Origin of the sequence: Pseudomonas sp. NPDC096925, assembly GCF_044762545.1 — a bacterium.
Lineage (GTDB): Bacteria > Pseudomonadota > Gammaproteobacteria > Pseudomonadales > Pseudomonadaceae > Aquipseudomonas.
On the sequence record NZ_JBIWEM010000001.1, the window covers coordinates 201,207 to 649,473 of the forward strand.

A 448,267-nucleotide genomic window follows, 5' to 3' on the forward strand; every position below is an offset into this window, starting at 1 on the left:
CGGCGGGGGGGGGGGTGGGGGGTGTGGTGGGGTTGGTGGTTGGGGGGGTGGGGGGGGGGCCCCCCGGGGGGCGGGCGCCGGGGGGGGGCCCCCCCCCCCCCCCCCCCCGCCACACATCTCAAGACATGAACCTCGTGCACCCACCCCAATTTCCTGTCAGGCTCTCAGCAGAACTCCAGCTTTGCCATCGAGAACACCATGACCCAAGCCCCGCCTGCGCTCATCCGCGAAACCTTCCCCGTAGGCCCCCTGCAATGCAACTGCACCCTGATCGGCGACCCGCTGACCAGGAAGGCCATCGTCGTCGACCCGGGGGGTGACCCGGACAAGATCCTTGCACGCCTGCAGGCCCACGGCCTGACGCTGGTGAGCATCATCCACACCCACGCGCATTTCGATCACTTCCTCGCCTCGGGCAAGCTCAAGGAACTGACCGGCGCTACGCTGCACTTGCACAAGGATGACCAGGCGCTATGGGACAACCTGGAAATGCAATGCCAGATGTTCGGCGTGCCGTACACCCCGGTACCTGCGCCAGACCGTTGGCTGGGGGATGACGAGGAGCTGGCCTGCGGTTGTGGCGTGGCCCTGCATACGCCAGGCCATACGCCGGGCTCGATGAGCTTCTGGTTTGCCGATGCGAAGCTGCTGATCGCCGGCGATACCCTGTTCCGCCGTGGCATTGGCCGTACCGATCTGTGGGGCGGCGACCAGCGGGCTATCGTACGTTCCATCAAGGAGCGGCTGTACCGGCTGGACGAGGAGGCCATCGTGGTGACCGGCCACGGGCCCGATACCCGCCTGGGCGACGAAATGCGCGAAAACCCCTTCGTGCGTGCCTGATGGCACATGAAGGCACTTTCATGGAATTTTTCGTTGCCGATGCAATCCAAGGCTGGCATAGATCCCGTTATGATCTGCCGCATTCATGAATTCAGTAGGAGCTTGTCCATGTTCACCATGCGTCGTCTGATTATCGTCGCAACCGCCGCTGCCCTGATGACCGGCTGTGCCGGCCAGAACCCTTATGACAGCCAGGGCCAGGCGCAGGGCTCCACGGGGATGAGCAAGACCGCCAAGTACGGCGGCCTGGGCGCGCTGGCCGGTGCTATCGCCGGTGCCGCCATTGACCACAACAACCGTGGCAAGGGTGCACTGATCGGTGCCGCCGCCGTAGGTGCCGCTGCAGCCGGTTATGGCTACTACGCCGACAAGCAGGAAGCCGAGCTGCGCGCACAGATGGCCAACACCGGTGTGGAAGTGCAGCGCCAGGGTGACCAGATCAAGCTGATCATGCCGGGCAACATCACCTTCGCCACCGATTCGGCCAACATCGCGCCAAGCTTCTACTCGCCGCTGAACAACCTGGCCGGCTCGTTCAAGCAGTTCAACCAGAACACCATCGAAGTGGTTGGCTTCACCGACAGCACTGGCAGCCGCCAGCACAACATGGACCTGTCCCAGCGCCGTGCGCAGGCGGTCAGCACCTACCTGACCTCGCAGGGTGTGGATGCCTCGCGTATCTCGGTACGTGGCATGGGCCCGGATCAGCCGATCGCCAGCAACGCTGACGCCAATGGCCGCGCGCAGAACCGTCGTGTGGAAGTGAACCTGAAGCCGATCCCGGGGCAGCAGTATGACCAGCAAGGTCAGGTTCAGCAGTATCCCTGATCGATCAGTGCTCCCACTGGGGCTGCAAGGCAGCCCCTGTTTTTAGCCCGCCACGCTCGCCTGAATCGCCGTCAGGGCAATGGTATGCACGATATCGTCAACCTGCGCCCCGCGCGGCAAGTCGTTCACCGGCTTGCGCAACCCTTGCAGCATCGGCCCCATGCTGACCCCGTCGGTGCTGCGCTGCACCGCCTTGTGGGTCGTGTTGCCGGTATTCAGGTCCGGGAACACGAACACCGTTGCACGCCCGGCCACCGGGCTGTTCGGCGCCAGTTCTCGTGCAATCGCCGGGTTGGCCGCCGCGTCATACTGCAATGGCCCGTCGATCAGCAGCTCCTGCGCCGCACCCTGTGCCAGGCGGGTTGCTTCACGCACTTTCCCGACCTCTTCATCGCTGGCCGAATCGCTTGAGTAACTGATCATCGCCACCCGCGGCGCGATGCCGAAGGCCTGCGCAGATTCGGCACTCTGCCGGGCGATCTCGGCCAGTTCGGCAGCGCTCGGGTGCGGGTTCATCACGCAGTCGCCGTACACCAGCACCTGCTCGGGGAACAGCATGAAGAATACCGACGACACCAGGCTTGAGCCCGGTGCGGTCTTGATCAGCTGCAGGGCCGGGCGGATGGTGTTGGCAGTGGAGTGCACCAGGCCCGAGACCAGGCCGTCCACTTCGTCCAGGGCCAGCATCATGGTGCCGATCACCACCGGGTCTTCCAGTTGCTGCTCGGCCATTGGCGCATTGAGGTTCTTGCTCTTGCGCAGCTCGACCATCGGCTCCACATAGCGCCCGCGAATCAGCTCGGGGTCGAGAATCTCCAGGCCCGGCGGCAAGGTGATGCCTTGGGCGCGGGCCACGGCGTCGACATCCTCGGGCTTGGCCAGTAGCACGCAGCGGGCAATGCCGCGGGCCTGGCAGATGGCCGCAGCCTGCACCAGCAGTGGCTCGGCACCTTCCGGCAGGACGATGCGCTTGTTCGCCTGCTGTGCCCGCTGGATCAGCTGGTAGCGGAACACTGCCGGCGACAGGCGCAGTTCGCGTGGGGTGCCGCAACGCTGGTGCAGCCAGGCGGCGTCGAGGTGGCTGGCGACGAAGTCGGTGATGAATTCGGCGCGCTCGCGGTCGTCCACCGGGATTTCGCGGTTCAGCGAATTGAGCTGGTTGGCGGTGTCGTACGAGCCGGTACTGACCGACAGGATCGGCAGGCCGGCCTGCAGGGCACCACGGCACAGACCAAGGATGCGTGCGTCAGGTTTGCTGTCGCTGGTCAGCAGCAGGCCGGCCAGTGGGACGCCGTTGATCGCTGCGAGGCTGACGGCGAGGATGATGTCGTCGCGGTCGCCCGGGGTCACCACCAGCGTGCCCGAGGTGAGCAGTGGCACCGTGTTGGCCACGGTGCGCGCGCAGATGATGATCTTGCTCATGCGCCGCTGCTCGTAGTCACCGGCATTGAGCACCTGGGCACCGAGCAGGTCGGCCACGTCGCGGGTGCGCGGGGCGTTCAGTTCGGGCTGGTAGGGGATGCAGCCGAGCAGGCGGAAGTCGTTGCCGCGCAGCAGTGGCGAGTGCTCGCGCAGGCGGGTGGAAAAGTCCGCCATGCTTTCGTCGGTGCGCACTTTGTTGAGGATGACCCCGAGCACCTTCGGGTCGCGTGGGCCGCCGAACAGCTGGGCCTGCAGTTCGACCCGCCCGGACAGTTCACTGAGCACTTCGTTTTCCGGTGCCGACACCAGGATCACCTCGGCATCCAGGCTCTTGGCCAGGTGCAGGTTGACCCGCGCGGCGTAGCTGGCATGGCGCGTGGGCACCATGCCCTCGACCACCACCACGTCGTTACCGATGCAGGCTTGCTGGTAAAGACGGATGATTTCTTCGAGCAACTCGTCCAGCTGGCCATCGCCAAGCATGCGCTCGACGTGGGCCAGGCTCAGCGGCACGGGGGGCTTGATGCCGTGGGTGCGGGCGACCAGCTCGGTGGAGCGCTCGGGGCCGGTGTCACCCGGGTGGGGCTGGGCGATCGGCTTGAAGAAACCGACCTTCAGGCCGGCGCGCTCCAGGGTGCGCACCAGGCCCAGGCTGATGGAGGTCAGGCCGACACCGAAGTCGGTCGGCGCAATGAAAAATGTCTGCATGCGTGCTTCTCGAAATAAGCGGTGCAAGAAATTAACGGCCAAGGGTAGCGCTATCGGCCCCCTGTGCGCACCAGCCGCAAGCGAAAGGCTGGCCGATGCGCTGCGCGCGCCGGGCCGGGTCGAGCACCCAGGGGCGTGCCTGCCACGGCGGCTGGTGGCGCAGGTGCTGGGTGTGGCCGCAGGACAGTTCGGCCACCCAGTGGCCCTCTTCGTCCTGGTGGAAGCCGGTGATCCGACTGATGGGCCGTTGCTCGTCCGCGGTGCGTTCGCATTCGGGCGATGGCTTGGTTACACTTGTCCGCTCTACATACTTTTGCAAAAGGTCTTGCCCCATGCTGATCGCCGCCAACAAGGCTGTCTCCATCGACTATACCCTGACCAACGACGCCGGGGAGACCATCGACAGCTCCGCTGGCGGTGCACCGCTGGTTTACCTGCACGGTGCCGGCAACATCATCCCGGGCCTGGAAAAAGCCCTGGAAGGCAAGCAGGCCGGTGACGAGCTGAACGTTTCCATCGAGCCGGAAGATGCCTACGGCGAATACCTGGCCGAGCTGGTCAGCACCCTGAACCGCAGCCTGTTCGAAGGCGTCGACGAGCTGGAAGTGGGCATGCAGTTCCACGCTTCGGCACCGGATGGCCAGATGCAGATCGTCACCATCCGCGACATCGACGGCGACGACGTGACTGTTGACGGCAACCACCCGCTGGCCGGTCAGCGCCTGACCTTCCAGGTCAAGGTAGTCAACGTGCGTGACGCCAGCGACGAAGAAATCGCTCACCGCCACATCCACGGTGAAGGTGGCCATCACCACTGATTTTCTGCGCTAAGCTCAGAAAGTCGCCAGGCGCTCGGGCAAGCCGATTTGCCTTCCTATGGGAGGTGGACGGTTTGGACGAGCGCCTTTTTAGTGGGCGGATTTCGCCTGCGCGGCAACCGGGAACCTGAGAGGGGATTCATCATGAGTGCATTTCACGACCTGAAACTGGACGCGTTGAACGGCGGGGAGCTGCCCCTCGCACCGTTCAAGGGCCAAGTGGTGCTGGTGGTCAACGTTGCCTCCAAGTGTGGGCTCACGCCGCAATACAAGGCCCTGGAAAACCTCTACCAGGTTTACAAGGACAAGGGCTTCAACGTGCTTGGCCTGCCGTGCAACCAGTTTGCCGGCCAGGAGCCGGGCAGCGAAAAGGAAATCCGGGAGTTCTGCAGCCTCAACTACGGGGTGAGCTTCCCGCTGGGTGCCAAGCTGGAGGTCAACGGGCCGGGGCGTCACTCGCTGTACCGCCTGCTGGCGGGCGAGGGGGCAGAGTTTCCGGGTGACATTACCTGGAATTTCGAGAAGTTTCTGGTCGGCAAGGACGGGCGGGTGCTGGCGCGTTTCTCGCCGCGCACGGCGCCGGATGATCCGGCTGTGGTGCAGGCTATCGAGAAGGCGTTGGGCTGAGTAGCTGGGGACGTATCAAGGCTGCCAGGTGATTGTCGCAATATGTGCAGCGCCTGTGAAATCGAGCGCCGCCCGCGCGGCGCTTCGCGGGACAAGCCCGCTCCCACATTTGTTGCAACGTGCCGAACCTGTCAAACCATGGTTGCCTGTCTTGGTGCATGTCTTGAGACTGGTGAGGTGGCGGTAGCGCCAGCCGAGAAATTGAGTCAGGCCAACTAAGGCTGACAACCATGGCCTAACAGACATGGCCACGTTGCAACAAATGTGGGAGCGGGCTTGTCCCGCGAAGCGCCGCGCGGGCGGCGCTCGGTCTTACAGGCGCTGCACATATTGCGTCGAACGCTCAGCCGCCCCCCCGGGATGTCGACAAGCGCTATACAGATACCCCTCAAACTGCTCGACAATCGCCGGCCAGCCCTGGCGGCTGGCATGCCGCCGCGCATTCAGGCGCACCCGGCGTAACGTCTCTTCTTCTTCCAGCAGCCAGCAGGCAGAGTCGATGAACGCTGCCTGATCCCCCGGCATGGCCAGTGCACCGCTATGGCCATGGCGAATATGCTGCGCAGCGGCCGCCTCGTCATACGCGACCACCGCCAGGCCCGAGGCCATGGCTTCGAGCACCACATTGCCAAAGGTTTCGGTCAGGCTCGGAAACAGGAACAGGTCACCGCTGGCATAGTGTTCGGCCAGCACCTCGCCACGCTGGGCACCGCAGAACACGGCATCCGGTACCTGCTGTTCCAGGGCGGCACGCTGCGGGCCGTCACCTACCATGATCAGGCGCAGGCGTTTGTGTGGATAAGTTTTCTGCAGGGCCTCCAGGCTTGGGCGCAGCAAGCCCAGGTTCTTCTCTGCCGCCAGCCGCCCCACATGCAGGACGGCGATGTCATCCGGGCCAAGCCCCCAGCTTTCCCGTAATGCGGGGCTGCGCCGGGCCGGGTTGAACAGGCAGGCATCGACCCCCCGGGCCAGCAGTTCCAGGCGTTCGAAGCCGCGGCGCTCAAGCTCCTGGCGCTGGCTGAGGCTGGGCACCAGGGTGATCGCCGTGCGCCGATGGAACCAGCGCAGGTAGTGGGTGAGCAGGCGCGTCAGCAGGCCCAGCCCGTATTGGCCGGAGTACTGCGGGAAGTTGGTATGGAAACCACTGACCACAGCCACCCCCAGGCGCCGGGCCGCGCGCAGTGCGCTGAGCCCCAGCGGCCCCTCGGTGGCGATGTACAGCACATCCGGGCGCTGCCGGCGCCAGCGGCGCAACAGCTTGTGCATCGACACCTCGCCCCACTGCAACCCCGGGTAACCAGGCAGGGGCCAGCCACGGCACAGCATCAGGTTCGGGTCGTTGTGCAGCGGGGCTTCACCGGCCTGGCGCGGGCGCACCACTTCGATCTCGTGGCCGCGTTGGCGCAACCCTTCGCTGAGGCGGCCAAGGGTATTGGCCACGCCGTTGATCTCGGGTGGGAAGGTTTCGCTGACCAAGGTAATGCGTAGGGCGGGTGTGTTCATGAAAAAAAGTTTCCGCCTGCTGGGTTGCGCCAATGTGACTGCCATGTGACGTACTGATGACGCCTGATTGCCGACGCTTTTCGCTTTGTGAATTTTTCCTTGCAGGCCGCTCAAGAGGGGGCACCGACAGCCGATGCAGATGCATTCGACTACCTGATGCGCTCCAGGAGAGCGGTGATGTTCAACAACAAGCTCAAGCAAGAAATCCGGCAGCTACGCGAAGACCTGATGTCCATCGAACAGGTCAAGAGTAGCCTCGACAGCGAGATGCTGGTACTGCAACTCGACCCTCAGGGACGGATCGAGATGGTCAACGGCAACTTCGAGAGCGAGATGCTCTACCGTGCCGATCAATTGCTTGGACGCAACATCGAGGACATCGTCCCTGCCCATGTGAAGACGCTGGATTTCTACCAGCGCATGAAGGGCGCCATCAGCCGCGGTGAACACCTGAACGGTGCATTCCGCCTGCTGCGCGGCAATGGCCAGGAAGCCTGGTTACGGTCGATCCTGCAGCCGGTCAAGAACAGCGAGGGGCGCATCAAGTATTTCACGCTGCACTCCAGCGATCTTACCCGCACCATCGAGACATCCCGCGAGCACGAAAGCCTGATCAAGGCCCTGATGCGCTCCACCGCCGTGATCGAATTCGACCTCGACGGCAACATCCTAACCGCCAACGATCGATTCCTGACCACCGTCGGTTACCGCCTGGAACAGATCCGTGGCAAGCATCACCGCATTTTCTGCGAGCCGGAGGAGGCAAATTCGGCCGGCTATCAGGCGTTCTGGGACAAGCTGCGCCGTGGCGAGTACGTTGCCGAGCGCTTCAAGCGTATCGATGCCCATGGCCGGGTGGTCTGGCTGGAAGCTTCGTACAACCCCATCTTCGATGCCCATGACGTGCTGTACAAGGTGGTCAAGTTCGCCACTGTCATCACCGAGCAGGTCAACCAGGAGCAGGCGGTGGCCGAGGCGGCGGATGTCGCCTACAACACCTCGCTGGGTACCGATGCCAGCGCCCGCAAGGCCACCGATGTGGTCACCCAGAGCGTCAGCGTGATGCGCGGGCTGGAAGCTTCGATGCAAGAGGCGGCAGAGGGCATCCAGGCGCTGGATACCCAGTCGCGGGTGATCGGCTCGATCATCAAGACCATCAGCGACATTGCCGGGCAGACCAACTTGCTGGCGCTGAACGCGGCCATCGAAGCGGCCCGCGCCGGCGAGCAGGGGCGGGGGTTTGCCGTGGTTGCCGATGAAGTGCGCCAGCTGGCCTCGCGCACCAGCACCGCCACCGAGGAAATCGCCCGGGTGGTGCAGCAGAACGAGCAACTGGCCCAGGCGGCAGTGGCGATCATCGACACCAGCAAGCGCCAGGCCGAGCAGGGGCTGGCACTGGCGGACGAGACAGGGAGCGTGATTGTCGAGATCCAGGACGGGGCGAAACGGGTGGTGGATGTGGTGGGGCAGTTTTCCAGCCGGTTGGGGCAGTAAGGGCGTCACCACCATGCCCAGTTTTTCAATGCCTGCGCGTTTCCTGTGGGAGCGGGCAAGCCCGCGAAACAGGCGCCGCGCTGGATGGCACGGGCTACGCCCGTGTTCGCGGGCACGCCCGCTCCCACAAGGGGAGGTGACACGCTCTCGAACATTGTTCCCTGTGCGACAGCGCAGCCCAAAGAGCTGGGCAATCTCCCACAGGGATCAGTTCCGCTCCCGCACCCAGAACAACGTAGCCCCGGCCACCGCCGCCGGCATCATCAGCACGTTCACCAGCGGAATCATCAGAGCCAGGTAGGTGATGCCACCAAACCCCAACGACTGCCAGCGCTTCTGCCGCAGCCAGGCCAGCATGTCCTGCCAGCTCATCTTGTTGTTGTCCGCCGGGTAGTCGATGTACTGGATAGCCATCATCCACACCCCGAAGATCAGCCATAGCGGCGCCGCCACCACGTTGACCACCGGGATCAGCGACAGGATGAACAGGCCGATGGCCCGCGGCAGGAAGTAGCCCAGCTTGCGCATTTCACGGCCGAATGTACGTGGCACCATGGCCACCAGTTCGCCCCAGCTGAACGCCGGGAAGTTGTCCTGGCCACGCACCACCACCTCGACCTTTTCCGCCAGAAAGCCATTGAACGGCGCGGCAATGATGTTGGCCACCAGGGTGAAGGTGAAGAACACCATCAGCACCACCAGGGCAACGAACAGCGGCCAGAGGATGTAGGTGAGAAAGCTCAGCCAGCTCGGCAAGGTTGGCATCAGGGCGTCCACCCACAGGCTGAACTGGTGGCCGGCGAAGTAGATCAGGCCGCCAAACAGCAGCAGGTTGACCGCCAGCGGCAGCAGCACGAACAACCGCAGATTGGGGCTCAGCACCAGTTTCAGGCCTTCGCGCAGGTATTGGGGGCCAGAGAGTACAGGGGCTTGCATCGAGAGACTCCGCAGAGAAGGAAAACGCGCTGACCTTACCGAGTTTGCTGCGCCGACGAAAGGCGGGCAGCGGGCGGGAAACGGGCTGTAACAAAAGCAGCAGGGCTTGGCTATCGATGAATTCGCTGAATAGACGATGGCTATGAGGTGGATTGTCGAAGGATATTTCCTTAATCTTTGCGACCTCGCTACAGTGCGCTCAACTTTCCGCTTTATGGGCCTGCGCGTTGTAGCCTTCCCCAAGTGCTGCGTGGGTCCTTTTTAATTTTCCAGCTGGCGCAGCCGGTATACCGAAGCCGGCCCCTGCGGCCCGCTCGACAGGAGTTCGACATGTCTGAAGTACGTCATTCGCGCGTCATCATTCTCGGTTCCGGCCCTGCCGGTTACAGCGCCGCGGTGTATGCCGCCCGTGCCAACCTCAAGCCGCTGCTGATCACCGGCATGCAGGCCGGCGGCCAGCTGACCACCACCACCGAAGTCGACAACTGGCCGGGCGACCCCCACGGCCTGACCGGCCCGGCCCTGATGCAGCGCATGCAGGAGCACGCCGAGCGTTTCGAAACCGAAATCGTCTTCGACCACATCAACGCCGTCGACCTGGCCAACAAGCCGTTCACCCTGCAGGGTGACAGCGGCAAGTACACCTGCGACGCGCTGATCATCGCCACTGGCGCCAGCGCCCGCTACCTGGGCCTGCCGTCGGAAGAAACCTTCATGGGCAAGGGCGTTTCGGCCTGCGCTACCTGCGACGGTTTCTTCTACCGCAACAAGCCGGTTGCCGTGGTTGGCGGCGGCAACACTGCCGTGGAAGAGGCGCTGTACCTGGCCAACATCGCCAGCAAGGTGACCCTGGTGCACCGTCGCGATACCTTCCGCGCCGAGAAGATCCTGGTCGACAAGCTGCAAGCCCGTGTGGCCGAAGGCAAGATCGAGCTCAAGCTCAACGCCACCCTGGACGAAGTGCTGGGTGACAACATGGGTGTGACCGGTGCGCGCCTGAAGAACAACGACGGCAGCAGCGACGAAATCAAGGTTGACGGCGTGTTCATCGCCATTGGCCACACCCCTAACACCTCGCTGTTCGAAGGCCAGCTGACCCTCAAGGACGGCTACCTGGTGGTCAACGGCGGCCGTGAGGGCAATGCCACCGCCACCAACGTCGAGGGCGTGTTCGCCGCCGGTGACGTGGCTGACCACGTTTACCGCCAGGCCATTACCTCGGCCGGTGCCGGCTGCATGGCGGCATTGGATGTGGAGCGTTACCTGGACGGGCTGGCCAACGCCTCGTTCTGATTGCCAGCCGGGGGCTGCTTCGGGGCCCTTTCGCCGGCAAGCCGGCTCCCACCTCGACCGCATCGACTTCAAGTCATGTGCAGTAATTGTGGGAACTGGCTTGCCGGCGATAGGGCCATAAGCCACCCCACAAAAAAACCGGCTCGATGGCCGGTTTTTTTGTGTCCGCAATCAGCTCACAGGCTCAAGCGCATCGACAGGTCCACCGCCTTCACATCCTTGGTCATCGCACCAATCGAGATGTAGTCCACCCCAGTCTCGGCAATCACTCGCAAGGTTGTCTCGTTGACCCCGCCACTGGCTTCCAGCTTGGCCTTGCCCGCGGTAATGCGCACTGCTTCGCGCATCTCTTCCAGGTTCAGTTCGTCGAGCATGATGATGTCGGCACCAGCAGCCAGTGCCTGGCGCAGCTCATCCAGGCTTTCCACTTCGATTTCCACCGGCTTGCCCGGCGCAATGCGGTGCGCCGCCGCCACGGCCTCGGCCACGCCGCCGCTTGCGGCGATGTGGTTTTCCTTGATCAGGAAGGCGTCGTACAGGCCGATGCGGTGGTTGTCGCAACCGCCGCAAGTCACAGCATACTTCTGCGCCAGGCGCAGGCCCGGCAGGGTCTTGCGGGTGTCCAGCAGGCGCACCTGGGTGCCTTCCACCAGGTCGGCCAGGAAGCGCGCACGGGTGGCCACACCTGACAGCATCTGCAGGAAGTTCAGCGCACTGCGCTCACCACTGAGCAGCGAACGCGCGGGGCCCTCCAGATGAAACAGCGGCTGGTTGGCCGTGGCGCGCTCGCCATCGGCCACCTGCCAGTGCACGGCCACGCGCGGGTCGAGTTGGCGGAACACGGCATCGACCCAGGCGGTGCCGGCGATCACGCAGTCTTCGCGGGTGATGATGGTCGCCTTGGCCAGGCGCTCGGCCGGGATCAGCTGCGCAGTGATATCGCCACTGCCGATGTCCTCCAACAGCGCGCGGCGCACGTTGGCTTCGATTTCAGCGGTCAGGTCGGCAAGGCGTAGGTTCGGCATGGTCGGCTCCACAAGCTAGATGCCCGCGATTATAGGGCAGGGGGCCAGCGTGTACAGCCGCCTTGGCGATGACCTTTGGTCGGCCGGTGTGAGCAACCGGGGTAAACCCGGGTCACTAGCCAGCCTGTGAAACGACGCTGGCAGCGATGCGGATTTTTACCGATAATGTGACCAGTATTTGGCGTCATGAGTTTGACGATCTTCAGCCCCTTCGGGCGAGACACCCTGCAAGGAGTCCAGGATGCAAAAAGAAGGCAAGGTGGTGCCCTTGGCGGCAGCCATCGACCGAGGCGGGCGTACGCCTCTGCCTTGCCTTCCGGTATTGCTCCTGCAGGTACGCGACAAGGCCGCCTTGCAGTTGCGTCAGGGTTTGCAGGACTTGTTCGACAACGCCGACGACACCCTCTTCGAGATGGCCGACAAGGCGTTCGATCGCAGTGACCAGAACCTGTACTTCGAGGCCATGCGCGACCTGCGCCTGAAGCGCAAGAGCATCGAGCGCGGTTTTCTCGACACGTTCCATGATGCCTTTGCCCGTATCGGCCAGATTGACTTGCTGGCGCACCTCCTCGAGCCGGGCAACCTGCGCAGCAAAGCCCAGGTGGAGCGGGCCGCCGCGATCGAAGGCATGGTCGCGCAGGTGCTGTCACGCGACGGCGTTGCCCTGCAGCAACTGGGCCTGCGCTTGCAAGCACTGCTCGACCGCCCCCTGCACGAGCAGCACAACCCGCTGGGGCCCGCTGCGCTGTGCGGTTACTTCCTCGACGCTGGCCGCAACCTGGGGGTTGGCCTGCGGGTCAAACTGGTCCTGCTCAAACTGTTCGAGCGCTATGTGCTGCGTGATGCCGAAGTGATCTATGGTGAAGCCAACCAGTTGCTGGCTGCCGCCGGTGTGCTGCCCGAGTTGCCGCCGGCACCGCGCCGGCGCGCCGAAGATCGGCGCATGAGCGCACGACGTGGGCCGGCGAACCTGGGACATGAGGTAGGCGCGGACGCAGCAGGGCAGGTTTTCTTTGCCTCGTTGCAAACACTGCTGGCCCCGGCGCGTGGGCAGTTCGCGCCTCGTTTGCAGGCGATGGCCGCCGCCCAGCCAATCAGTACCGCCGACCTGCTGCGCCTGCTTTCGCATTTGCAGCACTACGTGCCTGCCACCCACGAGGCTGACGATTTCGAGCTTGGCCAACAGCTTGAACAATTGCTGCTGCGGGTCAGCGTGCGCAGCGGCACACGCCGGCGCATCGATGTGGCCGACGAGGACATGATCAACCTGATCGGCCTGCTGTTCGCCTTCATCCAGAACGACGACAACTTGCCGGCCAGCCTGCGCGCGCTGATCGCACGTCTGCATATTCCGCTGCTGAAAGTGGCCCTGCTGGACAAGGGGCTGTTCAGTCGGGCCAGCCACCCGGCCCGCCGGCTGCTCAACGAGATCGCCGGCGCGGCCATCGGCTGGGAATGCGGCGGCGATGGCCTGCGTGACAGCCTGCACCTGCGGGTGGAGCGTATCGTCCAGCGCCTGCTCAATGATTTTGCCGAAGATATCAGCCTGTTCGCCGAACTGCTCGAAGACTTCCTCGTTTTCAACCAGGACGAACGGCGGCGCAACGAGCTGCTTGAACAACGCACCCGCGACGCCGAAGAAGGGCGTGCCCGGGCCCAGCAGGCCAGGCAGCAGGTGCAGCACGCACTTAACCAGCGTCTGCGTGGCCGGGTATTGCCGCAGGTGGTGGTACAGATGCTGGTGCAGGCCTGGAGCCAGGTGCTGCTGCTGGCCTGGCTCAAGCAGGGCGAGGCATCCCAGGCCTGGCGGGATGCATTGCAGACGATGGACATGTTGCTGGCCAGCATCACCCCGCCACATGAGCCGCAAGCCTTGCTGCAGCAGGTGCCGGGCCTGCTCAAGGCACTGCGCGATGGCCTGGCCGGCGTGGCCCTGGACTCGGCCGCGACCCGCGAATTCTTCCTGCAGCTGGAGCAGTTGCACCTGCGTGCCTGTGCAGGTGGCGCGGGCCAGCCCCAGGGCGACGTACTGGTGGCCGAGGACATCGTGCTGGCGATTGCCGAAGAGCCCGCTTGCGCACCGTTGCAGGTTGCCGACGGGCAGGCTGTGGCGCTGCGCCAGGTGCAGCGCTTGCGTATCGGTACCTGGGTCGAGGTGCTGGACGAGGACGAACCGCTGCGCTGCAAACTGGTGGCGCGCATCGACAGCAGCGACCGGTTGGTGTTCGCCAACCGCACCGGCATGAAAGTGCGCGAATGGAACGGTGCCAGCCTGGCCCAGGCACTGCACCGGGGCGACGTGCGGGTGCTGGATGACGGGCTGTTGTTCGAGCGGGCGCTGGAGGCGGTGCTCGACGGGCTGCGGCGGTAGGCGCAACTGTCTTGCGCAATATCTGCAAGCAGACGCGATCCTGGTGGGAGCGGGCGTGCCCGCGAAACAAGCGCCGCGGTGGATGGCACCGGCTGCGCCGGTGTTCGCGGGCACGCCCGCTCCTACAGCATTACAATGATTCACATGCAAACGCCGTTGGCCGCAGGGCATACTGTCAGCCTGTTCACGGCGCTTTCAGGATCTGCCCCATGCAATTGGACCGTGCCACTGGCTGGTTCCACGGAATCGGAATCACCCACTGCCCCTCGCCGAACTTCAATGCCCGCCCCGAAGGCGAATCGATTTCACTGCTGGTGATCCACAACATCAGCCTGCCGCCGGCCTGTTTCGGCACCGGCAAGGTCCAGCAGTTCTTCCAGAACCGCCTGGACCCTGACGAACACCCGTACTTCGCCAGCATCAACCACCTGACCGTGTCGGCGCACCTGTTCGTCGAGCGTGACGGTGCGGTGACCCAGTTCGTGTCGTTGCTCGACCGCGCCTGGCACGCCGGTGTGTCGTGCTTCGACGGGCGTGAAGGCTGTAACGATTTCTCCATCGGCATCGAACTCGAAGGGACCGACGACCTGCCCTATACCGATGCCCAGTACGCGGTGCTGGAGCAGCTTACCCGGCATATTCGCGGTGCCTGGCCGGCCATCGGCCTAGACCGCATCCAGGGCCATAGCGACATTGCCCCGCAGCGCAAGACCGACCCAGGCCCGGCCTTCGACTGGTCGCGCTATCGCCAAGCGCTGCAGCAAAACGAGGACAAGGCATGAGTTTTCTGGTGTTGTTGCTGGCGCTGTGGGTCGAGAAGTTCTCGGCCCTGCGCCATCAGGTGCAACGTGATGGGTTCTTCCTGGGCGAACTGGTACGCCTGGAGCGCAGCGGCAAGGTGCACCCCTGGTGGACGCTGGCCATCCTGGTGTTGGCGCCGGTAGTGCTGCTGGTATTGCTGCTGCATGTGCTGGACCCGGTGGCGTACGGCTTGCTGGCGTTGCCGGTGCACCTGCTGGTGCTGATCTACAGCCTGGGCCGCGGCGATGCCAAGGCATCGCTGGGGCCGTTCCGCGATGCCTGGCGGCGCGGTGATGACCAGGCTGCGCTGCACGTGGCCGAACGCGACCTGGGGCTGGCGGCCGATGAACCGCACAGCCTGTTGGTTCAGGTGCAGGGCAACCTGCTGTGGCAGGTGTACCAGGGCTTTTTCGCGGTGATCTTCTGGTACTTCGTGCTCGGCCCGGGCGCAGCCCTGGCCTATCGACTGCTGGCGCTGTGTGGCGAACACAGCAAGCAACCGACGTTGAAGGCTCGTGCCGAGCAGCTGAGGCATATCATGGACTGGCTCCCGGTGCGGGTGCTGGCCTTGAGTTTTGCCCTGGTTGGCAACTTCCTCGCGGTCACGCGGGTGATGCTGCACGAGGTGCTCAACTGGCACATCAGCGCCGCCCACCTGGTGGCGCGGGTCGGGCGCATTGCCGATGACATTCCCGAGGAAGAAGACAGCCAGCGCGGGCTGGGGCGGCTGGACAGCCTGTGGGAGCTGCTGCTGCGCTGTGCGGTGCTGTGGTATGCCGGTTTTGCGCTGTGGACGGTGCTTGTCTGAACTGGCTCGCTGGCTTCTTCGCGGGCTTGCCCGCTCCCACAGGCTCTGTGTCAGGCAATAAAACTACTATTTCTGCCAGTATCAAAAAACCCTGCAGCTAATCAGAATGAGTTAAAAGCAGCCTCCATTCATCCAGCACCGCAGGGACTTGCATGATGAGAAAAGCATTAAGCAATTCGCTCTTCTTCTATCAGGGTGACCATTTTATTTTCTTGAAACAAGGCGACGTGATTCGCACCATCTTCCGCACGCATGACCTGGCATTAGCCGAGCGACAAATAGCGGGAAGCGCTGCGACTGGCTTACTGACAACCGATGACAAGGGTTCGGTGCTGTCGGTGCAGGAAACCGATGAGAAAGAGCCTCACACGTATTCAGCTTATGGTCATGCCCCAGGATCGCCATCATTGCGAACGCTGCTGGGCTACAACGGCGAAGCCACCATTTCTGTACGCGACAGCTATGCCCTTGGCAATGGCTATCGATCCTTCAGCACGGTCCTGATGCGCTTTGAGTCGCCTGACAGCTTGAGTCCATTTGGGAAAGGTGGGATTAATCCATACAGCTACTGCGACTGTGACCCGATAAACAATACCGACCCCAGCGGCCATTTAACTTTCAGACGTTGGCGCGCTCCTACAACGCAACAATGGAGACCGATACGGCAACGAGAGCTCGCAGGGCCCCTGGAAGGGGCCGCTGAGGCTGCAAGACATCGTCAACGGGTACGTGCGACGGAAAACTTGATAAATAGCATTCTCCGGGATGAGTTCAGGCAACACCAGCGAGACCATATGCCGGGGCGAGGTAATCTTCACATGCCGTCGCATCCATCGATGGCCAATCCAAATCCGGAAAGACAAGCTGCAATTGCGGCCACCAGTTCGTCACATGGAAATTTCGCTGCCCAGAACGCATTAACGGAGTTGCCCTACACCCCCCCTTTAAATTCCCGCACAAATGAGCGCGGCAGTCTTTCCAGGCAAGTCAGCTCAACCTCATCTGTAGACTCATGGGATGAGTGGAATCCGAATCCGGAGGTGGTCGAACACCATAGAAACCTGGCAATCATGAATGCCATAAGGCAAGCCCGACATGGGCCTTGATGTTAGGCGCAAATGCGCAAGCACGGAGCCCTGAGTCAGGGCTCTTGGGTGTTGGCACTCTTCGCGCCGCGCCTTACGCCACGCTCCACATATTGTGCGGGTCGGGGCGGGACCTGAACATTGACGGCCTGATGGACAACAAGCCGCAACTGCTTTGGGCTTCACATTATCTGAGTGCTTTGGCCAAGGCGCTGATGGATGATGCCGGGTTGGGGATGATGCGCTGAGTCTTGTATTGGCTGGGCCGGCCTCTTCGCGGACACGCCCGTTCCCACAGGTACTGCGCCGGTCTCAATTTGCGCGGACCCTGTGGGAGCGGGCAAGCCCGCGAAGAGGCCCGCGCAGGCAATAACCCTCTCAGCTACCAGCCAAACAACGCGCAAGCATTGCGGCTGCTGGCTTCAGCCAGCTCCGAGACGTCTACCCCCATCACCTGCGCCAGCGCCCCGGCAATCTCCGGCAGGTGCTCCGGGCTGTTCCTCATCCCTGGGTACATGACCGGCGCCATGTCCGGCGCATCGGTCTCCAGCACCACGCTGTCCAGCGGCAACCGCGCCAGGGTCTTGCGCAGCCGCAGCGCCTGTGGCCAGGTAGCCGCACCGCCAAGTCCAAGCCGGAAGCCCAGCTTGATGTACTCGCGGGCCTCTTCATAACTGCCGGCAAACGCATGTATCACCCCCGCCCGCGCCGGCTTGTAGCGCTTGAGCGTGGCGATCACCTGGGCATGGCTGCGGCGCACGTGCAGCAGGGCGGGCAGTTCGAAGTCGCAGGCCATCTGCAGTTGCGCTTCGAACAGGTCCTGCTGGCGGGCCTTGTCCAGGTCTTCGAGGTAGTAGTCCAGGCCAAACTCGCCCACGGCACATAGCCGTGGGTTGCCATGCAGGCGCTCCAGCCATTCGCGCAACTGCACCAGGTGCTCCGGGCGATGCTGGTCAAGGTAGATCGGGTGCAGGCCGAGTGCGGCGAACAGGCGCTGGTCGGCGCAGGCCAGGTCCCACACCCGCTGGAAATTCGCCTGGTACACCCCCAGCACCACCATCCGCTCCACCCCGCGCTCCGCCGCGTTGGCCAGCAGGCGCGGGCGGTCGGCGTCGAAGTCGGGGAAGTCCAGGTGAGTGTGGGTGTCGATCAGGCGCATGTTCAGGCCACTGTAATGCGTTGCTTGAACGTTCGACCGACGGCATGTACACCAGGTTCGTAGCGTTTGTCCTCGATCGCGGCCAGTGCCAGTTCCAGCGCGGTGGCGGCAATCAGGCCATGCTGCTGGGCCATGGCATTCACCGGCAGCGGCAGGAAGTCGAGCAACTGGTTGTCGCCAAAGGTACCCAGCTGCAGCTGGCGCGAGTCGGCAGGGCGGGCCTGCAGTGTGTCGAACACTCCTTGCAGCAGCACATAGGAGGTGGTAACCAGGGCATCCGGCAGGCCGCCGAAGTCTTCGATCAGCTGCTGCATCAAGCGCTGGCCGCACTCACGGCTGAACGCTTCGCCCTGATAGCGGCGAACTTCGCCGGCATAGCCTTGCAGGGCTTCGTCGAAGCCGCCGGCACGTGCCTGGCTGACCGACAGCTCGGGGCGTGCGCCGATCAGCGCGATGCTGCGCGGGGCGGCGCTCAGCAAGCTGGCGGCCAGTTGGCGGCTGGCGTCGCGGTCGTCGCTGATCACCGAGCAGAAGTGCGCAGGGTCCAGGCGGCGGTCGATGGCAATCACCGGCAGGCCTTTGTCCTGCAGTTCGCGGTAGCTGTCATCTTCCGGTGGCAGGCAGCTGGCGACGAACAGCGCGTCGCACCGGCGGGCGCGGAACAGCTGCTGCAACTGGCGCTCGCTGTCGGGCTGGTCGTCGCTGCTGGCGATCAGCAACTGGTAGCCACGGGCGCGGGCACCTTGTTCGAGTTGCTTGGCGATGCGGGCGTAGCTGGGGTTCTCCAGATCCGGGAGAATGAAGCCCAGGGTGCGGGTATGCCGGCTGCGCAGGCCAGCGGCCTGCGGGTTGGGGGTGAAGCCGTGGGCCTCGACCACCGCGCGTACCCGCTCGACAGTGCTGTTGCTGATGCGCTGCTGTTCGGCCTTGCCATTGATGACGTAGCTGGCGGTGGTCACGGACACACCGGCCAGACGGGCGATATCGCTGAGTTTCACCGAATTTTCCTTGTTATTACCGGGGCTGGCTGTGAGGCCTGACCGGGAAGTTTGACCCGGCGGGGGCGCCACGCGCAGACGACCATTGTCGCAATTGTCCGACAGGATGGGGCTTTTTCCTCGGCAGATTATCGAGTAACGTGGCCGCCTGGTCAGATTAATCGTTTCAGCTGCCGAATTTTCTGCCTCGGCTGCCATCCGTGCAAGGCTGTTGAACTGGCCGTTCATGTGAATTTCACAACAATACTCCAGTACCCGACCGGGAACTGCAAAAGGAGAAGGTCATGCTCGAGCTCGCCAAGGAGCAGATAGCCATGGGCCAGAAGGCCGCCGACAAGGCCGAGGCATTGCGCCTGCTGGCCGACCGGCTGGTCACTGACGGCCTGGTCGCCGAGGGTTACCTGCAAGGGCTGCAGGCCCGAGAGACACAAGGCTCCACCTTCCTTGGGCAGGGCATTGCCATCCCCCATGGCACGCCGCAGACCCGAGACCTGGTGTACGCCACCGGCGTGCGCCTGTTGCAGTTCCCCGAGGGTGTGGACTGGGGCGATGGCCAGATGGTCTACCTTGCCATTGGCATCGCCGCCCGTTCCGACGAGCACCTGCGCCTGCTGCAACTGCTGACCCGCGCGCTGGGCGAGACCGACCTGGCCGAAGCATTGCGCCGCGCCGGCTCCGCCGAGGCGTTGCTGAAACTGTTGCAGGGCGCGCCACAGGAACTGGCGCTGGATGCACAACTGGTCGGCCTGAACCTGCCGGCCGAAGACTTCGATGAACTGGCCTGGCGCGGCGCCCGCCTGTTGCAGCGCGCCGACTGCGTCGACAGCGGTTTTGCCGCCGTGCTGCAGCAGGCCGAGCCGCTGCCGCTGGGCGAGGGCCTGTGGTGGCTGCACAGCGAGCGCCAGGTGCGCCAACCGGGCCTGGCCTTCATTACCCCGCAGCAGCCGTTGCGTTACCGCGACCAGCCGCTCAACGGCCTGTTCTGCCTCGCCAGCCTTGGTGCTGCTCACCAGGCCTTGCTCGAGCGCCTGTGCGAAGTGTTGATCGAAGGCCGCGGGCAAATGCTCTACCAGGCCACCAGCAGCCGCGCGGTACTGGAAGTGCTGGGCGGTGAGGCGCCGGCAGACTGGCCCAGCGCGCGTGTCGTGCTGGCCAACCCGCACGGTTTGCATGCCCGCCCGGCAAAGGTATTGGCGCAACTGGCCAAAGGTTTCGAGGGGGAAATTCGTGTACGCCTGCTCGACAGCGCGCAGCCGGCGGTGTCGGTAAAGAGCCTGAGCAAGCTGCTCAGCCTCGGCGCCCGACGTGGCCAGGTGCTGGAGCTGGTGGCTGAGCCAGGCATCGCCGCCGATGCCTTGCCGGTGCTACTGGCCGCCATCGAACAAGGCCTGGGCGAGGAGGTGGAGCCGTTGCCGCAGAGCGCGGCGCCCGTCGCCAGCGCAGCGGCCGAAGTGCTGCAAGCGCCCGAAGCCGGTAGCCGCATCCACGGCGTGGGTGCTGCGCCCGGTATTGCCAGTGGCCCGGCGCATGTGTGTGTCGAGCGTGAATTCGACTACCCCCTGCGCGGCGAGTCGTGCGCCCAGGAGCGGCAGAAGCTGCGTGAGGCCGTGGCGACCGTGAATGGCGAGCTGCAGGCCTTGGTCCAGCGCAGCGACAAGGCCATTGGTGAAATCTTCGTCACCCATCAGGAAATGCTCGCCGACCCGGCCCTGACCGACGATGTCGAGCAGCGCCTGGGCCAGGGCGAAAGCGCCGCAGCCGCCTGGATGGCGGTGATCGAGGCGGCGGCGCGCCAGCAGGAGTCGCTGCACGATGCCTTGCTCGCCGAACGTGCTGCCGACCTGCGTGACATCGGCCGCCGCGTGCTGGCGCAGTTGTGTGGCGTGCAGGCCCAGGCTGAACCCGAGCAACCCTACGTGCTGGTGATGACCGAAGTCGGCCCGTCCGATGTCGCCCGGCTGGACCCGAGCCGCGTCGCCGGTATTGTCACCGCCCAGGGCGGCGCCACCGCCCACAGCGCCATTGTCGCCCGTGCCCTGGGCATCCCGGCGGTAGTGGGCGCGGGGGCGTCGATACTGCTGCTGGACAATGGCACGCCGCTGCTGCTCGATGGCCAGCGTGGCGTGGTCAGTGTGGCGCCGCCGGCGGATGAACTGCAACGGGCCCTGGCCGAGCGTGACCTGCGCGAGCAACGCTTGCAGGCCGCCTGGGCCAACCGCTTCGAGCCGGCGGTCACCCGCGATGGCCACGCCGTCGAGGTGTTCGCCAACATCGGCGAGAGCAACGGCATCGCCAAGGTGGTGGAGCAGGGGGCCGAAGGCGTGGGCCTGCTGCGCACCGAGCTGATTTTCATGGCCCACCCCCAGGCCCCGGACGTGGCCACCCAGGAAGCCGAGTACCGCCGCGTGCTCGATGGCCTCGACGGGCGCCCGCTGGTAGTGCGTACCCTCGATGTCGGCGGCGACAAACCGCTGCCGTACTGGCCGATCGCTGCCGAGGAAAACCCGTTCCTCGGCGTGCGCGGCGTACGCCTGACCCTGCAGCGCCCGCAGGTGATGGAAGACCAGTTGCGCGCCTTGCTGCGGGCGGCCGACCAGCGCCCGCTGCGCATCATGTTCCCGATGGTCGGCCAGGTGCACGAATGGCGTGAGGCGCGGGCCATGGTCGAGCGCCTGCGTGCCGAGATCCCGGTAGCCGACCTGCAACTGGGCATCATGGTCGAAGTGCCCTCGGCAGCGCTGCTGGCACCACAACTGGCGCGCGAAGTGGACTTCTTCAGCATCGGTACCAACGACCTGACCCAGTACACCCTGGCCATCGACCGTGGCCACCCCAGCCTCTCGGCCCAGGCCGACGGCCTGCACCCGGCGGTGCTCAACCTGATCGACATGACCGTGCGCGCCGCCCATAACCATGGCAAGTGGGTGGGCGTGTGCGGCGAGCTGGCGGCCGACCCGCAGGCGGTAGCCGTGCTGCTGGGCCTGGATGTGGACGAACTCAGCGTCGCCGCGCGCAGCATTGCCGAAGTCAAGGCCCTGGTCCGCCAGGCCGATCACCAGACGGCCCGCGCCCTGGCGCGCGAGGCCCTGCAACAGGACAGCGCCGCAGCGGTTCGCGCGCTGGTGGAGCGTTACTGAATGGCCAAGATCCTCACCCTCACCCTGAACCCGGCGCTGGATATCACCATCGGCCTGGATACCTTGCGCCCGGGGCAGGTCAACCGCAGCCAGGTACAGCACAGCCACGCCGCGGGCAAAGGGCTGAACGTTGGCCAGGTTCTGGCCGACCTGGGGCACAGCGTCACGGTTGGCGGCTTCCTCGGGCGCGATAACCTGCAGCCGTTCGAGGCGCTGATCGACTGGCGCGGCTTCGCCGACTGCTTTGTCCGCGTGCCGGGCGAAACCCGCAGCAACATCAAGCTGGTCGAGGCCGATGGCCGTGTCACCGACATCAATGGCCAAGGTCCGGAAGTTGACGAAGCGGCACGAAGTGCATTGCTGCGCCGCCTGGCGCAGATCGCCCCGGGCCACGATGCGGTGGTGGTGGCTGGCAGCCTGCCGCGCGGGATCAGCCCCGAGTGGTTCCGCCAGTTGCTCGAACAGCTCAAGGCGCAAGGCCTCAAGGTAGCCCTGGACAGCAGCGGCGAAGCCCTGCGTGCCGGCCTGCAGAGCTCGCCCTGGCTGGTCAAGCCCAATACCGATGAGCTGGGCGAGGTACTCGGCCTGGCTGTGGATAACCCGGCGCAGCAGCGCGCCGCTGCCGAGCACCTGCTGGCCAGTGGCGTCGAACACGTGGTGGTGTCGGCGGGCGAGCAGGGCGTCAGCTGGTTCGCCCGCGACCTGGCCGTGCATGCTTGCCCGCCCAAGGTGCAGGTCGCCAGCACGGTGGGCGCAGGTGATTCGCTGGTGGCCGGCATGGTCCACGGTCTGCTGCTGGGCGAAGCCCCAGCGCAAACCTTGACCCGTGCCACCGCGATCGCCGCCCAGGCTGTTACCCAGGTTGGTTTCGGCATCCGTGACCGCGAGCAACTGGCGCGCCTGGAAGCCGGTGTGCAACTGACAGAACAACAAGAGGGTTGCCGATGAACATTGCCATTGTCACTGCCTGCCCCAATGGCCAGGTGTCGAGCGTGCTGAGCGCGCGCTTGCTGTCCGCCGCAGCCCAGCGGCGCGGCTGGAGTACCAGCGTCGAAGTACAGGATGCCGGCCACCCCGAGCGGCGACTGAGCACCACGCAGATTGCCGAGGCCGACTGGGTGCTGGTGGTCAGCACCGGCCCGGTGGACCTGGCCCGTTTCGTCGGCAAGCGCGTGTACCAGAGCACGCCGTCCCAGGCTTTGGCCGACCGTGAAGGCTTCCTCGATGAAGCGGCGGCCAACGCCCAGCTGCTGGCCACAGTGCCAGGCAGCCCGGCCGAAGCAGGCAGCGCTGGCGCACGCATCGTCGCCGTCACGGCTTGCCCGACTGGCGTCGCGCATACATTCATGGCTGCGGAAGCCTTGCAACAGGCTGCGCAGCAACTGGGCTACCAGTTCACCGTCGAGACCCAGGGCTCGGTCGGTGCGCGCAACCCTTTGTCTGCCGAAGCCATCGCTGCAGCTGATGTAGTGCTGCTGGCCGCCGACATCGAAGTGCCCACCGCACGTTTCGCCGGCAAGCGCATCTACCGTTGCGGCACCGGTATCGCCCTCAAACAGGCCCGTGCCACCTTGGACAAGGCCCTGGCCGAAGCCAAGGTGGAAAACAGCAGCGATGCCGCAGCAGTGAGCACGCCAGTGAGGGGCGAGAAGACCGGGGTATACAAGCATCTGCTCACCGGCGTGTCGTTCATGCTGCCGATGGTGGTGGCTGGCGGCTTGTTGATTGCCCTGTCGTTCGTGTTCGGTATCGAGGCTTATAAAGAAGCGGGCACCTTGCCGGCCGCGTTGATGCAGATCGGCGGCGAGGCTGCGTTCAAGTTGATGGTACCGCTGCTGGCGGGATATATCGCCTGGTCCATCGCCGACCGCCCGGGGCTGGCACCCGGCATGATCGGCGGCCTGTTGGCCAGTACCCTTGGCGCCGGTTTCATCGGTGGTATCGTCGCCGGCTTCCTCGCCGGTTACAGCGCCAAGGCCATTGCCCGCTGGGCGCGCCTGCCCAGCAGTCTGGAGGCACTCAAGCCGATCCTGATCATTCCGCTGCTGGCCAGCCTGTTCACCGGCCTGGTGATGATCTACGTGGTCGGCCAGCCGGTGGCGGCGATGCTGGAAGGTCTCACCCACTTTCTCGACAGCATGGGCACCACCAATGCCATCCTGCTGGGCCTGTTGCTGGGCGGCATGATGTGCGTCGACCTGGGCGGGCCGATCAACAAGGCCGCCTATGCCTTTTCGGTGGGGCTGTTGGCCTCGTCGAGCTATGCGCCGATGGCGGCGACCATGGCCGCCGGCATGGTGCCACCCATTGGCCTGGGTATCGCCAGCTTCCTGGCCCGACGCAAGTTCGCCCAGAGCGAGCGCGAGGCGGGCAAGGCGGCCCTGGCGCTGGGGCTGTGCTTCATCTCTGAAGGGGCGATCCCGTTTGCCGCCAAGGACCCGCTGCGGGTAATTCCGGCCAGCGTGGCCGGCGGGGCGTTGACCGGGGCATTGTCGATGTACTTCGGCTGCAAGCTGATGGCGCCGCATGGCGGCCTGTTCGTGCTGCTGATCCCCAATGCGATCAACCATGCGCTGTTGTACTTGTTGGCGATCGTGGCGGGTAGCCTGCTGACGGCGGTGGTGTATGCGGTGATCAAGAAAAGCGAGCGGGTGGAGTTGGCGGTGGTGCCGGTGAAGGGCTAGAGACTTCTGTAGGCATTAGTGGCCTCTTCGCGGGCACGCCCGCTCCCACAGGTACTGCATGATCTTGAAGCTTGCAGTGAGCCTGTGGGAGCGGGCGTGCCCGCGAAGAGGCCGGAGCAGGTCAACGCCCGTGCTTCTGCCGCAACGGCACAAGCAGATCGCCCAGCCCGTTGTGGTCGATCTCATGCATCAACGCCAATAGCCCACCCAGTTCCCCCGCCGGGAAACCCTTGCGTGCAAACCAGGCCAGGTAATCACCTGGCAGGTCGGCAATGATTCGTCCCTGGTACTTGCCAAACGGCATGGTGCGGGTCACCAGCAGTTCGAGGGTTTCCGGCTTCATCATCGGCGCACCTGGCTGTTGAAAAGCGCCGACCATACTGCAATCTGCACGAAGGCCCAAGCGGCAATCATGCAGAACGCCGGTTTCAGCATTTACTCTTGTCATCATATCTATTTGATTTAAAAGTATTTTATTGAGAGCACAAGGTTGGCACGAACGCTGCTCCCTTACAGATGACTATCACCTGCCAAGGAGTTCGTACCATGAGCAATCCCAACAAAGACGTGATCGATGTGCTCAACGACCTGATCGAGTACAGCAAGGATGGCGAGAAAGGCTTCAAAGCCTCGGCCGATGATGTGAAGAACCCCGAACTGAAAGCGTTCTTCGTTCAACGTGCCGGTGAGTGTGCCAATGCTGCCGGTGAACTGCAGAGCGAGGTGCGCCGCCTGGGGGGCGACCCGGAAACCTCCACCAGCATCAGCGGTGACCTGCATCGGGGTTGGGTCAACCTCAAGGCGATGGTGACCGGCAAGGATGAGGAAGCGGTGCTGAACGAGGTGGAGCGGGGCGAGGACCATGCCCTCAAGGCCTACAAGGAAGCCCGTGAGAAACTGGTGAAGCTGGGCCGCGGCGCCAGCGACCAGACCTACACCCTGGTGGAAAAACAGCTGCAAGGCGTGCAGCGCAACCATGACCAGGTCAGGGCCCTGCGCAACGCCGCTCGCGCCCGCGCCTAGTCGGCAGGCCCCTCTACCCGGTTGCGGCCTTTGGCCTTGGCCCGGTAGAGCGCTTCGTCCGCAGCACCCAGCACCCTCGCCAGGTCGTGCTGGGTGCCCGACAGGCCGATACCGATGCTCACGGTGACCGAGTGGGCATCGTCGGCAAACGGCGCCAGCGCCTCGACGCGGGCGCGGATGCGCTCGGCCAGCAGTCTCGCACCGGCCAGGTCGGTTTCCGGCAGCACTACCTGGAACTCCTCACCGCCATAGCGCGCCGCCAGATCGGCCGGGCGACGGATGCACGCCTCGATGGCCTTGGCCACTTCGCGCAAGGCATGGTCGCCACCGGCGTGGCCATGGCGCTGGTTGAAGGCCTTGAAGTGGTCAACATCCACCATCAGCACCGCCAACGGCGTGCGGTTGCGCTGGGCGCGGGCCCATTCCTGGCGCAGTACCTGATCCAGGTGGCGGCGGTTGGCCAGGCCGGTCAGGCTGTCGGTAGCGGCAAGGGTCGCCAGGCACTGTTCGGCCTCCTGGCGGCGGCGCAATTCGCGCCCCAGCAACAGTGTCAGCCAGAGAATTCCTACGCACAGTACGCCGGTGGCGACGCTGACGACGATCGCCGTGCGGCGCCAGGACTGGAACACCTCCTCGGCGGAGTGAGCCACCAGCACGATCAGCGGCAGCTGCGGGACTCGGGCAAAGGTGTACATGCGCAGCGTGGCACTACTGCCGGAGCGGGCGGTGAAACTACCGCTCTGTTCGTTGAGTATGCGCTTGAAATTGGCGCGATTGGCGTAGTTGGTGCCTATAAGCGGATCTTGTGGCCGTGATGGCTGGCGGGCGAGCAGCTGTCCGTCGGCGTTGAACAGGCTGATGTTGCTGTCATCACCGATATCCAGGCGCCGGAACAGGTCGCTGAAGTAAGACAGGCGCAGCGCACCCGCTGCCAGACCAGCGAACTCGCCATTGGGGCCGGGGATGCGCCTGCTGAAACTGATGCACCAGTCCTGGTCACCCAGCGTGGCCTTGAACGGTGGGCCCACCAGCAGGCCGAGGTTGGGGTTGTGCAGGTGTGCCTGGAACACCCCGGTGTCGCCGAAGTTGGCCCGGCGTGGCACGCTGCTGGTGGAATCGCCTACCACGTTGCCTTGCTTGTCCAGCCACAGCACGTCACCGCGCTTGCGGTCGACGAAGGCTTCATTGAAGAGCAGGCGTTGGCGCACCGGGGCGGGAATTTCCGGCAGCTCCTTGCGCCCGACCGCCCAGATCAGGCCCTGCAGTGACTGGTCGTAGAGTTCGACGTTGCGCAGGATGTCGCTTTCGATCAGCTGGACGATATTGTTGGACGAGCGGATCGCCGACAGCTCGACATTGTCGCGCTCACGCGCCAGCAGGTAGCTGACGATGGCCACAATGGCGAGCACGGCAAGGCAACTGCCCAGGTTGAGGATCAGCTCGGGGTGCGATCTGTAGAGTGCGAAACGCGGTGGTCGGGGGGTCATGCTCGCTACTGCGTGGGCAGGGCCATTCGCGGCGGCGACATTCTAGGGAAGCGGGGATTGTCGAACAACATTTGTCCGACGGAATCACGGTATACCTTGTTTTGGACTGTCCACAAGCCCCTGTGGGAGCGGGTTCACCCGCGAAGAAACCAACGCGGTGTCTGGCACCGGCTTCGCCGGTGTTCGCGGGTGAACCCGCTCCCACAGGGGGTATGTGTGCGTCCCGTAAACCAGGATCAGAACACGTTCAACGGGTAATCCACGATCACGCGCAGTTCATCGTTGTCGCTGTTGCTGTCGATCGATGCATAGCCCTGGCTGCCACGGTGGGTGGCATAGCGCACCAGCACCGACAGGTCCTTCAGATCACCCTCCTGGAACACATACTTCACGTCCAGGTCGCGCTCCCAGTGCATGGCGTTCTTGCCATCGGCACGGTAGTAGTCGTAGTGGGTGGTGTCCTGGGTAGCCTTGGTCAGGTCCGCTTCACCGCGCGAGTACGACAGCACCGTGGTCAGACCAGGGATGCCCACACCGGCGAAGTCATAGTTGTACTGCAGCTTCCACGAACGCTCGTTTGGCGCGTTGAAATCCGAGTACATGCGCGAGTTGTCCAGGTAGATGCTGTCGCCCAGGTTGATGTAGTCGAACGGCGTGTTGCCATTGACCCGCTGGTAGGCGGCAGTGACGCTGTGGAACCCGGCGTTGACGGTGAAGTGCACGCTGTAGGTGTTGTTGTCGATCTTGCCCAGCAAGGCCTGGCCGGTGTCCTGGGTGTGATAGAAGTGCACGCCCGGATTCAGGCTGACCAGGTCGTTGACCACGTAGGTGTAGTCGAAGTCGGCGTAGTACTGGTTCCAGATGTCCTTCAGCTCGGCTGCATACAGGTTGGCGGTAACGTTCGGGGTACCGCTCCACGACGCGCCGGCCCAGTTCAGGTGCTTGCTCTTGTCATGCTCGTCCAGCGAGCCGTAGTAGGTGTCGATGCGGCGGTGGCCGCTCTGGTTGTACGGCTTGGTGAAGCTGACCTGGCCGCCTTCGAGCAGCAGGCCGTCGATGCTGGTGTTGGTCAGGCTAACCCCACGGAAGGTCTGCGGCAGCATGCGGGATTCGCCGCCGGCGATCACCGGGTTGGTCAGGAACAGGTCACCGGCTTTCAGCTCGGTGCCGAAGGCCTTGAGCTTGACTGCGGCACCGGCAGTGGAGAACGAGTGCGGGGCAGCACCCAGTTCGTCTTCGTTCTTCTGGTGGGTTGGCAGGATGCTGGTGCCAGCATGGCCGCCACCGCCGTCCAGTTTCAGGCCCAGCATGGCATGGGCATCCAGACCAAAGCCGATCACGCCCGGGGTGTAGCCCGACTCGAAGCGTGCAACCGCGCCCTGGCCCCACTCGCGGGTGTCGCGCACGCCGGCGTTGCGGTTGTCGCGGTTGAAGTAGGCATTACGGAAATGCAGGTTGAAGGACGAGCCTTCGATGAAGCCATCAGCCTTGTCTTCATCTGCCTGGGCGGCGAAAGGGATCGTTGCAGTCAACGCAATGAACAGCGGGGTAAAACGAAACGCGGAAGGCACCGGTACTAGCTCCTTTGGTCTGACGGTGGGGCAGTTTTTATTTTCGAATGTGCGTCTTTTTTATAGGTGAACGTTACAGCTGGGCTGATAGTTAAAGCACATAAAAAAAGCCGCTGATCGGCAGCGGCTTTAAAAGGCTAACATATCGGCACCGGTGGTGCCCATGGCGTAGCCAAGGGAAAACGGGAGCAGCGACAGCGCTTGATCAGCTGTCGGCATTGGCATCGATAGAAACCTTGGAAGCTGTCTGTTTTGCGTCTTTGGCTGAATCGGCCTGCTGTGCGGCTACGGCTTCGCGGAACTCTTGGTGGACTGCGGCAAACTCAGCGTTACGGGTGACGAACGCCTGGGATTCTTCGGCCATGGCCAGGGGCGACAACAACAGGGAAGACAGGACGAAGACGCTGGCAATACCCATACTGTTGGACATTTGAAACTACCTTCTTGCGGTGCAAGTGCTAATGAGGACGGGGGTAAAGTTAGTCCTTTCAATACACTTGAAACAGAGCGAAGTGCGATAAGCACTGTTGCGCAAAAGGTAATTATCGCAGGAAAAAGCAATAGGACTTTCGCCGCAAAGCCGCATGCTAGAGAGCCTGCGCGGTCTTTACTTTTGTGGGAGCGGCCTCCTGTCAGGCATGGGTGGGCAGCCTGATACCAAAGGTATTGGCCCCAGCCGCACTACGCACAAACACCTCCCCACCATGCATCAGCGCAATCGCCTTGACGATCGCCAGGCCCAACCCGTGGTTTCCCCCGCCGCTGTTGCTGCGTGCTGCATCCACCCGGTAGAAGCGTTCGAACAGCAACGGCAGGTGCTCATCGTCGATCGCCGGCCCCGGGTTGCTCACGGCGATGCTGACCTGCTCCGGCCCGGCAGCGATCTGCACCTCGATCACCTGGTGCGGTGCAGTGTGCTGCACGGCGTTGTTCAGCAGGTTGATCAGTGCCCGGCGCAGCTGCGCCTTTTCGATGGGCACCTGGGCATCGCCGCTCACGCTCACGCTGACCTGCGCGTCTTCAAGGATGTAGTCCAGGTAGTCGAGGGTGGTCGCCACTTCTTCGGCCAGCGAGGCCTGGGTCAGGGCGGTGGCCTTGCTGCCCTGGTCGGCGCTGGCCAGGAACAGCATGTCGTTGATGATGCTGCGCAGGCGCTCCAGCTCCTCTAGGTTCGATTGCAGCACTTCGAAGTAGTGCTCGGCGCTGCGCCCGCGGGTCAGTGCCACCTGGGTCTGGCCGATCAGGTTGGTCAGCGGCGAGCGCAATTCGTGGGCGACGTCGGCATTGAACGCCTCCAGCCGCGAATAGGCCTGGCTTACCCGGTCAAGCGCAGCGTTGAAGGCGCCAGCGAATTGCGCCAGCTCCGGGGCCAGGGCGTGGGTCTGCAGACGCCCGTCCAGGCGCGGAGGGGCCAGCGCCTGGGCCTCAACGGACAATGCCAGCAGCGGGCGCAGGCCGATGCGCGCCACCCAGTAGCCCAGCAGCGAGGCCAGCAGCACGCCAAGCACCGCCAGCCCGACAATCGCCACCAGCAGGCTGTGCTGGGCCTGCCAGAAGGTTTCGGTGTCGATGCCGATCAGAAAGCGCAGCGGCGGTCGCTCACCCAGGGCCGGCAGCTCGCTGACCAGCACCTTGTAAGGGTAGGGCCGGTCGGGCAGGCGCAGGTCGCGCATGCCCTGTGCCCCTTCGGCGAAGGCGCGGACCAGCTCGCTGGGGTGGCCGTATTCGTAGGCCGGGTTGCTGCTGACTACCCAGAAGCGAATGCGTTTGTCCTCTTCACTGAGCAGGTTGAGCTTGTTGTTGATCTTGACCCAGTGTTCCGGGCTGCCGAAGCGGTTGAGGGTGGATTCGAGCACGCTGAAACGTGCATCCAGCTCTGCCTGCGGCAGCAGGTCGAGGCTGCGGTCGACCTGGCGGTACAGCGCCGAGCCGATCAGCAGGAACACGCCCAGCGCCACCAGGATGAACAGTGCCGACAGGCGCAGCGCGATGGAATTACCCGGCACGGTTTTCCAGGACATAGCCCATGCCTCGGATGGTGTGCAGCAACTTGTTGTCAAAAGGCCCGTCGAGCTTGGCGCGCAGGCGCTTGATCGCCACTTCGACGACGTTGGCATCGCTGTCGAAATTGATGTCCCAGACCAGCTCGGCAATCGCCGTCTTCGACAGGATTTCGCCTTGCCGGCGGGCCAGCACGCTGAGCAGCGAGAACTCCTTGGCCGTCAGCTCCAGGCGCTGGCCGGCGCGCGTGACCTTGCGCGCCATCAGGTCGATCCACAGGTCACCCACCTGCACCTGCAGGGGTTCATGGTTGCTGCTACGGCGGGTCAGGGCTTGCAGGCGGGCGACCAGTTCGAGGAAGGAGAACGGCTTGCCCAGGTAGTCGTCGGCACCCTCGCGCAGGCCATGGATACGGTCTTCGACCCGTTCGCGGGCGGTCAGCATGATCACCGGCGTCTGCTTGCGCGCGCGCAGGGCGCGCAGCACGCCATAACCGTCCAGGCCCGGCAGCATCACATCCAGCACGATCACTGCATAGTCACCTTCCAGGGCCAGGTGCAGGCCGTCGATGCCGTCCCGCGCCAGGTCGACGGTAAACCCCTGCTCGCTGAGGCCGCGATGCAGGTAGTCGGCGGTTTTTTCTTCGTCTTCGATGATCAGTACACGCATGAGCTTGTCCTAACTGGCACTGGGCGCCGCCGCACGGGCGGCCCGGCGGCGGTGGAACAGGCGCTCCAGGGCCAAGTATATGACCGGGGTGGTGAACAGCGTCAGCGCCTGGCTCACCAGCAGGCCGCCAACCACGGCGATGCCCAGTGGCTGGCGCAGTTCGGCGCCGGTGCCGAAGCCGAACATCAGCGGCACCGCACCGAGCAGGGCGGCAAGGGTGGTCATGATGATCGGCCGGAAGCGCGTCAGGCAGGCCTGGTGGATCGCCTGCTCCGGCGTCAGGCCATGGCGGCGTTGGGCTTCGAGGGCGAAGTCGATCAGCAGGATGCCGTTTTTCTTGACGATGCCGATCAGCAGCACCACGCCGATCAGCCCCATGATGCTGAAGTCCTGGCCCATGGCCCACAGCAGTATCAGCGCGCCGAGGCCGGCCGAGGGCAGGGTGGAGATGATCGTCAATGGGTGGACGAAGCTTTCGTAAAGCACACCGAGGATGATGTACACCGCCACCAGTGCTGCCAGGATCAGCCATGGCTGGCTGGACAGCGAACTCTGGAAGGCCTGGGCCGCGCCCTGGAAGTTGCCGCTGATGGAATCGGGCATGCCCAGCTCGCGCTGGGTGCGTTCAAGGATGGCCACCGCATCGCCCAGGGCCACGCCAGGGGCCAGGTTGAACGACAGGTTGGCCGCCGGGAACAGGCCGTCGTGGCTGATCGACAGCGGCCCGGTACCGGGCGGCGCCACATGGGCCACTGCCGACAGCGGCACCATCTCGTTGGTCAGCGGCGAGCGCAGGTAGAAGTAGTTGAGGCTTTCGGCCTTGCCACGCTGGCGGGCATCCAGTTCGAGGATCACCTTGTACTGGTTGGTCTCGGTCTGGAACTCACTGATCTGCCGCTGGCCGAAGGCGTCGTACAACGCCTGGTCGACATCGGTGGTGGTCAGGCCGAAACGTGCCGCGGCCTGGCGGTCGATATCGATGCGGGTGACGCTGGCGCCCAGTTGCAGGTCGTTGGACAGGTCGCGCAACGCCGGGTTTTCCCGCAGGCGCTCGGTCAGGCGCTGGGTCCACAGGTTCAGCGCCATGCCGTCGTTGCTCTTGAGCACGTACTGGTACTGGGTGCGCGACGGGCCGGAGCTGAGGTTGATGTCCTGGCCGGCGCGCATGTACAGGACGATGCCCGGCACCTGGGCCAGCTTGGGCCGCAGCCGGTCGATCAGTGCGCTGGCCGACACATCGCGCTCGCCACGCGGCTTGAGGGCGATCCAGAAGCGGCCGTTGGCGATGGTCTGGTTGCTGCCGGTAACGCCCACCGAGTGGGAGAACGCGCGCACCGCCGGGTCGGCCTCGATGATCTTGGCCAGCGCCTGGTGCTTCTCGATCATCGATGGGTACGACACATCCGCCGCCGCCTCGCTGGTGCCGAGGATGAAGCCGGTGTCCTGCAGCGGGAAAAAGCCCTTGGGGATACCTACGTAACCTGCCACCGCCAGGGCCAGGGTCAGGCCGAACACGCCGAGGGTCAGGCGCTGGTGGGCGAGGGCGTGGTCCAGGCCCTTTTCGTACCACCTGACCAGGCGCTCGCCGAAGCCGCCCTTGTGCTCGCCGGGCGGGCGGCGCATGAACAGCGCACACAGGGTTGGCGCCAGGGTCAGCGAAACCACCACCGAAATCAGGATGGTGGCGGTGGCGGTAAGGGCGAACTCCTTGAACAGCCTGCCGACCACACCGCCCATGAACAGCAGCGGGATGAACGCGGCAATCAGCGAGAAACTGATCGACACCACGGTAAAGCCGATTTCCCCCGCGCCCTTGAGCGCCGCCGTGCGGCTGTCGTCGCCGGCCTCCAGGTGGCGGTGGATGTTCTCCACCACGACGATGGCATCGTCGACCACGAAGCCCACCGAGATGACGATGGCCACCAGGGTCAGGTTGTTCAGGCTGAAGCCGAAGATGTACATCAGCGCACAACTGGCAATCAGCGATACGCCGAGCACGCTGGACACCACCAGGGTCGCTGACCACTGGCGCAGGAACAGCGCCATCACCCCGATCACCAGGGCCACGGCGATCATCAGGGTCAGCTCCACTTCGTGCAGCGAGGCGCGGATGGTCTGGGTGCGGTCCTGCAGCACCGACACCTCGACCGAGGCCGGCAGCATCTCCTGCAGCTTGGGCAGCGCGGCCATTACCCGGTCCACGGTATCGACAATGTTGGCGCCGGGCTGGCGGAAGATCACCAGGTTCAGCCCCGGCTGGTCGCCGGACCAGGCTTTGACGTAGGCGTTCTCGGCGCCGTTGATCACCTTGGCCACGTCCTTCAGGTGCACCGGTGCACCGTCACGGTACGAGACGATCAGCTGGGCGTAGTCGTCGGGGTGGAACAACTGGTCGTTGGCGGCGATGGTCGACACGCTGTGCTCGCCGTACAGCGCGCCCTTGGCCAGGTTCAGGCTGGTCTGCTGGATGGCCTGGCGCAGGTCGGCCAGGGTCAGGCCGATGGCCGCCAGCTTCTCGGGTTGCGCCTGCACGCGGATCGCCGGGCGCAGTTGCCCGGTGATGTTGATCAGGCCCACCCCTTCGATCTGGCTCAGCTGGCGCGCCAGCAGGGTTTCGGCGTAGTCGCTGAGTTCGTTGCCGGGCATCTGGCTGGAGCTGACGGTCATCACCAGCACCGGGCTGTCGGCGGGGTTGACCTTGCGCCAGGTCGGCGGGTTGGGCAGGTCTTGTGGCAGGCGCGCAGTGGCGGTGTTGATCGCCGCCTGCACTTCCTGGGCGGCAGTGTCGATGTTCTTGTCGAGCGTGAACTGCAGGATCAGGGTGGTCGAGCCCAGCGCGCTGCTGCTGGTCATCTGGGTCATGCCAGGGATGGCGCTGAACTGCACTTCCAGCGGCGTGGCCACCGACGAGGCCATGGTTTCCGGGCTGGCGCCGGGCAGCTGGGCGGTCACCTGAATGGTCGGGAAGTCTGCCTCAGGTAGCGGCGCTACCGGCAGGCGCGGAAAAGCGATGGCCCCCAGCAGCACCAGGGCGAAGGTCAGCAGCAAGGTGGCGATGGGGTGGTCGATGCACCAGGCCGAAACACCGTTGCGCGTGTTCATGGCTGGCTCCGGCGGTCAGCCATTTCCGAGGGGGCGGGGGCGTCGGGGGCCACTTCGACCCGCGAACCGGGCTTGAGCCGTGACTGGCCGTCGAGCACCAGACGCTCGCCCGGCTTGACCCCGGCAATGATGTTCAGCCCGCTGTCCTGGTACAGCACCTTGACCGGCACACTGGTGACCCTGTCACCGTCCAGGCGGTAGACGAAGTGCCCGTCGACGCCGCGTTGCACCACCGGCGGCGGCACTACCAGGGCGTTTTCCTCCACTGCGGTGCGCAGGCGAATGGTGACCAGCTGGCCCGGCCACAGGCGGCCGTCCTTGTTGTCGAACTCGGCTTTTACCCGCACGGTGCCGGTGGTGGTGGAAATCTGGTTGTCGATCAGCGCCAGGTGGCCTTCACCGAGCAGGCTGCGTTCGCCGTCGGCGTCCATATAGGCCTGCACCAGCGCCGGGGTGGGCGCCTTCAGCAGGCTCTGCAGGGTCGGCAGCATTTGCTGTGGCAGGGCGAACTCGACGGCGATCGGGTCGATCTGGGTGACGCTGAACAGGCTGCGGGTATCGCTGGTGCGCACCAGGTTGCCGGGGTCGACGTTACGAATACCCACCCGGCCGGTCACCGGCGAGCGGACCTGTGTGTACGACAGCTGCACCTCGGCATTGGCGATGGCTGCCTGGTTGCCCTTGACCGTGGCCTGCAGGCGGTTGACCAGGGCCTGCTGCTGGTCGAGGGTCTGCTTCGATACGCCGTTGTCGGTACTCAGCAGGCGGTAGCGCTGCAGGTCGACATTGGCGACCTGGATCTGCGCCTGGCTCTGGCCCAGTTCGGCACGGGCCTGGTCGAGGCTGGCGCGGATGGCACGGTCGTCGAGGGTGGCCAGCAGGTCGCCTTCCTTCACCCACTGGCCTTCCTTGACCAGCACCTGGGTCAGTACCCCCTCCACTTGCGGGCGCACTTCGACGCTGTGCAGCGACAGCACCGAACCGATGGCGCTGGTATAGCGCGGCACGTTCTGCTGGACGACACTGACCACGCGCACCGGCACGGCGGTTTGCGCGCGGGCGGCAGGTGCGGGCTGGCGCTGGCCGAACCAGAGACCCGCTACCGCCAGGACGAGGAGCGCCAGGGTGGCGAGGAGGACAGGGCGGGACGGACGTCGCATCGGTGCGGGCACCTTGGCCGGAGGGGAGGGAAGGGAGCTGTATTCAATCTTATAGCCCCCGAACCGGGTCGGCAGCGTGACCGCTGGCTGACAGCGCTGTCAGTTTCGCTTGCCGCGCCACTACGCACCTAGCATGCGAACTGCGCCCCCTGTGGGAGCGGGCATGCCCGCGAAGAATACAACGCGGTGCATGGCACCGGCTGCGCCGGTGTTCGCGGGCACGCCCGCTCCCACAGGGACCGCGGCCGGCTTTGGTTCCTGTGCAAGGCGGTTGCCCCGCCAAGGCATAGCTAGAAGCTGATGAAGGCGTAATACACCGGGGGCTCGCTGGTGGTGCGCAAACCATGTTCCTGCAAGCTCGCCACCAGCGCCGCGTCCTCCACGTGCAGGGTCCACTGTGCCAGGCCAGCCTCCGGTACCTGCTCCAGACCCGCGCGGAAGGCCCCCATGTCAGGCAGGTAGGCAGTAAATCCGTTGCCCTTGAGTGCACTGGTGGTCATCCCCAGCGCCTGGCACACCGCCACCTTCGCGGCGATGTCATCGCGGTCGGCCTGGCGCGAGGCCTGCACCAGCGCCTCCAGTTCGGCATCGACCAGTTGCGTGCCGTGAATCAGATCCGGCCCCTGCTGCCAGGCTTCCGGCGGGCAGTCCTTGCTGTCCGGCCGCAGCGGGATATGCGGGTTGATTTCCACCGGGTAGATGCGACAGACCAGCGGGCGCTGGTCATAGATGGTGCACATGTCGTTGTCGTCAAGGTTGCGGCAGCGGCCGGGATTGAACGCGGCAAAGGTCACCGATACGCGTGCCTCGCTGTCGCCGCAGGGCACGGGATGGGAACGACGCAGCACATGATCACGTTGTTCTACCGGCATGCCAGGGCCGTCCGCCACGAAGGCTTCGATCAGCACCACCACCTGGCCGGCGTTGTCCGCCCAGCGGCGTGCTTCGGCCAGGGTCAAGGGCACGTGGTGGCCGGTGCAGCACTTGCCGCAGCCGGTACAGGCGAAACGCAGGTTGTCGGTCACTTGGCTTCCGGGCTCCATTCGCTGACAAAGGCGCGCTGGTGCTGGCGGTCGTACAGGCACAACTCGGTGCCGGTGCGCTGCTGCATGTGCTTCTGGGGGTAGACGCCTTCGATCAGCAGGGCACTCATGCCCACCTGGTCATCGAACTCGGCAGGCTTGCTGCGGGCGTGTGCGTCCTTGAACTGGCTGGCGGCCAGGCAGGCCTTGAGCATCTGCTGGCGCTGCTCGTTCCAGGCCTGGCTGCTGGAAGCCTGGGCAATACCGCTGAAGAGGGCGCAACTGATCAGGATAGAGCTGAGAAACTTCATACACGATTCCGGCAAGTTACCTGCGAGGGGCGCGAATTATGCCCGACTCGACCCCGGCGGCAAGCCGGGGAGTTTGTCTCCGAATATATCAACGCTCGGCGAACACCACGGCGCGCGCCGCCACCACCAGACAATCGGTCAGCTCCGGCGAGGAGAACTTGGTGAGGATGGCATTGGCCCCGGCCTGGGTCGCCTTTTCGCTGCTCATGGCGCTGTCCAGCGAGGTATGCAGCAATATGTACAGGTGCTGGAAGTCGGGGGTTTCGCGCAGGGTGCGGGTGAAGGCGTAGCCGTCCATTTCGCTCATTTCGATGTCGGAGACGATCACGTTGATTTCCTGCGCGGTGCCTTGCAGGTCCAGCAACACGTTGATGGCGTCCTTGGCGCTGCGCGCGGTGTGGCATTCGACGCCGAGGTTGCGCAGGGTGTGCACCGACTGCTGCAGGGCCACCTGGCTGTCATCCACCACCAGGATGTTGGCGGCGGCCAGCAGGCTGGCGTCTTCCTCACTCAAGGTGCGCTGAGGCGGCTCAGGCGTCGGCGGGGCGATGGCATGGATGACTTTTTCGATGTCCAGCACCTGCACCAGGGTGTTGTCGACCCGGGTCACGCCGGTGATGAACGATCGGCTGCCTGAGCCATAGGGTGGTGGTTTGATGTCGGTGCTCAGGCAATGCACGATGCGGCTGACCGCCTGCACATGCAGGCCCTGACGCGAGCGGCTGATCTCGGTAACGATCAGACAGCCACCGTCCGGGTCGGCCAGCGGCCGTTCGCCAATGGCGCGGGACAGGTCGATGACCGACAGCGGGTTGCCGCGCAGGGTCGCCACGCCTTTCACGTGGGGGTGCGATTCGGGCAGCTTGGTCAGCGGCGGGCAGGGGATGATCTCGCTGACCTTGAGCAGGTTGATTGCCATCAACTTGCCGCTGCGCAGGGTGAACAGCAGCAGGGACAGCGAGTCCGCGCGGGCATTTTGCGTGGCCATGGTGACCTTCATGGGGAACAGGGAGTAACCGGTTATCGGCCTGTTCGGGCTTGGCTTTAGTCATTTTGCACCGAGCCAAGGAATGCTCGGGCCCCTGTGGGAGCGGCTTTAGCCGCGAACACCGGCGCAGCCGGTGCCATGCACCGCGTTGGATTCTTCGCGGCTAAAGCCGCTCCCACAGGGTACGCGGATTGCTTGCAATTTCAGCTATTCATGCGACAGCGCAGGCCAAAGGGCCGGGCCACCTCCCACAGGTACCGCGCTGGTTTCAATCAGCGCAGCCCCAGCCGACGGGCCAGGCGGCTAAGGTTGGCCCGGTCCAGGCCGAGTTCCCGGGCAGCCGCTGCCCAGTTTCCTTCGTGCCGCTGCAGACAGGCTTCGATCACCTGGCGCTGGTAGGCGTCGACGGCTTCGCGCAGCCCCCCCTCGGGTAGCGGTGCTGCCTGCAAGGACGCGGCAGGGGAGGGCGGGATGCCGGGCGTTGCCGTTGCGCGCAGGTCCAGGTCGATGGCTTCCAGGGTAAGGATGCGTGGCCTGTCAGGGTGTTGGCCCAGCGCCTTGAGCGCCGAGCGACCGATCAGGTGTTCCAGTTCACGCACGTTGCCTGGCCAGTCGTAGGCCAGCAGCGCGGCCTGGGCTTCGCTGCTCAGGCGCAGGCTGTTCAGGCCCAGGCGCGAACGGTTCTGTTCGAGGAAGTAGCCGGCCAACAGCAGCACATCTCGCCCACGTTCGCGCAACGGTGGCACGTGCAGCGGGTACACGCTAAGGCGATGATAGAAGTCGGCGCGGAAGTTGCCAGTGCGTACTTCTGCTGCCAGGTCGCGGTTGGTGGCTGCGATCAGGCGCACATCCACCCGGTGCTCGCGGTCCGAGCCCAGGCGCTGCAACTGGCCGCTCTGCAGCACACGCAGCAGCTTGGCTTGCACCGTCAGCGGCAGTTCACCGACTTCGTCGAGGAACAGTGTGCCGCCATTGGCCAGTTCGAACTTGCCACGGCGCTCGCCATGGGCACCGGTGAAGGCACCGCGCACATGGCCGAACAGTTCGCTTTCCACCAGGGTGTCGGGCAGGGCAGCACAGTTCAGGCTGACCAGCGGTTTGTCGGCGCGGTTGCTGGCCTGGTGCAGGGCCTGGGCCACCAATTCCTTGCCAACGCCGGTCTCACCGGTGATCAGCACGGTCAGGTCGCTGCCACCGACCAGGCGGATTTCCTCCACCAGGCGCTTGTGCGCAGGGCTCTGGCCAATCAGCTCTTTATCCTGGCCGCTGGCCTGGCGGTAGATCTCGGCGCGGTGGTGCTCGTCTTCCGCGCGCAGGGCCAGGTGCTCGATGCGCTCGGCCACGGTGACCGTGGCGGCGGCCAGGCTGGCGAAGGCCTGCAGGGCGCCCAGCTCCAGGCTCTGGAACTGCCCCGGGGTGAGGGCGTCGAGGGTAACCAGGCCCCAAGGGCGTTCGTCAACCATCAACGGGCAGCCCATGCAGTCATGTACTTCCAGGTTGGCATCGGGGGTGTTGACCAGGCCGTCGTAAGGGTCGGGCAGCTCTGAGTCACTGGCAAAGCGAGTGGGTTCCGGGCTGCTGAGCAGAACCTGGAAGCGTGGGTGCTCGCTGACCCGGAAGCGCCGGCCCAGTGTATCGGGGCTCAGGCCGTCCACTGCCAGCGGCACCAGCCACTCGCCGTCCAGGCGCAGCAGCGCGGCGGCATCGCAGGGCAGCAACCCACGCATGGCCTGCAGCAGGCGGCGATAGCGTTCCTGGTCGGGCAGGTCGCGGGACAGGTCGCTGACCAGGGGCAGCAGGGTGGTGAGCAGCGGCTTTGTGGTCATATTGACTCCTGTAAGTCGATATGACTATACGCCGGGGTGGGTCGTTTTGACATGATCGGCGTCAACTGCCTGATTTTGCTGGAGATAAAAGTTGGCACGGTTGATGTAATGACCGAGGCAGTCATTCGAAGCCACAGGCTCAGGAGTTGTTGCAATGCTCAATGCCGAACAACGTGCAATCATCAAGGCCACTGTCCCCCTGCTGGAAAGCGGCGGCGAAGCGCTGACCACCCACTTCTACAAGATGATGCTCAGCGAGTACCCGCAAGTGCGTCCGCTGTTCAACCAGGCCCACCAGGCCAGTGGTGACCAGCCGCGCGCCCTGGCCAACGGCGTGCTGATGTATGCCCGCCACATCGACCAGCTGGAGCAGCTTGGCGGCCTGGTCGGCCAGATCATCAACAAGCACGTTGCCTTGCAGATTCTGCCCGAGCACTACCCGATCGTCGGCAGCTGCCTGCTGCGCGCCATCGAAGAAGTGCTGGGCAAGGAAATCGCCACCCCCGCCGTGATAGATGCCTGGGGCGCGGCCTATGGCCAGCTGGCCGACATCCTGATCGGTGCCGAAGAGAATCTCTATAAACAGAAGGAAGAGGCCGAAGGTGGCTGGCGCGGTACCCGCGAATTCCGCCTGGTACGCCGTGAGCAGGAAAGCAGCGAAATCGTATCGTTCTACTTTGCCCCGGTGGATGGCAAGCCGGTGCTCAAGGCCGAGCCTGGCCAGTACATCGGCCTGAAGCTGGACATCGACGGTGCCGAGCAGCGCCGTAACTATTCCCTGTCGGCATTGTGCGACGGCAAGGAATACCGCATCAGCGTCAAGCGCGAGGCGGGCGGCAAGGTCTCCAACTACCTGCACGACGTACTGGCGGTGGGCGATACCCTGCAGCTGTTCCCGCCGGCTGGCGATTTCACCCTGGTTGCCAGCGACAAGCCGCTGGTGCTGATCAGCGGTGGCGTGGGGATTACCCCGACCCTGCCAATGCTGCAGGCGGCACTGCAAACCCAGCGTGAGGTGCATTTCATTCACTGCGCGCGCAACGGTGCCGTGCATGCCTTCCGCGACTGGATCGACGAGCTGGCCGCGCGTCACCCGCAGCTCAAGCGCTTCTACTGCTATGCCGAACCGCAGGGTGGCGCCGCAGCTGATGCCTTAGGCCTGCTGAGCGAGGACCTGCTGGCCGAGTGGCTGCCGCAGGAGCGTGACGTGGATGCCTACTTCCTCGGGCCCAAGGGTTTCATGGCGGCGGTCAAGCGCCAGCTGAAGGGCCTGGGTGTGCCAGAGCAACAGAGCCGCTACGAGTTCTTCGGGCCGGCGGCTGCGCTGGAGTGATGTAGCGCCTGCACTGGCCCTTTCGCGGGTGAACCCGCTCCCACAGTGATCGCACAGGTTTTGAACCTTGTGGGGGCCCTGTGGGAGCGGGTTTACCCGCGAAGAGGCCGGTACAGGCTTACAGAATATTTATCCCGGCCGCTGGGCCGCACCTCACCTTCCTGCCTATATAAAGGAGAGATGAAAGCGCCAGTGCAGCTTTCATCGTTAATCGTCCTTTAATCACGGTATCCTTCACTCCCGGGTGTCGAGGGGCTTGCTCCTGCGCGGCACCCGGCAGCCGTTTTTTTGCCGCCCGACGTTGAACCGACGTCGTTGCGGCCGGTCTCAGCCACACCGGATAGCCCAGCAGCGCCATCACGCCGCTTCCTCGGCACGCTCAAAGGCCCTGCCCAGCGTGTAGACTTGCGCCCAGGCAGGCGGACCACGCTGCCACTATCCATCGAAGGAACCGGCAATGAACGAACAAACATCGCGCCTGAATCGGGAACGGCGCTTTCTGGTGCTGTTGGGCCTGATCTGCATTTCGCTGATCGGTGGCGCCCTCTACATGCAGATAGTCCTGGGCGAGGCACCCTGCCCATTGTGCATCCTGCAGCGTTATGCGCTGCTGTTCATTGCCGTGTTCGCCTTCCTCGCCGCGGCGATGCCCGGGCGCCGCAGCCTGACCTTCTTCGAGGCACTGGTGGTGCTCAGCGCCATTGGCGGAATCGTTGCGGCCGGCAACCATGTGTATATACTCGCCAACCCCATGGTCAGTTGCGGCATCGACACCCTGCAACCGATCGTGGACGACCTGCCGCTGGCCAAGCTCTGGCCGCTGGTGTTCCAGGTCGACGGCTTCTGCAGCACGCCGTACCCGCCGATCCTCGGTTTGTCTCTGGCGCAATGGGCGCTGGTTGCGTTCGTCCTGACGGCCGTCCTGGTTCCGCTCGGGATCTATCGCAACCGACGCCGGGCTTAGACAAAAGTCCCGAATTGCATGGGGTCTTTTGCGCCGCATGAGAAGAGGGGAAATTTGCTCCCCGCTTGATCCAGATCAACCCGGAGGCCTTGCAGAATGCGGCTTTGGGGCCTAGCAAGCGGGGTGCGACAAACTGTCGCGAAGTTGAGTTTTTGAGCAGTATTGTTGCAGATTCTGTAAAAGACTGTTGCTCAATAAGTCATAGTCAAGGGTTGGCGACCTATCTACAATCGCCCCCAATTTCCGTTCGGCACTGCTTGCAAGTCGCAGGATTGAAGGAAGCCCCAGCGCTCCTTTTTGCTGACTTCGTCAAGTTTCGCCCAACGGCGATACCGGGCGGACCCCCCTCCGCGTTTTCCCGCACCAAATGGACTTGGTCTGAAGTACAGGCCTGTTGCCTACGAAACCATAAGCACCGCTAACTCGCTTCACGCCTAGGTCCTGCAGTCAGACCCCGGGCAGGAGCGAGTACGGGCGTGAAATGCCTCACTTGGCAGGACGAAGTGTTGGCTACCAAAACACAAATTGCATTGAAGCAAGCTGATCTAGAGGTCGTGAGATGAGTAAAAAGCGTTACCCCAGACTGTTTGGCATATTGCCCTTTTTAGGCATGCTTTTACTCAGTGGGTGCAACTGGACCCTGCTCGACCCGAAGGGCCAGGTCGGCATTGAGCAAAAGAACCTGATCCTGATCGCTACCGGCCTGATGCTGCTGGTGGTGATTCCGGTCATTATCATGACCGTGGTTTTCGCCTGGAAGTACCGTGCTTCCAACAAGGCTGCCACCTACACCCCCGACTGGTCGCACTCGACCAAGATCGAAGCCGCGGTGTGGATCATCCCGATCCTGATCATCATCGCCCTGGGCTACTTCACCTACCACTCCACCCACAAGCTGGACCCGTACCGTCCGCTGGATTCCGATGTGAAGCCAGTGCAGATCGACGTGGTCGCGCTGGACTGGAAGTGGCTGTTCATCTACCCGGAGCAGGGCATTGCCACGGTCAACAAGATCGTCTTCCCGGCTAACACCCCGGTCAACTTCCGCGTCACTTCCGATGCCGTGATGAACTCGTTCTTCATCCCGGGCCTGGGCGGCCAGATCTACGCCATGGCCGGCATGACCACCAAGCTGCACCTGATCGCCAACGAAAACGGCGAGTTCGACGGTATCAGCGCCAACTACAGCGGTGCTGGCTTCACCGGCATGAAATTCAAGGCTACTGCCACCTCCCAGGAAGACTTCGACAAGTGGGTCGCCGAGGTCAAGCAGTCGCCGAAGAAGCTGGACAAGGCCGAATACGACGCCTTGGCCAAACCAAGCGAAAACAACCCAGTCGCGCTGTATAGCGAGGCTTCGCCTGACCAGTTCCAGCTGATCGTCGACAAGTACGAAGGCATGAACCGCGGTCGTCCGAGCCACGAAGAAGCAGGCAGCAAAGATCTGGCCACTACCAAGGGTGTGGAATCGAGTATGCAACCAGCTGCCGGTGCAGAGGAGTAAGAGATGTTCGGTAAACTAAGCCTGGAGGCGATACCCTATCACGAGCCGATAGTCATGGTGACGCTTGCCATGATCGCGCTCGGTGGTATCGCTGTCGTCGGTGCTATCACCTACTTCCGCAAGTGGACCTACTTGTGGACCGAGTGGTTGACGACTGTCGACCACAAGAAGATCGGGGTGATGTACATCATCGTCGCGATGGTCATGCTGCTGCGCGGCTTTGCCGACGCCATCATGATGCGTACCCAGCTGGCTGCCGCTACCGGTGGCTCCGAAGGCTACCTGCCGCCTGAACACTATGACCAGATCTTCACCGCTCACGGTGTGATCATGATCATCTTCATGGCGATGCCGTTCTTCACCGGCCTGATGAACCTGGCGGTTCCTCTGCAGATCGGTGCACGTGACGTTGCCTTCCCGTTCCTGAACTCCCTGAGCTTCTACCTGCTGCTGGCAGGCGTGCTGCTGGTCAACATCTCGCTGGGCGTTGGTGAATTCGCCAAGACCGGCTGGGTTGCCTATCCGCCGCTCGCGGGCATTCAGTACAGCCCTGGGGTGGGTGTCGACTACTACATCTGGGCGCTACAGCTCTCAGGCCTGGGTACGACGCTTACCGGCGTGAACTTCCTCGTCACCGTGATGAAGATGCGCGCCCCTGGCATGAAGCTGATGGACATGCCGATCTTCACCTGGACCTGCACCTGGGCCAACGTGCTGATCGTGGCTTCCTTCCCGATCCTGACCGCTGCACTCGCTCTGCTGACTGTTGACCGTTATCTGGACTTCCACATCTTCACCAACGAGCTTGGTGGGAACCCGATGATGTACGTCAACCTGTTCTGGGCGTGGGGTCACCCTGAGGTCTACATCCTGATCCTGCCGGCCTTCGGCGTGTTCTCGGAAGTTACCTCCACCTTCGCAGGCAAGCGTCTGTTCGGCCACCACTCGATGATCTACGCATCGGGCGCCATCGCCGTGCTGGGCTTCGCTGTATGGCTGCACCACTTCTTCACCATGGGTGCCGGCGCCAGCGTCAACACCTTCTTCGGCCTGGCGACGATGCTGATCTCCATTCCGACCGGTGTGAAGCTGTTCAACTGGCTGTTCACCATCTACCAGGGCCGTCTGCGCTTCACCGCGCCGATCATGTGGACCCTGGGCTTCATGATCACCTTCTCCATCGGTGGCATGACTGGTGTTCTGCTGGCTGTTCCAGGTGCTGACTTCGTGCTGCACAACAGCCTGTTCGTAATTGCTCACTTCCACAACGTGATCATCGGTGGTGCGGTATTCGGCTACATCGCCGGCTTCGCCTACTGGTTCCCGAAAGCCTTCGGTTTCACCCTGAACGAGAAGTGGGGCAAAGCTGCCTTCTGGTTCTGGATCTCGGGCTTCTACGTAGCATTCATGCCGCTGTACGCCCTGGGCTTCATGGGCATGACCCGTCGTCTGAACCACTCCGACAACCCACTGTGGGAACCCTACCTGTACGTAGCCGTTGTCGGCGCCGTGCTGATCCTGTTCGGTATCGCCTGCCAGCTGATCCAGCTGTACGTATCGGTTCGCGATCGCAACCAGAACCTGGACGTGACCGGCGACCCATGGGGCGGCCGTACCCTGGAATGGTCGACTTCGTCGCCACCTCCGTTCTACAACTTCGCCCACATGCCTGAGAAGGTTGGCCTGGATGCCTGGCACGAAGCCAAGGAAGCCGGTGTTGCCTACAAGCCTGCGGCCAAGTACGAAGCGATCCACATGCCGAGCAACACCTCCACCGGTTTGTTCATGGGCCTGTTCCTGACCGTCTTCGGCTTCGCCTTCATCTGGCACATCTGGTGGCTGGTTGGCGCGAGCCTGGTTGCAACCATCGCTGTCTTCGTTCGCCACGCTGCGCGTGACGACCAGGGCTACATGGTTCCGGCCGAAGAAGTGGCGCGCATCGAAGGCGAGCGCATGAAAGCGCTGGCCAAAGCAGGTGCTCTGCCTGCCGGCGCACGTGTCGAATCGTTTGAGCGGGTGTAATCAATGTCCAGTCAAGTAATGCACGGTGCTGCTCATGGTCACGACCATGGGCATGACGACCACCACCACGACTCGGGCCAGATGACCGTACTCGGTTTCTGGCTGTACCTGATGACCGACTGCATCCTGTTTGCGTCGCTCTTCGCCACCTACGCGGTGCTGTCCGGCAGTTTTGCCGGCGGCCCGTCGGGTCATGACATCTTCCAGCTCGATTTCGTAGCTGTTGAAACGCTGTTCCTGCTGCTGTCCTCGATCACCTTCGGCTTCGCCATGCTGAAGATGTTCGATGGCAAGAAAGCTGGCGTACTGGGCTGGTTGGCTGTGACCTTCCTGTTCGGTGCAGGCTTCATCGCGATGGAAATCTATGAGTTCCATCACCTGATCGGCGAAGGCTTCGGCCCGAACCGCAGTGGCTTCCTGTCGGGCTTCTTCGCCCTGGTAGGTACCCACGGCCTGCACGTGACCGCCGGCCTGATCTGGATGGCAGTCATGATGTACCAGATCAACAAGCACGGCATCACGCCGACCGCCAAGACCCGCATGAGCTGCCTGAGCCTGTTCTGGCACTTCCTGGACGTGGTCTGGATCTGCGTATTCACCGTCGTCTACCTGCTGGGAGTTCTGTAATGGCTAACGCACACGACACTCATCACGAAGGTAACCACGGCAGCGTCAAGTCGTACATGATCGGCTTCATCCTGTCGATCATCCTGACTGCGATCCCGTTCGGCCTGGCCATGTCGCCAAGCCTGCCGAAGAACCTGACCGTTCTGATCATTGTTGCCATGGCCGTGATCCAGGTAGTCGTACACCTCGTGTACTTCCTGCACATGGACCGCTCGAAAGAGCAACGTAGCAACGTGTCGACGTTCCTGTTCACCGCTCTGGTGATCGCTCTGCTTGTCGGCCTGTCGCTGTGGATCATGTTCAGCATCCACTTCGAAATGTTGGCCAAGTGAGGTAAGACTGCATGTCCGTTAAGCACTTTATCCAAATCACCAAACCGGGGATCATTTTCGGTAACGTGCTTTCCGTGGCAGGCGGTTTCTTCCTTGCCTCGAAGGGCCATGTGGATTTCGCCCTGTTCCTGGCGGTGGTGATCGGTACTTCGCTGGTGGTTGCGTCCGGATGCGTGTTCAACAACTGCATCGACCGTGACATCGACCACAAGATGGAGCGCACCAAGAACCGCGTCATGGTCCAGGGCGGCATGTCGCTGCCCCTCGCGCTGATCTACGCCACCCTGCTCGGGGTGGCGGGTTTCAGCCTGCTGTATGTCCAGGCCAACCCGCTGTCGGCGTTCTGCGCAGCTGTAGGCTTCATCGTCTACGTCGGTTTCTACAGCCTGTGGCTGAAGCGTAAATCGGTGCACGGCACCTTGGTCGGCAGCCTGTCTGGTGCCATGCCTCCGGTGATCGGCTATTGCGCCGTGAGCAACAGCTTCGACCTGGCTGCGGTCACCTTGCTGGTGATGTTCAGCCTGTGGCAGATGCCGCACAGCTTCGCCATCGCGATCTTCCGCTTCAAGGATTACAGCGCTGCCAACATTCCGGTCCTGCCGGTGGCTCGCGGCATCCTCGCGGCGAAGAAGCAGATCGTGCTGTACGTGCTGGCCTTCGTGCTCGCAACCCTGATGCTTACCCTCGGCGGTTACGCCGGCCTCGGCTACCTGGCCGTGGCAGCAGCCATGGGCCTGTACTGGCTGTACATGGCCTGGGGTGGCTACAAGGCCGAGGACGACAGCAAGTGGGCCCGCAAGGTGTTCGGCTTCTCCATCCTCACCGTCACTGCCCTGAGCGTGATGATGGGTGTGGACAGCCAGACCGCTGCGGACGTGCTGATGACTTATGCACGCTGATACTGCTGCCTGTTACACGAAAGCCCCGGCCATTGTGCCGGGGTTTTTTTATGGGTTTTTTCCTGTGCTGGCCCTTTCGCGGATGAACCCGCTCCCACAGGTTCGTGCACAGGATTTGAGCTTGGTGCGTCCCCTGTGGGAGCGGGTTTACCCGCGAAGAGGTCGGACCTGAAATATAAATTTGAAATTTTCAAAAAATACATCTGAAAAATTCTAACAAAACAGGAAATTGTCCTTTACAGTCATACTGTTTCGGCACTATCTTCTGATCCAGGCCGCCACATCGGCCAACGTCGCTCGGACGGTTCCGGGCGCTTACGTACTCAGAGGAAGCCATGGCCAACCCAGGTTCGCCGCGCCGCTTTGCGCGCATCGATCGTCTCCCCCCTTACGTCTTCAACATCACTGCCGAGCTCAAGATGGCTGCCCGCCGCCGTGGCGAGGACATCATCGACCTGAGCATGGGCAACCCCGATGGCGCCACCCCGCCGCACATCGTCGAGAAACTGGTGCAGGTCGCCCAGCGTGAAGACACCCACGGCTATTCCACCTCTCGCGGTATCCCACGCCTGCGTCGGGCCATATCCAACTGGTACAAGGAACGCTACGAGGTCGACATCGACCCGGAAAGCGAAGCCATCGTCACCATCGGCTCGAAGGAAGGCCTGGCGCACCTGATGCTGGCCACCCTTGACCAGGGCGACACGGTGCTGGTGCCCAACCCCAGCTACCCGATCCATATCTACGGGGCAGTGATCGCCGGTGCCCAGGTGCGATCGGTGCCGCTGGTGCCGGGTGTGGACTTCTTCAACGAACTCGAGCGGGCCATCCGCGAGTCGATTCCCAAGCCGAAGATGATGATCCTCGGCTTCCCGTCCAACCCCACCGCCCAGTGCGTGGAGCTGGACTTCTTCGAGCGCGTGGTGGCTTTGGCCAAGCAGTACAACGTGCTGGTGGTACATGACCTGGCCTATGCCGACATCGTCTACGACGGCTGGAAAGCCCCGTCGATCATGCAGGTGCCGGGGGCCAAGGACATCGCGGTGGAGTTCTTCACCCTGTCCAAGAGCTACAACATGGCCGGCTGGCGGATCGGCTTCATGGTCGGCAACCCCGAGCTGGTCAGCGCCCTGGCGCGGATCAAGAGCTACCACGACTACGGCACCTTCACCCCGCTGCAGGTGGCTGCCATTGCCGCACTGGAAGGCGATCAGCAGTGCGTGCGCGACATTGCCGAGCAATACCGCCAGCGCCGCAACCTGCTGGTGAAAGGGCTGCACGAGCTGGGCTGGATGGTCGAGAACCCCAAGGCCTCGATGTACGTATGGGCGAAGATCCCGCCGGAGTATGCGCACCTGGGCTCGCTGGAGTTTTCCAAGAAGCTGCTGGCCGAGGCCAAGGTATGCGTGTCGCCGGGGATCGGCTTTGGTGATTATGGTGATGACCATGTTCGCTTTGCCCTGATCGAGAACCAGGACCGTATTCGCCAGGCGATTCGCGGGATCCGGCAGATGTTCCGGGCTGATGGTTTGACCCGCAAGTAAGTTATTGGGGCCGCTTTGCGGCCCATCGCGACACAAGGCCGCTCCCACAGGTACAGCGCAGCATTTGAAAATTGCGGCGTAGCTGTGGGAGCGGCCTTGTGTCGCGAAAGGGCTGCAAAGCAGCCCCGACTGATACTAAGGCGAGTTTTCCACCTGCATCCCACTGATTTATCTACCTACCTTCAGCACTCATTTCTCACCACAGAGACCCACAAATGAGTGTCTTCACTGCCTATTTCTGCGGCACCGGTTCCCACCGCTTCGACGACGCCAACCCCAACTTCTGGAATGGCGAGCTGGTCTCGACCCTGGCCAGCAATGACCAGGGCCGCGAATTCGCCCACTGGATCGCCGTTGACGGCCCCGGCAGCGGCAACCTCCAGGACGACAACCTGTTCGTCGAGCCCGGCGGCTACTTCAACTGGACTGGCCAGTTGTTCGGCCGCGGCTGGGAAGAGAACGTCAACCATGTGCTGCAGGTGATCAAGGGTGAAAGCAGCTGGCAGCGCACCAAGCTGAGCGAAGAGGAGTACCAGCGCCTGAAGGACGCCGGCGTACCCATTCCGGATGTGTCTTCCACTGCCTCCTGGTTCTGGCGGACCTACGACTATGGTGAGCGCCATCCAACACCGCAGGAGTTGCAGGAGCGCATCATCAGCATGTTCCGCACGCCGCGCTTGCCGACCCAGGTGAACCTGGTGGGCTGGAGCAGGGGCGGGATCAGCTGCCACATGCTGGCTAACGCCATGGCGCAGGACCCTGTATTGCGGGACATACCCGTCAATATCTTCGCCATCGACCCGGTGCCGGGCATCGGCAACCTGCAAAGCCGGCGGGTAACCCTGGCGGGCAATGTTCGCGAGTACGTGGGTTTCTATTCGCGGGACGAGCGATCGAAAGGCTTTGCCTGTGTGATCCCCTCGGTCGAACCGGATACGCGGATCTGCATCTACCCCATGCCAGGCCGCCATGCCACCCTGGTGGGCAATGCCTCGGTCGACGGTGCGGGTGGCGGTGAGGTACTGGTGGAGCCAGGGTTGATCGTTCGCCATTTTGCCGAGGTCTGCCTGACCCGCTGGGGTGTGGGGCTGGACAAGCGCCTGTGCCTGAGCGACAACCAGTTGATGCAATACCACAGGGTCATGGCTGCTGCCGAAGAGCAGTACAAGGCCATGCGCAGCGAGTCGTATACCGTACTGACCGAGGGCGAAAAGGACGACCGGCTGGTGCATTGCGGCGAGGCTCGCACACACTTCAGCAAGGTGTGTGGTGATGGCTATGACCCGACCGAAGGCCTTGGCTTGCAGCGCTGGGATGTCACTTCCTACAAGGCATTACGCTAACTTGAACGGGCGGCCGGCGAAGGCGCTGGTCGTCCATGCTCAATTGCCGGATCAGCGGCAAATATTTTTGCATTCCCCCTCTATCCAGGCGCCCCGGCTTGGATTGAAAATGGCGCTGCGGGCCAGCCCCGATAACAACAACCTTCCCTCCGTGCCATCATGTCCGAATACAACCCTTGCCTTGACTGCGGCGCCTGCTGCGGGTACTTCCGTGTGTCCTTTTTCTGGGGCGAATGCCAGTCTGCCGGGGGCCTTGTGCCGGACGACCTGGTGGTACAGATCAACCCCACCCGTGTTGCCATGATCGGCACCGATGCCAAACCCTGCCGTTGCGTCAGCCTGCAGGGCGAGATCGGCCAGGAGGTGGCTTGCACCATCTACGCCAACCGTTCCAGCCCCTGCCGCGAGTTCGAGGCGTCGTGGGTGGGTGGGGTGCATAACCCCAGCTGCGACGATGCGCGGGCGGCGTATGGCCTGCCACCGCTGACCCCGCCGGGGGCCAATGAGCCGCATTGGCCGGATGATGGGGCTGAGGTGGCCTGATTCTTCCAAGGTTGCCTGTGCCGGCCTCTTCGCGGGCACGCCCGCTCCCACAGGACTGCACAGGATTCAGATACTGTGCGGTCCCTGTGGGAGCGGGCGTGCCCGCGAAGAGGCCATCAGCTGTAAGAAGAATCTGAACCTGAAACCAAATGCTTCAGGTGGCCGGGCATTGGGAATTATCCTACGAGCTCAGTCGGATGCCGTCTGATAGGCAGGGAAATACCACAGCGTTAACTTCGCCGTTCGCCCAGAAGGCGAGCGAGTGTGAGAACTCGTCGTTGGTAGTCCCTTGTCAGCTTATGGCAGCTGTGCGCGTGCAGGCTTCGGCCTGACCGTGGTGACTCCAACACGGGCTTCTCACCTCGCGTACGGCTGCCGCCCAAATCTGTGAGAAGGATCGAGGTGGTTGCCTCCAGCACACATTTGGAGTTCATCATGATCAATCACCTCAAATCCCACACCACCGCCGGCGTGGAGAAATTTCTCGAGCTGTACCGGGTAGAACCGGGCGTACCGCTTGACCTGGCATTCGATGAATTGTCGGTCCTGATCGGCTGCATCAAGCATCTGAACGAAGAGGCCGAGATGGAGGGCGACAAGATCGCCGGCAGCGCTGCGCGGATTCTCAGTGCCATGGCCAAGGCGCTGATCAATGATATGGAAGTGGGGTTGAGTCGTGGAGATTGAGCAATGGCCTGGTGTGCATGTCGGGCGGGCCAGTAGCGGCTGACAGGTGCATGCCGGAAGGATTGCGGTGGTTTTGAAATCGAGCGCCGCCCGCGCGGCGCATCGCGAGCGAAGCTCGCTCCTACATCTGTTTCGGGCCAGTTATGCCTGTGAAGGGCGCGCGCGGGCCCTTGGCGCATGACGCAATATTGCCTTGGAAAAACAAGGCGGTCGCGCGCATTGGCACAGGTTGTATTGGCCCGAAACAAATGTAGGAGCGAGCTTCGCTCGCGATGCGCCGCGCGGGCGGCGCTCGATTTGCGCACCGTCGCAGAACTCAAGCCAAGCCCTTGGGTGGCCAACTTACACCCTGTAACCCTAAACCTCTTCACGCTCTCCAGCCCATCGCTATCCTGCCCGGAACATGTCTGCTCAAGGATGACCACATGCCTAACCCTCATGGCTGTTTACTCCGCCGCGGAAGGTGTTCAGAGCCTGGCCGGCTCTACATGCTGACCTCAGTCACCTACCGCCGTCGCCCATTGTTCCTTAACCTGAAATTTGCACGGTTGGTGATTCAAAACCTTCGCAGAGCAGATCAGGAGCATCATTGCCGGTCGTTGGCCTGGGTCGTGATGCCTGACCATGTGCATTGGCTGGTTGAGTTGAAAGACGTAACGCTGGGGACGTTGATGCAACGTTTCAAATCCCGATCCGGTCATGCTTTGCGCAAAGCTGGAGCAAGGGTGGTACCGATCTGGCAGGCGGGTTATCACGACCGGGCTTTGCGTCATGATGACGATGTGGTCAAGGTTGCCAGATATATTATTGCCAATCCGTTAAGGGCTGGCTTGGTCACCAGGGTAGGCGATTATCCGCATTGGGATGCGGTCTGGTTGTGAGTGAATGACCGTGCGGGCGCATGCCGACAGTTTTGCGGTGGTTTTGAAATCGAGCGCCGCCCGCGCGGCGCATCGCGAGCGAAGCTCGCTCCTACATTTGTTTCGGGCCAGTGCAGCCAGTGCCAGCGTGCGCGACCGCCCTGTTTATACGACACGATTTCGCGCCTTGCGCCAAGGGGCGCGCGCGCCTTACCAGGAATAATTGGCCCGAAACAGATGTAGGAGCGAGCTTCGCTCGCGATGCGCCGCGCGGGCGGCGCTCGATCTTCGCATCACCACAAAACTCAAGACAAACACCCCTCAAACACACACCGACCCCAAGACCTGCCCCACCCCACCCCACATGAAGTTAAACTGTCATCTCCCCAGCAATGGACAGGAGATCCGGCGTGACCCCACCCCGCAGTTTCCCCAGTGACCTCTGCCTCGACAGCCCGCGTCTGCAATTGCGCCCCATGCGCCATGCCGATGCCGCGCAATGGCTGGCGATCATGGCCGACCCCGAGGTCATGCGCTATTGGCATCATGCCCCCTGGCAAGACCTGGCCGAAGCCGAAAGCGCCCTGGCCGCCGACCGCGAAGCCTATGCCAATGGCGACCAGCTCAAGCTTGGCATGTATCGCCGTGACAACGGCGAACTGATCGGCATGGTCCAGTTGTTCAACATCGACGATGTATCCCGCCGTGGTGAAATCGGCTACTGCCTGGCCAGCGCGGTGCAGGGCAGGGGCTACATGGACGAAGCACTGACCTGCTTCATCGACTACCTCGCCCACACCTTGCACATGCGCCGTCTGGAAGGCGAGATCGACCCGCGTAACCAAGGGTCGGCGCGTACCCTGGAGCGCCAGGGTTTTGTGCTGGAAGGTACCTTGCGTGCGCGTTGGTGCGTTGCCGGCGAGTTGTCCGATTCGGGTATTTATGGCCTTCTGCTTGAGCCCCCGGTTGCCTAGGAAATAAATCTTTTGCCAGTTTTCTACCTGAGCGTCAGCCTGCTGCTTTACCTGCTCGCATTGTTCTTCGATGGCGCGCTGATGAGCGGCGACCGCCACATGCCGGCCCTGCAAATGCTGTTGTACGGTCCCTGGGGCGTGCCCTTCGGCTTGTACCAATGGTTTGCCAACCCGCTACTGGCCTTGGCGATCCTTGCCCATCGACGCTTTCGCCGGCTGGCATTGCTGCTCGGGCTGGTGGCTGCGTACCTGGCGGCCAGCAGTTTCGGCATTGACCGCTTGCCGGACAACCAGAGCTATGAGTTTCATGACCTGACCGGTTTTGGTGTCGGTTTCTACCTGTGGCTGGCGGCGATGGTGGTGTTTTGCGTGGGGCAGGCCTGGCATTGCTGGAGGGCACGCAGTGCCGACGACATGCCGGGCTGGAGCTGGCTGGATGTGCTGTTGATCGCGGCGCTTGGCATGGCGCTGTATGCGGCGACGCAGATGCCGTCGCTGCGCTTCGAGCCGGGCAAGGTGCTGATGCCGCCGGAACAGCCGCAGACGCTTTGAAATCCACAAGGAGGGGTTGCATGAGCAAGCATTACCTGACGGGCCTGGCATTGGCCTGTGTGCTGCCGTTGGCCATGGCGGAGGACTACACGCCGGGATACGGGCAGTGCATGGACAAGGCATCCACTACCGTGGCCATGAGCGAATGCATTCAGGCCGAGACGCAGTTGCAGGACCAGCGCCTGAACCGGGTGTACAAGCAATTGATGGGCAAGCTGGATGCCGGGCAGCAGAAGAGCCTGCGGGATGTGCAGCGCAAGTGGCTTGCCTATCGCGATGGCAATTGTCAGTTCCATGTACAAGCCAGTGGCGGGACCATGGCGCAGCTGGAAGGTGGGGCCTGTGTGATGGACATGACCCGCGACCGGGCGGCGGAGCTGGAGCGGGTGCTTAGTCCGGGGCAGTAGGGCTGTCTATACGGGCCTCTTCGCGGGTAAACCCGCTCCCACAGGTATTTCGCAAGCTTTGAGATCACGCTGTACCTGTGGGAGCGGGTTTACCCGCGAACACCGGCAACGCCGGTGCCATCCACCGCACGTTTCTACTTGCGCGGCTCGCGTAGCGCCCGGGCCTTGAGGTACTCGCGCACTTCCACGGCATCCCCGGCAAACTCGATACGTTCAGCCTTGGCCGCGCGCTGGTAGGCATACATCGGGTCGTAATACTCGCTCAGCAAGCCTTCGATGAAGACCCGGTGCAACTCCACCGAACCGCTGCGCTGCTGTTCTTCCAGCGCCTGGCGCAAGATTTCCGATAGCCGCTGATAGCGCTCGCCGCCGAGGCGCTTGTGGATCCTGCCCATGCTCTGCAGCAGCCCCTCGGCAAACAGTCGGCGGCCCTCTTCTTCACCATGCAGGCTGACGAACTCGGCGCTCAGGTTGATCACGTAATCGCGCAGGATACGCTCCACGCGGTTGGCCAAACTGTCTTCCAGCCACACCAGCGGGTATTGCTGCATGCCTTGGTACAGCTCCAGCGGTACGGTGCAGCTGCCCACGATACGGCCTTCGTCTTCCAGTACGAACCGCTCGATACCCCGGGCGCGTTTCTTCAATATGTCTATGGCCAGCCGGTTCTCGAAGTCGATCTGCGCCGGCTGCGCTGTGGCGCGCTTGCCAAAGCTGGAACCCCGATGGTTGGCGTAGCCCTCCAGGTCCAGCTCATTGTCCAGCTGGTGCAGCACATCGGTCTTGCCGGTGCCGGTCAGGCCGCCCACCAGCACGAAATCACATTGCGAGACCGCCTGTTGGGTCGTCTCCAGCAGAAAATGGCGCATGGCCTTGTAGCCGCCTTCGACGAGCGGGTAGTCAATGCCCGCCTCATCGCGCAGCAATGCCTGCACAAGATGCGAGCGCAGACCGCCACGGAAGCAGTACAGGTAGCCTTCAGGATGCGCCTTGGCGAACGCGACCCAAGCCTCCAGCCGAGCCTGCTTGGTCGCACCGCTGACCAACTGATGGCCCAAAGTGATGGCTGCAGCCTGGCCTTTCTGCTTATAGCAGGTGCCGACCTTTTGCCGCTCCTGGTCGTTCATCAGCGGCAGGTTGACGGCACCGGGAAAGGCGCCCTTGGCAAATTCGACAGGCGCGCGCATGTCCATCATCGGCACGTCGTCGAGGAACAGCTGGCGGAAATCGGTGCAGTCGGGGCGCATCAGATCACCTCGACCGCGTGGCTCTGTCGCTCGACCAGCTTGCCTATCGGCGCCAGTTGCAGGCCCAGTTCGGCGGCCACCGCCAGGAACTCGGCTTCACCTTCCGGGGTAACGGCCACCAGCAGGCCGCCGCTGGTCTGCGGGTCGCACAGCAGGTGCTTCTGGTCGTCGCTCAGGGCACCGATCTTGTGCCCGTAGCTGTCGAAGTTGCGCAGGGTGCCGCCGGGGATGCAGCCCTCGGCCAGATAGTGGTCGACGCTGGGCAGGCGCGGTACGGCGGCGTAGTCCAGGTGCGCGGTAAGGCCGCTGCCTTCGGCCAGTTCCACCAGGTGGCCGAGCAGGCCGAAACCGGTGACGTCGGTCATGGCCTTGACCCCGTCCAGCTTGCCGAAGCGGCTGCCGGGGGTGTTGAGGGTGCACATCCAGTCGCGGGCCAGGCCCTGGTCCTGCGCGCGCAGCTTGGCCTTTTTTTCGGCGGTGGTCAGGATGCCGATGCCCAGCGGCTTGGTCAGGTACAGGCGGCAGCCTGCGCTGGCGGTGTCGTTGCGTTTGAGGTGGCGTTTGCTGACCACGCCGGTGACGGCCAGGCCGAAGATCGGCTCGGGGGCGTCGATGGAGTGGCCGCCGGCCAGCGGGATGCCGGCTTCGGCGCACACCGCACGGCCACCGCGGATCACTTCGCGGGCCACTTCCGGCGGCAGCACGTTGACCGGCCAGCCGAGGATGGCAATAGCCATCAGCGGGTCGCCGCCCATGGCGTAGATGTCGCTGATGGCGTTGGTGGCGGCGATGCGGCCGAAGTCGTACGGGTCATCGACGATCGGCATGAAGAAGTCGGTGGTCGAGACCACGCCGCGCTCGTCGTCCAGCGCGTACACGGCAGCGTCGTCGCGCGAGGCATTGCCCACCCACAGTTTCGGGTCCAGGGCCTGGGCGCCACTTTCGGCGAGGATCACATCCAGCACCTTGGGGGAGATCTTGCAGCCACAGCCGGCACCATGGCTGTACTGGGTCAGGCGAATCGGCTCGCTCATGCGTACCTCGGCAGGTCAATTTATTGCGCGATTGTAGCAAAGCTGGCCTTTGAGCCAGCGCCTCTTATAATTCCTGAATTCCCGTTGTCGGCGCATAGGCCGGCCCTTCCCCGCTATTGAACCGGAGAACTCCCATGCTCAAACGCCCTCTGGCGCTCGCCGCCGGCCTCGTGCTGTCCTGCTGTGCCGTTGTCGCCCAGGCTGCTGACACCCTGCGGGTCAGCGCCATCCCTGACGAAGCACCGACCGAATTGCAGCGCAAGTTCAAGCCGCTGGGCGAGTACCTGGCCAAGCAGTTGGGCATGGAGGTGAAGTTCGTACCGGTTGCCGACTACCCGGCAGTGGTCGAGTCGCTGGCCTCCGATCGCCTCGACCTGGCCTGGCTGGGCGGCTTCACCTTCGTCCAGGTGCACCTGAAGGACCCGACCGCAACGCCGCTGGTGCAGCGTGAGCAGGATGCGCAGTTCACCTCCAAGTTCATCACCGCCAACCCCGATGTGAAGAGCCTGGCCGACCTCAAGGGCAAGTCGTTCGCCTTCGGTTCCATCTCGTCCACCTCGGGCAGCCTGATGCCGCGTTACTTCATGCTCAAGCAGGACAACATCAAGCCTGAAGACTACTTCGGCCGTGTTGCCTACTCCGGCGCCCACGACGCCACCGTGGCCTGGGTGCAGGCCGGCAAGGTCGATGGCGGCGTGCTCAACGCCAGCGTCTGGCAGAAGCTGGTGGATGCCGGCAAGGTCGATACCACCAAGGTGAAGGTGTTCGCTACCACCCCGACCTACTTCGACTACAACTGGACCGTGCGCGGCAACATGGACCCGGCGCTGAAAGCGAAGATCAAGAAAGCCTTCCTCGACCTCGACCCGGCCAACCCGGAGCACAAGGCGATCCTCGACCTGCAGGCCGCCAGCCGCTTCATCGAGACCAAGCCTGAGAACTACGTGGGCACCGAGCAGGCTGCACGCGAGGCCGGCCTGCTCAAGTGACATCTCCAGTGGCTTCCAACGTGGCTATTCATCTGCACGGGGCCGGGCTGCGCCATGGCCAGGTGCGTGCGCTTGACGCAGTGAGCCTGCGCATCGGTGAAGGCGAGCGCGTCGCCATCATCGGGCCTTCGGGGGCGGGCAAGTCCAGCTTGCTGCACCTGATGGCGACCGCCATCCAGCCCAGCAGCGGGCGCCTGGAGCTGCTCGGCGAGCAGCCTTGGGCATTGTCTGCCAGGGCCCGCCAGCGCCTGCGTGCGCGGGTCGGCCTGGTGCACCAGGCGCCGCCTTTGCCGCCGCGCCAGCGGGTGGTGACGGCGGTGCTGGCCGGCCGCCTGGGGCAGTGGGGCATGCTGCGAGGCTTGCTCAACCTGCTGTACCCCAGCGATGTGCCGGGGGCGCGCCAGGTACTGGCCGAGCTGGGCCTGGCCGACAAACTGTTCGTGCAGTGCGGGCAATTGTCCGGTGGCCAGTTGCAGCGGGTGGGTATTGCCCGGGCGCTTTACCAGCGGCCGCAGGTGCTGTTGACCGACGAGCCGGTGTCGGCCATGGACCCGGTGCTGGCCGACCATAGCCTGGCCTTGCTCAACCGCCACGCCCAGGCCAATGGCGTGACCCTGGTGGCGAGCCTGCATGCCGTGGACCTGGCGCTGGCGCACTTCCCGCGGGTAATTGGTATCCGCGAAGGGCAAGTGGTGTTCGACTGCCCGGCGCAAGCGGTGACCGAACAGTTGCTGGATGCGCTGTACGCCAACGAACAACTGGCTTCACCGCCAAGCCAGGGGCCGACCCTGACCGTGCAGATTCCGCGATGCTGAAGCTTGATGCCCGCGACCCGGCGCTGCTGCCGCGGTTGCTGCTGACCCTGCTGGCGGTGGCAGTGCTGTGGCCTGGCGTCCGGTTGAGCGAACTGAACCCCGGGGTACTGCTGCAGGCGCAGAACCGCCAGCAGATCGCCAGTTTCACCAGTGCCTTCTGGCCGCCAGCACACGATGCCGACTTCCTTTCGCTGCTGTATGACGCCACCTTGCAGACCCTGGCCGTGGCCACGGCCGGCATGGCGTTGGCGTTGCTGCTGGCGGTTCCTGCCGGCCTGCTGGCCAGCCGTGCCCTGTCGTTGCGCGCCGCCTCCCATGGTGGTCGCGCAGGGGTGTGGTCGCGCCTGCTGCGCCTGCCGGTGCGCTGGTTGCTGATTTTCCTGCGCAGTGTGCCGGAAATCGTCTGGGCGTTGCTGTTCGTGCGGGCCGTGGGGCTGGGGCCGACGGCGGGCGTGCTGGCCATCGCCATCACCTACAGCGGCATGCTCGGCAAGGTCTATGCCGAGATCTTCGAGTCGGTCGACCAGCGCCCGGCCCATGCCTTGCTGCAGGCGGGTAGTGGCCGCCTGGCTGCGTTTCTCTACGGCATCCTGCCCAGTGCAGTGTCCGAGGTGGTGTCCTACACCGTGTACCGCTGGGAGTGCGCAGTACGCGCCTCGGTGGTGATGGGCTTTGTCGGTGCTGGCGGGCTGGGGCAGCAGATCGACCTGTCGATGCGCATGTTCGCGGGTGCGGAAGTGGCGAGCATGCTGCTGACGTTCCTGGTCCTGGTGATGCTGGCCGACCTGCTCAGTCGCTTCCTGCGCTGGAGGCTGGCATGAACCGGGTGATCAACTTGCTGGTGCTAGGCGCCATCGTTGCTGCTGTGATGGCCTCGTTCGCCTACCTGGAGCTGGACTTGCAGGCGCTGGTCGGCAACGGCGGGCCGGGGCAGATGGGGGAATATGCCGGGCGCTTCCTGCACCCGGACCTGTCTGCCGGGCACCTGCGCGCGGTTGCGCACGGGGCGCTGGAAACCCTGGCCATGTCAGGCCTGGGCACCCTGTTGGCCATGGTGCTGGGCATGCTGTTGGCGCTGCCGGCTGCTGGCCGGTTCGGTTGGCCGTTGCAGGCCTGCGCACGGCTGCTGCTGAATGCCCTGCGGGCCATCCCGGAACTGGTGTGGGCCGCGCTGACGGTGCTGGCAGCCGGGCTTGGGCCGAATGCCGGTACCCTGGCCTTGGCGCTGCATACCGCTGGCGTGCTGGGGCGGTTGTTTGCCGAAGCGCTGGAGAACGCACCGCCGGAGCCGGCGGCGGCCATCCGCTTGCAGGGCGGCAGCCAGGTAGCGGCATTCTGCTTTGGCACCTTGCCCAATCTGTGGCCGCAGCTGTTGGCTTACAGCCTGTATCGCTGGGAGAACAACATCCGCATGGCCAGCGTGCTGGGGTTTGTCGGGGCTGGCGGGTTGGGGCAGATGCTGTACACCACCTTGAGCCTGTTCCAGGAGGCCCAGGCCAGCACGGTGATCATGGGGATGCTGGTGCTGGTGTTGTTGGTGGATGCATTGAGTGATGTGTTGCGCCAGCGCTATGTGCGGGCCTGATCGATAGCCGGGGCCGCAACGCGGCCCCAAAATCGATCAGGCACCACCAACTTCGGCACACTGCGCCTCCCGCTGCATCGACTCCAGGTTCCGCTCGATCGTCTCGCAAATGCTGTCCATCTGGATCTGGTGCTCACTGAACCTGAACGGGCTCTGCAAATCCGTCCCGATCCGCTCGATGGCCAGCAGCATGAAGCCCACCACTGTCGAAGCCAGCGGTGTGAACCAGCCCAGCGACTCCACCAGCCCCACCGGCACGATCAGGCAGAACAGGGTGATGAACAGCCGCGGAAAGTACACATAAGGGTAGGGCAGCGGCGTATTGGCGATCCGCTCCATGCCACCCTGGGCATTGGACAGGTCTACCAGCGTCGATTCCAGCCTTGCCAGGCGAATGCTGTCCAGCCGCCCGGCCTGGTACTCCCGCGCCAGCAACGCCGCCGAACCACTCAGAATGTCGTTGGCGAAGTTGTTCGAGCGGTTGCGCCGCTCGAATTCCGCCGGCGGAATGAACGCCATCAGTTCATCCGGGCAGCGCTCACCCTTCAAGTGCGCCGCCAGGCAGTTCACATAGGCGATATGCCGGCGCAACAGGGTAGCCTTGACCGGGTTGAGGCTATCATCCGGGTCATCGATCAGGGTCAGTGCCTGCCGCGCGAAGCTGCGCGAACTGTTGACCAGCGCCCCCCACAAGGTGCGCGCCTCCCACCAGCGGTTGTAGGCGCTGCTGTTGCGAAAGCTCACCAGCACCACCAGCGCCGAGCCCAGCAAGGTCAACGGGATCAGCGGCAGGGTGAACTTGCTGTTGAAGAACAGCATGAAATCGATGGTGACCAGCACATCCCAGATCAGCAGCCAGAACAGCGACCAGCCGATGTAGCCGATGGTTTTCACGGCCAGGCGGTACTTGCGGACAATGATGCCTTTCACGCGGGCTACCTCGAAAATTGGCAGATGCAGGATCCGACGTCGAGGCAGGGCGAAGGTTCGGTGTGTGATTGTTGCAAGGGATTTTGGATCTTCTCGCCCAGCCCCATGCAGTGCCTCGCTGACTCAGCCGGGTTGGATCAACACCTGTTTCATCTGCACCAATGCCACCCGCGAGCCATCCCACGCTTGCCGTTCCTCGATGCCGAACGGCACGAAGCCCAGCTGTGGATAAAGCAGCAGGCCCGCTGTGTTGTGGTTGAAGCACGACACCCATACCTCCCGCGCTGCGAACTGTTGGCGGGCCAGTTCGATCATGGCAGTGACCAGGTAGCGCGCTACGCCCTGGCCGCGTGCGGCCTGGGCCACGACCACGTTGCCCAGGGCGCACACGCCGCCGTGTTCGGCCTTGTAGAAGTTGGCGAATGCCAGCACCGTGCCGTTGCCTTCCACCACCGTGGAGCCGCTGCGCTGGGCGATGGCATCGTTCAGCTGGGCGGGGGAGAGCGGGTAGCTGGCTTTGGGGAACATGTAGAACAGTTCGGCCGGGCTTTGCGGGAAGCTGCAGATTCCAGGGATATCGTCGGGCCGTACGGGGCGGTGGGTCAGGTGCATGGCAAGTCCTTGTGTGCTGCTGGTCGGGCCACTTCGCGGGCAAGCCCGCTCCCCACAAGGGGCGGGGCAGTATCGGTGTGGGCGGGCGTGCCCGCGAAGTCATATTCTGCCCCGCCACGGGTCAATGCTCACTATTTATGAAACCACTTCCCCCTTGGTCGGGGTCGCGTTTCGCATCAGCTCTTTGCGCAATTTACCGGGGGACATGCCGAACAGGTTCTGGAAATGCCGAATGAAATGGGGAGCATCGGCAAAACCGCATTCGAAAGCGATTTCTCCGATATGTCGATCCGAGCTGATGAGCAGCCAGCGGCCAAACCTGAGTCGAACCTGGCGATAGAACTGGGCCGGGGTGCTACTGGTTTCGGCGACAAACAGCCGCTCCAGTTGCCGTTTACTGGTACCGACAAGGTTCGCGATCGCATCGATATCCAAAGGCTCGGTCATGTGCTTTTCCATCAGCATCACGGCTTCATGCAGGCGCCTGTTCGAAGAGCTGGCGTAGCCAAGTGCCTTGCGCCGATCGACGAAACTGCCAGAGCTGCTTTTCGCGACGGTCATCTGGTGCACGACCTTGCCGGCGCGATCCGGGCCGCAATGCATCCCGATAAGATGGATGGCCAACTCAATCACCGAGATGCCACCTGCGCAGGTGATCCGATCCTTGTCGATCAGGAAGTCACTGTTGCTGACAAAGCGCAATCGCGGGAACAGGCGTTTCCAGTCATCGCAATGGTAGGCATGCACGCAGGCAGTACGCCCCTCCATCAGGCCATGTCGCGCGAGCACGAAGCTGCCTGTGCATAGGCCGATCAATGGAACGTCAGCGGCGGCTGCCTGATGCAGGAATGCCGGATAAGTCTTCGGCGCTGCCTCCAGGTAATCCAGTAGCCCACCAATCACCACGATGTAATCAAATTGATGAGGGTCGGTGAGTTCACTGTCGATGGGTACATCAAGCCCGCAACTGGAAATGACTCTTTGCCCGGGGGTACCGAGGACTTTCCATTGGCATCGTATCGGGCGGCTCTGATCGCCCGTATCGGCAGCATGTCGCAACGCATCGGTCAGCCCCGAGAGTGACAGCAAGGGGAAGCGCGGCCATAGCACGATACCTATGGACAACTCGGTGGCGCCGCGTCGGCTTGGCGGATGTCGTGCCTGACCCTGGTCAAGCGCTTCCACGAGGCTTGCGCTGGAGGCGTTGGGCAGTGCATCTCCGAAATGTCGCAAATATTCAATCATTCCTGCAAACCATCCAACAAGTTATGCCGCTGATCACCATACGATGAGCGCCTGCCCAACACCATGCTGTTCATAGAAAAACAATCAGGGAGCACGTGATGAAGAAGCCCAACGTTCAACGGTTTGCCGGTATCTATGCGGGTTTGCTGGTATCCATGCTGGCTTCGCTACCGGCATTCGCACTGGAAACGGTAGAGCCGGGAAGCCTGACCGTCGCGTTCACCGGGGACATGCCGGGGACCGGTTATCAGGACAGCCGGATGGTCGGCTACGATGGTGAAATCCTTCAACAAATCGCTGAGAAGCTGGGTTTGAAGGTCAAGCCGGCCTTGATGGACTGGGCCAGCACCATTGCCTCGGTACAAGCCAATCGCGTGGATGTCATGGCCGGCACCATGGGCTGGACCGAGCAGCGCGCGAAGATCATGACCGTGAGCGACCCGATTCACTATTTCAAGAACGGCATCACCCAGACCGACAAGACCAACTGGAGCAGCCTCAAGGATTTGCAGGGCAAGAAGGTCGGCACTATCACGGGTTTCTCGTTCATTCCCGAGATGCGCAAGATCGAAGGCTTGCAAGTCGCGCTGTACGACACCTCCGATGCCGCAGTGCGCGATCTGCTCGCCGGGCGTATCGATGCAGTGATTGGCGATCCGCCGGTCATGCAATACGCCATTTTCCGCAATCAGCAATGGCACCTGCGCTTCAACGCCTTCACCGACAACGACCCTGATTTTCCGCTGCTGACGGGCCTGGGGCAGGTGGTGTACGGCTTCAATAAAGAGGCAAGCCCGCAGCTTGTGGCTGCCGTGAACGAGCAGATCCAGACCCTCTGGAAAAGCTGCGAAATGCGCAAGATCGGTGCCCGCTACGGCTTGTCCCAGGATGTCTGGTATGTGCCGGAAGGCAAGAACCTGAGGCTGAGTGTCGACCGCCCGGCGGACTGGCAACTGCCTGGTTGCAAGTAAGCGCTTGAGCGGATGAATCGGCCTTTGCCGGTTCCATCGCCGTACCTATAACAATAAAGAGGTTAACCAAGATGTCGACCCCGTCCGAACCTGCGCTGCTGCGCGTGCATGACCTGCATAAAAGCTATGGTGAGCTGGAGGTGCTCAAGGGCATCAACCTGGAGTTGAAAGCCGGCGAAACCCTGTCGTTGATCGGCCCCAGCGGGTCGGGAAAGTCGACTTGCCTGCGTTGCATCAATTACCTGGAAAAACCCACCCGAGGCGATATCTGGCTGGGTGACGAGTTGATCGGGCAGGTCAAGGATGGCAAACGCATACGCCTGATGAGTGATCGGGAAATGGCCCCACAGCGACGCGAGATCGCCATGGTGTTCCAGCTTTTCTACCTCTGGCCACATCTGAATGTGCGCGACAACGTCGCGCTGGGGCCGATAAAGGCACAAGGCATGCCGCGCAAGCAGGCCTACGAGCTGGCTGATGCCATGCTGGAAAAGGTCCACCTGCGACACAAGGCCGAGGTCTATCCCGAGCAGTTGTCCGGCGGACAACAACAGCGGGTGGCTATCGCCCGCGCGTTGGCCCAGCAACCAAAAGTCATCCTGTTCGACGAGCCAACCTCGGCACTGGACCCCGAACTGGTGGGGGAAGTACTGGCCGTGATTCGTGAGCTGGCGCAAGAGGGCCGCACCATGATCATGGTCACCCATGAAGTGCGCTTCGCTCGGGATGTGGCGGATCGGGTGATCTTCATGGACGGCGGACACATTGTCGAGCAAGGGCCTTCGGCGCAGGTAATCGACAGCCCACGTCATGAGCGTACCCGCAGTTTTCTCGGGCGCATGGCCATGGAGGGCGCTTGATGGCGAACTTCGAGGTCTTTCTCGGGCTATTGCCCCTGTTGTTGAAAGGCGCGCTCACCGCCCTGGAAATCGCGCTGTGTACCTTGCTGCTGGCGAGTGCCGGTGGCGTGGTACTGGCCGTGTTGCTGACGTTCAGCCGCTCACGGCTGCTGCATGGCGTGGTCGGCTGTTTCATTGAGTGGATGCGCAATGTTCCCGCGCTGGCGCATCTGTTCCTGATCTATTTTGGTCTCTCCTACCTTGGTATCAACTTGCCCGCGTGGCTGGCCGCCATCGTTGGCTTGAGTCTGGTAGGCAGTGCGGTGTTGGCCGACATTTTCCGCAGTGGCTTGCAGTCGCTGCATGTCGGTCAGCATGAAGCCGGGTTGGCTGTCGGCCTGAGCCGGATGCAGATTCTGCGCTGCATTCTCTTGCCCCAGGCCCTGCGCCTGACGTTGCCAGCGTTCGCCAACTACGTCACGCAACTGATCAAGGACACCTCCATCGCCTCAGCCATTGCCGTGCCGGAGATCATGTTCCTGGCGCGCAATCTGGTGACGTCCACCTTCCAGACGTCGCTGATCTACCTGGCAGTGATGTGCATCTACGCCGTGATGATTCTGCCGATCGGTGTGGGATTCATCAGGCTCGAACGTCATCTGGGGAGTGCGCGATGATCAGTTTCTTTCAGCAATACCCGGAGTACTGGAGCGACTGGAGCGTCCGCCTGATGCTTGGTGCCCGGGTCACCGCCGAATTGTCCCTGCTAGGGTTCGCCCTGGCGGTCGTGCTGGGCGCGTTGCTGGTCTGGGCGATGCGAAGCCCGAGCGCGATTCTGAGGCGGTTGGCAGCGTTCTTTATCCAGAGCATGCGTGCAGTACCGCTTCTGGCGTTGCTGCTGGCCCTGTATTTCGCGCTGCCCAGCCTGGGGTTGACCTTGTCCGGCTATTGGGCCGGGGCCATCGGCCTGGGTTTGCAGGGGGCCGCGTACGTTGCGGAAATTCTGCGTGGCGGCCTGGATTCGTTGCATCGCGGCCAGCGCGAAGCGGCAATCGCGATCGGATTGACGCCGTTCAAAGCGTTTACCACCGTCATCCTGCCGCAAGTGTTTCGCGTCATTTTGCCGCCACTGCTCAACGCCTACGTGTCGATCCTCAAGGACAGCTCGTTGTGTGCCCTGATCGCCACCGACGAGTTGATGCTGGCAGCGCGGGCCATCGCTTCGGAAACCTTCCTGCCAATGCATGTCTTCCTGCTGGTAGGGCTGTTCTATTTCGTTATCGCCTTCCCTCTTTCAATGCTGTCGCGTGTGCTGGAAAAGCATGTTTCACGCGGACGCAAAACCGTGCGAGGTTGAACATATGAACACCATGGATCAGGTAGCTTCCTACAGCATTGCCCAGTTGCAACAGGCGCTGCAGGCCGGCTCGCTGACCAGCGAAGCGCTGGTACGTGCGCAACTGGCGCGCATCGAGCGTTTTGACGAGCAGCTGAATGCTTATGTCGAGGCCTATCCCTCGCGAGCCTTGAGTGCAGCCATTGCTGCGGATCGCCAACGTGCGGCCGGCATACACCTGGGGCCGCTGCATGGCATTCCTCTGGCGATCAAGGACTTGTTCGAGATCGAAGGGCAGGCCATCACGGGTGGTTCGTTGGCGCAGGAACCGCGTGTTTCGAGGCTGACCGCCACTGCAGTGCAACGCCTGGAGCGTGCCGGCGCGATCATTCTTGGCAAGGCCCAAACGGTCGAATTCGCTTTTGGTGGCTGGGGCACCAACGCGGTGATGGGCACGCCGTGGAACCCGTGGGACCGTGATGTCCATCGCGCTCCAGGTGGTTCAAGCAGCGGTTCGGCAGTGGCCGTGGCCAGCGGGTTGGCGAGCGCTGCGTTGGGGACCGATACCGGCGGTTCGGTGCGGATTCCGGCGGGTATGTGCGGCTTGGTCGGGTTGAAAACCACGCGTGGGCTCGTCAGCCGCCATGGCTTGATCGAGCTGTGCCCTTCGCTGGATTCGGTAGGGCCTATCACGCACACGGTTGAAGATGCAGCGTGGATGCTGGATGCCCTGCTGGGCCCAGACCCGCTGGATCCGGTTTCGGCCCAGGCACCGGTATTCAGCGCCGCTGCCGGTCTCGATCGGCCAGTAGCCGGTTTGCGCATCTGGGTGTTGCCGGAGGCCGAGCGAGCGCATGTCGCGCCCGGAGTACTGAAGGCTTACGACCTGGGGCTCAAGCAGTTGGCCGCGTTGGGTATGCAATTGATCGAACAACCGCTACCCACGTCGTTGGAGCAGTGCATGCGCATCGCTGGTGGCCTGATGAGCGCTGAGGGTTATGCCAGCCTGGGTCGCTTGTTCGAGCGTGACGACCTGCGTTTCGACCCCCATGTCCAACGGCGCATACTTGGTGGTCGCGCCATCGACGCGGCGTCGTATATCCAGTTGCACAATCAGCGCCGTGCCGCTCGGCAAGCCATGCACGAGGCCATGACCAACATAGACGCCTGTGTTTTCCCGACCAACGCTATTGGCAGTGTGCCGTTGGAGGAGGTCGACGAATATGGCACGCCACTGGCCTTGCTGGGGCGGTTCGCCAACTTGATGAACCTGTGTTCGGTGGCGCTGCCCATCGGGTTCGATGAAAAGGGTATGCCTGTCTCGATGCAGGTTGTCGGGCGAGCCTTCGCCGAGCCACTGATCCTGCGCATCGGCCATGCCTATCAACAGGTCAGCGACTGGCACACGCTACGGCCTGAGGGCTGGGAACTGGCAGACAAAGCGGTTGCATGAACAAACCTGTCATGCAGGCCAAGTCATACCTGGCGTCTGTTAACCAATACCCTGAAGGCAATACCGTGGGGTATGACCGGACAGTGACACTGAGTCGTGATTCAGAACTTGCGAATATTCCAGTGAGGTTCTCGGTTGGCTACCGTCGCGCGTTTACCAATAAGGGCGTTGTCCTGGTTAATGGGCAGCGTGCGCCAGTGGTAGGGAAAGTTGCCATGAATACCGTCATGGTGGACGTGACAGATATCCCGGCTGTGCGGGCTGGCGATCAGGTTGTGCTCTTGGGTAAACAAGGGGAGAGCAAGATCACCCAGGGTGAAATTGAAGCGCTCAGCGGAACCTTGCTGGTTGACCTTGCTACTGTTTGGGGGAGGAGCAATCCTCAAACCCTGGTGACGGATAAAACCTCTGATTAACCCGTAAGAGGGCGAGTCGCTACTGCGGTAATAACGCTCCACAGTAGCGACGTTTGGCAGTGATGCTTGCGGGTCACTGCCGCTCCTTGATCCCTGCGGGGATGGACACCGGGCCCAAGCTACTGCACCGGATCACTCACCGGCTTGGCAAAGATGGCCTTGAGTTCGCTGGTCATCGGGAACTCCAGGTTCAAGCCTTTAGGCGGAATCGGCTGTTGGAACCAGCGTTGGTAGATCCCGTTGATTTCCCCTGAACTGTAAAGTTCGCCCAGCGACGCGTTCACCAGCGCGAGGAACTGCGGGTCATCCTTGCGCACCATGCAGCTGTAGATTTCCCGCGACTGCTCTTCCCCGACCACCACCCAGTTGTGCGGGTCGCGGGCCTTGGCGCGTTCGCCGTAGAGCAGTGCATCATCCATGTAGAACGCCGCCGCCCGGCCGGACTGCAACATCTGGAAAGCTTCGCCATGGTCCTTGGCGCTGATCACGGACATGTCCATCTTGTTATCGACGTTGTAGCTCTTCAGGAAGCGTTCGTTGGTGGTGCCGGCGGTGGTCACCACATTCTTGCCGCGCAGGTCGGCGAAGTGCTTGATCCCGCTGTCCTTGGCCGTCAGCAACTGGCCTTTGACATAGATGAACCCATAGGAAAACGCCACCTGCTTCTGTCGCTCTGCGGTGACGCCGGTCGAGCCGCACTCCAGGTCGACGGTACCGTTCTGTACCAGCGGAATGCGGGTTTGCGATGTCACCAGGTTGTACTTCACCTTGAGCTGGGGCAAGGCCAGCTTCTGCTGCACCCGCTCGACGATCTTGTTCGCCAGGTCTACCGAGTAGCCCATGGGTTGGCCCGAGTGATCGCCCACGTAGGAGAACGGCACTGAAGCATCGCGATAGCCCAGGGTGATGCTGTTGGCCTTGGCAATCTTGCTCAAGGTAGGCCCCAGCGCTGCTTCGTCAGCATGGGCCTGAGTGCCCAGCAACAGGGCGAGGGTGCAGCCGATCAACGTGATTTTTTGCATTGTTGTTCTCCGTTGCAGGTGAGGGGGTTAGCGACGTGCCGCGATGACGGTTATTTCCACCAGCACTTGCGGGCGCGCGAGTTCGGCCTGCAAGGTGGTGCGACTGGGTGCCTGGCCGGGCGACAGCCAGGCAGACCAGACGTCATTCATCGCCGCGAAATCTTTGCCGATGTCCTTCAGGTAAATGGTCGCGTTGAGCAGATGATCCTTGTCGCTGCCCGCCTCGGCCAACAATGCGTCGATCTTTTCCAGTACTTGGCGAGTCTGGCCGCCGACTTCGGTGGCGTCGTTCGGCACCTGGCCGGAGAGAAACACCAGGTCGCCAAAGGTCACGGCGCCGGACAAGCGTGGATTGGGCTGGATACGGTGGATGGTCATCGGGTGGTCCTTTCAAGGAGTGAGCGTTCAGGCCGCACGGGGCGTAAAACCGTGCAGGTCGATGGAGGGGCGGCGCTGGCCGATCAGTTCACTGAGTAATCGTGCACTGGCGCAGGCCAGGGTAAAGCCCAGCGCACCATGGCCAAGGTTCAGCCACAGGTTGCGATACGCCGTTGCGCCCAGCAGCGGCACGCCGCTAGGGGTGGCCGGACGCATGCCGGCCCATTCGATGGCGTAGTCATAATTACCGGCATTGGCGAAGGTCTCGCGGGCCTGGCGCTTGAGCAAGGCCAGGCGCTTGGGGTCCAGCGACGGGTCGAAACCGACAATGTCGACCATCGCCGCCACCCGCAACTGTTCGCCGATCCGGGCGTAGACGATCTTGCGGTCGTAGTCGGTGATGCTCAGGTCCGGCGCCCGGTGCTGGGCACCGATCGGAACTGTCAGGCTATAACCCTTGAGCGGGTACAGCGGCAGGTCGACACCCGGCAGTGCCAGCAAGGCACTGCGATGGCCGGCCGCGACGACCAGATGCTCCACTGGCAGCACCTCGTCGCCCAGTTCGATCGCACTCACCACGCCATGTGCATGGCGAATTCCGGACACCGCCTGGCCCAGGCGGAATTTGCAGCGTCCCGACGCCTTCAAGCGCGCCGCCAGTTGCTGGCAAAAGCCGTGGCAATCGCCGACTTCTTCATCCGGGGTATAGATGGCGCCGACAAAGGGCGCATCCGCCAGTGCCGGGTCCAGGCGGGTGCAGTCGGCGTGCGACAGCACCTGTTGTTGCTGGGGCGCGGCAAGGTTCTTGCGCGCATGTTCGAAGCTGCCGGCCTGGCGAAAGGTGACCAGCTTGCCGTTGCGCCGCCAATGGAAACCGCTCAGGCCATCTTCTTCACGCCAGGCTTGCAAGGTCGACTGGCTCAACAGCGCGAGGCGCAACAGGTGGCCTGCGTTGGCTCGGTTGACCGAGGAGCGGCAAGCCCCGAGGAATGAGGCCATCCAACGCCACTGTGCAGGATCGAAGCGCAGGCGCAATCTGAGCGGCGAGTCGCCACGCAGCATCCAGCCAATGGCCTGCAAGGGCACCCCGGCGTCGGCCAGCGGCGCCACGTAGCGATAGGACAGCTGGCCGCCGTTGGCGAAGCTGGTTTCACTGCCCAGCGAATCGCGCGCCTCGATCAGCGTCACGTCAAGGCCGTCGCGTACCAGTGCGTAAGCGGTTGACAGGCCAATGACGCCACCGCCGATGATGCATACATGCTGAGCCATGTCAGTCCTTGGTCGTTGTTGAAAACGAGCTTGAGGTTAGGGCCAGGTGACAGCTGGCGAAAAATGAATAAAGATCGCTGAGCCATAAACAAAGGTTATGGACTTGCCATGCGCCTTCGCCATATCGAGATTTTCCAGGCTATCCGCCAGACCGGTTCGGTCAGTGGTGCCGCACAGTTGCTGCACGTTTCCCAACCTGCCGTGACCAAGGTTCTGCAGCACGCCGAACAGCAACTGGGCTTTCCGTTGTTCCTGCGGGTGCGTGGCAAACTGCAGCCCACGCCCGAAGCGCTGGAGCTGGAGCGTGAGGTCGACAAAGTCACGGAGAGCCTGCAAGGGGTGCGACGCCTGGCGCAAAGCCTGCGTCGCGCGCCGGGCCACAGCCTGCGGATCGGTGCGACCCCGGCACTGGCCCTGTCGCTGCTGCCGCCGGCCATTCATGAGTGGACCCAGCGTTATCCGGACATCGCTTGCGAGCTGTCCAGCGCCCACAGTCGCGAACTGGTGCAGAACCTGTTGATGCGGGAGATCGATGTCGCCCTGACCCTGCAGCAGCCAGATCACCCTGCGCTCAAGGCTCAGGCGCTGGCCAGCGGGGTTCTGGTGGCATTGGCACCGGCCGGTTATTGGCCGCTGGAGGATGAAGGCAAGCCGCTGCCGTTGACGGCACTGGCCGGCGCGCCCTTGATCGGGCTGTCCAGCGCCGACCCGCTGTCGGTGCGCCTCGACAGCTACCTCAAGGCGGTGGAGCCGCCGCCTCGGGTGAGCATTGCGGTGCAGACCTATTCACTGGCCAGGGCGATGGTCGAATCCGGTGCTGGGCTGGCGGTCATCGACCCCTTCACCGCCCTTGGCGCGGCGCCTGGGGCGACCGCGGTTCGTCCGCTGGCCCCGGCATTGCCGATCACCTTGTATGCGGTGACCCGCACGGCCGAACCGTCAGCGCATACACTGAGCGAGCTGCTGACGATTTTCAGCAGCCGTGCGCAGGGGCAACTGGATCGTTGGCGCTGATTGCAACCAGGCCCGGAAACGTTATTGGCATTCATGGAGGATTTTGATGGCACGTGTGGGTTTGATACTGACCCCAGGTTTTGCGGACTGGGAATATGCTTTCATTGCTGGAACTGCATCCCCGTTTTACGGGATCGATGTCAGGTTTTTCGCTTCTGCTACGGGGCAGTTCTGCTCGCAGGGCGGATTGGCTGTAACTGTCGATAGCGATTTGCAGCAATGTCTGGACTGGCAACCGGACGTTGTCGTCATCATTGGAGGGATGGTCTGGGAGCGTGCAGAGGCCCCGGACATCCGGGACTTTCTTCATGCCAGTCGTTCACGTGGGGCGACAATTGCCGGTATCTGTGGGGGAACGCTGGCACTTGCCAGGGCCGGGCTCCTCGACACGGTTCCTCATACTTCGAATAGCGCGGATTTCCTGCAACGGAATGCCGCAGGTTATGCAGGGAGCTCGCTTTATCGAAGCAGTCCGGTAGCTGTGGTTGCCGACCGTATCATTACTGCTCCAGGCCCTGCGCCCGTTAGCTTCACTTGTGCAGTGTTCGAAGGTGCCGGGTTACCTGCAGAGATCGTTTCTCAGTTCAGGTCAATGTTGGCAGCGGAACATGGGTGACCGCATCAACCTGAAAAGTAGCCGACCAGATGATGTGTTCGAGTCCTTGCCAGGTAGCGGATGGGCACGATCAGCTGTATCCAGAAAGCCCATCAGTGTTCGAGTTGAAAGGAATCAGAGCCTTGTTGAAGCTGAACCCATTGGTGCCCGAGCTGATCGTTTCCGATCTGTCTCGCAGCCTGGCATTTTACTGCGGCGTACTTGGCTTCAGGATTGAGTACGAGCGGCCAGAAGAGCATTTCGCCTTTCTGTCCTTCGGTGGCAGCCAGCTGATGCTGGAGCAGGACTGGCAGAGTGAGTCACCCTGGCGGGTTGGCCCGTTGGAGGCGCCCTATGGTCGGGGGATCAACCTGTCGATCGAATGCGCTGATGCAAGCGCAATGGTGGCGGCGCTGGAGGATGCGGGCCATGCCCTCAGAAACCCGATTGAAGAGCGCTGGTACCGCAAAGGGGGCATGCTGGTGGGGCAGCGCAATTTCCTGGTGCAGGACCCGGACGGGTACCTGCTTCGGTTTGCTGAAGATCTCGGCATGAAGAACGCCTGAGCGCTGAGCTGCAGCGCGGCGCCTCGACACGCCCGCTCCCACAAGGGAAGGTGACACGCTCTCGAACATTGTTCCCTGTACGACAGCGCAGCTCAAAGGGCTGGGCGATTTCCCACAGAGATCGCGTCGGCGCGCCTAAATCGCAGGCAAAAAAAACCGACCATAAGGTCGGTTTTTCCGGATCTTGGTGCCCCGAGGGAGACTCGAACTCCCACTCCTTTCGAAAACGGATTTTGAATCCGCCGCGTCTACCAATTCCGCCATCAGGGCATGTGGCGCGCAGTATAGAGAGCCGCCGCTGGTCGGTCAATCGGCTTTCATGGTCAATTTTCACACATTGGGCTAAACTTCCCGGCCCTGCCGAACCGAACATTATCATGCGCGTCGCCGATTTTTCCTTCGAACTCCCTGATTCCCTGATCGCCCGCCACCCGTTGGCCGAGCGCCATGGCAGCCGTCTGCTGGTGCTCGATGGGCCAACCGGCGCGCTGGCGCACCGGCAATTCCCCGACCTGCTCGAGTACCTGCGCCCGGGCGACCTGATGGTGTTCAACAACACCCGGGTGATCCCGGCGCGCCTGTTCGGCCAGAAAGCTTCCGGCGGCAAGCTGGAAGTGCTGGTCGAGCGCGTGCTCGACAGCCACCGGGTGCTGGCGCATGTCCGTGCCAGCAAGGCGCCGAAGGAAGGCGCGGTGATCCTCATCGATGGCGGCGGCGAGGCCGAAATGGTCGCGCGCCATGACACGCTGTTCGAACTGCGCTTCACCGAAGAGGTGCTGCCATTGCTCGACCGCGTCGGCCATATGCCGCTGCCGCCCTACATCGACCGCCCGGACGAAGGCGCCGACCGTGAGCGCTACCAGACCGTGTACGCCGAACGTGCCGGTGCGGTCGCCGCGCCCACTGCAGGTCTGCACTTCGACGAGGCGCTGCTGGAAAAGATCGCCGCCAAGGGCGTCGAGCGGGCGTTCGTCACCTTGCACGTGGGCGCGGGCACCTTCCAGCCGGTGCGGGTCGACAGGATCGAAGACCACCACATGCATAAAGAGTGGCTCGAAGTGGGCCAGGATGTGGTCGATGCCATCGAGGCCTGCCGTGCCCGTGGCGGCCGGGTGATCGCGGTCGGCACCACCAGCGTGCGTTCGCTGGAGAGCGCGGCGCGCGATGGCGTGCTCAAGGCCTTCAGCGGCGACACCGACATCTTCATCTACCCGGGCCGGCCGTTCCATGTGGTCGACGCGCTGGTCACCAATTTCCACCTGCCGGAGTCCACGCTGCTGATGCTGGTCTCGGCCTTCGCCGGCTACCCCGAGACCATGGCCGCCTACGCGGCGGCGGTCGAGCAGGGGTACCGCTTCTTCAGTTACGGTGATGCCATGTTCATCACCCGCAATCCGGCGCCACGCGGGCCCGAGGATCAAGCATGAGTCGCACCTGTCGAATGTCCTTCGAACTGCTGGCCACCGACGGCAAGGCCCGTCGTGGCCGCATCACCTTCCCACGGGGCACCGTGGAAACCCCGGCGTTCATGCCGGTGGGCACCTATGGCACGGTCAAGGGCATGCTGCCACGCGACATCGAGGCCATCGGTGCCGAGATGATCCTCGGCAACACCTTCCACCTGTGGCTGCGCCCGGGTACCGAGGTGATCAAGAAGCACAACGGCCTGCACGACTTCATGCAGTGGAAAGGCCCGATCCTCACCGACTCCGGTGGCTTCCAGGTGTTCAGCCTGGGCGCCATGCGCAAGATCAAGGAGGAGGGCGTGACCTTCGCCTCGCCGGTTGATGGCGCCAAGGTGTTCATGGGCCCGGAAGAGTCGATGCAGGTGCAGCGTGACCTGGGCTCGGACGTGGTGATGATCTTCGACGAGTGCACCCCGTACCCGGCCGAGCACGATGTGGCGCGCGCCTCCATGGAGCTGTCGCTGCGTTGGGCCCAGCGCTCGAAGAACGCCCACGCCGACAATACAGCGGCGCTGTTCGGTATCGTCCAGGGTGGCATGTACCAGGACTTGCGCATGCGCTCGCTGGAAGGCCTGGAAAACATCGGCTTCGACGGCCTGGCCATCGGTGGCCTGTCGGTGGGCGAGCCCAAGCACGAAATGATCAAGGTGCTGGATTACCTGCCGGGCCAGATGCCTGCTGACAAACCTCGTTACCTTATGGGGGTAGGCAAACCGGAAGATCTCGTTGAGGGTGTGCGCCGCGGCGTCGACATGTTCGACTGCGTGATGCCGACGCGTAACGCGCGCAACGGTCATCTGTTCGTCGATACAGGGGTGATCAAGATCCGCAACGCGTTCCATCGCCACGATGAATCGCCGCTGGATCCGACCTGTGACTGCTACACCTGCACCAACTTCTCGCGCGCCTATCTGCATCACCTGGACAAGTGCGGCGAAATGCTGAGCAGCATGCTGAATACCATCCACAACTTGCGCCATTACCAGCGCTTGATGGCCGGTTTACGCGAGGCTATTCAACAAGGTAAATTGGCCGCCTTTGTCGACGCCTTCTACGCCAAGCGCGGGCTTCCCGTACCGCCTTTGGACTGACTGTCTGCATCCATTATTAGAAAATTACATTAGGAGTGCCCAATGAGCTTCTTGATCCCCGCCGCATACGCGGACGCTGCAGCACCTGCCGCCGGCCCAGCCGGTACCGGCTTCGAGTGGATTTTCCTGGTCGGTTTCCTGGTCATCTTCTACCTGATGATCTGGCGCCCGCAGGCCAAGCGTGCAAAAGAGCAGAAGAACCTGCTGAGCAACTTGCAGAAGGGTGACGAAGTTGTCACCAACGGCGGCATCGCCGGCAAGATCGTCAAGGTTTCCGATGATTTCGTGGTCCTGGAAGTTTCCGACAACGTCGAGCTGAAGTTCCAGAAGGGTGCCATCGCGGCCACCCTGCCAAAAGGTACGCTCAAGGCTATCTGAGTTACCGGTTTTTCTTTCCAGTCGGGGCGCGCAACGCGCCCCGCGTCTTGAACGGGCGGCGTGATGCTGAACAAATACCCTCTGTGGAAATATGCACTGATCGTGCTGGTACTGGTGGTCGGTTTCATTTATTCCGCTCCCAACCTCTACCCGGATGATCCGGCGGTACAGATCAGTGGTGCCAGCTCGGCGCTGCAGGTGAGCCAGGCCGACCTCGACCGCGTCAGCAAGGCGCTGGTCGATGCCAAGATCGCCGTCAAGGGCGCGAGCCTGGGTGAGAAGGGCAGCGGGCTGATCCGCCTGACCAATCAGGAAGACCAGCTGCCAGCCAAGGATGTCGTGCGCAAGGCACTGGGCGATGATTACGTCGTGGCCCTGAACCTGGCCCAGACTACCCCGCAATGGCTGCGCAACCTGGGCGCAAGCCCGATGAAGCTGGGCCTGGACCTGTCCGGTGGTGTGCACTTCCTGCTGGAAGTGGACATGGACAAGGCCATGAGCGCCCGCATGAAAGTCTACGAAGGCGAGGTCAAGACCTTGCTGCGCAAAGAGCGCATCCGCTACCGCAGCCTGCCTCAGCAGGATGGCGGCATCATGCTGGGCTTCGCTGACGATGCTACCCGCGAACAGGCACGTGCCCTGATCCGCAAGAATTTCAATGACTTCGACCTGACCACCACCGAGCGTAACGAGCTCGCCGTGCTGCGTCTGGCGCTGACCCAGGCGAAAGTCGCCGAGATCCGCGAATACTCGATCAAGCAGAACCTCACCACCGTCCGCAACCGGGTCAACGAGCTGGGCGTGGCCGAGCCGCTGGTCCAGCGCCAGGGCGCCAACCGCATCGTGGTCGAGCTGCCAGGCGTGCAGGACACTGCCGAAGCCAAGCGTATCCTGGGTAAAACCGCCAACCTGGAGTTCCGCTTCGGTGCCGAACCGGGCGCGTCCAAGGCCACTACCGAAGTGTTCGAGTTCCGTGAAGGTGGCCGTTCCGCCGCGGTCGAGCGCGGCCTGATCATCACCGGTGACCAGGTGACCGACGCCCAGGCCAGCTTCGACGAGCAAGGTCGCCCGCAGGTGAACATCCGCCTGGATGGCCACGGTGGCGAGCTGATGACCCGTGCTACCCGCAGCAACGTCGGCCGCAGCATGGCGGTGATCTTCATCGAGCAGAAGCCGGTCACCCGCTACGTCAAGCAGACCGTCGACGGCGTCGAGAAGGACGTTGCCGTACAGAGCTTCCAGGAAGAGAAGAAGATCATCAGCCTGGCGACCATCCAGTCGCCGCTGGGCAGCCAGTTCCGCATCACCGGCCTGAACGGCCAGGGCGAATCGTCCGAACTGGCCCTGCTGCTGCGTGCCGGTGGCCTGGCCGCGCCGATGTACTTCGCTGAAGAACGCACCATCGGCCCAAGCCTGGGTGCCGACAACATCACCAAGGGTATCGATGCGTCGCTGTGGGGCATGCTGTTCGTCTCGCTGTTCATCATCGCCATCTACCGTGCCTTCGGTGTGATCGCCACCATCGCCCTGGCGGGCAACATGGTCCTGCTGCTGGCGCTGATGTCGCTGCTGGGCGCCACCCTGACCCTGCCGGGTATTGCCGGTATCGTGTTGACTATGGGTATGGCGGTGGACGCCAACGTGCTGATCTTCTCGCGTATACGCGAAGAGCTGAACGCCGGCATGTCGGTGCAACGCGCCATTCACGAAGGCTTCAACCGCGCCTACACCGCGATCATCGACGCCAACCTGACCAGCCTGCTGGTCGGCGGCATCCTGTTCGCCATGGGTACCGGCCCGGTCAAGGGCTTTGCGGTCACCATGTCCCTCGGGATTTTCACCTCGATGTTCACCGCCGTCATGGTGACCCGCGCCATGGTCAACCTGACCTGCGGCGGGCGTGACATCAAGAAGCTGTGGGTTTGAGGGAGCTGCGATGAAAACCATCAACTTCATGGGCGTGCGCAATGTCGCGTTCGCCGTTACCGTGCTCCTCACCGTGCTGGCGCTGTTCAGCTGGTGGCAGAAGGGCCTGAACTTCGGCCTGGACTTCACCGGCGGTACGCTGATCGAGCTGACCTACGAGCGCCCGGCCGACCTCAAGGCGGTGCGTGCCGAGCTGGTCAACTCCGGCTTCCACGAGGCCGTGGTGCAGAGCTTCGGCGCCACCACCGACCTGTTGGTGCGCATGCCGGGCGATGACCCGCAGCTGGGCAACAAGGTGGCTGAAGCCCTGCAGAAGGCCGGCGGCGACAACCCGGCCAAGGTCAAGCGTGTCGAGTTCGTGGGCCCGCAGGTGGGTGAAGAGCTGCGCGACCAGGGTGGCATGGGCATGCTCCTGGCCCTGGGCGGCATCCTCATCTACCTGGCCTTCCGCTTCCAGTGGAAGTTCGCGGTGGGCGCGATCGTCTCGCTGATCCACGACGTGGTGGTGACCCTGGGTATCCTGTCGTTCTTCCAGATCACCTTCGACCTGACGGTGCTGGCGGCGGTGCTGGCGATCATCGGCTACTCGCTGAACGACACCATCGTCGTGTTCGACCGGGTGCGCGAGAACTTCCGCGTCATGCGCAAGGCCTCGCTGATCGAGAACATCAACGTTTCCACCACCCAGACCCTGCTGCGGACCATCGCCACCTCGGTTTCGACCCTGCTGGCCATTGCCGCGCTGCTGTTCTTCGGTGGCGACAACCTGTTCGGCTTCTCGCTGGCTCTGTTCATCGGCGTCATGGCCGGTACCTATTCGTCGATCTATATCGCCAACGTGGTACTGATCTGGCTGAACCTGAGCAGTGAAGACCTGATCCCGCCGGCCAAGACCGACGGTGTGGACGACCGCCCGTAAGGCGTGTTCCACGCCGTTTGGCGGCCAGAAAGGCGCGAGTGTTGAACTCGCGCCTTTTTTTTTACTCCAAGGCTGGGAGAAGGCGGGTTGGATCCGCGGGTTATGATCAGGAGGTTCATGTGAACAAATCAATGCTTGTGGGTGCGGTACTGGGTGCTGTCGGTGTGACTGCCGGAGGTGCTGTCGCGACCTACAGCTTGGTCAACAAGGGGCCTGAGTATGCGCAGGTCACCGACGTGCAACCGATCAAACAACAGGTGAAAACCCCCCGTGAGGTCTGCAAGGACGTCGCCGTGACGCGTCAGGCACCGGTCAAGGACCAGCACCAGATCGCCGGTACCGTGGTGGGCGCCATTGCCGGTGGCCTGCTGGGTAACCAGATCGGTGGTGGTAGCGGCAAGAAGATCGCCACGGTGGCTGGTGCGGTCGGTGGTGGTTATGCCGGTAACAAGGTGCAGGAAGGCATGCAGGAGCGTGACACCTACACCACCACGCAAACCCGCTGCAACACGGTCAACGACATCAGTGAGAAAGTGGTGGGCTACAACGTGAAGTACACCATTGGCGACAAGGTAGGGCAGGTGAAGATGGACCACGAGCCCGGGTCGACCATTCCACTGGACAAGAATGGCAAGCTGATCCTCAGCGAAGCCGGCCAGTGATTGATGTTGCCTGAACCGGCCTCTTCGCGGGTAAACCCGCTCCCACAGGTACGGCAATGTCCTTGAGGTTGTCGCTATCACTGTGGGAGCGGGTTTACCCGCGAAGAGGCCAGCACAGGCAGTACAAAACTGGCAGGCAAACAAAAAGCACCCCGAGGGGTGCTTTTTTTGTGCCGGCAATCCGCGCTTAGCGCTTCATGTTCTCTGGCAGGTGCGGCTGGATAGCAGTCAGCACGGCCTTGAAGCACTTGATGTTGCCCGCAACGATATGGCCCTTCTCGAGGAAGTCATGGCCACCGTTGAAGTCGCTTACCAGGCCGCCCGCTTCCTGGATCAGCAGCACGCCGGCGGCCATGTCCCATTCGGACAGGCCCGACTCCCAGAAGGCGTCGAAACGGCCAGCAGCCACGTAGGCCAGGTCCAGGCTGGCGGAGCCGGCGCGGCGGATGCCGGCGGTCTGGCCAGTCAGGGCACGGAACATGCCCAGGTAGTTGTCCAGGTCGGCCATCTGGCTGTCGCGGAACGGGAAGCCGGTGCCCAGCAGGGCGCCTTCAAGGCTGGTGCGCGAGCTGACACGCAGGCGGCGACCGTTGAGCTGGGCGCCACGGCCACGGCTGGCGGTGAATTCTTCCTGGCGCACCGGGTCGACGATCACGGCGTGCTCAAGGCGGCCACGGTATTTGCAGGCGATGCTGACCGCGAAGTGCGGGATGCCACGCAGGAAGTTGGTGGTGCCGTCCAGCGGGTCGATGATCCACAGGTAATCCTTGCCTTCTTCGCCGCTACCCGCGTGCAGGCCGGTTTCCTCGCCCTGGATGGAGTGGTTCGGGTAGGCCTTGCGCAGGGCGTTGACGATGCTCTGCTCGGCGGCGCGATCGACTTCGGAAACGTAGTCCTTGGCCTCTTTCTCATCGACCTTGATGCTATCCAGGCGTTCGATGGAGCGGAAAATCAGTTCACTGGCGCTGCGAGCGGCGCGCAGGGCGATATTCAGCATAGGCTGCATGGGCGGGTCACCTGGAGATGTTAAAGAAGAAAGCCGATCATTCTAGCAGAAAACTTTGGCGGCAGAAGTGTCACATTTGCTTTCGTGGCGTTACGTCTGTCGGTTCTGTAAGATCGAAGGCCCTGATTCCTGCATCTGTGAGCACAACACCTTGCTGCAAAATATTCGTGTTGTTCTGGTCAATACCAGCCACCCCGGCAACATCGGCGGCGCTGCGCGAGCCATGAAAAACATGGGCTTGTCGCGTCTGGTGCTGGTGCAGCCGAAAGCGTTCCCCGCCGAGGATGCCAGTGCCCGAGCCTCGGGTGCCGACGATGTGCTGGCCAATGCCCAGGTGGTCGACAGCCTCGAGCAGGCGCTGGTCGGCTGCAACCTGGTGATGGGCACCAGCGCCCGCGAGCGGAGCATCCCCTGGCCGCTGATTGGCCCGCGCGAGTGCGGGGCCAAGGCGGTGGAGCATGCCAACGGTGGCGAGGAAATCGCCCTGGTGTTCGGGCGTGAGCACGCCGGCCTGACCAACGAAGAACTGCAGCGATGTCACTTCCACGTGCACATTCCCTCCAACCCCGACTTCAGCTCGCTGAACCTGGCTGCCGCTGTCCAGGTGCTCTCGTACGAGGTGCGCATGGCCTGGCTGGCTGCCGGTGCAGCGCCGGGCAAGGTCGAGAAGGTTGACGCCAGCGAGCTGGCGACCATGGACGAAATGGAGCTGTTCTACGACCACCTGGAGAAGACCCTGGTCGGCATCGGCTTCCTTGACCCCGACAAGCCCAAGCACCTGATGCCGCGCCTGCGCCGGCTGTATGGGCGGGTTGCGGTCGAACGTTCGGAAATGAGCATTTTGCGCGGCATCCTCACCGAGACCCAGAAAGTGGTCCGGGGCGAGCCGCATAAACGGAAGGACTGACAGATGTTCGAACGCCTGCGTGAAGATATTCAAAGCGTATTCCATCGTGACCCGGCTGCGCGCAACGCCTTCGAGGTGCTGACCTGCTACCCGGGCATGCATGCCATCTGGCTGCACCGCCTGGGCAATGCCCTGTGGAAGCGTGATTTCAAGTGGCTGGCTCGCCTGGTGTCCAACTTCGGCCGCTGGCTGACCGGGATCGAGATCCACCCCGGCGCCACCATCGGCCGACGCTTCTTCATCGACCATGGCATGGGTATCGTCATCGGCGAAACCGCCGAGATCGGCGACGATGTCACCCTTTACCAGGGCGTGACCCTGGGCGGCACCAGCTGGAACAAAGGCAAGCGCCATCCCACCCTGGAAAACGGCGTGGTGGTAGGGGCCGGGGCAAAGGTGCTGGGCCCGTTCACCGTCGGTGCCGGAGCCAAGATCGGTTCCAATGCGGTGGTGACCAAGGCAGTGCCGGCCGGCGCCACGGCGGTCGGTATCCCCGGGCGAATCATCGTCAAGAACGAAGACGATGAGGTCGAGGCCAAGCGCAAGGCCATGGCCGAGAAGATCGGCTTCGATGCCTATGGTGTCAGTGGCGACATGCCGGACCCGGTGGCCCGTGCCATCGGCCAGATGCTCGACCACCTGCAGGCAGTCGACGAGCGGCTGGAGGGTATGTGTGGTGCCCTGACCAGGATGGGTAGCGACTACTGCGCCAAGGAGCTGCCAGCCCTGCCGGAAGATGACTTCAAGGAAGTTGCCCAGGTGGCCCGGCGCGACACTCAGTCGCATTGATTGCGTCGTGGTGAAATCATGGTGACATACGGGGCGTGTGCTCACGCCCCCTGTCTGCTACAATCGCGCCCGCCTCCCCGATGCAAACCCGACTAAAGCACTAGGTCTAATAGTTGACTTAAATGCTCGGGAATCGCATACTCGCTCACATCCTGTAACTCCCGTGGTACCCAATAGCCATGCGACTGACTACCAAAGGCCGATACGCCGTGACCGCCATGCTCGACCTGGCGTTGCACGCGCAGCATGGGCCGGTGTCTTTGGCCGACATTTCCGAGCGCCAGGGCATTTCCCTCTCTTATCTGGAACAGCTGTTCGCCAAGCTGCGCCGCAGCAGCCTGGTCTCCAGCGTGCGTGGTCCAGGCGGTGGCTACCAGCTGTCGCGGGGCATGGAAACCATCCAGGTGGCCCAGGTCATCGATGCGGTCAACGAATCGGTCGATGCCACCCGCTGCCAGGGCCTCGGGGATTGCCATGCCGGTGACACCTGCCTGACCCACCACCTGTGGTGCGACCTCAGCCAGCAAATCCATGAATTCCTCAGCGGCATCAGCCTGGCCGACCTCGTCATGCGCCGTGAAGTGCAGGAAGTCGCCCAGCGCCAGGACCTGCGTCGTGTCGCAGGCCGAACCGCCCAGCTGGACAAGATTGAGACGTCCGCCGTCGATTGATCCCACCGGGACGACGAGCGACGCCACCGCCTGATAGGAGAGACAAATGAAGTTGCCGATCTACCTCGATTACTCCGCGACCACCCCGGTCGACCCACGCGTGGCCCAGAAGATGGCCGATTGCCTGCTGGTCGACGGGAACTTCGGTAACCCGGCTTCGCGCTCCCACGTCTTTGGCTGGAAAGCCGAGGAAGCGGTCGAGAACGGTCGTCGCCAGGTTGCCGAGCTGATCAACGCCGATCCGCGCGAAATCGTCTGGACCAGCGGTGCCACCGAGTCCGACAACCTCGCACTCAAGGGCGTCGCGCACTTCTATCAGACCAAGGGCAAGCACATCATCACCTCCAAGATCGAGCACAAGGCGGTCCTGGATACCGCTCGCCAGCTGGAGCGTGAAGGTTTCGAAGTCACCTACCTCGAGCCAGGCGAAGACGGCATCGTCACCCCGGCCATGGTCGAGGCGGCGCTGCGCGACGACACCATCCTGGTTTCGCTGATGCACGTGAACAACGAAGTCGGCTCGATCAACGATATCGCCGCCATCGGTGAACTGACCCGCTCGCGCGGTGTGCTGTTCCACGTTGACGCCGCGCAGTCGGCCGGCAAGGTCGAAATCGACCTGCAGAAGCTGAAGGTCGACCTGATGTCGTTCTCGGCGCACAAGGTCTACGGCCCGAAAGGCATCGGCGCGCTGTACGTCAGCCGCAAGCCGCGTGTACGCCTGGAAGCCATCATTCACGGCGGTGGCCATGAGCGTGGCATGCGTTCGGGCACCCTGCCGACCCACCAGATCGTCGGCATGGGCGAAGCCTTCGCCATCGCCAAGCAGGAAATGGCCGCGGAAAACGTGCGCATCAAGGCCCTGAGCGACCGCTTCTTCAAGCAGGTCTCGGACCTCGAAGAGCTGTACGTCAACGGCAGCAAGACTGCCCGCGTACCACACAACCTGAACCTGAGCTTCAACTACGTCGAAGGCGAATCGCTGCTGATGTCGCTGAAGGACATCGCCGTATCGTCCGGTTCGGCCTGCACCTCCGCGTCGCTCGAGCCGTCCTACGTACTGCGCGCCCTGGGCCGCAACGACGAGCTGGCGCACAGCTCGATCCGCTTCTCCTTCGGCCGCTTCACCACCGAAGAAGAAGTCGATTACGCCGCGCAGAAAGTCTGCGAGGCCGTGAACAAACTGCGTGAGCTGTCGCCGCTGTGGGACATGTACAAAGACGGCGTTGACATCTCCAAGATCGAGTGGGCCGCCCACTAAGCAGTCGCCGGCAAGAGCGGCTCCCTGATGAGGAAGGAATTGCACCATGGCATACAGTGAAAAGGTCATCGACCACTACGAAAACCCGCGCAACGTCGGCAAGATGAATGCCGAAGACCCGGACGTCGGTACCGGCATGGTCGGCGCCCCGGCCTGTGGTGACGTCATGCGCCTGCAGATCAAGGTCAACGAGCAGGGCGTGATCGAAGACGCCAAGTTCAAGACCTACGGCTGCGGTTCGGCCATCGCTTCCAGCTCCCTCGCCACCGAGTGGATGAAGGGCAAGACCCTGGACGAAGCCGAAACCATCAAGAACACCCAGCTGGCCGAAGAACTGGCGTTGCCGCCGGTCAAGATCCACTGCTCGGTACTCGCCGAAGATGCCATCAAGGCAGCTGTACGCGATTACAAGCAGAAGAAAGGCTTGATCTAAGTCGCCTGTTGCGAGGTAAGGAGTCCAGATGGCTATCAGCATGACAGAAGCCGCCGCCAACCATGTGCGGCGTTCCCTGGAAGGGCGCGGCAAGGGCGAAGGCATTCGCCTGGGCGTGCGCACCACCGGTTGCTCGGGCCTGGCCTACGTGCTGGAGTTCGTCGACGAGCTGGCGGACGAAGACCAGGTGTTCGAGAACCATGGCGTCAAGGTGATCATCGATCCCAAGAGCCTGGTGTACCTCGACGGCACCGAACTGGACTTCGTCAAGGAAGGGTTGAACGAAGGCTTCAAGTTCAACAACCCTAACGTGCGCGGTGAGTGTGGCTGCGGCGAAAGCTTCAACGTTTGAGGCTGGCTGTGGGTACTCCTTGTCATTTCGCATTGTTTGACCTCCAGCCAAGCTTCCGCCTGGATCTCGACAAGCTGGCCACTCGCTATCGCGAGCTGGCCCGCGAAGTCCATCCCGACCGCTTTGCCGACGCCTCCGAGCGCGAGCAGCGCGTGGCGCTGGAAAAGTCCGCGGCCCTCAACGACGCCTACCAGACCCTGCGCAGTGCGCCGCGTCGTGCCCGCTACCTGCTGGCCATCGGCGGCCACGAAGTGCCCCAGGAGGTCACGGTCCACGACCCGGACTTCCTGTTGCAGCAGATGCAGTGGCGTGAAGAGCTCGAAGAGCTGCAGGACGAGGCCGACCTCGATGGCGTGGCCGTGTTCAAGAAGCGCCTGAAGGTCGCCCAGGACACGCTGAACGAGGACTTTGCCGCCTGCTGGGACGCCCCAGGCGAGCGCGACAAGGCCGAACGCCTGATGCGCCGCATGCAGTTCCTCGACAAGCTCGCCCAAGAAGTGCGCCAACTGGAAGAGCGCCTCGACGATTAACCCGGTGCTGCCCGTGATGGCACCTAAGGTATTCAGATAAGCATGGCCCTACTGCAGATTGCCGAACCCGGTCAAAGCCCTCAGCCGCACCAGCGCCGCCTGGCGGTGGGGATCGACCTGGGTACCACCAACTCTCTGGTCGCCGCACTGCGCAGCGGCCGTAGCGAGCCCCTGCCCGACGCGCAGGGCAACGTCATTCTGCCGTCCGCGGTGCGCTACCTCGAAGGGCGCAACGAAGTGGGGCAGGCTGCACGCGATGCCGCTTCCAGCGACCCGCTTAACACCGTGCTGTCGGTCAAGCGCCTGATGGGGCGCGGCCTGGCCGACGTCAAGCAACTGGGCGAGCAGCTGCCTTACCGCTTCGTTGGCGGTGAGTCGCACATGCCGTTCATCGACACCGTGCAGGGGCCGAAAAGCCCGGTGGAAGTGTCCGCCGATATCCTCAAGGTTCTGCGCGAGCGTGCCGAAGCCACCCTCGGCGGTGAGCTGGTGGGGGCGGTGATCACCGTGCCGGCCTATTTCGACGATGCCCAGCGCCAGGCCACCAAGGACGCTGCGCGCCTGGCCGGCCTGAACGTGCTGCGCCTGCTCAACGAGCCGACTGCCGCTGCCGTGGCTTACGGCCTGGACCAGAACGCCGAAGGCGTGGTGGCCATCTATGACCTGGGCGGCGGTACCTTCGACATTTCCATCCTGCGCCTGACTGCCGGCGTGTTCGAAGTGCTGGCCACCGGTGGCGATACTGCCCTGGGCGGTGACGACTTCGACCACGCCATTGCCGGCTGGATCATCGAACAGGCCGGGCTGTCGTCCGACCTGGACCCGGCCACCCAGCGCGCGCTGCTGCAAACCGCCTGCGCTGCCAAGGAAGCCCTGACCGACACCGACGTGGTCAGCGTCAGCCATGGCGCCTGGCAGGGCCAACTGAGCCGCGCCGGCTTCGAAGCCATGATCGAGCCCATGGTCGCCCGCAGCCTCAAGGCCTGCCGCCGCGCCGTGCGCGACAGCGGTATCGAGCTTGAAGAAGTCAGCGCCGTGGTCATGGTCGGCGGTTCGACCCGCGTCCCGCGTGTGCGTGAAGCCGTCGGTGCACTGTTCGGGCGCACCCCGCTGACCTCGATCGACCCCGACCAGGTGGTGGCCATCGGTGCTGCCATCCAGGCCGATACCTTGGCCGGCAACCGCCGCGAAGGTGGCGAACTGCTGCTGCTGGATGTCATCCCGCTGTCGCTCGGTCTTGAGACCATGGGCGGGCTGATGGAGAAGGTAATCCCGCGCAACACCACTATCCCGGTAGCGCGTGCCCAGGAGTTCACCACTTATAAAGATGGTCAGACGGCCATGATGATCCACGTGCTGCAGGGCGAGCGCGAGCTGATCAGCGACTGCCGCTCGCTGGCGCGCTTCGAGCTGCGTGGCATCCCGGCCATGGTCGCCGGTGCGGCGAAAATCCGCGTCACCTTCCAGGTAGACGCCGACGGCCTGCTCAGCGTCGCCGCCCGCGAGCTGGGCTCGGGCGTGGAAGCCAGCATCCAGGTCAAGCCGTCCTACGGCCTGACCGACGGCGAAATCGCCCGCATGCTCAAGGACTCCTTCGAACACGCAGGTTCCGACAAGCAGGCCCGCCAGCTGCGCGAGCACCAGGTGGACGGCGAGCGCCTGCTCGAAGCGGTACAGGGCGCCCTGGACGCCGACGGTGAGCGCCTGCTCAGCAGTGACGAGCGCGACGCCATCGAATTCCAGATGCAAGAACTACGTGATTTGCTGGCCGGCACCGATGGCGCTGCCATCGAGCAACAGACCAAGCGTCTGTCGCAGGTGACCGACGCATTTGCCGCCCGTCGCCTTGATTCGACGGTCAAAGCCGCACTGGCCGGGCGCAACCTGAATGAGATCGAGGAGTAACCGATGCCGCTGGTGACATTCCTGCCGCACGAGAAGTTCTGCCCCGAAGGGCTGACCGTGGAAGTCGAGCCCGGGACCAACATCCTGGAGCTGGCCCACGACCATCACATCGAGATGGAAAGCGCCTGCGGCGGCGTCAAGGCCTGCACCACCTGCCACTGCATCATCCGCAAGGGTTTCGACTCGCTGGAAGAAGCCGACGAGCTGGAAGAAGACATGCTGGACAAGGCCTGGGGCCTGGAGGCTCAGTCGCGCCTCGGCTGCCAGGTGGTTGTCGCTGACCAGGACCTGGTCATCGAGATCCCCAAGTATTCGCTCAACCACGCCGCCGAAGCGCCGCACTGAGGTTTGCCCCATGAGCCTGAAATGGATTGATGTACTTGAGATCGCCATCCAGCTTGCAGAAAGCAAGCCGGACGTCGATCCTCGTTATGTGAATTTCGTCGATCTGCACCGCTGGGTGCTGGCCTTGCCAGAATTCAGCGACGATCCGTCACGCGGCGGTGAGAAAGTGCTCGAGGCCATCCAGGCGGCCTGGATCGAAGAAGCCGACTGAACGCATCCTGCAGGTTAGGCAATCCCCTGGAACCCGCGTATAATTCGCGGGTTTAATTTTTCGCAACACTCATTTTTCTGGAGTTTTCCATGGCTGTTCAACGTACTTTCTCCATCATCAAGCCTGACGCCGTTGCCAAGAACGTCATCGGCGAGATCACCACTCGTTTCGAGAAAGCCGGCCTGCGCGTCGTCGCTTCGAAAATGAAGCAACTGTCCAAAGCCGAAGCCGAAGGCTTCTACGCCGAGCACAAAGAGCGCGGCTTCTTCGCTGACCTGGTTGCCTTCATGACTTCCGGTCCGGTCATCGTTCAGGTTCTGGAAGGCGAAAACGCCGTTCTGGCCAACCGCGAGCTGATGGGCGCCACCAACCCGAAAGAAGCTGCTGCCGGCACCATCCGTGCTGACTTCGCTGTTTCCATCGACGAAAACGCTGTTCACGGTTCCGACTCGGAAGCTTCGGCTGCCCGCGAAATCGCTTACTTCTTCTCCGCTACCGAGCTGTGCGACCGCATTCGCTAAGCGAAGCAGGTCTTGGGTGATTCCATGAGTGACATGACTGGCAAGATCAACCTGTTGGGCCTGACCCTGCAGGAAATGGAAAAATTCTTCGAGTCGATCGGAGAGAAGCGTTTTCGTGCCGGTCAGGTCATGAAATGGATTCACCACTTTGGCGTCGACGATTTCGCCGCCATGACCAATGTCGGCAAGGCCTTGCGCGAAAAGCTCGAGGCCGTTGCCGAGATTCGGGGCCCGGAAGTGGTCAGTGAAGACATTTCCGCCGACGGTACCCGCAAGTGGGTGGTCCGCGTTGCCTCCGGCAGCTGCGTCGAAACCGTCTACATCCCCACCGACGATCGCGGCACCCTGTGCGTGTCGTCGCAAGCCGGCTGTGCCCTGGACTGCAGCTTCTGCTCCACCGGCAAGCAAGGCTTCAACAGCAACCTCACCGCCGCCGAAGTGATCGGCCAGGTGTGGCTTGCCAACAAATCCTTCGGGACCGTTCCGGCCAAGATCGACCGCGCCATTACCAACGTGGTCATGATGGGCATGGGCGAACCCCTGCTGAATTTCGACAATGTCATCGCCGCCATGAAGATCATGATGGAAGATCTGGGCTATGGCATTTCCAAGCGTCGCGTCACCCTGTCCACCTCGGGCGTGGTGCCGATGATCGACGAGCTGGCCAAGCACATCGACGTGTCGCTGGCCCTGTCGCTGCACGCACCGAACGACGAACTGCGCAACAAGCTTGTACCGATCAACAAGAAGTACCCGCTGAAGATGCTGCTGGAATCGTGCATGGGCTACATGTCCACCCTGGGTGGCAAGCGCGTGCTGACCATCGAGTACACCCTGCTCAAGGACGTCAACGACCAGCCTGAGCATGCTGCGCAAATGATCGAGCTGCTGCGCGACGTGCCGTGCAAGATCAACCTGATCCCGTTCAACCCGTTCCCGCACTCGGGCTACGAGCGGCCGAGCAACAACGCCATTCGCCGCTTCCAGGACCTGTTGCACCACGGTGGCTTCAACGTCACCACCCGCACCACCCGTGGTGATGACATCGACGCCGCCTGTGGCCAGCTGGTTGGCCAGGTCAACGACCGAACCCGCCGCAGCGAGCGCTACATCGCCGTGCGCCAGCTGTCGGCGGACGCCGAGCTGCAAGACAGCCCCGCCAGCCACTGACCGGGACCTTGCCCATGAGCCTGCGCGCCGCGCTGTCGATCCTTGCGCTTTTGCTGCTGGCCGGCTGCGTGTCGGGCGGCGCGGGCGACCCCCTGGCCAGCCGCCAGGGCAGGGCAGAGGCGGGGCGGGCCTATGTGCAGCTTGGGCTGGGTTATTTGCAACAGGGTTTGACCGAGCAGGCCAAGGCGCCGCTGGGCAAAGCCCTGGCCCTGAATGGCGGTGATGCCGACGCGCACGCCGCCCTGGCGCTGGTGTTCCAGGCCGAAGGCGAGCCGGCGCTGGCCGAAGCGCACTTTCGCAAGGCACTGCAGGCACGCCCGGGCGACACGCGAATTCGCAACAATTACGGCAGTTTCCTTTATGCTCAGGGGCGATTTGCCGAGGCCGAGCAGATGTTTCGCCTGGCCAGCGCCGATACCCTGTATCCTGAACGCTCACGCGTGTACGAGAACCTGGGCCTGACCGCCCTGAAGCTCGAGCGCCGCGACCAGGCGCAGGCGTATCTGCTGAAAGCTTTGCAACTCAACCAGCGGCAACCGAAAGCGTTGCTGGAAATGGCTGAGTTGTCCTACGAAAACAGGCATTATGTGCCGGCCCGGGACTACTACGATCGTTTCAGCCAGTTGAGCGACCATGATGCCCGTAGCCTGCTGCTGGGCAGCCGCCTTGCCCGGGTATTCGACGAGCAGGGCACCCTGGCCGAGCTGGGCCAGCAATTACAACGACTTTATCCCGGTACGCCGGAATATCAGCAATACCTGTCGGAGCAACGATGAAAGCCGCGCATCCCGAAGTAGCAGTAGCGCCTGGCCAGAACCCCGGTGAGCTTTTGCGTCAGGCCCGTGAGAACCGGGACTGGTCACAAGCCGAGGTGGCCCGCAAGCTCAACCTCACTGTCAGTTCGTTGAACCACGTGGAAACCGGCGCCTTCGACAAGCTGCCGGGGCATACCTTCGCCCGTGGTTATATCCGCGCCTATGCCAAGCTGATGGACCTGGACCAGGCTGCCCTGGTGGACGCCTTCGACCGTTACACCGGCACCCACGCCAAAGGCAGCGACGTGCACTCGCTGGGCCGTATCGAAGAGCCGGTGCGCCTGTCGCACAATATCCTGCGCGGCGTCAGCCTGCTGCTGCTGGTGGCGGTGATCGGCGGCGGCTTTGTCTGGTGGCAGGACCAGGGCAGCCTGCGTGGCAAGGACCTGGCCAAGATTGCCCTGGAGCACGTCGAAGTCGAAAGCGCCGACGGTACCACCCAGATTCACCCGCTCGATGAGCCTGAAGACCAGGCCGTTTCCGCTGGCCAGCAGCCCGAGAGCGCGCCGCTGCCGCTGGAGCAGGGCGCTGCCGAGCAGCCTGCCGCCGCCGAACAGGCACCGGCAAGCCCGGCACCTGCCGCTACCACTAACGCAGTGCCAGCACCGGCCCAGCAGGCGCCTGTGGCACCCGCTGCCAGCGCCCCTGCTGTCGCGCCAGCGCCGGTAGCACCGGTTGCCCCGGCCCCGGCGGCCGTTGTACCTGCCACGCCTGTAGCGGCAGTGGCCGCCGCCGAGCCTGTCGTGCCAGCCGCAGTGCCGGCTGGCAGCGCCAAGGTCGCCATCCAGTTCGTCGCCGATTGCTGGACCCAGGTCACCGACGGCAACGGCAAGGTGCTGTTCAGCGCCATCAAGCGCAAGGGGGACAACCTCGAGCTGACCGGCAAGCCGCCGTTCTCGGTACGCCTGGGCTTTGCCCGTGGCGCCCAGGTCAGCTACAACGGCCAGGCCGTCGATGTTGCCCCGTTCACCAGTGGCGAGACCGCTCGCCTGAAGTTGGGACAGTAAGTCATGCACGGCGAATCTCCGATCAAACGTCGCGAATCCCGCAAAATCTGGGTCGGCAATGTGCCGGTGGGTGGTGATGCCCCCATCGCGGTGCAGAGCATGACCAACACCGACACCAACGATGTGGCCGCCACCGTGGCGCAAATCCAGCGCCTGGTCGATGCCGGCGTGGACATCGTGCGTGTCTCGGTGCCGGACATGGACGCCGCCGAGGCGTTCGGCCGCATCAAGCAGCAGGTCAGCGTGCCGCTGGTGGCCGACATCCACTTCGACTACAAGATCGCCTTGCGCGTGGCCGAACTGGGCGTCGACTGCCTGCGTATCAACCCGGGCAACATCGGCCGTGAAGACCGTGTGCGCGCGGTTGTAGATGCCGCCCGCGACCGGGGTATCCCGATCCGTATCGGCGTCAACGCCGGTTCCCTGGAAAAGGACCTGCAGAAGAAGTACGGCGAGCCGACCCCGGCGGCGCTGGTCGAGTCGGCCCTGCGCCACGTCGAGCACCTCGACCGCCTGGACTTCCAGGACTTCAAGGTCAGCGTCAAGGCCTCCGATGTGTTCATGGCCGTCGAAGCCTACCGCCTGCTGGCCAAGCAGATCGTACAGCCGCTGCACCTGGGCATCACCGAAGCCGGTGGCCTGCGTTCGGGGACGGTGAAATCCGCTGTCGGCCTCGGTATGCTGCTGGCCGAAGGCATTGGCGATACCATCCGTATCTCGCTGGCGGCCGACCCGGTCGAAGAAGTGAAAGTCGGCTACGACATCCTCAAGTCGCTGCACCTGCGCTCGCGCGGCATCAACTTCATCGCCTGCCCGAGCTGCTCGCGGCAGAACTTCGATGTGGTCAAGACCATGAACGAGCTGGAAGGGCGCCTGGAAGACCTGCTGGTGCCGCTGGACGTGGCGGTGATCGGTTGCGTGGTCAACGGCCCGGGTGAAGCCAAGGAGGCCCATGTGGGGCTGACCGGCGGCACGCCGAACCTGATCTACATCGACGGCAAGCCGGCGCAGAAACTGACCAACGACAACCTGGTCGATGAGCTGGAAAAACTCATCCGCCAGAAAGCGGCCGAAAAGGCCGAGGCCGACGCGGCGCTGATCGTCCGTGGCTGACACACAGAATTCGTAAGGACTTTTCGTGAGCAAATCGCTGCAAGCCATCCGTGGCATGAACGACATCCTGCCAGAACAGTCGCCGCTGTGGCGCTACTTCGAAGGCACCGTGGCCGGCCTGCTGGACACCTACGGGTACAGCCAGATCCGCACGCCGATCGTCGAGTTCACCGAGCTGTTCAAGCGCTCCATCGGTGAAGTGACCGACATCGTCGAAAAAGAGATGTACACCTTCGAGGACCGCAACGGCGATTCGCTGACCCTGCGCCCCGAAGGCACCGCTGCGTGCGTGCGTGCCGTGCTCGAGCATGGCATCACCGGCAACGGCCAGGTGCAGAAACTGTGGTACATCGGCCAGATGTTCCGCCACGAGCGCCCGCAAAAGGGTCGCTACCGCCAGTTCCACCAGATTGGCGTGGAAGTATTCAACCTGGACGGTCCGGACATCGACGCCGAGCTGATCATGCTGACCTGGCGCCTGTGGGGCCAGCTGGGCATCCGGGACGCAGTCAAGCTGGAACTCAACAGCCTGGGCACCAGCGAAGCCCGTGCACGCTACCGTGACGCGCTGGTCGAGTTCCTCTCGGCGCGCCTGGAGCAACTGGACGAAGACAGCCAGCGCCGCCTGAAGAGCAACCCGCTGCGCATCCTCGACAGCAAGGACCAGAACACCCAGGCGGTGCTGGTCGGCGCGCCGAAGCTGGAAGACTACCTGGACGAAGAGTCGCGCGTGCACTTCGAGGGCCTCAAGGCCCGCCTGGACGCTGCCGGCATCCCGTTCGTGATCAACACCAAGCTGGTGCGTGGCCTGGACTACTACAGCAAGACCGTGTTCGAGTGGGTTACCGACAAGCTCGGCGCCCAGGGCACTGTCTGCGCCGGTGGCCGCTACGACGGCCTGGTCGAGCAGATGGGCGGCAAGCCGACCCCGGGCGTCGGTTTCGCCATGGGCATCGAGCGCCTGATCCTGCTGCTGGAAACCCTGGGCAAGGTGCCCGAGTCCATCAGCCGCCAGATCGACGTTTACCTGTGCGCCTTTGGCGAACAGGCGGAGCTGGCCGGCCTGCGCCTTTCCGAAGGCCTGCGCGACCGCCTGCCGGGCCTGCGCCTGGCGGTCAACGCCGGCGGTGGCAGCTTCAAGAGCCAGTTCAAGAAAGCCGACAAGAGCGGCGCGCTGTTCGCCCTGATCCTCGGCGACGACGAGCTGGCCAAGCAAGAGATCGGCTTCAAGCCCCTGCGTGGTCAGGGCGAACAACAGAACATTGCCTGGGATGCTCTGGCTGAGCACCTGGAAACCGCGATCGCGCAGGCGTAACGCGGTTCAACAAGCGAATAGGCGAAAAGGAGTATTGGGGTGTCGAGTACCGATGATGAACTGGCAGGGGTCAAGGACTGGTGGAACCGCAACGGCAAGCCGCTGCTGACCGGTGCCCTGCTGGCTGGCGTGGTGGTGTTGGGCTGGAATACCTGGCACAAGTACCAGAACAATCAGTCGCAAGGTGCCTCGCAGCTGTACCAGGCCTTGCTGGAGACCAGCCTGACGCCGACTGGCCAGCCTGACGCGACCAAGGTCGCGGAACTGGCCGGCAAGCTCAAGAGCGAGTTCGGCGGTACCGCCTACGCCCAGTACGGCAGCCTGTTCGTGGCCAAGGTTGCGGTCGAGAGCGGCAAGCTCGACGACGCTGCTGCCGAGCTGAAGGGCGTGCTGGACAAACCGGCCGATGCCACCCTGGGCGAAATTTCGCGTCAGCGCCTGGCACGTGTTCTGGCCGCCCAGAACAAGGCCGAGGAAGCCCTCAAGCTGCTCGACGGCGACGCTGACAAAGCCTTCCTGGCCAGCCGTGAAGAGTTGAAAGGTGACCTGCTGGTGCAACTGGGGCGCGCCGACGACGCGCACAGCGCTTACGAGAAAGCCAAGGCTGCGCTGTCCGATGAGGCGGCGGTCGGTGGCCTGCAATTGAAGCTGGATGACTTGGCCAAAGGGGACGCGTAAGTGATCGGTTGGAAACATGCAGCAGTGCTGACCCTGGCCGTACTGGCCGCAGGTTGCAGCAGCAACAGCAAGAAGGAACTGCCCCCGGCCGAGCTGACCAAGTTCACCGAGGAAGTGGTGCTGAAGAAGCAGTGGAGCCGTTCGATCGGTGACGGCCAGGGCGAGACCTACAACACCCTGGTACCCGCCATCGAGAACGACCGTATCTACGCTTCCGACGTCAACGGCGAAGTCTTCGCCCTCGACCGCATCACCGGCGACGTGGTGTGGAAGAAGGACCTCGAACTGCCGGTATCCGGCGCTGTCGGCGTAGGCTACGGCCTGGTCATGATCGGCACCCTCAAGGGTGAAGTCATCGCCCTGGATTCCAGCACCGGCGAGGAGCGCTGGCGCTCCCGCGTGACCAGCGAAGTGCTGGCCCCGCCTGCCAACAACGGTGACGTGGTGGTGGTGCAGACCCAGGACGACCGCCTGATCGGCCTGGATGCCACGACTGGCGACCGCCGCTGGATCTATGAAAACACCCCGGCCGTGCTGACCCTGCGTGGTACCGGCGCACCGATCGCCACCAACCGCCTGGCCGTCGCCGGCCTGTCCACCGGCAAGGTGGTGGCGGTGGATATCAACAACGGTGTTCCTGTGTGGGAAAGCCGTGTGGCGATTCCGCAGGGCCGTTCCGAGCTGGATCGTGTGGTCGATATCGACGGCGGCCTGCTGCTGTCTGGTGGTACCCTGTACGTCAGCACCTACCAGGGCCGCGTCGCGGGCCTGGACCTGGAAAGCGGCCGCGTGCTGTGGCAGCGCGATGCCTCCAGCTATGTGGGTGTCGCCCAGGGCTTCGGCAACGTCTACGTCAGCGAAGCTTCGGGTACTGTCGAAAGCGTCGACGAGCGCTCGTCCAGCGCCCTGTGGACCAACGACACCATGGCTCGCCGCCAGCTGACGGCGCCTGAGGTGTTCTCCAGCTACGTGGCTGTGGGTGACTTCGAGGGTTACCTGCACCTGCTGAGCCAGGTCGATGGCCGTTTCGTTGGCCGTGAACGTATCGACAGCGATGGCCTGCGTGCCCGCCCACTTGTGGTCGGCGACACCATCTACGTCTTCGGCAACAGCGGCAAGCTCGAGGCACTGACCATCCGCTGAAGCTATGCTTGAAGCCTTGGCGGGCTTCAAGCCGCGGCGTAGGACACGCCGCCCGAACTCCGGCCGCTGCCTTGCAGCGGCCTTTGCATTTTCAAGAATTCAAGAGTGGAGAGCCGAATGGTTCCCGTAATCGCCCTGGTGGGCCGCCCGAACGTCGGCAAATCCACCATGTTCAACCGCCTGACCAAGACCCGCGATGCCATCGTCGGTGACCTGTCGGGCCTGACCCGTGACCGCCAGTATGGTGATGCCACCTGGCAGGGTCGTTCCTTCATCCTGATCGACACCGGCGGTATCACCGGTGACGAAGTGGGCATGGACGAGAAAATGGCCGAGCAGTCGCTCATGGCCATCGAAGAAGCCGACTATGTACTGTTCCTGGTCGATGCCCGCGCCGGCATGACCGCCGCCGACCAGATGATCGCCGAGCACCTGCGCAAGCGGAACAAGGAAGCGATCCTGGTTGCCAACAAGATCGACAACATCGACGCCGACGTCGCCCGCGCCGAGTTCTCGCCGCTGGGCATGGGCAACGCCATCCCGGTGGCCGGCTCCCAGGGCCGTGGCATCAACGCGCTGATGGAGGCCGTGCTCGGCCACCTGCCGCGTGACCAGGTCGAGGAAGCGCTGGACGCCGAAGTCGCCGAAGGCGAAGAAGCGGTGCGCATCCCGGGCCCGAGCGAAAAGGATGGCATCAAGATCGCCATCATCGGTCGCCCCAACGTCGGCAAGTCGACCCTGGTCAACCGCATGCTCGGCGAAGAGCGTGTGGTGGTGTACGACCAGCCGGGCACCACCCGCGACAGTATCTACATCCCGTTCGAGCGCGATGACGAGAAGTACACCTTCATCGACACCGCTGGCGTGCGCAAGCGCGGCAAGATCCACGAGGAAGTCGAGAAGTTCTCGGTGGTGAAGACGCTGCAGGCGATCAAGGACGCCAACGTGGTGATCTTCGTCATGGACGCCCGCGAAGGTGTGGTGGACCACGACCTGAACCTGCTGGGCTTCGCCCTGGAAGCCGGCCGCGCCATCGTCATCGCCCTGAACAAGTGGGACGGCATGGAGCCGGGCGAGCGCGATTACGTGAAGACCGAGCTGGAGCGCCGGTTGTTCTTCGTCGATTTTGCCGACATCCACTTCATCTCCGCCCTGCACGGCACCGGCGTGGGCCACCTGTACAAGTCGGTACAGGCCGCGTTCAAGTCGGCGGTCACCCGCTGGCCGACCAGCCGCCTGACGCAGATCCTCGAAGATGCCGTGAGCGAGCACCAGCCACCGCTGGTCAACGGCCGCCGCATCAAGCTGCGCTATGCCCACCTCGGCGGTGCCAACCCGCCGCTGATCGTGATCCACGGCAACCAGACCGACAAGATTCCGAAGTCGTACTCGCGTTACCTGGAGAACACCTACCGCCGCGTCCTCAAGCTGGTCGGTACGCCGATCCGCATCGAGTACAAGGGCGGTGAGAACCCGTACGAGGGCAAGAAGAACACCCTCACCGACCGCCAGGTCAACAAGAAGCGCCGCCTGATGTCGCACCACAAGAAGGCCGAGAAGAAGCGCCGCGACAAGCGCTGATTCCGCGTCAGCTTCTTCGCGGGTAAACCCGCTCCCACAGGTCCCACACAGTTTTCGAATGCTGTGCAGTACCTGTGGGAGCGGGTTTACCCGCGAACAGGCCCTTTGATCCAGCGCAAATCCCCCTATTGTTTCAACCTTTTTCCTGACCGCTCGATCCGCTATGCTCGGACTCCACCCCGTGCCGGATACACCCCAGGAAAGAGGGCTCCATGATTCGCAGCAAACTGCCGAATGTCGGCACGACCATCTTTACCACCATGTCCCAGCTCGCCGTGCAGACGGGCGCGCTCAACCTGTCGCAAGGTTTCCCCGACTTCAACGGCCCGCAGGCGCTGCTCGATGCAGTCGGCCGGCATGTGGCCGCCGGGCATAACCAGTATTCGCCGATGACCGGCCTGCCGGCCCTGCGCCAGCAGGTGGCGGCCAAGGTCGCGCGGCTGTATGGCGCACAGGTGGATGCCGATCAGGAAGTGACCATTACACCAGGCGCCACCGAGGCGATCTTCTGTGCCATTCAGGCAGTGGTACAGGCTGGCGATGAAGTGATTGTCTTCGACCCTTGCTACGACAGCTACGAGCCGTCCGTGGAACTGGCCGGTGGCCGCTGCGTGCATGTACAGCTGAGCGACGGCGATTTCCGCATCGACTGGCAGAAGTTCAGCGATGCCCTCAGCCCGCGAACGCGCATGGTCATCCTCAATTCGCCACACAACCCCAGCGGCGCGCTGATTACCCGAGAAGACCTCGACCAGTTGGCCCGGCTTATCGCTGATCGCGATATCTACCTGGTCAGCGACGAGGTCTACGAGCACCTGGTGTACGACGGTGTGCGCCATGCCAGCGTGCTGGCCCACGAGCAGCTGTACCCGCGTGCCTTCGTGATCAGCTCGTTCGGCAAGACTTACCACGTTACCGGCTGGAAGACCGGCTACGTGATTGCCCCGCCGGCGCTGAGCGCCGAGCTGCGCAAGGTGCACCAGTACGTGAACTTCTGCGGCGTGACCCCGCTGCAGTGCGCCTTGGCCGATTTCATGGCCGAGCACCCCGAGCATATCGATGAACTGCCGGCCTTCTACCAGGCCAAGCGTGACCTGTTCTGCGGCTTGCTGGAGAGCTCGCGGTTCCGTTTCACCCGCACGGCGGGTACCTATTTCCAGCTGGTGGACTATTCGCAGATCCGCCCGGACCTGAACGATGTCGACATGTCGCTGTGGCTGACCCGTGAGCACGGCGTGGCGACCATCCCGGTGTCGGTGTTCTACCAGCAACCCATCCCCGAGCAACGCCTGGTCCGCCTGTGCTTTGCCAAACGAGAGGAGACGCTGCGTCAGGCAGCGGAAAGACTATGCGCGATCTGAGCACACTGCCGAACCTGAAAGTCGCCCTGGTGCAGACCACCCTGGCCTGGCACGACCGCGAGGCCAACCATGCGCACTTCGAAGTGCTGCTGGAGCAGGTGGGCGAAGTGGACCTGGTGATTTTGCCGGAAATGTTCACCACCGGCTTCTCGATGCAGTCCGAGAGCCTGGCCGAGCCGGAGAATGGCCCGACCTACAAATGGCTGAAGGCCCAGGCGAAGAAGTACGACACGGTAATTACCGGCAGCGTGATCATCCAGGCCGCCGATGGCAGCCACCGCAACCGCCTGCTGTGGGCGCGGCCGGATGGCGAAGTCCTGCACTACGACAAGCGCCACCTGTTCCGCATGGCCGGCGAGCACAAGCATTACACACCGGGCGAGCGCCAGGTGCAGTTCGAGCTCAAGGGCTGGCGGATTCGTCCGTTGATCTGCTACGACCTGCGCTTCCCGGTGTGGAGCCGCGATGCCCAGGACACCGACCTGTTGCTGTACACCGCCAACTGGCCGGCTGCGCGCCGCCAGCACTGGAACCGGCTGTTGCCGGCGCGGGGTATCGAGAACCTGTGCTATGTGGCGGCGGTGAACCGGGTGGGCACCGATGGCAAGGGCTTTGCCTATTCCGGCGACAGCCAGGTGCTGGACTTCCAGGGCGAGAGCCTGCTCAGCGCCGGGGAGGCCGACGGGGTGTTTACCGCGGTGTTGAGCGCGGCGGAGCTGGCGGCCTACCGGGCCAAGTTCCCGGCCAACCTGGATGCCGATACCTTCGAGCTGCACTGACAGCCTGTACCGGCCACTTCGCGGGTAAACCCGCTCCCACAGGTACCGCACAGTATTCAAAATCTGTTAGGACCCTGTGGGAGCGGGTTTACCCGCGAAGAGGCCGGTGCTGGTTACATCAGTCTCCGATCAGTACACATCCCGCCGATACCGCCCATCCTCGATAAGCTGCTGCACAGTGGCCTCCCCGAGGATACCGTTGAGCGCCGCATCCACTCCCGCCGCCATCCCTTGCAGGCTGCCACAGACATACACACAGGCGCCATCCGCGACCCAGCGCTTGAACTCTTCAGCCTGCTGCAGCAACACATCCTGCACATACACCTTCTCCGCCTGGTCCCGCGAAAATGCCAGGTCCAGACGTGCCAGGTCGCCGCTGTCCAGCCAGCCTTGCAGCTCGCTGCCACACAGCAGGTCATGGGCGCGGTTACGCTCGCCGAACAGCAGCCAGTTGCGCTGCTCGCCCGCATTCACCCGCGCACGGAGGAGGCTGCGCAGGCCGGCCAGGCCGGTGCCGTTGCCGATCAACACCAGTGGTGCAGCCGTTTCCGGCAGGTGGAAGCTGCTGTTGCGCCGCAAGCGCAGGCTCAGCGTACCGTTCAGCGGCAGGTATTCGGTCAGCCAGCCGGAACCCAGGCCCAGGTTGCCATCGGCGTGGCGTTCCTGGCGCACGATCAGCTCCAGTACGCCATCGCTGGCGATCGAGGCGATCGAGTACTCGCGGCTGCCGATCGGCACCAATGCATCGACCAGCGCTTGCGGCTGCAAGCCGATCAGGTGATCGCGACGGGTCGGCAACTGGCGGCCAGCCAGGGCTTGGGCGAGGGTTTCGCCCAGGCCATTCACCTGCACCTTGGCCCCGGCGTCCAGCGCCATGCCATCGAGGAAGGCCTCGATCCTTGGCTGGCCGTTGAGCGGCAGGATCTCCACCAGGTCACCGGCTTCCCAGCTGGCGGGCGCTTGCGGTCGCAGGCCGAGCAGGTACACCGGCTGGCCCTGGCTGCCCGGGTTGAGCAGTTCACGGCGCACCAGTGACCAGTTGCCGAAACTCGGCGGCTGCCAGGCGGCCACCGGCTGGGCGCCGGTCAGTTGCGCCAGTTCCTGCTGCCACTGCTGCAGCGCTGCCTGGTCGGCGTTGTCCACTTCCACCGGGCTGAACGCGCTGCTGGCACCGCGCTCACCCAGCCATGCCTGCAAGCGGCGGGCGAAGCCGCAGAAGTGCGGGTACTGGCGGTCACCGAGGGCGAGCAGGGCATAGTTGAGGTTGTTCAGCGCCCAGGGCTGGCCGAGCACCTTGCGCTCGAAGGCGCGGGCGCTGTCGGGGGCTTCGCCGTCGCCGAAGGTGCTGACCACGAACAGCGCACGGCGGGCCTGGCGCAGGTCGTCTTCACCCAGTTCGGCAAGGGCGCGCACCTGCACCGGCAGGCCGGCCGCCTGCAGCTGGCCGGCGCTCTGCCAGGCCAGTTGTTCGGCAAGGCCACTCTGGCTGGCAAAGCCGATCAGCCAGCTGTCGCCACTGGCCGTGTTGCTGGTGACGTTGCCACGGGCGGCGCGTACCTGACGCTTCTTGCGGCGGCGGTCGAGGTACAGCAGCCAGCCGGTGACGAAGAACAGCGGCATGGTCAGGCTGGCGATGGTGACGATGATGCGCCCCGGCAGGCCGAAGTATTCGCCCACGTGCAGGGCGTAGACGCTCTGCAGCAGCTGGGCCTTGAAGGATTTGTCGGTGTAGCGGTCATGTTTTTTCACCTGACCGCTGGCCGGGTCCAGCACCAGGGTGTTGAAGGCACGCGGGTGGTCGGCGTCGTCCAGCAGGTAGAACAGGTTGGCCGGTTGGCCACCTACCGGTGGCAGGCGCAGGTTGTACATGGCCAGGCCCGGGCCGGCGGCGTCCTTGAGGTTGGCCCAGATCGCGTCGTAGTCGACCACCAGCGGCGGGGCGTTCTTGTCGATTTTCTGCGGCCCGTGGCGGCCACGGCCTTCGCCGCGCTTTTGTTGCTGGCCGGCGGCCGGTGCGTCGGCCAGCAGCTTGTTCAGGCCTTCGCGGTACCACTCGTAGGACCAGAACAGCCCGGTCAGGGCGAACAACAGGTAGAACAGCAGGCACCAGGTGCCGGCCACCGCGTGCAGGTTCCAGTTGAAGGCGCGGCCTTTCCTGGCCCAGTCAAAGGTCAGCCAGGTGCGCCAGTCCAGCGCCTTGCGCGGCCAGCGCAGGTACAGGCCGGAGAGGCAGAAGAACACCAGCATCAAGGTGCAGGCACCGGTGATCTGCCGGCCGCTGTCGCCCATGGCCAGGAAGCGGTGCAGGTTGAGCATGAGGTTGAAGAAGCCTTGCCCGGCCACTTCTCCCTTGAGTTCGCCAGTGTACGGGTCGGCGTAGCGCAGCGGGCCACGGCGCTCGCCTGGTGGCGGGGTGAAGGAGACGCGTGCGGCGTTGCCTTCGCGTACATCGACCCACAGCATCGCCACCTTGTCGTGCTGCTGGGCCTCGACTCGCTGGACCAGTTCGGCCGGGGGCAGCACGCCCTCCGGGCGCACCTGGACCTTCAGGACATCGGCATTCAGCGCGCGCAGCAGTTCTTCCTGAAACGAGTACAAGGCCCCGGTGATACCCATCAAGGCCAGCACCAGGCCAGCGGTGATGCCAAAGAACCAGTGCAATTGGAACAGCGTCTTCTTCACCACATGATCACCTTGTGTTTCTGCCGCACACTGCGCGGCGTGCATTATGCCTTGATACGCAAAAGCCCCGCTCACGGGAATGAACGGGGCGGGGGGAGCGGGTTGTTTGTTACCTGTGCCGGCCTCTTCGCGGGTGAACCCGCTCCCACAGAGATATCACTGGATCTGAGGCCAGTGGAGTACCTGTGGGAGCGGGTTCACCCGCGAAAGGGCCGGCACAGGCGCAGCCCATTCAACAGATCAACCCCATCCTGGCATCAGAAGTGGACGCTGGTGGTCAACAGAGCCGTCCGCCCGGCTGCCTGGTTGGCGAAGTGGGTGGAGAAGGCCTTGTCGTAGTACACCTCGTTGGTCAGGTTCTGCACGTTCAGCTGCAGGTCGATGTTCTTGGTCAGCTTGTAGGCAGCCATGGCGTCATAGCGCACGTAGCTGTCGACCATTGTGGTATTGGCTACGTTGCCATACACGTCATCGACGTAGAACGCACCGCCACCGATGGTCAGCTTCGGCGTAACGGAGTACGTGGTCCACAGGCTGGCGCTGTTGTTCGGCGTGTTTGGCAGCTGATTGCCGTCGTTAGCCTTGTTCAGCGGGCCGCCGTCGATCTGACGTGCCTGAAGGTAGGTATAGCCGGCGAATACCTGCCACTTGTCGGTGAGCTTGCCGCTGGCCGACAGCTCGATGCCCTGTACACGAGTTTCGCCGACGTTCTCGTAGGTGGTGGTGTCCACCTGAACGCGGGCATTTTCCTTCTCTGTGCGGAAGATCGCTGCTGCCAGTGACAGGCGTTCGTCCAGCAAGTCCCACTTGGTACCTACTTCGTAGTTGGTGGTCTCTTCCGGCTCCAGGTCGCTGCCCAAGATATTGCCGCTGCGGTCAGTGGTGCCTGGCAGAGTGTTGGTTTCGGTACCCTCACCGAGCATGGCGCCTGGCGGGGTCGCGGACGTGGCGTAGGAAACATAGATGCTGCCGTTTTCGGCAGGCTTCCAGACCAGACCCAGCTGGCCTGTGAAGAATTCACTCTTGTCGCGACCTTTGGTAGGTACGCCGTTCTTGTTCACGACGGTTGCGCCGCTGGCGTCGTAGGTACGGAACTTGGTATCGAAATGGTCGTAACGCAGGCCCATGTTCAGCAGCCACTGGGGCGTGAGCTCCAGTGTATCGAAAGCATAGATCGCACGTGTCTTGCCGCTGGTTTTGGTACCGGCGTAGTTGCGCGAGACCGTGCCGTCCCAAGCGTCATCCGGGTTCGGGTCGCTCAGCGAGGTGCAGCTACCGCCGTTGCCAGGCCCAGTGCAGCTGAGTTTGCTGTTTGGCGTGACGGTGTAACTCTGGCGGTCGGACTCTTCCTTGGTGAACTCGATACCGGTGGAGAAATTGTTCTTGAAGCCGCCGACGAAGAACTCACCGAACAGGTCGGTCTGGTTGGTTGTGGTGGCGGTGTTGCCAACACGGGAGTTGGCGCGACGCCAGACCCCATTGTTGTTGACGTTGCCAACACTGTCGTCAGGCTGGGTCAGGATGTAGTCCTGCATGCTGTTGCCGTGACGCAGGGTGTTTTTGATGGTCAGCGAGTCCGTCAGGTCGTGCTCGATGCCAATGGTTGCGATGTCAACGCGGGTCTTGCGGAAATCGCGACCGGTCAGGCCATAGAAGTTGTCGCTGTCGCCGCCGTCAGTCGGCTTGCTCGGGTGCGCCGAAGTGCGTGCAGTGTTGCCACCGGTCGGGATGGTGTACGGGATGCCCGAATCCGGAAGGTCGTCGCTTTCCAGATGGTAGTAGTCGAGGTTCACGCGGGTCGGGGTACCCAGGCCGAAGGCCAGCGATGGGGCGATACCCCAACGGTCGTAGTTGACCTTGTCGCGGCCGGCGACGTTGCTTTCGTGGGTCATCAGGTTCAGGCGGCCGGCAACGGTATCGCTGAACTGGTAGTTACCATCGAAGGTGTAGCGCTGGGTCTGGTCGCTGCCCCAAGTCCAGGCGCCATCGAGCGAGTTGCCCAGGTGTGCACGTTTGCTCACCAGGTTGATGGTGCCGCCGGCGGCACCACGGCCACCGATGGCCGAGTTCGGGCCCTTGGCTACTTCTACCGATTCGATGGCGAAGATTTCGCGGGTTTGTGCACCAGTGTCGCGCACGCCGTCCAGGTAGGTGTCGCCCTGGGCGTCGAAGCCGCGGATGAACGGGCGGTCGCCTTGCGGGTTGCCGCCTTCGCCGGCACCAAAGGTGATCCCTGGCACGGTGCGCAGGGCGTCCTGCAGGGTCAGGGCGCTGGTGTCCTTGATCACTTGCTGCGGGATCACGGTGATCGAGCGTGGGGTGTCTACCAGCGGCGCGGTGTACTTCTGCGAGGAGGCCTTGTCGACCTTGTAATCGGTGCTGGCTTGTTCAGCCTTGCCGTTGACGCTGGTGGCGTCGAGGGTGATCGCGCTGCTGGCGGCCGGGTCGGCGGCGTAGGCCGACGAGGCGCTGAGGGCGACGCCGATGGCAGACACGATCAGGCGTGGTGAACTCACTGCAGATGGTACGTACTGGCGCATTGCTTAGGACCTTCCCCAAGGTGTTAAGGCCGCGGATCTTAATGTAAGCGATTGTGACTCACAATTGAGAGTCGTTACCATTCGTGAAGAATTTACAATCTTTACAGTTTCCCTTTACGGTTTCATCAAGCTGAAACGTCTTAAGCGGCGAATGGGGGTTGTGAAGCGCAAAAGGGAATCAATATCATTGGCGCCTTTACATTTTCCAACGGTGCTGCCGCCATGCTGCTTCACATCCCCGGCCTGTTCGATACCGATGAGCTGGCCCGTATCCGCGAGGCGCTGGAGCAGGCCGACTGGGCCGACGGCAAGATCACGGCCGGCTACCAGTCGGCCAAGGCCAAGCACAACCTGCAGCTGCCGGAAGGACACCCGCTGGCCAAGGAGATCGGCAGTGCGCTGATCGACCGCTTGTGGCAGAACCCGCGCTTCATGTCCGCAGCCTTGCCGCACAAGGTGTTCCCGCCGTTGATCAACTGCTACCGCGAAGGTGGCAATTTCGGCTTCCACATCGACAACGCCCTGCGCCAGCCCAAGGGCAGCCCGGAGCGGGTGCGTACCGACCTGTCCTCCACGCTGTTCCTCAGCGATCCGGACAGCTACGACGGCGGCGAGCTGGTGATCCAGGACACCTATGGCGTGCAGCAGGTCAAACTGGCCGCCGGTGACCTGGTGCTGTACCCCGGCACCAGCCTGCACAAGGTCAACCCGGTGACCCGTGGCCAGCGTTACGCCGCGTTCTTCTGGACCCAGAGCCTGGTGCGCGAGGACAGCCAGCGGGCGTTGCTGTTCGAGATGGACAATGCCATCCAGCAACTGACTGCCGATGTGCCGGACCATCCATCACTGCTGCAACTGACCGGCACCTACCACAACCTGCTGCGCCGCTGGGCCGAGGTCTGAACCGTGTCCTATCAGTTGCGGCGTGAGGAAGTGATGGATGTGGCCCGTTTGCAGGCCATGCTGGAAGAAAGCCCCGGCAAGGCTGCCCAGGCGATTCTGGCGGCGGCCGGGCAGGGTGCGGTCGAGGCACAGTTGCTGCTGGGGCAGATCCTGCTCGACGGGCGCGGCATTCAGGCGGATGCCGCCGTGGCCAGGCGCTGGTTCGGCATTGCCGCACAGGGCGGCAGTGCCATGGCGCACAACATGCTGGGGCGTTGCCTGGAGCATGGCTGGGGCGGTGAGCCAAGCCCGGCGCAGGCGGCCGTTCACTATGCGCGTGCGGCCGATGCCGGGCTGGACTGGGGGCTGTACAACCTGGGCAACCTGCTGGCCACCGGGCGCGGCGTACCGGCCAACCAGGCGCAGGCGCTGATGTGCTACGAGAAAGCGGCGCACATGGGGCATGCCAAGTCGATGAACCTGTACGGGCGTTACCTGGAGCAAGGCATCGCCACGGCGCCCAACCCGACACGGGCGGTGCGCTGGTATCGGCGTTCGGCCGAGGCGGGGGACTTTCGCGGCATGTTCAGCCTGGGGCTGGTGCTGGTCGAGCGTGGGCAGGTGGCGGAAGCCGGGCCTTGGCTGGAGCGGGCGCGGGTCGAGGGGAACATGAATTTCCTGCGCAGTGCGCTGGTGAGCTTGCAGGGGGCGGGGCCGGTATTGATGGCCTTTGCGGCGCGGTATGCCGAGGAGATCGAGCGGCGCGAAGCCTGATGTCGCCTGTGCTGGCCCTATCGCCGGCAGGCCAGCTCCCACAGGGTCTGGACAAGGCTTGAGGCTGCGCTGTACCTGTGGGAGCGGGCGTGCCCGCGAAGAGGCCGGTACAGCAAAGCACAAATGAAAACGGGGCCTTGCGGCCCCGTTGTGCATTACAGGTAGTAAGCCTTCAGCGGCGGGAAGCCGTTGAATTCCACTGCGCTGTAGCTGGTGGTGTAGGCACCGGTCGACAGCCAGTACAGGCGGTCGCCGATGGCCAGGTTCAGCGGCAGGCCGTACTTGTAGTTTTCGTACATGATGTCGGCGCTGTCGCAGGTCGGGCCGGCGATGACCACTTCTTCGGCCTCGCCTTTCTTCTCGGTCCAGATCGGGAACTTGATGGCTTCGTCCATGGTTTCGATCAGGCCGGAGAACTTGCCCACGTCGGTGTAGATCCAGCGCTCGACAGCGGTGCGCGACTTGCGTGCAACCAGTACCACTTCGCTGACCAGGATACCGGCGTTGGCAATCAGCGAACGGCCCGGCTCGAGGATGATTTCCGGCAGGTCGTCACCGAAGTCTTCCTTCAGGAAGCGGATGATCTCTTCGGCGTAGGTTTCCAGGCTGTTGGTCCGGGTGATGTAGTTGGCCGGGAAGCCGCCACCCATGTTGATCAGCTTCAGCTCGATGCCGTCTTCTTCCTTCAGGCGCTCGAAGATCACCTTGACCTTGGCGATGGCGGCGTCCCATACGCTGATGTCGCGCTGCTGCGAGCCAACATGGAAGGAAATGCCGTAAGGCACCAGGCCCAGGTCGCGGGCGAGGATCAGCAGGTCCATGGCCATGTCGGTCTGGCAGCCGAATTTGCGCGACAGCGGCCAGTCGGCAGTGGTCGAGCCTTCGGTGAGGATACGCACGTACACTTTCGAGCCCGGCGCGGCCTTGGCGATGTTGCGCAGGTCGGCTTCCGAGTCGGTGGCATACAGGCGCACGCCCTTCTCGTAGAAGTAGCGGATGTCCTTGGACTTCTTGATGGTGTTGCCGTAGCTGATGCGGTCGGCGGTTACACCGCGGCCCAGCACCTTGTCCAGCTCGTAGATCGAGGCGATGTCGAAGCTCGAACCTTTTTCCTTGAGCAGGTCGATGATCTCGACGGCCGGGTTGGCCTTGACCGCGTAGTACACCTTGGCGAATTCGAAACCAGCACGCAGGTCGTCATAGGCCTGGCTGATCATCTGGGTATCGATGAGTACGAACGGGGTTTCCTGCTTGTCGGCGAACGCCTTCATTTTCTGGAAGGTGTCACGCGCGAAATAGTCTTCGACCTGGATCGACATGCTCAGGGACTCCATGGGCAAACTGAAAGATTAAGTGGCTGCAAACTGAACGTCCTCCGTATCCCCACTTTGGTTCGCCTACTCAGTACTTGAGCCGGATGGATCGTTTCCAGCATGGACGTTCGGCGCGCACTTTAGGGCGTGAAGAATGCAGAATCAACAGGCAATCCGGGCGTGATCGACGTGGATCGACGACCAGCCATTTGAATAACCGACTCGTGTGACCAGCTGATGTTCCCCGCAGTGTTTCAAGCGTAAAAAATTGTGGAATGGACCAAATTGGCCCCTTCGCGGGTAAACCCGTTCCCACAGGGTTTCCACGCTTCCTGTGGGAGCGGGTTTACCCGCGAAGAGTCCTGTGGTGTTCATATTTATGGCCACAATGCTTCGCACTGCCGTCCATGAAAAAGACAATAAATTTTTTGTTACCGACTGGCGGAATTGCCGGTTTTGATGAGAAACATTACTATTCGCACCCTTGTCCGCCTCCCTGATGACCCCGACCGTGTCCGGACCCAAAGGCTTCCTCGACCACTACCACGAGCTGATCGGCACCTGGACGCGCAAGTTGCGCAGTCGACCGCAGGCCGAGGACCTCACCCACGATGCCTTTGTCCGGGTACTGGAAAACCCGCGCGAGCAGGTTGAGCAGCCCCGCGCCTACCTGCACCAGACCGCGCGCAACATTGCCGTGGACGGTTTCCGTCGCGAGGACCGCCGCCAGGCCCTGGAGCTGGAAGCCTTCGATGAAGGCGTGGCCGGTAATGGCGACCCCGAGGCCTACGTGCATGCGCTGGAGCTGGCCGACAGGGTCGAGCGGGCGCTGGCCGAACTGCCGCTCAATTGCCGGCAGGTGTTCATCTGGCAGAAGCTCGAAGGCCTGACCCAGGCCGAGATCGCCGAGCGCATGGGGTTGAGCAAGAACATGGTCGAAAAGTATATGATCCGCACGCTCCGGCATCTGCGTGAGCACCTGGATGTGTCGGCATGATGAGTCAGGAGACCTTTTCGATGAAACAGCACGGTACCGGTACCGTCCGCGAGCAGGCGGCCGCATGGTTTGCCCGCGTGCAGGATGCGCCTCGCGATGCCGTGCTGCAGGCGCAACTGCACGCCTGGCTGGAAGGCGATGCACGGCACCGTGAAGAGTACCAGCAGCTCGCCCGCCTGTGGCAGGCCGCCGACTTCATCCCCCGCCAGCGCCTGGAAGCGCTGTGCCAGCCAGCCCCGGTACGTCAGTTGCCACGTCGACGCTTTGTGCGCCAGGCCTTGGCCGCCAGTGTGGCCGCACTGGCGTTGGGGCTGGGCTGGGGTGGCTGGCACTACCAGCAACTGAATCACCAGGGCAGTTTGCAGACAGCCTTCAACGAACGCCGCCAGGTTGACCTGCCGGATGGTTCGCACCTTGAACTCAACGGCAGTACGCAAGTGCAGGTCGCCTTCAGCGCCGGCCAGCGGCATGTCCGGCTGATGGCGGGTGAAGTGATGTTCACCGTCGCCCATGACAGTGGCAGGCCGTTCGTGGTCGACACCGCCCAGGGGAGCGTGACTGTCACCGGTACCCGTTTCGATGTCCGGCTGGACCCGGCCAGCACGCGCGTGGCGGTGGAGCAGGGCTCGGTGCGTGTGCAGGGCAAGGGCGCCTCGCTGGCGCAGCTCACGGCTGGCCAGGGCTCGCATATCGATGCACAAGGCCAGGTGGCCGCACCCTATGCGGTGAATACCGATGCCCTGACGGCCTGGCGCCAAGGCCGGCTGGTGTTCGACAACGCCACCCTGGCCGAGGTGGTGGCAGAAGCTTCGCGTTACCGCAGCCAGCCGCTGCGGGTCGCCCCCGGCAAAGTCGCCCAACTGCGGCTGTCCAGCACCTTCAGCACCGACGACACCGACGCGCTGCTGCGCGCCTTGCCGAGCATCCTGCCGGTGGCCATCAAGGCCCATGAAGATGGCTCGCGCGAAATAATCGCGAAATAGATTCAGGTTTTTTTTCGCTCGTTCGTCTTCCCCGCCAGCTGCAACTGCCAAGCATTTCCATTTGCATGCGGTTGGCGTTTATTCCGTATTCCAGGAAGTTTCGACGACGTGAACAACAACAAGCCCTTTCCACGCTTCCGCGCTCTGGCGCTGGCCCTGGCGGTCAGTGCCGTGGCCGTCAACGGCCAGGCCGCAGAGGCCGGTAGCACCATCCAGATCCAGGCCCAACCCCTGGCTTCGGCGCTGAACCAGCTGGGCCAGCAGACCAACCTGCAGCTGTTCTTCAGCCCCGAACTGGTGGCCGGCAAGCAAGCCCCGGCGGTGTCCGGCCAGCTGGCGCCCGAGCAGGCGCTGCAGCAGCTGCTGCAAGGCAGCGGCCTGACCTACGAGATGTCCCAGGGCACCGTGGTGGTCAAGCCGGCGCAGGCTGATGGCACCTTCACCACTGGCAGCCTGGAACTGGCGCCCACCGACATCAAGGTGGTGGGTGACTGGCTGGGCGATGCCCAGCAGAGCATGGTGCAGAACCACCCCGGCGCGCGCACGGTGGTGCGCCGCGAGGCGATGGTGGAGAAGGGCGCAATGAACGTGCGCGATGTGCTGCGCGGCATCCCGGGCGTGCAGGTGCAGGACTCCAACGGCACCGGCGGCAGCGACCTGTCGCTGAACGTGGGCGTTCGCGGCCTGACTTCACGCCTGTCGCCACGCTCCACGGTGCTGATCGACGGTATCCCGGCCGCTTTCGCGCCCTATGGGCAGCCGCAGTTGTCGATGGCGCCGATTTCCTCGGGCAACCTCGACAGCATCGACGTGGTACGTGGCGCCGGTTCCGTGCGTTATGGCCCGCAGAACGTCGGCGGGGTGATCAACTTCGTTACCCGGGCGATCCCGGAGAAGGCATCGGCGGAGCTGTCCACCACCCTGGAAACCTCCCGGCATGGTGGCTGGAAGCATACCGAATCGGCCTTCGTCGGCGGCACGGCGGACAACGGCATGGGTGTGGCGCTGCTGTACACCGGGGTGAATGGCAACGGCTACCGTGAAAGCAACAACGGCAACGATATCGATGACGTCATCCTCAAGACCCACTGGGCGCCGACTGACGTCGACGAGTTCTGGCTCAACTTCCACTATTACGATGGCCGTGCCGACATGCCCGGCGGCCTGACCCAGGCCCAGTACGACAGCAACCCGTACCAGTCGCTGCGCGACTACGACTACTTCGCCGGCCGGCGCAAGGATGTGTCGTTCAAGTGGCAGCGGCAGCTCGACGACGCCACCCAGTTCGAAGTGCTGACCTACTACACCGACAGCTTCCGCGGCAGCGCCATTGCCTCGCGCGACATGAAGACCCTGTCGTCGTACCCGCGCAACTACCACACCTTCGCCATCGAACCACGGCTGTCGCGGATCTTCTTCGCCGGCCCGACCACCCAGGAAGTCAGCGTGGGTTACCGCTACCTGAAGGAAGCGATGCGTGAGCAGTCGACCCGCCTGGCGCTGATCGACAATGTGCCGACGCCAACCCCGACCTCCGACGGCCATGTGTTCCAGGACCGCAGTGGCGGTACCGAGGCCAGCGCCTACTACATCGACGACAAGATCGACGTGGGTAACTGGACCATCACCCCGGGCATCCGCTTCGAGCACATCAACACCGACTGGCGCGACCGCCCGGTGCTCGGTGCCAACGGCCAGCCGGTGCCAGAGAAGAAACGCAGCATCACCAGCAACGAGCCGCTGCCGGCGCTGAGCGTGATGTACCACCTCTCCGATGCGTGGAAGTTGTTCGCCAACTACGAGACCTCGTTTGGCAGCCTGCAGTACTTCCAGCTGGGCCAGGGCGGTACTGGCAACAGCACGGCCAATGGCCTGGAACCGGAAAAGGCCAAGACCTACGAAATCGGTACCCGCTATGACAATGGCGCCTTTGCCGGTGAGCTGACGGCGTTCTACATCGACTTCGACGACGAACTGCAGTACATCAGCAACGACGTGGGTTGGACCAACCTCGGCGCGACCAAGCACCAGGGTATCGAGGCTTCGGTGCGCTATGACCTGGCGGGGCTTGACCCGCGCCTGGAAGGGCTGTCGGTGAGCGGTGGCTACACCTATACCCGCGCTACTTATGAAGGGGACATTCCTGGCTTCAAGGGCCGTGACCTGCCGTTCTATTCACGCCAGGTGGCCACTGCCGGGGTGCGCTACGCGGTCAACCACTGGACCTGGAACCTGGATGCCTACGCCCAATCCAAACAGCGTGCACCGGGTACGGGGATCAATGCCGATGGCAGCTTCAACGGCGACTACATCACCGAGCCGAGTGCGGACGGGCAGTTCGGCGACATTCCGGGTTACGTGACCTGGCATGCGCGTGGCGGCTATGAGTTCGGACCGGAAATGTCCAACCTGAAGTTGGCGGCGGGGGTGAAGAACCTGTTCGACAAGCAGTACTTCACCCGCTCCAGCGACAACAATGCCGGCATCTATGTGGGTGAGCCACGGACCTTCTATGTGCAGGCCAGTGTAGGGTTCTGACACCGCGTCGCCAGCTTCGCGGGTGAACCCGCTCCCACAGGTATCGCGCAGGTCTTTGGCCTTGCGCCGACCCTGTGGGAGCGGGTTTACCCGCGAAGAGGCCGATTCAGGAAATCACCGCCTCGGCCGGCGAAACGATGCTGGTCTTGGCCCCCCGCGAACGCCCCGAACTCAGGTAAGCCGCAATCGACTCCTGGGTCACTTCACCCAGGAACACCTGCTCGGCATCCAGCACCGGCAGCCACGCCCGGTTGAATTCGTACATCCGCGACAACAGGATGCGCAAATGCTCATCATGCGCCGCGGTTGCATTGAACGGCCGCAGGAAGTCGCCACAGGTCCCTTGCTGGCGATGCATATCACGCCGGCGCACGTAGCCCAGTGCCTTGTTCTGCGCATCGGTCACCACCACGTAACGGCGGTCGTGCTCGTCCAGCAGCTCCAGCGCATCGCTCACCGGCGTCTGCGGGCTCACCGATGGCGCGTTGTCTGCCGCATCCTCGGCACGCACCAGCAGCAGGCGCTTGAGGGTGCTGTCCTGGCCGACGAAGTTGCTGACGAACTCATCCGCCGGATGCGCCAGCAGGGTGTCCGGGTGGTCCAGCTGCAACAGCTTGCCGGCACGGAAAATGGCGATCTTGTCGCCCAGCTTGATCGCTTCGTCGATGTCGTGGCTGACCATGATCACCGTCTTGTTCAGCGCCCGCTGCATCTCGAAGAACTCGTTCTGGATCATCTCGCGGTTGATCGGGTCGACCGCGCCGAACGGCTCGTCCATCAGCAGCACCGGCGCTTCCGCCGCCAAGGCGCGGATCACGCCGATACGCTGCTGCTGACCACCGGACAGCTCGCGCGGGTAGCGTTGCAGGTACTGCTTGGGCTCCAGCTTGATCATGTGCATCAGCTCGCGGGCGCGTTCATGGCACTTCTGTTTGTCCCAGCCGAGCAGGCGCGGCACCACGGTGATGTTCTCCTCGATGGTCATGTTGGGGAACAGGCCGATCTGCTGGATCACGTAGCCGATGTGCCGGCGCAGGGTGACTTCGTCCAGCCCGGTGGTGTCTTCGCCATTGATGAACACCTGGCCGGAAGTGGGGGTGATCAGGCGGTTGATCATTTTCAGGGTAGTGCTCTTGCCGCAGCCCGAGGGGCCGAGGAACACGCAGATTTCCCCTTCGTTGACGGTGAGGCTTACCGCGTCGACGGCTTTGACGTCCTTGCCGTTGACGTTGAAGGTTTTGCTGAGGTTCTTCAGTTCGATCATGAGCGCAGTCCTTCTGGAGTCAGGGCACGTTGCAGGGTTTGCAGCAGCAGGTCGGCGATGATCGCCAGCAGGCTGACCAGCACGGCGCCGACCAGCAGCATCGACATGTCGCTGCGGCTGATGGAGGTAAGGATGAGTACGCCGAGGCCGCCGGCGCCGATGGTGGCGGCGATGGTCATGACGCCGATGTTCATCACCACGGCGGTGCGCACGCCGGCGAGAATCACCGGCACGGCGATGGGCAGTTCGACCATGCGCAGGCGCTGGCCGAAGGTCATGCCGATGCCGCGCGCGGCTTCACGGATGCCGGGCTCGACGTTGGTCAGGGCCAGGTAGGTGTTGCGCAGGATCGGCAGCAGTGAATAGAGGAACACCGCAGTGATCGCCGGCAGCGGCCCGAGGCCCTGGCCGAACCTGGAGTAGAACGGCAGCAGCAGGCCGAACAGGGCGATGGACGGGATGGTCAGCAGCACCGTGGCACTGGCCTGCAATGGGCCGGCGACGGCCGGGAAGCGGGTCATCAGGATGCCCAGCGGTACGCCGACGATGATCGCCAGGCCCACGGCGACGCCGACCAGCATGATGTGTTGCCAGGTCAGATGCAGCACCTGGGCCCAGTCCAGATGGTTGAAGGTATCGATCAGGTTCATGGCTGGCCCTCGCTGTTCAGTGGATGCTCACGCAGGAAAGCGGCAGCCACGGCGGTCGGGTTCTGGTGCTCGACATCGACCTTGGCGTTGAGCTGGCGCATGGTTGCGTCATCCAGTTGCTCGGCCAGTGGCTTGAGCAGGCCGGCCAGCTGCGGGTTGGCGTCGAGCACGGCTTTGCGCACCACCGGCGCGGCGGTGTAGTCGGGGAAGTAGTGCTTGTCGTCTTCCAGCAGCTTGAGGTTGAACGCGTTCAGGCGGCCATCGGTGGTGTACACCAGGCCGGCGAACACCTGGTTGTTGTGCATGGCGGTGTAGACCAGGCCGGCATCCATCTGGCGGATGTTGGCGCGGCCCACTTGCAAGTCGTACATCGCCTTCAGGCCGACCAGGCCGTCCGGGCGGTTGGCGAACTCGGTGTCCAGCGCCACCAGGTGGTTGCGTCGGCTTTCGTCACGCAGCACCTGGTTGAGGTCGCTGATCGAGTTGATCTGTGGATAAGCCTCGGCGACCTGCTTGGGCAGGCCCAGCGCGTAGGTGTTGCTGAACTTCGACGGGGTCAGCCAGATCAAGCCTTTCTTCGCGTCCAGTGCCTTGACCTTGGCGTAGGTGGCCTCGGCACTGGGCATGCGCTCATCGATATGGTTGTACGACACCAGTGACACGCCGGTGTATTCCCACATCAGGTCGAGCTGGCCGGTTTCCTGGGCCTGGCGCGCGATGCTGCTGCCAAGGCCGCTGGTGACGCGCACGTCAAAACCGTTGGCGCGCAGGTATTGCGCGGTGATTTCGGCGAGCACGGTCTGTTCGGTGAACACCCGCGCGCCGATGCGGATCAGCGGTTTTTCCGCTGCCTGGGCAAATCCTGCGAACAGCAGGGCCGCGCCCAGCAGCAAGGCGATTTTCTTGTTCATACGTTCCCTCTTGTTATCCAGCCAGGCCACGTTCCAGCCAGCGCTTGCTGGAGAAACTCACCGCCGCGTCCAGCACCAGCGCCAGCAGCGCGGTGCAGGCGGCACCCAGCAGCAGCTGTGGCTGGTTGTTCAGGGCGATGCCGGGGAAGATCAGGCTGCCCAGGCTGTTGGCGCCGATCAGGAAGGCCAGCGGTGCGGTGCCCACGTTCAGCGCCAGGGCCACGCGCACGCCGCCGACGATGATCGGCACGGCGTTGGGCAACTCAACCTGCCAGAGTTGCTGGCGCGGGGTCATGCCGATGCCGGTGGCGGCTTCCTTGAGCGAGGCGGGGACGTTTTTCAGGCCCTCGTAGGTGTTGCGCACGATGGGCAGGAGGGAGGCGAGGAACAGGGCGAAGATTGCAGGCCCGGCGCCGATGCCCAGGATACTCAGGGCGATGGCCAGAACGGCCAGGGGAGGGATGGTGTTGCCAACGTTGAACAACTGCATGAAGCGCTCGGCTTTGTCGACCCGCTGCGGTCGACTTAACGCAATGCCGGCGGGGATGCCCACGGCCAGCGCCGCCGCCATCGAAGCCAGCACCAGGACCAGGTGCGCTTGCAGGTAGAACCCAAGATCGTCGCGATAACGCGTGATCGTGTCGATGCCGATCCAGTGGACCAGCAGGGCCAGGATGACGAGCACGGCGGCCCATCCCAACAGCCCTTTTCCGTAGCGTTTTGCCACAGGCGGACTCCTTGTGTAGTCGGCGAGCACACTTCTTGGTTGCCGGCCAGTCCTGGCGGCGGGTGGTGTGTTCGCGAGTAGCAGCATGACGCACGCCGAAGGCTGCGATCAGGCCATGAGCCGAACCCCGTCGGGCCCGAAAATGCTGATGAAAACAGCTCCCCAACCGAAGCGGGTTGCAGGGGAGTGGACGTCTCCGTGGGCGTAAAGGTTCCCATCTGGGGCGGCATTTGGCCAGTGCTAATCACTGGGTGTATCGAAATATGGCGAGAAAAAACAGCGTATTAATTCGCTACAAGCGTTGAAATAACTGACCTGTGGCCATTTATCGTGATAAAGCGATTGCCTGTGGAATCGGCTTTGCCTGAGCCGGCCCTTTCGCGGGTAAACCCGCTCCCACAGGGACTGCACCGCACCTGGACGCTGTGCAGTCCCTGTGGGAGCGGGTTTACCCGCGAAGAGGCCGGCACAGCACCACTCATTCCTCAGGTTTTGGTCCCGGCCCAACTTCAGGTATGATATCGCCCCTTTTAAATCCCCCAGTCAGGCGATTTCCCATGACCAACCAGGCCGCCGAAGTCGCGAAGCGCCGCACTTTCGCAATCATTTCCCACCCCGACGCCGGTAAGACCACCATCACCGAGAAGCTGCTGCTGATGGGCAAGGCCATTGCCGTCGCCGGTACCGTGAAGTCGCGCAAGTCCGACCGCCACGCCACCTCCGACTGGATGGAAATGGAGAAGCAGCGCGGCATCTCCATCACCACCTCGGTGATGCAGTTCCCGTACCGCGAGCACATGATCAACCTGCTCGACACCCCCGGTCACGAAGACTTCTCGGAAGACACCTACCGCACCCTGACCGCGGTGGACTCGGCGCTGATGGTGCTCGATGGCGGTAAAGGTGTAGAGCCACGCACCATCGCCCTGATGGACGTGTGCCGCCTGCGCGACACGCCGATCGTCAGCTTCATCAACAAACTCGACCGTGACATCCGCGACCCGATCGAACTGCTCGACGAGATCGAAGCGGTACTGAAGATCAAGGCGGCACCGATCACCTGGCCGATCGGTTGCTACCGCGACTTCAAGGGCGTGTACCACCTGACCGGTGACTACATCGTGGTGTACACCCCGGGCCACGGCCACGAGCGCACCGAAGCCAAGATCATTCAGAAGCTGGACTCGGACGAGGCCCGCGCTCATCTGGGCGACCAGTACGACTCGTTCGTCGAGCAGCTGGAGCTGGTGCAGGGGGCCTGCCACGAGTTCAACCAGGAAGAGTTCATCAACGGCCAGCTGACTCCGGTGTTCTTCGGTACTGCATTGGGCAACTTCGGTGTCGACCACGTGCTCGACGCAGTCGTCGACTGGGCGCCGCGCCCGCTGGGCCGTGTTGCCCACGAGCGTACCGTCGAGCCTGTGGAAGAGAAGTTCACCGGCTTCGTGTTCAAGATCCAGGCGAACATGGACCCGAAACACCGCGACCGCATCGCCTTCATGCGCATTTGCTCGGGCAAGTACGAGAAGGGCATGAAGATGCGCCACGTGCGGATCAACAAGGACCTGCGTATCGGCGATGCGCTGACCTTCTTCTCCTCCGAGCGTGAGCAACTGGAAGAGGCCTATGCCGGCGACATCATTGGCCTGCACAACCACGGCACCATCCAGATCGGCGACACCTTCACCGAAGGCGAGGCGCTGGGCTTCACCGGTATCCCGCACTTCGCCCCGGAACTGTTCCGCCGCGTACGCCTGAAGGACCCGCTGAAATCCAAGCAGCTGCGTCAGGGCCTGCAGCAGCTGGCCGAAGAGGGCGCGACCCAGGTGTTCTTCCCGGAGCGCAGCAACGACATCATCCTCGGTGCGGTCGGTGTGCTGCAGTTCGACGTGGTCGCCAGCCGCCTGAAGGAAGAGTACAAGGTCGAGTGCGCCTACGAGCCGATCACCGTCTGGTCGGCGCGCTGGATCGGCTGCGACGACAAGAAGAAGCTCGAGGAATTCCAGAACAAGGCCATGGAAAACCTGGCCATCGACGGTGGCGGGCACCTGACCTACCTGGCGCCGACCCGGGTCAACCTGTCGCTGATGGAAGAGCGCTGGCCGGACATCAAGTTCCGCGCTACCCGCGAGCACCACTGATTTTCGAGAGCCTGCCAACTGACCCTGTGGGAGCGGGTTCACCCGCGAATGCGTCGGTGAATTCAATATCGCATTCGCGGCGGTTCGGCGCTCCGATGAACCCGCTCCCACAGGGACCGTGCTAAGACCGAAATTAATTCCCGGCCTTGATACTGGTCCAGATCCGGGTTCTGATACGGTCGATCTTCGCCGGCATTGCCTCCAGCGCATACAGCTTGCCCATCACTTCCTCGCTCGGGTAAACCATCGTGTTGCCCTTCATCGCCGGTTCCACGAGCCCGTCCGCTTCGAGGTTGCCGTTGGCGTACTGCACATGGTTGCTGATGTTGGCCATCACCTGCGGCTGCAGCAGGTAGTTCATGTAGGCATACCCGGCCTTTTCATCCGGCGCATCGGCCGGCATGGCGACCATGTCGAACCACATCGGCGCGCCTTCCTTCGGGATCGAGTACCCCACGTTCACTCCGTTCTTCGCTTCTTCGGCGCGATTCTTCGCCTGCAGCACATCCCCCGAGAAACCCACCACCACGCAGATATCGCCATTGGCCAGGTCGCCGGTGTACTTCGATGAGTGGAAGTAGCTGATGTACGGCCGCACCTGCATCAACAGCGCCTTGGCCTTGTCGTAGTCCGCCGGGTTCTGGCTGTGGTGCGGCAGGCCCAGGTAGTGCAGGGCGATCGGCAACAGTTCGGGGCCGTTGTCCAGCACGGCGACGCCGCAGGTTTTCAGCTTGCTCATGTATTCGGGCTTGAAGATCAGGTCCCATGAGTCCAGTGGCGCGTTGTCCCCGAGCACCGCCTTGACCTTGTCGATGTTGTAGCCGATACCGGTGCTGCCCCACAGGTAGGGGAAGCCGTACTGGTTGCCCGGGTCGTTCACCTCCAGCGCCTTGAGCAGCACCGGGTTGAGGTTGTGCCAGTTGGGCAGTTGCGACTTGTCCAGGCGCTTGAGGGCCTTGCCCTGGATCTGCCGGGCCATGAAATGGTTGGACGGAAACACCACGTCGTAGCCGGAGTTGCCGGTCATCAGCTTGCCGTCGAGGGTTTCGTTGCTGTCGTAAACATCGTAGGTGGGCACGATACCGCTGGCTTGCTGGAAGTTCTTCAGTGTGTCGGGGGCGACGTAGCTGGACCAGTTGTAGATCTTCACCGTTTCGGCGGCGCCGGCCACGCTGGCGGCCAGCATCAGGGGGGCGAGAAGGAGCGTGCGCATGTCGGGGTTACCTTGCTTTGTCTGTTGTTGTCGAAGGCAGGCGATCAGCGGATCAGAAAATAAGGACGTAGGTCTTGCGCACGGTCTCCTGGATGTCCCAGGTGCCGGTGCTGTTGGCCGGTAGCATCAGTGCGTCTCCGGCTTCTATGAGCAGCGGCTTGCCACCGTCGGGGGTGAAGGTGCAGCGGCCCTTGATGAAATGGCAGAACTCCTGCTGCACGATCTGCCGCCGCCAGCGCCCGGGGGTGCACTCCCAGATGCCGGTTTCGACGCCGTCGCTGCGTTCCACGCAGGTGACCGAGGTCACCGCCACGGGCTCGCCGAGTGGTACCGCAACGGGGTTGGAGCTATCCAGCACGGCGCTGTCGCTGTTCTTGAACTGGGTGATGTTCATGACCGGTGAATCCTGTGTCAGGGAAAGGGAAGTCAGTGCATGAAACCTTCCATGAAGTCCGCAAGACTGCTGGCCAGGCGCCGCCTCCACGACGCGCAGGCGGGATTGGCGAGGGTCCGGTCCTCGTGGACGAAACTCTGGATGATTGCGTTGTAGCCCAGCCAGCGGCAGGGCTCGGGTGGCCAGCTGGCCAGGCTTGAAAGCGGGCGGTTGTCGAGCACCCAGGGTTGCGCAGTCAGTTCGTTGTGCTGGTTGAGGATCAGCGCCGCCAGGGTGCGCCCGCCCAGGTTGGTGGCGCCGACACCCTCGCCGCCGTAGCCGCCGGCCAGGGCGATGCCGCGCTGGCGGTCGCAGAGCATGTGCGGGTGGAAGCGCCGTGCCATGCCCAGGTTGCCGCCCCACGAATGGGTGATGCGCACGTGCTTCAGCTGCGGGAACAGTTCGCTGAACAGATAGCGGCGCAGCTCGATTTCCTGTTCAGTGAGGTTGAAGTTTTCGCGCAGGCGGCCACCGAAGCGGTAGCCGCCACGGGCGCCGAATACCAGGCGGTTGTCGGCGGTACGCTGGCCATAGGTGACCTGGCGGCTGCTTTCGCTGAACGCCTGGCCCTGGTTCAGGCCGATCTGTTCCCAGGTGGCCTCCGGCAATGGCTCGGTGGCCACCAACAGGCTCTGTACCGGCAGCTGATGTTTGCCCAGTGGCGGCAGGCTGGCGGCGTAGCCCTCCACGGCGGGTACCATCCATTGGCAGCGAATGCGCGCCAACGGGGTACGCACCTCACCGGTCTGCCAGTCGATGGCCGGGGTGTTTTCGTAGATGGGTACGCCCAGCGCTTCTACCGCTCGGGCCAGGCCACGCGCCAGCTTGGCGGGTTGGATAGTTGCGGTGTGCGGGCTGTAGATGGCCCCATAGGCATTGCTGACCCGCAACTGGGCGTCCAGCTGTTCGGGGCGCAGCCAGCGGTAGTCGTCCTCGGTCATGCCCTGACGATAAAGGTCGTCGAGGTAGGCGCGCAGGCTACGCTCCTGTTCCGGGTAGCGTGCGGCGCAGTACAGCACGCCGCCTTTGCGGTAATCGCAGTCAATGCCCTCGCGTTGCAGCACGCGGTGTACTTCATCAGGAATGCCATGCAGCAGGTCGATGCTGGTGCGCCGCTGTTGCGGCGAAAGGGTCGCGAGCAGGCGGCTTTCGCCGAGCAGGTTGCCCATCAGCCAGCCGCCGTTGCGCCCCGAGGCGCCAAAGCCGGCGATGTTGGCATCGATCACGGCGATGTTCAGCTGTGGCGCCTGACGCTTGAGGTAGTAGGCGGTCCACAGGCCGGTGTAGCCAGCGCCGATGATGCACACATCCGCTTCCAGGTCGTCGCGCAGGGCCGGGCGGGCGCACAGCGGCTCGTCAAGCTGGTCCATCCACAGGCTGAGCGTGCGCAGGGGTTGCATCGGGTTCGGCTCCACATCCGTCAAGGTCTGTGGCGATCCTAGTGGTGTCGGCGGGCGGCTGTCCTACGTGCGTGCACGCAGGGAAATTTGCTTCAGGTAGGCCTTGGGCGTAAGCCCGGTGTGTTCGCGGAAACACTTGTAGAACGCCGACAGCGAGTTGAAACCGGCATTGAACGCCAGCTCGTCGATCGTCGCCTCGACGCTGTCGTCATCGAGGCTGGCCATCAGGTGCTGCAGGCGGGCCTGGTTGACGTAGCGGTAGAAGCTTTGCCCGAGCACCTGGTTGAGCAGGTAGGAGATCTGGTTGCGGCTGTAACCGCTGGCGTCGGCCACCTGTTGCAGGTCCAGCTCCGGGTCCAGGTAGGGGCGCTGACGCTGGAAGTAGTGTTCCAGGTCCTGAGCCATGGTCGACAGTTGTCGGGGGGACAGGCCAAGGCGGCTGGTGGCTGGGCGCGGGCCGCTGCTGGTGTGGCCGCTGCCGTTCTGGCGGACCAGCGTGGCGTACTCGTTGACTTGCCAGATCAGGCCGTCCTTGACGGTGATCGCCTCGCTGGACTGGAACGCTACCAGGCCATCGCCGCCCTGGACCGTGACCTGGTACTGGATGAACGCGGTGCAGCCGTCGACGCGGATACGGTCGCTGTGCACGATGTCTTCGCCGGCTTCATGGGGCAGGCAGGCGCGCACGTAGTCACGCAGTTCCTGGTAGCCGAGCACGCGGTTCTGGAAGAAGTCGTGGTACTGGATGTCGGGGTGGTAGAGCGCAATGACGCCGTCGAGGTCGCGGTGCTTCCAGCACAGGTGGTAGCGCAGCACGGTGTCGGCGGTGAGCGGGGTCTGCTCGGGGCCGTCGGGGAGGGTAGTGGCGGTCATGAGCCTGATAGTGCATTGCAGAACACCCAGCTGCAAGGGTGCGGATCCGGCATATTGCACGGTTTCGCCAAGCGGCTTGGGGAGTAAGCCGTTGATTCGGTTGAGTGTGATTTTTTGACAGGGATGGCATGGCGAGTGCACCGGTCTGTTCAACATCGAACAAGGAGAAAGACCATGCGCTCGATACTGCTCTGGATGATTGGGGTGCCGATTCCGGTGATTATCCTGATCTGGTTCTTCATGCATTGAGATCCCCGGGGCCGCTTTGCGGCCCTTCGCGGGTAAACCCGCTCCCACAGGGAGCGCACAGATTTCGAATGCTGTGAAACACCTGTGGTAGCGGGTTTACCCGCGAAGAAGGTCATACCGATCTAGAGGAACTGCTCCGCATAGTGGCAGGCCACCTGCCGCGTACTCACCTGCCGCAACGCCGGCACCTCCTTGGCACACCGCTCGGTCGCATACGGGCAGCGCTTGTGAAACGCACAGCCATCCGGCGGGTTCAGCGGGTTGGGCAACTCCCCGGCAATACGAATCTTCGGCTTCAACGGGTCCGGGTGAATCGCCGGCGTCGCCGACAGCAACGCCTGGGTATACGGGTGCAACGGCCTTTCGTAGATATCCTCTTTCGGCCCCATCTCCGCCGGCCGCCCCAGGTACATCACCAGCACCTGATCGGCCACATGCCGTACCACCGCCAGGTTGTGCGAGATGAACACATAGGCGGTGTTGAACTCCTTCTGCAAATCCATGAACAGGTTCAGCACCTGGGCCTGGATCGACACATCCAGCGCCGAGGTCGGCTCGTCCGCTACCAGCACCTTGGGCTGTAGCATCATCGCCCGCGCCAGGGCGATACGCTGGCGCTGGCCGCCGGAGAACATGTGCGGGTAGCGCTGGTAATGCTCGGGGCGCAGGCCGACCTGTTCCATCATCTTCTGCACCTTTTCTCGCCGCTCGGCCTTGCTCAGTGAGGTGTTGATCAGCAGCGGCTCGGCCAGCTGGTCACCAATCTTCTGCCGAGGGTTGAGCGAGGCGTAGGGGCTCTGGAACACCATCTGCACGTCGCGGCGCAGTTGTTTGCGTTCGCTCTTGCTGGCGCCTTTCACTTCGGTGCCGGCAATTTGCAGCGAGCCGGACGACGGCTCTTCGATCAGAGTCAGGGCGCGGGCCAGGGTCGACTTGCCGCAGCCGGACTCGCCGACCACGGCCAGGGTCTTGCCGGCCTCCAGTTCGAACGACACGCCATTCAGCGCGCGGACCAGGGCGTGGCCCTTGAACAGCCCGCGAGAGACTTCGTAATGCCGGGTCAGCTCCCGGGCGGATAGAACGACGGCCATCACGCCACCTCCTGGTTCAGCGGGTAGAAGCAACGCACCAGGCCATGGGCCTGGGGATCGAGGGGCGGGCGCTGGCGCCGGCAGTTGTCCTGCACGTACGGACAGCGCGGTGACAGCAGGCAGCCCTCGGGGCGGTCGTAGCGGCCGGGGACGATACCGGGCAGGGTGGCCAGGCGCTCGGCGCCGATGCTGTGCTCGGGAATCGCCGCCAGCAGTGCTTCGCTGTAGGGGTGGGCAGGCACGTCGAACAGCTCCGGCACCTGGCCCACTTCCACGGCCTGGCCGGCGTACATCACGCATACGCGCCTGGCCGTTTCGGCGACCACGGCGAGGTCGTGGGTGATCAGGATGAGCGCCATGTTGCGCTCTTTCTGCAGGTTGACCAGCAGCTCCATGATCTGCGCCTGGATGGTCACGTCCAGTGCAGTGGTGGGTTCGTCGGCGATCAGCAGCTTGGGTTCGCCGGCAATCGCCATGGCAATCGCCACGCGCTGGCTCATGCCGCCGGACAGTTGGTGCGGGTAGGCGTCCAGGCGGCTTTCGGCCGCCGGGATCTCGACCTTTTTCAGCAGCTCCAGGGCACGCTGGCGCGCGGCCTTGCCCTTCAGGCCCAGGTGCTGGCGCAGCACTTCCTCGATCTGGTAACCCACGGTGTAGCTGGGGTTGAGCGCGGTCATCGGGTCCTGGAAGACCATGGCGATGTCCTTGCCCACCACCTTGCGCCGCTGGCGGCCGCTGAGCTTGAGCATGTCGGTGCCGTCGAAGGTGAGCGCGTCGGCAGTGATGCGCCCCGGGGCATCGATCAGGCCCATCAGGGCCATCATGGTCACGGACTTGCCGGAGCCGGATTCGCCGACGATGGCCAGGATCTCGCCGGCCTCCACCGTCAGGTCCAGGCCATCGACCACCGGTACCGCAGTGGCGTCGCCGAAGCGCACGTTCAGGTTGTTGATCTGCAACAGTGACATGGCGTTCTCCTCAGGCGGCGTTCTTGAGTTTCGGGTCCAGCGCATCGCGCAGGCCGTCGCCCATCAGGTTGATTGCCAGCACACTGAGCAGAATGGTCAGGCCGGGCAGGCTCACCACCCACCAGGCGCGCTCGATGTAGTCACGGGCCGAAGCCAGCATGGTGCCCCACTCCGGGGTCGGCGGCTGCACGCCAAGGCCGAGGAAGCCCAGGGCGGCAGCGTCGAGGATGGCCGAGGAGAAGCTGAGGGTGGCCTGCACGATCAGCGGTGCCATGCAGTTGGGCAGCACGGTGACGAACATCAGCCGTGGCAGCCCGGCACCGGCCAGGCGTGCGGCGGTGACGTAATCGCGGTTCAGCTCGCCCATCACGGCGGCGCGGGTCAGGCGCACATAGGATGGCAACGATACGATGGCGATGGCGATCACGGTGTTGATCAGGCCTGGGCCGAGGATGGCGACGATGGCCACCGCCAGCAGCAGCGAGGGCAGCGCCAGCATCACGTCCATCAGGCGCATGATCGACGGGCCGAGCAGTTGCGGGAAGAAACCGGCCAGCAGGCCGAGCAGGATGCCCGGGATCAACGACATCACTACCGACGACAGGCCGATCAGCAGCGACAGCCGCGCGCCCTGGATCAGCCGCGAAAGCAGGTCGCGGCCCAGCTCGTCGGTGCCGAGGATGAACTGCCAGCTGCCGCCTTCGAGCCACACCGGCGGGGTCAGCAGGAAGTCGCGGTACTGCTCGCTCGGGTCGTGCGGGGCGACCCACGGCGCGAACAGCGCGCAGAACACCACCAGGCACATGAAGGCCAGGCCCATCACCGCGCCTTTGTTGCGCGCGAAGGCTTGCCAGAATTCTTTGTACGGCGAGGGGTAGAGCAGGCTCTGGTCCACCGGGCTGGCCGGCGTGACGGATTTCGGAATCGGGCTAGTCATGGCGAGGGCCTCAGCGCTGATGACGGATGCGTGGGTTGGCCAGGCCGTAGAGGATATCCACCACGAAGTTGACCAGGATCACCAGGCAGGCGATCAACAGGATGCCGTTCTGGACCACGGGGTAGTCACGGGCACCGATGGCTTCGATCAGCCACTTGCCGATGCCCGGCCAGGAAAAGATGGTTTCGGTCAGCACTGCACCGGCCAGCAACGTGCCGACCTGCAGGCCGAACACGGTCAGTACCGGGATCAGCGCGTTGCGCAGGCCGTGCACGAACACCACGCGGGCCGGTGACAGGCCTTTGGCGCGGGCGGTGCGGATGTAGTCCTCGCGCAACACTTCGAGCATCGACGAGCGGGTCATGCGGGCAATCACCGCCAGCGGGATGGTGCCGAGCACGATGGCCGGCAGGATCAGGTGCATCACCGCGTCCTTGAACGCGCCTTCCTCGTCGCTGAGCAGGGTGTCGATGAGCATGAAGCCGGTCTTCGGCTCGATGTCATAGAGCAGGTCGATGCGCCCGGACACCGGGGTCCAGCCCAGGCTCACCGAGAAGAACATGATCAGGATCAGGCCCCACCAGAAGATCGGCATCGAGTAACCCGCCAGGGAAATGCCCATCACCCCGTGGTCGAACAGCGAACCGCGCTTGAGCGCGGCGATCACCCCGGCCAGCAGGCCGACGATGCCGGCGAACAGCAGGGCGGCGAAGGCCAGTTCGAGGGTGGCCGGGAACAGGGTGAGGAACTCGCTCCACACGCTCTCGCGGGTGCGCAGCGATTCACCGAGGTCACCCTGGGCCAGCTTGCCGACATAGTCCAGGTACTGGACCGGCAGCGGCTTGTTCAGGCCCAGGCGCTCCATGGCCTGGGCATGCATTTCGGGGTCGACCCTGCGCTCGCCCATCATCACTTCCACCGGGTCACCGGGGATCAGGCGTATGAGCGCGAAGGTCAGCAAGGTGATACCGAAAAAGGTCGGTATCAGCAGGCCAAGGCGCCGGGCAATAAAGCTCAACATTGTCGGGGTTACCTCATCAGGCCGTGGGGCGATCAGCCCGCTACGGTGGTGCCGCCGGTTCCCGTGTGGGTTGCCGGCGGTCGTTGTTGTTCTACTTCACCTTGGTGGTGGCGAAGTTGTTGTTGGTCAGAGGGCTGACTACGTAGCCCTCCACGTTGTCACGCATGGCGGTGAACACCTTGGGGTGGGCCATGCTGATCCAGGGTTGGTCCTCATCGTACACCTTCAATGCCTCGCTATAGAGCCTTGCGCGCTCGTCGTTGTCGATCACTTCGCGGGCCCGGCTGATCAGCTCCTGGAATTGCGGGTTGCACCAGCGGGCGTAGTTCTCGCCGCTCTTGGCTGCATCGCAACTGAGCAGGGGACTGAGGAAGTTGTCCGGGTCGCCGTTGTCGCCCGCCCAGCCAGTGGACACCAGGTCGGCTTCACCCTTCTTGGCCCGGCGCAGCATCTCGGCCCACTCCATCACGCGGATATCCAGCTTCAGGCCTATCTGCTTGAGGTCGGCCTGCAGCATCTCTGCGGACAGGCGCGGGTTGGGGTTGGTCGGGCCGCCTCCGTTGCGGGTGAACAGGGTGATCACCGTGCCTTCCGGCACTCCGGCTTCCTTGAGCAGTTCACGGGCCTTGGCCAGGTCGCGGGGCGGGTTCCTGTTCTCACGGTTGTAGCCGATCATGCTCGGCGGGTAGGGGTTCACCCCCACCTGGGCGTTACCTTTGCCGAACAGTTGGTCGACATGGGTCTGGCGGTCGAAGGCCATGTTGATGGCTTTGCGCACACGCACATCGCTCAGGTACTTTTGTTGGGTATTCATCGAGATGTAGCCGGTAACCAGCGCTTCGGTTTCAGCCACCTTTAGCGTGGGGTCTGCCTTGATCGACGGCACATCCTCCGGCTTGGGGTACAAAGCGACCTGGCATTCGTTGGCGCGCAGCTTCTGAAGGCGTACGTTGCTGTCGGTGGCGATGGCGAATATCAGGGCATCGGCCGGTGGCTTACCGCGGAAGTAGTCCGGGTTGGGCTTGAAGCGGACCTGGGCGTCTTTGTTATAACGCTGGAAGATGAACGGGCCGGTACCTATCGGTTTGCTGTTCAGCTCGGCGGTCTTGCCGGCCTTGAGCAACTGGTCGCCGTATTCGGCGGAGTAGATCGAGGTGAAGCCCATCGCCATGTCACGCAGGAACGGCGCTTCCGGGCGGGTGAGGGTGATCACTACAGTGTGGTCATCGGTCTTGTCTACCGACTTGAGCAGGTTCTTGAAGGCCATGCTTTCGAAATACGGGTAGCCGACGCTGGTCTTGTCGTGCCACGGGTGCGCCGGGTCGAGCTGGCGGCGCAGGCTCCACAGCACGTCATCGGCGTTGAATTCGCGGGTGGGCTTGAAGTAGTCGGTGCTGTGGAACTTCACGCCCTGGCGCAGGTGGAAGGTGTAGGTCAGGCCGTCTGGCGAGATATCCCAGCGCTCGGCCAGCGCCGGCTGCACGTCGGTAGTGCCAGGCTTGAAGTCGACCAGGCGGTTGAACAGCGTTTCGGAGGCGGCATCGAAGGTGACTGCCGTGGTGTACTGGACAACATCGAACCCTTCCGGGCTGGCTTCGGTGCACACCACCAGCGGTTTGGCCGCCAGTTGCGTGGCGCTGCCCAGGACCAGCGCTGCCAGGGCTAGGCGCAGCGGCAGCGATTTCATGAAAGCTTTCTGCATGGGTTGAAACTCCCTGCTTGCATTGATTCCAGCGTAGCCGCCACGGCCCGCAACGAAGCGGGCCGTGGCGCCGGCCGTCAGAGAATGTTGAATGGAATGGTGGTCACCACCCGGAACTCATCCAGGCTGCCATCGCCCTGGGCCTTGCTGGCGCGGTGCGCGGTGTAGGTGGCGCGGATGCTGGTGTCTTTCAGTGGCCCGCTCTGCACCGCGTAGCTGGTGCCGATGCCCCACTCGTAGTGGGTTTCGCCATCCAGGCCGTTCACGTCGTAGGCGGTGCCGCGGTAATGGGTACCGTCGATGCCCCAGCCGCGGGCGTTGTACAGGTTGAACTTCAGGCCCGGCACGCCGTACGGCGCCATGTTCAGCACGTAGGAGATCTGCAGCGACTTCTCGTTGGGGCCGTTGAAGTCCGACAGCAGTGAGTTGGCCAGGTAGATGCCGTTGGTTTCGTGCAGGTAGTCGAAGTACTCGTTGCCGTTCACCTGCTGCCAGGAGGCGCTGAGGGTATGGGCCTGGTGGGTCAGACCGAGCGACAGGCTGTAGGTGTCGTTGTCGATCTCGCCCATCTTCTTGCTGCCGGCGTCGACGGTCTTGTAGTAGTTCAGGCCAGTGCTCAGGCTGAGTACAGCGCTATCGCCGAGCACGTGGTTGGCGCCGAAGTAGTACTGGTTCCAGAAGTCGTCGACCTTGGTGGCGTACAGGCTGGTGCTCAGGCTCTTGAACGGCTGGTAGTTGATACCGGCGGTGCTGGCGCGGTCGGTTTCCACGCCGGTGGCACTGTACTCGCTGCGGAACTTGCTGAGGCTCTGTTCGGTACGCGGCGAGACGCGGTCGAAGGTGCCCAGGTCGAAGCTCAGGTTGTCGAATTCGGCACTGTGCAGGAACGCGCCCTGGAAGCTCGACGGCAGGGCGCGGTTACCAATGTAGGCGATCATCGGTGTGTCCACCGACTGGCGGCCGACGGTGAGGGTGGTGTTGGACACCCGCGCCTTGACGTTGGCCAGGCCCATCTTGCTCCACTGGCCGATCGGGTCGCCGTCGCTGTGGGTCAGGGTGCGGTTGTTGGGGCCGGCGACGGCTTCGCGGCTCTGCTGCAGGGCGATGGCGTTGTAGCCGGCGGCTTCGACGGCGAAACCGACGGTGCCCTGGGTGAAGCCAGAACTGTAGTTGAGGATGGTGCCCTGCACCCAGTTCTCGCGGCTGTGGGTGTCGTGGCGGGTGCCGTCGCTCTTGTAGTACTTCCACAGCGGGGCGCGTGCGGCGCGTTCGCGGGCGTACCAGTTACGGGTGCTGCCGGACAGGCTCTGGCCGTCGATGAAGCCACTGGCCTGCTCCTGCTCGCTGCTGCCTTTGAGGGTAATGGGGATGTAGTCCTGGCTTTGCGGGTCGGCCTGGGCCACGGTGGATAAGGCACTGATGGATAATGCCAGTGCGGTCAAGGTGAATACTCTCAAGGTTAAAGCTCCCTTTCTTTTCTAGTTATTGCCGGCCTTGTGGGCCGGGTGATTGCTGCGGTGTTGCCAGGGTTGCCCGGGGTCTCCGGGCTGAATCGGGGTGTTGTGTTGGCCCTTTCGCGGGTAAACCTGCTCCCACAGGGGCACCACAGGTTTCGGCATGTGCGCCGTACCTGTGGGAGCGGGTTTACCCGCGAAGAGGCCTTTGAGGGTTAAAGATCAGTCGACACTCACACCGGAAAAATCATTGCGCCCGAACGGGCTGACCTTGAACCCGGAAACCTTGACGCTGAGCGGTTGGTTGACCGTGGAGTGCGCCACCGGGGTAATCGGCACCTGTTGCTTGAGCCGCTGCTGGGCCTGCTGGTACAGGGCGGTGCGCTGCGCGCGGTCGGTGACCTGCTTGGCCTGCTTGACCAGGCTGTCGTACTGCGGGTCGCACCATAGCGAGTAGTTGTTGCTGCCGATGGCATCGCAGTTGTAGAGGGTGCCCAGCCAGTTGTCCGGGTCGCCGTTGTCCCCGGTCCAGCCGATCAGGGCGATATCGTGCTCGCCGCTTTTCATGCGCTTGAGGTACTCGCCCCATTCGTAGCTGACAATGCGCACCTTGAAGCCGAGCTTGCTCCAGTCGGCCTGGAGCATTTCCGCCATCAGCTTGGCGTTGGGGTTGTACGGGCGCTGCACCGGCATGGCCCACAGGGTGATCTCGGTACCCGGCTTGACCCCGGCCTGCTGCAGTAGCTGCTTGGCCTTTTCCGGGTCGAAGGGCGCGTCCTTGAGGCTGTCGTCATAGGACCACTGGGTCGGCGGCATGGCGTTGACTGCCAACTGGCCGGAGTCCTGGTACACGGCCTGGATGATCGCCTGCTTGTTCACCGCCATGTCCATCGCCTGGCGCACTTCCAGGCGGTCGAACGGTGGGTGTTGGGTGTTGTAGGCGATGTAGCCGAGGTTGAAGCCCGGCTGCTGCTGCACCTGCAGCTTGCTGTCGGCCTTGAGCGCCGGCAGGTCGGCGGGACGCGGGTGCAGGGTGACCTGGCACTCGTTGCGGCGCAGCTTCTGGATGCGCACCGAAGGGTCGATGTTGATCGAGAACACCAGGTTGTCGATCTTCACCTCCTGGGGTGCCCAATAGGCCTTGTTGCCCTTGTAGCGGATCTGCGAATCCTTTTGATAACGCTGGAACACGAACGGCCCGGTGCCGATCGGTTGCTGGTTGATGTCGCTGGGGCGCCCGCTGGCCATCAGCTGTTCGGCGTATTCGGCAGAGAGGATGGAAGCGAAGCTCATGGCCAGGTTCTGGATGAACGCGGCATCGACCTTGTTCAGGGTAAAGATCACGGTCAGTGGATCGGCTTTCTCGACACGGGCGATGTTCTTGTCCAGGCCCATGCTGATGAAATAGGGGAACTCGGTCGGGTAGGCCTGGCGGAACGGATGGTTCTTGTCGAGCATGCGGTTGAAGGTGAACAGTACATCGTCGGCGTTGAAGTCGCGGCTCGGCGTAAAGGCCTTGTTGCTGTGGAACTTCACCCCTTCGCGCAGGTGGAAGGTGTAGCGCAGGCCATCGTCGGACACCTCCCAGCGGGTCGCCAGGGCAGGGTGCACGGCGGTGCCGCCGCGCTCGAACTCGACCAGGCGGTTGTAGATCGGTTCGGCGGCGTCGTTGTCGGTGGCGCTGGTGTACTGCGCGGTGTCGAAGCCGGCGGGGCTGCCTTCGGAGCAGAACACCAGATTGTTGGCCAGCAGGGCCGGCGATTGGCTGATCAGGCCCAGGGCCAGCAGGGCGGAAAGGCGGGTAGTATGGCGCATGGCAAGTCCTGTTACGGCTGTTTGCGCCGCCTCGGGGTACGAATGGCGGCAACAGTTCGCCGACCCCGCTGCGGGTAGCGGCGGGACGACATGAATAGGTGGCGAGGTTGGCGGGCACCCGCCGTTTAGCGGGTGCCGTAGCTAGGCTATTTGTCCACGCTGACGCCGTAGAAGGAGTTCAGGCCGAACGGGCTGATCTTGTAGTCCTTCACCTTGACGCTCATGGGCTGGTACACGGTGGAGTGGGCGATCGGGGTGATCGGCACCTGCTCCTTGAGGATGTGCTGCGCCTTTTGATACAGCTCGGTGCGCTTGGCCTGGTCGGAGGTGGCCTTGGCCTGCTTGATCAGGTCGTCGTAGGGCTTGTAGCACCACTTGGAGAAGTTGTTGCCGCTCATGGCATCGCAGCCGTACAGGGTGCCCAGCCAGTTGTCCGGGTCACCGTTGTCACCGCTCCAGCCGATCAGCATGGCGCCCTGTTCGCCGCCCTTGGAGCGCTTGATGTACTCGCCCCATTCATAGCTGACGATCTTTGCCTTGATGCCGACCTTGGCCCAGTCGGATTGCAGCATCTCGGCCATCAGCTTGGCATTGGGGTTGTACGGGCGTTGCACCGGCATGGCCCACAGGGTGATTTCGGTGCCTTCCTTGATGCCGGCTTCCTTGAGCAGCTGTTTGGCCTTTTCGGGGTCGAATGGCGCGTCCTTGATACTGTCGTCGTAGGACCACTGGGTCGGCGGCATGGCGTTGACCGCCAGCTGGCCGGCGCCCTGGTAGACCGACTCGATGATCTTTTTCTTGTCCACGGCCATGTCCAGCGCCTGGCGGACTTTCAGCTGGGCCAGCGGGTTGGCCTCGTTGCTGCCCTTGATCTTGTCCATCACGTTGTAGGCGATGTAGCCGAGGTTGAAGCCGGCCTGGTCAGGCATCTGCAGCTTGGGGTCCTGCTTTAGCGGCTGGATGTCGGCCGGACGCGGGAACAGGGTGACCTGGCACTCGTTCTTCTTCAGCTTCTGCATGCGCACCGAGGCGTCGGTGGTGATGGCGAAGATCAGGTTGTCGATCTTCACTTCGTCGGGTTGCCAGTAGTCCTTGTTGCCCTTGAAGCGGATCTGCGCGTCCTTCTGGTACTTGCTGAACACGAACGGGCCGGTGCCGATCGGCTTCTGGTTGATGTCGGCGGCCTTGCCGTCCTTGAGCAACTGGTCGGCGTATTCGGCGGACTGGATCGAGGCGAAGCTCATGGCCAGGTTCTGGATGAATGCGGCGTCGACTTCGTTGAGGGTGAACCTCACCGTGTGCTCGTCGAGCTTCTCCAGCCTGGCGATGTTCTTGTCCATGCCCATGTCGGTGAAGTACGGGAACTCGGTGGGGTAGGCCTTGCGGAACGGGTGGTCCTTGTCGAGCATGCGGTTGAAAGTGAACAGCACATCGTCGGCGTTGAAGGTGCGGGTGGGCTTGAAGTAGTCGGTGGTGTGGAACTTGACCCCTTCGCGCAGGTGGAAGGTGTAGGTCTTGCCGTCATCCGACACTTCCCATTTGGTCGCCAGCCCCGGGATGACGGCAGTGCCGCCACGTTCGAACTGGGTCAGGCGGTTGAACACGGTCTCGGCCGAGGCGTCAAAGTCAGTCCCTGTGGTGTATTGCCCCGGGTCGAAGCCGGCCGGGCTGCCTTCGGAGCAGAACACCAGGTTCGATGCGGCGAGGGCCGATGGTGCGCCAGAGAGCAAGCCTGCACCTAGCAGGAACGGAAGGACTGCGTGTTTGAGCATGGTGGCCTCATTTTTGTCATTTTTCGATTGAGGTGGCCTCGTGAGCCGACCTGCGGATACTTATGCAGGGGGCGTTCCCAATGCAATATGGGGACGGATGATTGGCGTCAGAAAAGTGGTACGGGCGTACATGGATGTCGCATTGGTATAACTTTCAGCGAAGTTAAACGTTTGCGCGGGCAAAATGATGGCTTTTTGCGGGATGTTTCTGGGCGAGGGAAGTTGTAGGAAGCACCTTTTTAGTGCGTAGGAAAGGTCTGAAACCCTGAATTTGACGCGATCCCTGTGGGAGCGGGCTTGCCGGCGAACACGGGCGAAGCCCGTGCCATCCACCGCGGTGTCTTTTTCGCGGGCTCGCCCGCTCCCACAGGTATTTCGTGGATCTGTTAAGGCATCTGCACTTCAATCAGGCCATCGGCATTCATGCTCACTTCACTGGTCCCGGCCTCGATATCCGGCGCCGGTGCCGACTCATCAGCCCCCATGGCCTTCATCGCCATCGGCGCACTGCGCAGGTACGGGCGTGGGTAACCGCTGCTGTTGAGGTTCAGGCTGACCACTTTGTAACCCTTGCCACCCAGCGCCTCGGTAGCCAACTGCGCGCGCGCCTTGAAGGCATCCACCGCATCCTTGAGCAGTGCATCCTCGCTGGCCTTGCGCGTGGCCGGGGCGATGGAGAAGTCCATGCCACCCATTTTCAGCTCTTGCAGCAGGTCGGCGGTCAGCTGCGACAGGGCCGGGAAGTTGGCGCTTTCCAGGCGCAGCTCGGCACGTTCGCGCCAGCCGGTAATCTTCTGGCCCTTGCTGTCATACACCGGGTAGCTGTTGCGGCTGCCCTGGCTGATCTTCACGTCCTTGACCTGGCGCGACTGCTGTACGGCCTTGTTCATGGTTTCGGTGATCTGCTTGGCGAGCTTGCCCGGGTCGGTGTTCTGCGCTTCGCTGTACAGGGTCACGACCATCAGGTCGCGTGCCACTTCCTTGCTGACTTCGGCGCGCAGCGAGACCTGGTTGTAACGCGGCTCATCGGCAGCCAGCGCCGGCAGGCTGGCGAGCAGGCCGCAGGACAGGATCAGGGCGGTGCCGCGACGTGGGATTTGCATGTGATACTCCTTGGCAATATAAGGCGTGGGTTCTGGTCATCCATTCCACGCATGGCCCATCAGACCGGCAACAGTGTAGTGGGTTCAAAAGTGCCATCATCAACCTGTGACAAAGTGTGGCGCTTTGCCGCATCGCTGCAGCGAGGCGCCCGGCTTCGGTATACTCCAGCCGATTTTCTGGAGCACTCATCAGGAGAGCTCATGCTCGCCGCCGTACAACCGCTGTCCGCTACCCGTCAGAATCTCTGGCGCCTGACCATCATTCGGGTCCTGGTCCTGGCTGCCCAGGCCGGCTCCGTGGGCGTCGCCTACTGGACCGAACTGCTGCCCTTGCCCTGGCTGTCACTGGCCGGCACCCTGGCCTTGTCTTCGCTGCTGTGTGCCTTCACGGCCCTGCGCCTGCGCCTGTCGTTGCCGGTCACCGAACTGGAGTATGCCCTGCAACTGGCCTGCGACCTGCTGATCCACAGTGCCTTGCTGTATTACTCCGGCGGCTCGACCAACCCGTTCGTGTCGTATTACCTGGTGCCGCTGGCGATTGCCGCAGTTACCTTGCCGTGGCTGTATTCGCTGATCCTTTCCGGCATTGCCCTGACCGCCTACAGCCTGCTGCTGGTGCAGTTCTACCCCCTCGAAGGCCTGCCGATGGCGCGGGACAAGATGCAGGTGTACGGCATGTGGCTGAGTATTGCCTTGGCCGCTGCAGTGATTACCTTCTTTGCCGCACGCATGGCCGAGGAGCTGCGCCGCCAGGAGCAGCTGCGTTCCGAGCGGCGTGAAGAGAGCCTGCGCGACGAGCAGCTGCTGGCCGTGGCCACCCAGGCCGCCGGTGCCGCCCATGAGCTGGGTACACCGTTGGCGACCATGAGCGTGCTGCTGAACGAAATGCGCCAGGACCACGCCGACCCGCTGCTGCAGGAAGACCTGCAGATCCTTCAGGACCAGGTGAAGCTGTGCAAGGAAACCCTGCAGCAGCTGGTACGCGCCGCCGAAGCCAACCGCCGCCTGGCCGTTGTGGAGCAGGACGTGACGGCCTGGCTGGACGAAGCGCTCAACCGCTGGCACCTGATGCGCCCGGAAGCCAGCTACCGCTTCCAGCGCCTGCGCGATGGCCAGGTGCCGCGCCTGACGCCGCCGCCGGACCTGACCCAGGCGCTGCTGAACCTGTTGAACAATGCCGCCGATGCCTGCCCCGATGACCTTGAAGTGCGCCTGGACTGGGACACCCATGACATCGTCATCAGCATCCGCGACCATGGCCCCGGCGTGCCGCCGGCCATCGCCGAAGCCATCGGCAAACCCTTCATTACCACCAAAGGCAAAGGCTTCGGCCTGGGCCTGTTCTTGAGCAAGGCCAGCGTGACCCGTGCGGGCGGTTCGGTGAAACTCTATAGTCATGAACAGGGTGGCACCCTGACCGAACTGCGCCTGCCCTATGGCAAGCGAGGAGATGAATGATGAGCGAAGAAAACCAGGTCGAAGGCGAAGAGCTGCCGCACCTGTTGCTGGTGGATGACGATGCCACCTTCACCCGGGTCATGGCTCGTGCCATGAGCCGCCGCGGTTTCCGCGTGAGCACTGCCAGCTCTGCCGAGGAAGGGTTGATCCTGGCCCAGCAGGACCTGCCGGACTACGCCACACTGGACCTGAAGATGGACGGCGACTCCGGGCTGGTGCTACTGCCCAAGCTGCTGGAGCTGGACCCGGAAATGCGCGTGGTGATCCTGACCGGTTACTCGAGCATTGCCACTGCGGTGGAGGCGGTCAAGCGCGGGGCCTGCAACTACCTGTGCAAGCCGGCCGATGCCGATGACGTGCTGGCGGCGCTGCTGTCGGAGCACACCGACCTGGACACCCTGGTGCCGGAAAACCCGATGTCGGTCGACCGCCTGCAGTGGGAGCACATCCAGCGCGTGCTGAACGAGCACGAGGGCAATATCTCGGCCACCGCGCGGGCGCTGGGCATGCACCGACGGACCTTGCAGCGCAAACTGCAGAAGCGCCCGGTCCGGCGCTGATTCAGTACTGACTGTACTGGCCTCTTCGCGGGTAAACCCGCTCCCACAGGTATTTCACAAGCCTCAAGACTTGTGCAGTACCTGTGCTCCCACAGGTATTTCACAAGCCTCAAGACCTGTGCAGTACCTGTGGGAGCGGGTTTACCCGCGAAAGGGCCGTAACTGACAGAAACTTCTCTTTATCACCCCGCGATCCCCGCAAGTCCCGGCCGTTGGCGTATCATTAGCCCCCTAACGGCAACCCCCTCCAGGATCGCTTGCGCATGCTCGCCCTTCTTATCCAGACACTGAACATCACGGCCCCGGTCTTCGCCATGCTGTTCATGGGCATGCTGCTCAAACGTATCCGCCTGATCGACGACAATTTCAACCGCGTCGCCTCGCAGCTGGTGTTCAACGTGTGCATGCCGGCGCTGCTGTTCCTCGGCATCTACCACGCCGACCTGGCCACGGCGGTCAAACCCGGCGTCCTCCTCTATTTCATCGTCGCCACTCTGGTCGGTTTCGCCATTGCCTGGGGCCTGGCCATCTGGCGCAGCCCGCGGGCAGACCGGGGCATCTATACCCAGGGCGCATTTCGCGGCAACAACGGTGTGATCGGCCTGGCGCTGGCCGCCAGCCTGTACGGCGACTACGGCATCTCCCTGGGGGCGGTGCTCGCCGGCCTGGTCATCCTTCTGTACAACTCGCTGTCGGCAGTGGTGCTGGCGGTGTACAGCCCGGACCTTAAGTCCGACCCGTGGAGCATCTGCAAGAGCATTTTCAGCAACCCGCTGATCATCAGTGTGCTGGTGGCCACGCCCATGGCCTACGGCCAGGTGCCGCTGCCCAACTGGCTGCTGACCTCGGGCGACTACCTGGCGCAGATGACCCTGCCGCTGGCGCTGATCTGCATCGGCGGCACGCTGTCGCTGGCGGCACTGCGCGCCAGCGGCAGGCTGGCCATCGACGCCAGCCTGGTGAAGGTGGTCTGGCTCCCGCTGTTAGGCACCCTCGGCGCCTGGCTATGCGGCTTCCGTGGGGCCGAGCTGGGCATCCTGTTCCTGTATATCGGCAGCCCGACCGCAGCGGCCAGCTACGTCATGGCGCGGGCGGCCAAGGGCAACCATGAGCTGGCGGCGTCGATCATCGTGATTACCACGCTAATGGCGGCGATCACCACCAACATTGGTATTTTCATCTTGCAGTGGGGCGGATGGATCTAGATCCTTGACTGCAAACAACACAAAAAACACAGCCTCACTGAGCTAAAGGACACTTCATGCAAGACCAGAGCACGCCCGAGCGGTTACAGCGCGGGCTGAAGAATCGCCATATCCAGCTGATCGCGCTGGGCGGGGCCATCGGTACCGGGTTGTTCCTGGGTATCGCCCAGACCATCCAGCTGGCCGGCCCCTCCGTGCTGCTGGGCTATGCCATTGCCGGCCTGATGGCTTTCCTGATCATGCGCCAGCTCGGCGAAATGGTGGTGGAAGAGCCGGTGGCTGGCAGCTTCAGCCACTTCGCCCACCAGTACTGGAGCGAGTTCGCCGGCTTCGTCTCGGGCTGGAACTACTGGGTGGTGTACGTGCTGGTCGGCATGGCCGAGCTGACGGCGGTGGGCATCTACGTGCAGTACTGGTGGCCCGGCTTCCCCACCTGGGCCACGGCGGCGATCTTCTTCGTGGTGATCAACCTGATCAACCTGACCCAGGTGAAGGTCTACGGCGAGATGGAGTTCTGGTTCGCCCTGGTCAAGGTGGTGGCCATCGTCAGCATGATCGGCTTCGGCGCCTGGTTGCTGACCAGCGGCCATGGCGGCCCGGACGCCAGCGTGGCTAACCTCTGGCAATACGGCGGCTTCTTCCCCAACGGTGTCACCGGCCTGGTGATGGCGCTGGCGGTGATCATGTTCTCGTTCGGTGGCCTGGAGCTGGTGGGTATCACCGCTGCCGAGGCCGACAACCCGCGCCAGAGCATCCCCAAGGCCACCAACCAGGTGGTGTACCGCATCCTCATCTTCTATATCGGTGCCCTGGCAGTGCTGCTGTCGCTGTACCCGTGGCAGAAGGTGGTGCAGGGTGGCAGCCCGTTCGTGATGATCTTCCACGAGCTGGACAGTGACCTGGTGGCAACCATCCTCAATATCGTGGTGCTGACGGCCGCGCTGTCGGTGTACAACAGCTGCGTGTACGCCAACAGCCGCATGCTGTTCGGCCTGGCCAGCCAGGGCGATGCACCGCGTCAGTTGCTGAAGGTAAGCCGTAGCGGTGTGCCGCTGACCGCGCTGGGCGTGTCGGCTTTCGCCACCGGGCTGTGCGTGCTGATCAACTACCTGATGCCGGGTGAAGCCTTTGGTTTGCTGATGGCCCTGGCGGTGTCGGCGCTGGTGATCAACTGGGCGAGCATCAGCATTACCCACCTGAAGTTCCGCAAGGCCAAGCTGGCGGCCGGGATTAACCCGTTCTACAAGAGCTGGGGGCACCCGGTTACCAACTACCTGTGCCTGGCATTCATCGTGCTGATCCTGGTGGTGATGTACCTGACCCCGCCGATTCGCATTTCCGTGATGCTGATCCCGGGGTGGATCCTGGTGCTGTGGGTGGCCTTCAAGATGAAGAAGGCTCGCCAGGCCAGGTAAGTACCAGTACCGACCTCTTCGCGGGTAAACCCGCTCCCACACGGACCCCACAGGCGCCGAAAGTTGTGCGGTACCTGTGGGAGCGGGTTTACCCGCGAAGAGGCCGGTACAGGCTACCTATTGATAACTGTCGATCACTTCCTGCGCTGCACGGAAAGCATCGATTGCCGCCGGCACCCCCGCATACACCGCGCAATGCAGCAGCGCTTCGCGAATTTCCTCCACCGTACAGCCATTGTTCAACGCTCCACGCACATGCCCCTTGAGTTCCTGCGGGCACTTGAGTGCCGTCAGCGTGGCCAGGGTAATCAGGCTGCGGGTTTTCAACGGCAGCCCGTCGCGAGCCCACACGCTGCCCCAGGCATGTTCGTTGACGAAGTCCTGCAGTGGCTGGGTAAAGTCGGTGGCATTGCCCAAGGCGCGGTCGACGAACACATCGCCCATCACCTGGCGCCGAATCTGTTCGCCGGTTTTCTTGCTATCAGCCATGTTGTTTTCCTTAGTGTTGGCGGCGCCAGGCTCGTATGGTGGTGTACAGCAACACCATGGCGAGCACCGGCAGTACGTAGAACAGCATCAACCGCTCCAGGCGGCCGGCCAGTGGCATGCCCATGGTAAACGCCGCGACGTGTAGCCCATAGGCCAGGTACAGGCAGAGGAACACCAGGCCTTCGGCGCGGGTGATGCGGTAGCCGGAATAGAACACCGGCAGGCTCAGCGCGGCAACACCGAGCATCACCGGCAGGTCGAAGGCCAGGGCGTTGGGCGAGATCGACAGTGGCTCGGGGGTGACCACTGCGGTCAGGCCCAGCACGGCCAGCAGGTTGAACAGGTTGCTGCCGATCACTGTGCCTACGGCGATTTCCCGTTCGCCGCGCAGGGCGGCGATCAGCGCGGCGGCCAGTTCCGGCAGGGAGGTGCAGATGGCAACGACGGTCAGGCCGATGATGCGCTCGGACAGGCCCAGGTCGGTGGCCACTTCTACGGCGGCCTCTAGCAACAAATGGCCCGCCAGGCTCAACAGGCCCAGGCCGGCCAGCACCTGCAGCAGCGTGCCCGACCAGAAGCGCCCGGCGCCGTTTGTGACGGCGGCCGGAGCGGGGTAGGTGCGTGCGTAGTGGCGCGACTGGTGCCAGAGTATCGCCAGGTAGCCGGCCAGGCCGATCAGCAGCAACACGCCTTCGACCCGGCCCAGGTGGCCGTTGGCGGATAACGCGTAGACCAGGGCGCTGGCGACGATCATCAGTGGAATGTCCAGGCGTACCAGTTGCCGCGACACGCGCAGCGGGATGATCAGGGCGGCCAGGCCGAGAATGACCAGTACGTTGAAGATATTGCTGCCGATTACGCTGCCCACCGCCACATCCGGCACGCCCTGGTAGGCAGCCTGCAGGCTCACGGTCATTTGTGGAGCGGTGCTGCCGAAGGCCACCAGGCTCAGGCCGATGATCAGCGGGCGTACGTGCAGGCGCTGGGCCAGGCGCAGGGCTGCGCGCACCAGCAGTTCGGCACCGCCGACCAGCAACAGCAGGGCGATACCCAGTTGCAGGAGGCTGAAGGTGGGAAGGGTGGCGAGGTCGAAAATGGTCGGACTCCTGTCGCGTCAGTTGCTAAGCCCTTGTACTCGCACGCGTGCGGTTCCGCTACGGATCATGCCGATTTTTTCTGCGGCGGCACGTGATAGATCGATCAGGCGGCCGCGGGTATGTGGGCCGCGGTCGTTGATGCGTACCACGACGCTGCGCTGATTGGCCAGGTTGGTCACCCGTACCCGGGTGCCGAAGGGCAGGCTACGGTGGGCGGCGGTGAGGCCGTGCTGGTTGAACGGTTCGCCGCTGGCGGTGCGTTTGCCATGATGGCGCGCGCCGTAATAGGAGGCGGTGCCGGTCTTGTCGTAGCCGTCGGGGTCGACGTCGACGTCCTGGCTGGCGCAGCCGGCCAGCAGGGAGAGGAGGGCGAGGGTGCTCAGGGATCGTTTTAGCAATTCAGATGCTCCGATATGGCCCATTCGCGGCTAAAGCCGCTCCCACAGGTATATCACCGCTGTCGAGAGCAGCGCTGTACCTGTGGGAGCGGCTTCAGCCGCGAACGAGGGCGAAGCCCTCGCAGGACTACAGGGATAAAACAATCACCCTTCGAGCTTGGCCTTGAGCAATTGGTTCACTTGCCCCGGGTTGGCCTTGCCTTTGGAGGCTTTCATCGCCTGGCCGACGAAGAAGCCGAACATCTTGCCACGCTTGGCCTCGTCGGCTGCGCGGTACTGTTCGACCTGCTCGGCGTTGGCCGCCAGCATTTCGTCGAGCATCTTGTCGATCGCACCGGTATCGGTGACCTGCTTCAGGCCTTTGCTTTCGATGATGCTGTCGGCATCGCCTTCACCGGCAGCCATGGCCTCGAACACAGTCTTGGCGATCTTGCCGCTGATGGTGTTGTCGCGAATACGCAACAGCATGCCGCCCAGCTGCGCGGCGCTGACCGGCGCCTGGTCGATCTCGATGCCCAGCTTGTTCAGCAGGCTGCCCAGTTCGACCATGACCCAGTTGGCAGCCAGCTTGGCGTCGCCACCGATCCTCACCACTTCCTCGAAGTAGTCCGCCTGTTCGCGGCTGGATGCCAGCACGTTGGCGTCGTAGGCCGACAGGCCGTACTGGCTCTGGAAGCGCTCGACCTTCTGCGTTGGCAGCTCCGGCAAGCCGGCACGGACGGTTTCGAGGAAGCTGTCCTCGATGACCACCGGCAGCAGGTCCGGGTCGGGGAAGTAACGGTAGTCGTTGGCTTCCTCCTTGCTGCGCATGGAGCGGGTCTCGTCTTTGTTCGGGTCGTACAGGCGGGTTTCCTGCACCACTTTGCCGCCGTCCTCGATCAGGTCGATCTGGCGCTGGATCTCGCTGTTGATCGCGCGCTCGATGAAGCGGAACGAGTTGACGTTCTTGATCTCGCAGCGGGTACCGAACTCGGTCTGGCCTTTCGGGCGGATCGACACGTTGCAGTCGCAGCGCAGCGAGCCTTCGGCCATGTTGCCGTCGCAGATGCCCAGGTAACGTACCAGCGCGTGGATCGCCTTGACGTAGGCCACCGCTTCCTTGGCGCTGCGCATGTCCGGCTCGGAAACGATTTCCAGCAGCGGGGTGCCGGCACGGTTCAGGTCGATGCCGGTGGAGCCGCTGAAGTCTTCGTGCAGGCTCTTGCCGGCGTCTTCTTCCAGGTGCGCGCGGGTTACCCCGATGCGCTTGATGGTGCCGTCTTCCAGGGCGATGTCCAGGTGGCCCTTGCCGACGATCGGCAGGTCCATCTGGCTGATCTGGTAGCCCTTGGGCAGGTCGGGGTAGAAGTAGTTCTTGCGTGCGAACACGTTGCGCTTGCCGATCTCGGCATCGATGGCCAGGCCGAACATGCACGCCATGCGCACGGCTTCCTGGTTCAGTACCGGCAGTACGCCTGGCATGCCCAGGTCAACCAGGCTGGCCTGGGTGTTCGGCTCGGAACCGAAGGTGGTGGCGCTGCCGGAGAAGATCTTCGACTGGGTGGCGAGCTGAGTGTGGATTTCCAGCCCGATCACAACTTCCCATTGCATGTGTGAATTCCTCAGAAGCCGTTGGGGGCGCGGGTGTGCCAGTCGGTCACTTGCTGGTAGCGGTGCGCGACGTTGAGCAGGCGGCCTTCCTGGAAGTATGGCGCCAGCAGTTGCACGCCGACCGGCAGGCCGTCGACGAAGCCGGCTGGCATCGACAGGCCCGGCAGGCCCGCCAGGTTGGCGGTGATGGTGTAGACGTCTTCCAGGTAGGCGGCGACCGGGTCGCTGCTCTTGGCGCCGAGCTTCCAGGCCGGGTTTGGCGTGGTCGGGCCGAGGATCAGGTCGACGTCGTTGAAGGCTGCCATGAAGTCGTTCTTGATCAGGCGGCGGATCTGTTGCGCCTTCACGTAGTAGGCGTCGTAGTAGCCAGCCGACAGGGCGTAGGTGCCGACCATGATGCGGCGCTGCACTTCGACGCCGAAGCCTTCGCCACGGGAACGCTTGTACAGGTCGGTGAGGTCTTTCGGGTTTTCGCAGCGGTAGCCGAAGCGCACGCCGTCGAAACGCGACAGGTTGGACGAGGCTTCAGCGGGGGCGATCACGTAGTAGGCCGGGATGGCGTGCTGCATGTTCGGCAGGCTGATTTCCTTGACCACCGCGCCGAGCTTTTCCAGTTCCTTGACGCTGGCCTGGACCAGGTCGGCAATGCGTGGGTCCAGGCCGGCCCCGAAGTATTCCTTCGGCAGGCCGATGCGCAGGCCCTGCAGCGAAGCATTCAGGTTGGCGCTGTAGTCCGGCACCGGCTCTTCGATGCTGGTGGAGTCCTTGGCGTCGAAGCCGGCCATGCCTTGCAGCAGCAGGGCGCAGTCTTCGGCGGTGCGGGCCAGCGGGCCACCCTGGTCGAGGCTGGAGGCGTAGGCGATCATGCCCCAGCGCGACACGCGACCGTAGGTCGGCTTGAGGCCGGTGAGGTTGGTCAGTGCCGCCGGTTGGCGGATCGAGCCGCCGGTGTCGGTGCCGGTGGTGGCCGGCAGCAGGCGCGCAGCCACCGCCGCGGCCGAACCGCCCGACGAGCCGCCCGGGACGTGCTCGAGGTTCCAGGGGTTCTTCACCGCGCCGTAGTAGCTGGATTCGTTGGCCGAACCCATGGCGAATTCGTCCATGTTGGTCTTGCCCAGGGTGACCATGCCGGCATCGGCCAGCTTGGCAACCACGGTGGCGTCATACGGCGCCTTGAAGTTGTCGAGCATCTTCGAGCCGCAGCTGGTGCGTACGCCGTTGGTGCAGAACAGGTCCTTGTGGGCGATCGGGGCACCCAGCAGCGCGCCGGTTTCGCCAGCGGCGCGACGGGCGTCGGCGGCACGCGCCTGGCCCAGGGCCAGGTCTTCGGTGACGCTGATGAAGCTGTTGATTTGCGGGTCGAGCTGCTTGATGCGCGCCAGCAGGGCGCCGGTCAGCTCTTCGGAGGAAAACGACTTGTCGGCGAGTCCGCGGGCGATCTCGGCCAGGGTCAATTGATGCATGGCAGGCTCTATCCCTTACTCGATGACTTTGGGAACCAGGTACAGACCGCTTTCGGTCGATGGCGCGATGGCCTGGTAGGCGTCGCGCTGGTTGCTCTCGGTGACCTGGTCGGGACGCAGACGCTGGCTGGCCTCCAGGGGGTGGGCCAGTGGCTCGATGCCAGTAGTGTCGACCGCTTGCATCTGGTCGACCAGCCCGAGAATGCTGTTCAGTGCGTCGGTAATGCGTGGCAGTTCGCCATCATTCAGGCCCAGACGGGCCAGATGGGCGATCTTTTCCACGTCGCAGCGTTCAAGCGCCATGGGGATCTCCAGGGGAAACAAAGACCGGAATTTGGCTCCGGAGTGAGGAACATGTCAGCTTTCTGGCGGTCTAACGGCCGCGAAATTCTGCTGGCGTGCTCGGAAAAACAGCCAATTTAACATATTGGCTCCTTGCCCAAAATCCCTGCCATTGTTAGAGTTTGCCGCACTTTTTTACCCACGCTTTCCCCAGGGTCACTTTCCCATGTTCAAGAAACTGCGTGGCATGTTTTCCAGCGATCTGTCCATCGACCTGGGTACTGCCAACACCCTTATTTACGTGCGTGAGCGCGGTATCGTCCTGAATGAGCCCTCGGTTGTTGCCATCCGTACCCATGGCAACCAGAAAAGCGTCGTCGCCGTCGGTACCGAAGCCAAGCGCATGCTGGGCCGTACGCCTGGCAACATTGCTGCCATTCGTCCGATGAAGGACGGCGTCATCGCCGACTTCAGCGTCTGCGAAAAAATGTTGCAATATTTTATCAACAAGGTGCACGAGAACAGCTTCCTGCAGCCGAGCCCGCGCGTGCTGATCTGCGTGCCATGCAAGTCGACTCAGGTAGAGCGCCGCGCCATTCGCGAGTCGGCCCTGGGCGCCGGTGCCCGTGAAGTGTTCCTGATCGAAGAACCGATGGCCGCCGCCATTGGTGCCGGCCTGCCGGTCGAAGAGGCCCGCGGTTCGATGGTCGTCGATATCGGTGGTGGTACCACTGAAATCGCGCTGATCTCCCTGAACGGCGTGGTCTATGCCGAATCTGTCCGCGTTGGCGGCGACCGCTTCGACGAAGCCATCGTCACCTACGTGCGCCGCAACTACGGCAGCCTGATCGGCGAGTCCACCGCCGAGCGCATCAAGCAGGAAATCGGTACTGCCTACCCGGGCGGCGAAGTACGCGAAGTCGACGTGCGCGGCCGCAACCTGGCCGAGGGCGTACCACGTGCCTTCACCCTGAACTCCAACGAAGTGCTCGAAGCGCTGCAGGAATCCCTGGCGACCATCGTCCAGGCGGTCAAGAGCGCCCTGGAGCAATCGCCGCCCGAGCTGGCCTCGGACATCGCCGAGCGTGGCCTGGTGCTGACCGGTGGTGGCGCGCTGCTGCGTGACCTGGACAAGCTGCTGGCCCAGGAAACCGGCCTGCCGGTGATCGTCGCCGAAGACCCGCTGACCTGTGTCGCCCGTGGCGGCGGTCGCGCCCTGGAGATGATGGACAAGCACGCGATGGACCTGCTCTCCAGCGAGTGATCCCGCTCGCTGTTCACGAGCGCCCGGTTTACAGGTAGTACGCACAGTGCTACCTGTATGTGCTGGGCTGGCGCCCGTTCGGGGCGCCGTATCCGTCAACCCGCAACCAGGCTGGTGCGTTGTCCCATGTCCAATGACCTCCTGAGTCGTCCACGAGGAACGGCCCATTAAACCGCTTTTCTCCAAGGGCCCTTCGCTGGGCGTTCGCCTGCTCGTCCTGGTGGTGATGTCGGTCGCGTTGATGGTTGTCGACGCGCGTTTCGACGTGCTCAAGCCGGTGCGCAGCCAGATGGGCCTGGTACTCATGGAGTCGTACTGGATCACCGACCTGCCGCAGCGTGCGTGGCAAGGTGTGGCCGGCCAGTTCGGCAGCCGCACCGAACTGATCGCCGAAAACGAAAAGCTCAAGACCGAAGCCCTGCTGTTGCAGGGGCGCCTGCAGAAGCTGGCAGCCCTGACCGAGCAGAACGTGCGCCTGCGCGAGTTGCTCAACTCCTCGGCGCTGGTCAATGAAAAGGTCGAAGTGGCCGAGCTGATTGGTGTCGACCCCAACCCGTTCACCCACCGCATCCTGATCAACAAGGGCGAGCGTGATGGCGTGTTCCTGGGCCAACCGGTGCTCGATGCCCGTGGCCTGATGGGCCAGGTGGTCGAGCTGATGCCCTACACCTCGCGGGTACTGTTGCTGACCGATACCACCCATAGCATCCCGGTGCAGGTCAACCGCAATGGCCTGCGCGCCATCGCCAGCGGCACCGGCAACCCGGAGCGCCTGGAGCTGCGCCATGTGGCCGATACCGCCGACATCAAGGAAGGCGACCTGCTGGTCAGTTCCGGCATGGGGCAACGTTTCCCGGCCGGCTACCCGGTGGCCACGGTCAACGAAGTGATTCACGATTCCGGCCAGCCGTTCGCCATCGTTCGCGCCATCCCCACCGCCGCGCTCAACCGCAGCCGCTACATGCTGCTGGTGTTCAGTGACCGACGTACCCCGGAGCAGCGCGCCACCGATGCTGGCATCGCCCAGGAAGAGGCTGACCGCAAGGGCGCCTCGGCCCCAGGCCAGCCGGCCACGACGGGCGAGCACGTTGCACCGGCGCCTGCCGCGCCGGCCACACCTGCGGCCCCGGTAGCCCCGGCTGCGCAGCCTGCAGCCCCGGCGGCCGCACCTGCTACGCCGGCTGCCGCACCCGCTCACACCCGGAGGCAATGATGGCTGCATCACGCCGCAACAACGGCTGGGTCATCTGGCTGACTTTCGCCATCGGCCTGCTGCTCAGCGTCTCGCCCATGCCGCAGTTCATGGACGTGTTCCGGCCCATGTGGCTGGCCTTGCTGGTGTCGTTCTGGACCCTCGCCGTGCCGAACAAGGTCGGCATGACCACCGCGTTCGTGCTGGGCCTGGCCGAGGATGTGCTGTACGGCACCCTGCTGGGGCAGAACGCGCTGATCCTCACCCTCATCACCTTCCTGGTGCTGTCCTTGCAGCAGCGCCTGCGCATGTTCCCCATGTGGCAGCAGAGCCTGGTGATCCTGGTGATCTTCGGCATCGCCCAGCTGATCCAGCTGTGGCTCAGCGCGCTGACCGGCAATCGCCTGCCCACCCTGGCGCTGGTCTGGTCGGCGGTGATCAGTGCCTTGCTCTGGCCGTGGATCAGCTTCGCCCTGCGCGACCTGCGCCGACGCTTGCATATCAATTGACGGCGCCGCCGCGACTGACAGGGAGATGTCTGCATGAACCCACTATACCTGGCCTCCGGCTCGCCCCGTCGTCGTGAACTACTGACCCAGATCGGTGTGCCGTTCAGCGTCGTCAGTGCCCCCATCGATGAAACCCCGCTGCCCAATGAAAGCGCCCCGGCCTACGTCGAGCGCCTGGCCCGGGCCAAGGCTGCCGCCGGCCTGGCTAGCCTGGAACCTCCAGTGCAGGCCGTTCGCGGGCATGCCCGCTCCCACAGGTACAGCGCCGATCCTGTGGGAGCGGGCGTGCCCGCGAAGGCCCCAAAGGGGCCCGCTGTAGTGCTGGGCGCAGACACCGCCGTGGTGCTCGATGGTCGTATTCTCGGCAAACCGGAAAACCGCGAAGATGCCCTGGCCATGCTGGCCGACCTGTCGGGCCGCGAGCACCAGGTGCTGACCGCGGTCGCCGTCAGCGATGGCCAGCGCGTGCACAGCCTGTGCGTCACCAGCAAGGTGCGCTTCCGTGTGATCAGCGCCGATGAAGCGCAACGCTACTGGGCCAGCGGCGAGCCCACGGACAAGGCCGGCGGCTATGCCATCCAGGGCTTGGGCGCGGTGTTCGTCACCGGCCTTTCCGGCAGCTACTCGGCGGTGGTCGGCCTGCCCCTCAGTGAAACGGCCGAGCTGCTTGGCCAGTTCGGCATCGCCTGCTGGCAATCGCCCGCGCATACGCCAGAGGTAACAAACCAGCGGTAGCCAGCACTGCATACGCCATCCATCATTACCCAAGACCTTTGACGAGAGCCTGCCATGAGTGAAGAGATCCTGATCAACATCACCCCGATGGAGTCACGCGTGGCGGTGGTGGAAAACGGGGTGCTGCAGGAAGTGCACGTCGAGCGCACCCAGCGCCGGGGCATCGTCGGCAACATCTACAAGGGCAAGGTGGTGCGCGTGCTGCCGGGCATGCAGGCGGCCTTCGTCGACATCGGCCTGGAGCGTGCGGCGTTCATCCATGCCTCGGAAATATCCCAGCGTGAAGGCTCGGCGGTAGAGAACATCACCGCCCTGGTGCATGAAGGCCAGGCCCTGGTGGTACAGGTGACCAAGGACCCGATCGGCACCAAGGGCGCGCGCCTGACCACCCAGCTGTCGATCCCGTCGCGCTACCTGGTGTACATGCCGCGCAGCAGCCATGTCGGCATTTCCCTGAAGATCGAAGACGAAGCCGAGCGCGAGCGCCTCAAGCAGGTGGTCAGCGACTGCATGGTAAGCGAGAACATCAAGGACGCTGGCGGCTTCATCCTGCGCACTGCGGCCGAAGGCGCGCGCGCCGAAGAGATCCTGCAGGACATTCGCTACCTGCGCCGCTTGTGGGAGCAGATCGGCACCCAGATCAAGACCTGCGGCGCGCCCACGGTCATCTACGAGGACCTGGGCCTTGCCCTGCGTACCCTGCGCGACCTGGTCAACCCGAAGATCGAGAAGATCCGCATCGACTCGCGGGAAACCTTCCAGAAGACCACGCAGTTCGTTGGCGAGCTGATGCCGGAAATCGCCGACCGCCTCGAACACTATCCGGGCGAACGGCCGATCTTCGACCTGTACGGTGTCGAGGACGAGATCCAGCGCGCGCTGGAGCGCAAGGTACCGCTCAAGTCCGGTGGCTACCTGGTGGTCGATCCGGCTGAAGCGATGACCACCATCGATGTGAACACCGGCGCCTTCGTCGGCCATCGCAACCTTGAAGAGACCATCTTCAAGACCAACCTCGAGGCCGCCACCGCCATCGCCCGGCAACTGCGCCTGCGCAACATTGGCGGCATCATCATCATCGACTTCATCGACATGGAAGACGAAGAGCACCAGCGCCAGGTGCTGCGCACCCTGGAAAAGCAGCTGGAGCGCGATCACGCCAAGACCAACATCATCGGCATCACCGAACTGGGCCTGGTACAGATGACCCGCAAGCGCACGCGGGAAAGCCTGGAACAAGTGCTGTGCGAGCCCTGCCTGGCCTGCCAGGGCCGCGGCAAGCTGAAAACCCCCGAGACCATCTGTTACGAAATCTTCCGCGAGATCCTGCGCGAGGCCCGTGCCTACCAGGCCGAAGGCTACCGCGTGCTGGCCAACCAGAAGGTAGTCGACCGGTTGCTGGATGAAGAGTCCGGTAACGTCGCGGAGCTGGAGGCCTTCATCGGCCGAACCATTCGTTTCCAGGTGGAGTCGATGTATTCGCAGGAACAATACGATGTGGTGCTGCTCTGAGGCCTTCTGAAACGCGCCACGGGTGGCCCGGGCTGGCAAAACCGGTACGACGGGCCATCATGGATAAACGACCTGGAGGGCCATGGCCATGGGACGTCTGACCCGCGTTCTTGTCGCCTTGACCCGCTGGGGCCTGGGCGTTTGCGCCCTGCTGGCGGTACTGGTGGCGCTGTATGTCAGCCTCGGTCGCGAACTGGTGCCGTTGGTGGCCGAGTACCGCGCCGATGTGGAGGCCAAGGCCGAGCAAGCCTTGGGGTTGCCCGTGCACGTCGGTGCCCTGGAAGGCCGCTGGAGCGGCCTGGCGCCGGTGCTGCGGGTGCGCGACCTGCAACTGGGCGATGGGGCCACGGCCCTGCGCCTGGACGACGTCAAGGTAGTACCCGATGTCTGGGCCAGCCTCACCGCCCGCGAAGTACGCCTGGCACGCATTCAGCTGGGCGGTCTGCAACTGATCCTGCGCGAGAACGAGCAGGGGGCCTGGAGCCTCGAAGGCTTGCCAAAGCAGAACGATGCGCCGCTCGACCCGGCCGAGTTGCTGCAGCGCCTGCGCCAGCTGGGCCGCATCGATGTGTTCGACAGCCAGGTCACCCTGCACCCCTGGCAGCGCGACCCGCTGACCCTGACTTACGTGAGCGCCGGCCTGCAGGCCGGGGCTTCGCGCCAGGCCCTGGACCTGCGCGCGACCCTGCCCGATGGCCAGCCCCTGGCGCTGAACCTGCGCAGCCGTGCGTCGGCCAACGCCTGGCGCGACGGCCAGGTCGAAGCCTACCTGAGCCTGCCGCAGAGTGACTGGGCGCGCTGGCTGCCGCCTCGCCTGCTGGGCCAGTGGCATGCCGACGCCTTGCGGGCGGGCGGCGAGTTCTGGGTCGACTGGCGCAACGGGCAGTTGCAGCAGGGCGTGGTGCGCCTCAATGCACCCGAGCTGCAGGGCGCCTATGCCGGGCGCAAGGCGGCCACACTGAACAACCTGGCCCTGGGTGCCTGGTTCCAGCGCCGGGAGCAAGGCTTCGATGTAGTGGTCGATTCCCTGGCCATGGATATCGGCAAGACCCGTTGGGAATCGCACCTGCAATTGCAGCAGCGTCCTGGCGAGGATGCAGCCGCGGAAAGCTGGCAAGTGCAGGCCGACCGCCTCGACCTCACGCCGTTGACCCCGCTGATCGATGCCCTGGCGCCGTTGCCGGACAAGGTCATGGCCGTGGTCGATGGCCTGAAGGTGACCGGCGCACTGCGCAATGTGCGCCTGCAAGCACGGCCCAAGGCCGAGGGTGACCAGCGCCTGCAGTTCGAGGCCAACCTGGAGAAGGTCGGTTTCGATGCCTATCACAATGCCCCGGCGGCCGGTAATGTCAGCGGCAGCATCAGCGGTGACCTTGGCCATGGTGAACTGCGCCTGGATACCGAGGCATTCATGCTGCACCTGTACCCGATCTTCGCCAAACCCTGGCACTACCAGAAGGCCAATGCGCGCCTGACCTGGGCCTTGGACAAGGAAGGTTTCACCCTGGTCGCGCCTTACCTCAAGGTACTGGGCGAAGAGGGCAAGATCGCCGGTGACTTCCTCATTCGCCTGTTGTTCGAAGAGGGCCGCGAGGACTACATGGACCTGCGCGTCGGCCTGACCGAAGGCGATGGTCGCTACACCGCCAAGTACCTGCCCGAGGTGCTCAGCCCGGCCCTCGACGAATGGCTGCGCAGCGCGATCGTCAAGGGCACGGTGGACGAAGGCTACTTCCAGTACCAGGGCTCGTTGAACCATGGCGCCGCACCGGAAGCCCGCAGCATCAGCCTGTTCTTCAAGGTGCGTGATGCAGCCCTGGACTTCCAGCCGGGCTGGCCACAGGTGCAGCACGTGGATGGTGATGTGTTCATCGAGGACAGCGGTGTGCGCATCAAGGCCCAGCGCGGCGTGCTGCTCGACACCAAGGTCAGTGATGTGAGCGTCGATATCCCGCATGTCGACGAGGGCCAGCAAAGCCACCTGTACCTCGATGGCGACTTCGACGGCAGCCTGGGCGATGGCCTGAAGATCCTCAAGGAAGCGCCAATCGGCACTGGCGAGATCTTCGCAGGCTGGGAGGGCGAGGGGCCGCTCAAGGGCAAGGTCAAGCTCGACATTCCGCTGGTCCGCGGGGAGCGGCCGAAAGTGCAGGTGGACTTTGCCACCAGCGATGCGCGGCTGAAAGTCGCGCCGCCGAGCCTGGAGTTGAGCCGCCTGAAGGGTGACTTCAGTTTCGATTTCGACAAGGGCCTGAGCGGCAAGGGCATCAGCCTGCAGGCCTTCGGCAAGCCGGTAACGGCGCAAATCACCGCCGAAGGCCAGCCAGGGCAGATGCAGACCCGCATCAACGCCAATGGTCGGGTCGCGCTCAAGGCGCTGACCGACTGGCTGCAGTTCAACCAGGCCTTGCCTGCGTCCGGCGACCTGCCGTACCAGTTGCAGGTCAGCTTGGGTAGCCGGGACAACCGCCTGAGTGTCACCTCCAGCCTCAAGGGCCTGGCCATCGACCTGCCGGCACCGTTCGGCAAGGCGGCCGCGGATACCCGTGACAGCCGGTTCAGCATGAGTCTGCAAGGCCCGGAACGGCGCTTCGATGCTGCTTACACCGACCTTGCCCGCTTCGCCTATGCTGCGCCGGCTGACAAACTGGCCCAGGGCCGTGGCGAATTGTTGCTGGGCGCAGGTGACGCCCAGCTACCTGCCGGCCAGGGCCTGCGGGTACGCGGGCGCCTGGAGGCACTGGACCTGGCGCCCTGGCAAGAGCAGGCGGCGCGGCTGGCCGGTGACGATCCGGGCGGTAGCGCGCGGCAGAACCTGCAGGGCGTCGACCTGAGCATCGGCCAGTTGAAAGCCTTTGGCCTGGACCTGAACCAGGCCGTGGTGCGTCTGGCCCGTGGTGGCCCGGCCTGGGATCTGCGCCTCGACAGCAAGGAGGTCATCGGCAACGCCCGGGTGCCGGACGCCAAGGGCGCGCCCATGGTCGTGCGCATGCAGACCTTGCGCCTGCCCGCCGCCAGCGCTGCTGAAAAGCAGGCCGAGGCACAGGCCGAGGAGGGCCCGGACCCGCTGGCCTCGTTCGACCCGCGCAAGGTGCCGGCGCTGGACCTGAGCATCGACAAGCTCTACCGCGGTGACGACCTGTTCGGCAGCGCGTCACTCAAGCTGCGGCCGACCGCGCGCGGCGTGACCGCCAGCGATATCGACCTCGACTTCAAGGGCCTGCGTATCGATGGTGGCGGCGGCTGGGAAGGCGAACCGGGTAGCACCAGCAGCTGGTACAAAGGGCGCCTGGACGGCAAGAACCTGGCGGATGTGCTCAAGGCCTGGGGCTTTGCCCCGACCGTGACCAGCCGCGACTTCCGCCTGGATGTGGATGGCCGCTGGCCGGGTTCGCCGGCCTCGGTGAGCCTCAAGCGCTTCTCCGGCAGCATGGACGCAGCGCTGCGCACCGGCCAGTTCGTCGAGGTCGAAGGCAGTGCCCAGGCGCTGCGGGTGTTCGGCCTGCTCAACTTCAACTCCATCGGCCGGCGCTTGCGCCTGGACTTCTCCGACCTGTTCGACAAGGGCCTGGCCTACGACCGGGTCAAGGGCTTGCTGGTGGCCAGTGATGGTGTCTACGTGACCCGCGAGCCAATCGCCGTGACCGGCCCGTCGAGCAACTTCGAGCTGGACGGTACCCTGGACCTTGTACGCGACCGGGTCGATGCCAACCTGCAGGTGAGCCTGCCGGTGACCAACAACCTGCCGCTGGCGGCTCTGATTGTCGGCGCGCCGGCCGTTGGCGGGGCGCTGTTCCTGGTCGACCGGCTGATCGGTGATCGCGTGTCGCGCTTCGCCAGCGTGCACTACCGTGTCGAAGGGCCGGTGAAAGAGCCTAGAATCACATTTGTGAAACCTTTCGAGAAATCCCGCTAGGAGTGCCCATGAAGGCAGCGGTAATCCAGATGGTCAGCCAGGACGATGTGCTGGCCAACCTGCAGCGCGCCGGTGCCCTGCTGGAGCAGGCCGCGTCTGGCGGTGCACGGCTGGCCGTGCTGCCGGAAAACTTCGCCGCCATGGGCCGCAAGGACGCCGCTGCCATCGGGCGCGCCGAAGCGTTGGGCGAAGGGCCGATTCTGCCATGGTTGAAACGCACCGCCCGCGACCTCAAGTTATGGATTGTCGCCGGTACCTTGCCATTGCCACCGGTCGGCCAGCCCGAGGCCAAGGCTCATGCCTGCTCGCTGCTGATCGACGAACACGGCGAGGTAGCGGCACGCTATGACAAGCTGCACCTGTTCGACGTCGACGTTGCCGACAACCGTGGCCGCTATCGCGAGTCCGACGACTACGCACACGGCGCCCAGGTGGTGGTGGCTGATACGCCGGTGGGGCGGCTGGGGCTGAGCGTGTGCTACGACCTGCGCTTCCCCGAACTGTACAGCGCGCTGCGCGCCGCCGGCGCGGAGCTGATCACTGCGCCGGCCGCGTTTACTGCGGTAACGGGCGCGGCGCACTGGGAAGTGCTGGTGCGCGCCCGTGCCATCGAGACCCAGTGCTACCTGCTGGCTGCGGCCCAGGGTGGTACCCACCCGGGGCCACGGGAAACCCATGGCCATGCGGCGATCGTCGACCCCTGGGGGCGCATCGTCGCGGAACAGGCGCAAGGTGAAGCGGTACTGCTCGCCGAGCGCGACATTGACGAACAAGCGTCCATCCGGGCGCGCATGCCGGTGGTATCGCACCGGCGCTTTTTCTCGCAGGGCGCGTTGCGGCCTGCGCACACCTCGGAGTGACTATGAGCCAGATGTTATCCACCGTCAGTGAGCAGCTCCTGGCCCCAGGCGGCTTGACCCTGGACAGCCTGCAGAGCGTGCTGGGTGAGTTGGCTGGCCCCGGCATCGATGCCGCCGACCTGTATTTCCAGGGCCAGATCTCGGAAACCTGGGCGCTGGAAGACGGCATCGTCAAAGAGGGCAGTTTCAACCTCGACCAGGGCGTGGGCGTGCGTGCCCAGTCCGGTGAAAAGACTGGCTTCGCCTACAGCAACGCGATCAACCTCGAGGCGCTGACCTCGGCCGCCCGGGCCGCCCGTTCGATCTCGCGTGCCGGGCAGAACGGCAAGGTACAGGCCTTCCGCAGCCAGGACGTGACCGCCCTTTATTCGGCGGACAACCCGCTGGATGTGCTCAGCCGTGCCGAAAAGGTCGAGCTGCTCAAGCGTGTCGACGCCGCTACTCGTGCCCTGGACCCGCGTATCCAGCAGGTCAGTGTGAGCATGGCCGGGGTCTGGGAGCGCATCCTGATCGCTGCGGCCGATGGCAGCCTGGCCGCCGACGTGCGCCCGCTGGTGCGCTTCAACGTCAGCGTCATCGTCGAGCAGAACGGCCGCCGCGAGCGTGGCGGGCAGGGCGGTGGCGGGCGTACCGACTACCGCTTCTTCACCGAAGAACGGGTCATGGGCTATGCCCGCGAAGCGCTGCGCCAGGCCCTGGTGAACCTGGAAGCGATCCCGGCGCCGGCCGGTACCCTGCCGGTGGTGCTGGGTTCGGGCTGGTCAGGGGTGCTGCTGCACGAGGCTGTCGGCCATGGCCTGGAAGGTGACTTCAACCGCAAGGGCAGCTCGGCGTTCAGCGGCCGCATTGGCGAGAAGGTGGCGTCGAGCCTGTGCACCATCGTCGACGACGGCACCCTCGAAGGCCGCCGTGGTTCGCTGAGCGTGGACGATGAAGGCACCCCGACCGAGTGCACCACGCTGATCGAGAACGGTGTGCTCAAGGGCTACATGCAGGACAAGCTGAACGCGCGCCTGATGGGCATGGCGGTGACCGGCAACGGCCGCCGCGAATCCTACGCGCACCTGCCGATGCCGCGCATGACCAACACCTATATGCGTGCGGGCGAAAGCGACCCGCAGGAAATCATCGCTTCGGTGAAGAGGGGTATCTACTGCGCCAACCTCGGCGGTGGCCAGGTGGACATCACCAGCGGCAAGTTCGTGTTCTCGACCAGTGAGGCCTACCTGATCGAAGACGGCAAGATTACCGCGCCGGTGAAGGGGGCGACCCTGATCGGCAATGGCCCGGAGGCGATGAGCCGGGTGTCGATGGTCGGTAACGACCTGGCGCTGGACAGCGGGGTAGGGACTTGCGGCAAGGACGGGCAGTCGGTGCCGGTCGGGGTCGGGCAGCCGACCCTGAAGCTGGATGCGATTACCGTGGGCGGTACAGGGGCGTGATGGCCATCTGGGACCGCTTTGCGGTCCTTTCGCGACGCAAGGCCGCTCCCACAGGGACCGCGCCGTGCAGAAATGGCAGCGCACTTACTGTGGGAGCGGCCTTGTGTCGCGATTGGGCCGCCAAGCGGCCCCGGCGATTCAGCGCAAGCCGCGTTGCAGCTCGTCCAGGTCGCGGATGTACTTGAACACCTTGCGCGCGGCGGCAGGCGGTTTGTTCCGCGCCTTCTCGTGCTGGGCATGGCGTACCAGCGAGCGCAGCTGCTGGCGGTCGGTGTCGGGGTACTCGCTGACGAAGCGCTCGAGGTCTTCGTCATTGCCGTCGATCAGCCGGTCGCGCCAGCGCTCCAGGTTGTGGAAGCGTTCGTTGTACTGGCGGGTCGAGCTGTCCATCTGTTCGAGCAAGGCGTGGATGGCATCCAGGTCTTGCACGCGCATCAGCTTGCCGACGAACGACATGTGGCGTTTGCGGGCACCGTGTGCGGTGTGCTTGCTGGCTTCGGCCAGGGCCTTGCGCAGCTCGTCGGTCAACGGCAGGCGGGCCAGGGTATCGGCCTTGAGCGTGGTAAGGCGCTCGCCGAGTTCGACCAGCGCATGCAGCTCGCGCTTGATCTGGGTTTTGCTTTTTTCGCCGTCGAAGGCGTCGTCGTTTGAATCAACCATGGTGGCAGTCCGCTAGAAATCGCCGCCATGATAACCAGTCGGGGGCCGCTTGTCCGGCCCGGTCGTAGAATGACCCTTGCCGAACGCAGAATTTGAGTGGAGAGAACCATGAGTGCAGTCCAGAGCGTAGGTCCCAAGGACCTGCCAGCATTGCAGGAGCAGGTCGAGGCGATCATCGCCGAAGCGCGCCGCCAGGGGGCCAGTGCCTGCGAAGTGGCGGTGTCGCTGGAGCAGGGCCTGTCCACCACGGTACGCCAGCGTGAGGTCGAAACGGTCGAGTTCAACCGCGACCAGGGCTTTGGCATCACCCTCTATGTGGGCCAGCGCAAAGGCTCGGCCAGCACCTCGGCCAGTGGCCCGGAAGCGATCCGCGAAACCGTCGCCGCCGCCTTGGCAATTGCCAGGCATACCTCCGAGGACGAGTGTTCCGGCTTGGCCGACGCAGCGCTGATGGCCCGCGAGATTCCGGATCTGGACCTGTACCACGACTGGAACCTGGAGCCGGAGAAGGCCATCGAGATGGCCCTGGCCTGCGAGGCGGCGGCGTTCGACGCCGACCCACGTATCCTCAATGCCGACGGTACCACCCTCAATACCCATCAGGGCTGCCGCGTGTATGGCAACAGCCATGGCTTCATCGGTGGCTACGCCTCGACCCGGCACAGCCTGAGCTGTGTGATGATCGCCGAAGGCGACGGGCAAATGCAGCGTGACTACTGGTACGACGTGAACCGCCAGGGCAACCTGCTGGCCGACCCGCGTAGCATCGGCGTGCGCGCCGCCCAGCGTGCAGCCAGCCGCCTGGGTGCGCGGCCGGTGCCCACCTGCGAGGTGCCGGTGCTGTTCTCGGCCGAGCTGGCCGGTGGCCTGTTCGGCAGCTTCCTGTCGGCCATCTCCGGCGGCAACCTGTACCGCAAATCCTCGTTCCTGGAGGGGACCATTGGCCAGCGCCTGTTCCCCACCTGGCTGACCCTCGACGAGCGTCCGCACATTCCGCGGGCACTGGGCAGTGCCGCATTCGATGGCGATGGCCTGGCTACCTATGCCAAGCCGTTTGTCGACAAGGGCGAACTGGTGTCGTACCTGTTGGGTACCTATTCCGGGCGCAAGCTGGGGTTGCCAAGCACGGCCAACGCCGGTGGCGTGCACAACCTGTTCGTCAGCCACGGTGTCGAAGACCAGGCGGCGCTGATCCGCCGCATGGGTCGCGGGCTGTTGGTGACCGAGCTGATGGGGCATGGCCTGAACATGGTGACGGGGGATTATTCCCGTGGCGCGGCAGGGTTCTGGGTCGAGAATGGCGAGATTCAGCACGCGGTGCAGGAAGTGACCATTGCCGGGAACATGAAAGACATGTTCCAGCAGATTGTCGCGATTGGCAGCGATCTTGAGACCCGCAGCAACATTCACACCGGCTCGGTGCTGATCGAGCGGATGACTGTAGCAGGCAGTTGATCCATAACCTGCACCGGCCTCTTCGCGGGCTTGCCCGCTCCCACAGGTACCGTGGCGTGGTCCTTGTGGGAGCGGGTTTACCCGCGAAGAGGCCGGCGCAGGCACTACAGAATTTTCAATGAAACCGAAGACCCGGCCCCGCGCCGGGTTTTTGTTTCATCACCTTTCTCTTGAAGTGATTCTAGTTATCACTTAATAATGAATATCATTATCCAGTAACTCGGCGATGATGTTCATGAAACCCGTCCTCCGCGAACTGCCCTACCTGGAAAACTGGCGTTGGCTCAGCCGACGCATACGCTGCGCGCTCGAACCCGACGAGCCGCGCCTGATCGAGCATTACCTGGCCGAAGGGCGCTACCTGGTGTGCTGCACCGAGACCTCGCCATGGACGGTGGCGCTGACTTCCTTTCGCCTGCTGCTGGATACCGCCTGCGACCGCATGCTGCCCTGGCATTGGCGCTGCCTGTGCCTGGACCAGGCCTGGCGCCCGCTGCTGGACCTGCGCAACCTCGACCGCGAGGCACAGAACCCGCGTTGGCAGCCCTACGCCCTGCAGTTGGCCAACTGCCGCCTGCTGCCGTCGATTTCTCCCGATGAACTGATGCAAGGATTTGATGATGAGTGATACCCGTATCGAGCGTGACAGCATGGGCGAACTGCAGGTGCCGGCCCAGGCCCTGTACGGTGCCCAGACCCAGCGCGCGGTCGACAACTTCCCGATCAGCGGCCAGCGCATGCCGGCCCAGTTCATTCGTGCGTTGCTGCTGGCCAAGGCTGCCGCGGCCAAGGCCAACGTCGAACTGGAACAGCTGTCGGCTGCGCAGGGACAGGCCATCGTCAAGGCAGTCGAGCAGCTGCTGGCTGAAGATTTCATCCAGCACTTCCCGGTGGATGTGTTCCAGACCGGTTCTGGCACCAGCTCGAACATGAACGCCAACGAGGTGATCGCCACCCTGGCCAGCCGCGTGCTGGGTGACGCCGTCAACGCCAACGACCACGTCAACTGCGGCCAGAGCAGCAACGACATCATCCCGACCACCATCCACGTCAGCGCCGCCCTGGCCCTGCACGAGCAATTACTGCCAGCCTTGGCGCACCTGGTGCAGGTGATCGAGGCCAAGTCGGCACAGGTGCATCAGTACGTGAAGACCGGCCGCACCCACCTGATGGACGCCATGCCCGTGCGCCTGAGCCAGGTGCTGGATGGCTGGGCGGCGCAGATCACAGGCGCCAAGGCACACATCGAAGCGAGCCTGCCGAGCCTGCAGGCGCTGGCCCAGGGGGGCACTGCCGTGGGCACCGGCATCAACGCCCACCCACAGTTCGCTGCCGGCTTCGCCCGCCAGCTCAGCGGCCTGACGCAGGTCGAGTTCACCCCCGGGCAGAACCTGTTCGCCCTGATCGGCTCGCAGGACACCGCCGTGGCGCTGTCGGGCCAGCTCAAGACTACTGCCGTGGCGCTGATGAAGATCGCCAACGACTTGCGCTGGATGAACTCCGGCCCGCTGGCCGGGCTGGGCGAAATCGAGTTGCAAGGCCTGCAGCCGGGCTCTTCGATCATGCCAGGCAAGGTCAACCCGGTGATTCCGGAGGCCACCGCCATGGTCGCCGCCCAAGTGATCGGCAACGATGCCACCATTGCCATCGCCGGCCAGTCCGGCAACTTCGAGCTGAACGTGATGTTACCGGTGATCGCCCGCAACCTGCTGGAGAGCATCGAGCTGATGGCCAACGTCAGCCGTCTGCTGGCCGACAAGGCCATCGCCAGCTTCAAGGTCAACGAAAGCAAGCTCAAGGAAGCCCTGGCGCGCAACCCGATCCTGGTCACCGCGCTGAACCCGATCATCGGCTACCTCAAGGCCGCCGAAATCGCCAAGACCGCCTACAAGCAGGGCCGACCGATCATCGATGTGGCGCTGGAGCACACCGACCTGTCGCGCGACCAGCTGGAAGCGCTGCTTGACCCGGAAAAACTTACCGCCGGTGGTATCTGACCCGGAGTCACGGCCCAAGCGCCTGCGATGGCCGCGCTGGCCATCGCCCAACCCATGCCTACGGAATTTGCTGACATGCCTCATACCTTGCCTGCACTGCCTTATGCCTACGCTGCGCTGGAGCCGCACATCGACGCGCAGACCATGGAAATCCACCACACCAGGCACCACCAGACCTACGTCAATGGCCTCAACGCCGCCATCGAAGGCACCGAGTGGGCTGAGTGGCCGGTGGAAAAACTGGTCGGTGCGGTCAGGCAACTGCCGGAAAACCTGCGTGGTGCGGTGACCAATCATGGCGGCGGGCACGCCAACCACAGCCTGTTCTGGACCGTGATGTCGCCGCAGGGTGGGGGTGAGCCGCAGGGCTCGCTGGCGCAAGCCATCAGTGCGCAGCTGGGCGGTTTCGACGCCTTCAAGGAGGCCTTCACCAAGGCTGCGCTGACCCGCTTCGGCAGTGGCTGGGCCTGGCTCAGCGTGACCCCGCAGAAAACCCTGGCAGTGGAAAGCAGCGGCAACCAGGACAGCCCGCTGATGCACGGCAATACGCCTATCCTCGGCCTGGACGTGTGGGAGCATGCCTACTACCTGAAGTACCAGAACCGTCGTCCGGAATACATCGGTGCCTTCTACAACGTCATTGCCTGGGCGGAAGTGGAGCGCCGCTACCTCGAAGCCCTGAAGTGCGTCGCACCGTTATGCGCTCCGGGATGATGGCTGTCAGCCGTGTGCGCTTGTTTCGCCTGTTTCGCCTGACGCTTGGGACTTTGCTGTTGCTGGCAGGCACTGCGCTGCTATTGGCGCGCGGTTTCGCCTGGTTGGACTTGGTCTGGCCGGCTTGGGGCTGTGTATTGGCTTGCGCCTGATGATGGGGGGCACCGGCTTCGCTTTGGGAGCGGCTTCAGCCGCGAACACCGGCGCAGCCGGTGCCATCACCGCGTTGGATTCTTCGCGGCTAAAGCCGCTCCCACAGGGTACGCGGACCGCTTGCGCAGCCCAAAGGACTGGGCAATCTAGCTGTTCCCACAAGGACCGTGCGGGCCAGCGAAATTCATTCGCCTTCGTCGAAATAATTGTTGATCAGCTCGACCAGCGCTGCCATGGCATCGTCGTCCTGCTCACCTTCGGTATGCAGGTGCACCTGGGTGCCTTTGCCGGCCGCCAGCATCATCACCGCCATGATGCTCTTGCCATCCACCAGCTTGTCCGGCGCACGGCCAACCCTGACCTGGCAGGGGAAGCGGCCGGCAACGCCGACGAACTTGGCTGCCGCCCGGGCATGCAGACCCAGCTTGTTGATGATGGTTATTTCACGGGCGGGCATCGTGGGGTGGATCCTTGGGCTAGAGGTCGCGGTGGCGGACCTGGACGTTTTTCAGGGATTGCTGCAGCAACTGGCCAAGGCGTTCGGTGATATACACCGAGCGGTGGTGGCCGCCGGTGCAGCCAATGGCAATGGTAACGTAGGCACGGTTGCTGGCGGCGAAACGGGGCAGCCATTTGAGCAGGTAGCTGGAAATGTCGTTGAACATCTCTTCGACATCCGGCTGTGCGGCCAGGTAGTCGATCACCGGTTGGTCGAGGCCGGAGTGCTCACGCAACTCGGGCTTCCAGTAGGGGTTGGGCAGGCAGCGCACATCGAACACCAGGTCGGCATCGACCGGCATTCCGCGCTTGAAACCGAACGACTCGACCAGGAACGCGGTGCCAGGCTCGGGCTGGTTGAGCAGGCGCAGCTTGATCGAATCGCGCAGCTGGTAAAGGTTCAGGTTGGTGGTATCGATCTTCAGGTCGGCCAGGTCCGCAATCGGCCCCAGCAATTCGCTTTCCACACGAATCGCTTCCGCGAGCGAGCGGTTGGCGTTTGTCAGCGGGTGGCGTCGGCGGGTTTCCGAGAAGCGCTTGAGCAGCATGTCTTCGTCGGCATCCAGGTACAGCACGTCGCACTGGATGTGCCGGGCGCGGGCTTCTTCGAGCAGTTCGGGGAAGCGTGTCAGGTGGCTGGGCAGGTTGCGCGCGTCGATCGACACGGCGACCTTGGGTTGCTGCAATTCGGTGTTGATCAGCGCATTTTCCGCCAGCTGCGGCAGCAGCCCGGCGGGCAGGTTGTCAATGCAGTAGAAACCGTTGTCTTCCAGGACATCGAGGGCGGTGCTCTTGCCGGAGCCGGACCGGCCGCTGACGATGATCAGGCGCATGTTCAGTGCTCGTTCTGTACGTCCAGGACAACCTGGAACAGGGCCTCGCTGCTGGTGGCCGCACGCAGGCGATCACGGACCTCCTTGCGATCGAGCATGCTGGCAATCTGGCGCAGCAGTTCCAGATGGGCATCGGTGGCGGCTTCCGGCACCAGCAGGACGAACAGCAGGTCCACCGGCGCGCCATCGATGGCGTCGTAGTCGATAGGGGCTTCCAGGTGCAGCAGGGCACTGACCGGAGCGGAACATCCTTCCAGCCGGCAGTGCGGGATGGCGATGCCATTGCCGAAACCGGTCGAACCGAGTTTTTCCCGGGCGACCAGTTTTTCGAAGACATCCTGCATCTCCAGTTCTGGCACTTGTTCGGCGATGACGGTGGCGACCTTTTCCAGGGCGCGCTTCTTGCTGCCGCCCGGCACGTTCACGAGGGAACGGCCGGGGGTCAGGATGGTTTCAAGTCGGATCATGGATGAGGGGGATCAGCGGGCAGCTGCACCTTGCAGCAGGCTTTGCTGTTTTTCCTTGTGTTTTTTCAGTTGGCGGTCGAGCTTGTCGGCCAAGGCATCGATCGCTGCATACATGTCTTCGTGTTCGGCGTTGGCAACCACTTCGCCGCCGGGAATCTGCAAGGTCGCCTCGACCTTCTGCTGCAGCTTCTCGACTTTCATGATGACCTGCACGTTGGTGATCTTGTCGAAGTGACTTTCCACGCGAGCGAGCTTTTCAAGCACATAATCGCGCAGTGGCTGGGTGACTTCTACATGCTGTCCACTGATATTGACTTGCATACAGCTTCTCCTTTGTTGCCCGTGCATAAAGAGGCAGGTCTTGCACCTGCCCCACAAACGCTGTGGTACATCTCAGGGGCTACATCAGTCGCTTGCGCTCGCTCGACGGTGCGATGCCGAGGGACTCGCGGTACTTGGCGACGGTGCGACGGGCTACCTGGATGCCTTGTGCCTCCAGTAAACCAGCGATCTTGCTGTCACTCAATGGCTTTTTCTGATTTTCCGCCGCAACCAGTTTCTTGATGATCGCGCGGATCGCCGTGGACGAGCATTCTCCGCCTTCGGAGGTGCTGACGTGGCTGGAGAAAAAGTATTTCAGTTCGTAGATGCCACGCGGTGTATGCATGTATTTCTGCGTGGTAACCCGCGAAATGGTCGACTCGTGCATGCCCACCGCTTCGGCGATGTCATGCAGCACCAACGGCTTCATCGCTTCGTCACCGTGGTCAAGGAAGCCGCGCTGGTGCTCGACGATCTGCGTGGCCACTTTCATCAGGGTTTCGTTGCGGCTTTGCAGGCTCTTGATGAACCAGCGCGCTTCCTGCAGCTGGTTGCGCATGAAGGTGTTGTCGGCGCTGGTGTCGGCCCGGCGCACGAACCCGGCGTACTGCGGGTTGACGCGCAGGCGCGGGATGGCCTCCTGGTTCAGTTCCACCAGCCAGCGGTCGCTATCCTTGCGCACGATGACGTCGGGCACCACGTACTCAGGCTCGCTGGACTCGATCTGCGAGCCAGGGCGCGGGTTGAGGCTTTGTACCAGCTCGATGACCTGGCGCAGCTCGTCTTCCTTGATTTTCATGCGACGCATCAGCTGGCTGTAGTCACGGCTGCCGAGCAGGTCGATGAAATCTGTGACCAGGCGCTTGGCTTCGGTCATCCACGGGGTGTTGGCGGGCAGCTGGCGCAGTTGCAGCAACAGGCATTCGCCCAGGCTGCGGGCGGCAATGCCGGCGGGCTCGAACTGCTGGATGCGGTGCAGCACCGCTTCGACCTCGTCCAGCTCGATATCCAGCTCCGGGTCGAAACCGGCGCAGATTTCCTCGAGAGTGTCTTCCAGGTAGCCCTGGCCGTTGATGCTGTCGATCAGGGTGACGGCGATCAGGCGGTCGGTGTCGGACATCGGTGCCAGGTTCAGCTGCCACAGCAGGTGGCTTTGCAGGCTTTCGCCGGCCGATGTGCGGGTGGTGAAGTCCCACTCGTCGTCATCGTTGCTTGGCAGGCTGCTGGCACTGGTCTGGTAGATGTCTTCCCAGGCCGTGTCGACTGGCAGTTCGTTGGGGATGCGCTCGCTCCACTCACCGTCTTCCAGGGTGTCGGCACTGGTGGTGCTTTCCTGGAAGCTGTTGTCCTGGACTTCGGCGGCCGGCTTGTTCTCGGCGTTGTCCGCCATCGGGTCGCTGTTGTCGAAGTCGTCGCCGTCTTCCTGACGTTCGAGCATCGGGTTCGACTCCAGCGCTTCCTGGATTTCCTGTTGGAGGTCCAGGGTGGAGAGCTGGAGCAGGCGGATGGCCTGTTGCAACTGCGGTGTCATCGTCAGTTGCTGGCCCATTTTTAGGACGAGCGATGGTTTCATGGCTGGGGCTTAATACCTTGTTCGCCGGCGCGCATGCGCCATCCACTACACGAGGGCGCCGGGGCGCCAGATCAAGCAAGTTTTATGCCTTAAATTGTAGCGTTTGCCTAGAGCACTGTAACAACTTTACCCGCTGTTTCAGGGCGATTTGCCAGTACTCCAGGCGCGTGCCGGGCTCAGAGCCGGAACTCGTGGCCCAGGTAAACCTCTTTGACCAGGTCGTTGGCCAGGATGGTTTCGGCGTCGCCTTCGGCGATCAACCGGCCATCATTGACGATATAGGCGGTTTCGCAGATATCCAGGGTCTCACGCACGTTGTGGTCGGTGATCAGTACACCGATGCCCTTGGCCTTGAGGTGGTGGATGATCTGCTTGATGTCGCCGACCGAGATCGGGTCGACACCGGCGAAGGGTTCGTCCAGCAGGATGAACTTGGGCGCGGTCGCCAGCGCGCGGGCAATTTCCACGCGGCGGCGCTCACCGCCGGACAGGCTCATGCCGAGGTTGTCGCGGATGTGGCTGATGTGGAACTCCTGCAGCAGGCTTTCCAGCTCTTTGCGCCGGCCGTCGCGGTCGAGGTCCTTGCGGGTCTCGAGGATGGCCATGATGTTGTCGGCCACCGACAGCTTGCGGAAGATCGAGGCTTCCTGCGGCAGGTAGCCGATGCCGGCGCGGGCGCGCCCGTGCATGGGCTGGTGGCTGACATCGAGGTTGTCGATCAGCACGCGCCCCTGCTCGGCCTGGACCAGGCCGACGATCATGTAGAAGCAAGTGGTCTTGCCGGCGCCGTTGGGGCCGAGCAGGCCGACGATCTGGCCGCTGTCGATCGACAGGCTGACATCACGTACGACTTGCCGCCCCTTGTAGCTCTTGGCCAGGTGCTGGGCTTTGAGGGTTGCCATTTACTCGGCCTTCTTCTTGGGCTGGATCACCATGTCGATACGCTGACGCGGCGAAGTCACGTTGCCACCACGACCGGCGGTCGCCACCTGGGTCTGGGTGTTGTAGACGATCTTCTCGCCTTCGGTGGTGTTGCCCTCGTTCTCGACCTTGGCGCGGTCGGTGAGGATCACCAGGTCCTTCTGCGACTGGTACTGGATGGTCACGCCCCAGCCTTTCATCTTGTCCGGCTTGGCCGCGCTCTGCTGCTGCTCGAAGTAGGCCAGGTTGCCCACCGAGGTCACCACGTCGATATCGCCGGAGGCGGAGCGGGTGATGGTCACGGTGTTGCCTTTGATCATCATCGAACCCTGGGTGATGATCACGTCGCCGGTGTAGGTGGCCACGCCCTGCTTGTCGTCCAGGTGGGCGTTGTCGGCCTGGATGCGGATAGGCTGGTCACGGTCATTCGGCAGGGCGAGGGCGCTCGCGCTTCCCAGTGCTGCGCTCAGGCTGAGCAAAAGGGGGAGGGTTTTAACGAGCCTCATACTGTCCTCTTACGTTAGAGAGCAAGTCCATCTTGCCTTCTTTCAAATACGCTTTCATTCCTTTGCCCGTAGTTGTGCCACCGGCGCCGTCGATTCTAACGGCTTGCTCGGTCTGCGCATATTGCTTCTGCGGGAACACGGTCATGCGTGAGCTGGTAATGATGGTTTCACGCTGCTTTTCGTCGGTGCGGGCAACCCGGACCTTGTCGATCAGTTCGACCTCGCTGCCGTCCGGGTTGACCTCGGCGCGGGTGCTCTGCACGTGCCACGGGTATTCGGTACCGCGGTACAGGTGCAGGTCCGGCGTGGTCAGCAGGGTGATTTCGCTGGCCTTGAGGTGTTCGACCTTGTCGGCGGTCATTTCGTACTGCAGCTTGCCGTCGGGCAGGAACTGCACGCTGTGGGCGTTGACCGCGTAGTAGTCGATGGCGCTTGCGTCGACCTGGGCCACCGGTTTGTCGAGGAAGCTTTCCGGGCTGACATTCCAGTAGCCGATCGCCACCAGCAGGGCGGCGATCACCGCGAGCAGCGCAATGTTGCGGGCTTTCTTGCTGAACATGGGCAGCCTTACAGGTAGTTGGCGTTGGCAGCGTCCAGGGTGCCCTGGGCCTGCATGATCAGTTCGCAGAATTCACGGGCCGCGCCTTCGCCGCCACGTGCCTGGGTCACGCCATGGGCGTGCTGGCGAACGAACGGCGCGGCGTTGGCCACCGCCATGCCCAGGGCGACCCGGCGAATCACCGGCAGGTCGGGCAGGTCGTCGCCCAGGTAGGCCACTTCAGCATAGCTCAGGCCCAGTTCGGCGAGCAGGCCGTCCAGCACCACCAGTTTGTCCTCGCGGCCCTGGTACAGGTGCGGGATGCCGAGGTTCTTCGCCCGGCGCTCGACCACCGGGGTCTTGCGCCCGCTGATGATCGCCGTGGTCACGCCCGAGGCCATGAGCATCTTGATGCCCTGGCCGTCGAGGGTGTTGAAGGTCTTGAACTCGCTGCCGTCCTCGAGGAAGTACAGGCGCCCGTCGGTGAGCACGCCGTCCACGTCGAACACTGCCAGCTTGACGTGCTTGCCGCGTTGCATGAGGTCCTGGTTCATTCCATCGCTCCTTTACATTACGCCGGCGCGCAGCAGGTCGTGCATGTTCAGGGCACCGGTCGGGCGGTCCTCGCGGTCCACCACCACCAGGGCGCCGATCTTGTGGTCCTCCATGATCTTCAGGGCCTCGGCCGCGAGCATTTCGGCGCGGGCCGTCTTGCCGTGCACGGTCATGACCTGGTCGATCAGGGTGGTATGGACGTCGATGTTGCGGTCCAGGCTGCGGCGCAGGTCGCCGTCGGTGAAGATCCCGGCCAGCTTGCCGTCGGCTTCGACGATCACGGTCATGCCCAGGCCTTTGCGGGACATTTCAAGGAGTGCGTCCTTGAGCAGGGTGCCACGGGGCACCTTGGGCAGTTCGTCGCCGGCGTGCATCACGTTCTCCACCTTGAGCAGCAGGCGGCGGCCCAGCGCACCACCCGGGTGCGAGAAGGCAAAGTCCTCGGCGGTGAAGCCGCGGGCTTCGAGCAGGGCAATGGCGAGCGCGTCGCCCAGCACCAGCGATGCGGTGGTGGAGGAGGTGGGGGCCAGGTTCAGCGGGCAGGCCTCCTGCTCGACGCGGGCGTCGAGGTTGACCTCGGCCGCCTGGGCCAGGGGCGAGTCCGGGTTGCCGGTCAGGCTGATCAGCTTGATGCCCAGGCGCTTGATCAGCGGCAGCAGGGTGACGATTTCGGCGGTGCTGCCGGAGTTCGACAGGGCAAGGATGACATCATCGCGGGTGATCATGCCCATGTCGCCATGGCTGGCTTCGGCCGGGTGCACGAAAAACGCCGGTGTGCCGGTGCTGGCCAGGGTGGCGGCGATCTTGTTGCCGATGTGTCCGGACTTGCCCATGCCGACCACGACGACCCGGCCCTTGCTGGCCAGGATCAGTTCGCAGGCCTTGACGAAATTGTCGTCGATGCGCGCCAGCAGGGCCTCTACGGCCTCGAGTTCCAGGCGCAGGGTGCGTTGGGCGGATTGGATCAGCTCGCTGGATTGGCTCATGTCGAAAAAGCAATGCCTGATGAAAAGGCGGCGATTATAGCTGCAATGAAAGAAACCCTCACGCTTTCGATTGCCGTGGCGAATGTCTCGTCAGCCTGTCGCAGGGCTGAACGACTCGTTAGCCGACCTTGGGGCGGCGCTGCCAGCGGTGCTATAGTTCGCCGCTATTCGGCCTGCCAGGGGCGCTTGTGCCTTCCAGATGGAGGCCGACGTCCATAAGGACGAGGCTGCACCAGCAAGGAGTCTAGATGAGTGTGGATAGCGCCTACGCGGTCGAGTTGAAGGGGGTTACCTTCAAACGCGGTTCGCGCAGCATTTTCAGCAACGTCGACATTCGCATCCCGCGCGGCAAGGTCACCGGTATCATGGGGCCATCGGGTTGCGGCAAGACCACGTTGCTCCGCCTGATGGGCGCGCAGTTGCGCCCTTCCAGCGGTGAGGTCTGGGTTGCCGGGCAGAACCTGCCGACGTTGTCGCGCAGCGACCTGTTCGACGCCCGCAAGCAAATGGGGGTGCTGTTCCAGAGCGGCGCGCTGTTCACCGATCTCGATGTGTTCGAGAACGTTGCGTTCCCGCTGCGCGTGCACACCCAGCTGTCGGACGAAATGATCCGCGATATCGTGCTGATGAAACTGCAGGCCGTGGGGCTGCGCGGTGCCATCGACCTGATGCCCGACGAACTGTCCGGTGGCATGAAACGCCGGGTGGCACTGGCCCGGGCGATTGCCCTGGACCCGCAGATCCTCATGTACGACGAACCGTTCGTCGGCCAGGACCCGATCGCCATGGGTGTATTGGTGCGCCTGATCCGCCTGCTCAATGATGCCCTGGGTATCACCAGCATCGTCGTTTCCCACGACCTGGCGGAAACCGCCAGCATCGCCGACTACATCTATGTGGTAGGTGACGGCCAGGTGCTGGGCCAGGGGACGCCTGACGAGCTGATGGGCTCGGACAACCCGCGCATTCGCCAGTTCATGAAGGGCGACCCGGACGGCCCGGTACCTTTCCACTTCCCTGCGCCTGACTACCGCGCCGACTTGCTGGGGGCGCGTTGATGCGCAGAAAATCCTTACTCGAACGTGTCCGCCTGCTGGGCCGCTCGGCAATCGACGTGCTGGCGGTGCTGGGGCGTTCCTGCCTGTTCCTGTTCCATGCGCTGATTGGCCGTGGCGGTATCGGCGGCGGCTTCCAGCTGCTGATCAGGCAGCTGTACTCGGTGGGCGTGCTGTCGCTGGCGATCATCGTCGTGTCCGGCGTGTTCATCGGCATGGTGCTGGCGCTGCAGGGCTTCAGCATCCTGACCAAGTACGGCTCGGAGCAGGCGGTGGGGCAGATGGTCGCCCTGACCCTGTTGCGAGAGCTCGGCCCGGTGGTGACGGCGCTGCTGTTTGCCGGCCGTGCCGGTTCGGCGCTGACCGCCGAAATCGGCAACATGAAGTCGACCGAGCAGTTGTCGAGCCTGGAAATGATCGGCGTCGACCCGCTCAAGTACATCGTCGCGCCACGCCTGTGGGCCGGCTTCATCTCGCTGCCGTTGCTGGCGCTGATTTTCAGCGTGGTCGGCATCTGGGGTGGCTCGTGGGTGGCGGTGGACTGGCTGGGCGTCTACGAGGGCTCGTTCTGGGCCAACATGCAGAACAGTGTTTCGTTTACCGACGACGTGCTCAACGGGCTGATCAAGAGCCTGGTATTCGCCTTTGTCACGACCTGGATCGCCGTATTCCAGGGGTACGACTGTGAGCCCACCTCAGAAGGGATCAGCCGTGCCACCACCAAGACCGTGGTTTATGCCTCGTTGGCAGTGCTGGGTCTGGACTTTATTCTGACCGCCTTGATGTTTGGAGATTTCTGATGCAAAACCGCACCCTGGAAATCGGTGTCGGCCTGTTCCTCCTGGCCGGGATCCTGGCGCTGCTGCTGCTGGCACTGCGTGTCAGCGGGCTGTCGGCCAGCCCGAGCAGCGATACCTATAAAGTTTATGCCTACTTCGACAATATCGCCGGTTTGACGGTCAGAGCTAAAGTGACCATGGCCGGTGTGACCATCGGCAAGGTTACCGCCATCGATCTGGACCGTGATTCCTACACCGGTCGGGTGACGCTGCAGCTGGACAAGTCGGTGGACAACCTGCCGACCGACTCCACTGCCTCGATCCTGACCGCCGGGTTGCTTGGCGAGAAGTACATCGGCATCAGCGTGGGCGGTGAAGACCAGGTGCTCAAGGATGGCGGGACCATCCACGACACCCAGTCGGCGCTGGTGCTGGAAGATCTGATTGGCAAGTTCCTGCTCAACTCCGTTGGCAAGGAACCTAAAGAAGCGCAACCGGCTAATTAAGGAGTTTCCATGATTTCCATCCTGCGACGTGGCCTGCTGGTCCTGCTGGCAGCCTTCCCCCTGCTGACCATGGCTGCGCAGACCCCACACGATGTGATCCAGGGCACAACCACTGAGCTGCTGGGTGACCTGAAGGCCAACAAGGAACAGTACAAGTCCAACCCCAATGCCTTCTACGATGCGCTGAACCGCATCCTCGGCCCCGTGGTGGATGCCGACGGTATTTCCAAAAGCATCATGACCGTCAAGTACTCGCGCAAGGCCACCCCTGAGCAGATGCAGCGCTTCCAGGAAAACTTCAAGCGCAGCCTGATGCAGTTCTATGGCAATGCCCTGCTCGAGTACAACAACCAGGGCATCGCAGTCGACCCGGCCAAGGCTGATGACGGCAAGCGTGCCAGCGTCGGCATGAAGGTCACTGGCAACAACGGTGCCGTGTATCCGGTGCAGTACACCATGGAAAACATCGGCGGCGAGTGGAAGGTGCGTAACGTGATCGTCAACGGCATCAACATCGGCAAGCTGTTCCGCGACCAGTTCGCCGACGCGATGCAGCGCAATGGCAACGATCTGGACAAGACCATCGACGGCTGGGCCGGCGAAGTGGCCAAGGCCAAGCAGGCCGCCGACAACTCGCCAGAGAAGACCGTCAAATGAGTGAGGCCGGTGTAAGCATGGCCGAGCCGGGCGTGTTGCGCCTGGCCGGTGTGCTGGACTACCGCAGCGGGCCGGCCCTGCGCAAGCAGGGCAAGGCACTGATCGCGGCCTGCCGCGAGGGGCAGCTGGTACTCGATTGCTCGGCGGTGCAGCGCTCCACCAGTGTCGGCCTGTCGTTGCTGCTGGCCTTCATGCGCGATGCCCAGGCCGCCGGCAAGGGCTGCCAGGTACGCAGCATGCCCGACGACATGCGGGAAATTGCCGAGGTCTATGACCTCGATGAAGTGCTGGCAACCTGATGGCTCGACACCTGTGATGGCCCCTCGGTCAGCGAAGCCCTCGTTGGGCTTCGCAGGCGAGGGGCTTTTTTGTATGATGGCCGACCCGTGCGCATCGGGCGCCGATTGAGGTTGAGCATGCAGGCCGTAGAAGTTAAAAGCTTCCTTGAAGAGAAATTGCCGGGTTCCCGGGTCGAAGTTGAAGGCGAAGGCTGCAACTTCCAGTTGAACGTGATCAGCGACGAGTTGGCTGGCCTGAGCCCGGTCAAACGCCAGCAGGCGATCTATGCTCACCTGAATCCGTGGATCGCCAATGGCAGCATCCATGCGGTAACCATGAAATTTTTCAGCAGCGCAGCCTGGGCTGAGCGCACCTGAGCCAACGTGGCGGCGAGATTCCAATGGACAAACTGATTATTACTGGCGGCGCTTGCCTTGATGGCGAGATCCGTATTTCGGGCGCGAAGAACGCAGCCCTGCCGATTCTGGCGGCGACCCTGCTGGCTGACGGCCCGGTCACCGTGGGCAACCTGCCGCACCTGCACGACATCACCACCATGATCGAGCTGTTCGGCCGCATGGGCATCGAGCCGGTGATCGACGAAAAGCTGGCGGTGGAGATCGACCCACGCACCATCAAGACCCTGGTCGCGCCTTACGAGCTGGTCAAGACCATGCGCGCCTCGATCCTGGTGCTGGGGCCGATGGTCGCCCGTTTCGGTGAGGCCGAAGTGGCGCTGCCTGGCGGTTGCGCCATTGGCTCGCGCCCGGTCGACCTGCACATCCGTGGCCTCGAGGCCATGGGCGCGAAGATCGAAGTCGAAGGCGGCTACATCAAGGCCAAGGCACCTGAGGGTGGCCTGCGCGGTGCGCACTTCTTCTTCGACACCGTCAGCGTGACCGGTACCGAGAACATCATGATGGCCGCTGCCCTGGCCAACGGCCGCAGCGTGCTGCAGAACGCCGCGCGCGAGCCGGAAGTGGTCGACCTGGCCAACTTCATCAACGCCATGGGCGGCAAGGTCCAGGGCGCTGGTACCGACACTATCACCATCGATGGCGTCGAGCGCCTGCACTCGGCCAGCTACCGCGTGATGCCGGACCGTATCGAGACCGGTACCTACCTGGTTGCCGCTGCCGTGACCGGTGGCCGCGTCAAGGTCAAGGACACCGACCCGACCATCCTTGAAGCCGTACTGGAAAAACTCAAGGAAGCCGGCGCCGACATCAACACCGGCGAGGACTGGATCGAGCTGGACATGCACGGCAAGCGGCCGAAAGCCGTCAACCTGCGTACTGCCCCGTACCCGGCGTTCCCGACCGACATGCAGGCGCAGTTCATCTCGCTCAACGCCATTGCCGAAGGTACTGGCGCGGTGATCGAGACGATCTTCGAAAACCGCTTCATGCACGTCTACGAAATGCACCGCATGGGCGCGCAGATCCAGGTCGAAGGCAACACTGCCATCGTCACTGGCGTCAAGGCGCTGAAGGGGGCCCCGGTAATGGCCACCGACCTGCGTGCTTCCGCCAGCCTGGTGCTGTCGGCGCTGGTAGCCGAAGGCGATACCCTGATCGATCGCATCTACCACATCGACCGTGGTTACGAGTGCATCGAGGAAAAACTGCAGATGCTGGGCGCGAAGATTCGTCGCGTACCGGGCTAGTCGTCTGCTGCGGGAGTGGGCTTGCCCGCTCCCGCATAACGAATTGAATGCGGTCGGGCTCGACGCCCGGCCGGCAGTAGCCGCTTAAGGACCGACGTTCCAATGTTGACCATCGCGCTTTCCAAAGGCCGTATTCTCGACGATACCCTGCCGTTGCTGGCCGAGGCCGGTATCGTGCCGACCGAGAACCCGGACAAGAGCCGCAAACTGATCATCCCCACCACGCAGGACGATGTGCGCCTGCTGATCGTGCGTGCTACCGACGTGCCGACCTATGTCGAGCATGGTGCCGCCGACCTGGGTGTGGCCGGCAAGGATGTGCTGATGGAGTACGGCGGCCAGGGCCTGTACGAGCCCCTGGACCTGCAGATTGCCCGTTGCAAGCTGATGACCGCTGGCGTGGTCGGCGCACCCGAGCCCAAGGGCCGTCTGCGCGTGGCAACCAAGTTCGTCAACGTAGCCAAGCGCTACTACGCCGAACAGGGCCGCCAGGTCGACATCATCAAGCTGTACGGCTCGATGGAACTGGCACCGCTGATCAACCTCGCCGACAAGATCATCGACGTGGTCGACACCGGCAATACCCTGCGTGCCAACGGCCTGGAGCCCCAGGAACTGATCGCCACGATCAGCTCGCGCCTGGTGGTCAACAAGGCCTCCATGAAAATGCAGCACGCCCGTATCCAGAGCCTGATCGACACGCTGCGCGGTGCGGTCGAATCGCGACACCGCGGCTGACTCTCTACCGACTGTGCGCGGCCTTTGCTGTCGCGCCCGTCTATCCGCGTCATAGCCATTTTTCTCGGGTGCCCGCGCGGATGGACTGGTAGCCTAGGGCGCCTGAGCATTCGCCAATAATCGAGGCCCTCGCCATGACCGTGTCCACTGCAATTGCCCGTCTCAACGCTGCTGATCCGGATTTCGCCCGACATCTGGATCATCTGCTGAGCTGGGAAAGTGTGTCCGATGACGCGGTCAACCAGCGCGTGCTCGACATCATCAAGGCCGTGCGTGAGCGTGGCGATGCGGCATTGGTGGAGTTCACCCAGCGTTTCGATGGTGTCGATGCCAAGTCGATTGACGACCTGATCCTCGATCGCGCGCGCCTGGAACTGGCCCTGACCCGCATTACCCCGGCCCAGCGTGAAGCCCTGGAAAAGGCCGCCAACCGTGTGCGCATGTACCACGAGCGGCAGAAGCAGGACTCCTGGCAGTACACCGAAGCCGACGGCACCGTGCTCGGCCAGAAGGTCACCCCGCTGGACCGCGCCGGGCTGTATGTGCCGGGCGGCAAGGCGTCTTACCCGTCGTCGGTGCTGATGAACGCCATCCCGGCCAAGGTCGCCGGAGTGGCCGAGGTGGTGATGGTGGTGCCGACCCCGCGTGGCGAGGTCAACGAGCTGGTGCTGGCGGCTGCCTGCATCGCCGGTGTCGACCGGGTGTTCACCGTCGGTGGCGCCCAGGCTGTGGCCGCGCTGGCCTACGGTACCGAAAGCGTGCCGCAGGTGGACAAGATCGTCGGCCCGGGCAACATCTACGTCGCCACCGCCAAGCGCCACGTGTTCGGCCAGGTGGGTATCGACATGATCGCCGGCCCGTCGGAAATCCTTGTGGTGTGCGACGGCCAGACCGACCCGGACTGGATCGCCATGGACCTGTTCTCCCAGGCGGAGCACGACGAAGATGCCCAGGCCATCCTGGTCAGCCCCGATGCCGCCTTCCTCGACCGCGTTGCCGCCAGCATCGACAAGCTGCTGCCGACCATGGAGCGTGCCGAGATCATCGAGAAGTCGATCAATGGCCGTGGCGCGCTGATCCAGGTGCGCGACATGCAGCAGGCCATGGAAGTGGCCAACCGCATCGCACCGGAGCACCTGGAGCTGTCGGTGGCCGACCCGCAGGCCTGGCTGCCACACATCCGCCACGCTGGCGCGATCTTCATGGGCCGCCACACCAGCGAAGCGCTGGGCGACTACTGCGCCGGCCCCAACCACGTGCTGCCGACTTCCGGCACCGCGCGTTTCTCGTCGCCGCTGGGGGTGTATGACTTCCAGAAGCGTTCGTCGATCATTTACTGCTCCGAGCAGGGCGCGTCCGAACTGGGCCATACCGCCTCGGTCCTGGCCCGTGGCGAGTCGCTGACCGCCCACGCCCGCAGCGCTGAATACCGCATCCTGACCCAAGAGAAGGGGAACTGAGCATGAGTCGATTCTGGAGCCCCTTCGTCAAGGACCTGGTGCCTTACGTGCCGGGCGAGCAGCCCAAGCTGGCCCGTCTGGTCAAGCTGAACACCAACGAAAACCCCTACGGCCCGTCACCCAAGGCGCTGGAGGCCATGCGCGGCGAGCTGAACGACAACCTGCGCCTGTACCCGGACCCGAACGGTGACCGGCTTAAGCAGGCGGTGGCCGAGTACTACGGCGTGACTCCGGCACAAGTGTTTGTCGGCAACGGCTCGGACGAGGTACTGGCGCACATCTTCCACGGCCTGTTCCAGCACGACGCACCGCTGCTGTTCCCGGACATCAGCTACAGCTTCTACCCGGTCTACTGCGGCCTCTACGGTATCGCCTTCGAGCAGGTGGCGCTGGACGAGCAGTTCCAGATCCGCATCGAGGACTACAACAAGCCCAACGCCGGCATCATCTTCCCCAACCCCAACGCGCCGACCGGCTGCCTGATGCCGCTGCAGGCGGTGGAGCAGTTGCTGCAGGCCAATCGTGATTCGGTGGTGGTGATCGATGAGGCCTACATCGACTTCGGTGGCGAAACGGCCATCAGCCTGGTCAACCGCTACGACAACCTGCTGGTCACCCAGACCCTGTCGAAGTCGCGTTCGCTGGCCGGGTTGCGGGTTGGCCTGGCGGTGGGGCACCCGGACCTGATCGAGGCGCTGGAGCGTATCAAGAACAGCTTCAACTCCTACCCGTTGGACCGTGCGGCGATCGTCGGCGCGGCGGTGGCGTTCGAGGACCGCGAATACTTCGAGCAAACCTGCCGCAAGGTGATCGACAGCCGCGAGGTATTGGTCGGGCAGCTGCGGGCCAAGGGCTTTGAAGTGCTGCCTTCGGCGGCCAACTTCATCTTCGCCCGCCATCCGCAGCAGGATGCTGGCGAGCTGGCTGCACGCCTGCGCGAGCAGGGCGTGATCGTGCGCCACTTCAAGCAGCCGCGCATTGCCCAGTTCCTGCGCATTACCATCGGTACGCCAGAGATGAACCAGGCGCTGCTTGATGCGTTGAACTGACGGTATTGCAAGCTGCCGTGACGCGGCCCTTGTGGGAGCGGGCGTGCCCACTCCCACAGGGATTTCCGCTATCGGCAGAAACCATCAGTGTTTGCTGTATTGCCGGTATACATTATGCTGACCAGATTCATCGGATGATTGGTTGAGTTGCATGAGTACCGAATTGACCAAGCGCTCCCTGGTCGAACTGGCCGTCGAGCGCATGCGTGAACGCATCGAGCTGGGCGACTGGCAGGTTGGCCAGCGTTTGCCGACCGAGCCGGAACTTGCCCTGCAGTTGGGCATCAGCCGCAACACCGTACGCGAGGCCATGCGCGTGCTGGCGTTCAGTGGCCTGGTGGAGATCCGCCAGGGCGACGGCAGTTACCTGCGCACGGCCCAGGATCCGCTGCAGGCGGTGCAGGCGATGTCCCGTTGCACGCACGAGCAGGCCCGTGAAACCCGGCACATCCTCGAAGCCGAGGCCATCGGCCTGGCCGCACTGCGCCGTACCGACGCCGACCTGCAAGCGCTGCGTGATGCCCTGGCCAGCAGTGCCGGACATTTTCACGGTGATATCGATGCCTATGTGGCCTGCGACCTGGTGTTTCACCAGCGGCTGGTCGATGCCGCCCATAACCCGGCCCTGAGTGAACTGTACCGGTACTTTTCCGGGGTGGTGGCTGCCGCGCTGCAGCACAACATGGCGACTGTGCCGCGCTGCCAGGCCACGTTCGACCTGCATGGGCAAATCCTCGCCGCCATCGAGCAACGCGATGCGGAGCAGGCCAAGCGCCTGAGCCGTACCCTTATCGAATCCTGACTCTGAGAAGGCCATGGCTGAATCCATCACCCGTAACACCCTACCGAACGAGCGGGACCTCGATGAGCTGCTGATCGACGCCGAGGCGGACGACGCGCAGGTCCAGCAGCAGCCAGTGGTCGTGCGGCGGCCCTGGCTGTTGCTGCTGGGCCTGGTGCTGGTGGCCTTGAACCTGCGTCCGGCGCTGTCGAGCATGGCGCCGGTGCTGGGCCAGGTATCCGAAGGTTTGGGGCTGAATGCTTCGCAGGCCGGTTTGCTGACCACCCTGCCGGTGCTGTGCCTGGGCCTGTTCGCCCCCTTGGCGCCGGTGCTGGCGCGGCGCTTTGGCAGCGAGCGGGTGATCCTCGGCATCCTCGTCACCCTGGCGCTGGGCATTTTGGTGCGCAGCACCTTTGGCGCTATCGGGGTGTTCCTTGGCAGCCTGATGGCGGGGGCCAGTATTGGCATTATTGGCGTGCTGTTGCCGGGTATAGTCAAGCGCGACTTCCCGCAGCATGCTGGCACCCTGACCGGCGTGTACACCATGGCGTTGTGCCTGGGCGCCGCCATGGCGGCGGGTGCCACGGTGCCCCTGGCCCGGCATTTCTACGACAGCTGGGCGCTGGGGCTGGGTTTCTGGGTGCTGCCGGCCGTGCTGGCCATGCTGGTATGGCTGCCGCAAGCCCGCCAGGGCCATGGTCTGCACAAGGTGGCCTATCGCGTGCGTGGGCTTTGGCGTGATCCGCTGGCCTGGCAGGTGACCCTGTACATGGGCCTGCAGTCTTCGCTGGCTTACATCGTCTTCGGCTGGTTGCCATCGATCCTGATCGGCCGCGGCCTGAGCCCGACCGAAGCGGGGCTGGTGCTGTCGGGGTCGGTGATCGTGCAACTGGTCAGTTCGCTCAGTGCGCCCTGGCTGGCCACGCGCGGCAAGGACCAGCGCCTGGCGATCGTGCTGGTCATGCTGATTACCCTGGCTGGCCTGTTCGGTTGCCTGTATGCGCCACTTTCCGGGCTGTGGGGCTGGGCGGTGGTGCTGGGCCTGGGGCAGGGCGGTACCTTTGCCCTGGCGCTGACCTTGATCGTGCTGCGCTCGAAGGATGCCCATGTGGCGGCAAACCTGTCGAGCATGGCGCAGGGAGTGGGGTACACGCTGGCGTCGATGGGACCGTTCGCGGTGGGGCTGGTGCATGACCTGACCGGGGGCTGGGCGGCAGTGGGGTGGATTTTCGCCGTGCTGGGGGCGGGTGCCCTCGTGTTCGGCCTGGGGGCCGGGCGGGCTTTGCATGTGCAGGTGAGCAGCGAGAAAGTCTGAAGTTGATGTTGGCAGTGCCGGCCCTTTCGCGGGTGAACCCGCTCCCACAGCTACTGCACAATTTTCAAGATGTGTGCGATCCCTGTGGGAGCGGGTTCACCCGCGAAGGGGCCGGTACTGGCATAAGCAACCGGGGCAGATTATCGTGCTGCTTTGACTCCCAGGACGGACCAGCCCTCATGAGCGATGCCAACCACGACCTGATCACCCGTTTCTACCAGGCCTTCCAGCGCCTGGACGCCGAGGCCATGGTCGCCTGCTACAGTGATGATATCGTCTTCAGCGACCCGGTCTTCGGCACCCTGCGTGGCAAGGATGCAGGCGACATGTGGCGGATGCTGACCAGCCGCGCCAAGGACTTCACCCTGACCTTCGATAACGTCCGCGCTGACGAGCGCAGTGGTGGAGCGCACTGGGTGGCCACCTACCTGTTCAGCCAGACCGGTCGCACCGTGGTCAACGATATCCAGGCGCGTTTTGTGATCCGTGACGGGCTGATCTGCCAGCACGATGACCACTTCGACTTGTGGCGCTGGACGCGCCAGGCGCTGGGAGTGCCTGGCGTGCTGCTGGGCTGGTCGCCGCTGGTGCAGAACAAGGTACGCCAGCAGGCATTCAAAGGCCTGCGGGCGTACCAGCATGCTCAAGGCATACTGCCTGATCACTCTCGTGATAGCTGAAGGCGGCACGTTCATCGAGGCCGTTCGGTAGGCGAATACGAATGACGGGTATGAATGTGCCGTTGGTCCTGTGCCAATCCTGCTGATCGGCCTGAGCTTGTTGCAATGCGCCGTAAGCACCTTCGATATGGAAGAACGACTGGATTGGCAGCCTGCTGGACTGCTCTTCGTCCCACGCACCGATCACTACTTCGTTCCACGGGAAAGGTAATTCAGGCGCAAACAACTGTTTGGCACGTATGCTCTGGTAGAAGGCGTCAGCCCGCTCAGGAACCCGCGCCCGGCGGATATCGAATGCACACTGGGCCTTGTAGTCGCCGCTTTGCCGGAAGCGCTCCATCCACTGCTCGGCAGTGAGTACCCCCTGTTCATGGCAGGCCGCTTCGGTTGCGGCTGTCTGCCGATTGTCGCCGCAACCGCGGTTGTCACGCTCCCAGGTATCACCGTCAGTGGGCCAGGCGCATAGCATTTCGTAGCGCAAGCTCTCTTTCGGGCGTTGCAGCAGCGGGTACAGGGTAAAGCCGCTACGGCCGTCGGCAGCCAGCTGCGTGGTGGGAATGTCGGCGCGCAGGTAAGAGAACGATACGCCGCCTTTGTCCTTGCTGTTCTGGCTATGATGCCAGGAGTGATAAAGCGGTGAAGGTCTGGTTGACCTTAGTAAAACGCCCGAACAGGCGTGGGCAGGTACCGCGTTGCCCTGGCACTGCGCGGGCGTGGAGTCGTAGTTTTTCTGCAACTGCTTGGCGGTCTGGGCGCCGATGGAGGCCTGGGCGGTGGATACGCTGGCCCAGAGGGCAGCGGCAAGCAAGGTGCGGGATACTGAAGTGAGCATGATGAAGCCCTTTTGGGGTGGGCTCACCAAATTAATGATGGAAAGAGCAGGCGTCGTGAGTGAAAAAGTGCCGGATCAGGCAGTAAAACCCTGGTATGTCTACTTGGTAAGGGCTGCCAATGGATCGCTGTATTGCGGTATCAGCGATGACCCGCAGCGGCGTTTTCTGGCGCACCAGAAAGGGCAGGGCGCGCGTTACTTCAAGACCAGCCCGGCCCAGGCGCTGGTGTATGTGGAGCAATGGCCGGACAAGGGCGAAGCATTGCGCCAGGAGCGGCTGGTGAAGCGGCTGCGCAAGTCGGCGAAGGAGGCGCTGGTGGCCTCCTATGAGGCTGTGTCTTCCGCTATTTAGGGCCGCTTCGCGCTCAGTCCTTGCGCCGCTTCAACTGATCCACCAAGGTGGTCGGAAGGCCCTTGATGATCAAGGTCCCTGCCGCTTCGTCATATTCGACCTTATCCCCCAGCAGGTGCGCTTCGAAGCTGATCGACAGCCCCTCGGCACGCCCGGTGAAACGGCGGAACTGGTTGAGAGTGCGCTTGTCCGCGGGGATTTCCGGCGACAGGCCGTAGTCCTTGTTGCGGATGTGGTCGTAGAACGCCTTGGGCCGGTCCTCGTCGATCAGGCTGGACAGCTCTTCAAGGGTTACCGGCTCGCCCAGCTTGGTCTGGGTAGTAGCGTACTCGACCAGGGTCTGGGTTTTTTCGCGGGCGGACTCTTCCGGCAGGTCTTCGCTCTCGACGAAGTCGCTGAAGGCCTTGAGCAGGGTGCGGGTTTCACCCGGGCCGTCGACGCCTTCCTGGCAGCCGATGAAGTCGCGGAAGTAGTCCGAGACCTTCTTGCCGTTCTTGCCCTTGATGAACGAAATGTACTGTCTGGAGTTCTGGTTGTTCTTCCACTCCGACAGGTTGATGCGCGCTGCCAGGTGCAACTGGCCAAGGTCGAGGTGGCGCGAAGGCATCACGTCGAGCTCGGCGTTCACCGCCACGCCTTCGCTGTGGTGCAGCAGGGCGATCGCCAGGTATTCGGTCATGCCTTGCTGGTAGTGGGCAAACAGGATGTGGCCGCCGGTGGACAGGTTGGACTCTTCCATCAGCTTCTGCAGGTGTTCCACGGCCACGCGGCTGAAGGCGGTAAAGTCCTTTTCTTCGTCCAGGTACTGTTTCAGCCAGCCACTCAGCGGGTAGGCGCCAGACTCACCGTGGAAAAAGCCCCAGGCCTTGCCTTGCTTGGCGTTGTAGCTGTCATTGAGGTCGGCCAGCAGGTTTTCGATGGCGTCGGAGGCGGCCAGTTCGGAATCGCGGGCATGCAGCACGGCGGGGCTGCCATCGGGCTTTTTGTCGATCAGGTGAACGATGCAATGACGGATTGGCATGGAATTCTCGCGAGCTGCAAAAGTCGTCCAGTTTACCTTAGACACAAGGTGATGCAGTGGCCGGATGTTGGCAGAAATGTCGGTTGTTCGTTTTTTGTTCAAATTTGTGCGTTTTAGGCTAAAACCCCCGAAAAACCTGCATTAAATCGAAGTGCGCAGCGGATATTTATCCGTTCCTGTGGTAGCTTTGCGCGGTCTTGCGCCCCTTGTGTGGCGCATTGCTGGCAGCGTGCTGTCGTCGTGTCGAACCAAACGTCGATTTACGTATCTACATACGCGATTGGCGCGGCCCTCCACTTTCAGGGGCTGGCCCGATAACGTCGTAGTCCGCTGCATAACCATCGAATTTGATAGGGAAGGAACACCACCATGGCATTGACCAAAGACCAACTGATTGCCGACATCGCCGAATCGATCGCCGCGCCAAAAGCCACCGCCAAGAACGCTCTGGAGCAACTGGGCCAGATCGTTGCCGACCAACTGGAAAACGGCGCTGAAATCACTCTGCCAGGCATCGGCAAGCTGAAAGTCGCTGAGCGTCCTGCCCGTACCGGCCGTAACCCTTCGACTGGCGCTGCCATCGAAATCGCTGCCAAGAAAGTCGTCAAGTTCGTTCCAGCCAAAGTGCTGACCGACGCCATCAACAAGTAATTGTTGAAGCTTTGACGAAACCGCGCCCGGCTTGCCCGGGCGCGGTTTTTTCATGCCTGGGATTTACGCCGGGCGTGCCAGGCCTGGCGCGCGGTGTCGTCGTGGAAGCTCCAGGCGACCATGCGGCTTTGCTTCTGCCCCTGGCCCATTTCACTGATGCGCACGGCCTTGGCGCCCGCTTTCTTGAGCGCGGCCTCGATCCCTGGCAGGTTGCTGGCCTTGGACACCAGGCTGGTGAACCACAGTACCCGCTCGGCGTACTGCACGCTTTCGCCAACCAGTTGGGTGACAAAGCGGATCTCGCCACCTTCGCACCATAGTTCATTGTTCTGGCCGCCGAAGTTGAGCACCGGCAGCTTGCGCTTGGGGTCCTGCTTGCCAAGATTCTTCCATTTGCGCTGGCTGCCACGGGTGGCTTCGTCACGTGAGGCATGGAAGGGCGGGTTGCACAGGGTCAGGTCGAAGCGTTCGTCTTCCTGCAGCAAGCCGCTGAGTATGTGCGCACGGTTGGCCTGCTGACGCAGGGTGATGGCCTTGCCCAGGCCATTGGCCTGGACGATGGCTTTGGCCGAAGCCAGGGCCACGGGGTCGATGTCCGAACCCAGGAAGCGCCAGCGGTAGTCGCTGTGGCCCAGCAGCGGATAGATGCAGTTGGCGCCAACGCCGATGTCCAGTGCGCGCACCTGGGCGCCCTTGGGGATCTCGCCGGCATTGTCGTCGGCCAGCAGGTCGGCGGCCACATGGATGTAGTCGGCGCGGCCGGGAATTGGCGGGCACAGGTAATCGGCGGGGATGTCCCAGTGCTGGATGCCGTACTGGGCCTTGAGCAAGGCTCGGTTGAACACCCGCACGGCCTCGGGGTTGGCGAAGTCGATGCTGGGTTTGCCGTGGGGGTTGGTGATGGTGAAGCGCGCCAGGTCAGGGTGGGCCTTGATCAGGCTGGGGAAGTCGTAGCGACCCTGGTGGCGGTTGCGCGGGTGCAGGGTGGGTTTGTTCGGGGTCATGGCAGTGTCCAGCCCTATACGAGCGGTGGCTTGAAGAGCCTGGGGCTGCTGCGCAGCCCTTTCGCGACACAAGGCCGCTCCCACAGGATGGTAGCGCCTTGAAGGTTGGCGCCGTCCTGTGGGAGCGGCCTTGTGTCGCGAAAGGGCCGCACAGCGGCCCCAACGGTCTCTCTAGTGATTACAGCGCTGCAATCCGCGCATGCTGCTCGGTGAAGTTGGCCAGGGCCTGTTCGGACTCGGCCAGCTTGGCGCGTTCCTTCTCGATCACCGCAGGCGGTGCCTTGTCGACGAAGGCGGCGTTGGACAGCTTGCCACCCACGCGTGCCACTTCACCCTGCAGGCGCTGGATTTCCTTGTTCAGGCGCGCCAGCTCGGCATCCTTGTCGATCAGGCCGGCCATTGGTACCAGCACTTGCAGGTCGCCGACCAGGGCAGTGGCCGATAGCGGCGCTTCGTCGGCATCGCCCAGTATGGTGAACGATTCGACCTTGGCCAGCTTCTTCAGCAGGGCTTCGTTTTCCTGCAGGCGACGCTGGTCGTCGGCATTGGCGTTTTTCAGGAACAGCGGCAGCGGCTTGCCCGGACCGATGTTCATCTCGGCGCGGATGTTGCGCAGGCCGACCATCAGTTCCTTGAGCCACTCGATGTCACCTTCGGCAGCAGCGTCGATGCGTGCTTCATTGGCCACCGGCCACGGCTGCAGCATGATGGTCTTGCCTTGGATGCCGGCCAGCGGCGCGATGCGCTGCCAGATTTCTTCGGTGATGAACGGCATGAACGGGTGCGCCAGGCGCAGGGCCACTTCCAGCACGCGCACCAGGGTGCGGCGGGTGCCACGGGCGCGCTCGACCGGGGCGTTCTCGTCCCACAGCACCGGCTTGGACAGCTCCAGGTACCAGTCGCAGTACTGGTTCCAGATGAACTCGTACAGCGCCTGGCTGGCCAGGTCGAAGCGGAACTGTTCCAGCTGGCGGGTCACTTCGGCTTCGGTACGCTGCAGCTGCGAGATGATCCAGCGGTCGGCCAGCGACAGCTCGACGGCTTCGCCGTTCTGGCCGCAGTCCTCGCCCTTGTCCAGCACGTAGCGGGCGGCGTTCCAGATCTTGTTGCAGAAGTTGCGGTAGCCTTCGACGCGGCCCATGTCGAACTTGATGTCGCGGCCGGTGGAAGCCAGCGAGCAGAAGGTGAAGCGCAGGGCGTCGGTGCCGTAGCTGGCGATGCCTTCGGGGAACTCGGCCTTGGTCTGCTTGGCGATCTTCTCGGCAAGCTTGGGCTGCATCATGCCGCTGGTGCGTTTTTCCAGCAGGGCGTCGAGGGTGATGCCGTCGACGATGTCCAGCGGGTCCAGCACGTTGCCCTTGGACTTGGACATCTTCTGGCCCTGGCCGTCACGTACCAGGCCGTGCACGTACACGGTCTTGAACGGTACCTGCGGGGTGCCGTCCTCGTTCTTGATCAGGTGCATGGTCAGCATGATCATGCGCGCAACCCAGAAGAAGATGATGTCGAAGCCGGTCACCAGCACGTCGGTGGAGTGGAACTTCTTGAGGAACTCGGTCTGCTCCGGCCAGCCCAGGGTGGAGAAGGTCCACAGGCCCGAACTGAACCAGGTATCGAGTACGTCATCGTCCTGGCGCAGGGCCACGTCGGCGCCCAGGTTGTGCTTGGCGCGCACTTCATCCTCGTTGCGGCCGACATAGACCTGGCCGGCCTCGTCGTACCACGCCGGGATGCGATGGCCCCACCACAGCTGGCGGCTGATGCACCAGTCCTGGATGTCACGCATCCAGGAGAAGTACATGTTCTCGTACTGTTTGGGCACGAACTGGATGCGGCCATCTTCCACGGCGGCGATGGCAGGTTCTGCCAGCGGCTTGGTGGAAACGTACCACTGGTCGGTCAGCCACGGCTCGATGACGGTGCCCGAACGGTCGCCTTTCGGCACTTTCAGGGCGTGGTCGTCGATGCTCACCAGCAGGCCCTGGGCATCCAGGTCGGCGACGATCTGCTTGCGCGCGACGAAGCGGTCGAGGTTGGCGTACTGGGCCGGCAGGCGGGTGTCGACCTGCTCGTTGACGCTGCCGTCGAGGTTGAAGGCCTGTGCGCTGGCCAGCACGAAGGCGTTCTTGTCGAAGATGTTCAGCAGCGGCAGGTTGTGGCGCTTGCCGACTTCGTAGTCGTTGAAGTCGTGGGCCGGGGTGATCTTCACGCAGCCGGTACCGAACTCGGGGTCGCAGTAGTCGTCGGCGATGATCGGGATGCGGCGGCCGACCAGCGGCAGTTCGACGAATTTGCCGATCAGTGCCTGATAGCGCTCGTCGTTCGGGTTGACCGCCACGGCGGCGTCACCCAGCAGGGTTTCCGGACGGGTGGTGGCGACGACCAGGTAGTCCTTGCCTTCGGCAGTCCTGGCGCCGTCGGCCAGCGGGTAGCGCAGGTTCCACAGGTGGCCCTTCTCGTCGTGGTTTTCCACTTCGAGGTCGGAGATGGCCGTGTGCAGCTTGGTGTCCCAGTTGACCAGGCGCTTGCCGCGGTAGATCAGGCCGTCTTCGTGCAGGCGCACGAAGGCTTCCTTGACCGCTTCGGAGAGGCCGTCGTCCATGGTGAAGCGCTCGCGGCTCCAGTCGACCGACGAGCCCAGGCGGCGGATCTGACGGCTGATGTTGCCGCCGGACTGGTCCTTCCATTCCCAGACCTTTTCCAGGAACTTTTCGCGGCCCAGGTCATGCCGGTTCTGGCCCTTGGCCTCGAGCTGGCGCTCGACCAGCATCTGGGTGGCGATACCGGCGTGGTCGGTGCCTGGCTGCCACAGGGTGTCGCGGCCTTGCATGCGGCGGAAACGGATCAGGGCGTCCATGATCGCGTTGTTGAACCCGTGGCCCATGTGCAGGCTGCCGGTCACGTTCGGCGGCGGGATCATGATGGTGTAGGACTCGCCTGCACCTTGTGGGGCGAAATAGTTCTCGGACTCCCAGGTGTTGTACCAGGAAGTTTCGATGGCGTGCGGCTGGTAGGTCTTATCCATGCGCGGCGGGACCCTGTGCATTTATTCGGGAAAGCCGGGAAGTATAACCAAGCTGGGGGCCGCAGGCGACAAGCTGCTGCTATCTGGCACGGCAGGGATGGCCTATTCGCGGGTAAACCCGCTCCCACAGGACCGGCGCAAGTCTCAAAGCTTGCGCCGGTCCTGTGGGAGCGGGTTTACCCGCGAAGAAGGTACCGCCGAATCTCGGTTTTACTCGGAACGCTTGATCAACCGCTCGATCCGCGCATCCAGCCGGCGCTTGATCTCGTTCTCGATGTGCGGGGTGAAATCGTTGATCACGTCCTGCATGATCATCTGCGCCGCGGCACGCAGCTCGCTTTCCAGGTGCAGCAGGGTATCCTGGCGGCGGGTCTGCGGGTCGTCTTCGGGCTCGACCGGTTCGGCCACAGGCGCGGGGTTCCCGGGCGCTTCTTCCAGCAGCAGCGGGATCTGCTCCACTGTCTCGGTCAGCAGCGGTGGTTGCAGGTCGGCGTCGCCAAGTAGCTGGCGTATCGACTCGAGGTCATCGAGCAGATGGGCGGAATCGGGCAGGGGGGAGGGCTTGTCCATCGTCGTCAAAGTCGCTGTAAGCGGTGGTCTTGCAGAGCATAGCCCTGTTCGCGGTAGAAACGGAATCGGTCACGGGCCGATTGGCGGATGCCAAGCTCCTCAACCACGATTTCGGCCACCCGTTCGAACTGGCCGACAAAGCCCGGTACGCCGGCGCCCAGGTTGATCAACAGGTCGTGGTGATCGCCTGCGCTGTCGGTGGCCAGGCCCAATGCCACGCCGGCATCGGCATGTACCTCCGCGAGGTCGTGGGGCACGAAGGCCTCGCCCTTGAAGCGCCACAGGCGTTGGTCCAGATCGCTGCGCTGCTCGGCGTCCTGGCAATGCAGGTAGACCCGGTGGCCAAGGCGCCAGGCCTTTTCGCACAGCTTGCAGGCGAAATCGAGCCGTGCCGACAGCGAGTCGGTGGGCAGGATGTAGAAATCGACTTTGCTCATGGTGGTATCGCCGGCCGGTGGCGCGTGGGGCGCCACCGGCTGCACGGCGTCAGGCGCCAGCGCGGTCCAGCAGGTACTGGGTCAGCAGGGGCACAGGGCGGCCAGTGGCGCCCTTGTCCTTGCCGCCGCTGACCCAGGCGGTGCCGGCGATGTCCATGTGTGCCCAGTCGTAGGCCTTGGCAAAGCGCGACAGGAAGCAGCCGGCGGTGATGGTGCCGGCCTTCGGCCCGCCAATGTTGCCCATGTCGGCGAACGGGCTGTCCAGCTGCTCCTGGTATTCATCGAACAGCGGCAGCTGCCAGGCGCGGTCGTCGGCGCGCTTGCCGGCGTCGAGCAACTGGCCGACCAGGTCGTCGTTGTTGCCCATCAGGCCGGTAGTGTGGCTACCCAGGGCGACAATGCAGGCGCCGGTCAGGGTGGCGATGTCGATCACTGCCTGTGGCTTGAAGCGCTCGGCGTAGGTCAGGGTGTCGCACAGCACCAGGCGGCCTTCGGCGTCGGTGTTGAGGATTTCCACGGTCTGTCCGCTCATGGTGGTGACGATGTCACCCGGGCGGGTGGCGCCGCCGCTTGGCATGTTCTCGGCGCAGGCCAGCAGACACACCAGGTTGACCGGCAGCTGCAGTTCGAGCACCGCACGCAGGGTGCCGAGCACGCTGGCGGCACCGCACATGTCGTACTTCATCTCGTCCATGCCGGCACCAGGCTTGAGGCTGATGCCGCCGGTGTCGAAGGTAATGCCCTTGCCCACCAGCACGAACGGCTTGTCTGCCTTCTTGCCGCCCTGGTAGTTGAGCACGATCAGGCGTGGCGGCTGGTCGCTGCCCTGGCCGACGGCGTAGAACGCGCCCATGCCCAGGTCCTTGATCTTTTTCTCGTCCAGTACTTCGACTTTCAGCGCCTTGTGCGCCTTGCCCAGGTCCTTGGCCTGTTCGGCCAGGAAGCTTGGGTGGCACAGGTTGGGCGGCAGGTTGCCCAGGTCGCGGGTGAAGGCCATGCCGGTGGCGATGGCGCTGGCGTGCTTGACGGCACGTTCGACCTCGGCCTGACCGGCCTTGTCGGCCAGCAGGGTGACCTTCTTCAGGGTGCGTGGCTCGGCCTTCTGGCTCTTGAAACGGTCGAACACGTACTCGCCGTCGAGCAGGGTTTCGGCCAGCAGGCGGTACTTGCCGTAGTGAGCGTCGCGGTTGCTGACCGCGATGTCGTCCAGGGCCAGCACGGCATCAGCGCCGTTCAGGCCCTTGAGCACGCCGGCTACGCTGGCGACCAGTTTGCGCCAGGCGCGGTCGCCCAGGGCTTCGTCCTTGCCGCTGCCCACCAGCAGCACGCGCTCGGCCTTAAGGCCCGGGAGGCTCTGCAGCAGCAGGGTCTGGCCCGGCTTGCCGGCCAGGTCGCCACGCTTGAGCACGGCACTGATGGCGCCTTCGCTGGCCTGGTCCACGGCCTTGGCCACGGCGCCGAGCTTGCGGTTTTCACCTACCGGGAGGACCAGGGTGGCGGTTTTTACGGATGCAGCAGCTACGCTTTTTACAACCAGTTCCATGTCAGGATCCCCGAATGATCGATACAGTCGGCGCTGTGTATTCCAGCGCTCTGGACGGGCCAGGCCGCGTCGTCGCGCGCCAGCGGAAAAGCTGCCAGTTTGAGCCTGCGGCAAGCGTGCTGACAACCCCGTCATGCGCCTTCATGCGCGGCGAAGTGACAGGGGCGGTCAATCACAGGATAATGCGCGCACTTTACATGGAGGTTCGCCTTTGGCGAACCGGCATTGGTCTTGGCTGTACTAAGTCATTGTCTGGCGCCATAGATTGGCAGTCCGCCCTGACAACCCAGGAGTGTCTGGTTTGATCGTCTTTCGTTATTTGTCCCGCGAGGTCCTGGTGACCTTGAGCGCCGTCAGCGCCGTGCTGCTGGTGATCATCATGAGTGGGCGCTTCATCAAGTACCTGGCCCAGGCTGCCCAGGGCGTGCTCGACCCGAGCGTGCTGTTCCTGATCATGGGCTTCCGCCTGCCGGGCTTCCTGCAGCTTATCCTGCCTTTGGGGCTGTTCCTCGGCATTCTCCTGGCGTACGGGCGCCTGTACCTGGAAAGCGAGATGACCGTGCTGTCGGCCACCGGCATGAGCCAGCAGCGCCTGCTGGGCCTGACCATGGTGCCGGCCGCCCTGGTCGCCCTGCTGGTGGCCTGGCTGAGCCTGAGCCTGGCGCCGCTGGGCGTTGCCCAGGTGCAGCAGATCATCAGCCAGCAGGATGCCCTGACCGAGTTCGACACCCTGGTGCCGGGCCGCTTCCAGACCCTGCGCGACGGTTCGCGAGTGACTTACACCGAAGAGCTTTCGGACGATCGCATCAACCTGGCCGGCGTGTTCATCTCCGAGAAGCGCTTCAACCAGGACAAGACCAAGGACCGCGCCCCGTCGGTGCTGGTTGCCGAAAAAGGCCACCAGGAAATACAGGCCGACGGCAACCGCTACCTGGTGCTGGAAAACGGCTACCGTTATGACGGCAACCCGGGCCAGGCCGACTACCGTGCCATCAAGTACGATACCTACGGCGTGCTGCTGCCCAAACCGGAGGTCAGCGAGGAAGTGACCGAGCGCGAGGCCGTCCCCACCTCCGAGCTGATCGGCAAGAAGGGCCTGCGTGAGCGCGCCGAGCTGCAATGGCGGCTGTCGCTGCCGATCCTGGTGTTCGTCGTCACCTTGCTGGCGGTGCCGCTGTCCCGGGTCAACCCGCGCCAGGGCCGCTTCCTCAAGCTGCTGCCGGCAATTCTTCTGTACATGGCCTACCTGACAATGCTGATTTCCGTACGCGGCGCCCTCGAGAAGGGCAAACTGCCGATCGCCCTGGGCATGTGGTGGGTCCACGGCCTGTTCCTGCTGATCGGCCTGGGCCTGATGTACTGGGAGCCGCTGCGCCTCAAGCGCGCCGCCCGTCGTGCGGAGGTGGCCCATGGGTAAGCTCGACCGCTACATCGGCCAGAGTGTGCTGCTGGCCATCCTCGCCGTGCTGGGGATCATCCTTGGCCTGGCTTCGCTGTTTGCCTTCATCGACGAGATGAGCGACCTGAGTGACACCTACACGGTGATGGAGGCGGGCAACTTCGTTCTGCTGACCGCACCACGGCGCTTATACGAAATGCTGCCGATGGCCGCCTTGATCGGCTGCCTGATCGGCCTGGGCAGCCTGGCCAGCAGCAGCGAACTGACCATCATGCGCGCTGCCGGGGTTTCCATCGGCCGTATCGTCTGGGCGGTGATGAAGCCGATGCTGGTGCTGATGCTGGTCGGCCTGCTGATCGGCGAGTACGTGGCGCCGGTGACCGAGAACAAGGCCCAGGCCGACCGTTCCCTGGCCCAGGGTGGTGGCGATGCGCAAAGCTCCAAGCGCGGCATGTGGCACCGCCAGGGCGAGGAGTTCGTGCACATCAACGCCGTGCAGCCCAACGGCCTGCTGCTGGGGGTGACCCGCTACCGCTTCGACAACGAGCGCAAGATCATCACCTCGAGCTTTGCACGCCGGGCGCAGTACCAGGATGACCACTGGCTGCTCGCCGATGTGCGCACCACCTACTTCCGTGGCGACCACACCGAAGTGGTGAACACGCCGCAGGAGCGCTGGGACGTTTCGCTCACGCCGCAACTGCTCAATACCGTGATCCTGGCGCCGGAGTCGCTGTCCATCACCGGGCTGTGGGACTACATCCACTACCTGTCCGACCAGGGTCTGAACAATGCACGTTACTGGCTGGCGTTCTGGACCAAGGTGTTGCAGCCGATGGTGACTGCGGCGCTGGTGCTGATGGCGATTTCCTTCATCTTCGGCCCGCTGCGTTCGGTGACCCTTGGCCAGCGCGTGTTCACCGGTGTGCTGGTGGGCTTCGTGTTCCGCATCGCCCAGGACCTGCTGGGGCCTTCTAGCCAGGTGTTCGGCTTCCCGCCGCTGCTGGCAGTGGTGATCCCGGCAGGCATCTGTGCCTTGGCGGGTGTGTGGTTGTTGCGCCGGGCGGGTTGATGGCCTGAGCTGCACAAAAAAAGCCGACCTCAGGGTCGGCTTTTTGCTGGCATTTGTGTTGCCTGCTCCCACAGGTTCATCACAGGCCCTGAGGATTGTGAGGTTCCTGTGGGAGCGGGCGAGCCCGCGAAGAGGCCCGAACAGGCAACACAAATCCCCGGCTCATTTCTTCTGCTTCGGCACCCGCACCAGCTGGCTTTCCGAATAGATGTCATGCCAGCCCCGCTTGCGCTTGTCGATCAACACCCAGAAAAACCCCAGCCCCAGGCACAGCCACGAAGCAATCGACACCACAAAGCGCAACAGCGCCTGCCACAGGCTGATAGCCGTGCCATCGGCGTTCTGCACCCGCACGCCCCACACTTGCATGCCCAGGGTCTGCCCGCCATGGGTCCAGAACTTGGCAAAGAAACCGAACAAGGCAAACAGCAGCACCGTCGACAGCAGCGGGTCGCCGTCCAGTGCGCCAGCCTCGGTCAGCTCACGCATGCGGGCTTCGCCGATGATCGCCATCTGGATCATCTTGTAGGCACCGGCGGTCACGATCAGCAGCGCCGTGCACAGCAGGAAGTCATAGAACATCGCCGCCAGGCGCCGGCCCAGGCCGACTGGCGGAAAATCACCCTGGGGTGTGAGCAGAGGCTTGGACATGCAAAACGGCTCCAGAAGACGAAGCCGCTATTCTACGGGCAAAAAAAAGCCCCTGCACTTGGCAGGGGCTTTTCTCGAAGTCGGGTTCGGCTTAGCCGGCGACCTGAACTTTGTCAGCCTGCATGCCTTTCTGGCCCTGGACTGCTTCGAAGGTGACCTTCTGGCCTTCTTTCAGGCTCTTGAAGCCGTTACCTTCGATAGCGCGGAAGTGCACGAACAGATCCGGACCGCTTTCTGGGGTGATGAAGCCGTAACCTTTTTCGTCATTGAACCACTTGACGGTACCGTTCTGACGCTCAGCCATTGTCTTATTTCCTATGAAGCTTGAATTTTGATGACAGTTTCTTTTGCAATAAACAAGCAAAAGATTACTGGGCTGGGTTGCAGGAAAGTAAGAGACGTCAAACGGGTTGTAGCAGATTGCGGCTACTGGCCCAGGTCACGAACTGTTGCGACCCATGCAAACACAGTGCAGTGACTCTACGCCAACTCCCGAGCGAAAAACAAGCCCTTGGTCGTATGGAAAATCAGCCGTTTGCCGATAACCGACCGGTTTGTCGGAAACGGCATGGCGCCTGGCCTGGCGCCATGTTCAAAAGTTATTGGACAGGTTCGAAATCGAATATCTCGAGCCTGCCCGCAACCTTCACAAAGCGGCTTCAGCCCCGGTAGTAACGTTGTGCCACGAAAGGCATTTTGCTGACTTTCAAGGCAACCTTCTTGCCACGCACCATGGCAAACAGTGGGGTGTCGAGTGCGGCATGTTCACTATCGATATAACCCATTGCTACAGGTGCACCGAGTGTCGGGCCAAAGCCGCCGCTGCACACTTTGCCTACAGGTTTATCGTTTGCATCGACAATATCCGCGCCTTCACGTACTGGCGTACGCTCCTGCGGCAACAGACCCACCCGTTTGCGCGCCACGCCATCGCGCTGGTGGGCGAAGATGGCCTCGGCACCCGGGAAGCCGGCGGCACGCGCGCCGTCGGCACGGCGAACCTTGGAAATGGCCCACAGCAGGCTGGCTTCGACCGGGCTGGTCTCGGTGTTCATGTCGTGGCCATACAGGCACAGGCCGGCTTCCAGGCGCAGCGAATCACGCGCACCCAGGCCGATCGGCTGTACTTCGGGCTCGGCCAGCAGGCGGCGGGCCAGGGCTTCGGCGGCCTGTGCCGGTACCGAAATTTCATAGCCGTCTTCGCCGGTGTAGCCCGAACGGCTGACGAAGCAGTCTTCGCCCAGCAGTTTCACCGGGCGGAACTGCATGAAGGTCATGCCGGCCACTTCCGGGGCCAGGCGCTCCAGCACCTTGACCGCCGCCGGGCCTTGCAGGGCCAGCAGGGCGCGTTGCTCGAACAGCGGCTGCACCTCGCAACGGCTGCCGATGTGCGCTTGCAGGTGGGCCAGGTCCTGGTCCTTGCAGGCGGCGTTGACCACCAGGAACAGGGTGTCGTCGCCCAGGTTGGCGACCATCAGGTCGTCGAGGATGCCGCCTTGCTCATTGGTGAACATGGCGTAGCGCTGCATGCCCACCGGCAGGTCGATGATATCCACCGGCACCAGGCTTTCCAGGGCCTTGGCGGCGTCGCTGCCGCGCAGGGTGATCTGGCCCATGTGCGAGACATCGAACAGGCCGGCCTGCTCGCGGGTGTGCAGGTGTTCCTTGAGCACGCCCAGCGGGTACTGCACTGGCATGTCATAGCCGGCGAACGGCACCATGCGCGCACCCAGTTCCAGGTGCAGGGCGTGCAGCGGGGTCTTGAGCAGTGTTTCGGACATCGGTGACTCCTTGCTGTTGTTGTCGGGTCAACATTCGATGATGTTGACGGCCAGGCCGCCACGGGCGGTCTCTTTGTATTTGCTTTTCATGTCGGCGCCGGTCTGGCGCATGGTGCGGATGACCTTGTCGAGCGACACGTAGTGCTGCCCGTCGCCGCGCAAGGCCATGCGCACCGCGTTGATCGCCTTTACCGAGCCCATGGCGTTGCGCTCGATGCAAGGCACCTGGACCAGCCCGCCGATCGGGTCGCAGGTCAGGCCCAGGTTGTGTTCCATACCGATTTCGGCAGCGTTTTCCACCTGTTGCACGCTGCCGCCCATCACTTCGCACAGCGCCCCGGCGGCCATCGAGCAGGCCACGCCGACCTCGCCCTGGCAGCCCACTTCGGCGCCGGAGATGGAGGCGTTTTCCTTGTACAGGATGCCGATGGCCGCGGCGGTGAGCAGAAACCGCACCACCCCCTCCTCGCTGGCTCCCGGTACGAAGCGCATGTAGTAGTGCAGCACTGCCGGGACGATGCCCGCCGCGCCGTTGGTCGGCGCAGTGACCACACGCCCGCCATTGGCGTTTTCCTCATTCACCGCCAGGGCGTAGAGGTTGACCCAGTCGAGCACCGACAGGGCATCGCGCAGGCTGGCCTCCGGGTGGCGGCTCAGTTGGCGGTACAACGCCGGCGCCCGGCGCTTGACCTTGAGCCCGCCCGGCAGGATGCCTTCATGCTGGCAGCCGGCTTCGACGCAATCCTGCATCACCTGCCAGATTCGCAGCAGCCCGGCACGGGTTTCCGCCTCGGGGCGCCAGGCCGCCTCGTTGGCCAGCATGACCTGGCTGACCGACAGGTTTTGCCCGGTGCAATGGCCGAGCAGTTCCTTGGCGGTCTTGAACGGGTAGGTCAGTGGTGTACTGTCTTCGACGATGCGGTCGTGGCCGGCGGCGTCCTGGTCGACCACGAAACCGCCGCCCACCGAGTAGTACTCGCGGCTGCGGATTTGCAGGCCGGCCTCGTCGAAGGCGCGGAAGATCATGCCGTTGGGGTGGTAGTCCAGCGGCTTGCGGATCATCGCCAGGTGCTGCTTTTCGATGAACGCGATGCTGTGCTCGCCGAGCAGGTTCAGCCGACCGCTGTCGCGGATGGCCTGCAGGCGGGCAGGGATGGTGTCGGTGTCGATGACATCGGGGTGCTCGCCCTCAAGGCCCAGCAGCACGGCTTTGTCGCTGCCGTGGCCCTTGCCGGTGGCGCCGAGCGAGCCATACAGCTCGGCCTTGACGCTGACGGTGCGGGTAAGCAGGTCATCACGGCGCAGCCCTTCGGCGAAACGCGCGGCGGCGCGCATCGGGCCGACCGTGTGGGAGCTGGAGGGGCCGATGCCGATCTTGAACAGGTCGAAGACGCTCAGGGACATGGGTGACCTCCAGCCAGGAATATTGGGCGGACGGTGAACCCTGTGGGAGCGGGCCTGAGGGCTATCAGGCGTCCTGATAGCTCTCGATCGACGGGCAGGCGCACACCAGGTTGCGGTCGCCGAACACGTTGTCGACCCGGCCGACCGGCGGCCAGTACTTGCCTTCCACCAGGCTTGGCAGCGGGTACACCGCCTGCTCGCGGCTGTAGCCATGGGCCCATTCGCCAACCAGCTCGGCCGCTGTGTGCGGGGCGTTCTTCAGCGGGTTGTCGTCCTTGTCCAGGCTACCGTTTTCGACCGCGCGAATTTCTTCGCGGATCTGGATCATCGCGTCGCAGAAGCGGTCCAGTTCTTCCTTGGACTCGCTTTCGGTCGGTTCGATCATCAGCGTGCCTGCCACCGGGAAGGACATGGTCGGGGCGTGGAAGCCGAAGTCGATCAGGCGCTTGGCCACGTCGTCGACGCTGATGCCGCTGGTGTCTTTCAGCGGGCGCAGGTCGAGGATGCACTCGTGGGCCACCAGGCCATTGCCGCCGGTATACAGAACAGGATAGTGCTCTTCCAGGCGACGGGCGATGTAGTTGGCGTTGAGGATCGCCATCTGCGAGGCACGCTTGAGGCCGGCACCGCCCATCATGCGGATGTACATCCAGGTGATCGGCAGGATGCTGGCGCTGCCGAACGGCGCGGCGCAAACCGCGCCCTCGGTGTTTTCCAGCTGCGCGTGACCGGGCAGGAACGGCGCCAGGTGCGACTTGACGCCGATCGGGCCGACGCCCGGGCCGCCACCGCCGTGCGGGATGCAGAAGGTCTTGTGCAGGTTCAGGTGGGAAACGTCGCCGCCGAACTTGCCCGGGGCGCACAGGCCGACCATGGCGTTCATGTTGGCGCCGTCGATGTACACCTGGCCACCGTTGTCGTGGATGATCGCGCAGATTTCGCCGATCGCTTCCTCGAACACGCCGTGGGTCGACGGGTAGGTGATCATGATCGCGGCCAGGCGCTCGCGGTGCTCGATGGCCTTGGCGCGCAGGTCCTCGACATCGACGTTGCCGCGGGCGTCACAGGCGGTGACCACCACGCGCATGCCGGCCATGTGCGCGGTCGCCGGGTTGGTACCGTGGGCCGACGACGGGATCAGGCAGATGTCGCGGTGGCCTTCGCCACGGCTGCGGTGGTAGGCGCGGATGGCCAGCAGGCCTGCGTACTCGCCCTGGGAACCGGCGTTGGGCTGCAGCGACACGGCGTCGTAGCCGGTGGCGGCGCAGAGCATGGCTTCCAGTTCGGTGGTCATCTGCAGGTAGCCCTGGCTCTGCTCGGCCGGGGCGAACGGGTGCAGGTTGCCGAACTCGGCCCAGGTGACCGGGATCATTTCACTGGCGGCGTTCAGCTTCATGGTGCACGAGCCCAGCGGGATCATGCTGCGGTCCAGTGCCAGGTCCTTGTCGGCCAGGCGGCGCAGGTAGCGCATCAGCTCGGTTTCGCTGTGGTAGCGGTTGAACACCGGGTGCGCGAGGATGGCCGACTGGCGCAGCAGGGCAGCAGGCAGCAGCGAGCCGGTGCTGGCGGCCAGGGCGTTGAAGTCCGGCTGGGCCTGGTCGCCACCGATCAGTTGCCACAGGGCCTCGACATCGGCCTGGCTACTGGTTTCGTCCAGCGACAGCCCCACGTGGGCGGCATCGATCTGGCGCAGGTTGATGCCCTGGGCGCGCGCCTTGTCATGCAGGCTGGCAGTGGCACTGCCGGTGGCCAGGGTCAGGGTGTCGAAGGCGCTGGCGCCCACTACCTGCACGCCCAGTGTCTTCAGGCCGGCGGCCAGGATTGAGGTCAGGGCATGGGTACGTTCGGCGATGCGCTTGAGGCCGGCCGGGCCGTGGTACACGGCGAACATGCTGGCGATGTTGGCCAGCAGCACCTGGGCGGTGCAGATGTTGCTGGTGGCCTTTTCGCGGCGGATGTGCTGCTCGCGGGTCTGCATGGCCAGGCGCAGGGCGGTCTTGCCGAAGCGGTCGATCGACACGCCGACCAGGCGGCCCGGCATGTCGCGCTTGAACGCGTCACGGGTGGCGAAGTAGGCGGCGTGCGGGCCACCGAAGCCCAGTGGTACGCCGAAGCGCTGGGCGCTGCCGATGGCCACGTCGGCGCCGAACTCGCCCGGCGGGGTCAGCAGGGTCAGGGCCAGCAGGTCGGCGGCAACGGCGACCAGGGCGTTGGCAGCGTGGAAGCGCTCGATTACTTCGCGGTAGTCGAACACTTCACCGTTGCTGGCCGGGTACTGCAGCAGGGCGCCGAAGAAGGCGCTGACATCGCCCAGTTCGCGCTCGTCGCCGACCACGATCTCGATGCCCAGCGGTTCGGCACGGGTGCGCAGCACGTCGAGGGTTTGCGGGTGGCAGTGCACGGAGGCGAAGAACGCGTGGCTGGCCTTGTTCTTCGACAGGCGCTTGCAGAAGGTCATGGCCTCGGCCGCAGCGGTGGCTTCGTCGAGCAGCGAGGCGTTGGCGATCGGCAGGCCGGTCAGGTCGCTGATCAGGGTCTGGAAGTTCAGCAGCGCTTCCAGGCGACCCTGGGAAATTTCTGGCTGGTACGGGGTATAGGCGGTGTACCAGGCCGGGTTTTCCAGCAGGTTGCGCAGGATCGGCGCCGGGGTGTGGGTGTTGTAGTAGCCCTGGCCGATGTAGCTCTTGAACAGCTGGTTCTTGCCGGCGATGGCCTTGAGCGCGGCGAGCGCGTCGGCTTCGCTCTGGCCGTCGTGCGAACCGAGCACGCTGGTGCCCTTGATGCTGTCGGGGATGACCGCGGCGGTCATGGCTTCCAGCGAGTCGAAGCCGAGGGCGGCCAGCATGGCCTGCTCGTCGGCGGCGCGCGGGCCGATGTGACGGGCGATGAATTCGTTGGCGGTGCCGAGGTTGATGGTCATGGCGGAGTTCCTCAGGCGTCGTCGTTGGCTTTGATCAGGCGGTCGTAGGCGTCCTGGTCGAGCAGGGCGGCCACGGCGCTGGCATCGGCGGGGATGAAGCGGAAGAACCAGCCTTCGCCCATCGGGTCTTCGTTGACCAGTTCCGGGCTGTCTTCGAGCTGCTCGTTGATCTGCACCACTTCGCCGGTCAGGGGCATGTACACACCGCTGGCGGCCTTGACCGACTCGACGGTGGAGGCTTCGCTGCCTTTCTCATACTGCTGCAACTCTGGCAGTTGCACGAAAACCACATCGCCAAGGGCGTTCTGGGCGTAGGCGGTGATGCCCACGGTAACGCTGCCATCGGCTTCAACGCGCAGCCATTCGTGATCTTCAGTGAAACGCAACTCGCTCATGGGGAATCCTCGGGAAGCAGGGCGTTAGGCGCGGTGGCTCCGCGCTCTTGGGGTTGGGATTCCCTTAGCAAAAATGCGGCCAATGTATAGAAAATCATTTAAATCAATGATTTACAAAGTTCTCATGACGTTTACTCATTTTCTTTGGAATGAAAACGCTACACACAGTGGACGGAGGAAAAGGGTTTGGGGTTCAAAACCTTGGCGAGCCGTATCCAGGCAAGGTTGTAGTGAATTCGATACGATGTACTGAAATCAGTACAGGTGGTGAGGCCTGACTGATGTGAAGGTGGGGCAGCAATAAAATCTGTCGCGCATCGGTTGGCGGGCAAGGACCGACTTGGGCAGTTGTGTCTGCCTGCGCGTCAGATCATGAAGTGGCTATTCTCTATCGCGGTCAGCTTCGTCTTGTGCTCTGTCAGAGTTGTAGTTCGACGTGGTCGATTTAATTGTAAGGGTGTGCAGCGAATTGTTTGGCGTTATCGCAAATTTCGTACCAATTCGGTTTTTCCTTGACAAATTCGTGGAACAGGTTTGAAAGGTGCAATGCGTCGTCAAAACAGTTAGCAGCCACTGGAAAGGAATCGGCGGTTGCTGTCACTTCACCTAATGCAGTTCCGCATATCGAGCAAAAGCATCGGTTGTACTTGTAAGGTGCTTCGGGCTTGTAAGTAGTTATCGAATCCAGGCCGGACAGCATTTCGAACGATGAGCGCTGAACAAAAACAAATGTACTGGCTCCTGCTTTTCTGCAGCGGGAGCAGTGGCATGTACCCATCATTGTCGGCGGGCTGGATACCATGAACTTTACCGCTCCACAGCAGCAACTACCTTTAAGCATATATTCCGTCCTCTGGATAAATGTACACTGTACAAAATTACAGTATTCTGAGGGAACCTTACCATCAAGCGCGCGGTGACGCCACTCCCACTCGAGTGGGCGGCAAGCCTAGCGCTTCAATGGAAGTCGGTGTGCGAGGCGCGCGCTGCTTGACGACGCTATCCTTCGGTGCGGGCAGGTTTTTCATTTCGGAAAGGTCGGATTGCTTGATCCAGCGCTTCATATCGAGCGCTGAAAATCTTGCCGGCAGCACAATCAATCAGCTTGTTCCGCTGTGCACCCGGAATCTCGCCAATTTCCCCTGGCTGCGACAAGGCTCGGCGACCCAGTTACAGGGGGGCACAGAGGTAAGCGATGCGGATTCATCAACTCACTTCACGCCGTTGCATAAATCGGCAGGGGAGCGATAAAGCATTTCGAATGGTGCCCCCGACCGATCCAGCCACAGCGTGTTTTCGCTAAACCCGAGAGCAGGCACCCTTTAAAAATCGAGCGTCATACCGGCATAAATTGCGCGACCATCACCAGGCGAATGCAGGGACGCGTCCGCTCCATCCGGGTCGTACCAGACATACTCATAGTAGCGATTGGTGAGGTTCTTCAGTTGCAGGTCCACGCTCATCAAGTCGCTGAGCTTGTAGGTCGCGCCTAGGTTCATCAATACGTAGCCGCCATAAGTTCCCTGAGTGTTCTCCCGCTCAAGGTAGTAGTTGGTCTGCCCGTTAGCCCAGGCTGTAAGTTGCAGTGCCGGGGTGGCCTGGTAGCTGATACCGGTGTTCCACAGGTGGTGCGGCACGTGGTCGATTTCCTTGCCTTTGCTGTCCGGGAGCGCGCTGCTGGGTTCAAGAATTTTCGAGTACTGCCAGGAGTAGGACATCCAGACCTCGGTGCGTTCGTCAGGGTGCAGGTTGACCTGCAGGTCGTAGCCCCAGCGGCGTGTCTCACCGACGTTATCGGATTCGCCGCTCGGGTCGTTCAGGCGACGGCTGACCTCGCCGGTGGCGTCCTGGCGCCAGTAGGCCACGCGGCCATCGATCCAACTGGCATGGGTAAGTTTCACACCGGTTTCCCAGCCTTCGTTGATCGAAGGGTCGAGGTCTTCGTTGCGCGGCGGCACCTTGTAGGCTGCAGCGCCGGTACCGACCTGGAAGGTGCGGCCCCAGTTCGCATAGATACTGGCGAACTGCCACGGTGAGTAGACAATGCTGAGTTTGGGCTGCTTGATCAACCCATAGTCGTTTATGTCGTAGTCCTGCCCGGTCATCTTGTTGGTGAAATCACCACTGATCTTGTCGATGCGATACGCAGGGACAATCTTCAGCGTTTCGACCGGTTCGATTTCAGCCAGGACATAGGCACCGACGGTGTTGAGGTCGAAGTCCTGATCGCGAGTCTGCACCTGGCGCACACGTTCTACCGTGCGGTAGCGCTGGCTACGGTTCTGCTGCTTCTGCACGTCGCTGCCGCTTTCCAGGGCGAAAGTGTGCAGCCAGTCGATCTGAGGCCGCCAGGTCAGGGAGGTGATGGCGCCGTACTGGTCCTCGTAGCTATCGCGCTCCTGCTGTGAGCTGGTGTGCCAGTACTGGGTCCAGCGGAGGTCGTCGAAGGTGTTGACGTAGGTCTTGGCTGACCAGGACAAGGTGTCGGCCAGTTCGGTGTCGAAGTGCACGCTGACCTGGTTCATTCGCCGTGTGCCTTTGTCCGTGGCGTTGTAGGCGTTGCTCATGCGTGGGTGATGGCGGGCATCGTCTTCGGTCAGGTAGCCGGCTTCCTGGGCTTCGGACTCATAGTGGCGGGCAATCAGGCCGAGGCGGTAGTTGCCATCGTCGGGGGTGTAGAACCACTTGCCGCCGAAGCTGTAGCGTTCGGTATCGGCATGGTCGCGATAGCCGTCGAGCTGCTGGCGGCCGAAGAAATAGTTCTGCGTCCAGTTGCTGGTCTCGATGCCCTTGGCCAGTTGCACCTCAAGGGTGTTGAAGCTGCCGTAACGCACGCGTGCCTTGTTGTAGTTGCCGCCGGTGCGGGTATTGATGTTGACGTTACCGGCGATGTTGTTCAGGCCGTAGCGCGGGTCGCTGGTGCCGCGCGCCACCTCGATGCTGTCGATGTCCATCGGGAACACCGAGTCGATGAAGGGCATGTTGCCGTCGTTGCTGTTGCTGGGAATGCCGTCGATCAACAGCTTCACTGCATTGACTTCACCTTCGCCGTTGAAGCCGCGGAACGACAACTTGCCAGAGGTGGTGCCCTGGTTGAACTCTGTAAGCATTACACCGGGCGCGCGGTTGAACAGTTCCCAGCTGTAGGTGACTGGCATTTTCTCAAGGATATCGCCACCGAGAATGTCCACCGAGCTGAGGACGGTACTGGTGGTCAGTGGACCGGTGCTGGTACCGCTGACGGTGACGGCGCCGAGGGTCAAGGTGGAGTTTTCGCTAGGCAGCGTCTCGGCTACCGCCTGGGACAGAGGGTTCAGGGTGGAAACGCAGGTGATGGCAAAAACGGGTAATACAGTGCGTGCGGTGCTACGGAACGCAGGCATGGACAGAGCTTCCTGGCAAGAAAAAGTCGGGCACGGTCATCACGCGCATCGTGCGTGGGACCGAGGAGTAGTCGACAGATCAGGCCAAGGGAGAGGCGCGTGGACTCAGTTTGGGCCACTGCTCACGAGGTAGCCGCAAGGTAGGGGCATGGCCGAGCAGCAGCTCAGCGGGCCAGAAACGCGGGAACAGATGCTTGAAATAGTCACCGGCTAGCAGTGCCTGACCGGCGTGACCACAGCAGCAATCACCGGCTTGCAGCTTGCTATCGGCATGCTCAGCCAGTTCGGGCTGATTGAGTTTGAGTTGAGCCAGTAGTGATTTTGGCAGGTTCTGCGTGCCATGCAGGCTGCAGAAGCTGCCGAGAATCAGCGACTGGTCTACAGCCGGGGCGCGCAAGGAACGGTCGAGCGGCATCGCCAGCAGGTTGAACACCACTGCGAAACAGGCGAGCAGCCAGAGGTGAGTGCGAAGGTCTGGCAGCATGGACCGCCCCATGGAGTAAGTTGCGCATTAAGCCGCATCGGTGGCGCTCTGTAAAAGTTCCAGGCAGCGCCCTTTTGTCGCAGACGGGGCCGGGCAGTTCAGCTTGCTGGCCGCTCGCAGTGCTTCAACCAGGGAGGATGCTAGAGTCGCCGGTCATGGATCGTACCTGGAACTTGTAGCTATAACGGCCGCTTAGTCCTGGCCCTCATTACCCTTCGCAAAAACAGCCGCGCTCCAATAGCGGCTGCCGTTTTGGTGTTGGCGAGTCCAGCCCTTTGCCATCAGTTCCTTGGCAATCATCCGGTTCATGAACCCGTGACCCAGCAGCAGTACCGGCCCCTCGCTGGCAAGTGATAACAGCCGTTGTGCTGCCATGCTGGCGCGAAGCCTGGCACCGCTGACTGTTTCGACATTGCGCGAGTAACCACACAACCACAGGAGGCGAAGGATGAATGCCCAGGTAAACGGTGAAAGCCGAGGCAACTTCCATTGGCCATACGGCAGCTGCGCTTCACAAAAAAGCGCATCGACGTGGCTGGGCTCAAGACCGAGCGCCTGCAGCGAGCTCAATGCACGTGGCGCTGTGCTCGAGACAATCACCCTCGCCGTTGTGGCGAGCTGCAGGCTGGCGGCCGGGACGGGCTGGTCGGTAATTTCGGCGCGGTTGTAGCCTTCGATCCAGTCCTTCATATCCAGCGCTGACACTTTGTTGCTTGTAACCAGTGCTGGCTGGCCGTGGCGCATCAAGATTATTTCCGCGGTCATGGTGTAACTACTTCCTTGTCCTGGTGGGCGCGCCCTGTTGTTCAAACCAGCCGTGATCACGATACCACGCCACGGTATCGGCGATTGTCAGCTCCAGCGCCCGAAAGCTCAGGCCAAGCGCGTGTTCGCTTTTGCTGTGGTTGAAACGCGTACGATCCTTTTCCCGTACCAGCAGGCGCAGTGTTGCCAGGCTTAGCAGGATGGGCTTGCCGGTGAGCCGCGCATACATTTCCTGCACTGCGGCCAGGCAGAACAACAACGGCAGCGGTAAATGCCGTGCTGGCGTTCGTACGCCTGCCAGACGGCCCACTATTGGTACCAGTTCAGCCATGGTCATATGCCGCCCGGCGGCCAGGTAGCGTTCGCCACTTCGTCCTTGTGTGGCTGCTGCAATGTGCGCCAAAGCCACATCGCGGGCATCGACCACCGAGAAACTGCCCGGGATCAAGCCAGGCAGTTTGCCGTGCACGACATCGTTGACCAGTTGCCCGGACGACGTAGGGCCGATGTCGCCAGGGCCCCACATCCAGCCTGGGAGCACCATGCAGGCGTGCATGTCGGAGTGGGCTTCGAGAAACGTAGCCACGACGCGGTCGGCGAGGATCTTGCTGCGGTAGTAGTCATCTGCATCTGCTTCGGCCCGCAGGCATGTCTCATCGATGGACGTGCCGGGTGCCCCGTCGAGCACTGCAATAGACGAGGTGTGGATGAACCGCCGGATGTCGGCCTGGTAGGCCTGTTCCAACAGGCGGCGGGTACCGGTCACATTGATCTGCTCGAGTGCTTGCCAATGGCTGCCGCCTTTGTAGTTGTCACGAAAGAACGCCGCAGTATGGAACACCGTGTCGCAGCCGCGCAGCGATGCCGCGAAGGCGTCGACATCGGCCATGTCGCCTTCGACCAGCTCCACTTCGGGCATATCACCGAACTGCTGCTCCCCCTTTGCTCTTGACCGCACCAGCCCTTTGACCTTGTAGCCACGAGCGACCAGTTCGCGAACCAGGTTGTTGCCCAGCAAGCCGGTTGCTCCGGTGACGAATACATTGCGCATGGCTCAACCCTCGTGCTGTTCGGCAGATGGCCGCAACATGGCGCTGTCGAAAAATACCGCTTCGCGAATGGCCAGGCCGTTCCTGAAGGTGAAGTGGGCCGCATAGTGCACGCACACCCGACGCCCATGGGCCGGAACGATCACGCCTGCTGGCAGCAGCAGCGGGGCAGCGAAGGTGCCGGTCAGGATGGCGGTCATTGCCAGCCGATCGTCCGAGACCATGAATGGGGTCATGGTCACCATGGCATCAGGGAATGCGCTGAACAGCGCCATCTCGCGTGCGCGCATGGCTTCGCGCCCGGTTTGGGTCGTCATGCCATCCAGGTACACGAAGTCTTCGTCGACCAATGCCAGCAGCCCTTGCACATCACGCTGGTTAAAGGCGTTGGCGGCTCGCTGGGCATAATCCTTGGGGCTAGTCATCATGCAATCCATTCCATTCGTTCAGAGGGGCCCAAGGTATACGCCGGCGGTTGCTGTCGAAAAACAGCGCCTACCGCATAATGGCTTTGCGTATTTGCAAACCAGGGAGAGGCCAGCGCATATGGCATTGCAGGAAAACTGGGATGATCTTCGGCTGCTATTGGCCGTATGGCGACGGGGCAGCTTTCTTCGCGCTGGCGAGTTGCTGGGTATTGCACCCTCGACCGTTTCGCGTCGCCTGACCCAGCTTGAGGCCGCGTTGGGTGAGCCACTGGTCGAGCGAGGCGTAGAGGGATGCAGGCTGACTTCGCGCGGCCAATCGCTGGTCGAAGTGGCCCTGGCCGCAGAAGCTGGCCTGCGGCGCCAGACGCGTGCAGGCGAAGCCGAGCTGCCTTGCGAGCTCTCGGGCACTGTTCAGGTGAGCGCAGGGGAAGGCTTCTCGACTTGCGTACTGGAGGCAGCCGATCGCTTCACCGGCCTACACCCGGGTTGCTCGGTGGAGCTGACCGTGACCGCCGACTTCCACAAGATCGTCCGGGGGGTGGCGGACATTGCCGTGCGCACGGCCCACCTGGGGGAACCCTCACTGATTTATCGGCCGATAGGCCGGCTTGGCTATGGTGTGTTCGCCGCTGCTGGTTACTTGCAGCGGTTTCCGGGGGTTACCCCAGCGACGGCGGCCAATATCGGCCTGCTTCCGCCGCTGGATGTGTTGCCGCAAGTCCGTGCGGCAAAGGCGGGGGGGCTGGAACGTGCGCCTATCCGCGTGAACTCGTTCAGCGCACAGTTCGAATCGGTGAGACGAGGCATGGGGGTGGCGGTACTTCCCCGGATTCTGGCCAAGGATTTGATCGAGTTGTTCGTCGACCTTCCCATTCCAGATATGGACGTCTACATGGTGACCCGGCCACAGGCGTTGAAGCAGCCTCACATAAAGTGCTTTTTCTCGATTCTGGAGAAAATGCTGCACCAGGCCCTGTCTACGGATCCTGGGCAGCACCTGGCGGAGCAACATACCGGCTGAGTGTTCAGCGTCTGGCTCAAAAGAACGGCAAGGCCAGATACAGCTTGATGACGATGACATTGATGATGTCGATGAAGAACGCCCCCACCATCGGCACCACCAGGAAGGCGATGTGCGAGGCTCCGTAGCGCTGGGTCACCGCTTGCATGTTGGCAATTGCCGTCGGCGTTGCGCCCAGGCCGAAACCACAGTGCCCGGCGGCCAGTACTGCTGCATCATAGTTGCGGCCCATGACCCGGAACGTGACAAAGATCGCAAACAGTGCCATGACCAGTGTCTGTGCGGCGAGCAATACAAAGAACGGTAATGCCAACGCCGCCAGGTCCCACAACTTGAGCGACATCAAGGCAATGGCCAGGAATAACGACAAACTCACATTGCCCAATACCGAGACCTCCCGCTCGAAGACATGATAAACGCCGAATGCCGAAAGGCCGTTTCGCAACACCACACCCACGAACAACACGCAAACGAATGTTGGCAGTTCAAACGCAGTGCCTTTCAACAAACCGTCAAGTAACGAACCCGCGAGCAAACTGACAGCGATCAGCGCCAGTGTTTCGATAAATGAAAACGATGTAATCAGGCGCTCTCTGTCCGGTTGTTCGAAACCCTTGGGCAGTTGCGGTGCAGTTTCTTCGATGCCCGGTGTTCTTACCCGTTTGATCAGTAGCCGGGCGACCGGGCCGCCAATCAGGCCGCCCAGCACAAGGCCGAAGGTAGCGGATGCCATTGCCAGTTCGGCGGCCGAGGCCAGGCCAAACTTCTCGGAGAAAGTCGCCCCCCACGCAGCGCCTGTGCCGTGGCCACCCGACAAGGTGATAGAGCCGGCCAGCAGGCCCATCAGCGGGTCGAGCCCCAGTGCCGTTGCCAGGCCGATGCCCATGGCGTTCTGAACCAGCAGCAAGCCGGTTACCACCAACAGGAACACGGTAACCACGCGGCCACCTTTTTTCAGGCTGGCGAAGTCTGCACTCAAACCAATGGTGGCGAAAAATGCCAGCATCAGAGGGGCTTGCAGTGAGGTATCGAATTGCACGTGGACATCGAAACTGCGCAAGGCCAAGAGTGCCAAGGCCACTAACAGGCCGCCTGCGACAGGTTCCGGTATGTTGTAAGTGCGCAAGAAGCCAATGCGTGCGACAAGGCCGCGCCCTAATAACAGTACTAAAGAGGCGGCTACAAGCGTCCCGTAAAAATCGAGTTCAAACATCAGGTGCTCTCGTTATATCCAGTAGCGAACCACTTCCCGCTCTGGGGCGGATAAGCGGGGTGACAGGTAGGATTACACTGTCACCATTCTACGAGGCATGCGTGGGAGAGTATCTTTCATCGGCGTAGGAAAAGCCTGAACAACCAACTGGATTATTCCAGCAAACTATCAGGCTTTAACCTACGACCTGTCAGTTACTTAATTTGGGGCCGCTTTGCGCCCATCGCCGGCAGCCCCGTTAGCGCTATCTGACAGGCACTAGGCTTTGCCCGGTATTCCATATTTGCGCAGGCGCTGGGCAATGGCGGTATGCGAGGTCTGCAAGCGCCCGGCCAGTTGCCGGGTTGAGGGGTAACTGGCATACAGGCGTTGTAACAGCTCGCGCTCGAAATCGCCCACGGCCTGTTCCAGGCTGGCCACTTCGCCGTCCTGGCCACGGGCCACCGAGGTGCCGGCGATGTCCAGGTCACCGATATCCACCAGGTTGCTTTCGCAGATGGCTGCGGCGCGGAATATCACGTTTTGCAGCTGGCGCACATTGCCCGGCCAAGGGTTGGCCAGCAGTGCCGAATGGGTGGCCGGGGTCAGCCGGCAGGCGGGGCGCTGGATCTGCGTACAGGCCTGCTGCATGAAGAAATGCGCCAGCATCAGGATGTCCTGGCCACGGTCACGCAGCGGCGGCACCTGCAGGTTGAGCACGTTCAGGCGGTAGAACAGGTCTTCGCGGAAGCTGCCTTCGGCGACCATGCGCTCCAGGTCGCGGTGGGTGGCGCTGATGATGCGTACATCCACCTTCACTTCGCGGTCGCCACCCACCCGGCGGAAGCTGCCATCGCTGAGAAAGCGCAGCAGCTTGGCCTGCAGGTACGGCGACATTTCGCCGATTTCATCGAGGAATACCGTGCCCTGGTTGGCCAGCTCCATCAGCCCGGGTTTGCCGCCCCGTTGCGCGCCGGTGAAGGCGCCGGGGGCGTAGCCGAACAGTTCGCTCTCGGCCAGGCTTTCGGGCAGCGCGGCGCAGTTCAGGGCCAGAAATGGCGCCGCGTGGCGGCTGCTGATGGCGTGGCAGGCGCGGGCTACCAGTTCTTTGCCGGTGCCGGTTTCGCCATGCACCAGCAGCGGCGCATCGAGCGCCGCCACGCGCAAGGCGCGGGCCTTGAGGGTGCGGATGGCCGGTGACTCGCCGAGCAAGGCATCCAAGCCTTCGGCATGGTCGTGGTGCATGGCCGACAGGCGCTCGCCCATGCGCGTGGGTGGGTACAGCGTCAGCAGGCCACCGGCGTTGGTGATCGGCATGGCGTCCAGCAGCAGGCTCTGGCCGTTGAGCTGCATCTCGCGCATGGGCAGGTGGAAGTTGTTGTCCAGCAGGGCCTGCAGCAGTGCCGGGTCGCCGAACAGTTCACCCACCGAGCGCCCGGCCGATTCGCGGCCGCACAACTCGATCAGCGCGGGGTTGGCCAGCAACACCTTGCCGGCACTGTCCACGGCCAGCACCGGGTCGGTCATTGCCGCCAGCAGGGCATCGAGCTGCAGGTGCCGGCGTTGGCCAGGGAGGATGTCGACCACGTCCACCGATTGCACGCCATGCACCTCGAACAGCGCATCGTGCAGTTCTTCGAGCACGGCGGGGCTGAGGGTAGGGGCGTCGATGTAGACGTTCGGCGGGACCATCTCCACGGCGTCCAGGTTGAGGTTGCGGGCACCGAGCAGGGCGAGGACTTCCTGGGTGATGCCGACGCGGTCGATGAAGCTGACGTGGATGCGCATGGGGAGGGTGAAGTGGTTGCCGGGGAAGGCGGTAGTATGCCTCAACATTGTCGGGGCCGCTTTGCGGCCCTTTCGCGACGCAAGGCCGCTCCCACAATATTGCACAGGCCTTGAGGTCAGCGGCCAACCTGTGGGAGCGGCCTTGTGTCGCGATGGGCTGCGCAGCAGCCCCCGGATCCTGAAATTACTCCAGATGCTCAGGCTTGATCGGGTCGCCCGACTTCACATCCAGCTTTTCGCGAATGTCCGCGAACATATGGTCATAAAGCTTGTGCGGCGAACTCAGGTTCTCGAATTTCTTCGGTGGCGTCAGGTACGACTGCGCCTTGCGGGTCAGCAGCATGAGGAAGCTGGGCAACACCTGATCCTTGGCCAGGAAGAACTTTTCTTCGACTGGCTTGCCTTCGATGCTGCCATGCATCTTGAACTGGATACCTCTGCCTTCCTTGGGATCCGACGCGGCTTCGTATTCGATGTTCAGGTCATAGCTGTGGTCGTTCTTGTTCAGCGCGGTGCGCTCGATGTGTACATGACCGGGCTGGTACTGGGCCATGGCAAGCTCCTTTGGAAGGTCGAAAATGGCGGGCGCCTGGCGCCCGCCCACTGCATTCAACGGTAGCTGATCCCCGGCTTCGCGGTGGAAACGCGTGTGCCGGCGGTGCCTTTGACGATGTCTTCGATGTTCTCCAGCGAACTGATGACAGCCACTTTGCCGGTATTGCGGGCAAAGTCGCAGGCGGCCTGCACCTTCGGCCCCATGGAGCCGGCGGCGAAGCCGAGGCGTTCGAGTTCGTCGGGGTGTGCCTGGGCGATGGCTTTCTGCGTGGGTTTGCCCCAGTCAATGTAGGCCGCATCGACGTCGGTGGCGATTATCAGAAGGTCGGCGTCCAGTTGCTCCGCCAGCAGGGCCGAGCACAGGTCCTTGTCGATCACCGCCTCGATGCCCTTGAGCTTGCGGTTCTCATCATACATGGTGGGGATACCGCCGCCGCCGGCGCAGATCACGATGCTGCTCTTTTCCAGCAGCCACTTGATCGGGCGGATCTCGAAGATGCGCTTGGGTTTCGGGCTGGCCACCACGCGGCGGTACTTGTCGCCGTCGGGCTTGACCACCCAACCCTTTTCCTTGGCCAGGCGCTCGGCTTCTTCCTTGCCGTAGACCGGGCCGATGAACTTGGTCGGGTCCTTGAAGGCAGGGTCGTTGGCGTCCACTTCGACCTGGGTCAGCAGGGTGGCGAACGGCACTTCAAAGGCCAGCAGGTTGCCCAGTTCCTGTTCGATCATGTAGCCGATCATGCCCTCGGTCTCGGCACCCAGCACGTCCAGCGGGTAGGCCTCGTCGGGCTTGTAGGACAGGCCCTGCAGCGATAGCAGGCCAACCTGCGGGCCGTTGCCGTGGGCGATGACCAGCTCGTTGCCTGGGTGGATCTTGGCGATCTGTTCGGTGGCGGTGCGGATATTGGCGCGCTGGTTGTCAGCGGTCATGGGCTCGCCGCGACGCAGCAGGGCGTTGCCGCCCAATGCAACAACGATACGCATGGGGAATGTCCTTTAACGAAAAGAAGGGAGCGCTGCGCTCGACCGGTATCGCCGCCCCTTGTGGGAGCGGGTTTACCCGCGAAAGCGTCAGCCCATGCAACGCGGCTGGTGCTACTGACGCATTCGCGGGTAAACCCGCTCCCACAGGGATCCGGGTTGCCCGGCTTGCCGAGTCAGCCTTTACAGGTCAGCCAGGGTCGACACCAGGATCGCCTTGATCGTGTGCATGCGGTTTTCCGCCTGCTCGAAGGCGATGCAGGCCGGCGACTCGAACACGTCGTCGGTCACTTCGATACCGTTGGCCAGGTCCGGGTACTGTTCGGCGATCTGCTTGCCTACCTTGGTTTCGGAGTTGTGGAACGCCGGCAGGCAGTGCATGAACTTGGTCCGTGGGTTACCGGTGGACTTCATCAGTTGCGCATTCACCTGATACGGCTTGAGCAGCTTGATGCGCTCACCCCAGGCTTCGATCGGCTCACCCATCGATACCCACACGTCGGTGTGCACGAAGTCCACGCCCTTGACCGCGGCAAGCGGGTCTTCGGTGAGGGTGATGCGCGCGCCGCTTTCTTCCGCGTATTTCTTGCAGCGTTCGACCAGGTCGTCATGCGGCCACAGTGCCTTGGGCGCGGCGATGCGCACATCCATGCCGAGCTTGGCGCCGATCAGCAGCAGCGAGTTGCCCATGTTGTTGCGGGCGTCGCCCAGGTAGGCGTAGCTGATGTCGTGCAGCGGCTTGTCGCTGTGTTCACGCATGGTCAGCACGTCGGCGATCATCTGGGTGGGGTGGTATTCGTCGGTCAGGCCGTTGAACACCGGTACGCCGGCGAACTTGGCCAGCTCTTCGACGATTTCCTGCTTGAAGCCACGGTACTCGATGGCGTCGTACATGCGCCCGAGCACGCGGGCGGTGTCCTTCATGCTTTCCTTGTGGCCGATCTGCGAGGAGGTCGGGTCGATGTAGGTGACATTGGCGCCCTGGTCATAGGCGGCCACTTCGAAGGCGCAGCGGGTACGGGTAGAGGTTTTTTCGAAGATCAGCGCGATGTTGTTGCCCTTCAGGTGCTGCTGCTCGGTACCGGTGTACTTGGCGCGCTTGAGGTCGCGGGACAGGTCCAGCAGGTAGCGCAGCTCGCGGGTGCTGTGGTGTTCCAGGCTGAGCAGGTTGCGGTTGTGAATATTGAACGCCATGACTTTTCTCCTTGAGTTTGGTGAACACACCGGCCGCCGCTTTGTGAGGGCGGCCGGGGGTAATGGGCGTTAGTAGTCGATCGGGTCGCGCACGATCGGGCAGGTCATGCAGTGGCCGCCGCCCCGGCCCCGGCCCAGTTCGCCGGCGCTGATGGTGATGACCTCGATACCGGCCTTGCGCAGCAGGGTGTTGGTGTAGGTGTTGCGGTCGTAGCCAATGACCACGCCCGGCTCGATGGCCACCACGTTGTTGCCGTCATCCCACTGTTCGCGCTCGGCGGCGAAGCTGTTGCCGCCGGTCTCGACCACGCGCAGCTTGACCCCCAGTTGCTCGCCTACCACTTCGATGAACGACTTGTTGATGCGGCGCACGTCCATGCCGTAAGGCTTGCTTTCGTCCGGACGGATGATGAACGGCACGATCTCTTTGACCACTTCCGGGAAGACCGTGACCAGGTCGCGGTCGCAGAAGCTGAACACGGTATCCAGATGCATGGCGGCGCGCGATTTCGGCAGGCCGGCGACGATCACTTCCTTGACGGCGCCCTTGGCGAACAGGTTCTGCGCAAGTTGGCCGATAGCCTGACGCGAGGTGCGTTCGCCCATGCCGATCAGCACGATGCCCTTGCCGATCGGCATGACATCGCCGCCCTCGAGGGTGGACTGGCCATGTTCCTTGTCCGGGTCGCCATACCACACCTGGAAGTCGGCGTTGGTGAACTGTGGGTGGAACTTGTAGATGGCGGTGGTCAGCAGGGTTTCCTGGCGTCGCGCCGGCCAGTACATCGGGTTGAGCGTGACGCCGCCGTAGATCCAGCAGGTGGTGTCGCGGGTGAACTGGGTGTTGGGCAGCGGTGGCAGGATGAAGCTGGAGTGGCCCAGGTAGTCGTTGTACATCTTGACCACCTCGGCGCCTTCGCTCTGTGGCAGGTCCTGCCCGGCGACGCCGCCGATCAGGAACTCTGCCAGGTGGCGCGGCTCAAGGCCTTCGAGCCAGCTGCGTACTTCGTTGGTCAGGCCGACACCGACGGTGTCGGAGGTGATCTTGCGATCGAGGATCCACTTCAGTGCCTCGGGTTGCTGGACGATGTCGGTCAGCAGGTTGTGCATCTCCAGCACATCCACGCCGCGCTCGCGCATCTTGGTGACAAAGTCGAAATGGTCACGCTTGGCCTGGTCGACCCAGATCACATCGTCGAACAGCAGCTCGTCACAGTTGCTTGGCGTCAGGCGCTTGTGCGCCAGGCCCGGCGAGCAAACCATCACTTTGCGCAGTTTGCCGGCTTCGGAGTGGACACCGTACTTCTGTTTTTCAGCGGACATGGTTTCATTCCTCCAGTTGAACGAAGACGTGGGTCAAAGGGTCAGGAAGCCGTCGTACAGGCCAAAGGCTGCCACCAGGGCGCCGATGACCACGGCTGCGAAGATCAGTTTTTCCACGTTGGTGAAGACAGGTTGGCCAACCTCACGCTTGGCCTTGGCGAACAGGATCGCGCCAGGTGCGTAGAGCAGGGCCGAGAGCAGCAGGTATTTCACGCCGCCGGCGTACAGCAGCCAGATGGCGTACAACAGGGCGATGCCACCGATCACCAGGTCCTTCTGGCGTTCGGCCAGGGCCTGTTCGTAGGTTTCGCTACGCACTGCCAGCAGCACGGCATAGGCTGCCGACCACAGGTAGGGCACCAGGATCATCGATGTGGCCAGGTAGATCAGCGACAGGTAGGTGCTGTTGGAGAACAGCGTGATCACCAGGAAGATCTGCACCATGGCGTTGGTCAGCCACAGGGCGTTGGCCGGTACCTGGTTGGCGTTCTCGCGGCGCAGGAACTCCGGCATGGTGTGGTCCTTGGCGGCGGCGAACATGATCTCGGCGCACAGCAGCACCCACGACAGCAGTGCCCCGAGCAGCGAGATGATCAGGCCGACGCTGATCAGCACCGCGCCCCAGTGGCCGACCACATGCTCCAGCACGGCTGCCATCGACGGGTTCTGCAGCTTGGCCAGTTCCGGTTGGGTCATGATCCCCAGCGACAGCACGTTGACCAGCACCAGGAACAGCAGCACGGTGACGAAGCCGATGACCGTGGCCTTGCCCACGTCAGAGCGTTTTTCCGCCCGCGACGAGAAGATGCTCGCACCCTCGATGCCGATGAACACCCACACGGTGACCAGCATCATGTTGCGCACCTGGTTCATCACGCTGCCAAGCTCTGGCGTGCCAACCCCCCAGATGTCGGCGGTGAAGATGTCGAGCTTGAAGGCGAACAGGCAGATCAGGGCGAACAGCAGCAGCGGCACCACTTTGGCCACGGTGGTGACCAGGTTGATGAATGCCGCTTCCTTGATGCCGCGCAGCACCAGGAAGTGCACGGCCCACAGCAGCACCGACGCGCCAATGATGGCGGCCGGGGTGTTGCCTTCGCCGAAGATCGGGAAGAAGTAGCCCAGGGTGCTGAAGAGCAGCACGAAGTAGCCGACGTTGCCCAGCCAGGCACTGATCCAGTAGCCCCAGGCCGAGGAGAAGCCCATGTAGTCGCCGAAACCGGCCTTGGCGTAGGCATACACCCCGCCATCCAGGTCAGGCTTGCGGTTGGCCAGGGTCTGGAACACGAACGCCAGGGTCAGCATGCCGACCGCGGTGATGGCCCAGCCGATCAGTACAGCGCCAACCCCAGCGCTGGCAGCCATGTTTTGCGGCAGCGAGAAGATCCCGCCACCAATCATCGAGCCGACGACAAGTGCAACTAGCGCGCCGAGTTTTAGTTTTCCGGATGAATCAGACATTTAACAACTCCTGCCAGGAGAAAGTTGACGACAGAGTAAATCCGACGCCGCGGCCATTCGCTGACTTGGGTCAGTTCATGGCGACGTGAAGTAGGAAAATTCCTTCACGAAGCTCCTGGAGAGTGCCGACAACTTCTGCTGCAGGCCTTGCACGCTGGCACCTCCATGTCCTTCTAGAGCAAACGCTCTGTTCAGCCTGCGATGCTTGAAGCTAGCCGCTTTTGCCGCTTTCGCAAATTTTTCACAAGAATTTCGAGTTTTATCAGGTTCTTTTCTAGTTGCTCGGGAGCTGCTAGTTTTTTGTCAAAGGGTGGCATAGACAAAGCAGTTATTAGTGCTATAGCTTCATCGATCAGGATCCTTATAAGTAACATCGTGTATATGGCCCGCATGGCTGTTTCAAACCCATGACAGCGCGCAAAAAAAAGGAAGGCTCATGAGCGAACCGGGACAGAAGCTGCGCCTGGGGGCGCTGATCGCGTTGGTGGTCGGCTCGATGATTGGTGGCGGGATCTTCTCGCTGCCGCAGAACATGGCGGCGCGTGCCGATGTGGGGGCGGTGCTGATCGGCTGGAGTATCACCGCGGTCGGCATGCTGGCCCTGGCCTTCGTGTTCCAGACCCTGGCCAACCGCAAGCCGGAGCTGGATTCGGGGGTGTATGCCTACGCCAAGGCCGGCTTTGGCGAGTACATGGGGTTTTCTTCGGCCTGGGGCTACTGGATCAGTGCCTGGCTGGGCAACGTCGGCTACTTCGTGCTGTTGTTCAGTACCTTGGGCTTCTACTTCCCGGTGTTCGGCGAAGGCAACACGCCAATCGCCATCGGCTGCGCCTCGCTGCTGTTGTGGGCGGTGCATTTCCTGGTGCTGCGCGGCATCAAGGAAGCGGCATTCATCAACCAGGTGACCACCGTGGCCAAGGTGGTGCCGTTACTGATTTTCGTGGTGATAGCGGCATTCGCCTTCCGCGCCGATATCTTCACCCGTGACATCTGGGGCCTGAGCAACCCGCAGTTCGGCAGCGTGCTGGAGCAGGTGCGCAACATGATGCTGGTGACCGTGTTCGTGTTCATCGGCATCGAGGGCGCCAGCGTGTATTCCGGGCGCGCCCAGCGCCGTTCGGATGTGGGCAAGGCCACAGTGATCGGTTTCCTGGGGGTGTTGGCGCTGCTGGTACTGGTCAACGTGCTGTCGCTGGGGGTGATGACCCAGCCGGAGCTGGCCGGGCTGCAGAACCCGTCGCTGGCCTCGGTGCTGGAGCATATCGTCGGGCCCTGGGGTGCCTTGCTGATCAGTATCGGCCTGGCGGTTTCGCTGCTCGGCGCGCTGCTGTCGTGGGCGCTGCTGTGCGCCGAGATCCTCTTCGCCACGGCGCGGGACAAGACCATGCCGCGCTTCCTGGCCAAGGAAAACGCCAACCATGTGCCGGCCAACGCCCTGTGGCTGACCAACTGCATGATCCAGGGTTTTCTGCTGATCACGCTGTTTTCCGCCGGTACCTATACCAGCCTGATCTACCTGGCCTCGTCGATGATCCTGGTGCCCTACCTGTGGTCGGCGGCCTATGCCGTGCTGTTGGCGTTACGTGCAGAAACCTACACCGGGCAGCCGGCCCTGCGCCGCAAGGACCTGCTGGTGGCGCTGGTTGCCCTGGCGTATGCCGTGTGGCTGTTGTACGCCGGCGGGCTCAAGTACCTGCTGCTGTCGGCGCTGCTGTACGCGCCGGGCGTGATCCTGTTCGCCAGGGCCAAGCATGAGCAGGGAAAAACCTTGTTCACCACCTGGGAAAAGCTGATTTTCGCCGCCGTGCTGGCAGGCGCCGCGCTGGCGGCATATGCCCTGTATTCAGGGCTGCTGAGCTTGTGACGGGGCAGGGCAGGCGGCGTGCTCCGGGCGTGACCAGATCCACAGGTTGCCCAGGGTCATGCCGGCGATGGCCAGGAACACCGGCCAGCGGTGTTCCAGGAACGTCAGCATCAGGCCCGCGCACAGCAGCATGCTGAAGGTTGCGCTGACCTTGGCCCGGCGCTGGATCACCTTGCCATTGCGCCAGTTGTGCAGGATCGGCCCGAACAGCCGATGGTTCTCCAGCCAGGCAGACAGGCGTGGCGAACTGCGCGTGGCCGCCCAGGCGGCCAGCAGGATGAATTCGGTGGTCGGCAGGCCGGGAATGACGATCGCGACCAGGCCCACGCCCAGGCTCACGTAAGCCAGGATCGCATACAGCAGGCGGGCGAGTTTCGAGCGGGCGGGTCGGGTCATGGTCTCACTGCATAAAGCGGTTCGGCCACCGGTAGGGTGGCCGGGTACGGTGTGTCAAACCAGCGCGGCATCTGCAGCATAGGCGTGCTTGAGCAGCTCGGTGAAGCGCTCGAAGGCAGCGACTGCGCCGCGTTCGGCAGCGGCTTCCTCTTCGGCCGACAGCGCCAGCTCATCAAGAATGCGGGTGAACTGCTTCCAGCCTTCGGCACGGCCACCGGCCGGTTCGCCCAGGTGGCGGGCACCGAAGCTGTCGGACAGTTCCAGGGCCACGGCACGCTTGATCAGAAACGCAGCGCCCAGTTTGGAGCCTTCGGAGACGAAGATCCAGCCCATTGCCTCGCCCAGGCTCGGGTTGCGCAGGGCACCCGGCACGGCTGGCGGTACTTCGGTGTCGAGGTCGGCGAGGTCCAGGCGTGCCTGTTCGGCGCGGCAGCGCTCGGCCAGGTCGGGGACGATGGCGATCAGTTGCGGGTCGTTGTACAGGGCCTGCAACTCGGCCTGGAACAGGTACTGGGCAACCACGAAGCGGGCGAAGCTTTCACGGCTGTCGAAGGGCGCGTGGGATTTGACCAGGGCATCCAGTTCGGCGTGCGGGGCGTGGGTGATCTGGTTCAGGCGCTGAGAGCGCAGGGCTGGGCGGTCGGTCATGGGGCAGTCCTTGAAAAAAGGGGCGTCTGGAAACAAGACGAAACAGCGGGGGCGGGACAGTAAAAAAAGCCGGTATTTGTGCTGGTAGTGACGGCCTCTTCGCGGGTGAACCCGCTCCCACAGGTATTGCGCAGACCTCGGGCCTGTGATGTCCCTGTGGGAGCGGGTTTACCCGCGAGGAGGCCGGCACTGACGAAACAAACCTGTCAGCGATAATCCAGGTCAGATATCCCAAACCACATTGATGCCGAAGTTGCGCCCCGGCATGGTCAGGCGGTCGATGTTGGCGGGCTGGGTCACAGCCGCTTCACCCTGGCCGTCGTAGCTGCGTACCGAATCCCACTGCCAGTACTTCTTGTCGGTGAGGTTGTACAGGCCGGCGTTGATGGTCACGTCGTCGGTGACCTTGTAGTAACCCGTCAGGTCCAGCACCCCGTAGCCCGGGGTGCGGAACTTGGAACTCGAGCCGTCGGGCGAGTAGAAGGTGCTGTCGTCGACGCGGGTCTTGCGCTTGACCAGTGTCCAGCTCAGCAGGCCGCCGTAGTGCTGTTGCTCGTAACCCAGGCCGAACACGCCCTTCAACGGGTTGACGCTGTTCAGTGGCTCGCCGGTGTCATCGTTGCGGCCATGGGTGTAGGCGATCGAGCCCTGGGTATACAGGCCCTGCGGCGCACCAAAGTGGTCGAGGTTCAGGCGGCCCTTGACCTCGGCACCCTTGATGGTGGCGTGCTTGATGTTGTTGGCCTTGAAGGTTTGCTCCAGGTTGGCGCTTTTTACGGCGTCCTCGTCGATGAAGTCGCGGTACTTGTTGTAGAACACCGCCACGTCGAAGTTGCCGGCGTCGAAGTTGCCACGCAGGCCGGTTTCATGGCTTTTGCTCTTTTCGGGCTCGAGGCCCGGGTTGCCTTCTACGCGGTAGCCTTGCTCGATGTTCTCGAACTTCCCGTACATGGCTTTGGCGCTCGGGGTGCGGAAACCTTCGGCGTACTGGCCATACCAGGTGTAGTTGTCGTTGAAGGCATAGGTCAGGCCGAACTTGGGCGAGATACGGTGCCACTTCTTGTCCGAGTCGTCCTGGGAGGTGGGCGCGGTGCCGGAGGACTCCAGGCCTCGCAGGAATTCCTTGGTGAACCTGGGCTCCATGCGCGTGTAGTCGTAACGAGCGCCAGGCATGAAGGTCCAGTTGTTCCAGCGGATTTCATCCTGCACGAACAGGCTGTAGGTATTCACGGTCGGGTCCGGGAAGTCGCTGACCAGGGCCTGGCCATCTGCCGGGCGCTCGGCGCCAGCGGCGGAGCAACCTGAGCCAACGGCCAGGCAGGTGCCGGTGCCGCTGCGCGAACCGGTGACCTTTTCGTGCTTGAAGGTGGTGCCGTAGGTCAGCAGGTGGTCGGTGGCGCCGAGGCTGAAGGCCTTGTCCAGCTGGGCGTCGAATACCCACTGGCGGTCCTTGTAGGTGGTGTCGCGGGTACGCAGCACCTGACGGCCGGGCGGTGCGTAGACTTCCTCAGTGTGCTGGTCGGTCTTGGCGATCTGGTAGTTCAGGCTCCACTTCACATGGTCGGCGACCAGCGAATCCAGGCCGAACTCATGGTTGATGCCAAAGCGTTCGCGGGTGATGGTGTCGTTGCCATTGCGCGCCTTGTAGTAACCCGAGGCACCAAGGCCGGGAATGAACGGCCCGCCCACCGCACTGAGGATGTTCTGGTCGCGATCATCCTTGTAGCGTTCGTAGGTGAAGCCCAGGCGCGCGTCGTCGGCGTAGTTCCAGCCCAGCTTGGCCAGCACGTTTGTAGTACGCACGTCCATCGGGTTGGCTTCGGTACGGGACAGCCCGTCACCGCTGTGGCCGCCGTGGGTCTCGGTTTCGTGGCCGTTGCGCTGGCTCAGGTGCAACAGGCCGTCGAAGTCGCCCTGGCGACCGGCGACGGTGGCGGAGGTCAGCCAGCTTTCGTCGGCCGAGCTGTAGCCGGTCTTCAGGCGGGCACCTGCATCCTTGCCGGGCTTGATGATGTCATCCGGGTCGAGGGTGAAGTAGCTCACCGCCCCGCCGATGGCGTTGCTGCCATACAGCACCGAGGCCGGGCCGCGGAGGATTTCCACCCGCTTGACGATCTCCGGGTCCACGTAGTTGCGCTGGGTCTGGGCGTAGGGGCCGAAGAAGAAGCTGTCGGGGATCGACACGCCATCGACCTGGGTGAGAATGCGTTCGCCGTCGATGCCCCGGATGTTGTAGCCGTTCAGGCCGCTGCGCTGGCCGGTGCCGGCCACCGATACACCCGGCTCGTAGCGCACCAGGTCCTGGATGTTGTTGACGTTCTGCCGGTCCAGTTCCTCGCGGGTCTGCACGCTGACGGTGCTCGGCACCTGGCTGACGTCCTGGGCACTGCGCGTGGCGCTGACCGTGACCTGTTGCAGGGCGACCACATTGGCGCTGGTCTGGCGTTCGAGCACTACATTGCCGTTGCTGATCTTGCGAAAGCCCAGGCCGGTACCGTGCAGCAGGCGCTTGAGCGCGGCTTCCGGCGGTAGCGAGCCCTGCACGCCTGGTGAGGCCACGCCGTCGGCCAGCTCGGCGCTGAAACCGACTTGCCAGCCAGTGACCTGGCTGAAGGCATTGATGGCCGAAACCAGTGGCTGCTGGCCGATGCTGAAGCGGTAGTCGCCCATGCGCGGGCTGCTGGCCTGGGCCGGCTCGGCGGCCAGCGCCGGCAGGCTGCAGGCGCCGCTGGCGAGCAGGGCCAGGTTCAGTAGGGAAAGGCTCAGGAGGGACGGTTGCCCTCTACGGCTGGGAAGGGTGGAGGGGCGGGTAGGACCTGTGGACATCGGAAGCGCTCCCTGACGCGCGGACTGTTATAGGTGATGGCTGTCCCCGTTTTCAAACGAGAATCAGTTGCATTGGCTATAACGAGACGGGCGGGGTAGCGTGACTGCGTAAAAAAAGTTGGATTGCGGTCTGGCAATCTGTATCGCGATTTCCGTGGGAGCGGGCACGCCCGCTCCCACAGGGACCGTGTCGGGTTTCAGATTTTGCTGAAGATCGATTGGCGGATCAGTTCAGGATGACCAGCGCCGGGTACTCGTGCAGCCGTGCCGAGGTGATGTGGGCCAGCGCGCGCAGGGTTTCCAGTGGCTGGTCGAGGCGGTAGTTGCCGGTGACCGCCACGTCTTCCAGCTGTGCGTTGCGGTTGATGATCCAGCCCGGGTAGTAGCGCTGCACCTCGGCCAGCACCTGGCTCAACGGGCAATTCTCGAACACCAGGCGGCCGTCTACCCAGGCCAGGTCCTTGTGCATGTCGGGGCGCTGGCGCTGGCCAAAGCCCTGTGGGCCAACACTGATGCTGTCGCCGGCACTCAGGCGAATGCGCTGGTCGCGGCTGCCCTGCAGGTCGACATCGCCGCGCTGTACCCGCACCTGTGCCTCGCCGTCGAGGTAGCGCACGGCAAAATCGGTGTCGCGCACCTGCGCGCGCAGCGGCCCGGCCTGCACTTCCAGTGGCAGCAGCGCACCCTCGGGGACCTGGAAATAAGCCTCGCCCTGCAGCAGGCGGGCGATCTGGCGACCGTCACGGTGGTCGCTGGCAAACGCCGAATTGGTGTTGAGCAGCACTTGCGCCCCGTCTTCCAGCTGCAGGCGCTGGCGCTCGCCCACCACCGTCAGGTGGTCAGCCTGCAGGCGCATGGGCAGGTTGCCGAGGGTGAACAGCCCGACCAGCAGTAGCGCCGCCGTGGCCAGGGGTTTCCAGTGGCTGCGCAGGCGCCCGCGCCACGAGCGGCGCTGTTGCTGGTGCATCTGCACGGCCACCTGGTGCAGCGGCGCACCGTTCCACAGGGCTTCTGCCTCGACATAGGCCTCGGCATTTTCCGGTGCAGCGCTTAGCCAGGCTTCGAAGGCCTGGGTGTCCTCGGCGTCGGCACATTGCAGGCGCACCAGCCAGTCCAGCGCCTCGTCCATGGCACGAGCACGGGCGCTGGGCCCGGCGGGTGACGGGCGAGGGGCAGGGCTGTCGGTCACGGTGAGTCCTTGAATGGTTTTTTGCGAATGATCAAGGCTGAGGCGGGGTGTGGCAAGGGCTTTGCGTAGCCTCACTTGAGGCGGTCGGCGACACCCATGCAGATCGCCATGATCAGTTTCAGTTCCTTCTGTACCGTGCTGGGCGAAACATTCAGTTGTTCGGCGATTTCCAGGTAGGTGGCGCCATGCAGGCGGCTGAGGATGAAGATGCGCTGCTGGCGTTCGCTGAGCTGGTTGAGGCTGACGCTCAGTTGCTTGAGCAACCGTTCGGCATGGGCGGCATCCTCGCTGCTGGTGGCCGGCGCGGCCACGCTGTGCAGGACCTCATCGGGCACGTCGTCGACCAGCATGCGCGATTGCACCCGGCGCGCGCGCAGGTGGTCGAGGGCCAGGTTGCGCGCGGTCTGGAACACGAACGGTTCGATGTGTTCGATGGGCCGCTCACCGAGGGCGCGGGACACCCGCAGGTAGGTTTCCTGCAGCAGGTCCTCGGCCGTGGTGGGGTTGCCCACCATGCGCTGCAAAGTGCGCAGCAGGGTAAGGCGCTGGACGAGGAAGACAGAGTTGAACCGGGACTGACTCACGGGGGGACCTGGCCGACGAAAGGTTAATGATAATGCTTATCATCTGCCTCGAAGGTCAAGCCTGGAAATGTTAGGAAAAGGTAAAGATTGTGAGTATTGGGCGCAGAGGCGCTCGCCACGGCATTATCAGTGCCTGTGAGATCGAGCGCCGCCCGCGCGGCGCTCGATCTCACAGGCGGCAAAAATGCCATGTCATGCTCAACGGGCCCGGCACAACGCCAAACAGTTATCCAGCATCCGGTTGCTGAACCCCCACTCGTTGTCATACCAGGCCAGCACCTTGAGCATGCGCCCGTTGGCCCGGGTATGGTTGGCATCGAAGATCGACGACAGCGGGTTGTGGTTGAAATCGCAGGAAACCAGCGGCAAGGCGTTGTAGCCCAATACCCTGGAATGCTTGCTGGCCTCGAGGAACAGCTGGTTGACCTGCTCGGCCGTGGCCTCGCGCTTGAGGTTGACGGTGAGGTCCACCAACGACACGTTGATCACCGGCACCCGTACCGCCATGCCGGTCAGTTTGCCGGCCAGCTCCGGCAGCACCAGGCCCACGGCCTCGGCGGCGCCGGTCTTGCTCGGGATCATCGACTGGGTCGCGGAGCGCGCACGGTAGGGGTCGCTGTGGTACACATCGGTCAGCACCTGGTCGTTGGTGTAGGCGTGGATGGTGGTCATCAGGCCTTGCTCGATGCCGAACTCGCGGTGCAGCACCTGGGCAATCGGCGCCAGGCAGTTGGTGGTGCAGGAGGCGTTGGAAATGATCTGGTGCGAGGCCCGCAGGATGTCGTGGTTGACCCCGTACACCACGGTGGCATCGGCGCCTTTGGCCGGTGCCGAGACAATTACCTTGCCAGCCCCCGCGGCCAGGTGTGCGGCGGCCTTGGCGCGCTCGGTGAACAGCCCGGTGCATTCGAACACCACGTCGATCGCTTCGGCCTTCCAGGGCAGTTCGGCCGGGTTGCGGATGGCGCTGACCGCGATACGGTCACCATTGACCGTCAGGCTCTCGTGGTCGGCCTCGACGCTGGCATCGAAGGTGCCGTGCACGCTGTCGTACTTGAGCAGGTGGGCATTCATGGCGCTGTCGCCCAGGTCGTTGATGGCGACGACCTGCAGGTCCTGGCGGTAGCCTTGGGTATACAGTGCGCGCAGGACGTTGCGCCCGATGCGGCCGAATCCATTGATGGCGATGCGTAGGGTCATGGCAGTACCTCTGGCAGTCCGAGTGAAACCTGTGGCAAAAAGGAGCTTCACTGAAACGGTTTTGTTGTTGGAATTACAAGATTATTCACTCGAAGATAGAAAACAAGCCTTTTTAGTGGCAGTATTTTGTTTAAACATACAACGAGTGGTTGGGCGACGTTCCTCCAGTGATGCAGCAGGCTCCTTTACCTTGAGCCTAGGCCGCAATCGTTTGGAGGGGAAATGCCCGGCAAACCGCCCTTACAATTAGCCTGGAGTCCAGTACATGCATCCGCGCATCCTTGAGGTCACCCAGCGGCTGGTCGAACGTAGCCGTGCCACCCGCGAACGCTACCTGCAGCTGATTCGCGGCGCGGCCAGTGATGGCCCCATGCGTGCCAGCCTGCAGTGCGCCAACTTCGCCCACGGCGTGGCCGGTTGCGGCAGCGACGACAAGCAGACCCTGCGCCTGATGAACGCGGCCAACGTGGCCATCGTCTCGGCCTACAACGACATGCTTTCGGCGCACCAGCCGTACCAGCACTTCCCCGAGCAGATCAAGCAGGCCCTGCGCGAGGTCGGCTCGGTCGGCCAGTTCGCCGGTGGCGTGCCGGCCATGTGCGACGGCGTGACTCAGGGTGAGCCGGGCATGGAGCTGGCCATCGCCAGCCGCGAAGTGATCGCCATGTCTACCGCCGTGGCCCTGTCGCACAACATGTTCGACGCCGCGCTGATGCTGGGCATCTGCGACAAGATCGTCCCTGGTTTGATGATGGGTGCACTGCGCTTTGGTCACCTGCCGACCATTTTCGTCCCGGGCGGGCCGATGGTCTCCGGCATTTCCAACAAGCAGAAGGCCGATGTGCGCCAACGCTACGCCGAGGGCAAGGCCAGCCGCGAAGAGCTGCTGGAGTCGGAGATGAAGTCCTACCACAGCCCGGGCACCTGCACTTTCTACGGCACTGCCAACACCAACCAGCTGGTGATGGAAGTGATGGGCCTGCACCTGCCGGGCGCCTCGTTCGTCAACCCGTACACACCGCTGCGCGACGCACTCACCGCCGAGGCTGCGCAGCAGGTCACGCGCATGACCAAGGCCAGCGGCAGCTTCATGCCGCTGGGTGAAATCGTCGACGAAAAGGCGCTGGTCAACTCCATCGTTGCCCTGCACGCCACCGGCGGCTCGACCAACCACACCCTGCACATCCCGGCGATTGCCCAGGCTGCGGGTATCCAGTTGACCTGGCAGGACATGGCTGACCTGTCCGAGGTGGTGCCGACCCTGTCCCACGTCTACCCCAACGGCAAGGCTGACATCAACCACTTCCAGGCCGCGGGCGGCATGGCCTTCCTGATCCGCGAGCTGCTCGATGCCGGGCTGCTGCACGAAGACGTCAACACCGTGGCCGGCCATGGCCTGCGCCGCTACACCCAGGAGCCATTCCTCGATAACGGCAAGCTGGTGTGGCGCGAAGGGCCGCAGCACAGCCTGGACGAAAGCATCCTGCGCCCGGTGGCGCGGCCATTCTCGGCCGAAGGCGGCCTGCGGGTGATGGAGGGCAACCTTGGCCGAGGGGTGATGAAGGTGTCCGCTGTCGCCCCCGAGCACCAGGTGGTCGAGGCCCCGGCGCGGGTGTTCCACGACCAGCAGTCGCTGGCCGATGCATTCAAGGCCGGCGAGCTGGAGCGTGATTTCGTCGCCGTGGTGCGCTTCCAGGGCCCGCGCTGCAACGGCATGCCGGAACTGCACAAGCTCACGCCGTTCCTCGGCGTGTTGCAGGATCGTGGCTACAAGGTAGCGCTGGTCACCGACGGGCGCATGTCCGGTGCTTCGGGCAAGATCCCGGCGGCCATTCACGTTTGCCCCGAGGCTTATGACGGGGGGCCGCTGGCGCGGGTGCGTGACGGTGATATGGTGCGGGTCGATGGTGTCGAAGGCACGCTGCGGGTGATGGTGTCGGCCGAAGAACTGGCCAGCCGCGACCTGCCGCCAGCGCCCCAGGGTAACGACCTGGGTTGCGGGCGCGAGCTGTTCGGCTTCATGCGCATGGCATTCAGCCCGGCAGAGCAGGGCGCCAGTGCGTTCACCTCGGCCCTGGAGAACCTTAAATGAAGGACCTGCTGGTTGGCGACATCGGCGGCACCAATGCCCGTTTTGCGTTGTGGCGTGACAACCAGCTGCATGAAGTGAAGGTCTTCGCCACCGCTGACTACACCTGCCCGGAACAGGCCATCGAGGCCTACCTGGAAGGCCAGGGTATCGCCCGCGGCGGCCTGGCGGCGGTGTGCCTGGCGGTGGCCGGGCCGGTCGATGGCGATGAGTTCCGCTTCACCAACAACCACTGGCGCCTGAGCCGCGTGGCCTTCTGCCAGACATTGCAGGTCGAGCGGCTGCTGCTGATCAACGATTTTACCGCCATGGCGCTGGGCATGACCCGCTTGCGCCCCGGCGAATTCCGCGAAGTGTGCCCGGGCCAGGCGGACCTGTCGCGGCCGGCCCTGGTCATCGGCCCGGGCACCGGGCTGGGCGTGGGCGCGCTGCTGCGCCTGGGCGAACAGCACTGGCAGGCACTGCCGGGGGAGGGCGGGCACGTCGACCTGCCGGTGGGCAATGCCCGCGAGGCTGCGATCCACCAACAGATTCATGACCAGATCGGCCATGTCAGCGCCGAGACCGTGCTCAGTGGCGGTGGCCTGCTGCGTTTGTACCAGGCAATCTGTGCGCTGGACGGCGACACACCCCGACACAAGACCCCGGCGCAGATCACCGATGCCGCGCTGGGCGGCGAGCCAAGGGCGTTGGCGGTGATCGAGCAGTTCTGCCGGTTCCTCGGCCGAGTCGCGGGTAACAATGTTCTGACGCTGGGCGCACGGGGTGGGGTCTATATTGTCGGCGGCGTGATCCCGCGCTTTGCCGAACTGTTCGTGCGCAGCGGGTTTGCCGCCAGTTTTTCCGACAAGGGTTGCATGAGCGGCTATTTCGCTGGCGTGCCCGTTTGGCTGGTGACGGCGGAGTTTTCCGGGTTGCTGGGGGCCGGGGTGGCCTTGCAGCAAGCGCTGGATCACTGACTGGGGCCGCAAAGCGGCCCCCAAAAAACAGGCAACAAAGACCTGTAACTAACAAGAGGACGGACCACCTTGAGCACTGCCGGAAAATCGATCCTGATGGTCGACGACGACCAGGAAATCCGCGAACTGCTGCAAACCTACCTGAGCCGCTCCGGCTTCCAGGTACATGCCGAAGCCGACGGCAAGGGCTTTCGCCGCGCCCTGGAAACCACCCCCTGCGACCTGGTCATCCTCGATGTCATGCTGCCCGACGAAGACGGTTTCAGCCTGTGCCGCTGGGTACGCCAGCACCCGCGCCAGGCACGGGTACCGATCATCATGCTCACCGCCAGCTCCGACGAAACCGACCGGGTCATTGGCCTGGAACTGGGCGCCGACGACTACCTGGGCAAGCCGTTCAGCCCCCGCGAACTGCAAGCGCGGATCAAGGCCCTGCTGCGCCGCGCCGAGTTCGGCCAGGCGGCGCCGGGCAGTGCGGTGCTGGCCTTCGACGACTGGCGCCTGGACACGGTCAGCCACCGCCTGTTCCATCGCGACGGTGAGGAGGTGATTCTCTCCGGCGCCGACTTCGCCCTGCTCAAGCTGTTCCTCGACCACCCACAGCAGATCCTCGATCGCGACACCATCGGCAACGCCACCCGTGGCCGCGAGCCGATGCCGCTGGACCGCATCGTCGACATGGCGGTCAGCCGCCTGCGCCAGCGTCTGCGCGATACTGACAAACCACCCCGGCTGATCCGCACCGTACGCGGCAGCGGCTACCTGTTGGCTGCCCATGTCTGCAGTGCGCCCTGAACGGCGCTGGCGCCTGCTGCCGCGTTCGCTACTGGGGCGCATGCTGCTGCTGACCCTGCTGGTAGTGCTGCTGGCCCAGGGTTTGTCGAGCATCATCTGGGTTGCCCAGTTACGCGCCAGCCAGTTGCAGGGCCTGCGTGCCAGCGCCAGCAGCCTGGCCCATTCGATGAGCGCCAGCGTCAGTTACTTCCGCTCGCTGCCGGTGGCCTACCGGCCGATGGTCCTCGACCAGCTGCGCAGCATGGGCGGCACGCGCTTCTTCGTGTCGCTCAATGCCAAGCCGCTGGACATGCCGGTATTGCCCGTTACCCCGCGCAAGCAGGCGGTAATCGATGTGTTCCGGCAAGTGCTGCATGAGCGCCTGGGTTCGCAGATGGAAATTTCCGTGGCGTTCGTCGCGCCAGACGACCTGCGCATCTTCAACAGTGGCCTCAAGCTCGACGAGCTGCCACGTTCCTGGGCCCATTACTCGCTGACCCTGGAGCCGCTCAACCCGCCGGTGCTGGTCACGCAGATCCGCCTGGGCGAGGGCGAGTGGCTGTACATCGCCTCGCTGCTGCCCGAGCCCTACACCAGCCTGGAAGCCGAGCGCCTGCCGCGCCAGCAGATAGGCTTCATCGTGCTGACCACGGCGTTGCTGCTGTTGTTCATCGGCTTGCTGGTGCACTGGCAGAGCTGGCCGCTCAAGCGCCTGGCGCGGGCTGCGCGGGAGATGTCGCTGGGCGCTGATGTGGCGCCAGTGGCCGAAGGCGGTGGCAGTGAAGTGGTCGAGGTGGGGCGCGCGTTCAACAGCATGCGCGAGCGCATCAGCCGCTACCTGACCGAGCGCAGCCAGCTGTTCAGTGCCATCTCCCACGACCTGCGCACACCGATCACCCGCTTGCGTCTGCGCGTCGAGCTGCTGGAGGACGAGCGCCTGCAGGCCAAGTTCAGCCAGGACCTGGACGAGCTGGAGCTGCTGGTCAAAGGTGCGTTGCAGTGCGTGAAGGACACCGACATCCACGAGAACATCGAGCCGGTCGACCTCAACCAGGTGCTGGAAATCCTGGCCGAGCCTTACCTGGGCGATGGCCGCATCACGCTCGAAGGCCGGGCGCTGGCGCCGTACCCGGGCAAGCCGCTGGCGTTGCGGCGCTGCATCGGCAACCTGATCGACAACGCCATCAAGTACGGCGAGCGGGCGCGGCTGCGCATCATCGACACTGCCGAGGGGTTCGTGCTGCAGGTGGATGACCAGGGGCCGGGGGTGCCGCAGCAGCAAATGGAGCAGGTGTTCGAGCCGCACTTCCGTCTGGCCGGGCAGCAGCAGGGGTACGGGCTGGGATTGGGGATCGCGCGCAACATAGCCCATAGCCATGGGGGAGAGGTGAGCTTGCTGAACCTGCGTGAGGGCGGGTTGCGGGTGACCTTGTATCTGCCGCGGAGCATGGACTGAAGGGTTGTGTTGCCTGTGCCGGCCTCTTCGCGGGTAAACCCGCTCCCACAGAGGCCTCACAGGTCCATACAGATTCCGAGGCTAATGCAAAAACTTGTGGGAGCGGGTTTACCCGCGAAGAGGCCGGCACAGGCAACGCAAATGTCACTTGCTGGTGACAAATCCACCTTCCTTGGTGACATTCCCATCCAGGCCCGCTCACTAGAATTCGCACACGACTGGCAAGGATCAAGCTGGCCCATGAACACCTCCAACCTGCCTTCCACCCGCTGGTTCGACGCCCCGGCCCACACCGCCTGGCGCATGGCCGAAGGGCAGCGCCTGCTGACCTTCGCCAAGGCCGCGAAACTGCCCGACGGTTTTGGCAACCTGGATGCCAAGGGGCAGGTTGCCCCTGGTGCCCGCGCCGAAACCCTGAACACCGCCCGCATGACCCACTGCTTCGCCCTGGCTCACCTGCAGGGCGTGCCCGGTTACCTGGCCTATGCCGAACACGGTGTGGTCGCCTTGCGCGGCGCGCTGCAGGATGCCACCTACGGCGGCTGGTTCGCTCACCCCGGTGGCCATGACGACAGTGGCAAGGCGGCTTACCTGCACGCCTTCGTCGCCCTGGCTGCCAGTTCGGCGGTAATGGCCGGTGCTGGGGATGCAACAGCCCTGCTGGCAGACGCGGTGCAGGTACTTGAAGCGCATTTCTGGAGTGAAGAGGAGGGTGCCCTGCGGGAAGCCTTCTCCCGCACCTGGCAGTTGCCCGAGCCGTACCGTGGCGCCAACAGCAACATGCATGCGGTCGAGGCTTTCCTGGCCCTGGCGGATGTCACTGGCGACAGCCTGTGGCTGCAACGCGGCTTGCGTATCGCCGAACGCATCATCCACACCCATGCCGCCGCCAACGGCTACCGGGTCATCGAGCATTTCGACGCCCTCTGGCAGCCACTGCCGCACTACAACCAGGCGCACCCGGCCGACCACTTCCGGCCTTATGGCACCACGCCCGGGCATGCCCTGGAGTGGGCGCGGTTGCTGCTGCACCTGGAGGCCAGCCTGGAACGGGCCGGGCTGCACGCACCCGGCTGGCTGCCAGGTAGCGCCCGCGCGTTGTTCGACGCTGCCTGCCAGCTGGCCTGGAACGTCGATGGCGCGCCAGGTTTCGTCTACACCCTGGACTGGGCCGATCGCCCGGTGGTGCGCGCACGCCTGCACTGGGTGCATGCCGAAGCCTGCGCCGCCGCAGCAGCCCTGTTGCAGCGCACGGGCGAGGCGCACTACGAGCAATGGTACCGTCGTTGCTGGGACTTCATCGCCAACCATTTCATCGACCACGGCGCTGGCAGCTGGCACCACGAACTCGATGCGCACAACCACCCGGCCGCGACCATCTGGCCAGGCAAGCCCGACCTCTACCACGCCTACCAGGCGCTGCTGCTGCCGGGCTTGCCACTGGCACCCAGCCTGGCCAGCGGCCTGGCCGGTAATGTAACCAAACGATGACATTCGCGCGTCGCTTCGTTACCTGGCGAGGCGGACACGCTGTTTAGACTTCATGCAATGCAAGCGAAGACTTGCCCGGCATAACAACAAGAAAGGTGCCCCAATGAATCCCACGCTCCGTCTCGCTGCCGCCATCTCCCTGGCTTCCTTACTTCCGTTCAGTGCTCTGGCTGCCGACTCCAAAGGCAGTGTCGAGGTGGTGCACTGGTGGACTTCCGGGGGTGAAAAAGCGGCGGTTGATGTACTCAAGACCCAGGTCGAAAACGATGGCTTCACCTGGAAGGACGGCGCCGTCGCCGGTGGTGGTGGTGCCACGGCCATGACCGTGCTCAAGAGCCGCGCCGTGGCCGGCAACCCGCCGGGTGTCGCGCAGATCAAGGGCCCGGACATCCAGGACTGGGCGGCCACCGGGCTGCTCGACGCCGATGTGCTCAAGGGTGTGGCCAAGGAAGAAAAGTGGGACTCACTGCTCGACAAGAAAGTCGCCGATACCGTCAAGTACGACGGTGACTATGTCGCCGTGCCGGTGAATATCCACCGCATCAACTGGCTATGGATCAACCCCGACGTCTTCAAGAAGGCCGGCATCGACAAGGCACCCGCCACCCTCGACGAATTCTACGCCACCGCCGACAAGCTCAAGGCCGCCGGCTTCATCCCGCTCGCCCATGGTGGCCAACCGTGGCAGGACAGCACCGTGTTCGAAAACGTGGTTCTGGCGGTGATGGGGGCCGATGGCTACAAGAAGGCCCTGGTCGATCTCGACAGCACGGCCTTGACCGGCCCGCAGATGGTCAAGGCGCTGACCGAGCTGAAAAAGGTCGCCACCTACATGGACCCGGACGGCAAGGGCCAGGACTGGAACCTGGAAGCGGCCAAGGTGATCAACGGCAAGGCCGGCATGCAGATCATGGGCGACTGGGCCAAGAGCGAATGGACCCTGGCGAAGAAAACCGCCGGCAAGGATTACCAGTGCGTGCCGTTCCCCGGCACCGACAAGGCGTTCCTGTACAACATCGACTCGCTGGTGGTGTTCAAGCAGAACGACGCTGGCACGTCCGCCGGCCAGCAGGACATTGCGCGCAAGGTGCTGGGCGAGGACTTCCAGAAGGTCTTCAGCAGCAACAAAGGGTCGATCCCGGTGCGTAACGACATGCTCGCCGACATGGGCAAGCATGGCTTTGATGCCTGTGCGCAAACCTCCGCCAAGGACTTCCTCGCCGATGCCAAGACCGGCGGCCTGCAGCCGAGCATGGCGCACAACATGGCCACCACGCTGGCCGTGCAGGGCGCATTCTTCGATGTGGTGACCAACTACATCAACGACCCCAAGGCCGACCCGGCCGATGCGGCGAAGAAGCTGGCGGCGGCGATCAAGGCTGCCCAATAAGCGGCTCGGAGGCCAACGCAGCCTGACTGTGGGAGCGGCCTTGCGTCGCCAAAGGACCGCAAAGCGGTCCCAGAACCAGGCAGCGCAGTCCTTCCAGAACAGCTTCCTTCATCAGGCCCCCGGGGCTGCTTCGCAGCCCTTTCGCGACACAAGGCCGCTCCCACAAAAGCGGGCCGTTGTGCCTTTGAGGTGAACCATGACCACAGCAACCGCCCAACTGCGGGCCTCACCCCTGGACGCGCTACAGCGCTGGCTGCCCAAGCTGGTGCTGGCGCCGAGCATGTTCATCGTCCTGGTGGGTTTCTACGGCTACATCCTCTGGACCTTTGTCCTGTCCTTCACCACCTCGACCTTCCTGCCCACCTACAAGTGGGCCGGCCTGGCGCAGTACGCCCGGCTGTTCGACAACGACCGCTGGTGGGTGGCAAGCAAGAACCTGCTGCTGTTCGGCGGCCTGTTCATCGCCATCAGCCTGGCCATCGGCGTAGTGCTGGCGGTCTTGCTGGACCAACGCATCCGGCGCGAAGGTTTCATCCGCACCATCTACCTGTACCCCATGGCGCTGTCGATGATCGTCACCGGCACCGCCTGGAAGTGGCTGCTCAACCCCGGCATGGGCCTGGACAAGCTGCTGCGCGACTGGGGCTGGGAGGGCTTTCGCCTGGACTGGCTGATCGATCCCGACCGGGTGGTGTACTGCCTGGTGATTGCCGCCGTGTGGCAAGCCTCGGGCTTCATCATGGCGATGTTCCTCGCCGGCCTGCGTGGTGTCGACCCGTCGATCATCCGCGCCGCGCAGATCGACGGCGCCAGCCTGCCGCGCATCTACTGGCGCGTGGTACTGCCCAGCCTGCGCCCGGTGTTCTTCAGCTCGCTGATGATCCTCGCGCACATTGCCATCAAGAGCTTCGACCTGGTGGCGGCGATGACGGCCGGCGGCCCGGGCTACTCGTCCGACCTGCCGGCGATGTTCATGTATTCGTTCACCTTCAGTCGCGGCCAGATGGGCATGGGCTCGGCCAGCGCCATCCTCATGCTCGGGGCGATCCTGGCGATCCTCGTGCCTTACCTGTACTCGGAGCTGCGGAGCAAACGCCATGCATAGCCCTCTCGACAAGCCAGCGCTGAGCCCGAGCCGCATCGCCATCCACGCGGTGCTGTTGCTGGCAGTGCTGCTGTACCTGGTGCCGCTGGTGGTAATGCTGCTGACCAGCTTCAAGACCCCGGACGACATCAGCACCGGCAACCTGCTGAGCTGGCCGGTGGTAATTACCGGTATCGGCTGGGTCAAGGCCTGGGGCACGGTCAGCGGTTACTTCTGGAACTCGATCATGATCACCGTGCCAGCGGTGCTGATCTCCACCGCCATCGGCGCGCTGAACGGCTATGTGCTGTCGATGTGGCGCTTCCGTGGCTCGCAGCTGTTCTTCGGCCTGCTGCTATTCGGCTGCTTCCTGCCGTTCCAGACCGTGCTGCTGCCGGCCTCGTTCACCCTCGGCAAGCTCGGCCTGGCCAGCACCACGACCGGCCTGGTGCTGGTGCACGTGGTCTACGGCCTGGCCTTCACCACGCTGTTCTTCCGCAACTTCTACGTGAGCATCCCCGATGCCCTGGTCAAGGCTGCGCGCCTGGACGGTGCCGGGTTCTTCACCATCTTCCGCCGCATCATCCTGCCGATGTCCACGCCGATCATCATGGTCTGCCTGATCTGGCAGTTCACCCAGATCTGGAACGACTTCCTGTTCGGCGTGGTGTTCTCCAGCGGCGATTCGCAACCGATTACCGTGGCCCTGAACAACCTGGTCAACACCAGCACCGGGGCCAAGGAATACAACGTCGACATGGCGGCGGCGATGATCGCTGGCCTGCCAACCCTGCTGGTCTACGTGGTGGCAGGCAAATATTTCGTCCGCGGGCTGACTGCTGGCGCGGTAAAGGGGTAAGTCATGGCAACGCTCGAACTTCGCAACGTGAACAAGACCTACGGCAGCGGCTTGCCGGACACCCTCAAGGACATCCAGTTGTCGATCAGGGATGGCGAGTTCCTGATCCTGGTCGGCCCGTCGGGCTGCGGCAAGTCGACCTTGATGAACTGCATCGCCGGGCTGGAGCAGATCAGCGGCGGCGCGATTCTCATCGACCAGCAGGACGTCAGCGGCATGAGCCCCAAGGACCGCGATATCGCCATGGTGTTCCAGTCCTACGCGCTGTACCCGACCATGAGCGTGCGCGAGAACATCGAGTTCGGCCTGAAGATCCGCAAGCTGCCCCAGGCCGCCATCGACGAGGAGGTGGCGCGGGTGGCCAAGCTGTTGCAGATCGAGCACCTGCTGGCGCGCAAGCCGGCGCAGCTGTCCGGTGGCCAGCAGCAGCGCGTGGCCATGGGCCGGGCGCTGGCGCGGCGGCCGAAGATCTACCTGTTCGATGAACCGCTGTCCAACCTCGATGCCAAGCTGCGTGTCGAGATGCGTACCGAAATGAAACTGATGCACCAGCGCCTGAAGACCACCACCGTGTACGTCACCCATGACCAGATCGAGGCCATGACCCTGGGCGACAAGGTGGCGGTGATGAAGGACGGCATCATCCAGCAGTTCGGCACCCCGCAGCAGATCTACAACGATCCGGCCAACCAGTTCGTCGCCAGCTTCATCGGCTCGCCGCCGATGAACTTCATCCCGGTGCGCCTCACGCAACAGGACGGGCGCCTGCTGGCCGTGCTCGACAGCGGTCAGGCGCGTTGCGAGCTGCCCTTGGGGGTGGCCGCTGACGAACTGGATGGCCGCGAGATCATCCTTGGCATCCGCCCCGAGCAGATTGCCCTTGGGGCCGCGGAGGGCAATGGCCTGCCGGGCATTCGCGCCGAGGTGCAGGTGACCGAGCCCACCGGGCCAGACCTGCTGGTGTTCGTCACCCTCAACCAGACCAAGGTCTGCTGCCGCCTGGCGCCAGATGTGGCGTGCCGGGTCGGCGACAGCCTGAACCTGCAATTCGACCCGGCCCGGGTGCTGCTGTTCGACGCCGCCAGCGGCGAGCGTTTGCACCTGGCCACCACTGCCGCAGCCATGAAGGACAACGTGGCGCACTTCAAAGGCCGATAACTCGTCTACACCATCAATAAGAAAAAGAGGACGCAAAGGGATGGAACAGCGCAAACGCATCAGGACATTGGGCTCGCTGGCCTTGCTCGCACCACTGGCAATGGCCGGTAGCAGCGGCGCGCAGGCTGCCGAGGCCTTTTCCAGCGAATCGAAGTGGATGACCGGCGACTGGGGTGGCACCCGTACCGAACTATTGGAAAAGGGCTACGACTTCACCCTCGATTATGTCGGTGAGGTCGCTGGCAACCTGCACGGCGGCTACAACGACGACAAGACCGCGCGCTATAGCGACCAGTTCGCCCTTGGCGCGCATCTGGACCTGCAGAAAATCTTCGGCTGGCACGATGCCGAGTTCAAGCTGGCGATCACCGAGCGTAGCGGCCGCAACCTGTCCAACGACCGTATCAGCGATCCGCGCGCCGGGCAGTTCAGCTCGGTGCAGGAAGTGTGGGGCCGTGGCCAGACCTGGCGCCTGACCCAGATGTGGGTCAAGCAGAAGTATTTCGACGGTGCGCTGGACGTGAAATTCGGCCGCTTCGGCGAGGGCGAGGACTTCAACAGCTTCCCCTGCGACTTCCAGAACCTGGCCTTCTGCGGCTCGCAGGTCGGCAACTGGGTTGGCGGCATCTGGTACAACTGGCCGGTCAGCCAGTGGGCGCTGCGGGTGAAATACAACATCACCCCGGAATTCTTCGTCCAGGTCGGTGCCTTCGAGCAGAACCCTTCCAACCTGGAAACCGGCAACGGCTTCAAGCTCAGTGGCAGCGGCACCAAGGGCGCGATCCTGCCGGTGGAAGCGGTGTGGTCACCCAAGGTCAACGGCCTGCCGGGCGAGTACCGCCTGGGTTACTACTACAGCACGGCCAAGGCCGATGATGTGTTCGATGACGTCAACGGCAACCCGCAGGCGCTGACGGGCGAAGCCTTCAAGTCGCACTCCAGCAAGCATGGCTGGTGGGTAGTGGCACAGCAGCAGGTCACTGCCCATGGCGGCGACGTCAACCGGGGCCTTAGCCTGTTCGCCAACTTCACCGTGCACGACCAGGCCACCAACGTCGTCGACAACTACCAGCAGGTAGGACTGGTCTACAAAGGCGCCTTCGATGCCCGGCCCAAGGATGACATCGGCTTCGGCGTGGCGCGCATTCATGTGAATGACGACGTGAAGAAACGCGCCGAACTGCTCAACGCCCAGAGCGGCATCAACGGTTACGACAACCCAGGCTTCGTGCCGCTGCAGCGTACCGAGTACAACGCCGAGCTCTACTACGGCTTCCATGTGACCAACTGGCTGACCGTGCGGCCCAACCTGCAGTACATCAAGAGCCCCGGCGGGGTGGATGAGGTGGACAACGCGCTGGTCGCAGGGTTGAAGATTCAGTCGTCATTCTGAGGGCGATTGTTGTAAATTTACGCCAATCCATTTTCGGTACTATTTCGATAGTCGGCACCCACTGCCCTGCAGTGGGTGCCGGGGATAGGCCGAGACAGCGCTATCTCAAACAACAAGAGCTCTGAACCATGCCCGAACATCCGCTCCATCGCTTCTTTGCCTCGCAGCGGCCCCGGCCGACATTCGAGTGGGAGCGTTACCAGCAGCGCGATGTGCTGATCATCGATCACCCCCGTTGCCAGGCGGTGTTCAGTCGCCAGGGTGCGCAACTGCTGCATTTTCAACCGGCGGGTGAACGGCCCTGGTTGTGGTGCGCCGAGCAGTGGCCGCAGGTGGGAGCGATACGCGGTGGCGTACCGGTGTGCTGGCCGTGGTATGGCCGCCACCCCAGCGAGGACTTGTGGCCGGCCCATGGCTGGGCGCGCTTGCTGGACTGGAAGCTGGTGGACAGCCGCGAGGACGAGGAGGGCGTAACCCTGAAGTGGCGGCTGGACCTGTGCGACTGGCAGGTCGACCTGCATGCCCGGTTGGGCAGCCGCATGGAGCTGAGCCTGGGCACCGAGCACCAGGACAGCGAACCCTGCCAATTGAGCCATGCCCTGCTGGCCTACTGGCGTATCAGTGACGTGGCTGAGATAGCGCTGTCCGGGCTCGAGGATATCGAAGGCTACGACCGCCTCAACCGCCAGGTCTGCCGTGAGGATGGCGCGCTGAAGCTCAAGGGCGGCTGCCAGAAGGTCTACCCCGGCACGCCGCGGGTGCAACTGCAGGACCCGGCCTGGCAGCGCGAGCTGTGCATCGATACCGGTGACAGCGACGACACGGTGGTCTGGCACCCGGGCAACCGCCCGCTGATGGGCGTGACCGGGCGTGAATGCCAGCACTTCGTCTGTGTCGAGGCCGCCAGCGGCAGTGGTGAGGGCCTGAGCCTGGCGCCGGGGCAGCGTGCCCACCTGCGCCTGCAGGCGCACCGGCTCAGTTGAGCTCGTCGTCCTCGATCGGGTAGCGGCTGGCGTTGAGGCTTTCCTTGATCTTGCGCAGGTGCGGCTGGAAGTCCACGCCACGGCGCAGGGTCATGCCGGTGGCCAGTACATCGAGCACGGTCAGCTGGATGATCCGCGAGGTCATTGGCATGTAGATGTCGGTGTCTTCCGGCAGCGGAATGTGCAGGCTCAGGCTGCAGGCATTGGCCAGCGGCGAACCGGCGGCGGTCAGGCCCAGCACCGAGGCGCCGTTCTCGCGGGCCAGGCGGGCCACTTCGACCAGTTCGCGGGTGCGCCCGGTGTAGGAAATGATCACGAACAGGTCGCCAGTGTGCGCCACCGAGGCCAGCATGCGCTGCATCAGCACGTCGGCGTGGGCCGATACTGCGAGGTTGAAGCGGAAGAACTTGTGCTGGGCGTCCAGCGCCACCGGGGCCGAGGCGCCCAGGCCGAAGAAGTGGATCTGCCGGGCCTGGATCATCATGTCCACGGCACGGCTGACCTGCTGCGGGTCGAGCTGCTGGCAGGCGCTGTCGAGCGAGGCGATGGCGCTGGCGAAGATCTTCTGGGTGTAGGCTGCCGGGTCATCGTCAGCCTCTACCGCGCGGCTGACGTAGGCGGCGCCGCTGGCCAGGCTCTGCGCCAGCTGCAGCTTGAGCTCGGGGTAGCCGCTGACGCCGAACGAGCGGCAGAAGCGGTTGACGGTCGGTTCGCTGACCTTGGCCGCCTGGGCCAGCGCAGCGATGCTGAAACGGGTGGCTTGTTGCGGGTTGAGCAGGATGACTTCGGCGACTTTGCGTTCGGCCTTGTTCAGCTCGTCGAGGCGGCCCTGGATCTGTTCCAGGAGGTTTCGCACGCGGTCCATGGGTGTGTCCTTGGGTCGGGAAGACAGCCGGCTGTGGGAGCAGCAGGCTTTTTGCACGGTCGTCTATCGTACTGTCGGCGCGGTTGACGTACCACTTGTCTGTAACACTTGTGTGTAATGTTGTGGTTTTTACTACATTATCCCTTGAAAACCGTATGTGAAAGCGGTATTCCTAGACCAACTTTAGGAAAGAACCAACATCATGGCTGCGATCAGTGTCGAACCTTGCACCTTTGCCCTGTTTGGCGCCCTCGGCGACCTGGCATTGCGCAAGCTGTTTCCTGCGCTTTACCAGCTCGACCGGGCCAACCTGTTGCACCCGGATACCCGCCTGCTGGCGCTGGCCCGCGAGGCCGGTAGCGCGCAGGACCACCTGGACAGCATCGAAGCGCACCTGCGCCGGCATGTGCCCGAGGCCGATATCGAGCCCGCTGCGCTGGGCCGCTTCCTCGCCCGGCTGAGCTACCAGCACCTGGACTTCCTCCAGCCCGAGGGCTACCAGGCCCTGGCCGAGCAGTTGCCGGGCGAGCTGCCGCTGATCGCCTACTTCGCCACCGCAGCGGCGGTGTACGGGGCCATCTGCGAAAACCTCGACAAGGCCGGGCTGGCCGCGCGCACCCGGGTGGTGCTGGAGAAGCCCATTGGCCACGACCTGGAGTCGTCGCGCCGGGTCAACGATGCCGTGGCGCGGTTCTTCCCCGAGAGCCGGGTCTACCGTATCGACCACTACCTGGGCAAGGAAACGGTGCAGAACCTGATCGCCCTGCGCTTCGCCAACAGCCTGTTCGAAACCCAGTGGAACCAGAATTCCATCTCCCATGTGGAGATCACCGTCGCCGAAAAGGTCGGTATCGAAGGCCGCTGGGGCTACTTCGACAAGGCCGGCCAGCTGCGCGACATGATCCAGAACCACCTGCTGCAGCTGCTGTGCCTGATCGCCATGGACCCGCCCAGCGAACTGTCCGCCGATGCCATCCGTGACGAAAAGGTCAAGGTACTCAAGGCCCTGGCACCGATCACCGGCGAAGGGCTGAGCACCCGTGTGGTGCGCGGCCAGTACATCGCCGGCTACAGCGAAGGCAAGCCGGTGCCCGGTTACCTGGAAGAAGACAACGCCAACGCCCAGAGCGACACCGAAACCTTCGTCGCCCTGCGTGCCGACATCCGCAACTGGCGCTGGTCGGGTGTGCCGTTCTACCTGCGTACCGGCAAGCGCATGCCGCAGAAGCTGTCGCAGATCGTCATCCACTTCAAGGAAACGCCGCACTACATCTTCGCCCCGGAACAGCGTTTGCAGATCGGTAACAAGCTGATCATCCGCCTGCAACCGGACGAAGGCATTTCTTTGCGGGTGATGACCAAGGAGCAGGGCCTGGACAAAGGCATGCAACTGCGCAGCGGCCCGTTGCAGCTGAATTTCTCCGACACCTGGCGCAGTGCAAGGATTCCGGATGCCTACGAGCGGCTGTTGCTCGAAGTGATGCGCGGCAACCAGAACCTGTTCGTGCGCAAGGACGAAATCGAATATGCCTGGAAGTGGTGCGACCAGCTGATCGCCGGCTGGCGTAACGCGGGTGATGCACCCAAGCCATACGCGGCAGGCTCCTGGGGGCCGATGAGCTCGATTGCACTGATCACGCGCGATGGGAGGGCGTGGTATGGGGATATCTGAACTGAAACTGCCAGCGGTTGTGAAGGTGCATGAGCTGGCGGATGCCAAGGCGCTGGCCGCAACCCAGGCCCATGACGTGGCCGAGCGCCTGCGCGCGGCCATTGCCGCCAAGGGCCAGGCCTGCCTGGTGCTGTCCGGTGGCCGCAGCCCGGTGCCGTTCCTCGAAAAGCTGGCCAGCGAAAACCTCGACTGGGCCAAGGTTACCGTCAGCCTGGCCGATGAGCGCTGGGTGCCGGTGGAGCACGCCGACAGCAACGCCGGCCTGCTGGCCCGCCACCTGTTCAAGGGCGCGGCGGCCAAGGCCCGCTTCGTTGGCCTGTACCAGCAGGCGGATAACCTCGATGCTGCTGCGGGCAAGGCCGATCAGGCCCTGGCCGAGCTGCCGCCAATCGACGTGCTGGTGCTGGGCATGGGTGATGATGGCCATACCGCCTCGCTGTTCCCCGCCAGCCCCAACCTGGAAGCAGGCCTCGACCTGGCCAACCCACGCCGCTGCCTGCCCTTGCTGGCACCGAGCGTGCCGCACCAGCGCCTGTCGATGACCCGCTCGCTGCTGGCCAGTGCCGCCTTTACCGCGCTGTCCGTACAAGGGCAGGGCAAACTCGCTACCCTGCGCGCCGCGCTGGCTGGCAACGACCTTACCGAAATGCCGATTCGCGCTTTTCTTCACGCCCCCCTGGACATCTACTGGTGCCCATGAGCCAAGGATCCACAGTCATGACCACCCTCGAACGCCCACAGCCCAAGCTCTCGATGGCCGACAAAGCCGCACGGATCGACGCCATTTGCAAAAAGGCGCGCATCCTGCCGGTGATCACCATCGCCCGTGAGGAAGACATCCTGCCGCTGGCTGATGCCCTGGCGGCCGGCGGTATCCGTACCCTGGAAGTGACCTTGCGCTCGCAGTATGGCCTGAAGGCCATCCAGGTGCTGCGCGAGCAGCGCCCGGAACTTTGTGTCGGTGCCGGCACCGTGCTCGATCGCGGCATGTTCGCGGCCGTTGAAGCTGCGGGGGCGCAATTCGTCGTTACCCCGGGCATTACCCAGGACATTCTCGAAGCCGGTGTGGACAGTGAGATCCCGCTGCTGCCAGGCATCAGCACGCCGTCCGAAATCATGATGGGCTATGCCCTGGGCTACCGCCGCTTCAAGCTGTTCCCGGCGGAAATCAGCGGCGGTGTCGCGGCGATCAAGGCCTTTGGTGGCCCGTTCGGCGATATTCGCTTCTGCCCGACCGGCGGGGTGAACCCGGCCAACGTGCGCAACTATATGGCGTTGCCCAATGTGATGTGCGTGGGTGGCACCTGGATGCTCGACAGTGGCTGGATCAAGAACGGCGACTGGGCGCGGATCGAAGCGTGCAGTGCGGAGGCAATGGCGCTGCTGGACGCCAACTGAATTTGTTGTGTGCTTTACGGCTTATGGGGCGCTTGGTCGGCGCCCCTTTTTTTTGCCTGGAGATCTTGCAGTGCCTGTACCGGCCCTTTCGCGGGTGAACCCGCTCCCACAGGTACTGTACAGTTGCTGAGTGCAGCGCGATCCCTGTGGGAGCGGGTTCACCCGCGAAGAGGCCGGCACAGGCAGACAAAAAAGCCCGCATCAAACGATGCGGGCTTTTGCATTCATCACGCTACAGTTCAGGCCGCCTTGGCTTCCTGCTGGCTCAGCGAGCGGTTCAGCGCGCTGAACAGTGCCTTGAAGCTGGCCGTGGTGAAGTTTTCATCGATACCCACACCATGCACCGGGCGGCCACCGGCCACGCGCAGTTCGATATAGGCCGCAGCCTTGGCATTGGTACCGGCGCCAATGGCGTGCTCGTTGTAGTCCATGATCTCCACGGCAATCGGCAGGCCGGCCACCAGCGCTTCCAGCGCGCCGTTGCCCTTGCCGCGCCAGTGCAGGGTGGTTTCGCCTTCACTGGCGACTTCCACTTCCACGGCGCTGTGGCCGTTCTCTTCCTGCAGGCGGTGACTGACCAGCGCGTACGGGGTGTTGGCCTGGAGGTATTCCTTGTGCAGCAGGCTGTAGATCTGCTGGGCAGTCATTTCCAGGCCCAGACGGTCGGTTTCACTCTGTACTACCTGGCTGAACTCGATCTGCATGCGGCGCGGCAGGCTGATGCCGTATTCCTGCTCGAGCAGGTAGGTGATGCCGCCTTTGCCCGACTGGCTGTTGACGCGGATCACCGCCTCGTAGCTGCGGCCGATGTCGGCCGGGTCGATCGGCAGGTAAGGCACTTCCCACAGCTCGCCTTCCTGCTGCTTGGCGAAGCCCTTGCGGATGGCGTCCTGGTGCGAGCCGGAGAACGCGGTGTGGACCAGGTCGCCCACGTACGGGTGACGCGGGTGCACCGGCAGCTGGTTGCACTCTTCGACCACCTTGCGCACGCCGTCGATGTCGGAGAAGTCCAGCAGCGGGTCGATGCCCTGGGTGTAGAGGTTCAACGCCAGGGTCACCAGGTCGACGTTACCGGTACGCTCGCCGTTGCCGAACAGGCAGCCTTCGGCGCGGTCGGCACCGGCCATCAGGCCCAGTTCGGTGGCGGCGATGCCGGTGCCGCGGTCGTTGTGGCAGTGCAGGCTGATGATGACGCTGTCGCGACGGCTGACGTTGCGGCAGAACCACTCGATCTGGTCGGCGTAGATGTTCGGCGTGGACACTTCCACGGTGGCCGGCAGGTTGAGGATGATCTTGTGCTCGGGGGTCGGGTTCCACACCTCGATCACCGCGTCGCAGACTTCCTTGGCGAACTCCATCTCGGTGGCGCTGAAGGTTTCCGGCGAGTACTGGAAGGTCCACTGGGTTTCCGGCTGCTGGGCGGCGTACTTGACGAACAGCTTGGCCGCGTTCACCGCGATGTCCTTCACGCCTTGCTTGTCCTGGTTGAAGACAATGCGGCGGAACGACGGGCTGGTGGCGTTGTACAGGTGGACGATGGCCTTCTTCGCCCCGCGCAGCGATTCGAAGGTGCGGGCGATGAGGTCTTCACGGGCCTGGGTGAGCACCTGGATGGTGGTGTCGTCCGGGATGTGGCCTTCTTCGATCAGCATGCGCACGAAGTCGAAATCGGTCTGCGATGCGGACGGGAACGAGGCTTCGATTTCCTTCACGCCAACCTGCACCAAGGTCTTCCAGAAGCGCAGCTTCTTCTCCGAATCCATCGGCTCGATCAGCGACTGGTTGCCATCACGCAGGTCGGAGCTGCACCAGATCGGCGCGGCGGTGATGGTCTTCGACGGCCAGGTACGGTCAGGCAGGTCGATGGTCGGGAAAGCGCGGTATTTCTTCGAAGGGTCTTTGAGCATGGTCATGGAAGCAATCCTTTTGTGTGCGGCCGAAATCGGGCCTGCCGAGCGATAACGAGATGAAAAGGCGAGGCGACGCGATTCAGCCTGGTAGTCGGGCGCTGACCAGGCAGAGGCTGCGATGTTGTCGGAGCAGGATGAGGGTGCTGAAGGTTTTCATGCCTTCAAACTTAAACAGTGGGGTGGGGGATGGCAAGCGTTCAGCAAAAATTGAGAGGAATGCTTAAAAAAAGCTGATAGGCGAGATTTTATCGCTATATTTTTCTGAGTGCTTCTCGATTTTTGCGCAGTCTTTTTCGATGGCGCAACGCGGTTGAACATGATGTCTCATGTGCTGGCCTCTTCGCGGGCGCGCCCGCTCCCACAGGTACAGCACAGCCTTCAGGCGCGGCGCAATACCTGTGGGAGCGGGCATGCCCGCGAAGCAGGCGCCCCGGTCTCAGGGCTGGAACGCGCCAATGAAAATCGCCGGATCCACCCGCGCATCATTCAGGCTGACGTTCCAGTGCATGTGCGGCCCGGTAGCCCGCCCGGTCGAGCCCACGCGCCCGACCACCTCGCCCCGGCGCAGCTGCTGCCCCACCTGCACATCGATCTTCGACATATGGCAGAACATGCTGATAAAGCCCTGCCCGTGGTCGACGAACACCGTGCGGCCATTGAAGAAGTAATCCCCCACCAGGATCACCTTGCCATTGGCCGGGGTCTTGATCGGCGTGCCGGCCGGTACCGCGAAGTCCAGCCCGGCGTGTGGGTTGCGTTCTTCACCATTGAAGAAGCGGCGCACGCCGAACTTGCTCGACAGCGGGCCACTGACCGGCTTGTCGAGGATCAGGTTGCTCGGCAGGGTCGGGCTGAAGCTGCGGTAAGCCTTGATCTGCTCGGCCAGCTCGCGGTCGATGCGCTTGAGGTCGGCCGGGTTCGGGTTGACCTGACGGGTGTTCTTCAGGGTGATGCGCTGCTCGGGGTACTTCTTGCTGCCGACCGTGAAGGGCAGGGTACGGCCGCCTTGGTTCAGCACAGCGGTGCCGGGCTTCTGGGTCAGCGGGATGCCGACGATGGCCAGCCAGTTGTCCTGCTCCTTCACCACCAGCACCGGTTTGCCGTCGAAGCTGGCGTTGGGCGCGTTGGCGGCGGGGCCGAGGTCGACCACCGCCACGCCGCCGGGTACCGGCTTGTTCAGCGTGCGGGTGATGTAGCTGGCCTGGGCGCCGCCGGCCAGCAGCAGGAGGGAAAGGGCAAGCAGGGGCGCGAGCAGGCGGGGCATGTGTCAGTCCAGAAGTGAGAGGGTGACCGGGGTCAGGTGGTTGTCTTCGACCCGCACCAACAGCTCGCCTTCGTTCAGGCGGGCGGTCAGGCGTTGGCCATTGCGGGTCTGTTCGGCGCTGCGGATGGCCTGGCCCTGTTCGTCCAGCAGGATGCTGTAGCCGCGGGCGAGGGTGGCCAGCGGGCTGACCACCTGCAGCGTCTGCAACTGGGCCTGGAAGCGCTGGCGGCGGTCCTTGAGCACTTCGCGCATCGCCCGCGGCAGGCGTTCGGCGAGGCTGTCCAGGCGTTGGCCCAGCAGTTTCAGGGTACGCCCAGGGTGCTGCGCGGCGAGGCGGGTATCCAGGCGTGCCAGGCGTTCGCGGCGCTGGTTGAGGTTGAGCATGAATGCACGGCGCAGGCGCATGTCCAGGTCGTCCAGGCGCTGGGCCTGCTGGCGCAAGCGCTCGCCCGGGTGGCGCAGGCGCCGGGTCAGCGACTCCAGGCGCAGGCGGTCGTGGGTCAGGCGGTTCTGCATGCGCAGCAGCAGGCGCCGTTGCAGGCCGTCCAGGCGTTGCTGCAGGCCGCTGTTGTCGGGTGCCAGCAGCTCGGCGGCGGCAGACGGTGTGGGTGCGCGCACGTCGGCGACGAAGTCGCTGATCGAGACATCGGTCTCATGGCCCACGGCGCTGACAATCGGTGTTACACAGGCGGCCACGGCCCGTGCCACGGCTTCTTCGTTGAAGCACCACAGGTCCTCCAGCGAGCCGCCGCCCCGGGCCAGGATCAGCGCATCGAAACCGAGGCTGTCGGCCAGGCGGATGGCGCGCACGATCTGTGCAACGGCTTCGCGGCCCTGTACTGCGGTGGGGATGAGGTTCAGTTCCACCTGCGGGGCGCGGCGGCCGAACACGCTGATGATGTCGCGGATCACCGCGCCGGTGGGCGAGGTGATGATGCCGATGCGCTGCGGGTGGGCCGGCAGCGGCTGCTTGCGTTCGGCGCTGAACAGCCCCTCGGCGCCGAGCTTTTCCTTCAGGGCCTCGAAGGCCAGGCGCAAGGCGCCGTCGCCGGCCGGCTCGACGGTGTCGATAATCAGCTGGTAGTCGCCACGCCCCTCGAACAGCGAAACCTTACCGCGCACCCGCACCGCCAGGCCGTCGCGCAAGGCCTGGCGCACCCGCGTGGCGTTCTGCCGGAACAGCGCGCAGCGCACCTGCGCGCCGCTGTCCTTGAGGGTGAAGTACATGTGGCCGGAGGCTGGGCGGGCGAGGTTGGAAATCTCGCCTTCCACCCACACGCTGCGGAACACGTCCTCCAGCAGCACGCGGGCGCGACCGTTGAGTTGGCTGACGGTAAGGACCTCGCGGTCCAGGCCGAGTCGTTCGAAAGGGTCTCTGATCATGGCGGGCATCATAAAGGACATCGGCCCCGGTTGTCTGTCCCGGCCCTGTCGCGATCTCAGTGGGAGCGCTGGCTTCGAGTTGACGCTGTACCTGTGGGAGCGGGTTTACCCGCGAACACCGGCATCGCCGGTGCCATCAACCCTGCATCGCTGCCACGAATTGCCTGACCATCTGCCCCGCATCCCGCCTGCAAGCCATCGCCACAGTACTCTCACACCCTCCCTCCAGCGCCACGAAGCTGACTGAGGCTGGCGCAATCTCGCGCATGCACGCCGGCAGCAACGCCACCCCAAACCCCGCCTGAATCAGCTGCAACTGGGTGGTCTTGCGCGACAGCACCTGCGCCGCGCGCGGAAAAAAGCCTGCCTCCATGCACAACGAGGCCGACAGGTAGCTCAGCCCGCCACGATCCCGATGCGGAATGGAAATGAAGCGCTCCTCGCGCAACTGTTCAAGCTTCACCTGTGGTGCGTCAGCCAGCGGATGCCCAGCGGCAACCGCCAGCAGCAATGGCTCACTGAACAGCGCATGCAGCACCACGCCTTCATGCTGGCGCAACACAGGCAAACGCAGCAGGCCGATATCCAGGCGTCCATTAGCAATATCCTCCAGCTGCGCCTCCGACGACTGCTGGGCAATTTCCAGCGAAACCCCCGGGTTGTCGCGCAAGTAACCGCCCAGGCGGGCCAGCAATGGGCCGGTCAGCGGCACTGTACTGGAGTGGTTCAGGCGCAGGCTGCCCTGCAGCCCTTCACCAATGTCGCGGGTCACTCGCTCGGCCTGCGCCAGGTCGGCCAGCAAGCGCCGCGCCCGCTCCAGAAAGGCCTGGCCAGCCAGTGTCAGGCGCGGCAGGCGCGCGGTGCGTTCGAACAGCGGCGTGCCCAGTTGCTGTTCCAGCTCCTTGATCTGCCGGCTCAGCGCCGACTGGGCAATGTACAGTCGCTCGGCGGCACCGCTGAAGCTGCCGCATTCGGCGATTTCCACGAAGTAACGCAACTGGCGGATCGACGTCATGTCATGCCTTTTCGAGATGGTTGTGGCGAAAAATGCATATTAGTCGGCATGGCTCATGGCTGGCTAACCTTTGCCTGTCTTCCCAGGAACTGCTGCCATGCTCGCTCAACTGTCGTTTTCCGGCCTCGACTGGCTGCCCATCCTGCTGGGTGTTGGCGTTGCCTACATCGTCTTCGGTATCGCCGGTTTCGGCACTGCGCTGGTGGCCGGCCCAGTGCTGATCCACTTCATGCCGCTGTCGCGGATCATACCGCTGCTGGTACTGCTGGACTTCGTCGCCGCCTTCGGCAACCTGCTGCCATCGCGCCGCGATGTCGTGCGGGGCGAGCTGCTGCGGCTGTTGCCGTTCATGGCCGTAGGCTGCACGCTGGGCGTGGTATTCCTGCTACAGCTGAAGTCCGACCTGTTGCTGCTGCTGATGGGCTTGTTCGTCACGGCATATGCCGTGTACGGGCTGGCGGTGAAGGTGCGGCCGGCCAGTCTGTCCGGTTTCTGGGCGGTGCCGATGGGCACGGCAGGCGGGCTGTTCGGTGCCTTGTTCGGCAGCGGTGGCTTTCTATATGCCCTGTACCTGAGTGCGCGGCTGGAGGTAAAGGAACAGGTGCGCGCTACCCAGAGCGCACTGATCAGTTGCAGTACAGTGGTGCGCCTGATGCTGTTCCTGACCGCTGGCGTCTATGCCGATCAAAGCCTGCTGCTGCTCGCCGCCTGCCTGTTGCCGGTCATGCTTGCTGGTCTCTGGGCAGGGCGCAGGCTGACCCACCGGCTGTCCCGCGAAGCGTTCGTGCGCCTGGTCACCTGGCTGGTGCTGGCCAGCGGGCTGGCGCTGATCGGTCGCTATCTGAGCGCCTGAGCAGGCGGTAGAATTGCGTCATTACCGCAGTTTTTCAGGCTTGCCCCGTTCATGAACACCCAGAGCATCATCGTTCCCAAGCTGTCTACCGTCCCGGTGCATGAAGCCCGTGCCCGCGCCATCCTGCGCTGGCTGGTGCGCGAGAAAGTCGTCGAGGAACAGCTGACCACCTGTGGCCGCACCGGCAACCGCATGGCCCATGCCTTGGCCGAAGGTGCCCGCAAAGTGGCCCTGCACCCGGAGAAACTGCCCTTCGGCGAGCAGGTCAACGGCCTGGAGGTGATGCTCAAGCGCTGCATCTATACCCCTACCGAAGGTTTCCTCGAAGAGGCCGGCTGCCCCGAGTGCCGGCGTGAGGTGGGCGAGCCGCTGTTCGAAAGCCTCGAAGAATGGATGCCGGCGGTGAGCGACAACTTTACCTGCCCGCTGTGCGGCTTCGAAGATGACATCAATGGCTTCATTTACCTGCAGCCATGTGCCTTTTCCAACCTGGGGTTCATCTTCAACAACTGGGGCGAGGCCGGGTTCACCCAGGCCTTTCTCGACAGCTTCGCCGACTGGCTCGACCAGCCGGTGGCCGTGGTACAGGTAAAACTGCCACAAGGCTGACCGAAGGCCCTTTTTTTGCATTGAGCGGCGCGCCGTGCATGAGTATAATGGCGCGCTTCCATTTTTCCCGCCCGGGAGCCCCCGCGATGCTGCGTATCAGCCAAGAAGCCCTGACCTTCGACGATATCCTCCTTGTACCTGGCTATTCCGAGGTACTGCCTAATGAAGTCAGTCTCAAGACCCGTTTGACCCGTGGCATCGAGCTGAACATTCCGCTGGTTTCCGCCGCCATGGATACCGTGACCGAAGCGCGCCTGGCCATTGCCATGGCCCAGGAAGGCGGCATCGGCATCATCCACAAGAACATGACCATCGAGCAGCAGGCCAGCGAAGTCCGCAAGGTCAAGAAGTTCGAGGCTGGCGTGGTCAAGGACCCGATCACCATCGACGCCGACGCCACCGTGCGCGACCTGTTCGACCTGACCCGCCTGAACAACATCTCCGGCGTTCCGGTGCTGGCGAACGGCGACCTGGTCGGCATCGTCACCTCCCGTGACGTGCGCTTCGAAAGCCGCCTGGACGCCAAGGTCCGCGACGTGATGACCCCCAAAGAGCGCCTGGTCACCGTCCGCGAAGGCGCCAACAAGAACGAAGTCCGCGAGCTGCTGCACAAGCACCGCCTGGAAAAAGTCCTGATCGTTGACGACAAGTTCAACCTCAAGGGCATGATGACCGTCAAGGACATCGAAAAGGCCAAGGCCTACCCGCTGGCCAGCAAGGACGACCAGGGTCGCCTGCGCGTCGGCGCCGCAGTCGGCACCGGCAAGGACACCGGCGAGCGCGTTGCCGCCCTGGTGGCTGCTGGCGTTGACGTCGTGGTGGTCGACACCGCTCACGGTCACTCCAAAGGCGTGATCGACCGCGTTCGCTGGGTCAAGGAAACCTACCCGCAAGTACAGGTGATCGGCGGCAACATCGCCACCGGCGCTGCCGCCAAGGCTCTGGCCGAAGCTGGCGCCGACGCGGTCAAGGTCGGTATCGGCCCAGGCTCGATCTGCACCACCCGTATCGTTGCCGGTGTCGGCGTGCCGCAAATCAGCGCCATCGCCAACGTTGCCGCTGCACTGGAAGGCACTGGCGTGCCGCTGATCGCCGACGGCGGCATCCGCTTCTCGGGTGACCTGTCCAAGGCCATCGTTGCCGGTGCTTCCTGCGTGATGATGGGTTCGATGTTCGCCGGTACCGAAGAGGCTCCGGGTGAAGTCGAACTGTTCCAGGGCCGTTCCTACAAGGCTTACCGCGGCATGGGCTCGCTGGGTGCCATGGCACAGGCGCAAGGCTCGTCCGACCGCTACTTCCAGGACTCCTCGGCCGGCGCCGAGAAGCTGGTACCGGAAGGCATCGAAGGCCGTGTTCCCTACAAGGGCGCCCTGGCCGCGATCATCCACCAGCTGATGGGCGGCCTGCGTTCGTCCATGGGCTATACCGGCAGCGCAACCATCGAAGAGATGCGCACCAAGCCGGAGTTCGTACGCATCACCGGTGCCGGCATGGCCGAGTCCCACGTGCATGACGTGCAGATCACCAAAGAAGCCCCTAACTACCGCGTAGGCTGAGGCTTCCAGCTACAACAGAAAGCGGGGCTGTCACGACAGCCCCGCGTCGTTTCCGATTTCCACTGACGAGATTGAGTCATGGCCCTCGACATTCACGCTCACCGCATCCTGATCCTCGATTTCGGTTCCCAGTACACTCAGCTGATCGCCCGCCGCGTGCGCGAAATCGGCGTGTACTGCGAGCTGCATCCGTTCGACATGGACGATGAAGCGATCCGCGAATTCAACCCGCGTGGCATCATCCTCGCCGGCGGCCCCGAGTCGGTCCACGAAGCTAACAGCCCACGCGCCCCGCAGGCGGTGTTCGACCTGAACGTACCGGTACTGGGCATCTGCTACGGCATGCAGACCATGGCCGAACAGATGGGCGGCAAGGTCGAAGGTTCCGACCTGCGTGAGTTCGGTTATGCCCGCGTTGACGTGGTCGGCAAGAGCCGCCTGCTCGATGGCATCGAAGACCACATCGACGCCGACGGCGTGCTGGGCCTGGACGTGTGGATGAGCCACGGCGACAAGGTCACCCAGATGCCGGGCAACTTCCACGTGCTGGCCAGCACCCCGAGCTGCCCGATCGCCGGCATGTTCGACGACGCGCGCGGCTACTACGGCGTGCAGTTCCACCCGGAAGTGACCCACACCAAGCAGGGCGGTCGCATCCTGTCCCGCTTCGTGCAGGACATCTGCGGCTGTGAAGCCCTGTGGACCCCGTCCAACATCGTCGAAGACGCCATTGCCCAGGTGCGTGAGCAGGTCGGTTCGGCCAACGTCCTGCTGGGCCTGTCCGGCGGCGTCGACAGCTCGGTGGTTGCTGCGCTGCTGCACCGCGCCATCGGCGACCAGCTGACCTGCGTATTCGTCGACAACGGCCTGCTGCGCCTGCACGAAGGCGACCAGGTGATGGCCATGTTCAAGGAGAACATGGGCGTCAAGGTCATCCGTGCCGACGCTGAAAAGCAGTTCCTCGACAACCTGGCCGGCGAAGCCGACCCGGAGAAGAAGCGCAAGATCATCGGCCGCACCTTCATCGACGTGTTCGATGCCGAAGCCAGCAAACTGGAAAACATCCAGTTCCTCGCCCAGGGCACCATCTACCCGGACGTGATCGAGTCGGCTGGCGCCAAGAGCGGCAAGGCCCACGTGATCAAGTCGCACCACAACGTTGGTGGCCTGCCGGAGGAAATGAACCTCAAGCTGGTCGAGCCGCTGCGTGAACTGTTCAAGGACGAAGTGCGCAAGATCGGCCTGGAGCTGGGCCTGCCGTACGACATGGTCTACCGCCACCCGTTCCCAGGCCCGGGCCTGGGCGTGCGCATCCTCGGTGAAGTGAAGAAGGAATACGCCGACATCCTGCGTCGCGCCGACCACATCTTCATCGAAGAGCTGCGCAAGGCCGACTGGTACCACAAGACCAGCCAGGCATTCGTGGTGTTCCAGCCGGTCAAGTCGGTGGGTGTCGTTGGCGACGGCCGTCGCTACGCCTGGGTCGTGGCCCTGCGTGCCGTCGAGACCGTGGACTTCATGACCGCGCGCTGGGCGCACCTGCCGTACGAGCTGCTGGAAACCGTCAGCGGCCGTATCATCAACGAAATCGACGGTATCTCGCGCGTGACCTACGACGTGTCGAGCAAGCCGCCGGCCACTATCGAGTGGGAATAAGTTGAGCCACAAGGGCGCCGCAAGGCGCCCTTGTTGTATCTGCCCTCTGTATCGGCCTGTTCGCGGGCGCGCCCGCTCCACAGGTAAAGCGCAGCTTTCAAATGCTGTGGTGTCCTTGTGGGAGCGGGCTTGCCCGCGAAGAGGCCAGCGCAGGCAAAAACGAGACTTCACTTAATCTTTCCCATTTGCAGGTGTATCGTATTCGCCCTTCATCGCCAGCCATGCTGGCAGCTTGATTGCGCAGAACACGAGGTACCCGCACCGATGTCCTTCACCCGTCGACAAATGCTCAAGGGCCTGACCGGCCTGGTTGTGGTTGGCCTGGGCGCCGGTGGCGCAGCGCGTTACTGGCTGGGCAAGGTCGAAGACGACAACGCCGGCCACGACTACGAGCTCATCGCCGCCCCTCTGGACGTCGAGTTGGTGCCTGGGCACAAGACCGAGGCCTGGGCCTTCGGCCCGTCGGCACCGGGTACCGAACTGCGCGTGCGCCAGGGCACCTGGCTGCGGGTGCGCTTCATCAACCACCTGCCGGTCGAAACCACCATCCACTGGCACGGCATCCGCCTGCCGCTGGAAATGGACGGCGTGCCCTATGTGTCGCAGCTGCCGGTCAAGCCGGGCGAGTACTTCGACTACAAGTTCCGCGTGCCGGACGCCGGCAGCTACTGGTACCACCCGCACGTCAGCAGCTCCGAGGAACTGGGGCGGGGCCTGGTCGGCCCGCTGATCGTCGAGGAGCGCGAGCCGACCGGCTTTCAGCATGAGCGCACGCTCAGCCTGAAGAACTGGCACGTGGACGAGCAGGGCGCCTGGTTGCCTTTCAGCATTCCGCGTGAGGCCGCGCGCAACGGCACCGCCGGGCGCCTGATCACCATCAATGGCCAGGCCGATTCGGTCACCGAACTGCCAGCCGGCCAGGTGGTGCGAGTGCGCCTGCTGAACCTGGACAACACCTGGACCTACCGCATCAACCTCAAGGGCAACTGCGAGGCAAGAATCTATGCCCTGGACGGCAACCCGGTAACCCCGCGCCCATTGGACGATGACTACTGGCTCGGCCCAGGCATGCGTATCTGCCTGGCTATCCGTATTCCCGAGGCGGGCGAGGAAATCTCCCTGCGCGACGGCTTCGTGCGCCTGGGCACCTTGCGTTCGGTGGCCAGCAACGACGCGCCGAGCGACTGGCCACCGGCGCTGCCGCCCAACCCGATCGCCGAGCCGGACCTGGAGAATGCCGAAAAGCTGAACTTCAATTTCGAGTGGGCGGCGAAAGTCTCGGTCACTACGGACCAGGACAGGCCGTCGAGCATGTGGCAGATCAACGGCCAGGCCTGGGATATCACCGACAAGACCTGCGCCGAGCGGCCGATCGCCACGCTGAAGCAGGGCAAGAGCTACATCTTCGAGCTGAAGAACATGACCCAGTACCAGCACCCGATCCACCTGCACGGCATGAGCTTCAAGGTGATCGGCTCCAACCGCCATGACATCAAGGAACCGTGGTTCACCGACACCTACCTGCTGGGCAAGAACGAGCGCGCCCAGGTGGCGCTGGTGGCAGATAACCCGGGCACCTGGATGTTCCACTGCCACGTCATCGACCACATGGAAACCGGCCTGATGGCCGCGATAGCGGTGGTCTGATGCGCCCGCAGATCATCGATCGCAGCCGTGATCAGGAATTCATGCGCCTGGCCCTGACCCTGGCCGCCGAAGGCGCGGCAATGGGGGAGGTGCCGGTGGGCGCGGTGCTGGTGCAGCATGGGCAGGTGATCGGGCAGGGCTTCAACCGGCCGATCATCGACAGTGACCCCAGTGCGCATGCCGAGATGGTGGCCATTCGCGCGGCAGCGAAATCCGCCAGTAACTACCGGCTGCCCGGCAGCACCCTGTACGTGACCCTGGAGCCGTGCAGCATGTGTGCGGGGTTGATCGTGCATTCGCGGGTGATGCGGGTGGTGTACGGCGCGCTGGAGCCCAAGGCGGGGATCGTGCAGAGTCAGGGGCAGTTCTTCGGGCAGGGCTTCCTCAACCACCGGGTGATGGTGGAGGGCGGGGTACTGGCGGAGGAGTGCGGGCAGATCCTCAGTGACTTCTTCAAGGCTCGCCGGGCCAAGTCTTGACCTGTACCGGCCCCTTCGCGGGTAAACCCGCTCCTACAGGAATACCACTATCTTCAAAACCAGTGATGTACCTGTGGGAGCGGGTTTACCCGCGAAGAGGCCGGTACAGGCCTACATCGGCGGCGACTGCTCCGCCGGCTTGTCCTTGTTCACCCCGGGCACATGCAGGCTGCCCTCGGCCACCTGGCCTTCGAGCTGCGGTTGGGTCACCCAGGTGAGGATGTCGTAGTAGCGGCGGATGTTGGCCACGAAATGCACCGGTTCGCCGCCCCGGGCATACCCATACTTGGTCTGCCGATACCACTGCTTCTGCGATAGCCGCGGCAGCATCTTCTTCACGTCCAGCCACTTGTTCGGGTTGAGCTTCTCGCGCCTGGCCAGGGTGCGGGCGTCTTCCAGGTGGCCGGTGCCGACGTTGTAGGCGGCCAGGGCGAACCAGGTGCGGTCCGGTTCCTGGATGCTGTCGTCGAGCTCTTCCTTGATCTTCATGAAGTATTTGGCGCCGCCCTGGATGCTCTGCTTCGGGTCCAGGCGGTTGGACACGCCCATGGCCTGGGCGGTGCGCTGGGTCAGCATCATCAGGCCGCGCACACCGGTCTTGGAGGTGACCTCGGGCTGCCACATCGATTCCTGGTAGCCGATGGCGGCCAGCAGGCGCCAGTCCACCTGCTCGACCTTGGCGTAGCTCTTGAAGTGCTTCTCGTACTTGGGCAGGCGCTGCTGCAGGTGCTGGGCAAAGGTATAGGCACCCACATATCCCAGTACGTCGACATGGCCGTAGTAGCGGTCCTTCAGGCGTTGCAGGGTGCCGTTCTTCTGCGCCTTGTCGAGGAACTCGTTGACCTCGTTGAGCAGGCTGTTGTCATCACCGGCCGCCACCGCCCAGCGTTGGTCGCGGGTGTCGCCCAGGTCGAAGGCAACCCGCACGTTGGGGAAGTACACCTGGTTCATCGCCAGCTCGTTGGAGTCGACCAGGGTCAGGTCGATCTGCCCTTCGTCGACCATGCGCAGCAGGTCGACCACCTCGACGGCGTCGGATTCTTCGTATTCCAGGCCCGGGTACTGCTTTTTCAGCTCGGCCAGCTGGTCGGCGTGGCTGCTGCCCTTGAGCACCATGATCTTCTTGCCGACCAGGCCCTTGGCATCGGTGGGCCGCGTGCGGCCGTTGCGGTAGATGACCTGTGGGGTCACTTCCAGGTAAGGGTGGGAGTACTTCACCTGGGCCTTGCGCCGTTCGCTGGTGACCAGGCCGGCCGCCGCCAGCACCGGGCCGGAGGGTTTGCCGAGGCTATCGTACAACTCGTCGAGGTTATCGGCGGTCTCGATCTGCAGCTTCACGCCGAGATCCTCGGCGAAATGCTGGACCAGCTCGTACTCGAAGCCGGTTTCGCCGTTGCGGTCCTGGAAATAGGTGGCCGGGCTGTTGCGGGTGATCACGCGCAGCACGCCATCCTCCTTCACGCGCTCGAGAGTGCTGGGTTTTTCAACGCAGGCACCGAGCAACAGAAAGAGTCCGGTTGCGAAAAGCCATCTGGCGCAACGCTGGCGCAAAGCAGTGTGGGCGAACATAGGTTGCAGTATACGCAAAGGACTGGCCCAACCATATCTCGACAACTGTTAGCTTGTCTGGTAGCGGGTTCTGTGGTGTGGGTGCCTGCCTATGGAGGTTTGGCGCCTGTGAGATTGAGCGCCGCCCGCGCGGCGCATCGCGAGCGAAGCTCGCTCCTACATTTGTTTCGGGCCAGTATCGCCTGTGCCAACGCGCGCGACCGCCTTGTCCGTACGGCGCGATATCGAGCCATGCGCCAAGGCGTTCGCGCGCAAATCCCACAGGAATAATTGGCCCGAAACAAATGTAGGAGCGAGCTTCGCTCGCGATGCGCCGCGCGGGCGGCGCTCGATCTCACAGGCGCCGGACCGGCAACGACGAACACCTGAATTTCTGACCCGAAAGTCCGGTTCCGCCGCCCGGCAGCCGTGGCTTAGAGCGGGTGCCGAAACCCTTTGAATTAGGCTAGAATGCACGGCCTCTAAGCACACCCCTTCCTGAGGCTGTCCCGACGATGTTGATCCTGCGCGGCGCTCCTGCCCTTTCTGCCTTTCGCCACGGTAAATTACTCGAGCAACTGAGCCAGAAAGTTCCCGCTGTTACTGGTTTGTATGCCGAATTCGCCCACTTCGCCGATGTCGACGGCGAGCTGACCGCCGACCAGCAGCAGGTGCTGGGCCGTCTGCTCAAGTACGGCCCGAGCGTGCCGGTACAGGAGCCGAGCGGCCGCCTGTTCCTGGTCGTGCCGCGCCTGGGCACCATTTCGCCCTGGGCCAGCAAGGCCAGCGACATTGCCCACAACTGCGGCCTGCAGTCGATCCAGCGCCTGGAGCGCGGTATCGCCTACTACGTTGCCGGCAGCCTGAGCGAAGCCGACGCCGAACTGATCGCCGCCGAGCTGCACGACCGCATGACCCAGCGCGTGCTCGGCCAGCTGGAGCAGGCCGCTGACCTGTTCAGCCATGCCCAGCCAAAGCCGATGACCTCGGTGGACATCCTCGCCGGTGGCCGTGACGCCCTGGCCAAGGCCAACATCGACCTGGGCCTGGCCCTGGCCGAAGACGAGATCGACTACCTGGTCAACGCCTTCCAGGGTCTCAAGCGCAACCCGAACGACATCGAACTGATGATGTTCGCCCAGGCCAACTCCGAGCACTGCCGCCACAAGATCTTCAACGCCAGTTGGGACATCGACGGCCAGGCTCAGGAAAAGAGCCTGTTCGGCATGATCAAGAACACCTACCAGATGCACAACGAAGGTGTGCTGTCTGCGTACAAGGACAACGCCTCGGTGATCGTCGGCAACGTTGCCGGCCGTTTCTTCCCGAACCCTGAAACCCGCCAGTACGGTGCGGTACAGGAGCCGGTGCACATCCTGATGAAGGTGGAAACCCACAACCACCCGACCGCCATTGCCCCGTTCTCCGGCGCCTCCACCGGCTCCGGCGGCGAAATCCGCGACGAAGGCGCGACCGGCCGTGGTGCCAAGCCCAAGGCCGGCCTGACCGGCTTCACCGTGTCCAACCTGCGTATCCCGGGCTTCGAACAGCCGTGGGAGCAGGCCTACGGCAAGCCTGAGCGCATCGTCGACGCCCTCGACATCATGATCGAAGGCCCGCTGGGTGGCGCTGCGTTCAACAACGAATTCGGTCGCCCGGCCCTGACCGGTTACTTCCGTACCTTCGAGCAGGCCATCAACACCCCGCACGGTGAAGAAGTGCGCGGCTACCACAAGCCGATCATGCTGGCCGGTGGCATGGGCAACATCCGTGAAGACCACGTGCAGAAGGGTGAGATCACTGTCGGCGCCAAGCTGATCGTGCTCGGTGGCCCGGCCATGCTGATCGGCCTGGGCGGCGGCGCCGCTTCGTCGGTGGCGACCGGTGCCAGCTCGGCTGACCTGGACTTTGCTTCGGTACAGCGCGAAAACCCGGAAATGGAGCGCCGTTGCCAGGAGGTCATCGACCGCTGCTGGCAGCTGGGCGACAAGAACCCGATCGCCTTCATCCACGACGTCGGCGCCGGCGGTATCTCCAACGCCTTCCCTGAGCTGGTCAACGACGGTGGCCGTGGTGGCCGCTTCGAGCTGCGCAACGTGCCCAACGACGAGCCGGGCATGGCCCCGCACGAAATCTGGAGCAACGAATCGCAAGAGCGTTACGTGCTGGCCGTCAGCGCCGTCGACTTCGAGCGCTTCAAGGCCATCTGCGAACGTGAGCGTTGCCCGTTTGCCGTAGTGGGTGAAGCGACTGAAGAGCAACACCTGACCGTAAGCGACAGCCACTTCGGCAACACGCCGGTAGACATGCCGCTCGATGTGCTGCTGGGCAAGCCACCACGCATGCACCGTTCGGTTACCCGCGAAGCCGAGCTGGGCGATGACTTCGACCCGAGCAAGCTGGACCTGGACAACGCCGTTCAGCGCGTCCTCAGCCACCCGGCCGTGGCCAGCAAGAGCTTCCTGATCACCATCGGCGACCGCACCATCACTGGCCTGGTCGCTCGTGACCAGATGGTCGGCCCGTGGCAGGTACCGGTGGCCGACTGCGCCGTCACCGCCACCAGCTTCGACGTCTACACCGGTGAAGCCATGGCCATGGGCGAGCGTACCCCGCTGGCGCTGCTGGATGCCCCGGCGTCCGGCCGCATGGCCATTGGCGAGACACTGACCAACCTGGCCGCTGCACGCATCGAGAAGCTGTCCGACATCAAACTGTCGGCCAACTGGATGTCCGCCGCCGGCCACCCGGGTGAAGACGCCCGCCTGTACGACACCGTCAAGGCTGTCGGCATGGAGCTGTGCCCGGAGCTGGGCATCACCATTCCGGTCGGCAAAGACTCGATGTCGATGAAGACCAAGTGGAGCGACGAGGGCGTCGAGAAGAGCGTCACCTCGCCAATGTCGCTGATCATCACCGGCTTCGCCCCGGTCACCGACATCCGCAAGACCCTGACCCCGCAACTGCGCATGGACAAGGGTGAAACCGACCTGATCCTGATCGACCTGGGCCGTGGCAAGAACCGCATGGGCGCCTCGATCCTGGCCCAGACCTACGGCAAGATCGCTGCCCAGGCACCGGACGTCGACGATGCCGAAGACCTCAAGGCCTTCTTCGCCGTGATCCAGGGCCTGAACGCCGACGGTCACCTGCTGGCCTACCACGACCGTTCCGACGGCGGCCTGGTTACCACCGTGCTGGAAATGGCCTTCGCCGGCCACTGCGGCCTCGACCTGCACCTCGACCCGCTGACCGACAGCCGTGGCGACGTACCGGCCATCCTCTTCAACGAAGAGCTGGGCGCGGTCATCCAGGTTCGCCAGGATGCCACTCCGGACGTGCTGGCACAGTTCAGCGCCGCTGGCCTGGGTGAGTGCGTCGCGGTGATCGGCAAGCCGATCAACAACGGTGAAGTGTCCATCAGCCTGAACGGCGAAGTGCTGTTCGACGACGACCGCCGCATGCTGCAGCGCCAGTGGGCCGAGACCAGCTACCAGATCCAGCGCCTGCGTGACAACGCCGACTGCGCCGACCAGGAATTCGACCTGCTGCTCGAAGAGGACAACCCGGGCCTGTCGGTCAAGCTGGGCTTCGACGTCAACGACGACATCGCCGCGCCGTACATCAAGAAGGGTGTGCGCCCGCAAGTGGCCATCCTGCGCGAGCAGGGCGTCAACGGCCAGGTCGAGATGGCTGCCGCCTTCGACCGCGCCGGCTTCGCTGCCATTGACGTGCACATGAGCGATATCCTCGCCGGCCGTGTCGACTTCGAAGCCTTCAAGGGCCTGGTCGCCTGCGGTGGCTTCTCCTACGGTGACGTGCTGGGTGCCGGTGAAGGCTGGGCCAAGTCGGCCCTGTTCAACAGCCGCGCCCGTGATGCCTTCCAGGCCTTCTTCGAGCGTACCGACAGCTTCGCCCTGGGCGTGTGCAACGGTTGCCAGATGATGTCCAACCTGCACGAGCTGATCCCGGGCACCGAGCACTGGCCGCACTTCGTGCGCAACCGCTCGGAGCAGTTCGAGGCGCGTGTGGCCATGGTCGAAGTGCAGAAGTCCAACTCGATCTTCCTGCAGGGCATGGCCGGTTCGCGCATGCCGATCGCCATCGCCCACGGTGAAGGCCATGCCGAGTTCGCCAGCGAAGAAGCACTGCTGGCAGCCGACCTGTCCGGTTGCGTGGCCCTGCGCTACGTCGACAACCACGGCAAGGTCACCGAAGCCTACCCGGCCAACCCGAACGGCTCGCCGCGTGGTATCACCGGCCTCACCAGCCGCGACGGCCGCGTGACCATCATGATGCCGCACCCGGAGCGTATGTTCCGTGCCGTGCAGAACTCCTGGCGCCCGGATGAGTGGCAGGAAGATGCCGCGCTGATGCGCATGTTCCGCAACGCACGGGTGTGGGTGAACTAAGGCGTGTACAAGCTCGCCTTCTTCGTCCCCGCCAGCCACGTCGAAGTGGTCAAGGCCGCTGTGTTCGCCGCTGGTGGCGGGCGCATCGGCGACTATGACCACTGCGCCTGGCAAACCCTGGGCCAGGGCCAGTTTCGCCCGTTGGACGGCAGCCAGCCGTTCCTCGGGCAGGCCGGTCAGGTCGAGGTGGTGGAGGAGTGGAAGGTGGAGCTGGTGGTGGCTGACGAGCTGATTGTCCAGGCCGTCGCTGCACTCAAGCAGAGCCACCCGTACGAGACGCCAGCCTACGAAGTCTGGCGGCTCGCCGAGTTCTAGACCGCATCAAGGCTATTCGCGGGCACGCCCGCTCCCACAGGGATATCACAATCTTCAGAACCTGTGATATCCCTGTGGGAGCGGGCGTGCCCGCGAAAGGGCCCTACAATCCAGCCACAATCTCCTTGCCAGGCTCTGGCCGCTTCAACATCCCACAAGCCAGCAACCCCACCTCGAACAGCACCCACATCGGCACCGCCAGCATCGTCTGCGAAAACACATCCGGCGGCGTCAGGATCATCCCCACCACAAAGCAGCCGACGATCACGTAGGGCCTGCTGCGCCGCAACATAGCCACATCGGCCAACCCCACCCAGACCACGATAAACGTCGCCACCGGGATCTCGAACGCCAGCCCGAACGCCAGGAACAGTGCCAGGATAAAGTCCAGGTACTGGCTGATATCGGTCATCATCGCCACGCCTTCCGGTGTCACGCTGGCAAAGAAACCGAACATCATCGGGAACACCAGGAAGAACGCGAAGGCCATGCCGGCATAGAACAGCACGATGCTCGACACCAGTAGCGGAAGGGCAATGCGCCGTTCGCGGCGGTACAGCCCCGGCGCCAGAAAGCCCCAGGCCTGGTGCAGCAGCAGCGGCATGGCCACGAACAGTGCGCACATCGCGGTCAGCTTGAACGGCGTCAGGAACGGCGAAGTGACGCTGGTGGCGATCATGCTCGCGCCTTCCGGCAAGAAGCGCCGCAGCGGTTCGGAAATCAGCGTGTACAACGTCTGGGCGAAGGGGAACAGCCCGGCGAACACCAGCGCCACCAGTGCCAGGCAACGCACCAGTCGTTTGCGCAGGTCGCGCAGGTGTTCGGTCAGCGGCATGCTCGCCGCCGGGTCCATGGCAATACTCATGAAGCGTTTTCCTTGGGGGAAGTAACCGTAGCCGCATCATTGGCCGGCTCCGCGTTCAGGGTGATGCCCTGGCGGATCTCCTGTTCCAGGCGCTGCAAAGGCGCACTGTCGAGATTGGGTAGCTCGACAGCGCGCAGGTCGATCTCCCGCTCCACCTGCGTGCGCAAGGCGTGCATGGCCCGGCGCGCCTGGCCCAGGCCACGGCCAAGCGTGCGCGCCGCCACCGGCAGACGTTCCGGGCCCAGCACCAGTAGCGCGACGATGCCGACCAGCAGCAACTCGCTGAAGCCTACCTCGAACATCAGGCCTGACGATCCGCTTGAGGCTGTTGCGTGGCCTGGCCAGCCAGCGGGGCCTGCTGCTGTACGTGCGCCTGGCCAGGGGCGTTGGCGTCATTGTCGCCGCCCATGGACTTGCGAAAGCCCTGGATCGCCTCGCCCACATCGCTACCCAGGCCCTTGAGGCGCCTGGTACCAAACAGCAGGAATACGATCAGCAGTACGATCACCAGTTGCCAGATTCCAATGCCACCCATTGCGACCACTCCTGTAAGGTCATGAAAAGGAAGGGCAATCCTGCCTCGCGTAGATGACGTGCACATGACGAACGGTCACTGCCATCTACCTGCAACACCTGGCGTGTTGACTGGCGTCTTTATTTGGCGACAGAGGCAGGCAAGGATGGGTGGCAGGCAACAGCGGGGCGTGGCCCTGCTGATGGTGATGGTGGTGCTGGCGATGCTGGCGGCGGGCATGGCCTGGCTGGTGGAAGATGGCCGGCGCCAGGTCGAAGACGTGCGCCTGTTGCACCAGCGGGTGCAAGCGCGGGCGATGGAACAGGCCGGCCTGGCCTATGCCGAGCAGGCCCTGCGTGACCCCAGCTGGCGGCTTAGCCCGCTGTTCTGGCAGGCCTTGCGCGGGCAGCCGCTGAACTATGATTTTGGCGCTGGCCAGGCGCAGTTGCGGGTGCGCGACCAGCACACCTGCTTCAACGTCAATGCGCTGCTCGGCGCTGATGGCGAGCGTGCCGCGCGCCAGTTGCGTTATCTGCTGGGTGACGACATGGCTGCCGAGCGCCTGGTCGATGCCTTGGCTGACTGGCTCGATGCCGACAGCGATGCCCGCCTGCAGGGCGCCGAAAGCGCCCAGTATTTGCGCCAGCAACCACCGCGCCTGGCGGCCAACCAGCCGATGCTCGATACCAGCGAGCTGAACCTGCTACTCGAGCCGGACGCCAGCCGCCAGAGCCGTTACCCGATGCTGTGTGCCTTGCCGCAGACCACTGGTTGGCGGCTGAATGCCAATGCCCTGGGGCTGGAGCATCTGCCGTTGCTGGAGGCGCTGTATGAAGGGCGTTATCCGCGCTCGTTGCTCAGCCGCATTATCGGCGGCCGGCCGGCGTCGGGGTATGTGGATGCAGCTGCGTTACGCCAGGCGCTGGGGGCAGTGGATGACGAAACCTTCGAACGGTTGAGCGAAGGGCTGCTGTTGAACAGTGGGTATTTCCTGTTGCAGCTGTCGTTCGCGGAGGAAGGGCGGGTGATACGCAGCGAGTTCCAGGTGGAGGCACTGGGGGTGGTGCAATGGCATGCCCGGGTGCCGGCGCAGCAGGTGCGGGTGCGCAGCCGCGAGCCGATGGCCTGGTAAAGCTTTAAATAGCCGGGGCCGCAAAGCGGCCCCTGTACGCCGATCTAATCTCCCCGCTATCTGGTCTTGCGTTTACCGGCATCTGCTTGCCACCGGTATACCAAGGGGTTGCGACAGCCCCTCTGAACTGTAAAAACAAGTCTAATTACGGTTAATCATATGAAAGAGATCTTCAGGCGGTCTGCCTCGAATGGTCGATATAGATGCTTCGACGGCTCCTCTTTCGAGATAAAGCTGGGTTGAGATTTGGGCGGCCAAAGCGAGGCCGATGCTATTTGTCGCATGGTGTGTTACATAAGCAGCTGTAACGCCGGCGGCAAAATTTTCGACGCGGTTAACCACTGTGGTTGATAAGGGCTCCAGCACTTCGGGGCTATTAATGATATTGTTTCCTATCGTTGCAGCAAACTCGAGGTCATCAATGTGTAGAGAAATATGAGGTGAGGCCGGTGCTGGTGTTTGTCCGGTTCTATGTAAGTTTATTCGTAAATTTGAGCTTTGCCAGTTGCTTCCTCCGATACGTAGCTGTGGTCTATCTACAGAAAGAGTTGGAAGCTGACCGGTCAGCCAATTTACTCCCCGCTTCAGCCATTCCCACCATTGTCCACTTGGGTCATTCCGGTTGATGGGATCGTTCTGGCAATAGCAGTAGCCGTTAGGCCCGCCCTTGCGAAACGGAGACTGAGTATCAGGTTGGAGAAATCGCCCTGATCTGGGGCTGTAGAATCGGTGTCCATTGCCGAGTGCATAACAGTCCAGCATTCTATCAAGCCGCTGCCCGCTGAAGGCAACAAGATGTGCTGATGGAGCTGTGTGCAGGAAACCATAGGGTGAATAGTTCTGCTGCGTGCTGCCAGGAATACCGCGCAATGCGGTGTTTGCATTGTCAGACTGCAAGATTTGACTGGTTGTTCTTTTTGTATCCAGTTCTGCTAATGCAATACCATTGGCCCAGAGCAGGTGACGTGTGCTGTCACTTGCTTGGCAAACCAATTGGTCACCTTGAAAGAAAAAGTTTTTCCTTTTTGGCTGGAGCGTTGTTAGTTGCATATGCTTGGGCCGCGGAGTCGTAGGTGGTGGAATGATTTTCTACAGACTGGCGGCTGTCTACTGGCAGAATTATCAGGTGGCCGTTCCTACAAAGGATTGCATAACCTCTATAGGAACAGCCTTATGTCGCGATAGGGCCGCAAAGCGACTCTTGTGGGAAGATCGGTCAGACAGTCCCGATTTCCCCACCATCGATACGCTGAATCACCACCGTCGCAGCCCGCGGCCTTACCGTGGTGCCTGCCGGGGTGGCATCGGTGGCCTTGTCGGTATACGGCCAGTTACCCGGGTGCTGGATGTTGACGAACAGTGTCTTGTTGTCCGGGGTAAAGGTAATCCCGGTCACTTCGCACTCGTTCGGCCCGACGAAGAAGCGGCGCAGGTCCACCTGGTTCTGCGCGTTCACCGGCACCTGCTTGCCGCTGGCATCCACCAGTTGGGTAGGGATCACCGCCAGCAATTGGTCGTTGGTGTAGTCGGTCACGGTGCTCTCGCCGTTGTCGGTCTCGAACCACAGCACGCCACGGCTATCGAAGCTCATGCCGTCCGGGCTGGCGAACTGGTTCAGTTCGGTCAGGCCAGAGCGGTTGATGTCGGCGGTGCCGGCAGCGTTGGCGCCGAACACGAAGATGTCCCAGGTGAAGCTCAGGTGGTCGTCGCTGTCGTGCCAGCGGATGATGTGGCCGTGACGGTTCGGGCCGCGCGGGTTGGCTGCATCGGCCTTTTCTGGCGTGCGCGCGCTGTTGTTGGTCAGGGTCAGGTACACGTCGCCGTTGAGCGGGTTGACCGTGGTCCACTCCGGGCGGTCCATCGGCGTTGCGCCCACGGCATCGGCGGCACCACGGGTGTTGAGGATGATGCCCGGCAGGTCGCCAAACAGCGCGCCCAGGGTGCTACCGCCAGTGGTGGCGGTGGCCACGTCCAGCAACAGCCATACGCCAGTGCCGTCGGCATTGAAGCGGGCCACGTACAGCTTGCCCTGGTCGAGGTACTTGGCGCCGGTGGCCAGGCGGTCGGCCGGGTTGGCGTCGGCGGCGTCCCACACGGCGGTGGACACCCACTTGTACAGGTACTCGTTGTTCGAGTCGTCACCCATGTACCACACCAGCGGCTTGCCGGCGACGGGCAGGCCTGGGGCGCAGCCTTCGTGGCGGAAGCGGCCCAGCGCGGTGCGCTTGGTGGCCAGGGTGCTGCTGTTGTACGGGTCGATTTCAACGATGTAGCCGTAGGTGCTGGCTTCGTTGCGGTAGTCGTCGGTGGCGCTGGCGCCTTTGACGGTGACATCGAAACGGGCGAACTCGTCGGCCACTTCGCTGCTGTCACCGGCTGCGGTTTCCCACTTGTACTGGCCGCTGGAAGTGCCCACGCCAATGCGACGCTGGTCTTCGGGGCGGGTGCCCTTGTTGACGAAGATGCCTGGCCAGTTCTCTTCACAGGTCAGGTAGGTGCCCCACGGGGTGTAGCCGTTGCCGCAGTTGTTGTTGGTGCCGCGGCAGTGGGTACCGGCGGTGGAATACTTGGTCTTGACATGGTCGGTACCCCGCAGCGGGCCGGTGATTTCCATGCGCGAAGCGGTAGTGAAGCGGCGGTTGAGCGGGTCGTTGTCGACCACCTGCCAGCGGCCACCGATTTTCTGCAGGCGCACCACGCCGGCGCCGTGGGCGTTGATTTCCTTGCGCACCTCCTCGGCCGGGCGCTTGCCGTTGACATCGGTGGTCGGGCCGGCCGGGTGCAGGGCGGCGGTGTCGATGTACTCGAAGTTGATCGCCAGCAGGCCGTCTTCGGAGCTGCCGTTGATGGGGAAGAAGTGCATGCCGTCATGGTGCATGCCCATGGCGTTGGCCTGGTCGGTCGAGGTGTTGCTGCCGTCGGGCTTCCACGGGTTGCCGTTGCTGTTGATCGGCGTGCCCCAGGGCGCCAGCACGTAGGCGCTGTAGCCGGCGGCAACCACGCAGGCGTCGGTGCGCGAGCCCGGGATGGACTGGAAGCCCAGTGCCAGTTTCGGCACTTCCGGCTCAGTCACGGGTGGCTCGGTGACCGGATTATCGTGATCGGAGCCACCACCGTCGAAGCAGCCTGTCAGGCCGGTACCGGCAATCATGGCGATGGCGGCGCCCAGGCTGCCGCGCATCACACTGCGGCGGCTCAGGTAAGCATCCATGACGTTGGCCATCGGCAGGTTGCCGCTTTGGTTCCGGTCCAGGTTGTCGCCGGTATCTCGACTCATCAGGGTGTCCTTATGTTGGCTGAGTTAGAGGAAACCGCGACTTTAGTGCGCAAATATGATGATTCATTGGCAGAAATGTTAAGGGGGTTTTAAAACAACTCGCTCTTAGAAGCATGGCCTACAGATCCATTTGGAATGACTGTCGGATTTCTGCCATCAAACTGTAATGCCAACGCCGCAACATCCGGGTCCCTGAATGAACATGGATAAGGATGGCAGGTTCGATGGCAAGCAGTGTGCACAGGCGCGAAGTGATTGGCTGGATGGGTGTCGGTGCCTTGGCACCGTTGCTCGGCGCCTGCTCCGCCTTCCCTGGCCAGCAGGGCGGCAACGCCCGCCTCGACCTGCTGTACGTGGCCGATACCCTCGATGCCCGCCAGCCTGGCCAGGCCGTGGTGCCGGCCACCCGCCTGGGGCCGGTCAGCCACCTGGGCCGCGCCCCCTGGATGACCGGCAGCAGCGCCAGTATCGCCTACCCGCGACTGGCGCCACTGCTCGATGCCAGCCAGGCTGCATCTGCCCAACTGGGCGGCTACGCGGTGCTGGCGGCGTTGCTGGAGCAATTGCGCGGCGAGGCTGGGGCGGGCAACAGCCTGACCCTGGAAAACGGCCAAGGCTGGAATGGCAGTGGCCTGGCTTACCTGACCCAGGGCGAAAGCGGCCTGCAGGGCAGCCAGCTGCTGGGCATCGAAGCACGGGTCAGCAGCGACGAGCGCGTGCTGTGGCCACAACGCAGCCCGGCGCTGTATCGCCAGGCTACCGCCGTTACCCTGGGCGCCGGGCTGGCGGACACGCAACGTCAGGCGTTGGGCCTGGAAGCCTTGCACATCTTCGAACGCGGCGGCGCACGTATTGCCGTGGTCGGCGTGACCGACCCCTACGCCCAGGACCAGAAAGCCTCTCTTAAACAGTGGTACCAGTCATTGCAGCCAGTGTTCGAACAGGCCCGGCGCGAGGCCGACCTGGTGGTGGCCATGGCCGATGTCGGTACCGGGCCGGGCCTGTGGCTGGCCGAGCGGGTGCCGCAGATCGACGTGCTGCTGTGCGCTCGTGGCCAGGACCTGTGGCCGGCGCCGGTCGAGGTGAGCCAGGCCAGCGGCCGCCGCGTGCCGGTGCTGTTCGCCGGGTGCCGGGGCAGCGGCGCCTTTCGCCTGCGCTGCCAGCGCGTGGCCGGGCTGTGGCAGTTCGACGGGCGTTTCTTCCCGGCCTTTGAACAACAGCTGGCACCCGCCGCACAGCAGCGTGTCGGGGCATTGCAGGCAGAACTGCGCCAGCAGCGCGCCGGCCATGCGGCCTGGCTCGACCAACCGCTGGCCCGCGCGCCCCAGGCGCTGTGGCGCCGCGACACCCGCGGCGGCAGTTGGGACCGCCTGCTGCATCAGGCCCTGGCCGACGACAGCAGCATGCCAGTGCTGCTGCCGGGCCTGCGTTATGACTACCCGCTGCCCGCCGGGGCGGCCATCACCCGTGAACACCTGATCAGTCTCACCGGTGGCTACCCGGCACCGGTGGTCGAAGCGCCGGCCCGGCAGGTCGAGCAAGTGCTGGAAAACGCCGCGGAGCAACTGTTCGGCGACCCGCTGCTGCTGGACAACAGCCAGGACCTGCCGCGCTGGCAGGGCCAGGCCTGGCGTGTCAGCTACAGCCCGCAAGGCAAGCGCATCAGTGGCCTGGAGCCGGTGCAGGGCCTGTGCCGCACCTTTGGCCTGCAATTCGAAACCCAGGCTGGCGAGCCGCTGTGGCAACGGGTCGAAGCCTGGCTCGCCCGGCAGCCGGCCGACTGGCAACTGGTGCCGCTGCAACTGCCCGAAGTGCGCTACGTACAGGGGCACCCGGGCTGGCACCCAAGGCAGCTGGCCTCGTGATGCTCGCCTCGCGCCTGCTGACTGGCGCCGGCCTGACCCTGGCCGGCTGGCTGGCCGCCCAGTGCGTGCTGCAACTGGGCCGCCAGCCGCAACCGGCCACTGCGCCCGCAGCGGCCAACAAGCCGCTGCCTGGCTTGATGGTCGGCCATTGGCAGGTACCCGTCGACGACGGTGCCATCGCCATCACCCACTTGCCGCTGCAATACCTCGGCGGCCTCAAGGCCCAGCCGCTGGCCTCCAGCGTGGTAGTGCTGCGCTATGGCGAGCAGGTGCGCACTTTGGCCCGCGGCCAGCGCCTGGCGCCAGGGATCGTGCTGCAGGACATCGACAGCGATGGCCTGATTTTCAACAACCAGGGGCGGCGTGAGCGCCTGCCCTGGCCGCCACGCCCCGCCGTGACCGGCTTCAAGCGGCAAGGATGAACGATGCTTGTTAGATATTGCGTGGCGACCGTGCTGAGCCTGACCCTGTCCATGGCCTGTGCCGAAGAGCCGGTGTTCGATGACAACGGCACGCCCCTGTACGAGGTCAACTTCGTCGACACCGAACTGGGCGAGTTCATCGATAGCGTGTCGCGCATCACCGGGACCACCTTCATTGTCGACCCCCGAGTCAAGGGCAAGGTCACCGTGCGCACCGTCGACCTGCACGACGCCGATGCCATCTACGACATCTTCCTGGCCCAGTTGCGCGCCCAGGGCTACGCCACTGTCGACCTGCCCAACGGCAGCGTGAAGATCGTTCCCGACCAGGCCGCTCGCCTGGAACCCGTGCCGGTGGAGGCCGGAGGGCAGCAGGGGGAAGGCAGCGACAGCGTGGCTACTCGGGTATTCAATGTGCGCAACGCCGCCAGCGAGCAGGTGCTGGGCATTCTCAAGCCTCTGATCGACCCTCGGGTCGGTGTGATCACACCTTACCCGGCGGCGCACCAGTTGGTCGTTACCGACTGGCGCAGCAACCTGGAACGTATCGCCAGCTTGCTGCGCCAGCTCGACCGCCCCCAGGAGACACCCGGCAACGGCAGTACTCAGGTCATCTACCTGCGGCATGCCAATGCTGGCGAAGTGGTCAAGGTGTTGCGCGGGCTCAGCCAGGAAGGCATGGCGCCCGCTGAAGGTGCGGGCGAAGGCGAGGGCAAGGACCGGCTCGTGGTGGCTGCTGCCGGCGGCTCGGGCATCCGCCTGGAATACGAAGAAGGCACCAACGCCGTGGTCATGGTCGGCCCCGACAGCGAGCTGGCCGCCTACCGCGCCATCGTCGAGCAGCTGGACATTCGCCGTGCCCAGGTCGTGGTGGAAGCGATCATCGCCGAGGTGTCCGACAGCAGCGCCCAGGAACTGGGTGTGCAGTGGCTGTTCGCCGACGAGAAGTTCGGTGCCGGCATTGTCAATTTCGGCAGCAACGGGGTGAACATCGCCAACATCGCCGGGGCCGCCGCCAGTGGCGACAACGAGGCCCTGAGCGACCTGTTGTCCAGCACCACCGGCGCCATGGCGGGTATCGGCCATTTCGGTGGCGGTTTCAACTTCGCCATGCTGGTCAATGCGCTGAAGGGCAAGAGCGGCTTCAACCTGCTGTCCACGCCCACCCTGCTGACCCTGGACAACGCCGAGGCGTCGATCCTGGTTGGCCAGGAGGTGCCCTTCGTCACCGGTTCGGTGACGCAGAGCAACGCCAACCCGTACCAGACCATCGAGCGCAAGGAGGTCGGGGTGAAGCTGCGCATCAAGCCGCAGATCAACATCGACAACAGCGTGCGCCTGGATATTGTCCAGGAGGTGTCATCGATTGCCGAGTCAACCGCTGCCAGCGACGTGATCACCAACAAGCGCGAGATCAAGACCAAGGTCATGGTCGAGGACAACGGCCTGGTGATCCTCGGCGGCCTGATCAGCGACGAACTGAGCACCAGCGACCAGCGCGTGCCGCTGCTAGGCGATATCCCTTACCTGGGCCGGCTGTTCCGCTCCGACGCCACCAAGAACACCAAGCAGAACCTGATGGTGTTCATTCGCCCGCGCATCCTGCGTGACGGGCCGAGCCTGGCCGGGCTCAGCGAAGCCAAGTACCGCACCTTGCAGCAGACCACGCCGCTGCAATTGCCTGACCTGGCTGATGCACAAGGTGCTACGCCGCTGCTGCAAGTGTTTCCCTCCAGCCGCGCACGGCTGGAAGGCGGTACCTGGTGATGCTGCCTTATCGCCAGGCACGGCAGAGCGGGGTGGCCATGGCCCCGGCGGAGCAGGGCTGGCAGCTGTGGCTGCGGCGCGACGCCGACAGTGCCCAGTTGCAGGAGCTGTTGCGCGTGCACGGCCAGCCCAGCCTGCTCGAATACCTGGAGCCTGCGCTGTTCGACGAACGCCTTGGCCAGCTGTACCAGGGTGGTGATGCCGCCACCGAGGCGCTGATCGAAGGCATCGGTGACCAGGTCGACCTGGACAGCCTGATGAGCGAAATGCCGCGCATCGAGGACCTGCTGGAAAGCGACGACGAAGCTCCGGTAATCCGCCTGATCAACGGCCTGTTCGGCCAGGCCCTGCGCCTGCGCGCCTCGGACATTCATATAGAAACCTTCGAGCAGAGCCTGGTGGTGCGCCTGCGGGTCGATGGTCACCTGCGCGAAGTGTTGCGCCCACCGCGTGCACTGTCGGCCATGCTGGTGTCGCGGATCAAGGTCATGGCGCGCCTGGACATCGCCGAAAAGCGCCAGCCCCAGGATGGCCGTATCACCCTGCGTGCGGCGGGGCGTGAAGTGGATGTGCGCGTTTCGACCCTGCCCGGCATCCATGGCGAGCGGGTGGTGATGCGTGTGCTCGACAAGCAGGCCAGCCTTTTGGCGCTAGGCAACCTGGGCATGCCGGCAGCGGTGTTGCAGGGCCTGCGCAGCTGCCTGGCGCGGCCCAACGGCATCGTGCTATCCACGGGGCCGACCGGTTCGGGCAAGACCACTACCTTGTACGCCAGCCTCAACAGCCTCAACGACGGCAGCCGCAATATCCTCACCGTCGAGGACCCGGTGGAATACGCCATCGCCGGCATCGGCCAGACCGCCATCAACCCGCGTGCCGGGCTGACCTTCGCCAGTGGCCTGCGCGCCATCCTGCGCCAGGACCCGGACGTGATCATGCTCGGCGAAATCCGCGACCAGGAGACCGCGCAGATCGCCGTGCAGGCCAGCCTCACCGGCCACCTGGTGTTATCCACACTGCACACCAACAGTGCGGTGGGCGCGGTGACCCGCCTGCGTGACATGGGCGTCGAGCCGTTCCTGATCGCCTCGTGCCTGCGCGGCGTACTGGCCCAGCGCCTGGTGCGGCGCTTGTGCAGTTGCGCCGTGGCGCACCCGCTGCAACCGGCGGAACGTGACCTGTGGCCCGAGCTGGCGGCACTGGGCAGCAGCTACCACGCAGTGGGCTGCGAGCAGTGCCAGGGCAGCGGTTATGTCGGGCGCCTGGGCCTGTATGAATTCATCGAACTGGACGCCGGGCTGATCGGCCTGCTGTACGACGGCGCCAGTGAACTGGCCATGCAGGACTACCTGGCCGAACGCCGGCAGAGCCTGGTGGCGATGGCCAGCGGCTGCCTGGCCCGTGGCGAGACCAGTTTGGCCGAAGTACTGCGTGTGGTGCAGGGCTGAGCCATGCCGACCTATCGCTACCAGGCCGTCGATCTCGCCGGCAAGCCCCACAAGGCCAGCTTGCAGGCCGACAGCGAACGTCATGCCCGTCAGTTGTTGCGCGAGCAGGGCCTGTTCGCTCGCCGGTTGCAGCGTCACGAAGCCGGCACCCGGCAACCCCGGCGCCAGCGCCTGAGCCGCGCCCAGCTGTGCGAACTGACTCGTCAGCTGGCCACCCTGACCGGTGCCGGCATCCCTCTGGTCGACGCCCTGGCTACCCTGGAACGGCAACTGCGCCAGCCCGCCCTGCACAGTGTGCTGGTGGCCTTGCGCGGCTCGTTGGCCGAAGGCCTGGGCCTGGCCCGCAGCCTGGCCCGTCAGGGGGCACCGTTCACCGGCCTGTATTGCGCGCTGGTCGAGGCCGGCGAGCGCTCCGGGCGCCTGGCCCAGGTGCTGACCCGCCTCGCCGACCACCTGGAGCAGGTACAACGACAACAGCACAAGGCACGTACCGCGCTGATCTACCCCACCGTTTTGATGGGGGTATCACTCGCCGTGGTAGTAGGCCTGATGACCTTCGTCGTGCCCAAGCTCACCGAACAGTTCGCCCACGCCGGGCAGAGCCTGCCGCTCATTACATCGCTGCTGATCGGTCTGAGCCAAGGGCTGGTGCAGGCCGGGCCCTGGCTGTTGGCGCTGGCCCTGATGCTCGGCGTGCTCGGCGGCTGGTTGTTGCGCAAGCCGTACTGGTGCCTGCGCCGCGACCAGTTGCTGCTACGCCTGCCACACATTGGCAGCCTGCTGCAGGTGCTGGAAAGCGCGCGCCTGGCACGCAGCCTGGCGATTCTCAGCGGCAGCGGTGTGGCCCTGCTCGAAGCCCTGCAAGTGGCCACTGAAACTGTTGGCAACCGGCGTATCCGTCTGGCCATGGAGCAGGTGCGCCAGCAGGTGCAGGGCGGCACCAGCCTGCACCGCGCGCTGGATGCCAGCCAGCAATTCCCGCCGCTGCTGGTGAACATGGTCGGCAGCGGTGAGGCCAGCGGCACCCTGGCCGACATGCTCGAGCGCGTGGCCGACGACCAGGAGCGCGGCTTTGCCCGCCAGGTCGATACCGCCATGGCGCTGTTCGAACCCCTGATGATCCTGGTGATGGGCGCCGTGGTGCTGTTCATCGTGCTGGCGGTGCTGCTGCCGATCATGCAACTCAACCAGGGCCTGCAACTGTGACGACAAGGAGTACTGCCATGCAGCATCGACGTAACCGCCAGCGCGGTTTCACCCTCATGGAAATCATGGTGGTGATCTTCATCATCGGCTTGCTGATCGCCGTGGTTGCGCCCAGCGTGCTGGGCAACCAGGACAAGGCCATGAAGCAGAAGGTGATGGCCGACCTGGCCACCCTGGAGCAGGCGCTGGACATGTATCGCCTGGACAACCTGCGTTTCCCCAGCAGCGAACAGGGCCTGGCCGCGCTGGTGAAAAAGCCGGCCCAGGAACCGCTGCCACGGGCCTGGCGCAGTGACGGCTACGTGCGCCGCCTGCCGGAAGACCCGTGGGGCACCCCATACCAGTACCGCATGCCCGGCGAACATGGCCGGGTCGACGTGTACTCGCTGGGCGCCGATGGCCAGCCGGGCGGCGAAGGCCAGGATGCCGACCTGGGTAACTGGGAGCTGTAACGGGTGCGTTGTCAGCGGGGCTTCAGCCTGATCGAGTTGCTGGTGGTGCTGGCCATCGCCGGGCTGATGACCGGGCTGGCGGTGGCTGGGTTCGGCAACAGCCAGGCCAGTGTCGATCAGGCCCTGCAACGGCTGGCGACCGAGACCCGGGCACAGGCCGCGCTGGCTCGGCATGCCGGGCAACTGCGCGGGCTGCGCTGGAATGGCCAGCGCCCGGAGTTCGTCCGGCGCGAGGGCAATGGCTGGGTGGTCGAAGCCGTCGCCCTCGGCGACTGGCCCAAGGGCCTGCACCCGGACTGGCCGGCCAGCCCGCAGCCGCGCCTGCTGTTCACCCCGCATGGCTGGGCGCAACCGGGCAATGTGCGCTGGCGCTGGGCCGATGGCAGCCAGCAATGGGCCTGGAGCCGCGCTGGCCGCTTGCAGGTGGTGGTTGCCCCATGAAGCAGCATCAGCGTGGCTTCACCCTGCTGGAAGTGACCGTGGCCCTGGCGATCGCCGCAGTGCTGGCGGTGATCACCAGCCAGGTTCTGCGCCAGCGCCTGGCGGTGCAGGACAACCTGCAACAGCACCGCCTTGGCCTGCTGTGTGCGCGCGAACTGCAAACCCGCTTTGCCGTCGAGCAGTACTGGCCAGCTGCAAACCAGGTTGGCGGTGAACTGAGCCAGGGTGGCCAGCGCTGCCACTGGCAACTGCAACTGCGCCGCACCGGCGTACGCGACCTGCGCCGTGGCGAACTGCTGCTGTTCGCCGACCGCGACCAGCGCCTGCCGCTGGGCCAGTACACCGTATTCCTGGAGCGGCCATGAGTTACAGAAATCCTGAAGCTTGTGCGGTCCCTGTGGGGGCGGGTTTACCCGCGAAGCAGGCACCGCGGTGTGTGGCACCGGCTTCGCCGGTGTTCGCGGGTGAGCCCGCTCCTACAGGGACGGCGTATACCCGTCAGCCCGGTATCCTGCCCACGAAGCGCCGCCAGGCCGGCCTGACCCTGATCGAGCTGATGGTCGCCCTGGCCCTTACCGCCGTGCTCGGCATCATGCTCGCCGCCCTGGTCAACGGCTGGCTCAAGGTCCGCGAACGCCTGCAGGTCACCACCCGGGAAACCTCGGTGCTGGACTTCTGCCTGGCCCTGGAGCGTCGCTTCGACAGCCCGGTGATGCGCCGTGTCTACGACCAGCGCCTGCCCCTGGCCAGCCGCTGGCTGGACTGGCAACCGGCAAGCAACCAGTTGCTCTGGGTCGCCACCACCGGCCTGCCGGAAGCCGAAGGCGGCTCGCGCCTGCAACGCCAGCGCCTGCGCTTCGAGGCACGCGAGCAGCGCCTGCTGCTGGAAAGTTCGGCCGACCTTTACGCCGCCGCCGCCCCAGGTTGGGTCCAGCGCGAACGGCTCGATCGGGTCAGTGCCATGAATGTTCTTTATTACCAGGGCGGCCGCTGGCTGGCCTGGCCTTCCGACCAACCTGCGCACCCCGGCCGTGGCGTGCGTCTGGAGCTGCAGCGTGACGGAGCACCCTATGTCTGCACCTTCGCCCTCCCGTGGGGGCGCTCATGAAGTTTGAATGGCGGCGACGCAGCCCGGCCCAGACATGGCTGTTGCTGCGACCGGGCGTTGTCTGGCACTGGGCGCTGGTCGAGGGCGACCTTGTGCAACGCCAAGGCCAGGGCGAGCCCCCGGCGAACCTGCTGGCCCGTGTGGCGTTGGTCCTGCCTGCCCAGGCCTGCAGCCATTTCCGCGTGCCGGCACCGCCCGGCCTCAAACGTGAAGAATGGCCGCTGTTGCTCGAAGACCGCCTGCTGCAGGCCATCGATGAGGTGACATGCGCCTGCCTGGCTCGCGAGCCTGGCCATCTGCGGTTACTGGTGGTGGCCCGTCAGCAACTGGACGACTGGCGCGGGCAGTGTGCCGAATGGGGCTTGCAGGTGGCGCGCTGCTGGGCGGAGCTGCAGCTGCTGCCGCCCCCTGAGGCGGGCTATGCCTGGCAATGGCAGCGCACACCCGGCATGTCCTTGTACAAAGGGCTGGCCGAAGACGGGCAGGAGCACTGGCTGGCCTGGCCGGAGGGACTGGGCGAGGTGCCACGGCAACCGTGGGCGGCGCTGCAAAAGGTCTCGCTGAGCGGCGACTGGCCAAGTACGTTGGTACCGCTCGATACATTGCCCGGCCTGTTCGAGCGTACCCGCAAGGTGCGCCCGCTGCCGTCGGTTTCCAGGCCGCAGCAACGGCTGCTCGCTGCCTGCCTGGTACTGGCTGCCATCTGGGGCGGGCTGTGGTTGAGCACGCAGTGGGGCCAGGCGCAACGCTGGCGCAGCCAGGTCATCGCCGTGACCGGTGAGCAGGCCAGCCCGCGGCACGCCGCGCAGGCCCTCAAGCGCCTGCGCGAAACCGAACTGCAGCAGCAACTGCGCACGCGCCAGCTCGACGACCTGCAGGCGACGTTGCAGGCCTGGTTGCGTGAGCACCCCGGCTGGCGCCTGCAAGCGGTGCGCTTCGATGGCCAGCGCTGGCACCTGCGGCTGGAGGGCGAGGGCAGTGCGCCGCCATGGAGCGACATGGCTACAGCTGCCGGGGCCTCCGTCCAGGTGCAAGATGGCCAAGTGGTGTTCGACCTGGGAGCGGCCTCATGAACCGGGACTGGCTACAGCGTCATCGTCTGAAGTTCGCCTGGGCACTGATTGCTTTGTTGCTGGCCTTCCTTGCCCTGCGCGCAGGCCTTGCGCAATGGCGCGAGCTCAGCCAGTGGCGCGGGCTGGCCGAACAGGCCGCCAGCCTGCAGCGCGGCCCGGGGTTGAACCTGGAGCGGCTACGCCAGTCGGCTCAGGCGCGGCAGATCGAACTGGCCGAGGTCGATGCGCACGACAAAACCTGGCAACTGCATGGGCAGGTGGCCGACGAGCGCGTGCTGCAAGGCTGGTTGCAAAGCCTGCGTGCAGAAGGTGCCCAGCTACTGCAATGGGGGCTGGAGCAGGATGCCAAGGGCCTGCGCTTCAACCTGGTGGTGCAGCCATGAGCCGCAAGGGCATGGCGTGGGTTGTGCTGGTATTCGTGCTGTCGGTAGTGGTTGAGCTTCCGGCCAATTGGGTGGTGCGTGCGTTCGGCCTGCCAATGCGTGACGCCAGTGGCAGCCTGTGGCAAGGCCAGGCCCGACAGTTGGGCCCGGTCGGGCCTTTGCACTGGACGGTGCAGCCTTGGCGCTTGCAGGCGAATGCGCAGTTGGGCTTTCAGGGCCAGGCCTGGCAGTTGCGTGCCGAGGGCTGGCCTTGGCGCTGGCGGCTCGACGCCTCTGCGGTGGGCGCTCAGGCGACCGTTCCGACGGATTATCGCCTGGCGGGTCAGTGGCAGGGGGCATTGCGAATTCAGGGGGCAGGGCGCCAATGCCTTACCAGTGAAGGCCGCATAACGGTAACCGACCTTGCCCTGAGCGAGCCCTGGTCGCTCGGCCTGGGGCAGGGCTGGCTGGAGATGGACTGCCAGCGCGGCTGGCGCCTGCGCGGGCAGTTGGTGCAGCAGGGGCAGCATCAACTGGCTGTGGATGCCGACCTGCCAGGGCGCCGGGCGCAGGTCGTGTTCGAGTTGCAGCCGGAGGCGGCGCTGACACCCTTGCTACGTGGGGGGCAGTGGATTGGGCCACAGGCATTGGCAGGGCAGCGAGACTTGCGCTGGTAAGGGGAAATGCGTGGAGATTGCATGAAGGCTGGGAGGTGATTGGCTTGAGTCTTGAGTGGGGGCGCAAATCGAGCGCCGCGCGGGCGGCGCTCGATCGTGCAGGCGCCGGAAATGCTCCGACAAACCTCAAGGCCGAATCTCGATCAACGTCCCATCCCGCACCAGGTCCCACACTTCCTGCATGTCGCGGTTACGCATGGCAATGCAGCCATCGGTCCAGTCCAGGGTATGGAAGTACCACTCCGGGTACTCGTCGTTGATAGGTGTGCCATGAATCATGATCATGCTGCCGGCACTCACCCCTTCACGGGTGGCACGGGCGGCATCGGTGATGTTCGGGTAATTGATGTGTATGGCCAGGTTGAAGCGGTCGCTCTGCTTGCGCCAGTCCAGCCAGTACAGGCCCTCGGGGGTTTTCTTGTCGCCCTCGCGTTCCTTGGCGCCCTTGGGCTGCTTGCCCAGGGAGATGCGGTAGGTTTTCAGCGGCTCGCCACGGCTGATCAACTGCAGGCGGCGTTCGGACTTGATCACCAGCACCTTGTCGATCAGCGGCTGCATGGCCTTCTGCGAAGGCGAGGGTGTTTGCACTGCCGGCTGGGGCTTGCGGAGGATGGTCTCGGTGAAGGCCGCCTGGGACACCGAGGTAACGCAAAGGCAGAAAAGGGCAAACAACCAGCGCATGTAACGGTATCCCTGAAGGCTTCTAGGTAGTGGTCGAGACGTTCATCGGCGGCAGGTATTCATGGCCTATGGGGTAATGCTGCCCGATGCGGTCGCGATAGTAGCATTCTAGTGTGCGAGTGACGGTGCGGAAAGCCAGCTCGCCCCACGGAATCTCATGTTCTTCGAACAGCCGCACTTCCAGGCTTTCGACACCGACCGCGAAATCAAGGTCTGCCAGCTCGGCGCGGAAGAACACGTGCACCTGGTTGATGTGTGGCAGGTCGAACAGCTGGTACAGGCTCATGCTGCCGACCCGGGCGCAGGCTTCCTCGACGGTTTCGCGACGGGCGGCCTGGTCGAGGGTTTCGCCGTTTTCCATGAAACCGGCAGGCAGGGTCCAGAAGCCGCGGCGTGGCTCGATGGCGCGCCGGCACAGCAGCACCTGGCTGCGCCAGGTCGGCAACACGCCGGCGACGATGTTGGGGTTCTGGTAGTGGATGGTCTGGCAAGACTCGCAGACATACCGCAGGCGGCTGTCGCCCTCGGGGATCCGCTGAGTGACCGGCTGGCCGCACGCGCTGCAGAATTTCATGTGTCGTTCCTTTTGCTCTGGGCTATCTTGGCGCGCCGGCCGGGCCGCCGCAAGCGCACAGGGCTTGGGTGCTTCGCGCCTTTGGTGCATCATGCAAGACAGGCCTTGGATACGAGCGTGCGCAATGCTGGACGAGCTACTTCGCCGAATGAGCAACCACCAACCCGCATCACTGGAAACCGACCGACGGTTCCCCGAAGCGGCGGTTCTTTTGCCCATTACCCGCAGCGAAGCGCCCGAACTGGTCCTGACCCTGCGCGCCAAAGGCCTGTCCACCCATGGCGGCGAAGTGGCCTTTCCCGGCGGCCGCCGCGACCCGGAAGACCCCGACCTGGTGTTCACCGCGCTCCGTGAAGCCGAAGAAGAAATCGGCCTGCCGCCCGGCCTGGTGGAAGTGATCGGCCCGCTCAGCCCGCTGATTTCGCTGCATGGCCTGAAAGTGACGCCATTCGTCGGGCTTATCCCCGATTTTGTCGAATACCGCGCCAATGATGCCGAGATCGCGGCAGTATTCACCGTGCCGCTGGAGTTCTTCCGCCAGGACCCGCGCGACCATACCCACCGTATCGATTACCAGGGGCGCAGTTGGTATGTGCCCAGCTATCGCTATGGTGAATACAAGATCTGGGGGTTGTCGGCGATCATGATCGTCGAACTGGTCAACCTGCTGTTCGATGCCGGCATCAGCCTGCACCAGCCCCCTGAGCGTCACATCGAAAACTGAGCGGGGCCAACCCCGTCGTCTGCGTTGCAGCCTGAGGAGCAAGCATGAAATACCGCCTGGGCGACCTGCGGGTCGAGAGCCACCCCACCAGTTGGGCCGCACCCAACGCCACGCTGATCGGCAAGGTGCGCCTGCAGGCCAATGCCAGCGTGTGGTTTGGCGCGGTGCTGCGCGGGGACAACGAGTTGATCGACATTGGCGAGGGCAGCAACGTGCAGGATGGCACGGTGATGCACACCGACATGGGGTCGCCGCTGACCTTGGGCAAGGGCGTGACCGTTGGCCACAACGCCATGCTGCATGGCTGCACGGTGGGCGACTACAGCCTGGTCGGTATCAACGCGGTGATCCTCAATGGCGCGCGCATCGGCAAGCACTGCATCATCGGCGCCAATGCGTTGATTGCAGAAGGCAAGGAGATTCCCGACGGTTCACTGGTGATGGGCTCGCCGGGCAAGGTGGTGCGTGAGCTGACCGAACAGCAAAAGCGCATGCTCGAAGCCAGTGCTGCGCATTACGTGCACAATGCCCAGCGTTATGCACGGGAGTTGGTGGTTGACGATGAGTGATGTCGTAGAGCGGCCGGTGGCCTCGCCGTGCGTGAGCATCTGTGCACTGGACGAGCAGGATATCTGCACCGGTTGCCAGCGTAGCGTGGCGGAAATCAGCCGCTGGGGGCGGATGGACAACGACGAGCGCCGCGCGGTGCTCAGGCGTTGCCATGAAAGGGCAGTGGAGGCCGGCCTCATCCTGTAGGCTGACGCGCCCCCCCTGTGGGAGCGGGTTCACCCGCGAACACCGGCGCAGCCGGTGCCATCCACCGTGTTGGATTCTTCGCGGGTGAACCCGCTCCCACAGGCATTGCGCAGCCTTCGAAGCTGATGTTGTACCGATGGCGCGGGTTTACCCACGAACAAGCCAGCGGTAATCTGTGCGGCTTGCCCACAGACTACCCGCCATGTTCTATCTGATTGCCTACATCAGCAGCGTAGTGCTGATCAACTACGCCTTCTCCAGCGCGCCGCACCTGGACATCATCTGGTCCGCCTGGGGCGGCCTGGTGTTCATCCTGCGCGACATGGTGCAGACCCGTTTCGGCCATGGCGCTCTGGTCGCCATGCTGGTGGCGCTGGTGCTGTCCTATGTCACCTCGGAACCGGCCATCGCCCTGGCCAGTGCCACCGCGTTCTTCATTTCCGAACTGATCGACTGGTTGGTGTTCAGCATTACCCGCCGACCGCTGCGCGACCGCCTGTGGCTGAGCTCGGCACTGAGCATCCCGGTCGACACCTTCATCTTCTTCGGCATGATCGGTGCCCTGACCCCAGCCGTGATCGGCACCGCCATGGCCTCGAAATTCGCCGGTGTCACCGCCGTGTGGCTGGCCATGGCTTTTCGCGCCCGGCGGGCCGCCGTGGCGGGTTGATGGTGTAGAATAGCGGTCCTTTTTCAGCGGGCGGCGCCAAGCCTGGTGCGGCCCCGGACGCCTTCGAGGACCTGAAATGACCCGTATCGGAACCCCCTTGTCGCCCACCGCGACCCGTGTACTGCTCTGCGGCTGTGGCGAGCTGGGCAAGGAAGTGGTGATCGAGCTGCAGCGCCTGGGCGTCGAAGTGATCGCCGTCGACCGCTACGCCAATGCCCCGGCAATGCAGGTGGCGCACCGCAGCCACGTGGTCAACATGCTCGATGGCGTGGCCCTGCGCGCCGTGATCGAGGCCGAAAAACCGCACTACATCGTCCCTGAAATCGAAGCCATCGCCACCGCCACCCTGGTCGAGCTGGAAAACGAAGGTTTCAACGTGGTGCCGACCGCCCGCGCCACCCAGCTGACCATGAACCGCGAAGGCATCCGCCGCCTGGCCGCCGAAGAGCTGGACCTGCCAACCTCGCCATACCACTTCGCCGACACCTACGAAGACTACGCCAAGGCCGTGGCCGATGTCGGCTACCCGTGCGTGGTCAAACCGGTGATGAGCTCGTCGGGCAAGGGCCAGAGCCTGCTGCGCAGCGATGCCGACCTGCAGAAGTCGTGGGACTACGCCCAGGAAGGCGGCCGCGCCGGCAAGGGCCGGGTCATCGTCGAGGGCTTCATCGACTTCGAATACGAAATCACCCTGCTGACCGTGCGCCACGTCGGCGGTACCACCTTCCTCGAGCCAGTCGGCCACCGCCAGGAGAAGGGTGACTACCAGGAGTCGTGGCAGCCGCAGGCCATGAGCCCGAAGGCACTGGCCGAGTCGCAGCGGGTGGCCAAGGCGGTCACCGATGCCCTGGGCGGTCGTGGCCTGTTTGGCGTGGAACTGTTCGTGAAGGGCGATCAGGTGTGGTTCAGCGAAGTCTCGCCACGCCCGCATGACACCGGCCTGGTGACCCTGATTTCCCAGGACCTGTCGCAGTTTGCCCTGCATGCCCGTGCCATTCTTGGCCTGCCGATTCCGGCCGTGCGCCAGTTCGGCCCGTCGGCGTCGGCGGTGATCTTGCCTGAGGGGCAGTCGCAGCAGACCAGCTTTGCCAACCTGGGCGCTGCCTTGAGCGAGCCGGATACCGCCATTCGCCTGTTCGGCAAGCCGGAAATCAACGGTACCCGCCGCATGGGCGTGTGCCTGGCGCGTGACGAGTCGGTCGAATTGGCGCGGGCCAAGGCGACCCGTGCTGCGCAGGCGGTCAAGGTCGAGTTCTGATCCGATCGGGGCTGCGTTGCAGCCCTTCGCGGGCACGCCCGCTCCCACAGGTTTCGGCGCTACCCCTGTGGGAGCGGGCGTGCCCGCGAAGGGCCGCAACGCGGCCCCAATTGCTTACAGCTGCGTATTGCGGGTCTCTTTCAGGCACAGTACGGCAATCAAGCTGATCACCGCCGCCGCCGATACATATCCCCCCACCCAGCTCAACCCACCCATGCTCACCAGCTTCTGGGCAAAGAACGGTGCCGCCGAGGCCCCGACGATGCCGCCCAGGTTATACGCCGCCGAAGCGCCGGTATAACGCACGTGGGTCGGGAACAGCTCAGGCAGCAGTGCTCCCATCGGCGCAAAGGTCACGCCCATCAGGAACAGCTCGATGGCCAGAAACAGCGCCACGCCTGCGGTCGACCCCGAAGTCAGCAGCGGTTCCATGGCAAAGCCTGAGGCTACCGCCAGCAGGCCGCCGACGATCAGCACCGGTTTGCGCCCGTAGCGGTCACTGAGCCAGGCCGACAGTGGTGTGGCCAGGGCCATGAACACCACCGCGAAGCACAGCAGGCCAAGGAACGTCTCGCGGCTGTAGCCCAGCGTGGTCACGCCATAGCTCAGCGAGAACACCGTGGAGATGTAGAACAGCGCGTAGCACACCACCATCGCCGCTGCGCCCAGCAGGGTCGGCAGCCAGTATCTGGAAAACAGGTCGACCACCGGCATTTTCACCCGCTCGTGGCGGGCGACGGCCTTGGCGAACACCGGGCTTTCCTCAAGCTTCAGGCGCACATACAGGCCCACCAGTACCAGCGCGGCGCTGAGCAGGAACGGAATGCGCCAGCCCCACTCGCGGAATTGCTCGTCGCTGAGCACCAGGGCCAGGGTCAGGAACAGGCCGTTGGCGGCCAAAAAGCCGATCGACGGGCCCAACTGCGGGAACATGCCGAACCAGGCTCGCTTGCCTTCCGGTGCGTTCTCGGTGGCCAGCAAGGCCGCACCACCCCATTCGCCACCCAGGCCCAGGCCTTGGCCAAAACGCAGCAGGCAGAGGATGATCGGCGCCCATACACCAATGCTGTCATAGCCCGGCAGCACGCCGATGGCCGTAGTGGACACGCCCATCAGTAACAGCGAGGCGACCAGGGTCGACTTGCGGCCGATACGGTCGCCAAAGTGGCCGAACAGTGCCGAGCCCAGCGGGCGGGCGAGGAAGGCGATACCAAAGGTAAGAAAGGCCGCCAGCATTTGCGCAGTGCCCGACCCGGACGGGAAGAACACCGGGCCGATCACCAGGGCGGCGGCAGTGGCGTAGACGTAGAAATCGTAGAACTCGATGGCGGTGCCGATGAAGCTGGCGGTGGCTACCCGCGCGGGCGAGTTGACCGGCGCGGCAGGCGCTTCGGCATAGGTGCTGCTGATTGTCATTAAGTAGGTCCCTAACAGTCTGGTCCAGCTCCATGGGCGTGCGAGGCAAAAAGGCAAGCACCGCTGCGTGGACGCGGGAGCGTTTTGTTGTTGTGTGCGCCCGACTGACGATAGCCCAAGGGGGATAGGGGCGGGGGCGGGCACTGTTCGGGGTGTTGAAGCAGGACCGCAGGGCGTGTCAGTGGAGCGGACTGGCCGTGGGGCGCCGGGTGCGGGTAGCAGGCGGAACGGCGGGGCTGGGTAAGCGTGACCCGAGTATAGCTATCGGGTCACGGTCCACACCAGTACCTTGCTGGCACAATTGTCCTCTGTTTCGAGGATTTCCAGGCGATAGCGGCCGATCTTCAGGCAAACGGCGCTTTCCGGGATGCTCTCCAGCGCCTCGGTGACCAGCCCGTTGAGGGTTTTCGGCCCGCCGTCGCAGGGCAGGTGCCAGCCCAGGCTGCGGTTGATTTCGCGTAGCGAAGCGGTGCCGTCGATGACGAAGGTGCCATCGGGCTGCGGGTGCACGTGGGGGTTGACCAAGCTGTGTTCATCCTCGAACTCGCCAACGATCTCTTCGAGGATGTCTTCCAGGGTGACGATGCCCAGCACTTCGCCGTACTCGTCCACCACCACGCCCAGGCGGCGCTGCTGCTTGTGGAAGTTCAGCAGCTGCATTTGCAGGGGCGTGCTCTCCGGCACGAAATAGGGCTCGTAGCAGGCGCCGAGCAGCGTCTCCAGGGTCAGCTCGGCCTTGGGCAGCAGGTGGCTGATCAGCTTGGTGTTGAGGATCGCTTCAACCTGGTTGATGTCGCTGTGGTACACCGGCAGGCGGGTGTGGCGGCTGACGATCAGTTGCTCGATGATGCGCTCGATCGGCTCGTCGAGGCTGATGCCGTCCACTTCGTTGCGCGGTACCAGGATGTCGTTGACGGTCATCTTGTCCAGTGACTGCAGGCCGTCGAGCAGGCCGTGGCGCGGCGCTTCGTGTTCCTCGTCCTCGTCGAACTCGTCGGCTTCCTGCGGGTGCAGGGCCACGGCCGTGGGTTGCACGCGGAACGGACGCAGGATCAGCTTGGCAACGCCATCCAGCAGGCAGGCCAGTGGTTGCAGCAGGGTGAGGGGCACTTTCAGCAGGCTGGCGCCGAGGCTGACGAACGCCTGCGGGTTGCGCCGGGCCAGGCGCCGCGGCAGGTATTCGGCGAACACCAGCAAGGTGAGGGTGGCGGCCAGCCCGGCCAGCCAGAAGCCGTGTTCGCCGCTATGCCGCTGGCCGACCAGGCAGGCCAGGCCCAGCACCAGCAGCTTGCCCAGGCTGGCGCACAGCACCAGGGCCTGGGCCGGCAGCACGGGCTGGCCGTCCTCGCCGGCGCGCAGCGCGCCATTGAGTTGCAGGCGGGCGGCATCCACCGCAGTGAATAGCGCCGACCACAACAGCGCCAGTGCCAGGGTGCCGAATAGCGGTGCGTACGGCAGGGTATCCATGGGCGGCCGTCAGATATGCAGGATGAATTCGCGAACCAGCTTGCTGCCGAAATAGGCCAGCATCAGCAGGCAGAAACCGGCCAGCGTCCAGCGGATGGCCTTGTGGCCACGCCAGCCCAGGCGGGTGCGGCCCCACAGCAGCACGCTGAACACCACCCAGGCGACACAGGCCAGCAGGGTCTTGTGTGCCAGGTGCTGGGCGAACAGGTTGTCGAGGAACAGCCAGCCGGAGATCAGCGACAGCGACAGCAGGCACCAGCCGGCCCAGAGGAAGCCGAACAGCAGGCTTTCCATGGTTTGCAGCGGCGGGAAGTTGCGGATCAGCCCGGACGGGTGCTTGTTCTTCAACTGGCGGTCCTGCAGCAGCAACAACAGCGCCTGGAACACCGCGATGGTGAACAGCCCGTAGGCCAGGATCGACAGCAGGATATGCGCGAGGATGCCCGGCTCTTCGTTGACCAGCGGTACCGTGCCAGGGGGCGCGAACTGGGCCAGCAGCGCGGTCACCGCACCCAGCGGGAACAGCAGCACCAGCAGGTTCTCCACGGGTATGCGCAAGCAGGCCAGCAGGGTCAGGGCGATGACCGCCACGGCGATCAGGCTGGCGGCACTGAAGAAGTCCAGGCTCAGGCCCAGCGGGGTGATCAGCTGGAAGAACAGCGCACCGGCCTGGGCGAGTACCGCCAAGGCACCCAGCAGGGCAAGCAGGCGCTTGTCGGCCTTGCGGTTCTGGGCAAGGTAAGAGCCCTGGTAGATGGCCGCAGCTATATATAGGCCGGCGGCGATCAGGTTGGGGAGGAGGCTGGGTGAGGAGAACATAAGTCCTGGTTGGCGAGCCTTAAAGAGACGGAGTTTGGCATAGATCGCGCTGGTCTAGGAAGACTGGCAGGCTGCGGTGCGGTATTCGCGGGTGAACCCGCTCCCACAGGTATGGCGCCGGTTTCGAATGGGGTGGGGACCCTGTGGGAGCGGGTTCACCCGCGAAGAGGCCGGCACAGCCACCGATTATCTACCATACCGCCGCCAAGGTGTGCGCCGCCGTCGCACTTCGCTATAATCGCCGCCTTGCTGTGCCCGGCGGGTATGCATTCCCCCTGGGCGCCTGACAAACCTCGGCTTTTACTGGGCCTGAAAGGATCACCATGTTCGAAAACCTGACCGACCGCCTGTCACAGACGCTGCGCCATGTCACCGGCAAGGCCAAGCTGACCGAAGACAACATCAAGGACACGCTGCGCGAAGTGCGCATGGCCCTGCTCGAGGCCGACGTTGCCCTGCCGGTGGTCAAGGATTTCGTCAACAGCGTCAAGGACCGTGCAGTCGGCACCGAAGTGTCGCGCAGCCTGACCCCTGGCCAGGCGTTCGTGAAGATCGTCCAGGCCGAGCTGGAAAGCCTGATGGGCGCGGCCAATGAAGACCTCGCGCTGAACGCCGCCCCGCCCGCCGTGGTGCTGATGGCCGGCCTGCAGGGCGCCGGTAAGACCACCACCGCCGGCAAGCTGGCGCGCTTCCTCAAGGAGCGCAAGAAAAAGAGCGTGATGGTAGTGTCCGCCGACGTCTACCGCCCGGCGGCGATCAAGCAGCTGGAAACCCTGGCCAACGACATCGGCGTCACCTTCTTCCCGTCCGACATCAGCCAGAAGCCGGTGGCCATCGCCGAAGCGGCCATCCGCGAAGCCAAGCTGAAGTTCATCGACGTGGTCATCGTCGACACCGCCGGCCGTCTGCACATCGACGCCGACATGATGGACGAGATCAAGGCGCTGCACGCCGCGGTCAAGCCGATCGAGACCCTGTTCGTGGTCGACGCCATGACCGGCCAGGACGCCGCCAACACCGCCAAGGCGTTTGGCGAGGCGCTGCCGCTGACCGGCGTGGTGCTGACCAAGGTCGACGGTGACGCCCGTGGCGGTGCCGCGCTGTCGGTGCGTGCCATCACCGGCAAGCCGATCAAGTTCATCGGTATGGGCGAGAAGACCGAAGCCCTCGAACCATTCCACCCCGACCGTGTCGCCTCGCGCATCCTCGGCATGGGTGACGTGCTCAGCCTGATCGAGCAGGCCGAGCAGAACATCGACAAGGCCAAGGCCGACAAGCTGGCCAAGAAGCTGAAGAAGGGCAAGGGCTTCGACCTCGAAGACTTCCGCGATCAGCTGCAGCAGATGAAGAACATGGGCGGCCTCGGCGGCCTGATGGACAAGCTGCCGAGCATCGGCGGGGTCAACCTGTCGCAGATGGGCAACGCCCAGGGCGCGGCCGAGAAGCAGTTCAAGCAGATGGAAGCGATCATCAACTCCATGACCCCGGCCGAGCGCCGTGATCCAGAGTTGATCAGCGGCTCGCGCAAGCGCCGTATCGCCATCGGTTCCGGCACCCAGGTGCAGGACGTCGGCCGCCTGATCAAGCAGCACAAGCAAATGCAGAAGATGATGAAGAAATTCTCCGCCAAGGGCGGCATGGCCAAGATGATGCGCGGCCTGGGCGGGATGCTGCCGGGCGGCGGCATGCCGAAGCTGTAACCCCTATTCCGGGTGCCTGCCGTTCGTCCGGCAGGCGCCCAGAACCCCCGCTGTGGCGGGGCAATGGCCGCGGATTTCGCGGCTCAACCGGCAGATCTGGACGGCAGGGCAGGGCCTTGCCGAAAAAGTCATTTGCAAATGTCCGTGTATTCCCCGAGAATATGCGGCCTTTTGGGCACCCGTGTGCCTATTTGGCATTCAGATTTGCAGTACCAGCTGCTGTATCAACTGCAGCACCGACTATAGGAACGATGTTCACATGGTAACCATTCGTCTGGCCCGTGGCGGCTCGAAAAAGCGCCCATTCTACCACCTGACCGTGACCAACTCGCGTAACGCCCGTGACGGCCGTTTCGTTGAGCGCGTAGGTTTCTTCAACCCGATCGCTGCTGGCGCCGAAGTCAAGCTGTCGGTCAACCAAGAGCGCGTCAACTACTGGCTGAGCCAGGGTGCACAGCCGTCTGAGCGCGTTGCTCAGCTGCTGAAGGACGCTGCCAAGGCTGCTGCCTGAGCAGTATGAACGCGACGCCAGAAAAGGCTGACGACCTCATCGTCGTTGGCAAGATTTTTTCGGTTCACGGCGTTCGCGGCGAGGTGAAGGTGTATTCCTTTACCGATCCGATTGAAAACCTGTTGGATTATCCGCGCTGGACGCTTCGGCACGAAGGCAAGGTAAAGCAGGTCGAGCTGGTCAACGGTCGTGGCTCCCAGAAGGGCCTGGTCGTGAAACTGAAAGGCCTCGATGATCGCGATGAAGCCCGTCTTCTGAGCGGTTACGAAATCTGCATACCGCGGAGCCTTTTGCCCAACCTGGCTGCTGACGAGTACTACTGGTACCAGTTGGTGGGCCTGAAGGTCATCAACCAGGACGAACAACTGTTCGGCAAGGTCGATCACCTGTTGGAGACCGGTGCGAACGATGTAATGGTGGTCAAGCCCTGCGCAGGCAGCCTGGATGATCGCGAGCGTCTGTTGCCCTATACGGCGCAATGCGTGCTCGACATCGACCTGGAAGCAGGCGTGATGCGGGTTGAATGGGACGCGGACTTCTAAACGATGGGTAACCTTCGCGTAGACGTCATCACGTTGTTCCCCGAGATGTTCTCGGCCATCACGGAGTACGGCATTACCAGCCGCGCGGTGAAACAGGGGTTGCTTCAGGTGACTTGCTGGAACCCGCGGGACTACACCACAGATCGTCACCACACGGTGGATGATCGTCCGTTTGGCGGTGGTCCGGGCATGGTGATGAAAATCAAGCCTCTGGAAGACGCCCTGGTTAGCGCCAGGCAAGCGACCGGAGCAGCGGCGAAGGTGATCTACCTTTCGCCACAAGGCCGCAAGCTGACTCAGCAGGCGGTCAAAGGCCTGGCCGAACAGGAATCGTTGATCCTGATCGCCGGTCGTTATGAAGGCATCGACGAGCGCTTTATCGAGGCTCATGTCGATGAGGAGTGGTCGATTGGCGACTATGTGCTTTCCGGTGGCGAGCTGCCGGCCATGGTACTGATCGATGCGGTTACACGGCTGCTGCCCGGAGCTTTAGGGCATGTGGACTCGGCGGAAGAAGATTCTTTCACTGACGGTCTGCTCGATTGCCCGCACTACACCCGACCTGAGGTGTATGCGGATCAGCGTGTTCCCGACGTGTTGCTAAGTGGCAACCATGCACACATCCGGCGTTGGAGAATGAAGCAGTCCCTTGGTAGGACCTTCGAACGACGCGCCGATCTTCTGGAAAGTCGCTCGCTTTCTGGAGAAGAGAAGAAGCTGCTCGAGGAATATCTCCGCGAGCGGGACGATAGTTAAACGTATCGATGGTGGATCACGTATCCATCTTAGGAGCACAGCATGACCAACAAGATCATCCAGCAGCTCGAAGCCGAGCAGATGAGCAAGGAAATCCCGACCTTCGCACCAGGCGACACCGTTGTCGTTCAGGTTAAAGTGAAGGAAGGTGAGCGTTCCCGTCTGCAGGCGTTCGAAGGCGTCGTTATCGCCAAGCGTAACCGCGGTCTGAACAGCGCCTTCACCGTGCGCAAGATCTCCAGCGGCGTTGGCGTAGAGCGTACCTTCCAGACCTACAGCCCGCAAATCGACAGCCTGGCCGTGAAACGTCGTGGTGACGTGCGTAAAGCCAAGCTGTACTACCTGCGCGACCTGTCCGGCAAAGCCGCTCGCATCAAGGAAAAACTGTCCTGAGTACAGTTTGCCCGGTGGCCAAGGCCGCCTAGCGAGAAAAAAGCAGCCTTCGGGCTGCTTTTTTGCTTTTTGCCCCCCGAAGATGTGATTGCCATGACTACCCGAGACCAGGAAATCCTGCGCCGCACCGAGCTGTCGGTGACCCGCGTGACCAAGGCGGTATTTCCCAACACCACCAACCACCACAACACCCTGTTCGGCGGCACCGCCCTGGCCTGGATGGACGAAGTGTCGTTCATCGCCGCCACGCGCTTCTGCCGCCTGCCGCTGGTGACCGTGTCCACCGACCGCATCGACTTCAAGCACCCGATTCCGGCGGGCTCGATCGTGGAGCTGGTGGGGTCGGTGATCAAGGTGGGCAATACCAGCTTGCAGGTGCAAGTGGATGTATTTGTCGAGAATATGTACCTGGATGGGCGCGAGCGAGCGATCCATGGCGTGTTCAGCTTCGTCGCCATCGACGAGGACAAGCGCCCGGTGCCGGTTCTGCCCCAGGCCTGAGTTCTCCTGCACTGGCCCTTTCGCGGCTAAAGCCGCTCCCACAGGGATCGCACATACCTCGAGGGCGGTGATATCCCTGTGGGAGCGGCTTTAGCCGCGAAGAGGCCAGTACAGACAACAATTATGCTGCTGTGAAACACTAAGCCACCTTCAACACCCAGCAGCCCCGCATGCCCGTCCTAGACCACCCCCTGATCGACCAGTTCCTCGACGCCCTGTGGCTTGAAAAGGGCCTGTCCGACAACACCCGCGTGTCCTACCGCAGCGACCTGGCCCTGTTCAACGGCTGGCTGCAGGAACACGGCGTCAGCTTGCCCGACGCTGGCCGCGACCTGATTCTCGACCACCTGGCCTGGCGCCTCGACCAAGGCTACAAACCGCGCTCCACGGCACGCTTCCTGTCCGGCCTGCGTGGCTTCTTCCGCTACCTGCTGCGGGAAAAGCTGGTGGCCATCGACCCGACCTTGCAAGTCGACATGCCGCAACTGGGCAAGCCACTGCCCAAGTCGCTGTCCGAAGCCGACGTCGAAGCCTTGCTGCAGGCTCCGGACCTGGGCGAAGCCATCGGCCAGCGTGACCGCGCCATGCTCGAAGTGCTCTACGCCTGCGGTCTGCGGGTTACCGAACTGGTCAGCCTGGCTCTCGACCAGGTCAACCTGCGCCAGGGCGTGCTGCGGGTGATGGGCAAGGGCAGCAAGGAGCGCCTGGTGCCCATGGGCGAAGAGGCGGTGCTGTGGCTGCAGCGCTACCTGCGCGATGGCCGCGCCGAACTGCTCAATGGCCGCCCCAGCGACGTCCTGTTCCCCAGCTTGCGTGGCGAGCAGATGACCCGCCAGACCTTCTGGCATCGCATCAAGCACCATGCCCGGGTCGCCGGCATCGACAAACCGCTGTCGCCACACACCCTGCGCCACGCCTTCGCCACCCATCTGCTCAACCACGGTGCCGACCTGCGCGTGGTACAGATGCTGCTGGGCCACAGTGACCTGTCGACCACGCAGATCTACACCCATGTTGCCAAGGCCCGCCTGCAGCAACTGCACGCCCGGCACCACCCGCGTGGATGAATGTTTTTCATGTTCCGCCGACCGGTCCTTGCAAGGCCCTTCACCGGCGGTGTGATGTGGTAGGCTTGAGCGGTTTGCACCAAGGGCCGCACGGTCACCGCGTATTTTCCGCAGGTGGCGCCCTCCGGCCCCTGTCCGCCTTCAGGAGTTCCCATGCGCGTGACCCAGTTTTTCGCCGCCGCCGCGTTGGCGCTGGCCAGTACCTTTGCCGTTGCTGCGGCAACCGACAGCAATACCGCTGCCGAGCAGGCCATCCGTAAGTCGTTGCAGAACCTCGAGCTGGAAGTGCCCGTTGAAAGCGTGGCCAGCAGCCCGGTCAGCGGCCTGTATGAAGTCAAGCTGCAGGGTGGCCGCGTGCTGTATGCCAGCGGCGACGGCCAGTTCGTGATGCAGGGCTACCTGTTCCAGATCCAGGACGGCAAGCCGGTCAACCTCACCGAGAAGACCGAGCGCCTGGGTATTGCCAAGCTCATCAACGGCATTCCAGCCGCCGAGATGGTGGTTTATCCTGCCAAGGGCGAGACCAAGTCGCACATCACCGTGTTCACCGACACCACCTGCCCGTACTGCCACAAGCTGCACGCCGAGGTGCCCGAACTCAACCGCCGCGGTATCGAAGTGCGCTATGTCGCCTTCCCGCGCCAGGGTCTCGGCTCGCCGGGTGACCAGCAGTTGCAGGCCGTCTGGTGTTCCAGTGACCGCCGTGCGGCGATGGACAAGATGGTCGAGGGTGAGGAAATCAAGGCCGCCAAGTGCGCCAACCCGGTCAGCAAGCAGTTCCAGCTGGGCCAGTCGATCGGCGTCAACGGCACGCCGGCGATCGTCCTTGAAAGCGGCCAGGTCATTCCGGGCTACCAGCCGGCACCGCAGGTCGCCAAGCTGGCGCTGGCCAAGTAATCCAATTCAGTACGCCGTCGTCATGGGGTGACGGCATGTTTCACGGTCGGCATAGGTGTCGGCCGTTCAATGGGGAGTTCACAGTGAAACCGGTCAAAGTAGGCATCTGTGGGTTGGGGACCGTCGGTGGCGGAACCTTCAATGTACTTCAGCGCAACGCCGAGGAGATTGCCCGCCGTGCCGGGCGCGGTATTGAAGTGGCACAGATCGCCATGCGCTCGCAGAACCCGAACTGCCAGATTACCGGTACCCCCATTACCGCTGACGTGTTCGAAGTTGCGAGCAACCCGGAGATCGACATTGTCATCGAGCTGATCGGTGGCTACACCGTGGCTCGCGAACTGGTGCTCAAGGCCATCGAGAACGGCAAGCACGTGGTCACCGCCAACAAGGCGCTGATTGCCGTGCACGGCAACGAAATCTTCGCCAAGGCCCGCGAGAAGGGTGTGATCGTCGCCTTCGAAGCGGCCGTGGCCGGTGGCATCCCGGTGATCAAGGCCATCCGCGAAGGCCTGTCGGCCAACCACATCAACTGGCTGGCCGGTATCATCAACGGCACCGGCAACTTCATCCTCACCGAAATGCGTGAGAAGGGCCGTGCCTTCCCGGATGTGCTGGCCGAAGCCCAGGCGCTGGGGTACGCCGAAGCCGACCCGACCTTCGACGTCGAAGGCATCGATGCCGCTCACAAGCTGACCATTCTCGCCTCGATCGCGTTCGGCATCCCGCTGCAATTCGACAAGGCCTACACCGAGGGCATCACCCAGCTGACCACTGCTGACGTGAACTACGCCGAGGCCCTGGGCTACCGCATCAAGCACCTGGGCGTGGCCCGCCGCACTGCCGAAGGCATTGAGCTGCGCGTACACCCGACGCTGATCCCGGCCGACCGCCTGATCGCCAACGTCAACGGCGTGATGAACGCCGTCATGGTCAACGGCGATGCCGCCGGCTCCACCCTGTACTACGGCGCTGGTGCCGGCATGGAGCCAACCGCTTCGTCGGTGGTCGGCGATGTGGTCGATGTGGTCCGTGCCATGACCTCCGACCCGGAAAACCGCGTGCCGCACCTGGCCTTCCAGCCGGATTCGCTGTCGGCCCACCCTATCCTGCCGATCGAAGCCTGCGAAAGCGCCTACTATCTGCGCATCCAGGCCAAGGATCACCCGGGGGTACTGGCCCAGGTGGCCAGCATCCTCTCGGAGCGTGGCATCAACATCGAGTCGATCATGCAGAAGGAAGCCGAGGAACAGGACGGCCTGGTGCCGATGATCCTGCTGACCCATCGCGTGGTCGAGCAGCGCATCAACGATGCCATCGTCGCCCTGGAAGCCCTGCAGGACGTGGTCGGCAAGGTCGTGCGCATTCGCGTCGAGCAGCTCAACTAACAATAGTGCCGGCGGGCCGCCAGCGCGGCCCCGGCCCCAGCATCGAAGGTTTGCACCCATGCGCTATATCAGTACCCGCGGCCAGGCACCGGCCCTGAATTTCGAAGACGTCCTGCTGGCTGGCCTGGCCAGTGACGGCGGCCTGTACGTCCCGGAAAACCTGCCACGTTTCACCCAGGAAGAAATCGCCTCGTGGGCCGGCCTGCCGTACCACGAACTGGCTTTCCGGGTGATGCGCCCGTTCGTCGAAGGCAGCATCGCCGACGCCGACTTCAAGAAGATCCTCGAAGAAACCTACGGCGAGTTCGCCCACGCCGCCGTTGCCCCGCTGCGTCAGCTGAACAGCAACGAGTGGGTGCTGGAGCTGTTCCACGGCCCGACCCTGGCGTTCAAGGACTTCGCCCTGCAACTGCTCGGCCGCCTGCTCGACCACGTGCTGGCCAAGCGCAACGAGCGCGTGGTGATCATCGGTGCCACCAGCGGTGACACCGGTTCCGCCGCCATCGAAGGCTGCCGCCGTTGCGACAACGTCGACATCTTCATCCTGCACCCGCACCAGCGCGTGTCGGAAGTGCAGCGCCGGCAGATGACCACCATCTTCGGTGACAACATCCACAACATCGCCATCGAAGGCAACTTCGACGACTGCCAGGAAATGGTCAAGGCCAGCTTCGCCGACCAGTCGTTCCTCAAGGGCACCCGCCTGGTTGCGGTCAACTCGATCAACTGGGCGCGGATCATGGCCCAGATCGTCTACTACTTCCACGCTGCCCTGCAGCTGGGTGGCCCGGCGCGTTCCGTGGCGTTCTCGGTACCGACCGGCAACTTCGGCGACATCTTTGCCGGCTACCTGGCACGTAACATGGGCCTGCCGGTCAGCCAGCTGATCGTCGCCACCAACCGCAACGACATCCTGCACCGCTTCATGAGCGGCAACCAGTACGTCAAGGAAACCCTGCACGCGACCCTGTCGCCGTCGATGGACATCATGGTCTCGTCCAACTTCGAGCGCCTGCTGTTCGACCTGCACGGCCGCAACGGTGGCGCCATTGCCGAGCTGATGGCCAACTTCAAGCAAGGTGGCGGTTTCAGCGTCGAGCAAGACCGCTGGACCGAAGCGCGCAAGCTGTTCGACTCGCTGGCAGTGAACGACGAGCAGACCTGCGAAACCATTGCCGAAGTGTTCGCAGCCACCGGTGAAGTCCTCGACCCGCACACCGCGATCGGCGTCAAGGCCGCCCGCGAGTGCCGCCGCAGCCTGGACACGCCGATGGTGGTGCTGGGTACCGCGCACCCGGTCAAGTTCCCGGAAGCGGTGGAGAAGGCCGGTGTGGGCAAGGCACTGGAGCTGCCGGCGCACCTCAGCGACCTGTTCAGCCGTGAAGAGCGTTGCACGGTGCTGGCCAATGACCTGAAGGCTGTGCAGGGCTTTGTCAGCCAGCATGGTAACCGCGGCAAACCGCTGTAAACATTGGGGCCGCTCTGCGGCCCATCGCCGGCAAGCCAGCTCCCACAGGGATTGCCCTTACCCTGGGACTATGCGGTCGGGGTAGGAGCTGGCTTGCCGGCGATGGGCTGCAGAGCAGCCCTGATTCTCCGAATCTTCCCAGTGCTGCATCAGAAATATCCTATTCAGGCCGCCCCGCGTAAAGCCTAGATTAGCCGGTCCTCCCATCAGGAGCGGCTCATGCACCAGCCCTACGTGTTGATCCACCAGGCTCGCCCATCCCACCAGATCCTCCTGCACCAGGCCCTCAACGCCCAGGGCATGTTCCATGTGCGCATCAGCGAAACCAGCGCAGACCTCGACGCCTGCCTGAGCGCGGATCGCCGCCCCGACCTGCTGATCCTTGACCACGCCATGCCAACCCGGGCCGGGCTTGCCGTGCTCGAACAGCAGCACCGAACACGCGCTTTGCTGTTTGTCGGCCAGGCTGCTCCCAGGCGCCGCAACCTTGCCCAAGAGGCCAGAAGCCGCGGGCTGTGGGTGCTCGCCGAGCTGCCCTGGCCGCTGTCGATGCCACGCCTGCAGCGTGCCCTGCAAGCAGTGCAGGTAAGCACCTGGCGGCGTATTCAAACTGTCACGTCCGCCCAGCATGCTCACTGAAGCAGCCGCGGTGTAACGAACTTTCCGCTGCGTCTGTTGGTCAGTTCCTCTATATCCCACCACGCAGCGAGTGATCCGGATGGAAAGAATCTGCAGACTGCTCAACGAAGCCCTGACCCCCTATCAGACCCACTTCGGCGTCGCCGATGCCCAGGGTAATCGCCAATTGACCGTTCACGACCGCCTCACCGGTATCACCCTGCGGCGCACGGTCAGCGAGCGCCAGTTGCAGGAGCAACGCCTGTTGATCGATCTGGTGGATGGCCTGCACCGTGACCTGCAGATCGCCGAAGGGCGTTTGCAACCCTGCGTGATCGCGGCGCTGCAGCAACGCCAGCAACCCCATGGAACCTTTGCCTGAGTGGCTTATCAGAAGTAGCAAGGGCAGTCAGCCAGTGCTTTGCTCCGGCGCTGGCAGGGCTGTCACGGGAAGCCCCCAAGGGCTTTCGCTTGGCCCCGGGCGTGTTTCCCCAGCGCCCGGGGTTTATTTTTTTTTGTGTTGCCTACACCGGTACTATCGCCGGCAAGCCAGCTCCACAGGTACTGCACATGGCTTGAGGTTGGTGCGGTCGAGGCAGGAGCTGGCTTGCTGGCGATAGGGCCGGAACAGAGGGGATCAATGGCCTTCGAAGAAGCGCTTGCTCTCTTCCAGGTAGTCTTCCTGCAGCGCCGGGTCCAGCCAGCGTGCATACAGCCCCGGCAACACATCCCGGCGCAGGGCAGGCAGCAGCTGGTCGATGTGCGCAATCGCCTCACGCCCCAGCTCACTGTTCGAACAGCCTACATGCAGAAACTGGTAGTGGTTCACTCCCTGTACAGGATGAAACCGGTAGTCGGCCAGTGTTCCGCCTTGCTGCTCGACCAGGTAGCGCACTTCAGGCCAGTAGCCGAGCACCATGCGCAGGCGCCCCAGCTGTTGCATCTGCAGCAGGTTGGCGGTGGCGTCGTTGCCGTAGTGGCGACTGAGCGCGGTGTCGGGTAACTGGCGCAGGATGGCGTCGATCTGCGTGCCGTAGCTGCGCTCGGCGACAACCCCCAGCTTCAGCGGGGTCTTGCTCAGCAGGCCATGCAGGTCTACCTCCTGGCCGTCGAGGTAAGGAGCCACCAGCGTCTCGCTGTCCTTGCGCAGCACCAGGCCGCCACTGAGCACGCCCAGGGAGGGCATGGAAAACCGCACATACTCGGCGCGCTCCGGTGTCCACAGCAGGGTCGGGTCGCAGGTGAAGCTCTTCGGGTCCTGCAGCATCTGGATACCGCGGGCGCGGTTGATCCGCACGATGCTGTGGTCGTACTCGGGCATCTGCCCGATCAGCAGGGGCAACAGCTGGTCGATCACCCCTTGGCCTTTTCCCGGCCCTTCGAAAATGGTGAACGGCGGCAGGTCACGCACCAGCCAGAAGATGCGCTCCTTGGCGCTTGCAGGCTGCAGCAATGCGGGCAGCAGCCCGCACAGCAGGATCAGGTGACGTAGGCAACGGGCAGCGCGCATGGACCAGGGCAGTGCCAGGTTCAGACCGTGCCTGCTGCGCGCAGGCTGGCGATGGCCGCCGCGTCGTAGCCCAGGCTGCCGAGCAGCGCCTCGGTGTGTTCGCCCAGCGCCGGGCCGACCCACTCGGTGGAGCCGGGGGTGTCCGACAGCTTGGGCACGATGCCCGGCATGCGGAACGGCTTGCCGTCCGGCAGTTTGGCCTGCAGGAACATTTCGCGTGCCAGGTACTGCGGGTCGTTGAACATGTCCTCGGCCGAATAGATGCGGCTGGCCGGCACTTCGGCGGTATTCAGCACCTGCATCAGTTGCTCCAGCGGCAGGCTGTTGGCCCAGCGGTCGATGACCCCGTACAGCTCGTCACGGCGCAGGTCGCGGCCATCGTTGGTGGCCAGGGTCGGGTCGTCGGCCAGGTCGGTGCGGCCAATGGCCTGCATGAAGCGCTTGAAGATCGCATCGCCGTTGGCGCCGATCTGCACATGCTTGCCGTCGGCGCTGGTGTGGATGGAGGAGGGCGTGATGCCCGGCATGATGTTGCCGGTGCGTTCGCGGATAAAGCCGAACACATCGAACTCCGGGACCATGCTTTCCATCATGGCGAAGATCGCTTCGTACAGGGCCACGTCCACCACCTGGCCCTGGCCGCCGTTGACTTCCCGGTGCCGCAGCGCCATCAGTGCGCCGATCACCCCCCACAGGGCAGCAATCGAGTCACCGATGGAAATGCCCGTGCGCACCGGTGGGCGGTCGTCGAAACCGGTGATGTAGCGCAGGCCGCCCATCGACTCGCCCACGGCGCCGAAGCCCGGCTGGTCCTTCATCGGCCCGGTCTGGCCGAAGCCTGACAGGCGCACCATAACCAGGCGCGGGTTGAGCGCGTGCAGCACATCCCAGCCCAGGCCGAGCTTTTCCAGCACGCCCGGGCGGAAGTTCTCGATCAGGATGTCGGCCTCGGCCAGCAGGCGCTTGAGAATCTCGCGACCCTCGGGGTGCTTGAGGTTGAGGGTAAGTGACTGCTTGTTGCGGGCCTGCACGAACCACCACAGCGAGGTGCCCTCATACAGCTTGCGCCATTTGCGCAACGGGTCGCCGCCATCGGGCGATTCGACCTTGACCACCTCGGCGCCGAATTCGGCACAGATGCGCGAGGCGAACGGGCCAGCGATGAGGGTGCCGAGTTCGACAACTTTGAGGCCGGCGAGGGGTTTGCTGGGCGTAGTCATGGGGCATCCGTGGCAGCTGGGCAGATGCGTGGTTTTATCATAGGTCCGAAGCGGCAGATACTGCTGCGGGGCAACGAAGGGCAGTATCGGTTAGACTGTGCCACTTTTCTTTGCGCAAGAAGCCCGTCGACCATGGCCCAGCCGTCCACCACCTATAAATTCGAACTGAACCTGACCGACCTCGACCGCGGCGTGTACGAAAACGTCCGTCAGACTATCGCCCGCCACCCTTCGGAAACCGAAGAACGCATGGCTGTGCGCCTGCTGGCCTACGCCCTGTGGTACAACGAAAACCTGTCGTTCGGCCGTGGCCTGTCCGATGTGGACGAAGCGGCGCTCTGGGAAAAGAGCCTGGACGATCGCATCCTGCACTGGATTGAAGTGGGCCAGCCGGACGCCGACCGGCTGACCTGGTGCTCGCGCCGCACCGAGCGCACCAGCCTGCTGGCCTACGGCAGCCTGCGTGTATGGCAGAACAAGGTGGTAGATGCGGTCAAGGGCCTGAAGAACCTGAGCATCGCTGCCGTGCCGCAGGAGGTGCTGGAAACCCTCGCCACCGACATGCCCCGTACCATCAAGTGGGACGTGATGATCAGCGAAGGCACCTTGTTTGTCACCGACGACCGTGGCCAGCACGAAGTGCAGCTGGAGTGGCTGCTGGGTGAGCGTGGCTGAAGCCCCCCATGCGTATCGAACCTCGCCCGCTGCCGCCGACCCTGCCATTCCTGGGTAACCTGCCACCCTTGCTGACCCGCCTGTACGCCGCGCGCGGCGTGCAAAGCGAGGCCGAGCTGGACAAAAGCCTCGCGCGCCTGCTGCCGTACCAGCAGCTCAAGGGCATCGAGGCCGGCGTGGATCTGCTGGTCGAGGCTATCGACCAGCGCCAGCGCATCCTCATCGTCGGCGACTTCGATGCCGACGGCGCCACTGCCAGTACTGTCGGCGTGCTGGGCCTGCGCCTGCTGGGCGCGACCCACGTCGACTACCTAGTGCCCAACCGCTTCGAATACGGTTACGGCCTGACCCCGGAAATCGTCGAGGTGGCGCTGCAACGCCAGCCGCAGCTGCTGATCACCGTGGACAACGGCATTTCCAGCGTCGACGGTGTGGCAGCCGCCAAGGCCGCCGGGCTCAAGGTGCTGGTCACCGACCACCACCTGCCGGGCGCGGAGTTGCCCGACGCCGACGCCATCATCAACCCCAACCAGCCGGGCTGCAGTTTCCCGAGCAAGGCGCTGGCCGGGGTAGGGGTGATCTTCTATGTGCTGATGGCCCTGCGTGCGCGCCTGCGCAGCCTGGGGCGCTACGAAACGCAGCCGCAGCCGAACATCGGCGAATTGCTCGACCTGGTAGCCCTGGGCAGCGTCGCGGACGTGGTGCCATTGGACGCCAACAACCGCATCCTGGTGCACCAGGGCCTCGAACGCATTCGCGCCGGCCGCGCCCGGCCGGGGCTCAAGGCCATTCTGGAAGTGGCCCGTCGCGATCACCGGCGCATCACCTCGACCGACCTCGGTTTCATCCTCGGTCCACGGCTGAACGCTGCCGGACGCCTGGACGACATGAGCCTGGGCATCGAATGCCTGCTGTGTGAAGACGCGGCCCTGGCCCAGGACATGGCCCGGCAACTGGACGACCTGAACCAGGACCGCAAGTCCATCGAACAGGGCATGCAGCGCGAGGCCCTGGCGCAGCTCAAGGACCTGCCGGTCGAGTCGATGCCATATGGCCTGTGCCTGTTCGATGCCGACTGGCACCAGGGGGTGATCGGTATTCTGGCGTCGCGCCTGAAGGAGCGTTACCACCGGCCGACCATCGCTTTCGCCGACGCTGGCGAGGGGATGCTCAAAGGGTCGGCGCGCTCGGTGCCGGGGTTTCACATTCGTGATGCCCTGGACGCCGTGGCGGCGCGTCATCCGCAACTGATCAGCAAGTTCGGCGGCCACGCCATGGCGGCGGGCTTGTCGTTGCCTGAAGCCAATTTCCCGGCATTTGCCGAGGCGTTCGACGAAGAAGTGCGACGCCAGCTGCGTGAAGAGGACCTGACCGGGCGCCTGTTGTCCGATGGCAGCCTGGCGGTGGAGGAGTTCCACCTCGACCTGGCCAAGGCCCTGCGCCATGCCGGGCCCTGGGGGCAGCACTTCCCCGAGCCGCTGTTCCATGGCGTGTTCCAGCTGGTGGAGCAGCGCGTGGTGGGCGAGCGGCATCTGAAGGTGGTGCTCAAGAGTGAGTGCGGCTCGGTGCGGCTGGATGGCATTGCCTTCGGTGTCGACCGCGAAGTGTGGCCGAACCCGACGGTGCGTTGGGTCGAGTTGGCGTACAAGCTGGATGTGAACGAGTTTCGTGGTAATGAAAGTGTGCAGCTGATGATTGCCCACATGGAGCCGCGCTGACTGCAATTCCGGGGCTGCCTTGCAGCCCATCGCCGGCAAGCCAAGCGCGATCCCTGTGGGAGCGGGCATGCCCGCGAACACCGGCGAAGCCGTTGCCATCCACTGAGTCGCCTTCTTCGCGGGCACGCCCGCTCCCACAAGGCTCTGCGGCGAGCTGGCCAATGTGCCCCATGTGCGATCGATGAGCACAGCAAACTCAGCGCGCCATACCTAACTCGGCATCATCCATCAGCGCCTTGGCCATCGCACTGAGATAGTGCGCAGCCCAGATCATCATGGGTTTCTCATCCATCAGCCCGACGATGGTCAACTCCCGTACATAGCCCATCAGTTCCGAAGCCTGATCACGGGCGTCTCGGCACGGAATGCCCGCTTCGATGCGAAATAATGGGTGGGTCTGGTTTTCACCTTGAAAGAAAGTGGTCTTGCCGACGGTGAATTGGGTGTCTTCTGTAGTCATTTTTATAGCAATTCCTTGAAGGTTGAAGGAGTTGCCACCGCCGTTTCCACACGAAAGGCGGCAACTGTATGCAGGGTGGAAAACCGGCCTTCAAGGAACCCGGTAGGCCAAACGGCCTCCCGCACACAGCTGCCATTACGACAGGCACTTGAAGATTGACCGGGTTTCCACACCCGCATCGCTAGATTTCAGCGACCCAGAAAGCCTAAGTGGCGGTGTATCCGGGAACAATCAGATGCCTGTCGACAGAACGTGTAGGGTATTTCCTCAGGTCAGGCATCACCAGATCTGAGTCGTAGGGGATATCTGAAATACCTGTCAGAGTGCCTGCCTGTAGCGGCGGTCAGGGCTGCCAGGTGCCTGCCTTGAGAGTGATGTCGCCTATGAGATCGAGCGCCGCCCGCGCGGCGCTTCGCGGGGCAAGCCCGCTCCCACATTTGTTGCAACGTGCCAAACCTGTCAGGCCATGGTTGCCCGCTTTGTTGGCCTGACGATGTCTCCCCGTTGGCGCGGCTGCCGCCCCACATGTCTTTGGTCATGCGCCAAGGCTGACGACCATGGCCTTGCAGGCATGGCCACGTTGCAACAAATGTGGGAGCGGGCTTACCCCGCGAAGCGCCGCGTGGGCGGCGCTCGATCTCATAGGCGACATCACTCTCGATCCAAACACCCCGCCCCCCACCCGAAATCCCATTGAACCTCCCCCCCAACCATTCTGGTCTAGTCTGAAGTTATGACCGGACCTGGGCCAGGGACGTGCAATTGAGTGTCCGGGCCGGATCACCATTGGAGTCCTTGGGAGGTGCCCTCATGAGCCTGCTGCTCGAGCCTTACACCCTGCGTCAGCTGACCCTGCCCAACCGCATCGCCGTTTCGCCGATGTGCCAGTATTCCGCCGTCGATGGCCTGGCCAACGACTGGCACCTTGTTCATCTGGGCAGCCGCGCCGTGGGTGGCGCGGGCCTGGTAATCACTGAAGCCGTGGCGGTGACCGCCGATGGCCGCATCACCGCCGAAGACCTCGGCCTGTGGAATGACGCTCAGATCGCCCCGCTGCAACGCATCACCCGTTTCATCACCGCCCAAGGGGGCGTGCCCGGTATCCAGCTGGCTCACGCCGGGCGCAAGGCCAGCACCTATCGCCCGTGGCTGGGCAAGCAAGGCAGCGTCAAGCTCGAGGAGGGCGGCTGGCAGCCGGTAGGGCCGTCGAAGATCGCCTTCGATCCGCAACACACACCGCCACGCGAGCTGACCCATGACGAAATCCAGGATGTGATCGCCGCCTTCGTCGCTTCGACCGAGCGTGCCCTGAAGGCCGGTTTCAAGGTGGTCGAGATCCACGCCGCCCATGGCTACCTGTTGCACCAGTTCCTGTCACCGTTGAGCAACCAGCGTCGCGACGAGTACGGCAGCAGTTTCGAAAACCGTATCCGCCTGACCCTGCAGGTGGTCGAGGCTGTGCGCAAGGTCTGGCCTGCCGAGTTACCGCTGTTCGTGCGGGTATCGGCGACCGACTGGGTCGAGGACGGCTGGAACCCGGATGAAACCGTCGAACTGGCCCGCCGCCTGCGTGGCTTGGGCGTCGACCTGATCGACGTGTCCTCCGGCGGCACCTCGGTCAATGCCGAAATCCCCACAGGGCCCGGCTACCAGACCCGCTTCGCCGAGCGTGTGCGCAAGGAATCGGAAATTGCCACCGGCACCGTGGGCATGATCACCGAACCGGCCCAGGCCGAGCACATTCTGCGCACCGGCCAGGCCGACATCATCTTCCTCGCCCGCGAACTGCTGCGCGACCCGTACTGGCCGCTGCATGCTGACGACGACCTGGGCGGCAACAAAGCTACTTGGCCTGCGCAATACCAGCGCGCCACCAGCCGGGCCAACCCGATTCACGAGTCGGACTTGCGGGATTGACCTGACCCAAGCATTACGCTCCTACACGGTATTGCACCGCCTTTGAATGCGGTGCGGTATCTGTGGGAGCGGGCATGCCCGCGAAGAAGGCGACTCGGTGTATGGCACCGGCTTTGCCGGTGTTCGCGGGTGAACCCGCTCCCACAGAGGTCGCGCAAAGTCAGGCGTTGATACTTACTCCTTTTCTATTTACTTCCAAATAGTCGTCCACTGCCTCTTTGAACGCGGCAGGCAATAGCCTGCGCGACCGAGCGTGAAACCCGACGATATCGCAAGTTGTGCAAAGGTGCCCGACCCATGAATGGTCTTCCTTGCTGTATTTCACCTTTGCTCGTTGCCCTCGATATTCCATGTCATCCAGCCTCGTGATAATCCAGTTTCGATGACTACAAGCTAAAGGATGTGGCATTAGGAATGGGCCGAACCGATTGCAGGAAAGCTCCTGGGCTGAGGTGCCGGTCTCAACCCAGGCTTTACCCTTAATGCTTGATCATCACATGCCGCACACAGGTGTAGTCCTCCAGCCCATACATCGACATGTCCTTGCCATACCCCGAATGCTTCTGCCCGCCATGGGGCATTTCGCTGACCAGCATGAAGTGGGTGTTCACCCATGTGCAGCCATACTGCAGGCGCGCCGCCAGGCGGTGGGCGCGGCCGGTGTCGCGGGTCCAGACCGATGAGGCCAGGCCGTAGTTGGAGTCGTTGGCCCATTCCAGCGCCTGCGCTTCGTCGCTGAAGCGGGTCACCGACACCACCGGGCCGAACACTTCATTGCGCACGATTTCGTCATCCTGCAGCGCATCGGCCAGCACCGTCGGCTCGAAGAAGAAACCGTCGCCATCAATTGCCTTGCCACCCGTCACCAGGCGAATGTGCGGCTGGGCAACCGCGCGTTGCACAAGGCCCGCGACCTTGTCGCGGTGCTGGGCGCTGATCAGTGGCCCCAGTTCGGTGTCCTCGGCTTCCTGCAGGCCCGGCTTGAGGCTGGCCACTGCGGCCCCCAGGCGTTCGACGAAACGCTCGTAGATGCCATCCTGCACATACAGCCGACAGGCCGCGGTGCAGTCCTGGCCGGCGTTGTAAAAGCCGAAGGTACGGATGCCGTCGATGGCCGCGTCGATGTCGGCATCGTCGAACACCAGCACCGGGGCCTTGCCGCCCAGTTCCATGTGCATGCGTTTTACGCTGTCGGCGGTGGCGCTGATGATGTGCGCGCCGGTGGGGATCGAGCCGGTCAGCGACACCATGCGCACCTTGGGGTGGTTGACCAGCGGGTTGCCGACCGTCTGGCCACGGCCGAAGAGGATGTTCAGCACCCCCGGTGGCAGCAGGTCCTGGGCCAGTTCGCCGAGGCGCAGGGCGGTCAGCGGAGTCAGTTCGGAGGGCTTGATCACCACCGTGTTGCCGGCAGCCAGGGCCGGGGCGATCTTCCACGCCAGCATCATCAACGGGTAGTTCCACGGCGCGATCGAGGCCACCACGCCCAGCGGGTCACGGCGGATCATCGATGTGTGGCCCGGCAGGTACTCGCCGGCTGCCGAGCCGCCCAGGCAGCGTGCTGCACCGGCAAAGTAGCGGAACACGTCGGCAATTGCCGGGATCTCGTCATTCAGCGCGGCGCTCAGCGGCTTGCCGCAGTTCTGCGATTCCAGCCGGGCCAGTTCATCGCCATGGGCTTCGATTGTGTCGGCCAGCACCAGCAAGGCTTGCGAGCGGTCCTTGGGGCTGGTTTGCGACCAGCTGTCGAAGGCCTGGTCGGCAGCGCGCACGGCGCTGTCCACCTGGGCTTCGCTGGCTTCGTTGATTTGCGCCAGGGCGGTGCCCAGCGCCGGGTTGAGCACGGTCCAGGCCGGGCCTTGGCCAGCGACCAGCTGGCCATTGATCAGCATCTGCGTTTGCATCGGGGACTCCTCCAGGGTCATTTGCCACTGCCCGCGACGCTTTCGCCGCCACGGGTCAGGTAATAGGCGCCAAGGATTGGCAGCATGGTCACCAGCATCACCAGCATGGCGACCACGTTGGTCACCGGCACGTCGCGCGGGCGGCTGAGCTGGTTGAGCAGCCAGATCGGCAGGGTGCGTTCGTGGCCGGCGGTGAAGGTGGTGACGATGATTTCGTCGAACGACAGGGCAAAGGCCAGCATGCCGCCGGCCAGCAGCGCCGAGCCGAGGTTGGGCAGGATGATGTAGCGGAAGGTCTGCCAGCCGTCGGCGCCCAGGTCCATCGAGGCTTCGATCAGGCTCTGCGAAGTACGCCGCAGGCGGGCGATCACGTTGTTGTAGACGATCACCACGCAGAACGTGGCGTGGCCGACCACGATGGTGAACAGGCCGGGCTCTATCCCTAAGGTCTTGAACGCCGAGAGCAGGGCGATGCCGGTGATGATACCGGGCAGGGCGATAGGCAGGATCAGCATCAGCGAAATGCTCTCCTTGCCGAAAAAGCTGCGCCGGTACAGCGCCGCCGAGGCCAGCGTGCCGAGCACCAGAGCGATCAGCGTGGCCAGGCAGGCCACCTGCAGCGACAGCTTGATCGCCTCCAGCACATCGGGCCGGGCGAAGGCCACGGCGAACCACTTCAGGGTAAAGCCCTTGGGCGGGAAGCTGAACGCTGCGTCTTCGGTGTTGAAGGCATACAGGAAGATGATCAGGATCGGGAAGTGCAGGAACAGCAACCCGCCCCAGGCCGCCAGGCGCAGCCCGATCGAGGCATTTTCAGAGTGCATCGAAGGCCCCCAGGCGCTTGACGATGGAAAGGTACACCGCGATCAGCACGATCGGCACCAGGGTGAACGCGGCGGCCATCGGCATGTTGCCGATCGCCCCTTGCTGGGCATAGACCATGCTCCCGATGAAGTAACCGGGCGGGCCGACCAGCTGTGGCACGATGAAGTCGCCCAGGGTCAGCGAGAAGGTAAAGATCGAGCCGGCGGCAATGCCCGGGATCGACAGCGGCAGGATCACTTGCACGAAGGTTTGCCCGGGCCGCGCGCCGAGGTCTGCCGAGGCCTGCAACAGCGACGGCGGCAAGCGCTCCAGCGAGGCCTGGATCGGCAGGATCATGAACGGCAGCCAGATGTACACGAACACCATGAAGCGCCCCAGGTGTGAAGTCGACAGCGTGCTGCCGCCAACGCCCGGTAGCGCCAGCACCGCTTGTAGCAGGGCATCCAGGTGCAGCTGCTGGACGAACCACTGGGCCACGCCGCCCTTGGCCAGCAGCAGGGTCCAGGCGTAGGTCTTGACGATGTAGCTGGCCCACATCGGCATCATCACCGCGATGTAGAAAAACGCCTTGGTCTTGCCGCTGGTGTAGCGCGCCATGTAGTAGGCGATGGGGAAGGCCAGTACCGCACTGGCCAGCGACACCGCCAGTGCCATGCCCAGGGTGCGCAGGATGATGTCGAAGTTCGACGGGTTGAACAGCGCGGCGAAATTGCCCAGGGTCAGGTCCGGGGTTACCGCCATGGTGAAGTCGTCGAAGGTATAGAAACCCTGCCACAGCAGGTTCAGCAGCGAGCCCAGGTAGATCGCGCCGAACCAGGTCAGCGGCGGTATCAGCAGCAGCGCCAGGTACAGGTTGGGGCGCCGGTACAGCAGGTTGGACAGGCTGCGCAGTGTGCTCATGTCAGCGGCCCTCGGTTTCCCGCAGCACCGTCATGGCTTCACGGGGCCAGTGTGCCTGTACCCGTTGCCCGGGTTGCCAGGCCTGTGCCTGCGCCTGCCAGCGGTCGTTGGCCTGGCTCACCGCCAGTAGCTGGCCGCTGTCCAGTTGCAGCTCGTAGCGGGTGGCACTGCCCTGGTACTGGATATCGTGCAGCAGGCCGCTGACCTGGACATGCTGACCGGCTGTGGCCGGGTCGCCGAGACGGATGTGTTCGGGGCGGATGGAGAAGGGCGCCGGGCTGCCATTGAGCAGCGTGGCCAGCTCGCCGCGCACAACGTTGGAGGTGCCGACGAATTCGGCAACGAAGGGGGTGGCCGGTTGCATGTACAGATTGCGCGGGGTGTCGACCTGCTCGATGCGGCCACGGTTGAACACCGCCACCCGGTCGGACATCGACAGCGCCTCCGTCTGGTCATGGGTGACGAAAATGAAGGTGATACCCAGCTGGCGCTGCAGCTTTTTCAGCTCGCCCTGCATCTGTTCGCGCAACTTCAGGTCCAGCGCGCCCAGCGGCTCGTCCAGCAGCAGGACCCGTGGCCGGTTGACCAGCGCGCGGGCCAGGGCCACGCGTTGGCGTTGGCCGCCGGACAGCTGCGCCGGCTTGCGCGCGCCGTAGCCGGCCAGGGCCACCATCGCCAGGGCTTCTTCGGCGCGGCTGTGGCGTTCGGCCTTGGCCACGCCTTTTACCTTCAGGCCGTAGGCGATGTTGTCCAGTACGTTCATGTGCGGGAACAGTGCATAGTCCTGGAATACGGTGTTGACGTCGCGCTGGTAGGGCGGCACGCCGGCGGCTTCGACGCCGTGGATGCGGATCGAACCGCTGGTGGGTTGCTCGAAGCCGGCGATCAGGCGCAGGCAGGTGGTCTTGCCCGAGCCAGAGGGGCCGAGCATGGAGAAGAATTCGCCATCGATGATGTCGATGCTGACCTGGTCGACGGCCTTGACCTCGCCGAAAGTGCGGGAAACCTGGGTGAACTGGACGGCTAGGGGCATGCATGGGCTCCGGACAACTGGCTTACTCCTGTGTCGGCCTCTTCGCGGGCTTGCCCGCTCCCACAAGTTGCTCACCGCCTGTAAGGGTGGTGCTTTACCTGTGGGAGCGGGTTCACCCGCGAAGAGGCCGGCACAGGCATTCAGGCAACCTCAGCGCCCACCCATGATCGCAATGTAATCCTGGGTCCAGCGGCTATACGGCACGAACTTGCCCCCCTGGGCCTGCGGGGTTTTCCAGAAGGCGATCTTGTCGAAGTTGTCGAAGCCATTGGTCTTGCAACCTTCGGCCCCCAGCAGCTCGCTGCCGGTGCAGGCCGCCGGTACCGCCGGCAACGAACCGAACCAGGCCGCCACATCACCCTGTACCTTCGGCTGCAGCGACCAGTCCATCCACTTGTAGGCACAGTTGGGGTGCTTGGCCTCGCTGTGCAGCATGGTGGTGTCGGCCCAGCCGGTCGCGCCTTCCTTGGGAATGGTCGAGGCCACGGGCTGTTTCTCGGCCTTCAGGCCATTGACCATGTAACCCCAGGAGCTGGAGGCGACCACGCCTTCGTTCTTCACGTCGCTCATCTGCACCGTGGCGTCATGCCAGTAGCGATGGATCAGCGGTTGCTGCTGGCGCAGCAGTTCCAGCACGGCCTTGTACTGCGCTTCGCTCAGCTCGTACGGGTCCTGGATGCCCAGCTCCGGCTTGGCCGTCTTCAGGTACAACGCCGCGTCGGCGATGTAGATCGGCCCATCGTAGGCCTGCACGCGGCCTTTGTTCGGCTTGCCGTCGGGCAGGTTCTGCGGCTCGAACAGCACACCCCAGCTGGTGGGCGCCTGCTTGAACACGTCGGTGTTGTACAGCAGCACGTTCGGCCCCCACTGGTACGGGGTACCGTAGACCTGCTTGTCGACTACGTACCAGCTACCGTTCTGCAACCGTGGGTCGATGTTCTTCCAGTTGGGGATCAAGGCGGTGTTGATCGGCTGTACCCGCTTGCCCGCGATCAGCCGCAGCGAGGCATCGCCCGAGGCGGTGACCAGGTCATAGCCGCCCTTGGTCATCAGGCTGACCATCTCGTCCGAGGTGGCAGCGGTCTTGACGCTGACCTTGCAGCCGGTTTCCTTCTCGAAGCCGCTCACCCAGTCGTAGGCCTTGTCGCTTTCACCGCGCTCGATGTAGCCGGGCCAGGCGACGATGTCCAGGCGGCCCTCGCCGGGCCCCAGGGCCTTGGGCGGTTCGCCAGCCTGCAGGCTGGCGCTGGCCAGCACGGCGCAGGCGGTGGCGCCGAGCAATGCGGTCTTGTGCACTGACATGGTGTTCCCTCTTCTTGGAGATTTTGGTCGGGGCAGTCATCAAGCAAGCCTGAAGCGATCGTTGTAAGCGTAGTGCGATTGCGTGCGGTGTTGGCGATATCGAGTCTAGTTGGCTTTTTGCCAGCCAATGCAACATCCGGAAGCAAATCCCCCCATGGCGATCGGGCAGGCAGGGCTTAACCTTACGGCTCCCTTGGCCAACGTGGAGACCGTTTGATGAATACCCGGGGATTGCTCGACCAGTTGCTCAAGTCCGGCCAGGACTTGCTCGCCAGCCAGGCCGGCAAGGGCAGCTCTGGCAAGCCTGGTACCAGTGCCGGCGGCCTTGACAGCCTGCTTTCCGGTGCCGGTGGCGGTGCCTTGGCGGCGGGCGCCATGGGCTTGCTGCTGGGCAGCAGGAAAGCCCGCAAATATGGCGGCAAGGCCCTCACCTATGGTGGCCTGGCGGCACTCGGTGTGCTGGCCTACAAGGCCTACGGCAACTGGCAGGCGCGCCAGCAGGTAGCCGCCGAGCCACAGACCGTCGACCGCTTGCCGCCGGCCCAGGCCGAACAGCACAGCCAGGCGGTGCTGCGGGCGCTGGTGGCGGCGGCCAAGTCCGATGGCCACATCGACGAACGCGAGCGAGCGTTGATCGAGGGCGAATTCACCCGCCTGGACACTGACCGCGAATTGCAGCACTGGCTGCATGCCGAGCTGAACAAACCACTGGACCCGGCCGAAGTGGCCCGTGCCGCGCAAACGCCGGAGATGGCCGCCGAGATGTACCTGGCCAGCGTGATGATGGTCGACCAGGAAAACTTCATGGAGCGCGCCTACCTGGACGAACTGGCCCGCCAGCTGCGCCTGGACCCTGCCCTGCGCCAGGAACTGGAAAGCCAGGCAAGGCTTGCCGCCGGCCAATAGGCGCGGCCTTTGTGGGAGCGGCCTTGTGCCGCGAATGGGCCGCTCCCACAAGAAATGCGCCTTTTCAGGGAGAGCAAATGACCTGTCCATCAGGCAGGTTACCTGGTCACTCCACATTTCAGCCGCATGACCGCTGGGCGCCTGGGCTATACTTCGGCGATTTTCCCGCTCGTTGTGAATTCCTGAGGGCTGAATGTGAAGAACTGGACCTTGCGCCAACGGATCCTGGCAAGTTTCGCCGTGATCATCGCCATCATGCTGCTGATGATCGTGGCCGCCTACTCGCGGTTGGCGACCATCGCATCCGCCGAGCAGGCAGTGGGCAGCGACAGCATTCCCGGGGTGTACTACAGCTCGATGATCCGTAGCGCCTGGGTCGACAGCTATGTCACCAGCCAGCAACTGGTGGGCCTGTCCAACCGTCGTGAAATCACCTCGGCCGACATGGAGCTGTTCAAAGGTTTCGAGGACCGCCTGAAGCAGTACATGGCGAGTTACCAGGCTACGATCCTGAGTCAAGCCGACCAGAGCCACTTCAACACCTTCGTGAAACTCGAAGAAAACTACATGAAGATCGTCGGCCAGGTACTGGAAGCCTACCGTCAGCACGACTATGACGAAGCCCAGCGGTTGATCAACGAGGTGCTCACCCCGGCCTGGGTCAATGGGCGCAAGCATCTGAACCAGGTTATCGAAGACAATCGGACCTCTGCTGAAACCGCCACCAACGAAATTGTCAACGCCGTGAGCACGGCCAAGGGCAGCATGGTGGTTTCGCTGTTGCTGGCGATCATCGCCGCGGGCATTTGCGGCCTGCTGCTGCTGCGCGCCATCACTGCCCCCGTGCAGCGCATTGTCCATGCCCTGGACAAACTGCGCTCGGGTGACCTGAGCATGCGTCTGAGCCTGGACCGCAAGGACGAGTTCGGCGCCATCGAAAGCGGCTTCAACGAAATGGCCGAGGCCTTGGCCAACCTGGTGTCCCAGGCCCAGCGTTCGTCGGTGCAGGTGACCACCTCGGTGACCGAAATCGCCGCCACCTCCAAGCAACAGCAGGCCACTGCCACCGAAACCGCCGCCACCACCACCGAAATCGGTGCCACCTCGCGTGAGATTGCCGCCACCTCGCGTGACCTGGTGCGCACCATGAGCGAAGTCACCTCGGCCGCCGATCAGGCCTCCAGCCTGGCTGGCTCCGGCCAGCAGGGGCTGGCGCGCATGGAAGAAACCATGCACCAGGTGATGGGCGCCGCCGACCTGGTCAATGCCAAACTGGGCATCCTCAACGAAAAGGCCAGCAACATCACCCAGATGGTGGTGACCATCGTCAAGGTCGCCGACCAGACCAACCTGCTGTCGCTCAACGCTGCCATCGAAGCGGAAAAGGCCGGCGAGTACGGCCGCGGCTTTGCCGTGGTGGCCACTGAAGTGCGCCGCCTGGCCGACCAGACTGCCGTGGCCACCTACGACATCGAGCAGATGGTGCGTGAGATCCAGTCGGCGGTGTCGGCCGGGGTCATGGGCATGGACAAGTTTTCCGAAGAAGTACGCCGCGGCATGTTCGAGGTGCAGCAGGTGGGCGAGCAGCTCAGCCAGATCATCCACCAGGTGCAGGCCCTGGCGCCGCGCGTGCTGATGGTCAACGAGGGCATGCAGGCCCAGGCCACGGGTGCCGAGCAGATCAACCAGGCGCTGGCCCAGCTCAGCGATGCCAGCACCCAAACCGTCGAGTCGCTGCGCCAGGCCAGTTTCGCCATCGATGAGCTGAGCCAGGTGGCCGCGGGCCTGCGTGGCGGCGTGTCGCGCTTCAAAGTCTGACTGCGATGAACGACTTGCAAACGCGCGCCGCGCGGGCGGGCAACGCGAAGGGGGCGTTGTATCTACAGTTTCGCATCCGCGAGCAACGCTTTGCCCTGAGCGTGTACGAGGTGATCGAGGTGCTGCCACAGCAGCCACTCAAGCCGATCGCCAAGGCGCCTGCCTGGGTCGCAGGCATCCTTGCACACCGAGGCCTGCTGGTGCCGGTGGTCGACCTGGCGGCATTGAGCTTCGGCCAGCCGGCAGCGCAGCGCACCAGTACCCGCCTGGTGCTGGTGCACTACCGAGGCGGCTTGCAGCTTGGCCTGATCCTGGAGCAGGCCACCGAAACCCTGCGTTGCCACCCCGACGAGTTTCAGCCGTATGGCATGGACAGCGGCGAAGCCCCGTACCTTGGCCCGGTGCGTCAGGATGAGCAGGGCTTGTTGCAGCGCATCGAAGTCAACGAACTGTTGCCAGATGCCGTGCACGAGTTGCTGTACGTGAATGATCCGACAGGGATGCCGACATGATCGAACAGCGTTTTTTCCGTTTCTTGCGCGAACGCATCGGCCTGGACGTGGAGTCGGTGGGCGCGCCCATGGTCGAGCGTGCGCTGCGCCAGCGTTGCGTAGCCGTGAACGCCGCGGACCTGGATGATTACTGGCTGCACCTGCAGCAGTCGATGGATGAGCAACAGGCGCTGATCGAAGCCGTCATCGTCCCGGAAACCTGGTTTTTCCGTTACCCCGAATCCTTCACCGCCCTGGCCCGCCTGGCGCACAAACGCCTGGCCGAGCTGGCCGGGGCGCGCCCGCTGCGCTTGCTCAGTTTGCCTTGCTCGACCGGCGAGGAGCCCTATTCGCTGGCGATGGCCTTGCTCGACGCCGGTATCGCGCCGGGGGCGTTCATGATCGACGGCATGGACATCAGCCCCAGTTCCGTGGCCAAGGCCGGGCAGGCCGTGTACGGGCGCAATGCCTTCCGTGGCAGCGACCTGGGCTTTCGTGCGCGTTACTTCCATGCCCTTGACGAAGGTCACCAACTGCATGAGCGGGTGCGCGAGCAAGTCAGCCTGCAAGTAGGTAACGTGCTCGACCCGGCGCTGGCCAGCCGCGATGGCCTGTACGACTTCGTGTTCTGTCGTAACCTGCTGATCTATTTCGACGTGCCGACCCAGCAACGGGTATTCGAGGTGCTCAAGCGTCTGTTGCATCCACAGGGCGTGCTGTTCATCGGCCCGGCCGAAGGTAGCTTGTTGGCGCGGTTGGGCATGCGCCCGCTGGGGATTGCCCAGTCGTTCGCCTACGTGCGCGAGGAAGGCGGTGGCGCTGCGCTGGTTACGCCACCGGTGCAGCCCTCGCGGGGCGCAGTGCCAACACTGGCCAAGCCGGACTCTTTACAACCGAGCGCAGCGTTGCCGCGCCCACTGCGCGTGCTGCCCGTGGCCGCCAAGCCAGCGCCGGCTCGCGAGCACAGGCGTGAGGAGGCAAGCGAGTTGCTGGCCAGCATTGCCCGGCTTGCCAATGCCGGCGCCAGCGAACCGGCCCGTGCCGAATGTCAGCGCTACCTGGACCAGTTCGCGCCTTCGGCGCAGGTGTACTACTGGCTTGGGCTGCTCAGCGATACCGAGGGCGATGCACAGCAGGCATTGACCCATTATCGCAAAGCCCTGTACCTGGAACCACAGCACCCCGAGGCGCTGGTGCATCTGGCGGCCTTGCTGGCGGCCCAGGGCGACCTGGCCGGTGCCCGGCGCCTGCAGGAGCGCGCCGCGAGGGTTGGCCGGGAGTCTGAACGATGAAGGAAGCCGCGATGCAGTTGCTCGCCGAGGATGACGCGCACATCGACGACTGCTGGAACCGCATAGGCGTGCACGGCGACAAACAGTGCCCGCTGCTGGAGCGTCACGTTCACTGCCGCAACTGCGAGGTCTATGCCGCTGCTGCCACTCGCCTGCTCGACCGCTATGCGTTGAAGCAGGACCACCAGGCTGCCGTGGCGCCGCCCGTCGAGGAAAGCAGTGGCCGCTCCATGCTGCTGTTCCGCCTGGGTGAAGAGTGGCTGGCGCTGGCCACTGCCTGCCTGGCCGAAATTGCCCCGTTGCAAGCGGTGCATTCGCTGCCGCACCAGCGCTCGCGGGTGTTGCTTGGGGTGGCCAACGTGCGCGGTGCGCTGGTGCCATGCCTGTCACTGGCCGACCTGCTGGGTGTGCAGGCCAGCGCTGGCGAACCACGCAGCGGCCGATCGATGCCGCGCATGCTGATCCTGGCCGCCAAGGGTGGGCCGGTAGTGATGGCGGTCGAGGAGATCGACGGCATTCACCGGCTCGACCCGCTGCTGCTGGGCAGTGGCCAGGACGCCACCCACTTCACCGCTGCGGTCCTGCAATGGCGCGGCCGTAGCGTGCGAGTGCTGGACGATCAACACTTACTGTCTGCCGTGCAGCGGAGCCTGTCATGACCCCAGAGCAAATGCGCGACGCATCGTTGCTCGAACTGTTCAGCCTGGAGGCCGAGGCGCAGACCCAGGTGCTCAGCGTCGGCCTGATGGCGCTGGAACGTAACCCTACGCAGGCCGACCAGCTCGAGGCTTGCATGCGTGCCGCCCACTCGCTGAAGGGGGCGGCGCGGATCGTCGGGGTGGACGAGGGTGTCAGCGTCGCCCACGTCATGGAAGACTGCCTGGTAGCTGCGCAGGAGGGCCGCCTGCGTCTTAGCGCCGAGCACATCGACGCCCTGTTGCAGGGCACTGACCTGCTGATGCGCATCGCTACGCCGGGCGACACCGGGGCGCAGGCGACCCTGCCGGTGTTCCTCGCGCAAATGGCCAACCTGCTCGACCCGGGAGCGGCAGTCATGCCCCCCATGCCACCAGCCTTGCCAGCAGTGTCGGAAACGCCGGTGCAAGCCGAAGCTTTTCCGTTGCCTGTCGAGCCCTTGGAGCCCGAACCTGATCCGGCCCTGCATCGCAAGGCCGGCAAGCGCGCGGGCGAAGGTACGGAACGGGTATTGCGGGTAACCGCCGACCGCCTCAACAGCCTGCTCGACCTGTCCAGCAAGTCGTTGGTGGAAACCCAGCGGCTCAAGCCTTACCTGGCCACGCTGCAGCGCCTCAAGCGCATGCACGGCCAGGGCATGCAGGCGCTCGACGGCCTGCGCATGCAGCTGGAGGACAGTGGCCAGAGCAGCGAGGTGCTCGAAGCCCTGGCACAGACCCAGCGCCTGCTGGCGGAAACCCAGCAGATCCTGCAGCAGCAGGCTAGCGACCTGGACGAGTTCGGCTGGCAGGCCAGCCAGCGCGCGCAACTGCTTTACGACACCGCACTGGCCTGCCGGATGCGGCCGTTTGCCGATGTGTTGACCGGCCAGAGCCGCATGGTGCGGGACCTTGGCCGCTCGCTGGGCAAGCCGGTGCGGCTGCTGGTGGAAGGGGAGAAGACCCAGGTCGACCGCGATGTGCTGGAAAAGCTCGAAGCGCCGCTGACCCACCTGTTGCGCAACGCGGTCGATCACGGCATCGAACTGCCCGAGCGTCGTCTGCTGGCGGGCAAGGCGGAGGAGGGCGTGATTCGTCTGCGGGCCTCGCACCAGGCCGGTATGCTCAGCCTGGAACTGATCGACGACGGTGCCGGCATCGACCTCGAGCGCCTGCGCAGCAGCATCGTCGAGCGTGCCCTGTCGCCCGCCGACACGGTGGCGCGGATGAGCGAGGCAGAGTTACTGACGTTCCTGTTCCTGCCCGGTTTCAGCCTGCGCGACAAGGTCACCGAGGTGTCCGGCCGCGGCGTGGGCCTGGATGCGGTGCAGCACATGATCCGTGAGCTGCGCGGTTCGATCGAGCTGACCCAGCTGGCCGGGCAGGGCTGCCGTTTCCACCTGCAGGTGCCGCTGACTCTGTCGGTGGTGCGCAGCCTGGTGGTCGAGGTGGGGGGCGAGGCCTATGCCTTCCCGCTCGCCCATATCGAGCGCACGCTGAACGTGAGCGCCGAAGAGATCGTGCAGATCGAAGGGCGCCAGCATTTCTGGCATGAAGGCCGGCACATCGGCCTGGTCGCGGCCAGCCAGCTGCTCAACCGCCCGGCAGGGCAAACGCAGGAGAGCAGCTTGCGGGTGGTGGTGATCCGCGAGCGCGAGCAACTGTATGGCGTGGCCGTGGAGCGGTTGGTAGGCGAGCGGGTGCTGGTGGTGATGCCGCTCGACCCACGGCTGGGCAAGGTGAAGGACATTTCCTCCGGCGCCTTGCTCGACGATGGCTCGGTGGTGCTGATCGTCGATGTCGAGGACCTGCTGCGCTCGGTGGAAAAACTGCTCAGCACCGGCAGCCTGGAGCGCATCGAACGCGGCGGCAGCGGTGCCCGTGGCGTGGCGCGCCAGCGCATCCTGGTGGTTGACGACTCGCTGACCGTGCGTGAACTGCAGCGCAAGCTGCTCGGCAACCGTGGCTACGACGTAGCGGTGGCAGTGGATGGCATGGACGGCTGGAACGCCCTGCGTGGCGAGGACTTCGACCTGCTGATCACCGACATCGACATGCCACGCATGGACGGCATCGAGCTGGTCACCCTGGTGCGCCGCGACCAGCGCCTGCAATCGCTGCCGGTGATGGTGGTGTCCTACAAGGACCGTGAGGAAGATCGACGGCGTGGCCTGGATGCCGGCGCCGACTACTATTTGGCAAAGGCCAGTTTCCACGACGATGCATTGCTGGATGCTGTGGTTGAGCTGATCGGAGGTGCTCAGGGATGAAGATCGCCATCGTCAACGACATGCCCATGGCCGTCGAGGCGCTGCGCCGGGTAGTCGCTTTCGAGCCCGCGCACCAGGTCATATGGGTGGCCGGCAATGGCGCCGAGGCGGTGCAGCGCTGCACCGAGCAGCAGCCAGACCTGATTCTCATGGACCTGATCATGCCGGTGATGGACGGCGTCGAGGCCACCCGGCGGATCATGGCCGAGACCCCGTGCGCCATCGTCATCGTCACGGTCGACCGCAAGCAGAACATGCACCGGGTGTTCGAGGCCATGGGCCACGGCGCCCTTGATGTGGTCGACACGCCGGCGCTGGGGGCGGGTGATCCGCGCGAAGCGGCAGCGCCTCTGCTGCGCAAGATCCTCAACATAAGCTGGCTGATTGGCCAGCAGCGCGCACCGGCTACCCGCCCGGTCGCCGCGCCTGTGCGGGCAGCGTCCCAGCACCGTGGCTTGGTGGCGATCGGCTCGTCTGCTGGCGGCCCGGCGGCCCTTGAGGTGCTGCTCAAATGCCTGCCGGCGGCGTTTCCGGCGGCCATCGTGCTGGTCCAGCATGTGGACCAGGTGTTTGCCGCGGGTATGGCCGAATGGCTCAGCAGCGCTGCCGGCCTGCCGGTGCGCCTGGCCCGTGAAGGCGAGCCACCGCAGCCGGGGCAGGTGTTGCTGGCCGGCACCAATCACCACATCCGCCTGCTACAGAACGGCCAGCTGGCCTACACTGCCGAACCAGTCAATGAAATCTACCGGCCCTCGATCGATGTGTTCTTCGAAAGTGTGGCGCGCTATTGGACCGGCGATGCGGTGGGCGTATTGCTTACCGGCATGGGCCGCGATGGTGCCCAGGGGCTGAAGCTGATGCGCCAGCAGGGTTTCCTGACCATCGCCCAGGACCAGGCCAGCAGCGCGGTATACGGAATGCCCAAGGCTGCTGCGGCCATCGATGCTGCAGTGGAAATCCGCCCGCTGGAACGCATAGCCGGGCGCTTGATGGAATTTTTCGCAAAATGACGAAGTGTATTGAATCACGCCGCCAGGCCGGTAGTGATCGGGTGAACAGGTATGAATGATTTACCGATCGAAGGTTTCACGACCCCCAACGAGAACTCGGCGATGGTGCTGCTGGTCGATGACCAGGCCATGATCGGCGAGGCGGTGCGGCGTGGCCTGGCCAATGAAGAGAACATCGACTTCCACTTCTGCGCCGACCCGCACCAGGCGGTGGCCCAGGCAGTGCGCATCAAGCCCACGGTGATCCTCCAGGACCTGATCATGCCTGGCCTGGACGGGTTGACCCTGGTGCGTGAATACCGCAACAACCCGGCAACCCAGGACATACCGATCATCGTCCTGTCGACCAAGGAAGACCCGTTGGTCAAGAGTGCAGCCTTTGCTGCCGGGGCGAACGATTACCTGGTCAAGCTGCCGGACACCATCGAGCTGGTGGCGCGCATTCGCTACCACTCGCGTTCCTACCTGACCCTGCTGCAGCGCGACGAGGCCTACCGCGCCCTGCGCGTCAGCCAGCAGCAACTGCTCGATACCAACCTGATGCTGCAGCGGCTGATGAACTCCGACGGCCTGACCGGGTTGTCCAACCGCCGCCACTTCGACGAGTACCTTGAGCTGGAGTGGCGCCGGGCCATGCGTGAACAGCAGCAATTGTCGCTGCTGATGATCGACGTGGACTTCTTCAAGGCCTACAACGACAGCTTCGGCCACCTGGCCGGTGACGAGGCCCTGCGCCAGGTGGCCGAGGCGATACGCGGCTCGTGTTCGCGGCCGACCGACCTGCCGGCGCGCTATGGCGGCGAGGAGTTCGTCCTGGTGTTGCCCAACACCTCGCCGGGTGGGGCACGCCTGGTGGCCGAGAAGCTGCGTCAGACCGTACTCGGCCTGGGCATCCCGCACACCGCCCCGGTGACCAACTCGTACCTGACCGTGAGCATCGGCCTGGCCACCCAGACTCCGTCTATCGGTAGCCATAGCCGGCAGCTGATCTCGGCTGCGGACAAAGGCCTGTACCAGGCCAAGAATGGCGGGCGCAACCAGGTTGGCATCGCCTGAAAAGCTGAAGCTGGCGCGGCCCCTGTGGGAGATTGCCCAGCCCTTTGGGCTGCGCTGTCGCACAGGGAACAATGTTCGAAAGCGTGTCACCTTCCCTTGTGGGAGCGGGCGTGTCGAGGCGTCGAACCGCCGCGAAGCAGACGACGCGGTGTATGGCACCGGCTTCGCCGGTGTTCGCGGGCACGCCCGCTCCCACAGGGGCTGCGCAATTTCCGAATGCTCTATATATAGGCTACCGCCCGGCGGGTCTGCCGCCCTGCGGCGGACTCGGTTATACTCGCAGGCTTTTCACCGAATTCGTGCGAGTAGCCAGCCCATGGAAATCCAACCGATCCTGAACACCATCAAGGACCTCACCGAGCGTTCCCAGTCCATTCGGGGGTATCTTTGACTACGATCACAAGCATGACCGCCTGATCGAAGTCAACCGCGAGCTGGAAGACCCCAACGTCTGGAACAAGCCCGAGTACGCCCAGGCCCTGGGCCGCGAGCGTGCCATGCTGGCGCAGGTCGTCGAGACTCTGGACAAACTGTCCAACGGCCTGTCCGACTGCAAGGACCTGCTCGACATGGCCGTCGAGGAAGAGGATGAAGGCGCCGTAAGCGACGTCGAGACCGAGCTGCAAGCCCTGGAAGAGTCCCTGGCCCTGCTTGAGTTCCGTCGCATGTTCAGCGGCGAGATGGACATGAACAACGCCTACCTGGACATCCAGGCCGGCTCCGGCGGTACCGAGGCGCAGGACTGGGCCAACATCCTGCTGCGCATGTACCTGCGCTGGGCCGACAAGCGTGGTTTCGACGCTACCATCATCGAGCTTTCCGAAGGTGAAGTCGCCGGTATCAAGGGCGCCACCGTGCATATCAAGGGCGAGTACGCCTTCGGCTGGCTGCGCACCGAGATCGGCGTGCACCGCCTGGTGCGCAAGAGCCCGTTCGACTCCGGTGCCCGTCGCCACACCTCGTTCTCCGCGGTGTTCGTATCGCCCGAGATCGACGACAAGGTCGAGATCGAGATCAACCCGGCCGACCTGCGTATCGACACCTACCGTTCCTCCGGTGCTGGTGGTCAGCACGTGAACACCACCGACTCGGCGGTGCGTATCACCCACGTGCCGACCAACACCGTGGTGGCCTGCCAGAACGAACGCTCCCAGCACGCCAACAAGGACACCGCCATGAAAATGCTGCGGGCCAAGTTGTACGAGCTGGAAATGCAGAAACGCAACGCCGCCTCGCAGGCGCTGGAAGACAGCAAGTCGGACATCGGCTGGGGCCACCAGATCCGCTCCTACGTGCTGGATGACTCGCGTATCAAGGACCTGCGTACCGGTGTCGAGCGCAGCGACTGCCAGAAGGTCCTGGACGGTGACCTCGACCAGTACCTGGAAGCGAGCCTCAAGCAGGGGCTGTAAACCGTACACAACTGCCGCGGTACCTGGCCTGGGGCCGGTATCGCGTGCCCTGCCCGAAAGGGGCACCGCACACCTGATGGAAAGAATGACGAAATGAGCGACCTCAAGACCGAAGTGCAAGACCTGCAACAGGAAGAAAACGCCCTGATCGCCCTGCGCAAGGAAAAGCTTGCCGCCGAGCGCGCCAAGGGCAATGCCTTCCCCAATGACTTCCGTCGCGACAGCTACTGCAACGACCTGCAGAAACAGTACGCGGACAAGACCAAGGAAGAACTGGAAGCTGCAGCGATTCCGGTCAAGGTTGCCGGTCGCATCATGCTCAACCGTGGCTCGTTCATGGTCATTCAGGACATGACCGGCCGCATTCAGGTCTACGTCAACCGCAAGACCTTGTCGGAAGAAACCCTGGCCGCGGTCAAGACCTGGGACTTGGGCGACATCATCAGCGCCGAAGGCACCCTGGCCCGTTCCGGCAAGGGCGACCTGTACGTCGAAATGACCCACGTGCGCCTGCTGACCAAGTCGCTGCGCCCGCTGCCCGACAAGCACCACGGCCTGACCGACACCGAGCAGCGCTACCGCCAGCGTTACGTCGACCTGATGGTCAATGAAGAAACCCGCCACACCTTCCGTGTACGTTCGCAGGTGATCTCGCACATCCGCAAGTTCCTCATCGAGCGCGACTTCCTCGAAGTCGAGACACCGATGCTGCAGACCATCCCGGGCGGTGCCGCGGCCAAGCCGTTCGAAACCCACCACAACGCCCTGGACATGGCCATGTTCCTGCGAATTGCGCCGGAGCTGTACCTCAAGCGCCTGGTGGTGGGGGGCTTCGAGAAGGTGTTCGAGATCAACCGCAACTTCCGTAACGAAGGCGTTTCGACTCGTCACAACCCTGAATTCACCATGCTCGAGTTCTACCAGGCCTACGCCGACTACCGCGACAACATGGACCTCACCGAGGAACTGTTCCGCGAGCTGGCGCAGCTGGTACTGGGCACTACCGACGTGCCGTACGGCGACAAGGTATTCCACTTCGGTGAGCCGTTCGCCCGCCTGTCGGTATTCGACTCGATCCTCAAGTACAACCCGGAGCTGACCGCTGCCGACCTGCAGGACGTCGACCGCGCCCGCGACATCGCCAAAAAGGCCGGCGCCAAGGTGCTGGGCCACGAAGGCCTGGGCAAGCTGCAGGTGATGATTTTCGAAGAGCTGGTCGAGCACAAGCTGGAGCAGCCGCACTTCATCACCGAGTACCCGTTCGAAGTGTCGCCGCTGGCCCGTCGCAACGACGACAACCCGGCTGTTACCGACCGTTTCGAGCTGTTCATCGGTGGCCGCGAGATCGCCAACGCCTATTCCGAGCTCAACGATGCCGAAGACCAGGCCGAGCGCTTCCTGGCCCAGGTGGCCGAGAAGGACGCCGGTGACGACGAAGCCATGCACTACGACGCCGACTTCGTTCGCGCCCTGGAATACGGCATGCCGCCGACTGCGGGTGAAGGCATCGGCATCGACCGCCTGGTGATGCTGCTGACCAACTCGCCGTCGATCCGCGACGTGATCCTGTTCCCGCACATGCGTCCGCAGGCCTGAGTGAATTGAACGAGCCGCCTTTCGAGGCGGCTTTTTCTTGCCTGTACACTTGAATTGCCTGTGCCGGCCCTTTCGCGGCTAAAGCCGCTCCCACAGGGATCCCACTGCCCTCAGGCTGGTGCAGTCCCTGTGGGAGCGGCTTTAGCCGCGAAGAGGCCGGCACTGACGAAACACTGTCCATGAGGTACCCCCCGTGACACCCGCAATGCCTCACCAGGGCGCCGCCGGCATCGCCACCGCCGTCGCCGAAAGCGTGCAATACCAAGGCCGCAAGACTGCCCGCCAAGGCAGCGAGCAGCGTCGCCAGCTGATCCTCGACGCCGCCATGCGCATTGTCGTGCGCGATGGCGTACGCGGCGTACGCCATCGCGCCGTCGCCGCCGAGGCCGGTGTGCCACTGTCGGCCACCACCTACTACTTCAAGGACATCGAGGACCTGCTCACCGATACCTTCGCCCAGTATGTCGAGCGCAGCGCCGCCTACATGGCCAAGCTGTGGGCCAATACCGAGGTGGTGTTGCGTCAGTTGCTGGCCCAGGGCGACGGCAGCCCGCAGGCGCGGGCACGCCTGGCTGATGAGGTAGCGCGCATGACTGCCGACTACGTACAGCGGCAACTGCTGACCCGCCGTGACTTCCTGATGGCCGAGCAGGCCTTCCGCCAGGAGGCGCTGCTGTGCCCGCGCCTGGCCGAACTGGTGTGCGCCCACGAGCAGATCCTGCTGCATGGCACCCGGCAATTGCTGCAGGTGGTGGGCTCGCGGCAACCGGAGCAGGACGCCCAGATGTTGACGGCGATTATCGAGCAGATGGAATATCAGGGCCTGCTCAAGGATGCCAACGCGCAAGCCGATGGGCAGATGCTCGCTATGCTTAGCCGATACCTGCAGCTGGTGCTGGCGTCGGCCTGAGCCGAGACCGATTTTTCAAGGAGAACCTGATGAAAGCCTGGCGTGTGGTGTTGTTGACTCTGTCATTCCTGCTGCTGGGCGGTTGTCTGGTGACCTTCCACGAGCCCTTGCCGAGCAACCAGGCAGCGCCCAAGGCCTTGCTCGGCAAGTGGAGCAGCAAGGACGCCTGGGGCGAGCCGCTGAAGCTGGTGATCAGCCGTAGCGGCGCCGATGCCTACAAGGCGGTGGCCACGGCCAAGGGCAAGGCCCCTGAGGAATACGTGTTCACCGTGTCGCGCCACGGCAACCGCTGGTACCTGTCGGCCGGCGTGCCCAAGCGCCTGGGTGGCAACTTCCTGATCGGCGGTTTCGATATCGTCGATGGCAAGGAACTGGTGGTCTACAACCTGGATGTCGAGCAGGTGCAGCAGGCGGTGGACAAGAAGGAGCTGACCGGGCGCAGCACCGAGGTGCCTGAAGACAACGGCGACGGCGTGCTGATCGACAGCCCGTCGGCGCGGGTGCTGGCTTACCTGGACGACCCGGCCAACTCCGACCTGTTCGTTGAAGTGGCGCGGTTCCAGCGTTCCGGCAAATGACCGCGCTGGCTTCTTCGCGGCTGAAGCCGCTCCCACAGGGATTGCAGTACCTGTAGGAGCGGCTGAAGCCGCTCCCACAGGGATTGCAGTACCTGTAGGAGCGGCTTTAGCCGCGAAGAGGGCGGTTCAGGCAATGCAAGGCTTGGCACTTTGTTCCAATAAGGAGTCCCCCGGTGGACGAATACCAGCAAACCATCCGTGCCCTGTCCGACCGCATCGTCGCGGCCCAGACCCCGATCCGGGTGCTGGACGCGGTGAAGTGGGACGACAACATCCGCCAGGGCTTCCTCAAGGCCAAGGGCAAGGAGCCGCCGGCCGTCGACCGTGCCTACTACCAGTCGCGCCCGCTGGCGTTCGATTCCAGCGCGGTCAAGGCCGAGTTCCAGGGCATCGAGCGCGACATCATTCGCCAGCTCGGCCAGTTCAACCCGGTCGGGCAGATCATGAAGCGCATGTGCCGCGAATACCGCATGGTCGTGCGCATGCTCGAAGCGCGCGGCACCGAGGATTTCGGCCTGATTTCCCAGGAGCTGTACGGCGCTGCCTCGGATGCCTTCCACGCCGGTGACCCGACCTTGGCCGACCTCGGTCTGATGCTGTCGGACTACCTGAACAACATCGATGGCCGTGGCGACCTCAAGGACGAACCGAAGAACCTCACCGCCAAGGAGGCCGTGGAAATCCTCCAGCACCGGCTGAACAAGGTGTTCGGCGAGGCCGAGGAGACCATCCGAGTGTTCGAGTCCGACGGTATCGTCGCCGATGCCGCGGCCGGGGCCGACTACATCAAGGTGCGTGCCGACGCCATGTTCAACGCCCGTGACGTGCGCGCCCTGGAGGTGCATGAAGGGCTGGTGCATGTTGGCACCACGCTCAACGGCCTGAACCAGCCGATCTGTACCTTCCTGGCCAAGGGCCCGCCCTCGTCGACGGTGACCCAGGAAGGCCTGGCCATCCTCATGGAGGTGATCGCCTTCGCCTCCTACCCCAGCCGCCTGCGCAAGCTCACCAACCGCACCCGCGCCATCCATATGGTCGAGGAGGGTGCCGATTTCATGCAGATCTACAACTTCTTCCGCGAGCAGGGCTTCGAGATGGCGCAGAGCTACAGCAACGCCAGCAGGGTGTTCCGTGGGTCGGTGCCCAATGGCCTGCCATTTACCAAGGACTTGTCCTACCTCAAAGGCTTCATCATGGTTTACAACTACATTCAGTTGGCCGTGAAGAAGGGCAAGCTCGAACAGATCCCGTTGCTGTTCTGTGGCAAGACCACTCTGGAAGACATGCGCACCCTGCGTCAGCTGGTCGAGGAAGGTCTGGTCGAGCCGCCCAAGTACCTGCCCGAGCAGTTCCGCGACCTCAACGCGCTGTCGGCCTGGATGTGCTTCTCCAACTTCCTCAACCATCTGAGCCTGGACCGCATTGAAGCCGACTACGCGAACATTCTCTGAGTGCTGCCGCCTGCTGACCCTGGGCTTGATCCTGCTGGGCCTGGGTGGTTGCAGCAGCCTGCTGTTCTACCCCGAGCGTGGCCAGCCGTTCACGCCCGAGCGAGCCAGGCTCGAGTACCGCGATGTCACCCTGACCACGGCTGATGGCATCCGCCTGCATGGCTGGTGGTTGCCTGCCAAGGGCGGGGTCGAGGTCAAGGGCACGGTGCTGCACCTGCACGGCAATGGCGGCAACCTGCCTGGGCACCTGGGCGGCAGCTACTGGCTGCCGGAACAGGGCTACCAGGTGCTGATGATCGATTACCGCGGCTATGGCCTGTCCCAGGGTGAGCCGAGCCTGCCCGAGGTGTATGAGGATATCGCCGCGGCGATGGCGTGGCTGGACCAGGCGCCCGAGGTCAAGGGCAAGCCGCTGGTGCTGCTGGGGCAGAGCCTGGGCGGCGCCATGGCCATTCACTACCTGGCGGCCCACCCCGAGCAGCGCGAGCGTTTCAGCGCCCTGGTGTTCGACGGCGTGCCGGCCAGCTACCGTGCGGTCGGGCGCTTTGCCCTCAGCACCTCGTGGATGACCTGGCCGCTGCAGGTGCCACTGTCGTGGCTGGTGCCGGACGGCGACAGCGCGATCCGCTCGATCGAGCAGCTGAGCAGCCCGCCCAAGCTGTTCTTCCACAGCATCGACGACACCCTGGTGCCGATGGACAACGGCATCCGCCTGTACCAGCACGCGCCAGCGCCGCGGGTACTGCAACTGACCCGTGGTGGCCACGTACAGACCTTCGCCGACCCGACCTGGCGTCAGGTGATGCTGCGTTTCCTCGACGACCCCAGCCATTTCAACGGCCTGCGGCGGCTGGCCGAAGTGCCCGATTACCCTGACGAGAAGAACAAGCAATGAGTGAAGAACGCAACGCCATCCCGCTGATCCTGACCGGTGTCGGCAGCATCATCGTGACGGTGGGGGCCTTGTGGTACTACGGTTACCTGCATTTCGCCAAGCCCGAGGATGCCCTGTTGCTGCAGGACTTCACCATGCTCAAGACCCTCCCTGGCGAGGACTACAAGGTCTCGCTGGACCCGGCGCCACAGGTGGCCCAGTGCGTCGATGGCGTGCTGGTGCTGTTCGACACCCAGCAAAAAGGCCTGACCGGCGTGCTGGTGGACAACCGCAAGCGCGCGGTGCGCTGCATGGGTGAGGAAACGCCGCAGCAGATACAGTGAGCCATTGTCTCTACTGCTTGTGCTGGCCCTTTCGCGGCTAAAGCCGCTCCCACAGGATCGGGCTGTACGCGATCCCTGTGGGAGCGGCTTTAGCCGCGAAAGGGCCGGAACAGGCAAAAGAAAGCCCCGCTTCGATCGCGGGGCTTGTCAGTTCAGCTAACCAACCTTACTGCTGCACCTGGCTCACCGAGCGCGGCGCCACCGGCTGGTTGTCGTTGGAGATGGTCACCTCCACCCGACGGTTCTGCGCCCGCCCCGAATTGCTCGAGTTGTCCGCTACCGGGTACTCCTTGCCATAGCCCTGGGCGACGATGCGCGCCGGGTCGACGCCGGCACGTACCAGTGCCATGCGCACACTGTTGGCGCGGCGCTCTGACAGGCCCTGGTTATAGTTGGCCGAGCCGACGCTGTCGGTGTAACCCTCGACAATCACCTTGCGTTCCGGGTTTTCCTGGAGGAACTGCGCCAGCTTGGTGATGTTCGGGTAGGCGTTGCTCTTGAGTTCGGCCTTGTTGAAGTCGAACAGCACGTCACCGAAGGTGACCAGCGTGCCGCGGTCGGTCTGCTTGGCGTTGAGGCTGTCCTGCAGCTTGGCGATCTGCGCGTCGCGGGCGTCCAGCTTGGCCTGGGCACGCTGGGCAGAGGCGTTCTTCAGTTCGCCTTCGGCGGTGCGCAGGGCGATGGTCTGCTTGGCCACCTCGACACGCTGGTTGGTCAGGTAGGCCAACTGGTCGACCTTCTTCTCGTCTTCGCCGTCCATGTAGGCCTTGTCGGCTTTGTTCAGCCAGTCCTGGGCATCCTTGGTCTCCAGCGCCGCAACCTTGCTCGATTGCGGGTCACTCTGCAGCGAGGAGAAGTTGGTGCGGGCCGATTCGAGGTTGGCGTTTGGGTCGTGCGAGCAGGCGGCAAGGCCGACACTCAGGGCCAGCAGGGCGGGAATCATGACGTAGTTGCGCATAGTGTTCATCCTTTGATCGTTTGCGAAGGCCGAGGTTGGCAGGGCAGGGCTCATTGAGCGCTGCGCAGGCCTTCCTCACGTACGTCCTGAACGCCCTCGCGGGCATCCTGCACGGCCTTCTGGGCCTTGGCCGCCTGGGCCTTGCGTTCGGCGAGGCGGGCGTCCCATTCGGCCTGTTCGGCCAGGCGCCTGGCGTCGTCGTATTTCTTGTCATGCATGGCGATCTCGGCCTGCTTGAACTTGTCCTGGGCCGCTTTCATTTCCACGGCGGCGAACTCGGTGCCGCCAGCGCTGACGGCGGAGTTCACGGCGGACTGGGTGACGGCATATTGCTCGGTGGGCGGGTTGCCCGCACAGCCGGCCAGGGCCAGGCTACTGCCCAAGGCCAGTGCTGCCAGCTTGAACCCGCGCACATGAGTGGATGAGGGTTTGCAAGTGAGGGTCTTCTTGGTGGTCAGTTCCATTGGATCACTCCTGTTCACGACGATGTCCGTAGCAGTCCATCGCTCATTCCCTGACACGTCCGCGCGCTTCAGCTCAACGGTGCACAACGGCAGGTGTGCAGGGTTTTAGCGTGATGGCTATTGGCTGTGACTGAGGCTTTTTCCGGATAGTTCAGAAAAAATCACCCTTAACGGACAACTATTTCTGACTAATCGGTCAGTGTGATTCGTCCGGAACTTTTGCGGTGTATAGCGGTATTCCGGGCCCCTACCAGGCCCGGAAGAATGGGGCGGCGGGTTACTTCTCGCTGTCGGCTGCGGGGTTGCTCAGGGCGTGCAGATGCTGCCGCGACAGTGAAAGAAAGCGCGGAGTAGGGCCGATGTCCTCGTACAGCGGGTCGCCTTCTTCGTCGGTGGCGATGACCTGGCGGCCCTGCACATAGGGGAAGCTGGCTTCCAGTTCCTCAAGAGCGGCTGCGACCAGTTCACCGAGCAGTTCTTCGGCGGTGCGCTTGGGGTACATGTCGATCAGCGCGGCCAGGCGCGCCTCTGACTCCAGGTCCAGGTGCAGGACATGGCCCGTGGGGCTAAGGGTACCGGCGGCATTCTGTTCCCAATGCCGGGCGAGTTCACGAATTTTCATGATGACCTCTGTTGACGCCTGAAAAGGCTGCATTGCATGGGAGTCTCGTGCTTTCACTTTAGTTTGCTTTGGCCGATCACGGCTTGCCATCGCCGCCCGGCTGTGGGCACTCTTGGGGCGAATACCGCGCACCCCTGTGGGAGCGGGTTCACCCGCGAACACCGGCGCAGCCGGTGCCAGGCACCGCGCTGGATTCTTCGCGGGTTAACCCGCTCCCACAGGGGATCGCGTAAAGGCTTAAAGGAATGCAATGCGCCAGAGCCGCGCCGGAGAGAGGGCCAATGACCGATATCGATGTGCGTTTGCGTGAAGATGTCCATGTGTTGGGTGAGTTGCTCGGCGAAACCATTCGCCAGCAGCATGGCGAGGCGTTCCTGCAGAAGATCGAAGACATCCGCCACAGTGCCAAGGCTGACCGTCGCGGCGCCGGCGAGCAACTGAGCTCGACCCTGGCGGACCTGGCCGAAGAAGACTTGCTACCTGTGGCCAGGGCCTTCAACCAGTTCCTCAACCTGGCCAACATGGCCGAGCAGTACCAGTTGATCCGCCGCCGCGACGCCGACCAGCCCGAGCCGTTCGAGGCCCGGGTGTTGCCCGAACTGCTGGCGCGCCTGAAGCAGGCCGGGCACGGCAATGATGCCCTGGCCCGGCAGCTGGCCAAGCTCGACATCCAGCTGGTGCTCACCGCGCACCCCACCGAGGTGGCCCGCCGTACCCTGATCCAGAAGTACGACGCCATCGCCGGCCAGCTGGCTGCCCAGGACCACCGCGACCTGACCCCGGGCGAACGCCAGCAGGTGCGCGAGCGCCTGCGCCGGCTGATCGCCGAGGCCTGGCACACCGAGGAAATCCGCCGCACCCGGCCTACGCCGGTGGATGAAGCCAAGTGGGGCTTCGCGGTGATCGAGCATTCGCTGTGGCATGCCATTCCCAGCCACTTGCGCAAGGTCGACAAGGCCCTGCTGGAGGCTACCGGCCTGCGCCTGCCGCTGGAAGCGGCGCCGATCCGCTTCGCCTCGTGGATGGGCGGTGACCGTGATGGCAACCCCAACGTGACCGCTGCGGTCACCCGCGAAGTCCTGCTGCTGGCGCGCTGGATGGCCGCCGACCTGTTCCTGCGCGACATCGATGCACTGGCTTCCGAGTTGTCCATGCAGCAGGCCAACGACGCCCTGCGCGAGCGTGTCGGCGACAGCGCCGAACCCTACCGCGCCGTGCTCAAGCAACTGCGTGACCGCCTGCGGGCGACGCGCGCCTGGGCGCATTCGGCGTTGACCAGCAACCAGCCGGCCAGCGCCGAGGTGCTGGTAGACAACCGTGACCTGATCGCGCCGCTGGAGCTGTGCTACCAGTCCCTGCACGCCTGCGGCATGGGTGTGATCGCCGAAGGCCCGTTGCTGGACTGCCTGCGCCGCGCGGTGACCTTCGGCCTGTTCCTGGGGCGCCTGGACGTGCGCCAGGACGCCGCCCGCCACCGTGATGCGCTGAGCGAGATTACCGACTACCTGGGCCTGGGGCGCTATGCCGACTGGGATGAAGAGCAGCGCATCGAGTTCCTCCAGGCCGAGCTGAAAAACCGCCGGCCACTGCTGCCCGCGCACTTCAGGCCGCAGGCCGATACCGCCGAGGTGCTGGCCACCTGCCGGGAAATTGCCGCCGCGCCGGCTGCTTCGCTGGGCTCTTACGTCATCTCCATGGCCGGTGCTGCCTCGGATGTGCTGGCGGTGCAGTTGCTGCTCAAGGAGGCTGGCCTGACGCGGCCCATGCGCGTGGTGCCACTATTCGAGACCCTGGCCGACCTCGACAACGCCGGCCCGGTGATGCAGCGCCTGCTCGGCCTGCCAGGCTACCGCGCCAACCTGCGTGGCCCGCAGGAAGTGATGATCGGCTACTCCGACTCGGCCAAGGATGCCGGTACCACGGCAGCGGCCTGGGCGCAGTACCGGGCCCAGGAAAACCTGGTGCGCATCTGCGCCGAGCACCAGGTCGAGCTGTTGCTGTTCCACGGCCGTGGCGGCACGGTAGGCCGCGGTGGAGGCCCGGCCCATGCCGCGATCCTGTCGCAGCCACCAGGTTCGGTGGCAGGGCGATTCCGTACCACCGAGCAGGGCGAAATGATCCGCTTCAAGTTCGGCTTGCCGGGCATCGCCGAGCAGAACCTCAACCTGTACCTGGCCGCCGTGCTCGAAGCCACCTTGTTGCCACCGCCACCACCGCAGCCGGCCTGGCGCGAGTTGATGGACCAACTGGCCGCCGATGGCGTCAAGGCCTATCGCGGTGTGGTGCGGGAGAACCCCGATTTTGTCGAGTACTTCCGCCAGTCGACCCCGGAGCAGGAACTGGGGCGCCTGCCGCTGGGCAGCCGCCCGGCCAAGCGCCGCGCCGGTGGCATCGAAAGCCTGCGGGCCATTCCGTGGATCTTCGGCTGGACCCAGACCCGGCTGATGCTGCCAGCCTGGCTTGGCTGGGAAACGGCATTGAACAATGCCCTGGCCCGTGGCCAGGGTGAACTGCTGGCGCAGATGCGCGAGCAATGGCCGTTCTTCCGCACCCGCATCGACATGCTGGAGATGGTGCTGGCCAAGGCCGATGCGCAGATCGCCGAGGCCTACGACGAACGTCTAGTGCAACCGCACTTGTTGCCTTTGGGGGCGCACCTGCGCGACCTATTGTCGCAGTCGTGCCAGGTGGTACTGGGCCTTACCGGGCAGCCGGTGCTACTGGCGCACAGCCCCGAGACACTGGAATTCATCAGCCTGCGCAACACCTACCTGGACCCGTTGCACCGTCTGCAGGCCGAGCTGCTGGCCCGCTCGCGCAGCCGCGAAGCCGCTCTGGACAGCCCGTTGGAGCAGGCCTTGCTGGTCACTGTAGCGGGTATTGCAGCCGGCCTGCGCAACACCGGCTGAGGGTAGGCCCGAGGCGTCCCGGGCGGGTGCTGTGCTGGGCATGCCAGTGAACGAAGAGGGTGGTTGCGCCGGGCGCAACCACCTGCCAGGTCGGCCGCAGGTGGCGCATTCCTGCAACTTTGGGACGCTTGTCTGGCTGCCGGGCGCTGTGTATCTTGAGCAGCCTTCTGACCGATTTGTGGTCATACCCGATTTTCCGGACTTGGCCCTGGTCGCCGAATCCATTGAATTTCATAAAAAAATTTGAGGAGCACAAGATGCGCGTAATTCTGCTGGGAGCTCCCGGGGCCGGTAAAGGTACTCAGGCAAAGTTCATCACCGAAAAGTTCGGTATCCCCCAGATTTCCACCGGTGACATGCTGCGTGCCGCCGTCAAGGCCGGCACCCCGCTGGGCCTGGAACTGAAGAAAGTCATGGATGCCGGCCAGCTGGTCTCCGACGAGTTGATCATCAGCCTGGTCAAGGAGCGCATCGCCCAGCCTGATTGCGCCAAGGGCTGCCTGTTCGACGGCTTCCCACGCACCATCCCGCAAGCCGAAGCCATGGTCGCTGCCGGTGTCGACATCGACGCCGTGGTCGAAATTGCCGTGGACGACGAGGAAATCGTCGGGCGCATGGCTGGTCGCCGCGTGCACCTGGCCTCGGGCCGCACCTACCACATTCAGTACAACCCGCCGAAAGTGGAAGGCAAGGACGACGAGACGGGTGAAGACCTGATCCAGCGCGATGACGACAAGGAAGAAACCGTTCGCCATCGCCTGTCGGTCTACCACAGCCAGACCAAGCCGCTGGTGGACTTCTACCAGAAGCTGTCGGCCGCCAATGCCGGCAAGCCGAAGTACAGCCACATCGAAGGCGTCGGTTCGGTCGAAGCCATCACCGCCAAGGTCCTGGCAGCCCTGAGCTGATCCAGCGCCTGACGCACCTCGACAACGGCCCGCTTGCGGGCCGTTGTCGTTTGTGGGACTCGGCATTGCGGCCCTGATGCGGCCTCTGTGGGAGCGGGCGTGCCTGCGAAGAATTCAACGCGGTGGCTGGCACCGGCTGCGCCGGTGTTCGCGGGCGCGCCCGCTCCCACAGAGACCGCGCCAGTTCATCATGTAGCGCCTGATGGCCGTACAGCTGCGCCTTGGGGACACAACGCCGCCGCTGTTCTATACTGCCGCTCTTTTTCATTCGCACCTGGATACCCGTTCGATGACCACCCTGCTGGCCCTGGATACCGCTACCGAAGCCTGTTCCGTCGCACTGCTGCATGACGGCAAGGTAACCAGCCATTACGAGGTGATCCCGCGCATGCATGCCCAGAAGCTGCTGCCGATGATCAAGCAGTTGCTGGCCGACTCCGGCGTAGCGCTGAACGCGCTGGATGCCATCGCCTTTGGCCGTGGCCCGGGCGCGTTCACTGGCGTGCGCATTGCTATCGGCGTGGTCCAGGGCCTGGCCTTTGCCCTGGAGCGCCCGGTGTTGCCGGTGTCCAACCTGGCCGCACTGGCCCAGGGCGCCCTGCGCGAGCACGGCGTGCAGCAGGTGGCGGCCGCTATTGATGCGCGCATGGATGAAGTGTATTGGGGCTGCTACCAGGCCGCCGAAGGCGAAATGCGCCTGGTCGGCCAAGAGGCGGTGCTGCCGCCCGAGCAGGTGGCGCTGCCGGCGGGCAGCAGTGGCGAGTGGTTCGGTGCGGGTACCGGTTGGGGCTATGCCGAGCGCCTGGCGGTGCAGGTGGCGGCCAGCAATGCCAGCGCCTTGCCCAATGCCCTGGACATCCTCAGCCTGGCCAGGTTTGCCTGGGCACGTGGCGAGGCGATCGTTGCCGAGCAGGCGCAACCGGTCTACCTGCGCGATAATGTAGCGACACCCAAGAAGCGTTGAGTGTTGTTTATCGGTTATCACCGATGACACTAAAACCTTTTGCGTGATCTGTGGTCCAGTTATCAATCGAGCATTAGCGATGGAACCCTGATGCTGCTAAATTGCCATCATCGGTCCTGAGTGCTCATGCCATGCGTATCGACGGTTTCTCACCGCAGTCCTACCCGATCAAGCGCTCGCCGCGCAAGGCGGCGGTGCGTGACGAGGCCATCGAAGATGCCGAGGTGATCGAGCAGGCCGAACCAGCCCCTCAGGAAGCCACCGGCCGCCGTCGCAGTGGCGGCCTGCCAGCCCGCCAGCAGGACATGATCTTCCCCCGCGCCCGTGACCGCCGCACTGCTACCGCATTGGCCAGCTACCTGAGCACCGCCGGTTTTACCGACTGGGACATGGAAGTAATGGGGCTCGACCTGTACATTTAGTGGATGAGTTCATCGCCACTGCCTTATTTTCTCGGTTGCCCGTCCTGGAGCGAAAACGCCTGGCGCGACTACCTGTATCCCGCCGACGCCAACAGCAGTGAGATGCTTGGCTACTACAGCCGGGTATTCAACGCCGTCGAGGGCAATACCACCTTCTACGCCCGTCCCGCACCCGGCACCATTGCGCGCTGGGCGCAGATCATGCCCGAACATTTCCGCTTCACTGCCAAGTTCCCCAGAGACATCAGCCATGAAGGCGACCTGCGCGATCAGCTCGAACCGGCCTTTGACTTCACCCGCCTGATGGCCCCGCTGGGCCAGCGTGTAGCACCTTACTGGCTGCAGTTGTCGGCCCAGTTCGGCCCCGCACGGCTGGGCGAGCTTTGCCACTTCCTTGACGAGATCGGAGTGCCGGTGGCTGTGGAGGTGCGCAACCAGGCCTTCTTCGCCAAGGGTGAAGAAGAGCGCTTGCTCAACCGCCTGCTGCATGAGCGCGGTGTGGAGCGTATCTGCCTCGACCCGCGCGCCTTGTTCAGTTGCACCTCTCGTGACCCCGCCGTGCTGCATGCGCAGGCGAAGAAGCCCAAGGTACCGCCACGCCCGGCAGCCTTCAGCCAGCAGCCGCAGGTACGCTTCATCGGCCATCCGCAGCTGGAGGCCAACGAGGCCTTCCTTACCCCCTGGGTAGACAAGGTTGCCACCTGGATCGAGGAAGGCCGCCGCCCCTACATATTCCTGCACACCTCGGACAACCGCCTGGCCGCGGCGCTGGCCCAGCGCTTTCACCAGCGCCTGATGCAGCGCCTGCCGGGCCTTGCCGCGCTGCCGGAATTGCCGCGCACCCCCGAGGTCGAACAACTAGGGCTACTCTGACCATTCCCTGACTGCCGGAGGTTGAACCATGGATGTGCAAACCCTGCGAGCCGAAGCCTTCAAGGCCCTGCACGAGCGCGACAGCGCCTTCGTCATCCCCAACCCATGGGATGCCGGTTCGGCCAAGCTACTGGCCAGCCTGGGCTTCGAGGCGCTGGCCACCACCAGTGCAGGCCTGGCTTTCAGCCTGGGGCGGCCGGACGCCGAAGGGGCCTTGAGCCTGGACGATACCTTGGACAACGCCGGTGAGATTGTCGATGCCACCCCCTTGCCGGTGGCTGCTGACCTGGAGAACGGCTTTGGCGACCAGCCCGAAGATTGCGCCCAGACCATTCTGCGGGCAGCAGAAGTCGGCTTGGTGGGTGGCTCTATCGAGGATGCCAGTGGCCGCAGCGATGCACCGATCCATGACTTCGAGCTGGCAGTAGAGCGTGTGCGCGCAGCCGTGCAGGCGGCGCGCAGCCTGCCGTTCCCGTTTACCCTGTGCGCCCGGGCAGAAAACCTGCTGCACGGGCGCATGGACCTGGACGACACCATCCTGCGTTTGCAGGCCTATGCCGAGGCCGGTGCCGACGTGCTCTACGCGCCCGGGCTGCGTACTGTCGAGGAAATCCGCGCGGTAGTGCAGGCCGTCGCGCCACGGCCGGTGAATGTGCTGATGGGCATGGCGGGCGTGCCACTGAGCGTCAACCAGTTGCAGGACCTGGGCGTACGCCGTATCAGCGTCGGCTCATCGCTGGCCCGTGCCGCGTTGGGGGCCTTCCACCGGGCCGCGCTGGAAATTCGTGATGAGGGCACGTTCGGCTACGGGGAACAGGCACTACCGTTCGCCCAGCTCAACGAGCTGTTCCGCCGCTGACCTCAGGCGTGGGCGCGCACGTTGTTCAGCACCACCGGGCGGGCCCAGTGGATGTCGAACTCCAGGTCGTTCTGCTGTTTGGCCAGGGTGGCGTCGTCGAACGGCTCGGGGGCCGGGTCCAGCAGGTTGGTCTCGAACTCGGCGATCGGCAGGAACAGCGAGCGCGGGGTAGGGCCGGGGCCGGGCTCGGCAATGGGGTGACCTTGGCTCATCACCACAGGGCGCAGCCAGCTGTTGCTGATATCAAGCTGGCGCTGCTGTTCGATCAGCTCGACTGCGCTGAACGGCTCGGGAGCGGGCGGCAGCAGGTTGGCTTCGAGTTCTGCCTTGGGCAGGAACAGTGGCTCTGGCGGTGCCACCTCGGTGTCGTGTACCGGGCAGGCACGCTGGGCGTCGATCAGGGCCAGCGCGCGGGCGCCGCCGATCGGCTCGCCGCTGGCCTCGTCGTACTGCACGAACGACTGGCTGACGCTGTCTGCGGGCTCTTCCTGCTGCTCGGCCATGGCCCGGGCAAAGAAATCCTGCCACAGGTGGCTGACGCCCCCGAGTGCCTGGGTGTTGTGCTGACTGTAGTTGCCGACAGGCGACAGGTAGGTCAAGCCGATGGGAAGAGTATCTGACATGGCAGTCGCGCGCGTTGTGCTCTGGCAGAATAGCGGGATATTGCCTGTATCGGCCGAGGTGGCCGATACATTAAGGGCTGGGTTCAATTTCTAGGTGTGAATGATGGAAGAGCAGGGCACAGGTATCCGGGTCGAGGCGCTGTCGGCTGAATTCGAGGCGCAAGCCGCTGCGTGGGCCGAGCGTCTTGAGCTGCCGCTGCGGGACGATGCCGCCGGGTTTGCCGTGCAGGTGGGCGTCGATGGCTTGCAGATCCAGCAGTTGGGCCCGCAGGCCCCGGGGCCGGTGCGGGTGGACTTCGTCGAAGGCCAGGCCGCGCACCGGCGCCAGTTTGGCGGTGGCAACGGGCAGATGATCGCCAAGGCCGTGGGTATTTCCCAAGGTGTACGGCCGCAGGTGCTGGATGCCACTGCCGGGCTGGGCAAGGATGCGTTCGTACTGGCCAGCCTGGGCTGCCAGATGACCCTGATCGAGCGCCAGCCGTTGATTGCCGCGCTGCTGGAGGATGGCCTGGCGCGGGCCCGTGCGGATGAAGAGGTGGGGCCGATCGTGGGGCGCATGCGCCTGCTGACCGGCAACGCCATCGAGCGCATGCGAGCCTGGGAAGGCGAGGCACCCCAGGTGATCTACCTCGATCCGATGTTCCCGCATCGGGACAAGAGTGCGCTGGTGAAGAAGGAAATGCGTGTGTTCCGGCCTTTGGTGGGCGACGACCTGGATGCCCCGGCCTTGCTCGAAGCTGCCCTGGCGCTGGCGACCCACCGAGTGGTGGTGAAGCGGCCGCGCAAGGCCCCGATCATCGACGGGCCGAAGCCGAGCCATAGCCTGGAGGGCAAGTCGAGCCGGTATGACATTTACCCGAAGAAGGCGCTGAAGGCCTGATTTGGCTATGCCTGTGCGGGCCTCTTCGCGATGTGGTCTTGAGGCTCGTGCAGTGCCTGTGGGAGCGGGTTTACCCGCGAAGAGGCCCGCACAGGCATCCAGATATCAGGGCTGGAATGCCCGCATGAATACCCCGACCACCTCGCGCACATGCGCCTCGGCCTCATCCCCCTCCAGCGGCCCCGCGCACCCCAGCAGCAACCGGTAATCCGGTGCGCCCTTGACCAGGCAGAAGAAGTGTTCCGCCGCGCGCAGCGGGTTGTCGATGCGCAGCAGCCCGCGCTCATGCGCCCCGCGCAGCAATGCTTCCATCCCCGCCAGCACTCGCTTGGGCCCGGCTTCGTAGAAGTACTCGCCAAAACTCGGGTCGAGGCTGCCCTGGGCCATGATCAGGCGGCTGAGCTTGACCGCTTCATCGCTGCTGATCAGCGCCTGGAAGCCACGGGCAATGGTCAGCAGCACCTCTTCCACTGGCACCCCATCGGGGTACTCGAAAAGCAGGTCGGGCAACTGGATCTGGCAGGTTGCCATGACCGCTGAGCCGAACAGTGTCTGCTTGTCGGTGAAGTGGCTGTAGACGGTGAGCTTTGAAACACCTGCCGCCGCAGCGACCGCATCCATGCTGGTGTTGGCGTAGCCAAGACTGAGGAACAGGGCCTTGGCTGCTTCGAGAATCGCCTCTCGTTTGGCCAGGTCCTTGGGCCGGCCCGGGCCGATGGGTGCGTCGTTGGACATTGTGGTCTGCATCTGGTTGAAGAATCGCCCATCTTAACGGGTCAGGCGCCATTCGGGTGAACCTGCAAGGCTCAAACCCTGCCCTGCAAAAACCGGCATGCCCCCTTTCCGGCACCGATTGCCTGATTTAATATACTTACCAGTATAAATATTCAATGCGCCCTCCGCGAAAGGATTCATCATGTTGCGCCATGCCTTGTCCATCGCTCTGTCCGCTGCTGCCGTGCTGTTCCTGGCGGCGTGCGGCCAGGAAGCCGCCCCACCTGCTGCGCCGCGCCCGGCGTTGGTGGTGCAGCCGCAGCCGGCTGAAGCCGCTGCCGACAGTTACCCCGGCGAAGTGCGTGCGCGCTTCGAGCCGGAACTGGCCTTCCGCATAGGCGGCAAGGTCAGCAAGCGGCTGGTCGAGGAAGGGCAGCGGGTCAAGGCAGACCAGCCGCTGGCCGAGCTGGACCCGCAGGACGTGCGCCTGCAGCTGGAAGCCAACCGTGCCCAGCTGGCGGCCGCCGAGGCCAACCTGTCGCTGGTGCGCGCCGAGCGCGATCGCTACCAGAAGCTGCTGGAACGGCAGATGGTCAGCCATTCCCAGTACGACAATGCCGAAAACCTCTACCGCGCCGGCCTGGCCCGGCTGAAACAGGCCAAGGCCGAGTTCGACGTGGCTGGCAACCAGGCCGAATACGCTGTGCTGCGCGCACCGCAGGCCGGGGTGATCGCCAAGCGCCAGGTCGAAGTGGGCCAGGTGGTCGCAGCCGGGCAGACCGTGTTCACCCTGGCCGCCGATGGCGAGCGGGAAGTGGTCATCGGCTTGCCGGAGCAGCAGTTCGCCCGCTTCGCCGTGGGCCAGCCGGTGAGCGTGGAGCTGTGGTCGCACCCGCAAGAGCGCTTCCAGGGGCGTATCCGCGAGCTGTCACCGGCCGCCGATCCGCGTTCGCGCACCTTCGCTGCGCGTATCGCCTTTACCTCGGCCGCCGCGCCGGCGGAGCTGGGCCAGAGCGCCCGGGTGTTCATCGCCCATGAAGGGCTGATCCCGCTGGCGGTGCCCCTGTCGGCAGTCACTGCGGAAAACGGCCAGGCCTACGTCTGGCGGGTCAACAAGGACAGCCGCCTGGAGCGGGCAGTGGTACGCCTGGGGGCCTATGGCGCCGACAGCGTACCGGTGCTCGAAGGCCTTGCCCCGGGCGACTGGGTGGTCGCCGCTGGCGGCCATGTACTGCGCGAGGGCCAGGAGGTACGCCCCGTGGACCGCACCAACCGCGTAGTGAACCTGACGGCCAAGGAGTAAGTCCCGATGGGTTTCAACCTTTCTGCCTGGGCGCTGCGCAACCGCCAGATCGTCCTGTTCCTGATGATCCTGCTGGCGGCCATTGGCGCCATGTCCTACACCAAGCTTGGCCAGAGCGAGGACCCACCATTCACCTTCAAGGCCATGGTCATCCGTACCCTGTGGCCGGGTGCCACTGCCGAGGAAGTCTCGCGCCAGGTTACCGAGCGCATCGAGAAGAAGCTGATGGAAACCGGCGAATACGAGCGGATCGTCTCGTTCTCCCGACCGGGCGAATCGCAGGTCACCTTCATGGCCCGCGACTCGCTGCATTCCAAGGACATCCCCGAGCTGTGGTACCAGATCCGCAAGAAGGTCGCCGACATCCGTCATACCTTGCCGCCGGAAATCCAGGGCCCGTTCTTCAATGACGAGTTCGGCACCACCTTCGGCAATATCTATGCGCTGACCGGTGAGGGCTTCGACTACGCGGTGCTCAAGGACTATGCCGACCGTATCCAGATCCAGCTGCAGCGGGTCAAGGACGTGGGCAAGGTCGAGCTGATCGGCCTGCAGGACGAGAAAATCTGGATCGAGCTGTCCAACCTCAAGCTGGCCACTCTCGGCGTGCCGCTTGAGGCCGTGCAGCAAGCCCTGCAGGAGCAGAATGCGGTCAGCACCGCCGGCTTCTTCGAAACGCCCAGCGAACGCCTGCAGTTGCGGGTGAGCGGGCGCTTCGACAGCGTCGAGCAGATTCGCCAGTTCCCCATTCGCGTCGGTGACCGCACCTTCCGTATCGGCGATGTGGCCGAGGTGCACCGCGGCTTCAACGACCCGCCCGCACCGCGCATGCGCTTCATGGGCGAGGATGCCATTGGCCTGGCGGTGTCGATGAAGGACGGCGGCGACATCCTGGTGCTGGGCAAGGCCCTGGAAAGCGAGTTCGAGCGCCTGGCACGCAGCCTGCCGGCGGGCATGGAGCTGCGCAAGGTCTCGGACCAGCCAGCGGCGGTCAAGGCTGGCGTGGGCGAGTTCGTCCAGGTGCTGGTCGAGGCGCTGGTCATCGTGCTGCTGGTGAGCTTCTTCTCCCTGGGCCTGCGCACGGGGCTGGTGGTGGCGCTGGCCATTCCGCTGGTGCTGGCCATGACCTTTGCCGCCATGCACTACTTCGGCATCGGCCTGCACAAGATCTCCCTTGGCGCGCTGGTGCTGGCCCTGGGCTTGTTGGTGGATGATGCGATCATTGCCGTGGAGATGATGGCGATCAAGATGGAGCAGGGCTATGACCGCCTCAAGGCGGCCAGCTACGCCTGGAGCAGCACCGCCTTCCCGATGCTCACCGGCACCCTGATCACGGCGGCGGGCTTCCTGCCTATTGCCACGGCAGCCTCCAGTACGGGCGAGTACACCCGTTCGATCTTCCAGGTGGTGACCATCGCCTTGCTGACCTCCTGGGTGGCCGCCGTGGTATTCGTGCCTTACCTGGGCGAGCGCCTGCTGCCAGATCTGGCCAAGCTGCATGCCGCGCGCCATGGCAAGGACGGCCACGCGCCAGACCCTTACGCCACACCCTTCTACCAGCGTGTGCGACGTGTGGTGGAGTGGTGCGTGCGGCGGCGCAAGACGGTGATCCTGCTGACCATTGCCGCCTTTGTCGGCAGTATCCTGCTGTTCCGTTTCGTGCCCCAGCAGTTTTTCCCGGCCTCCGGGCGCCCGGAGCTGATGGTCGACCTGAAGCTGGCCGAAGGTGCCTCGCTGGCCAACACCGCCGAGCGGGTCAAGCAACTGGAGGCGCTGCTCAAGCAGCAGGACGGCATCGACAACTACGTGGCCTACGTGGGCACCGGTTCGCCGCGTTTCTACCTGCCGCTGGACCAGCAACTGCCGGCGGCCAGCTTCGCCCAGTTCGTGGTACTGGCCAAGTCGATGGAGGACCGCGAGCGCCTGCGCAGCTGGCTGATCAGTATCGTGGACCAGCAGTTCCCCGACCTGCGCGCGCGGGTCACCCGCCTGGAAAACGGCCCACCCGTGGGTTACCCGGTGCAGTTCCGGGTAACAGGCGAGCACATCGAGAAGGCCCGTGCACTGGCCCGCGAAGTGGCCGACAAGGTGCGCCAGAACCCGCATGTGGTGAACGTGCATCTGGACTGGGAGGAGCCGAGCAAGGCGGTGTTCCTCGAGATCGACCAGGACCGTGCCCGCGCCTTGGGCGTGAGCACCGCGCACCTGTCGAGCTTCCTGCAAAGCTCGCTGACTGGCACCACGGTCAGCCAGTACCGTGAGGACAACGAACTGATCGAGATCCTGCTGCGCGGCACCCGGCAGGAACGCAGCGAGCTGAGTAACCTCGGCAGCCTGGCACTGCCGACCGACAACGGCCAGAGCGTGGCGCTGTCGCAGGTGGCGACCCTGGAGTATGGCTTCGAGGAAGGTATTATCTGGCATCGCAACCGCTTGCCGACGGTGACCGTGCGCGCCGATATCTACGACAAGGAGCAGCCGGCCACGCTGGTGAAACAGATCGAGCCGACCCTGCGGGAGATTCGCGCCAAGCTGCCGGATGGCTACCTGTTGGAAGTGGGCGGCACGGTGGAGGATTCCCAGCGCGGGCAGAAGTCGGTGAATGCCGGCATGCCGCTGTTCGTGGTGGTGGTGCTGAGCTTGCTGATGATCCAGTTGCGCAGCTTCTCGCGTACGGTGATGGTGTTCCTCACCGCGCCGCTGGGGTTGATTGGCGTGACCCTGTTCCTGCTGGTGTTCCGCCAGCCGTTCGGCTTTGTTGCCATGCTCGGCACCATTGCCCTGGCAGGGATGATCATGCGCAACTCGGTGATCCTGGTGGACCAGATCGAGCAGGACATTGCGGCGGGGATGGAGCGCTGGCAGGCGATCATCGAAGCCACGGTGCGGCGCTTCCGTCCGATCGTGCTGACCGCGCTGGCGGCGGTGCTGGCGATGATTCCGTTGTCGCGTAGCGTGTTCTACGGGCCGATGGCGGTGGCGATCATGGGGGGGTTGATCGTGGCCACGGTGCTGACCCTGCTGTTCCTGCCGGCGTTGTATGCGGCGTGGTTCAGGGTGAAGAAGGGCTGAAGACCGCAGGGGAGGGCTTTGCCCTCCTGTCGCGACACAAGGCCACTCCCACAAAGGGCGTAGGAGCGGCCTTGTGTCGCGATGGGCTGCAAAGCAGCCCCCAGGGCCCTCAGAGGGCGCCGAAAACCTTCTTGGCCAGGCTGGTGGCCGCTTCAGCCGGGTTCTGGCGAATGCTCTGCTCCTGCTTGCCGATCATCTCGAACAGGCCATCCAGTGCCTTTTCAGTCACGTAGTTCTCGATGCTGGCGCTCTTGGCATCGACCACACCCAACGCCACGGCCTGCCCGGCAAAGTTGTTGTACTGCTGAGCCAGGCCAACCTTGTCGGTAGCCTGCTTGACGATCGGCAGGAACTTGGCGCGGATCTGCTCGCGGCTGCTCTTGTTCAGGTACTGGGTGGCCGAGTCGTCACCGCCGCTGAGAATACCCTTGGCATCGGTCACGCTCATGTTCTTCACGGCATCCACGAGAATCGCCTGGGCCTGCGGCACGGCAGCCTCGGCGGCCTTGTTCATGCTGGTTTCCAGGGCTTCGACCTGTTCACCTTTGCCGAACATCTTCATCGCCTTGGCGGCCTTGCCCAGGTTGCCAGGCAGTTCGATGCGCACGTCCGGGTTGTTGCTGAAGCCGCCCGGGGTGCTCAGTTGCTTGACGGCCAGTTGTGCGCCCTGGGTCAGGGCATCTTTCAGGCCGCCGGTGGCGTCTTTCTGGGTCAGGTCGCCCAGCGACAGGGCCAGGGCGCTGGCCGACAGCAGCAGGCCGGCGCACAGAGTGGTGAAGCGCAGGGAGGTGCGGATCATGAAGCTTTCCTTGTAAACAGATGAATACGGGTATCAGCGGACCGGATCGACCTTGATCCGCACAGGCTGTGGGTCACTGCCGTCGAGCATGACGCCGTGGTGTTCGGTGTTGATGAACAGCAGCTTGCCGTCCAGCTCGATGCGCGCGCTTACCGCATAGCGGTGGCCGGGCTTGACCTGGGCCGGGTCGTAGGTGAGGTGGAATGGCAGCGGTACGTTGCCTTTGACCGGGCCGGCCTGGCGGGCCAGGGTCACGGCAGGGGCATCCATCAGCGAAACATCCTGCAGTTCCACGCTCAAGGTAGCGGCAGGCGGCAGGGCAATACGCTGCAGGTAGAAGACTTCACCGTCCAGGCTGGCCTGGGTGGATGGGGTTTGGCTGGAGCAGGCTGCGAGCAAGGATGCGCAACACAGCATAAAGAGCTTTTTCATGGGGTCTCCGGTGTCCTTGGAGCTGGCTTGTGGCCAACCCCAGGGACTTTAGCGGATTTTCCCGGCTGATAAAGCCTCAGATGGTGGAAGTTTCCAGGCCGTCTTCACGGTGCAATGCCACCTGGCGGATCGACAGGCGTAGTTCGGCCGACAGCACGCGCTTGGCCACGCCTTCAGCCAGCTCGCCCAGCTTGTCGTGATAACCCAGCTTGCCCTGGGCATCTGCATGCAGCACGCCTTGCTCGACCAGGGTCTGGATGAAGTGGCGGAACAGGGTCTTGTCGAAGAACTCCGGGGCGTTCAGGCCGTGCAGGATCGACAGACGCTGGGCCATCATCACGCACAGGTCTTCCAGTTCTTCGGCGCTGAGGCTGTTCTGCCCACTGTTCAGCAGCAGTGAGGTGGCCATGTAGAAGCGCTGCAGGGTCTGGGTGATGGTGCGGGCGAGCAGGGTCAGCAACACGAACTGCCGCGAGCTGGGCGCCGGGCGAATGTAAGTGTCGTCGTCCTGGCGCAGCAGCCCTTGCTCGACCAGCGCTGCCAGCCATTGGTCAATCACCGCGTCCAGTTGCTCCGGCGCCCAGCGCAGGAATAGTTCGGCCTGCAGGTAGGGGTACAGCGCGTGCACATACTGCCCCAGCAGTTCGCGGCTCATGCGCGAGCTGCTGAGGAAGAAGCTGGCCAGCAGCGCTGGCAGGGCGAAGATGTGCAGCACGTTGTTGCGGTAATAGGTCATCAGTACCGCATTGCCTTCATCCAGGTACAGGATGCGGCCCAGGGCGTCCTTCTGCTCGGCCACCAGGTTCATGCTGCGCACGTGTTCGATCAGCGCCTGGCCGTCGCCGTCGGGCAGGGTGGTGTGCGGCGAGTAGGGCACCTGGCGCAGCAAGGCCAGGTACAGGTCGAGTACGCGGGTCAGGGCGCGTTCGTCCAGGGCCAGGCGGCTGGTGGACAGCAGCGCCAGGGCCACCAGGTTGACCGGGTTGATCGCGGCCGCCTCGTTGAGATGGCGGGCCACGGTTTCGCCCAGGCGGGTGGTGGTGGCGTTGAGCCAGGCCGGGCGGTATTGCGGGCCGTGGTCCTGTTCACGCCAGCCGGGCTGTTGCTGGTCGAGGAAGCCGGCCAGGCGGATCGGTTCGCCGAAGTTCACGTATACCTGGCCAAAGCGCTGCTTGAGCGCCCCGAACACCTTGAAGATGTCGAAGATCGACTCCTTCTTCTTGCTGGCACCGCGCAGCTCGCCCAGGTAGGTGCGGCCTTCGAGCACGCGCTCGTAGCCGATGTACACCGGCACGAACACGATCGGCGTGCGCGACGAGCGCAGGAAGCTGCGCAGGGTAATGGCCAGCATGCCGGTGCGTGGCTGCAGCATGCGCCCGGTGCGCGAGCGACCGCCTTCGACGAAGTACTCGACCGGAAAGCCCTTGGTGTACAGGGTGTGCAGGTACTCGTTGAACACCGCGGTGTACAACGGGTTGCCCTTGAACGTGCGGCGCATGAAGAAGGCGCCGCCACGGCGCAGCAGGTTACCCACCAACGGCATGTTGAGGTTGATGCCCGCGGCCACGTGCGGCGGGGTCAGGCCGTTGCGGAACAGCAGGTACGAAAGCAGCAGGTAGTCGATGTGACTGCGGTGGCACGGTACGTAGATCACTTCGTGGCCGGGTGCGATGCCCTGCACCTGCTCGATGTGGTTGACCTTGATGCCGTCGTAGATCTTGTTCCAGAACCAGCTCAGCACCACTTCGAGGAAGCGGATGGCGGTGTAGGTGTAGTCCGAGGCGATCTCGTTGCCATAGCGCAGAGCCTGGGCTTCGGCCTTGGCCAGGGGCAGGTTTTCGCGCTGCGCCTCATCGACGATGGCCTGTCGCACCTGGGGCGCGTGGATCAGGCCCTTGACCAGGTTGCGCCGGTGCGAAATGTCCGGGCCGATGACAGCGGTCTTGAGGTTGCGAAAATGCACGCGCATCAGGCGCTGGGCCATGCGCACGGTGCGCTCGTGGCCCTTGTTGTGCTGCACCAGTTCGCGCAGGTGGATGGGGGCGGAGAACTGCACCCGGGTCTTGCGCCCGAGGATCAGCACGGTCAGCAGCCGGCGCAGGCGCCCGGTAACCGCCCAGCTGTCGGCGAACAGCAGCTTCCACGGGCTGGATTCACTGGCCGGGGTCTGGCCCCAGAACACACTGACCGGAATGATCTGCGCATCCTCTTCGGCATGCTGGCTGACGGCGGCGACCAGACGCTCCAGGGTGGGCGGGGCGCCGCGCTTGTCGTGGCGGCCGAGCCAGTCCGGGTCCGGGGTCAGGTAAAAGAAGGCAGCCGGTTCCTGCAGCGGGCCAACCGCCACCGGCAGCACCGGGCGCGGCAGGCCCGCCTTGGTGCATTCATGGTCGAGCACGGCCAGGTCGGTGAGCGCGGGCGTGGGCAGGGCATAGAACACCGGGCGGCTGCGGTCGAGCTTGAGGGTCAGGGAGGACTGGTTGATGGTCTCGGAGCGCACCCACAGGTACAACAGGCGACGCAGGGCGCCGAAGATCAGGCGGCGCAGGGGGGAACGGGTCATGGGGTGTGTGCCCTGGGAGTGATGTTCAGGTGGGTATTCAGCCAATTAGTCTGCCGTATCCGCGCAAGTTCAGCAAAAATCGCCGAACGGCGCGACAGTCATCAAATTTTTTTGTTCTGTGTCATATACTCGGCCTGCCACTTGCAAGATATTTACGCAAGCGGCGTCGACACAGGGAACAGACCCCTGTGTCTACAAGGCGATCTTCACAATAAAAATCCGGAGTAGTTCAGATGTCGTCTCGTGAGACTGGGAATGTAAAGTGGTTCAACGATGCCAAGGGTTACGGCTTCATTCAGCGCGAAGGTGGTGCGGATGTGTTCGTCCACTATCGGGCGATCCGCGGTGAGGGGCATCGTACCCTGGTCGAAGGACAGCGGGTGGAATACGCCTGCGTGCAGGGCCAGAAAGGCCTGCAAGCCGAGGACGTAGTGGGCCTCTGAGCCTCATGCTGTAAGGCTCGTTGTGGGAGCTGGCTTGCCGGCGATCACCGGCGAAGCCGGTGCCAGGCACCGTGTTGCCTGCATCGGCGGCAAGCCGGGCTCCCACAAAGAATGCAGTGCATTCAGGTGCGCCAGGTGATTTCCTCTTCACCGTCGGCGCTGATGCGGACCCAGCGGTCGGCATCTTCTTCTCCATCTTCTTCCACCCAGCCACCCGGCGCGCAGCGCACTTCCACGCCCAGTGCGGCAAATGCGGCGCGGGCGCAGGCGACGTCATCGGCCCACGGCGTCTGGTCGCTTTCCAGGTACAGGCTGTTCCATTTCCCTACAGCCTTGGGTAGCCAGGTGACCGGAATGTTACCGGCCTGGCATTTGAAGGTATGGCCTTTCTGCTTCCATTCGCTGCACGGGCCGATCGCCTGGGCGAGCCACTCGGCAATCTGCTTGTGGTCGACGTCGGTGTCCTTCAGGTAGATCTCGATATCAGGTTGGCGCATAAGGGCTCCGGGTGTGCTCAGTCTTGGCGCACGAAATAGTCATAACGCATGGAAACCGTGACCTCGAACGGCTCGGGCTGGTCGATCACCCGGGCACGCTTTTCGGCACTGGCACGCCAGCCGTGCGGGGTCATGGCCAGCAGGTCGGCGCGGGCCTTGGGCGCGGCCAGGCTCAGGCGGAACTCCAGGGTTTCGCTGTGGGCATGGGCCATGCCTTCGGGGACCAGGGCCAGGTGTTTGTCGTCGGCGTAAGGGCGTACTTCATCGTAGAGCACTTCGCGCAATTCCATCAGGTGGCCGCTGGTGGGGCCGACCCGCATCAGGCCGCCGCCGGGGCTGAGCAGGCGCTTGGCCTCGGCCCAGTCCAGCGGGCTGAACACGCTGGCGATGAACTGGCAGCTGGCGTCGGCAAGCGGCACGCGGGCCATGCTGGCGACCATCCAGGTGACCTCGGGCGCGCGGCGGCAGGCACGCTTGACCGCCTCGCGGGAGATGTCCAGGGCGTAACCGTCGGCGGCCGGCAGGGCCTGGGCGATCTGCGCGGTGTAGTAACCCTCGCCACAGCCGATGTCCAGCCAGGCACCGGGCTGGCGCTCGGCGGCCAGCTCGGCCAGGCGGCGCGCCACCGGCGCGTAGTGGCCGGCGTCGAGGAAGTCGCGGCGGGCTTCGACCATGGCCTGGTTGTCACCCGGGTCGCGGCTGTTCTTGTGCTGCACTGGCAGCAGGTTCAGGTAACCCTGGCGGGCGCGGTCGAAGCGGTGGCCGGCCGGGCACACCACCCCGTTGTCGAGCCGGCTCAGCGGCGCCTGGCAAAGAGGGCAGGTGAGCATCAGGCGAGCAACCGGACCAGGGTCTGGTAGTAGATTTCGGTCAGCAGGTCGAGGTCGCTGGCCAGGATCCGCTCATCCACCTGGTGGATGGTGGCGTTGACCGGGCCGAGTTCGACCACCTGGGTACCCATGGTGGCGATGAAACGGCCATCGGAGGTACCGCCGCTGGTGGACGGCTGGGTGTCGCGGCCGGTGACACCCTTGATGCTGGCCGAGACGGCGTCCAGCAATTCGCCCGGTTCGGTGAGAAACGGCAGGCCCGACAGCGCCCAGTCGATCGACCAGTCCAGTTCGTGCTTGTCGAGGATCGCCGACACCCGCGCCTGCAGGCCTTCGACGGTCGACTCGGTGGAGAAACGGAAGTTGAACAGTGCGGTCAGCTCGCCCGGGACCACATTGGTGGCGCCGGTGCCGGAATTGAGGTTGGAGATCTGGAAGCTGGTGGGCGGGAAGAACGCATTGCCTTCGTCCCAGTGCTCGGCCGCCAGTTCCGCCAGGGCCGGCGCGGCCAGGTGGATCGGGTTGCGCGCCAGGTGCGGGTAGGCCACATGGCCCTGCTTGCCGCGCACGGTCAGCTTGGCGCCCAGCGAGCCACGGCGGCCGTTCTTGACCACGTCACCCAGCAGGGTGGTGCTGGAGGGTTCGCCGACGATGCACCAGTCCAGGCGCTCGTTGCGTGCTTTCAGGCGCTCGACCACGGCCTTGGTGCCATGGTGGGCCGGGCCTTCCTCGTCGCTGGTGATCAGGAACGCGACCTTGCCGCGGTGGTCCGGGTAGTCCTGCACGAAGCGCTCGCTGGCAATCACCATGGAGGCCAGGCTGCCTTTCATGTCGGCGGCGCCACGGCCGCAGAGCATGCCGTCGGCGTCGATCAGCGCTTCGAACGGCTCATGCTGCCATTGCTGCACCGGGCCGGTGGGGACCACGTCGGTGTGGCCGGCGAAGCACAGCACCGGGCCGTCCTGGCTGCCGTGGGTGGCCCAGAAGTTGTCGACGTCCTCGATGCGCATCGGTTCGAGCTGGAAGCCCACGGCGCCCAGGCGGTTCATCATCTGCGCCTGGCAGTCGGCGTCGACGGGGGTGACCGAGGGGCGACGGATCAGGTCGCAGGCCAGTTGAAGGGTAGGCGAGAGCTCGGCTGGGGCCGTCATGGGGGACTCCGGGGCAAGGCGGGAAATCTGAGGGGCGTTATCTTATATCAAACCGATGGGCCATTGGGGCCGCTTTGCGGCCCTGTCGCGACACAAGGCCGCTCCTACAGGATCACCACAGCCCATCAGGCGTGTGCAATATCTGTGGGAGCGGCCTTGTGTCGCGAAAGGGGCGCAAAGCGCCCCCCCAGGATCTCAAGCCTGTTGCGGTTCGGCAGCCTTTTCTACGGGCTTGGGCAGCGACGACAGGAAGGCCATCACCAGCGCCGCCACATAAGGCAACGACTGCACCAGCAACATCGCCACCCAGAAGCGCATGTCCGAACTCGGCAGCCCCTGTACCAGGTAGATGCCCAGCGCCGCGCCCCACAGCAGCAACATGATGAACAGCTCTTCCCGCGCTTCGGAAATCGCCACCAGCAGCCCGTGGCTGTCGGCGTTCTTCGGTGTGCGGAAGAACGGCATGCTGCTGGTGAAGAACCCGTACAGCACCGCCTTGGCGATGGTATGCGACAGCGCCAGCCCCGCCAGCGCCGCAGCAAAGGCATCCTTCAGGTTCACCCCCACCGCGCGGCGGTAGAGGAAGACGATCTTGCCGACCTTGAAGAAGAACAGCGCCAGCGGTGGAATGGCAAAGATCATCAACGGCGGGTCGACCCGGTGCGGCACGATGATCATCGCCGCCGACCACAGCAGCGCGCCGATGGTGAAGAAGATGTTCATGCCATCGGCGATCCACGGCAGCCAGCCGGCCAGGAAGTGGTAGCGCTGGCCGCGGGTCAGCTCGCTGCCCTTGCCGCGCAGCAGGGCGCTGGCGTGGTGCTTGATGATCTGGATGGCGCCGTAGGCCCAGCGGAAACGTTGCTTCTTGAAGTCGATGAAGGTATCGGGCATCAGGCCCTTGCCGTAGCTGTTGTGGGCGTAGGCGGCCGACAGGCCTTTCTCGAACACCCGCAAGCCCAGTTCGGCGTCCTCGCAGATGCACCACTCGGCCCAGCCCAGCTCTTCCAGCACGCTGCGCCGGGTCATGGTCATGGTGCCGTGCTGGATGATCGCGTCACGGTCGTTGCGGGTGACCATGCCGATGTGGAAGAAGCCCTTGTACTCGCTGTAGCACAGCTTCTTGAAGGCGCTTTCGTGCTGGTCGCGGTAGTCCTGCGGCGACTGCACCACGGCAATTTTCGGGTCAGCGAAGTGCGGCACCATGTGCTTGAGCCAGTTGCGATCGACGCAGTAGTCCGAGTCGATCACCGCGATCACTTCGGCGTCCTTGGCGGTATGCGGGATCAGGTAGTTCAGCGCGCCGCCCTTGAAGCCGGCCAGGGGCGCGACGTGGAAGAACCTGAAGCGCTCGCCGAGCTTCTCGCAATGGGCCTTGAGGGGCTCCCACACGGCCGGGTCCTTGGTGTTGTTGTCGATCACCAGCACTTCGTAGTCGGGGTAGTCCAGCGCAGCCAGGGCATCGAGGGTCTGTTTCACCATCTCGGGCGGTTCGTTGTAGCACGGCACATGCACCGATACCTTGGGCCGGTAGGCGCTGTCGGCCTGCACCGGCAGGAACTCGCGCCGGCGCTTGTGTATCCATACCGCCTCGGCCAGTTCGTGGGCCTCGGTCAGCAGCACGATGAACACGCCCAGCGCGCCGAGGGCCAGCAGCACGCCCACGGTCAGGCTGAACCAGGTGCTGTATTGCTGGCTGTAGTCGTAGGCGATCCAAACCAGCACCGACCCGCACAGGAAGGTGATGAAGGTCAGGAAGGTGCGGCCGCGCTGGCGCAGGGCCGAACCGTCGATGAACAACACCATCAGGGCAATCATCGCCAGCACCACCGAGGCCACCGCCAGGGCACGCCACTGCGGGATGGCCACTACCGGGCCGTCGAAGTTGAATTTCTGCTGGCGTTCGGCGTTGTACACGCCCCAGTAGGCGCCCACCGAGCCTTCGTCGCTGGCCTTCCACGGCTGGTCGTAGGCTTCGATGACGAAATAGTTGTAACCACGGCGATTGAGGGTGTTGACCAAGGTGCGCAGGTAGATGGCCTGGTCGGCCTGGGTGGCATCGGCACCGCCGCGCATGCGGCCGTTGCTCGGCCAGCCAACTTCCGAGAGCAGCAGGGGTTTGCGCGGGAACTGGTGTTTCAGCTCGCGGGCGCGGTCGAGTACGAACTCGACCGAATCCTTCATCGGCACGAACTCCCAGTACGGCAGGATGTGCGCGGCTATCAGGTCGACGTGCTTGGCCAGCTGCGGGTTTTCCTTCCAGATGTGCCATTGCTCGCTGGTGGTCACTGGCACCTTGACGGCTGCGCGTACCCGGTCCAGGTATTTGATCAGGTTTTCCGGAGTGACTTCTTCACGGAACAGCGCCTCGTTGCCGACCACCACCCGCACCACGCTGCGCGACGTGTTGGCCAGCTGGATGGCCGTGGCGATTTCGCGCTCGTTGCGCTCCAGGTCCGGGCTGATCCAGATGCCCAGCGTTACCCGCAGGCCGAATTCCTCGGCCAGGCGCGGGATATCCGCCTGTGTGCCCTCCACGGTGTAGATACGGATGCTGTCGGTCAGTTTGCTCAACTGCTCCAGGTCCTGGCGCATCTCGTCGTCACTGGGGTACTGGCCCTTCTGCGGGCTTTCGCCAAGGCGGAACGGTGAATAGGAGAAGCCAGAGATCTGTTCTGGCCAGGCGGGGGCGGAAACCGGGCGGTTGATCAGCGCCCAGAACCCGGTGAACAACGCGGCGATGGCCAGGACCACAACCAGGTTCAGGCCGAATTTACGTGAAGACATTGTCGTCCATTTGTGTCGAAGTGATAGGACATTAAAGCAGGGTTGGTAGTGTCTTTCCTAACGATGCAGGCCATGGGCCCGCTGGCATATAATGCGCGCCGGTTTTTTGGGGTATGAGCATGAGCACAGAAGATCCACGCTTCGCCGGCGTTGCCCGGCTGTATGGCGACCAGGGGTTGCAGCGTCTGGGCCAGGCCCACGTGGCCGTGGTCGGTATTGGCGGGGTAGGCTCGTGGGCGGCGGAAGCGCTGGCCCGCAGTGGCGTGGGCGAGATCACCCTGTTCGACCTCGACGACGTGTGCGTCAGCAACACCAACCGCCAGGCCCATGCCCTGGAAGGGCAGGTGGGGCGGCCCAAGGTCGAGGTCATGGCCGAGCGCCTGCGGGCGATCAACCCGGCGTGCACGGTGCATGCTGTGGCCGACTTCGTTACCCGCGACACCATGGTCGAGTACATCACCGAGAACCTCGATTGTGTGATCGACTGCATCGACAGCGTCATGGCCAAGGCGGCACTGATCGCCTGGTGCCGGCGGCGCAAGATTGCCATCGTCACCACGGGTGGCGCCGGCGGGCAGATCGACCCGACACAGATCCAGATCGCCGACCTGAACAAGACCTTCAACGACCCGCTGGCCTCGCGGGTGCGTTCCACCCTGCGCCGCGACTACAACTTCTCGCGCAATGTCAGCCGCAACTATGGCGTGCCCTGCGTGTTCTCCAGCGAACAGCTGCGCTACCCCAAGGGCGATGGCAGCGTTTGCCTGCAGAAAAGCTTCGTGGGCGAAGGCGTGCGGCTGGACTGCTCGGGTGGCTTTGGCGCGGTGATGATGGTGACCGCGACCTTTGGCATGGTGGCGGCGAGCAAGGCGGTGGAAAAACTGGTGGCGGGGTCGCGGCGGCCTTCGGAGCGGGTCAAGCCTGAATAGACTGCGTGGGCTTCTTCGCGGGTAAACCCGCTCCCACAGGTACTACATCTCTCTCAGGAAAGGTGAGGATCCTGTAGGAGCGGGTTCACCCGCGAAGAAGCCAGCACCGATTTAGCGGGGAGACGCCAGCTCCGCCATCCGCTGCAACACCGCATGCAGCCCATTGCTGCGCGAAGGCGACAGTTGGCGCTCCAGCCCCAGCTGAGTGAACCACTCCCGCAGATCGAGCCCGGCCAGTTCCTCATTGGCCAACCCTTGCACCCGCACCAGCAACAACGCCAACAGCCCGCGCAACAAGCGCGCATCGCTACTGGCCTTGAAGCGCCATACCCCTTCAACCTGCTCGGCCACCAGCCATACCAGGCTTTCGCAGCCATGCACCCGGTTGGCATCGGTCTTTTCAGTGTCAGCCAGCGGTTCCAGCCGGTCGCCCCACTGCATCAGCAGCCGCGCACGCTGTTCCCAGCCCTTGCCCTGCTCGAAAGCTTCCAGCGCCTGGCGCGCCTGATCCGGCAGGGTCATCGCAACAGCTCCAGGCCCTGGTCCAGTGCCTCGAAGAAACGCTGCAAGTCATCGCTGTCGTTATACAGCCCCAAGGACACGCGGATCGCGCCCTCCAGGCCCAGGCCCTTCAGCAGCGGCATGGCACAGTGGTGCCCGGCACGCACGGCAATGCCTTGCTCGGTCAGCAGGTGGGCGATGTCGGCGTTGTGCACGCCTTCGATGACGAAACTGGCAAGGGCCGCCTGTGGCGTGCCGAGGATGCGTACACCATCGCGGTCTGTCAGGCCACGCAGCAGGTGCTGGTGCAGGCTGGCTTCATGGGTTTCGAGCGCCTGAGCATCGAGGCTGGCCAGGTAGTCCAGGGTTGCCCCCAGGCCGATCACCCCGGCGATCGGCGGCGTGCCTGCTTCGAACCCCAGCGGCGCCGGGCGGAAGCTGGCGCTGTGGTACTCGGCCAGTTGCACCATCTCGCCGCCGAACTGCCAGTGCTGCAGCAGTTCCAGTGCCTGGCTACGGCCGTAAAGCACGCCAACACCTTCCGGGCCGTACAGCTTGTGGCTGGAGAACACATAGAAGTCGCAGCCAAGCTGCTGCACATCGTGGCGGCCGTGCACCACGCCCTGGGCACCGTCGACCACGCTCAGCGCGCCTTGGGCGCGGGCATGGGCCAGCAGCGCCGGCAGCGGCTGCCAGGTGCCCAGCACGTTGGACAGCTGGCTCACCGCCAGCACCCGGGTGCGTGGGCCGATCAGTTGCAGCGCCTGGTCCAGGTCGATGCGGCCATGGGCATCCAGCGGTAGCACCACCAGGCGCAGGTTGCGCCGGCGCGCCAGCTGTTGCCAGGGCAGCAGGTTGGCATGGTGTTCCAGGGCACTGACGGCAATTTCGTCACCGGCCTCGAAGCGGTGTTCCAGGCCATAGGCCAGCAGGTTCAGCGCCGAAGTGGCGCCGTGGGTGAAGATGATCTGCCGCGAGTCTGCCGCATTCAGCCAGGCGGCAACCTTGTCGCGGCTGGTTTCGAAGGCCTGGGTTGCCAGTGCGCCGGGCAAGTGCTGGGCTCGGTGCACGTTGGCTGCGCCATGGCCATAGTAATGGCTCAGGGCATCGAGCAGGGCTTGCGGCTTCTGGGTGGTGGCGGCGCTGTCCAGGTAGGTCTGGTGTTGCCGTTGCAGGGCGGCGATGGCGGGAAAATCGGCACGCCAGGGGGAGGGCTGGAACATGGTCACGGGGCCTGGAATGAAAATCGGGTCTGGCGTGGTGCCAGACCCGATCTTAACATTTCAAACGCTGAGAATCCGCTGTTGGCGAGCAAGCTCGCGCTTACAGGGGCTGAAGGATTCTCAGTTGTGCGCGTGCAGCGCCTCGTTCAGCTCGATGGCCGACTTGTGGGTCTTGCACTCCACCGCGCCGTTCAGCGAGTTGCGGCGGAACAGCAGGTCGGTCTGGCCGGCCAGGTCACGGGCCTTGACCACTTTGACCAGCTGGTTGTTCTCGTCCAGCAGGTTCACCTTGGTACCGGCGGTGATGTACAGGCCGGCTTCGACGGTGTTGCGGTCACCCAGCGGAATGCCGATACCGGCGTTGGCGCCGATCAGGCAGCCTTCGCCAACCTTGATGACGATGTTGCCGCCGCCGGACAGGGTGCCCATGGTCGAGCAGCCGCCGCCCAGGTCCGAGCCCTTGCCGACGAACACGCCAGCGGAAACGCGGCCTTCGATCATGCCCGGGCCTTCGGTGCCAGCGTTAAAGTTGACGAAGCCTTCGTGCATGATGGTGGTGCCTTCGCCGATGTAGGCGCCCAGGCGCACACGGGCGGTGTCGGCGATACGCACGCCGGCCGGGACCACGTAGTCGGTCATTTTCGGGAACTTGTCCACCGAGAACACTTCCAGCAGCTCGCCCTTCAGACGCGCTTCCAGTTGCAGTTCGGCCAGTTCGGCCAGGTCGACCGCGCCCTGGTTGGTCCAGGCCACGTTCGGCAGCAGCGGGAAGATGCCGGCCAGGCTCAGGCCGTGCGGCTTGACCAGGCGGTGCGACAGCAGGTGCAGCTTGAGGTAGGCCTCTGGGGTCGAGGTCAGCGCGGCGTCTTCGGCCAGCAGGGTGGCGACCAGCGGCTTGTGGCTTTCAGCCAGGCGGGTCAGCAGGGCGGCCTGGGCGGCATCCACACCCTTCACGGCTTCGGCCAGTTGCGCGGCCTGGGCGTTGCTGAAGGCGATGGCCTGGTTGCCACCTTGGTAACCGAGAACAGGGGCTACCGCGGCGACCAGTTCGGCGCTCGGGTTGAGCAGCGGTTGTGCGTAGAACACTTCCAGCCAGGCGCCCTGGCGGTTCTGGGAGCCGACACCGAAGGCCAGGCTGAACAGGGTATTGGACATGTGATTACCTCGTGCGAAATAGGGTAGGGGCTCAGGCCAGGGCAGCGGCGTACAGGTCAGGCTTGAAGCCGACCAGGGTACGCGCGCCAAGGTCGAGCACCGGGCGCTTGATCATCGACGGCTGGGCCAGCATCAGCTCGACGGCCTTGGCCTGGTCGAGGTCGGCCTTGCTGGCGTCGTCCAGCTTGCGGAAGGTGGTGCCGGCACGGTTGAGGATGACTTCCCAGCCGTGTTCGTCGCACCAGCGGTTCAGGCTGTCACGGTCGATGCCTTGGGTCTTGTAGTCGTGGAATTCGTAGGCAATGGCCTGGTCTTCGAGCCAGGTACGTGCCTTCTTCATGGTGTCACAGGCTTTGATGCCGTAGAGCGTGTAGGTCATTGTGTGCATTGGGGATCACAGGCGGCCCCAACCTCTCCGTTTTCCGATTTCAGTCGCGGGATTATGCGGGAACGATCCTCGCGGCGCCACGCCCGTGGTGCCCATGTTTACTGATCAAGGTATGTCTCAAGCGACCAGGCGCTGTACCGAACCGATGATCTTGTCACCGTGTTGCTGTTCAGCGGTGCGCAGATCGAAGGCGGTCTGCAGGTTGAGCCAGAACTCGGGGGTGGTGTCCAGGCAGATGGACAGGCGCAGCGCCATGTCGGCGGAAACACCGCCCCGTTCACGCAGGATGTTGTTGACGGTTGGTGTGGCAACCCCTAGCGCCCGGGCCAGTGCCGCGGCGCTGAAACCCATCTCTTTCTGGAAGTCCTCACGCAGGACTTCTCCGGGATGAATCGGACGCATACCGTTCTTGAGCATGATGCACCTCAGTGGTAATCGACAATTTCAACGTTAATCGGCCCGTTGTCGGTCCAGATAAAGCACAGGCGCCATTGGTCATTGACACGGATACTGTGCTGGCCTGCTCGGTTGCCGCTCAATGCCTCGAGACGGTTGCCAGGTGGCGACCGAAGGTCTCGCAGCTCTGTTGCGGCATCGAGCATGGCCAGTTTGCGTTCCGCAACTGACTTGATATCTGACCAACGCCGTGTCTTTCCATGAGTAAAAAGTGCTTCCGTGTCGGCACAGCTAAAGCTTCGAATCATGAGGCTGAATGCTTAACGTTATTCGTTAAGGTTGATTATACGACGGGATCCCAGCAGTTCAAGCCTGACTAGCGCAAGATGCTCGCCAACGTCAGTCACGTGCTGGGTATCATCATGTTACATATTCATCCGCCACCTGCGACTATCGTGCAGCGGCCCCGAATCGCCCATCGCCGCTAACATATTGTTTCAATGGCGATGTTTCGCCTTGTTGTCGTTTCTGGTTCACAAAGGAAGCTTTCCCGGATGCAGTCCGCCTACACCGTCCTCATCCTGCTGACGCTGGTCAGCGTGTCGAAGCTGGTCGGCCGCATGATTCCGCTGCCCTTGCCGCTGGTACAGATCGCCGCCGGCGCCTTGCTCGCGTGGCCGACGCTGGGCCTGCATGTGGCCCTGGACCCCGAGTTGTTCCTGTTCCTGTTCCTGCCGCCGTTGCTGTTCGCCGACGGCTGGCGCATTCCCAAGCGCGAGTTGTGGCGCATTCGCGGGCCGGTGGTGGCGCTGGCCGTAGGCCTGGTGCTGTTTACCGTGGTCGGTGCCGGTTACTTCATTCACTGGCTGCTGCCGAGCATCCCGCTGCCGGTGGCCTTCGCCCTGGCTGCCGTGTTGTCGCCGACCGACGCCGTGGCGGTTTCGGCCATTACCCAGGACCGCCTGCCCACCCCGCTGATGCACATGCTCCAGGGCGAGGCCCTGATGAACGATGCCTCGGGCCTGGTGACCTTCAAGTTCGCCCTGGCAGCGGCGATCACCGGGGTATTCTCGCTGACCGACGCCAGCTTCAGCTTCGTTCTGGTCGCCCTGGGCGGCCTGGCCGTGGGCGTGGCCCTGAGCTGGTTGATCGGCCGCTTGCGCGCGTGGATGATCGCCCGCGGCTGGGACGACCCGGCCACCCACGTGGTGTTCATGTTACTGCTGCCGTTCGCTGCCTACGTACTGGCCGAGCGCCTGGGTGTGTCGGGCATTCTTTCGGCGGTGGCGGCCGGCATGATGCAGAGCTGGCTCGACCTGCTGCCACGGCAGACCAGTACGCGCCTGCTCAACCGCAGCGTGTGGTCGCTGCTGGAGTTCGCTTTCAACGGTCTGATCTTCCTGCTGCTGGGCCTGCAACTGCCGGACATCATCAAGGCCGTGGTCAGCCATGAACCCACCGTCTGGCCGACCCTGGCCTGGCGCTGCCTGGACGTGGTGGCGATCTTTGTGGCGCTGATCTTGCTGCGGTTCATCTGGGTGCAGAGCATCTGGCGCTCGATCGGTGTGGTACGCCGCTGGCGCGGCAAGCCGGCGCTGGTGCTGATGCCCACGGCGCGTTCCTGCTGGTTGCTGACCCTGGGCGGTGTGCGTGGTGCGGTCACCCTGGCCGGCGTGATGTCGATCCCGTTGCTGATGGGAGCAGGCAAGGCCTTCCCGGAGCGTGACCTGCTGATCTTCATTGCGGCCGGGGTGATCCTGCTGTCGTTGATCAGTGCCTGTATCGCGCTGCCGCTGCTGCTGCGCGGGGTGACCAAGAGCCCGGACGAGCGTTTGCACCAGGAAGTGCAGGAGGCCTGGCGGCGCACGGCCGAGGCGGCGATCCATGCGCTGGAGGCAGAGGAAGTGATCGACAGCAATGCGCCACAGGATGCCGCGCAGGCGACCTTGGCAACCGAGTTGAAGGCGCGCTTGATGGCTGAGTACCGGGATGAGCTGGACAGCTACAACGACAGCGCCGAGGCCAAGGCCCTGGCTGAACAGATGGATTTGCTGGAGCGGCGTTTGCGCCTGCGTGCGCTACGGGCTCAGCGGCTGGAGCTGTATGAGCTGCACCGCAAGCATCTGGTGGGGGATGAAGTGGTGCGGCAGGTGCTGGGGGAGCTGGATATGAGTGAGGCAAACCTAGGGTCGGTCAGGTAGACCGCAGGGGGCCGCTTCGCGGCCCTGTGGGAGCGGGTAAACCCGCTCCCACTGGCACTGCACAACACTCAAGAATTGTACGGCCCCTGTCGAATCAGCGGTTCTGCAGGAATGCGCGAATCCGCTCCGCCGCCTCGATGCACTCGGCCAACGGTGCAACCAGCGCCATGCGCACGCGGCCGGCGCCCGGGTTCACGCCATCCACTTCACGCGACAGGTACGACCCCGGCACCACCGTCACATGCTGGGCCTCGAACAGGTCGCGGGTGAACTCGGCATCGCCGCCGGGTACCTTGGCCCACAGGTAGAAGCTGCCATCCGGACGCTGCACGTCCAGCACCGGCTGCAGGATATCCAGCACGGCATCGTACTTGGCGCGGTACTGGTCGCGGTTCTCGCGTACATGCGCCTCGTCCTGCCAGGCGGCGATGCTGGCCAGCTGGGTTTGTACCGGCATGGCGCAGCCGTGGTAGGTACGGTACAGCAGGAACGGCTTGATGATCTCGGCATCACCGGCGACGAAGCCCGAGCGCAGGCCCGGCAGGTTGGAGCGCTTGGACAGGCTGTGGAAAACCACGCAGCGCTTGAAGTCGCTGCGGCCCAGTTCCGCACAGGCCGTCAGCAGGCCCGGTGGCGGGGCGTCCTCGTCGAAGTACAGCTCGCTGTAGCACTCGTCGGCGGCAATCACGAAGTCGTGCTCGTCGGCCAGGGCGATCAGCTTCTTCAGGGTGGCCATCGGCACCAGTGCGCCGGTGGGGTTGCCCGGCGAGCACAGGAACAGGATCTGGCAGCGCTTCCACACTTCAGCCGGCACGGCGTCGAAGTCGGGGTTGAAACCGTTGCTTTCCAGGCACGGCAGGTAGTGCGGGGTGGCACCGGCCAGCAGGGCTGCGCCTTCGTAGATCTGGTAGAACGGATTGGGGCTGACCACCAGGCCGTCATCGGCGCGGTTGACCACGGCCTGGGTGAAGGCGAACAGCGCTTCACGGGTGCCGTTGACCGGCAGGATGTGGCGGTCGGCGTCCAGCCAGCCGGCCGGTACGCCAAAGCGCCGCTCGCACCACTGGCCAATGGCCTGGCGCAGGGCCGGCAGGCCGATGGTGCTTGGGTACACCGCCAGCTTGTCGAGGTTGTCGGCCATGGCCTGGGCGACGAACGCCGGCGATTCGTGCTTCGGCTCACCGATCGACAGGGCGATGGCGCGTTTGTCCGCCGCAGGCTTCACGCTGCCCAGCAGGGCGCGAAGCTTCTCGAACGGATAGGGCTGAAGCTGGGTCAAGGCATGGTTCATCGGCGCAAGGTCTCGTCAATCGTCTAGTCGTTAAAAGGTCACGCGGGTAGGGCTGGCATCGCTGGCCTGGCCGGCCTGCAGCTGCTGGACGATGGCCTCCTGCAGGCGGCTGCACAGCTGTGGGTCGGACAGCGGCTGGTTGTCGGCATCGGTGATGAAGAACACGTCTTCCACCCGCTCGCCGAGGGTGGCGATCTTGGCGTTCTGCAGCGACAGGTCGAACTCCAGGAAGATCCGCCCCAGCCGGGCCAGCAGGCCTGGGCGGTCGGGTGCGGTGATTTCGAGGATGGTCACCGGTCGCTGGGCATCGTTGAGGATGGTCACCTGCGGCGGGAAGTCGAAGTGCTTGAGCTGGCGCGGCACCCGACGCTGGATGATGGTCGGGTAGTCCTCGGGGTTGCGCAGCGCTTCGGTCAGGCCGTCGCGAATCTGCTTGACCCGCTGCGGGTTGTCGCCGATCGAGCCGCCGTCGTTGTCCAGCACGATGTAGGTGTCGAGGGTGAACTGGCTGCTCGAGGTGATGATCCGCGCGTCATGAATGTTCAGGTTCAGCTGCGACATGGCCGCCACCGTCACGGCGAAGAAGTCGTGCTGGTCGGGGGCGTAGATGAAGATCTGCGTGCCGCCCTCGAACTCGCGCTGAGTGGTTTCCTTGATCAGCACCAGCGGCCCGCCATCGGCCGGCTGCTGGAGTATCGCGTCACTGTGCCAGGCCACGTCGGCAGCGGTGTGCTTGAGGAAGTAGTCATCGCCCAGCTGTGACCACAGCTGCTCGACGTCGTCCGGGTCGGTGCCTTCGCGCACCAGGATGTCCAGCGCTGCCGATTGGGTCTGGCGAATCTGTTCTTCGCGGTCCAGCGGGTTTTCCAGGCCACGGCGCAGGGCGCGCTTGGTCTCGGTGTACAGCTGGCGCAGCAGGCTGGCCCGCCACGAGTTCCACAGGCTGGGGTTGGTGGCGTTGATATCGGCCACGGTCAGCACGTACAGGTAGTCCAGGCGCGTCTCGTCACCCACGTGCAGGGCAAAGTCGTTGATCACCTGCGGGTCGGACAGGTCCTTGCGCTGGGCGGTGGTCGACATCACCAGGTGGTTCTGCACCAGCCAGACGATCAGCCGGCTGTCCCAGGCGGGCAACTGGTGGCGTTCGCAGAACTTCTTCGCATCCACCGCACCCAGCTCGGAATGGTCGCCCTGGCGGCCCTTGCCGATGTCGTGATACAGGCCGGCCAGGTAGATCAGCTCGGGCTTGGGCAGGCGGCCCATGAGCTTGCTGGCCAGCGGGAATTTCTCGGACACCGGCGTGTATTGCAGCTTGCGCAGGTGCTTGATGAGGTTGAGGGTGTGTGCATCGACCGTATAGATGTGGAACAGGTCGTGCTGCATCTGCCCGACGATCAGGCCGAACTCCGGCAGGTAGCGGCCAAGGATGCCGTAGCGGTTCATCCGCCGCAGGTTGCGGTGAATGCCGATTTCGCACTTGAACAGCTCGATGAACAGGCTGGTGTTGCGGATATCGGTGCGGAAGGTGTCGTCGATCAGGTGGCGGTGCTCGCGCAGCAGCCGCACGGTATCGGCACGTACACCCTTGATCTCGGGGTGCTGGGCCATCAGCACGAAGATTTCCAGCATGGCGAACGGCGTGCGCTTGAACACGTTCGGCCTGGTCGCTTCTATATAGCCGTCATGCAGGCGGAAGCGCGCATTCAGCGGCTGGGTGGTGCCGCTGTCGTCATCGGCGAGGATGACCTCCTCGAAGTGCTGGATGATCAGGTCGCACAGCTGACTGATGCTCATCACCACCCGGTAGTACTGCTGCATGAACTGCTCGATCGCCCGCTTGGGGTTGTCGTCGCTGTAGCCCAGCAGTGCGGCGATGCTGCGCTGGTGGTCGAACAGCAGACGGTCCTCGGCGCGCCCTGCAAGCATGTGCAAGGCGTAGCGCACCTTCCACAGGAAGTCCTGGGACGAGGCCAGCAGCTCGTTCTCGCTTTCCAGCAGGAAACCTTCGCCGGCCAGCGCATGCAGGTTGAGGGTGCCGTACTGGCGGCGGGCCACCCACAGCACTGTCTGGATGTCGCGCAGGCCACCGGGCGAACCTTTCACATTGGGTTCGAGGTTGTACTCGGTGTCGTTGTACTTGTGGTGGCGGGCCTTGAGTTCGGCTCGCTTGGCCAGGAAGAAGTCCTTGCTCGGCCACATCTGCGCAGTGCTGGTCACCTCCAGCATGTGCTGGCGCAGGGTCTCGGGGCCGGCAATGGTGCGGCTTTCCATCAGGTTGGTGATGACCGTCAGGTCAGCGCGGGCCTGTTCGGCGCACTCGTCGACGGTGCGCACGCTCTGGCCCACTTCCAGGCCGATGTCCCACAGCAGGGTGAGAAACCGCTCGATGGCGTCGCGGTACTGCTCATGCTCGGCAGCGCCCAGCAAAATCAGCAGGTCGATGTCCGAATGCGGGTGCAGTTCACCACGCCCGTAGCCACCCACCGCGACCAGGGCGATGCCGCTGTGGTCGCCCCAGTCGAACTGGTTCCAGGCCTGTTGCAGGATATTGTCGACGAGCCAGGCGCGGGCCTCGATCAGCGGGCGGATTTCGCTGCCACTACGGAAACGTTTGTCGAGCACCTCGCCGGCCTGGCGGATGGCTTTCTTGAAGGCGGCGATGGGGCTCGCCTTGAGGGCCAGTTCCGCCTGGAACTGGCCGCGGTCGAACAGCTCGGGGTCCACCTGGGGCATCGCGTCACGTTCCTGTCGTGGGTTGGCCTGTGGGAGTGCGCTCAGGCCGAGGTGCGCGGGATGGTGTCGTCCTTGCGCAGGGTGAAGATCTCATAACCTGTCGCGGTCACCACCAGGGTGTGTTCCCACTGGGCCGAGAGCTTGCGGTCCTTGGTGATGGCGGTCCAGCCGTCGCCCAGCACCTTGGTGTCGGCCTTGCCCTGGTTGATCATCGGCTCGATGGTGAAGGTCATGCCTTCCTTGAGCTCCATGCCGGTGCCGGCGCGGCCGTAGTGCAGGATCTGCGGCTCTTCGTGGAATACCTTGCCGATGCCGTGGCCGCAGAACTCGCGCACCACCGAGAAGCCGTTCTTCTCAGCGTGCTTCTGGATCACTTCGCCGATGTCGCCCAGGCGGCAGCCCGGCTTGACCAGTTCGATGGCCTTGTACATGCATTCCTGGGTGACCTTGGACAGGCGCTCGGCCCATACCGGCACGGTGCCGACGTGGAACATGCGGCTGGTGTCGCCGTGGTAGCCGTCCTTGATCACGGTGACGTCGATGTTCAGCGTGTCACCGTCCTTGAGTGGCTTGTCGTTGGGGATGCCGTGGCAGACCACATGGTTGATCGAGGTGCAGATCGACTTCGGGTAGCCCTTGTAGTTGAGCGGTGCCGGGATGGCCTGCTGGACATTGACGATGTAGTCGTGGCACAGGCGGTCCAGCTCTTCGGTGGTGACACCGGGCTTGACGTGTTCTTCGATCATTTCCAGCACTTCGGCGGCCAGGCGGCCAGCGATGCGCATCTTCTCGATGTCTTCTGCGGTCTTGATGGTGACGGTCATTACAGGCTCTCTACGGCGCCGTGAACGGCGCGAACAAACGGGAAAGGCCGGATTCTAGCAGAGCAGGGCACCGATCGGTCGGGATCCAGGTAGAGAATTGGGGCTGCTGCGCAGCCCATCGCCGGCAAACCAGCTCCCACAGGAATCGCGTTACCCTTGAGGAAGCTGTCATCCATAGGGAGCATTCTGGCCTGTTTGGCGGGGTGCTGCAAAAGCCGCTGACGGACGCAACAGTATCCGGGTTCCGTTCGGCCGCGGTCTGTGGTATAAAATGCGCCGCTTTCGGGGACGACCCCGTCAGCACTTAACCCACACACGTGTCGACACGATGACCTGGGTGCCCCGAGTTGCAGAATTCGCGGGTTGGTCATTGGGATACGTGGAGGCCCAACCCGACTTATCAAGGAACTATCATGTCCCAAGTCAACATGCGCGATATGCTGAAGGCCGGTGTGCACTTCGGCCACCAGACCCGTTACTGGAACCCGAAAATGGGCAAGTACATTTTCGGCGCGCGTAACAAGATCCACATCGTCAACCTGGAAAAAACCCTGCCGATGTTCAACGACGCTCTGTCGTTCGTAGAGCGCCTGGCCCAGGGCAAGAACAAGATCCTGTTCGTCGGCACCAAGCGTTCCGCCGGCAAGATCGTCGCCGAGCAAGCTGCTCGTTGCGGTTCGCCGTACGTTGACCACCGTTGGTTGGGCGGCATGCTGACCAACTACAAGACCATCCGCGCTTCGATCAAGCGTCTGCGCGACCTGGAAACCCAGGCCGAAGACGGCACTTTCGCCAAGCTGACCAAGAAAGAAGCCCTGATGCGCTCCCGCGATCTGGAAAAACTGGATCGTAGCCTGGGCGGTATCAAGGACATGGGCGGTCTGCCAGACGCTCTGTTCGTGATCGACGTTGATCACGAGCGCATCGCGATCACCGAAGCCAACAAGCTGGGCATCCCGGTTATCGGCGTTGTCGATACCAACAGCAGCCCGGAAGGTGTTGACTACATCATCCCAGGTAACGATGACGCCATCCGCGCTATCGAGCTGTACATGACTTCGATGGCTGACGCTGTCATCCGCGGCCGCAACAACGTTGCCGGCGGCACCGAAGTTTACGCTGAAGAAGCGGCTGCACCTGCTGCCGAGTAATTAGACGCTAGCGTCGACTTGGCACGCAAAAAGGGGGCTCTGCCCCCTTTTTGCCACCTTGAAATCCTGCTGTCAGCATCGGCCCCGCATCATGGGCTCGCTGAGACAAACACAGCGGATTTGCAGAATTGAACGCCCGTGACCAACGGGTGGAATGGTTGAAAAACTTTCCAAGAGGATTTTGAAATGGCAGCAATTACTGCAGCGCTGGTAAAAGAACTGCGCGAGCGTACCGGCGAAGGCATGATGGATTGCAAGAAGGCCCTGGAAAAGGCCGGCGGCGACATCGAAAAAGCCATTGACGACATGCGTGCCTCGGGCGCCATCAAGGCCGCCAAAAAGGCTGGCAACGTCGCTGCTGAAGGCGCTATCGCCGTCAAGACCGACGGTAAATCCGCCGTCCTGCTGGAAGTGAACTCGCAGACCGACTTCCTGGCCCTGCAAGACGACTTCAAGAACTTCGTTGCCGACAGCATCGAAGAAGCCTTCGCCCAGAAGCTGACCGATGCCGCTCCGCTGATCGCCTCGCGTGAAGCTGCTCGTGAAGCCCTGGTTGCCAAGTGCGGCGAGAACGTCAACATCCGTCGCCTGGTGCGCGTTGAAGGTGACGTTGTCGGTGCCTACCTGCACGGCAACAAGATCGGCGCTGCCGTTGTCCTGAAAGGCGGCGACGTCGACCTGGCCAAGAACATCGCCATGCACGTTGCAGCTTCGAACCCTGAGTTCCTGCTGCCGTCGGAAGTTTCGGCCGAAGCGATCGAGCGCGAGAAGGGCGTCTTCCTGCAGCTGAACGCTGACAAGATCGCCGGCAAGCCGGAAAACATCGTCGAGAACATGATCAAAGGTCGTATCTCGAAGTTCCTGGCCGAAGCCTCGCTGGTCGAGCAAGCCTTCGTCATGAACCCGGAAGTCAAGGTTGGCGAGCTGGCCAAGAAAGCCGGCGCTGAAATCGTTTCCTTCACCTACTTCAAGGTCGGCGAAGGCATCGAGAAGCCAGTCGACAACTTCGCTGAAGAAGTTGCCGCTCAGGTCGCTGCTGCCAAGCAGTAAGACAGCCCCGTCTGTCGCCCCAAAGAGGCTGCCCGCTCACGCGCGCAGCCTCTTTGTCAAAACGGCGAAGGGTTTATAAGGCCCGTCGCCGCTGGCACCGAAGCGGTGCCACGCTACAGTTAGCAGGCTGCAAACAGCCCGCACGAATTTTCTAAAAGTACGCCGCAGGAGAGACTCGCAATGGCTCAGCAGGTGAGTGGTCGCCAACCTCGCTATAAACGCATTTTGCTCAAACTTAGCGGCGAGGCCCTGATGGGCTCGGAAGACTTCGGGATCGACCCGAAAGTGCTGGATCGCATGGCCCTCGAAGTTGGCCAGCTGGTAGGGATCGGAGTCCAGGTCGGCCTGGTGATCGGTGGTGGCAACCTGTTCCGCGGCGCCGCGCTCAGTGCAGCCGGCATGGACCGCGTCACCGGTGACCACATGGGCATGCTGGCCACCGTGATGAACGGCCTGGCCATGCGCGATGCGCTGGAGCGCTCGAACATCCCGGCCCTGGTCATGTCGGCCATTTCCATGGTCGGTGTCACCGATCATTACGATCGTCGCAAAGCTATTCGCCACCTCAACTCCGGGGATGTGGTAATTTTCTCCGCCGGTACCGGCAACCCGTTCTTCACCACCGACTCCGCGGCCTGCCTGCGCGCCATCGAAATCGATGCCGACGTGGTGCTGAAGGCGACCAAGGTCGATGGTGTGTACACTGCCGATCCATTCAAGGACCCGCATGCCGAGAAGTTCGATCACCTGACCTACGACGAGGTCCTGGATCGCAAGCTGGGTGTGATGGACCTGACCGCAATCTGCCTGTGCCGTGACCACAAGATGCCATTGCGGGTATTCAACATGAACAAGCCTGGCGCCCTGCTGAACATCGTGGTGGGTGGCGCTGAAGGTACTCTGATCGAGGAAGGCCAAGCATGATCAACGACATCAAGAAAGACGCGCAGGAGCGCATGACCAAGTCCCTCGAGGCCCTGGCTCGCAACCTGGCGGCAATCCGCACCGGTCGCGCCCACCCAAGCATCCTGGACAGCGTCAAGGTCCCGGCCTGGGGTAGCGAGATGCCGCTGAACCAGGTGGCCGCGATCACCGTCGAAGATGCCCGTACCCTGAAGATCGTCGCCCACGACAAGAACCTCAGCGCCGCCATCGAGAAGGCCATCCTCACCTCCGACCTGGGCCTGAACCCGTCCAGCGCCGGTACCACCATCCGTGTGCCGATGCCGGCCCTGACCGAGGAAACCCGCAAGGGCTACACCAAGCAGGCCAGTGGCGTTGCCGAGGATGCCAAGGTGGCCGTGCGCAACGTGCGCCGTGACGCCCTGGCCGACCTGAAGAAGCTGACCAAGGACAAGGAAATCAGCGAAGACGAAGAGCGTCGTGCCGCTGACGAGATCCAGAAACTGACCGACAAGTACGTTGCCGAGGTCGATGCTGCCTTCAAAGCCAAGGAAAAGGACCTGATGGCCGTCTAAGGCCGGGGTTTTTTAATGGAAAAGACCAAGCCAGCGGTGCCGTCCTCGGTGCCGCGTCATGTCGCGATCATCATGGATGGCAACAACCGCTGGGCGAAAAAGCGCCTGCTGCCCGGCGTCGCCGGGCACAAGGCGGGTGTCGACGCCGTTCGCGCGGTCATCGAAGTCTGTGCCGAGTCCGGGGTCGAGGTGCTGACCCTGTTCGCCTTCTCCAGCGAGAACTGGCAGCGCCCCGCCGAAGAGGTGGGTGCGCTGATGGAGTTGTTCTTTTCGGCCCTGCGCCGCGAGGCCAAGCGCCTCAACGAGAACAACATCAGCCTGCGAATCATTGGTGACCGTTCGCGTTTCCATCCCGAGCTGCAGGCCGCCATGCGCGAGGCCGAGGCGCTGACCGCCGGCAACAACCGCTTCATCCTGCAGATCGCGGCCAACTACGGTGGCCAGTGGGACATCGCCCAGGCCGCCCAGCGGCTGGCGCGGGAAGTGCAAGCCGGGCACCTGCGCCCGGAAGACATCACCCCGGGCCTGCTGCAGACCTGCCTGGCAACCGGCGAACTGCCGCTGCCGGACCTGTGCATCCGCACCGGCGGCGAGCACCGCATCAGCAACTTCCTGCTGTGGCAGCTGGCCTACGCCGAGTTGTACTTCTCCGACCTGTACTGGCCGGACTTCAAACACGAGGCCATGCGCAACGCCCTGGCCGATTTCGCTTCGCGCCAGCGCCGCTTCGGTAAGACCAGCGAGCAGGTCGAGGCTGGAGCTCGTGCTTAATGCTTAAACAACGCATCATTACCGCGCTGATCCTGCTGCCGGTCGCGCTGGGTGGCTTCTTCCTGCTCAATGGTGGGGATTTCGCCCTGTTCATCGGCTTCGTGGTGACCCTCGGCGCCTGGGAGTGGGCGCGCCTGGCCGGGCTGATGGCCCAGCCGCTGCGCATCGCCTATGCCGTGGTCGTCGCCGGAGCGCTGATGCTGCTGTACATCCTTCCGGAGCTGGCACCCTGGGTGCTGGGTGCCGCAGTGATCTGGTGGGGGTTGGCCACCTGGCTGGTGCTTACCTACCCGCGCAGCAGTGAGCTGTGGGCCAGTGCTGCCTGCCGCTTGCTGATCGGCCTGCTGGTATTGCTGCCGGCCTGGCAGGGGCTGGTGCTGCTCAAGCACTGGCCGTTGGGTAACTGGCTGATCCTGTCGGTCATGGTGCTGGTGTGGGCTGCCGATATTGGCGCTTACTTCTCTGGCCGTGCCTTCGGCAAGCGCAAGCTGGCGCCACAGGTCAGCCCGGGCAAGAGCTGGGAGGGCGTGTATGGCGGCCTGGCGGTCAGCCTGGCGATTACCTTGGTGGTCGGCATCAGCCGCGACTGGGGCTTCGGCCAGATCCTGCTGGGCCTGCTGGGTGCCGCGCTGGTGGTCATGTCTTCGGTGGTCGGTGACCTGACCGAAAGCATGTTCAAGCGCCGTTCCGGCATCAAGGACAGCAGCAACCTGTTACCCGGGCACGGTGGGGTGCTCGACCGCATCGACAGCCTGACCGCGGCGATCCCGATTTTCGCCGTGCTGCTGTGGGCTGCCGAATGGGGTGTGATGTGAGTCGTCCGCAGCGTATTACCGTGCTGGGGGCCACCGGCTCCATCGGCCTGAGCACGCTGGACGTCATCGCACGCCACCCCGACCGCTACCAGGTGTTCGCCCTGAGTGGCTATTCGCGTATCGACGAATTGCTGGCCCTGTGCGTTCGCCATCGCCCGGTGTTCGCCGTGGTGCCGAGCGCCGAGGCGGCCGCGCGACTGCGCGAAAGCCTGGCTGCGGCGGGCTGCGCCACCGAGGTACTGGAAGGCGAGGCCGGGCTGTGCCAGGTGGCTTCTGCGTCGGAAGTGGATGCGGTGATGGCGGCCATTGTCGGCGCCGCCGGCCTGCGTCCCACCCTGGCGGCGGTCGAGGCAGGCAAGAAGGTGTTGCTGGCCAACAAGGAAGCGCTGGTGATGTCCGGCGCGCTGTTCATGGAGGCGGTGCGGCGCAGTGGTGCCGTGCTGCTGCCGATCGACAGCGAGCACAACGCGATCTTCCAGTGCATGCCCGGCGACTACGCGCGCGGTCTGAGTGCCGTCGGCGTGCGCCGGATCCTGCTCACCGCCTCCGGCGGCCCGTTCCGCGAGACTCCCGTCGAGGCGCTGCTGGACGTCACCCCGGAACAAGCCTGCGCGCACCCCAACTGGTCCATGGGGCGCAAGATTTCCGTGGATTCGGCCAGCATGATGAACAAGGGCCTGGAGCTGATCGAGGCTTGCTGGCTGTTCGATGCCGCACCGGCCAGGGTCGAGGTGGTGGTGCACCCGCAAAGCGTGATCCACTCCCTGGTGGACTACGTGGACGGTTCGGTGCTGGCGCAGCTGGGTAACCCGGACATGCGCACGCCCATCGCCAACGCCCTGGCCTGGCCCGAGCGGATCGACTCCGGGGTGGCCCCGCTGGACCTGTTCGCCATCGCCCGTCTGGATTTCCAGGCGCCCGACGAACAGCGCTTCCCTTGCCTGCGCCTGGCGCGGCAGGCTGCCGAAGCCGGCAACAGCGCACCAGCCGTGCTCAATGCGGCCAACGAGGTTGCGGTCGAGGCATTTCTCCAGCGGCGTATCCGCTTCCCGGAGATCGCGGGTATGATCGAACAGGTGCTCGATCAGGAGCCCGTCGTACCGCTGCCGTCGCTGGACGCGGTGTTCGCCGCCGACCAGCGTGCCCGGGAGCTTTCCCGTGAGTGGCTGAGGCGTCACGGTCGCTGATGCAGGCCCGCCACGGTTCACGAGGGGGCTGGGCATGATGCCAGCCCGCTGAACATCATTCGGAGATGGATATGACAGCGCTCTACATGATTATCGGCACCCTCGTAGCCCTGGGTGTGCTGGTCACTTTCCATGAGTTCGGCCACTTCTGGGTGGCGCGCCGCTGCGGTGTCAAGGTGCTGCGCTTCTCGGTGGGCTTCGGTACGCCGCTGCTGCGCTGGCATGACCGCCATGGCACCGAATTCGTGATCGCGGCGATCCCGCTGGGTGGTTACGTCAAGATGCTCGACGAGCGCGAGGGCGACGTGCCGTCGGCGCTGGTCGGCCAGTCGTTCAACCGCAAGTCCGTGCGCCAGCGTATCGCGATCGTCGCGGCGGGCCCGGTTGCCAACTTCCTGCTGGCCATCCTGTTCTTCTGGGTGCTGGCGATGCTGGGTACCCAGCAGGTCCGCCCGGTGATCGGTGCAGTCGAGGCTGGCAGCCTGGCAGCATCTGCAGGCCTGACCGCAGGTCAGGAAATCGTCTCCATCGACGGCAAGCCGACCAATGGTTGGTCCGCGGTCAATCTGCAGCTGGTCCGCCGTCTGGGCGAGAGCGGCACCTTGCAGGTTGGCGTGCGTGAAGAAGGTGCCAGTGCCGAGCGCCAACTGCAGGTGAAGCTGGATAACTGGCTCAAGGGTGCCGACGAACCGGACCCGATCCAGTCGCTTGGACTGCAGCCTTGGCGCCCGGCGATCGTGCCGGTGTTGGCCGAGATCGATCCGAAGGGCCCGGCTGCCGCTGCAGGCCTGAAAACCGGTGACAGGCTGCTGGCCCTCGATGGCGTGGCCGTGAACGAATGGCAGCAGGTGGTCGATGCCGTGCGGGCCCGCCCGCAAGCCAAGGTGGTGGTGCGTGTCGAGCGCGATGGTGCTGCGCTGGAGGTACCGGTCACCCTGGCGCGCAAGGGCGAGGGCAAGGCTGCCGGCGGCTATCTGGGTGCCGGGGTAAAAGGTGGCGAATGGCCTGCCAACATGCTCCGCGAAGTCAGCTACGGCCCGCTGGATGCGGTGGGTGAGGGGCTGTCACGCACCTGGAGCATGAGCGTCCTGACCCTTGAATCGCTGAAGAAAATGCTGTTCGGGGAGCTCTCGGTAAAAAACTTGAGTGGACCGATAACCATTGCTAAAGTGGCGGGCGCTTCAGCCCAGTCCGGCGTGGGGGATTTCCTGAATTTCCTGGCCTACCTGAGCATAAGCCTGGGGGTTCTTAACCTGCTGCCCATCCCGGTTCTGGATGGGGGGCATTTGCTGTTTTACCTGGTCGAGTGGGCGCGCGGTCGTCCGCTGTCGGATCGGGTGCAAGGTTGGGGGGTCCAGATCGGTATCAGTTTGGTCATAGGGGTGATGTTGCTCGCCCTGATCAACGATCTGGGTCGACTATAAAGCTTCGCTCAATTGCGAAACCTGCCGTCTTGTCGCGGCGGGCTGTTTATTGCCAGTTGGAATAAAAGGACTTCATGAAACGTCTGCTGCTAACTGCGGTCATGTCCGCACTGATGATCGCTGAAGTTCACGCCGAGTCCTTCACCATCTCCGATATCCGCGTCAACGGCCTGCAGCGGGTTTCCGCCGGCAGCGTCTTCGGTGCCTTGCCGCTGAACGTCGGCGACCAGGCCGATGACCGCCGCCTGGTGGAGTCGACCCGTTCCCTGTTCAAGACTGGCTTCTTCCAGGACATCCAGCTGAACCGCGATGGCAATGTGCTGATCATCAACGTGGTCGAGCGCCCGTCGGTGTCGAGCATCGAGATCGAAGGCAACAAGGCGATCAGCACCGAAGACCTGATGAAGGGCCTGAAGCAATCTGGCCTGGCCGAAGGCGAGATCTTCCAGCGTGCCACCCTCGAAGGTGTGCGTAACGAGCTGCAACGCCAGTACGTGGCCCAGGGCCGCTACTCGGCCGAGGTCGACGCCGAAGTGGTGCCGCAGCCACGCAACCGCGTGGCGCTGAAGATCAAGATCAATGAAGGTACCGTCGCCGCCATCCAGCATATCAACATCGTTGGCAACAACGTGTTCGACGACGAGACCCTGGCGCAGCTGTTCGAGCTGAAGACCACCAACTGGCTGTCGTTCTTCAAGAACGACGACAAGTACGCCCGCGAAAAGCTCTCCGGTGACCTGGAACGTCTGCGTTCCTACTACCTGGACCGTGGCTACATCAACATGGACATCGCTTCCACCCAGGTGTCCATCACGCCAGACAAGAAACACGTCTACATCACCGTCAACATCAACGAAGGCGAGAAGTACACCGTTCGCGACGTGAAGCTGTCCGGTGATTTGAAAGTGCCGGAAGACCAGGTCAAGTCGCTGCTGCTGGTGCAGCCTGGCCAGGTGTTCTCGCGCAAGGTGATGACCAGCACTTCCGAACTGATCACCCGTCGCCTGGGTAACGAAGGCTACACCTTCGCCAACGTCAACGGCGTGCCGCAGCCGAACGATGAAGACCACACCGTCGACATCATGTTCGTGGTCGACCCGGGCAAGCGTGCCTACGTCAACCGCATCAACTATCGCGGCAACACCAAGACCGAAGACGAAGTGCTGCGTCGCGAAATGCGCCAGATGGAAGGCGGCTGGGCTTCGACCTACCTGATCGACCAGTCCAAGACTCGTCTGGAGCGCCTGGGCTTCTTCAAGGAAGTCAACGTCGAGACCCCGCCGGTGCCGGGCACCGACGACCAGGTCGACGTCAACTACAGCGTCGAAGAGCAGGCCTCCGGCTCGATCACCGCCAGCGTCGGTTTCGCCCAGAGTGCCGGCCTGATCCTCGGTGGTTCGATCAGCCAGAGCAACTTCCTCGGTACCGGTAACAAGGTGTCCATCGGCCTGACCCGTTCGGAATACCAGACCCGCTACAACTTCGGCTTCGTTGACCCCTACTTCACTGCCGATGGCGTGAGCCTGGGCTACAACGCCTTCTATCGCAGCACCGACTACGACGACCTTGACGTCGACGTGGCCAGCTACGCGGTGGACAGCTACGGTGCCGGCGTCAGCCTGGGCTACCCGATCAGCGAGACCTCGCGCCTGACCTATGGCCTGAGCGTACAGCAGGACAAGATCAAGACCGGCAAGTACACCGTCGACGAGATCTTCGACTTCCTGGAGCAGGAAGGCGATAACTTCCTGAACTTCAAGGCCTCGATCGGCTGGTCCGAATCGACCCTGAACAAAGGCGTGCTGGCCACCCGTGGCCACTCGCAAAGTCTGACCCTGGAATCGACCATTCCGGGCAGCGACCTGTCGTTCTACAAGCTCGACTACCGCGGCCAGCTGTTCAAGCCGATCACCAATGACTACACCCTGCGTCTGCACACCGAGCTGGGCTATGGTGATGGCTATGGCAGCACCTCGGGCCTGCCGTTCTACGAGAACTACTTCGCGGGTGGCTTCAACTCGGTCCGTGGCTTCAAGGACAGCAGCCTGGGCCCACGCAGTACCCCGAGCGACGGTACTCGACCGGGCACTCTTCGCGACCCGGATCAGGATCCGTTGCCGTTCGGTGGCAACGTGCTGGTGCAGGGTGGTGTCGAGTTGCTGTTCCCGCTGCCGTTCGTCAAGGACCAGCGTTCGTTGCGCACCTCCGTGTTCTGGGATGTGGGTAACGTGTTCGACACCAATTGCGGCAACCAGCCTGATTGCGAGAAGGTCGGTTTCTCGGGCATGGCCAGTTCGGTCGGCCTGGGCGTGACCTGGATTACTGCACTGGGCCCGCTGAGCTTCAGCCTGGCGATGCCGGTCAAGAAGCCGGACGATGCCGACACCCAGGTGTTCCAATTCTCTCTGGGCCAGACCTTCTGAGGTCGGCCCTCGCTTAATGACAACGGTTTATCCAGGAGTGCATCGTGCGTAAGTTGACTCAACTGGCCGTAGTGGCCGCGGCGCTGGTCGCCACCCCGGCTTTCGCCGAAATGAAGGTTGCCGTCCTGAACTATCAGATGGCCCTGCTGGAATCGGATGCCGCCAAGAAATACGCGGTAGATGCCGAGAAGAAGTTCGGCCCGCAACTGACCAAGCTGAAAAGCCTGGAAAGCAGCGCCAAAGGCATTCAGGACCGTCTGATCAAGGGCGGCGACAAGATGCAGCAACAGGAGCGTGAGCGCCTGGAGCTCGAGTTCAAGCAGAAGGCCCGTGACTTCCAGTTCCAGTCCAAGGAGCTGAACGAAGCCAAGGCCGTTGCCGACCGCGACATGCTCAAGCAGTTGAAGCCGAAGCTGGATGGCGCTGTCGAGGAAGTGATCAAGAAAGGCGGTTACGACCTGGTCCTCGAGCGTGGCGCGGTTATCGATGTCAAGCCTCAGTACGACATCACCCGCCAAGTCATCGAGCGCATGAACCAAGCCCGTTGATATGACCGTGACCATGACGCTAGGCCAGTTGGCCGAGGCCCTCGGCGCCACCCTCAAGGGGCCCGAGGCGCTGCAGATTACCGGGCTGGCCACCTTGCAGGAGGCTGGCCCCGGTCAGTTGAGCTTCCTCGCCAACCCGCAGTACCGCAAATTCCTGGATAACAGCCAGGCGGCCGCGGTGCTGCTGAAGGCGGCGGATGCCGAAGGCTTTGCCGGCAATGCGCTGATCGTCGCTGATCCTTATCTGGCCTACGCACGTATTTCCCACCTGTTCGACCCCAAACCCAAGGCTGTGGCGGGTATTCATCCCAGCGCCGTGGTTGCCGAGGACGCGCAGGTGGATGCCAGTGCCAGCATCGGGCCGTTCGCGGTCATCGAAAGCGGTGCGCGCATCGGGGCCAATGTCAGCGTGGGTGCGCACTGCGTGGTCGGTGCTCGTTGCGTGATAGGTGAGGGCGGCTGGCTGGCTCCGCGGGTCACCCTGTACCATGATGTGACCATCGGCAAGCGTGTGGTCATCCAGTCGGGTGCGGTGATTGGCGGTGAAGGTTTCGGCTTCGCCAACGAGAAGGGCGTATGGCGCAAGATTGCCCAGATCGGTGGCGTGACCATCGGCGATGACGTCGAAATCGGCGTCAACACCGCGGTCGATCGTGGTGCGCTGTCGGACACGCGGATCGCTGACGGGGTCAAGCTCGACAACCAGATCCAGATCGCCCACAACGTGCAGATCGGCGAGCACACGGCCATGGCTGCCTGCGTCGGGATTTCCGGCAGCACGCGCATCGGCAAGCATTGCACCATTGCCGGCGGTGTCGGCATGGTGGGTCATATCGATGTCTGTGATAACGTTTTCGTGTCCGGGATGACCATGGTGACCCGTTCGATCACCGAACCGGGTGCCTATTCTTCCGGCACTGCCATGCAGCCACTGGCTGAGTGGCGCAAGAGCGCCGCGCGTATCCGCCACCTGGACGACATGGCCAAGCGTCTCCAGCAGCTGGAAAAACGCGTCGATACCGTGACCTCAGGTGGCCAGCCGGCATCAGAAGGCTGATACCATTCCCTGAGCAAGAGTGAACAGTCGCTAGCTGGCTCCTCTTTGGACTGCAAAAGGAGCGTGTGGTCAGCACCTGCGCTCCCTATTCTTATTACAGGCTTCCCCCCCGAAATGATGGACATCAACGAGATTCGCGAATACCTGCCTCACCGTTACCCGTTCCTGCTGGTGGACCGCGTGACGGATCTGGACTACGAGGCCCAGAGCATTCGTGCCTACAAGAATGTCAGCATCAACGAGCCGTTCTTCAACGGCCATTTCCCGGCGCACCCGATCATGCCGGGCGTTCTGATCATCGAAGCCATGGCCCAGGCCGCCGGTATCCTCGGTTTCAAGATGCTTGACGCCAAGCCGGCCGATGGCACCCTGTACTACTTCGTCGGCTCCGACAAGCTGCGTTTCCGTCAGCCGGTACTGCCGGGTGACCAGTTGGTGCTGGAAGCCAAGTTCCTCAGCCGCAAGAGCATGATCTGGAAATTCGAGTGCCGCGCCCTGGTCGACGGCAAGCCGGTTTGCTCGGCGGAAATCACCTGTGCGGAACGCTCCCTATGAATTCGATTGATCCTCGGGCCATTATCGACCCCTCGGCCAAGCTGGCCGACGGTGTCGAGGTCGGCCCCTGGTCGATCGTTGGCCCCGATGTGGAAATCGGGGAGGGCACCGTTATCGGCCCGCATGTTGTGCTCAAAGGGCCGACCCGCATCGGCAGGCACAACCGTATCTTTCAGTTTTCCTCGATCGGCGAAGACACCCCGGACCTCAAGTACAAGGGTGAGCCGACGCGCCTGGTGATCGGTGACCACAATGTGATCCGCGAAGGGGTGACCATTCACCGTGGCACCGTCCAGGACCGCTCGGAAACCACCGTGGGCGACCACAACCTGATCATGGCCTATGCCCACATTGGCCACGACAGCGTCATCGGCAACCACTGCATCCTGGTCAACAACACGGCCCTGGCCGGCCATGTGCATGTGGGCGACTGGGCGATCCTGTCCGGCTACACCCTGGTGCACCAGTACTGCCATATCGGTGCCCACGCGTTTTCGGGCATGGGCACGGCGATCGGCAAGGATGTCCCGGCCTTCGTCACCGTGTTCGGCAGCCCGGCCGAAGCCCGCAGCATGAACTTCGAAGGCATGCGTCGCCGGGGGTTCAGCGACGAGGTGATCCACGTACTGCGCCGTTGCTACAAGATCGTCTATCGCCAGGGCCTGACCGTCGAGGACGCGCTCAAGGAGCTGGAGGAACTGGCTGCGAAGCACCCAGAGGTCGAGCTGTTCCGTCAGTCGATCGTGAACTCCGCCCGCGGTATCACCCGCTGACATGGCGCAGCTTTGCGTAGCCTTGGTCGCAGGTGAGGCCAGCGGCGACATTCTCGGTTCAGGTTTGATGCGTGCCCTCAAGGCACGCCACCCCGACGTACGGTTTATCGGCGTTGGCGGTCCCTTGATGGAAGCCGAGGGCATGCAATCCTACTTCCCCATGGAGCGCCTCGCCGTCATGGGCCTGGTCGAAGTGCTGGGGCGTCTGCGTGAGTTGCTCAAGCGCCGCAAGCTGCTGATCGAGACCCTGATCGGCGAAAAGCCCGATGTGTTCATCGGCATCGATGCCCCCGACTTCACCCTCAACATCGAACTGAAACTGCGCCAGGCCGGGATCAAGACCGTGCACTACGTCAGCCCGTCGGTCTGGGCCTGGCGGCAGAAGCGTGTGCTGAAGATCCGCGAAGGCTGCGACCTGATGCTGACGTTGTTGCCATTCGAGGCGCGGTTCTATGAAGAGCAGGGCGTGCCGGTGCGCTTCGTCGGCCACCCATTGGCCGATACCATTCCGCTCGAAGCCGACCGCCCGGCGGCGCGTGCCGCACTGGGCCTGGGCGAAGGGCCGGTAGTCGCGTTGATGCCGGGTAGCCGGGGCGGCGAAGTTGGGCGCCTGGGGGCGCTGTTCCTGGATGCCGCCGAACGGTTGCGCCAGCAAGTGCCGGGCGTGCGTTTCGTGCTGCCCTGCGCCAATGCCGCGCGGCGTGCCCAGGTCGAGCAGATGCTCGCAGGGCGCGAGCTGCCGCTGACCCTGCTCGATGGCCAGTCGCACCAGGCCCTCGCGGCCTGTGACGCGGTGCTGATCGCCTCGGGTACCGCCACCCTCGAAGCGCTGCTGTACAAGCGGCCGATGGTGGTGGCCTATCGCCTAGCACCGCTGACGTACTGGATCCTCAAACGCCTGGTAAAGAGTCCCTACGTGTCGTTGCCGAACCTGCTGGCCCAGCGCGTGCTGGTACCCGAGCTGCTGCAGGACGACGCCACCAGTGAAGCCCTGGCCAACACCCTGGCGCCGCTGGTCGCCGATGGCAGCCAGCAGACCGAACGCTTCGACGAAATTCACCGCACCCTGCGCCGTGACGCCTCCAACCAGGCGGCCGAGGCGGTACTGGCCTTGCTCAAGGACCGCTGACATGCAAATTGGACTGGACTTCAACCTGGTCGAAGACCTGGTCGCCGGCGTCGACGAAGTGGGCCGTGGCCCGCTGTGCGGCGCGGTGGTGACCGCGGCGGTGATCCTCGACCCGGCACGGCCGATCCTTGGCCTGAACGATTCGAAGAAACTCACCGAAGCCAAGCGCGAGGCGCTGTTCGACGAGATCTGTGAAAAGGCCCTGAGTTTCTGCATCGCCCGCGCCGAGGTCGAGGAAATAGACCGCCTGAACATCCTGCAAGCCACCATGCTGGCCATGCAGCGCGCCGTGGAAGGCCTGCACATTACACCGAAGCTGGCCCTGATCGACGGTAACCGCTGCCCGAAGCTGGCCGTACCGGCGTCGCCGGTGGTCAAGGGCGATAGCCAGGTGCCGGCCATCGCGGCGGCGTCGATCCTGGCCAAGGTGACCCGTGACCGGGAGATGAGCGCATTCGAGCTGATCTACCCGGGGTATGGCATTGGTGGGCACAAGGGCTACCCGACCCCGGTGCACCTTGAGGCCCTGGCGCGATTGGGGCCAACGCCCATTCATCGGCGTTCCTTTGCTCCGGTGCGGGCAGCGTGGGATGCGCGTGAAGGTGTCACCGACTCCCTGATCTGACCTATGGGGCCGCCTTGCGGCCCTTCGCGGGCACGCCCGCTCCCACAGGTATAGCGCCGTTCCTGAGGGCGATGATATCCCTGTGGGAGCGGGCGTGCCCGCGAAGGGCTGCGAAGCAGCCCAAAAAACATCCCCATTTAAGCTACAATCCCGCCCTTGTCGTTCAGCACTGCTACAGGATCTTCCATGTCGGTTCCCTTCGTTCACCTGCGCGTCCACTCCGAATTCTCGCTGGTCGACGGCCTGGTGCGGATCAAGCCGCTGGCCAAGGCGCTGGCCGGGATGAACATGCCGGCGGTGGCGATCACCGACCAGAGCAACATGTGCTCGCTGGTAAAGTTCTACAAGACCGCCATGGGCGCGGGCATCAAGCCGATCTGCGGCGCCGACCTGTGGCTGGCTGGTGCCGATCCGGAAGCACCGCTGTCGCGTATCTGCTTCCTGGCCATGAACCCCAAGGGCTACCGTAACCTCACCGAGCTGATCTCGCGCGGTTGGACCGACGGCCAGCGCAACGGCCTGGTCATCCTCCAGCGTGAATGGATTGCCCCTGCCAGCGAGGGCCTGATCGCCCTGTCCGCAGGCAAGGAAGGTGACATCGGCATGGCCCTGCTGGCCGGCAAGGACGATGAAGCCGAGGCCCTGCTGCAGGACTGGATGGCAATGTTCCCCGAGCGCTTCTATGTCGAAGTGCAGCGCACCAACCGCGCCCGCGACGAGGAATATGTGCACGCTGCCGTGGCCCTGGCGGACAAGCTCGGCGCCCCGCTGGTTGCGACCAACGACGTGCGTTTCATCAAGCAGTCGGACTTCGACGCCCACGAAACCCGCGTGTGCATCGGCGAGGGCTGGACCCTCGACGACCCGCGTCGGCCAAGGATGTACAGTGACCAGCAGTACCTGAAGTCAGCCGAGGAAATGACCGAGCTGTTCAGTGACCTGCCCGACGCCATCGCCAACACCGTCGAGATCGCCAAGCGCTGCAACATCCAGGTGCAGCTGGGCAAGTACTTCCTGCCCGACTTCCCCACGCCCAACGGCATGGGCATCGATGACTACCTGCGGCATGTGTCCCACGAAGGCCTGGAAGAGCGCCTGGCGGTGCTGTGGCCGAAAGAGACCACGCCCAATTACGAAGAGAAGCGCCAGGTCTACCTGGACCGCCTGAAGTTCGAGCTGGACATCATCATCCAGATGGGCTTCCCCGGTTACTTCCTGATCGTTATGGACTTCATCAAGTGGGCCAAGAATAACGGCGTGCCAGTCGGCCCGGGCCGGGGGTCGGGTGCCGGCTCGCTGGTGGCCTACGTGCTGAAGATCACCGACCTCGACCCGCTGGCCTACGACCTGCTGTTCGAGCGCTTCCTCAACCCTGAACGTATTTCCATGCCCGACTTCGACGTCGACTTCTGCATGGATGGCCGTGACCGGGTGATCGATTACGTGGCCGAAGCCTATGGCCGTAACGCGGTCAGCCAGATCATCACCTTCGGTACCATGGCGGCGAAGGCGGTGGTGCGAGACGTGGCGCGGGTGCAGGGCAAGTCCTACGGCCTGGCCGACCGTCTGTCGAAGATGATCCCGTTCGAAGTGGGCATGACCCTGGAGAAGGCCTACGAGCAGGAAGAAATCCTGCGTGACTTCCTCAAGGGCGACGAAGACGCCCGCGAAATCTGGGACATGGCCCTGAAGCTCGAGGGCGTGACGCGCGGTACCGGCAAGCACGCCGGTGGTGTGGTGATCGCCCCGACCAAGCTCACCGACTTCTCGCCGATCGCCTGTGACGAAGAGGGTGGCGGCCTGGTAACCCAGTTCGACAAGGATGACGTCGAGGCCGCCGGCCTGGTGAAGTTCGACTTCCTCGGCCTGCGGACCCTGACCATCATCAAGTGGGCGATGGAGATCATCAACCGCGAGCAGGCCAAGAAGAACCTGCCCGACGTCAACATCGACTTCATCCCGCTGGACGATCGCAAGACCTACGAGTTGTTGCAGAAGGCTGAAACCACGGCGGTGTTCCAGCTTGAATCGCGCGGCATGAAGGAGCTGATCAAGAAGCTCAAGCCCGACTGCCTGGAAGACCTGATCGCACTGGTGGCTCTGTTCCGCCCGGGCCCGCTGCAGTCGGGCATGGTGGACGACTTCATCAACCGCAAGCACGGCCGCGCCGAGCTGGCGTACCCGCACCCGGACTACCAGTACGAAGGCCTGAAGCCGGTACTGGCGCCCACCTACGGCATCATCCTGTACCAGGAACAGGTGATGCAGATTGCCCAGGTGATGGCTGGTTACACCCTCGGCGGCGCCGACATGCTGCGCCGTGCGATGGGTAAGAAAAAGCCCGAGGAGATGGCCAAGCAACGTGGTGGTTTCATCGAAGGTTGTGCCAACAACAATATCGATGCGGACCTGGCCGGTAACATCTTCGACCTGGTGGAAAAGTTCGCCGGCTACGGCTTCAACAAATCCCACTCCGCCGCCTATGGCCTGGTGTCTTACCAGACGGCCTGGCTGAAGACCCACCACCCGGCGGCGTTCATGGCCGCCGTACTCTCGGCGGACATGCACAACACCGACAAGGTGGTGGTGCTGGTCGAGGAAGTGCGCAGCATGAAGCTGCGCCTCGATGCGCCGGACGTGAACTTCTCCGACTTCAAGTTCACCGTCAACAACGACGGCCGCATCGTCTATGGCCTGGGGGCGATCAAGGGTGTCGGTGAGGGCCCGGTGGAAGCGATCGTCGAGGCTCGCGCCCAGGGCGGCCCGTTCAAGGACCTGTTCGATTTCTGCGAACGCATCGACCTGAAACGGGTCAACAAGCGTACCCTCGACGCGCTGATCCGCAGTGGTGCGCTTGACCGCCTGGGCCCGCACTTCCATGACGAGATCAAGGCCTACCATGCCAACATCGACCTCAACCGTGCCACCTTGCTGTCGGCGCTGGGCGAGGCCATCAAGGCCGCCGAGCAGGCGGCGCATACCGCTGACAGTGGCCACGTCGACCTGTTCGGCGGCATGTTCGACGAGGTGGATGCCGACGTTTACGCCAACCACCGCAAGGTGCGCGAGCTGACCCTCAAGGAACGCCTGAAGGGCGAGAAGGACACCCTTGGCCTGTACCTCACCGGCCACCCGATCGACGAGTACGAGACCGAGATCCGCCGCTTCGCCCGCCAGCGCATTATCGACCTCAAGCCGTCACGCGATACCCAGACCATCGCCGGCATGATCATTGCCCTGCGGGTGATGAAGAACAAGAAGGGCGACAAGATGGGCTTCGTCACCCTCGATGACCGCTCCGGGCGCATTGAGGCGTCGCTGTTTGCCGATGCCTTCATGGCGGCACAGTCCTTGCTGCAGACCGATGCCATGGTGGTGGTAGAAGGCGAGGTCAGCAACGACGACTTCTCCGGTGGCCTGCGCCTGCGGGTGAAGCAGGTGATGACCATGGAAGACGCGCGCACCAAGCTGGCCGAGAGCCTGCGCCTGAAGGTGGCGCACGAAGCGCTCAAGGGCGACCGGCTGAAGTGGCTGGGCGAGCTGATTACCCGCCATCGCGGCGCTTGCCCGATCACCCTCGAGTACACCGGCAGCGACGCCAAGGCCATGCTGCAGTTCGGTGAGCAGTGGGCCATCGACCCGGCCGATGGGCTGATTCAGGCGCTGCGTGACCAGTTCGGGCGTGAGAACGTCTTCCTGCAATATCGTTGAACCGACAAAAAATTTAATCTCGACCTGAATGCGCCTGATCCCTTAAGGTATGGCGCCAAACGGATCAACCGGCCGGCCGCCTGGCCGTAGACCCAAGACGGATGACTATGAACCCGAATTTTCTCGATTTCGAACAGCCGATTGCCGACCTGCAAGCCAAGATCGAAGGCCTGCGCCTGGTAGGCAACGACAACTCGCTGAACATCAGCGATGAAATTGCCCGTCTGCAAGACAAGAGCAACACCCTGACCGAAAGCATCTTCGGCAACCTGACCAGCTGGCAGATCGCCCGCCTGGCCCGTCATCCGCGTCGTCCTTACACCCTGGACTACCTGGAGCACATCTTCACCGAGTTCGAAGAACTGCATGGTGACCGCCACTTCGCCGACGATGCCGCCATCGTTGGTGGTACCGCGCGCCTGGATGGCAAGCCGGTCATGGTCATCGGCCACCAGAAGGGCCGCGAAGTGCGCGAGAAGGTACGCCGCAACTTCGGCATGCCGCGCCCTGAAGGCTACCGCAAGGCCTGCCGCCTGATGGAAATGGCCGAGCGCTTCAAGATGCCGATCCTGACCTTCATCGACACCCCGGGCGCCTACCCGGGCATCGACGCCGAAGAGCGCAACCAGAGCGAGGCCATCGCCTGGAACCTGCGCGTGATGGCACGTCTGAAGACCCCGATCATCGCCACCGTGATCGGTGAGGGTGGTTCCGGCGGTGCGCTGGCCATCGGTGTGTGCGACCAGTTGAACATGCTGCAGTACTCCACCTACTCGGTGATCTCGCCGGAAGGCTGCGCCTCGATCCTGTGGAAGACCGCCGACAAGGCCGCTGACGCGGCCGAGGCCATGGGCATCACTGCCGAGCGCCTGAAGAGCCTGAACATCGTCGACAAGGTCATCCAGGAGCCGCTGGGCGGCGCCCACCGTGACCCGGCGAAGATGTCGGAAAGCATTCGTGCCGACCTGGTACAGCAGCTGGACATGCTCGGCAAGCTCGACCACGACGCGCTGCTGGCCCGTCGTTACGATCGCCTGATGAGCTACGGCGTTTGATAATGCGGTGAATGGCACCGGCTTTGCCGGTGTTCGCGGGCACGCCCGCTCCCACAGGAATTGCACTGCCCTTGGGGCTTGCACCATACCTGTAGGAGCGGGCGTGCCCGCAAATGCTTTCTTGAATCGAGCGAGGGCTAGATGATCAACCTCACCCCTTGGCTCAACGCCCCCAACTGGTACATCGCCTTCTCCGGCGGCCTCGACTCCACCGTCCTCCTGCACCTGCTGGCCGATTACGCCCGCAGTCACGCATCGCCTCCACTGCGCGCCATCCACGTCCACCACGGCCTGCAAAGCGCCGCCGACGCCTGGCCCGCCCACTGCCAGACCGTCTGCGACAAGCTCGGCATCGAACTCCAGGTCGTCCACGTCCAGGTCACTCCCGGCGCCAGCCTCGAACAGGCCGCCCGCGACGCCCGCTATGCCGCTTTCAAACAAGCCCTCGGTCCAGGCGATATCCTGTTCACCGGCCAGCACCGCGACGACCAGGCCGAAACCCTGCTGTTCCGCCTGCTGCGCGGCGCCGGCCTGCGTGGCCTGGCAGCAATGCCGGGGCAGCGGGTGCTAGGGCAGGGCAGCCTGGTCAGGCCATTGCTGGGCTGCTCCCGCCAGCAACTGCAGGACTACGCCCAGGCTAATGGGCTGGCCTGGATTGAAGATCCGTCAAACGCCGACACACAATTTGCCCGCAACTACCTGCGTGGCGAAGTGTTTCCGCTACTTCAGCAGCGTTGGCCGCAAGCCAGCCAGAATTTCGCCCGCGCCGCCGAGCACCTGGGCGAAGCCCTGGGCCTGCTGGACGAACTGGCCCAGGACGATCTGGCGCTTGCCGGGGAGGGCGCACCGGTGGCCTGGTCGGAGCTGGATTCCCTCGACCTGGCTACCCTGGTGGCGCTGTCGCCGGCCCGTCAGCGCAATGCCCTGCAACACTGGCTGAGCCGGCGCACCCGCCTGCCCGACACCCGGCACTGGGCAGGCTGGGCGGACCTGCGCGATGCCGCCGCCGATGCCCGGCCCGTCTGGCAGCTTGCCGATGGGCAACTGCTACGCAGCCATGGGCGCATCTGGTGGTTGAGCGGCGACTGGCTGCAGTTGCCCGCCGGCGAACTGGCCTGGGCCAATCCCGCCGAGCCTTTGCTGTTACCGGGCAACGGCAGCGTGCGTCTTGCTGGCGCAGTGCCGCTGGACGGCCTGCGCATTGCCTACCGCCAGGGCGGTGAAGTGCTGGACCTCCCCGGCCGCGGCCGGCGCGACCTCAAGCGCCTGCTCAACGAGCTGCAGGTGCCGTTCTTCCTGCGTCCGCGCCTGCCATTGCTGTACCAGGGCGAGCGCCTGCTGGCGGTGGCCAACCTGCCCGGGCGGGTGCAGGCGGATTGCCAGCTGTATTGGCAGTTGCCGACGAACGCGCAAGGTTTGAGCTGAAGGGTACATTCGGGTAGACTACCCTCCCTTCTTGATACAGCTTCTGTGGGTTCCGCGAAAACACAGGAGTTGCCGATTACCAAGCAGTTTTTTGCTGGGCTGATTCTTAAAATGACGAGCGAGCTCCATGCCGGGGATACCCCTGGTCTGTACAGACGCGGCAGTTTTTCGAGATGCACTGTGATTGACGCAGGTGATCGGGGGCTTCGGCCTTCCTTCGCTTTCTCCGGCGGCGCTGGCCGCCTTAACGCAGACTTCTAGGGTTTTTCATGACGCGCTACATATTCGTCACGGGCGGTGTTGTTTCTTCATTGGGGAAAGGCATTGCCTCGGCTTCCCTGGCGGCCATCCTGGAAGCGCGGGGCCTGAAGGTCACCATGCTCAAGCTGGATCCGTACATCAACGTCGATCCGGGCACCATGAGCCCGTTCCAGCACGGTGAAGTGTTCGTCACCCACGATGGCGCCGAGACCGACCTCGACCTGGGCCACTACGAGCGGTTCATCCGCACCACCATGACCCAGAACAACAACTTCACCACCGGCCGCATCTACGAGCACGTACTGCGCAAGGAGCGTCGTGGTGACTATCTGGGCGCGACCATCCAGGTCATCCCGCACATCACCGACGAAATCAAGCGTCGCATCATCAAGGGCGCCGGCGATGCCGACGTGGCCCTGGTGGAAATCGGCGGTACCGTGGGTGACATCGAGTCGCAGCCGTTCCTCGAGGCCATCCGCCAGCTGCGCGTCGAAGTGGGCTCCAAGCGCGCCATGCTGATGCACCTGACGCTGGTCCCTTACATCGCCACCGCTGGCGAGACCAAGACCAAGCCGACCCAGCACTCGGTCAAGGAGCTGCGCTCCATCGGCCTGCAGCCTGACGTGCTGATCTGCCGCTCCGACCACCCGGTCGATGCCTCGTCGCGTCGCAAGATCGCGCTGTTCACCAACGTTGAAGAGCGTGCGGTGATTTCGCTGGAAGACGTCGACACCATCTACAAGATCCCGGGCGTGCTGCACGCACAGGGCCTGGACGACTTCGTCGTCGAGCGCTTCGGCCTGCAGTGCAACGGCGCCGATCTGTCCGAGTGGGACAAGGTGGTCGATGCCAAGCTCAACCCTGAGCACGAAGTGACCATCGCCATGGTCGGCAAGTACATGGAGCTGCTGGATGCGTACAAGTCGCTGATCGAAGCGATGAGCCACGCCGGCATCACCAACCGCACCAAGGTCAACCTGCGCTACATCGACTCGGAAGACATCGAGAACCAGGGCACCAGCCTGCTCGAAGGCGCCGATGCCATCCTGGTGCCGGGCGGTTTCGGCCTGCGCGGTGTGGAAGGCAAGATCACCGCGGTGCAATACGCCCGTGAGAACAAGGTGCCGTACCTGGGTATCTGCCTGGGCATGCAGGTGGCCGTGATCGAATTCGCCCGTAACGTGATGGGCTGGAAAGACGCCAACTCCACCGAGTTCGACCGCAACAGCGGCCACCCGGTAGTCGGCCTGATCACCGAGTGGGCCGATGCCACCGGTGCCGTCGAGACCCGCAGCGAAGCCTCCGACCTGGGTGGCACCATGCGCCTGGGCGCACAGGACTGCCAGCTGGCCGCCGGTTCCAAGGTGCACGATTGCTACGGCAAGGACGTGATCACCGAGCGTCACCGTCACCGCTACGAAGTGAACAACAACCTGCTGCCGCAACTGATCGATGCCGGCCTGGTGGTTTCCGGCCGTTCCGAAGACGGCGCGCTGGTGGAAGTGGTCGAGTCCAAGGACCACCCATGGTTCGTCGCTTGCCAGTTCCACCCGGAATTCACCTCGACCCCGCGTGACGGCCACCCGCTGTTCAGCGGTTTCGTCAAGGCAGCCCTGGCTCAGAAGAACAAGGCCTGATCAATGACCCAGAAGATCATTCGCGTCGGTAACATCGAGATCGCCAACGACAAGCCGTTCGTCCTGTTCGGCGGCATGAACGTCCTGGAGTCCCGTGACCTGGCAATGAAGGTCTGCGAAGAGTACGTGCGGGTGACCGAGAAACTCGGTATCCCGTACGTGTTCAAGGCCAGCTTCGACAAGGCCAACCGTTCGTCGGTGACGTCCTACCGGGGCCCGGGCATGGAAGAAGGGCTGAAGATCTTCGAAGAGATCAAGCGCACCTTCAATGTGCCGGTCATCACCGACGTGCACGAGCCTTACCAGGCCGAGCCGGTAGCCAAGGTGTGCGACATCATCCAGCTGCCGGCCTTCCTGTCGCGGCAGACCGACCTGGTAGTGGCCATGGCCAAGACCGGCGCGGTGATCAACATCAAGAAGGCCCAGTTCCTCGCGCCCCAGGAAATGAAACACATCCTGACCAAGTGCGAAGAGGCCGGTAATGACCAGTTGATCCTCTGCGAGCGTGGTTCTAGCTTCGGCTACAACAACCTGGTGGTGGACATGCTCGGCTTCGGCATCATGAAGCAGTTCGAGTACCCGGTGTTCTTCGACGTGACCCATGCCCTGCAGATGCCGGGTGGTCGCGCCGACTCCGCCGGGGGGCGCCGCGCCCAGGTCACCGACCTGGCCAAGGCCGGCATGAGCCAGGGCCTGGCCGGGCTGTTCCTCGAAGCCCACCCCGATCCGGACAACGCCAAGTGCGATGGCCCATGCGCCCTGCGCCTGGACAAACTGGAGCCGTTCCTGGCCCAGCTCAAGCAACTGGACGACCTGGTGAAAAGTTTTCCGACGGTAGAAACCGCGTAAAGCTCGATTCTCGGGTAAAGTACCGTCCGATCCACCCCTGACCAGTCGGTCAGGGGTTCCCTTCACCCGGCCTGCCCACTGCAAGTCCGCCCGGTGAACGGCAAGAATTTCCTAAGCTAAGTTGTTTTCGTCAATTCTGGAGTGCTTACAACAATGGCAAAAATCGTCGACATCAAAGGTCGTGAAGTTCTCGATTCGCGTGGCAACCCCACCGTGGAAGCCGATGTACTGCTCGACAACGGCATCATCGGCAGCGCTTGCGCGCCGTCCGGTGCTTCCACTGGCTCGCGCGAAGCGCTGGAGCTGCGTGATGGCGACAAGAGCCGTTACCTGGGCAAGGGCGTGCTGAAGGCCGTCGCCAACATCAACGGCCCGATCCGTGACCTGCTGCTGGGCAAGGACCCTGCCGACCAGAAGGCCCTGGACCGCGCCATGATCGAGCTGGACGGTACCGAGAACAAGGCCAAGCTGGGCGCCAACGCCATCCTGGCCGTTTCCCTGGCTGCCGCCAAGGCCGCTGCCCAGGACCAGGACCTGCCGCTGTACGCGCACATCGCCAACCTGAACGGCACCCCGGGCCAGTACTCGATGCCGGTACCGATGATGAACATCATCAACGGTGGCGAGCACGCCGACAACAACGTCGACATCCAGGAATTCATGGTTCAGCCGGTTGGCGCCAAGACCTTCTCCGACGGCCTGCGCATGGGTACCGAAATCTTCCACCACCTCAAAGCCGTGCTGAAGGCCCGTGGCCTGAACACCGCCGTGGGTGACGAGGGTGGTTTCGCCCCTAACCTGGCTTCCAACGAAGACGCCCTGGGTGCCATCGCCGAAGCCGTTGAAAAAGCCGGCTACAAGCTGGGCACCGACGTCACCCTGGCCCTGGACTGCGCGGCTTCCGAGTTCTACGAAGACGGCAAGTACAACCTGTCCGGCGAAGGCAAGTCGTTCGACGCAGAAGGTTTCGCCGAGTACCTGAAAGGCCTGACCGAGCGCTTCCCGATCATCTCGATCGAAGACGGCCTGGACGAGTCCGACTGGGCTGGCTGGAAGATCCTCACCGACAAGATCGGCGCCAAGGTGCAGCTGGTTGGCGACGACCTGTTCGTGACCAACACCAAGATCCTCAAGGAAGGCATCGAGAAGGGCATCGGTAACTCGATCCTGATCAAGTTCAACCAGATCGGCTCGCTGACCGAAACCCTGGAAGCCATCCAGATGGCCAAGGCTGCAGGCTACACCGCGGTGATCTCGCACCGTTCCGGTGAAACCGAAGACTCGACCATTGCCGACCTGGCCGTGGGTACCGCTGCTGGCCAGATCAAGACTGGCTCGCTGTGCCGTTCCGACCGCGTTTCCAAGTACAACCAGCTGCTGCGCATCGAAGAGCAACTGGGTGCCAAAGCGGTTTACCGCGGTCGTGCCGAGTTTCGCGGCTAAGCAAGAGATGGTAAAAAGACAGCAGCCGGAGTTGTAGGAACGTTCGTACTGATCTTTCCTACATTCCAACGGGTTTCTGTCGACGAAGCCTGGCCTCGGCCAGGCTTCGTGCTATTCAAGGCCCCGAAGTAAAAAGTACCCGGCAGCCTTTTTAACCTGGATAACGTGATGCGCAGTCCCTATTGGTTGTTCCTCGTCCTGCTCCTGCTGCTGGGTGGCCTGCAATACCGCCTGTGGGTGGGTAACGGCAGCCTGGCGCAAGTGACCGAGCTGAAGCAGCAGATTGCCGAGCAGCATGCCGAAAACGAGCGCTTGCTCGAGCGCAACCGCGTGCTCGATGCCGAAGTGCTGGAGCTGAAAAAAGGCATGGAGACCGTTGAAGAACGGGCTCGCCACGAATTGGGAATGGTCAAAGAGGGCGAAACCCTCTTCCAGTTGCCACAAAAATGATCGAAACGTTACCGGCCTTCTGGGCCGTGATTCCTGCTGCGGGCGTAGGTGCCCGCATGGCTGCCGACCGCCCCAAGCAGTACCTGGAGCTGGCCGGGCAGACTATTCTCGAGCACAGCCTCGACTGTTTTCTTGGCCACCCGATGCTCAAGGGCGTGGTGGTCAGTATTGCCGAAGACGACCCGTACTGGCCTGGCCTGCGCTGCGCCAGCGACCCGCGCATCCAGCGCGCAGCGGGTGGCCGCGAGCGTGCCGATTCGGTGCTCAATGCCTTGCTGATGCTGCATGCCCAAGGGGCAGCGGACAGCGACTGGGTGCTGGTGCACGACGCCGCGCGACCGAACCTGGCGCGCAGCGATCTGGACAAGCTGTTGTCGGCGCTGGCGGACGACCCGGTGGGTGGCCTGCTGGCGGTGCCGGCGCGCGATACTCTCAAGCGGGCCAATGCCGATGGCCGGGTGGGCGCTACCGTAGACCGCAGCACCATCTGGCAGGCCTATACGCCGCAGATGTTCCGCCTGGGGGCTTTGCATCGGGCGCTGGCCGAATGCCTGGTGTCGGATGTGCTGGTGACCGACGAGTCCTCTGCCATCGAGTGGTCCGGCCAGGCGCCGCGGCTGGTCGAGGGGCGCAGCGACAACATCAAGGTGACCCGGCCGGAAGACCTGGAGTGGTTGCGCCAGCGTTGGGCAGGGCGCCGCTGAATTTCTTGCTCCTGTGCCGGCCTCTTCGCGGGTAAACCCGCTCCCACAGGTACAGCGCAAACCTGAAGGGATGTGCGATACCTGTGGGAGCGGGTTTACCCGCGAAGAGGCCGGCCCAGCCAACATGCCGCTTCAGCCTTGCCGATACTCCGGCAACCCCGCCAATCCTTCCTTCAGGTAATCCACCAACCGCCGCACCTTCGGCGACAGGTGCCGCTGCTGCGGATACAGCGCCCACACCGCCGTGTTCGGCGGTTGGTGCGCCTCCAGCAACGACACCAGCGCGCCACTGTTCAGGTGCTCCAGCACGTAGTAATCCGGCAACTGGCACAACCCCATCCCCTGCAGCGCCGCGTCCAGCACTGCCTGCCCGCTGTTGCAGCGCCAGTTGCCCTGCACGCGCTGGCTGATCTCACGGCCGTCCTGCAGTAGCGCCCACAAGTCCGAACTGCCCACCAGGCAATTGTGCCGCGCCAGTTCCGACAGGCTGTGTGGCCGACCATATCGTTCCAGGTAGGCCGGTGAGGCGCACAGGTACATGCGCCGAGGCGCCAGGCGGGTTGCTACCAGTCGCGAGTCGGCCAGCCGGCCCAGGCGGATGGCCAGGTCCATGCCTTCATGCACCAGGTCGAGGGTGTGGTTGCTCAGTTCCACATCCACCCGCAACTGCGGGTACAGCGCCATGAACCGCGTCACCAGCGGCACGATGAAGCGCTCGCCATAGGCCACCGCGCAGGTCATGCGCAGCAACCCCTTGGGTTCGCTGGCCAGGTCGCCCATGGCGCGCAGGGCTTCCTCGCGGCCATCCTGCAGACGCTGGCAGTGTTGCAGGAATGTCTGCCCGGCCTCGCTCAGGGTCACCCGCCGGGTACTGCGGTACAGCAGGCGCGTCTGCAGCCGTTCTTCCAGCCGGGCGATCTGCCGGCTGATGTGCGACGAGGAAACCCCCAGGCGCTCGGCGGCCGCGGTGAACTGGCCCGACTCGGCCACGGCGACGAATTCGTCGATGCCTTCCCAGCGGCTGCTCATTGATTATCCCTGCATGGCAATAATGTTTTGTCTTTGCCCGGATTATTCATCAAATGGCGGTGAATTACACTGCCAGACTGAATCGACCCTCTGTCTGGAGACCTTTGATGATCAAGTCCCGTGCTGCCGTAGCCTTCGAGGCCAAGAAACCCCTGGAAATCGTCGAAGTCGACGTGGCCATGCCCAAGGCCGGTGAAGTGCTGCTGCGCGTGGTCGCCAGCGGTGTCTGCCATACCGACGCCTACACCCTGTCCGGCGCCGACCCGGAGGGTATCTTCCCGTCGATCCTCGGCCACGAAGGTGGTGCGATCGTCGAGGCAGTAGGCGAGGGCGTCACCTCGGTCGCCGTCGGTGACCACGTCATCCCGCTGTACACCCCGGAATGCGGCAAGTGCAAGTTCTGCCTCTCGGGCAAGACCAACCTGTGCCAGGCCATCCGCGCCACCCAGGGCAAGGGCCTGATGCCGGACGGCACCACGCGCTTCTCCTACAAGGGCCAGCAGCTGTTCCACTACATGGGTACCTCGACCTTCTCCGAGTACACCGTGCTGCCGGAAATCTCCGTGGCCAAGATCCAGAAAGAAGCGCCACTGGAAAAGGTCTGCCTGCTGGGCTGTGGCGTCACCACCGGTATCGGCGCGGTGCTCAACACCGCCAAGGTCAAGCCGGGTGACACCGTGGCCATCTTCGGCCTGGGCGGCATCGGCCTGTCGGCGGTGATCGGTGCGGTCAAGGCCAAGGCCTCGCGTATCATCGCCATCGACATCAACCCGGCCAAGTTCGAAATCGCCCGCCAGCTGGGTGCCACCGACTGCATCAACCCGAAAGACTACGACCGCCCGATCCAGGAAGTGATCGTCGACCTCACCGACGGCGGCGTGGACTTCTCCTTCGAGTGCATCGGCAACGTGCAGCTGATGCGTGCTGCGCTGGAATGCTGCCACAAGGGCTGGGGCGAGTCGGTGATCATCGGTGTGGCCGGTGCCGGTCAGGAAATCGCCACCCGTCCGTTCCAGCTGGTCACCGGCCGTGTATGGCGTGGTTCTGCGTTCGGCGGCGTGCGTGGCCGCAGCGAGCTGCCAAGCTACGTGGAAATGTCCGAGAAGGGCGAGATCCCGCTGGATACCTTCATCACCCACACCATGGGCCTGGAAGACATCAACAAGGCCTTCGACCTGATGCATGAAGGCAAGAGCATCCGCAGCGTGATCCACTTCTGAGGTTTGCCATGAGCCTGGATAACATCTCCTGCCAGAAGAGCTTCGGCGGCTGGCACAAGCGTTACCGGCATCACTCCAAGGTGCTGGGCTGCGACATGGTGTTCGCCGTCTACCTGCCGCCGCAGGCCGAACAGGGCGAGAAGCTGCCAGTGCTGTACTGGCTCAGCGGCCTCACCTGTACCGACGAGAACTTCATGCAGAAGGCCGGCGCCCAGCGCCTGGCCGCTGAGCTTGGGCTGATCATCGTCGCCCCCGACACCAGCCCGCGTGGCGAGCAGGTGCCGGGCGACCCGGACGGCGCCTGGGACTTCGGCCTGGGTGCCGGCTTCTACCTGAATGCCACTCAGCAGCCCTGGGCCCAGCACTACCGCATGCACGACTATGTGGTGGAGGAGTTGCCTGCGTTGATCGAGGCACACTTCCCCGCCTCGGGCGAGCGCAGCATCAGTGGCCACTCCATGGGTGGGCATGGCGCGCTGGTGTGCGCCTTGCGCAACCCGGGGCGCTACCGCTCGGTGTCGGCGTTCTCGCCGATCAGCAACCCCATGGATTGCCCGTGGGGCGAGAAAGCCTTCAGCCGCTACCTGGGTGAAGACCGTGCGCGCTGGCGCGAGTGGGATGCCAGCGTGCTGCTGGCCGAAACTCCGGCCGGCGAGTGCCCGCCATTGCTGGTGGACCAGGGCGACCGCGACGACTTCCTCGAGAAGCAACTCAAGCCTGAAGCCCTGGAGCAGGCGGCACGCAAAGGGGGGCATGAACTGATCTTGCGCCTGCAGCCTGGCTATGACCACAGCTACTACTTCATTGCCAGCTTCATCGAGGAGCATCTGCGTCATCATGCGGTGGCTTTGGGGCGGGTGTAAGGCGTAGCATCTTGGATGCCTGCAAGATCGAGCGCCGCCCGCGCGGCGCTCGATCCCACAGGTGCAGACAATGCGGTGCCAATCACCCCAGCCCCAATGCCTCAAAAGCAGGTAGAATCACGCCCTGACTCATTCAGGGCGTTTTTCTATGCGTATTGGCCACGGCTACGATGTGCACCGTTTCTGCGACGGTGATTTCATTACCCTGGGCGGGGTGCGTATCCCCCACAAGTACGGCCTCCTGGCCCACTCCGACGGCGACGTACTGCTGCACGCCCTGAGCGATGCCTTGCTTGGCGCGGCAGCGCTGGGCGATATCGGCAAGCACTTCCCCGACACCGACCCGCAGTTCAAAGGTGCCGACAGCCGCGTGCTGCTGCGCCATGTGGTCGGCATCGTCCAGGCCAAGGGCTGGAAGGTCGGCAACGTCGACGCCACCATCGTTGCCCAGGCGCCGAAGATGGCCCCGCACATCGAAACCATGCGCCAGCTGATCGCCGAAGACCTGCAGGTCGAACTCGACCAGGTCAACGTCAAGGCTACCACCACCGAGAAGCTGGGCTTCACCGGCCGCGAGGAGGGCATCGCCGTGCATTCGGTAGCCCTGCTGCTACCCGCATGACCGAACTGGAACTGCTGGGCCCGCGCGCATCGGGCGAACCACTGGGTACCGCCGTCCTCAAGGCGGTGGCTGAAGATTTCCAAGTCGACGAAGTGCTGGACATCCCGCTGTCGGGCCAGGGCGAGCACCTGTGGCTGTGGGTCGAAAAGCGAGACCTGAACACCGAGGAGGCCGCCCGCCGCCTGGCCCGTGCCGCTGGCGTGCCGGTGCGCACGATCAGCTACGCCGGCCTCAAGGACCGCCAGGCCCTGACCCGCCAGTGGTTCAGCCTGCACCTGCCGGGCAAGGCCGACCCGGACCTGTCGCGTGCCGAGGATGCCAGCCTGCGCGTGCTCAAGCAGGTGCGCCACCAGCGCAAGCTGCAGCGCGGCGCGCATTCGGCCAACGGCTTCACGCTGCGCCTGACTGCCCTGGCTGCCGATCACCAGGCGGTGGATGCGCGCCTGGAACAGCTCAAACAGCACGGCGTGCCCAACTATTTCGGCACCCAGCGCTTCGGCCACGGTGGTGGCAACGTTCACGACGCCCTCGACTGGGCCGCACGCAAGGCTCTGCCCGAGCAGCGCAACGTGCGCTCGCGGCTGCTGTCGGCCGGGCGCAGCTACCTGTTCAACCAGCTGTTGGCGGCCCGTGTCGCCGATGGCAGCTGGGCGCGGGCCCAGGTGGGCGACCTGCTGGCGTTCACCGACAGCCGCAGCTTCTTCCCGGCGGGTGAGGCGGAATGTGCCGACCCGCGCCTGGCGATTCTCGACCTGCACCCGACCGGCCCGATGTGGGGCGCGGGCGATTCGCCGGCCGCTGGTGTCACTGCACAGTTGGAAAACGCCGTCGGCGCGCGTCAGCCGGCACTTTGCCAGTGGTTGACCCAGGCGGGCATGGATCACGAACGACGCATTCTGCGGCTCCCTATTGGCGGCCTTACGTGGCATTATCCCGAGCCTGATATCCTGCAACTGGAATTCGTCCTTCCGGCCGGATGCTTCGCCACCGTGGTGGTGCGCGAAGTCGTGGATCTGGTGTCGGCAGGGCAGACGGACAGCTCATGCGTATTCTGATTTCGAACGACGACGGTGTTACCGCACCCGGCATCGCCGCGCTGCACGCTGCACTGGCGGATTACGCCGAGTGCGTGGTGATTGCCCCGGATCAAGACAAGAGCGGCGCCAGCAGTTCGCTGACGCTGGACCGGCCACTGCACCCGCAGACCTTGGCCAACGGCTTCATCAGCCTCAACGGCACGCCGACCGACTGCGTGCACCTGGGGCTCAACGGGCTGTTGCCGCAGGCGCCGGACATGGTCGTGTCGGGGATCAACCTCGGTGCCAACCTGGGCGACGACGTGCTCTATTCGGGTACGGTCGCGGCCGCGTTGGAAGGCCGTTTCCTCGGCGGTACCTCACTGGCGTTTTCGCTGTTGTCGCGCCAGCCGGACAACCTGCCGACTGCGGCCCATATCGCTCGCCGCCTGGTCGAGGCGCAGTCGCGCCTGGCCTTGCCACCACGCACCGTACTCAACGTCAACATCCCCAACCTGCCGCTGGAGCACATTCGTGGCATCCAGCTCACCCGCCTCGGTCACCGGGCGCGGGCGGCGGCGCCGACCAAGGTGGTCAACCCGCGCGGCAAGGAAGGCTACTGGATCGCCGTGGCCGGGGATGCCGAGGACGGCGGCCCGGGCACCGACTTCCACGCGGTGATGCAAGGCTACGTATCGATTACTCCGCTGCAGCTCGACCGCACCTTCAGTGATGCCTTCGAGCAGCTCGACGGTTGGCTGGAGGGCCTGCTCTGATGCGCGAGGACGATATGCTGCGGCGTGGCATCGGCATGACCTCCCAGCGTACCCGGGAGAGGCTGATCCAGCGTTTGTGCGAAGAGGGCGTTTCGAACACCAAGGTGCTCGACGTGATCCGTCGTACCCCGCGCCACCTGTTCGTCGACGAGGCACTGGCGCATCGCGCCTACGAAGACACTGCGCTGCCGATCGGCCACAACCAGACCATCTCGCAACCGTTCATGGTTGCCCACATGAGCGAGCTGCTGCTCGAGGCCGGGCCGCTGGACAAGGTGCTGGAGATCGGCACCGGCTCGGGCTACCAGACGGCGATCCTGGCCCAGCTGGTCGAGCGGGTGTTCTCGGTGGAGCGCATCAAGGTGCTGCAGGACCGGGCCAAGGAGCGCCTGGTGGAACTGAACCTGCGCAACGTGGTGTTCCGCTGGGGCGACGGGTGCGAGGGCTGGCCGGCGCTGGCGCCGTACAACGGCATCATCGTCACCGCCGTGGCGCCGGAAGTGCCGCAGGCACTGCTCGACCAGCTGGCACCCGGTGGCCGTATGGTGATCCCGGTGGGGCCAGCCGGCGAAACCCAGCAACTGATGCTGATCGTGCGCGAGGAGCATGGATTCTCCCGTCGCGTGCTGGGGGCCGTGCGCTTCGTACCGCTGCTCAACGGTCCGCTGGCCTGAACACTGCGGGTTCGAGCTACGCGATATTTTTGCGCCAGCACCGAATTCTTGCAGCAGCGCCCTGTCTATCTGGCGGGGTGAAGCGCTAGCGCACAGCTTGCACCAAGGCTTTGCAGCAGTCCTTCACCAACCCTGCCAATGCGGACGGGCTTGGTTATAATTGCAACAATATTGCATTTCTTGTCTTCATATCGTTTTTCGGCACCATGAGGGGAGCGCGGGTGGGTCACACAGTCATTCGGCAGCGCAAGGACGGGTCGGGTTTCACGCTTCTGGTGATTGCACTGGCCATGGGCACGCTACTGGTAGGTTGCTCGAGCACCAGCAGCAACAGCGCGCGGGTGGTCGACCGCAGTAACACCGTGCCCAAGCGCCCGGCGGTAACCACCGGGCAGTACATCGTCAAACCTGGCGATACGCTGTTCTCCATCGCCTTCCGTTATGGTTGGGACTACAAGGAGCTGGCCGCGCGCAACGGCATCGCGGCGCCTTACACCATTCGCCCGGGGCAGGCGATTCGTTTCAGCAGCGGCTCTACCGGCAGCACCATGGTGGTGTCCAGCCCGTCGTCGTCGAGCAAGACCACGGTCATCCGGCGGCCTGTGGGAAGCACCGCCACAGCCCCTGCCAACACCAGCAAACCGGCCACGCCGGTAGCCTCCAGCAGCGCCCCGGTGGTCGCTACCGTGCCTGCTGCGGAGCGCGCGGTAGGCGGCTGGACCTGGCCTGCCAACGGCGTGCTGATTGGAAAATTCGCTTCAAACGGTAGTTTGAATAAAGGCATTGATATCGCCGGTGATTTGGGACAGCCTGTTTTTGCTGCGTCTGATGGTGCAGTGGTTTACGCCGGGAGTGGCTTGAGGGGCTACGGCGAACTGATCATCATCAAGCACAGCGATACCTACGTCAGTGCCTACGGCCATAACCGCAGGCTGTTGGTTCGGGAGGGGCAGCAGGTCAAGGCAGGGCAGTCGATTGCTGAAATGGGGTCCACGGGCACTGATCGGGTGAAGCTGCATTTCGAGATTCGCCGCCAGGGTAAACCCGTCGATCCGCTCCAGTTCCTGCCACGTCGTTGACCGTTGTGCCCGGCCTGTTCCTGTGATGTAGAGGGGACAGGCTCCAGCGCTGCCAAGGAGATAGGTGCCGCTCGAGTCTGAGTTCGAACTCAGCAAAGGACTATAACAATGGCTCTCAGTAAAGAAGTGCCGGAGTTTGACATCGACGATGACGTCCTCCTGATGGAGACGGGCATCGTTTTGGAAACGGATGTGGTGTCAGACGAACCTGCTGTATCTTCGGTTCGGACGAGGGCCAAGTCGGGCTCTTCGCTCAAGCAACACAAGTACATCGATTACAGCCGGGCGCTCGATGCCACCCAGCTGTATCTCAACGAGATCGGATTCTCGCCTCTGCTTTCGCCGGAAGAGGAAGTGCACTTTGCGCGCTTGTCGCAAAAGGGCGACCCTGCCGGCCGCAAGCGCATGATCGAAAGCAACCTGCGCCTGGTTGTAAAAATTGCCCGTCGTTACGTGAATCGCGGCCTGTCGCTGCTCGACCTGATCGAGGAGGGTAACCTGGGGCTGATCCGTGCGGTCGAGAAGTTCGACCCGGAGCGTGGTTTCCGTTTCTCGACCTATGCGACCTGGTGGATTCGCCAGACCATTGAGCGGGCGATCATGAACCAGACCCGCACCATCCGCCTGCCGATCCACGTGGTCAAGGAACTGAACGTCTACTTGCGTGCGGCGCGCGAGCTGACCCAGAAGCTGGACCACGAACCCTCGCCAGAAGAAATCGCCACCCTGCTGGAAAAGCCGGTCGCCGAGGTCAAGCGCATGCTGGGCCTGAACGAGCGGGTGTCTTCGGTGGATGTATCGCTCGGCCCGGACTCGGACAAGACCCTGCTCGATACCTTGACCGACGACCGTCCGAGCGACCCGTGCGAACTGCTGCAGGATGACGACCTGTCGCAGAGCATCGACCAGTGGCTGGGAGAGTTGACCGACAAGCAGCGTGAAGTGGTGGTGCGTCGCTTTGGCCTGCGCGGGCATGAAAGCAGCACCCTGGAAGATGTTGGCCTGGAGATCGGCCTGACCCGTGAGCGGGTGCGGCAGATCCAGGTCGAGGGGCTCAAGCGTTTGCGCGAGATCCTCGAAAAGAACGGCCTTTCCAGTGAGTCGTTGTTCCAGTAGCGCAAGCCTGCAACACAAAGCGCCCCGATGATTTCGGGGCGTTTTTGTATGTGGCGATCAGAGGTGCCCCATTCAAAATTGCCGGGGGCGCTTTGCGCCCCTTTCGCGACACAAGGCCGCTCCCACAGGTACTTCATCGCCTTTGAATGCACCACTATCCTGTGGGAGCGGCCTTGTGTCGCGAAAGGGCTGCAAAGCAGCCCCAAGACATTATGTACTGCGCTACCCCAGTAACATCGCGTGTAAGCCTTTGCTTACTTGTTTTGTAAGCCTTCTATGTACGCTTCAGTAAATCATTGTCGTATCCAGAGCCTGCGTTTTCCCAACACATTGAAAAACCTGGCTTATTCAGCTGTGAGGAAATGTGTCACCTGCAACACCCTGTGAGGTTTCGCGGTTGCCGGCCCTGCTCAAGTCGCTAGTATTCGAACTGTGCACAGGGACATGCACAGGCTTTCAGGAGGAAGGCCAAGGACATCGCAAGAGGCGATTTCATCAGGATGATGTTTGGGACAAGCAGGGACTACGGAAAAAATGTGGGCGGGTCAAACCGCCCCTTTTTTTGTCCGCCGAAAAACAAAAAAGGCCCCGAGGGGCCTTTTTCGTGTCCGGACGCTATCAGCGCTCCAGGTCTGCAATCTTGCCAGTCTTGCCATCCCACTCTTCAGCGTCCGGCAGGGCGTCCTTACGCTCGGTGATGTTCGGCCAGATTTCCGCCAGTTCGGCGTTCAGCTCGATGAAGTTCTCCATGCCCGCAGGCACTTCGTCTTCCGAGAAGATGGCTTGCGCTGGGCACTCCGGCTCGCACAGGGCGCAGTCGATGCACTCGTCCGGGTGGATGACCAGGAAGTTCGGGCCTTCGTAGAAGCAGTCCACCGGACAGACTTCCACGCAGTCGGTGTATTTGCATTTGATGCAGTTGTCGGTGACGACGAAGGTCATTTCTAATTCTCTCCTCAGGCGACGGCGGCGGCCCTTCCTCTCCGGGCCGCGCGGTTTACGGGTATGTGGCTGCAGGCCAGGCTAATAGCCTGCAGCACCAGCAAACCGCGGCGGATTCTACCAGCTTGTAGTGGGCGCCGTTATAACAGGTTCTTTAGTTGATATAGCATTTCGATAGCTTGACGCGGGGTCATGTCGTCCAGCTGCAGCTTGCCCAGCTTCTCGATGGCCGGGTGTGGCAGGCTGGCGAACAGGTCGCTCTGGTGCGGGACCTGTGGCACGTCCTTGGCCTTTTGGGCCGGGGGGTGTTCATGCGGCAGGCTGGTGGTTTCCAGCCGCCCCAGGTGTTCGCGGGCACGCTGGATGACGGCCGTTGGCACGCCGGCCAGCTGCGCCACGGCCAGGCCGTAGCTCTGGCTGGCAGGGCCAGGCAGCACGTGGTGCAGGAACACGATGCGTTCGTTGTGCTCGGTGGCGTTCAGGTGCACATTGGCCACCAGTGGCTCGCTTTCCGGCAGCACGGTGAGCTCGAAGTAGTGCGTGGCGAACAGCGTGTAGGCACGCAGTTGGGCCAGCCGCTCGGCGGCGGCCCAGGCCAGCGACAGGCCGTCGAAGGTGCTGGTGCCGCGGCCCACTTCGTCCATCAGTACCAGGCTGCGGTCGGTGGCGTTGTGCAGGATGTTGGCGGTTTCGCTCATCTCGACCATGAAGGTCGAGCGGCCGCCGGCCAGGTCGTCGCTGGAGCCGATGCGGGTGAAGATGCGGTCGACCAGTGACAGCTCGCAGCTGGCTGCCGGCACGAAGCTGCCGATGTGCGCCAGCAGCACGATCAGGGCGGTCTGGCGCATGTAGGTGGACTTACCACCCATGTTCGGGCCGGTGATGATCAGCATGCGCGTGCTGTTGTCCAGGCTCAGGTCGTTGGCCACGAATGGCGTGGTCAGTACCTGTTCCACCACCGGGTGGCGGCCCTGCTCGATGCGCAGGCATGGCTCGTCGACGAAGCGCGGGCAGTTCAGGTCGAGGTTCAGCGCACGTTCGGCCAGGTTGCTGAGCACGTCCAGTTCGGCCAGGGCGGCGGCGCTGTCCTGCAGCGGTGCCAGGTGGCTGATCAGGGTTTCCAGCAGGGCGTCGTAGAGCATCTTCTCGCGGGCCAGGGCGCGGCTCTTGGCCGACAGCGCCTTGTCCTCGAACGCCTTCAGCTCCGGGGTGATGAAACGTTCGGCGCCCTTGAGGGTCTGGCGGCGGATGTAGTCGCCCGGGGCCTGCTCGGCCTGCTTGGTCGGCAGCTCGATGAAGTAGCCATGCACGCGGTTGTAGCCGACCTTGAGGTTGGCCAGGCCGGTGCGGGCCTTTTCCCGGGCTTCCAGGTCGATCAGGAACTGGCCGGCGTTCTCGCTGATCGCCAGCAACTCGTCCAGTTCGTTGTCATAGCCGGCCTTGAGCACGCCGCCATCGCGGATCACCGCCGGCGGGTTGTCGATGATCGCCCGCTCCAGCAGGCTGGCCAGTTCGGGGTAGGTGCCGGTAATGGCAGCCAGGCGCGCCAGGTGCGGCGCCTCCAGCTCGGCCATGGCGTTCTGCAGCTCGGGCAGCGCGCCCAGGGCATCGCGCAGGCGTGCCAGGTCGCGTGGGCGGGCGTTGCGCAGGCCGATTCGGGCGAGAATCCGCTCGATATCGCCAATTTCCTTGAGCTGCGGCTGCAGCTTCTCGAAGCGGTAGCCGTCGAGCAGGCAGCGGATCGAGTCCTGACGTGCCTGCAGCACCTTGAGGTCGCGCAACGGGCGGTTCAGCCAACGGCTCAGCAAACGGCTGGCCATGGCGGTCTGGCAGCGGTCGATCACCGACTGCAGGGTGTTGTCACGGCCGCCGGCCAGGTTGATGTCCAGCTCCAGGTTGCGGCGGCTGGCGCCGTCGAGGATGACCGTGTCGTCCAGGCGTTCGTGGCGCAGGCTGCGCAGGTGCGGCAGGGCAGTGCGCTGGGTTTCCTTGGCGTAGATCAGCAGGCAGCCGGCTGCACCGATGGCCAGGGTCAGCTTGTCGCAGCCAAAGCCTTTGAGGTCCTTGGTCGCGAACTGTTGGCACAGGGCCTTGCGCGCCGAGTCGCGGTCGAAGTCCCATGGCGCACGGCGACGGGCCCCGGGACGTTTCTCGGCAGGCAGGTCGCGCGGCCAGTCGTCGGGGATCAGCAGCTCGACCGGGTTCAGGCGCTCGAGCTCGGCCAGCAGGTTTTCCCAGCCCTTGATCTCCTGCACGCTGAAGTTGCCGCTGGTGATGTCCAGCACGGCCAGGCCGAACAGGCGCTCGTCACCGAGCAGCGCGGCAATCAGGTTGTCGCGACGCTCGTCGAGCAGGGCCTCGTCGCTGACCGTGCCGGGGGTGATGATGCGCACCACCTGGCGCTCCACCGGGCCCTTGCTGGTGGCGGGGTCGCCGATCTGCTCGCAGATCACCACCGATTCGCCGAGCTTGACCAGCTTGGCCAGGTAGCCTTCCAGCGAATGGAACGGAATCCCGCACATGGGGATGGACTGGCCGGCCGACTGGCCGCGCGCGGTCAGGGTGATGTCCAGCAGTTTTGCGGCTTTTTTCGCATCTTCGTAGAAGATTTCGTAGAAGTCGCCCATGCGGTAGAACATCAGCTGGTCCGGGTGCTGGCTTTTCAGCTTCCAGTACTGCTGCATCATTGGGGTATGGTCGGAAAGACTGGACATTCAAGGCCTTGAAGCAATGCGTCTATTAGACAAATGCGAAACGTCTAATACTACAGGCTTTCAGTCATCCTGGCACGAGGCATCTCGGTAGGCCTAAGGGATACCTAAGGCATGAGATGCTCTGGTAAGCTCGCGCTGATAGCTGCTATGTGACCAGCCACAAGGACTGTTTCATGATCGACCCTTCAGAAGGCGAAAAACCAAAGGCCCCTGCCGGCACCTTTTGGACATTGAAAAATTTGAGGGATGCAAGTATCGGCCTGCTTTTCATTGTGGTTGCTGTGCGGCTGGCTTTTGCTACAACAACTATTGACTTGAGCGGATTTAATTTTACAGATCTCCTAAGCCTGATTCTTGCAATTTCGGCTGTTGCGCTTTCAGCTGCTTTTTACTTTAAGGCAGATGAGTCTGCGAGGAGCTTTTATAATAACACCTATCATTTCACTAAAGAGGTCTCTGAAATCCTGGGAAGGATAGAGGCTGGCTTCGGTCAGCAACTTGCTCATTTAAACGAAAAGCAGGCTGGCCTCAATGAAAAGATGGATAGAATTCCTTACGACCCTTCCTTCATTCGAGAGCAGGAAGCTGCGAAGCAAGCTGAAATTGAAGAGCAAGAAGCCAAGCGTGATAATATCTTAGACGACCTGATGCGCAGAGCCCAGCTTGACGGTCAAGAGAAGGCCGCGCTTCAGGCCCAGCTAGATGCCCTTTCATCTGAGCTAGAGAACTCTAAGTCTCAACTTGCATATTTCCAGTCCCAGGAAGCGCCGAAAGAATTCGAGAAATATGGGTTTACAGACGATGGGTTGAAGTGGTTGTATGAAAGCGTTCTTTCTAGCTTTCCAAAGCGCACAATTTCCTCTCCAGGTATGATTACTTTGAGATTCAAACGTTTGGTTGAGGATGGGGGCGTGCCGGAAAATATCATTACTCATTTTTCAAAGGTCGGACTTCTCAAAGACGGGAACTTGACCCGTGCAGGCGTATCATTTATTCGCTCTGTATTGGAACTTTATCGGAATATGCCCGCTTGAGTTCTGGTGGCTGCGCAACAGGTATCTCCCTCATGCGAAGATACCGCCTGGTCATCTTCGCATCGGTGTGACCACCGAGCTTTTGAGCATCATTTCCTTGTTTGTCGGTATCTGTTAGCGATTTTGCCCTGAGATCATGGATGGTTGCACCAGAAATCCCGGCCTTATCGCACGCCTTCCTAAAAGCATCCTTCACCGTCTCGTATGAAACCGGCTTGCCGCCGCCACGGGTGCAAAACAGCGTCAGCCCGCGCACCTTCCGGGGCAGGGCCTTGGCCCTGGCGATCAGTTGCTCAAGGTCCGGTGTCATGCCCACAATGAGCTTGGCGCCGGTCTTCTGCTGGTCGAAGGCAATGCCTTTGTCGCTGATGTCCGAGAGCTTGATGGCCAGCACGTCGCCAATGCGCTGCCCTGTCAGGTAGCACATTTCGAGAATCGAACGGATGTACGGAGACGCCGCGTCGCAGATCGCTGCAAACTCATCGTCGGTGATGTAGCGATCCCGTTTCTTCTCGGTATGCCGCTTGATCCCGGTGCAGGGGTTCGAGTCGACGATCTGCTGCTCCAGCGCATAAGCGAACACCATCCGGAGGAACGAGATCACCCGGTTGGCCATATTGGGCGTGTCGGACATGTGCAGTTTCAGCGCCGCAACGTGCCGTGGCAGCACCTGGCGGGGTTCAAACTCTGCCAGGTGATGCTTCAGCTTTGCGGAGGCTGCTTCGTACTGCTTCACAGTGTTTACTGCCAGGCGCCCGCGCATGGCATCCAAGGCGTCGTCGATCAGCTTGGGCATTCCGCCCTTGCCCTTGCCGCCCATGATCTTTGCGTAGGCCAGCAGGGCCCCCTGATAATCGCTATCAAGGCGCTCCCACTTCCCCTTCTTCACCAGGTAGTAGGCCCCGTGCTTGATGTACATGCACGGCGGCAGGTGCCTGTCCTTCTTTCGCGGCCTCATCGGTCGTCCCTTCTATCAAAACCGGAGCTCCGGTCCTTTCTTCTCGGCATGCCCGCCCAGGCGGGCGAGCACTACTTGCCTCAGCACCTTCGGCTTGCCGTCGGCGCCAATCAAATATCCAAACTTTTCGGCCTGCAGCCAGCGGACCTGGTCTTTGGGCCGGAGATAGCCAGTCATGTCGGCTACCTCATCCGGTGTCATGAACATGGTTTTCTCCACGCCGCCGTTGGCGGCAGGTTGGTGGTCAGGCGGCTGGCGCCGGCTCGACGCGGTAGTAGCTGGTGCAGCGACAGCGCGGGCACACCATCGTGCTGGCTCCTTTCAGCCACTTGCAGGGCGCGAGGACGCGCTCGCTTTCCTTGTGCTGATTGCGGCACCGGGAGCACTTCACGGTCATATCGGGCATAGGAGATCCTCTCCCGCGCATGTCGGCGGGCTTGCGTTGTTGGGGGATTAGGATTCGGTGATAGGCGCGGGGATGGCCTGGGCTCTCCACTCGGCGTCCATCTTCCAGGCGATGCAGGGCGGCTCGATCTTGCTCTTGTAGCCGCCGAGCCAGTAGTAGCCGCTGTGCTTGGATGTCCCGCAGATGCTGCAGGTGAGCCAGCGGCCAAATCCTCGGGCCGAAAATGGCTGATACTGGTGGTTGTTCACCGTGGCGCCTGCCAGACCAGGTAGTCCATGTAGGCGAGGGCGATCATGGCTTCCACCTCTTGCCGACGCGGTACACCATCATCATGTTGTGATGGAGTGGCACTTTCAGGATGTGGTCGAAGAACTCGCCCTTTCCAGAGATGAATCCGGTAGGTACCTTGGTTCCTCCGACGCCGAATTCACGCCAGCATTCTTCGCCGCCGTTCTTTTCCCAGTAGGCGCGCTCGCGCTTTGGGATCTCATCGTAGGTTTTTTTGAACACGGAGATATCTGGGATATCACAGATCCTGCGCCATGCGGGATTGTGCTTGCACCATTCAGCAGCATGCTGAGAGGCTTGATCGACAGAGTAGAATTCTTTGGTGCTTTGTTCGGTCATGGCATCAGCTCCCGCGGCACTTTGACGGTCTGCCCGAACTTCGCATGGGCCAGCGCTCGGCAGAAGGCGATAAGGGGAGTTGGGCCTGAAAGCCAGGTCGAGTTGAGTGGGCCTGCGCTCCAGCCACACGGCCCGCCTGACAAATACCGGTCATGGCTCAACCCTGCCTGGTGCTTTTCGAGCAGCGGCCCGCCGTGCTCCCAGTTGCTGGAAGGGCGATAGCCGAAGCCTTCGGCCACACCACGGATGCTGACGCTGGTGGGGTCGGTCCGGGAACGCCAGATCGTAGTCCTGCACTCCGGGTCTGTGCCGAAGCCCTCGGCCATGGCCACAGCCCAGTCCAGCGGCGCGCCGATCAGGTTGGATACCCTCACTTCGATCAGGTCGGTCATGGCTTCACGACCCTCAAACTGTTGCGCTCGACCTCAGGCAGCCCCTGAATAACTGCCTCAAGCACTGCCCGCGCAGCATCAGTGCCAACATCCCTGCACATTGTCCCGGCAGCTGCAGCGATGAACCCTGTATACGCCTGGCCTTTCTCGCGGAAGCCGCTAAAGCCGTCGAGCCTCGTGGCTTCATCAAATGTAGGCGAGAGCAACATCCATAGGTCTTTCCCGTAATCCGTGGCTTTGGTCACAGCTGATACCTCTCATCAATCCAGCGCCCAGGCGCCAGTGCGGGTGTAGGTTCGGGTTGTGTTTCGTGCGGGGAGAGCTGGCGCTCGTTTCCGGCCTGCAGCTGGCTGTCGGGGATGCAGCTGATGCCTGCACCACTTCCGGCCTGATAGATCCAGCAGGTGGCGCCATGCTCATCGTCATGGAAGACGCGAACCCCATACGGCAAAGGATCTGCGCTGGCGCCGGTGGCCAGCAGCAGGAGGCAGAGGGCGAGGCGGGTCATCAGCAGTCCACCCAGTTGAGCTCTTTGATGTAATCACCGCCGGCACAGAGGTGCTCGTCGTTGATCGCCTCCAGATCCTTGGTATCTGCCAGGGCGGCCTTTGCGCGCTCCAGAGCCAGCTCGGCATGGCTTAGCTGGTGGCGTTTTCGGGCCTTGTAGCTGCGCAACGCTTCCTCTTTGTCGGGGTAGGCGAACCGGCGCCAGGAGTCTTTCGATACGCGTTTGGCGTTGCCCCAGACCTTCCCGGTGGCTTCCTGGCGGGCCATGGCATAGCCCTCGCTGCCTTCGGGTACAAGCCAGTAGCAATGCTCGCTTTCGCGGATCACCACGTAGCGCCGGCACACGATCGTGACTCCTTCGGGTCCGATGGAATCGATATAGCGGAAGTGGTCCGGCCAGGCCGGTTGCTTTTTTGTGGGAATGACTTCGTCCTTGGCCGCCATATCGCGGCAAATAGAGGGGAGAGGGGTTACAGCTGATGAGTACAAATGTGCTCCATCCTAATTGGGCCTTTATAACCAGAGAAATGGTTTCTCTGGGCTGTAGAGGAGCGGTTAGAGATGGAAGACCTGACTACTGTTATAGGTTTTGTGAAGGAGATTCTTTCGGTTGCGGTCCTGGCCATTGACTTGTTTCTCGCGCTGCGCGATGTGTTCAAGCCGCCTGTAGAAGAGCCTCAATCACGCGCTGTCCGGCCAACGGAGGCACCGCATTACCGGCCATGTGCATGGTCAGCCGATGGTTGTCCGGGCGCAGGGTGTCAGCGGGGAACGACATCGCGGCCATGGCCTCGCTTGCGCTGAGCATCCGCATGCGGTCGCCGTCGACCAGTGCCCAGCGGTCCAGGGTCGTGATGGTGCCGATCGGTCGGTTGATGTCGCGGCCGGTGGTGCCGGAACCTTTGCCGTAGTAGGGCATGATGAAGCGATCTCCGAAGCGCTGACGCCCATTGCGCACACGGTCAAGCGTGGCCTGGGCCCGGCCTGGTTTCTCGATCTGCGACCACCGTCCGGCCTCGAAGTCGAGGAAGCTGGCGGCGGGTACGTGCCGTTCCAGCGGCAGCTGCAGCATCAGCGGGGCCTTGCTGCGGGTCAGGACCATGAACAGGCGCACCCGGTGCTGCGGCACGCCCAGGTCGGCACAGTCCACGATGTGTGGCGCGGCCTGATACCCAAGCGCCTGCACGGCCTGCAGCCAAGCCGGATAAAGCACCCAGTCGGTGAACTCAGGCACGTTCTCGATCACTGCCGCCTGTGGCCGGTGGAACTCAAGGGCCGACACTGGCGCCCAGGCAGTGGAACGCGAAGCGTCGTGCTCAGGATTGCCAGACTTCTTGCCGCGGGCCTTGGCGTGGCCCTGGCAGCAGGGCGATGCAAGCAGGATGTCATGTGCAGGCACCTGTTCCCAGCGTGCCTGGTGTAAGTCTTGGCAGACGTGCTGCGTTTCGGGATGGTTGGCGCTATGCCATTCAACGGCCACCGGCCAGTGGTTCGCCGCCCAGAGAACCTGGACACCCGCTGCGCGCGCGCCGGTGCTCCATCCGCCGAGGCCGGCGAACAGGTCGATTGCTGTAGGCATTTTAATTCCTTGATGGCATATTGATGCTAGGACAGGAGGTTTATGGATATGACCAGCTTTTATCGTTATTCAGCAAAAAAATACAACGACGCTTTGTTGGCTTTAGGGAATGTAAGAATTGGCACTCTTCACGACTTTAGAAATGAAGAGCATAAAAAAGGTATAGCAGATGTCAACGAAGGGAAAAAAACTGTAAGTCACATAATTAAGTACGCGAACAGCGACGACGGTCCAAGCATTCACTTTGATGCCATTGAGAAGTTTGGTGCAATTGGCCGAAACAAGGATTCCAGTATCCTACTGGAGAACGTTCATCTTTCCAGGGATTTCAGCTTTCCAGATTGCTATATCCATTGTGCTTCACAGCTTTACTCCAGCGAGACCATGGCCCAGTTTGAAGGCTCTGATTCGTGCGTCGAGATTTTTGACGTCTTGGGATTCTATAATCGACTCACAGAAACTCTTGGAACAGTCCAGCCTGTGCGGCTCCACACTGTGCAAAAGGTTTTCTACATGGAGCGTGAAGAGCGGTGGGATGGGAAAACGTGGGGGGTGCATCCAGCCTTGATCAAAGAACCAGTTTTTTCGCCACAAGTGGAAGTTCGAGCGATCTGGATACCTGTTTTGGCTGGGAATATTTCGCCAGTGGTGATTAACGATGTAGGTTTAATCCGTTACTGCAGGTCTAAGAAGATACCGCAATAATTAATCCAACAGTGGCCCCAGGTGGGGCCACAGACTAATCATTTGGGGTCGAAGGTTCCCAAGGATAGCTTCGCAGCGGTACCGACCTTATCGTCAAGAACAGCCTTGAATTCCTGGGCGATTGCCTCGCGCTGGGCTTCTTCACCGATCCAGCGCAGTTTCAGAACCGGTTGCGAACCGCCGGTGATGACCGACACGCGCAGGCGGATCACTTGCTCAGCCAACCCTTCAAACGGGATTACCTTGAAGTCCAGCCATGCCGGCAGGGTTTCTTTGCTGCTGGCCTCGATCTGGTCCATGGTACTGCGGCTGGCGCGGGTTTCACCCACTGCGTGGTCGCTCTCGGAGGATGCCTTCACCGTGATGGTGCGAACCGCAGCGATCGCTTTCGCGATAGTCATGGTCTGGCCATTCTCATCGGTGGCCGACAGATGCTGGTTCCAGTCTTCGATCCAGTCGCTCATCGCCTTTTGGACCAGGCTCTGACCGCAAACCGCCTGAACCGCAGCGAACGCAGCGGAGGCCTTGAGGCGCAGTACGGCGCGGTCATCGGCATGGCCTGGTTCTTCGGCGGTACCGATGTTGAACAGTACGATGCAGCTCATGCTGTCCTGGTCGATGAAGCCGCGTGCTGCTGATGCGGCGCGCTCGACGACATATGCGCTGTAGTCGGCAAGCGAGTGAGTGACGAACGTGCCACGGAAGCGGTTGCGACCGGCCTGGAAGCGCTCCAGATCAACCACATTGAAGTTCTGCGGGAGGACGGCAACCTTGCCGAGGGCCGGCAGTTCGATGCCAGCTGCAGTGACGGCGTTTGCTTGGATCAGTTCGAGAGCTTCTTTGCTGAGGGACATGCGCTATTCCTTGTAGGTGCTGTGAGTTAGGAGCGTGGGTGTACCGGTGCTTCGTCGCGGGTGAAGAGCTGGTCATGCTTTTCGGGGAAGAGGGAGATGTTGCCGCCGGTGCCGACGTACATCGGGGTATCGAGGCTGGTGTTTTCGCTTCGGGCGCCGCGCTTGGTGGGCACCTTGTAGTCGAGCTTGTGCTTGATCTTCACCTGGTGCGAATCGCCGATCTGGCTGAAGTCCAAGGTGATGGTGATCTTGCCGGCCTTGCCATGGTCGACAACGCCTGCGGCTACTTCCGAAAGTGCGTGACCGATCTGGCTTGCGAAGGCGCCGCCGTTGAGCTCGTTGAGAAATTCGTTGGTGTCGGTTGGCTTGGGCATTTCTTCGTTCCCTCGGGAGGTATGCCGCTGGGCGGCAGATTGATGTGCTGCTGGCGCCGACCGTGACGGGCGCGCGCGGTGATGCGTTTCAAGGTCTTTCCCCGTAGCGCGGGAAGTCGATTCCGTTTTCCTCGACTAGCCGTTTCAAGTAGCAGTTACTGATGCCGAGGCGCTTGGCGACGAAGTTTCGGCTAAGGCCCTTGCCGCAGTTCGCGCGTATAAGCTCGACCAGCTTGGCGACTTCCTCGGCCTTGGCCTGACGGGCAATTTCACGCTGTATCAGCTCTTTGTTATCGCTGCGGAACAGGAAGCCGTGTTCTTTCGACATGCGATGCAGCTCTGTGCGACCCATGCCCAGGCTGCGAACTGCTTCGGCGAGGGTCATGGTCTTGGCCGCTGCTTTCACTCGCTGCAGCTGATCGCGCTTCGCCTGGATATCAGCGCTGGCGTCTGGATCGATCGTGGATGATCCGGGCCCATGGTGGGGCGGGCGCGGTCGAGGCTTGAAACCTTCCAGGCTTTGAGCGCTGCCTCCATGACGGAAGAAGCTGTCGATGCTCGCATTGAGTTGAGCCACGATGGCGGCGCGCTGGTCTTGGACGGGTCCGCCGATCATTGCAGGCCGCCTTGCTTGCTCGCCGCGCCTGCCTCCATCGCATCCACAAACCGCATCGCAGTCCTATAGCTGTAGGCGAAGCCCTGCTTTGCGCCGGTGGCGATTTCAACCACATCCCACGTCGTGCCGTTGCCGGATGCCTGGTAGCGCGGTGCTTGCTGGCCGACCTTGGCGTGAGCCTCGGCCCTCAGTGACTTACTGCGCTCGAGCAGGGCCGCGAGCACGGCAAGCTTCTGCTCGAAAGCAGGGTGCATTGCTGTCTGCATGGTTGATCCTCGGGTGGGTCAGGCGTGAAGTTCCAGGGTCTCGGCCCGGCGAACGATTCGAACTTGGGCGGTGCGGCGTTCCGGCGCGCGGCGCATCGGGTCTCCGTCGTTTAGGGCTGCGTGCATGGCCATGAGGCCAACCAGCAAGATGCAGAGGGGGCTGATGATCTGGCGGCGCATGGCTTCGGCCACGGCTGCGGCGCGACGGGCCACGCCCAGTTTCAGCATGGCGTCGCCGATACGCTTTTCGACACCGCTTTCGCTGATGCCGAAGTGCTTGGCGATTTCCTTGGTGGTGAAGCCCTGGGCGACATCGAGGATGCACTGCAATTCGCGAGGCGCCAGGCCTCGGCCAAGGTGGCCTATCCATGCGCCGATAGTGATCGTGTCCATGATTGATCTCGGGGGTTGGCTGCATTGGTCGTGACGCTCGCTGCCGTAGACCTCCCGGACCAGGGGAGGGCGAACGTCACGACCGATGCAGCCTGGTGATGGGGAACCAGGTGGACCGGGCAGTTTTCGTCAGGCTGACGCGTTGCTGGTTGTTTGATGGCCTGCGGCCAGCTCACCACTGCCCAGGTGACGGGCTTTGCGCTAGGCTGAGCGCTCTCACACAACACAGCCAGCAAAGGAGGGCGCAACCTTGGCAGTTTCTGTGGTTGCAAAATTCATCGCGGATGAATGGTTCAAAATCATGGCGGTTCTTTCTTTTGTGGCACTCGTCCTTTCGATGACGGTGGATTTGAAGGTCGACAACGGTGTAGTTGGGCTCTTCTCCCTGGCCGGCCTGCTTTGGGGCATTGGTGAGATGGCCAGCCGGCCGTTTGTTTCGGGGATCGCGCCTCACCCTTATCAGCTTGGGTCAGTGATAATTAGTGGCAGGCCTCGTCGAGTTACCAAGTCTGGCATCGCCTTTTTCGTTCTCTCGGCGCTTGTATCTCTGCTCGGGGGCCTCAAGGCCTACCCCTTAATTGCGGAGGTTGTCCGAGCCGCTCAGCTCTGATTTCCCGTCTGGCCCTGTTGCCAAGGCCAGCCAGTGAAATCTCAGCTCTCACGCCTCATTTGCTCTTGGCTGGCGTGCTCTTCGCTGCAGAAAGGAAGGGTTTCGCTCATGGCCTCCCGCTTGCCGTCCCGGCTATCGAAGCCAATGAAGTGGATGGTGACGTAGATAGGCTTATCAACCGGTTGACGGCATAGGGCGCATTCCACGGGCTCTGTTGCAGGTTGGTTCATCTCATGCTCCTCCAGGTGATTCCCAATGCCGCCTCATCGAAGCGGCATCAGTGAATCTTGTGGTTTTTTACTCAACAGACCGGCGAGCCGACGTGTCGGGCCAGGTAGCCTGCTGTGAGGCGTAACGTCCACCAGAACTCAATGGCCGGCTTAACTCGGCGCCTGGTGGCTCATCTGCTGGTTTTTAAAGAGCGGTAACCTTGCGGTCCGGCGAGCCACTTCCTGCTCGTCGTTAAGCGAAATTTAGAAAACTTAACAAAATTGGTCAAGAAGTTTTTTAAGAAAACTTAACAGGTGTTTTTTGAGGTGATGGGTATGAGGCAGGAAAGCCCGCGATTGCGCAGGCTTTTGGGGAGGGAGGGATGGGCTAGGTCAGCCCTCGAATGGGACTACCCACTGAACCTTGATACTGCCATCGACCAGCTGTCCGACCGTGACGTTGTCGACTTCTGAAATGTCGCTGACCATCTGATCCCAGTCAGTATCCGATTCCCCTGGAAGCTTAGAGAGAACGACGACTTTCTCTCTCTGCGCTTTAGGCGAGTTGATGATCTTCTGCAGCCTGATACCTATGAGGTCATAAGTCGTCGGGGCTGGTAGTGTCGCGGTTTTCGCTCTGGCCATCTGTTACCTCCTTGCAATAGCTGTATGTCCATACAGTAACAGTGGGGCGCAAAAAGTCACCTGTCAAAAAATCAAGCAGATGATTTTTTGCAAGCTGTTGTATTCACTGGGGTTCGAATGCGTTCCGAGCCGGCAAGGCGAAAGGACCTATCAAATGTGTAAACTTTTCGCACACGTTCTCTGCCGGAGCACAAAAAAGCCCGCACGAAGGCGGGCTTGATACGAGCAGAATTGGTCAGAGCCCGGTGACTTTTACGTCTATCACGCGGCCGATAAATTCCCAATCGTCTTTAACCTGGACGGTCTCGAAGGCCGGATTTAGAGGCGCTAGGTATTCTTTGCCTGCGTCGTAGACGTACTGCTTGAACGTGGTTTCGCCGTCACGGTGCCTGGCGATGTAGTACTTACCGCTTACCAGGTCGAACCCTTCAGGCTGAACAAGTACGTATGTTCCTGGAAGGAAGCTTGGGCTCGAGTTCGACACCATCGAATTGCCCTTTACTTCGAGCCAATATCCGTGCTCGCCCGCGCTCTGGTCAGACTCGAAATACAATCCAGCACCACCAACATATTGATCAGGTGACTCAGCCCTTTGGCCGGCGGCAACCCAGCTGATTACTGGATAGCTGATCGCTTTCTTGAATGGGCGAAACGCTGGCTCAACGTTTGAGCCGGGCCCAGGTTCTTGGCCTTTCCCTGTCTCCAGCCACGTTGCTGAACATCCCAGCAGCTCTGCAAGAGACAGCAGGTTTTTCCCCTTCGCGCCGTTTGTCCCGTTCAACCAGAACGTAACCGTGGCACGAGAGACCTTAAGGCGCTCGCTTATGTCTGTCGCGCGCAGGCCCAGGGCCTCCATCCGCGACTTCATTCTGTCTTTGAATTCCATGTTTAGGATTCTAAACATTTCGATGTTTAGATAACTTGCCATAGGTTGTTAATCTTTCTAAACTGGCCGCAAACAGGAGGAGCACAGCCATGACATTTGACGAGGCCCTGAAATTTTTCGGGTCAGGGAAGGCCATCGGCGACGCGCTGGGTGTCAGCGGGAGCCGGGTTTCTCAATGTAGGTCCTCTGGCGGATTTTCATACCCCATGCAATGCGTCCTCGAAAAGGAGTCTGGCGGATCGCTGATCGCTAAGCGCAAGGACGTACCGGGGAGTGAGCAAGCCGCTGAGTGACCTAGCGAGATGAAGTATGCGTGATCTGGCCTTGCGCCAGTAGTGCGGCCGTCCAGCTGTTCAGACATCCAGTGCCCGAACAGTAGACGAAAAAAAACCGCCTGGCAGGGCGGCTTTCTCTACAACAGAAACGAGGTTGATTATGCACTCAGCAATGGATGCTAGCAATACCGCCGAAAATCCTCCGAATCACCAGAAAGCATTCCACCAATCCGCCGCACTCCATGCCGCGCGAATGATTCGCCTCCAGTACGCAGCCGCCTCGAAGTCCGCACTCCGCCGTGAGTGTGTCGAGCATCTGCGGGCATCGTTGTGCGGAGGTGGCCTGTGACCACCGTCACCACAATCCAACCAAAAAGCGGGTTCACCCGAATGGACAACGACCTGTACGAGGCCCTGATCGGGGCTGAGCTGTCAGGCCGCGAGCTTCGTGTCGCCCTGGCAATCCATCGCCAAACCGCCGGATACAACCTGGAGAGCGCGACCATCGCGGCGTCGTACATCGCCCAGATGTCAGGTATCCGTCGTGAAGACGTGTCCCGAGCCATCAGCGAGCTGCTCCGTCAGGGCGTGATTTACCGCGAAGGCGGCAGCCGCAGTCCGATTGGTTTTGCCCCTGTCGCCGAGTGGAAGATCGACAAGAAAAACCCTCACCCGAGCAAGCCAAAAGAAGCGCCACAGTGTGGCGTTTCCGACACGTCCAATGTGGCGTTTCTACCACACAATAAAGACAGAAATACAAATACTACTCCTGACGGAGTAGTCGGTGACGCCCAGGGTCAATCAGCGAAGAGTAAACCCGCTCGGCAGAAGCCAGCGATGGAGGCATGCCCGTATCAGGCGATTGTCGACCTGTACCACCTGGCTCTGCCCGAGCTGCCGGCAGTGGCAATCCTGAACGACGGCCGCAAGCGCGCCCTGCAGGCCCGGTGGCGCGAAAGCGATGTCCATCGCGACTTGAGCTTCTGGGCTGATTACTTCGCCCAGGTGAGCAGCTCGCAGTTCCTGATGGGTAAAGTCGACGGCCGAAACGGCTCGAAGCCATTCCGCGCCACCTTCGACTGGCTGATCGCTCCATCCAACTTCGTCAAGGTGGTGGAGGGCAACTACCATGCATGAGCCCTACAACGCTGAGGCCGAGCACGGTCTTCTGGGTGCGATGCTGCAGCGCCCTGAGCTGATCGACACCCTGGCCGATGACCTCTCGCCAGAATCGTTCTACTTCGCCGAGAACGCAGAGGTGTTTCGCGGCATCCTGGCTTTGCGCGCTGCCGGCAAATCCGTCGACCTGCTGACCGTCGCCGACCAAATTGGCGTGCTGGAGAACGGCGATCGGGCCCTCGGCCACTGCGCGTCACTGGTGGCCAATACCCCGAGCGTGGCCAGCGCTGGCACCTACGCCGGCATCGTTCGGGAACGGGCCATTGAGCGCGCCTTGTACGAACTGAGCGACCGCACCCTGGAGATCGTGCAGGGCAGCGGCGACATTCAGGACAAGATCGCGGCCGTGCAGGCGGCGGCCATGGGCATCGACGCTGGCGGTGACGGGGATGAGGTCGTGAAGGCCGCAGACCTGATGGCTGACCAGCTGGAGGTGTGGCAGGAGCGTCACGACCGGCTGTCACGCGGCGAGACACTGATCGGCCTATCGACCGGATTGTCTGACCTGGACGAGAAGCTGGGCGGCCTGCAGCCTGAGCAACTGATCATCGTGGCGGGTCGCCCGGCTATGGGCAAAACCACCTTGGCCATGGGCTTCGTGCTGGATGCCGTTGTGCGCCAGAAGAAGTCCGGCCTGGTCATCAGTCTGGAGATGAGCAAAGGCCAGCTGATTGACCGCGCCGTTGCCGCCGAAGGCCGGATCCCGCTCAATCTGATCAAGAACGGCTCAGCCTGTGAGTCGCATGGCGCCGAGTTGTGCGCAGCAGCGGCCAAGCTAAAGCACTCCAACCTGTTCATCGCCGACCGCGCCGCCGCCACGGTCGGCCGCATCCGTTCGCTGGCTCGCCGGCACAAGATGCGATACGGCCTGGACATCCTGATGATCGACTACCTGCAGCTGATGGACGGCGAGGGCGGCAACCGCACTGAAGCGGTCAGCAGCATCAGTCGCGGCTGCAAGCTGCTCGCCCGCGAACTGGGTATCCCAGTCGTGCTGCTGAGCCAGCTCTCCCGCAAGTGTGAGGAGCGTCCCAACAAGCGCCCGATAAATTCGGATCTTCGTGAGTCGGGGGCCATCGAGCAAGACGCCGACGTGATCCTCTTCGTGTACCGGGACGAGATCTACCACGAAAACAGCGAGTTCAAGGGCGTTGCCGAGATCATTGTCGGCAAGGGCCGCGACATCGAGACCGGCACCGTCCGGGCTGCCTTCCTTGGCCAATACAACCGTTTCGAAACCCTTTCGGCCAGCTGGCAGCCGCCGGCCAAGGCCCCAAGCCAACCTGAGCGGCCCTTGTCGGCCCGCTACACACGCAAGGATGTTGCATGACAGCCCCCGCCCTTCGCCCGTTCAAGGCCAAAGCGGCTCGCGCCAAGCCCGTCGACAGGGAAGGGCAGGAGCAGGCCGCGCTGATGAAAGAACTGCAGCTGCGCTACCCGCAGGCCTACAAGCTGATTTACCACGTCCCAAACGGCGGGCATCGGATCAAGGCCGTGGCTGCCAAGCTGAAGGGGCAGGGCGTTAAGGCCGGTGTTCCCGACCTAGTGCTGCCGATGGCGCGCGGCGGCTACTTCGGCTTGTACATCGAGTTCAAGGCTAAGCCTCCGTTCGATGCGCCGGTGTCGGCCAGCCAGGATGCCTTCCTGCAGCTGCTGACGAACGAGAACTACCTGGCCATTGTGTGCCGGGGCAATATTGACGCGGTCGAGGCCATCCGCGCCTACCTGCTGCAGCCCGCCACGGTGGCTGCATGAGCGCGACCCGGGAAGTGAAACTGAGCGAGGCCGAAGTGCGCCGGCAGGCCGCAGATAAGTCGGTGCGTGACCTGCGCGACCCGCGTCACCCGGGCCTCTACCTGCGTTTCTGGAGCAACCGCGAGCGCGGCACCTGGCACCTGGTGCGCGGCAAGAAGTGGGTGCCAGTCGCCCGCTGGCCCGAGCTGAGCGTAGCGGCGGTCATTGCCGAGTTGCCCGCGTTGCGTCAGCGCCTGATGCGAGACCCCGCCACGGCGCCGGTGGTTTCCGGTATGGCTACCGTGGGCCAGCTGCTCGACTGGTACGGCGACCGTATGGCGCGCGACCGCTCGCTGTCAGCGAAGCGCAAGGCCGGCGCCCGGTCCGCCATCGCCCAGCACCTCAAGCCGCGGCTGGATGAAATGGCCCTGGCTGATGTAACTGCCGATTCGTTGGACAAGCACCTGATGTGGCCGTGCCAGGCCGAGGTGTCGCTGTCCTACCTGCGGCAGATGTTCGCGCTGCTGCTGACCGCCTTCCGCCAGGCTCTGCAGCTGGGCCTGATCGACCGCAACCCGATGACGGGGATGCGCTTCAATGACTTCACCAAGGCCAAGATCCTGCCCAAGGCGGCGCGCCTGCGTGACGTGCAGCTGCCGGAGCTGATGCAGCAGCTGGCCCAGGCATTCCAACAACAGCCGGGCGACGCCATGCTGGCCTTGATGATGCTGGCCCACGGCACCCGGATCGGCGAAACCCGAATGGCGCGCTGGAACGAGATCTCCTTGGCTGCGGCAGAGTGGTTCATCCCCGCCGCCAACGCGAAGACCCGCACCGAACACCGCCTGCCGCTGACCGCCCAGGCGCGGGCGCTGCTGACGCGGTACCGGGCCATCCAGCAGGCCGAGGGCTATGAGGGCGTCTACCTGTTCCCGAATCGTCGTGCTCTGTACCTGAGCGAGACGCAAGCCAGCAACGTGTTCAAGCGCCTGGGGCAGGGTGAGTGGACCAGTCACGACCTGCGCAAGGTATCCCGCAGCACCTGGACCGACCTCGGCATCGACGGCCACATCGGCGAGATGCTGCTGAACCACAAGCTGGGCAAGATCGCCAGTACCTACATCCACACCCAGGCCATGCAGCAGCGCCGCGCCGCGCTGGAGAAGTGGCACGCCTGGCTTGATCGTATCGGCTTCGCAGCCATCCACGGCCTTACCAAGGCCTTATTTGAAATTTCGCAGAATTCGCCCGAGGCCACAGCAGCCTTGGCACCGAACGACCTTACCGCATTTGTAATTAGCGAGGATTCGAAATGACCATTGCTGAGTTCGCATACCAGGCCGTGGGCCTGCTGGTGGCCTACTACATCGGCTGGGTTCGGGCTCACTACACGGTCGCTACCGAGTGCGAGCGCCTGGGTGGTTTCTATGTGGGAAGCAAGACGTTCCGCTGCGAGAAGGTCGAGGATTCGAAGGCATGAAGAAGAACCACGGCCCATCCTTCAAGAAGGCCGTGATCGAGCTGGACAAGTGCCCTTTGTGCCGTGGGAGAGCGGTTACTCAGGGCCTGTTTCACGAACTGCCATGCGACCACTGCAACGCCTCGGGCTGGGTAGCGGCTGCAACTGGCGAGGCCCTGGCCCTGGATGAACTGGTGACCCAGCTCAGCCTAAAGCTGCAGGCCGCGACACGGCAGATCGAGCAGTTGAAGAACCCTCAGGCATCCGGGCCTGAGGCTACATATCAGGGAAGCAACCGGCGCGGCGCTGGCGGCACCAACTACACCGGGGATTAGGGGGAAGGACATGAGCAACGTAGAGAAGTCGGCTGAATACCTGCTGGAGCACTGGGGCCGCTGGGTTGTGCTGGGCTCCGGCGTTTCGTGCTGCGCATCGCGGGAGAACACTATCCTCGATCCAATGATCACGGATGACGATGCCTTGTTCATTGACCGGCTGGTAGGTCGGCTCAGTAAGCGTTACCCCGAGTGCGGCCAGGTCATCATCAAGTACTACACCTCTCGCGACACCTCGCTCAGGGATGTTGGCAAGAAGCTTGGCTTTGGTGAGGAGAAGACCCGGCAGCTGTGGAAGGCCGGTGTGGCCTGGATCGACGGCGCGATTGATATTCGTCGTGAAGCTGCTTGACAGCCCCGGTCCTCACCCGTATCTTTCGTGTTACTTTGCGGTAGGTGCGCGAGAGCAAACTCGCCATCACCAGCAGCCTCCTTAGAGCCTCGGCATTCGCCGGGGCTTTTTCGTTTTCGGCTCCACCACGCCCATCGCCCCGAGCTGGGAGTGCTGTTGGGGCCGAACCTATTTCGCTCCCTAACAGGGAGGAACCGAGATGCCGAACATGCCCGAGAAGGATCCTGGCCTATGGGCCGCTGTGCTCGCCTGGGTACTGGCTCACCAGCCTCAGCTGTACACCGGTGGAATGGCCGCTGCGGTGGCTATGTGCCGCGTCATCTATGGTGGTGGTCGCGGGCGCAAGATATTCCTTGAGGGCACGATCTGCGGATTGATCGCCATCAGCTTGCTGCCGGTGCTGGAGTACTTCGCGCTGCCACCCAACCTGTCCGTCTTCGCTGGTTGCCTGGTTGGCTTCATGGGCGTGGAGAAGCTTCGCGACTACTCCGACCGGTTCATGAGCAAGAAGGTGGAAGGCTGATGGCCAGGCTCAAGACTCTCGGCTCCCGCATCAAGGAGAGCGCGGGTGCACGAGTCAAGGTGGTAACACCGGGCAGCTGGCGGAGCGGTATGACCAGCACCCAGCGTGGCTACGGCTACAAGTGGCAGAAGGCCCGAGAGCAGTACCTGCGCGACAACCCACTGTGCGTGTACTGCGCCAAGATCGGCAGGACCACTGCGGCAAGCGTGGTCGACCACATCGTTGCGCATCGCGGTGATCAGGATCTCTTCTGGGACCAGGCGAACTGGCAGTCGCTGTGCAAGCCCTGCCACGACTCGGTCAAGCAGGCTGAAGAGGCTGCTGGGATCTTATAGCGCCATAAAAATCTTATTTTTCTAAGAAAAAAGCACGGCGAAGGCTCTAGATCGAAAAATCGGGTCATGGGCAGGGGGGGGTACCCAAAATATTGGGATTCCGCCGTAGCTAGACCGCCACCGACCCCACGTAGACATTTTTCTCCCCCCTCAAGGTTTTTGTTAATGGTGTTAACAGACAAACAGCGACAGTTTGTTGACGCTAAGGCCCGAGGTGCGTCAAACAAAGAAGCAGCGGAGGCCGCAGGCTGTAAGGCCTCGACAGCATCCGCAGCAGGCTCGCGCTGGGCCAATGATCCGAAGATCGCATCGGCAATTCTCGCTCGTCGAGCCGAGCTGAGTGTTAACCCTGAGCCGAAAAAGCGCAGAGCCAAACCGAAGGCTGATGAAGCCAGTGAAGACCAGGTCGAGATCAACGAGGCCGACGGCGAGTTCCTGAGTTGCTTGCCATCTACTGACGATCCACTGGTGTGGCTGCTCGCCTTGATGAACGAGCCACGGGCCAAGGTCTTCGACCGGCGGAACGCCGCGCAGACGGCCGTTCCGTATATCCACGGGAAGAAGGCAGAGGCAGGCAAGAAAGAGCAGAAGGCTGAGGCCGCGAAAGAGGCCGGCAAGGGCAAGTACTCCCAGAGCAAGCCGCCCCTCACAGTCGTCAAGAGGTGATGCATGCTTTGGACTACGGCCTGCCCAGACTGGTGGCGGCGCCTGGCTGCTGGCGAATCCATCATCCCCGAACCGCTATTCCCGGAGGAAGCAGCGGAGAGCATTGAGGTTTTCAAGGGGCTTCGTATTGTCGATGCCCCAGGCAGTCCAACCATCGAGAGCGCGTGCGCCCCCTGGGTGCTCGCGTTCGCAGGGGCTGTGTTTGGCAGCTACAACACCGAGACCGGTGAGCGCCTGATTCGGGAATTCATGCTGTGCATCCCGAAGAAGAACAGCAAGTCAACCATTGCCGCCGCGATCATGTTGACGGCTTTGGTCCGCAATTGGCGGATGTCGGCCGAGTTCATCATCCTTGCGCCGACCAAAGAAATTGCCGACAACGCCTTCGTGCCGGCCAAGGACATGGTCAACAACGATGATGAGCTGAAGGATCTGCTGCACGTACAGCCGCACCTCCGGTTGATCACCCATCGCGAGACGGGCGCAACCTTGAAGGTGGTAGCTGCGGATAGCGACGTGGTTGGCGGCAAAAAAGCGGTCGGTGTGTTGATCGATGAGGCCTGGCTGTTCGGCAAGAACCCAAAGGCAGCGGACATGATTCGCGAGGCCACTGGCGGCCTGCTATCCCGCCCGGAAGGCTTCATCATCTGGCTGACCACTCAATCTAACGAGCCGCCAGCTGGAGTGTTCCGCTCCAAGCTGAATTACGCCCGCGGCGTGCGCGACGGCCGCATCAACGATAACCGCTTCCTCCCGATCATCTACGAGTTTTCCAAGGAGATGATCGACAGCGGGGGAGCGCGGAAGCCCGAGAACTTCCACCTAGTCAACCCAAACATGGGCTACTCGGTGGACCGGCCCACGCTCGAGCGCCTGCACATGCAGGCTGAAATCGACGGCGAGGCAGAGATGCGCGGCTTCCTGGCCAAGCACCTCAACATTGAAATCGGCCTTGCGCTGATGTCCGACAGCTGGGTCGGAGCGGAGTACTGGGAGGCTCAGGTCAGGCCTGGGCTCACGCTCGACACCATGCTGGAGCTGTGTGACGTCATTGCAGTTGGCGGTGACGGCGGTGGCCTGGACGACTTGCTTGGTCTTGCCGCTGTTGGCCGGATGCGCGATTCACGGATCTGGCTGCACTGGGCGCATGCCTGGGCTCACCCCTCGGTACTGGAGAGGCGCAAATCGGAGGCGCCCAGGCTGCTCGATCTCAAGGCAACAGGCGATCTCACGATCGTTGAGCGAATCGGTGATGACGTCGAACAGCTCGCTACCATTGTCGCGAGGATTTACCAGGCCGGCGTGCTCGACAAAGTGGGGCTTGACCCTGCAGGCATCGGTGCTGTGCTTGATGCGTTGGCTGAAGCCGGCGTCCCAGAGGAAAAGGTGATTGGTATTTCCCAGGGCTGGAAGCTCACGGGGGCGATCAAGACTACCGAGCGACGGCTTGCAGACGGGTCTTTGCAGCACTGCGGGCAGCCGCTCATGGCTTGGGCATGCGGCAACGCTAAGGGCGTCCCCTCTGCAAACGCCTTCTTGATCACGAAGCAGGCGTCAGGCACCGCGAAGATTGACCCGTTGATGGCGACGTTCAACGCAGTCTCGCTGATGGCGTTGAATCCTCAACCCGAGAAGTCCCTCTCGGACCACATCATGAAGCACGGAATCAGAACCCTATGACCCCTGAACAAGAGGCGCCTCGCGATGACGGGGCGCCGGCCCTCGATCGCCTTCGCGAAAGCTTGCCTGACCTGGTCGGTATGGTCGGCTTCGGGCTGCTGGCCCGCGGATTGTGGGTTGGCTTTGGAGAGGCGGTGTCGCTATCCGTATGCGGGGTGATCCTGATGGCTCTGTCTGCTTACGCAATCATTCGAGGTGGTAGCTGATGCTTAGAGCCCTCCTTGGAAGAAAGAGCAATCCGCTGACTATCGATACTTCGGAAAAATTGGCCCAGGCGCTCGGGTCTGGCTACGAAACGGCATCCGGCCAGAGGGTTACGACTACAACCGCCCTGCAGCAGCTAGTGGTTTTCAACTGCGTGCGCGTGCTTTCCGAGTCGATAGGCATGCTCCCGTGCCGGCTGATGAAGCAGACGGAGAAGGTAAGGCTCCCGGCGACTGGTCATCGACTGTATCCACTTCTGTCCATGGCGCCTAACGGATATATGACCGCCCAGGAGTTCTGGGAAATGCTGGTGGCGTGCCTGTGCTTGCGCGGCAACTTCTACGCCTACAAGGTCGAGGCGCTCGGCAATGTAGTTGAGCTTCTGCCGCTCAATCCCGACATCGTCCATCCGAAACTGAACGACGATTGGTCGGTTGAGTACAAGGTCGATTTCAAGACTGGTCAGAAAACTCTTTCCCAAAAAGAAATATGGCATGTCCGGCTGTTCACCCTGGATGGGTTGCACGGCCTGAACCCTATCGCCTATGCCCGGCAGACGCTTGGGTTGGGGCAAGCGATGGATGCCCATGCTGGCAAGTTGTTCACCAACGGCGCCGTTACGAGCGGTGTGCTGCGAACTGATCAGACGCTGACCGACGACGCCTTTGCCCGGCTGAAAGAAGAGTTCCAGGGCGAGCACATGGGCGTGGCGAATGCCTACAAGCCCATGATCTTGGAGATGGGGCTGGACTGGAAACCTATCAGCCTGAATGCCCAGGACACCCAGTTCATCGAGTCGAAGCGTATGACGGAGGCGCAGATCTGCGGGCTCTTCCGTGTTCCGCCGCACCTGGTGGCCAACATGGACAAGATGACGCTCAACAACGTTGAGCAGATGGGCATGAACTTCGTGAACTACTCCCTGGTGCCGATCATTACTCGCATCGAGCACCGGGTGCAGGTCGGTTTGCTCAACGCGAAGGACCGGCTCACCCACTACGCCAAGTTCAACGCAGGTGCCCTGATGCGCGGCGACCTTAAGGGGCGCTACGAGGCGTACGCGAAGGGCATCCAGTGGAGCATCTTGTGCCCCAACGAGTGCCGCGACCTCGAGGACATGAACCCTCGAGAAGGCGGCGACGTGTACCTGACCCCATTGAACATGACCACCAAACCAGAGGCTGCCGACGATGCAGACAAAACAGCGCCTTGACCGCCCGCTGACCATCAAGTCGGTTAGCGAAACCGGTGAATTCGAAGGATACGGCTCGGTGTTTGGCGTCGAAGACAGCTATGGCGACGTGGTTGTCCGCGGCGCGTTCGAAGCCAGCCTGGCTCGATGGAAGGAGAAGGGCCGGCTACCTGCGATGCTCTGGCAGCACAACATGAGCGAGCCGATCGGCATCTACACCGAGATGCGCGAGGACGACGTCGGGTTGTTCTTCAAGGGGCGATTGCTCATCGAGGACGACCCGCTTGCTAAGCGCGCCCATGCGCACATGAAGGCCGGCAGCCTGACCGGGACGTCCATCGGCTACATGCTGGATGACTACGAGTACGACAAGGAAAAGGGCGTCTGGATCCTGAAGCAGATCGACCTGTGGGAGCTTTCCCTGGTCACCTTCCCGGCCAACGACGAGGCCCGGATCACCGATGTGAAATCTCTGCTGGCCCGTGGCGAGACCCCGCCACCCAGCAAAGTGGAGCGCGCCCTGCGAGAAGTAGGGTTCTCGGGCTCCCAGGCCAAGGCCTTCATGGCCAAAGGCTACGGCGCAGTTTCACCGCGAGAGGCGGGTGCCGACGAAGCACTTCAATCCCTGAAATCCCTTTTGGACAAAATGTAAGGAGCCTCTCATGGCTGTTGAAAAGAAAGATATCGATGACGTCGCTGAAGCCCTGGGCAAGAAGTTCGACGAATTCAAGAAGACCAACGACAAGCGCATCGAAGGCTTGGAGGAAGAGAAAGGCAAACTGTCCGGCCAGGTCGACACGCTGAACGAGAAACTGGGCGAGCTCGACGAGCTCAAGACTTCCCTCGAGCAGGAGCTGGCCGCGCTGAAGCGCCCGGATGGTACTGGCACCAAGGCCGCAAGCGAACACAAGACCGCATTCATGCAGTTCGTGCGCAAGGGCATTGATACCGGCCTGGGCGACCTGCAGGCCAAGGCGCTGCAAATCGGCAATGACGCAGACGGCGGCTACGCAGTTCCGGAAGAGTTGGACCGCAGCATCATCGAGTTGCTGAAAGATACCTCTCCAATGCGCCAGGTGTGCAACCAGATCACTGTCGGTACGCCTGACTACAAGCGCCTGGTCAGCCTGGGCGGCGCTGGTTCCGGCTGGGTCGGCGAAACCGCGCCCCGCCCAGCAACTGGTACCCCGACCCTGGGGCAGATCGCAGCATTCATGGGCGAGATCTACGCCAACCCGCAGGCTACCCAGACGAGCCTGGACGATATTTTCTTCAATGCTGAGGCCTGGCTGAATGGCGAAGTGGCCCGCGAGTTCTCGGAGAAGGAAGGCGCAGCCTTCACCAGTGGCGATGGTGTCGACAAGCCGAAAGGCTATCTGGCCTACGACTTGGTTCTGGATAGCGACAAAACTCGTGCTTTCGGCAAGCTCCAGAAGCTGATTTCCGGTGCCGCCGGCGCCTTCACCGGTGACAACCTCATCGACCTGATCCATTCGCTGAAGGCCGGCTACCGCGCCAATGCCCGGTTCATGATGACCAACCTGACCGTCGCCTATGCCCGCAAGCTGAAGGACAGTCAGGGCAATTACCTGTGGCGCCCAGGCCTGGAGGCTGACAAGCCGTCCACCCTGCTGGGCTACGGCATCGTAGAAAACGAGGATGTGCCGGACGTTGCCGCCGACGCCAACGCCATCTCGTTCGGCGACTTCCAGCGGGGTTACACCATCGTGGATCGCATCGGCACCCGTGTACTGCGCGACCCCTACACCAACAAGCCATACGTTGGCTTCTACACCACCAAGCGCGTCGGCGGCATGCTCGTCGACTCCCAGGCGATCAAGGTTCTGACCCTGAGCGCAGCCTGATCGGGTGGGCGCCTTTGGCGCCCATTCCTCGGAGGATTTATGCCAATCATTCTCGTGAAAAAGCCATTTCCGTTCGCGGTAGATGGCAACCAAGTGGTGGAAATCAAGGCGGGCGAGCAGGACGTGTCGGATCGCTGTGCGCTTGTGGCTGTCGAGCACCTGGGCGTTGCCGAGTACCTCGACCGCCAGGCCGCGCCGGTGCTGCGCGAAGATGGTCCGACCGTGGCCGAGTGGGTGGAGGCAGGTTACCCGGCGGCGAGTTACCCACCTGAGGGTTATGCCTCGCGTAGTTCGCAGGAGGAGATCGACGAAGCGATCTTGCTGCAGAAGGATGCCGAGAACGAAACCGACCCCCTGAAAATGACAGTGCCGAAGCTCAAGGAATGGCTCACCGCCAACAACATCGAATTCGATGCCGGCCTGCTCAAGCCTGCCTTGCAGGCCCTGGTCCCGAAAAATGATTGATCTTGACGTGGTCAAGGTGCACTTGAAGGTCGATGGCGACGACGAGGACACCCTGATTCAGGGGTACACCGACGCCGCCATCAGCTCCTTCGAACTCTGGACCAACCGATTGTTGGTTGCCGAAGGCGATCCGCTGCCAGAGCCAGTCGGCAACGCGCTTACGATTACCAAGGCGATTCGCCAGGGAGCACTTCTGCTGATCGGCCACTGGTACGCAAACCGCGAGGCTGTGGCTACCGGTACCATCGCCACAGAGTTGCCTTTGGCGACCAACGCTCTATGGCGCCCGCATCGTTGGGTGAACGTATGAGAGCAGGCCCAATGCGGCACCGCTGCAAGGTGTTCAAACCTCACCGAGAACAGAATTCTTCCGGCGGTTTCGTTGAAGCCTGGCTGGAAGTTGGTGAGGTGTGGGCCGAGGTCACGACGCCGACAGGCCGGGTTTCCCCTGTGGCTGAGCAGTTGCAGGCGGTGATCAGTGCCGAAATCCGCATCCGCCCGCGCTCGGACATCGTGGCCGGCTGGCGGCTGACCGAGAAGCGATCGGGTGTGACCTACAAGGTCGAGGCCCCGCTGCTCAACAACGAACGGGACATGCTGCGGCTGCTTTGCTCCAGCGTCCCCAACCCCTGAGGTGAAGTCATGAAAATTCGAGCACTGGGCCCGCTGACGGGCGCATCTGGTGAGCGTGAAAAGGGCGAAGAGTTCGTGGTCGAAAAGGCCTATGGCGATGGCCTGATTGCCCGCGGCTATGCCGAAGAGGTTGTCGAAAAGGCCGAGAAGCCCGAGAAGGCCGCCCAGGCCAAGGAGTAAACCATGGCTCGCCGGTCCAGCATCCGTGGTGATATCCGGCTGCGCCGGACGTTGCGCAACATCCACAAGACCATGGACAACGAGCTCAAACCGGCCATGGACCAGGCCGCCCAACGCGTGCTGGCTACCCAGAAGCAGCTGATCCCGAAAGATACCGGGGCTGCCGCTTCAGCGCTCAAGGTCTACGTTTCGCCCAGCGGTCTGGATGCCCAGATCGGCATTCGGGGAAAGCGCGACAATCGGCGCTATTTCTACCTGCGCTTCCTCGAGTACGGCACCAAGGGTTACACCGGCACCAAGTACCAGCGAGCCGACCGCGATGCGGTGGGTGGCGTGCACACCAACAACCGCGACAAGTCGAAGCTTGGCGGACGCCGGAATTCTATCCGGCAGCGCGACACCAAGAACAAGTCCGACGGCCAGCACTTCTTCGGTAAGTACCCTGACATTCCAGCCAGGCCTCCTCACCCATGGCTGCGGCCGTCAATCGATGTGAACAGGGAGTATGTGATGGCCGACATTGAAGCCGCAGTGCGCCAGACCTTGCGCAAGGCGAGCCAGGGGGTAGGCAATGGCTGATCCATCGCTCGCCCTGCAGCAGGCCATATTCGCTCGCCTCAAGGCCGAGGTCAGTTGCCCGATCTACGACGGTGCGGACATCAACACCCCGATGCCCTATGTGTCGATCGACCGGGAAATCTCGGTGAATGCCAGCCCGATCTCCGGGCGAAAGCGCGAGACGCGCCTGATCTACCTGTCGGTCTGGTCCGATGCCGTTGGCCAGGCCGAGGTGAAGCGCATCAACGGCGAGGTTATCGCCGCCCTGGACGAGCGCCGCCTGCCGCTTGAAGTCGGCCGTGCCGTCTCCGTCCGGGTCGAGCAGGCCGACGCCCAGCGCGATGCCGACGGCATCACTTACCAGGGCTCGATCACCGTCCGTGTGATCACCACCCACTGAATCACCCACTGGCCGCGCTGCGGCTTCTATCCAACGTGGCTTTGGAGGATCCCCCATGCCCGCAGAAGACAACCTCAATACAGCCGCCGGCTGCCGCCTCTTCATTGGCGGAAAGACCGGTGCGACCACCAAAACCGAGTTCGAGGCCGACACCTATGTGCGTGTTGGTGAAATCGAAGACCTCGGTGAGTTCGGCGACACCTTCAGCAGCGTGACCTTCACGTCGCTCGAGGATGGCCGTGTGCGCAAGTACAAGGGCACGGCTGACGCCGGCGACATGACCCTCACTGTGGGCCTGGATAACGGTGACGCCGGCCAGAACGCGGTGAAGACCGCTCACAAAGACCGCAGCAAGGGTGACTACAACATCAAGGTGACCCTGAATGACGGCGACCCTGATGCCTCGCCGGCCATCAGCCCGACCACGTTCTACTACCGGGCAAAGGTCATGAACAACACCGTGGCTGCCGGTGCCGCTGACAATGTGGTCCGCCGCAACATCACCCTGGGCATCAACTCGGAAATCCTCGAGCTGCTGCCGGCCCCTGTAACCCCATAAGTGCCCGGGGCTACGGCCCCGGCCTCACAGGACCTGCCTAATGAACAACACGTTGCACGGTACCGTTACCGTCAAGCTGGGTGACGAAGAGTTCACCCTGACCCCAACCCTGAAGGCTGTGCGGGCGATCGAGAGCCGCTTTGGTGGCCTGCGCGGTGCTTCCCAGGCGATCAACTCGCTCAGCGTCGACGGTTGCGCCGCCATCCTGGTGGCCGGCGCCGGCCTTGACGAGAAGGCCGCCAAGGCAGTGCCAGAGCAAGTCTGGCAGCACGGCGTTCTCGATGTGTCGACGCAGCTGAACGCCTACCTGGTTGCGCTGTACAACCCACGCGGCAAAGAGCCGGGAAACGACCAAGCCGGGACGGCGTAAGCGTCATCGAAGATGGAAGTTACGTTGACCGGCTTTTTTCGATCGCTACGGGTTGGCTGGGCTGGGCGCCGGATGTTGCTTGGTGCACGCCGCTGCCTGAGCTTTTCATGGCACTTGATGCCCGGCTCGAATGGTCGCAAATGACCAACCCCTTCGGCAAAGGGAAGGCCCAAGGCGCAAAGCAGAAACCTAGCGCCTCGACAGTTGCCGACAAGCTGCGCCAGGCACTTACGGGCCGAGGCAAGTAACTCAATTCCCGCTCCGGCGGGTTTTTCGTTCTGGAGAATTACATGGCCGACCAACAGGTCCAGGGAATGCTGGTCCAGATCGAGGCGACCACCGCCCAGCTGCGTAGGGAGTTGGCCAATGCGGATCAGTTGGTCGCGCGGTCATCCCAGGCGATTGACCAGAGTCTGGCTAAGGTCGATTCAGCTTTTGATCGGGCAGGCGCAGCAGCGCAGCAAGCCGGCACTCTCATGCGCGGCGCTTTCGCGGCAGTGGCCGGCGCCGGTCTGATCGGCGGCATCATCCAGCAAGTTGATGCCTACGGGCAGATGTCTGACCGGATGAAGGCTGCAGCTGGTAGCGCAAGTGAGTACCAGTTGGTTCAGGACCACCTGCTACAAACTGCGCAGGAAACCTACCGTCCTCTGGCTGAGGCGCAAGAGCTGTACATCCGCACTGCTGACGTTATGCGTAGCCTGGGCTTTAACACCCAAGAGACGTTGGATATCACGGATAGCTTCAGCTTTCTGCTGGTGACCAACGCGGCTGCTGCAGATAAAGCCGGGTCGGCCTTGGATGCTTATTCGAAGGCGCTGCAGACCGGCAAAGTAGAGGCGGATGGCTGGGTGTCTATTCAGGACGCCATGCCGACCATCGTCAATGCGATTGCCACCGCCACCGGCAAGAGCGCCGAGGAGATCCGGAAGCTCGGCGTCGAGGGCAAGCTGTCGCTCGACTACATTAATACCGGCCTGCTGCGCAACGTGGAGGTCAACCGCAAGGCTGCGGTCGACATGTCCACCAGCGTGCAGGACGCGATGGTGAACATCAGCAACGCCATTCAGGCATTCCTGGGTGGCATGGAAGAGCAAACCGGCATAGTCGCAGGCTTTGCGAACGTGCTGATTGCGCTGGCGAACAACGTCGACCTTGTGGCCGTGGCCATGGGCGGCGTCGGTGCAGCTGCGCTGACCAACTACGTTGTGAAAACTGGGCTGGCCTTGCAGGCAGCGCGGGCTGACCGGGCAGCACGAGTTGCCCAGGCTGAGGCAACACTACAGGCGGCGATAGCAGATCAGCGGAAGGCTCAGACGGCTACCATTCTCGCTGAGCGGGAAGCGATTGCGGCGCGAGGCACCGCAGTTCAGACCCAAATGTCCATCCAGCTTGCGACCGCGCGGACAAAGGAGGCCGCCGCAACCGCCGCAGTAGCAACCGCTCAGTCTGGCTTGAAGGCTGCTTCAGCAGGTCTGCTTGCAGGCCTGGGAGGTCCGATGGGGCTGGCAATCCTCGCCGGCACCGCAGCGGCAAGCTTCCTCTTGCTTCGTGACAACGCTGACCAGGCTGGAGTCAGTCTGGAGGACATGCAAAAGCCCGTATCCCAACTGCGGGAGGAGTTCCAGAAGCTCAACCAGGACCAGCGCGAAGCTGCCCTGGTGAAATGGCATCAGGAGCAGATCAACGCTACGGACAAGGTCAAGGATGCCTACGGAGATCTTGCCCAGGCCATACGCTCTGCGACAGTGACAGCTCCTGTTCGCGACTCGGGCGGCCAGTACAACAAGCAGCTTGCCGAGTACCAGGGGATCATCGATCGGCTGAACGAGGCTCGTTCCTCTGGCGCCAACCTTGCCCCGATCCTCAAGGAAGTTGGTAATCGCCTGCAGTTGCCGGCGGCTACGTTGCAGAGCTGGATCACGCAGGCCGGCGCCGTCAGCGATGCGGATCAGCGCTCAGGTCTGATTGCCGAAACCTTGCGTGTCCTCACTGGTATCACCAAAGAAAACACAGTCGCGACCGAAGCGAACAATGCCGCGAAGAGCGGCATGAGCAGCGCTGGCCAGACTTACCTGGAAACCCTGCAGAAGCAGCTCGGCGGCCTGCAAGACAACAATGACGCGATTAAGATCGCGAACCGCTACATTGCCGAGAATGCGGACCTCACCGAAACAGATCGCCAGGCCATCCTGTCGGCAGCTAACGCCATCGAGGCGCAGAAAAAGGCCAATGACAAGGCGAACAAGTCCAAGCGCGAGGGGGAATCAAAGTCTGAGCAGGCTGCCAAGAAGCAGCTGACGGATTTCAAGGCGGCGGAAGAGGGCTACAAGCGCCAGATCGAACTGATCAACACCACTGGTGACAGGCAGAAGAACGCCACGGAAGTCGCGAAACTCTCCTTCGAGCTTCAGGAGGGCAAGCTCGGCAATCTGTCGAAAGCCCAGCAGAAGCGTCTGCTTGAGTTGGCCACCGAGCTGGATACCCTGAACAAGATCAAGAAGGCCAACGAAGACGATCTAAAGCTCAGCGCTTTCAAGGCTGCTCAGCAAGCCGGCACGCAGTCGGCGGCCAATGGCTATGCCCAAGAGCTGGCCGGAATTGGCTTGGGGGACAAGGCCCGCGACCGTATGCGGTCTGAGCTGGCATTGCGTCAGAAGTATGTCGAAGACCTCCAGTCCCTGAATGAGCAGCGGAACACCGGGCAGATTGAGCCGGAGCTGTATGCGAGCGAAACACAGGTCCTCCAGGAGGAGCTCGACAAGAGGCTGCAAGCTCAACAGAACTACTACGCGGCGATTGACGAGCAGCAGTCCAACTGGATGAACGGCGTTCGCGAAGCGTGGGCGAACTTTGCCGACGAGGCACAGAACTACTCAGCCCAGGCTGCCGATTTGACCAACAGCACCCTCGGCAGCGCCAGGGGTGAACTGAGCACGTTCCTCAAGGATGTTGCCACCGGAGCAGAAGATGCTGGCGATGCATTGAACAACATGTTGGGCGGGTTCGCAGAATCTGTCCTCAACGCGCTGACCGATATGGCGGCGCAATGGCTGGTTTACCAGGGCGTGCAGATGCTCGTCGGGAAAACGACCCAGCTCAGTGCTGCTGGGATGATGAGCGCGAACGCCCAGGCAACCGCGTTGCAGGCCGGCCTCGCTGCCTTTGCATCTACCGCTGCCATTCCAATTGTCGGTCCCGCCTTGGCGCCTGGCGCAATGGCTACTGCCCTGACTATTGCTAACCCGTTGGCTGCGGCTGTGGGGATGACAGCGATGTCTGGGGCTGGGTTCATGGAGGGTGGTTATACCGGGAACGGTCGTCGAGACGAAGTCGCAGGCCCGGTTCACCGGGGGGAATACGTTTTTGACGCAGAAGCAACCGCCCGGATAGGAGTTGGCACTCTTGAAGCCATCAGCAATGGGCGTGCTGCTTTTATCGGAGGGCCAGGAAGTTCTTCGGTCGGCTCTGCCGATGGAGGTGATTCTGTCGGCGGTGCTCAGCCCCAGGCGCAGCTGCCCCCGAACGTCAACTTGTACGAGGATGCCAGTCGCGCAGGGCAGGTTCAGCACTCCACTGGGCCTGATGGCCGTCAGATCTTGGATATCTGCGTGGCGAACATCAGGCAGGGTGGTCAGTTGGCCAAGGCATATGAGCAGTACTACGGGGCGAAAAGGGTAGGGCGATGACAGCAATTGCAACGTTGTATGCCTCCGGTGGCAGGGCTTGGATCATCCCTACCATTGAGCTCCGCTGCGTCTCCTGGCCTGGCCCCGTGTACATCTGTTCAGCGTTTGAAGATCTGGTGGCCACGACCGAGGACGGCGTTCTGGCGACGTTCACGGCGGCTGCCTTCGATGCTGCGTTGCCCAAGCGTGATAACAGCGGTAACCAGTCGCTCACTTTCGCGATCGATAATGTGACTGGTGTTGCTCAGCAACTGATCGATCAGGCACTGGAAGCCAGGGAGAAGATCACCATGATCTTCCGCACTTACCTGTCTTCCGACTTGTCAGCGCCGGCTGAGAAGCCATACCGCATGAACGTTCTGAGCGGCTTCATGGAAGGGGCCACCGTTCAGCTGCAAGCCGGCTACTTCGACTTCGTCAACTTGGCCTGGCCAAGGCGTAAGTACACCTTGGATTTCGTGCCAGCGCTCCGCTACACCTGATTTGCAGGCGTGCTTCAGATGATGACGTTTTGTTATAGTCCCGCGCTTCTGAACGGAGCAAGCCATGAAAAAAGCGTTTTTTGTTGCGTTGATGGGCGCTGTACTCGCGTCTGGTTGTACCGTGCGCGTCGCCGATATGACAGTTGCCAGCACCAAAAACTACAACCTGAACTCGTCCAAGTTCGTGAAGGGTAAGCGGGTCATTGGCGAGGATAACTACCCGGTGATCCTCTTCCCGTTGGGCTTTCCCAACATCAAAACCGCTATGGATGACGCTATCCAGAAAGACCGATGCGCAGTCGGCCTGAGCGATGTGGTTATGACTTCAGTCAACCACTCTTTCATTTTCGGCATGATCGGTTATCGGGTCGAAGGTGATCTGATCATCGACCAGACGCAGCCTGGATGTGCATCCAAAGCCTAGGTCGAAACTACTCCAAATAGCCCAGCCATCGTGCTGGGCTTTTTATTGGGTGTTGGAAATGTTCGATAAGTACCTAGAGGCCACCTACGAAGATGGCGGTCGCGGCCCTGCGTGCTTCGATTGCTGGGGCATGACCAGGCTAGTACGTCATCAGGTCTATGGCTTGCCGCTGCTGCCGAGCTGGGGGTATGTCCGTAACACCATGCCCAAAGAATTCACCCGGGCCGTAAATGTTGAGTCATCGGCCATGGAACGCTGCGAACCGGAAGTAGGGGCTATTGCCTGCATCTGGCGAGGGGAAATCTGCATCCACGTTGCGCTAATCGTTGAGGTGGAAGGTCGGTTGCACGGCCTGGAGATGAAGCCCAGCGGGGCAACCATTAAAACGCTACGGCGTTTTCAAGACCAGTATCTGAAAGTGAGCTACCACCGTGATCGAATTTTACCCGAGCAAGCTTGAGGGTTCTCCCCTGGAGCGCCACCGGACTGATCAGGTTATGACCATTGAGGGTTGGCTTTTTCAGAACGTTCCAGGCTATACGCCCCGGCAGTCACCGCCTATAAGCGTCGAGCTGAACGGGGTGTTCATCAATCCTGAGCGCTGGGCGAAAACCGAATTTTCACCCCAAGACACCGTGAGGATCTACCCGGAGCCGAAAGGTACCGGCTTGGAGGTCGCAGTGTGGGCCGTTGTTGCCGCAGTGGTTGCTGTCGGCGTGGTCATGATGACCCAGAGGCCATTGTCTACTCCGCGCAATCAGGGGCGGTCGGGGCAGAATCTTAACCTGGCCAAGACCACGGGCAACCAGGTCAAAGTGGGTGACGTTATACGCGAGGTTGCAGGCAGGACTCGCATCTTTCCGGACTATCTGGTCCCGCCTCGGCATTACTTCGTCAACGAGACGGAACAATGGGTTGAGCTACTGCTGTGCGTTGGCGTCGGCGAGTTTGAGATAAATCCCACGGACGTCAAGATAGGCGACACTACGCTCGCTTCGCTCGGCAGCACTGCGCGATACAAGGTATACGGACCAGGTGAGTCACTGGCCGACGAGTCAGCCCGGTTGTGGTGGCATAACTCGACCGAAGTCGGTGCGACAAACACTGGATCTGGTGGCCTTACCCTCACCAACACCACTCAGGTAGCACAGCAATTCAGCGGAAATGCTTTGCTGGCGGCTGATCTGGTGCTGAGCGTTCCAGATGGTGCGGGATGGTTCCCGTTTGGCTGGGATAGCGGCATGATTGCGCGCGTCGAGCTGACCTATCCGTACACCTTCACCGCCCCGGTTGATGGTAGTGCGACCATCGTCAGCGGCCCGCATCTCCCCATGCTTCAAGCATTCGTCGGTATGCGGATCGAGATCGCGGGCGCCAATGCTGGAAACTATATTGTTGCGAGCTACGAGCCTGAGGTGCCCGGTACCCCGCCCGTGCCTGGTAACGCATCCATGGTCACCGGAAGCGCGGCGCCTGCTCGTTTCAACTTCGATGTGGTGTCGCTGAGTTTCACCGTATCGCGAGGAGTGAGCAGCTTTCCGGTATCGCTGAATACGAACGTTGCAAACCTTGCCGGCCTGGTTTCTGCGGTCAGCGCGTCCCTGTCCGGTACCGGTCTGGTGGCCAGTGCTTCCTCCGGGAGGCTGCGCATTGCTGAACAGGCCGCACCGTTCACTGGCTCGCCGCTGTCTATAACCGGGTCTGTATCTGACATCCTTGGCTCAAGCCCCGCGTTCGTAACGGGCGTTAAGACAGAGGCCGCCACGGACGGGCAGTACGCCCGCATGACCATGACATACGACGGTGGTGCACCAGCCGTGGGGCTTCAAGCAGGGTCTCTGCTGGCAACAATTGGGTACAGGGGGCTGCGGTATCGGATAACGGAGGTATCCGATGACTCAGTGGAGGATGATGACAACACCCCAGCGGATGAGAGCCACGGGCCATCGGCAATCACGGTCGTTCGACTGACCGACACTGGCGCAGTGGACGATGACTGGCTGGGCTTCGACGCAATGCAAACCAGTGATGTATCGGTTGTGCTGGACTCTTCCACAACTGAAGGCGACTGGGCCGGCTCGTTCGCAGTCTGTCCGGAGAATGAGGTTGTCCGCCGCGTCGAATTGGACTTCTTCTTTCCCGCTGGGCTGATTGCCTATTCGAAGAAGGGGCGTCACGTTGAAGTAACCGTCAAGGTCGAGGCCCAGTATCGCGACATCAACACAGCCGGGGACTGGACAAGCGTTTTCTGGACGTTCAAGGCGGCTCGTCGAGACCAGATCGCATTCACCCGGGCAATCAACTTTCCTACCTACATGAGGGGGGAAATGAGGGTTCGTCGAATTGGTGAGGAGTCGTCGGACAGTAATCAGCAAGACCGTGTGCAGTGGTATGGCCTAAGGGCTCGCATTGATAAAGCCCCGCTGCGTTATGAGGGGGTTACCACAATCGCGGTTTATGCACGCGGCGGTACTAAACTTTCGGCTCAGTCCGAGAGCCAGGTGTCGCTGATAGCCACCCGCAAGCTCCCTGTCCTGGTCAATGGCGCCTGGTCGGAGCCAACGGCTACCCGCGATATCGCGCCGTGGGCGTCCTATGTTTCGAAGTCGGTTGGTGCCACAGATGATGATGTAGATATCGAAGAGTTCGTGCGGTATGGCGCCATTTGGCACAGTCGCGGGGACTACTTCGACTTTTCAGTGGAGGAGGCGGGCACGGTCAAGGAAGCTCTCAATGATGCTCTCAAGGCCGGATTTGCAGAGTTCACGCTTGAGCGAGGCAGGATTACACCGGTACGTGATGAGCCACGCAGCCAGATCAAGTTCATGTATACACCGCAAAACATGACTGGATCCCTAAAGCGCTCATTCACCCTGCCGGCGCCCGACGACTTCGATGGAGTCTCAATCAAGTACCGCGATCAGAGGACTTGGGCGGAAGAAACTGTGAAGTGCAAGCTTCCAGGCGATGCCTTCAAAACGGTCAAAGAGATCACGCTCGATGGAGTAACCGATCGCGACCGTGCGTGGCGCTATGGAATGCGTCAGAGACGAGCACAGGTCTATCAGAACAAAAGCTATAGCTGGAGCACTGAGCTCTCCGCGCTAAACAGCGGTTATCTCAGCTATGACGCTGTCGCTGATGACATCCCTGGGTATGCCCAATCGGGAATCATGACGGGCTTCACTGCTGGGGAGGGTCCGGTAATTATCGAAAGCAGCGAGGCCTTCGTGTGGAGTGAAGGGCAGGCACATGTTCTTGCAGTGCGCAGGCCGGATGGTTCGATCAGCGGCCCGTGGGTTGCGTCTCGAATAGATGACTACCGCATCGCGATCCAATCTATCGACTTTGTGCCGGATCTTTCCCATCAGATTGAGCCGCCTCACCTGTTGTTTGGGATTTCGACACGGTGGTGCTACCCGGTCTTGGTGACCTCAATAGAGCCGGGCGACTACTCGGCGGAAATGGAGGCCATCAACTACGACGTTCGAGTCTACGCAGACGATGACAATTTTGCTCCCGAGGATGCTTGAGGATGCTTTTACTTCCTGATGGTCTTCCGTTGCCTGTTGCTGACGGCTACGGCTTCAAGCCAGTCAGCCCGATAGTTCGAACAACGATGGCGAGTGGCAGGGCAATGCAGCGTCGCCGGTTTGGCAGCGTTCCAACCATCCTCCGAGTAAGTTGGATCTTGTCGACCGAAGAAGCCAAGTTGTTTGAGGGGTGGTGTAAGTGGGGGGTCGGCTGGGCAGACTGGTTTCTTTGCCCCATCAGAACACCCTTAGGACTCAGGCCAACCCGTTCCAGATTCACCGACATTTACGAAGGCCCAGAGTTTGTCAGTGACGATCTGTGGCGATACACGGCCTCCTTGGAGCTGTTTGAGTTGCCCATTGTCGATGAGGCTGCTTTCGCAGAGTTGCTCCTCGGAATGCCGTTGCCGGTCATGAACGCAGCTTTAGCTGCCGAGTTTATGCGTTGGTACACCAAGTCTTGGCCTAGAGCCCAGATTAATTGAATGCTCGCCCGCTCATGCGGGTTTTTTTTCGCCTGGAGTTTCTATGAGCGTAGCTACCGACAATCAGCTGTTCCATGAGCTGGTGACTACTGCCAACGCGCTGTTCCTGTCTGATGCTGACTTCGTCACCATCAACGGCATCACCAAGCCCACCCTAAAAAAGATCTACGCCGAATTTCTCGCGAGCATGGGCACCTTCACCACTGTGGCTGCTGGTCTCGCAGCCACCAGTGGTACCGGTACGAACAACCGATTCTTCTCGGTTCCAGGCACTGGTGACGTGTTCGAGACCCGCTATCGGAACGACGCCGGTGTCGCGGTTGAGATCTCGTCCCTTCTGTCCTGGCTGGCCGATGCCCTGACCATCAACCGGGGCAAGGCGTACCCGCTCCGCCAAATGAACCGGGGCGGCGTCACCTCACCGGCTAACGCGGTGATGAATCGATTCCTGCTGAACTGCGAGATCATTGGCGCCGAGCCTGGGAAGTACTACCTGATCTCGCTGCAAAAGAACGGTGCGCCCGGTCTTGTGGGCACCTACGAGTTTGGCTGGATCCTGCTCGAAGCGGATGCTGCTACCTACGCGACGACCGGGGCATTTACTCAAATTCACTCGTTGGTCGATCCCGCTCCAGACATTAGCAGGACTGGCGGGGTCCAGACGATCACGGTAACGCCCCAGCTTCGTCCGGACATCAGGTTCAAGATCACCCTGGATGCTGCGGGGCTTCCAGCGGCAGGAACCGTTATCGATTCGAGCAGTACCGGCTCTGCCGGTCGAAGCTGGATCGTTGATCCATCGAGGTACACGGCCCTTCCAATTGTTAAAGATGACTCGCTGACGCTAAATATTGGCAAGAGCTTGCCGCTGCGATCGATGAACCGTGGCGGGGTGACATCCATACCCAACACGGTCATGAATCGGCTGTTGCTGAAATGCGAAGTGCTCGGTGCTGTCGCGGGCAAGTACTACCTGATCAGCCTGCAGAAAAACGGCTCGCCAGGTCTTGCCGGAAGCTACGAGTTTGGCTGGATTCTGTACGAAGCGGATGCCTCGACGTATGCGGCGACCGGCACCGTGACGATGATCCATACCTACTCTGATCCGGCTCCCGACATCAACCGAACCGGGGGTATCCAGACCATCACGGTTAGGCCGGCCCTCCGACAGGAGATGCGGTTCCAAATTACGCTCGACGCCTCAGCCTTGCCATCTGCAGGCGTGCCAGTTGACTCCAACAGTTCCGGTACGCCTGGTCGGAGCTGGATTGTCGATCCATCGTGCTACGTGGAAGCCCCGTATCTGAAGGATGATGCGCTGACCATCAACAAGGGGAAAAACTATCCCCTTCGGCCAATGGCGCAAGGCGGCGTGACTTCGCCAGTAAACACGGTGCTTAACAGCTTCCTGTTGAACTGTGAGGTCTCAGGTGCGGATCCGACCAAATATTACAAGGTTGCGTTTCAAAAGAACGGCGCCCCGTTGTTCGGTGATTACACCTACGGCTGGATCTTCCAAGAGTCTGACCGGGATGACTATGGCGCCGTAACTGACAATGTGGTGATCCATAACTACAGCGATCCTGCACCTGATATTGATCGTGACGGTGGTGTCCAGACGCTCATTATCACGCCGAAGAGTCGTCCTGGCATCAAGTTCAAGCTGACCATCGACGCCGCAGCCTTGCCGGCTCTTGGCGTTGCGATCAACGCCAACAGTACGGGTGCGAGCGCAAGAAGCTGGATTGTCGATCCTTCGCGGTACACCTACGCGAACGCATCGGCTACGTCAAAGCAGCTGCAAGCCGGCCGGATGTGGGTAGAGGGCGAGACCACCGGCAATAACTTCGACTTCATTTGGTCGCATGGCGCTAACCACATGTTCATGCAGAAGTTCGGGCCAAACCAGGTGAACCAGTTATTCAACTTTAAGGGTTGGCGCATTGCCCCGCTTGCCACGGTTGAGTCTGCCGCATGGGAGGACTTGGGCGGGTGGAGTACAGACTGGCTGCCCCCGCTCACCCTGCGGGCAGTCAACAACGGTGACGGCGGGAAGGTCCAGTACACGGGCGGCGGCCACTGGGACGAAACTGAACCAACCCAAACGACCCCAACTGCAAGAATGGTCAACCTCAAATGCTCTATTAACGGTCAGGAAATGGCAGAGGGGCAGACTTACTCAGGGGCGGCGGACTACGCAACGTTCTCGTGGCAGGTGGAGATGTTCGCCTACAACACCATGACGCTCGGGCGCTACGTTGGCCGGCAGCACTTCGTGGTGCATGTTCGACCCGGTGCATGGGAGGTGCTTTACGCGTTTGAAGCGCTTGAGGATGTTGTGGTGGAAATCGACAACGGCCCGCAAATGGGTGTCTATTCGGCGTTTCCGGAATGGGTGCACTACATCGGTGACGACCGTGGGCCTCTTCTCGCCACAGACCCAGCAGCGATGCTAGCGCAACCCAGTAACGTCGCCCCTGACGTGTTCGCGGCAGTCTGCTTTCACCCCGCTCGTGGATTCTGCGCCAGCTGGATGGACCGGAGCTATGAAGCGGGAGACGGTCGCTATGTGTCGCCAACTCTGCCCTTTGCCCGGAAAAACTCGGGGAGCTGGAAGTTCTACCAAGCAGCTATCTCGGGTAAACACACAGCGTTTCAGGCTGGCCAGGGCTATAAGTGGCGAGGCGGCTATGCCGTAGCTCCCGTCGATATCGTCCAGGGTGATGTGAACTGCGCATTCCAGTACACCAAAGGTGGAAAACCTTGGTTGGCTTGGGCTCTGAATGCAGCCGGCACCGGCCGTGTTACTCAGGTCCCTTCGGTTGCGGGGCGAACCATCGGTGAAAATGTGGTCGGGTCGAGAGGGCTTGATGTTTCCTCAGCCTCCTACGCTTTTGGTAACGCCGAGATCAAGTAGAAACCTTCCAACGCCCGCCCTGTGCGGGCTTTTTTGTGCCTGGAGAAAACCAATGGCAACATCACGCGGTGTACGCAACAACAACCCCGGCAACATCGATTTCAACCCACGGAACGCCTGGCAGGGCCAGCTGGGCATGGAGGAGGGCGTGGCCAAGCCGCGCTTCGCCAGGTTCGACCAGGCCGAGAACGGCATCCGTGCCCTGGGCAAGCTGCTGCTCAACTACCGGGGCAAAGACGGTATGCCCGGTGTTGGCCGTCCTGGCATCGACACCCCGCTGGAGTTCATCAGCCGCTGGGCGCCATCCAGCGAGAACAACACCCTGGCCTACGCGCAGGCCATTGCCAAGCGCCTTGGCGTTGGCGTCCGCGACTCCATCGACATCTCCAAGCCTCAGGTTCTGCGCGAGGCAGTGGTTGGCATCATCGTCCACGAGAACGGCGGGAACCCTTACAAGCCCGAGGTGATCGACGAGGGTGTCCGGCGGGCACTGGCATGAAGGGCTGGGCCATATTGGCTGTTGCTGTGCTGCTGGCATCCCACTGGGCGGCCTACCAGCACGGCCGCTCAGTGGAGCTAGCGAACGCCGGACAGGCAACAGCTCAACGAGACAGCGGTGACAGGCTGGCGGAAGTGATCGGCGAGCGCGGCGCCCGGCAGGAAGAACAACGACGCGCCACGGCGCAGGAGGAGGCGAGAGCCAATGCCCAGGAAGAACGAACGATTGCTGATGCTGGCGCTGCTGACGCCGATGCTGCTGGTCAGCGGCTGCGCAGTGACGCCACCCAATTCGCTGCCGCCGTCAGTTGCCCCGGCCCGGATACCGCCGCTATCGCCCGAGGCCAGGCAGCCACCCGCGCCGCCATGGTGCTCTCCGACCTGCTCGCACGGGCTGACAAACGAGCGGGAGAGCTGGCGCAGGCTTATGACCGCGCCAGGGTTGCCGGCCAGCAGTGCGAGCGCGAGTATGACGCCCTGAAACCGCCGGAATGAATGGGGGAAGAATCGCTTGCTAGCCCTGGCCGGATAGCCGCGCTTGTTGTAACGCAAGATCGGCTTGTACCGCGGCTTCTTTGGCTTGATACAGGGCTGGCAGCAACGCCTTTGCAGCCTCCATCAGGGGCTGAACGCGCACTCTGCCGCCGATTATCCTCACACCATTCGAATCAATTGCTACAGACGTAGCATCAATTCGAACAGTCAGGTCTTCAACCTCAATGATGACCTTGTTTTTGCTTTTTTCTCGACCATCGAGGTATTCGTTGTAATGCTCTCTCACATTCCTAACGGTCTTGACCTCGGAGGCTTCATTCAAGAAGGCTTCAGTAAGCGTGGGATCGATAAGGTCAAGCTTGTGGATTTCAGCGATCCACTCAACCGATTTGCTTACAGATGTCACAAAATAGTGGTCCTCAATAGGCGACATGTCGGGGTTCTTCTTTAAATGCTCGACCTGCTTAGACAGTTCGTCCAGGTCTCTGGGCATCTTCATGCGCTCCTGAAGATCGAGCACACGCTCTCCTTGATACACAACGGACGCAACCCAGCGCCAAGCAGTCGACGTAACGATCATATCCTTCATGTCTTGAACTCCTAATGTGGAGTAGTAGGCATAGCTTATTGCCATCACCTTGTCGACCCGCTGACCGGCAGTTGCCCATGTGCCGGTTTGATGGCTACGATACTGTATCTATATACAGTATTCGGTGCAGCATGTACTTCCTCCTCGTTCGCCGCCGCGTGAATGGCGTGGCCATCCCTTCCGACCAGTTCAGGAAGGTCCAGCCTCTGCGGGCCGACATCCACATCGGCGACCACCACAGTGAGTCGCTGGGCCGGGTCTCGACCCAGGCCTGGGTGTTCAACCCTGCGCCGGGACCCGACATCATTCCTCGATTGCATGACGCAAAGGTCAATGGCATGGCCCAGCTCGGAATCAACATCAACGGTGTCGAGGAAGTCGAAGGCGTGCTGTATGCGCAGTCGTGGTGGTGCAGAGCAGAATGATGGCCGGGATACCGCAAGCATGGATGGATGAACTGAACGACCGATTCGCCTTGGTTACAGATCCCGATGGGCGCGCTGCCGTGCTCGACGAGATGGCCTATGCCGCCCATCGTCGTCGAGAGGTTGGGGACGAGAACCTGGTCGACATGCTGGAGCTTGTGGAGTCGGCAAGGGCGTGGGCGCTGCTCGAGCACGAGGAGGCTTGGCACCTTGGCCTTTTCGAGAATGAGGGTTGGAGTGAGCACGATCCAGGAAGGATTGCTGTCGGCGGGACGCCGGGAAGGGGGAAGAGAGCTGTCTAAAACTGAGGTTAAGCTTCTCGGTTTTGCTGGGTGAAAGTCGGTGAAACTCGCCGAACCGTATTAGACAATTGCGATTCGCAGGCCGCTAGCGGCGCGGCCTGAGGACCATTTCTCACACTACTGCTGCATCATCGGGGTGTGTGCGGAAAGATCAGACATTCAGGGCCTTACAGCGGGTGATCTGGTTGGCGTTTGTGAAACCGGCAATGGTACAGGCTTTTTCGAGCTGATGCAGGCGCGGCGCTGCATGCATCATCACGGTGCGGTGTGCATTGCATTTCATGCCTTGTGCCTGCATTATGCATGCTATGCAAAAACGCAACGTAGCCACTGTCCTCAGAGCACTGCTCGATCGCCACGGCCTGTCCCCGACGGAGCTGTATCGACGCACGGGTGTTCCTCAATCCACCTTGTCGCGGATTCTCGGCGGCAAGATCGTCGACCCGTCCGACAAGCACGTGTCGAAGATCGCCGAGTACTTCGGCGTGAGCACCGAACAATTGCGTGGCCGCGCCGAGCTTGGCGAGTCTCGCGAAGCCGCGCTGCCGGCCCATGGTCATGCCGACCTCAGCGACATAAGCCTGTGGGACGATGAAACCCCCGTCGAGGATGACGAGGTGTCGGTACCTTTCCTTCGCGAGGTTGAATTGGCAGCGGGATCAGGAAGATTCGTCATCGAAGAGAGCGAGCGTGCGCGCCTGCGCTTCGGCAAGCGCAGCCTGCGCCACAACGGCGTGCAGTTCGACCAGGCCAAGTGCGTGACCGTGCGTGGCAACAGCATGCTGCCGGTGCTGCGGGATGGCGCGACGGTGGGGGTGAACACCGGCAAGTGTGCGATCGGCGACATCATCGATGGCGACCTCTACGCCATCAACCATAATGGTCAGCTGCGCGTGAAGCAGGTCTATCGGCTGCCTACCGGCATTCGCCTGCGCAGCTTCAACCGCGACGAGCATCCCGACGAGGACTACAGTTTCCAGCAGATGCAGGATGAGCAGATCAGCCTGCTCGGGCATGTGTTCTGGTGGGGCATGTACGCGCGCTGATGCCCCCGACCCAAGAAACCCGCTACGGCGGGTTTTTTTTCGCCTGCAGAAAATCCCTACAAGGCAGGCCGTGCATGGCCTACATGCATAACAGCAAAAAATAACGCATGGAAATTTGAAGAAATGCATTGACTGCATATGCACTAATGCATAGCCTGTGTCTCAAGCCGGACGGAAACCGGTTGTTACACAGGCAGCGATGGACAGGCCTCAACTGTCCAGAGGGTTGGCAACTGGCCCGGGTGTGCAGCGTAAAGCACCACGATCAGTTATCCGGCGGGCAGGCAGCCGCGGTCGGAGTCACCAATTTGTAGCGGAACCGCACGGCGTCACCAGGCGTGGCCGGCGGTTCGTCAACGCATTACTAAAGAGCCTGGCGAGCCGGGCTTTTTGGAATGCCGATCTTTTGCAACACAGCATACCCACCACCGATCTGTTGGCGCTTGCCAACAGGCATTACACAGGAGACAGGACAGTGACGAACGAGCAACAGGCGTTACTCGAAATGCCGCTCTGGCTGGTAATCGTCCTGGCATTGCTGGGCGGTTTGAGCGGCGAAATGTGGCGGGCCGACAAGGCCGGTGCCACCGGTTGGTCGCTGCTGCGACGGCTGGCGCTGCGCTCCGGGGCCTGCATGGTCTGCGGGGTATCGACAGTGATGCTGCTGTATGCCGGCGGCCTGTCGATCTGGGCGGCCAGTGCCTTCGGCTGCCTGACGGCGGTCGGCGGCGCCGATGTTGCCATGCGCTTGTATGAACGCTGGGCGATCCGGCGCCTGGGCCTGCGCGACAGCACACAGCCCGACGAGCGATAAGGAGAATATGCATGAGCGAACTGGCCATTTTGCATGGCGCAGTGACGGCAACCATTCGTGAGGCAATGCCGGAGCTGGCATCGGTAGATACCTATACCGCCGTAGGAAATGTTCCAGAGCGGCCCTCGCTGCGCCACGGCATCGTCCGCATGACGGCCGATGCGGCACCGCGGGATGGCCGCTCGGTGTTGATTGCCACCTTCGAGGCGGATATCACCGCCGACAGTGCCAATCCAGAGGCGCGGCTCCAGGGCAGCCTGCTGGCCGCGCAACTGATGGACCTGCTACGCCAGCAGCATTGGGCGCTGGAATTCGTTGAAGCCAGCCGCAACCTGCAGGCGCAGTTCCAGGGTAACGCCTGGACTGTGCGCTGGGACCAGCCGGTGCTGCTTGGCGAGCCGCGCTGGAACTGGCCGGATCAGCCGCCCGGTAGCCTGGTACTGGGTTTTGCACCCGATACCGGGCAGGGTAACGAAGCACACTATGTTGCGCCGGAGGACCTGGCATGAGCTACGTCACAGCAATGCATGACCGCATGCTGGCGTGCATGGTCATCCCCTGCCGGGTGGTTGCGCTGGACCTTGCCGCGGCCAGGGTCCGGGTGTCCGACGGTAGCGGCTGGACCAGCGCCTGGTTGCGCTGGCACGCCCAGGCGGCCGGCCAGGCCAGGCACTGGCGGGCGCCCAGTCTGGGTGAGCAGGGTGTGTTGCTCAGCCCCAGCGGCGAGCCGGCTCAGGGCACCTTCCTGCCTGGCCTGTATGGCAATGCCGGTGGCGCAGCGGACAACCGTGGGCATACCGAGGTGTGGCGCTTCGCCGATGGCGGTTCAATCAGCTACGACTGGCAGGCCAGCCACTATGATATCCAGCTGCCGGCTGGCAGCGCGACCATCAAGGTTGGCGCCGGCACGGTGCAGGTCAGCGACGGTGCGATCAGCCTGCAGGCCGCAACCATCAACCTCTCCGGCAATGTCACGATCGATGGCCCGCTGCAGGTCGGCGGTGATATCAACGGCGGTGGGCGGATCATCGATACCGCCGGCAACACGGCCAACCACAAACACTGAATCGAGCCCGCCCATGCGGGCTTTTTCATATCAGGAGAATGCCATGCATACCCATGAACAGGGAGGCTTACCATGATCGGCATGGACCGCCGCACCGGTCAGCCCTTGGCCGGCATCGATCACCTGCGCCAGTCCATCGAAGACATCCTCACTACACCGCTGGGCAGCCGGCGCATGCGACCGGAGTACGGCAGCCAGCTGCGGCGTTTCGTCGATTTGCCAGTCAACGAGGGCTGGAAAAGCGCCGTGCAGGCCGAGGTGGCCCGCGCACTGGGGCGCTGGGAACCGCGCCTGCAGCTGCAGCGGGTCAAGGTAGTCGCGGTGATCGGTGGCCAGGTCAGCCTGGCGCTCATCGGCCGCTACCTGGGCGACGACGCGCTGGTGGAGGTGAGCGTATGAGCCAGGTCGACCTGTCGAAACTGCCAGCACCACAGCTATTGGAGGACCTTGACTACGAAGCGCTCTACCAGGCCGATCTGGACACTTTCCGCAGCTACCTCGGCGACGGCTGGACCGCCAATCTGGAAAGCGACCCGGTGACCAAGCTGCTCGAGGTCGGCGCCTACCGCAAACTGCTCAACCGGGCACGCATCAACGATGCCGCCAAGGCGCTGCTGCTGGCTTACGCCCAGGGCAATGACCTTGACCAGCTGGCGGCCAATGTCGGCCTGCAGCGCCTGGTGATCGAGGCCGAAGACCTGGCCAGCGTCCCGCCAGTCGAGGCGTTGCTGGAATCTGACGATGCCCTGCGCGAGCGGGTGCAACTGGTTTATGAAGGCCTGACCACGGCCGGCCCGCGCAACAGTTACATCCTGCATGCCCGCAACGCTTCGGGACAGGTGGCTGACGCCACCGCCGAAAGTCCGTCGCCGGCCGTGGTGGATGTCACCGTGCTGAGCCTGCAAGGCAACGGCGAGGCCAGTACCGAACTGCTGGCGCAGGTGGCGACCTACCTGGATGACGATGATATCCGCCCCGTTGCCGACCGGGTCACCGTACGCAGCGCCGAGGTGTTGCCCTACCGCATCGATGCCGTGCTGTATCTGGCCGACAACGGCCCGGAGTACGAAGCGATTCTCGCCGAATGCCAGCGCCGCCTGCAGGCCTGGATCAACCCGCGCAGGCGTTTGGGCGTGGAAGTGGCGCGCTCTGGCATCGATGCGCAACTGCACATCGATGGAGTCAGCCGGGTCGAGTTGAATGGCTGGGCCGACATTCGCCCGAGCAAGGCGCAGGCGGCCTGGTGCAGCGGCTTCACCTTGAAGCGGGGTAGCTGATATGCAGAGCCTGTTGCCGCTCAACCGCACCGCGCTGGAGCGGGCCATTGAAGTGGCTGCGGACGAGGACCTCAAGGTCAGCCTGCGCCAACTCTACAACCCGGATACCTGCCCGGCGCATCTTCTTTATCAGCTGGCCTGGGCCTGGTCGGTGGACCGTTGGGAGGACAGCTGGAGCGATGAGATCAAACGCTCGGTGATCCGCTCGGCGTTCTTCGTCCATGCCCACAAAGGCACCCTGGGTGCGCTCCGGCGGGTGGTGGAGCCCTTCGGCTACCTGATCGAGGTGCAGGAGTGGTGGCAGACCACGCCGCCTGCTCAGGCGGGCACGTTCGCCCTGAAGATCGGCGTTTCCGATACGGGCATCAGTGAAAGCACCTATCAGGAACTGTCTGCCCTGATCGACGACGCCCGGCCGGTCAGCCGCCACCTGACCGGCCTGGTGATCAGCCTCGAAAGCCGTGGCGCCCTTCATTTCGGCTGCGCGATCCAGGACGGCGACGAACTGGACATCTACCCACTGGCGCCCCGTGACATCGAGGTCATCGGCATGGTGGGGCGTGGCGGCCGTGAACACACAATCGATACCTTGGACATTGCACATGGTTGACCAGACTTCTCAGTTCTACGCCATCCTCACCAACGTGGGCGCGGCGAAACAGGCCAATGCCGATGCCTTGGGCATTGCCTGGAAAATCACCCAGATGGGTGTCGGCGATGCCAAAGGCACCGATCCTACCCCCAATGCCACCCAGACCAGCCTGATCAACGAATGGCGCCGGGCGCCGTTGAACCAGCTGAAGGTGGATGACAAGAACAGCGCGATCATCATTGCCGAGCAGGTCATCCCGGCCGACGTTGGCGGCAAGTGGATTCGCGAGATCGCGCTTTACGATGCCGATGGCGACATGGTTGCCGTGGCCAACTGCGCGCCCACCTACAAGCCGCTGTTGAGCCAGGGCTCGGGACGGACCCAGGTGGTGCGGATGAACCTGGTGGTCAGCAGCGCCAGCAATGTGCAACTGAAGATCGACCCGGCGGTGGTGTTGGCGACTCGGGAGTGGGTTACCGAGGAACTGGCCAGGCAGGACTTCAAGCATTCGGTGCTGGCGGCGACTACGGCGAACATTGCCTTGACCGGGTTGCAGACGGTTGATGGCGTGGCGCTGACTGCCGGGGCGCGGGTATTGGTGAAGAACCAGACTGCAGCCAAGGATAATGGCCTGTATCTGGTGGCCGGCGGCGCCTGGACCCGCTGTTCCGATGCGGATAGTAGCGCCAAGGTAACCCCTGGCATGCTGGTGCTGGTCGAGCGCGGCACGGTCAACGCGGAAAGCGCCTGGCAGCTGCTGACCGATGCGCCAATTACCCTGGGGGTGACTGCCCTGGCGTACGAAATGGCGTTCGGGCGCAGCGGCGTGGCCGCTGGCACATACCGCAGCGTCACGGTCGATGCCTATGGCCGGGTGACCGCTGCGACCAACCCGACGACGGTGGCGGGCTATGGCCTGACCGATGTCTACACCAAGACTCAGATCGACACGGCTCTGGCGCTCAAGGCGAACTTGGCCAGCCCAGCATTAACGGGGGTTCCGACGGCGCCGACAGCGGCGATCGGGACCAACACCGCCCAGCTGGCCAATACGGCATTTGTGCAAGCCGCCCTTGCTGCGGCCGGCCCGATGTTCAGCAACACCGATGAAGTTACCGACTGGGACAGCATTCTGGCGGCGGGCTGGTATCCGAAAATTCTGTCACGTGTCGTGCCGAACAGCCCAGGTACGGAAGTTTCTTACTGGTACTGCCTTACCCTGGCCTACGCCGGCGGCAGCATTACTCAGGTGGCCTACCCGTATGCGTCTGGGACATTGGTCAGCGGCACTAAAACCCGTAGCCTTTATCAGAATGTCTGGACGCCCTGGGTTACGACCTACACCAATGCGAACGTATCGGCGTCCATCAAGGGCCTGTTGGAGGCCGCCACGGCACCTGCCGCGTTGCTGGCCATCGGCGCTGCGCCTTTAGCAAGTCCGGTGTTCACTGGCGCTCCGGCGGCACCTACACCGGCTCAGTTCGACGTAACGACGAAGATTGCAACTACTGAGTTTGTCCAACGGGCAATCGGCGGCTTCCAGAATGGCTATGCCTACACCACGGCGGGCCAAACTATTCCCCCTTCGCGGGTCAACTGTCTTATCAACTTGAATACGGCAGCGTCTAACATCACGCTCCCGCTGCTTTCGAGTGTGCCAATTGGCTCATGCGTCTATATTCGAGCGAGTAACCTTGCCACGATCAAGGCTCAAGGGGCCGACGTAATCTATGTAAGTACCGCTAAAACTGCAGAATCTTCTGTAGACGTTGGAGGCAACAGTAACATCACCCTGATTTCTGCAGGCGGCATCTGGTTTATCGCGGGTAACGCTTCGCTAACTCAAGACACCACGCTGTTTGGGTTCCTCAAGGGCAGCAATGGCTACATGAAGCATCCGAGCGGCATCGTTGTCCAGTGGTGCAATGGTCAAATTGCTGCGAACCAAAGTTCGGCCCGAATTACGTTGCCCGAGGCATTCAGCACCAGTCTGGTGGCCTATTCCTTGGGCACTGCCAACGCTGGGCATTGGGTAACCGGGCAGAACGCAAGTCCGAGTGGGATAGACATTATTCCCCGCACAGTCAGCGCGGGGAACATCATCATTCCAACGGGCATCGTTGGATACACCGCTATGTTTATTGGGTACTGAGTTATGGAAATTCAGGTTTTCGCTTGCAAGTCTACGCGGGGCTTTTACAGCAGCGCGGAAAATTCAAATATTCCGAGTGATGCCATCGAGATATCGGCGGAACTCAAAAGTGAACTGCTCAAGGGTGAGCGTTCTGGGCGGGTGATCGCCTGGGGCGATGACGGTGTTCCGTTCCTGATCGACCCGCCGCCGCCGAGCCCTGATGAGCTGGCAACGATTGAGCGCCGCTGGCGTGATGAGCGGTTGCTGGCTACCGATGGTATGGTGACCCGTCACCGTGACGAACACGATATCGGCGCGCTTACTACCCTGGACAGCGAGCAGTTTTCGAAGCTTCTTGAGTATCGGCAAAGCCTGCGCAATTGGCCCCAGGCTGAAGCGTTTCCCACCTTTACGCAGAGCCGCCCGTCGGCACCCGACTGGCTCGTCCAGTTTACCCAATAACGCCCCGCACCGCCGGGGCGTTTTCTTTTCTGGCAGCACCCTTCAGGCCCTGCACCCGCAGGGCCTTTTCATACCTGAACCCGGAGTAAACCTACATGAGTGGATTCTTCCACGGCGTCACCGTAACAAACGTCGACACCGGCGCTCGCAGCATCACGCTGCCTTCCTCTTCGATCATCGGTCTGGTCGACACCTTCACCGAGGGCGCTGGCGCCACCGCCAAGGCCAACGATCTGGTACTGATCACCAGCGAGCGTGAAGCCGTTGCGGCCTTTGGCGAAAACGCCGCCATCACCAAGGCCTGCCGCGCCATCTACACCCGTGCCAAGGCGGTCATCGTCGCCTGCGGCGTGGCCAGACTGGACGATGCAGCGGAGCAGACCGCCGCGATCATCGGCACGGTGCAAGCCGACGGCAAACGCACCGGCCTGCAGGCGCTGCTCGACGGCAAGAGCCGTTTCAACGCCCAGCCACGCCTGCTGGCTGCCCCGCGCCACAGCGCTACCCAGGCGGTGGGCACGGCACTGGTGGCCCTGGCCGACAAGCTGCGCGGCATCGCCATCATCGACGGCCCCAACACCACCGACCAGGCGGCCATCGACTACGCGAAGAACTTCGGCGCCAAACGCGCCTTCCTGGTCGACCCGGGCGTGCAGTACTGGGACAACGGCGAGGAAGCCACCGTCGATGCACCCGGTTCGGCCTGGGTCGCCGGCCTGTTCGCCTGGACCGATCGCGAATACGGTTTCTGGGCCTCGCCCTCGAACAAGGAATTCGTCGGCATCACCGGCACCACTCGCCCGGTGGAGTTTCTCGATGGCGATGACAGCTGCCGCGCCAACCTGCTGAACAACGCCAACATCGCCACCATCATCCGCGATGACGGCTTCCGCCTGTGGGGCAACCGCACCCTGTCGAGCGACCCGAAATGGGCGTTCGTCACCCGAGTACGGACCATGGACATCGTCATGGACGCGATCCTCTACGGCCACAAGTGGGCCGTCGACCGCGCCATCACCGCCACCTACGTCAAGGACGTCACCGAGGGCCTGCAGGCCTTCATGCGTGACCTGAAGAACCAGGGCGCGATCATCAATTTCGAGGTCTTCGCCGACCCGGAGCTGAACACCGCCAGCCAGCTCGAGCAGGGCAAGGTGTACTGGAACATTCGTTTCACCGACGTGCCGCCTGCCGAAAACCCCAATTTCCGTGTCGAAGTCACCAACCAGTGGCTGACCGAAGTCCTCGATTCCGCCGCTTAAGGAGCGCATTTACATGGCAATGATTCCCGAAACCCTGGCCAACCTGAACCTGTTCGTCGATGGCGTCAGCTTCCAGGGTGATGTACCTAGCCTGACCCTGCCCAAACTCACCCTGAAGATGGAGGAACACCGCCCCGGCGGCATGGACATGCCGGTCGAAATGGACCTGGGCATGGAAAAGCAGGAAGCGGCCTTCACCACCACCGGTGTGCGCCGCGAAGCGCTGAAGTTCTTCGGCCTGGCCGACGGCAGTGGCTTCAACGGTACGTTCCGCGGCGCCTTCAAGGGCCTCAAGGGCAAGATCAACCCGGTAGTGGTGACCCTGCGTGGCACGCTCAAGGAAATCGACATGGGTGACTGGAAGTCCGGTGACAAGGCCGAGATCAAGCACAGCGTCGGCCTGACCTACTACAAGCTCGAAGTCGATGGCCGCCTGATCTATGAAATCGACGCGTTGGGCATGAAGCGCGTGATCGATGGCGTCGACCAGTTGGCTGCCCAGCGTGCCGCGCTCGGCTTGTAAGGAGATGACCATGGCTCAAGTGAAGAAGCAGCCTCAATGGCTGACCCTGAGCGCCGATCGCGTCACCGTGCGCCTGTCGCGCCCCAGCGAAGCCAATGGTGTTCAGGTCGACAGCCTGTCGCTGCGGGCACCGACCGTGCGGGACATCCGCAACGCCCATGCCGGGGGTGTGGATGATGACGAGCAGCGCGAACTGAACCTGTTCGCGTCGCTGGCCGAGGTTGGCATCAAGGACCTCGAAGGCCTGGCCCTGAAGGACTATAGCCGTCTGCAAAGCGGTTATTTTCGCCTGGTGCAGGACGACGAACTTTGACCCGGGCCGGCAAAAGGCCGCCGCCCGGCGGCTGGCCAAGGAGCTGAATTTTTCTGCGAGCGAGATCATGACCATGTCGTACAGCGACATGGTCTGGTGGCTCGCCCCGTGACAAGGAGGAACCTATGGCGAACACAGAGGTGTTCTCGCTCGGGCTCGGCGTCACCGTCATGAACCCTGTGGGCCAGGCCATCGAAATGCTGCGCCGGGACGTCGAACGCCTGCGCCGGCAGGCTGACGGCACCCGGCTTGGCCGGCTCATCGGCGAAGTGATCCGGCTGGGGTTGGAGCTCGGCAAAGTACGTCAGGTCGAACGCCAGCTGGCGCTGGACCAGGCACAGCAAGAGGAAGGGCCCATCGCCGGGTTGGGCGATGAGGCCGATGCCGTTGAGCGTTTACGCCAGCATTACCTGATGCTGGACCAGGTGATTGCCGGGCTGGCGCAGCTCAAGCCGCTGCAGGGCCAGATGACGGTCAATGTCTTTCAGCAGTGGCACTCGGTCGTGCAGGGGCCAGTGGGACCCGGCAAGCTGCAAGCGCCTGCGCAGGCCCTCGCGCAGGCTCCCGGGCAGGCACCCGGCACGGATGCAGGTGACGACTCGGGCAACCTCGGCAAGGCCCTCGCGATGGCCGCCGGGGGTGGTGGGGTTGCTATCGCTGGCGTCATGCGCAAGCTGCCGCCGGAACGACAGCGTGCGATACGCGAGCGTGTTTCGAAGGAGTGGCGGGACAACCGTGTCGAAACCTTCGGCAAGCTGGCCAAGGTGCTAATCAGCGCTGAGGACGGCGAAGAAAGGGCACGCGGCGTCGGCGCTGCAGTCGGCGAAATCGGCGGTCGCGTGCTGGGCGCGATGGCACCTCTGCTGTTCAAAGGCAAAGGTAAAGCGATAGGCAGAACCTCGAGCACAGGTACAAGCAGAGGGAAACGTCAGAGCAGACGTGAAAGCCGGCGCAAGGCTCAAATCAAGGCGCAAAAAGAAGCTGCACGGAAGCAGAATGCTCAACAGGCGGCAGAGCAGAAGGAGGAAGAGACCGCGCAAGAGCAGTGGGCCAGGTTTGGCGGCCAGGTGGGCGAGGCTGCGGGTGATCAGGTCGGCGGTGCGCTGTTCAACTGGTTTGCGCAGGAGGATGAGCCCACGCCACACAGCAAAGGAACG

At 63.3% G+C, this 448,267-nt stretch carries 434 protein-coding genes, 1 tRNA gene and 3 pseudogenes (1 of these 438 running past the window's edge); 274 read left to right on the plus strand and 164 right to left on the minus strand.

The features are described from left to right. Positions 1–198: 198 nt before the first annotated feature. A complete protein-coding gene (locus tag ACIQYU_RS01005) occupies positions 199–843 on the plus strand; it encodes an MBL fold metallo-hydrolase (RefSeq protein WP_063911253.1) in 645 nt (214 codons plus the stop codon). A gap of 108 nt (positions 844–951) precedes the next feature. Further along, complete coding sequence (locus ACIQYU_RS01010; RefSeq protein WP_087503383.1) at positions 952–1,671, plus strand: OmpA family protein; 720 nt, start codon at positions 952–954, stop codon at positions 1,669–1,671. 42 nt (positions 1,672–1,713) lie between these two features. Here the strand turns inward: ACIQYU_RS01010 and pta are convergent, their stop codons facing one another. Further along, positions 1,714–3,801 (minus strand): phosphate acetyltransferase, encoded by a 2,088-nt coding sequence (pta, locus tag ACIQYU_RS01015; protein ID WP_402797842.1) that lies wholly within the window; start codon positions 3,799–3,801, stop codon positions 1,714–1,716. Between the two features lie 31 nt (positions 3,802–3,832). Next, entirely contained in the window at positions 3,833–4,135 is a 303-nt protein-coding gene (locus tag ACIQYU_RS01020; protein ID WP_233687297.1) for a DUF3565 domain-containing protein, read from the minus strand. Between ACIQYU_RS01020 and ACIQYU_RS01025 the strand changes: the two genes are divergently transcribed. Both ACIQYU_RS01025 and ACIQYU_RS01030 read left to right on the plus strand, forming a co-directional pair. After that, positions 4,134–4,619 carry a peptidylprolyl isomerase gene (locus ACIQYU_RS01025; protein ID WP_003259610.1) on the plus strand — a complete coding sequence of 162 codons (486 nt, stop codon included), beginning with the start codon at positions 4,134–4,136 and terminating at the stop codon, positions 4,617–4,619. The genes ACIQYU_RS01020 and ACIQYU_RS01025 overlap by 2 nt on opposite strands. A gap of 144 nt (positions 4,620–4,763) precedes the next feature. After that, the gene (locus tag ACIQYU_RS01030) at positions 4,764–5,246 is read left to right on the plus strand and encodes a glutathione peroxidase (protein ID WP_207832471.1); all 483 of its coding nucleotides are present in this window, start codon (positions 4,764–4,766) and stop codon (positions 5,244–5,246) included. Between the two features lie 312 nt (positions 5,247–5,558). On the opposite strand, the gene ACIQYU_RS01035 is transcribed toward ACIQYU_RS01030, so the two are convergent. After that, positions 5,559–6,749, minus strand: coding sequence for a glycosyltransferase family 1 protein (locus ACIQYU_RS01035; RefSeq protein ID WP_233687296.1), 1,191 nt, complete (start codon positions 6,747–6,749; stop codon positions 5,559–5,561). 267 nt (positions 6,750–7,016) lie between these two features. On the opposite strand from ACIQYU_RS01035, the pseudogene ACIQYU_RS01040 reads away from it, so the two are divergent. Further along, positions 7,017–7,703: pseudogene (locus ACIQYU_RS01040) on the plus strand (PAS domain S-box protein); the annotation flags it as partial. A 129-nt stretch (positions 7,704–7,832) separates the two neighbouring features. Continuing rightward, positions 7,833–8,243, plus strand: a complete 411-nt coding sequence (locus ACIQYU_RS01045) for a methyl-accepting chemotaxis protein (protein WP_402798515.1) — start codon at positions 7,833–7,835, stop codon at positions 8,241–8,243. A gap of 207 nt (positions 8,244–8,450) precedes the next feature. Here ACIQYU_RS01045 and cysZ read toward each other — a convergent pair whose 3' ends face one another. Beyond that, positions 8,451–9,179 (minus strand): sulfate transporter CysZ, encoded by a 729-nt coding sequence (gene cysZ, locus ACIQYU_RS01050; RefSeq protein WP_207832479.1) that lies wholly within the window; start codon positions 9,177–9,179, stop codon positions 8,451–8,453. 330 nt (positions 9,180–9,509) lie between these two features. Here cysZ and trxB point away from each other — a divergent pair, with 330 nt between their 5' ends. Then, positions 9,510–10,472 carry a thioredoxin-disulfide reductase gene (trxB, locus tag ACIQYU_RS01055; RefSeq protein ID WP_402797846.1) on the plus strand — a complete coding sequence of 321 codons (963 nt, stop codon included), beginning with the start codon at positions 9,510–9,512 and terminating at the stop codon, positions 10,470–10,472. 176 nt (positions 10,473–10,648) lie between these two features. Here the strand turns inward: trxB and nadC are convergent, their stop codons facing one another. Then, positions 10,649–11,497, minus strand: coding sequence for a carboxylating nicotinate-nucleotide diphosphorylase (gene nadC, locus ACIQYU_RS01060; RefSeq protein ID WP_025337721.1), 849 nt, complete (start codon positions 11,495–11,497; stop codon positions 10,649–10,651). A 241-nt stretch (positions 11,498–11,738) separates the two neighbouring features. Here nadC and ACIQYU_RS01065 point away from each other — a divergent pair, with 241 nt between their 5' ends. The 5 genes and pseudogenes from ACIQYU_RS01065 to ACIQYU_RS01085 form a co-directional block, all read left to right on the plus strand. Then, positions 11,739–13,868 (plus strand): DUF1631 domain-containing protein, encoded by a 2,130-nt coding sequence (locus ACIQYU_RS01065; RefSeq protein WP_233687294.1) that lies wholly within the window; start codon positions 11,739–11,741, stop codon positions 13,866–13,868. A gap of 209 nt (positions 13,869–14,077) precedes the next feature. After that, positions 14,078–14,650 (plus strand): 1,6-anhydro-N-acetylmuramyl-L-alanine amidase AmpD, encoded by a 573-nt coding sequence (ampD, locus tag ACIQYU_RS01070; RefSeq protein WP_207832483.1) that lies wholly within the window; start codon positions 14,078–14,080, stop codon positions 14,648–14,650. Further along, positions 14,647–15,477: a regulatory signaling modulator protein AmpE gene (gene ampE / locus ACIQYU_RS01075; RefSeq protein WP_402797851.1), complete on the plus strand. Its 831-nt coding sequence runs from the start codon at positions 14,647–14,649 to the stop codon at positions 15,475–15,477. Before ampD ends, ampE begins: the two co-directional genes overlap by 4 nt. 155 nt (positions 15,478–15,632) lie before the next feature. After that, a complete protein-coding gene (locus ACIQYU_RS01080) occupies positions 15,633–16,583 on the plus strand; it encodes an RHS repeat-associated core domain-containing protein (protein ID WP_402797854.1) in 951 nt (316 codons plus the stop codon). 92 nt (positions 16,584–16,675) lie between these two features. Continuing rightward, positions 16,676–16,810 (plus strand): annotated as a pseudogene (locus ACIQYU_RS01085) (DUF3077 domain-containing protein); the annotation flags it as partial. Between the two features lie 134 nt (positions 16,811–16,944). Here ACIQYU_RS01085 and ACIQYU_RS01090 read toward each other — a convergent pair. Together ACIQYU_RS01090 and cra are read right to left on the minus strand one after the other, a co-directional pair. Further along, positions 16,945–17,721, minus strand: a complete 777-nt coding sequence (locus tag ACIQYU_RS01090; protein ID WP_241106270.1) for a TatD family hydrolase — start codon at positions 17,719–17,721, stop codon at positions 16,945–16,947. Between the two features lie 2 nt (positions 17,722–17,723). Beyond that, the gene (cra, locus tag ACIQYU_RS01095) at positions 17,724–18,719 is read right to left on the minus strand and encodes a catabolite repressor/activator (protein WP_207832488.1); all 996 of its coding nucleotides are present in this window, start codon (positions 18,717–18,719) and stop codon (positions 17,724–17,726) included. Positions 18,720–19,003: 284 nt separating this feature from the next. Between cra and ptsP the strand changes: the two genes are divergently transcribed. From ptsP to ACIQYU_RS01110, 3 genes are read left to right on the plus strand one after another with little or no spacing between them, the layout of a single operon-like run. Beyond that, positions 19,004–21,856, plus strand: a complete 2,853-nt coding sequence (gene ptsP / locus ACIQYU_RS01100; protein ID WP_402797858.1) for a phosphoenolpyruvate--protein phosphotransferase — start codon at positions 19,004–19,006, stop codon at positions 21,854–21,856. Beyond that, positions 21,857–22,804 carry a 1-phosphofructokinase gene (gene pfkB / locus ACIQYU_RS01105; RefSeq protein WP_207832492.1) on the plus strand — a complete coding sequence of 316 codons (948 nt, stop codon included), beginning with the start codon at positions 21,857–21,859 and terminating at the stop codon, positions 22,802–22,804. After that, on the plus strand, positions 22,801–24,540 hold the full coding sequence (locus ACIQYU_RS01110) for a PTS fructose-like transporter subunit IIB (RefSeq protein ID WP_233687289.1): 1,740 nt from the start codon (positions 22,801–22,803) through the stop codon (positions 24,538–24,540). Before pfkB ends, ACIQYU_RS01110 begins: the two co-directional genes overlap by 4 nt. A gap of 121 nt (positions 24,541–24,661) precedes the next feature. Here the strand turns inward: ACIQYU_RS01110 and ACIQYU_RS01115 are convergent, their stop codons facing one another. Then, the gene (locus ACIQYU_RS01115) at positions 24,662–24,883 is read right to left on the minus strand and encodes a DUF3820 family protein (protein WP_015268980.1); all 222 of its coding nucleotides are present in this window, start codon (positions 24,881–24,883) and stop codon (positions 24,662–24,664) included. 203 nt (positions 24,884–25,086) lie between these two features. Here ACIQYU_RS01115 and ACIQYU_RS01120 point away from each other — a divergent pair, with 203 nt between their 5' ends. Beyond that, positions 25,087–25,563 carry a PA2169 family four-helix-bundle protein gene (locus tag ACIQYU_RS01120; RefSeq protein ID WP_207832496.1) on the plus strand — a complete coding sequence of 159 codons (477 nt, stop codon included), beginning with the start codon at positions 25,087–25,089 and terminating at the stop codon, positions 25,561–25,563. Here ACIQYU_RS01120 and ACIQYU_RS01125 read toward each other — a convergent pair. The 11 genes from ACIQYU_RS01125 to norR all read right to left on the minus strand — a co-directional run bounded on the left by ACIQYU_RS01125 (position 25,560) and on the right by norR (position 39,700). Continuing rightward, positions 25,560–27,050 (minus strand): diguanylate cyclase domain-containing protein, encoded by a 1,491-nt coding sequence (locus ACIQYU_RS01125; protein ID WP_402797865.1) that lies wholly within the window; start codon positions 27,048–27,050, stop codon positions 25,560–25,562. The two genes, ACIQYU_RS01120 and ACIQYU_RS01125, sit on opposite strands and share 4 nt — an antisense overlap. 236 nt (positions 27,051–27,286) lie before the next feature. Next, the gene (locus tag ACIQYU_RS01130; RefSeq protein WP_207832499.1) at positions 27,287–28,621 is read right to left on the minus strand and encodes an OprD family porin; all 1,335 of its coding nucleotides are present in this window, start codon (positions 28,619–28,621) and stop codon (positions 27,287–27,289) included. A gap of 205 nt (positions 28,622–28,826) precedes the next feature. Beyond that, positions 28,827–29,051 carry a hypothetical protein gene (locus ACIQYU_RS01135; protein WP_207832502.1) on the minus strand — a complete coding sequence of 75 codons (225 nt, stop codon included), beginning with the start codon at positions 29,049–29,051 and terminating at the stop codon, positions 28,827–28,829. A 202-nt stretch (positions 29,052–29,253) separates the two neighbouring features. Beyond that, positions 29,254–30,642: a heavy metal sensor histidine kinase gene (locus ACIQYU_RS01140; protein ID WP_207832504.1), complete on the minus strand. Its 1,389-nt coding sequence runs from the start codon at positions 30,640–30,642 to the stop codon at positions 29,254–29,256. Beyond that, positions 30,617–31,291 carry a heavy metal response regulator transcription factor gene (locus tag ACIQYU_RS01145; RefSeq protein WP_063911272.1) on the minus strand — a complete coding sequence of 225 codons (675 nt, stop codon included), beginning with the start codon at positions 31,289–31,291 and terminating at the stop codon, positions 30,617–30,619. The genes ACIQYU_RS01140 and ACIQYU_RS01145 overlap by 26 nt, the downstream gene beginning before the upstream one ends. A 9-nt stretch (positions 31,292–31,300) precedes the next feature. Beyond that, positions 31,301–34,393 carry a multidrug efflux RND transporter permease subunit gene (locus ACIQYU_RS01150; protein WP_233687285.1) on the minus strand — a complete coding sequence of 1,031 codons (3,093 nt, stop codon included), beginning with the start codon at positions 34,391–34,393 and terminating at the stop codon, positions 31,301–31,303. Then, entirely contained in the window at positions 34,390–35,553 is a 1,164-nt protein-coding gene (locus tag ACIQYU_RS01155) for an efflux RND transporter periplasmic adaptor subunit (protein ID WP_241106275.1), read from the minus strand. The genes ACIQYU_RS01150 and ACIQYU_RS01155 overlap by 4 nt, the downstream gene beginning before the upstream one ends. Before the next feature lie 290 nt (positions 35,554–35,843). Further along, positions 35,844–36,578: a YkgJ family cysteine cluster protein gene (locus tag ACIQYU_RS01160; protein WP_402797871.1), complete on the minus strand. Its 735-nt coding sequence runs from the start codon at positions 36,576–36,578 to the stop codon at positions 35,844–35,846. Continuing rightward, a complete protein-coding gene (locus tag ACIQYU_RS01165; protein ID WP_025337739.1) occupies positions 36,575–36,886 on the minus strand; it encodes a hypothetical protein in 312 nt (103 codons plus the stop codon). Before ACIQYU_RS01165 ends, ACIQYU_RS01160 begins: the two co-directional genes overlap by 4 nt. Positions 36,887–36,974: 88 nt before the next feature. Then, the gene (locus ACIQYU_RS01170; protein ID WP_233693857.1) at positions 36,975–37,874 is read right to left on the minus strand and encodes a chemotaxis protein; all 900 of its coding nucleotides are present in this window, start codon (positions 37,872–37,874) and stop codon (positions 36,975–36,977) included. Between the two features lie 272 nt (positions 37,875–38,146). Continuing rightward, positions 38,147–39,700 (minus strand): nitric oxide reductase transcriptional regulator NorR, encoded by a 1,554-nt coding sequence (gene norR, locus ACIQYU_RS01175; RefSeq protein WP_233687282.1) that lies wholly within the window; start codon positions 39,698–39,700, stop codon positions 38,147–38,149. A gap of 154 nt (positions 39,701–39,854) precedes the next feature. Between norR and hmpA the strand changes: the two genes are divergently transcribed. The 15 genes from hmpA (at position 39,855) to ACIQYU_RS01250 (ending at position 54,291) form a co-directional block, all read left to right on the plus strand. Beyond that, a complete protein-coding gene (gene hmpA, locus ACIQYU_RS01180) occupies positions 39,855–41,033 on the plus strand; it encodes an NO-inducible flavohemoprotein (protein WP_207832516.1) in 1,179 nt (392 codons plus the stop codon). Positions 41,034–41,490: 457 nt separating this feature from the next. Beyond that, positions 41,491–41,997, plus strand: coding sequence for a disulfide bond formation protein B (locus tag ACIQYU_RS01185; RefSeq protein WP_207832518.1), 507 nt, complete (start codon positions 41,491–41,493; stop codon positions 41,995–41,997). A gap of 559 nt (positions 41,998–42,556) precedes the next feature. Beyond that, positions 42,557–43,501 (plus strand): ubiquinol oxidase subunit II, encoded by a 945-nt coding sequence (gene cyoA / locus ACIQYU_RS01190; RefSeq protein ID WP_015268993.1) that lies wholly within the window; start codon positions 42,557–42,559, stop codon positions 43,499–43,501. A 3-nt stretch (positions 43,502–43,504) separates the two neighbouring features. Beyond that, positions 43,505–45,523, plus strand: coding sequence for a cytochrome o ubiquinol oxidase subunit I (cyoB, locus tag ACIQYU_RS01195; protein ID WP_207832521.1), 2,019 nt, complete (start codon positions 43,505–43,507; stop codon positions 45,521–45,523). A 3-nt stretch (positions 45,524–45,526) separates the two neighbouring features. Beyond that, the gene (gene cyoC / locus ACIQYU_RS01200; RefSeq protein ID WP_063911281.1) at positions 45,527–46,150 is read left to right on the plus strand and encodes a cytochrome o ubiquinol oxidase subunit III; all 624 of its coding nucleotides are present in this window, start codon (positions 45,527–45,529) and stop codon (positions 46,148–46,150) included. Beyond that, on the plus strand, positions 46,150–46,482 hold the full coding sequence (gene cyoD / locus ACIQYU_RS01205; protein ID WP_025337746.1) for a cytochrome o ubiquinol oxidase subunit IV: 333 nt from the start codon (positions 46,150–46,152) through the stop codon (positions 46,480–46,482). The genes cyoC and cyoD overlap by 1 nt, the downstream gene beginning before the upstream one ends. Positions 46,483–46,493: 11 nt before the next feature. Continuing rightward, the gene (cyoE, locus tag ACIQYU_RS01210; protein WP_016484944.1) at positions 46,494–47,381 is read left to right on the plus strand and encodes a heme o synthase; all 888 of its coding nucleotides are present in this window, start codon (positions 46,494–46,496) and stop codon (positions 47,379–47,381) included. Between the two features lie 335 nt (positions 47,382–47,716). After that, complete coding sequence (gene alaC, locus ACIQYU_RS01215) at positions 47,717–48,925, plus strand: alanine transaminase (protein WP_087503060.1); 1,209 nt, start codon at positions 47,717–47,719, stop codon at positions 48,923–48,925. Between the two features lie 215 nt (positions 48,926–49,140). Then, entirely contained in the window at positions 49,141–50,268 is a 1,128-nt protein-coding gene (locus ACIQYU_RS01220; protein WP_233687281.1) for a hypothetical protein, read from the plus strand. A gap of 159 nt (positions 50,269–50,427) precedes the next feature. Continuing rightward, positions 50,428–50,811, plus strand: a complete 384-nt coding sequence (locus tag ACIQYU_RS01225) for a YkgJ family cysteine cluster protein (RefSeq protein ID WP_233687280.1) — start codon at positions 50,428–50,430, stop codon at positions 50,809–50,811. A 435-nt stretch (positions 50,812–51,246) separates the two neighbouring features. Further along, complete coding sequence (locus ACIQYU_RS01230; protein ID WP_233687279.1) at positions 51,247–51,498, plus strand: DUF3077 domain-containing protein; 252 nt, start codon at positions 51,247–51,249, stop codon at positions 51,496–51,498. Positions 51,499–51,923: 425 nt separating this feature from the next. Then, the gene (locus ACIQYU_RS01235; RefSeq protein WP_233687278.1) at positions 51,924–52,379 is read left to right on the plus strand and encodes an REP-associated tyrosine transposase; all 456 of its coding nucleotides are present in this window, start codon (positions 51,924–51,926) and stop codon (positions 52,377–52,379) included. 389 nt (positions 52,380–52,768) lie between these two features. After that, positions 52,769–53,332: a GNAT family N-acetyltransferase gene (locus tag ACIQYU_RS01240; protein WP_012270565.1), complete on the plus strand. Its 564-nt coding sequence runs from the start codon at positions 52,769–52,771 to the stop codon at positions 53,330–53,332. A gap of 12 nt (positions 53,333–53,344) precedes the next feature. After that, positions 53,345–53,884, plus strand: coding sequence for a hypothetical protein (locus ACIQYU_RS01245; RefSeq protein WP_207838035.1), 540 nt, complete (start codon positions 53,345–53,347; stop codon positions 53,882–53,884). A gap of 20 nt (positions 53,885–53,904) precedes the next feature. Beyond that, positions 53,905–54,291: a lysozyme inhibitor LprI family protein gene (locus ACIQYU_RS01250; RefSeq protein WP_207838037.1), complete on the plus strand. Its 387-nt coding sequence runs from the start codon at positions 53,905–53,907 to the stop codon at positions 54,289–54,291. A gap of 134 nt (positions 54,292–54,425) precedes the next feature. On the opposite strand, the gene mnmH is transcribed toward ACIQYU_RS01250, so the two are convergent. Continuing rightward, positions 54,426–55,538: a tRNA 2-selenouridine(34) synthase MnmH gene (gene mnmH, locus ACIQYU_RS01255; protein WP_233687277.1), complete on the minus strand. Its 1,113-nt coding sequence runs from the start codon at positions 55,536–55,538 to the stop codon at positions 54,426–54,428. After that, complete coding sequence (gene selD, locus ACIQYU_RS01260) at positions 55,538–56,572, minus strand: selenide, water dikinase SelD (RefSeq protein ID WP_207838039.1); 1,035 nt, start codon at positions 56,570–56,572, stop codon at positions 55,538–55,540. The genes mnmH and selD overlap by 1 nt, the downstream gene beginning before the upstream one ends. 134 nt (positions 56,573–56,706) lie before the next feature. On the opposite strand from selD, the gene ACIQYU_RS01265 reads away from it, so the two are divergent. From ACIQYU_RS01265 to phnE, 4 genes are read left to right on the plus strand one after another with little or no spacing between them, the layout of a single operon-like run. After that, a complete protein-coding gene (locus tag ACIQYU_RS01265; RefSeq protein ID WP_207838041.1) occupies positions 56,707–57,561 on the plus strand; it encodes a putative selenate ABC transporter substrate-binding protein in 855 nt (284 codons plus the stop codon). A gap of 20 nt (positions 57,562–57,581) precedes the next feature. Further along, positions 57,582–58,376, plus strand: a complete 795-nt coding sequence (locus ACIQYU_RS01270; RefSeq protein WP_063911746.1) for a phosphonate ABC transporter ATP-binding protein — start codon at positions 57,582–57,584, stop codon at positions 58,374–58,376. Further along, positions 58,370–59,197, plus strand: a complete 828-nt coding sequence (locus tag ACIQYU_RS01275) for an ABC transporter permease (protein ID WP_233687276.1) — start codon at positions 58,370–58,372, stop codon at positions 59,195–59,197. The genes ACIQYU_RS01270 and ACIQYU_RS01275 overlap by 7 nt, the downstream gene beginning before the upstream one ends. Beyond that, complete coding sequence (gene phnE / locus ACIQYU_RS01280) at positions 59,194–59,961, plus strand: phosphonate ABC transporter, permease protein PhnE (RefSeq protein WP_207838043.1); 768 nt, start codon at positions 59,194–59,196, stop codon at positions 59,959–59,961. The genes ACIQYU_RS01275 and phnE overlap by 4 nt, the downstream gene beginning before the upstream one ends. A gap of 36 nt (positions 59,962–59,997) precedes the next feature. Here the strand turns inward: phnE and ACIQYU_RS01285 are convergent, their stop codons facing one another. The 3 genes from ACIQYU_RS01285 to ACIQYU_RS01295 all read right to left on the minus strand — a co-directional run bounded on the left by ACIQYU_RS01285 (position 59,998) and on the right by ACIQYU_RS01295 (position 62,748). Beyond that, positions 59,998–60,891 carry a bestrophin family protein gene (locus ACIQYU_RS01285; RefSeq protein ID WP_233687275.1) on the minus strand — a complete coding sequence of 298 codons (894 nt, stop codon included), beginning with the start codon at positions 60,889–60,891 and terminating at the stop codon, positions 59,998–60,000. Positions 60,892–61,014: 123 nt separating this feature from the next. Further along, positions 61,015–61,503, minus strand: coding sequence for a GNAT family N-acetyltransferase (locus ACIQYU_RS01290; protein WP_233687274.1), 489 nt, complete (start codon positions 61,501–61,503; stop codon positions 61,015–61,017). 135 nt (positions 61,504–61,638) lie between these two features. Then, positions 61,639–62,748: a GlxA family transcriptional regulator gene (locus ACIQYU_RS01295; protein WP_207838047.1), complete on the minus strand. Its 1,110-nt coding sequence runs from the start codon at positions 62,746–62,748 to the stop codon at positions 61,639–61,641. A gap of 98 nt (positions 62,749–62,846) precedes the next feature. On the opposite strand from ACIQYU_RS01295, the gene ACIQYU_RS01300 reads away from it, so the two are divergent. The 6 genes and pseudogenes from ACIQYU_RS01300 to ACIQYU_RS01325 form a co-directional block, all read left to right on the plus strand. Beyond that, on the plus strand, positions 62,847–63,719 hold the full coding sequence (locus tag ACIQYU_RS01300) for an ABC transporter substrate-binding protein (RefSeq protein WP_207838049.1): 873 nt from the start codon (positions 62,847–62,849) through the stop codon (positions 63,717–63,719). A 71-nt stretch (positions 63,720–63,790) separates the two neighbouring features. After that, the gene (locus ACIQYU_RS01305; protein ID WP_063911297.1) at positions 63,791–64,579 is read left to right on the plus strand and encodes an amino acid ABC transporter ATP-binding protein; all 789 of its coding nucleotides are present in this window, start codon (positions 63,791–63,793) and stop codon (positions 64,577–64,579) included. Next, positions 64,579–65,235, plus strand: a complete 657-nt coding sequence (locus tag ACIQYU_RS01310; RefSeq protein WP_063911298.1) for an amino acid ABC transporter permease — start codon at positions 64,579–64,581, stop codon at positions 65,233–65,235. Before ACIQYU_RS01305 ends, ACIQYU_RS01310 begins: the two co-directional genes overlap by 1 nt. Next, positions 65,232–65,915 carry an amino acid ABC transporter permease gene (locus ACIQYU_RS01315; protein WP_063911299.1) on the plus strand — a complete coding sequence of 228 codons (684 nt, stop codon included), beginning with the start codon at positions 65,232–65,234 and terminating at the stop codon, positions 65,913–65,915. Before ACIQYU_RS01310 ends, ACIQYU_RS01315 begins: the two co-directional genes overlap by 4 nt. Positions 65,916–65,919: 4 nt before the next feature. Further along, entirely contained in the window at positions 65,920–67,347 is a 1,428-nt protein-coding gene (locus ACIQYU_RS01320) for an amidase (protein ID WP_207838051.1), read from the plus strand. 2 nt (positions 67,348–67,349) lie between these two features. Further along, positions 67,350–67,763 (plus strand): annotated as a pseudogene (locus ACIQYU_RS01325) (alanine racemase C-terminal domain-containing protein); the annotation flags it as partial. Between the two features lie 119 nt (positions 67,764–67,882). On the opposite strand, the gene ACIQYU_RS01330 reads toward ACIQYU_RS01325, so the two are convergent. From ACIQYU_RS01330 to ACIQYU_RS01340, 3 genes are read right to left on the minus strand one after another with little or no spacing between them, the layout of a single operon-like run. Further along, the gene (locus tag ACIQYU_RS01330) at positions 67,883–68,785 is read right to left on the minus strand and encodes a transporter substrate-binding domain-containing protein (RefSeq protein ID WP_233687271.1); all 903 of its coding nucleotides are present in this window, start codon (positions 68,783–68,785) and stop codon (positions 67,883–67,885) included. A gap of 27 nt (positions 68,786–68,812) precedes the next feature. Beyond that, positions 68,813–69,163, minus strand: coding sequence for a RidA family protein (locus ACIQYU_RS01335; RefSeq protein WP_402797898.1), 351 nt, complete (start codon positions 69,161–69,163; stop codon positions 68,813–68,815). 27 nt (positions 69,164–69,190) lie between these two features. Then, positions 69,191–70,432, minus strand: coding sequence for a D-amino acid dehydrogenase (locus ACIQYU_RS01340; protein WP_402797900.1), 1,242 nt, complete (start codon positions 70,430–70,432; stop codon positions 69,191–69,193). Between the two features lie 108 nt (positions 70,433–70,540). On the opposite strand from ACIQYU_RS01340, the gene ACIQYU_RS01345 reads away from it, so the two are divergent. The 3 genes from ACIQYU_RS01345 to ACIQYU_RS01355 all read left to right on the plus strand — a co-directional run bounded on the left by ACIQYU_RS01345 (position 70,541) and on the right by ACIQYU_RS01355 (position 72,607). After that, positions 70,541–71,446, plus strand: a complete 906-nt coding sequence (locus ACIQYU_RS01345) for a LysR family transcriptional regulator (protein ID WP_402797902.1) — start codon at positions 70,541–70,543, stop codon at positions 71,444–71,446. Positions 71,447–71,492: 46 nt separating this feature from the next. Further along, complete coding sequence (locus tag ACIQYU_RS01350) at positions 71,493–72,062, plus strand: DJ-1/PfpI family protein (protein ID WP_233687269.1); 570 nt, start codon at positions 71,493–71,495, stop codon at positions 72,060–72,062. Positions 72,063–72,184: 122 nt separating this feature from the next. Next, positions 72,185–72,607 (plus strand): VOC family protein, encoded by a 423-nt coding sequence (locus ACIQYU_RS01355; protein ID WP_233687268.1) that lies wholly within the window; start codon positions 72,185–72,187, stop codon positions 72,605–72,607. 185 nt (positions 72,608–72,792) lie between these two features. Here the strand turns inward: ACIQYU_RS01355 and ACIQYU_RS01360 are convergent. Continuing rightward, positions 72,793–72,877: transfer RNA gene (locus tag ACIQYU_RS01360), tRNA-Leu, on the minus strand. Positions 72,878–72,984: 107 nt separating this feature from the next. Between ACIQYU_RS01360 and queA the strand changes: the two genes are divergently transcribed. The 6 genes from queA to ACIQYU_RS01390 all read left to right on the plus strand — a co-directional run bounded on the left by queA (position 72,985) and on the right by ACIQYU_RS01390 (position 79,049). Continuing rightward, positions 72,985–74,034 (plus strand): tRNA preQ1(34) S-adenosylmethionine ribosyltransferase-isomerase QueA, encoded by a 1,050-nt coding sequence (queA, locus tag ACIQYU_RS01365; protein WP_063911310.1) that lies wholly within the window; start codon positions 72,985–72,987, stop codon positions 74,032–74,034. A 14-nt stretch (positions 74,035–74,048) separates the two neighbouring features. Beyond that, the gene (tgt, locus tag ACIQYU_RS01370) at positions 74,049–75,164 is read left to right on the plus strand and encodes a tRNA guanosine(34) transglycosylase Tgt (RefSeq protein WP_172827479.1); all 1,116 of its coding nucleotides are present in this window, start codon (positions 74,049–74,051) and stop codon (positions 75,162–75,164) included. A 42-nt stretch (positions 75,165–75,206) separates the two neighbouring features. After that, positions 75,207–75,542, plus strand: coding sequence for a preprotein translocase subunit YajC (gene yajC, locus ACIQYU_RS01375; RefSeq protein WP_003259111.1), 336 nt, complete (start codon positions 75,207–75,209; stop codon positions 75,540–75,542). 63 nt (positions 75,543–75,605) lie between these two features. Then, on the plus strand, positions 75,606–77,468 hold the full coding sequence (gene secD, locus ACIQYU_RS01380; protein WP_207834804.1) for a protein translocase subunit SecD: 1,863 nt from the start codon (positions 75,606–75,608) through the stop codon (positions 77,466–77,468). A 10-nt stretch (positions 77,469–77,478) separates the two neighbouring features. After that, positions 77,479–78,387 (plus strand): protein translocase subunit SecF, encoded by a 909-nt coding sequence (gene secF / locus ACIQYU_RS01385; protein ID WP_013971011.1) that lies wholly within the window; start codon positions 77,479–77,481, stop codon positions 78,385–78,387. Positions 78,388–78,506: 119 nt separating this feature from the next. Next, positions 78,507–79,049 (plus strand): glycine zipper 2TM domain-containing protein, encoded by a 543-nt coding sequence (locus ACIQYU_RS01390; protein WP_013971012.1) that lies wholly within the window; start codon positions 78,507–78,509, stop codon positions 79,047–79,049. A gap of 187 nt (positions 79,050–79,236) precedes the next feature. Here ACIQYU_RS01390 and suhB read toward each other — a convergent pair whose 3' ends face one another. Beyond that, positions 79,237–80,055, minus strand: a complete 819-nt coding sequence (gene suhB, locus ACIQYU_RS01395) for an inositol-phosphate phosphatase (protein WP_003257850.1) — start codon at positions 80,053–80,055, stop codon at positions 79,237–79,239. Between the two features lie 151 nt (positions 80,056–80,206). Here suhB and trmJ point away from each other — a divergent pair, with 151 nt between their 5' ends. The 21 genes from trmJ to ACIQYU_RS01500 all read left to right on the plus strand — a co-directional run bounded on the left by trmJ (position 80,207) and on the right by ACIQYU_RS01500 (position 98,942). Beyond that, entirely contained in the window at positions 80,207–80,962 is a 756-nt protein-coding gene (gene trmJ, locus ACIQYU_RS01400; protein ID WP_402797911.1) for an RNA methyltransferase, read from the plus strand. Positions 80,963–80,965: 3 nt separating this feature from the next. Continuing rightward, entirely contained in the window at positions 80,966–81,751 is a 786-nt protein-coding gene (gene cysE, locus ACIQYU_RS01405) for a serine O-acetyltransferase (RefSeq protein WP_207834799.1), read from the plus strand. A gap of 179 nt (positions 81,752–81,930) precedes the next feature. Continuing rightward, the gene (gene iscR, locus ACIQYU_RS01410; RefSeq protein ID WP_008092572.1) at positions 81,931–82,422 is read left to right on the plus strand and encodes a Fe-S cluster assembly transcriptional regulator IscR; all 492 of its coding nucleotides are present in this window, start codon (positions 81,931–81,933) and stop codon (positions 82,420–82,422) included. A 46-nt stretch (positions 82,423–82,468) separates the two neighbouring features. Continuing rightward, positions 82,469–83,683, plus strand: a complete 1,215-nt coding sequence (locus ACIQYU_RS01415; RefSeq protein ID WP_013971017.1) for an IscS subfamily cysteine desulfurase — start codon at positions 82,469–82,471, stop codon at positions 83,681–83,683. Positions 83,684–83,729: 46 nt separating this feature from the next. After that, positions 83,730–84,116, plus strand: a complete 387-nt coding sequence (iscU, locus tag ACIQYU_RS01420) for a Fe-S cluster assembly scaffold IscU (RefSeq protein ID WP_003248539.1) — start codon at positions 83,730–83,732, stop codon at positions 84,114–84,116. Between the two features lie 28 nt (positions 84,117–84,144). Then, the gene (gene iscA / locus ACIQYU_RS01425) at positions 84,145–84,468 is read left to right on the plus strand and encodes an iron-sulfur cluster assembly protein IscA (protein WP_003257854.1); all 324 of its coding nucleotides are present in this window, start codon (positions 84,145–84,147) and stop codon (positions 84,466–84,468) included. An 8-nt stretch (positions 84,469–84,476) separates the two neighbouring features. Next, positions 84,477–84,998, plus strand: coding sequence for a co-chaperone HscB (gene hscB, locus ACIQYU_RS01430; RefSeq protein WP_015269012.1), 522 nt, complete (start codon positions 84,477–84,479; stop codon positions 84,996–84,998). 42 nt (positions 84,999–85,040) lie between these two features. Then, complete coding sequence (hscA, locus tag ACIQYU_RS01435) at positions 85,041–86,903, plus strand: Fe-S protein assembly chaperone HscA (RefSeq protein ID WP_087503087.1); 1,863 nt, start codon at positions 85,041–85,043, stop codon at positions 86,901–86,903. Positions 86,904–86,906: 3 nt separating this feature from the next. Further along, the gene (fdx, locus tag ACIQYU_RS01440) at positions 86,907–87,248 is read left to right on the plus strand and encodes an ISC system 2Fe-2S type ferredoxin (RefSeq protein WP_063911316.1); all 342 of its coding nucleotides are present in this window, start codon (positions 86,907–86,909) and stop codon (positions 87,246–87,248) included. A 10-nt stretch (positions 87,249–87,258) separates the two neighbouring features. After that, a complete protein-coding gene (gene iscX, locus ACIQYU_RS01445) occupies positions 87,259–87,459 on the plus strand; it encodes a Fe-S cluster assembly protein IscX (RefSeq protein WP_023382209.1) in 201 nt (66 codons plus the stop codon). An 89-nt stretch (positions 87,460–87,548) separates the two neighbouring features. Beyond that, entirely contained in the window at positions 87,549–87,980 is a 432-nt protein-coding gene (gene ndk, locus ACIQYU_RS01450) for a nucleoside-diphosphate kinase (RefSeq protein WP_023382208.1), read from the plus strand. A 24-nt stretch (positions 87,981–88,004) separates the two neighbouring features. Beyond that, positions 88,005–89,150: a 23S rRNA (adenine(2503)-C(2))-methyltransferase RlmN gene (gene rlmN / locus ACIQYU_RS01455; protein ID WP_046615810.1), complete on the plus strand. Its 1,146-nt coding sequence runs from the start codon at positions 88,005–88,007 to the stop codon at positions 89,148–89,150. A 14-nt stretch (positions 89,151–89,164) separates the two neighbouring features. Beyond that, complete coding sequence (gene pilW, locus ACIQYU_RS01460) at positions 89,165–89,926, plus strand: type IV pilus biogenesis/stability protein PilW (RefSeq protein ID WP_207834797.1); 762 nt, start codon at positions 89,165–89,167, stop codon at positions 89,924–89,926. Then, a complete protein-coding gene (locus ACIQYU_RS01465) occupies positions 89,923–90,972 on the plus strand; it encodes a RodZ domain-containing protein (RefSeq protein ID WP_402797922.1) in 1,050 nt (349 codons plus the stop codon). The genes pilW and ACIQYU_RS01465 overlap by 4 nt, the downstream gene beginning before the upstream one ends. 3 nt (positions 90,973–90,975) lie before the next feature. Beyond that, the gene (gene ispG / locus ACIQYU_RS01470) at positions 90,976–92,085 is read left to right on the plus strand and encodes a flavodoxin-dependent (E)-4-hydroxy-3-methylbut-2-enyl-diphosphate synthase (protein WP_003257869.1); all 1,110 of its coding nucleotides are present in this window, start codon (positions 90,976–90,978) and stop codon (positions 92,083–92,085) included. 25 nt (positions 92,086–92,110) lie between these two features. Next, the gene (hisS, locus tag ACIQYU_RS01475; RefSeq protein WP_063911319.1) at positions 92,111–93,400 is read left to right on the plus strand and encodes a histidine--tRNA ligase; all 1,290 of its coding nucleotides are present in this window, start codon (positions 92,111–92,113) and stop codon (positions 93,398–93,400) included. 39 nt (positions 93,401–93,439) lie between these two features. Further along, positions 93,440–94,078: a tetratricopeptide repeat protein gene (locus ACIQYU_RS01480; RefSeq protein ID WP_207834772.1), complete on the plus strand. Its 639-nt coding sequence runs from the start codon at positions 93,440–93,442 to the stop codon at positions 94,076–94,078. Further along, complete coding sequence (bamB, locus tag ACIQYU_RS01485) at positions 94,079–95,221, plus strand: outer membrane protein assembly factor BamB (protein WP_063911321.1); 1,143 nt, start codon at positions 94,079–94,081, stop codon at positions 95,219–95,221. Positions 95,222–95,338: 117 nt separating this feature from the next. Further along, positions 95,339–96,802 carry a ribosome biogenesis GTPase Der gene (der, locus tag ACIQYU_RS01490; protein ID WP_013971029.1) on the plus strand — a complete coding sequence of 488 codons (1,464 nt, stop codon included), beginning with the start codon at positions 95,339–95,341 and terminating at the stop codon, positions 96,800–96,802. Between the two features lie 212 nt (positions 96,803–97,014). Next, a complete protein-coding gene (locus tag ACIQYU_RS01495) occupies positions 97,015–98,163 on the plus strand; it encodes a pyridoxal phosphate-dependent aminotransferase (protein WP_402797930.1) in 1,149 nt (382 codons plus the stop codon). Then, the gene (locus ACIQYU_RS01500) at positions 98,151–98,942 is read left to right on the plus strand and encodes an amidohydrolase (protein ID WP_207834762.1); all 792 of its coding nucleotides are present in this window, start codon (positions 98,151–98,153) and stop codon (positions 98,940–98,942) included. The genes ACIQYU_RS01495 and ACIQYU_RS01500 overlap by 13 nt, the downstream gene beginning before the upstream one ends. Positions 98,943–99,071: 129 nt before the next feature. Here the strand turns inward: ACIQYU_RS01500 and ACIQYU_RS01505 are convergent, their stop codons facing one another. After that, complete coding sequence (locus ACIQYU_RS01505; RefSeq protein ID WP_207834760.1) at positions 99,072–101,627, minus strand: sulfite reductase flavoprotein subunit alpha; 2,556 nt, start codon at positions 101,625–101,627, stop codon at positions 99,072–99,074. A 254-nt stretch (positions 101,628–101,881) separates the two neighbouring features. Next, positions 101,882–104,164, minus strand: coding sequence for a TonB-dependent siderophore receptor (locus ACIQYU_RS01510; protein WP_343582780.1), 2,283 nt, complete (start codon positions 104,162–104,164; stop codon positions 101,882–101,884). A 222-nt stretch (positions 104,165–104,386) separates the two neighbouring features. On the opposite strand from ACIQYU_RS01510, the gene ACIQYU_RS01515 reads away from it, so the two are divergent. Together ACIQYU_RS01515 and ACIQYU_RS01520 are read left to right on the plus strand one after the other, a co-directional pair. Beyond that, positions 104,387–105,067, plus strand: a complete 681-nt coding sequence (locus ACIQYU_RS01515; protein WP_063911325.1) for a Fe2+-dependent dioxygenase — start codon at positions 104,387–104,389, stop codon at positions 105,065–105,067. Between the two features lie 3 nt (positions 105,068–105,070). Further along, positions 105,071–105,820, plus strand: a complete 750-nt coding sequence (locus ACIQYU_RS01520) for a tetratricopeptide repeat protein (protein ID WP_207834756.1) — start codon at positions 105,071–105,073, stop codon at positions 105,818–105,820. A gap of 155 nt (positions 105,821–105,975) precedes the next feature. Here ACIQYU_RS01520 and ACIQYU_RS01525 read toward each other — a convergent pair whose 3' ends face one another. Further along, a complete protein-coding gene (locus ACIQYU_RS01525; RefSeq protein ID WP_054901082.1) occupies positions 105,976–107,139 on the minus strand; it encodes a type III PLP-dependent enzyme in 1,164 nt (387 codons plus the stop codon). 493 nt (positions 107,140–107,632) lie between these two features. On the opposite strand from ACIQYU_RS01525, the gene ACIQYU_RS01530 reads away from it, so the two are divergent. The 3 genes from ACIQYU_RS01530 to ACIQYU_RS01540 all read left to right on the plus strand — a co-directional run bounded on the left by ACIQYU_RS01530 (position 107,633) and on the right by ACIQYU_RS01540 (position 111,651). After that, positions 107,633–108,130, plus strand: coding sequence for a sigma-70 family RNA polymerase sigma factor (locus tag ACIQYU_RS01530; protein WP_144170653.1), 498 nt, complete (start codon positions 107,633–107,635; stop codon positions 108,128–108,130). A gap of 20 nt (positions 108,131–108,150) precedes the next feature. Beyond that, positions 108,151–109,113 carry a FecR family protein gene (locus tag ACIQYU_RS01535; RefSeq protein WP_144170654.1) on the plus strand — a complete coding sequence of 321 codons (963 nt, stop codon included), beginning with the start codon at positions 108,151–108,153 and terminating at the stop codon, positions 109,111–109,113. 108 nt (positions 109,114–109,221) lie between these two features. Continuing rightward, on the plus strand, positions 109,222–111,651 hold the full coding sequence (locus ACIQYU_RS01540) for a TonB-dependent siderophore receptor (RefSeq protein WP_402797940.1): 2,430 nt from the start codon (positions 109,222–109,224) through the stop codon (positions 111,649–111,651). A gap of 106 nt (positions 111,652–111,757) precedes the next feature. Here ACIQYU_RS01540 and ACIQYU_RS01545 read toward each other — a convergent pair whose 3' ends face one another. Genes ACIQYU_RS01545 through ACIQYU_RS01560 form a run of 4 tightly spaced genes read right to left on the minus strand, consistent with a single transcriptional unit; the run spans position 111,758 to position 115,203 of the window. After that, positions 111,758–112,915 (minus strand): betaine/proline/choline family ABC transporter ATP-binding protein, encoded by a 1,158-nt coding sequence (locus ACIQYU_RS01545; protein ID WP_144170656.1) that lies wholly within the window; start codon positions 112,913–112,915, stop codon positions 111,758–111,760. After that, on the minus strand, positions 112,912–113,565 hold the full coding sequence (locus tag ACIQYU_RS01550; protein WP_063911331.1) for an ABC transporter permease: 654 nt from the start codon (positions 113,563–113,565) through the stop codon (positions 112,912–112,914). Before ACIQYU_RS01550 ends, ACIQYU_RS01545 begins: the two co-directional genes overlap by 4 nt. Continuing rightward, entirely contained in the window at positions 113,562–114,476 is a 915-nt protein-coding gene (locus tag ACIQYU_RS01555; RefSeq protein ID WP_144170657.1) for a glycine betaine ABC transporter substrate-binding protein, read from the minus strand. The genes ACIQYU_RS01550 and ACIQYU_RS01555 overlap by 4 nt, the downstream gene beginning before the upstream one ends. Before the next feature lie 13 nt (positions 114,477–114,489). Next, positions 114,490–115,203 (minus strand): ABC transporter permease, encoded by a 714-nt coding sequence (locus ACIQYU_RS01560; protein WP_063911333.1) that lies wholly within the window; start codon positions 115,201–115,203, stop codon positions 114,490–114,492. 557 nt (positions 115,204–115,760) lie between these two features. Between ACIQYU_RS01560 and ACIQYU_RS01565 the strand changes: the two genes are divergently transcribed. Further along, on the plus strand, positions 115,761–117,344 hold the full coding sequence (locus ACIQYU_RS01565) for a peptide chain release factor 3 (RefSeq protein ID WP_003257876.1): 1,584 nt from the start codon (positions 115,761–115,763) through the stop codon (positions 117,342–117,344). A gap of 133 nt (positions 117,345–117,477) precedes the next feature. Here ACIQYU_RS01565 and ACIQYU_RS01570 read toward each other — a convergent pair whose 3' ends face one another. The 13 genes from ACIQYU_RS01570 to ACIQYU_RS01630 form a co-directional block, all read right to left on the minus strand. Further along, positions 117,478–118,557 (minus strand): polyamine ABC transporter substrate-binding protein, encoded by a 1,080-nt coding sequence (locus ACIQYU_RS01570; protein WP_144170659.1) that lies wholly within the window; start codon positions 118,555–118,557, stop codon positions 117,478–117,480. Between the two features lie 52 nt (positions 118,558–118,609). Beyond that, entirely contained in the window at positions 118,610–118,951 is a 342-nt protein-coding gene (locus tag ACIQYU_RS01575) for a cupin domain-containing protein (RefSeq protein ID WP_063911335.1), read from the minus strand. A 32-nt stretch (positions 118,952–118,983) separates the two neighbouring features. Continuing rightward, the gene (locus ACIQYU_RS01580) at positions 118,984–120,390 is read right to left on the minus strand and encodes an FAD-binding oxidoreductase (RefSeq protein WP_343582788.1); all 1,407 of its coding nucleotides are present in this window, start codon (positions 120,388–120,390) and stop codon (positions 118,984–118,986) included. A 63-nt stretch (positions 120,391–120,453) separates the two neighbouring features. After that, positions 120,454–121,263 (minus strand): nuclear transport factor 2 family protein, encoded by an 810-nt coding sequence (locus tag ACIQYU_RS01585; RefSeq protein ID WP_144170661.1) that lies wholly within the window; start codon positions 121,261–121,263, stop codon positions 120,454–120,456. Between the two features lie 371 nt (positions 121,264–121,634). Further along, entirely contained in the window at positions 121,635–122,603 is a 969-nt protein-coding gene (locus ACIQYU_RS01590) for a peptide ABC transporter ATP-binding protein (RefSeq protein ID WP_024086321.1), read from the minus strand. Then, positions 122,603–123,571 (minus strand): ABC transporter ATP-binding protein, encoded by a 969-nt coding sequence (locus ACIQYU_RS01595; RefSeq protein ID WP_207834740.1) that lies wholly within the window; start codon positions 123,569–123,571, stop codon positions 122,603–122,605. Before ACIQYU_RS01595 ends, ACIQYU_RS01590 begins: the two co-directional genes overlap by 1 nt. Positions 123,572–123,581: 10 nt before the next feature. Beyond that, entirely contained in the window at positions 123,582–124,508 is a 927-nt protein-coding gene (locus ACIQYU_RS01600; protein WP_063911340.1) for an ABC transporter permease subunit, read from the minus strand. Between the two features lie 10 nt (positions 124,509–124,518). Further along, on the minus strand, positions 124,519–125,529 hold the full coding sequence (locus ACIQYU_RS01605; RefSeq protein ID WP_012316108.1) for an ABC transporter permease subunit: 1,011 nt from the start codon (positions 125,527–125,529) through the stop codon (positions 124,519–124,521). Between the two features lie 91 nt (positions 125,530–125,620). Beyond that, a complete protein-coding gene (locus ACIQYU_RS01610) occupies positions 125,621–127,231 on the minus strand; it encodes an ABC transporter substrate-binding protein (protein WP_402797951.1) in 1,611 nt (536 codons plus the stop codon). Positions 127,232–127,308: 77 nt separating this feature from the next. After that, positions 127,309–128,688 carry an OprD family porin gene (locus ACIQYU_RS01615; protein WP_063911341.1) on the minus strand — a complete coding sequence of 460 codons (1,380 nt, stop codon included), beginning with the start codon at positions 128,686–128,688 and terminating at the stop codon, positions 127,309–127,311. A 219-nt stretch (positions 128,689–128,907) separates the two neighbouring features. Continuing rightward, positions 128,908–130,500: an ABC transporter substrate-binding protein gene (locus tag ACIQYU_RS01620; protein ID WP_402797955.1), complete on the minus strand. Its 1,593-nt coding sequence runs from the start codon at positions 130,498–130,500 to the stop codon at positions 128,908–128,910. Positions 130,501–130,646: 146 nt separating this feature from the next. Next, positions 130,647–132,272 (minus strand): ABC transporter substrate-binding protein, encoded by a 1,626-nt coding sequence (locus ACIQYU_RS01625; RefSeq protein WP_402797958.1) that lies wholly within the window; start codon positions 132,270–132,272, stop codon positions 130,647–130,649. A 386-nt stretch (positions 132,273–132,658) separates the two neighbouring features. Further along, a complete protein-coding gene (locus ACIQYU_RS01630; protein ID WP_015269044.1) occupies positions 132,659–133,375 on the minus strand; it encodes an SIMPL domain-containing protein in 717 nt (238 codons plus the stop codon). Between the two features lie 201 nt (positions 133,376–133,576). Between ACIQYU_RS01630 and ACIQYU_RS01635 the strand changes: the two genes are divergently transcribed. From ACIQYU_RS01635 to ACIQYU_RS01650, 4 genes are all read left to right on the plus strand, one after another. Further along, on the plus strand, positions 133,577–134,833 hold the full coding sequence (locus ACIQYU_RS01635) for an ATP-binding protein (protein WP_087502527.1): 1,257 nt from the start codon (positions 133,577–133,579) through the stop codon (positions 134,831–134,833). Next, positions 134,833–135,393 carry a response regulator transcription factor gene (locus tag ACIQYU_RS01640; protein ID WP_025337806.1) on the plus strand — a complete coding sequence of 187 codons (561 nt, stop codon included), beginning with the start codon at positions 134,833–134,835 and terminating at the stop codon, positions 135,391–135,393. Before ACIQYU_RS01635 ends, ACIQYU_RS01640 begins: the two co-directional genes overlap by 1 nt. A gap of 263 nt (positions 135,394–135,656) precedes the next feature. Beyond that, positions 135,657–136,598 carry an AEC family transporter gene (locus ACIQYU_RS01645; protein WP_207834732.1) on the plus strand — a complete coding sequence of 314 codons (942 nt, stop codon included), beginning with the start codon at positions 135,657–135,659 and terminating at the stop codon, positions 136,596–136,598. A 56-nt stretch (positions 136,599–136,654) separates the two neighbouring features. Next, the gene (locus tag ACIQYU_RS01650; RefSeq protein WP_207834730.1) at positions 136,655–138,013 is read left to right on the plus strand and encodes an amino acid permease; all 1,359 of its coding nucleotides are present in this window, start codon (positions 136,655–136,657) and stop codon (positions 138,011–138,013) included. A gap of 117 nt (positions 138,014–138,130) precedes the next feature. Here ACIQYU_RS01650 and ACIQYU_RS01655 read toward each other — a convergent pair whose 3' ends face one another. The 6 genes from ACIQYU_RS01655 to gatC all read right to left on the minus strand — a co-directional run bounded on the left by ACIQYU_RS01655 (position 138,131) and on the right by gatC (position 143,353). After that, a complete protein-coding gene (locus tag ACIQYU_RS01655; RefSeq protein WP_063911346.1) occupies positions 138,131–138,502 on the minus strand; it encodes a carboxymuconolactone decarboxylase family protein in 372 nt (123 codons plus the stop codon). 10 nt (positions 138,503–138,512) lie between these two features. Further along, positions 138,513–139,556 (minus strand): calcium/sodium antiporter, encoded by a 1,044-nt coding sequence (locus tag ACIQYU_RS01660; RefSeq protein ID WP_207834862.1) that lies wholly within the window; start codon positions 139,554–139,556, stop codon positions 138,513–138,515. 60 nt (positions 139,557–139,616) lie between these two features. After that, positions 139,617–139,997 (minus strand): septal ring lytic transglycosylase RlpA family protein, encoded by a 381-nt coding sequence (locus ACIQYU_RS01665; protein WP_207834728.1) that lies wholly within the window; start codon positions 139,995–139,997, stop codon positions 139,617–139,619. A 144-nt stretch (positions 139,998–140,141) separates the two neighbouring features. Beyond that, on the minus strand, positions 140,142–141,587 hold the full coding sequence (gene gatB / locus ACIQYU_RS01670; RefSeq protein WP_207834725.1) for an Asp-tRNA(Asn)/Glu-tRNA(Gln) amidotransferase subunit GatB: 1,446 nt from the start codon (positions 141,585–141,587) through the stop codon (positions 140,142–140,144). Between the two features lie 11 nt (positions 141,588–141,598). After that, positions 141,599–143,050, minus strand: coding sequence for an Asp-tRNA(Asn)/Glu-tRNA(Gln) amidotransferase subunit GatA (gene gatA / locus ACIQYU_RS01675; RefSeq protein ID WP_207834723.1), 1,452 nt, complete (start codon positions 143,048–143,050; stop codon positions 141,599–141,601). Between the two features lie 15 nt (positions 143,051–143,065). Beyond that, positions 143,066–143,353, minus strand: a complete 288-nt coding sequence (gene gatC, locus ACIQYU_RS01680; protein WP_003255165.1) for an Asp-tRNA(Asn)/Glu-tRNA(Gln) amidotransferase subunit GatC — start codon at positions 143,351–143,353, stop codon at positions 143,066–143,068. A 205-nt stretch (positions 143,354–143,558) separates the two neighbouring features. Between gatC and mreB the strand changes: the two genes are divergently transcribed. From mreB to tldD, 8 genes are all read left to right on the plus strand, one after another. Continuing rightward, the gene (gene mreB / locus ACIQYU_RS01685) at positions 143,559–144,596 is read left to right on the plus strand and encodes a rod shape-determining protein MreB (protein ID WP_003255163.1); all 1,038 of its coding nucleotides are present in this window, start codon (positions 143,559–143,561) and stop codon (positions 144,594–144,596) included. 226 nt (positions 144,597–144,822) lie between these two features. After that, positions 144,823–145,809: a rod shape-determining protein MreC gene (gene mreC / locus ACIQYU_RS01690; RefSeq protein ID WP_063911351.1), complete on the plus strand. Its 987-nt coding sequence runs from the start codon at positions 144,823–144,825 to the stop codon at positions 145,807–145,809. Beyond that, positions 145,809–146,297 carry a rod shape-determining protein MreD gene (gene mreD / locus ACIQYU_RS01695; protein WP_063911352.1) on the plus strand — a complete coding sequence of 163 codons (489 nt, stop codon included), beginning with the start codon at positions 145,809–145,811 and terminating at the stop codon, positions 146,295–146,297. The genes mreC and mreD overlap by 1 nt, the downstream gene beginning before the upstream one ends. Before the next feature lie 33 nt (positions 146,298–146,330). Continuing rightward, positions 146,331–147,032, plus strand: a complete 702-nt coding sequence (locus ACIQYU_RS01700) for a nucleoside triphosphate pyrophosphatase (protein WP_233687256.1) — start codon at positions 146,331–146,333, stop codon at positions 147,030–147,032. A gap of 54 nt (positions 147,033–147,086) precedes the next feature. After that, a complete protein-coding gene (rng, locus tag ACIQYU_RS01705) occupies positions 147,087–148,544 on the plus strand; it encodes a ribonuclease G (RefSeq protein WP_207834714.1) in 1,458 nt (485 codons plus the stop codon). 82 nt (positions 148,545–148,626) lie between these two features. Beyond that, on the plus strand, positions 148,627–152,460 hold the full coding sequence (locus ACIQYU_RS01710) for a YhdP family protein (protein ID WP_233693879.1): 3,834 nt from the start codon (positions 148,627–148,629) through the stop codon (positions 152,458–152,460). Positions 152,461–152,468: 8 nt separating this feature from the next. After that, entirely contained in the window at positions 152,469–153,320 is an 852-nt protein-coding gene (locus ACIQYU_RS01715) for a carbon-nitrogen hydrolase family protein (protein ID WP_015269054.1), read from the plus strand. 2 nt (positions 153,321–153,322) lie between these two features. Then, entirely contained in the window at positions 153,323–154,762 is a 1,440-nt protein-coding gene (gene tldD / locus ACIQYU_RS01720) for a metalloprotease TldD (RefSeq protein ID WP_402797971.1), read from the plus strand. Positions 154,763–154,900: 138 nt separating this feature from the next. Here tldD and yjgA read toward each other — a convergent pair whose 3' ends face one another. Next, positions 154,901–155,422, minus strand: a complete 522-nt coding sequence (gene yjgA, locus ACIQYU_RS01725) for a ribosome biogenesis factor YjgA (RefSeq protein WP_207834694.1) — start codon at positions 155,420–155,422, stop codon at positions 154,901–154,903. A gap of 108 nt (positions 155,423–155,530) precedes the next feature. Between yjgA and pmbA the strand changes: the two genes are divergently transcribed. The 4 genes from pmbA to ACIQYU_RS01745 all read left to right on the plus strand — a co-directional run bounded on the left by pmbA (position 155,531) and on the right by ACIQYU_RS01745 (position 159,588). Beyond that, entirely contained in the window at positions 155,531–156,877 is a 1,347-nt protein-coding gene (gene pmbA, locus ACIQYU_RS01730) for a metalloprotease PmbA (protein ID WP_039612741.1), read from the plus strand. 226 nt (positions 156,878–157,103) lie between these two features. Further along, positions 157,104–157,505, plus strand: coding sequence for a hypothetical protein (locus tag ACIQYU_RS01735; RefSeq protein ID WP_063911358.1), 402 nt, complete (start codon positions 157,104–157,106; stop codon positions 157,503–157,505). Then, positions 157,498–158,874, plus strand: coding sequence for a lyase family protein (locus tag ACIQYU_RS01740; RefSeq protein WP_207834693.1), 1,377 nt, complete (start codon positions 157,498–157,500; stop codon positions 158,872–158,874). The genes ACIQYU_RS01735 and ACIQYU_RS01740 overlap by 8 nt, the downstream gene beginning before the upstream one ends. Positions 158,875–158,949: 75 nt before the next feature. Beyond that, positions 158,950–159,588: a superoxide dismutase gene (locus tag ACIQYU_RS01745; protein ID WP_402797979.1), complete on the plus strand. Its 639-nt coding sequence runs from the start codon at positions 158,950–158,952 to the stop codon at positions 159,586–159,588. A gap of 337 nt (positions 159,589–159,925) precedes the next feature. Here ACIQYU_RS01745 and ACIQYU_RS01750 read toward each other — a convergent pair whose 3' ends face one another. The 10 genes from ACIQYU_RS01750 to ACIQYU_RS01795 all read right to left on the minus strand — a co-directional run bounded on the left by ACIQYU_RS01750 (position 159,926) and on the right by ACIQYU_RS01795 (position 166,939). Next, positions 159,926–160,198 carry an HPr family phosphocarrier protein gene (locus ACIQYU_RS01750; RefSeq protein WP_013971075.1) on the minus strand — a complete coding sequence of 91 codons (273 nt, stop codon included), beginning with the start codon at positions 160,196–160,198 and terminating at the stop codon, positions 159,926–159,928. 19 nt (positions 160,199–160,217) lie between these two features. After that, positions 160,218–161,072, minus strand: a complete 855-nt coding sequence (gene rapZ / locus ACIQYU_RS01755; protein WP_207834688.1) for an RNase adapter RapZ — start codon at positions 161,070–161,072, stop codon at positions 160,218–160,220. A gap of 2 nt (positions 161,073–161,074) precedes the next feature. Further along, on the minus strand, positions 161,075–161,539 hold the full coding sequence (gene ptsN, locus ACIQYU_RS01760) for a PTS IIA-like nitrogen regulatory protein PtsN (RefSeq protein WP_015269060.1): 465 nt from the start codon (positions 161,537–161,539) through the stop codon (positions 161,075–161,077). Positions 161,540–161,551: 12 nt separating this feature from the next. Continuing rightward, complete coding sequence (hpf, locus tag ACIQYU_RS01765; protein WP_003255135.1) at positions 161,552–161,860, minus strand: ribosome hibernation-promoting factor, HPF/YfiA family; 309 nt, start codon at positions 161,858–161,860, stop codon at positions 161,552–161,554. 79 nt (positions 161,861–161,939) lie between these two features. Further along, on the minus strand, positions 161,940–163,433 hold the full coding sequence (locus ACIQYU_RS01770; RefSeq protein ID WP_063911361.1) for an RNA polymerase factor sigma-54: 1,494 nt from the start codon (positions 163,431–163,433) through the stop codon (positions 161,940–161,942). 176 nt (positions 163,434–163,609) lie between these two features. Beyond that, the gene (gene lptB / locus ACIQYU_RS01775) at positions 163,610–164,335 is read right to left on the minus strand and encodes an LPS export ABC transporter ATP-binding protein (protein WP_003255132.1); all 726 of its coding nucleotides are present in this window, start codon (positions 164,333–164,335) and stop codon (positions 163,610–163,612) included. After that, positions 164,336–164,860 (minus strand): lipopolysaccharide transport periplasmic protein LptA, encoded by a 525-nt coding sequence (gene lptA / locus ACIQYU_RS01780; protein WP_063911362.1) that lies wholly within the window; start codon positions 164,858–164,860, stop codon positions 164,336–164,338. Further along, the gene (gene lptC, locus ACIQYU_RS01785; protein ID WP_207834686.1) at positions 164,847–165,419 is read right to left on the minus strand and encodes an LPS export ABC transporter periplasmic protein LptC; all 573 of its coding nucleotides are present in this window, start codon (positions 165,417–165,419) and stop codon (positions 164,847–164,849) included. The genes lptA and lptC overlap by 14 nt, the downstream gene beginning before the upstream one ends. An 8-nt stretch (positions 165,420–165,427) precedes the next feature. Then, a complete protein-coding gene (locus tag ACIQYU_RS01790; RefSeq protein WP_207834684.1) occupies positions 165,428–165,952 on the minus strand; it encodes an HAD family hydrolase in 525 nt (174 codons plus the stop codon). A gap of 12 nt (positions 165,953–165,964) precedes the next feature. Next, positions 165,965–166,939, minus strand: coding sequence for an SIS domain-containing protein (locus ACIQYU_RS01795; protein WP_063911365.1), 975 nt, complete (start codon positions 166,937–166,939; stop codon positions 165,965–165,967). A 248-nt stretch (positions 166,940–167,187) separates the two neighbouring features. Between ACIQYU_RS01795 and ACIQYU_RS01800 the strand changes: the two genes are divergently transcribed. The 13 genes from ACIQYU_RS01800 to ACIQYU_RS01860 all read left to right on the plus strand — a co-directional run bounded on the left by ACIQYU_RS01800 (position 167,188) and on the right by ACIQYU_RS01860 (position 177,904). Then, positions 167,188–167,997: an ATP-binding cassette domain-containing protein gene (locus ACIQYU_RS01800; RefSeq protein ID WP_012270662.1), complete on the plus strand. Its 810-nt coding sequence runs from the start codon at positions 167,188–167,190 to the stop codon at positions 167,995–167,997. Next, the gene (gene mlaE / locus ACIQYU_RS01805; RefSeq protein WP_063911366.1) at positions 167,997–168,794 is read left to right on the plus strand and encodes a lipid asymmetry maintenance ABC transporter permease subunit MlaE; all 798 of its coding nucleotides are present in this window, start codon (positions 167,997–167,999) and stop codon (positions 168,792–168,794) included. Before ACIQYU_RS01800 ends, mlaE begins: the two co-directional genes overlap by 1 nt. Then, entirely contained in the window at positions 168,794–169,279 is a 486-nt protein-coding gene (gene mlaD, locus ACIQYU_RS01810; protein ID WP_003257921.1) for an outer membrane lipid asymmetry maintenance protein MlaD, read from the plus strand. The genes mlaE and mlaD overlap by 1 nt, the downstream gene beginning before the upstream one ends. Positions 169,280–169,288: 9 nt before the next feature. Beyond that, positions 169,289–169,936 (plus strand): phospholipid-binding protein MlaC, encoded by a 648-nt coding sequence (locus ACIQYU_RS01815; protein WP_063911367.1) that lies wholly within the window; start codon positions 169,289–169,291, stop codon positions 169,934–169,936. Continuing rightward, on the plus strand, positions 169,933–170,235 hold the full coding sequence (locus tag ACIQYU_RS01820; protein ID WP_402797992.1) for a lipid asymmetry maintenance protein MlaB: 303 nt from the start codon (positions 169,933–169,935) through the stop codon (positions 170,233–170,235). The genes ACIQYU_RS01815 and ACIQYU_RS01820 overlap by 4 nt, the downstream gene beginning before the upstream one ends. 117 nt (positions 170,236–170,352) lie before the next feature. Further along, positions 170,353–170,592 carry a BolA family protein gene (locus tag ACIQYU_RS01825; RefSeq protein WP_003255121.1) on the plus strand — a complete coding sequence of 80 codons (240 nt, stop codon included), beginning with the start codon at positions 170,353–170,355 and terminating at the stop codon, positions 170,590–170,592. 23 nt (positions 170,593–170,615) lie between these two features. Beyond that, positions 170,616–171,881: a UDP-N-acetylglucosamine 1-carboxyvinyltransferase gene (gene murA / locus ACIQYU_RS01830; RefSeq protein WP_207834682.1), complete on the plus strand. Its 1,266-nt coding sequence runs from the start codon at positions 170,616–170,618 to the stop codon at positions 171,879–171,881. 102 nt (positions 171,882–171,983) lie between these two features. Continuing rightward, positions 171,984–172,619, plus strand: a complete 636-nt coding sequence (gene hisG, locus ACIQYU_RS01835; RefSeq protein ID WP_003257924.1) for an ATP phosphoribosyltransferase — start codon at positions 171,984–171,986, stop codon at positions 172,617–172,619. A gap of 134 nt (positions 172,620–172,753) precedes the next feature. Continuing rightward, positions 172,754–174,079, plus strand: coding sequence for a histidinol dehydrogenase (gene hisD / locus ACIQYU_RS01840; RefSeq protein ID WP_241106296.1), 1,326 nt, complete (start codon positions 172,754–172,756; stop codon positions 174,077–174,079). Positions 174,080–174,081: 2 nt separating this feature from the next. After that, entirely contained in the window at positions 174,082–175,128 is a 1,047-nt protein-coding gene (gene hisC / locus ACIQYU_RS01845; RefSeq protein ID WP_233693883.1) for a histidinol-phosphate transaminase, read from the plus strand. Between the two features lie 151 nt (positions 175,129–175,279). After that, entirely contained in the window at positions 175,280–175,930 is a 651-nt protein-coding gene (locus ACIQYU_RS01850) for a FadR/GntR family transcriptional regulator (protein ID WP_207834665.1), read from the plus strand. 13 nt (positions 175,931–175,943) lie between these two features. Then, entirely contained in the window at positions 175,944–177,224 is a 1,281-nt protein-coding gene (locus tag ACIQYU_RS01855; RefSeq protein WP_402798000.1) for a CynX/NimT family MFS transporter, read from the plus strand. A gap of 179 nt (positions 177,225–177,403) precedes the next feature. Further along, the gene (locus ACIQYU_RS01860; RefSeq protein ID WP_402798003.1) at positions 177,404–177,904 is read left to right on the plus strand and encodes a nuclear transport factor 2 family protein; all 501 of its coding nucleotides are present in this window, start codon (positions 177,404–177,406) and stop codon (positions 177,902–177,904) included. Here ACIQYU_RS01860 and ACIQYU_RS01865 read toward each other — a convergent pair. Beyond that, positions 177,840–178,736, minus strand: a complete 897-nt coding sequence (locus tag ACIQYU_RS01865) for a hypothetical protein (RefSeq protein ID WP_402798006.1) — start codon at positions 178,734–178,736, stop codon at positions 177,840–177,842. The genes ACIQYU_RS01860 and ACIQYU_RS01865 overlap by 65 nt on opposite strands. Positions 178,737–178,773: 37 nt before the next feature. On the opposite strand from ACIQYU_RS01865, the gene ACIQYU_RS01870 reads away from it, so the two are divergent. Then, the gene (locus ACIQYU_RS01870) at positions 178,774–179,088 is read left to right on the plus strand and encodes a GIY-YIG nuclease family protein (RefSeq protein WP_207836086.1); all 315 of its coding nucleotides are present in this window, start codon (positions 178,774–178,776) and stop codon (positions 179,086–179,088) included. Between the two features lie 13 nt (positions 179,089–179,101). Here the strand turns inward: ACIQYU_RS01870 and yejK are convergent, their stop codons facing one another. Further along, entirely contained in the window at positions 179,102–180,109 is a 1,008-nt protein-coding gene (yejK, locus tag ACIQYU_RS01875) for a nucleoid-associated protein YejK (RefSeq protein ID WP_207836067.1), read from the minus strand. Between the two features lie 369 nt (positions 180,110–180,478). On the opposite strand from yejK, the gene ACIQYU_RS01880 reads away from it, so the two are divergent. Further along, complete coding sequence (locus tag ACIQYU_RS01880) at positions 180,479–180,760, plus strand: HU family DNA-binding protein (RefSeq protein WP_003257928.1); 282 nt, start codon at positions 180,479–180,481, stop codon at positions 180,758–180,760. 50 nt (positions 180,761–180,810) lie between these two features. On the opposite strand, the gene rlmF is transcribed toward ACIQYU_RS01880, so the two are convergent. The 5 genes from rlmF to ACIQYU_RS01905 form a co-directional block, all read right to left on the minus strand. Further along, complete coding sequence (gene rlmF / locus ACIQYU_RS01885; RefSeq protein ID WP_207836064.1) at positions 180,811–181,764, minus strand: 23S rRNA (adenine(1618)-N(6))-methyltransferase RlmF; 954 nt, start codon at positions 181,762–181,764, stop codon at positions 180,811–180,813. A gap of 178 nt (positions 181,765–181,942) precedes the next feature. Continuing rightward, positions 181,943–184,789: a valine--tRNA ligase gene (locus ACIQYU_RS01890; RefSeq protein WP_241106299.1), complete on the minus strand. Its 2,847-nt coding sequence runs from the start codon at positions 184,787–184,789 to the stop codon at positions 181,943–181,945. A gap of 210 nt (positions 184,790–184,999) precedes the next feature. Then, positions 185,000–185,359 carry a hypothetical protein gene (locus ACIQYU_RS01895; RefSeq protein WP_063911378.1) on the minus strand — a complete coding sequence of 120 codons (360 nt, stop codon included), beginning with the start codon at positions 185,357–185,359 and terminating at the stop codon, positions 185,000–185,002. Between the two features lie 5 nt (positions 185,360–185,364). After that, complete coding sequence (locus ACIQYU_RS01900) at positions 185,365–185,796, minus strand: DNA polymerase III subunit chi (RefSeq protein WP_402798012.1); 432 nt, start codon at positions 185,794–185,796, stop codon at positions 185,365–185,367. Positions 185,797–185,845: 49 nt separating this feature from the next. Further along, positions 185,846–187,339: a leucyl aminopeptidase gene (locus ACIQYU_RS01905; RefSeq protein WP_207836054.1), complete on the minus strand. Its 1,494-nt coding sequence runs from the start codon at positions 187,337–187,339 to the stop codon at positions 185,846–185,848. Between the two features lie 301 nt (positions 187,340–187,640). On the opposite strand from ACIQYU_RS01905, the gene lptF reads away from it, so the two are divergent. Then, the gene (lptF, locus tag ACIQYU_RS01910) at positions 187,641–188,756 is read left to right on the plus strand and encodes an LPS export ABC transporter permease LptF (RefSeq protein WP_063911380.1); all 1,116 of its coding nucleotides are present in this window, start codon (positions 187,641–187,643) and stop codon (positions 188,754–188,756) included. Further along, positions 188,749–189,810, plus strand: a complete 1,062-nt coding sequence (lptG, locus tag ACIQYU_RS01915) for an LPS export ABC transporter permease LptG (RefSeq protein ID WP_207836051.1) — start codon at positions 188,749–188,751, stop codon at positions 189,808–189,810. Before lptF ends, lptG begins: the two co-directional genes overlap by 8 nt. 162 nt (positions 189,811–189,972) lie before the next feature. Here lptG and ACIQYU_RS01920 read toward each other — a convergent pair whose 3' ends face one another. The 12 genes from ACIQYU_RS01920 to ACIQYU_RS01975 form a co-directional block, all read right to left on the minus strand. After that, positions 189,973–190,461, minus strand: coding sequence for an RDD family protein (locus ACIQYU_RS01920; protein WP_063911382.1), 489 nt, complete (start codon positions 190,459–190,461; stop codon positions 189,973–189,975). 91 nt (positions 190,462–190,552) lie between these two features. Further along, positions 190,553–190,765 carry a cold-shock protein gene (locus tag ACIQYU_RS01925; protein ID WP_003257941.1) on the minus strand — a complete coding sequence of 71 codons (213 nt, stop codon included), beginning with the start codon at positions 190,763–190,765 and terminating at the stop codon, positions 190,553–190,555. Between the two features lie 355 nt (positions 190,766–191,120). Beyond that, on the minus strand, positions 191,121–192,242 hold the full coding sequence (gene gcvT / locus ACIQYU_RS01930) for a glycine cleavage system aminomethyltransferase GcvT (protein WP_207836047.1): 1,122 nt from the start codon (positions 192,240–192,242) through the stop codon (positions 191,121–191,123). Between the two features lie 27 nt (positions 192,243–192,269). Further along, a complete protein-coding gene (locus ACIQYU_RS01935) occupies positions 192,270–193,646 on the minus strand; it encodes an L-serine ammonia-lyase (protein WP_207836034.1) in 1,377 nt (458 codons plus the stop codon). A 64-nt stretch (positions 193,647–193,710) separates the two neighbouring features. Next, complete coding sequence (gene gcvP / locus ACIQYU_RS01940) at positions 193,711–196,566, minus strand: aminomethyl-transferring glycine dehydrogenase (protein WP_233687248.1); 2,856 nt, start codon at positions 196,564–196,566, stop codon at positions 193,711–193,713. 11 nt (positions 196,567–196,577) lie between these two features. Continuing rightward, positions 196,578–196,961 carry a glycine cleavage system protein GcvH gene (gcvH, locus tag ACIQYU_RS01945; protein WP_207836025.1) on the minus strand — a complete coding sequence of 128 codons (384 nt, stop codon included), beginning with the start codon at positions 196,959–196,961 and terminating at the stop codon, positions 196,578–196,580. A gap of 445 nt (positions 196,962–197,406) precedes the next feature. Continuing rightward, a complete protein-coding gene (locus ACIQYU_RS01950; protein ID WP_082888236.1) occupies positions 197,407–197,802 on the minus strand; it encodes a GFA family protein in 396 nt (131 codons plus the stop codon). 481 nt (positions 197,803–198,283) lie between these two features. Continuing rightward, positions 198,284–200,344 carry a TonB-dependent receptor gene (locus tag ACIQYU_RS01955; protein ID WP_402798021.1) on the minus strand — a complete coding sequence of 687 codons (2,061 nt, stop codon included), beginning with the start codon at positions 200,342–200,344 and terminating at the stop codon, positions 198,284–198,286. A 79-nt stretch (positions 200,345–200,423) separates the two neighbouring features. After that, a complete protein-coding gene (locus ACIQYU_RS01960) occupies positions 200,424–200,828 on the minus strand; it encodes a DUF2946 family protein (protein WP_207836008.1) in 405 nt (134 codons plus the stop codon). A 192-nt stretch (positions 200,829–201,020) separates the two neighbouring features. Beyond that, complete coding sequence (locus tag ACIQYU_RS01965) at positions 201,021–201,593, minus strand: histidine phosphatase family protein (protein ID WP_402798025.1); 573 nt, start codon at positions 201,591–201,593, stop codon at positions 201,021–201,023. A gap of 7 nt (positions 201,594–201,600) precedes the next feature. Continuing rightward, complete coding sequence (locus tag ACIQYU_RS01970; protein WP_402798028.1) at positions 201,601–202,644, minus strand: SDR family oxidoreductase; 1,044 nt, start codon at positions 202,642–202,644, stop codon at positions 201,601–201,603. Positions 202,645–202,647: 3 nt separating this feature from the next. After that, on the minus strand, positions 202,648–203,070 hold the full coding sequence (locus ACIQYU_RS01975) for an ester cyclase (RefSeq protein ID WP_402798030.1): 423 nt from the start codon (positions 203,068–203,070) through the stop codon (positions 202,648–202,650). 118 nt (positions 203,071–203,188) lie between these two features. Between ACIQYU_RS01975 and ACIQYU_RS01980 the strand changes: the two genes are divergently transcribed. Further along, complete coding sequence (locus ACIQYU_RS01980) at positions 203,189–204,091, plus strand: LysR family transcriptional regulator (RefSeq protein ID WP_402798033.1); 903 nt, start codon at positions 203,189–203,191, stop codon at positions 204,089–204,091. Between the two features lie 16 nt (positions 204,092–204,107). Here ACIQYU_RS01980 and gltS read toward each other — a convergent pair whose 3' ends face one another. The 7 genes from gltS to arcD (ACIQYU_RS02015) all read right to left on the minus strand — a co-directional run bounded on the left by gltS (position 204,108) and on the right by arcD (ACIQYU_RS02015) (position 212,585). Continuing rightward, positions 204,108–205,304: a sodium/glutamate symporter gene (gltS, locus tag ACIQYU_RS01985; RefSeq protein ID WP_207835994.1), complete on the minus strand. Its 1,197-nt coding sequence runs from the start codon at positions 205,302–205,304 to the stop codon at positions 204,108–204,110. 258 nt (positions 205,305–205,562) lie between these two features. Beyond that, positions 205,563–207,071, minus strand: a complete 1,509-nt coding sequence (locus ACIQYU_RS01990; protein ID WP_063911752.1) for a sigma-54-dependent transcriptional regulator — start codon at positions 207,069–207,071, stop codon at positions 205,563–205,565. Positions 207,072–207,255: 184 nt separating this feature from the next. Beyond that, positions 207,256–207,624, minus strand: coding sequence for a DUF5064 family protein (locus tag ACIQYU_RS01995; protein ID WP_063911394.1), 369 nt, complete (start codon positions 207,622–207,624; stop codon positions 207,256–207,258). A 56-nt stretch (positions 207,625–207,680) separates the two neighbouring features. Then, positions 207,681–208,610 carry a carbamate kinase gene (gene arcC, locus ACIQYU_RS02000; protein WP_063911395.1) on the minus strand — a complete coding sequence of 310 codons (930 nt, stop codon included), beginning with the start codon at positions 208,608–208,610 and terminating at the stop codon, positions 207,681–207,683. 180 nt (positions 208,611–208,790) lie between these two features. After that, positions 208,791–209,801, minus strand: a complete 1,011-nt coding sequence (locus ACIQYU_RS02005; protein ID WP_063911396.1) for an ornithine carbamoyltransferase — start codon at positions 209,799–209,801, stop codon at positions 208,791–208,793. A gap of 69 nt (positions 209,802–209,870) precedes the next feature. Beyond that, positions 209,871–211,124 (minus strand): arginine deiminase, encoded by a 1,254-nt coding sequence (gene arcA / locus ACIQYU_RS02010; RefSeq protein WP_063911397.1) that lies wholly within the window; start codon positions 211,122–211,124, stop codon positions 209,871–209,873. Between the two features lie 33 nt (positions 211,125–211,157). Next, complete coding sequence (gene arcD, locus ACIQYU_RS02015) at positions 211,158–212,585, minus strand: arginine-ornithine antiporter (RefSeq protein ID WP_207835966.1); 1,428 nt, start codon at positions 212,583–212,585, stop codon at positions 211,158–211,160. Between the two features lie 436 nt (positions 212,586–213,021). On the opposite strand from arcD (ACIQYU_RS02015), the gene arcD (ACIQYU_RS02020) reads away from it, so the two are divergent. Next, positions 213,022–214,449, plus strand: coding sequence for an arginine-ornithine antiporter (gene arcD / locus ACIQYU_RS02020; RefSeq protein WP_063911399.1), 1,428 nt, complete (start codon positions 213,022–213,024; stop codon positions 214,447–214,449). Here arcD (ACIQYU_RS02020) and ACIQYU_RS02025 read toward each other — a convergent pair. From ACIQYU_RS02025 to gap, 6 genes are all read right to left on the minus strand, one after another. Further along, positions 214,429–214,845 carry a YbaN family protein gene (locus ACIQYU_RS02025; RefSeq protein ID WP_063911400.1) on the minus strand — a complete coding sequence of 139 codons (417 nt, stop codon included), beginning with the start codon at positions 214,843–214,845 and terminating at the stop codon, positions 214,429–214,431. The genes arcD (ACIQYU_RS02020) and ACIQYU_RS02025 overlap by 21 nt on opposite strands. Before the next feature lie 54 nt (positions 214,846–214,899). Further along, positions 214,900–215,493, minus strand: a complete 594-nt coding sequence (locus tag ACIQYU_RS02030; protein WP_207835947.1) for a biliverdin-producing heme oxygenase — start codon at positions 215,491–215,493, stop codon at positions 214,900–214,902. A gap of 222 nt (positions 215,494–215,715) precedes the next feature. Continuing rightward, positions 215,716–218,319 (minus strand): TonB-dependent receptor, encoded by a 2,604-nt coding sequence (locus tag ACIQYU_RS02035; RefSeq protein ID WP_402798044.1) that lies wholly within the window; start codon positions 218,317–218,319, stop codon positions 215,716–215,718. 226 nt (positions 218,320–218,545) lie between these two features. After that, on the minus strand, positions 218,546–219,508 hold the full coding sequence (locus tag ACIQYU_RS02040; protein WP_207835929.1) for a FecR domain-containing protein: 963 nt from the start codon (positions 219,506–219,508) through the stop codon (positions 218,546–218,548). A gap of 71 nt (positions 219,509–219,579) precedes the next feature. Further along, a complete protein-coding gene (locus tag ACIQYU_RS02045) occupies positions 219,580–220,092 on the minus strand; it encodes an RNA polymerase sigma factor (RefSeq protein ID WP_207835917.1) in 513 nt (170 codons plus the stop codon). Positions 220,093–220,290: 198 nt separating this feature from the next. Then, a complete protein-coding gene (gene gap, locus ACIQYU_RS02050; protein ID WP_063911405.1) occupies positions 220,291–221,292 on the minus strand; it encodes a type I glyceraldehyde-3-phosphate dehydrogenase in 1,002 nt (333 codons plus the stop codon). A gap of 265 nt (positions 221,293–221,557) precedes the next feature. Here gap and edd point away from each other — a divergent pair, with 265 nt between their 5' ends. The 11 genes from edd to ACIQYU_RS02105 all read left to right on the plus strand — a co-directional run bounded on the left by edd (position 221,558) and on the right by ACIQYU_RS02105 (position 234,928). Continuing rightward, positions 221,558–223,384 (plus strand): phosphogluconate dehydratase, encoded by a 1,827-nt coding sequence (gene edd / locus ACIQYU_RS02055; RefSeq protein WP_087502589.1) that lies wholly within the window; start codon positions 221,558–221,560, stop codon positions 223,382–223,384. Beyond that, complete coding sequence (locus ACIQYU_RS02060; RefSeq protein ID WP_207835913.1) at positions 223,381–224,340, plus strand: glucokinase; 960 nt, start codon at positions 223,381–223,383, stop codon at positions 224,338–224,340. The genes edd and ACIQYU_RS02060 overlap by 4 nt, the downstream gene beginning before the upstream one ends. 69 nt (positions 224,341–224,409) lie before the next feature. After that, complete coding sequence (gene gltR / locus ACIQYU_RS02065) at positions 224,410–225,135, plus strand: two-component system response regulator GltR (RefSeq protein WP_054573359.1); 726 nt, start codon at positions 224,410–224,412, stop codon at positions 225,133–225,135. Then, positions 225,116–226,570: an ATP-binding protein gene (locus tag ACIQYU_RS02070; protein WP_207835911.1), complete on the plus strand. Its 1,455-nt coding sequence runs from the start codon at positions 225,116–225,118 to the stop codon at positions 226,568–226,570. Before gltR ends, ACIQYU_RS02070 begins: the two co-directional genes overlap by 20 nt. Before the next feature lie 240 nt (positions 226,571–226,810). Then, complete coding sequence (locus tag ACIQYU_RS02075) at positions 226,811–228,061, plus strand: AGE family epimerase/isomerase (protein WP_402798054.1); 1,251 nt, start codon at positions 226,811–226,813, stop codon at positions 228,059–228,061. Between the two features lie 103 nt (positions 228,062–228,164). Continuing rightward, the gene (locus ACIQYU_RS02080; RefSeq protein ID WP_402798056.1) at positions 228,165–229,451 is read left to right on the plus strand and encodes an ABC transporter substrate-binding protein; all 1,287 of its coding nucleotides are present in this window, start codon (positions 228,165–228,167) and stop codon (positions 229,449–229,451) included. A 196-nt stretch (positions 229,452–229,647) separates the two neighbouring features. Beyond that, positions 229,648–230,556, plus strand: coding sequence for a carbohydrate ABC transporter permease (locus tag ACIQYU_RS02085; RefSeq protein WP_207835869.1), 909 nt, complete (start codon positions 229,648–229,650; stop codon positions 230,554–230,556). Beyond that, positions 230,549–231,394, plus strand: coding sequence for a carbohydrate ABC transporter permease (locus ACIQYU_RS02090; protein WP_233693903.1), 846 nt, complete (start codon positions 230,549–230,551; stop codon positions 231,392–231,394). The genes ACIQYU_RS02085 and ACIQYU_RS02090 overlap by 8 nt, the downstream gene beginning before the upstream one ends. A 3-nt stretch (positions 231,395–231,397) precedes the next feature. Further along, positions 231,398–232,552, plus strand: coding sequence for an ABC transporter ATP-binding protein (locus ACIQYU_RS02095; RefSeq protein ID WP_063911413.1), 1,155 nt, complete (start codon positions 231,398–231,400; stop codon positions 232,550–232,552). Between the two features lie 100 nt (positions 232,553–232,652). After that, a complete protein-coding gene (locus ACIQYU_RS02100) occupies positions 232,653–233,945 on the plus strand; it encodes a carbohydrate porin (RefSeq protein ID WP_402798517.1) in 1,293 nt (430 codons plus the stop codon). A 128-nt stretch (positions 233,946–234,073) separates the two neighbouring features. Beyond that, positions 234,074–234,928: a D-hexose-6-phosphate mutarotase gene (locus ACIQYU_RS02105; RefSeq protein ID WP_233693904.1), complete on the plus strand. Its 855-nt coding sequence runs from the start codon at positions 234,074–234,076 to the stop codon at positions 234,926–234,928. Here the strand turns inward: ACIQYU_RS02105 and hexR are convergent. Next, positions 234,921–235,784, minus strand: coding sequence for a DNA-binding transcriptional regulator HexR (gene hexR, locus ACIQYU_RS02110; RefSeq protein WP_169774905.1), 864 nt, complete (start codon positions 235,782–235,784; stop codon positions 234,921–234,923). The genes ACIQYU_RS02105 and hexR overlap by 8 nt on opposite strands. Before the next feature lie 211 nt (positions 235,785–235,995). Between hexR and zwf the strand changes: the two genes are divergently transcribed. Genes zwf through ACIQYU_RS02125 form a run of 3 tightly spaced genes read left to right on the plus strand, consistent with a single transcriptional unit; the run spans position 235,996 to position 238,863 of the window. Next, on the plus strand, positions 235,996–237,465 hold the full coding sequence (gene zwf / locus ACIQYU_RS02115) for a glucose-6-phosphate dehydrogenase (protein ID WP_063911416.1): 1,470 nt from the start codon (positions 235,996–235,998) through the stop codon (positions 237,463–237,465). Next, positions 237,452–238,165, plus strand: a complete 714-nt coding sequence (gene pgl / locus ACIQYU_RS02120) for a 6-phosphogluconolactonase (RefSeq protein ID WP_233687239.1) — start codon at positions 237,452–237,454, stop codon at positions 238,163–238,165. The genes zwf and pgl overlap by 14 nt, the downstream gene beginning before the upstream one ends. A 17-nt stretch (positions 238,166–238,182) precedes the next feature. After that, positions 238,183–238,863 carry a bifunctional 4-hydroxy-2-oxoglutarate aldolase/2-dehydro-3-deoxy-phosphogluconate aldolase gene (locus ACIQYU_RS02125; RefSeq protein WP_207835848.1) on the plus strand — a complete coding sequence of 227 codons (681 nt, stop codon included), beginning with the start codon at positions 238,183–238,185 and terminating at the stop codon, positions 238,861–238,863. Between the two features lie 239 nt (positions 238,864–239,102). Here the strand turns inward: ACIQYU_RS02125 and leuA are convergent, their stop codons facing one another. The 4 genes from leuA to ACIQYU_RS02145 all read right to left on the minus strand — a co-directional run bounded on the left by leuA (position 239,103) and on the right by ACIQYU_RS02145 (position 244,435). After that, on the minus strand, positions 239,103–240,776 hold the full coding sequence (gene leuA / locus ACIQYU_RS02130; protein WP_207835846.1) for a 2-isopropylmalate synthase: 1,674 nt from the start codon (positions 240,774–240,776) through the stop codon (positions 239,103–239,105). A 433-nt stretch (positions 240,777–241,209) separates the two neighbouring features. Further along, entirely contained in the window at positions 241,210–242,037 is an 828-nt protein-coding gene (locus ACIQYU_RS02135) for a peptidoglycan DD-metalloendopeptidase family protein (protein WP_402798068.1), read from the minus strand. Between the two features lie 3 nt (positions 242,038–242,040). Further along, a complete protein-coding gene (xseA, locus tag ACIQYU_RS02140) occupies positions 242,041–243,420 on the minus strand; it encodes an exodeoxyribonuclease VII large subunit (protein WP_207835833.1) in 1,380 nt (459 codons plus the stop codon). Between the two features lie 136 nt (positions 243,421–243,556). Further along, positions 243,557–244,435 (minus strand): LysR family transcriptional regulator, encoded by an 879-nt coding sequence (locus tag ACIQYU_RS02145; protein ID WP_207835820.1) that lies wholly within the window; start codon positions 244,433–244,435, stop codon positions 243,557–243,559. A 97-nt stretch (positions 244,436–244,532) separates the two neighbouring features. Between ACIQYU_RS02145 and ACIQYU_RS02150 the strand changes: the two genes are divergently transcribed. From ACIQYU_RS02150 to tadA, 6 genes are all read left to right on the plus strand, one after another. Then, a complete protein-coding gene (locus ACIQYU_RS02150; protein ID WP_207835817.1) occupies positions 244,533–245,288 on the plus strand; it encodes a sulfite exporter TauE/SafE family protein in 756 nt (251 codons plus the stop codon). Positions 245,289–245,339: 51 nt separating this feature from the next. Next, positions 245,340–245,897, plus strand: a complete 558-nt coding sequence (locus ACIQYU_RS02155; RefSeq protein ID WP_063911423.1) for a hypothetical protein — start codon at positions 245,340–245,342, stop codon at positions 245,895–245,897. A gap of 86 nt (positions 245,898–245,983) precedes the next feature. Beyond that, the gene (guaB, locus tag ACIQYU_RS02160; protein WP_075043910.1) at positions 245,984–247,453 is read left to right on the plus strand and encodes an IMP dehydrogenase; all 1,470 of its coding nucleotides are present in this window, start codon (positions 245,984–245,986) and stop codon (positions 247,451–247,453) included. Between the two features lie 78 nt (positions 247,454–247,531). Then, positions 247,532–249,109, plus strand: coding sequence for a glutamine-hydrolyzing GMP synthase (gene guaA, locus ACIQYU_RS02165; protein WP_013971139.1), 1,578 nt, complete (start codon positions 247,532–247,534; stop codon positions 249,107–249,109). Between the two features lie 264 nt (positions 249,110–249,373). Next, positions 249,374–250,756: a multicopper oxidase family protein gene (locus tag ACIQYU_RS02170; RefSeq protein WP_402798076.1), complete on the plus strand. Its 1,383-nt coding sequence runs from the start codon at positions 249,374–249,376 to the stop codon at positions 250,754–250,756. Next, the gene (gene tadA, locus ACIQYU_RS02175; protein WP_207835811.1) at positions 250,756–251,235 is read left to right on the plus strand and encodes a tRNA adenosine(34) deaminase TadA; all 480 of its coding nucleotides are present in this window, start codon (positions 250,756–250,758) and stop codon (positions 251,233–251,235) included. The genes ACIQYU_RS02170 and tadA overlap by 1 nt, the downstream gene beginning before the upstream one ends. Positions 251,236–251,346: 111 nt before the next feature. On the opposite strand, the gene mltF is transcribed toward tadA, so the two are convergent. Further along, positions 251,347–252,804 (minus strand): membrane-bound lytic murein transglycosylase MltF, encoded by a 1,458-nt coding sequence (gene mltF, locus ACIQYU_RS02180; protein ID WP_063911429.1) that lies wholly within the window; start codon positions 252,802–252,804, stop codon positions 251,347–251,349. 494 nt (positions 252,805–253,298) lie between these two features. On the opposite strand from mltF, the gene purL reads away from it, so the two are divergent. Together purL and ACIQYU_RS02190 are read left to right on the plus strand one after the other, a co-directional pair. Beyond that, the gene (purL, locus tag ACIQYU_RS02185) at positions 253,299–257,195 is read left to right on the plus strand and encodes a phosphoribosylformylglycinamidine synthase (RefSeq protein ID WP_063911430.1); all 3,897 of its coding nucleotides are present in this window, start codon (positions 253,299–253,301) and stop codon (positions 257,193–257,195) included. 3 nt (positions 257,196–257,198) lie between these two features. Further along, on the plus strand, positions 257,199–257,510 hold the full coding sequence (locus ACIQYU_RS02190; protein WP_233687231.1) for an NGG1p interacting factor NIF3: 312 nt from the start codon (positions 257,199–257,201) through the stop codon (positions 257,508–257,510). A 103-nt stretch (positions 257,511–257,613) separates the two neighbouring features. Here ACIQYU_RS02190 and tatC read toward each other — a convergent pair whose 3' ends face one another. Genes tatC through tatA form a run of 3 tightly spaced genes read right to left on the minus strand, consistent with a single transcriptional unit; the run spans position 257,614 to position 258,910 of the window. Continuing rightward, positions 257,614–258,375, minus strand: a complete 762-nt coding sequence (tatC, locus tag ACIQYU_RS02195; protein ID WP_402798079.1) for a twin-arginine translocase subunit TatC — start codon at positions 258,373–258,375, stop codon at positions 257,614–257,616. Beyond that, positions 258,372–258,677 (minus strand): Sec-independent protein translocase protein TatB, encoded by a 306-nt coding sequence (gene tatB, locus ACIQYU_RS02200; protein ID WP_241106316.1) that lies wholly within the window; start codon positions 258,675–258,677, stop codon positions 258,372–258,374. The genes tatC and tatB overlap by 4 nt, the downstream gene beginning before the upstream one ends. After that, complete coding sequence (gene tatA / locus ACIQYU_RS02205) at positions 258,677–258,910, minus strand: twin-arginine translocase TatA/TatE family subunit (protein ID WP_233693909.1); 234 nt, start codon at positions 258,908–258,910, stop codon at positions 258,677–258,679. Before tatA ends, tatB begins: the two co-directional genes overlap by 1 nt. A 145-nt stretch (positions 258,911–259,055) precedes the next feature. Here tatA and gspK point away from each other — a divergent pair, with 145 nt between their 5' ends. After that, entirely contained in the window at positions 259,056–260,021 is a 966-nt protein-coding gene (gene gspK / locus ACIQYU_RS02210; protein WP_207835779.1) for a type II secretion system minor pseudopilin GspK, read from the plus strand. 141 nt (positions 260,022–260,162) lie between these two features. Here the strand turns inward: gspK and ACIQYU_RS02215 are convergent, their stop codons facing one another. Both ACIQYU_RS02215 and ACIQYU_RS02220 read right to left on the minus strand, forming a co-directional pair. After that, the gene (locus ACIQYU_RS02215) at positions 260,163–261,071 is read right to left on the minus strand and encodes an RHS repeat-associated core domain-containing protein (RefSeq protein WP_402798084.1); all 909 of its coding nucleotides are present in this window, start codon (positions 261,069–261,071) and stop codon (positions 260,163–260,165) included. 166 nt (positions 261,072–261,237) lie between these two features. Beyond that, positions 261,238–263,298 carry a PhoX family protein gene (locus ACIQYU_RS02220; protein ID WP_402798086.1) on the minus strand — a complete coding sequence of 687 codons (2,061 nt, stop codon included), beginning with the start codon at positions 263,296–263,298 and terminating at the stop codon, positions 261,238–261,240. Between the two features lie 224 nt (positions 263,299–263,522). Between ACIQYU_RS02220 and ACIQYU_RS02225 the strand changes: the two genes are divergently transcribed. The 12 genes from ACIQYU_RS02225 to ACIQYU_RS02280 all read left to right on the plus strand — a co-directional run bounded on the left by ACIQYU_RS02225 (position 263,523) and on the right by ACIQYU_RS02280 (position 274,119). After that, entirely contained in the window at positions 263,523–265,163 is a 1,641-nt protein-coding gene (locus ACIQYU_RS02225) for a lipoprotein UxpA (protein WP_207835753.1), read from the plus strand. Continuing rightward, positions 265,160–265,585, plus strand: coding sequence for a pilus assembly protein PilZ (locus ACIQYU_RS02230; protein ID WP_207835750.1), 426 nt, complete (start codon positions 265,160–265,162; stop codon positions 265,583–265,585). Before ACIQYU_RS02225 ends, ACIQYU_RS02230 begins: the two co-directional genes overlap by 4 nt. Positions 265,586–265,588: 3 nt before the next feature. After that, positions 265,589–267,352, plus strand: coding sequence for a type II secretion system secretin GspD (gene gspD / locus ACIQYU_RS02235; protein ID WP_241106318.1), 1,764 nt, complete (start codon positions 265,589–265,591; stop codon positions 267,350–267,352). Then, the gene (locus tag ACIQYU_RS02240; protein WP_402798520.1) at positions 267,352–268,800 is read left to right on the plus strand and encodes a GspE/PulE family protein; all 1,449 of its coding nucleotides are present in this window, start codon (positions 267,352–267,354) and stop codon (positions 268,798–268,800) included. Before gspD ends, ACIQYU_RS02240 begins: the two co-directional genes overlap by 1 nt. 3 nt (positions 268,801–268,803) lie before the next feature. After that, entirely contained in the window at positions 268,804–270,006 is a 1,203-nt protein-coding gene (gene gspF / locus ACIQYU_RS02245; RefSeq protein ID WP_233687224.1) for a type II secretion system inner membrane protein GspF, read from the plus strand. A gap of 17 nt (positions 270,007–270,023) precedes the next feature. Next, complete coding sequence (gene gspG, locus ACIQYU_RS02250; RefSeq protein WP_063911442.1) at positions 270,024–270,458, plus strand: type II secretion system major pseudopilin GspG; 435 nt, start codon at positions 270,024–270,026, stop codon at positions 270,456–270,458. A gap of 3 nt (positions 270,459–270,461) precedes the next feature. Further along, on the plus strand, positions 270,462–270,899 hold the full coding sequence (gene gspH, locus ACIQYU_RS02255; protein ID WP_207835719.1) for a type II secretion system minor pseudopilin GspH: 438 nt from the start codon (positions 270,462–270,464) through the stop codon (positions 270,897–270,899). Beyond that, positions 270,896–271,264 (plus strand): type II secretion system protein GspI, encoded by a 369-nt coding sequence (locus ACIQYU_RS02260; RefSeq protein ID WP_207835703.1) that lies wholly within the window; start codon positions 270,896–270,898, stop codon positions 271,262–271,264. The genes gspH and ACIQYU_RS02260 overlap by 4 nt, the downstream gene beginning before the upstream one ends. 146 nt (positions 271,265–271,410) lie before the next feature. Then, positions 271,411–272,007, plus strand: a complete 597-nt coding sequence (locus tag ACIQYU_RS02265; protein ID WP_267933469.1) for a type II secretion system protein — start codon at positions 271,411–271,413, stop codon at positions 272,005–272,007. After that, complete coding sequence (gene gspL, locus ACIQYU_RS02270; protein ID WP_402798093.1) at positions 272,004–273,080, plus strand: type II secretion system protein GspL; 1,077 nt, start codon at positions 272,004–272,006, stop codon at positions 273,078–273,080. Before ACIQYU_RS02265 ends, gspL begins: the two co-directional genes overlap by 4 nt. Next, entirely contained in the window at positions 273,077–273,463 is a 387-nt protein-coding gene (gene gspM / locus ACIQYU_RS02275; RefSeq protein WP_063911445.1) for a type II secretion system protein GspM, read from the plus strand. The genes gspL and gspM overlap by 4 nt, the downstream gene beginning before the upstream one ends. Further along, a complete protein-coding gene (locus ACIQYU_RS02280; protein ID WP_233687221.1) occupies positions 273,460–274,119 on the plus strand; it encodes a type II secretion system protein N in 660 nt (219 codons plus the stop codon). Before gspM ends, ACIQYU_RS02280 begins: the two co-directional genes overlap by 4 nt. A 126-nt stretch (positions 274,120–274,245) precedes the next feature. Here the strand turns inward: ACIQYU_RS02280 and ACIQYU_RS02285 are convergent, their stop codons facing one another. Together ACIQYU_RS02285 and ACIQYU_RS02290 are read right to left on the minus strand one after the other, a co-directional pair. After that, positions 274,246–274,800 (minus strand): murein L,D-transpeptidase family protein, encoded by a 555-nt coding sequence (locus ACIQYU_RS02285; RefSeq protein WP_402798097.1) that lies wholly within the window; start codon positions 274,798–274,800, stop codon positions 274,246–274,248. A 22-nt stretch (positions 274,801–274,822) separates the two neighbouring features. Next, the gene (locus ACIQYU_RS02290) at positions 274,823–275,374 is read right to left on the minus strand and encodes an NUDIX hydrolase (protein WP_063911448.1); all 552 of its coding nucleotides are present in this window, start codon (positions 275,372–275,374) and stop codon (positions 274,823–274,825) included. A gap of 124 nt (positions 275,375–275,498) precedes the next feature. Between ACIQYU_RS02290 and ACIQYU_RS02295 the strand changes: the two genes are divergently transcribed. From ACIQYU_RS02295 to purT, 5 genes are all read left to right on the plus strand, one after another. Further along, positions 275,499–276,098 (plus strand): CoA pyrophosphatase, encoded by a 600-nt coding sequence (locus tag ACIQYU_RS02295; protein ID WP_020191180.1) that lies wholly within the window; start codon positions 275,499–275,501, stop codon positions 276,096–276,098. A gap of 44 nt (positions 276,099–276,142) precedes the next feature. Beyond that, positions 276,143–276,667, plus strand: coding sequence for a gamma carbonic anhydrase family protein (locus tag ACIQYU_RS02300; protein ID WP_112250926.1), 525 nt, complete (start codon positions 276,143–276,145; stop codon positions 276,665–276,667). Further along, positions 276,660–276,854: a DUF1289 domain-containing protein gene (locus ACIQYU_RS02305; protein ID WP_207835678.1), complete on the plus strand. Its 195-nt coding sequence runs from the start codon at positions 276,660–276,662 to the stop codon at positions 276,852–276,854. The genes ACIQYU_RS02300 and ACIQYU_RS02305 overlap by 8 nt, the downstream gene beginning before the upstream one ends. 202 nt (positions 276,855–277,056) lie before the next feature. Then, the gene (locus tag ACIQYU_RS02310; RefSeq protein ID WP_010952556.1) at positions 277,057–277,524 is read left to right on the plus strand and encodes a VUT family protein; all 468 of its coding nucleotides are present in this window, start codon (positions 277,057–277,059) and stop codon (positions 277,522–277,524) included. 76 nt (positions 277,525–277,600) lie between these two features. Further along, the gene (purT, locus tag ACIQYU_RS02315) at positions 277,601–278,782 is read left to right on the plus strand and encodes a formate-dependent phosphoribosylglycinamide formyltransferase (protein WP_063911450.1); all 1,182 of its coding nucleotides are present in this window, start codon (positions 277,601–277,603) and stop codon (positions 278,780–278,782) included. Between the two features lie 114 nt (positions 278,783–278,896). Here the strand turns inward: purT and ACIQYU_RS02320 are convergent, their stop codons facing one another. The 3 genes from ACIQYU_RS02320 to ACIQYU_RS02330 all read right to left on the minus strand — a co-directional run bounded on the left by ACIQYU_RS02320 (position 278,897) and on the right by ACIQYU_RS02330 (position 282,484). Then, positions 278,897–280,198: an MFS transporter gene (locus tag ACIQYU_RS02320; protein ID WP_343585744.1), complete on the minus strand. Its 1,302-nt coding sequence runs from the start codon at positions 280,196–280,198 to the stop codon at positions 278,897–278,899. 261 nt (positions 280,199–280,459) lie between these two features. Then, entirely contained in the window at positions 280,460–281,665 is a 1,206-nt protein-coding gene (locus tag ACIQYU_RS02325) for a transporter associated domain-containing protein (RefSeq protein WP_207829537.1), read from the minus strand. A gap of 9 nt (positions 281,666–281,674) precedes the next feature. Beyond that, a complete protein-coding gene (locus ACIQYU_RS02330; protein WP_207829532.1) occupies positions 281,675–282,484 on the minus strand; it encodes an inner membrane protein YpjD in 810 nt (269 codons plus the stop codon). Positions 282,485–282,807: 323 nt separating this feature from the next. Between ACIQYU_RS02330 and ffh the strand changes: the two genes are divergently transcribed. The 12 genes from ffh to ACIQYU_RS02390 all read left to right on the plus strand — a co-directional run bounded on the left by ffh (position 282,808) and on the right by ACIQYU_RS02390 (position 292,707). Further along, positions 282,808–284,184 (plus strand): signal recognition particle protein, encoded by a 1,377-nt coding sequence (gene ffh, locus ACIQYU_RS02335; protein ID WP_013971189.1) that lies wholly within the window; start codon positions 282,808–282,810, stop codon positions 284,182–284,184. A gap of 259 nt (positions 284,185–284,443) precedes the next feature. Further along, complete coding sequence (gene rpsP / locus ACIQYU_RS02340) at positions 284,444–284,695, plus strand: 30S ribosomal protein S16 (RefSeq protein WP_003259424.1); 252 nt, start codon at positions 284,444–284,446, stop codon at positions 284,693–284,695. Positions 284,696–284,700: 5 nt separating this feature from the next. Then, a complete protein-coding gene (gene rimM, locus ACIQYU_RS02345; protein ID WP_025337913.1) occupies positions 284,701–285,237 on the plus strand; it encodes a ribosome maturation factor RimM in 537 nt (178 codons plus the stop codon). Between the two features lie 3 nt (positions 285,238–285,240). Further along, positions 285,241–285,993, plus strand: coding sequence for a tRNA (guanosine(37)-N1)-methyltransferase TrmD (trmD, locus tag ACIQYU_RS02350; RefSeq protein ID WP_003252146.1), 753 nt, complete (start codon positions 285,241–285,243; stop codon positions 285,991–285,993). Between the two features lie 42 nt (positions 285,994–286,035). Continuing rightward, positions 286,036–286,386 carry a 50S ribosomal protein L19 gene (rplS, locus tag ACIQYU_RS02355; protein WP_003252148.1) on the plus strand — a complete coding sequence of 117 codons (351 nt, stop codon included), beginning with the start codon at positions 286,036–286,038 and terminating at the stop codon, positions 286,384–286,386. 93 nt (positions 286,387–286,479) lie between these two features. Beyond that, positions 286,480–286,887 carry an acyl-CoA thioesterase gene (locus ACIQYU_RS02360; RefSeq protein ID WP_025337914.1) on the plus strand — a complete coding sequence of 136 codons (408 nt, stop codon included), beginning with the start codon at positions 286,480–286,482 and terminating at the stop codon, positions 286,885–286,887. 170 nt (positions 286,888–287,057) lie between these two features. Next, positions 287,058–287,954, plus strand: coding sequence for a site-specific tyrosine recombinase XerD (gene xerD / locus ACIQYU_RS02365; protein ID WP_207829530.1), 897 nt, complete (start codon positions 287,058–287,060; stop codon positions 287,952–287,954). 153 nt (positions 287,955–288,107) lie between these two features. Next, positions 288,108–288,851, plus strand: coding sequence for a thioredoxin fold domain-containing protein (locus tag ACIQYU_RS02370; RefSeq protein WP_085624191.1), 744 nt, complete (start codon positions 288,108–288,110; stop codon positions 288,849–288,851). Positions 288,852–288,934: 83 nt separating this feature from the next. Further along, a complete protein-coding gene (locus ACIQYU_RS02375) occupies positions 288,935–290,239 on the plus strand; it encodes a homoserine dehydrogenase (RefSeq protein ID WP_063911456.1) in 1,305 nt (434 codons plus the stop codon). 58 nt (positions 290,240–290,297) lie between these two features. Beyond that, entirely contained in the window at positions 290,298–291,707 is a 1,410-nt protein-coding gene (thrC, locus tag ACIQYU_RS02380; protein WP_063911457.1) for a threonine synthase, read from the plus strand. A 219-nt stretch (positions 291,708–291,926) separates the two neighbouring features. After that, entirely contained in the window at positions 291,927–292,346 is a 420-nt protein-coding gene (locus tag ACIQYU_RS02385; protein ID WP_207829529.1) for a response regulator transcription factor, read from the plus strand. Between the two features lie 79 nt (positions 292,347–292,425). Then, entirely contained in the window at positions 292,426–292,707 is a 282-nt protein-coding gene (locus tag ACIQYU_RS02390; protein ID WP_063911459.1) for a DUF3509 domain-containing protein, read from the plus strand. A gap of 255 nt (positions 292,708–292,962) precedes the next feature. Here ACIQYU_RS02390 and ACIQYU_RS02395 read toward each other — a convergent pair whose 3' ends face one another. Both ACIQYU_RS02395 and ACIQYU_RS02400 read right to left on the minus strand, forming a co-directional pair. Beyond that, positions 292,963–293,835 carry a TIGR02285 family protein gene (locus tag ACIQYU_RS02395; RefSeq protein ID WP_241106322.1) on the minus strand — a complete coding sequence of 291 codons (873 nt, stop codon included), beginning with the start codon at positions 293,833–293,835 and terminating at the stop codon, positions 292,963–292,965. A gap of 20 nt (positions 293,836–293,855) precedes the next feature. After that, entirely contained in the window at positions 293,856–295,055 is a 1,200-nt protein-coding gene (locus ACIQYU_RS02400) for a CaiB/BaiF CoA-transferase family protein (RefSeq protein WP_063911461.1), read from the minus strand. A gap of 132 nt (positions 295,056–295,187) precedes the next feature. Here ACIQYU_RS02400 and ACIQYU_RS02405 point away from each other — a divergent pair, with 132 nt between their 5' ends. Both ACIQYU_RS02405 and recJ read left to right on the plus strand, forming a co-directional pair. Continuing rightward, the gene (locus ACIQYU_RS02405) at positions 295,188–295,730 is read left to right on the plus strand and encodes a YaeQ family protein (RefSeq protein WP_013971198.1); all 543 of its coding nucleotides are present in this window, start codon (positions 295,188–295,190) and stop codon (positions 295,728–295,730) included. A gap of 8 nt (positions 295,731–295,738) precedes the next feature. Next, a complete protein-coding gene (recJ, locus tag ACIQYU_RS02410; protein ID WP_207829527.1) occupies positions 295,739–297,448 on the plus strand; it encodes a single-stranded-DNA-specific exonuclease RecJ in 1,710 nt (569 codons plus the stop codon). Positions 297,449–297,644: 196 nt separating this feature from the next. On the opposite strand, the gene ACIQYU_RS02415 is transcribed toward recJ, so the two are convergent. Beyond that, positions 297,645–297,908, minus strand: coding sequence for a DUF3077 domain-containing protein (locus ACIQYU_RS02415; RefSeq protein WP_025337923.1), 264 nt, complete (start codon positions 297,906–297,908; stop codon positions 297,645–297,647). 810 nt (positions 297,909–298,718) lie between these two features. Here ACIQYU_RS02415 and ACIQYU_RS02420 point away from each other — a divergent pair. After that, entirely contained in the window at positions 298,719–299,825 is a 1,107-nt protein-coding gene (locus ACIQYU_RS02420) for an NADH:flavin oxidoreductase/NADH oxidase (protein WP_207829520.1), read from the plus strand. A 479-nt stretch (positions 299,826–300,304) separates the two neighbouring features. Here the strand turns inward: ACIQYU_RS02420 and ACIQYU_RS02425 are convergent, their stop codons facing one another. From ACIQYU_RS02425 to ydcS, 5 genes are all read right to left on the minus strand, one after another. Next, the gene (locus ACIQYU_RS02425) at positions 300,305–301,729 is read right to left on the minus strand and encodes a gamma-aminobutyraldehyde dehydrogenase (RefSeq protein ID WP_402798119.1); all 1,425 of its coding nucleotides are present in this window, start codon (positions 301,727–301,729) and stop codon (positions 300,305–300,307) included. Positions 301,730–301,746: 17 nt separating this feature from the next. After that, entirely contained in the window at positions 301,747–302,553 is an 807-nt protein-coding gene (locus tag ACIQYU_RS02430) for an ABC transporter permease (protein ID WP_207829516.1), read from the minus strand. After that, on the minus strand, positions 302,543–303,454 hold the full coding sequence (locus ACIQYU_RS02435; RefSeq protein WP_402798121.1) for an ABC transporter permease: 912 nt from the start codon (positions 303,452–303,454) through the stop codon (positions 302,543–302,545). The genes ACIQYU_RS02430 and ACIQYU_RS02435 overlap by 11 nt, the downstream gene beginning before the upstream one ends. Position 303,455: 1 nt before the next feature. Further along, positions 303,456–304,487: an ABC transporter ATP-binding protein gene (locus ACIQYU_RS02440; protein ID WP_063911467.1), complete on the minus strand. Its 1,032-nt coding sequence runs from the start codon at positions 304,485–304,487 to the stop codon at positions 303,456–303,458. Positions 304,488–304,637: 150 nt separating this feature from the next. Then, positions 304,638–305,789, minus strand: a complete 1,152-nt coding sequence (ydcS, locus tag ACIQYU_RS02445) for a putative ABC transporter substrate-binding protein YdcS (RefSeq protein ID WP_207829514.1) — start codon at positions 305,787–305,789, stop codon at positions 304,638–304,640. Between the two features lie 216 nt (positions 305,790–306,005). Here ydcS and ACIQYU_RS02450 point away from each other — a divergent pair, with 216 nt between their 5' ends. The 15 genes from ACIQYU_RS02450 to ACIQYU_RS02520 all read left to right on the plus strand — a co-directional run bounded on the left by ACIQYU_RS02450 (position 306,006) and on the right by ACIQYU_RS02520 (position 322,471). After that, on the plus strand, positions 306,006–306,695 hold the full coding sequence (locus ACIQYU_RS02450; RefSeq protein ID WP_402798125.1) for a tellurite resistance TerB family protein: 690 nt from the start codon (positions 306,006–306,008) through the stop codon (positions 306,693–306,695). A gap of 195 nt (positions 306,696–306,890) precedes the next feature. After that, the gene (locus tag ACIQYU_RS02455) at positions 306,891–308,513 is read left to right on the plus strand and encodes a methyl-accepting chemotaxis protein (protein WP_207829512.1); all 1,623 of its coding nucleotides are present in this window, start codon (positions 306,891–306,893) and stop codon (positions 308,511–308,513) included. 5 nt (positions 308,514–308,518) lie between these two features. Further along, complete coding sequence (locus ACIQYU_RS02460) at positions 308,519–309,025, plus strand: chemotaxis protein CheW (protein ID WP_241106325.1); 507 nt, start codon at positions 308,519–308,521, stop codon at positions 309,023–309,025. Further along, positions 309,022–310,296, plus strand: a complete 1,275-nt coding sequence (locus ACIQYU_RS02465; protein WP_402798128.1) for a CheR family methyltransferase — start codon at positions 309,022–309,024, stop codon at positions 310,294–310,296. The genes ACIQYU_RS02460 and ACIQYU_RS02465 overlap by 4 nt, the downstream gene beginning before the upstream one ends. After that, entirely contained in the window at positions 310,293–310,955 is a 663-nt protein-coding gene (locus ACIQYU_RS02470) for a chemotaxis protein CheW (protein WP_402798130.1), read from the plus strand. Before ACIQYU_RS02465 ends, ACIQYU_RS02470 begins: the two co-directional genes overlap by 4 nt. After that, positions 310,952–313,240, plus strand: coding sequence for a hybrid sensor histidine kinase/response regulator (locus tag ACIQYU_RS02475; RefSeq protein ID WP_233693927.1), 2,289 nt, complete (start codon positions 310,952–310,954; stop codon positions 313,238–313,240). Before ACIQYU_RS02470 ends, ACIQYU_RS02475 begins: the two co-directional genes overlap by 4 nt. Beyond that, positions 313,237–314,250 carry a Wsp signal transduction system protein-glutamate methylesterase WspF gene (gene wspF / locus ACIQYU_RS02480; protein WP_207829503.1) on the plus strand — a complete coding sequence of 338 codons (1,014 nt, stop codon included), beginning with the start codon at positions 313,237–313,239 and terminating at the stop codon, positions 314,248–314,250. The genes ACIQYU_RS02475 and wspF overlap by 4 nt, the downstream gene beginning before the upstream one ends. Before the next feature lie 51 nt (positions 314,251–314,301). Beyond that, positions 314,302–315,306: a Wsp signal transduction system regulator diguanylate cyclase WspR gene (gene wspR / locus ACIQYU_RS02485; protein ID WP_207829500.1), complete on the plus strand. Its 1,005-nt coding sequence runs from the start codon at positions 314,302–314,304 to the stop codon at positions 315,304–315,306. A 316-nt stretch (positions 315,307–315,622) separates the two neighbouring features. Next, positions 315,623–316,718, plus strand: a protein-coding gene (gene prfB, locus ACIQYU_RS02490; protein WP_096009945.1) for a peptide chain release factor 2 whose coding sequence is annotated in 2 segments (ribosomal slippage) — positions 315,623–315,694 and positions 315,696–316,718 — 1,095 coding nt in all. Because the reading frame shifts where the segments join, the coding sequence is not laid out codon by codon here. A gap of 93 nt (positions 316,719–316,811) precedes the next feature. Beyond that, a complete protein-coding gene (gene lysS / locus ACIQYU_RS02495; protein WP_207829496.1) occupies positions 316,812–318,314 on the plus strand; it encodes a lysine--tRNA ligase in 1,503 nt (500 codons plus the stop codon). A 205-nt stretch (positions 318,315–318,519) separates the two neighbouring features. Next, positions 318,520–319,224 (plus strand): TetR/AcrR family transcriptional regulator, encoded by a 705-nt coding sequence (locus tag ACIQYU_RS02500; RefSeq protein ID WP_063911478.1) that lies wholly within the window; start codon positions 318,520–318,522, stop codon positions 319,222–319,224. Between the two features lie 29 nt (positions 319,225–319,253). Continuing rightward, the gene (locus ACIQYU_RS02505) at positions 319,254–319,802 is read left to right on the plus strand and encodes a hypothetical protein (protein WP_063911479.1); all 549 of its coding nucleotides are present in this window, start codon (positions 319,254–319,256) and stop codon (positions 319,800–319,802) included. Between the two features lie 173 nt (positions 319,803–319,975). Further along, positions 319,976–321,253: a flavohemoglobin expression-modulating QEGLA motif protein gene (locus tag ACIQYU_RS02510; RefSeq protein WP_025337939.1), complete on the plus strand. Its 1,278-nt coding sequence runs from the start codon at positions 319,976–319,978 to the stop codon at positions 321,251–321,253. Further along, positions 321,225–322,148, plus strand: a complete 924-nt coding sequence (locus ACIQYU_RS02515; protein WP_402798135.1) for an alpha/beta hydrolase — start codon at positions 321,225–321,227, stop codon at positions 322,146–322,148. Before ACIQYU_RS02510 ends, ACIQYU_RS02515 begins: the two co-directional genes overlap by 29 nt. Next, positions 322,145–322,471, plus strand: a complete 327-nt coding sequence (locus ACIQYU_RS02520; RefSeq protein ID WP_207829493.1) for a hypothetical protein — start codon at positions 322,145–322,147, stop codon at positions 322,469–322,471. The genes ACIQYU_RS02515 and ACIQYU_RS02520 overlap by 4 nt, the downstream gene beginning before the upstream one ends. Before the next feature lie 166 nt (positions 322,472–322,637). Here ACIQYU_RS02520 and ACIQYU_RS02525 read toward each other — a convergent pair whose 3' ends face one another. From ACIQYU_RS02525 to ACIQYU_RS02535, 3 genes are all read right to left on the minus strand, one after another. Beyond that, a complete protein-coding gene (locus tag ACIQYU_RS02525) occupies positions 322,638–323,429 on the minus strand; it encodes an OmpA family protein (RefSeq protein ID WP_207829492.1) in 792 nt (263 codons plus the stop codon). A gap of 50 nt (positions 323,430–323,479) precedes the next feature. Further along, entirely contained in the window at positions 323,480–323,893 is a 414-nt protein-coding gene (locus tag ACIQYU_RS02530) for a DUF4398 domain-containing protein (RefSeq protein ID WP_207829491.1), read from the minus strand. 277 nt (positions 323,894–324,170) lie between these two features. Then, positions 324,171–324,515, minus strand: coding sequence for a hypothetical protein (locus ACIQYU_RS02535; RefSeq protein WP_063911483.1), 345 nt, complete (start codon positions 324,513–324,515; stop codon positions 324,171–324,173). 281 nt (positions 324,516–324,796) lie between these two features. On the opposite strand from ACIQYU_RS02535, the gene ppc reads away from it, so the two are divergent. The 7 genes from ppc to ACIQYU_RS02570 all read left to right on the plus strand — a co-directional run bounded on the left by ppc (position 324,797) and on the right by ACIQYU_RS02570 (position 331,450). Continuing rightward, on the plus strand, positions 324,797–327,424 hold the full coding sequence (ppc, locus tag ACIQYU_RS02540) for a phosphoenolpyruvate carboxylase (protein WP_207829490.1): 2,628 nt from the start codon (positions 324,797–324,799) through the stop codon (positions 327,422–327,424). A gap of 40 nt (positions 327,425–327,464) precedes the next feature. Then, a complete protein-coding gene (locus ACIQYU_RS02545) occupies positions 327,465–327,671 on the plus strand; it encodes a hypothetical protein (protein WP_233693929.1) in 207 nt (68 codons plus the stop codon). A 10-nt stretch (positions 327,672–327,681) separates the two neighbouring features. Next, positions 327,682–328,332: an adenylate kinase gene (gene adk, locus ACIQYU_RS02550; RefSeq protein WP_003259830.1), complete on the plus strand. Its 651-nt coding sequence runs from the start codon at positions 327,682–327,684 to the stop codon at positions 328,330–328,332. Positions 328,333–328,621: 289 nt separating this feature from the next. After that, entirely contained in the window at positions 328,622–329,296 is a 675-nt protein-coding gene (tsaB, locus tag ACIQYU_RS02555) for a tRNA (adenosine(37)-N6)-threonylcarbamoyltransferase complex dimerization subunit type 1 TsaB (protein ID WP_207829484.1), read from the plus strand. 131 nt (positions 329,297–329,427) lie between these two features. Further along, entirely contained in the window at positions 329,428–329,718 is a 291-nt protein-coding gene (locus tag ACIQYU_RS02560; RefSeq protein WP_207829480.1) for a hypothetical protein, read from the plus strand. Positions 329,719–329,721: 3 nt separating this feature from the next. Continuing rightward, complete coding sequence (locus ACIQYU_RS02565) at positions 329,722–330,591, plus strand: DUF72 domain-containing protein (RefSeq protein ID WP_402798139.1); 870 nt, start codon at positions 329,722–329,724, stop codon at positions 330,589–330,591. Positions 330,592–330,619: 28 nt separating this feature from the next. After that, positions 330,620–331,450, plus strand: a complete 831-nt coding sequence (locus ACIQYU_RS02570; protein ID WP_233687216.1) for an oxaloacetate decarboxylase — start codon at positions 330,620–330,622, stop codon at positions 331,448–331,450. A 2-nt stretch (positions 331,451–331,452) separates the two neighbouring features. On the opposite strand, the gene ACIQYU_RS02575 is transcribed toward ACIQYU_RS02570, so the two are convergent. Further along, positions 331,453–332,073, minus strand: a complete 621-nt coding sequence (locus tag ACIQYU_RS02575; RefSeq protein WP_063911489.1) for a hypothetical protein — start codon at positions 332,071–332,073, stop codon at positions 331,453–331,455. 103 nt (positions 332,074–332,176) lie between these two features. Between ACIQYU_RS02575 and ACIQYU_RS02580 the strand changes: the two genes are divergently transcribed. After that, entirely contained in the window at positions 332,177–332,953 is a 777-nt protein-coding gene (locus tag ACIQYU_RS02580) for a class I SAM-dependent methyltransferase (protein WP_063911490.1), read from the plus strand. Positions 332,954–333,058: 105 nt separating this feature from the next. On the opposite strand, the gene ACIQYU_RS02585 is transcribed toward ACIQYU_RS02580, so the two are convergent. Then, positions 333,059–333,700: a TetR/AcrR family transcriptional regulator gene (locus ACIQYU_RS02585; protein WP_207829477.1), complete on the minus strand. Its 642-nt coding sequence runs from the start codon at positions 333,698–333,700 to the stop codon at positions 333,059–333,061. Positions 333,701–333,869: 169 nt separating this feature from the next. On the opposite strand from ACIQYU_RS02585, the gene ACIQYU_RS02590 reads away from it, so the two are divergent. Next, the gene (locus tag ACIQYU_RS02590) at positions 333,870–334,970 is read left to right on the plus strand and encodes an efflux RND transporter periplasmic adaptor subunit (RefSeq protein ID WP_207829476.1); all 1,101 of its coding nucleotides are present in this window, start codon (positions 333,870–333,872) and stop codon (positions 334,968–334,970) included. 6 nt (positions 334,971–334,976) lie between these two features. Further along, positions 334,977–338,042, plus strand: coding sequence for an efflux RND transporter permease subunit (locus ACIQYU_RS02595; RefSeq protein WP_207829475.1), 3,066 nt, complete (start codon positions 334,977–334,979; stop codon positions 338,040–338,042). Positions 338,043–338,151: 109 nt separating this feature from the next. Here the strand turns inward: ACIQYU_RS02595 and ACIQYU_RS02600 are convergent, their stop codons facing one another. From ACIQYU_RS02600 to plsB, 3 genes are all read right to left on the minus strand, one after another. Beyond that, entirely contained in the window at positions 338,152–338,841 is a 690-nt protein-coding gene (locus ACIQYU_RS02600; RefSeq protein ID WP_028699975.1) for a DUF4197 domain-containing protein, read from the minus strand. Positions 338,842–338,874: 33 nt separating this feature from the next. Further along, complete coding sequence (locus tag ACIQYU_RS02605; RefSeq protein ID WP_087501379.1) at positions 338,875–339,273, minus strand: YbaY family lipoprotein; 399 nt, start codon at positions 339,271–339,273, stop codon at positions 338,875–338,877. 76 nt (positions 339,274–339,349) lie between these two features. Further along, positions 339,350–341,836, minus strand: coding sequence for a glycerol-3-phosphate 1-O-acyltransferase PlsB (gene plsB, locus ACIQYU_RS02610; protein WP_207829474.1), 2,487 nt, complete (start codon positions 341,834–341,836; stop codon positions 339,350–339,352). Between the two features lie 233 nt (positions 341,837–342,069). On the opposite strand from plsB, the gene ACIQYU_RS02615 reads away from it, so the two are divergent. Then, entirely contained in the window at positions 342,070–342,279 is a 210-nt protein-coding gene (locus tag ACIQYU_RS02615; RefSeq protein ID WP_003252255.1) for a cold-shock protein, read from the plus strand. Positions 342,280–342,401: 122 nt separating this feature from the next. Here ACIQYU_RS02615 and ACIQYU_RS02620 read toward each other — a convergent pair whose 3' ends face one another. The 4 genes from ACIQYU_RS02620 to ACIQYU_RS02635 all read right to left on the minus strand — a co-directional run bounded on the left by ACIQYU_RS02620 (position 342,402) and on the right by ACIQYU_RS02635 (position 347,544). Further along, the gene (locus ACIQYU_RS02620) at positions 342,402–342,776 is read right to left on the minus strand and encodes a hypothetical protein (protein WP_063911497.1); all 375 of its coding nucleotides are present in this window, start codon (positions 342,774–342,776) and stop codon (positions 342,402–342,404) included. Positions 342,777–342,793: 17 nt separating this feature from the next. Next, on the minus strand, positions 342,794–343,606 hold the full coding sequence (locus ACIQYU_RS02625) for a putative RNA methyltransferase (RefSeq protein ID WP_182329135.1): 813 nt from the start codon (positions 343,604–343,606) through the stop codon (positions 342,794–342,796). Then, a complete protein-coding gene (gene dapE, locus ACIQYU_RS02630; RefSeq protein WP_013971240.1) occupies positions 343,606–344,757 on the minus strand; it encodes a succinyl-diaminopimelate desuccinylase in 1,152 nt (383 codons plus the stop codon). Before dapE ends, ACIQYU_RS02625 begins: the two co-directional genes overlap by 1 nt. 195 nt (positions 344,758–344,952) lie before the next feature. Beyond that, positions 344,953–347,544, minus strand: coding sequence for a glycosyltransferase (locus ACIQYU_RS02635; protein ID WP_207829472.1), 2,592 nt, complete (start codon positions 347,542–347,544; stop codon positions 344,953–344,955). 119 nt (positions 347,545–347,663) lie between these two features. Here ACIQYU_RS02635 and tcdA point away from each other — a divergent pair, with 119 nt between their 5' ends. Beyond that, complete coding sequence (gene tcdA, locus ACIQYU_RS02640) at positions 347,664–348,473, plus strand: tRNA cyclic N6-threonylcarbamoyladenosine(37) synthase TcdA (protein WP_402798146.1); 810 nt, start codon at positions 347,664–347,666, stop codon at positions 348,471–348,473. A gap of 111 nt (positions 348,474–348,584) precedes the next feature. Here the strand turns inward: tcdA and ACIQYU_RS02645 are convergent, their stop codons facing one another. The 6 genes from ACIQYU_RS02645 to ACIQYU_RS02670 all read right to left on the minus strand — a co-directional run bounded on the left by ACIQYU_RS02645 (position 348,585) and on the right by ACIQYU_RS02670 (position 352,444). Beyond that, positions 348,585–348,995 carry a SufE family protein gene (locus ACIQYU_RS02645; protein ID WP_233693937.1) on the minus strand — a complete coding sequence of 137 codons (411 nt, stop codon included), beginning with the start codon at positions 348,993–348,995 and terminating at the stop codon, positions 348,585–348,587. Beyond that, positions 348,992–350,197: a cysteine desulfurase gene (locus ACIQYU_RS02650; protein ID WP_207829465.1), complete on the minus strand. Its 1,206-nt coding sequence runs from the start codon at positions 350,195–350,197 to the stop codon at positions 348,992–348,994. The genes ACIQYU_RS02645 and ACIQYU_RS02650 overlap by 4 nt, the downstream gene beginning before the upstream one ends. 120 nt (positions 350,198–350,317) lie before the next feature. After that, positions 350,318–351,352 (minus strand): 2,3,4,5-tetrahydropyridine-2,6-dicarboxylate N-succinyltransferase, encoded by a 1,035-nt coding sequence (gene dapD / locus ACIQYU_RS02655; protein ID WP_063911503.1) that lies wholly within the window; start codon positions 351,350–351,352, stop codon positions 350,318–350,320. 31 nt (positions 351,353–351,383) lie between these two features. Beyond that, positions 351,384–351,731, minus strand: coding sequence for an ArsC family reductase (locus ACIQYU_RS02660; RefSeq protein WP_075043977.1), 348 nt, complete (start codon positions 351,729–351,731; stop codon positions 351,384–351,386). Positions 351,732–351,857: 126 nt separating this feature from the next. Continuing rightward, positions 351,858–352,157 (minus strand): type II toxin-antitoxin system antitoxin GraA, encoded by a 300-nt coding sequence (graA, locus tag ACIQYU_RS02665; protein WP_207829464.1) that lies wholly within the window; start codon positions 352,155–352,157, stop codon positions 351,858–351,860. 8 nt (positions 352,158–352,165) lie between these two features. After that, a complete protein-coding gene (locus ACIQYU_RS02670; RefSeq protein WP_082810539.1) occupies positions 352,166–352,444 on the minus strand; it encodes a type II toxin-antitoxin system RelE/ParE family toxin in 279 nt (92 codons plus the stop codon). A 246-nt stretch (positions 352,445–352,690) separates the two neighbouring features. Between ACIQYU_RS02670 and ACIQYU_RS02675 the strand changes: the two genes are divergently transcribed. After that, entirely contained in the window at positions 352,691–354,337 is a 1,647-nt protein-coding gene (locus ACIQYU_RS02675) for a Na+/H+ antiporter (protein WP_207829462.1), read from the plus strand. A gap of 94 nt (positions 354,338–354,431) precedes the next feature. Here ACIQYU_RS02675 and dapC read toward each other — a convergent pair whose 3' ends face one another. From dapC to map, 3 genes are read right to left on the minus strand one after another with little or no spacing between them, the layout of a single operon-like run. After that, positions 354,432–355,628, minus strand: a complete 1,197-nt coding sequence (gene dapC, locus ACIQYU_RS02680) for a succinyldiaminopimelate transaminase (RefSeq protein WP_207829461.1) — start codon at positions 355,626–355,628, stop codon at positions 354,432–354,434. A gap of 30 nt (positions 355,629–355,658) precedes the next feature. Continuing rightward, positions 355,659–358,361 (minus strand): [protein-PII] uridylyltransferase, encoded by a 2,703-nt coding sequence (locus ACIQYU_RS02685; protein WP_207829457.1) that lies wholly within the window; start codon positions 358,359–358,361, stop codon positions 355,659–355,661. A 41-nt stretch (positions 358,362–358,402) separates the two neighbouring features. Then, a complete protein-coding gene (gene map, locus ACIQYU_RS02690) occupies positions 358,403–359,185 on the minus strand; it encodes a type I methionyl aminopeptidase (protein WP_004375406.1) in 783 nt (260 codons plus the stop codon). Positions 359,186–359,598: 413 nt separating this feature from the next. Here map and rpsB point away from each other — a divergent pair, with 413 nt between their 5' ends. The 23 genes from rpsB (at position 359,599) to ispD (ending at position 385,706) form a co-directional block, all read left to right on the plus strand. After that, a complete protein-coding gene (rpsB, locus tag ACIQYU_RS02695) occupies positions 359,599–360,336 on the plus strand; it encodes a 30S ribosomal protein S2 (protein WP_003252287.1) in 738 nt (245 codons plus the stop codon). Between the two features lie 186 nt (positions 360,337–360,522). After that, complete coding sequence (tsf, locus tag ACIQYU_RS02700; protein WP_207829456.1) at positions 360,523–361,386, plus strand: translation elongation factor Ts; 864 nt, start codon at positions 360,523–360,525, stop codon at positions 361,384–361,386. 180 nt (positions 361,387–361,566) lie between these two features. Beyond that, positions 361,567–362,310, plus strand: a complete 744-nt coding sequence (pyrH, locus tag ACIQYU_RS02705; protein WP_003252294.1) for a UMP kinase — start codon at positions 361,567–361,569, stop codon at positions 362,308–362,310. Then, positions 362,307–362,864 carry a ribosome recycling factor gene (frr, locus tag ACIQYU_RS02710; RefSeq protein WP_025337974.1) on the plus strand — a complete coding sequence of 186 codons (558 nt, stop codon included), beginning with the start codon at positions 362,307–362,309 and terminating at the stop codon, positions 362,862–362,864. Before pyrH ends, frr begins: the two co-directional genes overlap by 4 nt. Before the next feature lie 15 nt (positions 362,865–362,879). Further along, positions 362,880–363,635 carry a polyprenyl diphosphate synthase gene (gene uppS, locus ACIQYU_RS02715; protein ID WP_207829454.1) on the plus strand — a complete coding sequence of 252 codons (756 nt, stop codon included), beginning with the start codon at positions 362,880–362,882 and terminating at the stop codon, positions 363,633–363,635. After that, complete coding sequence (locus ACIQYU_RS02720) at positions 363,635–364,450, plus strand: phosphatidate cytidylyltransferase (RefSeq protein WP_144171515.1); 816 nt, start codon at positions 363,635–363,637, stop codon at positions 364,448–364,450. The genes uppS and ACIQYU_RS02720 overlap by 1 nt, the downstream gene beginning before the upstream one ends. Beyond that, positions 364,447–365,637, plus strand: a complete 1,191-nt coding sequence (gene ispC / locus ACIQYU_RS02725; protein WP_233687946.1) for a 1-deoxy-D-xylulose-5-phosphate reductoisomerase — start codon at positions 364,447–364,449, stop codon at positions 365,635–365,637. The genes ACIQYU_RS02720 and ispC overlap by 4 nt, the downstream gene beginning before the upstream one ends. A 71-nt stretch (positions 365,638–365,708) precedes the next feature. Beyond that, entirely contained in the window at positions 365,709–367,061 is a 1,353-nt protein-coding gene (gene rseP, locus ACIQYU_RS02730) for an RIP metalloprotease RseP (RefSeq protein WP_402798150.1), read from the plus strand. A 74-nt stretch (positions 367,062–367,135) separates the two neighbouring features. Then, positions 367,136–369,484: an outer membrane protein assembly factor BamA gene (bamA, locus tag ACIQYU_RS02735; RefSeq protein ID WP_233687944.1), complete on the plus strand. Its 2,349-nt coding sequence runs from the start codon at positions 367,136–367,138 to the stop codon at positions 369,482–369,484. Positions 369,485–369,528: 44 nt separating this feature from the next. Next, on the plus strand, positions 369,529–370,032 hold the full coding sequence (locus ACIQYU_RS02740) for an OmpH family outer membrane protein (protein WP_015269197.1): 504 nt from the start codon (positions 369,529–369,531) through the stop codon (positions 370,030–370,032). A gap of 1 nt (position 370,033) precedes the next feature. Continuing rightward, a complete protein-coding gene (lpxD, locus tag ACIQYU_RS02745; protein ID WP_207829443.1) occupies positions 370,034–371,089 on the plus strand; it encodes a UDP-3-O-(3-hydroxymyristoyl)glucosamine N-acyltransferase in 1,056 nt (351 codons plus the stop codon). A 114-nt stretch (positions 371,090–371,203) separates the two neighbouring features. Continuing rightward, positions 371,204–371,644, plus strand: a complete 441-nt coding sequence (fabZ, locus tag ACIQYU_RS02750) for a 3-hydroxyacyl-ACP dehydratase FabZ (protein WP_028634990.1) — start codon at positions 371,204–371,206, stop codon at positions 371,642–371,644. Next, a complete protein-coding gene (gene lpxA, locus ACIQYU_RS02755) occupies positions 371,641–372,417 on the plus strand; it encodes an acyl-ACP--UDP-N-acetylglucosamine O-acyltransferase (RefSeq protein WP_207829441.1) in 777 nt (258 codons plus the stop codon). Before fabZ ends, lpxA begins: the two co-directional genes overlap by 4 nt. A gap of 1 nt (position 372,418) precedes the next feature. Then, on the plus strand, positions 372,419–373,546 hold the full coding sequence (lpxB, locus tag ACIQYU_RS02760; RefSeq protein ID WP_207829439.1) for a lipid-A-disaccharide synthase: 1,128 nt from the start codon (positions 372,419–372,421) through the stop codon (positions 373,544–373,546). 1 nt (position 373,547) lies between these two features. After that, positions 373,548–374,171 (plus strand): ribonuclease HII, encoded by a 624-nt coding sequence (rnhB, locus tag ACIQYU_RS02765; protein ID WP_207829437.1) that lies wholly within the window; start codon positions 373,548–373,550, stop codon positions 374,169–374,171. Between the two features lie 186 nt (positions 374,172–374,357). Beyond that, positions 374,358–377,882 (plus strand): DNA polymerase III subunit alpha, encoded by a 3,525-nt coding sequence (gene dnaE / locus ACIQYU_RS02770; RefSeq protein ID WP_207829435.1) that lies wholly within the window; start codon positions 374,358–374,360, stop codon positions 377,880–377,882. 107 nt (positions 377,883–377,989) lie between these two features. Continuing rightward, positions 377,990–378,937, plus strand: a complete 948-nt coding sequence (gene accA / locus ACIQYU_RS02775; protein WP_207829433.1) for an acetyl-CoA carboxylase carboxyl transferase subunit alpha — start codon at positions 377,990–377,992, stop codon at positions 378,935–378,937. Positions 378,938–379,078: 141 nt separating this feature from the next. After that, entirely contained in the window at positions 379,079–380,362 is a 1,284-nt protein-coding gene (tilS, locus tag ACIQYU_RS02780; protein WP_402798154.1) for a tRNA lysidine(34) synthetase TilS, read from the plus strand. A gap of 269 nt (positions 380,363–380,631) precedes the next feature. Beyond that, entirely contained in the window at positions 380,632–382,260 is a 1,629-nt protein-coding gene (locus tag ACIQYU_RS02785) for a CTP synthase (RefSeq protein WP_004375437.1), read from the plus strand. Positions 382,261–382,263: 3 nt separating this feature from the next. After that, a complete protein-coding gene (kdsA, locus tag ACIQYU_RS02790) occupies positions 382,264–383,109 on the plus strand; it encodes a 3-deoxy-8-phosphooctulonate synthase (protein WP_025337985.1) in 846 nt (281 codons plus the stop codon). 153 nt (positions 383,110–383,262) lie between these two features. Further along, positions 383,263–384,552: a phosphopyruvate hydratase gene (gene eno / locus ACIQYU_RS02795; RefSeq protein WP_013971266.1), complete on the plus strand. Its 1,290-nt coding sequence runs from the start codon at positions 383,263–383,265 to the stop codon at positions 384,550–384,552. Positions 384,553–384,720: 168 nt separating this feature from the next. After that, positions 384,721–385,002: a cell division protein FtsB gene (gene ftsB / locus ACIQYU_RS02800; RefSeq protein WP_004375443.1), complete on the plus strand. Its 282-nt coding sequence runs from the start codon at positions 384,721–384,723 to the stop codon at positions 385,000–385,002. Continuing rightward, positions 384,999–385,706 carry a 2-C-methyl-D-erythritol 4-phosphate cytidylyltransferase gene (gene ispD / locus ACIQYU_RS02805; RefSeq protein ID WP_207829428.1) on the plus strand — a complete coding sequence of 236 codons (708 nt, stop codon included), beginning with the start codon at positions 384,999–385,001 and terminating at the stop codon, positions 385,704–385,706. The genes ftsB and ispD overlap by 4 nt, the downstream gene beginning before the upstream one ends. A gap of 132 nt (positions 385,707–385,838) precedes the next feature. Here ispD and ACIQYU_RS02810 read toward each other — a convergent pair whose 3' ends face one another. Further along, positions 385,839–386,735, minus strand: coding sequence for a LysR substrate-binding domain-containing protein (locus ACIQYU_RS02810; protein ID WP_063911522.1), 897 nt, complete (start codon positions 386,733–386,735; stop codon positions 385,839–385,841). A gap of 107 nt (positions 386,736–386,842) precedes the next feature. Here ACIQYU_RS02810 and ACIQYU_RS02815 point away from each other — a divergent pair, with 107 nt between their 5' ends. The 8 genes from ACIQYU_RS02815 to rpoS all read left to right on the plus strand — a co-directional run bounded on the left by ACIQYU_RS02815 (position 386,843) and on the right by rpoS (position 394,101). Further along, positions 386,843–387,955: an S-(hydroxymethyl)glutathione dehydrogenase/class III alcohol dehydrogenase gene (locus ACIQYU_RS02815; RefSeq protein ID WP_016712915.1), complete on the plus strand. Its 1,113-nt coding sequence runs from the start codon at positions 386,843–386,845 to the stop codon at positions 387,953–387,955. A gap of 8 nt (positions 387,956–387,963) precedes the next feature. Then, positions 387,964–388,818, plus strand: a complete 855-nt coding sequence (gene fghA, locus ACIQYU_RS02820) for an S-formylglutathione hydrolase (protein ID WP_191471930.1) — start codon at positions 387,964–387,966, stop codon at positions 388,816–388,818. A 148-nt stretch (positions 388,819–388,966) separates the two neighbouring features. Continuing rightward, entirely contained in the window at positions 388,967–389,440 is a 474-nt protein-coding gene (gene ispF / locus ACIQYU_RS02825; protein ID WP_159265991.1) for a 2-C-methyl-D-erythritol 2,4-cyclodiphosphate synthase, read from the plus strand. Then, entirely contained in the window at positions 389,437–390,495 is a 1,059-nt protein-coding gene (gene truD, locus ACIQYU_RS02830; protein ID WP_207829425.1) for a tRNA pseudouridine(13) synthase TruD, read from the plus strand. The genes ispF and truD overlap by 4 nt, the downstream gene beginning before the upstream one ends. Beyond that, positions 390,483–391,232 carry a 5'/3'-nucleotidase SurE gene (surE, locus tag ACIQYU_RS02835; protein WP_025337991.1) on the plus strand — a complete coding sequence of 250 codons (750 nt, stop codon included), beginning with the start codon at positions 390,483–390,485 and terminating at the stop codon, positions 391,230–391,232. Before truD ends, surE begins: the two co-directional genes overlap by 13 nt. A gap of 35 nt (positions 391,233–391,267) precedes the next feature. Next, positions 391,268–391,906 carry a protein-L-isoaspartate(D-aspartate) O-methyltransferase gene (locus tag ACIQYU_RS02840; protein WP_015269209.1) on the plus strand — a complete coding sequence of 213 codons (639 nt, stop codon included), beginning with the start codon at positions 391,268–391,270 and terminating at the stop codon, positions 391,904–391,906. 221 nt (positions 391,907–392,127) lie between these two features. Then, on the plus strand, positions 392,128–392,985 hold the full coding sequence (locus ACIQYU_RS02845; protein WP_207829548.1) for a peptidoglycan DD-metalloendopeptidase family protein: 858 nt from the start codon (positions 392,128–392,130) through the stop codon (positions 392,983–392,985). Positions 392,986–393,093: 108 nt separating this feature from the next. After that, complete coding sequence (rpoS, locus tag ACIQYU_RS02850; RefSeq protein WP_063911526.1) at positions 393,094–394,101, plus strand: RNA polymerase sigma factor RpoS; 1,008 nt, start codon at positions 393,094–393,096, stop codon at positions 394,099–394,101. A 618-nt stretch (positions 394,102–394,719) separates the two neighbouring features. Here the strand turns inward: rpoS and fdxA are convergent. Beyond that, on the minus strand, positions 394,720–395,043 hold the full coding sequence (gene fdxA / locus ACIQYU_RS02855; protein WP_004375459.1) for a ferredoxin FdxA: 324 nt from the start codon (positions 395,041–395,043) through the stop codon (positions 394,720–394,722). A 140-nt stretch (positions 395,044–395,183) separates the two neighbouring features. Then, positions 395,184–397,757, minus strand: a complete 2,574-nt coding sequence (gene mutS / locus ACIQYU_RS02860) for a DNA mismatch repair protein MutS (RefSeq protein WP_402798162.1) — start codon at positions 397,755–397,757, stop codon at positions 395,184–395,186. Positions 397,758–397,930: 173 nt separating this feature from the next. Here mutS and ACIQYU_RS02865 point away from each other — a divergent pair, with 173 nt between their 5' ends. Continuing rightward, positions 397,931–398,791: a hypothetical protein gene (locus tag ACIQYU_RS02865; RefSeq protein WP_402798164.1), complete on the plus strand. Its 861-nt coding sequence runs from the start codon at positions 397,931–397,933 to the stop codon at positions 398,789–398,791. On the opposite strand, the gene ACIQYU_RS02870 is transcribed toward ACIQYU_RS02865, so the two are convergent. The 9 genes from ACIQYU_RS02870 to ACIQYU_RS02910 form a co-directional block, all read right to left on the minus strand. Beyond that, on the minus strand, positions 398,748–399,749 hold the full coding sequence (locus ACIQYU_RS02870; RefSeq protein ID WP_402798165.1) for a tyrosine-type recombinase/integrase: 1,002 nt from the start codon (positions 399,747–399,749) through the stop codon (positions 398,748–398,750). The genes ACIQYU_RS02865 and ACIQYU_RS02870 overlap by 44 nt on opposite strands. A gap of 15 nt (positions 399,750–399,764) precedes the next feature. After that, positions 399,765–399,956: a DUF4224 domain-containing protein gene (locus tag ACIQYU_RS02875; RefSeq protein ID WP_023047610.1), complete on the minus strand. Its 192-nt coding sequence runs from the start codon at positions 399,954–399,956 to the stop codon at positions 399,765–399,767. A 246-nt stretch (positions 399,957–400,202) separates the two neighbouring features. Then, positions 400,203–400,403 (minus strand): hypothetical protein, encoded by a 201-nt coding sequence (locus ACIQYU_RS02880; protein ID WP_402798166.1) that lies wholly within the window; start codon positions 400,401–400,403, stop codon positions 400,203–400,205. 43 nt (positions 400,404–400,446) lie between these two features. Further along, a complete protein-coding gene (locus tag ACIQYU_RS02885) occupies positions 400,447–400,782 on the minus strand; it encodes a hypothetical protein (protein ID WP_402798167.1) in 336 nt (111 codons plus the stop codon). Next, positions 400,779–401,174: a phage protein NinX family protein gene (locus ACIQYU_RS02890; protein ID WP_402798169.1), complete on the minus strand. Its 396-nt coding sequence runs from the start codon at positions 401,172–401,174 to the stop codon at positions 400,779–400,781. The genes ACIQYU_RS02885 and ACIQYU_RS02890 overlap by 4 nt, the downstream gene beginning before the upstream one ends. Continuing rightward, a complete protein-coding gene (locus ACIQYU_RS02895; protein ID WP_402798171.1) occupies positions 401,171–401,419 on the minus strand; it encodes a hypothetical protein in 249 nt (82 codons plus the stop codon). Before ACIQYU_RS02895 ends, ACIQYU_RS02890 begins: the two co-directional genes overlap by 4 nt. Next, positions 401,416–401,682, minus strand: a complete 267-nt coding sequence (locus ACIQYU_RS02900) for a hypothetical protein (protein WP_402798173.1) — start codon at positions 401,680–401,682, stop codon at positions 401,416–401,418. The genes ACIQYU_RS02895 and ACIQYU_RS02900 overlap by 4 nt, the downstream gene beginning before the upstream one ends. Then, on the minus strand, positions 401,682–402,125 hold the full coding sequence (locus tag ACIQYU_RS02905; protein WP_402798174.1) for a hypothetical protein: 444 nt from the start codon (positions 402,123–402,125) through the stop codon (positions 401,682–401,684). Before ACIQYU_RS02905 ends, ACIQYU_RS02900 begins: the two co-directional genes overlap by 1 nt. A 211-nt stretch (positions 402,126–402,336) precedes the next feature. Then, on the minus strand, positions 402,337–403,260 hold the full coding sequence (locus ACIQYU_RS02910) for a DNA cytosine methyltransferase (protein WP_402798176.1): 924 nt from the start codon (positions 403,258–403,260) through the stop codon (positions 402,337–402,339). Between the two features lie 42 nt (positions 403,261–403,302). On the opposite strand from ACIQYU_RS02910, the gene ACIQYU_RS02915 reads away from it, so the two are divergent. After that, a complete protein-coding gene (locus ACIQYU_RS02915) occupies positions 403,303–403,965 on the plus strand; it encodes a hypothetical protein (RefSeq protein WP_402798177.1) in 663 nt (220 codons plus the stop codon). Between the two features lie 38 nt (positions 403,966–404,003). Here the strand turns inward: ACIQYU_RS02915 and ACIQYU_RS02920 are convergent, their stop codons facing one another. From ACIQYU_RS02920 to ACIQYU_RS02940, 5 genes are all read right to left on the minus strand, one after another. Continuing rightward, positions 404,004–404,819 (minus strand): DUF2303 family protein, encoded by an 816-nt coding sequence (locus ACIQYU_RS02920; protein WP_402798178.1) that lies wholly within the window; start codon positions 404,817–404,819, stop codon positions 404,004–404,006. A 26-nt stretch (positions 404,820–404,845) separates the two neighbouring features. Next, the gene (locus ACIQYU_RS02925) at positions 404,846–405,193 is read right to left on the minus strand and encodes a hypothetical protein (RefSeq protein WP_402798180.1); all 348 of its coding nucleotides are present in this window, start codon (positions 405,191–405,193) and stop codon (positions 404,846–404,848) included. A gap of 88 nt (positions 405,194–405,281) precedes the next feature. After that, positions 405,282–405,809, minus strand: a complete 528-nt coding sequence (locus tag ACIQYU_RS02930) for a hypothetical protein (RefSeq protein WP_402798182.1) — start codon at positions 405,807–405,809, stop codon at positions 405,282–405,284. After that, positions 405,806–406,075 (minus strand): hypothetical protein, encoded by a 270-nt coding sequence (locus ACIQYU_RS02935; protein WP_402798184.1) that lies wholly within the window; start codon positions 406,073–406,075, stop codon positions 405,806–405,808. Before ACIQYU_RS02935 ends, ACIQYU_RS02930 begins: the two co-directional genes overlap by 4 nt. A gap of 18 nt (positions 406,076–406,093) precedes the next feature. Further along, positions 406,094–406,468 (minus strand): LuxR C-terminal-related transcriptional regulator, encoded by a 375-nt coding sequence (locus ACIQYU_RS02940; RefSeq protein WP_402798185.1) that lies wholly within the window; start codon positions 406,466–406,468, stop codon positions 406,094–406,096. A 250-nt stretch (positions 406,469–406,718) separates the two neighbouring features. On the opposite strand from ACIQYU_RS02940, the gene ACIQYU_RS02945 reads away from it, so the two are divergent. Beyond that, on the plus strand, positions 406,719–407,078 hold the full coding sequence (locus tag ACIQYU_RS02945; protein WP_402798187.1) for a hypothetical protein: 360 nt from the start codon (positions 406,719–406,721) through the stop codon (positions 407,076–407,078). Positions 407,079–407,119: 41 nt separating this feature from the next. Here the strand turns inward: ACIQYU_RS02945 and ACIQYU_RS02950 are convergent, their stop codons facing one another. The 3 genes from ACIQYU_RS02950 to ACIQYU_RS02960 all read right to left on the minus strand — a co-directional run bounded on the left by ACIQYU_RS02950 (position 407,120) and on the right by ACIQYU_RS02960 (position 408,860). Continuing rightward, positions 407,120–407,308: a hypothetical protein gene (locus ACIQYU_RS02950; protein ID WP_402798188.1), complete on the minus strand. Its 189-nt coding sequence runs from the start codon at positions 407,306–407,308 to the stop codon at positions 407,120–407,122. Between the two features lie 372 nt (positions 407,309–407,680). Beyond that, complete coding sequence (locus ACIQYU_RS02955; protein ID WP_402798190.1) at positions 407,681–407,932, minus strand: DUF1654 domain-containing protein; 252 nt, start codon at positions 407,930–407,932, stop codon at positions 407,681–407,683. Positions 407,933–408,167: 235 nt separating this feature from the next. Further along, a complete protein-coding gene (locus ACIQYU_RS02960; RefSeq protein ID WP_402798192.1) occupies positions 408,168–408,860 on the minus strand; it encodes a LexA family protein in 693 nt (230 codons plus the stop codon). A 578-nt stretch (positions 408,861–409,438) separates the two neighbouring features. On the opposite strand from ACIQYU_RS02960, the gene ACIQYU_RS02965 reads away from it, so the two are divergent. From ACIQYU_RS02965 to ACIQYU_RS03110, 30 genes are all read left to right on the plus strand, one after another. Then, complete coding sequence (locus ACIQYU_RS02965; RefSeq protein ID WP_402798193.1) at positions 409,439–410,230, plus strand: replication protein; 792 nt, start codon at positions 409,439–409,441, stop codon at positions 410,228–410,230. Further along, positions 410,223–411,602: a replicative DNA helicase gene (dnaB, locus tag ACIQYU_RS02970; RefSeq protein ID WP_402798194.1), complete on the plus strand. Its 1,380-nt coding sequence runs from the start codon at positions 410,223–410,225 to the stop codon at positions 411,600–411,602. The genes ACIQYU_RS02965 and dnaB overlap by 8 nt, the downstream gene beginning before the upstream one ends. After that, entirely contained in the window at positions 411,599–412,027 is a 429-nt protein-coding gene (locus tag ACIQYU_RS02975) for a VRR-NUC domain-containing protein (RefSeq protein WP_121757711.1), read from the plus strand. Before dnaB ends, ACIQYU_RS02975 begins: the two co-directional genes overlap by 4 nt. Continuing rightward, entirely contained in the window at positions 412,024–413,322 is a 1,299-nt protein-coding gene (locus ACIQYU_RS02980) for a tyrosine-type recombinase/integrase (protein WP_402798196.1), read from the plus strand. Before ACIQYU_RS02975 ends, ACIQYU_RS02980 begins: the two co-directional genes overlap by 4 nt. Beyond that, entirely contained in the window at positions 413,319–413,486 is a 168-nt protein-coding gene (locus tag ACIQYU_RS02985; RefSeq protein WP_402798197.1) for a hypothetical protein, read from the plus strand. The genes ACIQYU_RS02980 and ACIQYU_RS02985 overlap by 4 nt, the downstream gene beginning before the upstream one ends. Beyond that, a complete protein-coding gene (locus tag ACIQYU_RS02990; protein WP_402798199.1) occupies positions 413,483–413,800 on the plus strand; it encodes a hypothetical protein in 318 nt (105 codons plus the stop codon). The genes ACIQYU_RS02985 and ACIQYU_RS02990 overlap by 4 nt, the downstream gene beginning before the upstream one ends. Positions 413,801–413,810: 10 nt before the next feature. Further along, positions 413,811–414,152, plus strand: coding sequence for an antiterminator Q family protein (locus ACIQYU_RS02995; protein ID WP_010952642.1), 342 nt, complete (start codon positions 413,811–413,813; stop codon positions 414,150–414,152). Between the two features lie 199 nt (positions 414,153–414,351). Beyond that, a complete protein-coding gene (locus tag ACIQYU_RS03000) occupies positions 414,352–414,675 on the plus strand; it encodes a phage holin, lambda family (protein ID WP_402798202.1) in 324 nt (107 codons plus the stop codon). Further along, positions 414,675–415,010 carry an HNH endonuclease gene (locus tag ACIQYU_RS03005; RefSeq protein WP_402798203.1) on the plus strand — a complete coding sequence of 112 codons (336 nt, stop codon included), beginning with the start codon at positions 414,675–414,677 and terminating at the stop codon, positions 415,008–415,010. Before ACIQYU_RS03000 ends, ACIQYU_RS03005 begins: the two co-directional genes overlap by 1 nt. A 165-nt stretch (positions 415,011–415,175) precedes the next feature. Beyond that, positions 415,176–415,676, plus strand: a complete 501-nt coding sequence (locus ACIQYU_RS03010) for a terminase small subunit (protein ID WP_402798205.1) — start codon at positions 415,176–415,178, stop codon at positions 415,674–415,676. A gap of 3 nt (positions 415,677–415,679) precedes the next feature. Next, positions 415,680–417,356, plus strand: coding sequence for a terminase large subunit (locus ACIQYU_RS03015; RefSeq protein WP_402798207.1), 1,677 nt, complete (start codon positions 415,680–415,682; stop codon positions 417,354–417,356). 205 nt (positions 417,357–417,561) lie between these two features. After that, positions 417,562–418,773: a phage portal protein gene (locus tag ACIQYU_RS03020; protein ID WP_402798209.1), complete on the plus strand. Its 1,212-nt coding sequence runs from the start codon at positions 417,562–417,564 to the stop codon at positions 418,771–418,773. After that, complete coding sequence (locus ACIQYU_RS03025) at positions 418,751–419,404, plus strand: HK97 family phage prohead protease (protein WP_135002672.1); 654 nt, start codon at positions 418,751–418,753, stop codon at positions 419,402–419,404. The genes ACIQYU_RS03020 and ACIQYU_RS03025 overlap by 23 nt, the downstream gene beginning before the upstream one ends. 10 nt (positions 419,405–419,414) lie before the next feature. After that, positions 419,415–420,617: a phage major capsid protein gene (locus tag ACIQYU_RS03030; RefSeq protein WP_402798211.1), complete on the plus strand. Its 1,203-nt coding sequence runs from the start codon at positions 419,415–419,417 to the stop codon at positions 420,615–420,617. Positions 420,618–420,656: 39 nt separating this feature from the next. Further along, a complete protein-coding gene (locus tag ACIQYU_RS03035) occupies positions 420,657–421,082 on the plus strand; it encodes a HeH/LEM domain-containing protein (protein ID WP_332730380.1) in 426 nt (141 codons plus the stop codon). After that, entirely contained in the window at positions 421,075–421,392 is a 318-nt protein-coding gene (locus tag ACIQYU_RS03040; RefSeq protein WP_402798214.1) for a head-tail connector protein, read from the plus strand. The genes ACIQYU_RS03035 and ACIQYU_RS03040 overlap by 8 nt, the downstream gene beginning before the upstream one ends. Continuing rightward, on the plus strand, positions 421,389–421,715 hold the full coding sequence (locus tag ACIQYU_RS03045; protein WP_402798216.1) for a phage head closure protein: 327 nt from the start codon (positions 421,389–421,391) through the stop codon (positions 421,713–421,715). Before ACIQYU_RS03040 ends, ACIQYU_RS03045 begins: the two co-directional genes overlap by 4 nt. A gap of 9 nt (positions 421,716–421,724) precedes the next feature. Beyond that, positions 421,725–421,895 carry a hypothetical protein gene (locus ACIQYU_RS03050; RefSeq protein WP_402798218.1) on the plus strand — a complete coding sequence of 57 codons (171 nt, stop codon included), beginning with the start codon at positions 421,725–421,727 and terminating at the stop codon, positions 421,893–421,895. A gap of 3 nt (positions 421,896–421,898) precedes the next feature. After that, positions 421,899–422,474, plus strand: a complete 576-nt coding sequence (locus ACIQYU_RS03055) for an HK97-gp10 family putative phage morphogenesis protein (RefSeq protein ID WP_402798219.1) — start codon at positions 421,899–421,901, stop codon at positions 422,472–422,474. Continuing rightward, complete coding sequence (locus tag ACIQYU_RS03060) at positions 422,467–422,853, plus strand: DUF3168 domain-containing protein (protein WP_332730385.1); 387 nt, start codon at positions 422,467–422,469, stop codon at positions 422,851–422,853. Before ACIQYU_RS03055 ends, ACIQYU_RS03060 begins: the two co-directional genes overlap by 8 nt. A gap of 55 nt (positions 422,854–422,908) precedes the next feature. Beyond that, on the plus strand, positions 422,909–423,412 hold the full coding sequence (locus ACIQYU_RS03065; protein ID WP_105948376.1) for a hypothetical protein: 504 nt from the start codon (positions 422,909–422,911) through the stop codon (positions 423,410–423,412). Positions 423,413–423,452: 40 nt separating this feature from the next. Next, the gene (locus ACIQYU_RS03070; RefSeq protein WP_033698153.1) at positions 423,453–423,782 is read left to right on the plus strand and encodes a hypothetical protein; all 330 of its coding nucleotides are present in this window, start codon (positions 423,453–423,455) and stop codon (positions 423,780–423,782) included. Positions 423,783–424,072: 290 nt separating this feature from the next. Next, entirely contained in the window at positions 424,073–427,471 is a 3,399-nt protein-coding gene (locus ACIQYU_RS03075) for a phage tail tape measure protein (RefSeq protein WP_402798222.1), read from the plus strand. Continuing rightward, positions 427,468–427,953 (plus strand): DUF1833 family protein, encoded by a 486-nt coding sequence (locus ACIQYU_RS03080; protein ID WP_402798224.1) that lies wholly within the window; start codon positions 427,468–427,470, stop codon positions 427,951–427,953. The genes ACIQYU_RS03075 and ACIQYU_RS03080 overlap by 4 nt, the downstream gene beginning before the upstream one ends. 64 nt (positions 427,954–428,017) lie before the next feature. Next, positions 428,018–428,377: a hypothetical protein gene (locus ACIQYU_RS03085; protein WP_402798226.1), complete on the plus strand. Its 360-nt coding sequence runs from the start codon at positions 428,018–428,020 to the stop codon at positions 428,375–428,377. 58 nt (positions 428,378–428,435) lie between these two features. Beyond that, a complete protein-coding gene (locus ACIQYU_RS03090; RefSeq protein WP_402798228.1) occupies positions 428,436–428,837 on the plus strand; it encodes a hypothetical protein in 402 nt (133 codons plus the stop codon). Next, entirely contained in the window at positions 428,809–431,910 is a 3,102-nt protein-coding gene (locus ACIQYU_RS03095) for a host specificity factor TipJ family phage tail protein (RefSeq protein ID WP_402798230.1), read from the plus strand. The genes ACIQYU_RS03090 and ACIQYU_RS03095 overlap by 29 nt, the downstream gene beginning before the upstream one ends. A 528-nt stretch (positions 431,911–432,438) precedes the next feature. Next, positions 432,439–435,312, plus strand: a complete 2,874-nt coding sequence (locus ACIQYU_RS03100; protein ID WP_402798231.1) for a hypothetical protein — start codon at positions 432,439–432,441, stop codon at positions 435,310–435,312. Between the two features lie 52 nt (positions 435,313–435,364). Beyond that, positions 435,365–435,811 carry a structural protein P5 gene (locus ACIQYU_RS03105; protein WP_402798233.1) on the plus strand — a complete coding sequence of 149 codons (447 nt, stop codon included), beginning with the start codon at positions 435,365–435,367 and terminating at the stop codon, positions 435,809–435,811. Beyond that, positions 435,808–436,305: a DUF2514 domain-containing protein gene (locus tag ACIQYU_RS03110; protein WP_402798234.1), complete on the plus strand. Its 498-nt coding sequence runs from the start codon at positions 435,808–435,810 to the stop codon at positions 436,303–436,305. Before ACIQYU_RS03105 ends, ACIQYU_RS03110 begins: the two co-directional genes overlap by 4 nt. Positions 436,306–436,324: 19 nt before the next feature. Here the strand turns inward: ACIQYU_RS03110 and ACIQYU_RS03115 are convergent, their stop codons facing one another. Further along, complete coding sequence (locus tag ACIQYU_RS03115) at positions 436,325–436,894, minus strand: hypothetical protein (protein WP_402798236.1); 570 nt, start codon at positions 436,892–436,894, stop codon at positions 436,325–436,327. Between the two features lie 131 nt (positions 436,895–437,025). Between ACIQYU_RS03115 and ACIQYU_RS03120 the strand changes: the two genes are divergently transcribed. The 15 genes from ACIQYU_RS03120 to ACIQYU_RS03190 all read left to right on the plus strand — a co-directional run. Continuing rightward, positions 437,026–437,319, plus strand: a complete 294-nt coding sequence (locus ACIQYU_RS03120) for a hypothetical protein (RefSeq protein ID WP_402798238.1) — start codon at positions 437,026–437,028, stop codon at positions 437,317–437,319. Then, complete coding sequence (locus tag ACIQYU_RS03125; RefSeq protein WP_402798240.1) at positions 437,316–437,621, plus strand: hypothetical protein; 306 nt, start codon at positions 437,316–437,318, stop codon at positions 437,619–437,621. The genes ACIQYU_RS03120 and ACIQYU_RS03125 overlap by 4 nt, the downstream gene beginning before the upstream one ends. Before the next feature lie 308 nt (positions 437,622–437,929). Further along, positions 437,930–438,667, plus strand: a complete 738-nt coding sequence (locus ACIQYU_RS03130) for a S24 family peptidase (RefSeq protein ID WP_207829422.1) — start codon at positions 437,930–437,932, stop codon at positions 438,665–438,667. A gap of 475 nt (positions 438,668–439,142) precedes the next feature. After that, a complete protein-coding gene (locus ACIQYU_RS03135) occupies positions 439,143–439,481 on the plus strand; it encodes a phage holin family protein (RefSeq protein WP_207829419.1) in 339 nt (112 codons plus the stop codon). An 11-nt stretch (positions 439,482–439,492) separates the two neighbouring features. Further along, on the plus strand, positions 439,493–439,990 hold the full coding sequence (locus ACIQYU_RS03140) for a hypothetical protein (RefSeq protein WP_207829418.1): 498 nt from the start codon (positions 439,493–439,495) through the stop codon (positions 439,988–439,990). Then, positions 439,987–440,547 carry a phage baseplate assembly protein V gene (locus ACIQYU_RS03145; RefSeq protein WP_233693943.1) on the plus strand — a complete coding sequence of 187 codons (561 nt, stop codon included), beginning with the start codon at positions 439,987–439,989 and terminating at the stop codon, positions 440,545–440,547. Before ACIQYU_RS03140 ends, ACIQYU_RS03145 begins: the two co-directional genes overlap by 4 nt. 72 nt (positions 440,548–440,619) lie before the next feature. Beyond that, complete coding sequence (locus ACIQYU_RS03150; protein ID WP_207829416.1) at positions 440,620–440,946, plus strand: GPW/gp25 family protein; 327 nt, start codon at positions 440,620–440,622, stop codon at positions 440,944–440,946. Continuing rightward, complete coding sequence (locus tag ACIQYU_RS03155; protein WP_207829414.1) at positions 440,943–441,824, plus strand: baseplate J/gp47 family protein; 882 nt, start codon at positions 440,943–440,945, stop codon at positions 441,822–441,824. The genes ACIQYU_RS03150 and ACIQYU_RS03155 overlap by 4 nt, the downstream gene beginning before the upstream one ends. A gap of 1 nt (position 441,825) precedes the next feature. Then, on the plus strand, positions 441,826–442,434 hold the full coding sequence (locus tag ACIQYU_RS03160; RefSeq protein WP_233687938.1) for a phage tail protein I: 609 nt from the start codon (positions 441,826–441,828) through the stop codon (positions 442,432–442,434). Beyond that, the gene (locus ACIQYU_RS03165) at positions 442,427–444,568 is read left to right on the plus strand and encodes a phage tail protein (protein ID WP_233687937.1); all 2,142 of its coding nucleotides are present in this window, start codon (positions 442,427–442,429) and stop codon (positions 444,566–444,568) included. The genes ACIQYU_RS03160 and ACIQYU_RS03165 overlap by 8 nt, the downstream gene beginning before the upstream one ends. A gap of 3 nt (positions 444,569–444,571) precedes the next feature. Beyond that, entirely contained in the window at positions 444,572–445,012 is a 441-nt protein-coding gene (locus ACIQYU_RS03170) for a phage tail assembly chaperone (protein ID WP_233687936.1), read from the plus strand. Between the two features lie 95 nt (positions 445,013–445,107). Next, positions 445,108–446,274, plus strand: a complete 1,167-nt coding sequence (locus ACIQYU_RS03175; RefSeq protein ID WP_402798245.1) for a phage tail sheath subtilisin-like domain-containing protein — start codon at positions 445,108–445,110, stop codon at positions 446,272–446,274. Between the two features lie 13 nt (positions 446,275–446,287). Further along, the gene (locus ACIQYU_RS03180) at positions 446,288–446,797 is read left to right on the plus strand and encodes a phage major tail tube protein (protein ID WP_027920000.1); all 510 of its coding nucleotides are present in this window, start codon (positions 446,288–446,290) and stop codon (positions 446,795–446,797) included. 10 nt (positions 446,798–446,807) lie between these two features. After that, complete coding sequence (locus ACIQYU_RS03185; protein ID WP_207829405.1) at positions 446,808–447,110, plus strand: phage tail assembly protein; 303 nt, start codon at positions 446,808–446,810, stop codon at positions 447,108–447,110. A gap of 125 nt (positions 447,111–447,235) precedes the next feature. Next, on the plus strand, positions 447,236–448,267 hold the beginning of the coding sequence (locus tag ACIQYU_RS03190; RefSeq protein WP_402798248.1) for a hypothetical protein. It continues 1,035 nt past the right edge of the window; 1,032 of the gene's 2,067 nt are visible here — the first part of the coding sequence; its start codon is at positions 447,236–447,238; its stop codon lies beyond the right edge, outside the window.

Coding starts and splice junctions, on each gene's coding strand:
- ACIQYU_RS01005 (WP_063911253.1), top strand. CDS start 199: ATGACCCAAGCCCCGCCTGCGCTCATCCGCGAAACCTTCCCCGTAGGC.
- ACIQYU_RS01010 (WP_087503383.1), top strand. CDS start 952: ATGTTCACCATGCGTCGTCTGATTATCGTCGCAACCGCCGCTGCCCTG.
- pta (WP_402797842.1), bottom strand. CDS start 3,801: ATGCAGACATTTTTCATTGCGCCGACCGACTTCGGTGTCGGCCTGACC.
- ACIQYU_RS01025 (WP_003259610.1), top strand. CDS start 4,134: ATGCTGATCGCCGCCAACAAGGCTGTCTCCATCGACTATACCCTGACC.
- ACIQYU_RS01020 (WP_233687297.1), bottom strand. CDS start 4,135: ATGGGGCAAGACCTTTTGCAAAAGTATGTAGAGCGGACAAGTGTAACC.
- ACIQYU_RS01030 (WP_207832471.1), top strand. CDS start 4,764: ATGAGTGCATTTCACGACCTGAAACTGGACGCGTTGAACGGCGGGGAG.
- ACIQYU_RS01035 (WP_233687296.1), bottom strand. CDS start 6,749: ATGAACACACCCGCCCTACGCATTACCTTGGTCAGCGAAACCTTCCCA.
- ACIQYU_RS01045 (WP_402798515.1), top strand. CDS start 7,833: ATGCAAGAGGCGGCAGAGGGCATCCAGGCGCTGGATACCCAGTCGCGG.
- cysZ (WP_207832479.1), bottom strand. CDS start 9,179: ATGCAAGCCCCTGTACTCTCTGGCCCCCAATACCTGCGCGAAGGCCTG.
- trxB (WP_402797846.1), top strand. CDS start 9,510: ATGTCTGAAGTACGTCATTCGCGCGTCATCATTCTCGGTTCCGGCCCT.
- nadC (WP_025337721.1), bottom strand. CDS start 11,497: ATGCCGAACCTACGCCTTGCCGACCTGACCGCTGAAATCGAAGCCAAC.
- ACIQYU_RS01065 (WP_233687294.1), top strand. CDS start 11,739: ATGCAAAAAGAAGGCAAGGTGGTGCCCTTGGCGGCAGCCATCGACCGA.
- ampD (WP_207832483.1), top strand. CDS start 14,078: ATGCAATTGGACCGTGCCACTGGCTGGTTCCACGGAATCGGAATCACC.
- ampE (WP_402797851.1), top strand. CDS start 14,647: ATGAGTTTTCTGGTGTTGTTGCTGGCGCTGTGGGTCGAGAAGTTCTCG.
- ACIQYU_RS01080 (WP_402797854.1), top strand. CDS start 15,633: ATGAGAAAAGCATTAAGCAATTCGCTCTTCTTCTATCAGGGTGACCAT.
- ACIQYU_RS01090 (WP_241106270.1), bottom strand. CDS start 17,721: ATGCGCCTGATCGACACCCACACTCACCTGGACTTCCCCGACTTCGAC.
- ptsP (WP_402797858.1), top strand. CDS start 19,004: ATGCTCGAGCTCGCCAAGGAGCAGATAGCCATGGGCCAGAAGGCCGCC.
- pfkB (WP_207832492.1), top strand. CDS start 21,857: ATGGCCAAGATCCTCACCCTCACCCTGAACCCGGCGCTGGATATCACC.
- ACIQYU_RS01110 (WP_233687289.1), top strand. CDS start 22,801: ATGAACATTGCCATTGTCACTGCCTGCCCCAATGGCCAGGTGTCGAGC.
- ACIQYU_RS01115 (WP_015268980.1), bottom strand. CDS start 24,883: ATGAAGCCGGAAACCCTCGAACTGCTGGTGACCCGCACCATGCCGTTT.
- ACIQYU_RS01120 (WP_207832496.1), top strand. CDS start 25,087: ATGAGCAATCCCAACAAAGACGTGATCGATGTGCTCAACGACCTGATC.
- ACIQYU_RS01125 (WP_402797865.1), bottom strand. CDS start 27,050: ATGACCCCCCGACCACCGCGTTTCGCACTCTACAGATCGCACCCCGAG.
- ACIQYU_RS01135 (WP_207832502.1), bottom strand. CDS start 29,051: ATGTCCAACAGTATGGGTATTGCCAGCGTCTTCGTCCTGTCTTCCCTG.
- ACIQYU_RS01140 (WP_207832504.1), bottom strand. CDS start 30,642: ATGTCCTGGAAAACCGTGCCGGGTAATTCCATCGCGCTGCGCCTGTCG.
- ACIQYU_RS01145 (WP_063911272.1), bottom strand. CDS start 31,291: ATGCGTGTACTGATCATCGAAGACGAAGAAAAAACCGCCGACTACCTG.
- ACIQYU_RS01150 (WP_233687285.1), bottom strand. CDS start 34,393: ATGAACACGCGCAACGGTGTTTCGGCCTGGTGCATCGACCACCCCATC.
- ACIQYU_RS01155 (WP_241106275.1), bottom strand. CDS start 35,553: ATGCGACGTCCGTCCCGCCCTGTCCTCCTCGCCACCCTGGCGCTCCTC.
- ACIQYU_RS01165 (WP_025337739.1), bottom strand. CDS start 36,886: ATGAAGTTTCTCAGCTCTATCCTGATCAGTTGCGCCCTCTTCAGCGGT.
- ACIQYU_RS01170 (WP_233693857.1), bottom strand. CDS start 37,874: ATGGCCACGCAAAATGCCCGCGCGGACTCGCTGTCCCTGCTGCTGTTC.
- norR (WP_233687282.1), bottom strand. CDS start 39,700: ATGACCACAAAGCCGCTGCTCACCACCCTGCTGCCCCTGGTCAGCGAC.
- hmpA (WP_207832516.1), top strand. CDS start 39,855: ATGCTCAATGCCGAACAACGTGCAATCATCAAGGCCACTGTCCCCCTG.
- ACIQYU_RS01185 (WP_207832518.1), top strand. CDS start 41,491: ATGAACGAACAAACATCGCGCCTGAATCGGGAACGGCGCTTTCTGGTG.
- cyoA (WP_015268993.1), top strand. CDS start 42,557: ATGAGTAAAAAGCGTTACCCCAGACTGTTTGGCATATTGCCCTTTTTA.
- cyoB (WP_207832521.1), top strand. CDS start 43,505: ATGTTCGGTAAACTAAGCCTGGAGGCGATACCCTATCACGAGCCGATA.
- cyoC (WP_063911281.1), top strand. CDS start 45,527: ATGTCCAGTCAAGTAATGCACGGTGCTGCTCATGGTCACGACCATGGG.
- cyoD (WP_025337746.1), top strand. CDS start 46,150: ATGGCTAACGCACACGACACTCATCACGAAGGTAACCACGGCAGCGTC.
- cyoE (WP_016484944.1), top strand. CDS start 46,494: ATGTCCGTTAAGCACTTTATCCAAATCACCAAACCGGGGATCATTTTC.
- alaC (WP_087503060.1), top strand. CDS start 47,717: ATGGCCAACCCAGGTTCGCCGCGCCGCTTTGCGCGCATCGATCGTCTC.
- ACIQYU_RS01220 (WP_233687281.1), top strand. CDS start 49,141: ATGAGTGTCTTCACTGCCTATTTCTGCGGCACCGGTTCCCACCGCTTC.
- ACIQYU_RS01225 (WP_233687280.1), top strand. CDS start 50,428: ATGTCCGAATACAACCCTTGCCTTGACTGCGGCGCCTGCTGCGGGTAC.
- ACIQYU_RS01230 (WP_233687279.1), top strand. CDS start 51,247: ATGATCAATCACCTCAAATCCCACACCACCGCCGGCGTGGAGAAATTT.
- ACIQYU_RS01235 (WP_233687278.1), top strand. CDS start 51,924: ATGCCTAACCCTCATGGCTGTTTACTCCGCCGCGGAAGGTGTTCAGAG.
- ACIQYU_RS01250 (WP_207838037.1), top strand. CDS start 53,905: ATGAGCAAGCATTACCTGACGGGCCTGGCATTGGCCTGTGTGCTGCCG.
- mnmH (WP_233687277.1), bottom strand. CDS start 55,538: ATGCGCCCCGACTGCACCGATTTCCGCCAGCTGTTCCTCGACGACGTG.
- selD (WP_207838039.1), bottom strand. CDS start 56,572: ATGAGCGAGCCGATTCGCCTGACCCAGTACAGCCATGGTGCCGGCTGT.
- ACIQYU_RS01265 (WP_207838041.1), top strand. CDS start 56,707: ATGCTCAAACGCCCTCTGGCGCTCGCCGCCGGCCTCGTGCTGTCCTGC.
- ACIQYU_RS01275 (WP_233687276.1), top strand. CDS start 58,370: ATGCTGAAGCTTGATGCCCGCGACCCGGCGCTGCTGCCGCGGTTGCTG.
- phnE (WP_207838043.1), top strand. CDS start 59,194: ATGAACCGGGTGATCAACTTGCTGGTGCTAGGCGCCATCGTTGCTGCT.
- ACIQYU_RS01290 (WP_233687274.1), bottom strand. CDS start 61,503: ATGCACCTGACCCACCGCCCCGTACGGCCCGACGATATCCCTGGAATC.
- ACIQYU_RS01295 (WP_207838047.1), bottom strand. CDS start 62,748: ATGATTGAATATTTGCGACATTTCGGAGATGCACTGCCCAACGCCTCC.
- ACIQYU_RS01300 (WP_207838049.1), top strand. CDS start 62,847: ATGAAGAAGCCCAACGTTCAACGGTTTGCCGGTATCTATGCGGGTTTG.
- ACIQYU_RS01305 (WP_063911297.1), top strand. CDS start 63,791: ATGTCGACCCCGTCCGAACCTGCGCTGCTGCGCGTGCATGACCTGCAT.
- ACIQYU_RS01310 (WP_063911298.1), top strand. CDS start 64,579: ATGGCGAACTTCGAGGTCTTTCTCGGGCTATTGCCCCTGTTGTTGAAA.
- ACIQYU_RS01315 (WP_063911299.1), top strand. CDS start 65,232: ATGATCAGTTTCTTTCAGCAATACCCGGAGTACTGGAGCGACTGGAGC.
- ACIQYU_RS01320 (WP_207838051.1), top strand. CDS start 65,920: ATGAACACCATGGATCAGGTAGCTTCCTACAGCATTGCCCAGTTGCAA.
- ACIQYU_RS01330 (WP_233687271.1), bottom strand. CDS start 68,785: ATGCAAAAAATCACGTTGATCGGCTGCACCCTCGCCCTGTTGCTGGGC.
- ACIQYU_RS01335 (WP_402797898.1), bottom strand. CDS start 69,163: ATGACCATCCACCGTATCCAGCCCAATCCACGCTTGTCCGGCGCCGTG.
- ACIQYU_RS01340 (WP_402797900.1), bottom strand. CDS start 70,432: ATGGCTCAGCATGTATGCATCATCGGCGGTGGCGTCATTGGCCTGTCA.
- ACIQYU_RS01345 (WP_402797902.1), top strand. CDS start 70,541: ATGCGCCTTCGCCATATCGAGATTTTCCAGGCTATCCGCCAGACCGGT.
- ACIQYU_RS01350 (WP_233687269.1), top strand. CDS start 71,493: ATGGCACGTGTGGGTTTGATACTGACCCCAGGTTTTGCGGACTGGGAA.
- queA (WP_063911310.1), top strand. CDS start 72,985: ATGCGCGTCGCCGATTTTTCCTTCGAACTCCCTGATTCCCTGATCGCC.
- tgt (WP_172827479.1), top strand. CDS start 74,049: ATGTCCTTCGAACTGCTGGCCACCGACGGCAAGGCCCGTCGTGGCCGC.
- yajC (WP_003259111.1), top strand. CDS start 75,207: ATGAGCTTCTTGATCCCCGCCGCATACGCGGACGCTGCAGCACCTGCC.
- secD (WP_207834804.1), top strand. CDS start 75,606: ATGCTGAACAAATACCCTCTGTGGAAATATGCACTGATCGTGCTGGTA.
- secF (WP_013971011.1), top strand. CDS start 77,479: ATGAAAACCATCAACTTCATGGGCGTGCGCAATGTCGCGTTCGCCGTT.
- suhB (WP_003257850.1), bottom strand. CDS start 80,055: ATGCAGCCTATGCTGAATATCGCCCTGCGCGCCGCTCGCAGCGCCAGT.
- cysE (WP_207834799.1), top strand. CDS start 80,966: ATGTTCGAACGCCTGCGTGAAGATATTCAAAGCGTATTCCATCGTGAC.
- iscR (WP_008092572.1), top strand. CDS start 81,931: ATGCGACTGACTACCAAAGGCCGATACGCCGTGACCGCCATGCTCGAC.
- ACIQYU_RS01415 (WP_013971017.1), top strand. CDS start 82,469: ATGAAGTTGCCGATCTACCTCGATTACTCCGCGACCACCCCGGTCGAC.
- iscU (WP_003248539.1), top strand. CDS start 83,730: ATGGCATACAGTGAAAAGGTCATCGACCACTACGAAAACCCGCGCAAC.
- iscA (WP_003257854.1), top strand. CDS start 84,145: ATGGCTATCAGCATGACAGAAGCCGCCGCCAACCATGTGCGGCGTTCC.
- hscA (WP_087503087.1), top strand. CDS start 85,041: ATGGCCCTACTGCAGATTGCCGAACCCGGTCAAAGCCCTCAGCCGCAC.
- fdx (WP_063911316.1), top strand. CDS start 86,907: ATGCCGCTGGTGACATTCCTGCCGCACGAGAAGTTCTGCCCCGAAGGG.
- iscX (WP_023382209.1), top strand. CDS start 87,259: ATGAGCCTGAAATGGATTGATGTACTTGAGATCGCCATCCAGCTTGCA.
- ndk (WP_023382208.1), top strand. CDS start 87,549: ATGGCTGTTCAACGTACTTTCTCCATCATCAAGCCTGACGCCGTTGCC.
- rlmN (WP_046615810.1), top strand. CDS start 88,005: ATGAGTGACATGACTGGCAAGATCAACCTGTTGGGCCTGACCCTGCAG.
- pilW (WP_207834797.1), top strand. CDS start 89,165: ATGAGCCTGCGCGCCGCGCTGTCGATCCTTGCGCTTTTGCTGCTGGCC.
- ACIQYU_RS01465 (WP_402797922.1), top strand. CDS start 89,923: ATGAAAGCCGCGCATCCCGAAGTAGCAGTAGCGCCTGGCCAGAACCCC.
- ispG (WP_003257869.1), top strand. CDS start 90,976: ATGCACGGCGAATCTCCGATCAAACGTCGCGAATCCCGCAAAATCTGG.
- der (WP_013971029.1), top strand. CDS start 95,339: ATGGTTCCCGTAATCGCCCTGGTGGGCCGCCCGAACGTCGGCAAATCC.
- ACIQYU_RS01495 (WP_402797930.1), top strand. CDS start 97,015: ATGATTCGCAGCAAACTGCCGAATGTCGGCACGACCATCTTTACCACC.
- ACIQYU_RS01500 (WP_207834762.1), top strand. CDS start 98,151: ATGCGCGATCTGAGCACACTGCCGAACCTGAAAGTCGCCCTGGTGCAG.
- ACIQYU_RS01510 (WP_343582780.1), bottom strand. CDS start 104,164: ATGCGCCAGTACGTACCATCTGCAGTGAGTTCACCACGCCTGATCGTG.
- ACIQYU_RS01515 (WP_063911325.1), top strand. CDS start 104,387: ATGCTGCTTCACATCCCCGGCCTGTTCGATACCGATGAGCTGGCCCGT.
- ACIQYU_RS01525 (WP_054901082.1), bottom strand. CDS start 107,139: ATGTCGATCCAGGTCGAAGACTATTTCGCGCGTGACACCTTCCAGAAA.
- ACIQYU_RS01530 (WP_144170653.1), top strand. CDS start 107,633: ATGACCCCGACCGTGTCCGGACCCAAAGGCTTCCTCGACCACTACCAC.
- ACIQYU_RS01535 (WP_144170654.1), top strand. CDS start 108,151: ATGAAACAGCACGGTACCGGTACCGTCCGCGAGCAGGCGGCCGCATGG.
- ACIQYU_RS01545 (WP_144170656.1), bottom strand. CDS start 112,915: ATGATCGAACTGAAGAACCTCAGCAAAACCTTCAACGTCAACGGCAAG.
- ACIQYU_RS01550 (WP_063911331.1), bottom strand. CDS start 113,565: ATGAACCTGATCGATACCTTCAACCATCTGGACTGGGCCCAGGTGCTG.
- ACIQYU_RS01555 (WP_144170657.1), bottom strand. CDS start 114,476: ATGAACAAGAAAATCGCCTTGCTGCTGGGCGCGGCCCTGCTGTTCGCA.
- ACIQYU_RS01565 (WP_003257876.1), top strand. CDS start 115,761: ATGACCAACCAGGCCGCCGAAGTCGCGAAGCGCCGCACTTTCGCAATC.
- ACIQYU_RS01570 (WP_144170659.1), bottom strand. CDS start 118,557: ATGCGCACGCTCCTTCTCGCCCCCCTGATGCTGGCCGCCAGCGTGGCC.
- ACIQYU_RS01575 (WP_063911335.1), bottom strand. CDS start 118,951: ATGAACATCACCCAGTTCAAGAACAGCGACAGCGCCGTGCTGGATAGC.
- ACIQYU_RS01580 (WP_343582788.1), bottom strand. CDS start 120,390: ATGCAACCCCTGCGCACGCTCAGCCTGTGGATGGACCAGCTTGACGAG.
- ACIQYU_RS01585 (WP_144170661.1), bottom strand. CDS start 121,263: ATGACCGCCACTACCCTCCCCGACGGCCCCGAGCAGACCCCGCTCACC.
- ACIQYU_RS01590 (WP_024086321.1), bottom strand. CDS start 122,603: ATGGCCGTCGTTCTATCCGCCCGGGAGCTGACCCGGCATTACGAAGTC.
- ACIQYU_RS01595 (WP_207834740.1), bottom strand. CDS start 123,571: ATGTCACTGTTGCAGATCAACAACCTGAACGTGCGCTTCGGCGACGCC.
- ACIQYU_RS01600 (WP_063911340.1), bottom strand. CDS start 124,508: ATGACTAGCCCGATTCCGAAATCCGTCACGCCGGCCAGCCCGGTGGAC.
- ACIQYU_RS01605 (WP_012316108.1), bottom strand. CDS start 125,529: ATGTTGAGCTTTATTGCCCGGCGCCTTGGCCTGCTGATACCGACCTTT.
- ACIQYU_RS01610 (WP_402797951.1), bottom strand. CDS start 127,231: ATGCAGAAAGCTTTCATGAAATCGCTGCCGCTGCGCCTAGCCCTGGCA.
- ACIQYU_RS01620 (WP_402797955.1), bottom strand. CDS start 130,500: ATGCGCCATACTACCCGCCTTTCCGCCCTGCTGGCCCTGGGCCTGATC.
- ACIQYU_RS01625 (WP_402797958.1), bottom strand. CDS start 132,272: ATGCTCAAACACGCAGTCCTTCCGTTCCTGCTAGGTGCAGGCTTGCTC.
- ACIQYU_RS01630 (WP_015269044.1), bottom strand. CDS start 133,375: ATGCAAATCCCACGTCGCGGCACCGCCCTGATCCTGTCCTGCGGCCTG.
- ACIQYU_RS01635 (WP_087502527.1), top strand. CDS start 133,577: ATGCTCGCCGCCGTACAACCGCTGTCCGCTACCCGTCAGAATCTCTGG.
- ACIQYU_RS01640 (WP_025337806.1), top strand. CDS start 134,833: ATGAGCGAAGAAAACCAGGTCGAAGGCGAAGAGCTGCCGCACCTGTTG.
- ACIQYU_RS01645 (WP_207834732.1), top strand. CDS start 135,657: ATGCTCGCCCTTCTTATCCAGACACTGAACATCACGGCCCCGGTCTTC.
- ACIQYU_RS01650 (WP_207834730.1), top strand. CDS start 136,655: ATGCAAGACCAGAGCACGCCCGAGCGGTTACAGCGCGGGCTGAAGAAT.
- ACIQYU_RS01655 (WP_063911346.1), bottom strand. CDS start 138,502: ATGGCTGATAGCAAGAAAACCGGCGAACAGATTCGGCGCCAGGTGATG.
- gatB (WP_207834725.1), bottom strand. CDS start 141,587: ATGCAATGGGAAGTTGTGATCGGGCTGGAAATCCACACTCAGCTCGCC.
- gatA (WP_207834723.1), bottom strand. CDS start 143,050: ATGCATCAATTGACCCTGGCCGAGATCGCCCGCGGACTCGCCGACAAG.
- gatC (WP_003255165.1), bottom strand. CDS start 143,353: ATGGCGCTTGAACGCTGCGACGTGGAAAAGATCGCCCATCTGGCCCGT.
- mreB (WP_003255163.1), top strand. CDS start 143,559: ATGTTCAAGAAACTGCGTGGCATGTTTTCCAGCGATCTGTCCATCGAC.
- mreC (WP_063911351.1), top strand. CDS start 144,823: ATGTCGGTCGCGTTGATGGTTGTCGACGCGCGTTTCGACGTGCTCAAG.
- mreD (WP_063911352.1), top strand. CDS start 145,809: ATGGCTGCATCACGCCGCAACAACGGCTGGGTCATCTGGCTGACTTTC.
- ACIQYU_RS01700 (WP_233687256.1), top strand. CDS start 146,331: ATGAACCCACTATACCTGGCCTCCGGCTCGCCCCGTCGTCGTGAACTA.
- rng (WP_207834714.1), top strand. CDS start 147,087: ATGAGTGAAGAGATCCTGATCAACATCACCCCGATGGAGTCACGCGTG.
- ACIQYU_RS01710 (WP_233693879.1), top strand. CDS start 148,627: ATGGCCATGGGACGTCTGACCCGCGTTCTTGTCGCCTTGACCCGCTGG.
- ACIQYU_RS01715 (WP_015269054.1), top strand. CDS start 152,469: ATGAAGGCAGCGGTAATCCAGATGGTCAGCCAGGACGATGTGCTGGCC.
- tldD (WP_402797971.1), top strand. CDS start 153,323: ATGAGCCAGATGTTATCCACCGTCAGTGAGCAGCTCCTGGCCCCAGGC.
- yjgA (WP_207834694.1), bottom strand. CDS start 155,422: ATGGTTGATTCAAACGACGACGCCTTCGACGGCGAAAAAAGCAAAACC.
- pmbA (WP_039612741.1), top strand. CDS start 155,531: ATGAGTGCAGTCCAGAGCGTAGGTCCCAAGGACCTGCCAGCATTGCAG.
- ACIQYU_RS01735 (WP_063911358.1), top strand. CDS start 157,104: ATGATGTTCATGAAACCCGTCCTCCGCGAACTGCCCTACCTGGAAAAC.
- ACIQYU_RS01740 (WP_207834693.1), top strand. CDS start 157,498: ATGAGTGATACCCGTATCGAGCGTGACAGCATGGGCGAACTGCAGGTG.
- ACIQYU_RS01745 (WP_402797979.1), top strand. CDS start 158,950: ATGCCTCATACCTTGCCTGCACTGCCTTATGCCTACGCTGCGCTGGAG.
- ACIQYU_RS01750 (WP_013971075.1), bottom strand. CDS start 160,198: ATGCCCGCCCGTGAAATAACCATCATCAACAAGCTGGGTCTGCATGCC.
- rapZ (WP_207834688.1), bottom strand. CDS start 161,072: ATGCGCCTGATCATCGTCAGCGGCCGGTCCGGCTCCGGCAAGAGCACC.
- ptsN (WP_015269060.1), bottom strand. CDS start 161,539: ATGATCCGACTTGAAACCATCCTGACCCCCGGCCGTTCCCTCGTGAAC.
- hpf (WP_003255135.1), bottom strand. CDS start 161,860: ATGCAAGTCAATATCAGTGGACAGCATGTAGAAGTCACCCAGCCACTG.
- ACIQYU_RS01770 (WP_063911361.1), bottom strand. CDS start 163,433: ATGAAACCATCGCTCGTCCTAAAAATGGGCCAGCAACTGACGATGACA.
- lptB (WP_003255132.1), bottom strand. CDS start 164,335: ATGGCAACCCTCAAAGCCCAGCACCTGGCCAAGAGCTACAAGGGGCGG.
- lptA (WP_063911362.1), bottom strand. CDS start 164,860: ATGAGGCTCGTTAAAACCCTCCCCCTTTTGCTCAGCCTGAGCGCAGCA.
- lptC (WP_207834686.1), bottom strand. CDS start 165,419: ATGTTCAGCAAGAAAGCCCGCAACATTGCGCTGCTCGCGGTGATCGCC.
- ACIQYU_RS01790 (WP_207834684.1), bottom strand. CDS start 165,952: ATGAACCAGGACCTCATGCAACGCGGCAAGCACGTCAAGCTGGCAGTG.
- ACIQYU_RS01795 (WP_063911365.1), bottom strand. CDS start 166,939: ATGAGCCAATCCAGCGAGCTGATCCAATCCGCCCAACGCACCCTGCGC.
- ACIQYU_RS01800 (WP_012270662.1), top strand. CDS start 167,188: ATGAGTGTGGATAGCGCCTACGCGGTCGAGTTGAAGGGGGTTACCTTC.
- mlaE (WP_063911366.1), top strand. CDS start 167,997: ATGCGCAGAAAATCCTTACTCGAACGTGTCCGCCTGCTGGGCCGCTCG.
- mlaD (WP_003257921.1), top strand. CDS start 168,794: ATGCAAAACCGCACCCTGGAAATCGGTGTCGGCCTGTTCCTCCTGGCC.
- ACIQYU_RS01815 (WP_063911367.1), top strand. CDS start 169,289: ATGATTTCCATCCTGCGACGTGGCCTGCTGGTCCTGCTGGCAGCCTTC.
- ACIQYU_RS01820 (WP_402797992.1), top strand. CDS start 169,933: ATGAGTGAGGCCGGTGTAAGCATGGCCGAGCCGGGCGTGTTGCGCCTG.
- ACIQYU_RS01825 (WP_003255121.1), top strand. CDS start 170,353: ATGCAGGCCGTAGAAGTTAAAAGCTTCCTTGAAGAGAAATTGCCGGGT.
- murA (WP_207834682.1), top strand. CDS start 170,616: ATGGACAAACTGATTATTACTGGCGGCGCTTGCCTTGATGGCGAGATC.
- hisG (WP_003257924.1), top strand. CDS start 171,984: ATGTTGACCATCGCGCTTTCCAAAGGCCGTATTCTCGACGATACCCTG.
- hisD (WP_241106296.1), top strand. CDS start 172,754: ATGACCGTGTCCACTGCAATTGCCCGTCTCAACGCTGCTGATCCGGAT.
- hisC (WP_233693883.1), top strand. CDS start 174,082: ATGAGTCGATTCTGGAGCCCCTTCGTCAAGGACCTGGTGCCTTACGTG.
- ACIQYU_RS01850 (WP_207834665.1), top strand. CDS start 175,280: ATGAGTACCGAATTGACCAAGCGCTCCCTGGTCGAACTGGCCGTCGAG.
- ACIQYU_RS01855 (WP_402798000.1), top strand. CDS start 175,944: ATGGCTGAATCCATCACCCGTAACACCCTACCGAACGAGCGGGACCTC.
- ACIQYU_RS01860 (WP_402798003.1), top strand. CDS start 177,404: ATGAGCGATGCCAACCACGACCTGATCACCCGTTTCTACCAGGCCTTC.
- ACIQYU_RS01865 (WP_402798006.1), bottom strand. CDS start 178,736: ATGCTCACTTCAGTATCCCGCACCTTGCTTGCCGCTGCCCTCTGGGCC.
- ACIQYU_RS01870 (WP_207836086.1), top strand. CDS start 178,774: ATGGAAAGAGCAGGCGTCGTGAGTGAAAAAGTGCCGGATCAGGCAGTA.
- yejK (WP_207836067.1), bottom strand. CDS start 180,109: ATGCCAATCCGTCATTGCATCGTTCACCTGATCGACAAAAAGCCCGAT.
- ACIQYU_RS01880 (WP_003257928.1), top strand. CDS start 180,479: ATGGCATTGACCAAAGACCAACTGATTGCCGACATCGCCGAATCGATC.
- rlmF (WP_207836064.1), bottom strand. CDS start 181,764: ATGACCCCGAACAAACCCACCCTGCACCCGCGCAACCGCCACCAGGGT.
- ACIQYU_RS01890 (WP_241106299.1), bottom strand. CDS start 184,789: ATGGATAAGACCTACCAGCCGCACGCCATCGAAACTTCCTGGTACAAC.
- ACIQYU_RS01895 (WP_063911378.1), bottom strand. CDS start 185,359: ATGGACAAGCCCTCCCCCCTGCCCGATTCCGCCCATCTGCTCGATGAC.
- ACIQYU_RS01900 (WP_402798012.1), bottom strand. CDS start 185,796: ATGAGCAAAGTCGATTTCTACATCCTGCCCACCGACTCGCTGTCGGCA.
- ACIQYU_RS01905 (WP_207836054.1), bottom strand. CDS start 187,339: ATGGAACTGGTTGTAAAAAGCGTAGCTGCTGCATCCGTAAAAACCGCC.
- lptG (WP_207836051.1), top strand. CDS start 188,749: ATGGGTAAGCTCGACCGCTACATCGGCCAGAGTGTGCTGCTGGCCATC.
- ACIQYU_RS01920 (WP_063911382.1), bottom strand. CDS start 190,461: ATGTCCAAGCCTCTGCTCACACCCCAGGGTGATTTTCCGCCAGTCGGC.
- ACIQYU_RS01925 (WP_003257941.1), bottom strand. CDS start 190,765: ATGGCTGAGCGTCAGAACGGTACCGTCAAGTGGTTCAATGACGAAAAA.
- gcvT (WP_207836047.1), bottom strand. CDS start 192,242: ATGTCCGAAACACTGCTCAAGACCCCGCTGCACGCCCTGCACCTGGAA.
- ACIQYU_RS01935 (WP_207836034.1), bottom strand. CDS start 193,646: ATGTCCCTGAGCGTCTTCGACCTGTTCAAGATCGGCATCGGCCCCTCC.
- gcvP (WP_233687248.1), bottom strand. CDS start 196,566: ATGACCATCAACCTCGGCACCGCCAACGAATTCATCGCCCGTCACATC.
- gcvH (WP_207836025.1), bottom strand. CDS start 196,961: ATGAGCGAGTTGCGTTTCACTGAAGATCACGAATGGCTGCGCGTTGAA.
- ACIQYU_RS01950 (WP_082888236.1), bottom strand. CDS start 197,802: ATGCTTAAAGGTAGTTGCTGCTGTGGAGCGGTAAAGTTCATGGTATCC.
- ACIQYU_RS01955 (WP_402798021.1), bottom strand. CDS start 200,344: ATGCCTGCGTTCCGTAGCACCGCACGCACTGTATTACCCGTTTTTGCC.
- ACIQYU_RS01960 (WP_207836008.1), bottom strand. CDS start 200,828: ATGCTGCCAGACCTTCGCACTCACCTCTGGCTGCTCGCCTGTTTCGCA.
- ACIQYU_RS01965 (WP_402798025.1), bottom strand. CDS start 201,593: ATGACCGCGGAAATAATCTTGATGCGCCACGGCCAGCCAGCACTGGTT.
- ACIQYU_RS01970 (WP_402798028.1), bottom strand. CDS start 202,644: ATGCGCAATGTATTCGTCACCGGAGCAACCGGCTTGCTGGGCAACAAC.
- ACIQYU_RS01975 (WP_402798030.1), bottom strand. CDS start 203,070: ATGATGACTAGCCCCAAGGATTATGCCCAGCGAGCCGCCAACGCCTTT.
- ACIQYU_RS01980 (WP_402798033.1), top strand. CDS start 203,189: ATGGCATTGCAGGAAAACTGGGATGATCTTCGGCTGCTATTGGCCGTA.
- gltS (WP_207835994.1), bottom strand. CDS start 205,304: ATGTTTGAACTCGATTTTTACGGGACGCTTGTAGCCGCCTCTTTAGTA.
- ACIQYU_RS01990 (WP_063911752.1), bottom strand. CDS start 207,071: ATGCGCATCCACGTCAGCTTCATCGACCGCGTCGGCATCACCCAGGAA.
- ACIQYU_RS01995 (WP_063911394.1), bottom strand. CDS start 207,624: ATGGCCCAGTACCAGCCCGGTCATGTACACATCGAGCGCACCGCGCTG.
- arcC (WP_063911395.1), bottom strand. CDS start 208,610: ATGCGTATCGTTGTTGCATTGGGCGGCAACGCCCTGCTGCGTCGCGGC.
- ACIQYU_RS02005 (WP_063911396.1), bottom strand. CDS start 209,801: ATGGCGTTCAATATTCACAACCGCAACCTGCTCAGCCTGGAACACCAC.
- arcA (WP_063911397.1), bottom strand. CDS start 211,124: ATGTCCGCTGAAAAACAGAAGTACGGTGTCCACTCCGAAGCCGGCAAA.
- arcD (WP_207835966.1), bottom strand. CDS start 212,585: ATGTCTGATTCATCCGGAAAACTAAAACTCGGCGCGCTAGTTGCACTT.
- arcD (WP_063911399.1), top strand. CDS start 213,022: ATGAGCGAACCGGGACAGAAGCTGCGCCTGGGGGCGCTGATCGCGTTG.
- ACIQYU_RS02025 (WP_063911400.1), bottom strand. CDS start 214,845: ATGACCCGACCCGCCCGCTCGAAACTCGCCCGCCTGCTGTATGCGATC.
- ACIQYU_RS02030 (WP_207835947.1), bottom strand. CDS start 215,493: ATGACCGACCGCCCAGCCCTGCGCTCTCAGCGCCTGAACCAGATCACC.
- ACIQYU_RS02035 (WP_402798044.1), bottom strand. CDS start 218,319: ATGTCCACAGGTCCTACCCGCCCCTCCACCCTTCCCAGCCGTAGAGGG.
- gap (WP_063911405.1), bottom strand. CDS start 221,292: ATGACCCTACGCATCGCCATCAATGGATTCGGCCGCATCGGGCGCAAC.
- edd (WP_087502589.1), top strand. CDS start 221,558: ATGCATCCGCGCATCCTTGAGGTCACCCAGCGGCTGGTCGAACGTAGC.
- ACIQYU_RS02060 (WP_207835913.1), top strand. CDS start 223,381: ATGAAGGACCTGCTGGTTGGCGACATCGGCGGCACCAATGCCCGTTTT.
- ACIQYU_RS02070 (WP_207835911.1), top strand. CDS start 225,116: ATGTCTGCAGTGCGCCCTGAACGGCGCTGGCGCCTGCTGCCGCGTTCG.
- ACIQYU_RS02075 (WP_402798054.1), top strand. CDS start 226,811: ATGAACACCTCCAACCTGCCTTCCACCCGCTGGTTCGACGCCCCGGCC.
- ACIQYU_RS02080 (WP_402798056.1), top strand. CDS start 228,165: ATGAATCCCACGCTCCGTCTCGCTGCCGCCATCTCCCTGGCTTCCTTA.
- ACIQYU_RS02085 (WP_207835869.1), top strand. CDS start 229,648: ATGACCACAGCAACCGCCCAACTGCGGGCCTCACCCCTGGACGCGCTA.
- ACIQYU_RS02090 (WP_233693903.1), top strand. CDS start 230,549: ATGCATAGCCCTCTCGACAAGCCAGCGCTGAGCCCGAGCCGCATCGCC.
- ACIQYU_RS02095 (WP_063911413.1), top strand. CDS start 231,398: ATGGCAACGCTCGAACTTCGCAACGTGAACAAGACCTACGGCAGCGGC.
- ACIQYU_RS02100 (WP_402798517.1), top strand. CDS start 232,653: ATGGCCGGTAGCAGCGGCGCGCAGGCTGCCGAGGCCTTTTCCAGCGAA.
- ACIQYU_RS02105 (WP_233693904.1), top strand. CDS start 234,074: ATGCCCGAACATCCGCTCCATCGCTTCTTTGCCTCGCAGCGGCCCCGG.
- zwf (WP_063911416.1), top strand. CDS start 235,996: ATGGCTGCGATCAGTGTCGAACCTTGCACCTTTGCCCTGTTTGGCGCC.
- pgl (WP_233687239.1), top strand. CDS start 237,452: ATGGGGATATCTGAACTGAAACTGCCAGCGGTTGTGAAGGTGCATGAG.
- ACIQYU_RS02125 (WP_207835848.1), top strand. CDS start 238,183: ATGACCACCCTCGAACGCCCACAGCCCAAGCTCTCGATGGCCGACAAA.
- leuA (WP_207835846.1), bottom strand. CDS start 240,776: ATGACCATGCTCAAAGACCCTTCGAAGAAATACCGCGCTTTCCCGACC.
- ACIQYU_RS02135 (WP_402798068.1), bottom strand. CDS start 242,037: ATGCCCCGCCTGCTCGCGCCCCTGCTTGCCCTTTCCCTCCTGCTGCTG.
- xseA (WP_207835833.1), bottom strand. CDS start 243,420: ATGATCAGAGACCCTTTCGAACGACTCGGCCTGGACCGCGAGGTCCTT.
- ACIQYU_RS02145 (WP_207835820.1), bottom strand. CDS start 244,435: ATGACGTCGATCCGCCAGTTGCGTTACTTCGTGGAAATCGCCGAATGC.
- ACIQYU_RS02150 (WP_207835817.1), top strand. CDS start 244,533: ATGCTCGCTCAACTGTCGTTTTCCGGCCTCGACTGGCTGCCCATCCTG.
- ACIQYU_RS02155 (WP_063911423.1), top strand. CDS start 245,340: ATGAACACCCAGAGCATCATCGTTCCCAAGCTGTCTACCGTCCCGGTG.
- guaB (WP_075043910.1), top strand. CDS start 245,984: ATGCTGCGTATCAGCCAAGAAGCCCTGACCTTCGACGATATCCTCCTT.
- guaA (WP_013971139.1), top strand. CDS start 247,532: ATGGCCCTCGACATTCACGCTCACCGCATCCTGATCCTCGATTTCGGT.
- ACIQYU_RS02170 (WP_402798076.1), top strand. CDS start 249,374: ATGTCCTTCACCCGTCGACAAATGCTCAAGGGCCTGACCGGCCTGGTT.
- tadA (WP_207835811.1), top strand. CDS start 250,756: ATGCGCCCGCAGATCATCGATCGCAGCCGTGATCAGGAATTCATGCGC.
- mltF (WP_063911429.1), bottom strand. CDS start 252,804: ATGTTCGCCCACACTGCTTTGCGCCAGCGTTGCGCCAGATGGCTTTTC.
- purL (WP_063911430.1), top strand. CDS start 253,299: ATGTTGATCCTGCGCGGCGCTCCTGCCCTTTCTGCCTTTCGCCACGGT.
- tatC (WP_402798079.1), bottom strand. CDS start 258,375: ATGAGTATTGCCATGGACCCGGCGGCGAGCATGCCGCTGACCGAACAC.
- tatB (WP_241106316.1), bottom strand. CDS start 258,677: ATGTTCGAGGTAGGCTTCAGCGAGTTGCTGCTGGTCGGCATCGTCGCG.
- tatA (WP_233693909.1), bottom strand. CDS start 258,910: ATGGGTGGCATTGGAATCTGGCAACTGGTGATCGTACTGCTGATCGTA.
- gspK (WP_207835779.1), top strand. CDS start 259,056: ATGGGTGGCAGGCAACAGCGGGGCGTGGCCCTGCTGATGGTGATGGTG.
- ACIQYU_RS02215 (WP_402798084.1), bottom strand. CDS start 261,071: ATGCAACTAACAACGCTCCAGCCAAAAAGGAAAAACTTTTTCTTTCAA.
- ACIQYU_RS02220 (WP_402798086.1), bottom strand. CDS start 263,298: ATGAGTCGAGATACCGGCGACAACCTGGACCGGAACCAAAGCGGCAAC.
- ACIQYU_RS02225 (WP_207835753.1), top strand. CDS start 263,523: ATGGCAAGCAGTGTGCACAGGCGCGAAGTGATTGGCTGGATGGGTGTC.
- gspD (WP_241106318.1), top strand. CDS start 265,589: ATGCTTGTTAGATATTGCGTGGCGACCGTGCTGAGCCTGACCCTGTCC.
- ACIQYU_RS02240 (WP_402798520.1), top strand. CDS start 267,352: ATGCTGCCTTATCGCCAGGCACGGCAGAGCGGGGTGGCCATGGCCCCG.
- gspF (WP_233687224.1), top strand. CDS start 268,804: ATGCCGACCTATCGCTACCAGGCCGTCGATCTCGCCGGCAAGCCCCAC.
- gspG (WP_063911442.1), top strand. CDS start 270,024: ATGCAGCATCGACGTAACCGCCAGCGCGGTTTCACCCTCATGGAAATC.
- ACIQYU_RS02260 (WP_207835703.1), top strand. CDS start 270,896: ATGAAGCAGCATCAGCGTGGCTTCACCCTGCTGGAAGTGACCGTGGCC.
- gspL (WP_402798093.1), top strand. CDS start 272,004: ATGAAGTTTGAATGGCGGCGACGCAGCCCGGCCCAGACATGGCTGTTG.
- gspM (WP_063911445.1), top strand. CDS start 273,077: ATGAACCGGGACTGGCTACAGCGTCATCGTCTGAAGTTCGCCTGGGCA.
- ACIQYU_RS02280 (WP_233687221.1), top strand. CDS start 273,460: ATGAGCCGCAAGGGCATGGCGTGGGTTGTGCTGGTATTCGTGCTGTCG.
- ACIQYU_RS02285 (WP_402798097.1), bottom strand. CDS start 274,800: ATGCGCTGGTTGTTTGCCCTTTTCTGCCTTTGCGTTACCTCGGTGTCC.
- ACIQYU_RS02290 (WP_063911448.1), bottom strand. CDS start 275,374: ATGAAATTCTGCAGCGCGTGCGGCCAGCCGGTCACTCAGCGGATCCCC.
- ACIQYU_RS02295 (WP_020191180.1), top strand. CDS start 275,499: ATGCTGGACGAGCTACTTCGCCGAATGAGCAACCACCAACCCGCATCA.
- ACIQYU_RS02300 (WP_112250926.1), top strand. CDS start 276,143: ATGAAATACCGCCTGGGCGACCTGCGGGTCGAGAGCCACCCCACCAGT.
- ACIQYU_RS02305 (WP_207835678.1), top strand. CDS start 276,660: ATGAGTGATGTCGTAGAGCGGCCGGTGGCCTCGCCGTGCGTGAGCATC.
- ACIQYU_RS02310 (WP_010952556.1), top strand. CDS start 277,057: ATGTTCTATCTGATTGCCTACATCAGCAGCGTAGTGCTGATCAACTAC.
- purT (WP_063911450.1), top strand. CDS start 277,601: ATGACCCGTATCGGAACCCCCTTGTCGCCCACCGCGACCCGTGTACTG.
- ACIQYU_RS02320 (WP_343585744.1), bottom strand. CDS start 280,198: ATGACAATCAGCAGCACCTATGCCGAAGCGCCTGCCGCGCCGGTCAAC.
- ACIQYU_RS02325 (WP_207829537.1), bottom strand. CDS start 281,665: ATGGATACCCTGCCGTACGCACCGCTATTCGGCACCCTGGCACTGGCG.
- ACIQYU_RS02330 (WP_207829532.1), bottom strand. CDS start 282,484: ATGTTCTCCTCACCCAGCCTCCTCCCCAACCTGATCGCCGCCGGCCTA.
- ffh (WP_013971189.1), top strand. CDS start 282,808: ATGTTCGAAAACCTGACCGACCGCCTGTCACAGACGCTGCGCCATGTC.
- rpsP (WP_003259424.1), top strand. CDS start 284,444: ATGGTAACCATTCGTCTGGCCCGTGGCGGCTCGAAAAAGCGCCCATTC.
- rimM (WP_025337913.1), top strand. CDS start 284,701: ATGAACGCGACGCCAGAAAAGGCTGACGACCTCATCGTCGTTGGCAAG.
- trmD (WP_003252146.1), top strand. CDS start 285,241: ATGGGTAACCTTCGCGTAGACGTCATCACGTTGTTCCCCGAGATGTTC.
- rplS (WP_003252148.1), top strand. CDS start 286,036: ATGACCAACAAGATCATCCAGCAGCTCGAAGCCGAGCAGATGAGCAAG.
- ACIQYU_RS02360 (WP_025337914.1), top strand. CDS start 286,480: ATGACTACCCGAGACCAGGAAATCCTGCGCCGCACCGAGCTGTCGGTG.
- xerD (WP_207829530.1), top strand. CDS start 287,058: ATGCCCGTCCTAGACCACCCCCTGATCGACCAGTTCCTCGACGCCCTG.
- ACIQYU_RS02370 (WP_085624191.1), top strand. CDS start 288,108: ATGCGCGTGACCCAGTTTTTCGCCGCCGCCGCGTTGGCGCTGGCCAGT.
- thrC (WP_063911457.1), top strand. CDS start 290,298: ATGCGCTATATCAGTACCCGCGGCCAGGCACCGGCCCTGAATTTCGAA.
- ACIQYU_RS02385 (WP_207829529.1), top strand. CDS start 291,927: ATGCACCAGCCCTACGTGTTGATCCACCAGGCTCGCCCATCCCACCAG.
- ACIQYU_RS02390 (WP_063911459.1), top strand. CDS start 292,426: ATGGAAAGAATCTGCAGACTGCTCAACGAAGCCCTGACCCCCTATCAG.
- ACIQYU_RS02395 (WP_241106322.1), bottom strand. CDS start 293,835: ATGCGCGCTGCCCGTTGCCTACGTCACCTGATCCTGCTGTGCGGGCTG.
- ACIQYU_RS02400 (WP_063911461.1), bottom strand. CDS start 295,055: ATGACTACGCCCAGCAAACCCCTCGCCGGCCTCAAAGTTGTCGAACTC.
- ACIQYU_RS02405 (WP_013971198.1), top strand. CDS start 295,188: ATGGCCCAGCCGTCCACCACCTATAAATTCGAACTGAACCTGACCGAC.
- recJ (WP_207829527.1), top strand. CDS start 295,739: ATGCGTATCGAACCTCGCCCGCTGCCGCCGACCCTGCCATTCCTGGGT.
- ACIQYU_RS02415 (WP_025337923.1), bottom strand. CDS start 297,908: ATGACTACAGAAGACACCCAATTCACCGTCGGCAAGACCACTTTCTTT.
- ACIQYU_RS02420 (WP_207829520.1), top strand. CDS start 298,719: ATGAGCCTGCTGCTCGAGCCTTACACCCTGCGTCAGCTGACCCTGCCC.
- ACIQYU_RS02425 (WP_402798119.1), bottom strand. CDS start 301,729: ATGCAAACGCAGATGCTGATCAATGGCCAGCTGGTCGCTGGCCAAGGC.
- ACIQYU_RS02430 (WP_207829516.1), bottom strand. CDS start 302,553: ATGCACTCTGAAAATGCCTCGATCGGGCTGCGCCTGGCGGCCTGGGGC.
- ACIQYU_RS02435 (WP_402798121.1), bottom strand. CDS start 303,454: ATGAGCACACTGCGCAGCCTGTCCAACCTGCTGTACCGGCGCCCCAAC.
- ACIQYU_RS02440 (WP_063911467.1), bottom strand. CDS start 304,487: ATGCCCCTAGCCGTCCAGTTCACCCAGGTTTCCCGCACTTTCGGCGAG.
- ydcS (WP_207829514.1), bottom strand. CDS start 305,789: ATGTCAGTGCACAAGACCGCATTGCTCGGCGCCACCGCCTGCGCCGTG.
- ACIQYU_RS02450 (WP_402798125.1), top strand. CDS start 306,006: ATGAATACCCGGGGATTGCTCGACCAGTTGCTCAAGTCCGGCCAGGAC.
- ACIQYU_RS02460 (WP_241106325.1), top strand. CDS start 308,519: ATGAACGACTTGCAAACGCGCGCCGCGCGGGCGGGCAACGCGAAGGGG.
- ACIQYU_RS02465 (WP_402798128.1), top strand. CDS start 309,022: ATGATCGAACAGCGTTTTTTCCGTTTCTTGCGCGAACGCATCGGCCTG.
- ACIQYU_RS02470 (WP_402798130.1), top strand. CDS start 310,293: ATGAAGGAAGCCGCGATGCAGTTGCTCGCCGAGGATGACGCGCACATC.
- ACIQYU_RS02475 (WP_233693927.1), top strand. CDS start 310,952: ATGACCCCAGAGCAAATGCGCGACGCATCGTTGCTCGAACTGTTCAGC.
- wspF (WP_207829503.1), top strand. CDS start 313,237: ATGAAGATCGCCATCGTCAACGACATGCCCATGGCCGTCGAGGCGCTG.
- wspR (WP_207829500.1), top strand. CDS start 314,302: ATGAATGATTTACCGATCGAAGGTTTCACGACCCCCAACGAGAACTCG.
- lysS (WP_207829496.1), top strand. CDS start 316,812: ATGAGCGACCTCAAGACCGAAGTGCAAGACCTGCAACAGGAAGAAAAC.
- ACIQYU_RS02500 (WP_063911478.1), top strand. CDS start 318,520: ATGCCTCACCAGGGCGCCGCCGGCATCGCCACCGCCGTCGCCGAAAGC.
- ACIQYU_RS02505 (WP_063911479.1), top strand. CDS start 319,254: ATGAAAGCCTGGCGTGTGGTGTTGTTGACTCTGTCATTCCTGCTGCTG.
- ACIQYU_RS02520 (WP_207829493.1), top strand. CDS start 322,145: ATGAGTGAAGAACGCAACGCCATCCCGCTGATCCTGACCGGTGTCGGC.
- ACIQYU_RS02525 (WP_207829492.1), bottom strand. CDS start 323,429: ATGCGCAACTACGTCATGATTCCCGCCCTGCTGGCCCTGAGTGTCGGC.
- ACIQYU_RS02530 (WP_207829491.1), bottom strand. CDS start 323,893: ATGGAACTGACCACCAAGAAGACCCTCACTTGCAAACCCTCATCCACT.
- ACIQYU_RS02535 (WP_063911483.1), bottom strand. CDS start 324,515: ATGAAAATTCGTGAACTCGCCCGGCATTGGGAACAGAATGCCGCCGGT.
- ppc (WP_207829490.1), top strand. CDS start 324,797: ATGACCGATATCGATGTGCGTTTGCGTGAAGATGTCCATGTGTTGGGT.
- ACIQYU_RS02545 (WP_233693929.1), top strand. CDS start 327,465: ATGCCAGTGAACGAAGAGGGTGGTTGCGCCGGGCGCAACCACCTGCCA.
- adk (WP_003259830.1), top strand. CDS start 327,682: ATGCGCGTAATTCTGCTGGGAGCTCCCGGGGCCGGTAAAGGTACTCAG.
- tsaB (WP_207829484.1), top strand. CDS start 328,622: ATGACCACCCTGCTGGCCCTGGATACCGCTACCGAAGCCTGTTCCGTC.
- ACIQYU_RS02560 (WP_207829480.1), top strand. CDS start 329,428: ATGCGTATCGACGGTTTCTCACCGCAGTCCTACCCGATCAAGCGCTCG.
- ACIQYU_RS02565 (WP_402798139.1), top strand. CDS start 329,722: ATGAGTTCATCGCCACTGCCTTATTTTCTCGGTTGCCCGTCCTGGAGC.
- ACIQYU_RS02570 (WP_233687216.1), top strand. CDS start 330,620: ATGGATGTGCAAACCCTGCGAGCCGAAGCCTTCAAGGCCCTGCACGAG.
- ACIQYU_RS02575 (WP_063911489.1), bottom strand. CDS start 332,073: ATGTCAGATACTCTTCCCATCGGCTTGACCTACCTGTCGCCTGTCGGC.
- ACIQYU_RS02580 (WP_063911490.1), top strand. CDS start 332,177: ATGGAAGAGCAGGGCACAGGTATCCGGGTCGAGGCGCTGTCGGCTGAA.
- ACIQYU_RS02585 (WP_207829477.1), bottom strand. CDS start 333,700: ATGCAGACCACAATGTCCAACGACGCACCCATCGGCCCGGGCCGGCCC.
- ACIQYU_RS02590 (WP_207829476.1), top strand. CDS start 333,870: ATGTTGCGCCATGCCTTGTCCATCGCTCTGTCCGCTGCTGCCGTGCTG.
- ACIQYU_RS02595 (WP_207829475.1), top strand. CDS start 334,977: ATGGGTTTCAACCTTTCTGCCTGGGCGCTGCGCAACCGCCAGATCGTC.
- ACIQYU_RS02600 (WP_028699975.1), bottom strand. CDS start 338,841: ATGATCCGCACCTCCCTGCGCTTCACCACTCTGTGCGCCGGCCTGCTG.
- ACIQYU_RS02605 (WP_087501379.1), bottom strand. CDS start 339,273: ATGAAAAAGCTCTTTATGCTGTGTTGCGCATCCTTGCTCGCAGCCTGC.
- plsB (WP_207829474.1), bottom strand. CDS start 341,836: ATGACCCGTTCCCCCCTGCGCCGCCTGATCTTCGGCGCCCTGCGTCGC.
- ACIQYU_RS02615 (WP_003252255.1), top strand. CDS start 342,070: ATGTCGTCTCGTGAGACTGGGAATGTAAAGTGGTTCAACGATGCCAAG.
- ACIQYU_RS02620 (WP_063911497.1), bottom strand. CDS start 342,776: ATGCGCCAACCTGATATCGAGATCTACCTGAAGGACACCGACGTCGAC.
- ACIQYU_RS02625 (WP_182329135.1), bottom strand. CDS start 343,606: ATGCTCACCTGCCCTCTTTGCCAGGCGCCGCTGAGCCGGCTCGACAAC.
- dapE (WP_013971240.1), bottom strand. CDS start 344,757: ATGACGGCCCCAGCCGAGCTCTCGCCTACCCTTCAACTGGCCTGCGAC.
- ACIQYU_RS02635 (WP_207829472.1), bottom strand. CDS start 347,544: ATGTCTTCACGTAAATTCGGCCTGAACCTGGTTGTGGTCCTGGCCATC.
- tcdA (WP_402798146.1), top strand. CDS start 347,664: ATGAGCACAGAAGATCCACGCTTCGCCGGCGTTGCCCGGCTGTATGGC.
- ACIQYU_RS02645 (WP_233693937.1), bottom strand. CDS start 348,995: ATGACCCTGCCGGATCAGGCGCGCCAGGCGCTGGAAGCTTTCGAGCAG.
- ACIQYU_RS02650 (WP_207829465.1), bottom strand. CDS start 350,197: ATGTTCCAGCCCTCCCCCTGGCGTGCCGATTTTCCCGCCATCGCCGCC.
- dapD (WP_063911503.1), bottom strand. CDS start 351,352: ATGTCCAATACCCTGTTCAGCCTGGCCTTCGGTGTCGGCTCCCAGAAC.
- ACIQYU_RS02660 (WP_075043977.1), bottom strand. CDS start 351,731: ATGACCTACACGCTCTACGGCATCAAAGCCTGTGACACCATGAAGAAG.
- graA (WP_207829464.1), bottom strand. CDS start 352,157: ATGCTCAAGAACGGTATGCGTCCGATTCATCCCGGAGAAGTCCTGCGT.
- ACIQYU_RS02670 (WP_082810539.1), bottom strand. CDS start 352,444: ATGATTCGAAGCTTTAGCTGTGCCGACACGGAAGCACTTTTTACTCAT.
- ACIQYU_RS02675 (WP_207829462.1), top strand. CDS start 352,691: ATGCAGTCCGCCTACACCGTCCTCATCCTGCTGACGCTGGTCAGCGTG.
- dapC (WP_207829461.1), bottom strand. CDS start 355,628: ATGAACCATGCCTTGACCCAGCTTCAGCCCTATCCGTTCGAGAAGCTT.
- ACIQYU_RS02685 (WP_207829457.1), bottom strand. CDS start 358,361: ATGCCCCAGGTGGACCCCGAGCTGTTCGACCGCGGCCAGTTCCAGGCG.
- map (WP_004375406.1), bottom strand. CDS start 359,185: ATGACCGTCACCATCAAGACCGCAGAAGACATCGAGAAGATGCGCATC.
- rpsB (WP_003252287.1), top strand. CDS start 359,599: ATGTCCCAAGTCAACATGCGCGATATGCTGAAGGCCGGTGTGCACTTC.
- tsf (WP_207829456.1), top strand. CDS start 360,523: ATGGCAGCAATTACTGCAGCGCTGGTAAAAGAACTGCGCGAGCGTACC.
- pyrH (WP_003252294.1), top strand. CDS start 361,567: ATGGCTCAGCAGGTGAGTGGTCGCCAACCTCGCTATAAACGCATTTTG.
- frr (WP_025337974.1), top strand. CDS start 362,307: ATGATCAACGACATCAAGAAAGACGCGCAGGAGCGCATGACCAAGTCC.
- uppS (WP_207829454.1), top strand. CDS start 362,880: ATGGAAAAGACCAAGCCAGCGGTGCCGTCCTCGGTGCCGCGTCATGTC.
- ACIQYU_RS02720 (WP_144171515.1), top strand. CDS start 363,635: ATGCTTAAACAACGCATCATTACCGCGCTGATCCTGCTGCCGGTCGCG.
- rseP (WP_402798150.1), top strand. CDS start 365,709: ATGACAGCGCTCTACATGATTATCGGCACCCTCGTAGCCCTGGGTGTG.
- bamA (WP_233687944.1), top strand. CDS start 367,136: ATGAAACGTCTGCTGCTAACTGCGGTCATGTCCGCACTGATGATCGCT.
- lpxD (WP_207829443.1), top strand. CDS start 370,034: ATGACCGTGACCATGACGCTAGGCCAGTTGGCCGAGGCCCTCGGCGCC.
- fabZ (WP_028634990.1), top strand. CDS start 371,204: ATGATGGACATCAACGAGATTCGCGAATACCTGCCTCACCGTTACCCG.
- lpxA (WP_207829441.1), top strand. CDS start 371,641: ATGAATTCGATTGATCCTCGGGCCATTATCGACCCCTCGGCCAAGCTG.
- lpxB (WP_207829439.1), top strand. CDS start 372,419: ATGGCGCAGCTTTGCGTAGCCTTGGTCGCAGGTGAGGCCAGCGGCGAC.
- rnhB (WP_207829437.1), top strand. CDS start 373,548: ATGCAAATTGGACTGGACTTCAACCTGGTCGAAGACCTGGTCGCCGGC.
- dnaE (WP_207829435.1), top strand. CDS start 374,358: ATGTCGGTTCCCTTCGTTCACCTGCGCGTCCACTCCGAATTCTCGCTG.
- accA (WP_207829433.1), top strand. CDS start 377,990: ATGAACCCGAATTTTCTCGATTTCGAACAGCCGATTGCCGACCTGCAA.
- tilS (WP_402798154.1), top strand. CDS start 379,079: ATGATCAACCTCACCCCTTGGCTCAACGCCCCCAACTGGTACATCGCC.
- ACIQYU_RS02785 (WP_004375437.1), top strand. CDS start 380,632: ATGACGCGCTACATATTCGTCACGGGCGGTGTTGTTTCTTCATTGGGG.
- kdsA (WP_025337985.1), top strand. CDS start 382,264: ATGACCCAGAAGATCATTCGCGTCGGTAACATCGAGATCGCCAACGAC.
- eno (WP_013971266.1), top strand. CDS start 383,263: ATGGCAAAAATCGTCGACATCAAAGGTCGTGAAGTTCTCGATTCGCGT.
- ftsB (WP_004375443.1), top strand. CDS start 384,721: ATGCGCAGTCCCTATTGGTTGTTCCTCGTCCTGCTCCTGCTGCTGGGT.
- ispD (WP_207829428.1), top strand. CDS start 384,999: ATGATCGAAACGTTACCGGCCTTCTGGGCCGTGATTCCTGCTGCGGGC.
- ACIQYU_RS02810 (WP_063911522.1), bottom strand. CDS start 386,735: ATGAGCAGCCGCTGGGAAGGCATCGACGAATTCGTCGCCGTGGCCGAG.
- ACIQYU_RS02815 (WP_016712915.1), top strand. CDS start 386,843: ATGATCAAGTCCCGTGCTGCCGTAGCCTTCGAGGCCAAGAAACCCCTG.
- fghA (WP_191471930.1), top strand. CDS start 387,964: ATGAGCCTGGATAACATCTCCTGCCAGAAGAGCTTCGGCGGCTGGCAC.
- ispF (WP_159265991.1), top strand. CDS start 388,967: ATGCGTATTGGCCACGGCTACGATGTGCACCGTTTCTGCGACGGTGAT.
- truD (WP_207829425.1), top strand. CDS start 389,437: ATGACCGAACTGGAACTGCTGGGCCCGCGCGCATCGGGCGAACCACTG.
- surE (WP_025337991.1), top strand. CDS start 390,483: ATGCGTATTCTGATTTCGAACGACGACGGTGTTACCGCACCCGGCATC.
- ACIQYU_RS02840 (WP_015269209.1), top strand. CDS start 391,268: ATGACCTCCCAGCGTACCCGGGAGAGGCTGATCCAGCGTTTGTGCGAA.
- rpoS (WP_063911526.1), top strand. CDS start 393,094: ATGGCTCTCAGTAAAGAAGTGCCGGAGTTTGACATCGACGATGACGTC.
- fdxA (WP_004375459.1), bottom strand. CDS start 395,043: ATGACCTTCGTCGTCACCGACAACTGCATCAAATGCAAATACACCGAC.
- mutS (WP_402798162.1), bottom strand. CDS start 397,757: ATGTCCAGTCTTTCCGACCATACCCCAATGATGCAGCAGTACTGGAAG.
- ACIQYU_RS02865 (WP_402798164.1), top strand. CDS start 397,931: ATGATCGACCCTTCAGAAGGCGAAAAACCAAAGGCCCCTGCCGGCACC.
- ACIQYU_RS02870 (WP_402798165.1), bottom strand. CDS start 399,749: ATGAGGCCGCGAAAGAAGGACAGGCACCTGCCGCCGTGCATGTACATC.
- ACIQYU_RS02875 (WP_023047610.1), bottom strand. CDS start 399,956: ATGTTCATGACACCGGATGAGGTAGCCGACATGACTGGCTATCTCCGG.
- ACIQYU_RS02885 (WP_402798167.1), bottom strand. CDS start 400,782: ATGACCGAACAAAGCACCAAAGAATTCTACTCTGTCGATCAAGCCTCT.
- ACIQYU_RS02890 (WP_402798169.1), bottom strand. CDS start 401,174: ATGACCGACCTGATCGAAGTGAGGGTATCCAACCTGATCGGCGCGCCG.
- ACIQYU_RS02900 (WP_402798173.1), bottom strand. CDS start 401,682: ATGACCCGCCTCGCCCTCTGCCTCCTGCTGCTGGCCACCGGCGCCAGC.
- ACIQYU_RS02905 (WP_402798174.1), bottom strand. CDS start 402,125: ATGGCGGCCAAGGACGAAGTCATTCCCACAAAAAAGCAACCGGCCTGG.
- ACIQYU_RS02910 (WP_402798176.1), bottom strand. CDS start 403,260: ATGCCTACAGCAATCGACCTGTTCGCCGGCCTCGGCGGATGGAGCACC.
- ACIQYU_RS02915 (WP_402798177.1), top strand. CDS start 403,303: ATGGATATGACCAGCTTTTATCGTTATTCAGCAAAAAAATACAACGAC.
- ACIQYU_RS02920 (WP_402798178.1), bottom strand. CDS start 404,819: ATGTCCCTCAGCAAAGAAGCTCTCGAACTGATCCAAGCAAACGCCGTC.
- ACIQYU_RS02925 (WP_402798180.1), bottom strand. CDS start 405,193: ATGCCCAAGCCAACCGACACCAACGAATTTCTCAACGAGCTCAACGGC.
- ACIQYU_RS02930 (WP_402798182.1), bottom strand. CDS start 405,809: ATGATCGGCGGACCCGTCCAAGACCAGCGCGCCGCCATCGTGGCTCAA.
- ACIQYU_RS02935 (WP_402798184.1), bottom strand. CDS start 406,075: ATGCAGACAGCAATGCACCCTGCTTTCGAGCAGAAGCTTGCCGTGCTC.
- ACIQYU_RS02940 (WP_402798185.1), bottom strand. CDS start 406,468: ATGGACACGATCACTATCGGCGCATGGATAGGCCACCTTGGCCGAGGC.
- ACIQYU_RS02950 (WP_402798188.1), bottom strand. CDS start 407,308: ATGAACCAACCTGCAACAGAGCCCGTGGAATGCGCCCTATGCCGTCAA.
- ACIQYU_RS02955 (WP_402798190.1), bottom strand. CDS start 407,932: ATGGCCAGAGCGAAAACCGCGACACTACCAGCCCCGACGACTTATGAC.
- ACIQYU_RS02960 (WP_402798192.1), bottom strand. CDS start 408,860: ATGGCAAGTTATCTAAACATCGAAATGTTTAGAATCCTAAACATGGAA.
- dnaB (WP_402798194.1), top strand. CDS start 410,223: ATGCATGAGCCCTACAACGCTGAGGCCGAGCACGGTCTTCTGGGTGCG.
- ACIQYU_RS02975 (WP_121757711.1), top strand. CDS start 411,599: ATGACAGCCCCCGCCCTTCGCCCGTTCAAGGCCAAAGCGGCTCGCGCC.
- ACIQYU_RS02980 (WP_402798196.1), top strand. CDS start 412,024: ATGAGCGCGACCCGGGAAGTGAAACTGAGCGAGGCCGAAGTGCGCCGG.
- ACIQYU_RS02985 (WP_402798197.1), top strand. CDS start 413,319: ATGACCATTGCTGAGTTCGCATACCAGGCCGTGGGCCTGCTGGTGGCC.
- ACIQYU_RS02990 (WP_402798199.1), top strand. CDS start 413,483: ATGAAGAAGAACCACGGCCCATCCTTCAAGAAGGCCGTGATCGAGCTG.
- ACIQYU_RS02995 (WP_010952642.1), top strand. CDS start 413,811: ATGAGCAACGTAGAGAAGTCGGCTGAATACCTGCTGGAGCACTGGGGC.
- ACIQYU_RS03000 (WP_402798202.1), top strand. CDS start 414,352: ATGCCGAACATGCCCGAGAAGGATCCTGGCCTATGGGCCGCTGTGCTC.
- ACIQYU_RS03005 (WP_402798203.1), top strand. CDS start 414,675: ATGGCCAGGCTCAAGACTCTCGGCTCCCGCATCAAGGAGAGCGCGGGT.
- ACIQYU_RS03010 (WP_402798205.1), top strand. CDS start 415,176: ATGGTGTTAACAGACAAACAGCGACAGTTTGTTGACGCTAAGGCCCGA.
- ACIQYU_RS03015 (WP_402798207.1), top strand. CDS start 415,680: ATGCTTTGGACTACGGCCTGCCCAGACTGGTGGCGGCGCCTGGCTGCT.
- ACIQYU_RS03020 (WP_402798209.1), top strand. CDS start 417,562: ATGCTTAGAGCCCTCCTTGGAAGAAAGAGCAATCCGCTGACTATCGAT.
- ACIQYU_RS03025 (WP_135002672.1), top strand. CDS start 418,751: ATGCAGACAAAACAGCGCCTTGACCGCCCGCTGACCATCAAGTCGGTT.
- ACIQYU_RS03030 (WP_402798211.1), top strand. CDS start 419,415: ATGGCTGTTGAAAAGAAAGATATCGATGACGTCGCTGAAGCCCTGGGC.
- ACIQYU_RS03035 (WP_332730380.1), top strand. CDS start 420,657: ATGCCAATCATTCTCGTGAAAAAGCCATTTCCGTTCGCGGTAGATGGC.
- ACIQYU_RS03040 (WP_402798214.1), top strand. CDS start 421,075: ATGATTGATCTTGACGTGGTCAAGGTGCACTTGAAGGTCGATGGCGAC.
- ACIQYU_RS03045 (WP_402798216.1), top strand. CDS start 421,389: ATGAGAGCAGGCCCAATGCGGCACCGCTGCAAGGTGTTCAAACCTCAC.
- ACIQYU_RS03050 (WP_402798218.1), top strand. CDS start 421,725: ATGAAAATTCGAGCACTGGGCCCGCTGACGGGCGCATCTGGTGAGCGT.
- ACIQYU_RS03055 (WP_402798219.1), top strand. CDS start 421,899: ATGGCTCGCCGGTCCAGCATCCGTGGTGATATCCGGCTGCGCCGGACG.
- ACIQYU_RS03060 (WP_332730385.1), top strand. CDS start 422,467: ATGGCTGATCCATCGCTCGCCCTGCAGCAGGCCATATTCGCTCGCCTC.
- ACIQYU_RS03065 (WP_105948376.1), top strand. CDS start 422,909: ATGCCCGCAGAAGACAACCTCAATACAGCCGCCGGCTGCCGCCTCTTC.
- ACIQYU_RS03070 (WP_033698153.1), top strand. CDS start 423,453: ATGAACAACACGTTGCACGGTACCGTTACCGTCAAGCTGGGTGACGAA.
- ACIQYU_RS03075 (WP_402798222.1), top strand. CDS start 424,073: ATGGCCGACCAACAGGTCCAGGGAATGCTGGTCCAGATCGAGGCGACC.
- ACIQYU_RS03080 (WP_402798224.1), top strand. CDS start 427,468: ATGACAGCAATTGCAACGTTGTATGCCTCCGGTGGCAGGGCTTGGATC.
- ACIQYU_RS03085 (WP_402798226.1), top strand. CDS start 428,018: ATGAAAAAAGCGTTTTTTGTTGCGTTGATGGGCGCTGTACTCGCGTCT.
- ACIQYU_RS03090 (WP_402798228.1), top strand. CDS start 428,436: ATGTTCGATAAGTACCTAGAGGCCACCTACGAAGATGGCGGTCGCGGC.
- ACIQYU_RS03100 (WP_402798231.1), top strand. CDS start 432,439: ATGAGCGTAGCTACCGACAATCAGCTGTTCCATGAGCTGGTGACTACT.
- ACIQYU_RS03105 (WP_402798233.1), top strand. CDS start 435,365: ATGGCAACATCACGCGGTGTACGCAACAACAACCCCGGCAACATCGAT.
- ACIQYU_RS03110 (WP_402798234.1), top strand. CDS start 435,808: ATGAAGGGCTGGGCCATATTGGCTGTTGCTGTGCTGCTGGCATCCCAC.
- ACIQYU_RS03115 (WP_402798236.1), bottom strand. CDS start 436,894: ATGAAGGATATGATCGTTACGTCGACTGCTTGGCGCTGGGTTGCGTCC.
- ACIQYU_RS03120 (WP_402798238.1), top strand. CDS start 437,026: ATGTACTTCCTCCTCGTTCGCCGCCGCGTGAATGGCGTGGCCATCCCT.
- ACIQYU_RS03125 (WP_402798240.1), top strand. CDS start 437,316: ATGATGGCCGGGATACCGCAAGCATGGATGGATGAACTGAACGACCGA.
- ACIQYU_RS03130 (WP_207829422.1), top strand. CDS start 437,930: ATGCAAAAACGCAACGTAGCCACTGTCCTCAGAGCACTGCTCGATCGC.
- ACIQYU_RS03140 (WP_207829418.1), top strand. CDS start 439,493: ATGAGCGAACTGGCCATTTTGCATGGCGCAGTGACGGCAACCATTCGT.
- ACIQYU_RS03145 (WP_233693943.1), top strand. CDS start 439,987: ATGAGCTACGTCACAGCAATGCATGACCGCATGCTGGCGTGCATGGTC.
- ACIQYU_RS03150 (WP_207829416.1), top strand. CDS start 440,620: ATGATCGGCATGGACCGCCGCACCGGTCAGCCCTTGGCCGGCATCGAT.
- ACIQYU_RS03155 (WP_207829414.1), top strand. CDS start 440,943: ATGAGCCAGGTCGACCTGTCGAAACTGCCAGCACCACAGCTATTGGAG.
- ACIQYU_RS03160 (WP_233687938.1), top strand. CDS start 441,826: ATGCAGAGCCTGTTGCCGCTCAACCGCACCGCGCTGGAGCGGGCCATT.
- ACIQYU_RS03165 (WP_233687937.1), top strand. CDS start 442,427: ATGGTTGACCAGACTTCTCAGTTCTACGCCATCCTCACCAACGTGGGC.
- ACIQYU_RS03170 (WP_233687936.1), top strand. CDS start 444,572: ATGGAAATTCAGGTTTTCGCTTGCAAGTCTACGCGGGGCTTTTACAGC.
- ACIQYU_RS03175 (WP_402798245.1), top strand. CDS start 445,108: ATGAGTGGATTCTTCCACGGCGTCACCGTAACAAACGTCGACACCGGC.
- ACIQYU_RS03180 (WP_027920000.1), top strand. CDS start 446,288: ATGGCAATGATTCCCGAAACCCTGGCCAACCTGAACCTGTTCGTCGAT.
- ACIQYU_RS03185 (WP_207829405.1), top strand. CDS start 446,808: ATGGCTCAAGTGAAGAAGCAGCCTCAATGGCTGACCCTGAGCGCCGAT.